Origin of the sequence: Pseudoalteromonas rubra (genome assembly GCF_000238295.3) — a bacterium.
Lineage (GTDB): Bacteria > Pseudomonadota > Gammaproteobacteria > Enterobacterales > Alteromonadaceae > Pseudoalteromonas > Pseudoalteromonas rubra.
Genome location: NZ_AHCD03000044.1, coordinates 403,699 through 865,071, shown reverse-complemented (window position 1 = coordinate 865,071; position 461,373 = coordinate 403,699). Strand labels below are relative to the sequence as shown.

329 protein-coding genes, 1 tRNA gene and 1 pseudogene (2 of these 331 cut by a window edge) are annotated in these 461,373 nt (G+C 46.8%); 153 read left to right on the top strand and 178 right to left on the bottom strand.

Annotated elements, in window-relative coordinates:
• From PRUB_RS24370 to opgC, 5 genes are all read left to right on the top strand, one after another.
• Positions 1-239 carry the 3' end of a coniferyl aldehyde dehydrogenase gene (locus PRUB_RS24370; RefSeq protein WP_422624871.1) on the top strand. Its footprint begins 1,252 nt before the window's first position, so the window shows 239 of its 1,491 coding nt (coding positions 1,253-1,491); its start codon lies off the left edge, out of view; the stop codon is at positions 237-239.
• Between the two features lie 127 nt (positions 240-366).
• Positions 367-1,065, top strand: coding sequence for a hypothetical protein (locus PRUB_RS24365; RefSeq protein ID WP_010380569.1), 699 nt, complete (start codon positions 367-369; stop codon positions 1,063-1,065).
• Positions 1,066-1,124: 59 nt separating this feature from the next.
• Entirely contained in the window at positions 1,125-2,375 is a 1,251-nt protein-coding gene (locus tag PRUB_RS24360; RefSeq protein ID WP_162144647.1) for a zinc-dependent metalloprotease family protein, read from the top strand.
• Positions 2,376-2,713: 338 nt separating this feature from the next.
• The gene (locus tag PRUB_RS24355) at positions 2,714-3,289 is read left to right on the top strand and encodes a hypothetical protein (protein WP_010380564.1); all 576 of its coding nucleotides are present in this window, start codon (positions 2,714-2,716) and stop codon (positions 3,287-3,289) included.
• Between the two features lie 379 nt (positions 3,290-3,668).
• Positions 3,669-4,772 carry an OpgC domain-containing protein gene (gene opgC / locus PRUB_RS24350; RefSeq protein ID WP_010380560.1) on the top strand — a complete coding sequence of 368 codons (1,104 nt, stop codon included), beginning with the start codon at positions 3,669-3,671 and terminating at the stop codon, positions 4,770-4,772.
• 863 nt (positions 4,773-5,635) lie between these two features.
• Here the strand turns inward: opgC and PRUB_RS24345 are convergent.
• On the bottom strand, positions 5,636-5,947 hold the full coding sequence (locus PRUB_RS24345; protein ID WP_010380556.1) for a helix-turn-helix transcriptional regulator: 312 nt from the start codon (positions 5,945-5,947) through the stop codon (positions 5,636-5,638).
• Between the two features lie 309 nt (positions 5,948-6,256).
• Here PRUB_RS24345 and PRUB_RS24340 point away from each other — a divergent pair, with 309 nt between their 5' ends.
• From PRUB_RS24340 to PRUB_RS24330, 3 genes are read left to right on the top strand one after another with little or no spacing between them, the layout of a single operon-like run.
• A complete protein-coding gene (locus PRUB_RS24340; RefSeq protein ID WP_339327537.1) occupies positions 6,257-6,556 on the top strand; it encodes a helix-turn-helix domain-containing protein in 300 nt (99 codons plus the stop codon).
• Positions 6,553-7,137: a hypothetical protein gene (locus PRUB_RS24335; RefSeq protein ID WP_010380552.1), complete on the top strand. Its 585-nt coding sequence runs from the start codon at positions 6,553-6,555 to the stop codon at positions 7,135-7,137. Before PRUB_RS24340 ends, PRUB_RS24335 begins: the two co-directional genes overlap by 4 nt.
• Before the next feature lie 3 nt (positions 7,138-7,140).
• Positions 7,141-7,740: a hypothetical protein gene (locus PRUB_RS24330; protein ID WP_010380550.1), complete on the top strand. Its 600-nt coding sequence runs from the start codon at positions 7,141-7,143 to the stop codon at positions 7,738-7,740.
• A gap of 71 nt (positions 7,741-7,811) precedes the next feature.
• Here the strand turns inward: PRUB_RS24330 and PRUB_RS24325 are convergent, their stop codons facing one another.
• The gene (locus tag PRUB_RS24325) at positions 7,812-8,732 is read right to left on the bottom strand and encodes a LysR family transcriptional regulator (protein WP_010380547.1); all 921 of its coding nucleotides are present in this window, start codon (positions 8,730-8,732) and stop codon (positions 7,812-7,814) included.
• A gap of 153 nt (positions 8,733-8,885) precedes the next feature.
• On the opposite strand from PRUB_RS24325, the gene hutH reads away from it, so the two are divergent.
• From hutH to PRUB_RS24310, 3 genes are all read left to right on the top strand, one after another.
• Complete coding sequence (gene hutH, locus PRUB_RS24320) at positions 8,886-10,379, top strand: histidine ammonia-lyase (protein ID WP_010380544.1); 1,494 nt, start codon at positions 8,886-8,888, stop codon at positions 10,377-10,379.
• Between the two features lie 13 nt (positions 10,380-10,392).
• The gene (locus PRUB_RS24315) at positions 10,393-12,405 is read left to right on the top strand and encodes a urocanate hydratase (RefSeq protein ID WP_010380542.1); all 2,013 of its coding nucleotides are present in this window, start codon (positions 10,393-10,395) and stop codon (positions 12,403-12,405) included.
• 316 nt (positions 12,406-12,721) lie between these two features.
• Positions 12,722-12,982: a hypothetical protein gene (locus PRUB_RS24310; RefSeq protein WP_010380541.1), complete on the top strand. Its 261-nt coding sequence runs from the start codon at positions 12,722-12,724 to the stop codon at positions 12,980-12,982.
• A 148-nt stretch (positions 12,983-13,130) separates the two neighbouring features.
• Here PRUB_RS24310 and PRUB_RS24305 read toward each other — a convergent pair whose 3' ends face one another.
• Positions 13,131-14,345 (bottom strand): alkaline phosphatase family protein, encoded by a 1,215-nt coding sequence (locus PRUB_RS24305; protein ID WP_010380539.1) that lies wholly within the window; start codon positions 14,343-14,345, stop codon positions 13,131-13,133.
• A gap of 155 nt (positions 14,346-14,500) precedes the next feature.
• Positions 14,501-15,541, bottom strand: coding sequence for a S66 family peptidase (locus PRUB_RS24300; RefSeq protein ID WP_010380538.1), 1,041 nt, complete (start codon positions 15,539-15,541; stop codon positions 14,501-14,503).
• A 169-nt stretch (positions 15,542-15,710) separates the two neighbouring features.
• On the opposite strand from PRUB_RS24300, the gene PRUB_RS24295 reads away from it, so the two are divergent.
• From PRUB_RS24295 to PRUB_RS24285, 3 genes and pseudogenes are all read left to right on the top strand, one after another.
• Positions 15,711-17,897, top strand: coding sequence for a carbohydrate binding family 9 domain-containing protein (locus PRUB_RS24295; protein WP_010380536.1), 2,187 nt, complete (start codon positions 15,711-15,713; stop codon positions 17,895-17,897).
• A 131-nt stretch (positions 17,898-18,028) separates the two neighbouring features.
• Positions 18,029-18,103: pseudogene (locus PRUB_RS26830) on the top strand (hypothetical protein); the annotation flags it as partial.
• A 387-nt stretch (positions 18,104-18,490) separates the two neighbouring features.
• On the top strand, positions 18,491-20,158 hold the full coding sequence (locus PRUB_RS24285; RefSeq protein WP_010380535.1) for a metallophosphoesterase: 1,668 nt from the start codon (positions 18,491-18,493) through the stop codon (positions 20,156-20,158).
• 142 nt (positions 20,159-20,300) lie between these two features.
• Here PRUB_RS24285 and PRUB_RS24280 read toward each other — a convergent pair whose 3' ends face one another.
• The gene (locus PRUB_RS24280) at positions 20,301-22,352 is read right to left on the bottom strand and encodes a winged helix-turn-helix domain-containing protein (RefSeq protein WP_010380533.1); all 2,052 of its coding nucleotides are present in this window, start codon (positions 22,350-22,352) and stop codon (positions 20,301-20,303) included.
• Positions 22,353-22,748: 396 nt separating this feature from the next.
• Between PRUB_RS24280 and PRUB_RS24275 the strand changes: the two genes are divergently transcribed.
• Positions 22,749-26,237 carry a PKD domain-containing protein gene (locus PRUB_RS24275; protein WP_010380531.1) on the top strand — a complete coding sequence of 1,163 codons (3,489 nt, stop codon included), beginning with the start codon at positions 22,749-22,751 and terminating at the stop codon, positions 26,235-26,237.
• 51 nt (positions 26,238-26,288) lie between these two features.
• On the opposite strand, the gene PRUB_RS24270 is transcribed toward PRUB_RS24275, so the two are convergent.
• Positions 26,289-27,668, bottom strand: coding sequence for a pyridoxal phosphate-dependent decarboxylase family protein (locus PRUB_RS24270; RefSeq protein WP_010380528.1), 1,380 nt, complete (start codon positions 27,666-27,668; stop codon positions 26,289-26,291).
• Positions 27,669-27,754: 86 nt separating this feature from the next.
• Here PRUB_RS24270 and PRUB_RS24265 point away from each other — a divergent pair, with 86 nt between their 5' ends.
• Positions 27,755-29,185, top strand: coding sequence for an aminotransferase-like domain-containing protein (locus PRUB_RS24265; protein WP_010380525.1), 1,431 nt, complete (start codon positions 27,755-27,757; stop codon positions 29,183-29,185).
• Positions 29,154-29,873, top strand: coding sequence for a hypothetical protein (locus tag PRUB_RS24260; protein ID WP_010380523.1), 720 nt, complete (start codon positions 29,154-29,156; stop codon positions 29,871-29,873). Before PRUB_RS24265 ends, PRUB_RS24260 begins: the two co-directional genes overlap by 32 nt.
• 3 nt (positions 29,874-29,876) lie before the next feature.
• On the opposite strand, the gene PRUB_RS24255 is transcribed toward PRUB_RS24260, so the two are convergent.
• The 7 genes from PRUB_RS24255 to PRUB_RS24230 form a co-directional block, all read right to left on the bottom strand.
• Positions 29,877-30,497, bottom strand: a complete 621-nt coding sequence (locus PRUB_RS24255) for a LysE family translocator (protein ID WP_021032816.1) — start codon at positions 30,495-30,497, stop codon at positions 29,877-29,879.
• 133 nt (positions 30,498-30,630) lie between these two features.
• A complete protein-coding gene (locus PRUB_RS26665; RefSeq protein WP_277925551.1) occupies positions 30,631-30,762 on the bottom strand; it encodes a hypothetical protein in 132 nt (43 codons plus the stop codon).
• A gap of 257 nt (positions 30,763-31,019) precedes the next feature.
• The gene (locus PRUB_RS24250) at positions 31,020-31,475 is read right to left on the bottom strand and encodes a hypothetical protein (RefSeq protein WP_010380518.1); all 456 of its coding nucleotides are present in this window, start codon (positions 31,473-31,475) and stop codon (positions 31,020-31,022) included.
• Between the two features lie 99 nt (positions 31,476-31,574).
• A complete protein-coding gene (locus PRUB_RS24245) occupies positions 31,575-31,856 on the bottom strand; it encodes a hypothetical protein (RefSeq protein WP_040644794.1) in 282 nt (93 codons plus the stop codon).
• A gap of 102 nt (positions 31,857-31,958) precedes the next feature.
• The gene (locus tag PRUB_RS24240; protein WP_010380516.1) at positions 31,959-32,468 is read right to left on the bottom strand and encodes a putative periplasmic lipoprotein; all 510 of its coding nucleotides are present in this window, start codon (positions 32,466-32,468) and stop codon (positions 31,959-31,961) included.
• Positions 32,469-32,564: 96 nt separating this feature from the next.
• A complete protein-coding gene (locus tag PRUB_RS24235) occupies positions 32,565-33,077 on the bottom strand; it encodes a hypothetical protein (protein ID WP_010380514.1) in 513 nt (170 codons plus the stop codon).
• Positions 33,078-33,904: 827 nt separating this feature from the next.
• The gene (locus PRUB_RS24230; RefSeq protein WP_010380513.1) at positions 33,905-34,384 is read right to left on the bottom strand and encodes a DUF1203 domain-containing protein; all 480 of its coding nucleotides are present in this window, start codon (positions 34,382-34,384) and stop codon (positions 33,905-33,907) included.
• 273 nt (positions 34,385-34,657) lie between these two features.
• Here PRUB_RS24230 and PRUB_RS24225 point away from each other — a divergent pair, with 273 nt between their 5' ends.
• From PRUB_RS24225 to PRUB_RS24200, 6 genes are all read left to right on the top strand, one after another.
• Positions 34,658-34,975 (top strand): hypothetical protein, encoded by a 318-nt coding sequence (locus PRUB_RS24225; protein ID WP_010380510.1) that lies wholly within the window; start codon positions 34,658-34,660, stop codon positions 34,973-34,975.
• Between the two features lie 57 nt (positions 34,976-35,032).
• A complete protein-coding gene (locus PRUB_RS24220) occupies positions 35,033-35,743 on the top strand; it encodes a helix-turn-helix transcriptional regulator (protein ID WP_010380508.1) in 711 nt (236 codons plus the stop codon).
• A 258-nt stretch (positions 35,744-36,001) separates the two neighbouring features.
• Positions 36,002-38,437 (top strand): TonB-dependent receptor, encoded by a 2,436-nt coding sequence (locus PRUB_RS24215; RefSeq protein ID WP_010380506.1) that lies wholly within the window; start codon positions 36,002-36,004, stop codon positions 38,435-38,437.
• A gap of 157 nt (positions 38,438-38,594) precedes the next feature.
• Positions 38,595-39,212: a hypothetical protein gene (locus PRUB_RS24210; RefSeq protein WP_010380504.1), complete on the top strand. Its 618-nt coding sequence runs from the start codon at positions 38,595-38,597 to the stop codon at positions 39,210-39,212.
• A 142-nt stretch (positions 39,213-39,354) separates the two neighbouring features.
• Complete coding sequence (locus PRUB_RS24205; RefSeq protein WP_010380502.1) at positions 39,355-40,092, top strand: substrate-binding periplasmic protein; 738 nt, start codon at positions 39,355-39,357, stop codon at positions 40,090-40,092.
• Positions 40,093-40,110: 18 nt separating this feature from the next.
• Positions 40,111-40,893, top strand: a complete 783-nt coding sequence (locus PRUB_RS24200) for a substrate-binding periplasmic protein (RefSeq protein ID WP_010380501.1) — start codon at positions 40,111-40,113, stop codon at positions 40,891-40,893.
• A 19-nt stretch (positions 40,894-40,912) separates the two neighbouring features.
• On the opposite strand, the gene PRUB_RS24195 is transcribed toward PRUB_RS24200, so the two are convergent.
• Complete coding sequence (locus PRUB_RS24195) at positions 40,913-41,407, bottom strand: GAF domain-containing protein (protein ID WP_010380499.1); 495 nt, start codon at positions 41,405-41,407, stop codon at positions 40,913-40,915.
• A 75-nt stretch (positions 41,408-41,482) separates the two neighbouring features.
• Between PRUB_RS24195 and PRUB_RS24190 the strand changes: the two genes are divergently transcribed.
• The 6 genes from PRUB_RS24190 to PRUB_RS24165 all read left to right on the top strand — a co-directional run bounded on the left by PRUB_RS24190 (position 41,483) and on the right by PRUB_RS24165 (position 51,839).
• Positions 41,483-46,198 carry an ATP-binding protein gene (locus tag PRUB_RS24190; protein ID WP_010380497.1) on the top strand — a complete coding sequence of 1,572 codons (4,716 nt, stop codon included), beginning with the start codon at positions 41,483-41,485 and terminating at the stop codon, positions 46,196-46,198.
• A gap of 67 nt (positions 46,199-46,265) precedes the next feature.
• On the top strand, positions 46,266-47,471 hold the full coding sequence (locus tag PRUB_RS24185; protein WP_010380495.1) for an EAL domain-containing response regulator: 1,206 nt from the start codon (positions 46,266-46,268) through the stop codon (positions 47,469-47,471).
• On the top strand, positions 47,468-47,836 hold the full coding sequence (locus PRUB_RS24180; protein WP_010380493.1) for a response regulator: 369 nt from the start codon (positions 47,468-47,470) through the stop codon (positions 47,834-47,836). The genes PRUB_RS24185 and PRUB_RS24180 overlap by 4 nt, the downstream gene beginning before the upstream one ends.
• Positions 47,837-47,875: 39 nt before the next feature.
• Positions 47,876-49,096, top strand: coding sequence for a response regulator (locus PRUB_RS24175; RefSeq protein WP_010380492.1), 1,221 nt, complete (start codon positions 47,876-47,878; stop codon positions 49,094-49,096).
• A gap of 62 nt (positions 49,097-49,158) precedes the next feature.
• Positions 49,159-51,333: a DUF6351 family protein gene (locus tag PRUB_RS24170; protein WP_010380490.1), complete on the top strand. Its 2,175-nt coding sequence runs from the start codon at positions 49,159-49,161 to the stop codon at positions 51,331-51,333.
• A 149-nt stretch (positions 51,334-51,482) separates the two neighbouring features.
• Positions 51,483-51,839, top strand: a complete 357-nt coding sequence (locus tag PRUB_RS24165) for a gamma-glutamylcyclotransferase family protein (protein ID WP_010380488.1) — start codon at positions 51,483-51,485, stop codon at positions 51,837-51,839.
• Between the two features lie 30 nt (positions 51,840-51,869).
• On the opposite strand, the gene PRUB_RS24160 is transcribed toward PRUB_RS24165, so the two are convergent.
• From PRUB_RS24160 to PRUB_RS24130, 7 genes are all read right to left on the bottom strand, one after another.
• Positions 51,870-52,928 carry a hypothetical protein gene (locus tag PRUB_RS24160; RefSeq protein WP_010380486.1) on the bottom strand — a complete coding sequence of 353 codons (1,059 nt, stop codon included), beginning with the start codon at positions 52,926-52,928 and terminating at the stop codon, positions 51,870-51,872.
• A 357-nt stretch (positions 52,929-53,285) separates the two neighbouring features.
• Positions 53,286-55,523 (bottom strand): M14 family zinc carboxypeptidase, encoded by a 2,238-nt coding sequence (locus PRUB_RS24155; RefSeq protein ID WP_010380485.1) that lies wholly within the window; start codon positions 55,521-55,523, stop codon positions 53,286-53,288.
• Positions 55,524-55,876: 353 nt separating this feature from the next.
• The gene (locus PRUB_RS24150; protein WP_010380484.1) at positions 55,877-56,881 is read right to left on the bottom strand and encodes an alpha/beta hydrolase family protein; all 1,005 of its coding nucleotides are present in this window, start codon (positions 56,879-56,881) and stop codon (positions 55,877-55,879) included.
• A gap of 184 nt (positions 56,882-57,065) precedes the next feature.
• Positions 57,066-59,081: a tetratricopeptide repeat-containing sensor histidine kinase gene (locus PRUB_RS24145; RefSeq protein ID WP_010380483.1), complete on the bottom strand. Its 2,016-nt coding sequence runs from the start codon at positions 59,079-59,081 to the stop codon at positions 57,066-57,068.
• A 144-nt stretch (positions 59,082-59,225) separates the two neighbouring features.
• Entirely contained in the window at positions 59,226-60,071 is an 846-nt protein-coding gene (locus tag PRUB_RS24140) for a nucleotidyltransferase domain-containing protein (protein ID WP_010380480.1), read from the bottom strand.
• A gap of 69 nt (positions 60,072-60,140) precedes the next feature.
• Entirely contained in the window at positions 60,141-61,187 is a 1,047-nt protein-coding gene (gene rtcA / locus PRUB_RS24135; RefSeq protein WP_010380478.1) for an RNA 3'-terminal phosphate cyclase, read from the bottom strand.
• A gap of 12 nt (positions 61,188-61,199) precedes the next feature.
• Positions 61,200-62,426 (bottom strand): RtcB family protein, encoded by a 1,227-nt coding sequence (locus PRUB_RS24130; RefSeq protein WP_010380476.1) that lies wholly within the window; start codon positions 62,424-62,426, stop codon positions 61,200-61,202.
• Between the two features lie 318 nt (positions 62,427-62,744).
• On the opposite strand from PRUB_RS24130, the gene rtcR reads away from it, so the two are divergent.
• From rtcR to PRUB_RS24115, 3 genes are all read left to right on the top strand, one after another.
• Entirely contained in the window at positions 62,745-64,340 is a 1,596-nt protein-coding gene (gene rtcR / locus PRUB_RS24125) for an RNA repair transcriptional activator RtcR (RefSeq protein WP_010380475.1), read from the top strand.
• 178 nt (positions 64,341-64,518) lie between these two features.
• Complete coding sequence (locus PRUB_RS24120) at positions 64,519-65,280, top strand: hypothetical protein (RefSeq protein ID WP_010380473.1); 762 nt, start codon at positions 64,519-64,521, stop codon at positions 65,278-65,280.
• A gap of 145 nt (positions 65,281-65,425) precedes the next feature.
• Positions 65,426-66,169 carry a substrate-binding periplasmic protein gene (locus PRUB_RS24115; RefSeq protein WP_010380472.1) on the top strand — a complete coding sequence of 248 codons (744 nt, stop codon included), beginning with the start codon at positions 65,426-65,428 and terminating at the stop codon, positions 66,167-66,169.
• Here the strand turns inward: PRUB_RS24115 and PRUB_RS24110 are convergent.
• The 10 genes from PRUB_RS24110 to PRUB_RS24065 form a co-directional block, all read right to left on the bottom strand.
• Entirely contained in the window at positions 66,166-67,101 is a 936-nt protein-coding gene (locus PRUB_RS24110; protein WP_010380470.1) for a class I SAM-dependent methyltransferase, read from the bottom strand. The two genes, PRUB_RS24115 and PRUB_RS24110, sit on opposite strands and share 4 nt — an antisense overlap.
• Before the next feature lie 122 nt (positions 67,102-67,223).
• A complete protein-coding gene (locus PRUB_RS24105; RefSeq protein WP_198452407.1) occupies positions 67,224-71,471 on the bottom strand; it encodes a hypothetical protein in 4,248 nt (1,415 codons plus the stop codon).
• A gap of 16 nt (positions 71,472-71,487) precedes the next feature.
• On the bottom strand, positions 71,488-71,805 hold the full coding sequence (locus PRUB_RS24100) for a hypothetical protein (protein ID WP_010380461.1): 318 nt from the start codon (positions 71,803-71,805) through the stop codon (positions 71,488-71,490).
• Positions 71,806-71,961: 156 nt separating this feature from the next.
• Entirely contained in the window at positions 71,962-73,632 is a 1,671-nt protein-coding gene (locus PRUB_RS24095) for an O-antigen ligase family protein (protein ID WP_021032804.1), read from the bottom strand.
• A gap of 267 nt (positions 73,633-73,899) precedes the next feature.
• The gene (locus tag PRUB_RS24090; RefSeq protein ID WP_198452406.1) at positions 73,900-93,090 is read right to left on the bottom strand and encodes an Ig-like domain-containing protein; all 19,191 of its coding nucleotides are present in this window, start codon (positions 93,088-93,090) and stop codon (positions 73,900-73,902) included.
• Positions 93,091-93,226: 136 nt separating this feature from the next.
• Complete coding sequence (locus PRUB_RS24085) at positions 93,227-93,841, bottom strand: phage tail protein (RefSeq protein ID WP_010380455.1); 615 nt, start codon at positions 93,839-93,841, stop codon at positions 93,227-93,229.
• Between the two features lie 169 nt (positions 93,842-94,010).
• Positions 94,011-94,484 (bottom strand): hypothetical protein, encoded by a 474-nt coding sequence (locus tag PRUB_RS24080; protein WP_010380453.1) that lies wholly within the window; start codon positions 94,482-94,484, stop codon positions 94,011-94,013.
• Between the two features lie 172 nt (positions 94,485-94,656).
• A complete protein-coding gene (locus PRUB_RS24075) occupies positions 94,657-95,628 on the bottom strand; it encodes a methionyl-tRNA formyltransferase (protein ID WP_010380451.1) in 972 nt (323 codons plus the stop codon).
• A 10-nt stretch (positions 95,629-95,638) separates the two neighbouring features.
• A complete protein-coding gene (locus tag PRUB_RS24070; protein ID WP_010380449.1) occupies positions 95,639-96,877 on the bottom strand; it encodes an SAM-dependent methyltransferase in 1,239 nt (412 codons plus the stop codon).
• Between the two features lie 96 nt (positions 96,878-96,973).
• On the bottom strand, positions 96,974-97,702 hold the full coding sequence (locus tag PRUB_RS24065; RefSeq protein WP_010380447.1) for an NHL repeat-containing protein: 729 nt from the start codon (positions 97,700-97,702) through the stop codon (positions 96,974-96,976).
• Positions 97,703-98,157: 455 nt separating this feature from the next.
• On the opposite strand from PRUB_RS24065, the gene PRUB_RS24060 reads away from it, so the two are divergent.
• From PRUB_RS24060 to PRUB_RS26530, 10 genes are all read left to right on the top strand, one after another.
• Positions 98,158-102,093, top strand: coding sequence for a TOMM system kinase/cyclase fusion protein (locus PRUB_RS24060; RefSeq protein ID WP_010380445.1), 3,936 nt, complete (start codon positions 98,158-98,160; stop codon positions 102,091-102,093).
• On the top strand, positions 102,083-102,838 hold the full coding sequence (locus PRUB_RS24055) for a hypothetical protein (RefSeq protein ID WP_010380443.1): 756 nt from the start codon (positions 102,083-102,085) through the stop codon (positions 102,836-102,838). Before PRUB_RS24060 ends, PRUB_RS24055 begins: the two co-directional genes overlap by 11 nt.
• Before the next feature lie 32 nt (positions 102,839-102,870).
• Positions 102,871-103,542: a hypothetical protein gene (locus PRUB_RS24050; protein WP_010380441.1), complete on the top strand. Its 672-nt coding sequence runs from the start codon at positions 102,871-102,873 to the stop codon at positions 103,540-103,542.
• On the top strand, positions 103,539-105,449 hold the full coding sequence (locus tag PRUB_RS24045) for a YcaO-like family protein (RefSeq protein ID WP_010380440.1): 1,911 nt from the start codon (positions 103,539-103,541) through the stop codon (positions 105,447-105,449). The genes PRUB_RS24050 and PRUB_RS24045 overlap by 4 nt, the downstream gene beginning before the upstream one ends.
• An 18-nt stretch (positions 105,450-105,467) precedes the next feature.
• Positions 105,468-107,282, top strand: coding sequence for an asparagine synthase (glutamine-hydrolyzing) (asnB, locus tag PRUB_RS24040; RefSeq protein ID WP_081694375.1), 1,815 nt, complete (start codon positions 105,468-105,470; stop codon positions 107,280-107,282).
• A gap of 523 nt (positions 107,283-107,805) precedes the next feature.
• Complete coding sequence (locus tag PRUB_RS24035) at positions 107,806-109,284, top strand: YcaO-like family protein (RefSeq protein ID WP_242065297.1); 1,479 nt, start codon at positions 107,806-107,808, stop codon at positions 109,282-109,284.
• Positions 109,285-109,450: 166 nt separating this feature from the next.
• Positions 109,451-110,437 (top strand): hypothetical protein, encoded by a 987-nt coding sequence (locus tag PRUB_RS24030; RefSeq protein WP_010380434.1) that lies wholly within the window; start codon positions 109,451-109,453, stop codon positions 110,435-110,437.
• Between the two features lie 43 nt (positions 110,438-110,480).
• Positions 110,481-111,251 (top strand): phytanoyl-CoA dioxygenase family protein, encoded by a 771-nt coding sequence (locus tag PRUB_RS24025; RefSeq protein WP_010380432.1) that lies wholly within the window; start codon positions 110,481-110,483, stop codon positions 111,249-111,251.
• An 8-nt stretch (positions 111,252-111,259) separates the two neighbouring features.
• Positions 111,260-112,393 (top strand): amidohydrolase family protein, encoded by a 1,134-nt coding sequence (locus tag PRUB_RS24020; protein ID WP_010380431.1) that lies wholly within the window; start codon positions 111,260-111,262, stop codon positions 112,391-112,393.
• Entirely contained in the window at positions 112,390-114,438 is a 2,049-nt protein-coding gene (locus tag PRUB_RS26530; RefSeq protein WP_010380429.1) for a YcaO-like family protein, read from the top strand. The genes PRUB_RS24020 and PRUB_RS26530 overlap by 4 nt, the downstream gene beginning before the upstream one ends.
• Before the next feature lie 194 nt (positions 114,439-114,632).
• On the opposite strand, the gene PRUB_RS24010 is transcribed toward PRUB_RS26530, so the two are convergent.
• Entirely contained in the window at positions 114,633-116,816 is a 2,184-nt protein-coding gene (locus PRUB_RS24010) for an OsmC domain/YcaO domain-containing protein (protein WP_010380427.1), read from the bottom strand.
• A gap of 194 nt (positions 116,817-117,010) precedes the next feature.
• Between PRUB_RS24010 and PRUB_RS24005 the strand changes: the two genes are divergently transcribed.
• The gene (locus PRUB_RS24005) at positions 117,011-117,601 is read left to right on the top strand and encodes an outer membrane beta-barrel protein (protein WP_010380425.1); all 591 of its coding nucleotides are present in this window, start codon (positions 117,011-117,013) and stop codon (positions 117,599-117,601) included.
• A 121-nt stretch (positions 117,602-117,722) separates the two neighbouring features.
• Here PRUB_RS24005 and PRUB_RS24000 read toward each other — a convergent pair whose 3' ends face one another.
• The gene (locus PRUB_RS24000) at positions 117,723-118,598 is read right to left on the bottom strand and encodes a LysR family transcriptional regulator (RefSeq protein ID WP_010380423.1); all 876 of its coding nucleotides are present in this window, start codon (positions 118,596-118,598) and stop codon (positions 117,723-117,725) included.
• A 107-nt stretch (positions 118,599-118,705) separates the two neighbouring features.
• On the opposite strand from PRUB_RS24000, the gene PRUB_RS23995 reads away from it, so the two are divergent.
• Positions 118,706-119,872, top strand: coding sequence for an MFS transporter (locus tag PRUB_RS23995; RefSeq protein WP_242065295.1), 1,167 nt, complete (start codon positions 118,706-118,708; stop codon positions 119,870-119,872).
• 20 nt (positions 119,873-119,892) lie between these two features.
• The gene (locus PRUB_RS23990; RefSeq protein WP_010380418.1) at positions 119,893-120,450 is read left to right on the top strand and encodes a GNAT family N-acetyltransferase; all 558 of its coding nucleotides are present in this window, start codon (positions 119,893-119,895) and stop codon (positions 120,448-120,450) included.
• Positions 120,451-120,560: 110 nt separating this feature from the next.
• Here PRUB_RS23990 and PRUB_RS23985 read toward each other — a convergent pair whose 3' ends face one another.
• The 3 genes from PRUB_RS23985 to PRUB_RS23975 are packed head-to-tail and all read right to left on the bottom strand — an operon-like array spanning position 120,561 to position 121,253.
• Positions 120,561-120,767, bottom strand: a complete 207-nt coding sequence (locus tag PRUB_RS23985) for an EF-hand domain-containing protein (protein WP_010380416.1) — start codon at positions 120,765-120,767, stop codon at positions 120,561-120,563.
• A gap of 10 nt (positions 120,768-120,777) precedes the next feature.
• Entirely contained in the window at positions 120,778-121,005 is a 228-nt protein-coding gene (locus tag PRUB_RS23980) for an EF-hand domain-containing protein (RefSeq protein WP_010380414.1), read from the bottom strand.
• A 26-nt stretch (positions 121,006-121,031) separates the two neighbouring features.
• A complete protein-coding gene (locus tag PRUB_RS23975) occupies positions 121,032-121,253 on the bottom strand; it encodes an EF-hand domain-containing protein (protein WP_010380412.1) in 222 nt (73 codons plus the stop codon).
• A 287-nt stretch (positions 121,254-121,540) separates the two neighbouring features.
• On the opposite strand from PRUB_RS23975, the gene PRUB_RS23970 reads away from it, so the two are divergent.
• From PRUB_RS23970 to PRUB_RS23945, 6 genes are all read left to right on the top strand, one after another.
• Entirely contained in the window at positions 121,541-122,950 is a 1,410-nt protein-coding gene (locus tag PRUB_RS23970; RefSeq protein WP_010380410.1) for a HAMP domain-containing sensor histidine kinase, read from the top strand.
• Entirely contained in the window at positions 122,947-123,483 is a 537-nt protein-coding gene (locus PRUB_RS23965; RefSeq protein WP_010380408.1) for a hypothetical protein, read from the top strand. The genes PRUB_RS23970 and PRUB_RS23965 overlap by 4 nt, the downstream gene beginning before the upstream one ends.
• Positions 123,483-124,823, top strand: coding sequence for a sigma-54-dependent transcriptional regulator (locus tag PRUB_RS23960; protein ID WP_010380407.1), 1,341 nt, complete (start codon positions 123,483-123,485; stop codon positions 124,821-124,823). Before PRUB_RS23965 ends, PRUB_RS23960 begins: the two co-directional genes overlap by 1 nt.
• Before the next feature lie 192 nt (positions 124,824-125,015).
• Positions 125,016-125,171 (top strand): dCTP deaminase/dUTPase family protein, encoded by a 156-nt coding sequence (locus PRUB_RS23955; RefSeq protein WP_155946430.1) that lies wholly within the window; start codon positions 125,016-125,018, stop codon positions 125,169-125,171.
• Positions 125,172-125,366: 195 nt separating this feature from the next.
• Complete coding sequence (locus PRUB_RS23950) at positions 125,367-127,322, top strand: methyl-accepting chemotaxis protein (protein ID WP_010380405.1); 1,956 nt, start codon at positions 125,367-125,369, stop codon at positions 127,320-127,322.
• Complete coding sequence (locus tag PRUB_RS23945; RefSeq protein WP_010380403.1) at positions 127,315-127,728, top strand: GNAT family N-acetyltransferase; 414 nt, start codon at positions 127,315-127,317, stop codon at positions 127,726-127,728. Before PRUB_RS23950 ends, PRUB_RS23945 begins: the two co-directional genes overlap by 8 nt.
• 36 nt (positions 127,729-127,764) lie before the next feature.
• Here PRUB_RS23945 and PRUB_RS23940 read toward each other — a convergent pair whose 3' ends face one another.
• Positions 127,765-128,952: a helix-turn-helix domain-containing protein gene (locus PRUB_RS23940; RefSeq protein WP_010380401.1), complete on the bottom strand. Its 1,188-nt coding sequence runs from the start codon at positions 128,950-128,952 to the stop codon at positions 127,765-127,767.
• Positions 128,953-129,161: 209 nt separating this feature from the next.
• Between PRUB_RS23940 and PRUB_RS23935 the strand changes: the two genes are divergently transcribed.
• Both PRUB_RS23935 and PRUB_RS23930 read left to right on the top strand, forming a co-directional pair.
• On the top strand, positions 129,162-129,617 hold the full coding sequence (locus tag PRUB_RS23935; protein ID WP_010380399.1) for a DUF6326 family protein: 456 nt from the start codon (positions 129,162-129,164) through the stop codon (positions 129,615-129,617).
• Positions 129,618-129,706: 89 nt separating this feature from the next.
• Positions 129,707-130,696, top strand: a complete 990-nt coding sequence (locus PRUB_RS23930) for a tetratricopeptide repeat protein (RefSeq protein ID WP_010380397.1) — start codon at positions 129,707-129,709, stop codon at positions 130,694-130,696.
• A gap of 42 nt (positions 130,697-130,738) precedes the next feature.
• On the opposite strand, the gene PRUB_RS23925 is transcribed toward PRUB_RS23930, so the two are convergent.
• The gene (locus tag PRUB_RS23925) at positions 130,739-131,092 is read right to left on the bottom strand and encodes a DoxX family protein (protein ID WP_010380395.1); all 354 of its coding nucleotides are present in this window, start codon (positions 131,090-131,092) and stop codon (positions 130,739-130,741) included.
• Positions 131,093-131,193: 101 nt separating this feature from the next.
• Between PRUB_RS23925 and PRUB_RS23920 the strand changes: the two genes are divergently transcribed.
• The 4 genes from PRUB_RS23920 (at position 131,194) to PRUB_RS23905 (ending at position 135,786) form a co-directional block, all read left to right on the top strand.
• The gene (locus tag PRUB_RS23920; protein ID WP_010380393.1) at positions 131,194-132,066 is read left to right on the top strand and encodes a LysR family transcriptional regulator; all 873 of its coding nucleotides are present in this window, start codon (positions 131,194-131,196) and stop codon (positions 132,064-132,066) included.
• A gap of 286 nt (positions 132,067-132,352) precedes the next feature.
• Positions 132,353-134,515: a S9 family peptidase gene (locus PRUB_RS23915; RefSeq protein WP_010380390.1), complete on the top strand. Its 2,163-nt coding sequence runs from the start codon at positions 132,353-132,355 to the stop codon at positions 134,513-134,515.
• Positions 134,516-134,698: 183 nt separating this feature from the next.
• Positions 134,699-135,187 carry an RNA polymerase sigma factor gene (locus PRUB_RS23910; RefSeq protein WP_010380388.1) on the top strand — a complete coding sequence of 163 codons (489 nt, stop codon included), beginning with the start codon at positions 134,699-134,701 and terminating at the stop codon, positions 135,185-135,187.
• Complete coding sequence (locus tag PRUB_RS23905; RefSeq protein WP_010380386.1) at positions 135,184-135,786, top strand: hypothetical protein; 603 nt, start codon at positions 135,184-135,186, stop codon at positions 135,784-135,786. Before PRUB_RS23910 ends, PRUB_RS23905 begins: the two co-directional genes overlap by 4 nt.
• Positions 135,787-135,845: 59 nt before the next feature.
• Here PRUB_RS23905 and PRUB_RS23900 read toward each other — a convergent pair whose 3' ends face one another.
• Positions 135,846-136,661, bottom strand: coding sequence for an aminotransferase class IV family protein (locus tag PRUB_RS23900; RefSeq protein ID WP_010380384.1), 816 nt, complete (start codon positions 136,659-136,661; stop codon positions 135,846-135,848).
• Between the two features lie 81 nt (positions 136,662-136,742).
• Between PRUB_RS23900 and PRUB_RS23895 the strand changes: the two genes are divergently transcribed.
• Positions 136,743-137,096 (top strand): MerR family transcriptional regulator, encoded by a 354-nt coding sequence (locus PRUB_RS23895; protein WP_010380382.1) that lies wholly within the window; start codon positions 136,743-136,745, stop codon positions 137,094-137,096.
• Between the two features lie 70 nt (positions 137,097-137,166).
• On the top strand, positions 137,167-137,505 hold the full coding sequence (locus PRUB_RS23890; protein WP_010380380.1) for a hypothetical protein: 339 nt from the start codon (positions 137,167-137,169) through the stop codon (positions 137,503-137,505).
• 21 nt (positions 137,506-137,526) lie between these two features.
• Here the strand turns inward: PRUB_RS23890 and PRUB_RS23885 are convergent, their stop codons facing one another.
• From PRUB_RS23885 to PRUB_RS23865, 5 genes are all read right to left on the bottom strand, one after another.
• Positions 137,527-137,817 carry an energy transducer TonB gene (locus tag PRUB_RS23885; protein WP_010380379.1) on the bottom strand — a complete coding sequence of 97 codons (291 nt, stop codon included), beginning with the start codon at positions 137,815-137,817 and terminating at the stop codon, positions 137,527-137,529.
• Between the two features lie 83 nt (positions 137,818-137,900).
• The gene (locus tag PRUB_RS23880) at positions 137,901-138,659 is read right to left on the bottom strand and encodes an alpha/beta hydrolase (protein WP_010380377.1); all 759 of its coding nucleotides are present in this window, start codon (positions 138,657-138,659) and stop codon (positions 137,901-137,903) included.
• Positions 138,660-138,946: 287 nt separating this feature from the next.
• On the bottom strand, positions 138,947-139,945 hold the full coding sequence (locus PRUB_RS23875; protein ID WP_010380375.1) for a S41 family peptidase: 999 nt from the start codon (positions 139,943-139,945) through the stop codon (positions 138,947-138,949).
• Between the two features lie 191 nt (positions 139,946-140,136).
• Positions 140,137-142,170, bottom strand: coding sequence for a S9 family peptidase (locus PRUB_RS23870; protein WP_010380373.1), 2,034 nt, complete (start codon positions 142,168-142,170; stop codon positions 140,137-140,139).
• A gap of 220 nt (positions 142,171-142,390) precedes the next feature.
• Positions 142,391-146,392: a hybrid sensor histidine kinase/response regulator gene (locus PRUB_RS23865; RefSeq protein ID WP_010380372.1), complete on the bottom strand. Its 4,002-nt coding sequence runs from the start codon at positions 146,390-146,392 to the stop codon at positions 142,391-142,393.
• A 99-nt stretch (positions 146,393-146,491) separates the two neighbouring features.
• On the opposite strand from PRUB_RS23865, the gene PRUB_RS23860 reads away from it, so the two are divergent.
• Complete coding sequence (locus PRUB_RS23860) at positions 146,492-147,571, top strand: HD-GYP domain-containing protein (protein WP_010380370.1); 1,080 nt, start codon at positions 146,492-146,494, stop codon at positions 147,569-147,571.
• A 17-nt stretch (positions 147,572-147,588) separates the two neighbouring features.
• Positions 147,589-148,710 (top strand): response regulator, encoded by a 1,122-nt coding sequence (locus PRUB_RS23855; protein WP_010380369.1) that lies wholly within the window; start codon positions 147,589-147,591, stop codon positions 148,708-148,710.
• 106 nt (positions 148,711-148,816) lie between these two features.
• On the opposite strand, the gene PRUB_RS23850 is transcribed toward PRUB_RS23855, so the two are convergent.
• Positions 148,817-149,287, bottom strand: coding sequence for a GNAT family N-acetyltransferase (locus tag PRUB_RS23850; RefSeq protein WP_010380367.1), 471 nt, complete (start codon positions 149,285-149,287; stop codon positions 148,817-148,819).
• Between the two features lie 276 nt (positions 149,288-149,563).
• Between PRUB_RS23850 and PRUB_RS23845 the strand changes: the two genes are divergently transcribed.
• From PRUB_RS23845 to PRUB_RS23825, 5 genes are all read left to right on the top strand, one after another.
• Complete coding sequence (locus PRUB_RS23845; protein ID WP_010380365.1) at positions 149,564-150,697, top strand: fibronectin type III domain-containing protein; 1,134 nt, start codon at positions 149,564-149,566, stop codon at positions 150,695-150,697.
• A 330-nt stretch (positions 150,698-151,027) separates the two neighbouring features.
• Positions 151,028-151,438 (top strand): helix-turn-helix domain-containing protein, encoded by a 411-nt coding sequence (locus PRUB_RS23840; RefSeq protein ID WP_010380363.1) that lies wholly within the window; start codon positions 151,028-151,030, stop codon positions 151,436-151,438.
• Positions 151,439-151,510: 72 nt separating this feature from the next.
• Positions 151,511-151,918, top strand: coding sequence for a VOC family protein (locus PRUB_RS23835; protein ID WP_010380361.1), 408 nt, complete (start codon positions 151,511-151,513; stop codon positions 151,916-151,918).
• Positions 151,919-152,545: 627 nt separating this feature from the next.
• Positions 152,546-154,660 (top strand): neutral/alkaline non-lysosomal ceramidase N-terminal domain-containing protein, encoded by a 2,115-nt coding sequence (locus tag PRUB_RS23830; RefSeq protein ID WP_155946251.1) that lies wholly within the window; start codon positions 152,546-152,548, stop codon positions 154,658-154,660.
• Positions 154,661-154,961: 301 nt separating this feature from the next.
• The gene (locus tag PRUB_RS23825) at positions 154,962-155,945 is read left to right on the top strand and encodes a helix-turn-helix transcriptional regulator (protein ID WP_010380356.1); all 984 of its coding nucleotides are present in this window, start codon (positions 154,962-154,964) and stop codon (positions 155,943-155,945) included.
• A 236-nt stretch (positions 155,946-156,181) separates the two neighbouring features.
• Here PRUB_RS23825 and PRUB_RS26660 read toward each other — a convergent pair whose 3' ends face one another.
• From PRUB_RS26660 to PRUB_RS23805, 5 genes are all read right to left on the bottom strand, one after another.
• Positions 156,182-156,316, bottom strand: coding sequence for a hypothetical protein (locus PRUB_RS26660; RefSeq protein WP_277925549.1), 135 nt, complete (start codon positions 156,314-156,316; stop codon positions 156,182-156,184).
• An 11-nt stretch (positions 156,317-156,327) separates the two neighbouring features.
• Positions 156,328-156,474: a hypothetical protein gene (locus PRUB_RS23820; protein WP_155946252.1), complete on the bottom strand. Its 147-nt coding sequence runs from the start codon at positions 156,472-156,474 to the stop codon at positions 156,328-156,330.
• Positions 156,458-156,988, bottom strand: coding sequence for a hypothetical protein (locus PRUB_RS23815; RefSeq protein WP_010380354.1), 531 nt, complete (start codon positions 156,986-156,988; stop codon positions 156,458-156,460). Before PRUB_RS23815 ends, PRUB_RS23820 begins: the two co-directional genes overlap by 17 nt.
• A gap of 5 nt (positions 156,989-156,993) precedes the next feature.
• A complete protein-coding gene (locus PRUB_RS23810; protein WP_052026407.1) occupies positions 156,994-157,278 on the bottom strand; it encodes a helix-turn-helix transcriptional regulator in 285 nt (94 codons plus the stop codon).
• 204 nt (positions 157,279-157,482) lie between these two features.
• Entirely contained in the window at positions 157,483-158,406 is a 924-nt protein-coding gene (locus PRUB_RS23805; RefSeq protein WP_010380350.1) for a histone deacetylase family protein, read from the bottom strand.
• A gap of 104 nt (positions 158,407-158,510) precedes the next feature.
• Between PRUB_RS23805 and PRUB_RS23800 the strand changes: the two genes are divergently transcribed.
• From PRUB_RS23800 to PRUB_RS23785, 4 genes are all read left to right on the top strand, one after another.
• Positions 158,511-159,125, top strand: a complete 615-nt coding sequence (locus tag PRUB_RS23800) for a flavin reductase family protein (RefSeq protein ID WP_010380348.1) — start codon at positions 158,511-158,513, stop codon at positions 159,123-159,125.
• Between the two features lie 179 nt (positions 159,126-159,304).
• On the top strand, positions 159,305-160,198 hold the full coding sequence (locus PRUB_RS23795; RefSeq protein WP_010380345.1) for a DMT family transporter: 894 nt from the start codon (positions 159,305-159,307) through the stop codon (positions 160,196-160,198).
• A 211-nt stretch (positions 160,199-160,409) separates the two neighbouring features.
• Positions 160,410-160,766 carry a DUF2237 family protein gene (locus tag PRUB_RS23790; RefSeq protein WP_010380343.1) on the top strand — a complete coding sequence of 119 codons (357 nt, stop codon included), beginning with the start codon at positions 160,410-160,412 and terminating at the stop codon, positions 160,764-160,766.
• 204 nt (positions 160,767-160,970) lie between these two features.
• A complete protein-coding gene (locus PRUB_RS23785; RefSeq protein WP_010380342.1) occupies positions 160,971-163,901 on the top strand; it encodes a M14 family zinc carboxypeptidase in 2,931 nt (976 codons plus the stop codon).
• Between the two features lie 112 nt (positions 163,902-164,013).
• Here the strand turns inward: PRUB_RS23785 and PRUB_RS23780 are convergent, their stop codons facing one another.
• The 9 genes from PRUB_RS23780 to PRUB_RS23740 all read right to left on the bottom strand — a co-directional run bounded on the left by PRUB_RS23780 (position 164,014) and on the right by PRUB_RS23740 (position 174,227).
• Entirely contained in the window at positions 164,014-164,349 is a 336-nt protein-coding gene (locus PRUB_RS23780; protein ID WP_010380340.1) for a DUF5992 family protein, read from the bottom strand.
• Positions 164,350-164,522: 173 nt separating this feature from the next.
• Positions 164,523-166,850 (bottom strand): hybrid sensor histidine kinase/response regulator, encoded by a 2,328-nt coding sequence (locus tag PRUB_RS23775; protein WP_010380338.1) that lies wholly within the window; start codon positions 166,848-166,850, stop codon positions 164,523-164,525.
• Complete coding sequence (locus PRUB_RS23770) at positions 166,847-167,875, bottom strand: cytochrome-c peroxidase (RefSeq protein ID WP_010380337.1); 1,029 nt, start codon at positions 167,873-167,875, stop codon at positions 166,847-166,849. The genes PRUB_RS23775 and PRUB_RS23770 overlap by 4 nt, the downstream gene beginning before the upstream one ends.
• Before the next feature lie 243 nt (positions 167,876-168,118).
• Positions 168,119-168,595, bottom strand: coding sequence for a GNAT family N-acetyltransferase (locus PRUB_RS23765; RefSeq protein ID WP_010380334.1), 477 nt, complete (start codon positions 168,593-168,595; stop codon positions 168,119-168,121).
• 365 nt (positions 168,596-168,960) lie between these two features.
• Positions 168,961-170,010 carry a hypothetical protein gene (locus PRUB_RS23760; RefSeq protein ID WP_040644975.1) on the bottom strand — a complete coding sequence of 350 codons (1,050 nt, stop codon included), beginning with the start codon at positions 170,008-170,010 and terminating at the stop codon, positions 168,961-168,963.
• A gap of 11 nt (positions 170,011-170,021) precedes the next feature.
• Positions 170,022-171,083: a hypothetical protein gene (locus PRUB_RS23755; RefSeq protein ID WP_010380330.1), complete on the bottom strand. Its 1,062-nt coding sequence runs from the start codon at positions 171,081-171,083 to the stop codon at positions 170,022-170,024.
• A 308-nt stretch (positions 171,084-171,391) separates the two neighbouring features.
• On the bottom strand, positions 171,392-172,435 hold the full coding sequence (locus PRUB_RS23750; RefSeq protein ID WP_010380328.1) for a GGDEF domain-containing protein: 1,044 nt from the start codon (positions 172,433-172,435) through the stop codon (positions 171,392-171,394).
• A gap of 281 nt (positions 172,436-172,716) precedes the next feature.
• Positions 172,717-173,373 carry a LysE family translocator gene (locus tag PRUB_RS23745; protein ID WP_010380327.1) on the bottom strand — a complete coding sequence of 219 codons (657 nt, stop codon included), beginning with the start codon at positions 173,371-173,373 and terminating at the stop codon, positions 172,717-172,719.
• A 110-nt stretch (positions 173,374-173,483) separates the two neighbouring features.
• Positions 173,484-174,227, bottom strand: a complete 744-nt coding sequence (locus tag PRUB_RS23740; RefSeq protein WP_010380325.1) for a helix-turn-helix domain-containing protein — start codon at positions 174,225-174,227, stop codon at positions 173,484-173,486.
• A 133-nt stretch (positions 174,228-174,360) separates the two neighbouring features.
• Here PRUB_RS23740 and PRUB_RS23735 point away from each other — a divergent pair, with 133 nt between their 5' ends.
• The 3 genes from PRUB_RS23735 to yiaA are packed head-to-tail and all read left to right on the top strand — an operon-like array spanning position 174,361 to position 175,981.
• Entirely contained in the window at positions 174,361-174,711 is a 351-nt protein-coding gene (locus tag PRUB_RS23735) for a hypothetical protein (protein WP_010380322.1), read from the top strand.
• Positions 174,711-175,523, top strand: a complete 813-nt coding sequence (locus PRUB_RS23730; protein WP_010380319.1) for a DUF2145 domain-containing protein — start codon at positions 174,711-174,713, stop codon at positions 175,521-175,523. Before PRUB_RS23735 ends, PRUB_RS23730 begins: the two co-directional genes overlap by 1 nt.
• 11 nt (positions 175,524-175,534) lie before the next feature.
• Entirely contained in the window at positions 175,535-175,981 is a 447-nt protein-coding gene (yiaA, locus tag PRUB_RS23725; RefSeq protein ID WP_010380317.1) for an inner membrane protein YiaA, read from the top strand.
• A gap of 30 nt (positions 175,982-176,011) precedes the next feature.
• On the opposite strand, the gene PRUB_RS23720 is transcribed toward yiaA, so the two are convergent.
• The 3 genes from PRUB_RS23720 to PRUB_RS23710 all read right to left on the bottom strand — a co-directional run bounded on the left by PRUB_RS23720 (position 176,012) and on the right by PRUB_RS23710 (position 184,662).
• Positions 176,012-181,795 (bottom strand): DNA repair ATPase, encoded by a 5,784-nt coding sequence (locus PRUB_RS23720; RefSeq protein WP_010380315.1) that lies wholly within the window; start codon positions 181,793-181,795, stop codon positions 176,012-176,014.
• An 89-nt stretch (positions 181,796-181,884) separates the two neighbouring features.
• Entirely contained in the window at positions 181,885-183,978 is a 2,094-nt protein-coding gene (locus PRUB_RS23715) for a flotillin family protein (RefSeq protein ID WP_010380314.1), read from the bottom strand.
• A 69-nt stretch (positions 183,979-184,047) separates the two neighbouring features.
• The gene (locus PRUB_RS23710) at positions 184,048-184,662 is read right to left on the bottom strand and encodes an OB-fold-containig protein (protein WP_010380312.1); all 615 of its coding nucleotides are present in this window, start codon (positions 184,660-184,662) and stop codon (positions 184,048-184,050) included.
• A 421-nt stretch (positions 184,663-185,083) separates the two neighbouring features.
• On the opposite strand from PRUB_RS23710, the gene PRUB_RS23705 reads away from it, so the two are divergent.
• Positions 185,084-186,787, top strand: a complete 1,704-nt coding sequence (locus PRUB_RS23705) for a DUF4153 domain-containing protein (RefSeq protein WP_010380310.1) — start codon at positions 185,084-185,086, stop codon at positions 186,785-186,787.
• On the opposite strand, the gene PRUB_RS23700 is transcribed toward PRUB_RS23705, so the two are convergent.
• From PRUB_RS23700 to PRUB_RS23685, 4 genes are all read right to left on the bottom strand, one after another.
• Entirely contained in the window at positions 186,784-187,368 is a 585-nt protein-coding gene (locus PRUB_RS23700) for a GNAT family N-acetyltransferase (protein WP_010380307.1), read from the bottom strand. The genes PRUB_RS23705 and PRUB_RS23700 overlap by 4 nt on opposite strands.
• Before the next feature lie 16 nt (positions 187,369-187,384).
• The gene (locus tag PRUB_RS23695) at positions 187,385-188,464 is read right to left on the bottom strand and encodes a tetratricopeptide repeat protein (protein ID WP_010380306.1); all 1,080 of its coding nucleotides are present in this window, start codon (positions 188,462-188,464) and stop codon (positions 187,385-187,387) included.
• Positions 188,461-190,482, bottom strand: coding sequence for a DUF3857 domain-containing protein (locus tag PRUB_RS23690; protein WP_021032848.1), 2,022 nt, complete (start codon positions 190,480-190,482; stop codon positions 188,461-188,463). Before PRUB_RS23690 ends, PRUB_RS23695 begins: the two co-directional genes overlap by 4 nt.
• 177 nt (positions 190,483-190,659) lie before the next feature.
• Complete coding sequence (locus tag PRUB_RS23685) at positions 190,660-191,127, bottom strand: CreA family protein (protein WP_010380303.1); 468 nt, start codon at positions 191,125-191,127, stop codon at positions 190,660-190,662.
• 147 nt (positions 191,128-191,274) lie between these two features.
• Here PRUB_RS23685 and PRUB_RS23680 point away from each other — a divergent pair, with 147 nt between their 5' ends.
• Together PRUB_RS23680 and PRUB_RS23675 are read left to right on the top strand one after the other, a co-directional pair.
• On the top strand, positions 191,275-192,237 hold the full coding sequence (locus tag PRUB_RS23680; protein WP_010380301.1) for an endonuclease/exonuclease/phosphatase family protein: 963 nt from the start codon (positions 191,275-191,277) through the stop codon (positions 192,235-192,237).
• Positions 192,238-192,731: 494 nt separating this feature from the next.
• The gene (locus PRUB_RS23675; RefSeq protein WP_010380298.1) at positions 192,732-193,901 is read left to right on the top strand and encodes a right-handed parallel beta-helix repeat-containing protein; all 1,170 of its coding nucleotides are present in this window, start codon (positions 192,732-192,734) and stop codon (positions 193,899-193,901) included.
• Positions 193,902-193,968: 67 nt separating this feature from the next.
• On the opposite strand, the gene PRUB_RS23670 is transcribed toward PRUB_RS23675, so the two are convergent.
• From PRUB_RS23670 to PRUB_RS23660, 3 genes are read right to left on the bottom strand one after another with little or no spacing between them, the layout of a single operon-like run.
• Positions 193,969-195,303 (bottom strand): M23 family metallopeptidase, encoded by a 1,335-nt coding sequence (locus PRUB_RS23670; protein WP_010380295.1) that lies wholly within the window; start codon positions 195,301-195,303, stop codon positions 193,969-193,971.
• 3 nt (positions 195,304-195,306) lie between these two features.
• Positions 195,307-196,677 carry a M23/M56 family metallopeptidase gene (locus PRUB_RS23665; protein WP_010380293.1) on the bottom strand — a complete coding sequence of 457 codons (1,371 nt, stop codon included), beginning with the start codon at positions 196,675-196,677 and terminating at the stop codon, positions 195,307-195,309.
• A 13-nt stretch (positions 196,678-196,690) separates the two neighbouring features.
• Positions 196,691-197,071 carry a BlaI/MecI/CopY family transcriptional regulator gene (locus PRUB_RS23660; protein WP_010380291.1) on the bottom strand — a complete coding sequence of 127 codons (381 nt, stop codon included), beginning with the start codon at positions 197,069-197,071 and terminating at the stop codon, positions 196,691-196,693.
• Positions 197,072-197,366: 295 nt separating this feature from the next.
• Between PRUB_RS23660 and PRUB_RS23655 the strand changes: the two genes are divergently transcribed.
• Entirely contained in the window at positions 197,367-198,995 is a 1,629-nt protein-coding gene (locus PRUB_RS23655) for a Na/Pi cotransporter family protein (RefSeq protein ID WP_010380289.1), read from the top strand.
• A gap of 279 nt (positions 198,996-199,274) precedes the next feature.
• The gene (gene aroQ, locus PRUB_RS23650; protein WP_010380287.1) at positions 199,275-200,471 is read left to right on the top strand and encodes a gamma subclass chorismate mutase AroQ; all 1,197 of its coding nucleotides are present in this window, start codon (positions 199,275-199,277) and stop codon (positions 200,469-200,471) included.
• A gap of 81 nt (positions 200,472-200,552) precedes the next feature.
• Here aroQ and PRUB_RS23645 read toward each other — a convergent pair whose 3' ends face one another.
• From PRUB_RS23645 to yddG, 5 genes are all read right to left on the bottom strand, one after another.
• Positions 200,553-202,046 carry a hypothetical protein gene (locus tag PRUB_RS23645; RefSeq protein ID WP_010380285.1) on the bottom strand — a complete coding sequence of 498 codons (1,494 nt, stop codon included), beginning with the start codon at positions 202,044-202,046 and terminating at the stop codon, positions 200,553-200,555.
• 325 nt (positions 202,047-202,371) lie between these two features.
• Positions 202,372-204,885: a serine protease gene (locus tag PRUB_RS23640; protein ID WP_010380284.1), complete on the bottom strand. Its 2,514-nt coding sequence runs from the start codon at positions 204,883-204,885 to the stop codon at positions 202,372-202,374.
• A gap of 294 nt (positions 204,886-205,179) precedes the next feature.
• Positions 205,180-207,081, bottom strand: coding sequence for a S9 family peptidase (locus tag PRUB_RS23635; protein WP_010380282.1), 1,902 nt, complete (start codon positions 207,079-207,081; stop codon positions 205,180-205,182).
• A gap of 108 nt (positions 207,082-207,189) precedes the next feature.
• The gene (locus tag PRUB_RS23630; RefSeq protein WP_010380281.1) at positions 207,190-208,059 is read right to left on the bottom strand and encodes a PhzF family phenazine biosynthesis protein; all 870 of its coding nucleotides are present in this window, start codon (positions 208,057-208,059) and stop codon (positions 207,190-207,192) included.
• Positions 208,060-208,126: 67 nt separating this feature from the next.
• Positions 208,127-209,020: an aromatic amino acid DMT transporter YddG gene (yddG, locus tag PRUB_RS23625; RefSeq protein WP_010380279.1), complete on the bottom strand. Its 894-nt coding sequence runs from the start codon at positions 209,018-209,020 to the stop codon at positions 208,127-208,129.
• A gap of 311 nt (positions 209,021-209,331) precedes the next feature.
• Between yddG and PRUB_RS23620 the strand changes: the two genes are divergently transcribed.
• Positions 209,332-211,386 carry a S9 family peptidase gene (locus PRUB_RS23620; RefSeq protein WP_010380277.1) on the top strand — a complete coding sequence of 685 codons (2,055 nt, stop codon included), beginning with the start codon at positions 209,332-209,334 and terminating at the stop codon, positions 211,384-211,386.
• Between the two features lie 208 nt (positions 211,387-211,594).
• Here the strand turns inward: PRUB_RS23620 and PRUB_RS23615 are convergent, their stop codons facing one another.
• Positions 211,595-212,233 carry a DUF6058 family natural product biosynthesis protein gene (locus PRUB_RS23615; RefSeq protein ID WP_010380275.1) on the bottom strand — a complete coding sequence of 213 codons (639 nt, stop codon included), beginning with the start codon at positions 212,231-212,233 and terminating at the stop codon, positions 211,595-211,597.
• A gap of 237 nt (positions 212,234-212,470) precedes the next feature.
• Between PRUB_RS23615 and PRUB_RS23610 the strand changes: the two genes are divergently transcribed.
• Genes PRUB_RS23610 through PRUB_RS23600 form a run of 3 tightly spaced genes read left to right on the top strand, consistent with a single transcriptional unit; the run spans position 212,471 to position 215,641 of the window.
• Complete coding sequence (locus PRUB_RS23610) at positions 212,471-213,295, top strand: DUF350 domain-containing protein (protein WP_010380274.1); 825 nt, start codon at positions 212,471-212,473, stop codon at positions 213,293-213,295.
• A gap of 12 nt (positions 213,296-213,307) precedes the next feature.
• A complete protein-coding gene (locus tag PRUB_RS23605) occupies positions 213,308-214,126 on the top strand; it encodes a hypothetical protein (RefSeq protein WP_010380272.1) in 819 nt (272 codons plus the stop codon).
• Positions 214,127-215,641, top strand: a complete 1,515-nt coding sequence (locus PRUB_RS23600) for a polyamine aminopropyltransferase (RefSeq protein WP_010380269.1) — start codon at positions 214,127-214,129, stop codon at positions 215,639-215,641.
• Between the two features lie 17 nt (positions 215,642-215,658).
• Here the strand turns inward: PRUB_RS23600 and yidD are convergent, their stop codons facing one another.
• The 3 genes from yidD to PRUB_RS23585 all read right to left on the bottom strand — a co-directional run bounded on the left by yidD (position 215,659) and on the right by PRUB_RS23585 (position 216,821).
• On the bottom strand, positions 215,659-216,015 hold the full coding sequence (gene yidD, locus PRUB_RS26825) for a membrane protein insertion efficiency factor YidD (protein WP_010380267.1): 357 nt from the start codon (positions 216,013-216,015) through the stop codon (positions 215,659-215,661).
• A 101-nt stretch (positions 216,016-216,116) separates the two neighbouring features.
• Entirely contained in the window at positions 216,117-216,350 is a 234-nt protein-coding gene (locus PRUB_RS23590; protein ID WP_010380265.1) for a hypothetical protein, read from the bottom strand.
• 18 nt (positions 216,351-216,368) lie between these two features.
• Positions 216,369-216,821 (bottom strand): nuclear transport factor 2 family protein, encoded by a 453-nt coding sequence (locus PRUB_RS23585; RefSeq protein ID WP_010380263.1) that lies wholly within the window; start codon positions 216,819-216,821, stop codon positions 216,369-216,371.
• Positions 216,822-217,299: 478 nt separating this feature from the next.
• Here PRUB_RS23585 and katG point away from each other — a divergent pair, with 478 nt between their 5' ends.
• The gene (gene katG / locus PRUB_RS23580) at positions 217,300-219,618 is read left to right on the top strand and encodes a catalase/peroxidase HPI (RefSeq protein ID WP_010380261.1); all 2,319 of its coding nucleotides are present in this window, start codon (positions 217,300-217,302) and stop codon (positions 219,616-219,618) included.
• An 86-nt stretch (positions 219,619-219,704) separates the two neighbouring features.
• Here katG and PRUB_RS23575 read toward each other — a convergent pair whose 3' ends face one another.
• Positions 219,705-220,889, bottom strand: a complete 1,185-nt coding sequence (locus tag PRUB_RS23575; RefSeq protein WP_010380259.1) for a GTP-binding protein — start codon at positions 220,887-220,889, stop codon at positions 219,705-219,707.
• A gap of 315 nt (positions 220,890-221,204) precedes the next feature.
• A complete protein-coding gene (locus PRUB_RS23570) occupies positions 221,205-222,833 on the bottom strand; it encodes a methyl-accepting chemotaxis protein (protein WP_010380257.1) in 1,629 nt (542 codons plus the stop codon).
• Between the two features lie 592 nt (positions 222,834-223,425).
• On the opposite strand from PRUB_RS23570, the gene PRUB_RS23565 reads away from it, so the two are divergent.
• On the top strand, positions 223,426-223,812 hold the full coding sequence (locus tag PRUB_RS23565) for a thiol-disulfide oxidoreductase DCC family protein (RefSeq protein WP_010380254.1): 387 nt from the start codon (positions 223,426-223,428) through the stop codon (positions 223,810-223,812).
• A gap of 23 nt (positions 223,813-223,835) precedes the next feature.
• Here PRUB_RS23565 and PRUB_RS23560 read toward each other — a convergent pair whose 3' ends face one another.
• Both PRUB_RS23560 and PRUB_RS23555 read right to left on the bottom strand, forming a co-directional pair.
• Complete coding sequence (locus PRUB_RS23560; RefSeq protein ID WP_081694276.1) at positions 223,836-224,693, bottom strand: lipase secretion chaperone; 858 nt, start codon at positions 224,691-224,693, stop codon at positions 223,836-223,838.
• The gene (locus PRUB_RS23555) at positions 224,690-225,607 is read right to left on the bottom strand and encodes an esterase/lipase family protein (protein ID WP_010380250.1); all 918 of its coding nucleotides are present in this window, start codon (positions 225,605-225,607) and stop codon (positions 224,690-224,692) included. Before PRUB_RS23555 ends, PRUB_RS23560 begins: the two co-directional genes overlap by 4 nt.
• Positions 225,608-226,275: 668 nt before the next feature.
• Here PRUB_RS23555 and PRUB_RS23550 point away from each other — a divergent pair.
• Genes PRUB_RS23550 through PRUB_RS23540 form a run of 3 tightly spaced genes read left to right on the top strand, consistent with a single transcriptional unit; the run spans position 226,276 to position 230,579 of the window.
• On the top strand, positions 226,276-227,277 hold the full coding sequence (locus PRUB_RS23550; protein ID WP_010380249.1) for a ferritin-like domain-containing protein: 1,002 nt from the start codon (positions 226,276-226,278) through the stop codon (positions 227,275-227,277).
• An 11-nt stretch (positions 227,278-227,288) separates the two neighbouring features.
• Positions 227,289-229,457, top strand: a complete 2,169-nt coding sequence (locus tag PRUB_RS23545; RefSeq protein ID WP_010380247.1) for a LodA/GoxA family CTQ-dependent oxidase — start codon at positions 227,289-227,291, stop codon at positions 229,455-229,457.
• A 9-nt stretch (positions 229,458-229,466) separates the two neighbouring features.
• Positions 229,467-230,579 (top strand): tryptophan 7-halogenase, encoded by a 1,113-nt coding sequence (locus PRUB_RS23540; RefSeq protein WP_010380245.1) that lies wholly within the window; start codon positions 229,467-229,469, stop codon positions 230,577-230,579.
• Positions 230,580-230,832: 253 nt separating this feature from the next.
• Here the strand turns inward: PRUB_RS23540 and PRUB_RS23535 are convergent, their stop codons facing one another.
• The 4 genes from PRUB_RS23535 to PRUB_RS23520 all read right to left on the bottom strand — a co-directional run bounded on the left by PRUB_RS23535 (position 230,833) and on the right by PRUB_RS23520 (position 236,018).
• Positions 230,833-231,180 carry a hypothetical protein gene (locus tag PRUB_RS23535; protein ID WP_010380243.1) on the bottom strand — a complete coding sequence of 116 codons (348 nt, stop codon included), beginning with the start codon at positions 231,178-231,180 and terminating at the stop codon, positions 230,833-230,835.
• A gap of 294 nt (positions 231,181-231,474) precedes the next feature.
• On the bottom strand, positions 231,475-233,229 hold the full coding sequence (locus PRUB_RS23530; RefSeq protein ID WP_010380241.1) for a PI-PLC domain-containing protein: 1,755 nt from the start codon (positions 233,227-233,229) through the stop codon (positions 231,475-231,477).
• 184 nt (positions 233,230-233,413) lie between these two features.
• Positions 233,414-234,997, bottom strand: a complete 1,584-nt coding sequence (locus PRUB_RS23525) for a hypothetical protein (RefSeq protein WP_010380239.1) — start codon at positions 234,995-234,997, stop codon at positions 233,414-233,416.
• Between the two features lie 49 nt (positions 234,998-235,046).
• Positions 235,047-236,018: a hypothetical protein gene (locus PRUB_RS23520; protein ID WP_010380237.1), complete on the bottom strand. Its 972-nt coding sequence runs from the start codon at positions 236,016-236,018 to the stop codon at positions 235,047-235,049.
• A 427-nt stretch (positions 236,019-236,445) separates the two neighbouring features.
• On the opposite strand from PRUB_RS23520, the gene PRUB_RS23515 reads away from it, so the two are divergent.
• Complete coding sequence (locus tag PRUB_RS23515; protein WP_010380235.1) at positions 236,446-236,943, top strand: YdcF family protein; 498 nt, start codon at positions 236,446-236,448, stop codon at positions 236,941-236,943.
• Between the two features lie 158 nt (positions 236,944-237,101).
• Complete coding sequence (locus PRUB_RS23510) at positions 237,102-237,446, top strand: hypothetical protein (protein WP_010380233.1); 345 nt, start codon at positions 237,102-237,104, stop codon at positions 237,444-237,446.
• Positions 237,447-237,794: 348 nt separating this feature from the next.
• Here PRUB_RS23510 and PRUB_RS23505 read toward each other — a convergent pair whose 3' ends face one another.
• The 14 genes from PRUB_RS23505 to PRUB_RS23440 all read right to left on the bottom strand — a co-directional run bounded on the left by PRUB_RS23505 (position 237,795) and on the right by PRUB_RS23440 (position 279,647).
• Positions 237,795-238,340 (bottom strand): hypothetical protein, encoded by a 546-nt coding sequence (locus PRUB_RS23505; protein WP_021032892.1) that lies wholly within the window; start codon positions 238,338-238,340, stop codon positions 237,795-237,797.
• A complete protein-coding gene (locus PRUB_RS23500; RefSeq protein ID WP_198452419.1) occupies positions 238,337-246,037 on the bottom strand; it encodes an outer membrane protein assembly factor BamB family protein in 7,701 nt (2,566 codons plus the stop codon). Before PRUB_RS23500 ends, PRUB_RS23505 begins: the two co-directional genes overlap by 4 nt.
• Before the next feature lie 570 nt (positions 246,038-246,607).
• Positions 246,608-246,934 (bottom strand): hypothetical protein, encoded by a 327-nt coding sequence (locus PRUB_RS23495; RefSeq protein ID WP_010380227.1) that lies wholly within the window; start codon positions 246,932-246,934, stop codon positions 246,608-246,610.
• Positions 246,935-247,302: 368 nt separating this feature from the next.
• Complete coding sequence (locus tag PRUB_RS23490; protein ID WP_010380226.1) at positions 247,303-247,650, bottom strand: hypothetical protein; 348 nt, start codon at positions 247,648-247,650, stop codon at positions 247,303-247,305.
• Between the two features lie 345 nt (positions 247,651-247,995).
• Complete coding sequence (locus PRUB_RS23485) at positions 247,996-259,041, bottom strand: FG-GAP-like repeat-containing protein (protein WP_010380223.1); 11,046 nt, start codon at positions 259,039-259,041, stop codon at positions 247,996-247,998.
• 2 nt (positions 259,042-259,043) lie between these two features.
• Positions 259,044-260,522 carry a hypothetical protein gene (locus tag PRUB_RS23480; RefSeq protein ID WP_155946324.1) on the bottom strand — a complete coding sequence of 493 codons (1,479 nt, stop codon included), beginning with the start codon at positions 260,520-260,522 and terminating at the stop codon, positions 259,044-259,046.
• A gap of 542 nt (positions 260,523-261,064) precedes the next feature.
• The gene (locus PRUB_RS23475; RefSeq protein ID WP_010380219.1) at positions 261,065-261,382 is read right to left on the bottom strand and encodes a hypothetical protein; all 318 of its coding nucleotides are present in this window, start codon (positions 261,380-261,382) and stop codon (positions 261,065-261,067) included.
• A gap of 432 nt (positions 261,383-261,814) precedes the next feature.
• A complete protein-coding gene (locus PRUB_RS23470; protein WP_010380217.1) occupies positions 261,815-262,303 on the bottom strand; it encodes a hypothetical protein in 489 nt (162 codons plus the stop codon).
• 572 nt (positions 262,304-262,875) lie between these two features.
• Entirely contained in the window at positions 262,876-263,847 is a 972-nt protein-coding gene (locus PRUB_RS23465) for a hypothetical protein (protein WP_010380215.1), read from the bottom strand.
• Between the two features lie 210 nt (positions 263,848-264,057).
• Positions 264,058-264,354: a hypothetical protein gene (locus PRUB_RS23460; protein WP_010380213.1), complete on the bottom strand. Its 297-nt coding sequence runs from the start codon at positions 264,352-264,354 to the stop codon at positions 264,058-264,060.
• 52 nt (positions 264,355-264,406) lie between these two features.
• Positions 264,407-264,853, bottom strand: a complete 447-nt coding sequence (locus tag PRUB_RS23455) for a hypothetical protein (protein ID WP_010380212.1) — start codon at positions 264,851-264,853, stop codon at positions 264,407-264,409.
• 33 nt (positions 264,854-264,886) lie between these two features.
• Positions 264,887-275,779, bottom strand: coding sequence for a SpvB/TcaC N-terminal domain-containing protein (locus tag PRUB_RS23450; RefSeq protein WP_010380210.1), 10,893 nt, complete (start codon positions 275,777-275,779; stop codon positions 264,887-264,889).
• Entirely contained in the window at positions 275,776-277,140 is a 1,365-nt protein-coding gene (locus PRUB_RS23445) for a fibronectin type III domain-containing protein (RefSeq protein WP_010380208.1), read from the bottom strand. The genes PRUB_RS23450 and PRUB_RS23445 overlap by 4 nt, the downstream gene beginning before the upstream one ends.
• Before the next feature lie 497 nt (positions 277,141-277,637).
• The gene (locus tag PRUB_RS23440; protein WP_010380206.1) at positions 277,638-279,647 is read right to left on the bottom strand and encodes an alpha-amylase; all 2,010 of its coding nucleotides are present in this window, start codon (positions 279,645-279,647) and stop codon (positions 277,638-277,640) included.
• 360 nt (positions 279,648-280,007) lie between these two features.
• On the opposite strand from PRUB_RS23440, the gene PRUB_RS23435 reads away from it, so the two are divergent.
• From PRUB_RS23435 to PRUB_RS23410, 6 genes are all read left to right on the top strand, one after another.
• The gene (locus tag PRUB_RS23435) at positions 280,008-280,439 is read left to right on the top strand and encodes a helix-turn-helix domain-containing protein (RefSeq protein WP_040644738.1); all 432 of its coding nucleotides are present in this window, start codon (positions 280,008-280,010) and stop codon (positions 280,437-280,439) included.
• Positions 280,440-280,600: 161 nt separating this feature from the next.
• Entirely contained in the window at positions 280,601-281,710 is a 1,110-nt protein-coding gene (locus tag PRUB_RS23430; protein ID WP_010380203.1) for a DUF418 domain-containing protein, read from the top strand.
• A 381-nt stretch (positions 281,711-282,091) separates the two neighbouring features.
• Positions 282,092-282,544 carry a BufA2 family periplasmic bufferin-type metallophore gene (gene bufA2 / locus PRUB_RS23425; RefSeq protein WP_010380202.1) on the top strand — a complete coding sequence of 151 codons (453 nt, stop codon included), beginning with the start codon at positions 282,092-282,094 and terminating at the stop codon, positions 282,542-282,544.
• A gap of 81 nt (positions 282,545-282,625) precedes the next feature.
• Positions 282,626-283,462: an MNIO family bufferin maturase gene (gene bufB, locus PRUB_RS23420; RefSeq protein ID WP_010380200.1), complete on the top strand. Its 837-nt coding sequence runs from the start codon at positions 282,626-282,628 to the stop codon at positions 283,460-283,462.
• Positions 283,455-284,264 (top strand): HvfC/BufC family peptide modification chaperone, encoded by an 810-nt coding sequence (locus tag PRUB_RS23415; RefSeq protein WP_010380198.1) that lies wholly within the window; start codon positions 283,455-283,457, stop codon positions 284,262-284,264. The genes bufB and PRUB_RS23415 overlap by 8 nt, the downstream gene beginning before the upstream one ends.
• Positions 284,265-284,272: 8 nt before the next feature.
• Positions 284,273-284,698, top strand: a complete 426-nt coding sequence (locus tag PRUB_RS23410) for a hypothetical protein (RefSeq protein ID WP_010380197.1) — start codon at positions 284,273-284,275, stop codon at positions 284,696-284,698.
• On the opposite strand, the gene PRUB_RS23405 is transcribed toward PRUB_RS23410, so the two are convergent.
• The 5 genes from PRUB_RS23405 to PRUB_RS23385 form a co-directional block, all read right to left on the bottom strand.
• On the bottom strand, positions 284,682-286,001 hold the full coding sequence (locus PRUB_RS23405) for a sensor histidine kinase (protein ID WP_010380194.1): 1,320 nt from the start codon (positions 285,999-286,001) through the stop codon (positions 284,682-284,684). The two genes, PRUB_RS23410 and PRUB_RS23405, sit on opposite strands and share 17 nt — an antisense overlap.
• Positions 285,991-286,689 (bottom strand): response regulator, encoded by a 699-nt coding sequence (locus PRUB_RS23400; RefSeq protein ID WP_010380193.1) that lies wholly within the window; start codon positions 286,687-286,689, stop codon positions 285,991-285,993. The genes PRUB_RS23405 and PRUB_RS23400 overlap by 11 nt, the downstream gene beginning before the upstream one ends.
• Positions 286,690-287,043, bottom strand: coding sequence for a hypothetical protein (locus PRUB_RS23395; RefSeq protein ID WP_010380192.1), 354 nt, complete (start codon positions 287,041-287,043; stop codon positions 286,690-286,692).
• On the bottom strand, positions 287,033-289,675 hold the full coding sequence (locus tag PRUB_RS23390; protein WP_010380190.1) for a reprolysin-like metallopeptidase: 2,643 nt from the start codon (positions 289,673-289,675) through the stop codon (positions 287,033-287,035). Before PRUB_RS23390 ends, PRUB_RS23395 begins: the two co-directional genes overlap by 11 nt.
• A gap of 201 nt (positions 289,676-289,876) precedes the next feature.
• Positions 289,877-290,650 carry a hypothetical protein gene (locus PRUB_RS23385; protein WP_010380188.1) on the bottom strand — a complete coding sequence of 258 codons (774 nt, stop codon included), beginning with the start codon at positions 290,648-290,650 and terminating at the stop codon, positions 289,877-289,879.
• 158 nt (positions 290,651-290,808) lie between these two features.
• Between PRUB_RS23385 and PRUB_RS23380 the strand changes: the two genes are divergently transcribed.
• The 3 genes from PRUB_RS23380 to PRUB_RS23370 all read left to right on the top strand — a co-directional run bounded on the left by PRUB_RS23380 (position 290,809) and on the right by PRUB_RS23370 (position 293,013).
• The gene (locus PRUB_RS23380) at positions 290,809-291,933 is read left to right on the top strand and encodes a sensor histidine kinase (protein ID WP_010380186.1); all 1,125 of its coding nucleotides are present in this window, start codon (positions 290,809-290,811) and stop codon (positions 291,931-291,933) included.
• Positions 291,926-292,561, top strand: coding sequence for a response regulator (locus PRUB_RS23375; RefSeq protein ID WP_010380185.1), 636 nt, complete (start codon positions 291,926-291,928; stop codon positions 292,559-292,561). The genes PRUB_RS23380 and PRUB_RS23375 overlap by 8 nt, the downstream gene beginning before the upstream one ends.
• A gap of 155 nt (positions 292,562-292,716) precedes the next feature.
• Positions 292,717-293,013, top strand: a complete 297-nt coding sequence (locus tag PRUB_RS23370) for a hypothetical protein (protein WP_010380183.1) — start codon at positions 292,717-292,719, stop codon at positions 293,011-293,013.
• Between the two features lie 44 nt (positions 293,014-293,057).
• Here PRUB_RS23370 and PRUB_RS23365 read toward each other — a convergent pair whose 3' ends face one another.
• Both PRUB_RS23365 and PRUB_RS23360 read right to left on the bottom strand, forming a co-directional pair.
• A complete protein-coding gene (locus PRUB_RS23365) occupies positions 293,058-294,539 on the bottom strand; it encodes a hypothetical protein (protein WP_010380181.1) in 1,482 nt (493 codons plus the stop codon).
• Between the two features lie 135 nt (positions 294,540-294,674).
• Positions 294,675-295,472, bottom strand: a complete 798-nt coding sequence (locus PRUB_RS23360; RefSeq protein ID WP_242065374.1) for a substrate-binding periplasmic protein — start codon at positions 295,470-295,472, stop codon at positions 294,675-294,677.
• A gap of 124 nt (positions 295,473-295,596) precedes the next feature.
• Here PRUB_RS23360 and PRUB_RS23355 point away from each other — a divergent pair, with 124 nt between their 5' ends.
• Positions 295,597-296,478, top strand: coding sequence for a tetratricopeptide repeat protein (locus PRUB_RS23355; RefSeq protein ID WP_010380177.1), 882 nt, complete (start codon positions 295,597-295,599; stop codon positions 296,476-296,478).
• A 67-nt stretch (positions 296,479-296,545) separates the two neighbouring features.
• On the opposite strand, the gene PRUB_RS23350 is transcribed toward PRUB_RS23355, so the two are convergent.
• From PRUB_RS23350 to PRUB_RS23330, 5 genes are all read right to left on the bottom strand, one after another.
• On the bottom strand, positions 296,546-297,004 hold the full coding sequence (locus PRUB_RS23350; RefSeq protein WP_010380174.1) for a nuclear transport factor 2 family protein: 459 nt from the start codon (positions 297,002-297,004) through the stop codon (positions 296,546-296,548).
• A gap of 129 nt (positions 297,005-297,133) precedes the next feature.
• Positions 297,134-297,874 carry a ferredoxin--NADP reductase gene (locus PRUB_RS23345; protein WP_010380172.1) on the bottom strand — a complete coding sequence of 247 codons (741 nt, stop codon included), beginning with the start codon at positions 297,872-297,874 and terminating at the stop codon, positions 297,134-297,136.
• Between the two features lie 91 nt (positions 297,875-297,965).
• Complete coding sequence (locus tag PRUB_RS23340) at positions 297,966-298,955, bottom strand: tetratricopeptide repeat protein (protein ID WP_155946275.1); 990 nt, start codon at positions 298,953-298,955, stop codon at positions 297,966-297,968.
• Positions 298,956-299,333: 378 nt separating this feature from the next.
• Positions 299,334-300,035, bottom strand: a complete 702-nt coding sequence (gene deoD / locus PRUB_RS23335; RefSeq protein WP_010380169.1) for a purine-nucleoside phosphorylase — start codon at positions 300,033-300,035, stop codon at positions 299,334-299,336.
• A 17-nt stretch (positions 300,036-300,052) separates the two neighbouring features.
• Positions 300,053-301,267, bottom strand: a complete 1,215-nt coding sequence (locus tag PRUB_RS23330; RefSeq protein WP_040644737.1) for a phosphopentomutase — start codon at positions 301,265-301,267, stop codon at positions 300,053-300,055.
• 316 nt (positions 301,268-301,583) lie between these two features.
• Between PRUB_RS23330 and udk the strand changes: the two genes are divergently transcribed.
• Entirely contained in the window at positions 301,584-302,213 is a 630-nt protein-coding gene (gene udk / locus PRUB_RS23325; protein ID WP_010380165.1) for a uridine kinase, read from the top strand.
• A 17-nt stretch (positions 302,214-302,230) separates the two neighbouring features.
• Positions 302,231-303,454, top strand: a complete 1,224-nt coding sequence (locus PRUB_RS23320) for a NupC/NupG family nucleoside CNT transporter (RefSeq protein WP_010380163.1) — start codon at positions 302,231-302,233, stop codon at positions 303,452-303,454.
• Between the two features lie 272 nt (positions 303,455-303,726).
• On the opposite strand, the gene PRUB_RS23315 is transcribed toward PRUB_RS23320, so the two are convergent.
• The 4 genes from PRUB_RS23315 to PRUB_RS23300 all read right to left on the bottom strand — a co-directional run bounded on the left by PRUB_RS23315 (position 303,727) and on the right by PRUB_RS23300 (position 307,048).
• A complete protein-coding gene (locus PRUB_RS23315; RefSeq protein ID WP_010380161.1) occupies positions 303,727-304,632 on the bottom strand; it encodes a hypothetical protein in 906 nt (301 codons plus the stop codon).
• Positions 304,629-305,426, bottom strand: a complete 798-nt coding sequence (locus PRUB_RS23310; protein ID WP_010380160.1) for a glycoside hydrolase family 25 protein — start codon at positions 305,424-305,426, stop codon at positions 304,629-304,631. Before PRUB_RS23310 ends, PRUB_RS23315 begins: the two co-directional genes overlap by 4 nt.
• 148 nt (positions 305,427-305,574) lie before the next feature.
• Complete coding sequence (locus PRUB_RS23305) at positions 305,575-305,826, bottom strand: DUF2999 family protein (RefSeq protein WP_010380158.1); 252 nt, start codon at positions 305,824-305,826, stop codon at positions 305,575-305,577.
• A gap of 16 nt (positions 305,827-305,842) precedes the next feature.
• A complete protein-coding gene (locus PRUB_RS23300; protein WP_010380156.1) occupies positions 305,843-307,048 on the bottom strand; it encodes an RsmB/NOP family class I SAM-dependent RNA methyltransferase in 1,206 nt (401 codons plus the stop codon).
• Between the two features lie 248 nt (positions 307,049-307,296).
• On the opposite strand from PRUB_RS23300, the gene PRUB_RS23295 reads away from it, so the two are divergent.
• Both PRUB_RS23295 and PRUB_RS23290 read left to right on the top strand, forming a co-directional pair.
• Positions 307,297-307,515 carry a hypothetical protein gene (locus PRUB_RS23295; protein ID WP_010380154.1) on the top strand — a complete coding sequence of 73 codons (219 nt, stop codon included), beginning with the start codon at positions 307,297-307,299 and terminating at the stop codon, positions 307,513-307,515.
• Positions 307,516-307,779: 264 nt separating this feature from the next.
• Positions 307,780-309,153, top strand: coding sequence for a hypothetical protein (locus PRUB_RS23290; RefSeq protein ID WP_155946204.1), 1,374 nt, complete (start codon positions 307,780-307,782; stop codon positions 309,151-309,153).
• A 271-nt stretch (positions 309,154-309,424) separates the two neighbouring features.
• Here PRUB_RS23290 and PRUB_RS23285 read toward each other — a convergent pair whose 3' ends face one another.
• On the bottom strand, positions 309,425-309,613 hold the full coding sequence (locus PRUB_RS23285) for a hypothetical protein (protein ID WP_010380151.1): 189 nt from the start codon (positions 309,611-309,613) through the stop codon (positions 309,425-309,427).
• Between the two features lie 353 nt (positions 309,614-309,966).
• Here PRUB_RS23285 and PRUB_RS23280 point away from each other — a divergent pair, with 353 nt between their 5' ends.
• Entirely contained in the window at positions 309,967-310,830 is an 864-nt protein-coding gene (locus PRUB_RS23280) for a bile acid:sodium symporter family protein (RefSeq protein ID WP_010380149.1), read from the top strand.
• 152 nt (positions 310,831-310,982) lie between these two features.
• Here the strand turns inward: PRUB_RS23280 and PRUB_RS23275 are convergent, their stop codons facing one another.
• The gene (locus tag PRUB_RS23275) at positions 310,983-312,425 is read right to left on the bottom strand and encodes a chitinase (RefSeq protein WP_010380147.1); all 1,443 of its coding nucleotides are present in this window, start codon (positions 312,423-312,425) and stop codon (positions 310,983-310,985) included.
• Positions 312,426-312,712: 287 nt separating this feature from the next.
• Here PRUB_RS23275 and PRUB_RS23270 point away from each other — a divergent pair, with 287 nt between their 5' ends.
• On the top strand, positions 312,713-313,270 hold the full coding sequence (locus PRUB_RS23270; RefSeq protein WP_040644495.1) for a GNAT family N-acetyltransferase: 558 nt from the start codon (positions 312,713-312,715) through the stop codon (positions 313,268-313,270).
• Positions 313,270-314,604: an NAD(P)/FAD-dependent oxidoreductase gene (locus PRUB_RS23265; protein ID WP_010380145.1), complete on the top strand. Its 1,335-nt coding sequence runs from the start codon at positions 313,270-313,272 to the stop codon at positions 314,602-314,604. The genes PRUB_RS23270 and PRUB_RS23265 overlap by 1 nt, the downstream gene beginning before the upstream one ends.
• A 20-nt stretch (positions 314,605-314,624) precedes the next feature.
• Here PRUB_RS23265 and PRUB_RS23260 read toward each other — a convergent pair whose 3' ends face one another.
• The 8 genes from PRUB_RS23260 to PRUB_RS23225 all read right to left on the bottom strand — a co-directional run bounded on the left by PRUB_RS23260 (position 314,625) and on the right by PRUB_RS23225 (position 323,183).
• Complete coding sequence (locus PRUB_RS23260) at positions 314,625-315,317, bottom strand: SDR family oxidoreductase (RefSeq protein ID WP_010380143.1); 693 nt, start codon at positions 315,315-315,317, stop codon at positions 314,625-314,627.
• Between the two features lie 68 nt (positions 315,318-315,385).
• Entirely contained in the window at positions 315,386-315,763 is a 378-nt protein-coding gene (locus PRUB_RS23255) for a SpoIIAA family protein (protein ID WP_010380141.1), read from the bottom strand.
• A gap of 7 nt (positions 315,764-315,770) precedes the next feature.
• Positions 315,771-316,376, bottom strand: a complete 606-nt coding sequence (locus PRUB_RS23250) for a LysE family translocator (RefSeq protein WP_010380139.1) — start codon at positions 316,374-316,376, stop codon at positions 315,771-315,773.
• 52 nt (positions 316,377-316,428) lie between these two features.
• Positions 316,429-317,610 carry a 2-methylaconitate cis-trans isomerase PrpF gene (gene prpF, locus PRUB_RS23245; protein ID WP_040644489.1) on the bottom strand — a complete coding sequence of 394 codons (1,182 nt, stop codon included), beginning with the start codon at positions 317,608-317,610 and terminating at the stop codon, positions 316,429-316,431.
• 90 nt (positions 317,611-317,700) lie between these two features.
• A complete protein-coding gene (gene acnD, locus PRUB_RS23240; protein WP_010380135.1) occupies positions 317,701-320,289 on the bottom strand; it encodes a Fe/S-dependent 2-methylisocitrate dehydratase AcnD in 2,589 nt (862 codons plus the stop codon).
• A gap of 99 nt (positions 320,290-320,388) precedes the next feature.
• Positions 320,389-321,510, bottom strand: coding sequence for a bifunctional 2-methylcitrate synthase/citrate synthase (gene prpC / locus PRUB_RS23235; protein WP_010380134.1), 1,122 nt, complete (start codon positions 321,508-321,510; stop codon positions 320,389-320,391).
• Between the two features lie 91 nt (positions 321,511-321,601).
• A complete protein-coding gene (gene prpB / locus PRUB_RS23230; protein WP_040644496.1) occupies positions 321,602-322,480 on the bottom strand; it encodes a methylisocitrate lyase in 879 nt (292 codons plus the stop codon).
• Positions 322,481-322,514: 34 nt separating this feature from the next.
• A complete protein-coding gene (locus PRUB_RS23225) occupies positions 322,515-323,183 on the bottom strand; it encodes a GntR family transcriptional regulator (protein ID WP_010380130.1) in 669 nt (222 codons plus the stop codon).
• A 214-nt stretch (positions 323,184-323,397) separates the two neighbouring features.
• On the opposite strand from PRUB_RS23225, the gene PRUB_RS23220 reads away from it, so the two are divergent.
• On the top strand, positions 323,398-325,866 hold the full coding sequence (locus tag PRUB_RS23220; RefSeq protein WP_010380127.1) for a TonB-dependent receptor: 2,469 nt from the start codon (positions 323,398-323,400) through the stop codon (positions 325,864-325,866).
• Between the two features lie 22 nt (positions 325,867-325,888).
• On the opposite strand, the gene PRUB_RS23215 is transcribed toward PRUB_RS23220, so the two are convergent.
• On the bottom strand, positions 325,889-326,578 hold the full coding sequence (locus tag PRUB_RS23215) for a substrate-binding periplasmic protein (RefSeq protein WP_010380125.1): 690 nt from the start codon (positions 326,576-326,578) through the stop codon (positions 325,889-325,891).
• Between the two features lie 590 nt (positions 326,579-327,168).
• Between PRUB_RS23215 and nfi the strand changes: the two genes are divergently transcribed.
• On the top strand, positions 327,169-327,843 hold the full coding sequence (gene nfi / locus PRUB_RS23210; RefSeq protein WP_010380124.1) for a deoxyribonuclease V: 675 nt from the start codon (positions 327,169-327,171) through the stop codon (positions 327,841-327,843).
• A gap of 99 nt (positions 327,844-327,942) precedes the next feature.
• On the opposite strand, the gene PRUB_RS23205 is transcribed toward nfi, so the two are convergent.
• The 11 genes from PRUB_RS23205 to PRUB_RS23155 all read right to left on the bottom strand — a co-directional run bounded on the left by PRUB_RS23205 (position 327,943) and on the right by PRUB_RS23155 (position 342,126).
• The gene (locus PRUB_RS23205) at positions 327,943-328,842 is read right to left on the bottom strand and encodes a hypothetical protein (RefSeq protein ID WP_010380123.1); all 900 of its coding nucleotides are present in this window, start codon (positions 328,840-328,842) and stop codon (positions 327,943-327,945) included.
• Positions 328,843-328,854: 12 nt separating this feature from the next.
• Entirely contained in the window at positions 328,855-329,700 is an 846-nt protein-coding gene (locus PRUB_RS23200; protein ID WP_010380122.1) for an ADP-ribosylglycohydrolase family protein, read from the bottom strand.
• Between the two features lie 409 nt (positions 329,701-330,109).
• Positions 330,110-330,928 (bottom strand): hypothetical protein, encoded by an 819-nt coding sequence (locus PRUB_RS23195; protein ID WP_010380120.1) that lies wholly within the window; start codon positions 330,926-330,928, stop codon positions 330,110-330,112.
• A gap of 296 nt (positions 330,929-331,224) precedes the next feature.
• A complete protein-coding gene (locus tag PRUB_RS23190; RefSeq protein WP_010380118.1) occupies positions 331,225-331,956 on the bottom strand; it encodes a PKD domain-containing protein in 732 nt (243 codons plus the stop codon).
• A 247-nt stretch (positions 331,957-332,203) separates the two neighbouring features.
• On the bottom strand, positions 332,204-333,682 hold the full coding sequence (locus PRUB_RS23185; protein WP_010380116.1) for a hypothetical protein: 1,479 nt from the start codon (positions 333,680-333,682) through the stop codon (positions 332,204-332,206).
• Between the two features lie 10 nt (positions 333,683-333,692).
• Positions 333,693-334,562, bottom strand: coding sequence for a GEVED domain-containing protein (locus PRUB_RS23180; protein WP_010380115.1), 870 nt, complete (start codon positions 334,560-334,562; stop codon positions 333,693-333,695).
• 9 nt (positions 334,563-334,571) lie between these two features.
• Positions 334,572-335,819, bottom strand: a complete 1,248-nt coding sequence (locus PRUB_RS23175) for a hypothetical protein (protein WP_010380113.1) — start codon at positions 335,817-335,819, stop codon at positions 334,572-334,574.
• 53 nt (positions 335,820-335,872) lie between these two features.
• Positions 335,873-337,825: a Hint domain-containing protein gene (locus PRUB_RS23170; protein WP_010380111.1), complete on the bottom strand. Its 1,953-nt coding sequence runs from the start codon at positions 337,823-337,825 to the stop codon at positions 335,873-335,875.
• A gap of 90 nt (positions 337,826-337,915) precedes the next feature.
• Entirely contained in the window at positions 337,916-340,714 is a 2,799-nt protein-coding gene (locus PRUB_RS23165) for a zinc-dependent metalloprotease (RefSeq protein ID WP_010380110.1), read from the bottom strand.
• Positions 340,715-341,286: 572 nt separating this feature from the next.
• Positions 341,287-341,790, bottom strand: a complete 504-nt coding sequence (locus PRUB_RS23160) for a DUF4240 domain-containing protein (protein WP_010380109.1) — start codon at positions 341,788-341,790, stop codon at positions 341,287-341,289.
• Positions 341,791-341,916: 126 nt separating this feature from the next.
• The gene (locus tag PRUB_RS23155) at positions 341,917-342,126 is read right to left on the bottom strand and encodes a cold-shock protein (RefSeq protein WP_010380108.1); all 210 of its coding nucleotides are present in this window, start codon (positions 342,124-342,126) and stop codon (positions 341,917-341,919) included.
• A gap of 469 nt (positions 342,127-342,595) precedes the next feature.
• On the opposite strand from PRUB_RS23155, the gene PRUB_RS23150 reads away from it, so the two are divergent.
• Positions 342,596-343,270 carry a hypothetical protein gene (locus tag PRUB_RS23150; protein ID WP_010380107.1) on the top strand — a complete coding sequence of 225 codons (675 nt, stop codon included), beginning with the start codon at positions 342,596-342,598 and terminating at the stop codon, positions 343,268-343,270.
• A 2-nt stretch (positions 343,271-343,272) separates the two neighbouring features.
• Here PRUB_RS23150 and PRUB_RS23145 read toward each other — a convergent pair whose 3' ends face one another.
• On the bottom strand, positions 343,273-344,508 hold the full coding sequence (locus PRUB_RS23145; RefSeq protein WP_010380106.1) for a sensor histidine kinase: 1,236 nt from the start codon (positions 344,506-344,508) through the stop codon (positions 343,273-343,275).
• A gap of 227 nt (positions 344,509-344,735) precedes the next feature.
• Positions 344,736-346,979, bottom strand: coding sequence for a putative bifunctional diguanylate cyclase/phosphodiesterase (locus PRUB_RS23140; protein WP_010380105.1), 2,244 nt, complete (start codon positions 346,977-346,979; stop codon positions 344,736-344,738).
• 218 nt (positions 346,980-347,197) lie between these two features.
• Between PRUB_RS23140 and PRUB_RS23135 the strand changes: the two genes are divergently transcribed.
• Both PRUB_RS23135 and PRUB_RS23130 read left to right on the top strand, forming a co-directional pair.
• Positions 347,198-347,803 carry a hypothetical protein gene (locus PRUB_RS23135; protein WP_010380104.1) on the top strand — a complete coding sequence of 202 codons (606 nt, stop codon included), beginning with the start codon at positions 347,198-347,200 and terminating at the stop codon, positions 347,801-347,803.
• Positions 347,800-348,531, top strand: a complete 732-nt coding sequence (locus PRUB_RS23130) for an oxygen-binding di-iron domain-containing protein (protein ID WP_010380103.1) — start codon at positions 347,800-347,802, stop codon at positions 348,529-348,531. The genes PRUB_RS23135 and PRUB_RS23130 overlap by 4 nt, the downstream gene beginning before the upstream one ends.
• A 3-nt stretch (positions 348,532-348,534) precedes the next feature.
• On the opposite strand, the gene PRUB_RS23125 is transcribed toward PRUB_RS23130, so the two are convergent.
• Entirely contained in the window at positions 348,535-348,885 is a 351-nt protein-coding gene (locus PRUB_RS23125) for a VOC family protein (protein ID WP_010380102.1), read from the bottom strand.
• A 180-nt stretch (positions 348,886-349,065) separates the two neighbouring features.
• Here PRUB_RS23125 and PRUB_RS23120 point away from each other — a divergent pair, with 180 nt between their 5' ends.
• The 4 genes from PRUB_RS23120 to PRUB_RS23105 all read left to right on the top strand — a co-directional run bounded on the left by PRUB_RS23120 (position 349,066) and on the right by PRUB_RS23105 (position 353,112).
• Complete coding sequence (locus tag PRUB_RS23120) at positions 349,066-350,850, top strand: glycoside hydrolase family 3 protein (protein WP_010380099.1); 1,785 nt, start codon at positions 349,066-349,068, stop codon at positions 350,848-350,850.
• A gap of 65 nt (positions 350,851-350,915) precedes the next feature.
• Positions 350,916-351,713: a D-glutamate cyclase family protein gene (locus PRUB_RS23115; RefSeq protein ID WP_010380098.1), complete on the top strand. Its 798-nt coding sequence runs from the start codon at positions 350,916-350,918 to the stop codon at positions 351,711-351,713.
• A gap of 121 nt (positions 351,714-351,834) precedes the next feature.
• The gene (locus tag PRUB_RS23110) at positions 351,835-352,566 is read left to right on the top strand and encodes a 5-oxoprolinase subunit PxpA (protein WP_010380096.1); all 732 of its coding nucleotides are present in this window, start codon (positions 351,835-351,837) and stop codon (positions 352,564-352,566) included.
• A gap of 24 nt (positions 352,567-352,590) precedes the next feature.
• On the top strand, positions 352,591-353,112 hold the full coding sequence (locus PRUB_RS23105) for a GNAT family N-acetyltransferase (protein ID WP_010380093.1): 522 nt from the start codon (positions 352,591-352,593) through the stop codon (positions 353,110-353,112).
• 56 nt (positions 353,113-353,168) lie between these two features.
• Here PRUB_RS23105 and PRUB_RS23100 read toward each other — a convergent pair whose 3' ends face one another.
• Entirely contained in the window at positions 353,169-355,244 is a 2,076-nt protein-coding gene (locus PRUB_RS23100) for a beta-propeller domain-containing protein (protein WP_010380091.1), read from the bottom strand.
• Between the two features lie 162 nt (positions 355,245-355,406).
• On the opposite strand from PRUB_RS23100, the gene PRUB_RS23095 reads away from it, so the two are divergent.
• From PRUB_RS23095 to PRUB_RS23080, 4 genes are read left to right on the top strand one after another with little or no spacing between them, the layout of a single operon-like run.
• A complete protein-coding gene (locus PRUB_RS23095) occupies positions 355,407-356,390 on the top strand; it encodes a MipA/OmpV family protein (protein WP_010380089.1) in 984 nt (327 codons plus the stop codon).
• On the top strand, positions 356,380-356,778 hold the full coding sequence (locus tag PRUB_RS23090; protein ID WP_010380085.1) for a DUF3019 domain-containing protein: 399 nt from the start codon (positions 356,380-356,382) through the stop codon (positions 356,776-356,778). The genes PRUB_RS23095 and PRUB_RS23090 overlap by 11 nt, the downstream gene beginning before the upstream one ends.
• Positions 356,778-357,467 carry a response regulator gene (locus PRUB_RS23085; protein WP_010380083.1) on the top strand — a complete coding sequence of 230 codons (690 nt, stop codon included), beginning with the start codon at positions 356,778-356,780 and terminating at the stop codon, positions 357,465-357,467. Before PRUB_RS23090 ends, PRUB_RS23085 begins: the two co-directional genes overlap by 1 nt.
• Positions 357,468-357,473: 6 nt before the next feature.
• The gene (locus PRUB_RS23080) at positions 357,474-358,724 is read left to right on the top strand and encodes an ATP-binding protein (RefSeq protein ID WP_010380081.1); all 1,251 of its coding nucleotides are present in this window, start codon (positions 357,474-357,476) and stop codon (positions 358,722-358,724) included.
• Positions 358,725-358,736: 12 nt separating this feature from the next.
• On the opposite strand, the gene arfB is transcribed toward PRUB_RS23080, so the two are convergent.
• The 5 genes from arfB to PRUB_RS23055 all read right to left on the bottom strand — a co-directional run bounded on the left by arfB (position 358,737) and on the right by PRUB_RS23055 (position 363,800).
• Positions 358,737-359,150, bottom strand: coding sequence for an alternative ribosome rescue aminoacyl-tRNA hydrolase ArfB (gene arfB, locus PRUB_RS23075; RefSeq protein ID WP_010380079.1), 414 nt, complete (start codon positions 359,148-359,150; stop codon positions 358,737-358,739).
• Positions 359,151-359,206: 56 nt separating this feature from the next.
• Positions 359,207-360,418: an ABC transporter permease gene (locus PRUB_RS23070; protein WP_010380076.1), complete on the bottom strand. Its 1,212-nt coding sequence runs from the start codon at positions 360,416-360,418 to the stop codon at positions 359,207-359,209.
• Positions 360,419-360,428: 10 nt separating this feature from the next.
• Positions 360,429-361,763 (bottom strand): ABC transporter permease, encoded by a 1,335-nt coding sequence (locus PRUB_RS23065; RefSeq protein WP_010380075.1) that lies wholly within the window; start codon positions 361,761-361,763, stop codon positions 360,429-360,431.
• Positions 361,764-361,844: 81 nt separating this feature from the next.
• Complete coding sequence (locus PRUB_RS23060) at positions 361,845-363,113, bottom strand: efflux RND transporter periplasmic adaptor subunit (protein ID WP_010380073.1); 1,269 nt, start codon at positions 363,111-363,113, stop codon at positions 361,845-361,847.
• A gap of 384 nt (positions 363,114-363,497) precedes the next feature.
• Positions 363,498-363,800 (bottom strand): hypothetical protein, encoded by a 303-nt coding sequence (locus PRUB_RS23055; protein WP_010380072.1) that lies wholly within the window; start codon positions 363,798-363,800, stop codon positions 363,498-363,500.
• Positions 363,801-363,938: 138 nt separating this feature from the next.
• On the opposite strand from PRUB_RS23055, the gene nhaR reads away from it, so the two are divergent.
• Together nhaR and PRUB_RS23045 are read left to right on the top strand one after the other, a co-directional pair.
• The gene (gene nhaR / locus PRUB_RS23050) at positions 363,939-364,853 is read left to right on the top strand and encodes a transcriptional activator NhaR (RefSeq protein WP_010380070.1); all 915 of its coding nucleotides are present in this window, start codon (positions 363,939-363,941) and stop codon (positions 364,851-364,853) included.
• Entirely contained in the window at positions 364,850-365,131 is a 282-nt protein-coding gene (locus PRUB_RS23045; RefSeq protein WP_010380068.1) for an Rdx family protein, read from the top strand. The genes nhaR and PRUB_RS23045 overlap by 4 nt, the downstream gene beginning before the upstream one ends.
• Positions 365,132-365,141: 10 nt before the next feature.
• Here PRUB_RS23045 and PRUB_RS23040 read toward each other — a convergent pair whose 3' ends face one another.
• Entirely contained in the window at positions 365,142-367,169 is a 2,028-nt protein-coding gene (locus PRUB_RS23040) for a methyl-accepting chemotaxis protein (RefSeq protein WP_010380067.1), read from the bottom strand.
• A 454-nt stretch (positions 367,170-367,623) separates the two neighbouring features.
• Entirely contained in the window at positions 367,624-368,550 is a 927-nt protein-coding gene (locus PRUB_RS23035; RefSeq protein WP_010380065.1) for a hypothetical protein, read from the bottom strand.
• A gap of 112 nt (positions 368,551-368,662) precedes the next feature.
• Here PRUB_RS23035 and PRUB_RS23030 point away from each other — a divergent pair, with 112 nt between their 5' ends.
• Positions 368,663-369,496 carry a hypothetical protein gene (locus tag PRUB_RS23030; protein ID WP_010380063.1) on the top strand — a complete coding sequence of 278 codons (834 nt, stop codon included), beginning with the start codon at positions 368,663-368,665 and terminating at the stop codon, positions 369,494-369,496.
• On the opposite strand, the gene PRUB_RS23025 is transcribed toward PRUB_RS23030, so the two are convergent.
• From PRUB_RS23025 to PRUB_RS23005, 5 genes are all read right to left on the bottom strand, one after another.
• Complete coding sequence (locus PRUB_RS23025) at positions 369,448-371,580, bottom strand: EAL domain-containing protein (RefSeq protein WP_010380061.1); 2,133 nt, start codon at positions 371,578-371,580, stop codon at positions 369,448-369,450. The two genes, PRUB_RS23030 and PRUB_RS23025, sit on opposite strands and share 49 nt — an antisense overlap.
• Positions 371,581-371,810: 230 nt before the next feature.
• Positions 371,811-372,695 carry a CheR family methyltransferase gene (locus tag PRUB_RS23020; RefSeq protein WP_010380059.1) on the bottom strand — a complete coding sequence of 295 codons (885 nt, stop codon included), beginning with the start codon at positions 372,693-372,695 and terminating at the stop codon, positions 371,811-371,813.
• Positions 372,673-376,836: a response regulator gene (locus PRUB_RS23015; protein WP_010380057.1), complete on the bottom strand. Its 4,164-nt coding sequence runs from the start codon at positions 376,834-376,836 to the stop codon at positions 372,673-372,675. Before PRUB_RS23015 ends, PRUB_RS23020 begins: the two co-directional genes overlap by 23 nt.
• Before the next feature lie 331 nt (positions 376,837-377,167).
• Positions 377,168-378,382 (bottom strand): sensor histidine kinase, encoded by a 1,215-nt coding sequence (locus tag PRUB_RS23010; protein ID WP_010380055.1) that lies wholly within the window; start codon positions 378,380-378,382, stop codon positions 377,168-377,170.
• Complete coding sequence (locus PRUB_RS23005; protein ID WP_010380053.1) at positions 378,379-379,059, bottom strand: response regulator transcription factor; 681 nt, start codon at positions 379,057-379,059, stop codon at positions 378,379-378,381. Before PRUB_RS23005 ends, PRUB_RS23010 begins: the two co-directional genes overlap by 4 nt.
• Positions 379,060-379,130: 71 nt before the next feature.
• On the opposite strand from PRUB_RS23005, the gene PRUB_RS23000 reads away from it, so the two are divergent.
• Positions 379,131-380,873 carry an amidohydrolase gene (locus tag PRUB_RS23000; RefSeq protein ID WP_021032695.1) on the top strand — a complete coding sequence of 581 codons (1,743 nt, stop codon included), beginning with the start codon at positions 379,131-379,133 and terminating at the stop codon, positions 380,871-380,873.
• A 42-nt stretch (positions 380,874-380,915) separates the two neighbouring features.
• Here the strand turns inward: PRUB_RS23000 and PRUB_RS22995 are convergent, their stop codons facing one another.
• From PRUB_RS22995 to PRUB_RS22980, 4 genes are all read right to left on the bottom strand, one after another.
• Positions 380,916-383,495 carry a family 20 glycosylhydrolase gene (locus tag PRUB_RS22995; RefSeq protein WP_010380048.1) on the bottom strand — a complete coding sequence of 860 codons (2,580 nt, stop codon included), beginning with the start codon at positions 383,493-383,495 and terminating at the stop codon, positions 380,916-380,918.
• The gene (locus tag PRUB_RS22990) at positions 383,492-384,367 is read right to left on the bottom strand and encodes an ROK family protein (protein ID WP_010380046.1); all 876 of its coding nucleotides are present in this window, start codon (positions 384,365-384,367) and stop codon (positions 383,492-383,494) included. The genes PRUB_RS22995 and PRUB_RS22990 overlap by 4 nt, the downstream gene beginning before the upstream one ends.
• Positions 384,364-385,626: an MFS transporter gene (locus tag PRUB_RS22985; RefSeq protein WP_010380045.1), complete on the bottom strand. Its 1,263-nt coding sequence runs from the start codon at positions 385,624-385,626 to the stop codon at positions 384,364-384,366. Before PRUB_RS22985 ends, PRUB_RS22990 begins: the two co-directional genes overlap by 4 nt.
• Before the next feature lie 589 nt (positions 385,627-386,215).
• A complete protein-coding gene (locus tag PRUB_RS22980) occupies positions 386,216-389,188 on the bottom strand; it encodes a TonB-dependent receptor (protein WP_010380043.1) in 2,973 nt (990 codons plus the stop codon).
• Between the two features lie 379 nt (positions 389,189-389,567).
• Between PRUB_RS22980 and PRUB_RS22975 the strand changes: the two genes are divergently transcribed.
• Both PRUB_RS22975 and PRUB_RS22970 read left to right on the top strand, forming a co-directional pair.
• The gene (locus tag PRUB_RS22975; RefSeq protein WP_010380041.1) at positions 389,568-390,434 is read left to right on the top strand and encodes an AraC family transcriptional regulator; all 867 of its coding nucleotides are present in this window, start codon (positions 389,568-389,570) and stop codon (positions 390,432-390,434) included.
• A gap of 75 nt (positions 390,435-390,509) precedes the next feature.
• Positions 390,510-391,298, top strand: coding sequence for a penicillin-binding transpeptidase domain-containing protein (locus tag PRUB_RS22970; RefSeq protein WP_010380039.1), 789 nt, complete (start codon positions 390,510-390,512; stop codon positions 391,296-391,298).
• A gap of 128 nt (positions 391,299-391,426) precedes the next feature.
• Here PRUB_RS22970 and PRUB_RS22965 read toward each other — a convergent pair whose 3' ends face one another.
• Both PRUB_RS22965 and PRUB_RS22960 read right to left on the bottom strand, forming a co-directional pair.
• Positions 391,427-393,928 (bottom strand): ABC transporter permease, encoded by a 2,502-nt coding sequence (locus PRUB_RS22965; protein ID WP_010380037.1) that lies wholly within the window; start codon positions 393,926-393,928, stop codon positions 391,427-391,429.
• The gene (locus tag PRUB_RS22960; protein ID WP_010380035.1) at positions 393,918-394,637 is read right to left on the bottom strand and encodes an ABC transporter ATP-binding protein; all 720 of its coding nucleotides are present in this window, start codon (positions 394,635-394,637) and stop codon (positions 393,918-393,920) included. Before PRUB_RS22960 ends, PRUB_RS22965 begins: the two co-directional genes overlap by 11 nt.
• Between PRUB_RS22960 and PRUB_RS22955 the strand changes: the two genes are divergently transcribed.
• From PRUB_RS22955 to PRUB_RS22890, 14 genes are all read left to right on the top strand, one after another.
• Positions 394,636-395,256: an arylesterase gene (locus PRUB_RS22955; RefSeq protein ID WP_010380033.1), complete on the top strand. Its 621-nt coding sequence runs from the start codon at positions 394,636-394,638 to the stop codon at positions 395,254-395,256. The two genes, PRUB_RS22960 and PRUB_RS22955, sit on opposite strands and share 2 nt — an antisense overlap.
• Before the next feature lie 440 nt (positions 395,257-395,696).
• Positions 395,697-399,008 (top strand): M4 family metallopeptidase, encoded by a 3,312-nt coding sequence (locus PRUB_RS22950; protein ID WP_010380032.1) that lies wholly within the window; start codon positions 395,697-395,699, stop codon positions 399,006-399,008.
• Between the two features lie 83 nt (positions 399,009-399,091).
• The gene (locus PRUB_RS22945; protein ID WP_010380029.1) at positions 399,092-401,140 is read left to right on the top strand and encodes a Hint domain-containing protein; all 2,049 of its coding nucleotides are present in this window, start codon (positions 399,092-399,094) and stop codon (positions 401,138-401,140) included.
• 48 nt (positions 401,141-401,188) lie between these two features.
• Positions 401,189-402,436 (top strand): hypothetical protein, encoded by a 1,248-nt coding sequence (locus PRUB_RS22940; RefSeq protein WP_010380027.1) that lies wholly within the window; start codon positions 401,189-401,191, stop codon positions 402,434-402,436.
• 9 nt (positions 402,437-402,445) lie between these two features.
• Positions 402,446-403,303, top strand: a complete 858-nt coding sequence (locus PRUB_RS22935) for a GEVED domain-containing protein (RefSeq protein WP_242065367.1) — start codon at positions 402,446-402,448, stop codon at positions 403,301-403,303.
• 11 nt (positions 403,304-403,314) lie between these two features.
• On the top strand, positions 403,315-404,793 hold the full coding sequence (locus PRUB_RS22930) for a hypothetical protein (protein ID WP_010380024.1): 1,479 nt from the start codon (positions 403,315-403,317) through the stop codon (positions 404,791-404,793).
• A 60-nt stretch (positions 404,794-404,853) separates the two neighbouring features.
• Positions 404,854-405,921: a hypothetical protein gene (locus PRUB_RS22925; protein ID WP_010380022.1), complete on the top strand. Its 1,068-nt coding sequence runs from the start codon at positions 404,854-404,856 to the stop codon at positions 405,919-405,921.
• A 547-nt stretch (positions 405,922-406,468) separates the two neighbouring features.
• Complete coding sequence (locus PRUB_RS22920) at positions 406,469-409,759, top strand: GEVED domain-containing protein (RefSeq protein ID WP_010380020.1); 3,291 nt, start codon at positions 406,469-406,471, stop codon at positions 409,757-409,759.
• A gap of 82 nt (positions 409,760-409,841) precedes the next feature.
• Entirely contained in the window at positions 409,842-411,938 is a 2,097-nt protein-coding gene (locus PRUB_RS22915; RefSeq protein ID WP_010380016.1) for a Hint domain-containing protein, read from the top strand.
• Positions 411,939-411,987: 49 nt separating this feature from the next.
• A complete protein-coding gene (locus tag PRUB_RS22910; protein ID WP_010380013.1) occupies positions 411,988-413,235 on the top strand; it encodes a hypothetical protein in 1,248 nt (415 codons plus the stop codon).
• Positions 413,236-413,244: 9 nt separating this feature from the next.
• Positions 413,245-414,102, top strand: coding sequence for a GEVED domain-containing protein (locus PRUB_RS22905; RefSeq protein WP_242065347.1), 858 nt, complete (start codon positions 413,245-413,247; stop codon positions 414,100-414,102).
• Between the two features lie 11 nt (positions 414,103-414,113).
• The gene (locus PRUB_RS22900) at positions 414,114-415,592 is read left to right on the top strand and encodes a hypothetical protein (protein WP_010380010.1); all 1,479 of its coding nucleotides are present in this window, start codon (positions 414,114-414,116) and stop codon (positions 415,590-415,592) included.
• A 60-nt stretch (positions 415,593-415,652) separates the two neighbouring features.
• The gene (locus tag PRUB_RS22895; RefSeq protein ID WP_040644504.1) at positions 415,653-416,720 is read left to right on the top strand and encodes a hypothetical protein; all 1,068 of its coding nucleotides are present in this window, start codon (positions 415,653-415,655) and stop codon (positions 416,718-416,720) included.
• A gap of 180 nt (positions 416,721-416,900) precedes the next feature.
• Positions 416,901-419,429 (top strand): TonB-dependent receptor plug domain-containing protein, encoded by a 2,529-nt coding sequence (locus PRUB_RS22890; protein WP_010380004.1) that lies wholly within the window; start codon positions 416,901-416,903, stop codon positions 419,427-419,429.
• A 57-nt stretch (positions 419,430-419,486) separates the two neighbouring features.
• Here the strand turns inward: PRUB_RS22890 and PRUB_RS22885 are convergent, their stop codons facing one another.
• Positions 419,487-420,350: a hypothetical protein gene (locus PRUB_RS22885; protein ID WP_010380003.1), complete on the bottom strand. Its 864-nt coding sequence runs from the start codon at positions 420,348-420,350 to the stop codon at positions 419,487-419,489.
• A 713-nt stretch (positions 420,351-421,063) separates the two neighbouring features.
• Between PRUB_RS22885 and PRUB_RS22880 the strand changes: the two genes are divergently transcribed.
• A complete protein-coding gene (locus tag PRUB_RS22880; protein ID WP_010380002.1) occupies positions 421,064-421,786 on the top strand; it encodes a hypothetical protein in 723 nt (240 codons plus the stop codon).
• Positions 421,787-421,797: 11 nt separating this feature from the next.
• Positions 421,798-422,532 carry a zinc-dependent metalloprotease family protein gene (locus tag PRUB_RS22875; protein ID WP_010380001.1) on the top strand — a complete coding sequence of 245 codons (735 nt, stop codon included), beginning with the start codon at positions 421,798-421,800 and terminating at the stop codon, positions 422,530-422,532.
• A gap of 221 nt (positions 422,533-422,753) precedes the next feature.
• Here the strand turns inward: PRUB_RS22875 and PRUB_RS22870 are convergent, their stop codons facing one another.
• On the bottom strand, positions 422,754-426,305 hold the full coding sequence (locus tag PRUB_RS22870; RefSeq protein ID WP_010380000.1) for a hypothetical protein: 3,552 nt from the start codon (positions 426,303-426,305) through the stop codon (positions 422,754-422,756).
• 942 nt (positions 426,306-427,247) lie between these two features.
• Here PRUB_RS22870 and PRUB_RS22865 point away from each other — a divergent pair.
• Positions 427,248-428,045: a dermatopontin-like protein gene (locus PRUB_RS22865; RefSeq protein ID WP_010379999.1), complete on the top strand. Its 798-nt coding sequence runs from the start codon at positions 427,248-427,250 to the stop codon at positions 428,043-428,045.
• A gap of 508 nt (positions 428,046-428,553) precedes the next feature.
• Positions 428,554-431,409 (top strand): hypothetical protein, encoded by a 2,856-nt coding sequence (locus tag PRUB_RS22860; protein ID WP_010379998.1) that lies wholly within the window; start codon positions 428,554-428,556, stop codon positions 431,407-431,409.
• Positions 431,410-431,503: 94 nt separating this feature from the next.
• Here the strand turns inward: PRUB_RS22860 and PRUB_RS22855 are convergent, their stop codons facing one another.
• Entirely contained in the window at positions 431,504-432,913 is a 1,410-nt protein-coding gene (locus PRUB_RS22855) for a hypothetical protein (RefSeq protein WP_010379997.1), read from the bottom strand.
• 548 nt (positions 432,914-433,461) lie between these two features.
• Here PRUB_RS22855 and PRUB_RS22850 point away from each other — a divergent pair.
• Positions 433,462-434,997, top strand: a complete 1,536-nt coding sequence (locus PRUB_RS22850) for a basic secretory protein-like protein (RefSeq protein WP_010379996.1) — start codon at positions 433,462-433,464, stop codon at positions 434,995-434,997.
• A gap of 128 nt (positions 434,998-435,125) precedes the next feature.
• Here the strand turns inward: PRUB_RS22850 and PRUB_RS22845 are convergent, their stop codons facing one another.
• The 6 genes from PRUB_RS22845 to PRUB_RS22820 all read right to left on the bottom strand — a co-directional run bounded on the left by PRUB_RS22845 (position 435,126) and on the right by PRUB_RS22820 (position 440,555).
• Entirely contained in the window at positions 435,126-435,500 is a 375-nt protein-coding gene (locus PRUB_RS22845) for a hypothetical protein (RefSeq protein ID WP_040644491.1), read from the bottom strand.
• Positions 435,501-435,591: 91 nt separating this feature from the next.
• Positions 435,592-436,845 carry a sensor histidine kinase gene (locus PRUB_RS22840; RefSeq protein ID WP_010379994.1) on the bottom strand — a complete coding sequence of 418 codons (1,254 nt, stop codon included), beginning with the start codon at positions 436,843-436,845 and terminating at the stop codon, positions 435,592-435,594.
• Between the two features lie 7 nt (positions 436,846-436,852).
• Positions 436,853-437,548 carry a response regulator transcription factor gene (locus tag PRUB_RS22835; protein ID WP_010379993.1) on the bottom strand — a complete coding sequence of 232 codons (696 nt, stop codon included), beginning with the start codon at positions 437,546-437,548 and terminating at the stop codon, positions 436,853-436,855.
• 70 nt (positions 437,549-437,618) lie between these two features.
• Complete coding sequence (locus PRUB_RS22830; RefSeq protein WP_010379992.1) at positions 437,619-438,038, bottom strand: hypothetical protein; 420 nt, start codon at positions 438,036-438,038, stop codon at positions 437,619-437,621.
• 620 nt (positions 438,039-438,658) lie between these two features.
• Entirely contained in the window at positions 438,659-439,069 is a 411-nt protein-coding gene (locus PRUB_RS22825; RefSeq protein ID WP_010379990.1) for a winged helix-turn-helix domain-containing protein, read from the bottom strand.
• A gap of 367 nt (positions 439,070-439,436) precedes the next feature.
• Positions 439,437-440,555, bottom strand: a complete 1,119-nt coding sequence (locus PRUB_RS22820) for a type 1 glutamine amidotransferase domain-containing protein (protein ID WP_010379989.1) — start codon at positions 440,553-440,555, stop codon at positions 439,437-439,439.
• 79 nt (positions 440,556-440,634) lie between these two features.
• Between PRUB_RS22820 and PRUB_RS22815 the strand changes: the two genes are divergently transcribed.
• Positions 440,635-441,090, top strand: a complete 456-nt coding sequence (locus PRUB_RS22815; RefSeq protein WP_010379988.1) for a DUF3293 domain-containing protein — start codon at positions 440,635-440,637, stop codon at positions 441,088-441,090.
• A gap of 11 nt (positions 441,091-441,101) precedes the next feature.
• On the opposite strand, the gene PRUB_RS22810 is transcribed toward PRUB_RS22815, so the two are convergent.
• Together PRUB_RS22810 and PRUB_RS22805 are read right to left on the bottom strand one after the other, a co-directional pair.
• Positions 441,102-443,915: an EAL domain-containing protein gene (locus PRUB_RS22810; protein WP_010379986.1), complete on the bottom strand. Its 2,814-nt coding sequence runs from the start codon at positions 443,913-443,915 to the stop codon at positions 441,102-441,104.
• Positions 443,912-444,847 (bottom strand): cytochrome-c peroxidase, encoded by a 936-nt coding sequence (locus PRUB_RS22805; protein WP_010379985.1) that lies wholly within the window; start codon positions 444,845-444,847, stop codon positions 443,912-443,914. The genes PRUB_RS22810 and PRUB_RS22805 overlap by 4 nt, the downstream gene beginning before the upstream one ends.
• 237 nt (positions 444,848-445,084) lie before the next feature.
• On the opposite strand from PRUB_RS22805, the gene PRUB_RS22800 reads away from it, so the two are divergent.
• A complete protein-coding gene (locus tag PRUB_RS22800) occupies positions 445,085-447,478 on the top strand; it encodes an ATP-binding protein (protein ID WP_010379984.1) in 2,394 nt (797 codons plus the stop codon).
• On the opposite strand, the gene PRUB_RS22795 is transcribed toward PRUB_RS22800, so the two are convergent.
• From PRUB_RS22795 to PRUB_RS22785, 3 genes are all read right to left on the bottom strand, one after another.
• On the bottom strand, positions 447,458-447,772 hold the full coding sequence (locus tag PRUB_RS22795) for a cupin domain-containing protein (protein WP_010379983.1): 315 nt from the start codon (positions 447,770-447,772) through the stop codon (positions 447,458-447,460). The two genes, PRUB_RS22800 and PRUB_RS22795, sit on opposite strands and share 21 nt — an antisense overlap.
• 88 nt (positions 447,773-447,860) lie before the next feature.
• A tRNA-Ala gene (locus PRUB_RS22790) sits at positions 447,861-447,936 on the bottom strand.
• Between the two features lie 161 nt (positions 447,937-448,097).
• Positions 448,098-448,622, bottom strand: coding sequence for an NADPH-dependent FMN reductase (locus PRUB_RS22785; RefSeq protein ID WP_010379982.1), 525 nt, complete (start codon positions 448,620-448,622; stop codon positions 448,098-448,100).
• Positions 448,623-448,764: 142 nt separating this feature from the next.
• On the opposite strand from PRUB_RS22785, the gene PRUB_RS22780 reads away from it, so the two are divergent.
• The 5 genes from PRUB_RS22780 to PRUB_RS22760 all read left to right on the top strand — a co-directional run bounded on the left by PRUB_RS22780 (position 448,765) and on the right by PRUB_RS22760 (position 454,177).
• Complete coding sequence (locus PRUB_RS22780; RefSeq protein ID WP_010379981.1) at positions 448,765-449,685, top strand: LysR family transcriptional regulator; 921 nt, start codon at positions 448,765-448,767, stop codon at positions 449,683-449,685.
• A 199-nt stretch (positions 449,686-449,884) separates the two neighbouring features.
• Positions 449,885-451,504, top strand: coding sequence for a YHYH protein (locus PRUB_RS22775; RefSeq protein WP_010379980.1), 1,620 nt, complete (start codon positions 449,885-449,887; stop codon positions 451,502-451,504).
• Between the two features lie 16 nt (positions 451,505-451,520).
• Positions 451,521-452,024: a hypothetical protein gene (locus tag PRUB_RS22770; protein WP_010379979.1), complete on the top strand. Its 504-nt coding sequence runs from the start codon at positions 451,521-451,523 to the stop codon at positions 452,022-452,024.
• A gap of 36 nt (positions 452,025-452,060) precedes the next feature.
• Positions 452,061-453,500 carry an ATP-binding protein gene (locus tag PRUB_RS22765; protein ID WP_010379977.1) on the top strand — a complete coding sequence of 480 codons (1,440 nt, stop codon included), beginning with the start codon at positions 452,061-452,063 and terminating at the stop codon, positions 453,498-453,500.
• On the top strand, positions 453,500-454,177 hold the full coding sequence (locus PRUB_RS22760) for a response regulator (protein WP_010379975.1): 678 nt from the start codon (positions 453,500-453,502) through the stop codon (positions 454,175-454,177). The genes PRUB_RS22765 and PRUB_RS22760 overlap by 1 nt, the downstream gene beginning before the upstream one ends.
• A gap of 14 nt (positions 454,178-454,191) precedes the next feature.
• Here the strand turns inward: PRUB_RS22760 and PRUB_RS22755 are convergent, their stop codons facing one another.
• The 4 genes from PRUB_RS22755 to PRUB_RS22740 all read right to left on the bottom strand — a co-directional run bounded on the left by PRUB_RS22755 (position 454,192) and on the right by PRUB_RS22740 (position 459,245).
• Positions 454,192-455,202 (bottom strand): tetratricopeptide repeat protein, encoded by a 1,011-nt coding sequence (locus PRUB_RS22755; RefSeq protein WP_010379974.1) that lies wholly within the window; start codon positions 455,200-455,202, stop codon positions 454,192-454,194.
• 65 nt (positions 455,203-455,267) lie between these two features.
• Positions 455,268-456,404 carry a hypothetical protein gene (locus PRUB_RS22750; RefSeq protein ID WP_198452417.1) on the bottom strand — a complete coding sequence of 379 codons (1,137 nt, stop codon included), beginning with the start codon at positions 456,402-456,404 and terminating at the stop codon, positions 455,268-455,270.
• Positions 456,405-456,487: 83 nt separating this feature from the next.
• A complete protein-coding gene (locus PRUB_RS22745; RefSeq protein WP_010379972.1) occupies positions 456,488-458,119 on the bottom strand; it encodes a trypsin-like serine protease in 1,632 nt (543 codons plus the stop codon).
• Positions 458,120-458,492: 373 nt separating this feature from the next.
• On the bottom strand, positions 458,493-459,245 hold the full coding sequence (locus PRUB_RS22740) for a substrate-binding periplasmic protein (protein WP_010379971.1): 753 nt from the start codon (positions 459,243-459,245) through the stop codon (positions 458,493-458,495).
• Positions 459,246-459,725: 480 nt separating this feature from the next.
• Here PRUB_RS22740 and PRUB_RS22735 point away from each other — a divergent pair, with 480 nt between their 5' ends.
• Positions 459,726-460,133: a hypothetical protein gene (locus tag PRUB_RS22735; RefSeq protein WP_010379970.1), complete on the top strand. Its 408-nt coding sequence runs from the start codon at positions 459,726-459,728 to the stop codon at positions 460,131-460,133.
• Between the two features lie 214 nt (positions 460,134-460,347).
• Positions 460,348-461,373, top strand: partial view of a reprolysin-like metallopeptidase gene (locus PRUB_RS22730; protein WP_010379969.1) — the 5' end (the start) only. The gene runs 1,551 nt beyond the window's last position; the window shows 1,026 of its 2,577 coding nt (coding positions 1-1,026); the start codon lies at positions 460,348-460,350; its stop codon lies off the right edge, out of view.

The window sequence follows — 461,373 nt, the reverse complement described above, 5'->3', positions numbered from 1 at the left end:
ACACCCACAGTGGCGGAATTAGCATTAATGACACCACCATGCACGTGGTGGCCGACGATGCCCCCTTTGGAGGCATAGGCCATTCGGGGATGGGCCATTACCATGGCTACGAAGGCTTTTTAACCTTTTCAAAGGCAAAAACAGTATTGTATTCCAGCAGCTGGCTACCTAAGAACCGCTTTGTACTCAAGCATCGGGATTGGATGTTAAAAGTGCTCCGTAAGTACATTCTAAGATAGCAGAACATCATTTTTAGCCCTAAAGTCAACGACTGTTCCAAAAAACGGTCTGCAATGTTAACATCGAAACCAGGACACGTACGTTCTTAAAAATAAAAATCACTTACCAAAATTGGACAAAAGGATTGTGAAAAAAATTGTTTTATCTGCCGCTGCAGCGTTACTGCTCGCCGTGGTAACACTGTCGAAGTATGCAACCGATGAGCCTGCTGTGGATGAATCTGCAAGTATTGCAGAAACGGCTTTGCAGGCCAACAAAACTTCATCAGACAAATTACAAAATAACGAGTCAGCTTCTTTGCCTGTAACCTCTGGCAAAAACGAAGTTAAACAAAGCGTTGCATCCAATAATCATGTCGCAGAAACAGCATACGATGATGCACCTAATGATGAGTTCGACAACTCATCAGCACCACCTTTGCAAATCAATACCGTCGCTTCTAATGCGATTACCCCGCTGCCTCATATTGATCCGGCCTTCAGTGCACATGCCGTGAGATACTCAGGGGATTTAATGCCGTTAACCACTTTGCAAGTAGGTGAAAAGGCAAAACTAACCCTGTTGAACACGCATATTGAAGCCACACTAAAAGCATCAAACCATGCCCGCAGTGGTAATCAACATTTGTCATTTAAGCTCAACAATGGCAGTAACCTGACCAATATGATGCTTACCTACAGTAATACGGGTATCCGGGGTAAAGTTACAATTGATGGCACCCGATACCATATTCAGTCAGTCGATAATCAAATACTGATGATGTCTCACAAGGAATATGTAGAACTATACGGACTTGAAAACCATAAGGAAAAGATTAGAAAATGATGAAAAAAAGTATAATAAACTCAGTTATTTCAGGGCTCTGCTTAGCCTCCACAAGCGTTTTGGCAAATGTAGAGGTGGGTGTTCGCTTTGTCGTAGATGACGCACTGATCACCAGCTGGCGCTCAGAAGAAACCATCCGGGACGAACTGGAACGATGGATCCTTGAGACCAATACAATGCTCTCCGACTCAAACATTGCCATGAGGTTATACCCTGCTGAGACCGTCATGAGCGATATGGCTGCGGACTCGGATGAAAGCGTCATATTTAACAATATGAGACGTGAAATCAATGGTTTTAATAACCTTGAAAACAGAGCAGATGAGATTGGTGCCGATTATACCATTGCCGTAGTCCCGAGATTAGACAATGGCCTGACAGGTGACGACAGACAAGCTTACTGCGGAATTGCTAATACTGTCAGCAGAAACATAGATGAAATTAATGCGGTGGACTTCATGGATTCTACCGTTATCGTTGACTACGACTGTAGCACAGATACATTTGCCCACGAGCTTGGCCATGTATTTGGCTTATCACACGGTATTCAGGTTGCCGAAGCTCTGGGCAGCACAGGTCACAATTTGAGTTACCACGCATACTCTAAAGGGTGGGGGCGAATCGTCTCCCTGGCTTCTGTTGGTGACTCGTCCGGAGACGAAGTACGTGATGATGGTGAATATGGTACCATCATGGTAGGAAACTACTTGCAATACTGGAGTCGACGCAACGCGACGACCTTTGTGGGTATCTTTTCCAATCCGGACATAACTGATGTTGCCTGCGGTGAAAATGGCTCCGCCAGCCCTTGTGGTAATGCGCTACTGGGGAATGCAGCCAGAACGATAAGAGATTTTCGTACTAATTTCGCCGCTCACGCGACACCAGACGTACACACGCTGAATTACCGTGATTCAAATTTGCGCTCGTGTATCTCACAGACTTACCCCTATACACCCGGTAGCAGTGTGTACGACATCAATCGCATTACGAGTATCAGCTGTTCGGCATCTGATATTGGCTCTATTGATGGTCTCGAGGGCATCACAGGTTTACACTCAACCATCGTCAGACCGACTCCGGGAGGATGGCCAGTCGTTGAATCACCGTTTATTGATTTGAGTGATAACCGGATCGTCAACCTTGACGCCTTGTATCAGTTATCGTCTGACTCAACAATCAACTTACAGGGCAATGATGTTGCCAGCTGCCATCAGCTTGATGAACTGGAGCAAACACATACAAACCTGATACGCCCTGAGCGTTGTTTGAATATTGCAGCGCTGGTTTCAACTATAACGATGATATAACGCGTAATCTGATTGGCCTGACAACTTCCAGTGTTAACTGGTGATGGGCCAACAGTGAAATCAAAAGCTGGATACTTGCGCAAGTCAGTATCCAGCCTGTTTCACACATTTGAGTTTTTACTCCGGCACTCTCAATGTCAATCGATCAGACATCTGAATCCGCCCAAATACCAGCAGAAGACCTCCTTGAGGATGACACGGATACTTGTCAGACAGTGACAGCTGCACACAGATGGTACTCTGCACGGAATGACTGTACTCAATTGTAGAAATTACTCTATACTTCGCTGGCTTCAGCAACAAAAACCAATCACCCTTTAAAGTCACAGGAAAAACAAATGAAAAGAAAAATAGCCGTCAGTGCGTTAATGGTTGCGACATTATCAGCCTGCTCAACAACCGGTTATACGGTTGCTCCCGGCAAGGAGACTGCATCACTTCGCGTAGTTTCTATGGATAGCGGCAACGTATCAGTATGGATTGATAAAACACCAGGGTGTATTAATCACAACTTTATCCAGGGTGGAGAAATCGCTGTACTGGGAGCAAAAGCCAACTTGTTGGCAGACCGTCAGGCTGGCCGCGTAATTGGCATGCCCATGTACCGTTCAGAGGTTCATGAAAAACAACAAACCGAGCTAAACGTTGAAGCAAATGTACCTATTTCATTTTATTTTGCAGGCGTCTGGGTTACTGGCGCTAACACACGTATCGACGGCTATAGATACTGTGTGAAAGAAGTCAGCTTTACGCCACTGGCCGGCCATAACTATGAAGCACAATATTATGTAGACAAAATAGATGGCAAAAAGCAATGCACAATCACACTTTACGATATCAAGCAGGAAAACGGCGAGTACGTAAAAACAGAAAGTGAACACTATGAACTAACCACAAAGCCATGTGACAACTAATCAACAACAGGGAGCCACGATTTTGTGGCTCCTACGATGAAGACTTCTCCCCATTCCATTCATTGTTTTAGAATGTATTTATTGATAGCAAAGACTTAATTAAGGCTGATCCCCTTTGTTGTTAGCGAACATGTTAATTGTTAAGAACAACAAAACACCCTGTATTTATTGCTTATAGATCAGTCTGGTCATTTGTCTTTGTCTGCCTAAAGAATAAACAGTGAGTCAAATTAAAGAATCTCAATTGTGCTTCCCTGGCCTATACGATAAGTTTTGTACCTAAAAATTAATATATCGCAAGTCAATGGTACCCAATCTGTAAATCGGCAATATGAGCTCCCCATTTACCCATTGCGCCATTGAGGTTTAAGGAGAGAACATGAGCCGAGATTTAAGCTATGATGGCCTCAGAGGCTGGCTGCTTATCATCATTGCCTGCAACCACTTGTTTGGCAGTTTTGTCACACAATTTACCCGCACGCCGCTGGGATTTGTTTCGGCGGCCGAGGGGTTTGTGTTTTTATCCGGGTTTGTAGCTTATCTGGTATATAGTCGGCTGGCAGACAATCGCACCGAATTGCGGCGTAAAGTGTGGCGACGTTGTCTGGTGATTTATGGATTTCATTTGAGTGCCATCCTGATTTGCTTTTCGCTGGTCCTCTCATTGCCTTTATATGTCACGCACTGGTCGGGCTTTTTTAATGCCGCTAACTGGTTTAGCAATCCCATACAAAGTGCCTTGTCGGCCATATTGCTACTCGAGCATCCGGGCTTTCACGATATCCTGATCCTCTATTTAGTGCCTATGGTATTTCTGCCTTTGACTATTGTGGCCCTAAAACAAGGAAAGCTGATGTATGTCGTCACGGCTTCCTTTTTTGTCTGGTTGCTGGCCCAGTTTGTCACCGCAGAATTTTTAGCAGCCCCGTTTAGTCTGGTGTTTAATGACATCAAGTTAAACGTAAGTCACTTTGACCCATTCGCCTGGCAGATATACTTTTTTATGGGGGTTGTGCTGAGTTATCTAAAGTTTGATAAAGGCCATACCTTTACGTTTACACCTGCGGTACGGGTGTTGCTATTGAGCGGGGTAGGCTTCTTTTTACTGCTCAAGCATAGCTATCCACAGTTAATGCGGCCCTATTATGGCGGCCACGGCAGCGCCTCTTTACTCTATCAGCTTAATCTGCTGTTGAGCGTGTATCTGATAATGCACTTGATGCGTCGCTTTCGGTGGTTCTTTACGCTCAGATATCCGGTATTTATCGGCCAGCATGCCCTGCCCGTTTTTGCCTTTCACTGCATCGTGATTTACTTTCTGCTGCCGTGGAGCCATGAATACACCACTGCACATTGGTACTGGGACCTGTTGATATGTGCCAGCTTTGTGGCGTTGCTCGCACTTCCGGCTAAACTTGATCAGAGTTGGCGAAAGTTTCGCCGCAGGGACCATCATAGAGTAAACATCATGAGCCAGAGTTAATAAACCACAAGCAATATATGGGAAGAAATTTACACTAAAAAAACCTTAAAAACAAAGTGTTGACATTTAAACTTGAGATATATTAAATTCATTACGCTCAACGAGCATATTTAACAAAAAATTTAAAGGAATATTATAATGAAATTAGGTTTAAAGAAGAAAAGCTTCAAGTCTCTCAGCGCTGATAATAAAAAACTACCAAATGATGCAACACCAGCTGTAGCAGGCGGCCGCTTGACAGACTACTGCTCAAATCACTGCTTCACCTATGCAGTGCACAATTGCGACAGCAACAGGCACTCAAATGATCAGGCGACTGAATGTTGTGGCTCTGCCTGGTGCTAGTTACAGGCTCCAGATGAACGCCTGATATGTCAGTCGTTCCAGCCATAAAACCAGACTGCGGTCTGGTTTTTACGTATGGCATCATGAATCTATTATTGAAGATAAGCTTATTGAATAACTGAGAATCATTCGGGTTATTCGAGTATGAATTAAAAAGGATTAGTTTAGTGAAATTATCATTCAAGAAAAGAAGTCTTAAGTCTCTAAGGGCCGATAGTTCAAAACTTCCAAATAATGCAACACCAGCCATTGCGGGTGGTATGAATACGGATCTGGTCACTAGCTTCTATTGCCCCTTAACCTACCATGGAAAACACTGTGACTATCATAACTATACTGAAAATGTAGAGACAGTGTGTTGTCTTTCGTCCTTTTGTTAGTTGCCTGTGGCACAATCATAGATTGAGTTTGCTTCTCGCCCAATAGGTGCCCTGGCATACGAATAGAACAGTGAAAACCCGATTAAGGTTTGGTTTTCACTTTAATCACACACTAAAGCGGTTCACTTAACGATTTACTCATTCTGACAGGTAACTAACCTCCTGATTACACTCCAGATTACCCTTTTCGTCGGCGTCACGTTGTGCAAACAGTATATCGGGGCAGGAAAAGTCATCGCCAAACAGTAAATATAACTCATATACCTGCTCTATGGTCATCACTGAGCGGCCTGACTCAAAGTTGCTGATAGTAGACTGGTCAACATTCAGCTTGGCAGCCAGTTGCGCCTGCGAGAGCTTATTTTTATACCTTAATTGCCGCAGGTTGCGTTGCAATCGCCTCATCAGTTTATCAATCCGCTGTTTCCTGGCAAACGCATCATTTTTCATCGCCTAATCCTTTTACACGTTTGTATGTCAGCTTGCCCAAATGCTGACCTGATTTATTAAAAGAGTACACCTGACAAATACCGTTTCAGGTGTATTCTTGGTTTCGACTGTCAGAAAAATCGCAACTAATGTAAACGCCCTGTTGACCTTTTTAACGTTAAGAAATATCGTGTAACTCACAGTCCCGCACGGCTGTTAGTGTTGCTATTGCAACGAGATAACTTGATATCTCTAACTTGCGTCAGTTTGACATGTTCCCTTTTTGTATTAACATTGCGACTTTCTTGTTAAGATTATGTTCGTTCGAATGTGGAAAAGTCTCCGCATTACAATAAAAAAGGAAAAAAGGACGTGATTGATGGCGATGATTTAAAGGCAATGAGGAAAAACGCCGGCATATCCCAGGAGCTGATGGCCAAAAAGTTAGAGTGCGACCGTAAGACAATCAGTAACTATGAGCAGGGTGTCAGTGACATCAAATCCAAGCAGCTTTTTCGCTGGCTGATGCTATGCAAAATAGATACGCGATCTTTACTCAATGAAATCAGACAAATTAGTGGCAGTTTAAACCGCCATGATGCGTCAAAGTTACAGGATGACGAAAAATGAAAAAGATACGCCCACTCACACTTCTAACTAAATTGGCTTCTCTGGTAAAACTAACTGACCGGAAAATGAGTCGAGGCCTGAGTAATAATAAGTGTTTATCTGGTGGGCAAGGACTGTTGGTCACGGGCTGCGGACCCTACCGGTCTGATAAACCAAGTTCTAAAGGGCCTTATAAGCCGGTCAGGCCTGAAGCTTGTGAGGTTAATGCCGTGCAAGTTCTTTCTGAAGATTTAAGTATGGGAGTAATGGGTGGAACTACAGCGAAGAAACCACCTCGCTCTATGACAGCAGGTATATATCAGGTGTCTTCGCTTAAAACAGAAAATATACATAAGCTTTCTAAGCGCACATGCAGCTCAATATCTGGCAGTACAGGATATAAGCCACCCAGAGCCAAAGTTGCTAGCTTATTGAAAGACACCAAGCCTGACTATTCAAAAAATGGCCTAAATTCAAAAAGAATAAAGACTGATATTTGCACTTATATATCCGGAGGCACAACGGGCTATAAACCGCCAAGAGCAGCTCGATATGAAATTGATGATGAACCTACCCCTCCAAAAAAGATTAATCAAGGTTAGGAAATGAAACTCTCAAATTTGATCTTACTAAGCATTGCTTCACTGGCTTTTTTATACATTCATATATGGGACATCAGCATTGCAACCACATTATATGTGACCTTATTATTACTAAGCACACTGTATGGCGTCCTTAAACAGGAAGTCAATGTAACTCATATTTCCGGTTTTATTTTAGCTGGAACGGGAATCAGCTATGTTATTTTTGAAGCAGGTGTAGTAGACGTAATTACCCCTTCAGAAAACAAGTTACTACAGGGCACTATTGTTTACGGAGTCCAATTTTTACTTAATTTATTAACGGCAACAGCCTTAATTTTTAGAGTGCAGATTTCTCGAATACTTTCAAAATCCAAGCAAATAGAGTTAACCCACTTTGACGGTATTTTTCATTGGATCTTTCTCTATATGTGCTTGATTAACATGCTTGCATTACTTGAGAACATTGCCTGGTCCTATTTTGAAATGAGATCTTGGACAGTCATCTATGATAATTTCGAAGTGTTCATTTATATTGCATATGCAATCTGTTGTGGCGCACTGCTGACCATGATGATCCTGTCCGCAAGAGAGGATGGCACTCAGGCTTCCCGCGCATCTTAAATCAGATTAAAACATTCAATCACCTGATGCCAGTCAGCAAAACTGACTGGCATTGTTTTTTGTACACCATGCTAATTTGCATGTACCCGCTTTATCTCTTCAATTAACGCCTCGGCTAACGGCGATGCCGTATTGCTTTTTGACGTGATCAGCATCACCGGGATCTGATAGGCGTATTTTTCTGGCTGTATGGCTCTGAATATGCCTTTATCAACCCAGTAGCTGGCGTAGTGCTCGGGCAGGTAGCCGATAAACTCGCCGGAGAGAATTAGGTGAGCAATGCCTTCGTCATGATAGGCAATGGCGCTGTTTTGATAGTTGAGGCCATCGTTGCGCACTTCTTTATCGCGCAGGTAGTTACTGGTGATCACCTCAGCTTCGGCAAGTAATGCCTCTAATTTTGCACTGTCGCTTTTGGCCACATTCCCATCCAGCAGTTCGAACAGCGGATGCCCCTGCGCACAATATAAATAATTGTACTCATTGTGCAGTGGGTAATAATCCAGGCCACGCAGCTGATGGCGACTTACGCCCAGTCCAACCAGAGAGCGCCCGTTCACCACAGAAGTTTCGACTTCGCGGGCTTCACAGACATGGATATCAAACTGAATATTGCCCCCGCGCGCCTTGAGTGCAGAAATGGCCCGTGCCACGCCGCAACGGGGGTCGCTGACCATAGTATCTATGGTGGCAATGGTCACCCGCCCTGAAAGTTCGTTTTTAGAGCTGGCCACTGTGCTGGCAAACGCTTCGCATTGCTGTAACAACTCTAAAGATGCCTGATAGGTCACCCTGCCCGGCTCGGTCAGCTCAAAACCGCTGCGCCCGCGTTTGCATAGTTTCAGACCCAAACGAACTTCCAGGTCCGACAGATGCGAACTAATGGTTGAACGACCTATATTCAGGCGCGACTCTGCGGCCGACAAACCACCACATTCCACAATGGCGACAAAGATCCGCAGTAACCTTAAATCAACGTCTTGTACCTGCATTAAATACCCACCTCATTGAGTTCGATACTTTTTAGTTCGATAATACCGGAATGAATTACGATAATTATGCATTTATAAAACTACCACAGCAAGTTAGGATTGCGGGATAAAAACAACATCTGCATGTAACAAGATGATATTTAGGAGAATAAAATGACGTTTAGATATGGTATCGATCGTCTGGACCTGGACACAGTCAACGGCATTGCCGATGGCAGCATTAAAGCCGAGCTGTGTCAGGAAGCGCTGGATAAAATCAACACCAGCCGTAGCAATGTTGACGTGATGGCCGCTTCCGACGAGGCCGTGTACGGTATTAACACAGGCTTTGGCCCGCTGTGCGACACGCAAATCTCACCAGAAGAAACCAATCTGCTACAAAAAAACCTGCTTATCACCCATGCGGTTGGGGTTGGCGAACCAATTGCTAAGCCTATCTCTAAACTCATGCTGATCACCAAGGTCCATGCACTGAGCCAGGGTTTCTCAGGTATCCGTCTGGAAACCGTTGAGCGGATGCTAAAGTTCATTGAGCTGGACCTGATCCCAGTCGTACCAGAGCAAGGCTCGGTAGGCGCATCAGGCGACCTTGCGCCTCTGTCTCACTTATTCCTGCCTTTGCTGGGCGAAGGTGAATTCTGGAAGGGAGACCAAATCGTCCCGGCTGCCGAAGCGCTGAAAGAACACGGCCTTGAACCAATGGAGCTGCACGCGAAAGAAGGTCTGGCCCTGATCAATGGTACTCAGTTTATCCTGTCACATGCCATCACAGCGCTTACGAAAATGCGCTATTTGCTGGACCTGGCAGATCTGGCCGGTGCCATGAGTATTGAAGGCATGCAGGGCAGTCAGTCGCCATTCCGAGAAGAGCTGCACCAGATCCGAGCTTTCGCTGGTAACCTGGAAGTGGCCAAGCGCATGCGCCGCTTCTTTAAAGATTCTCAGAATATGGCGGACCACGAAGAATGTGACCGCGTACAGGACCCGTACTCACTACGCTGTATTCCACAGGTACATGGTGCGTCTCGTAACGCCTACAATCACCTAAAAGAGCTGGCTGAGATTGAAATGAACTCAGTCACGGACAACCCGATTGTGATCAGCAGCGAAGAAGCCATCTCAGGTGGTAGTTTCCACGGTCAGCCTCTGGCCATGGTACTGGATTACGCGTCAATCGCCGCAGCGGAACTGGGCAACATCTCAGATCGTCGTTGTTATTTGCTACTTGAAGGCTTGCACGGTCTGCCGCGCTTATTAACGACCTCAGGCGGCCTCAACTCGGGCATGATGATCCCGCAGTATACCACCGCCGCCCTGGTTACCGAGAACAAATCACTGTGCTTCCCACCATCGGCAGACAGTGTACCAACCTCTATGGGCCAGGAAGACCACGTATCTATGGGTAGTATTTCAGGTCGTAAACTGAACCAGATCCTGGGTAACCTGGATAAAATCTTTGCCATTGAGCTGATGTATGCAGCCCAGGCCATTGAGTTCAGACGCCCTAATACCTGCTCAGACCTGATCGAAGAAAACTTTTCGCTGATCCGCAGCAAAGTCGCCAAACTTGAAGAAGACAGACTGCTTAAGCCAGACATTGATCACATGGTAACATTGGTTAAGTCACAAGCATTTACGGTTAACTAAGGGGAAAATAACAATGACCACCACACTGAGTTTTCAGGACCAAATTAAGCAAGGGATCCCCAGCGAGTTGCCTGCGCCTAAACCTTACCCGGCTGACGCCAACCGCGCCCCGAAGCGTAAAGACATTTTATCAGCCGACGAAAAGCAACTGGCGCTGCGCAATGCGCTACGCTATTTCCCGAAAGAGTGGCATCAGGAACTGGCAGCTGAATTTGCCGAAGAACTGAAAAGCTTTGGCCGTATCTACATGTACCGCTTTAAGCCTAACTATGAACTTAAAGCACGCTCGGTAAGCGACTACCCGGCTAAGTGTCAGCAAGCTGCTGCAATCATGCTGATGATCGACAACAACCTGGACCCGGCAGTAGCTCAGCACCCGGAAGAGCTGATCACTTACGGTGGCAACGGCGCGGTATTCCAAAACTGGGCTCAATACCTACTGGCCATGAAATACCTGAGCGAGATGGAAAGCGACCAGACACTGCACATTTACTCTGGTCACCCTATGGGCTTGTTCCCGTCAAGCGAAGACGCACCACGCGTGGTCGTTACCAATGGTATGATGATCCCGAACTACTCAAAGCCTGATGACTGGGAGAAGTTCAATGCACTGGGTGTCACTCAGTACGGTCAGATGACAGCAGGTTCATTCATGTACATTGGCCCACAGGGTATTGTTCATGGCACCACCATCACAGTAATGAACGCGTTCCGTAAAGTCCTTGAAAAAGGCGACAGCCCGAAAGGTAAGATCTTCCTGACAGCTGGTCTGGGCGGCATGAGTGGCGCGCAACCAAAAGCGGGTAACATTGCGAACTGTATTACCGTCTGCGCCGAGGTCAACCCGGCTGCTGCCACCAAACGTCACCAGCAAGGCTGGGTAGATGAGCTCATCGACAACATGGATGAACTGGTTGCCCGTGTTAAAACAGCACAGGAAAACGAAGAAGTGGTATCAATTGCCTACATCGGCAACATTGTTGATGTCTGGGAAACCTTCTATGAGCAGAATATTTTCATTCACCTGGGGTCAGATCAGACGTCGCTACATAACCCCTGGTCAGGCGGTTATTACCCGGCAGACATCAGCTTTGAAGAGTCAAACAGACTGATCCGTGAAGAGCCTGAGGTCTTCAAAGAAAAAGTACAGGCAACGCTTAAGCGTCACGCTGATGCGGTGAATAAGCACACTGCCCGTGGTACGTATTTCTTCGACTACGGCAATGCTTTCTTGCTCGAATCATCTCGTGCCGGTGGCGACGTGATGGCCGAAAACGGCATCGACTTTAAATATCCGTCATACGTACAGGACATTTTGGGCCCAATGTGCTTTGACTACGGCTTTGGTCCATTCCGTTGGGTCTGTGCTTCAGGCAACCCGGCCGATCTGGACAAAACCGATGCCATCGCGGCAGAGGTGCTGAACAAGATCATGGCGGAATCTCCAGAAGAGATCCAGCAGCAGATGCAGGACAACATCACCTGGATCAAAGATGCCAAGCAAAACAAACTGGTTGTTGGCTCACAAGCGCGTATTCTGTACGCCGACGCACAAGGCCGTATGGAAATCGCCAAGGCCTTTAACGATGCCATCGAGCGCGGCGAGATTGGCCCGGTTGTGTTGGGCCGTGACCACCACGATGTGAGTGGCACTGATTCACCATTCCGCGAAACCTCGAACATTTATGACGGCAGCCGCTTCACGGCAGACATGGCCATTCACAATGTCATTGGTGACAGCTTCCGCGGTGCAACCTGGGTTTCTATTCACAACGGCGGTGGCGTTGGCTGGGGTGAAGTGATCAATGGTGGATTTGGTATGGTGCTGGACGGCAGCAGCGATGCAGAGCGTCGCCTGAAGTCTATGCTGCTATTCGATGTGAACAATGGTATTGCACGTCGTAGCTGGGCTCGTAACGAAGAAGCTAACTTCGCGATTAAACGCGAAATGGCGCGCACACCTAAGCTTAAAGTGACACTGCCAAATGGCGTAGATGACGAGATTCTCAATAACCTCTCGCTCTAAACGCTAACAATCGGTAAGAAAAAATGGCTGCCCTGGGGTGGCCATTTTTGTATCCGCTGCACTTATCCAAGCACAGTAAATGCGTTTCAATCAACATTCAGCGTGGAGCTTGCCTGATAGCGACTTATAACTGTCACTGTTTACGCATCTTACTGCCACATCGCGCAAGCACTATGTGTAACGACATTATCCAATTATGTCATGTATTATCAGACCACGAGCCAGATCCTGGCTCTTTTTCATACAATCCAGATGGTAGAACCTGACAGTATGAACTAACATAGCTTTGTTATAATTATTGATGGGGCTATACGCTATGACTCGCGCAGAAAAGCTTTTGTACCGCTTAATCCTCGCTGACCTGTTAAGCTGCCATCCGGCCCCTTTGCCCATATCGGCGCTCAGACTCCAGGGTGTCAGAGCAGACAATATGACCCTCCAAACCGTAATAGATCTGATGACTGAACAACAAGTGATCACCGTATCTTCTTCAGGCGAGATAAGCCTGGCACCAAGAAGTGATCTGAACACACCAACCGAAGGTGACTATCCTATTGATTTAGCTAATATTGATTAACTTACCCACAGAAAATGTGGTTATCTTGTTAGTAACTCAGGAATAAACGATGTCAAACTGGAGCACTCGCGCTCAAATTCAGCACAGAGGTGACATCAGGATAAAAAGCGTCACCGGAGACACCTCAGCTATAAATAAAAGCTAACTATTAATGACGCAATGCGGGGAGTAAAGACGCACCAGTACCATCTATATCAGACAATAATTCAAGGCCCAGAACCTGCGCCACGACAGGATAAATATCGAGGTTTTTCACCGGGCCAATCTTAGTCCCCTGTTTAAAAGCAGGGCCCATAGCAACAAAAGTTGCATGCATATCCTGCGTGATGGCAAAACCATGAGTGCCATAGTGTTTATCTTTTTCATCATAAGCAAAATAACGCGGTGCCTGAGTTTCAACCACAATATCGGCTGTCGTTTCATTGATTGTCACACCGCGGCTTTTAAGTGTCTCTTCACTAATGATGTCGTAACGGCCGCGGGCATTGCGCATCAGCTGAGTGCGCACCGCATCCAGGTTTACACGGGCTTCGGGCTTTTTATATAACCAGACCTGAGTGCCACTGTTTTTAACGATAAAGTCTCTCAGTTCTACCCCTAAATCAGACAGTTGCAAACTCATGTCCGGATCCAGCTGTGCCATACCATGATCTGACACAATGATCAGGTTAACGTCCTGCTCTACCTCACGCTGTATTCTTCTTGCAAGCTGACCAACCAGCTTATCAACCTTCTGGACAGCCTGATAAGTTTGTTGTGCATCGGGACCAAAATCATGTCCCATGGTATCCACCAGCGAGAAATAACCTGCAACAAAGCGTGGACGTTTCTGCGCTGGCAACTTAAGCCATTGCACTATCTGATCGATACGCTGCTGGTAATCGCTGTGCTTTGAGTAGTGGTAAAAATAGCTGGGCGTCATGCCGTTAATACGGGCATCTGATTCAGGCCAGAAGTAAGTAGCGGCTTTAAGCCCCTGCATTTCAGCCAGATTCCAAAGCGGGATCCCTTTTAGCCAGGAGCTATCGTCCTGACCGTAGCCCATTTTATAACACTGGTTACGGTTTTTATCGCAAAAATGATTGCCGACAATGCCATGGTTAGATGGCAGCAAGCCAGTAATAATAGAAAGGTGGTTGGGGAAGGTCTTGGTCGGATACACAGGCTCAAGATACTCGGCTCTGACGCCTTGTGCAGCAATAGCCGCAAGGTTCTTTGCTTTGTGTTTTTCAATGTAATCCCAGCGGAATCCATCCAGTGAAATCATCACTACACTTTGCTCTGCTCCCTGCCCTTTTGCCAAGGCCAGTGAAGACATAAGCGTAATCAAGAAGAATAAAACCGGTAACGCGTGTTTAATCATGATGCCCTTTTGTTCCTGAAACAATAAATCAGCGTGGGCACAATAAAACTAAAATATGAATGAAATGAAGGACCTTTTGCCGAAAAAAGGGGGATTTTCGACCAGTAACATATTTTCGGGACGAGCCACGTTCGCCCCGAACTAACACAGCCTATTTAACGCAAATGCTGAACCAGGGCCCAATGTTCATCACCCTGACTCACCTCTGCCAGCGCCCCGTTGATCAGCACCATATTAGGCGCAATATGGGAGACATCAACACCCGTAATAACAGGCACCGTCAGGTCTCCCAGGGCCATTTTCACGGCAGTATCTCCATCAAATGCCTTACCTGCATTGTCCGTTACCGCATTACGGCCAATAAGAATACCCGCAGCGTGCTCAAATGCACCTCGCAACTTCAGGCTCTGCAAAGCTCGATAGTAGGCTGTAGGAGACTGCTCGGCGTTTTCAAAGTAAAAGATCAGTTTGTCATCAGGATGCCTCTCGAGCAGCGCTTGAGGATCAAAATACTCTGAGCCAAACATCAACATATGTGTATCCAGGCAGCCTCCGATCAGACGTCCCTGAAACGATACCGTCCCGGCATGATGCGCTTCGCCATTCATTACTTGCCAGCGGCTTGGTTCGGCCAGATTAAAAACCGCTTCGCTGTCTTGCGCATAGTTGCTGTAACCTTGTTCATAGAAAGGCGCGCTGCGCTGTGTGAATGCCCCACCCGTTGGTGTTTGCAAATGCGTGAAGGTATCTGCCGTTAATGCATCGGTTTGTGCCAAAGACAACTGCATCAGGTTAGTGCAATGACAGGTTGCCCAACCCAGTTTGCTGGAAAACGCGCTGAGCACAGTGCTGATATCTGAAAACCCCATCAACCATTTTGGCCGAGCCTGTTGCAGAGCCTGCCAGTCCAGCAAAGGTAAAAGGTCCATTGCAATCTCTCCGCCCCAGGGAGCCATAATCGCATCCACCCGGTCGTCCAGTAAAAACCGCATCAGCTCATCCACACGCCTCTCCACCGGCGCGCTCACATGTAACTTATCTTCACGTAAGCAGTGCCCTTCGAGTACCTTGAAGCCACGCAGTGCCAGATCACCTAAGACCAGCTCAAGTCGGGGATGCAAAGGTGCCGCCACGCCGCTGGAAAATGCGGTAACCGCAATGGTACTTCCTGAGATAAGAGGAGCTGGATAGTGCATAAGTTGTCCTTTTTACATACTTAAAATTTAAAACCATTTAATTCATAACGTTAGGCAGGTATTTGTCACATAATTTCCTTACTTTGTCACCTTATTTCGCGCCTTTCTCACGCTTTTTATTTTCGCCTCAACAACAATGGAGCCAGCTTTTTACGAAACGGATAAAACAATGAATAAGTTGAACGCACTAAGCTTAGCCCTTTGCTCTCTATACGCAGCTTGCGGTAACGCACAACAATCGTCAGAGACCCTTCGTCCCTGGCAGCAATTTACGCAAAACGACACTACAATCCCACGCCTCAGTGTGGCACCTGATATAGACGGTGAACTGACCCCCACAGAATGGCAAAATGCGCGAGTGATCACCGATTTTGTTGAATTCCGGCCTACGGTTGGTGGCACCCCTAGGCACCCTATCACGGCGTATGTGGCTTATGATGAACACTTCTTTTACGTGGCCGCTAAAATTACGCAGCCCTTTGACACGATCACGGACAGAGTGCTTACCCAGGGAGAGCGAGTCTGGAACGAAGACTATTTTGGCCTGATCCTCGACACCAACCATGACAAATCCGATGGCTATTTATTTCACGTTACCCCATCAGGCGTACGAGAAGATGGCCTGGTGAATGGCACTGAATATATCGCAGAATGGAAAACACTGTGGTACGCCAAAACCCAACAGCAGGACGATGGCTGGACGGTAGAAATTGCCATTCCCATGCAGTCATTGTCTTTCGACCCGGATGCTCCAAACTGGGGGTTACAATTGCGCCATAAACTCTCCAGTCCCTATGTGCAGTCCTATTGGAACCTTAATAACCCCAATTCATCAGGCTGGCATGCTTCACAAACCGCACCGATTTCCGGGCTGCGCGAGTTAAATCAGGGCAAAGGCATTGAAGTGAAACCCGGCCTGGCATACAAAGACTCACTGGAGGAGAGCAGCTTTGAGCCTTCGCTGGATGCCACTTACCGGTTTACCCCCAGCCTGACCGGTCAGTTGACGCTCAATACCGACTTCTCCGGCACAGATGTCGACGAAATAGAAATGAACATGACCCGCTTTGGTCAATACTACAGTGAAAAGCGCGACTTCTTTTTACAGGACAGTCAGATATTTCGTTTTGGTGGAATGGACGATAATGATTTTAACGGCATGCCATTTTATTCTCGTCGGATTGGTCAGGGCCCACAGTCAGGTGTGCTGGATGTTAACTGGGGCACGAAACTCACAGGCCGAATTGGCAATACCGATCTGGGCGTATTGAGCGTCAACCAGGAACGCGACGGAAACATAGCTGAAACCACTCAACTCAGTGTCGCCAGAGCCAAACAACACATTGGCGAACGCCATCAACTGGGCGCTATATTCACCCATGGCACTGCCGATGACAGTGCCGATCAAACACTCAGTGGGATAGATTATCGCTTTGAAGATATTATATTTGGTGAGGAGCAATTGATTGCCAACGCCTTTTACCAGTCTATCGACCTGCCAAATGACCTGCCCGACAGTGACAGTAAAGCGTATGGTTTAGCGTTCAAAATGCCGAATGACCGATTTTATCTGGACACCAAGTATCGCTATATCGGCAAGGACTTTAGCCCGGCAATGGGTTTTGTGAATCGCACAGACCTGAAATACTATCACCTCACCAGTCACTACCGGGTACGCCCACAAACAGGCTGGCTGGGTGACAACCTCAACCTTTATCAGTTCAGAACCTATTATAAACGCTGGGAAAATACTGATGGCGAAAAGAAAGGTCAGCAGTTGTTCTTACAGCCTTTGATAATACAAACCAAGTCTCATGACTATTTTCACATCAGCTACGACATGTACAACAAAGTGCTCAAAGACCCGTTCCAATTTCGTGACAACATTCAGTTTGCTCAGGGTGAGTATGATTACAACCAATGGACGGTGTATTATGAAACAGCCAGCGATCGGCCTGTCTTTGCCAGTGGCCGAATTGTCAAAGGCGACTTTTTTGATGCGGACCTGACACGCTATAGCATGACCCTGAACGCCCGGCCGAATAAACACTTATATGTGCAACTTGGCCGTCATATGTACTATTACGAGCGGGCTGGCGAGAAGAGCAACATGTACAACACACGGCTAAAAGTGAATATCGCATTTAACAGCGAGTGGTCCTGGAACTCATTGTTGCAGCACAATACCCAGTCAGACAGCTTCTCACTCTTTAGTCGACTGCGCTACGAACCAGCGCCAGATGAATTGTATCAGTTGAGTATTAACAAAGGGTATGACTTAGAAGATGGCTGGCACGATAAAAAGACCGTATTTTCTGAAACGGCCGTGAAACTAAACTACACCTATAGATGGTAAAGCGCGTTGCGCTATTCAGAGCAATCAAGAGTTTTTATACGCATTTGATCACGTATGCCGTCACCACCATCTTTTTGTTTATTCTGAGCAATATTGTTTCACTTGGATAGACATAGGCATGGTGGGCGGCCTTCGTTTGGGGTTTAGGTGTTATTAGCCATGGTTTAAATACCTTTGAGATATTTTATCTGTTTGGCCCGGAGTGAGAAAGATGCCAAGCAGAGAGACGCCTTGGCAGAGAGCGATGATTACATGAGGTCATAGGTGACCGGGCCTTATAAGCAGCATGATCATCTCTGTGCTGCTTATATACATTGCAATTCTATACATCATTCTTTTACCCCAATCATCTTGTTTAGAACAAGGCTAGCGCCTTGGAATAGCAAGTTCCCCCTCTCAATTAAAACCATAAACACAACAAAAAAACCACAGCGTAATTACATGTAATATTAAAATTCAACACGCGTGACTAATGTTCTCCCTGTTGTCATGTAGTAAATAGCTTAGGCAGTACCCTTATCAGCTTGATTTGTTTTGACATCACGAACTCTGAGCTGCAATCAGAGCGGAAAACTTAACAAAAGGAACAGGAAATGTTAGCTAAGCATTTGAAATTAGTGAACAAAATACTAACCCCGCTATTTTTTACATCTATTTTGGCCAACGTTCAAGCGCAAGAGATCAACTTTTTTGCAATCGCTGATCCCCAGTTTGGCTGGTCTGACAGTGCCGGTACCCGCCGTGCACAAAACACCATGCGAGACTCCGCCATTCTTGCATCTAAGTGTACAAACTGTATTAAAGCAATCCCTATTGCTGGCGACCTAACTATGGATGGTGATGGGCGCACCACCTACGGCAACGCACATAAACACATGGAGAGTTTTGGTGTCAAAGTGCTAGATGGGCTAGGTAATCATGATTCGCATGATTTAGCTGACGACGAAACAAGCTTTGACAACTACAGCGAGCTGCATTCATACGAAGATCTTTATAATAAAGGTTGGAAAATTTTTGATGAGTACCACACCAATATTGATGGTGGCGATTGCTCTGGATTTAATCATAATCCAAAACATTATTGCACAAGTGCAGATGCATATTACTATACCGCAGCCCTTGCTCAACCTGGTACCTCATCATCCAACGCGGCTGCATACCTAATTCAGCTGCACAATCAAATTTACTCTAAAAATGCCGTTGCCTACTTAAAGCGTGCAATCAGCAAAATAGGCCCAGACAAACCCGTGATCATTGTCGGCCACTATCCCGGCGGTAGTTATTCGGGCGACTTTGTGTCCGCGGTAAGGGGCATCAACTTAGCAGCTATCATTCATGGACATTATCACTGTAACCAGGGTGGTGGTGGCGATCACTGCGACTACAAAGAAAATAGTCCGGGTTTTGTCATCGATGCGTTTAGCGGCAGTATCAAAAACAGGCACGGTAGTCCGGTACCCGTTGTTAACGTCAATGCGGCTTTTCATAATATTTTTTGGAGCATCTCGTTAGATACCTCCAGTAATAGAATCTCATTTAAACGCTATAACCGAGCACACATAGGCGATGCTGCAGCCTATTCTAGTGGGGACTTTAACACCATAGTCAACCAGGTAACCACACATGGTGATAACAATGGATATAATCAGCCTTATCGTTCAAGCGCAGCACTGACTTGCAGTTTTGGCGGCGATACACGCCGCTGCATTGACCAAATTCGTGGCGGCACAATGATCCCATCTGGCTATTATGCACAACGCCAACCAACCGACGGCTACTGGGGTGGCTGGGGTAATGTAGTAACATGTGCTGCTAATAACTATGTGTATGGATATCGCATGCGCAGTGAACCACCTCAAGGCAGTGGAGACGATACCGCGCTCAATGATGTAGAGCTATATTGCGCGCCCAGGGGCAGTAACAGTTACTACAGAATTTTCAGCAAATACGCCTCGTGGGGTAACTGGAGCTCAAATGCATTTTGTTCAGGAGGCTATAACCCTGTTACTGGGTTTAGAATGAGAACAGAGCCGCCACAAGGAGGCGGTGATGATACTGCCGCTAACGATGTACAGCTCTACTGTCAGAACGGTGCATTGATCTCAGCAGGCGCAAACAGTGGCTGGGGCGATTGGAGTAGTCGATATTCATGTCCATCAGGTCAGGCTGTTACCGGCATTATTACGCGAGTTGAGGACTCTCAGGGTGGTGACGATGATACAGCTCTTAATGGCGTAAGACTGATTTGTGCACCGTTTTAAAGCCACTGATTAATACATTGAGCTGCGCCAAAATGGCGCTGCTCAAAGTCACCTAAAATGTCATTGTCCACATTATTCGCTAAAATCACTTTCCTTTCGGCTTAAAGGCCTTTTCGCGTGAATCTGGCAACGCGCTTCCGTGTTAACGCGCTACCGTCTTGTAAACATCACTTCTGAAAGCCGCTTTACGGCCATAAATCACTTGCCCGTCACGCACATCAAACCCCATATAAGAGCCTATGTCTTGGCGAGACAAAGGGTGTAATCCTTCATCGCTCAGTTTATATCGGGCCAACTCGTGCCACTCTTTGGTCATCAGATACACTATGCCATTCTCTATTTCCAGATTTGAAAAAGGCTCCAGCTCTCCTATTTTTTCTCCTTGTGCCTGCTCAATACCATTCAAAATACTGGCAAACGCAAAGCGATACAGGACATGTTCCATGTCTGTCAGATACACATACTCGGGCGTTGCAGGATCCGTTAATGCGGTTATCCAGCCTTCTGGCAGCTGCGCAACTTGCTGCATCTGGCGATTGTAAATTTGCACGCGTTTTAGCTCATTTTGCTTCACAGACAACGCAAACAAGCTATTACTTAGCCAACTTTGCTGATAAATATAGCCATCGAAAAATAAGGTATTGCCTTGCTGTGCCTCAGTGGTGGGGATCAGCCACATGGCATGGTTGTCGTGATTGATCAGCAAAAACTCATCATCAGGTGACAAGGCCATGTCTCTCAGACGCGCGTGATCGGGTAGTCTGGGAAGCGGTCTGGCCTGCTCCTGTGGCTTCTGATAATACACCTGTGAGCTGCCAGAACGGTCAGAAATAAAATACACACCCGTGTCGGTATGTGCTAAACGGGGCGAACGGTCCAGTCCGTTACTGTTATCCAGCACAAAGCCTGTTTCCAGCCACTGCAGTTCAATGTCTTTGTCATAAGTTGTGAAGATATAGTCCTTACCATTACTATGGCGAGCAATGTTACAGCAGATTTTATCGCTGAGGCTACTGAGCAAAGTCGGCTGGCTGGCTGTGAAAGACTGATGATACATCTGAGTTCGCGGACTAGACGAGGAAAATACAATGCCTCTATGGTTGTGATCCCAAATTGCGCCGTGCATCAGGCCGGTTCGGGCAACCTGTAACGCTTGCTGGCCTGATCCAGGCTCATAAGTTATCACTCTGCTGTTTCCGTCAATAGTGTGTGCTGTCAGCAACAGCTCACTTGTGTTCGGGTGAGCATCCAGGTAAGCCAGCCGCCATGTTGACTCCAGCTCAGTTGGCAATTTACTTATTTCCCCAGCGAAATTAAAGGCATATAAATCGTTTTTATGCTCGAAACGGCGTTCATGTGCCAGTGCATATATGCGGTCTTCGGCTGCAACGTAAATACTGTCATGATAAATAAGATCACAGTTGTACAGAGCTTCTGATGGCGGAGCGAGTTGCTGTGCAGCCAGGTCCAGCCTGGCTTTAAACCAACCACACCGCTGCTGATAGTAGCCTTTAAAGACCAAATACTCGCCCTGACTGCCGAGCAATTGTTGTAAATGATAACCCGGGGCATCTACAGACCTTGGTAAAGCGCGATTGTCCCGCTCGTAATCAGCCACCCACAAACTGCGCCCCTGCTCCGCGGTGACATTTAAAAAAGCAACATGAGACTGAGATGCCAGGACAATAGGAAACATCTTGCCACCGCTAACCCGGCTCAACGCCTGGCTCTCTCCATACTGCAATGAAGGTGAACGACTATAGTACCAGGCAAGACTACTCAGTAATCCAGCCACTAATAGCACTCCCAGCAGCAGATAACGCGATGAGCCAGACTTTTGCGTCACCGTTTTCACTGACGACGCAGCTGACACTTCCTCCCCGCCTGAATTGATGGGCGCAATAAAGCGATAACCTTGTTTAGGCACAGTCTGGATGTATTGCGGCGCCTTAGGGTCATCACAAAACACTTTTCTCAGATTGGCCACCAGCTTGTTAATAGCATTATCCGTTACGATAGAGCCTTGCCAGATCGCGCTTTGTAATTCATCCCGCCCGATAATTCGATTGGGGTTGTTGATAAAAAATGTCAGTAATGAGAGCTGCCGTGGATCCAGTGTAATACTATGCTCACCGTTAATCAGCTCATTGGTTTGTTGGTAAAGGCGAAACTCGCCGATTTGTATAAAATCCATGGATTTCTCATCAATCCTCTGCCATGTCACTAGCCGTTAAGTAGCTTAAAGCTGGCAAATTTGGGCTCGTTATTATTCTTCTGCTATTACGTCTTTGTGCTCGCAGGCAGCGAGGGGGACCATGACGAAACAAATTAGGGTTTAGTCTATGATCATCTCGTTGCTTTGCAACCCGCCAGTGAAAAATCGTTGCAAAAACCCTCCTCTTCTGAACAAATTACAGTCAAAACTCAATTCCTTTCAAAAAAATTGCATACAATAGCCAGTATCACTGGTATTGCTGAGGTTTCCTGCTTTTTAAAATTCACTTTTTCGACTTATAAACTATGCTTACCCTGCTCACTAAATAACCAAAGGAAGGGCGAGTTTATTTCGCTAAATAGAACAGGTGTGTTTATGAAAAGTCTAAAATTACTACTAGCAGCCTTTGGCCTGACAGCCATATTGGCTGGGTGTGGCGGCTCATCTGATAGTGGCCCCTCACCCAACCCAAACCCAAATCCCAACCCTGGTGGAGAAAACCAGGCACCTTCGGTCAGTATTACTGGCGATAACGAAGCACTTGAGAGAACTGCTGTGTCGCTGAAAGCCAATGCGACAGACAGCGATGGCGAAATCGCCAGCTACAGCTGGAGTGTCACATCAGGTCCTGCAACGACATTAAACAACAGCACAACCAGCGATGTCAGCTTCACAACGCCCGAAGTAACCACAGATACCGCCATGACTATTGCGGTGACCGTAACCGATGACGATGGTGCAACTTCCACAGCCACGAAAAGCTTCACCGTTAAACGTTTGGTGAGATCAGTCACACTTAACGGTATAGTGACCGATGCACCAGTCGCAAATGCCTCTTTGATGGTGTACGTAGGCGATGAATCCTTTCCGGCGACCGCGGGTAACGATGGTACTTACACCATTCAACTTGATGTTGATGACTCAGCGGTTAATCGGCTCATTCGTATTCAGGCCAATGGTGGAACCAACCAGGAAAATGTCGAGTTCTATTCACAGCTTGAGAGCTTTGCGGCTGTCGCGACTCAGGCTGGTGACGACGGCATAGTCAATAGCAGCGAGAACTTTGGTGTGAACATTACCAATGTAACAACTGCAGAATACGCGCTGGTTACACGCTCCGTGGGCGGTGTACCGCAAACCACAGACCAGCTGAACAATGCGCTGGTCGGGGTTGATGCCAACGAAAAACTGACCTTATCCGCACTGATAAAGCTGGTTGTTGATGGCAGCGGCGATACCAAATTCTCATTACCTGCGGGTGCAAACAACACCTTTGAACTGGTTTCAAGCCAAAGTGCCATTGATGAGCTGACGAATACAATCAATGACACGGACCCGACTTTAATTGACACAACCAAAGAATCCATTAAAAACGACGACAAGCTCGTTGATAATGGCGAAGGCTCCATTGTTGGTTCCTACCTGATTGGCTCAACAAGATACTTCCGTAGCCACTTTACCGAAATGACATTAAACGAGGACGGCACAGGCACATTCACCGATCATACCAGCGGTACCATCACCTGGACACAAGCGACTGACGGAGCAGTGAGTATTGTTTTTGGTGACGGTATTTTCTCACCCAGGCACAGCTGTAAAAATGCCGAAGGCATGAGCTATACCTGCTACTCACGGTACAAAACCGCAACGTTCAGCATTTACGATGACAATGACTTTGCCAAAGCAATCAGCCTGACCGGCGTGCGTGATGAGATCAAAGCCGATGACGATACCGTTTTAAATGCGGATGTGTCTGACACTGAAGATTTCACTATGGTTGTGCGTGGCAACACCATTACCCCCACTGCAGCGCAAATGCAGGGAGTATGGCACTTTGATCAAATGTACTACCTGATGGCGGGTGAAACAGGCAACGAGTACTACCTTCCGCAAGCCAGTAAAATGATGTTTAACCAGGATGGCACCGGTAAATCGACCTTACCTGGTGGCACCGAGCGTGATTTCAGCTGGGAAGTGAGTGCTAATAATCTGGTTGTGATGCTTGCCAAAACTGACACAATGGAAGCACAAACACTCACCTACTGGTTATTAAAGTCTCTGCAAGGTGGATTCCAATTCTGGGCAATTACCAATGATGCTGTGGCCACTGAACCAGACAAGATGGCGTCAATGACGCACCGTCACCGCACCGGTATCATGATGCCTGAACAAAATGTCACCCTGAATAATGCGATGGCACTTGGGCGCTTTGTTCCTTACCAAGGGGCAAACCTGCCGCAAAATTACTTCTTCGACAACTATATCAATGGTGTTACCTATTCACAGCTGAATAAGTACACTCAGTCCTGGGTAGTAAATAATAATACCCTCTCTACCAACTTTTACTACGACAATGTAAATCAGCGTAATGTATACCAATGTCCTGAAGACGCTACACCTGAGAGCTGTGTCATTAACTCCAGCAACAGCTATGATGTCCTCTCAATGGATGGTAACACTTGGTATGTACGCGTTGGCTTTACCAATATATTTGACCCGGGCACGTTCTCTACTTATTTGCTCAAATACGTGAAAACTGAAACGACCTTAACTCAATTTGACTATATGTGGATGGATAACCGTATTTTCCACATTCTGAACGGCGGTTTTCAGGCCGAGTTAAAATACTACTTCCTGAATTACAGCGACGATGACACCTTTACCCGGGTAATTCGTGACAGTAACTTTAGCGAAATTGGTACTTACTCTGTTAAGTCAGGCAAGCTACATTCTGATGAGTCTGGGTCGGTTACAGTGAGTGACCTGAAAGGCTTTGATCGCGACTATATCAAGGTTTGTAATTACCCATTAGACACTAACTGCGACCAGGGTGAGGAAATGACCTACTACCTCAATGCTGGCGCAGCAGACAAAGCAAATATGATACAACCTCCAGTGCCAGTTTACTCAACCGACCCACTTAACGGCGCCTGGTATGACCCGAACGAGCCCGACTTTGTCGTGGTGATCCGTGACGGTAAATGGGTGCATATGGAATTAAAATCAGACGACACTCCTGATGCGATGGCGGGTCTGGAAGTCGGTTATGCCAGTTGGGATGACAGCACAGGTGAGTTTATGGTTGATAAAGTATTTGACGCCAATGGTTCGTATGGCTTTGATTCTGCGCTCAAACACACCATGATGATAGATGGAAATACCCTGACAGTCGATGTTGAGGGTGAGCCCTCGTTCACCTTCACCCGTCTGATAGACGCAAATAACCCCTTGATCGGAGCATATGTTGAGTATCCACTGGATAGCGGACGGATCTGGGTAAGCGCATTCATGCCCGGTAACAAGTTCTTTGAAGCAGACTATGAAAGCGCCGATTCTGCCATGGCTGGAATCAACTATGGTAGCTTTAGCTATGATGCCAGCACGGGCCAAACTGAGCTAACGTTTGAACTGAATCAGCTCGCAGACAGTGACACGCGATTCGCCATGTTCCTGAACGGCGATGTGATCCAGTGGAAAGATGGCAATGACCTGGGCATAGTACAACGTGTTAAACCTATGTCTGGTCAACCTATGCTCGATAGCCACACTCTGATGTATGAACGCTATGCGCTTATCAATGGCGATCAGACTATGTATGTGGAGTTCCATAGCGGGAACTTAGCTGAGATGGTCACAGAAGGTAAAACTCGTGCCTTCACTTGGTCAGTGAATCAGGGACAATTGATGCTGATGGCAAACACCCCAGCTTCAGGGCTGAGTGCTGAAGGTTATGTCATTTCACCCAGCTCTATGCTCAATGATGGCTGGAAAGTGTCTGTGCTGAAAATGATGGAGCCGGACCCAGCCACTGAAAACGACCCAACCAGCTCATATATGCGATTTGATGCAGATATGCGCCGATAAGTAGTGGCCATGCGCGATCCCTTCACCTCTGAAGGGATCGCCATTTCCCGCTTAGTTTGCTAGCCGGGATAGCTCCGCAATGGCCAATTCGACATCTCGTTGTTCAGTACGCCAGTTGCTAAATGCACACCGTATCACAGGGCTCCCCAGCCACCTGCCCGGCGTCATAAATACCTGACCAGCTTTATTTAACTGTGCCAACAGAGCCTCCGTATCATAGGTATTTGCTGCGCTGGCCGAGAACACAACCACATTCAACTCACAGGGTTTCACAAGTTCATACTCTGATGAAGCATCGATCCAGTTGGCCAAAGTTGCCGCCTGCGTCACGTTTCGTTGGATCTGCGCCTTGATACCTTGTTTACCATAAGCGAGCAAAGTAGCCCAGACAGGCAAGGCTCTAAAACGTCTTGAGTTTTCAATTCCCAAAGACATAAAAGGAAACGCCTCTTCGCTGTTTGCCAAATAAGGTGCATCCACATTGCAGGTTGCAAACAAAGTATGCGGATGGCGAGTCAAAAATACGCCGCAGTCATAGGGTACATTTAACCACTTGTGACAATCCAGTGTAATGCTATCTGCCAGTTCAATCCCTTGTGTTTTACCATTTGGGCCACTCAGTAGTCGCTCAAAAATACCAAATGCACCATCCACATGTAACCAGGCCTTATGTCGGCGACATAGCTGCGCTACCCGAGTAAGATCGTCATAATCTGTTCCGGTCACCGTTGCTGCACTGGCAATCACGATTTTTCCCGGGCTATCACACTCACTCAGCTTGCGGGCCAGATCGTCTATCTCCATGGCTTCAGTACCGGGTTCTCTGGCAATCTGGACCCAGCTTTCCTGACCTAACCCTGCCAGCCCGAGCGCTTTAACCATACTGGCATGAGGCGTCGCGGCAAACACAGTGCAATCCAAATCTTTGCATCCGACTTTCGCAACGTCTATCCCTTGTCTCAGTCCAGCTTCCTGCCTGGCAGTCATTGCGCCCAACACATTGGCGGCTGTCGCACCAGTGGTCATCACTCCCTCAAACACCGCGGGAAGCTCAAATAACTCTGTTAACCATTTGATAGCCTGGCGTTCTACCTGGCTGGCAACCGAATCTCCGCCTTTCGATACATTTTGGTTGTACAAGGTGACCAGCCAGTCGGCATAAGTCGCAACAGGATTCGCGCCACCGGTGACAAATCCCCAATAACGCCCGCCGTTACTGGCTGAAAGCTGTGGTGCGATTTCGTCGTTAAAAATCTGGCTGAATGCCTCGAATCCCGCAGGCTGATCGCCGAGCGCTCGCGCTTCCAGACATGCGTTCGGATTGCTTACCCTGCGGGTATCAAGCGAGTCCCGAAACTCATTGCATGCTTGCTCCAACGCTGCAAGCAACTGCGTATAAGTTGGTAAAGATTGAGATAATAATGAATGCATGATGGCTCCTTTTAACTTTACGCTCTCACTGTAACGTGATAGAAAAAAGGTAACAGATACAAAAAATGCAATTTTTTAGATAACAGATGAGCAAACAGGCAAAATACAAAGTATTAGCAGAGCAGTTTATCTGTGCCATGGACGGCGGGGAATATCCACAAGATCAGCCTTTGCCATCATTACGTCAACTCAGTGCCCTGCATCAGGTCAGTATGACCACGGCACTGGCCTGTTATAGATATCTTGAGTCTCTCGGCTACATTCGCGCAGATCCCAAACGCGGCTTTTTTCCCTGCTCAGAACACACTCCGCCCCCACTTACTGAGCATGCACAATTTAATGTCCAGATCAGTACGTTACCGAAAACCCCACCACGACGACTCAGGTCGGGATTTGCCACCGCACAGCTCGACGCCAGCCTGATAGATACGCAGCAACTGCGTGCCTCACTGAACCGAACGATGAGAGGCAATCTCAGCATGTTTAATTATGGCGATCCACTCGGTGAGCCAGTACTGAGGCGAGCCCTGTCAGAGCACCTCAAAATGCAAGGCTTTATGTTGCAGGAACAGGCATTGATCATCACACAGGGCTGCCTGGATGCGGTAAAAACAGCGCTGGAGATCACAACCAAAGAGCAGGAAGTGATAGCAATCCCTTCGCCATGCTATACCGGCTTACTGGATACACTGAGTGTAATGGGCAGGCAAGTACTGGAAATCCCCAGTAACCAGGATGGTATAGATCTGGTCCAGTTAGAAAATGCCATGGCCAGGCAAACAATTGCAGCCTGCCTGATCAGCGCTAACTTTCAAAACCCAACGGGCCACAGCCTCAGCACACAACAAAAGCAGTCTCTCGCACGGATGGCAAAACAATATCAAATCCCGGTGATCGAAGACGATGTCTATCGGGAACTCAGCCACACGGGCACGACGCCGTTGCCTGTAAAGCATTTTGATGAAGACGGCTGGGTAATATGGTGCAGCAGTATTTCCAAGACACTGGCGCCTGGGTTCAGGCTTGGCTGGTGTGCACCTGGACGTTTTCACCAAACCTATAGCGACCTGATCCGGGTTCGTTCTTTAGGCTGTAACCGACCGCTCCAGTTGGCACTGGCAGATTATATCAGCCGGGGACATTACGCCCGCTATCTGAAAAAACTCAACCAGACGCTTGCCTTACAATGCAGCCGATACATCCAGATTTTGACACAATTGCTACCAGCTAACATCAACCTCAGCCGTCCCCAGGGTGGGCTGGTATTGTGGTTTGAGTTACCACAGGTCGATACTCAGCAACTTCAGGCACAACTGCGTGATGAGCAGATTTATATACTCTGTGGCGATGCGTTTTCGACGACTGAACTCTATCATAACTATGTTCGGCTGAACTTTGGTCAATGCCTGAGCTCAGAAATTGAATCACAGCTTGTTCGTTTTACTCAACTCGTCGACCAGAATCGGTGTCAAAAATCAGTCAAAGGTGAAACTAAAACTGGTACAAAACCTGCTTAATTTTCAAACTACGAATTATGCGGTAATGACTATCATGGATCTGACACAGGATGAGCTGGACTATATTCACCTGGTGGTGGAAACCTCTCAGCTCGATTTATTTCAGGCACACGCCAATTTATGTAGTGAGTTAAAGGCGTTTACCAGTGACCTGCTTGAAGAGCTGGCCCAGCACGAGGCCAGTTACGCCCAAACTGAGCGTCTGCTCGATTCACACCTGCGCACTGCCAATATCGTTGACTTTCCAGCTCAACCAATGAGCTCTGCGTTTAGCCAAAATAACAGTCAGTGGCATCCGGATCACCAGACGCTGCTATCCATCATTGATGATCTGCCGCATATCGTCGAAGGGCATGGCATGCCACGTAGCTGGCGATTCACCCCTTACCCGTCTGTACGGTTATTACTGAACTTCCCCCGGGCATCTTTTCATGTCGATTCTTTGTCACTCACTGGTGCCCGCATCTGTACTTTCCCGCTCAACGCTGCGCAGTATGAAGACATGTTTACTGTGCGCGGTGCCAGCCTGATGCTACCAAACGGACAATGTATTCATGTGGATATCGCATCAGTGGCCAGCCGGGGCTCACATCGACTGGCGTTGAAATTCGATCATTACACCGTGGCAAGCCCAACACTAAAAGTCTTTGTGGTCAGCAATTATGTCCGGCTGCATGGCTGGCATTAAGCACTAGATGGTTTGATAAACAACCCGGGCAGCCAGCAGCAAAAATGTACAGCCAAGTATCTTATCAATAACAGCCTGCTTTGCAGTCAGGTCAAATCGGTCTCGGGCTGATGCTGTCACGACGGATACAAAGAAATACCACAGCGCGTCAATCACCAGCACCGTCATACACATAATCACTGCCGTCTGAAGTGTTAACGCTTCAGGGTCGATAAACTGAGAGAACAATGCGAGGAAAAAAATAGCCAGTTTTGGATTTAGAAAGGCAATGGCAAAGCCATCTTTTGCCGCTGCAATATAGCTCTTAGCATCATGCTCGTTGGCAACCTCGATACCACTACTTTTGCTGGTAAGGATCTTGTAACCCATATAGGCAAGATAGGCGGCGCCGGCATATACCAGGCCCTGATAAACCAACGGGAATTGCTCAATCAAACTCGCTAAACCCAGTAAAGATAAGCTCGCATAGATCCCCACTCCCAAACCGTGAGACAAACTCGCGACGATACCATGTTGAGCACTATGATACAGGCTGTAACGCAACACAACTGCCAAACTTGGCCCCGGAGACATAGCTCCCACACAACATATAAACGCCAGACTCAACCAAGCCGTTAATTCCATCACATTATCCCGCTTTACAAAAAAGTGCTCATTCTAACCGAGCTAAATGTGCGGGCCAATGTTTTAATGCGACTAAATAGCGTGACTATGCAATTACCCACTCTTTAGTGCAGCGCAATTATCCAACTCTGAGTCAGTTATCATGGCTTGTAAGCAAAATATAAACCAGCCAAACGATGCCACTGACAGCAAACAATGTCGCAACTGCAATAGCGATCCACTTTACCAGCACATCAAAGAGGTTATTGTTGTTTTCAGTTTTCATGTCTTCTCTCCCTGACTGAATACATTTCAGTACTTTAGCGATATGACATTCCCTAAATCCACCCCAAAAGTGTGACCGAGAGTTCATACCAATCATTTTATGCAGAGAAATAAATGCCCATGAAAACCATGACTGCCTGCCACGATCCAGAAGTCTAAATTTACCTGTTCATTCTTGCAAAATTGAAATTGGTAAAGAAAAGTGAACCACACACTATGGCCAGTACTTGATAGCGTAACTCCCTTTTAATTATTCTGTTAAGAGGCATTTTCGCACTTACCAACACCTTGGTTAACGCCTTGCACGCGCATGTACCAGTTTTGAGTGTCTGCCAACTTGGCCTTAATGTCTTCGACATAAGATGGTGACCCCTTAATTGGCTCTATGTCACCGAAGTAATTGCCGTCGATCCAAAGCACTCCTGCGGGAAGCATATAACCGCGCCACCCAACATGTTCTAAAGTGTATGTACACTTGATTATTGAAACCAAATGCTCAGTAAAAGCAGTTTCGTATTGTTCGAGGAGATCTGCTTTAGTTTTGACTTGATTAGAGAGTGGATAGGCAAATAACTCTGACACTTTGTTTCGCTCGTTGGCTAACACAAACTCCCGAAACCCTTCATAGAATTTGCTTGCATCTGTCTCAGCAGACAGCAAGCGTTCTGCTGCACTCATGCTGCTATAAACAACGGTAAAAATATAAATTATCATTCGACCCATCTTTACCTCTAAGCGCCGCAAATAAACGGCTAGAAACAGTTGGCTAAAATTTGTAAGGCACGCGCAAAGTCCGCACTTTAATTTGTTTTGTTATGTGCTTCTTACTTTATTTTTTCTATAGCTGAAAAGTAAAAAAACTGAGAGTAAAACAGCATTAATTAATATTGATGTCATTATGCTTCCAATGATTGCACTGCAGGTACCTGCACACAATGCTTTTGGCGACAACACCACACCGAGCAAGCTTAGAACAAGGCTAAATACAAGTAACCACTTTTGTGAAATCCAGTGCAAACTTTGAGGCTTTAATAAAAACGGCAGGATGAGAGCAAAAGGAGTAGCAGCCCAAATTACTTTGACAATAAAATCCATAATTCACCTAAGCACATAACGTCCCAAAGCAGGGGCTTTTGCAAGTATTTTTGCAGAACGAAACGAGTAAAAGTCCTGCTGACTTTGGTTGCTATATGCGTACTACTTACAAACATCTCTCTTACGATTATAGTTAACTGCTTCAACTGGACTGAAACGGCCTTCTTTTAATAGCTTTATTTCTACTGAGTAGCTAGTAACCAGCGGACGTGCTTCTGTAAGTGTTATTTTGTATTGCTCATTAGGTTTGATGTTCATTATGTAAAAAGATTCACCAGTTAAGCCACCTGCTCCTGTCGCGTTATAACCTATGTGAGCAACAACTTTACCTGTTGGTAACAGAGATTCTTGAGTTCTGGTATCTTTATTTACGGATGATGTTGAGATTGCTTTCGGGGCTGAGCTACAAAAATCATCGAACTCATATGTATCAACGTAAGCATAGGAATTCATCAGCGGTGGCATATGGACGGCTGAAAAGTTTGGAGAGTAAAAAATTAATTTTGCCGTTTCAAATTTGTAATTTTTATCTATAGTTGATGCGAGTTCTCGAGTTGCAGAACAAGCACTTAATAACAATACTAATGCAGCAACGACTATGTAATTTTTCAATTTAAACTTCCTAAGTTTGTATGCACCGGAGTGCATATAACACCCTTTTAAAAAGCAAGAACTTTTAAGTGACATATATGGCCGCTCCAGCGATGTCTATTCCTTAATGACTACACTTAAATTTAAATAGTCACCAATGTGACCAGCGAGTTCTTTTACGCTTGATAATTCTTTAAAATCCGCTAATTTTAGAGAGTTTCCGTATATTGTAATCAGAGATAAATCATACGAATCAGTATCGCCTGAATAGACTCTAATTTGTACATTTTTTACGTCAGAATAATTGAGTAAAAATTTGCTATTTTTCAAAATCTTCTGACTTATTCCATCAAATGCAAACTTTTCACCTAACACTATAAATTTAAGGGAGGTTACAACATTTGAAATCAACAATACTGCAATAACAATAAAAAACAAGATTGAAGGTTTTTCTTTAATGAATGATAAAAGTGATTCAGTCGAGTTTACTGAAGACAGGCCAAAATTATATGTGCTTAAAATAAGCCCAGCCAAAAAAGTACTCGAAAGTACAAAACCGATAACCTCACTTATTTTTGATCTGGTTAGTACCAGTTTTTGATTTTCTCTTTTAATTCTGAAAGGTTTCACCAAACTTTCCCTAGATGTGGAACAGACAATTAGACTCCCTCCTTCTATGCTTATTGTTAGCTAACTTTTATGATTGGAGTCATACAGTTATGTACAATACTACTGTAATCGATGTTGATTTAGCAAAAGATGTTTTGCAGGTTTGCGTGTACGCAAACAATCAGGTGTGTTCGGATGTAGAAATGACACTGTCCACTTCCCCTCTAGTGACACCCACAATTAGAATTTTAAGTGACACCCAGACAGATTCAATAAAGAAATGCAAAACCATCAAATGCTGCGCTTCCTATAAGCTCTGATCGGTGAAAGTCGTAAGTTTAATACCAATTTGCTTAATTAAGTGGTCTATTTTGAGGCGAGAAAATAGGGTCGATAACACCGCTCCCGCGTCCTGCTATCGCTGAGGCACCTACATCCATATAGGCGAGGCAAAAATTTTGCTATTTAGTTGTTCTAAATAAGAAATTTTTAACGCCGTTAGCGTCCTATTTGCTCCTTCAAATAGACCAGGTATTAAGTGAAATTGGTATAAGCATGAAATCCTGGAAAATAGTCAAGCTCAGATATTACGAGAACGTACCCAATCCTGAGTTTAGATAAGTCGGAATGATGTAAAAGAAAAAGTGTTAACCCAGTAATCGCTCGCACTGAATCAGGTTGGCTCGTCACCATTTATGAAGGTGCTCACAGTAATCTGTCATCTCTTGCTTTCGCCCGACCGCACCATGAAAGACCTTCGTAAACGGCGTAGGAAGCTGAGCTTTTTAAGTGACATATATGGAAGCTCCATATATGCCCTTGTAACGCTAAATTAATCAGATTGTTAGCTATGCCGCACGTTCAACTCTGAAACTGTAACAACCATAAGCAGCATATCTCGCAATTATGAAGCTTACCTTTTCATTGGTTAAAAACGCTTCAAGGTCTGACTCTGCTTGTTCTGGTGATGACAACTTCGCGTCTAATATACGCTCGTTTTCACAGTATGCTCTTAATACAAATGTATGACCTAAATAATCGGTTGCTGATCCGTTTGGCAATGGCAGTTTGTTAACATCAAATTCCTGACTCTTCGCGTTAGCCAACACAAAAATGGGACCATACTCTTTATAGGGGCCTGTTTTAGTGAAAGGACAATAACTGGCCAATATTAGTTCTTCACCAGCCTTTGCGCCACGAAGTACATCTCGACACGGTTCACCACCTTTAGCTAGCAATACTTCTACAGGTTGGTTTTGATCGTCTATACCTACATTTCTAACTTTATCTAAGAAATCCGATCTCACAGGTACTATTTTATATTTCATATGACTCCCTCAATAGCTAACAGATTATTGGTAAGACATTGCAAGGTCCGCTACCTTGTAAGGTGCTGATACGCTGCCTGATAAGGTGAGATGTGACCTCTGTATAGACAAACCAATAAAGATCCAAAAATTACAGTAAATCATACACTAATAAAAATAATGTTACATCTCAACAGATTGATAGCAAATTAGTTAGTCTAAAAAAATGCTACTGACACTCCCTGACAAAGCTACGTGTTTTACTGTCACCAACTTAAACAAGGAGACAAAAACATGAGCACAAATATCGTAGAAATCGCCACCTTCAAACTGGCTAACGGCGTCACTGAAGCAGACTTTCTGATTCAAAATGAACACTTTATGGCTTACGTTAAAACACAACCGGGACTGCTTTACCGCTCTGTGTCAAAGCATTCTGAAACCGGTGTTTACACTGACATTGTATACTGGAATACGCTTGAAGATGCCAAACGCGTGCAGGAAGCATTTGAGCACGAGCAGGTATGTCAGCAGTTTGCGGCGGTAATTGACAAAGAGAGCCTGTCACTCACATTAACTGAGGTAGTTGCGCAAACCCCTTGCAGTGAGTAACCTGATTCAGCCTATCAATGCCGGGATCATTTCCCGGCTTTTCCCCGGAGTAACCTAGTGCACAAATCTGAGCGTTTATTTCAGCTGGTTAACCTGCTTAAAGGACGGCGCCTGGCCATCACAGCTAAGCAACTTGCCGAACGGTTGAATGTGTCTGAGCGCACTATCTACCGCGACATTCAGCACCTTCAAAGCTCTGGCGTGCCTATCGAAGGCGAAGCTGGCATTGGTTACCTGATTGCACAGTGTGACTTGCCGCCCATGATGTTTACCGTTGCGGAGTTACAGTCTTTATTGTTAGGAACCCGTATGGCCAGCGCCTGGACTGATCCTGTGTTGTCGGAACATGCCAGCAGTGCAATGGCTAAAATTGAAGCCGCGCTTCCTGACCACCTTAAACAACAGCTGGACGACTTCCCCTATGTTGCCGCCAGCTTTGGTCACACCGAAGATCATCAAAGGTTCAGCAGTACATTACGTGAAGCTGTGGTTCAGAAACGCCAGGTCAGATTACACTACAAAGATGCCAAAGAGGCATATAGCGAGCGAGACATAGAGCCGCTCGGGCTTGTCTACTGGGGTGGTAAATGGACCATCATCGGCCATTGCCTTCTACGCAATGATTACCGTGAGTTTCGACTCGATCGAGTCTGTGACATCTCCCTGCTAACACATCCTTTTGAACTAACGAAAGAAAAGAATCTGCAACACTATATTGCCCTGGTTAAGGCAAAATACGCTGATGACACCGCCCAGACTGACCTTTAACCCCAGCTACCCGCCCGCCCTGTTCAAGTAGCAGACGAGTATAAATACTCATCTGATCTGTGTGCTTTTTTTACTCGATTGTTTTTATTTAATAAATTATCAATAATTCATTCTCAGCCAATCAACCAGATCAAATAATTCGCCACACAAGCAACATTTATTAAACGCAAATGAGAGTTGTTATCATTTAAAATCACTGTTAGTATGCGCTCCCTCTGCAGTCCCGAAGCCGGGTTCCTTAGTTGTATGGAGTGTAATATGCAATTCTCTCGCTCAAAGAATTCACAAAATCTATTGGCCAATGCCGTTAAAATCGCCCTGTTAGGTGCCGCGGTTAACAGCACAATTGTTGTTGCTCAAAGCAATGACGAAAACATTGAAAAAATTAGTGTGTACGGTAAACACAACCAACTCATTCTAGAATCAGGCACAGCCACTAAATCTAATATGGCGTTAATGCAAACACCGGCGGCCATTGTCGTTGTTGATAAAGAGTTGCTCAAAGCGCAAAACGCCACTACTTTGCAAGAAGCGCTACGCAACGTTAGTGGTCTGGGACAGGCAGGTAACAACTACGGTATTGGTGATAACCTGACTGTGCGTGGTCTGGGTGTGAATTACACTTATGATGGCATGTACGGCGGTGCAAACTTAGGTAACGACTTCAACCCGACTCGCTCAATGACCAACATTGAAAGCATTGAGGTACTCAAAGGCCCCGCAACCGGTTTATACGGTATTGGTGCAGCCGGTGGTGTAATCAACCTGGTTGAGAAAAAACCGCAACAACAGGATGCTTTCGAGGTCAGTGCCAAAGCTGGCAGCTGGAATAGCTATGGCATTGGTTTTGATGCAACTGGTGGCCTGAATGATCAATGGGCATACCGCCTTGTCGCCAATCATGAGCGAAGTGACGGCTATCGCGACCTGCAATCAGACAGAGACGAAATTTATGCCAGCCTGAGTTTTGATGTGAGCAATAATCACAAACTCCTGCTTTCAACCGCTTATATTGATGATGCACTGCAAATTGATTCGATTGGTGACCCCGTTCGCATCATGAACTGGGACAGCACCTCTGCTACACCAGGTATGCTGAGTGCAGCCGACCTGCCAAACGGCACAACATTAGATGAAGAAGGCAAAAACTATCTCGGTGTCCAGCTGTCTGAGCAACAACGCGAACAGCTTGCCGCATCTATTCTGGCTACCGATGGCCTTAAACCTTACGATTTGGGCGATGGCAACTTAATTTCGCCACTTTCTAAACCGAATGAAGGTGAAGAGTTGAGAATTAAGCTTCGCCACGACTGGCATATCAACAGCGACTCAACACTGACTCAGCAAGTCTTGTGGCGCAGCTATGACTCAGACTTTGCCCGTCAGACGGGTGCATACAACTATGTCTACTGGGATCGCCGTGGTGTCATTAATGCCGACCCTCGCGCACCTTTAGTCGTTGATGGCGAACTGCATCCCTTTGCCGCACGTCGTCAGGAATACCGCCGTTTGGTTGCCGAAGAACAAACCTGGCAATACTTTGCCGATCTGCAACTGGGGTGGAGCCTCGGCGGCATTATGGGTGAACACCTGATCAGCGTAAACTATGAAAACCGAGAGATGGCACTCAAGAGCTGGTCGGTTTACGATGCCGACGGCAGCAATGGCGATAACGCTATTCCTTATATTCTGGATATTCGCAATCCGAACTGGGCGACCGGTGATATCATGGATTATGACCCGTCATTGCGCAGCAATTACGACAAATCACTAGACGCCTATGGGATCAGCTTCCAGGAAGTACTTTATCTCAACGAACAACTAACTGTGCGTACCGGTCTGGCCTACTCTGCCATTGAGCAGGCTTACCAGCATAAAGGCAGCGATCGGGTGCCAGAAGCCAGTAAAGAGCTGGACTCAGATGACTCTGGCATGACCTATAACCTGGGTGTTAACTATCAGGTTCATCCTCAGCTTTCTGCGTTTGTTAATGTTGCCAAAGGCCGCACTGCTTACAGTATTTTAGGCGCTTTGTCTGATGACAAAACATCACCAAACCGCCCAGACTCTGAATCAGAGTCTCTGGATTTAGGTATTCGTTTTACCGCACTGGATGAAGATCTGCTGGGGTCAATTGTGTGGTTTGAAACCAGCCGTACTAACCTGCGTTACACAAACCCGCTGTACAACGACAACCCTAAGGACCCGGAATACAACGTCAGTGTTGAGCAGTATTTTTATGACGACGAAGATAAGTCTGAAGGGGTCGAAGTCGATCTGAACCTGGCACTGGCAGAGTCCGTTGACTTAAACATGAATGCTACCTGGCAGGACGCCATCGAGATCCGTGCTAAGGAACATTCCGAGCAGAAAAAAGGCGTGCCAAAGAAAATGGCCAGTGCCTGGGTTAATTACCAGCTACCTGCCACGGTTATGGATAACCTGACTGTCAGCCTGGGCGTCAACTATATGGGTGAACGAACTGTAAATTCCGAATCTTTCGGTCTGCCCACCGCCACCATTGACAGCTACACACGCTGGGATGCCGCGGCACGCTACCAGGGTGACAAGTATCAGATCCAGCTGAACATCGAGAACCTGACCGATGAACGTTATTACAGCAAAGCGCTGTTCCTGGGTGGCTTACCAGGTAACGAGCGTAACGTTAAGTTGTCTGTAAACTATCAGTTCTAATACTCCGGGCCCGGTGTCCGATACTCAGTAAGAACACAAAGCGAAATGGGCCTGCCCATTTCGCTTCTTTATTGCTGCTTTGATAACCCCATAAGGAACAACAAATTTAGGTACAGTCTTTGCTTCGTTATTCTCAATATTGCAAAGGAATAACCGAATGAAGATTACCCCTCAAACTGTCTTCTCAGCCAATCAGTACACATCACAAAATGAGACACAGTTAAATCAACAAGCGCACTTCGCACAGCGACTGAACGAAGCCATGGATGCAACCGGGCGCGCACAACCAGACAAGGATACAGCGGTTTCCGTTGGAGTTGATTACGAAGGCATTTCTGAGCAGGCAAGAAATTACTACCAGGTTGCCAGGGACACTGCCTACAAACGCGTTGATTTAAGCCAGCCAGAAAAGCAGCAGCAAATCCAGTTCTACGAGGAAACTATGAGCGAAATCATGGCGATGTCAATAGAAGTCACCGTCGAACCCCACGAAGTCAATCAAGCCTTACTGTTCAATAACCTCGGCATTGACTTTCTGGCCTACAAAGAACTCACAGTTAGAATTGAGATGCTTGACCTGACAGAGCAAGAAATACACGATGACAAAACGCTTCCGGGCTATAAAAAAGACAAGTTGAAAGACAAAATCGATGAACTCAAAGCCAGACTGGAAGTGGCTATCGACGAGCTGCTTGGTGACAGTCAGGATCAGCCATCAGAAGCCGACCCGAGCGGATCAGCCAGTGAAATGTTTACTTTGTATCAACCAACTTAAATCATGCGTGGCGTTGCAGTCAATTTGTACAACACAAGGCCAACAAGCCATGCAATTGCGCTCAACGTACTATACTGAAATCATGTAAATTTGCAGATCTCTGCTGCAATTCAGCACCAGCCTGACAATGAGGTGAGTTGCAATGTATCAGTTAGTACGTTTACTGGCTCTATTTCCGCTACTAAGCTTCGGCGCAACCTATAATACGCCTGATCTGGACTGGGTAACGGAAGATTACCCTCCTTTTAATTATCATATCAACGGTGAAATAGAAGGCTTATCAATCCGCATTCTGGATGGCATTTACCGGGAGCTTGGCTGGACGCTGGACAAACGAGACATCATGTTGGTGCCCTGGCCCAGAGCCTACCGTATGGCCATGACCTCACCTAAAACCTGTATTTTTTCTATTACTTACACTCAGGAGCGGGCCAAACTATTCCAGTTTATCGGCCCATCGCTCGACAATCAGGTGGCCATGATTGGTCACAAAGAAAACGACTACGACGTGTCAAATCTCTCAGATCTGAAAAACTATAAAATTGGCGTCGTAAAAAACGACATTGGCCACCAGCTACTGCGCCAGTCTGGTGTCAATAACGACAATCTTGTTTTTCTGGCCTCTGGGTTTGAACTGGTTCAAATGCTCAAACTTAAACGTATTGACTTAATCGCCTATGGCGATATTATCGCCCGCTTTCAGTTTAAACGGGCTGGTATCGATCCGTCACACTACAGGGTCGTCCTGCCATTAGCTCGTTCCTATCTGGGGTTTGCCTGTAACAAACAAGTAAATGCTCAGTGGGTTCACAATATGAATCAGGCACTGCGACGTTTACGTCGGGATTCACCTTCACTGTTTTTGCCACAATCATATTAACGCTTTCCAGAGGAGCCAATGACACGTTTTAAATCAATGCTGATCACATCATTTATGATCACGCTATTTGGGTTATCAATAAGTAACACAGCCAGGACATTGCAACCTGAAGATGATATCCACCCAATACCAATCACCGTTTGCTTTGAACGCTGGCGTCCTTTTAGTTTTATTGATCAAAATGGTGTTGCCCGTGGTATGGAAGTTGACCTGATCAAAGCTGCGGCTAAGTCCATAAATCGTAGCGTCGAGTTCACTGAACTTCCGTTCAAGCGCTGTATTGCCAATGTTAAATTTGGCAGCACAGATTTTTCGTTGCATGTGGACAAAACCGACGGGCTGGAAACTTTTTCAGACTCTGCAACATCATGGCAACTAAGTCTGGCTGTCTCTGCTGACAGATTAAAAAATGCACACGACTTCAATCGCATTGATACACCTAGGATCATGCTGGCAACAGAATACCCCTATCCAAAAGCTGTGTATCGAAAATTGGAAGCGCTCAATGCCCGGTTAGTCCGACGTTCTTACTATGAAGAAAACGACGAACATGCCAAGACCTTTTTTAGCATATTAGCAACAGCGCGCGTTGACGCCATACTGGTCGATAAGCAATGGGCGCAGCATATGATTATCAAATTTGACTTGCCAGTACGGATACTGGTACAGGACTTTCACTCAGAGCCCCAATACATAGGTTATCGGCATAGTAATGCTCGCCTTGCCAGTCAGCTTGAGGCAGCCATGGCTGCATTGCCCGCTCCCCTGATCCAATCGATTAAAGGTCAATATCAATATTAACAACACGTGCTTGTATGCGCTATTCGCGGCTTAATTTGATCAGTCGCTCAACCACATCAGCAGCGACCTGATCCAAAATTGAGGCATCATGCTCGTTGAACTCCCGGGGTTCAAAATCAATCAGACACAAAGTTCCTACCTGGCAGCCATTGGGATGCTTGAGTGGACAGCCTACGTAAAAGCGGATACTCAGCTCTCCTGTTACCAAAGGATTATCAAAAAAGCGTTCATCCTGCAGTGCATTATCAACAACGAACACGCCATCCTGACAGATTGCGTGGCCACAAAATGAAATATCTCGGTGTGTTTGCTCAGCATCCAGCCCAACTCTGGATTTAAACCACTGCCTGTCGCTATCCACCAGACTGATCAAAGCAATTGGTACATTGAATACGTGTGCAACAAATTCGGTGAGTCTGTCCAGCTCTGCATCGGGAAGGGTATCCAGCGCCTTTAAGTCATAAAGGGTTTGCAGTCGCAGAGTTTCGTTTTCCGGAAGTGGTGGATTTTTCATCCAATTTACCAATTAACATGTGGTTTCTAAACTATAGTTAAAAATGCCTGAACGTCTATTTTAAGGAAAGCACACGTGCAAGTGCAGCTCAAAATTGTTATCTGGTTAACAGTCGTGTTGGCCAGTTTACTGTCACTTGACAGATTTGCGCGCTCCTATTTTGTTGCTCACCACACTATCGTAGCCACCCGGGACAGCTTGCAAAATGTCATGTATATGCAGCAGATCAGAAATGCCATCTTCGCATTACAAAAAGAACGAGGTTACACATTCGGTTTATCTGAACGGGCATCAGGACAGACGCTTAGCCAGCTTAATCAATATCGCAGTGCCAGCAATACAGCGTTAGAAAAAATAGCAACCCAGAGCACACAAAACCCCAATTTACTATCGTCACTGCCCAGCACCGCCGAGTTGCTGAACCTCAGAGCTCTGTTTGACCAGCGCCTGCTCACCCGAGAGCAGGCTATGACTCTTTATACAGCCAAAATTAATGCCCTGTTAGATTTGTTTTTGGCGATCGAATTAAAAATTGCCGCGGACGCCGTCAACATACAATTATATAGCCTGACCAAAGCGATTGAGGAGGCGGGTAAGCTTAGAGCACACACTTATGCCATGCTTAATGCCCCTGTGGACAATCGTGCCAGTGCCATCTTTGAACTTGCGACCATACACAACAGGCACCTTGCGTTACTCAACAATACTCCCTATAACAAAGACATTGCGCAACAGGTAGCGACTTTACTTTCACAGCCTGAAAACAAAGCACTCAATGGTGTGTTGCTGTCACTCCAACAATCCGGACAAAGTACTTTTGCAGCGCAACGCTGGTGGCAACAAAAAACGCACTATATTGACCAACTGATCGCAATTGTCCGCGCACAACTGGCTTCGCATCAACAACAGCTTAGCGCCGAGTTTAAAGCGCACAACTCCACCAAGTCGCTCTTTGCTCTGCTTGCCGTGGCTGCATTTGTTTGTACGGCCGTTGCCAGTATTTTGCTGTGGCGTGCTCTGGGCTATAACGCGACTCCGAAACGGCATCAGACCCCCGTCAAACTCTCTCAGCTGCTGCTGTTACTGGGGCTTATCGTCTCTTTTATTACCTCCGAGCATGATATAAGTCAGGGAGAGTTGAGCAACAGCCTTTACGCGCGCTCAGCAAACGAACTCAGTAATAACCTGGCCTACTCTGTTATCGCCATTGATAACTTGTGGCTAGGCCCGCTGACCGAGCGCCTGCACACGCTCAGTATTACGAAGCAACCCGTTTTTTCGAATGCTACGGGCACCGAGTACATAGGTAAATTTACCCTTTCCAATCGTGATCTGGTCGGCTTGTTCCCAGCCACTTTGTCTGTCAGGGAACTACAGAGAATTATTACAGACAGCATTAACAGACAAGGGGCGCAATCAATCTCACTGGCATTAATATCGGACAGTAACAATAAGTTATATAGTGTTTCTACCGCGCCACAGGCAAGTGCAACCGGCTTATCAGATATTCTCCTGGTGCTGATTCAGCCTGTAGACGACACTCTCACTAAAATCCTAAAAATGCCAGTAGCTTATCAGGGCATCACGACACATCTGCTGTTTAATGACATTGTGATTGGCCGTAATGACCACACCAACATACAAGGCCCTTCTGCGCGCAAAAACGGACTTGAACTTGTGCATCAGAATTTTGCGCTCGGATTTACCGTCAGGGCCACTCAGGATCCAGAGCAAATTGAGGGCTATATCAATACCCTGCAACAAGAATTTTCTGTGCAACTGGTCCTGCTGCTAACACTGAGTCTGACCGCCTTAATACTCGCCCATCGGGCTCAAAATCGCATTATTGAACAGCTACAACATTCAGAAACCCAACTGGACAAAGAGCGTCTTTTACTCTCTAACTCAGAGCAGATAATTGGCATGGGGAGCTGGGAATGGCAGCATGGTAGCCACCATGTGTTGCTTTCCAAAACCCTGAAAAAACTACTTAAAGTAAACAGTAGCGGGAAATATGTGCCATACACGCAAGTGCTGCATAAATTAACGCGCTCCAGCAGACGCACTTTGTTCAAACATTTGCGTACGCAGGTGCTGGACTCTCAAGTTCGGCTCACGCTGAATTTCTGCGACGAACAAGCGTCTGAAAAACAACTTGAAGTGATCATGACATCACACCAAAGTGATATCACTCAGCCAATCTGTGTTGTCGGTGTGGTACGCGACATATCAGAGCAGGTTGCGCAGCAGAAAAGGCAAAGCAAATACCAGGCATCGCTGCAAGCTGCCCGCCAGGAAGCACTGGATCGTATGAAAGAGGCGGAGACCCAGCGTCATGAAGTTCAGCAACTACTGCACCGCAATCACGAGACTGAAAACCTGCTTGAAGCCACACTGGACAGTATCCCGGCATTTATTTTGTTATTAGATGGAGAAGCCAACATTCGCCTGATCAATCGCTTCTGGTATAAAAGCAAGCGCCTTAACCTTGAAGAAAGTGGCTTGTTTATTAATACCCTGATGCGGATAAATGACAATCTGATTGACGTGATCTCCCTGTTGCCGCTGATCAACAAAAAACCATTACTGGACGCACTATCAGCCGCTAAAACACGTGACCTTTATTACAAAGATATGGAGATCTGCTATCAGCTGGATGGCACTAAGATGTGGTTTGAGGTGATTGTGACCAACCTGATCTGCAACGATAAAAAGTACATGTTGCTATATCAGCATGATATTACCCAGCGTAAGAACGATGCCACGGCCCTCGCCAATGCCAAAGAAACCGCCGAATCAGCCAATAAAGCCAAATCCCGTTTTCTGGCCACAATGAGTCATGAGATCAGAACCCCTATGAACGGCGTTGTCGGAATGTTGGATATTTTGTCTCAGTCACGACTGAGTGATGAACAGCGCCACCTGACCTCAGTCGCGAAAAACTCTGCAATGATGCTGTTGAGAATAATCAACGACATACTCGACTTCTCGAAAATAGAAGCGGGTAAAATGATCATTGAGCAAACCGCTTTTAGCTGGCAAAACCTGGCCAAAGAACTCTGCGAGCTGATGAGCCACCAATGCCATGAAAAGCGTATAAACCTGAACTTTTACTTCGACCCGTCCCTGGGCTACTGGCATCAAAGCGACCCGATTAGGATCCGTCAGATTTTGCTGAACCTGGTGGGAAACGCCGTTAAGTTTACTAAAACAACTGCCAGTAAAATTGGCAATGTAGAGGTCTTTGTATCGCCTGCCGCCGAAACCGGATACCTGGAGATCAGCGTCAAAGACAATGGTAAAGGCATGAGTGAAGAACAAACTCAGGGCTTATTCAAGCCCTTTGTACAGGCGGATGATAGCATTCAGAGAAAGTATGGGGGTACAGGACTTGGGCTCTCCATTACGATGCGACTGTGTGAGCTGATGCACGGCACACTCGTTTGCCACAGCCTGGAAGATGTGGGAAGTAACTTTATTGTCACCCTGCCATTTGCGCCCAGCGCAACAGGTGATGAGGAGATTATCATTAATTTTCAGGGACTAACGGCTTACATTGTTTCTGACGGTGATAAATTTGAACAGGATTTGGCACACAATCTCAGCGCCCATGGTATGCGCTGCCAGTTAATCAACGATGACGACCTGAATGCCTATTTGCTTGCACGCCTGGATGTTGACTACCTCATCATCACCAACGAAAAATATCAACAACTGGTGACCAATGGCCAGGATATTATTTCAACCAACAGTGAGCTTAAATGCCTGGTGCTCGAACATGCCAATATCCAGATGCCAATCGTGGACGAACGGAACATTTATGCACTGGACAATAACCCCTACTATGCAGTCAGAGTGATTGAAAAAATCGCCACACTGGAGGGGCAAATCAGTCCGGAGCCCGACATGAATCTGCTCTCAAGTGACGAGCAGTTACCTACGATTGAGCAAGCGCAGAAGAAAAATGCGCTGATTCTGGTGATTGAAGACAATGTGTATAATCAGGACTTATTTAAACGCCAACTGGCTTTGCTTGGATTACAGTGCATTATCGCCGAGCATGGGGCCATTGCATTGGAGCTGATGCAGAAGTACCAGTTCTCTTTAATCATCAGTGACTGCCATATGCCCGTTATGGACGGCTACACCTTTGCTAAAACCTATCGCGAGCTTGAATCACAGGGCAAGCTGCCCAGGTTACCCATCATCGCAGCAACGGCGAATGCACTCAGCGGCGAACGTGAGAAATGTCTTGATGCCGGAATGGATGACTATATATGCAAACCCATTGTATTGCATGCGCTGCGCGCCACCATTGAACAATGGTTGCAGCAGTCGCAACCAGTCACCTCACCCAACCTGAATGGCCACAACACTGCTCAGCCTGACCATGAGCGCGATAGACCCGAGGCGACTGCAACGAACCTTGCAGCACCAGATAATGAACCAGACCAGCCTGCAACACGTATCGTCGATTTGAGTGTGCTGGAAAATTATGTTGGTAATGACAAAACCATTCAGAAGCAATTTTTACAAGGCTTTTTGGCTGACTCTCGCCCCCTGGTTGAAAGCATGAATGATGGGGAAGTGTCGCTCCTGACCATTAAAAATACCGCACATCAGCTAAAGTCTTCTGCAAAAGCAATAGGTGCACAAACACTTGCAGACGAGTTTTTTGCACTGGAGCAAGCAGCCAAAGCGGAAGATGTGACAAAGGTCCGGGCGTTACAACAGGCCTGTGATGATAAGTTTTATGCCGCATGTGTAGAAATAGAAACTATACTTGAGTGAAAAGTAGGCTCAACCAGGTCGTAATCAGGACTATACATGCTTATAACGCAGGACCAGAAAAGACTAGATGAATAATCTTATCAAAGTAATCGCAATTGATGACAACCAGTTAATTATTACTCAGCTGGAACTGTTATTAAAACAAGTCGCCCAGGACGTCGACTATCATGGCTTTACCGCAGGTCGCCATGCATTGGACTCAGGGATGTGTGACTCTGCGTCGTTAATTTTTCTAGATCTAAACATGCCTGAGATTGATGGCATAGAACTATTGCGTATTTTTGCAGATGCCAAACTGACAACGCCCATCGTTTTGCTCAGCGGTGAAGACAAAGATGTACTGGAAACCGCCAGTAATTTAGGCACTATGCACAACCTGAACATCATCTCTAACATAGATAAACCCGTGTCTTTGCAGCGCCTGAAATCGCTGCTTGAGTGCCTGGATCAACACCACAGAACATCACCCGCTCAACCAGAGAAAACCTACAACGCCAGTGATATTAGAATTGGGCTGGACCGGCAGCAGTTTAAAGCCCATTACCAGCCCAAAGTATCACTGGAAACGCTCAATGTTATCGGCATGGAAATCCTGGCGAGATGGTATCATCCTTTTGATGGCTTAGTGTCGCCGGGAGAGTTCATTCCGCAACTGGAGCGCGCCGGGTATTCAGCCGAGCTCGCATTGCAGTTGCTGACGCAGACTCTGGAGCTTTATGATAAATACTATGAGCAGGTAAAATCGCTGAGCTTTAGCCTCAACCTCAGCGCTGGTGCATTATATGACATCGAGTTGCCAAACAAGCTGGCGACCTTGTGCGACCAATACTCAGTGCCACGCAAGCAAATCATTCTGGAGATCACCGAAAGTCAGCTACTCGATAATTTACCTCGCACTTTAGAGGTGTTATTGCGCTTCAGATTAAAAGGGTTTCCGCTATCGATAGACGATTTCGGTACCGGGTTTTCGAGCTTTACGCAGCTAAATCAGGTGCCATTTAGTGAACTCAAAATTGATCGCAGTTTCGTTAGTAATTGCGACACCGACAGTAAAAAGCAGGCAATTGTTTCTGCCACCTCTGATTTGGCGAAAAAACTGTCGTTAAAAACCGTTGCTGAAGGCATAGAACACGCGGGTGAACTAAACTATTTACGTAAGTGTGGAATTGATGTTGCACAGGGCTTTTTGTTTGCCCGCCCTCTTGCGGCCGACGCCTTACTGAGCTGGCTAACACACAACCTCAACAAGCCTCTCGCGGAGTGGGGAACATGAGCAAAAGCGCAATTTTGATAGACGACAATGCTTTGTTTCTTAAATTGTTGAGCAGCCAATTGGCCTCGCTGGGGGTTGAAGTCACTCAGGCTCGAGATAAAAAGGAGCTACTGGCACACCTTGAAACAAACTGGTACGACTGGGCGTTTATCGATGCACACCTGGAAGACGGTGAATGTGGGCTGCAACTGGCCAATGTATTAGTCGAGCAGCAATTACAACATGAGCGGCCATGTACTTTAGTCGGCATGTCGGGTGACGAAATCTGTGCCAGTCGTTATGCCAATGCCGGCATTAGCAGACATTTTATTAAGCCTATCACCCTGGCTCAGCTCAGAACACTTGTCAGCCCAACAACAGATTAAACGCAGACTAGCCCGAATGTTCCCAGGATGCCGAACACAATGACAGCTAATAGCCCCAACCACGCACAACGTCGGCCTCAGGTCATTGTTATTTGTGACAAGACAGATGAGCTGACAGGTGTGATTGAAATTGTTGAGGCACATACTGAAGCTTACCGTACCGTGTTTCACTGGGAAGAAACAGCAGAACTCATAGTGGAAGCCAACCCCGCCATCATCATCATGGCAAAAAATGATGTCGCCAGTAGTATAGAAACCTACACCGAGTTATCAAAACAAGGCTTACTCAATTATCCTCATAAAAATATACTACTGTGCGAAAACAAAGAGTCAGGCATAGCCTTTAAATGTTGTATGAGGGACATCTTTAGCGACTACTTTGTGCATAAACCTATGTATGAGAATTATCGCTTCAGAATGATTTTGCATAACGCATTGAATGAAGTGTCAGGCAGTAATAAAAATGCCCAGTTGCAGGAAGCACATTTTGGCAAGATTGATGACAAATTGCGGGGGCTTATCGATGAAGTGGCACAACACCGGGCTACATCCGCAGAAAACTTTGCCCAAACCCGCGATCAAATTGCCCAACAACAGGGCCATAATGACGTGCAAAAACAAATGTTTGATCAGCTCAAAGAGCAGCATATTAACCCGCTAATGGAACAGCTGGAGCATCAGCTTACCGCCAGTGTTGAGCTCCTCAAATCTCAACTAAAGGACAAGCAAGTGTCTCTCGCAGAACTATCGGCCTTGCTGACAGAAAAGCGAGTCCCTCGCAGTGTAGTGGCAGCTCAGACACAATCAGATAAGCCCGCTTTGGACGCGCATGAACCCGCGCCACCCCTTTCGCAGCCCCCTGAACCTGAAACAACCAGAAAAATGCGTATTTTGGTGGTCGAAGACAATGAAATTTACCGGGAGATGCTGCTAAAAATACTTCACGAAGAAGACCACATCACCGAGTATGCTACCACCGGTCTTGAGGCCATTAAGCTTCTGAGGAAAAAGAAATTTGATATGGTGTTTATGGACCTGTTTATGCCTGAACTGGACGGCTACAACACCACCAGAAACATACGCACTTTTAAGCATTGCAAAAAACTACCGATTATTGCTTTGTCTACCAACCGCAACAAAGAGCTCATTCGTAAATGGGCGAGTCTGGGTTTAACGGGGTATATCACCAAGCCTTCAACCAAGTTGGCCATCCTTAAAGCCATCGATAAAGTTCAGAGCAGTAACAACCCTGTCCACTGAAATAACAAATAAACAACAATGCCTCTGGAGCTTTCGCCCTACACTTAATACTATGAGCAGCAATGATCACAGCAGAGGTAGTTATGGGCAAAAAAACGGGCTTCATTTTTCTGATCACCTTGATCCTTGGCGCAATCCTTGTTGCAGTCTTTCGATATTATCCACATCATGATGAAGCGAGCACCCGACAAATTAACGCTATCGCACAGCCGAACGCAAATATGCTGCTGAACTTTACGCCCCATGTATCTGATGTGCCCAGGCCATCAGAGTCATTTGTGTTTCCTATAGCACTGGGCGAAACGGGCCCCGTAACCAACCTCTATTCCGGTCCCAATCAATACCCATTTTTTTGTATGACACAAGAGTCAGAACTTGGACAACCTCTGGTGGACAATCAGCAGGGCCTGGGGATCCCCATCTATAATAGTGAGCAGGTTATCGGATACAGCAAAGACTGTTCCTTGCCGTCTCAATTGTATTATTTCACCCTCGTTGAACAAGATGGTCACTTCTCTGCCGTCAGGCTTAATGAAGAGACAGCTCGCTCTCACCACTCGTCGCCTCTGTTCAGAGTAGAACAAGGCACTATCAATCGTTTTATTTACACGCTGGTCATGCCCATTTCCCGTCAGGAAGTTGGCAACAGGCAAGGTCAGTCTCAGTGGAACAAAAAATTAATTTATCAATTTAATGGCGGCTCAGGCATTGGTTATCGACAAGGCCGGCAAAAGGCCACCCGGGTGATGACCCGTCAGGCGCAGCAATTACTGGACGGCTATGCAGTGATAAGCTCCAGTGGCAATAAGACCAGTTATACCTACAACATGCTGCTGGCAGAAGACACCGCCAGACGCGTTAAACGACAGTTTGTCAGCCTCTACGGCGAGCCACTTTATACCGTGGGCATTGGAGGCTCAGGAGGTGGCTTAGCACAATACCTGATTGGTCAAAATAGCCAGGGCATTTTAGATGGCCTAATTCCTCTATATAGCTACCCAGACATGATCACACAGACCACCTATGCGTTGGATTGCGATCTGCTCAATAACTACTTTACGTTTCGCGCAGACAACCCGAAAGCATGGCGAGACTGGGAGCGCAGAAGACTGATAGAAGGTCTTAACGCGATAAATGAGTTCCCGCAAAAAGCCGGTTTTTTACAACCCCTCAATCAGCTAATGGCAGGCTTTGCGCCCTCATTCCCGGATGGTAATAGTGAATGCATCAATGGCTACTTTGGCCTGTCTGCATTTATCAATAATCCCAGGCAAGGCTTTTTACGCCCTTTTTTCTCTGACGAAGTGATTGCACAAACACGCTGGAGTTACTGGCAAGATCTTAAACACATTTTTGGTACCGACGAACAAGGGTTTGGTAAAAGTACCTGGGACAATGTCGGCGTACAGTATGGACTAAATGCTTTGCGCGAGGGCCATATTAGCTTTGACGAATTTATCCACATCAACCACCACATTGGCGGCTGGAAGCCTCAGTCAGAAATGCGCCAGGAAGAAATTGCCCTGCCGCTGGGCACGCGCATACCAATATGGCTCACTTTATGGGGTAATCATAATATCACCAAGGCATCAGACGGCCCGGCATCAAGACACCAAGGTTCAATACCCGCTATGGAGCAGGCCTATCGCTCCGGGCAAGTCTTCATCGGTAAAGTCGACTTGCCGATTATTGATGCCCGCCACTATCTTGAAAACGAGCTGGACATGCACCACATGTCGGCCTCATTTTACAGCCGCGTTCGAATCGCTCAGCACAAGGGGCACAGCGACAATCATGTTATCTGGGTTGCACATAAAGATCACAACCCAACAACGGCAGCCTTTGCCGCTATGGATGACTGGTTGCTCGCAATGAAGCAAAATCCGCAGCTCAGTGCTGCCGCTGCCAAGCCGGTGTCTTTACAGGATACCTGCTTCAACGAGGACGGCAGTATTTATGCCTCAGGCTCAGGTGTATTTGACGGACAATGGAATAACAAACCTCAGGGTCAGTGCCAGAGCCGCTTTCCCATGTTTAGCACAAGTCGCATTCAGGCAGGTGGAGGCTGGGGAGGTGACCTGTTCAAATGCGCCCTAGTAAGTGTTGAAACCGCCATCGAGAAAGGCTGGTATTTGCCTTTTAATGCGCGTGCACACCTGGATACACTTAAAGCCACTTTTCCTGAAGGGGTGTGTGACTATACCGGCCGTGACCTTGGCAGACCCAGTGATCTGTAATCGGTAAATTGGCCTGCTCATCACCACACAGTGATGGTGCTATAAAATACGGGCCCTCATTTGGGCCTGTCCGCCACGCAAGATTACTCAGGCACTTTACAGCACCAATGGATTTAATTAAGGTGTCAGAAAAAACGCAAGGACTTCTAATGGAAGCTCTTTTTTCATACGGGACATTACAACAGTCTCAGGTTCAGTTAGATAATTTTGGCCGGCTACTCGATGGTGAGGCAGATTATCTGGTTGGTTACCGGCTGGGGCAAGTCAGAATTACAGATCCTGAGGTGCTGAAAAGTAGTGGTAAAGCCCTCCATCCAATCTTGATCTATACTGCCAATCCTGACGATCAGGTAGCTGGTTCCGTCTTTTTTATCACCCAGCAGGAGCTGGCGCGCGCTGACAGCTATGAAGTTGCAGATTATGTCAGGCAGGAGGCTAAACTGAAGTCTGGAAAAACCTGTTGGTTCTATGCCGCCAGTGATAGCGCCAATATACTCAAAGAGTAACAGGCTCAGCCTGTTACTCTGTACATAAAATTACTCGCAAGCCTTACCACAGTTACCAATTGTCACCTGTTTCTGGCCAAGGTAACTTGGCACACCATAGACTCGGTTGTAAGCAATAGCACCGATAAACTGATTGTTATACAACACACCCGGTGTCCAACTGCTGCTGCGCCATGTTCCACTAAGTGCATATTTGCTGATACGGTTCGCACCAGGTGCACTGGCATTAAATTGTCCACCCCAGCTGGATGTAATTGTCGGTGCACTCTGGTAAACGCCAATGTGTGCTTGGTGCTTATTATAACCGTTAGCGTCCCTGTTTAGGCTAACATTCAGGTTCATGCCAGTGACAAGATTGCCAATGATATTGTTGATATCAATATCCAGGTAACGCTCTGCTGCGTCAACGTTACCGCGTACACGACTATCCGCCAGAATTTCCTGCATACCAAATAGCGCACCAGGTCTTTCCAGTGAAGCGAACTGTCTTAGATTTGCCTTGATCAAATCATCCACCTTAGCGGTTGCATAATTAGAAGCAAAGTAATTAACAAACTGGCTGACACCAGGTAAAGACAATATGCCACCCGAACAGCTTACATCTACATCGCGACCATAGTTAACATCAATGTTTTCCAACGCACCGGTATAGTAGTTGTAAGTCACTGTAGGTCTGAGATTTTCAAGACGAACAGCGACTTTGACACTTGGGCAAAATACGTCAACACCATCAAACTTCACTTTTGTATAAAAGCCCAGGTTACCTACTGTCAGGCGGATCTTATAGTTATCTGTACCCGTGAAGGTTGCTGAGATATTTTTTGCATCAAGGTCGACACTATAAATGTATTTTACAGCGCTCATGTTATTCAGGTCGCGCCGAATATCCGCTTCAGTTTCTAACTCAAGCTGCCTCATGTCTGAGAACAAGCTATCTGCCAGGGAGCCCAGGCTCACAGTACGCACTTTTTGAGGCGAATTAGGATTACCTGAAGGTTTCGTCAGTTTGAGCGTCGTTTCGCCTGCATTGGCCGATTGAGCCGCCAGGCCAGCGGCCACGCAAAGTGCTAATTTATAGTTATGTTTCATCTACTTTTTCCTTGTTTTTTTTGGTTATTAGCGCAGCTAAAGTAGTATATGAAAACAACAATCTAACGACACTTTTGTTAAATTAATGTTTAATTTAACACTATAACTTTATACCGAGTCATTAAATGATAAGTCCCTTTAATAATCGAAATAGATAGGCACTCCACAATAGAGTGCCTCTGGGTAAGTAAAATAGACGGGGCAGTTCAATGAGAATATTCACCTTGTTGAACAACAGCATCACTTATACCGTCTAACTAAACCTTGCAGGAAGGAACGGTATGAACAGATGATCTCCTCAGCGCAATATGCACTTTTGCGCTAACCCGGTATATAAGAGCGCGCTTAGCGTTTTCGTTATTCATTGCTGGTTACTTGAATAGTCTGCGCTACCTGGCTGAATTGGCCATCATTGTCTATTGCGACAAACACGACAATGTACTCACCCGGCGCAGCGAAAGTATGTACAACCGTCTCAACGCCCGGTATGTAAGGCTCGTTCCCCATACGCCATAAACGCTCAACGATTTCGCCATCAGGATCGTATGAAGCGGAGGAATTAAACTCACAGGTCAAACCCGTACACTGATAGTCAAATTGGACAACAGGTGGCGTTACCCCATCCAATTCAAGCTGAACGACTTTCACGTCGCGGTTTCCATGACTGTCATCAACCTGTAGAGTCAGTTGGTAATCACCAGCCAAAGTGTACTCAATCTCAACCTGCTCGCCATGAAATACCCTAAAGAACTGGCCACCTTGTAACACCCAGGTGTATGTCAGTGAATCGCGATCGTCCTGAGTTGCTGAACCATCAAAACCACAAATACCTTTTCGACAATCAGCAATAAAATCAGCCACAGGCGACTGAGTACCTGGCATAGCCTCGTTGTCTATTGTCAGGAATTTCGCATATTTAGGCCCCCACTGACCGGACGCGTCCTGGGCTCGAAGGGTCAATGTATAGCGACCTTTGCGCCAACGATGTGTGTCCAGCGTATAATTGAGTGATTCACTCACAGTGTCAAATGCCCCATCAGCAGCTGGCAACAGGATACGCTTTCTGCCTCGCTTACCCTTTTTCTTGATGGTCAATTCGACTTTGCTGATTGCCTGACTGGGCGGCACCTGACCTGTCAGAGAAGGACCAAAAAGATCATCTGCGACAGTGGCAATGATCTCCACAGGCGTACCAGCAGGCACAGCTTCTTTTCCAGCCCCCTTCAAACGCAGATCAAAAAACTGCGGGCCGGCAGGTAGTTTATAAGGTCGTTTCGCTACTTTAGCTGCGTAAATCAGCGCGTTCAGGTTGTTTGGAAAGATCTCTCCTTCAAAGTTGGCACAACTTTCAAAGAACTCATTACCTAACTCAAAAGTAAAGGATGCAACACCAAGCTGCCCATAAGCATATCCATCAGCGCTGCCTCCGGCTTTAAATATCTCCTGAGTCTGAAACGCCCAGTACCCGTTATACGCTGCCATTCTGTGGCCCATCATAGACAATTGATCCGCGTTAGGGCTCGGCGTTAGCTCACTCGACCACGGCCACATCACAAAACGGCTGAAGCTATGTAGATCTAAAAAGACTCCCTGGGTATTGAGTGGCGCTGGATCTGTCAGCAAATCACCGCGACGATCTTTAAACAGATCGTGGAGATAGGCCTGGATCGCCTGTGTTTCAGGCTCAGATGCGGGGCTGGGTCCGTGAAAAGTGGCTGCACATTGATCATCTGTCGAACCACCAATGGGCGAAGCCCAGGCAAAATCGAAGTTACGATTTAGGTCAACACCACGTAATGTTTCATCCAGTGCGCAATATGCTGTATTGGTGTTCTTTCGCCAGAACTGCCCTTGCTCCGCAAGCACCCGACCGTCTGGATTTGCAATGAGCAGGATGTGGATTTCGCGCTGGTTCAGGATCCAGTTGACGTCGGCATCTGTCTCACGGTTTTCAAGTAAGTACTGAGCAAACTTCAATGTAGTTGCCCCGGGTGTATACTCACGGGCATGCAAAGCGCCCTGCATATACAATGCCGGACGCTTACGCCACTTGTTCTTCTTTTTGTTTTTCAATACCAGGACGGTCAAATCATGACCTCCAAGCCCCTGACTTTTCTCCCAGGATGGTCCAATATGTTTCAATTCGACAAAATCGGGATAAGTTTGCGCCAGTGTCTGTGCCATTTGTTGTGTTTCAGCCAAAGTGGGGTAACACGAAAAGTTCGGAATCCCGGACTCCGGCACAGTGCTTTGAGCACGGCTTATCGCAGATATATCTCCCTGCACTGCGGCTTCTGACTGGTTGCTTTCGCCTGGCTTTGAAAAAATAAGTGCACCCGCACTATGTAACTCAGCAAACTCCTGCTGAGTGAGAGAAAGCACCAGGTAATTATTAGCCACTTCCAGAATGGCAGTATGAAACCGGGATAGATATTCCGCTTTTTGCGTTTCACTGGAAAAGGCTAGCTGATAAGTTGATAAAGTGTGATTGTCGGCAGAGAGTGCCTGGACATGTGCTACGTGTGGGTCGCTATGTGCCGTGGCCGTTACGCTTATTGTGCTCAGCAGGAGCATACCCAATAAGTTCTTTTTCATAGTGTTTCCTTCAGTTGTTTATGAGTGTTTAAAATCTCGCTCAAACATTTATTCCTTGTTAATTAATTTGAGGCAACTCCCCAAGTGTAAACATACTGAAATATAAAAATGCTCATTTATCGTACTTTTAGAATAAAACACCTTTACTCAGCACCTTAGTACGTATGCAAAGGTGAGATTCCGAAATGATGTACCGTACTGAAGTGCAATCTAAAAACGTCAACGCCGCTTCTTAGGTGAATTAGCTTGGAAAGAGCAGGTCTTTACCCTAACGTCAGATCAGAGAAATAAGGATGGGAAAATGGAAATCAGGGACCGATTACAAACCAATCAATCCCGGCTTAAAAATAAGGTTACAGATGTGTGTGAAACCACTCAGCCAGTTCGGAAAATACCGCTTGTCTGTTTAGCTCTAAACTATGATTGTCAGCTTCATATATTACCAGCTTATTGGGTATGCGCTCTTTACTCAACGCCTTTGAAAACCTGATTGAATTTTCCACTGAAACACGTTTATCCTGCGCTCCATGCATTAATAAGACGGGTACATTTTTAGGCATTGTGTTGACCCAATTAATAACGGAGCGATGAGCCAGCAGAGCCTCTTTGTCAGCGGCATAGTTTGGAATTCGATTTTGGTACACTTTTTCCATAGAAGGCCTGAACGCCAACTCTTGATTTAGATCCACGACGCCCGCTATCGTGGCAATAGCTTTGATGCCGGGCATTTGTTTCCGTGCCAAATGCGTTTGCATTGCGCCCCGGCTTGCACCAAACATACCCACTCGCTGTACATCTGCTCCCTCAATACGCGTAATTATATTCATCAGGGCCACAACATCATTAACCTCTTGACCACCAAACTCATCGAGGTTATCCGCCTCAGTAAACGTGCCACGATACTGGCTCCCCACAATCATAAATCCCTTCTTAGCCAACGGAAAAAGATTCGCCATCATACTGCCGAAAACAACCGCACCATAGTTGCCGTTACCACCCCGGTTATAGATAATAACAGGTAGCTTTTCGTTGATCTGTTTGGGCTTAATCATGTATCCAGCTACTTTCAGACCATCGACATAATAAGTAAAGGTCTGACAAGAAAGCTGCTCTTTAAACGCATTAAAATCAATTTCAGAGAACCTGGCCTGAAAACCAGCAAGTTTTTTCTTAACTAAATTATCTTCAAGTTCCCTGGAAGAAAACCGCTTTTCCATAAACCCAACCCAACTGGCGTAATCAGAAAAGACTCCCCGAAAACAGCTCTTCACCCCATCTATTGCGAGTTTTTCAGGCTGTTCAGCACTCACATTAAGCGCTATAAACAAGCCAAAGGCCATGCAAACCAATTTATACACAGTACTACTCCTATAACTGAATTATCATTCTGCTAGGTTCTCGCTATCTAAAGATGCAGATATGCTTTGCCAAGGCTGTACCTTAAACACAAATCATTAACCTGCGCTGACAAGTTGACAAATATTTGCCGTATTTATTGGACTGGAATACTAATGTTACAAGACACTACCCTAGTTCAACTATCTAAGCTTTTGACTTTGGGATTACAATGACAAATTTGGCGCCGCCACTTTGATGTACATAGCTTATTTCGCCTTTTAGCACCTGTACCACGGAGTTATACACAATATTCAACCCAAGGCCCAGCTTACCTTGCCCGAGCTGGCTGGTATAAAATGGGTCGAACATTTGCTGCTGATCAGTTTCACTGATCCCCACCCCATTATCCTGATAAACCAATTTAATGACTTCATCTTCGTCTATAACTTCTATTGAGATGTTACCGCTAGCCTGGTTAATAAACCCATGGGAACACGAATTATTAACGAGCTGAGACACCACTTTAAGCAAAGTTTCGGGATAAGAATACAACTGAACAGAGTCGCCAAATACGTCCAACTCTGTTGGCTTGTCAAGGCTCTGGACTATTAGCTCAGCGCGCTGTTTGAGGTATTCCAGCACGTCGAAGTGTACCGCTTCACTCGCATCGAGCGTTGCAGCGACCATTTTAAAACGCGCTATCAGTTCTGCTGCCCGACTGGAGTTTTTTGCCGTCAAAGTGAGCATCTCAGAGGCTTCTTCCAGAAATGCCTTTAACTGGCCGGCACTGAGTTTTTGATCGCTCAGTAAGGAACTGATTTCTTTTAGCTTATCTTCAAGGCAAGATGCAGAAGTAACCACCAGCCCTAGTGGCGTATTCAACTGATGCGCCATCCCGGACACCAGTGTTGTCATCGCTGACATTTTCTCAGATTCCAGTAACTGCTTTTGGGTTGCTTTCAGATTTTGCAGGGTTTCTGTTAATGCCTGGTTTTTAGCCTTTATTCTACGCATAAAGTACAAGATCAACACAACAATGATTATCGCGGCTATCAGCACTAAAACCAGCTGGTCTTTCGCCGCCTGAGTATGAAGCTGATACACCGCATTTTCTTGCGTCAGCTTTGCAATATCTCGCTCTTTCATCGCCAGGTTCATTTGAGCTGCATAAAATGCCACACCGGTTTCAGCCTGCCGTTGCAGGAAATCAAATTTGCTCTGCATGTACAAATCAGCTGCCTGCAACGCGCTTTTCCAATCCTGGATCTGCTGATAGTAATCAACCAGCAACTGGTATGCGTCGACTTTTTCCTGAAATCGCTCATACTTATCACTCAATGCGATGACGTCATTGAGCAAGGGAACCAAATCTTCTTTTGCACCTTGTGCAATTTTCAATCTGACAAGTTCAATCTGAGGACCAATGCTATCTGCCTCAGCGTTGCTCTGTTTACGCAGTTCAACCGCTGCAATTAAATGCTGCTTTGCCAGTTCTGGTTTATCCAACGCTAAATACGTTTTGCCTAAATTATGATGAGACCAGGAGCTGTGGTAAGTCAGATTGTGTTCTTCCCTGAGTGCAAGGCTGTCGGTATGTAATACGAGTGCTTTTTCAAACTCTCCCAGACCAAAGTAAGCCTCTCCGAGGTTATTTAGTCCGACGCCCATTTGTTGCGGTAATTCTCTGTCTCTGGCGTCCTCATAAAAACGCTCAAAGTAGACCCTGGCATCCGTATAACGGCCCAGTTTTAGATACACATTGCCAATGTTGTTTTCGGTTTGTCTGAGATACAGTTCGGTGTCCATCAGGTCGGCAAGCCTGTAACTTTCAAGGTAGTTTTCCAGCGCCCGCTCATACATGCTCATCCGAGTTAGCGCACCAGCTGTCAGACTGTAGTAACTAAACAAAATGGTGGGATCTGACACCTCAGCGCTCATTTTTTTGCACTGAGACAGCGTCACAATGGCTTCTTCTATGTTGTCGGTTTGGATCTGAAACCAGGCTTTGCCATACAGCAGCCTGATTTTTTGTCTGGTTGAAAGTTGCTTATCGTGCCTGGCAAGCATTTCATTGGTAATTTTGATTGCAACCAGCGGCGACTGCGCTGATGTAGTGCGGATCTCTGCCCTTATCTGTTCAAACTCTGCTTCCGTAAATGACGCAGCCAATACCGCATTGCTAAGCAATAACCCTACCCAGATCACACACCGTATCAGCATCAAACATCCGCTCCCGCAACTGCCCTAACTTTCAAAGCATAGCAGGAAAACCCGGTGCAGCACCCCACTTGCGCACGCAACCCCCTGTCTCAAGCAAAAAATACTGGCCGAAGTTATCATAACCAAATGTGTGCTAACCATAGGTCATCGGCATTCGAGCCTGTTTAAAGTTGCGCGCAACAACTCGTTCAACGCATCGTAGTTCACTTCACGCTTTCTATTGCCTGCCGAAAATGCTTTGTGACGAGCCAGCTCCGATTCAATGAACGCATTGATCACTGGTATTGCGGGCCCTATCACTTTTTCCTCGCTCATACGCTTCTTCTCAACCAATTCTGAAAGCGCATTGTCCAGCACCGAATTGTCCGCAACCAGTCTTCGCAGTACCTTAAACTCAATAGGTGCAGGTTCATCGTAGGCCTCCAGCCACTTGATTGCTAATAGCGGTCTGAGTACATAGAAATACTTTTTCAACGGCACCTTTGCCGTTTGTAAGTAGCCACGGTAATTCCCTTTCGCCATATTCAGATAGTGGTAAATACCTTTATGAGACGAAGCAATATGGGGCAATAACGCCCTGGCAGCTGACGCAAAGTGACCATCATCTACATAAACAATCGGCGACTGTAACCATTCAATCAATGTCGGGTTTGACTTCCAAAAAAGTTTAAGTGCCTTCCTGATGTCCCACCCATTGATATCAATTTCATCCACGATGGGGTACTCAATCACATCCCGACGCGCCTCAAGGTCGACAGACAAATACCACGCTTTTTTATGCGCGTATATAAAGCGCACGTCATAATCACTGTTTGGGCTCGCAAACCCCCATGCCCGGCTCCCGGACTCGACGGCGAATAGCACTTTGACATCGTGTTCTTGTTCCGCTGCGGCAATACGGCGCATGATCTCGGCGTGGATATCCGCATTTATTACTGTTGTAACCAGATGTTGTTCATTACCCTTGTTATCGGCTCTGCTTACTGTCATTGCTTACTTCCTAACTTTACATCGATTTACTTTTTTCCGCTGTTCGCAAGACTCGCGCCTGTCATAGCCTCAACTGGATTTGGTCCCAACCACAATTTTCCAGCGCGTCTCTGTCTCTTGTTGCACATCGATATCAATGTCCAAAAATTGTCTGATCACAGTGATATTAGTTCTGGTGTGCAGACTTGGCTCTGTGGTGGTAAATTCTCCTCCACCCGCTAACGCCATTGGCACTAAGAGCTGATCCGCCAGATAGGCATCAACTACCGCACCGGATCTTAAAAACTGCTTAACCCTGCCCGCACAACGCTTGGCCACCCGCTCTGCTGAAACCCCCAGCTCACCTATTTGTTCGAACACACAAGTATTGTGTTCACCTTTGATTTTGATCTGGAAACTATTGCCCCGACCATTTGTTTGATGTTGCTCAACGTCACTTTCAGCATCTTGCCAACCCAGCGCTTTTCGTGCCGCCGCAATTTCCTTTTGACCGATAGAGTCCGGTAAATCACTCATAAGTGCCTTTAAGCCACAGCGCGCCTGACTCAACTCAACCTCGCTGTCCACACTCGTTAATGCTACCTGCTTAAAAGCCGCTGTAGGCTCAATCGTCAATTGCCAGTGACCACCACCGGCTGGGTAAAAACCAAGAGAACGGGTTTGCGTCTGACAGGTTACCCCCATCTCCTTCAAGACCGGCAGGTAAGACTCTTTAAAAAAGCACAATGAGGGTGACATACCATTGTGTGTTCCCCCTTCAAAGGTGACACTTGAGGGTCCATCCGCTAAGGCCAATACTGGTAAAATGGTTTGGCATACCAGCACAGTACTGCCAGCGGTCCCTATCGAAAAATGATAGACACCGGACTTTACTTTTCCTGGTGTAAATCGGATCCGACTCGCCCCCAGCTCAACCCCTTCTGTCGTAGCGTCACAAATTTGCTGTGCAGCCCTTACAGAAGTAAGGTGCTGACGCAACAGCCCCGGCCTGTTTCTATTTGCTCTGATGTTGTTGAGCTCAATTGGTGTATTAGTCAGAATCGACAAAGTAAGCGCGGTACGTAACACTTGCCCGCCGCCCTCACCCTGTGCGCCATCAATCTCTAAAAATTGCATTTTCTCTCCTGTTTACCCTTTCACACAAACGACTTGCTTCAGGGTATAAACCACTTCAACCAGATCTTTTTGCGCATCCATAACTTTTTCTATGTCTTTATAGGCGTGCGGTATCTCATCAATGACCGCTTCGTCCTTACGACACTCTACGCCCTGAGTCGCTTCAATTTGATCTTTTACGCTGTATACTTTCTTCGCTTTAGTCCGGGACATTACTCTGCCGGCACCGTGGCTACAGCTATTAAAACTCTCTGGATTACCCAGCCCTCTGACAATAAATGAACGGGCGCCCATACTTCCCGGAATAATACCCATCTCTCCTTTCTCGACCCTCACTGCCCCTTTGCGAGTCACGAAACACGCTTTACCAAAGTGTTCTTCTCGCGAGATGTAGTTGTGATGGCAATTAACGGCCAGCTCAGCGGTAGAAAACTCAACCGGGATTGCTTTGCGCAGCGCTGCAATCGCATTGAGCATCATGATCTCCCGATTTTTCCTGGCAAAATCCTGCGCCCATTCCACCGCTTCCACATAATCATCAAAATATTCGCTACCTTCAGATAAGTAAGCTAAGTCCATATCTGGCAGATTAACCTGATGCCGCTCCATCTCTTTTTTAGCCAGTTCGATGAAGTAGGTGCCGATCCGGTTTCCAACCCCACGACTTCCTGAATGAAGCATAATCCACACGGCGTTGTTTTCATCCAGACACAACTCCAGGAAGTGGTTGCCAGTGCCCATTGTACCTAAGTGATTTACGTGATTACTCCGACGAATAGCCGGATGCTTTTCACAGATCCGCTCAAACCGTGCTTCAAGCGTTTTCCATTGCGCTGCAACGACTTCAGGAATTGTATGCCAGGCTCCCTTATCTCTTTGCCTGCGCTTATTGCCCGTCCTGCCGTGGGGTATTGCGGCCTCAAAGGCGTGGCGAATACCTGATAAATTATCCGGAAGCTGACTGGCGGTCAGTGTGGTTTTTGTTGCCACCATGCCGCACCCAATATCCACGCCAACCGCAGCCGGGATCACCGCATCAACCGAAGGGATCACACTTCCTATTGTTGCTCCCTTCCCCATGTGCACATCAGGCATCACCGCAATGTGCGAATGCACCATTGGCATGCTGGCTATATTTTTTAATTGCTGTTGCGCTTGCTCTTCAAACGGCACCCCTTTAGTCCATGCCTTAATCGTGGCCATGCCCTCGTTTTCTATTACGTTGTAATTCCTACTCATGTTATTTTCCTGATGTCTATCATATGGTTTGGCGTCACTACACTGGAGCAGGAACGACACAACCGAGTTTGTCGTCCGGATACAGCTCTACGAAGCGCAGCGACCAGTGTGACATGTGAATCACAGCCACCCAATCTTGAATCTATACATATCAAGCTACGTGCCAAAGCATCTCCCCTCAAAGAAAAACAACTATAACACATTGTTTTTTAAGCAATTTAAAACTTAAACACCGACTCAAACCATTATCACAGTGGCACTTATTGAGAATAAAAAGTAGAATTTTGGATATAAAAATATCTATATAGATAGATCAATATGAGCAAAAAGACGATTGCTGTTAGCCTGATTGGTTCACAACTGGACTTTGTTGGCAAGCGTGTTGACCGATGGTCCAAATGGCGGCCCAACATTAGCTTGTGTAGCCAGGAACATCTCGTTATCGATGAACTACACCTGTTACATGACAACCACTCTGAGCGTTTGGCAAATAATGTTGCGGTAGACATAGAAAGTATCTCTCCGGAAACCCAGGTCCAGTTGTATAACATTAACTTTATTGACCCCTGGGACTTTGAAGAGGTCTATGCCAAACTGTATGACTGGTGCCAGCAACAGACATACGATACGGACAATAATGAGTATCTGTTTCACATCACAACGGGTACGCACGTTGTGCAGATCTGTAGCTTCCTACTAACCGAAAGCCGTCACTTCCCGGGCCGGTTGATCCAGACTTCGCCGGACAAAGCGAATAACAACAAGTCCATCGGGCGTGTTCAGATCATTGACTTAGATCTCTCCAAATATGACCAGCTTGCTACCCGGTTTGACCATGAACACCTTGAAGGTAAAGAATTTCTCAAAGGGGGCATTCATACTAAGAACAAGGGCTTCAACCAACTCATTACGCAAATAGAGAAAGTTGCTATTCGTTCTTGTGACCCCATGTTATTAACCGGGCCAACCGGGGCAGGTAAAAGCCAGCTGGCCACTCGGATCTTTCAGCTCAAGAAGCGAAGGTCAAAATTAAAAGGCGATTTGGTCTCAGTAAACTGCGCGACATTGAAAGGTGAAAATGCCATGGCTGCCCTATTTGGCCACACCAAGGGGGCATTTACAGGTGCGCAAAAAGAACGCAGCGGCTATCTGCTCAGTGCCGATCAGGGCATGTTGTTTTTAGACGAAATTGGCGAGCTGGGTCAGGAAGAGCAAGCCATGTTGCTTCATGCGATTGAGAATAAGTCCTTTCATCCTGTTGGCAGTGACAGCACGGTCAACAGTGATTTCCAGTTAATCGCGGGCACCAACAAAGATCTAAGACTTGAAGTCGCGAAAGGCCGGTTCAGAGAAGATCTGCTGGCACGTATCAACCTTTGGACCTTTAAGTTGCCAGCACTGCGCGAGCGCCTGGAGGATATTCCGGCCAATATTGATTATGAACTTGACATATATGCCCAGAAAAACACGCAACGGGTGCAGTTTAATAAAGAAGCCAGACTGGCATTTGAACAATTTGCGATGTCACATGAGGCACTTTGGTCTGCTAATTTTCGGGATTTGAGCTCTGCAATTACCCGCTTATGTACCCTGGCCGATTCTTCCCGTATTTCAATCAATGATGTGAATGGAGAAATTCACAGGCTTACAAGCGCATGGCAAAACACCGAAGACAGAACAGCCCCGAATTTGCTGTCCAGCTACCTCTCGGCGGAACAAATCTCATCACTTGACAACTTTGATATTCAACAACTTAACTACGTAATCTCGGTTTGCAAGCGTCACACCAGTATGGCGTCTGCCGGTCGGGAACTATTTAATGTAAGCCGAACTAAGAAATCACAGGTGAATGATTCGACCCGATTACAGAAGTACTTAACCAAGTTTGGGTTGACCTGGTCTCAATTACACTAAATTAGAGCATTGCGCTGGTGTGGAGCATAAAATTGTGCCCTATCAATGGCACCAGCCAAGGCTCAGAAATGTGTTCAAAAATTCATGTTGTTTGTATTAAAATGTAAAACACCATGTTTTCTTTTGTGGTTCGTGATTAGAATGGGGCCAGTATTGACTCAAACCTGTAAGGGACAACATGAATTCTTTTAAATTTTCTATACTGGCATTGGCATGCTCGACGCTGCTGGCATGTTCAACAGAAACAACCGACTCTGAAAACGTTAAAACAGAGGCCATCTGGTCTAAAATTTATGTCACAACTACAGGTGAAACGTCCCGGGTAATCGCAGAGCTTAATGTTGATGGCCCAAATGGCAATAATATCAAACTGACTGCAAATGATAAGCTGGTAGCAAGAGCGGCCAATATCAGTCAGGTTATGAGCGAAGATGAAGAGCTCTTTGACGTGGACTATCGCGCAATTTTTGATGTGACGTCAGGTGGCACCCAGTTTACTGTCGACTTTACCAGAGGGTCTGAAAATAAAACACTGACCACGACCATGAACTTACCTCGTCCGTTTAACATCATTACCCCGCAAAAAAACCAGTCTTTTTCGGTGAATGACGAGCTGACACTGGCCTGGACGCCCGGCACAGAGGATGACACTACATTTTCAAGCAAGTTGACAATTGAGTGTAAGAGAAACGACGGTAACAGCTTTTTTGTTAATATAAACAATGAAAAACTCACTGACGATGGTACTCAAGTGTTCGACCTAAGCACTATCGAAGCGTTGAAAGATACTGCTATTAATACCCGCCAGGAGTGCAGTGCAGAGTTTTACCTTGCCCGCACTCGGGCAGGGACAGTTGACCCAAGCTATGCCAGCGGCAGTTCTGCTAAAGCCGTTCAGGAACGTTACTCTGATAAATTTGAAATTCGCCTCAGAGACTAAAACCCGCAGGGCTGACCACTAATACCCCTGTCATTCCCAGCTCAGCATTTCAAGTGTACCCTTATCAGGTGGTCTGAGGTGCTGAGCTAGATTTTTGCTCAGAAACACGGCAAACTGCTGGTTTTAGGCTGTATGTAGTGTGTCTATGCGTTTTACGTTTTTATTCGTTTTTATTGTTGCTCTGATACCCTTATCCGGCCATGCCACAGCCATCCGCTTTGTCGCGGAGGACCTCCCCCCTTACCATTACCTGGATCCAAGCGGTAAACCCACAGGCGCTTTGGTTGAGGTTGCCCGGCAATTGCTCGCACAAACCGGATTGCAGGGTCAAATCGAGATCATGCCAATGGCACGTGCACTGCATGAAATGCGGGCTAAAGACAATACGCTGCTGTTATCCTGGCTAAAGACCCCGGAGCGAGCTCAAAACTATCGGTTTCTGGGTGTCATGTGCCACGCTCAGGCCTATCTGATTGGCCTTAAAGACCGTACATTTTCTCTTCAGGATTTAAACAGTGCCAGACAACATCGCGTCAGCACCATTCGCGGATATTACAGTGAAAGATTTTTACGTGCTGCCGGCTACTCAGAAGATCACGAGTTAGTTCTGGTATCCCATTATCAGACCTTGTGGCACATGTTATTCAAAGGGCGTACTGACTTAGTTCTCACCAATGCACAAACCATCAACAAAGAGCTCAGTGCACTGGGGTTACCTGCAGATCAGGTGGAACGGAAACTGGCAGTACCAGCCTTTCCTTCAGAGCTGCATTTAGCAACCAGTTTAGACTTCAATCAACAACAGGCCAACCAGCTGATGAACGCACTGGCAAGCCTGAAAGACTCCGGCAAATACCAGCAAATCCTGTCTCAATGGCAGCTCAATTAAACGCTTTTGGTCTTAAAAACCAGGCACTTTAGACTGCTGTCCTCATTGATGTCGGGAAATTCTGGCGGATTTGGCAATCTTGATTCAAATTGCATCTGCGGTGCTTCCCTGGCCATTTCGTCTATCAAAAACTGGGCACTCACGTCAGGAGAATTAACGCATGCCAGCACACTTCCCTGCTCAGTCAGTAAATCACCCAGACGTCTTAAGATCCGCTGATAATCTTTTGTCAGCGCAAAACTGCCCTTCTGAAAACTAGGAGGATCAATGATGATTAAATCATAGGGACCCTGTTTCTTCACTTTACCCCAGGATTTAAACAATTCGTGACCAAGAAACGACACCTTACTTACATCATGACCATTTAACTGGTGGTTTACTTTACCTTGTTTTAGCGCGGCTTTAGACATGTCGAGATTCACAACATGTTCTGCATTTCCGTCCAACGCAGCAACCGAAAAACCACAGGTATAAGAAAACAAGTTCAGCACACGCTTACCGTCAGACTGGCCTTTCACCCACTGGCGTCCCAGTCGCATGTCTAAAAACAACCCCATGTTTTGCTTGGCACCCAGAGATAAACCGAATTTCAGGCCTTGTTCATTTACAACAGGCATGGCTGACAGCTCACCATATAACAGTTCCACAGGCGCACCACTGGCATATCGATGTTGCAGTATCACAGCTGAAACCCGCTCGGCCCATGGCTGAGACTCAATCAATTTCAGTAATTCAGATTTAAGCGCATCAAGCCATTGCTGCTCATGTTCTTTAAATAAAGAGATCAGGAGCTGCCCCTGCAGCCAATCTATCGTAATTTGTTCAAGCCCCGGGTAACAGCGACCCCGACCATGGAAAAGACGACGCACTTCATTGGGTAACGTCTGTTGAGAAAGGTGGTGCAATAAGGTGGAAAGTGCTGTGACTGTCATTTACTTTGCGTATTTTTCAATATTGACCCTTATTTTACTTGGGTTTCTTTGTCTGATGCAAATGACAAAAAAGCCCGGCTCACATCGGCCGGGCTTTTATACTATTGAGCTTTGCTTAGTTTTTACTGTTTAACACAGTATAGGCGTGCTTCTATGTTACAGTTCATTATGGTGTCAGAAAACCACTCGGGGAATTGTGTACTACCCACTACACCCGTCATTGCTCCTGTTGAAGCATACATATCTGTCGGAACAGAAGCCTGCCAGTTATTGCATGCTAGCCAGTGTTCATAAAAGCCTTTAGCATTTGCATTTGTCCAAACCCTTAAGCCGGTTAGATCATTGCCCTTTTCATCAAACTTAATCCCTGCTAACAATCCATCAGTTAATAGATCGGATCTGGAGTTAGACACGAGATCGCCGTTAATATTGTATATCTTAGCTGAACTATCAATGGAGTCATAAAACCCATTTAGTAGTGCCTTATATTCACCGGCAGGAGCAACGGAATCAGCGCTATTTGCTAAAGAGGTACAAATAGCATTGGCACCTTCTACGCCACCTAACTTTGCGGTATACGCAGTACTTGTTACAAAGATGATGTTCTTGTTCGTCACTTCAGCCCCTTTTAGCAATAGCGACCAACGCTCCGTATCCAGCACCGGTGACTTTTCAGAACTTGATGCCGCAATCTCCTGATTGGCCACATAAAGGCTATTGCTAAACTCTACGCGTGCAACCTCTCCAGTTTGATAGGCATTCTGTTCAGACCAAGCAAGCTTAGTTGGCGTGAACTTAATAGTGGATGACAAGGCTGTAAGCATATCAGCCTGATTGGCTTTAGTTGCCAAAGCTGTATCTACATCACTTTGGTTTGCCTTCGCAGCCAGCGCAGTGTTTACATCACTCTGATTTGCCTTTGCAGCTAATGCAGTAGCCATATCACTCTGGTTCGCCTTTGCAGCCAGTGCTGTGTCTACATCACTCTGGTTTGCCTTAGCTGCCAGTGCTGTGTCTACATCACTCTGGTTTGCCTTAGCTGCCAGTGCTGTATCTACATCACTCTGGTTTGCCTTAGCTGCCAGTGCTGTATTTACATCACTCTGGTTTGCCTTAGCCGCCAGTGCTGTATCTACATCACTCTGGTTCGCCTTAGCTGCCAGTGCGGTGTCTACATCACTTTGGTTCGCCTTTGCAGCCAATGCTGTATTTACATCACTCTGGTTTGCCTTAGCCGCCAGCGCTGTATCTACATCACTTTGGTTCGCCTTTGCAGCCAGTGCTGTGTCTACATCACTTTGATTTGCCTTGACAGTCAGAGCCTGGGTTAGCTGTGTTGCGGTCGCGTAACCGGACAGCATTTGCGTCACGTCAGCGCTCAGTGCAAACGCGTCAAATTCTGGCAGTTCAGCACGTTTAACCAGCTGCTCTTCATCGTAATCAACGCCTTTAGCCAAAATAGACCACGGCTGCTGGATATTACCCTGAGAGTCCGTAGGCGGAACACCAATGACTTCCTGAGTCGCAATGAATGCACTGCCCATGTAGCTGATCACATCACCTGCCACATATTCTGTGGTTAGTAAGTAGCCAGACGCAATGAAGTTAATGCCCTTAGAGCCCTTAGCCACTAACAGATGCCAGCTCTGTGCATCCTCTACCGGTGACATATTCGTGCCATCGGTTGCTGCAACAGCAACAGAAGCGATATACGCACTGCCCTGGAATGTGACGACATCATCGATGTCATAGCCAGACTGAGCACTCCATACGCCTTTTACTTGCAAACCTTTCTCGCCAGGTTCGCCATCTTTACCCGGAGCACCATCGACACCATCTGCACCATCTGCACCATCTACACCATCTTTACCTGGCGCGCCGTCGATACCGTCTTTACCTGGCGCACCGTCTTTACCTGGCGCACCGTCTTTACCTGGCGCACCATCAGCGCCCGGAGCACCATCGGCACCATCAACGCCATCTTTACCTGGCGCACCATCTTTACCATCTAAGCCGTCTTTACCCGGCATACCAGAGCCAATGCCAGCAAACAGAGATAGCCAATCATTAGAAAGTGCTGGCGCAAGGTTAACCGTACCGGATTCTTCAGTTGCTAATATATCGATTCGAGCAATATAGGCTTGTCCTTCATGTACAACCACGTCATCCGTACTGTATGCTGATTCTGCTGACCAATCACCTTTGATTGTCAGGCCACGATCACCTTTGTCACCTTTTTCACCCTTATCTCCTTTATCTCCTTTATCGCCTTTTTCGCCTTTTTCGCCGCGCTCACCTTGCTCACCACGGTCACCTTTGTCACCCTGTTCTCCTTTATCACCCGGGTCACCTTTTTCGCCGCGTTCACCTTGTTCGCCCTGCTCTCCTTTGTCGCCCTTGTCTCCTTTATCACCAGGGTCGCCTTTTTCACCTCGCTCACCATCATTACCGTTCACGCCATCCTGGCCTGGTAAACCATCTTTACCATCTTTGCCGTCCAGGCCGTCTTTACCTGGCATGCCAGAACCGACTCCCGCGAATAGAGATAACCAGTTATTAGAAGCCGCGGGCGCCTCATTAATAGAGCCCGATTCCTGCGTGGCGATAATATCTACCCGAGCGATATAGGCTTGTCCTTCATGAACAACAACATCATTTGCGCTATACCCGGATTCCGAAGTCCAATCACCTTTAACGGTCAGGCCACGGTCACCTTTTTCGCCTTTCTCGCCTTGTTCACCTCGGTCACCCTTCTCACCTTGCTCACCTTTTTCACCCTGATCGCCTTTCTCGCCGCGATCGCCTTTTTCACCTTGATCACCTTTAGCACCCTGGTCGCCTTTCGCCCCCGGGTCACCTTTCTCACCGCGGTCGCCCTTTTCGCCTTGCTCACCTTTGGCACCCTGGTCACCTTTTACACCCGGGTCACCTTTCTCACCACGTTCACCTTGATCACCTTTGGAACCCGGGTCGCCTTTCTCACCTTGTTCGCCTTTCTGGCCTCTCTCGCCAGGGTCGCCTTTTTCGCCTTGCTCACCTGTGGCACCCTGATCACCTTGCTCGCCTTTCGCGACTAATAACAACCAGCTATCTGTTGCGATTTCAGGAGACAGGTTAATACTGCCAGCCTCTTCTGCTGAGGGGATATTCGCTAGCGCAACGTATGCACTACCATTGTGAATGGCAACATCATCAGTGGCATAAGCTTCCTGCTGTGACCAAACGCCGCGGATCTGAAGTCCTTTGTCCCCTTTTTCACCCTGGTCCCCTTTTTCACCAGGCTCCCCCTGATCACCCTTTTGACCCGGTTCACCTTGCTCGCCTTGATCACCTTGCTCACCCTGATCTCCTTTCTGACCAGGTTCACCTTGATCACCTTTTTCACCCGGTTCACCTTTCTCACCTTGTTCGCCTTTTTCACCCGGGTCACCTTTTTCACCCTGGTCGCCTTTCTCTCCATTGGCACCATCAAGACCATCTTTACCATCAGTTCCGGCTTCGCCTTGCTCACCTTTAGCAACCAGCTGTAGCCATTGAGCTGCAACATCCGGCGAAGGGTTTGCTTCACCACCTTCTTCTACTGCTGCAACATCAGCAATGGCAATATAAGCACTTCCGTTAAAACTAACTAAATCGTCAACAACGTAAGCAGCAAGCTCTGTCCAGGCACCTTTAACCTGAAGGCCTTTGTCACCTTTTTCGCCCTGCTCCCCTTGTTCACCTTGATCGCCCTTCTCGCCCTGGACGCCAGGTTCGCCCTTTTCACCTTGATCACCTTTTTCACCTTTGGCTCCATCAAGACCATTGGCACCCGGCGCACCATCCTGGCCATCAACACCATCTTTACCGTCAGCGCCATCTGCACCATCAACACCGTCACGACCATCTGCACCTGGTTCACCTTTTAAACCGACGGTAGAACCAACCCACTCACCATTCTCATTTATCACAGGGATCCCTGCTACTGAAACTTGAGTCGCGTCAACCGAACCTTTTACGGATCCAGATACATCGGCATAGTATGCGCTGGGCACTGCATCAATTCGCAAGCGAGGAGACATTTCGATATCGTCTCCAACCTTGATGCCCAGTTCCAATTCTGTATTTTGGAAAATGGCAGCATCAATGTCATTATTCTCACCGAGACGGACACTGTATTGGCCATCTACAACTTGAACTTCTCTGACTTCCTGCCAGAGGCTTTCATCGTTTGCATAAAGCGTAAATGTGATAGTCAGTGTATCGTTAACCACTTCTTGAGTATTTGAGTTGGTCAACGTACCTTGGTGGTTTAATTGAGCTGAAATAGCAGGCATAGAAATAGCACTGGCAGCAGCAATCATTGCGGCTAACGCATTAACTTTAAACATAATATCCCTTAAAAAGTTAGTCTAGAGCAGTTTGAGCATTGTCTAATTGAAAATTGTTGGAACTCGCTTTCTGATTCACGATAACCGTTGAGGCTTTTAAATCGTGACGTCCTGATGAAGCATTTTGAATTACGGGCTGAGCTTGTGCCGTTTGGGATACAGTATGTATCGCCTTTTCTGGCGTGGGGTTTGGTTTGGGCTCAGGATCAGGTTTAACAACACCACTATCTTTCCCATTGAGCGGTGTTGTATCTTTACTGTCTCCTGACCCACAAGCTGAAAGCGATGCAGCCATAACGACCGCCAACAACAATGAAGGTAAATCCTTAGTCATTTTCTTCTTCCTGAAATTGGTATTATTTTTAATTTTGGAACTATTGTCGGTCCATAGATCAAGTGGAGTCTATCAACTCACTTCATAACAAACAACATTTTTTTCTTTTTTTACAAAAGCTTAATGAGAAGAAAACTCCCCAGACCGCAAAACTTGTCAAAGTAAAGTAGGCTGTCCCAATTGCTTTTTCGCAATGACTTTCATTTCCTGAGCGCGCTTTAGATCAGGGTAAAATATTAGAAGAAAATCTAGTTTTTTCATTGCTCCTGCATAGTCATGACGCTGTATCATAAGTTCAGCGCTCGCAAGAAGCCCACTCGTATGATAAGGATACAATGGAAGAAAACGTTCTAATGCGCTTAGCGCCTTCTCATGATCTTTGTACAGGTGTCTCTGAAGGATATAATAGTCAAATAACGCTTTGCTATCGTAAGGATTTAGCTTAAAGCTTCGTTGCATGTCTTCTTGATTGCCCGACATATACCCAGTGTGGGCATAGTAACTCGCCAAATGATTGGTTGAAAAAAAGCCAGCATATATAATCAATAAAACAGGCAAACAATTTGAGCTAACAAGCCGCGTTCTAGCTGTGTTTTCGCCAATTAACGCCTTATTTCTATAGAGTACAAATGAAAACAAGAGTATTGCAAAAAACAAGCTTCCGGGTGTCAAAAAGAGTGCAGTAAACAGTGAATGAAACAAAGTTGAGACCACTGCAACAAGTAGCCACCTATCACTTTGATTCCCATAATAAGCGTTAACCATCGATTTAAATAATATCAATGCGAGTATCGCAGAAAACACTAAACCACCGAGCCAGCCAGTTTCACTATAAAACTTCAGAAGTATATTATGTGGTGTTTTCAGTACTACTTTTTCACCCACCATAGGCGATGCTTCTTCAGTACCAAGCTTCGCGTATTTCGGGTGGATATACTCAAAATTATTGACCCCAACCCCAAGTGGTTTATCAAGGATCATGTCAAACGTGTTGGCAAACAGATCTGTTCGCCCTGTTTCTAAGTTTTGCACGCTCTGTATTTTTTTATTTAGCCTTCCACCTAAATAACTATCTAACTGGCTATATCCGACCGCTCCAACAATTAAGCTAAAAGTAATTATTAGATATGTGAATGCACGATGCTTTAACTTATTTAAGATCAGTAAAAATAAAACAATTTCCCCCAGAAGCAAACCTAAAATTGTTCCACGGGTGCCTGACTCAAGTAACGCGCAAATACAAACAATAAAAGACAAAGTACCACAGACAGAACGCGTATTTACTTTCCTCTGATACAATATTGCTGCAACGAGAACAGGTAACCAAATATTGAGAACCTGACCTAGATTATTGACAAAGCCAAACGAGGAAAATTCCGTAACATGAACCAACTCATAATCAATTACTCTGGATTCAATATAGAACAGCGAGAAAATTATTGAAGAAAATATGATAATATCAAACAGTAATTTTAAGCCATACCTGTGCCATACGCTTTTTAGCAAATAATATGAGAGCAGCACGCTTCCAGCATATCTAAGGATAAACGAGACTCCTTCATAATAGTTAACGGCATGCAATAACGACGCAAACATCAAGAGCAGTAAAACAATACTCAGCCAACCTAAGCGGCTTATTTCAATGTCAACCTTCTTAATATACGCGTAAGCCAGGGAGGCACAGATGAAAAAATCGAATACGATCCACTTGGGTACATCAAACTTATAAAAAAAAGCATCCGAAGAAACTATTGATATCAACACCGAAACAAGAATAATTAGTACACCAGTCCAGGGGACGCCAGCGTTCATTCCATTACTACGCAAAATTACTCTCCATTCTTACAATTGACTACACCCAGAAAACCCGGATTATTTGCTTTACTCGTAGTCTATACAGGTACTTACAATGCAGACTCTAGCATAATCGCTGAATGAAATGTATTTATATGTACTCTGGGATCAGAGTTTTTGATGGCGCTAGGTGGGTATTTCAATCTTTTTGCCATAACGAAAAGAAATCGCTGCCATATTTCTATGCAGATAAAATAACCGGGACTGTTAAATAAACAACCCCGGTTGGATAAAGTACAATCAGAATTTCAGGCTAACGCCAGCTGATATCTCTTTAATGGCATTTTCACTGATATTGTAGTAGCTATAACTCACATTGATTGCCGTATTTTCCAGAACATCATAACCTAGAGTGATGCCACCATAGGTGCTGGTCCCTTCTTTCTCATACTGCAACAAATGCTTATTGTTACGTGTACTATCAAGCTGATATTTCCAGTCGAACGCACCCAGGAACAAGCCAGCACTAAAGCGCTCATGACGAAGCAACTCATACCCGGTTTGCAATGCAAAACCCTCCGGTAACACCGGCGTCGCTCGTGCCGCCAACTCATGTACAGTATCCGGAGTTAAAGACTCGCCAGTTAAGGCAAGACGCCCCTGGCCCAAATCTATGTAACGGATCCCAACTTCCCATTTAGGCATTAGTTCATAATAAGCCCCGGCAGACCAGGACTCACTGCTATCATCAACCGCACCTACGGTTAATCCACCAACAGACGTCGGTGTCTGATAGTCCGCTTCAGCCTGACCAACCATGGCCTCTGCACGCCATTGCTCAGCTAACACAGGATCTGCCAGTAAGCAGCTCGTTGTAAGCAAGGTATAAGCTGGCAACTTGCTGTTTCTACGACGACGTAAAATTAATGCCGACATCATTATCACTAATAGTCCTCCCAGACCACCTGAAGATTTATTTTCTACACTCACAGTTTGATAGCCAGAGACGGTCACTTTGACTATCCCCTTACTCACTGCATCTTTACTGTCTCTCACCTGATACACAATGACGTCTTCCCCTGAGAAGCCTACTTTGGGCTCATAGGTCAGTGTGCCATCAATATTGACCGTTGCCTTACCATGCGTTGCTACCGCACTAATCAGGAATAACTCATCCCCATCTGCATCACTGTCATTGGCAAGAACATCGATAACCAGGCTGGTTCTGTCATCAGTTGACGCGATGTCCAGCATTGCAGTTGGTGCGCTGTTAACGGTCAGATTGACAATGGCCTGACTGTTCGACGTACCGCCCTGTCCATCAGAAATGCTGTACTCGATCGTTGCAACACCGACAAAAGTTGCAGGCGGCGTATAGACCAGTTTGTTATCCACGATACTCACTGCACCAAAATCAACGGTCGCACCCGTTATGGTTAACGTGTTGCCATCTGCATCGGTGTCATTTTCCAATACATCAATCGTAATTTGCTGACCTGAAGCAATGGTGACTTCATCAGCCGTGGCGACAGGTAAGGTATTGTTGGTTCTTGGCACAGCGATACCACCCGGGTCAACTACACTGCGGTTAGCCATCCCATCATCATCGTTTGGACCACCATCAACAATTTGTAGTTGTACACACCAGTCGCCTTCCGTCAGCCCCTCGGTCCACTCATTGCTGCCTGGAGGCGGACAGTATCCGGGTTCACCTGTCGCGGACAGGATGGCGTTGCCACCGGAAACCACAAAGTCCACCCACTCATCATTTTTGAGTTTGCGATAAACTGCATTCGCCGGAATAGGTCTGCGTTGAGGAATTACAATGGTGTACGTGTCGCCAGCTTGTGGTAAGCCCGTTGCAATGAAGTCAAACAAACCGCCAATGTTAATCGCATCCCCATCTCCCGGCAGTTCATCTTCAAGCAACTGAACACCACCTGTGGAGTTTTGTGCCACGGTAGCACCTTTACGCAGGCAGACACCCGGCTCACCTTCAACCAGATACTGAGCCGACTCAGCTGCTTGCTCCTGCATCACGTTACACTCTGTAATGGCATCCTGGAAGTCTGGGATACCATCACCATCCGAATCCGCATAGCCTTCCTCATCATCAGGAATGAGGTCTCCATCGGTATCCACCTGAGTTAATGCCTGAAGCTCAGCGACAACCTCAAGATAAATGTCACTTACCGAAGAAAGGCTAGGCTGGGCATCGTCCGTTGCGGTTACAGTCAGCTGATATATGCCTTCCGCGAGCCCTGAAGTACTAAAGACAAATATATTTTCCTCTGCGCTCAGGTTAGTCAGCGCATTATCAACAGAATTCCAGCTCAGCGTTACATTGTCTTGCGGATTTGCATCTCTGGCAGTGGCTGTCACAGTCACCAATTCATCGTTAACTGTCAACAGAGAACGCGTTTCACCTGCCTGAGTGACGCTGGTAGAGATAGTTGGGGCTACATTCTCTTCCACTATGGTCACGGTTGAGGATGATTTTGCGCCTCTGTTTAGTGAGTCAGCCAAAGTAATAACAATATTTTCATTACCTTCTATGACTCCATCGCCAAACACATTGAAGCTAATTTGCGCAGAGGTACCTGATTCAATCACCACCTGACCATCTACCAAATCATGATCCGCAGCGTCTGCAGTACCCGACACAGTATATGGAATAGTCACTGGATAGCTCGGTGCCGGGCCATTCAGGAATACGTTTACTGTATGGCTTTGCTCCTCTGCGACCGTTGTGTCTTTCTCCAGTGAAATAAGTGGATTAACAAACACATTTTGCGTTGCGATGGATTGCAGCCCCTGGCTATCTGTGGCCTGCCAATACACAAAGTGTGTACCAGGCGCGAACAGGGTTGTCCCATCAACCAGAGATACCGCGATGGTATTACCATTACCATCAACAGCGGTAGCCGTACCCAATGACACTTTAGTAAATAATCCCGTAGCATTGGTGGTTATATCTGTCGGCACAGTGATAACAGGCAGCGTATTCGCCGGCGCTGAATTAATTTGCAGCTGAGCGGTCGCTTTACTGCGCGCTTTTTGGCTATCTTCTATCAGATAATCAATAACAATTAAGCCCTGGGTGTCAGCCTGCGCCTGATAAGATAGTGCGCCATCTGCAATGGAGACAGTCCCTACAGATGCTTTAGCACCAACAATACTCAACACGTCGCCTGCATCCGCATCGGTGTCATTCGCCAGCACATCGAGAACATAAGTATTATTTGCCTGCGGCTCAAAAACAAAGCTGTCATTAACAGCCAACGGCAAATCATTCACCGAGTTAATCGTGATCTTCACTTCGCCAGCAGCTGAATCCAGGCTACCGTCGTTAGCAATGTAGCTGAAACTGTCCAGTCCATTGAAGTTTCCAAACGGTGTATAGGTGAAAGTATTACCCTGAAGCACCAGTAAACCACTCACAGGCTGACGCTCAATGGATACAGTGACACTGTCACCATCTTCATCGGATGCGTCGGCCACAAAGCTGGTCGTGCCGTCCTCATTCACGACAATATCCATGTTGTTGGCAATCGGCTGATTGTTGACAAACTGGACATCGATCTCAAATGCACTCAGGGCCGTCTGCGCAGTGCCATCGGTCACGCTGATCACAATATTACTGTAAAGACCTTCGTCATCTCTGCTTGGTGTCCCCGACAGAGTACCTGTTGCGGTATCAAATTGAGCCCATACAGGCTGATTGGTTATCGCAAATGTGAGTGCATCACCATCGATATCTGACGCCTGCGGTGTAAAGCTATATACCGTGTTGTGCACCACGGACGAATCAGGTGTGCCTGAAATAACCGGTGCATCGTTCACTGAGTTAACAGTAAGCGTTACCGTCGCCGTGTTCGAATCTAACGCCCCATCATTGGCCATGAAGCTAAAGCTATCAGAGCCATTAAAATCCGCATTCGGTGTGTACAGCCAGGTTGTATCAGATTGCTGCTGCAATGCACCCGAAGCCACACCTGACACTATGCTGTATGTCAGTGTATCTGCATCCGGATCTGTACCGCTGAGCGTAACAAGCAACGTTTCGTCTTCATTGAGCGACAACGCTTGCCCTTCAACAACTGGCGCATCATTTATCGGCGTAACACTCAGAGAAACGGTGGCCTCATTTGAAACCGCGCCGGCCTGATCTCTCACCGTGTAGGTAAAACTATCGTCCCCAAAGTAGTTGGTGTTCGCCGTATAAATAATGGTGCCTTGTGCTGTAACTGTTGTCTGGCCGTTTTGAGCTCCATTAACCACAGTAACACTGCTTAAATCGAAGCTATCGCCTTCATCCACATCAAAGTCATTGCCCAGCACGTTAACTTCGAAAGAGCCTTCTTCCTGGAGCTCAACACTGTTGTCGACCGCAACAGGGGCATCGTTAACTGGTGTTAAAGTAACGCTTACCGTCGCAGGCAGTGAGGCCAGACCTTCGCTGTCAGTCAGTGTATAGGTGAAACTGAAGGTGCCTGTTTCATCTTGCTTAGGTGCAATTTCCAGGGTGCCATCAGCCAGTATGGTTACATCGGCTTTGGCGTAGCTGCCTGCGCCATTACCCTGATCTTCCAGGGTGACATTGGCACCATTGAAGCCCTGATCTTCAACGTCTGAATCATTGGCAAGAATATCCAGAACAACCGTCACATCTTCGTCTGTGGTTACTGTATCGTCACCGACCACTGGACGGTCATTGATAGCGCCAATATTGACTGTAATGTTAGCCGATGCAGACACCAAGCCTTCGCTGTCGGTAATGGTATAAGTAAAGGTCTCTTCACCCACTTCATTGGTGTTTGGTGTATACACCAAAGTACCGGCATCCTGGTCAAGCGATACAACCCCCAGACTCGGTGTACTGGTCAGTGTCACAACCCCCGTAGGTACGCCATCTTCAATGTCCGTCGCTGCTTCACGTACAGCTAGCGCAGCAGAAGGAGTATCCTCATCTGTGCTAATCGTTAAATTAGCTGCGACAGGCGCGTCATTCACTGATGTGATTGTCACCACAACCGTAGCCGGCTCAGATGTATTGAGTGCAGTATCTGCAACCGTGTACGTAAAGCTATCCTGGCCGTTTTCATTACTCGCTGGCGTATAAGTCGCAATACCGTTTACGATCGATACCGCACCTTTGCTCGGCGCAGTCACAACAACAGCAGAAGCTGCATTCATGTTGCCCTCAGGGTCACTGTCATTGTCCAATAGGGCAATTTGTACCGCTGTATCTTCGTTCGTTGTTGCACTGTCATCGACCGCCGTTGGTGCATCCTCAACCGGATTGATTGTTAACGACACTGTATGCGTTGCAGAGGCTGCGTTTTGCGCATCCGTTACCTGGAAGGTAAAGCTATCGCTGGTGCTCTCTGAGCCGTCATGTTGATAGTTAAAGCTACCATCGGCATTTAAGGTGAGCGCACCATGCTGAGGCTGTGTCAGTGCGCTGACTGACAGACTGTCTCCACTATCTAAGTCATCATCACTTGCCGTGCTGAGTAAACCAAGTGTCGTAGTAACAGTCAGTAACTGCCCCTCATCAAGGCCAAAGCTAAAGTCTTGTGCCGTCGGAGCATCGTTAGTATTGATTACCTCAATATCAAAGGCACTGAGTGACTGCTGTGCCGTACCGTCTGAAACCGTAATCACGATCTGAGTATCTGTACCAACGTCGGCATCTGTCGGTGTGCCAGATAGAGTACCTGTTGCAGTGTTGAAACTCGCCCAGCTTGGTTGATTATTGATAGAGAAGACCAGCACATCACCCACATCAACATCTGATACTGTGGGTGCAAAGCTATAACTGGCGTCTTCATTCACACTGGTCGCCGGAGAGCCGCTAATTTCTGGTGCGTCGTTGGTATTGGCAACGGTAAGCGAGAAAGCAGCCAGAGAAGCCGAAGTCACACCGTCACTCACTGAAATCACAATATCACTTGTGGTGCCAACATCACTGTTGGTTGGCGTACCCGACAAGGCCCCGGTTTGCGCATTGAAGCTTGCCCATGTTGGCTGATTCACAATACTGAAGGATAAGCTGTCTCCGTCAACATCCGATGCAACAGGCGTAAAGCTGTACGCTGAATCTTCATTGACAGAAGTGCCTGGTGTACCAGAAATGACTGGTGCGTCATTCACATTTACAACCGTAACTGTAAAGGCATCCAGACTTGCGGTTTCTGTGCCATCAGTAACACTAATAACAATGCCCTGGTAAGTCCCAACATCGCTGTTGACAGGAGTGCCCGTTATTGCACCAGTCGCGCTTGAGAAGCTTGCCCAGGATGGCAGGTTTACCACGCTAAACGTCAATGTATCACTGCTGTCGACATCTGACGCCGTTGGCACAAAGCTGTATCCAGTGTCTTCATTCACACTGGTCGCTGGCGTGCCAGATATAACAGGCGCATCATTAGTATTTGTTACTGTTAACGAGAATGCGGCCAGTGAGACTGTCTCGGTACCATCACTAACACTGATAACAATATCCGCAGTCGTGCCCACACTGTCATTCGTCGGTGTGCCCGAGAGCGTACCTGTTTGCGTATCAAAGCTTGCCCAAGCCGGCTGATTGGCAATGCTGAAGGTTAAACTGTCACCCACATCCACATCATTTGCTGTTGGTGTAAAGGTATAAGCTTCGTCTTCGCTGACACTGGTCGTTGGCGTGCCAGCAATTGTGGGCGCATCGTTAGTATTGACCACTGTGATATCAAACGCAGTCAGGCTCACAGTTTCAGTGCCATCCGTCGCACTGATCACAATTCCCTGATACGTGCCAACATCATCATTGTCAGGCGTGCCTGTTAACGCTCCATTGGTAGTGTCAAAGCTAGCCCAGGATGGTAAATTCTGAACGCTAAAGGTGAGCGTGTCGGCATCTGCATCAACTGCGGTTGGAATAAAGCTGTAGGCGCTGTCTTCGTTGGCTTCTGTAGCAGGCGATCCAGAGAGTACAGGTGCATCATTCACCGCGGTGACCGTCATCGTGACCGTCGCCTCGTTCGAAACTGCACCAGCGGCATCTGCTACTGTATAAGTAAAGGTGTCTTCTCCGGAGAAATCAGCGTTAGGGGTATAAATAATCGCCCCCGCAGCCGTGATTTGAGTCTGACCACTACTTGGAGCTTGAACCACAGTAACACTGGTTGCGTCAAGGCTATCATTTTCATCAACATCGGTGTCATTACCCAACACGTTGACTTCGTAGGAACCCTCTTCCATTAATTGCGCAACGTTATCAACAGCAACAGGCGCATCATTGACAGGTGTCAACGTGACTGTCACAGTCGCCGCTTCTGAACTCAATCCTTCACTGTCGGTCAGCGTATAAGTGAAACTAAACGTGCCTGTCTCATCTTGCTTCGGTGTGATTTGTAATGTGCCGTCTGTGAGTATACTCACATCCGCTTTGGCATAGCTGCCTGCACCACTGCCTTGATCTTCTAAAGTGACATTTGCACCATTGAAACCTTGATCCTCGACATCCGAATCGTTGGCTAGTATATCAAGTGTCACACTGACATCTTCATTGGTGGTCACGCTGTCGTTGACAACGACAGGGCGATCATTCACTGCGCCGATATTCACCGTCACCGTTGCAGACTCAGAGGTGCTCCCTTCGCTGTCAGCGATAGTATAAGTGAAGGTATCAGTACCCGTTTCATTTGCATTTGGTGTATAAACCAAAGTACCAGCATTCTGATCAATGGCGACACTGCCTTTTGATGGCTGCGTAGCAAGTGCAATATCGCCTGAAGGTGAACCATCTTCAACATCGCTGGCACCAGCACGCACGGCAATGGCATCGCTGGCATTGTCTTCGGCTATTGAAACCGCGAAGTTTTGTACCGTCGGTTGGTCGTTAACCGGGGTTATAGTCACAGTAACGGTTGCTTCAGCTGAAGTATTCAGCGCCGCATCCTTAACCGTATAGGTGAAGGTGTCCTGACCCGTTTCATTGGCGTTTGGCGTATAAGTGACAACGCCATTTGCTATGGTCACTGACCCTTTGCTGGGCTGTGTTGCAATAGCTGCTGAGGCCTCAACCAGATCATTTTCCGGATCGCTGTCATTGGTAAGCAAATCAAAAATTACAGCAGTATCTTCATTGGTTGTTGCTGCATCATCAACCACCGTTGGCGCATCCGCTACTGGCGTGATGGTCAGCGTTACCGTTTGAGTTGCAGAAGTCACATTGTTACTGTCGGTCACTTGATAAGTGAAACTGTCGCTGTGATTTTCACTACCATCGTGCTGGTAACTAAAGCTACCATCTGTATTCAAGGACAGCTGACCATATTGAGGCTGGCTGACCGCGCTTGCTGTTAACGTGTCACCACTGTCCGTATCATCATCTGTGGCAGTGCTTAACAAGCCATTGGTTGCTGTGACTGTCAGCGTAGCTGCTTCATCCAGCGTGAAGGTAAAGTCCTGGCCAACCGGCGCATCATTGGTATTGACCACTTCAATACTGAACGCTGTCAGCGTCGCTTGATCTGTGCCATCCGATACGGAAATTTGGATATTGGAATACGTGCCAACATCACTGTCCGCAGGCGTTCCGGTCAGCGCGCCCGTTGTTGTATTGAACTCTGCCCAGTCAGGCTTATTCACAATACTAAAAGTATGTGTATCGTCGTCATCTGAGTCGGTCAGTGTCGGAGTAAAGCTGTAAGCTTCATCTTCGTTTACTGTGGCAGCCGGAGTGCCCGACAATACAGGCGCTACATTATACTGCTTAGTCACTGTTGCAGTGACCCCTTCGCCAGCATTGCCTGCTTCATCGGATACAATCACAGTCAGCGTTAAGGTTCCCTCATTAAGCGTACTGACATTGACGCCCGTTACTTGCTGACTACTTGCGTTGACTGTTGTAGCGCTGTCGCTTGATACCGTATTGGTGCCATCACTAACTTGATAGGTAAATGTACCACTCCCTTCCAGACCAGATAAGGTAAAGCTAAGCGCCGATTCATTGTCACGATTGATCAATGTTTGATCTATCGCTACCGATTGGCCAGATGGTGTTGCATTATCCAGCGTAATACTTTGCGTGGCTGCATTAGAACTGTTGCCTGCCGTGTCCGTCTGTGTGGCCGACACGGTTAACGTGCCATTGTTCAAACCACTGACATCCAGCTCATTGCCGCTCAATGTCCAGTTACCGGAGCTATCTGCGGTCACGGTGCGGCTGACTGTTGAATTGTTATCCGTGATGGTGACCGTCACACTGTTACCCGACTCTGCACCTGAACCTGCAATTAGGACGTCATTGTCTTCCGCGGCGTTCACGATGCCATCGGTTTCAATCGGTGTGGTGATGGTCAGCGCTGAAGGCGCCGCGTTATCCAGCGTAATCGTCTGAGTCGCAGCTGTGGAGGTGTTGCCCCCTGTATCCGACTGTGTGGCCGACACAGTTAACGTGCCGTTATTCAAACCACTGACATCCAGTTCACTGCCACTCAGTGTCCAGTTACCTGAACTGTCTGCCGTCACGGTGCGGCTGACGGATGAATTGTTATCCGTGATGGTCACCGTCACGCTATTGCCCGACTCAGCGCCGGAACCTGCAATTAAGACGTCATTGTCTTCTGCGGCATTGACGATACCATCAGTTTCGATCGGTGTGGTGATGGTCAATGCTGAAGGCGCCGCGTTGTCCAGCGTAATGCTTTGCGTGGCTGCGGTAGAACTATTGCCTGCGGTATCCGTTTGTGTGGCCGATACGGTTAACGTGCCATTGTTCAGGCCACTGACATCCAGTTCACTGCCACTCAGTGTCCAGTTACCTGAACTGTCTGCCGTCACGGTGCGGCTGACGGATGAATTGTTATCCGTGATGGTCACCGTCACGCTATTGCCCGACTCAGCGCCGGAACCTGCAATTAAGACGTCATTGTCTTCTGCGGCATTGACGATACCATCGGTTTCGATCGGTGTGGTGATGGTCAGGGCCGAAGGTGCCGCATTATCCAGCGTAATACTTTGCGTGGCTGCAGTAGAGCTGTTACCCGCCGTATCCGTCTGTGTGGCCGACACGGTTAACGACCCATTGTTCAGGCCACTGACATCCAGCTCACTGCCACTTAAGGTCCAGTTACCTGAGCTGTCTGCGGTCACGGTACGACTGACTGTTGAATTGTTATCCGTGATAGTCACCGTCACACTGTTACCCGACTCCGCGCCAGAGCCTGCAATCAAGACATCATTGTCTTCTGCGGCATTGACAAGGCCATCCGTTTCAATCGGAGTAGTGATGGTCAGTGCCGAAGGTGCCGCGTTATCCAGCGTAATACTTTGCGTGGCCGCGGTCGAAGTATTCCCTGCGGTATCCGTCTGTGTGGCCGACACGGTCAACGTGCCATTGTTCAGGCCACTGACGTCCAGTTCACTGCCGCTCAGTGTCCAGTTCCCTGAACTATCTGCGGTCACGGTACGGCTGACAGTTGAATTGTTATCCGTGATGGTCACCGTCACACTGTTGCCCGACTCGGCACCGGAACCGGCAATCAAGACATCATTGTCTTCTGCGGCGTTAACAATGCCATCAGTTTCAATCGGTGTAGTGATGGTCAGCGCCGAAGGTGCCGCGTTATCCAGCGTAATGCTTTGCGTGGCTGCGGTAGAGGTGTTACCCGCCGTATCCGCTTGTGTGGCCGACACCGTCAAAGTGCCGTTATTCAATCCACTGACATCCAGCTCACTGCCGCTCAGTGTCCAGTTCCCTGAACTGTCTGCGGTCACGGTACGGCTGACTGTTGAATTGTTATCCGTGATGGTTACCGTCACACTGTTGCCCGACTCAGCGCCAGAGCCGGCAATCAGCACGTCATTGTCTTCTGCGGCGTTAACAATGCCATCGGTTTCGATCGGGGTGATGATGGTCAGTGCCGAAGGTGCCGCATTGTCCAGCGTAATCGTCTGAGTCGCAGCGGTCGAGGTATTGCCTGCCGTATCCGCTTGTGTGGCCGACACAGTCAGGGTGCCGTTATTCAATCCACTGACGTCCAGCTCACTGCCGCTCAGCGTCCAGTTACCCGAGCTGTCAGCAGTCACCGTACGGCTGACTGATGAGTTGTTATCTGTGATGGTCACCGTCACGCTGTTGCCCGACTCAGCGCCAGAGCCGGCAATCAGCACGTCATTGTCTTCTGCGGCATTGACAATGCCATCCGTCTCTATCGGCGTGGTGATGGTCAATGCTGAAGGTGCCGCGTTATCTAGCGTGATGCTTTGCGTCGCAGCGGTGGAGGTGTTACCTGCCGTATCCGCCTGGGTGGCTGACACCGTTAACGTGCCATTGTTTAAACCACTGACGTCCAGTTCACTGCCGCTCAGTGTCCAGTTGCCTGAGCTGTCTGCGGTCACAGTGCGGCTAACGGATGAGTTGTTATCCGTAATGGTCACGGTGACACTGTTGCCCGACTCAGCACCGGAGCCTGCAATTAAGACGTCATTGTCTTCTGCGGCATTAACAAGGCCATCGGTTTCAATCGGGGTAATGATGGTCAGTGCCGAAGGTGCCGCATTGTCCAGCGTAATCGTCTGAGTCGCAGCGGTCGAGGTATTGCCTGCCGTATCCGCTTGTGTGGCCGACACCGTCAAAGTGCCGTTATTCAATCCACTGACGTCCAGCTCACTGCCGCTCAGCGTCCAGTTACCCGAGCTGTCAGCAGTCACTGTACGGCTGACTGTTGAATTGTTATCCATGATGGTGACCGTCACACTGTTGCCCGACTCGGCACCCGAACCGGCGATCAGCACATCGTTATCTTCTGCGGCATTCACAAGGCCATCGGTTTCTATCGGCGTGGTGATGGTCAGTGCTGAAGGTGCCGCGTTATCCAGTGTAATGCTTTGCGTCGCAGCGGTTGACGTGTTACCTGCCGTGTCGGCTTGGGTGGCCGACACAGTCAGTGTGCCATTGTTCAGGCCACTGACATCCAGTTCACTGCCGCTCAGTGTCCAGTTACCCGAGCTGTCAGCAGTCACCGTACGGCTGACCGAGCTGTTATTGTCTGTGATGGTGACTGTCACACTATTACCCGACTCCGCACCGGAACCGGCAATTAAAACGTCATTGTCTTCTGCGGCATTGACAATGCCATCCGTTTCAATCGGTGTGGTGATGGTCAGTGCCGAAGGTGCCGCGTTATCCAGCGTAATGCTTTGCGTGGCTGCAGTAGAACTGTTGCCCGCCGTATCCGTCTGTGTGGCCGACACGGTCAGGGTGCCATTATTCAGGCCACTGACGTCCAACTCACTGCCGCTCAGCGTCCAGTTGCCTGAGCTATCGGCAGTCACCGTGCGGCTGACCGTGCTGTTATTGTCTGTGATGGTCACTGTCACACTGTTGCCCGACTCAGCGCCAGAGCCTGCAATTAAGACGTCATTGTCTTCTGCGGCATTGACAAGACCATCGGTTTCAATCGGGGTGGTGATGGTCAGTGCCGAAGGTGCCGCATTGTCCAGCGTAATCGTCTGAGTCGCGGCAGTTGAGGTATTGCCCGCCGTATCCGACTGTGTCGCAGACACGGTCAACGTGCCATTATTTAGGCCACTGACGTCCAGCTCACTGCCACTAAGGGTCCAGTTGCCTGAACTGTCTGCCGTCACGGTGCGGCTGACGGATGAATTGTTATCCGTGATGGTCACCGTCACGCTATTGCCCGACTCAGCGCCGGAACCGGCGATCAGCACGTCATTGTCTTCTGCCGCATTGACAATGCCATCGGTTTCTATCGGCGTGGTGATGGTCAATGCTGAAGGCGCCGCGTTATCCAGCGTCACCGTCTGAGTCGCAGCAGTCGAAGTGTTACCTGCCGTATCCGCCTGGGTGGCCGACACCGTTAACGTGCCATTGTTCAGGCCGCTGACGTCCAGCTCACTACCGCTCAGCGTCCAGTTGCCTGAGCTGTCTGCAGTCACAGTGCGGCTGACGGATGAATTGTTATCCGTGATGGTCACGGTCACGCTGTTGCCCGACTCGGCGCCGGAACCGGCAATCAAGACATCATTGTCTTCTGCGGCGTTAACAATGCCATCCGTTTCTATCGGCGTGGTGATGGTCAGCGCGGAAGGTGCTGCATTGTCCAGCGTAATCGTCTGAGTCGCAGCGGTCGAGGTATTGCCCGCCGTATCCGCCTGGGTGGCCGACACCGTCAAAGTGCCATTATTCAAACCACTGACGTCCAGCTCACTACCGCTCAGTGTCCAGTTGCCTGAGCTGTCTGCGGTCACCGTGCGGCTGACGGATGAATTGTTATCTGTGATGGTCACCGTCACGCTGTTGCCCGACTCGGCGCCGGAACCGGCGATCAGCACATCGTTATCTTCTGCGGCATTAACAAGGCCATCGGTTTCTATCGGCGTGGTGATGGTCAACGACGACGGCGCTGCATTATCCAGTGTAATCGTCTGAGTCGCAGCGGTCGACGTGTTACCTGCCGTGTCGGCTTGGGTGGCCGACACAGTCAGTGTGCCATTATTCAGGCCACTGACGTCCAGCTCACTGCCACTAAGGGTCCAGTTACCTGAACTGTCCGCGGTCACAGTGCGGCTGACAGATGAATTGTTATCCGTAATGGTCACCGTCACGCTATTGCCCGACTCAGCGCCGGAACCGGCGATCAGCACATCGTTGTCTTCCGACGCATTGACGATGCCGTCCGTTTCTATCGGCGTGGTGATGGTCAATGCTGAAGGTGCTGCGTTATCCAATGTAATTGTCTGTGTCGCAGCAGTCGACGTGTTGCCAGCCGCATCCGCCTGGGTGGCCGACACGGTTAACGACCCATTGTTCAGGCCACTGACATCCAACTCACTGCCACTCAGCGTCCAGTTGCCTGAGCTGTCTGCGGTCACCGTGCGGCTTACAGAGCTGTTATTGTCCGTGATGGTCACGGTCACGCTGTTGCCCGACTCGGCACCTGAACCGGCAATCAAGACATCATTGTCTTCTGCGGCATTGACGATACCATCGGTTTCTATCGGCGTGGTGATAGTAACTGCGGAAGGTGCCGCATTATCCAGGGTGATACTTTGTGTGGCAGCGCTAGAGGTATTGCCTGCAGTATCCGTTTGGGTCGCCGACACCGTCAACGAGCCATTGTTCAGGCCACTGACATCCAGTTCACTGCCACTCAGCGTCCAGTTACCAGACCCGTCTGCGGTCACGGTACGACTGACTGTTGAATTGTTATCCGTGATGCTCACCGTCACACTGTTGCCCGACTCCGCTCCGGTACCCGCGATCAGCACATCATTATCTTCTGCTGCATTGACGATACCATCCACCTCAATCGGCGTGGTGATGCTAACTGCGCTTACACTGGTATCCACAGTAACAGACAAACCAGAGCCATCAGCAGTATTCCCTGCTGTGTCTGTTGAACGTGCTGTCATCGTGTGTGTGCCTGCTGATAAAGCCGACGTTGTGATAGTCCAGGTACCTAAAGTGGCAGTGCCGGTACCCACAGTACCATCAATGCTTGAAATCAGCGTGATCGCACCACCATTTGGACCTGAGCCGGTAAATGTCGCGGTTGTATCATTGGTCACATTATCCGTATTGGATGTACCTGTATCACTGCTGGCATCCAGATCAGGTGTGCCTGGTGCCGAAGGCGCAGTTGTGTCTATCGTCACACTCAAACTACTCGATGCCGAACTTTCGTTACTGCTTGCATCGGTTGCTTTTGCAGTGATGGCGTGCGTTACCCCGGCAGTCAATGCACTGGTAGTAATTTGCCAGTTACCGCCAGTTGCCGTGCCAGTTCCGATTACGGTTGCACCACCGCCTTCCTGATCACTATACAATCTAACCGTTGAACCGCTTTCAGCTGTACCACTGAATGTTGGTGTTGTGTCATTGGTGTTATTGTCACTATCAGAAGTACCTGTATCAGATCCGGCGTCAAGGTCCGGCGTTGACGGTGCGTCTGGTGCCACATCATCATTCACAGTGACAGTAAACGCCTTTTGGAATGTCGTTGTAGAATCACTGGTTTGCAAACAAACCACATAGCTTCCCGCTGATAACGCGGCTTGCGTTTCGAGGTTTGAACCATTGATCTGGAAACTACCGTTGTTAGTATCTGCGCTACAGGTACCATTCGCGCTAGCACCGCTGCTGACAATTGTATATGTATGGCTGTCGCTGGTGTCAGGATCTGTGGTGCTCAGTGTGCCTATGTTAGCACCTGCACCAGTTGCAGATTGATTAATTGAGGTTGTGTCCAGGCTAATATCTGTTGGATCATCATTTTGTGCAGTAATGGTCACTGTTGCCTGGTTGGTACCAGTGCTGTTTGCTGTGCCATCATTGAAAGTATAATCGAGCGTTACAGACGACGGTGGTGCTTCTGAACTATTCTGGTAAGTAATATTTTGCAACACCGAATCAACGATCGCTGAGGTCGCACTGGTGTTGAACGTCAATACTAAAGTACCCGACGAATTCGTTGTTACCGTACCGACTGTCGTTGAGTTATAAGTGAAGGAACTGCTCTCGGTAAGCGTGCCCAACAGGCCATTATTAGCAAAGACATCCTGTGAGCTGGCACCGCCATTTCGGGCAATCGTCAGGGTTGCATTGTTATAATTACCCGCACCACTGTCTAGTGCATCCAGTTCGGTATCTGCAACAACAACGTCCGAATCAATAATAACGGCTGAACCGTTTTCAGTGAACGTTTGGCCGCCATTCAGATTACTGAAGGTCGGTACATTATTTGGTGAAATAAAGGTGATATCAGTATTGGCACCATTGTCCGCCACAGTAAAATCAAGTGAACTGGCTGGCGCATTTGAGAGCGTTATTGCCACTTCAACAGCGCTGAAGTCAGTCGCATCAGTATCCACCTGAAGTGTGCTCGTGCCGTTAAAGCGAACATTACTGGTTGTCAGGCCCGTCACACTATTGATGGTAATAATGTCACCCACACTCAAGTCTGTGATGGTGTCACCATTAAGATCAGACGCGTCGCCGACAAAGTTATCATTGCCCGCATTACCTGTCATCGAGTCGGTACCACCACCAGGGCGAATGGTATCGGTACCACTACCACCTGTGATAGTGTCGTTACCGTCAAAGTCAGTGGCAGTCATGTTTATGGTGTCACCACTCAACGCACTGGCGTTTAGTGTGATAGCGTTGCTGAGCGCAAAGCCAACTGCATTGGAGATAGTGACTGAGTTACCATTGGAGTCAAAGTTATCAGTCAGGGTAATAGTGAAAATGTTATTGGTGCCAATCGCCAGATTTTCGATTTCAGAGACGCTGGTATTACCAAAGTTAAACGTGCCCCCATCCATCAGTTTTAGGGTTTCGGATCCCGCGGCACCTGTGATTGCCGTAGTAAAATTATTTGCTACATTAGCCGCATCAATGGAAACCGTTGCCCCACTGGCCAGTGACAAGGTACCAATATTGGTAAAGCCACCACTGCTCACATCAGCGCCATCAGAAACGCTGACAGTATCACCCGTCGTTGCGTCACCTGTAAGCGAGCCATTAAAGGCACTTCCGGCAATATCAAATGTAATGGCGTCATTGGACGCTGTCGCATCAATCGTTGCAGACGCATTGGTCACTGTGATAGTACGGCTGTTAGTACTGTCATCGTTAACTGAGTATGTCTCTATACCTGTTAACGTTGTAAAGTTACCGTCTCCGGAGATTGTGATGGTCTCAGAACCTGCCGCCGTGACAGTACCGCTAAAAGAAGCATTTTGCCCAGGCGTCATGGTCACTGATGCGCCGCTGGCTAAAGTCAGGTTAACTATGTTTGCAAGCGTACCACCCGAAATATTAGCACCAGAAGACAGCGACACAGTATCTGCCGTTGTACCATCACCGGTCAGTGTGCCAGTATAACTGAGCGTCCCCACATTAAATGTCACGGCATCAGTAGAAGACGATGCGGTAACAGAAGTGCCTGCGGCCGCAACGGTCACTGTACGGCTATTAGTCGAAGAGTCACCGACCGAGAAATTCTCTACATTGGCAAGTGTGGAAAAGTCACCATCCCCTGAAATATTAATTGTTTCAGTGCCAGCCGCAGTGATTGTGCCACCAAAGAGTGCAGGCTGAGAAGCAGTCATAGAGACGCTGGCCCCACTGGCTAATGTCAGGTTTTCAAAGTTAGACACCGTCGCACCAGCAATACTGGCACCAGAACTCATTGATAAGGTATCTGTGCCACCCGCCGCATTCAAAGTACCCGTTGCAGTCAATGCCGCTATGTCGATGGTATCGTTGCCACTGCTACCTGTGACGTTTTGCCCGGCGGAGCTCAGCGTGATATTGTTCGCAGCGCCCAACACATAGGTTTCAATTGCGCTCGCAGCCGTCAAACCGTCGGTTGCTGCGGAGATAGTAATACTTTCCGTTGCAGTACCAGTAACTGTGCTAAAGGCATCATGCTGCGCCTCAGTCATAGTTACGGATGCATTGGCATCCACGGTCAGGGTTTCAAAACCACTTACTGTCGCACCAGAAATACTGGCACCATTGCCCAGCTGTAATACATCGGTTCCGCCACTGCCCGCCAAAGTACCCGTTGCAGTCAACGACCCGGTTGCCACCGTATCAGCCGAGCTACTGCCCGTTACATTTTGCGCCGCGCCACCGAGGGTAAAGGTAAACCCGGCACCCAACACATACGTTTCAATATCAGCATCACCAGTAATAACGGCATTACCATCAGCACTGCTCAAGGTAAACTGGTTAGTCCCGGCACCATTTATGGTGGTGAATGACTCATGCTGAGATTCAGTCAGCGTGATGGATGCATCGCTATCCGGTGTCAGCGTCTCAAAGCCACTCAGGGATGTTAGGTTTGCGAGGTTCGTGCTGGTTGGCACAGAAAGGGTATCTGTTCCCGTACCGCCACTGGCCGTTGAACCTGATACATGACTGGCATCCGCAATAGTCAGGGTTTCGTCACCACCAGCAAACGTGATAGCCGGGCTCAGATTTGTACCATTACTGGTATTAAAGCCTGTCGCTGTGGAGCTTGCTGCCGTGACATCCGTGACACTAACGGTTGCTGTACGCGACGTACTGCTTGCAGAGCCATCGTTGATCACCACAGTCACTGTACGTGCAGTCTCGTTTGGCGTACTCGAGGTATTGTTATAGGTGATGGCCTGCAGGAAAGTTGTGACTTCGGCAGGTGTCGCCGTTGCGCCCGTAATAGAAATGGTATCCTGCAAGGTAATATCGGATGCACCCGACACACCTGTCAGAGCATTTTGCGCTGCTGCTGTTACGTTAAGGCCTTCAGATGCCCCATCCTGATCATTGGTCAGTGTAACTGTTATGGTTGTTATGGTGTCACTGTCTGCATCCGTTGCCGAGGCGCTGCTGGCAATGTTAACCGCGCCGCTGCCCTCAGAAAAGCTAGCGCTGCTGTCGCTACTGCCACTGCCCGTGTCCAGATCAACAACAGGCGTTGTATTGGCTGTACTAAAATTAAAGGTGGTGTTATCACTGATCCCAGTAAAGGCGTTGCTGGAGGTATCTGTTACTGCACCTGAGTCGATTCGGATCGCATATGTCCGGTTACCGGTTAAATTACTGGTTGGATTCAGGTAGACCTTATCACTGGTAATACTTACCCGACCAGATCCCGGCGTGGTGGTAGTGCCGTCACTTTCGCTGGCAACATCAAATACCTCAAAGTCGCTACTGTCAGTGACATTACGAATGGTAATATTACCCGTGCTCAGCGCAATGTTTTCGTCAAAGGCGATGACAATATCGCTACTGACTGACACATCCGTCGCGTTATCATTGGGAGTTGAGCTTGCACTGACAAAAGCGGGAGCCGTTGAATCAGACGCTGTTGCATCATCCAGTGTAATATCACGTATAGCAATACGAGAATCATAAGCACTGGCGGGGTCCGTATCCGGGAATGTTATAATTAAAGTGTCAATGTCTTGCCAGAGCGCATTATTAAAATCACTACTGCGTGTAAAACTAAAAGTTGTACCAATCCCTGATGCCACCGGCGGTGTTAAGTCGACGGTGACCGTTTGCGCACTGTCTTTAAACCCAGTAAACCGAACCCTACGCTCCGCATCTGTGTCTCCAGCACGAACGAAGGTAATACCATCAAAACTAAAGTGTGTGCCAGAACTTTCAAGGAGCTTATAGCCTTTGTCAGTCGCACTGGCTCCTGAGTTAGCGATAAAACCAGTCGCATAAAACGAGCTATAGGCCACTGCAAAACTCTCTGCTGTATAGCTGTCTCCGCTCTCGCCGCCATCCAAAATAAAAGTAACCGCGCCAGCCGAATCAAGAGAAATATCCGGAACACCATTTGAGCCATCTCTCACGTCAGTCGGCGTGCCTGTACCGGAAGAATAATCCAGTGTCTTTTGACCTGCCCAGATATTGCCGGAAAACAATGCTGCGGATATACCAGCCGACGTGACCGCGGTGGCAACTTTACTTAATCTCATTTTACTACTCCGTTATTTTACCTGGTCCAGTGACATTTTATTGTTTTAATGTTTACTTTAATTTCAACGCAATTTGATGACTATCAAACGCAAAAACGGGCCGGCACAATATATGCCCAGCCCACTCCAGTACTGATTAGTTACGAGGTGGGAACACCCCGTCTGTTGCAATCAGCCAGTTAACCGGTAATACCGGGTTTAATATATTCAAAGGGGCAGAGCCACCCGTGTTAGTAACAGTGACAGTACCACCCGCTGAGCCACCACCAGATACGGTTAGCCCTTTGATGGTTGTCAGATCTGCTGATGCAAAACCTTCCTTGAAGAAGCCTTCACTATTATTTGCCGCTATATAAGAGCTGCTATCCGGGGTCTTAGTATTTGCCGCATTAGTAGCAGCCTGTAACGTGCCACTCACTGGATTTGTACCACCCAGCGGCGTGAAAATCGCAGTATGAGAGTGCGCAGGCATATGAATAATCTCAATACCTACTAGCTCAGTACCTTGTCTTTCACCTTGACGATAGTCCATACCGCCTGGGCGTACCCCCTGACCTACAGGGCTACGGCCACGCAGGTCCGGTAGTGCGTAAGTGGTACGCGCATCACCACCATAAATAGTCCCAATTAACGCAAATAACGCCTGATTTTGTGAAATAGCCATAGTCTGGCCTAAACACATTGCAAAATTTCTGATTGTAAAAGCACCGCCGAAGGTACCCATTGAGCCAATATACGGGTCAGTAGACATATGAATTCCTCTCTAATTCGTAAACATACCCTTTAACGATAAACGCTCAGTACCACTAAAATTCACTCAGTGATTTATCGACTTGTTGCGACGAGTTCGCACCAACTACTTCAATTACTGCTTTGCCTGAAAGGCATATATGTGTTGCAGAGCTATCACTGCTCAATGATCAATCAGGATTTCCTTCTGGTAAATGTGGCGTAAAAACAGGTGGGATGAAAAACTCAGGCAGTTGCACCCTGCGCGCTTCTCCGCTCAAAACCTTGTCAAGGCAGACTGTACCGATATCATTAATACTGACGTTCAGCTCAGCCGGATCATCGCTGTCTGAGAAACGCCAGTATAATTCTGTGGTTTTGTAACGTAAGAGTGCCATTAATGGGTAACCGTCAAATTCGCTGGGGCTGTCGCAGAACCTTTCGTGGCAGTCAACAAGCTTTTGCTCTCCCAAAAACTGGACTAACAAGCTGCCCATTCCGGGTACTTCCAAAATACTGCTCTCGCCCTGCGCGACAACTATCTCGCCAGTGCCTTCAACTTTCGCAATACGCTGCCCTTCACCACTTGGTAAATCGCCTCCGTTATAAGGAAACAGCGTAAGATCATAACCATATCGGTTGGTCAGATTGATCTTTATATTCATATCTATCTCGCTTCTGAGTTAAAGTTCAGAGCATAGTTAGAAATGCAGGATAATAAGTACATCGGCTGGGCCACTCACAAGTCCTTCTCAACTAAGCTACCATTGTAAAATTTAGTACAAAGGTATCGGTTTGCAATTGATATACCTCAATCAAAACACTTAATTTTGAACCTTACATTCTGCCCTCAGATGAGGCAGCCACTTCTAAACCAGGTTCCAGTCCAAACAGCACCGCAAACCGGTAGCCATCAAAAATACCTTGCTCGGTTAAAATCGTATCCAGGCGAATAGCACCATCAACCGTTTTAACTAATAACCCTTTGATTCTGTCGAGCTCTAGAATCGTACCCGGCTTAATGCCTGCCAGCTTACATTCCATAGTGCTGGCCTGCATAAGCTGCAACATACCTTCACGAAATTTGAAACGGGCGCCACCCAATTCAGCATTGGCTGCACGCGCCAGATTGACAATCTCAGTGCTGGTATGATGTCGCCAGTCAATCAATAAATCTTCCACCTGAACATGCGCTGCATAACGAGGCTCACGCTGCTCGCCATCCATTTCGATATAATCACTTTGCACTTGCCAGTTCAAAGTACCAGCGGCCTGTTGCTGAGCAAATTGCTCTAGCAAAGCGGGAACTGCCTGGGCTATTTTCTGGTGAAAGCACTGTGAAGTATCAAAAGGGTGCACAGGTAAATCGATGTGCGTAGCAATGTCGCCAGTATCAAGCTGATGTGCAACTTTGTGTAGTGTTAACCTGACGGTGTCCGCGCCACTTTTAAGCTGCCAGAACACGGGCATTGGGCCACGATAATCAGGCAATGCACTGGGATGAATGTTAAGTACATCACCGGCAAAAAAGTCTATCAGCTTGGCGCGAAGCTTATGTTTAAACAAATAGGCTATGCCACTGTTTGCTCCCAGTCTGTCGAGATCGGCAATCAAGGCATCGTCCGATTCTGTTTTATACTGCAGCATGGGAATTTGATGGTGGTGCAAAAAGTGCTGCAACTGAACGAGATCCGGATTGGGTTCAGCTTCAATCAATACCACACAACTCAGTTGGCCTCTTTGCAATAGGTACTGCACGGCGGTCAGGCATAAGCAACTGCCGCTGAACAAAGCATATTTCACTTCCATGGTTATCTCCCTATGCTTTTACCGGGACAAACCCGGGCATACCGCTCAGCTGATAGTAAAATTGCACTGTATCACCGCTATTGGCAACAAAGTGCGTGTGTTCAAGCTCTCTGGGCCGGGCATCAACATAAAAGTTCATGTCGGGTTTAGGGTGCGTAATACCTGAGTCGTATTGATCCAGCCCTTCTTCACCAAACGTGTTGATTTGGGCATAAACCGCCAAAATACGGGTCGACATATCCTCAACGCCAGTTGGTATTGTGATTGTATTCGCAGCAACAACCCGAATGTCATCATCAAGCTCTATCTCTGTCATCTCTAATAGCGCAGACTTATCAATACGCATCAGCTCGCCCAGTTCAACGCGCTCGTTTAACGCACTGTCACGCAAGTGATCGGAGTGGCAATATTCGGCGTCTTTCCATTGCTGATTGTATTCTGTTTCGCCATGGATCATCATGCCTTTAATCGACACAGAGCGCGGGATCATCCAGCCATCAAGCGTCAGAAATTTAACCAGATGTTTGGCAATGGCCAGCTGCCCTTCGCGGGTAAAACCATGTTGCATCGCTTCTAGCACCAGCAGGTCAACGGCCTGCTCTGGCTCATATACCGTTGCATCTTCTTCAATGATATCTGCAACAAACTCACCTAATTGTAAGTCATCAATTAGCTGTTTTAGCGTGACGATGGCACCTGGATGAGTATCTACGAATAGCACCTTAATTTGCTCGTGGTTAAACTCGTTCTGGTTTTTGTAGTAGCTGAGCAAAGGCAGTATCAAAGGTGCAAATGGGCCGCAGGCAGGATACAAAATAGTGACAGAGTCCTTATGTGACAACATGCCCCGTATTGCCTTATCAATGCCTTTTGCATAGCCCTGAATACGGTAAATGTCTTTAATTGTGTGGCGGCTATTGTAAGGGGACATGATCAGACCCGTCGGTGCAATATACTGACGAGTCAATAATTCTTCACTGAGCTCAGCCATCGACATTGACTGCAAGGCATGCTCGTACATCGCTTCAAAAGCTGCTGTAAGTTGTGCGTGAGTCGCTTGCGTGGTGCTGAATATTAGCGCCATCGCATCTACAAAGCTTTGGGTAAGCGCCTGCTGTCTTTGTGCGGTGGTGAGCTTGGCCTTGAGCAAAGATTCAAGTTGATTTCGGACGGTGTGTTTTAAGAGTTGGTCAATTTTTGGATCGGCATAATCTGTCACTGACACATTACGCATCTGATGTTTTTCCATCGGGCGCTACCTAAGTATAATATTTCCGTGATTACAAGGCGTTACCTGACATATTTTGATGCCATAGGTAACGCCTGTCAGCGTTCACTGTTCAGTCTAGTTGAGTGCTGACAATTTGCGAGTATCAATATTAAAAACCCACTTTCTGTCGTTCAGTTTGCCCCCAGACACAAGAATTTGCTGGGTACCATCCAGTGATCTGTAAAGTGGCTTTTTGCCCAACCGAGAACGGCCGTATGAGTACAAGAACGCGCCATTATTATTGAATACTTTGATACTAGCTGTGCCCATTTCAAGAATATGAATGTGGCCATGAGTATCCAGTGTAATCTTTTTAGGTCCGTTTAATTGAGCGTCTAACTCAGTACCAAACTCGCCGATCTCTGTGAGTTTATCACCATAAAAGTTTGCCACAGTGACAGAATGTTGCCCTCTTTCAATGAGGTAAAGCAGCTGCTGATCTGGCTCAATGGCAAAATCATTAAGACTGCTAAATCCTTGCGGTAACTTAATTGTTCCACTGGAGTTTCCGGACAAATCGAATATGTTTATCTCACTGCTCGTTTCAAAATAAACAAAAATGTTTGCGTTATAGCGTCTCGCCACAGCGGGTTTTAAGGTGATTTGCACGGCATCACCGTTTGGAGATTCGATTGAGACTTTCGGCGCTTCAATCGCCAGCGTGTCGAGCTGTTCACTACTTAAACGTTGCGTATCCTGCTCCGAAAATGTAAATGAAGTGCTATTAGCGGCAAGTGCAGTGACTGGCAATACGCCACTCGCACATAAGTATGAGCTTGTTTTTAAAAAAGTACGACGTTCCATCTTTATACACCATTAGCAACCGAAAAACTGGTTTATTATTACAAACTACTGAATAATTAGATATTACACTATATTACACCGTAAGCAACATATACCAATTAAGTACTGGAATATGCCAAAAACATAGTAATTTAGCACTTTTCCATCGTAATTTATTCCAATACTAAGCCAGAAGCATTTGACCCTCTATTGATAATCGGTAAAGATTAACAGTCGGCAGGTTTAGCATGCTTCAGACTAATCAGTAACTATTGAAATTATTGAAATTTACTCATGCTATGAGATGAGTTTCCAGTAATCCTTACGATCTTCATCTTAGTGAAATCTGTCTGATGTCAAATAAACGATGCTATGGGCAAGGATGTTGAAAAAACATTGTAATAATCGTAATTCTTAACAATAATTTAGAGCTTAAGTTCGAGCCCTGTTAACAAATTAGATAAAAACAAAATACTATGCCACTAACTCAATTTTCTGATCCTTACATCCAGGATCGCTTTCAGTCGACTCAATATGAGCTCATCCACAAGATCGGTGAAGGCGGCTTTGGTAAGGTCTATAAAGCGAAGAATAAAAACACCGATCAGATCGTGGCAATCAAGTTTCTGGCACTTGAACCACATCTGGACGAAGCCAAAAAGCACCGTTACGTTGAGCGATTTAAACGCGAAACCACTCTGAGCAGCCAGTTGCAGCACCCGCATATAGTGAGGCTGCTAGACAAAGGCCAGGTTGATGAAAACCTGCTATACGGTGTCTTTGAGTATGTGGAGGGTCAGTCCCTGCGCGAGCACCTGATCCAGGAAGGCGCATTAGACGCAGTAGACGCAACCGACATTATGTTGCAGGTGCTGGACGCACTGATCCATGCGCACAAACAAGGCATCATTCACCGGGACATCAAACCCGCGAATATCATGCTGACTCAGGCTGGCGCCAAAACCTATGCAAAAATTCTCGACTTTGGTATCGGTACGCTTAGCCAAGAAAACCGCCATCAGGACTTTGCGACACTGACACTCACGCAAGAAACCCTGGGTACGCCTTCTTATAGTGCCCCCGAGCAATTGCGTGGTGAACCAGCTTCAGCCAAAACTGATATCTATGTCTGGGGTCTGGTATTTTTAGAATGTCTGACTGGGTTACCTGCCGTAACTGGCTCTAGTATTGCATCGATTTATCACAAGCAGTTGAGCGATGTTCATATTCCGTTACCAAGCGCCCTGCTAGGCCATCCATTATCCGGATTACTACGCCGCGTATTACAAAAAAATGCAACTGAGCGGGTCATCTCTGGTGAAGAGGCATTTACTGAGCTCAACTCCATGAACGTCTCAAACCTGGTGGGCGTGCTGGCAGATGTGCAAGCGCAACATGGTTACGACGATGCCACAGTGGTGCTGCGTACGGATGATCCCGCTCATCCGGGTCAGCAAGATTACACAACGCTGACAGAGCGCAAGCAAATCACCGTAATGGCGTTGAGGCTGAGTGCTAAAATATTGGATGAAAACGCCAAAGATCTGGATGTCATAGACACTCTGTTTAAGTCGCAGCGTAACACCTGTATCGATATTGCAACCCGTTTTGGTGCCTACCATGTCGGCAACCTGGCTGATACCGCGCTATTCTATTTTGGCTACCCCGTTGCCAGTGATAACGACACCCGCCTGAGTGCACGTACCGCGCTGGATGTGGTGAGTGAGCTAGGCAAACGTAATGCGCTGATGCAGGAAGCCCACGGCGTGCAGCTGAATGCTCATATTGGCTTACATTCAGGTATTTTTGTCACTTACGCCAATGCCGTACCGGAAGGCCATATCGCCAATACAGCAATGCAGCTCGCGCGTCTTGCCGGTGAACGACAAATTTTGTGTACCGCAGAGTCACGCGCCATTCTTGAGCCTTACAGTGAGTTCGACTATTTCGACAATATGCCGCTTGGCATGGCGTTTGAGCAACAAGCCATTTATAACCTGAAGGGTGAAAAGCGGGTCGAAGCCTTTGGCTTTATGCGCGGCACACGCCACCATCACAAGCTCATCGGCCGTCAGAGCGAGCTCGATAAAACCCTGTCGATCATCAACAACGAACAACAGAATACCCGGGTTGCCCATATTTATGGAGAAGCAGGGATCGGTAAGTCACGTTTACTGCAGGAAATTCGCGCTAACGCCGGTAAATACCAGCACCTAGTTGCTCAGTGTCTGCCTGAGCATCAGAACAACGCGCTCTACCCTGTCCTGACACTGGTACGTTACCTGTTTAATACCAACAACCTCAGCAATACTGAGGTAATAGACTTGTTCGTGTCACTACTTAAAGAGCAGGACAGCACACTCAACACGGATGCCATTTTACCAATCCTGATGGTTTGGCTGAACATCGAATTGCCAGAAGACATGCAGCCGTCGTCACTGGCACCGGACGCGCAAAAAGAGCTACTGTTCAAAGGCCTGAGTGCCCTGCTGCTGTCACACAAATTCAGCCTCAGTAACCACAAGCTGTACATCATTGAAGATATTCACTGGGCGGACTCCACCACCTTAGAATTTATTCATCACTTTGCCGAGACCCTTAGTGATGGTAGCGTGCTGATCAGCACCTCGCGCCAGCCCAAGCCGGATAGCCTGCACGATCTCACATTGCTTGAGCTGGAGCTCCACAAGCTCACCGCCAAAGCTACCGAAGACTTCATCGAACAATTGTTCGAGGGCAAAGCCGTGTCACGAAACGTGCGCGATATCCTGGTTAGCCGCACCGACGGTATTCCACTGTTTATCGAAGAGCTGGTTGATATGCTGAAACAAAAGGCACTCGTCAGCGAGCAAAGCGGCGAAGTCAATTTCGTCAGCCCGGATAAACTCGATCAGGTCCCCAGCAGCCTGCGTGAATCACTTCAGCAAAAACTTGATAGCCTAGTGCATGCCAAAGAAACTGCACAACTCGCCGCCACCATTGGCCGCGAATTCGAATACGACCTGCTCGTCGCAGCGTCTTCTCTCAGTGAAGATCAGATCCAAAATGACCTCAACGAGCTGATTGAGAAAGACCTCATCATTCAACAACGCCGGGTTGAGAACGATAGCTATATCTTTAAACACGCGCTGGTGAGGGATGCGGCTTATGGGAGTATGAGTTCATCTATTGCTCCGACATTCCACAGTGCAATCGCAGATACCATGCACGCCAATGCAAAATGGAACAAAGATGAACTTTATGCAGTCATTTCAAAGCACTTTTATCTTGCCAATAAAACCATGCTGTTTTTGGCGTACTCGCGAAAAGCAATTGTACATTACTCCAAACTAAACAGCTTCACATCAGCGAATGATATATATCGTAGCTGCGCAGAAACGTTAAAAAGTAACGCTCGTGATATCGATGTGATCAGGGAGGAGGTGAAGATTATTGAGGCAATATACCCGTGTATTTTGTCTCATGAAGGCTCAGGTTCGGCTTCTGTAACAGAATTGGGTGAGCGCCTTTCAATTATTAAAAATAATAACCCCAGTGTAGAATTGAGTAAATACTCTAATTTCATTATAGATTGGAGCGAATACCAAGATTTACATTTTCGTTCAAAAACGTCTGATGCATACAAGAAAGGAAGGAAACTTCTTAGTTCACTAAATAAAGTCGGTGAAAGGCAACTATACATCATAACTTTAGCTCAATTTATTCAAACTGAGGCATGTATAGGAAAAGCGAGTGAAGGGATCGCGTCAGGCTTAGAAGTATTAGAGAATTATCGCTTAGAAGAAGACTCCAATTTATATAGGCTTTTTGGGTGGGATCCTAAGTGTGTTGCATCATGTCAATTATCGCTCATATACGCAGCTATAGGTGATTATGAAAAAGCGAAATATTACATCAGACAAGCATATGAACATGCAGTTCTAATTGAGAGTGAAATTGACCAAGACATTGCATGGGCATTTGAAATATTAGTTCATTATTTTTCTAGAGATAGAGAATTGATGGAAATAGCTACATCCAGACTTAGTAACGATAGGAATTGGCAAAATGACAATTGGTTTAGGCTTTTTGTCCAACTCGGAAAGGATTGGTTAAATAATGAAACTGATATTTCTTCGCAATTTTGTAACTCAATCCTTGAACAAGGTAGAGGTGGGCCTTTTTTCTACTGGTTTCCAATGTATTTAGAAAATGCATTAAAAACAGGTGAGGCTCAAAATACATTAGTCAATACAATTAAGATCTGTCTAGAAAATAATGTTCAGGGCCCTCTTCTCCTACTTATCGAGCTTGCGAAAATACATAAAGTAGATTTGGGAGTTCTGAATGAAAAGTATAAAAAGCTGTGTTTCAATGAGATACAATTAAATCACACAATCCAAAAAATGAAGGACGAAAATAATGTCTGCTAATAAACCTGCTGGACTCGGAGATACTGCGTTTGGCTCTTTTTCAGGATCACTTCAAGTACTATTTGATGAATCAGTGCTAGACGGTGCATCCGTCCATGAAAGCTGGAGCCATGCATGGGGCCGTGCCGTTGCTTATGCATGGGAAAGTGAACAAAATAAAGAAATGCTACTGTCAAATCCTGTAGCCGTTTTGGCAATGTTCAACTTTACACTCCCTGCTGGTGTTGAGCTTCAAGTTGTTGATGCAAACAGGAACGAAGAACAGTCAATCACCATTGCGGCAACCGAAACGGAGCTACAATATCAAAGGCAAAACCTAAAGCCGGGCTATTTTAAAGCATACTTGGTTGATCCTGAGACCATAGTACCTAGCCCTGAGCACGGTTTTGTTGACTTTAAGTTGGTCTCAGCCGATAACTCAAGCTACTTCAGCACCACTAAAAAGTGGACTGATGTCCCTGTCAATGGATGGGTTGAAATACCCGGTTCAGGTGTAATTGTAAAACACCCATCAGGCCGATTATGGTTTGTTACGACTGAAGAGATTGCAGAAGATAGCGTAGAATGGAGCAATACAAGAACCAGTCAAATGCTAGATGATTTTGTAAGCAGCAACCCTTCATTCTTGAATTTAGGCTCAACAGTAATTATGAAGTTGCCACCTAAACCAGAAGAACAGCAAGACGTGGCAATGTCTTTAATGGACTACGATGCGCTTGGTAAAATCTACCCTTTCACTACTTGATTCAGGAGGGAGCGAAAGCTCCCAACTTTTTAATGAAATTTGCACTATTACCGAACTTGTTCGACCTTAATTCGGCAGAATTAAACGCACTGCATGAATATTACATTACAAAAAAATTCCTCTACCACGGTGAACCATTGAGAAAATGGTGGCTAGATGAAATGGATACAAAGGTAGCGAAGGCAGACCAAGTTCATCAGATATGCCCTGAAACACAAAAACTCATAACTAAACTAAATAAAAATTACTTCCCTGAATGTTTTAGCAGTAAGGTGATGCAGCTATGGGCTAGTTCAGTTATTTTTATCCCACCAGATAACGGACAAAACATTTGCTCTGTGAACTTTCACCGCGATAATGATATTGTTGATTTCATAACTGGGGAACATTTTTCGTTTTCTCTAGCACTGTCCCCCTTAGAAGCATATCTCTCAGATAACCTGATGAGTAAATTTAATGCATTTGACAATATTTGCCTAGACTCTGCTACCCTCAATCAAACTAAGAGGATTGAAATCAAGCAAGGTCAATCTCTTATAGTGAACAGAGAAGTATTTAAAGGCTTTGGTAAAAATACGACTAACCAGCATCAGGTTTTACTTAACTTCTATGTCCGAGGTATAGACAGTGAAGTTTTGATGCAAAAAAATAGCTATGGCCTAACAAATAGAATAACAAACTTTTCGATTTCCCCTATTTTATGAAGCATTACTCTATAAACCCTGAAGCTTTTCTTTTCAAAGAAGACCAAAATCTATACATAATACATAATGATAGAGAATACTTGATTCCATTAAAAACGCTCTCAGATTTACAAATAACTGAAAATGGGATCCGGATTGAATGCGAAGATATTGAGAAAATGCTACTTGGTAGCGACCTAATTTCAGAGCAAGATGCAAGACCATACAAGTCTGAAACCTTCCTTACAGGGGTAAATCTCACATCTTTATCGACAAGCTCACTCAAAAGTCAAAGATGCATAAATACATATGACATCATAGCTAACGAAATAACAGATCCCAGGATTGATGAGTTAGTTATGAGCCATGAGATAGTTCGCGTCATAATTCCTACAACTCAATTACCACAGGTAATTATAGGAAGAAACAAGGCGGAAATGCTTAGCCTGATAAATACATCTCGAGAAACTTACCTTAATACTAGACCTTTAAGAAGAAGGCTATTTAAAAAAGGGGTTGATTTTACAAGAGATCTAAATGTTTCCAATGAGTCATTAAATAAACTCATCTGTATATCTAGCTATGGTTGGTCATATGTTTCCGAGAGAGATGCATTGAAAACATGGAGCCCGGTAAAAAAGTTCAAACCAGCTCAGGATAAAGTGGTTAACAAGCACTCCGGCTTTAGAGTAATCAGTAAGGAAGAGACATTAAAGAATATTGAGGTAGTAGCAGACCCTATATTCGGGTGCCTTTGCTTCCATGGAAAAATAAACAACTGTACGAACAAAGGTGGGAGTAAAACCTACTTTTCTACTTTTTGCGAACATCCTATAGACTCAGACTGCATCAGCAATGAATCTTTATACTACACAGCAATGGGGAAAGGTATAGATGACAAGCAATCAAAAGTAAGCTCACTTTGCGAAGCAATTGAGCGCATTTCATCAAATTTTGACGACTCTATCAATGCTATAGAAGCAAAGCAAAGTGAATTAGAAAACTGTCTAAAGCTAGTTGAGTTAACACCATTCAGCCAAGCTCAATACAAAAAATTTGCACAACGAATAGCTCAAGGCACTCAGTCAATATATGAGGTGGAGGAGTACTTAGATCAGCCAATTCATTGGACAAAGTGCAGAGATCTATTCGACCAAGAGTACTGGGTTCCTATAAATTTTGTCTACAAGAATACGCCATATCCGTCTCGCTTTGTGAAGTTCTATCATAATGGAGGTGCCGCGGGGAATAGTCTAGAAGAAGCTGTATTGCAAGGTACTTTGGAATTAATAGAAAGAGATGCCGTTGCTATATGGTGGTACAACAAAACGACTGTACCCAGGCTAAACTTAGATGGTATTGGTGATGAATTAACAAACCAGATTGAGCTATTTTTTGGTCAAAAATACAACCTCTGGTTGCTTGACCTAACATCTGATATCGGTATTCCAGTTGTAGCCGCTATTTCATTAAATGCTGAAAACAGTGAAATAACACTCTCATTTGGGTGCCATTTAGACCTAACAATAGCAAAACAAAGAGCAATAACGGAGCTTTTTCAAGTCCATGAAATTAAAGATATAAATACATCCCCTTTCAGTTTTTCTGACATTAGATTAGAGAGTTATATCCTCGGAAGCTCCGAGATCAAGAGCTCCGAAACATCGCCTCAATACAACTTCAAAAGTATTTCTGACTCTTTGAACTTTATTGTAAGTGAGCTTAAGCGTATTGGTGTAAACTTGTACTATGTAGACCAATCCAAAGACAATCTACCACTGTATGCCGTGAAAGTTATCGCCCCTAACTTATGCCACTTTTTTCCTTATTTAGGCTCAGAAAGGCTCTATACTATACCAGTGAAAATGGGGCTTCTAGAAAAAGCAAGAAATGAAAGTGAACTAAACAAATTAGAGCTTCTAATATAAAGTGGTATGTAATAACTAATGTGTGGAATATTAGCCTCCATAAACAATCGAAATAACACAAATGACCTCATGAAATCTTTAGAGCTATTAAATCACCGAGGTCCAGATCAGCAGCACTTTTATTATGACGAAATTACGGGGGTCTTTATAGGTCATAAACGACTAGCAATAAACGGAGGTTCAAGTGCTCATCAGCCTATAATTTCTGAGTACAGCGCATGGGTTTGCGCTGTAAATGGAGAAATATATAATGATGCTGCGCATCTCGAAAAGTCAGGAGCATCTTTTACATCAAGGTCGGATAGTGAAATAGCATTAAGAGGCGTTGAGCTATTTGGTGTCAATTATCTCGATGAACTAGAGGGTGAGTTTGCACTATGTTTATACAATCGGAAAACTGATGAGCTCTACCTTGCACGAGATAGAAATGGCAGCAAGCCACTCTACTACTACCATAATAATGATTGTTTTATAGCCGCATCAGAAATTAAAGCTTTGCTATCTGCGGGTGTACCAGCTGTATGGAATGAGCACTATTTAGTTGCAAAAGAACGATTTTTAGTAGGTGCCAAAGAAACATTTGTAAAAGGAGTCTTTTCTGTCCCCCCAGGTCATATAGTTGAGTTCACAAATCAAGACCTAAAAAGCTATCCATTTTGCAAGCAGTCTCCGTTTAACCCCGATTTATTTGAACAGTGTGATATTTCTTACGAACAAGCAACGCAAGAGTTTAGCCGGCAGTTTGAGCAAGCCGTGCACAAAAGAATACCTCAAGAGCGTTTTGCTTGTTACTTAAGCTCTGGCATAGACTCATCATATATCAGCGCATTGTCAGCTCGACTGAGTGACAAAGCTGAATCATTCAGTATCGGATTCCCTAATAGTCCACTAGATGAAAGTCTGGCAGCTGAAAAATTGGCTAAGCAGCTTGGAATTAAACACCATACACTTCGACTAGATCACAACGATCTCATTAGATCATTTGAAAAATCTATCTATCATGCAGAATCGATAGTGCCAAATTTAAACGTTGCAGCCAAATACCTGTTGAGCCGTAAAGTACAAGAAAGCGGGATTAGAATTGCGCTAACAGGAGAAGGGGCTGATGAATCATTGCTTGGCTATCAGTTTTTCCAATATGATTTGAATTCTCCTCTAACACAACAAGGCGAACACACTCCGCTTTTTGAAGGTCAAAGCATACTTGAGGCTGCATTGAATTTTACACCCAGCGCAATTTTAAGTGCTACGTCAAACTTTCAGTTATTCAAAGCTTTGCGCTCTGCTGACTTCTCTGATGCTTGTTACACAACGCACTTAACCGCACCGCACAGTGACATAATTACCTCCTCTATTGGATACAGCCAATGGCTTCACTATAACACTGTATATCAGGACTATAATTTGCTTGCTCTGGGAGATAAAACTGAACTGGCAAACTCAATAGAAGGCCGCCAGCCTTTCCTGGATAACTCATTAGTCGCTTTCATTCACTCACTCCCAACTGCCTTCAAGTATTGCAACGGTAAAAATAAGAGAATTTTAAGAGATGCATTTACTGTGAATTTCCCTCATTTGCATGTAGAGCAAATCAAAAAACCTTTTTTAGCTCCGACTAACTTAACCAAAAACATTACACTTTATCTGCTAGATGAATTATATGAATTGTCTAGCAGAGAATCACAATTGGGTATTTACGATATAGATAAAGTCATCACTTTTTTTGAGTCTGTTGTAAAAAATCAGACTCAGCTAGATTTTTCAGAAGACATCATTGTTTGCCACTTCCTAAGTATTCTGTTTTTGCAAAAGCACTTTAATTTGGAAACGTAACTGTATTATGAAACTCAAGTTTAATAGCAAATTCAGCTTCTTTATGGATAAGCATGATAACGTTCTGCTTAACAGCCAAACTAATGAATTTGTTTTGGATGCTAAAAATTTCCCCTTGTTCTCACACTTCAAAAGCCTGACAAATGTTGATGAACTGGCGAAAAGTGTTCCTGCCGAACTTTTAGCCCACTTTTATTATCAAGTAGAAAACGCGACTAAAAGAGGCTGGCTAGTTGAAGTTGATCTACAAGATACGAAAACAGAACTTATCGAAGAGATATATGGATCAAGTTGTTTCATACAAAGTTTCGCAGAAAGCTGGCAGCGTATATCATCACACTTGCAGAACTCTTGCATACTAATCGAAGATATTAGGAAAGCAACAAATCTGCAGGAACACTTCCCTCTAAGGTTTTGTGAAGTATATAAAAATAGTATTTATATTTCACCGGTCATAACATGTACTGACAAATTAGAGAGTTACTTGGCATGGGTTTTTGCCAGCCGGCCACTCGACCTCTTCATGGATAAGTTTGGTAAAGGCAAAGGTCGCTTGCTGTCTTTCCCGAAAATACCAAAACAGCTATGCTCGCTAGTTAATGCCCTCGACTGCGTTGATGCGTTGGTTTTTGATATTCAGCACGGGTCATCTGCCAGGTATAACTTTGATATTTTGGAGCGTATACCGCGCTCTGATAACAAACCTGAATTATCTCTTAAAAGCACTCCAATCACCTGTGGCGCAGATGGTGGTTCAAGAGCTTATAAAGCAGAAGACACACTCAAAAAACTTGCACCATTTATTGGCCGCCAACTGGGTTATATTTTTCCTGAAACTAAACTGTCCTCTCCTTTGGACTCAATTAAGATCTTCACTTCAGGATTTTACAAATGCCCAACGAAAGCTCCAAAGCTAATTAGTGGTGCCGATTTTGCCCAACAAACGCTAGGCAAAGGCGTCACACACGAACAGTCTAAGGCCAGTGCGTTATGCGAAGCTATCGAACGTAAGAATGCACAGTATGTGGGCGATGAGCTAACTCAAGTCGCACAGGCTCATCAGCTGGGCGCTCGCAGTTATAGCTTTTCTCAGTTGTTACCCTACAGCGAGCAGCAGTATGCGCGCTTTGCGGACCCTGCGGACTCAGAATCTCAGCGCAAGCAAGCCGCGCTTTTCTATACTGGAGAGGCTGTCAATTGGACTGCTCTGTGGTCGCTCACACGCGATGAAAAAGTCTTTGTGCCCACCGTTTGCTGCTTTGCCAATACGCCGTTTGAAGAAGACCGCTTTGGCAAATGGCATTCTAATGGCTGTGCCGCAGGCAACAATCTGGAAGAAGCCATTTTACAGGCTTTATTTGAGTTGCTTGAACGTGATGCAACTGCTATCTGGTGGTACAACCGCTTACCGCGTCCACAGTTTGAGTTAAGCGGCCTGGATCCGGATTATTTGGCACCGCTGCACCAAACAATCACCGCTGAACACGACTATTGGGTGCTGGACCTCACCGTGGATACCGGCGTACCCGTGATGGCAGCGATTGGCCGTAACAAAGCAACTCAGGGGTATGTATTTGGCTTCGGCTGCCACTTAAAACCCGAAATGGCCCCACAACGTGCGCTCACTGAGTTATGTCAGCTTATTCCTATCCGGGACCAAAATGGTGCCCCCTTTGATTTTGATGCCATTACCGATGCTAGTTTCCTTCAGCCTGAGGCCAATGCACCTCGTGCAAGCTATCAACTAACACAAAGCGGTGATCTGAAGGGTGATATTCTGGCCATTGTTGAACAGTTAAACAATCTGGATATGGAAACACTGGCACTGGATTATTCACGCTCGCCTATTCCACTGAGCACTGCTAAAGTCTTTGTACCCGGGCTGTGCCACATCTGGCCACAACTAGGTAATCCACGGCTTTATGAGACACCTGTCAAACTCGGTTGGCTGGATAAAGCATTGACGGAAAAGACGATTAATCAGCAAGGGTTGTATATTTAACGACAAGAGCTGTGAGTTACACTACTGTCACAATATTTCAAGCCTGACCAAATTCTATAGCTATTGATTGATGAAACTTAAAAAGGAAAGCCTTCACTACAAACGCTGTGTTAATTATACTCGTATCGAGTAACAGGTCGAAAATCTGTAAGCAAAAGGAACTACCATGACAAACAGCACAAATGAAATTAACTGGAAAGTGACAACAAACTCTGAGTGGGATATTGCCTTCCAAAAGATAATATCTTATTTATGGGACAACAAGGAACGCGTATTAGCTAACGCGGGGGAAAACCGACTTTTTTACATAATGAAGAATCTGGGTATTTCTAATATCCGAGAATACACCCATTTTAACAAAGACGGCAGTGCTTCACATGGGGTGAGCCTATTATCAAACCTGACAGGTAAAGACGCGAGTCAACAGTACTCAATCATTAACATTTGCGAAAGAAATGAAGATAGTCGGACACCAATATATGACTCATCTACCTTTTGGTCCAGTAAAAATGGTTGGAGAAACTTACTGATAGACTTGGAAGTCAAGCTACCGCCCCATAGTATAAATGCGGAGAGAAGTAGCGTGTTATCGGACTACATATCAATGCAAAGATTTTTTCCATTTTCTCAATTATTTCATTATCCAGCTAGTTCAACTTCTTCTGAACATACCCCGCTAAACCTAAAAATAGATGCTCTGGTCGATTCAAATTCAAGTCATAAAGCTAGTGGCTATAGCAACATAAACTCTGCCATAGGCAGTAATGAAGTTGAAAATTCAGACAGAGGCGGAAGCGAAGGTGTTGATGACGACTACAGCTGGTTGCATTTTGTACCTCGCCTGATCTCTTATAACTGGGCTTTGAGTACAACTGAGTGTATTGATCCTGTTACTAAGCCAAATCTAAGAGATTACCCTGTTTTGCTGGAAAACTTGGGATATAAAGTTGCTGATGAACTAAACATCTATCTTTCATATGCAAGCAAAGAGCCGGCTACAGAAGAGGCTGGGGAAAAAGTGTATAACGTAAACGAATACACCAGCACGCTGTTTATTGACTTGCCTGCACCAGATTACTCTGAAGATGTCTCCCCAATGGCACTTGCAGACCTTGTCGCAGCTCGAGCAAATCAGCCATTCACCAGTACCTGATAACCTGGAGTGAGGCCATTTTAATAAATGGCCTCGAATTAAAATGACGGTAAAAAACTTTTTCTCCGAAAACGGCTATGCCGTTTTTGACCAACCTATCCTGGATATAGATTTACTACTTAAAGCCAAACAGGGTGTGAAACAAGTCCTCGAAAAAGAATACCAAACAGGAGTTCAGCCTTGGTGTCACTTTGGCGATGGCAACTCAGAATTAACTCGTCTGACACAGATACACATGTCGGATGAACGTATTTATCAGGCAATTACACAATCTCAAATTGGTAATCTAGCAGCCAAACTAACAGGTGCTTCAAAAATAAATGTATGGGGATGCCAACTATTTTACAAACCGAGTGGGTCCCAATCCAAGGGCAACGTAGGATTTCATAGAGATTCGCAACATATGCCTTTTTTTAAAAAGGGTACTCTGACTGCTTGGATCCCTCTGGTTGATATTAATTCAAACTCTGGCCCACTGGTTATCGTACCAGGCTCACATACATGGGAGCCAACGCTTGAGCATACAGGTGGCGAAATCCAAAATATAAACTCACAAGTGCCTCTCTTACAAAACTTCTACAAAACTCAGAATTGGAAAGAGGAACAAGTGACACTACCCCTGGGTGGGATCAGTTTCCATGATTTCAATGCTCTACATGGTAGTTACCCTAACGAATCTCCAACAGACAGAATCGTCATCACCGTTGGCCTTTTCACGGACGAGGTTGAATTTGATAATAACGTAGAAGATTACGGTTATGCACTAGTAATTAATGATGAACGATTCTGCCCTACTATATACGAAAGAGAGTAATTTTTAGCATGCAAAAAGTCATTGATTGTGACAGACACGTAATTGAGCCAGTTGAAATCTGGAAAGAATATATAAGCAAAGATGTATACGAAAAAACGCCTATCTGGTTAAAACCTGCAAGTGCGGAAATTGACCTGAAAGACGAATCGGGCAAGCAACTCCCTATTCCTCCGAGCTATATGGTCGGTGAAGAACCTGTATTCAGTAACTGGGGTAAAGATCTACAAATCGCCTCAGCGCTAATCAATAGCGAAAGTATCAATGAACGACTTTCTGCTACAAATCCAATTGATCACCTAGAAGAACTGAACAGAACGGGTGTGGATAAAGCAATCATATATCCTACTTTTGCTGGCCTTATCGTAAATCACAGTAAGGTAGATGCGCTGACATCGCTGGAGTTTGCGAAAGGCTATAACCGTTGGATTGAGGACTATTGCAATTATGCCAAAGACAGACTTATTCCAGCTTATCTGATTAGCCGTCATGATCCCAGCTCCTTACTAGAACAAGTTGAAGATGCTGTGCGAAAGGGATGGAGTGCTCTTGCGCTAAGACCAGAACCAATACTTGGCATATCGCTTGGCGATGAGCGATACGAACAATTTTGGCAAGCATGTGCACATCATGAATTAGCAGTTACATTCCATGGAGGTACACACTTGCAAGGTGAGACTGTTGGTATGGACCGATTCAAGAATCGATTCTCACTCCATGCGTGCTCTCATCCAATGGAGGCACAAATGGCATTTGTTTCTCTTCTCGAGTCTGGCGTCTTTGAGCGCAACCCCAAATTGAAAATAGCCTTTCTGGAAGCTGGTTGTTCATGGGTACCCCACTGGTTATGGAGGCTGGATAATATTTGTCACAACGAGTTTCCATCCATCACACATACCAATATAAGAATGCGCCCATCTGAATACTTTATCAGACACTGTTGGGTTGGTGTTGAAATTGGAGAGCCTATAAGTGAAACGGTTAACGCGATAGGTCACGAAAAGCTCATCTTTGGGAGTGATTACCCTCACCCGGACCACCTTCATTTTGACCTTGCACAAATGGCCAATGAAATGCCCAGTCTTAGCAATGAGCAAATTTCAGATATTTTGCAAAATAACCCAAGGCCTCTATTCAATTTATGACACTTAATTTTGACTTGATAATTGGCTGGCAACCTCAATATAAACCTATCATCCTAAATAACAGTGATATTGTTGTAATATCTACTGATGGTGAGGTTTTGTTCAGCAATCAGGACTTCCCTCTTATATCGTGTATTGATGGTAAGCGAACTATCAAGTCGATTATAGATGAACCTACCTCTCATGAAGATGCCAACCACTTCTTGAGATATGTTGGCAATTTCCTGCATAAAGGGACTTTTTTACAACTCGTAGGGCCGGTCTCAGAGTATGCACGTAATATCAATAACTCACTCGAAAGTGATGGCACTTTAAATAGGTTGATTAGTAAACTGCCTGATACCCACATCCAAATCACTGAAAATTTCCTTTGTGACAAGCTCAACAGGACATTATCCAGTGAGAATGTGCCTGGTTATCTGATTGAAGTTTCTGGGCACACGGTAAGCATCACACCTAAGCTCAGTAACTATGGCGACTTTACGACACTAAGAAAGCTCTTATTGCACAATAAACCAGTAATACACTACTTATCCAAAAAGTTGCCTGGACAGGACGTCAACCCACCAACTAATGAGGATACTGCCACATACCTGAAAAAAAACCTCTACAGTTTAAGCATGTGCTTAAATCATCATATCGATACAGAAAAACAGACACTGTTATGTATTGATATCAGAGATTTTAATACTCAGGAGTATGTGGTGCCACTGAGGCTCAACTCACCTCTTAGTGTTGATCACCATATCACCCTAGCCTCTTCAGCGATGGTAACAAATTCCGATGGCGGCTCTCGTATTCAAACTGCTAAAGCGACTGTTGAACGATTAATGCCATTTGTAGGTACAAAAGTCGGGGCAATTACTCACCTGGAGCCTATTTCACAAAATAGCGACACCCCAATCATAATTTATAGAACAGCATTTTTTAAAACCCCAACCGTTAGGGCTTCAGAAAACATTGATTCACAAAGCTTTGTACAAGTTTGCTTAGGCAAAGGCGTCACACACGAACAGTCTAAGGCCAGTGCATTATGCGAAGCTGTCGAACGTAAAAATGCACAGTATGTGGGCGATGAGCTAACTCAAGTCGCACAGGCTCATCAGCTGGACGCTCGCAGTTATAGCTTTTCTCAGTTGTTACCCTACAGCGAGCTGCAGTATGCGCGCTTTGCGGACCCTGCGGACTCAGAATCTCAGCGTAAGCAAGCCGCGCTTTCCTATACTGGAGAGGCTGTCAATTGGACTGCTCTGTGGTCGCTTACACGCGATGAAAAAGTCTTTGTGCCCACCGTTTGCTGCTTTGCCAATACGCCGTTTGAAGAAGACCGCTTTGGCAAATGGCACTCTAATGGCTGTGCCGCTGGTAATAATCTGGAAGAAGCCATCTTACAGGCTTTATTTGAGTTGCTTGAGCGTGATGCAACAGCTATCTGGTGGTACAACCGCTTACCGCGTCCACAGTTTGAGTTAAGCGTTCTGGACCCGGATTATCTGGCACCGCTGCACCAAACAATCACCGCTGAACACGACTATTGGGTGCTGGACCTCACCGTGGATACCGGCGTACCCGTGATGGCAGCGATTGGCCGTAACAAAGCAACTCAGGGGTATGTATTTGGCTTCGGCTGCCACCTAAAACCAGAAATGGCGGCGCAGCGGGCGCTTACTGAGTTATGTCAGCTTATACCTATCCGCGACCAAAATGGTGCACCGTTTGATTTTGATGCCATTGCCGATGCTAGTTTCCTTCAGCCTGAGGCCAATGCATCTCGTGCAAGCTATCAGCTAACACAAAGCGGTGATCTGAAGGATGATATTCTGGCCATTGTTGAAAAATTACACAGCCTGGACATGGAAACACTGGCACTGGACTATTCCCGCTCGCCTATTCCACTGAGCACGGCTAAAGTCTTTGTACCCGGACTATGCCACATCTGGCCACAACTAGGTAATCCACGGCTTTACGAGACACCTGTCAAACTCGGTTGGCTGGATAAAGCATTGACGGAAAAGACGATTAATCAGCAAGGGTTGTATATTTAACTGCCCCCCTTGGTGGCTCTGAATAGCCTAAAATACTTGTGACAAGACACCGGCTCAAGGCCGGTGTAACAAAATGGGGCTCACTTTGTAGTAAAGGGGAAAGTGGACAACGTCCCCGACTCAACGCCCCCTTACCCTAAGTCACTCAAGCTGGCTGGCAATTAACCCAGCAAGCTTGAATGGCACAGTACAAATTACCCTTTGGCAAATTTAGCGCGTGCGGCGTGTAGCTTTTTATAGCTGTCGATCAGGCGCAGATGCTTGTCCAGGCCTTCCAGTTGCATGTTGGTCGGTGTCAGGCCATAGAACTTCACATCACCGTTAATTGAGCCAATCACAGCATCCATCACTTCTTTACCGAACATACGGGTAAAGCTGTGGATGTAGTCTTCAATTTCAAGCTCTTCGTCCAGCGCCACTTCCAGCGTAGCGTGCATAGCCTGGTAAAATAAGCCGCGTTCAACCGTGTTGTCGTTGTATTGCAGGAAGGTTTCAACCAGCTCAATGGCCGCTTCAATGTCGCCCAGCGCCAGATAGATAAGGATCTTCAGCTCCAGAATAGTCAGCTGACCCCACACTGTATTCTCGTCGAATTCAACCCCGATCAGCGTGATAATATCGATATAATTATCAAGCTGACTTTCTTCAAGACGATTAACCAAATCGGCTAGTGCTTCGTCTTCCAGTGAATGGATGTTCAGAATGTCTTCGCGGTATTGCAGCGCTTTGTTGGTGTTATCCCAGATCAGATCTTCTGCCGGGTAAACCTCAGAGTAGCCAGGCACCAGAATACGGCAGGCGGTGCCCATATCGGTAAATTCTGCAATATACGCCTCTTTGCCCAAATCTTTAAGAATGGCGAACAGTTTGTCACACTCTTCTTCGTTAGTGCCCGTGAAGTCCCACTCCACAAACTCATAATCATGTTTGGCACTGAAGAAACGCCACGAGATCACACCCGTAGAATCAATGAAGTGCTCTACAAAGTTTTCCGGCTCAGACACTGCCATGCTGTTAAATGTCGGCTTAGGCACATCATTCAGACCTTCAAAGCTTCGGCCCTGCAACAGTTCCGTTAAGCTTCGCTCCAGCGCGACTTCCAGACTTGGGTGCGCACCAAAAGAGGCAAACACACCGCCCGTTTTCGGGTTCATGAGGGTCACACACATCACCGGGAACTGACCGCCCAGAGAGGCATCTTTCACCACAACCGGGAAGCCCTGCTCTTCAAGCCCTTTAATACCAGCAACAATGCCCGGGAACTTAGCCAGTACGTCTTCAGGCACGTCTGGTAACACAATTTCCTGTTCAATGATCTGCTTTTTCACCGCGCGCTCAAAGATCTCAGACAAACACTGCACTTTGGCTTCAAACAGATTATTACCGGCGCTCATACCGTTACTCAGAAACAGGTTTTCGATCAGGTTAGACGGGAAATAAACCGTTTCACCGTCGCTGTGACGTGTGTAAGGAATAGAGCAAATACCACGCTCGATATTGCCCGAGTTGGTGTCGATCAGGTTAGAGCCCCGCAGCTCCCCTTCCGGATCGTAGATTTCACGCGTGTAGCCATCCAGGATCTCGGCTGGCAACTCATCGTTGTCGCCCGGCTTAAACCACTGCTCATTGGGGTAATGAACAAACTCGGCGTTGGCAATTTCTTCACCAAAGAACTGGTCGTTATAGAAAAAGTTGCAGTTCAGGCGTTCTATAAACTCGCCCAGCGCCGAGCATAGCGCGCTTTCTTTAGTCGCACCTTTACCATTGGTGAAACACATAGGCGATGCAGCATCACGAATATGTAAAGACCAAACGTTAGGCACAATGTTACGCCATGAGGCGACTTCGATTTTCATACCCAGATCAGACAGAATACCCGTCATGTTGGCGATGGTCTGCTCCAGTGGCAGATCTTTACCCAGAATGAAGGTGCTGGCGTCTGAGTCAGTGTTTACCATCAGCATGGCTTGCGCGTCGTCATCCAGGCTCTCTACCGCTTCAACCTGAAACTCAGGTCCGGTCTGGATCACTTTTTTCACAGTACAACGGTCAATTGAACGTAAGATGCCCTGACGGTCTTTCTCAGAGATACTCTCTGGCAGCTCAACCTGAATTTTAAAGATCTGGTTGTAACGGTTTTCCGGGTCAACAATGTTGTTTTGCGCCACACGAATTCCATCGGTCGGAATGTCACGCGCATTACAATACACTTTCACAAAGTAAGCAGCACACAGCGCAGACGACGCCAGGAAATAGTCAAACGGGCTGGGTGCCGAACCATCGCCTTTATAACGAATAGGTTGGTCGGCAATGACAGAAAAATCATCAAATTTGGCGTCAATTCGAAGATTATCGAGATAATTTACTTTGATTTCCATAGGAAAGAGTCCGGTGTATTGCGATCGAAAACCCCTATTGTACTTGAGGTTGCAAGACGGCGCCAATGCTGATGGCACAAATAACCCAACCAGCTCAAATTAAGTTATTAAATACCTATTATTGGTCGTAAAGGCATGTTACTTTCTTGGCAAATAAACTCATCCGACAACACACGAGATAACAAGGATTTATTATGCGCAGCTATGTGTGGTTAGCACTTGGTTTAGGTCTTTTCTCTGGCTCAACTTTGGCAAATACAGGCTTTGGCGTCACCCTGTACGGCGGCGAGAGCAGCAATCAGAGCTTACATACCAGTAAGAACCAGGTTGTAGAGCTCAAAGACGGTACTCATTTTGGTCTGAGCTTTGACCGCTACCTTAACCAAAAACGTTATGGCCTGTACTACAGTATGGTTGAAACTGAGTTTGAAGATGCCCCTATCCAAAAAGTGGACATGGAGTATCTGATGTTTCAAAGTGCCATAGATGTGGATATCACAGATAATCTGGACAGCTATATCGGTGCACAAATCGGTGTAAATAAAGTAACACCCAACTTTGAAGAACCGGATCACTTTTTTGCTGCGGGCTTTTATGGTGGCCTGAAATATAATTTAGGAGCCGGGTTCAGCGCGCAAACAGAACTGCGCTGGCTTGCGTCTTCTATCAAAAACTCGTCTAAAGTCCGCTGTGATGGCAGCGATGAGGACGTCTGTGCCTGGCACTTTGATGGTGATGTACTTAACCAATTCCAGCTGAGTCTTGGCCTGACTTATCGCTTTTAAATTCGCCGGTGATGCTATTAGCCCCAGCTCGTTGGCCGGGGTGACGAAATAACTGGCTCGATGCTGAGGTGACGCTGTAATTGGCCATGTTCAAGCCAAACAACCACCCACTCTTGGATAGTTACAGCGTATTTTTAAGGTACTCAATAAACAATCTGGTTTTGCGGGGTGTATAACTGGCCTTGGGGTAATAGGCCCAGAGCTGTTTTACCTCTGAGCGAATATCCGGCAATATGGGCACCAGCGCGCCAGATCTTAACTCCCGCTCAATATAACTGGGTGCGATAAACAACAAACCAATTCCCTGCACTGCCGCTTTTAAAATGGCATCGAGATGATCGGTCACAAAATTATAGTTGGTGAACTCAAACAACCGGCCATCTTCAAGTACGACACCACCAATTTTATGATAGTAGCTGCTCAGTAACATCTTGTGTTGTGCCAGGTCATCAACACTGGCAATTTCATCGCAGCGCGCCAGATATTCCGGGGCCCCAAACAACTGCATTTGATAGTCAAACAATCGGGTGCCCTTGTGCGACACTGAATCAAACGACTCATTATAGCGGGTGATCACCACATCGTGCTGCAGATCCGGCGGCTCTCCCGGAGCCAGTACATTCAGGTGAATGGTGATCTGCGGATATTGCGACAAAAACTGCTCGATTTTGGGCATTAATACACTACTGCCTACCGCCTGTGTGGCCGCGATTTTCAAACTGCCCTGCAACTCGCATTGTTCAGACTGTGCTGTTTCTACCAGTGCCTCAAACTGGGCAAGCCAGTCTCTTGCGCGAGGAAAAAAATGCTGCCCTTGCTCAGTCAGATTAACTTGCCTGGTGGTGCGAATGAACAAGCTTTGCCCCAGATGCCTTTCCAGCCAGTCAATTCGTTTACTCATAGCAGATGCCGAAACCCCTTGATGCTCCGCCGCTTTAGTAAAGCTGCCCAGCTCTGCCAGAACGCAAAAACTGCGCGTTGCCGTTAACCAATCCATTCAATTAATTCCTGTAAGGAAATAGTATTTTAATTATTACCTTATTTTTAGGACAATGAAAGCGGCGTATAGTGCCCGGGTCAAATTTACTTCGCGCTGGAGTGCCCGTGCATCTATTTACTATGCTTGCTGTTTTACTCATGTCCTGCTCTCAGCTGGTCAGCCAGGTGTATATGCCTGTTTTACCGGATATTGCTGACAGCCTGATGCTAACCAATGGCATAAGTCAGGCAATGATCATCAGTTATTTCATTACGTTGGGCGCCTCTCAACTGATTGTTGGGCCGCTGCGCGACAAATATGGTGATCGGCCACTGTTTATTGCCGGGCAAGCCATCTTATTGGCAGGTACACTGTTATGTGCCGTTGCACCAGACAGCACCACCTTTTTACTCGGACGAATTTTGCAAGGTGCAGGCTCCGCTTCACCGGTGTTAATCAGCCGCACATTATTGGCTCAACGACTGTCGGGGGCCAGACTAAAAAGTGCCATGGCAACCGTGGCCATCTCGGCCAGCGTCACTGCAATTATTGCCCCCTGGCTCGGCGGTATGCTGAGCAGTTGGTTTGGCTGGCAGGGTTTGTCACTGGTGCTCATTACATACTATCTGTTCATCACCATATTCGGTCTGAGTCTGCTCAAAGCCAGCGAACCTCAACCTTTTGTAATTAACCCAATGAGCCTGGTCCGGCACTATCAAAATATGGTGCGCTGCCAGGTCTTTTTATCGCTGGCCAGTCTCAAATGGGTGCCAACCTTTTTGTATTTGACGCTTCAGCTGCATTTGCCGTTTTTGCTTCAGGACCGCTTTGGCTTTACCACCAGCCAGACCGGACAAGCCATGATGCTGCCAATGGTTGGTCTGTTGTTGGGCGCTGTGTTTGCTAAAGTCTTACAGCGCCACGTTAGCTATATGAAAATTGTTTTGTGGCTGTGGCCTGCATTATTACTGAGTGCACTAACCTTCGTATTAGCCAGCGACAACGCCATAGCGATATTACTGGCCTATGCCGCCATTATGTTGGTATTTGGCGGATATTTTCCAAGCTATATGCACCTGATTGGCTTACTGCACCCAACTCACGCAGGCACCGCAAATGCGTTGGTCGGGGCAATCGAGTTACTGATATTTTCCGTCATTGCCTGGTTGGTGAATCAATGGCTACCAGATAACACGCAAGCCATTGCACTACTCATTGCTGTATGCGCCGCCCTGTTGCTGCTTTGCTGGCGTACTATCCGTATTCAGCGACCTCATTTTGAACACACATAAGTATAATATAGGGATAAATCATGTTCGAAAAACTCCACTTTAACACTGCCCAATTTACCATCCGGCCGCTTCAGCAAAGCGATCTTCATGCCATTTACGAGAGCAGGCGCAATCCGGATACCTCCAGATATATTGGTGAACCAGCGACACTAAAAGATGCTCAGGACCGAATTGATCAGGCAACGGCCCCCTGGCAGGCCAGCGAGCATGAAAGGCTGCTTCTGGCCATTATCAGACGTGAAGACAATGTGCTAGTCGGTGAACTCATGTATAAGTTTTTATGCCATAACACCAAAACAGCCGAAATCGGTTATCGCCTGAATGAACAATACATCGGCCAGGGTTATGCGTTTGAGGCTGCAAACGGGCTTATTGAAGCTGCTTTTGAGCAATTTGGACTCAATAAAATCTGTGCATTTTGCGCTGTCGAAAATCAGGCTTCCTGGCGCTTAATGGAAAAGCTGGGCATGCTACGTGAGGCCCATTTACGTCAGCACTTTAAATTCAGCCACGGTTACTATGATGGCTATATGTACGGTCTGTTACGCAGTGAACATATCATGGCAGCAACGGCCTGATAGACGAAAAAGGCACCCTTATCAGGTGCCTTGGCTCATGGAAGGATCCATGAAGATCGTTGCGTAAAAATACAAAATTGGGAGAAAATAACTGTGTCGGGGGTAATGTCCTACTGACTAAACTCCTGTTCCGATAGTTTGCCGTCGCCATTGGTGTCCAGTTTTTCGAAAATAACCGTCAATGTATCCGAGCCCGCGGCTTCCGACTTAGAGATAAACCCATCGCCATCGGTATCAAAAGTTGAAAATGAACTGTCCGCAGCATACGCGCCAATACTGGCTGCCATCAAAATGGTGCTTAACATAAACTTGTACATATTAAGTTCCTCATAAATGCTTGTTAAAATAATTAAATTCTTTAGCGCTAAGCGCGCCATCCCGGTTTATGTCCAGGCGCTCAAATGCGTCAGCGACCAGAGAGACCTTGGCAGCTTCTGAGCAACTGATCAGGCCATCGCTGTTAGCATCCAAAAGTGCAAAATCGACCTCAGAAGCAAACACTAACGCACAGGTGAACATCCCCAGGGTCAACGCAAAAACGTTTGTAATTTGCATATCAGATCCTCCGGCTAAAACGCGACTTAGCCGCTAAACTCAGAGAACTCTTTTCTGCTCAACAAGCCATCACCATTACTGTCCAGCACTTTGAACTGGCCCATGAGCAAGGAGTTTACCGTCGCTTCATTCAAACTAATGGTGCCGTCACCATCCGTGTCATACTTTTCAAAATCCTCGCCTGCAATTGCCTGTGTCGCCAGTACCGTCAGAGCCATAGCTGTCATCATTGTCATCGCTGTTTTCATCATATTTTCCTTCTGTTTTTGAATTTGTGCCGCCGCGAAACTGTTCTTAGCTTGCAGGCTGCGTTTGACAAGACTATTCCAACTTTGATGCCAGGTTTAATTTGATATTAATTTTCAATAAGTTAGTTTTTATTGGGTAAGAAAGTTCAGGGGACATTAAGGCGATTTGTTGCTAAATGGCGACAAAATTCAATTCGCGTTTTTAGCTTACTATTTAAAATCAGTTACTTATCGCTGTCGCTAGTTTGCAACAGACAAACCAGAACGCGCAAACTATCAGGTTCTATATGCTCCATGCCAGCTCAGAAATACGCTCACACACGCCATTCAAACCTTTTTTTTCTCAGGCATTGTGGAAGCAAGCATTGATGGCGCTATTACTGGCCCTGGTTCCTCTGTTGTTGTTGACCTTGTGGTTTATTCAGTCAGTTGCTTATCAGCAGCATAGAATCCAGGATATTTACACCAATAATCAAAAGGTTAAATCAGAATTCAGTGAGTTAAAAAACGCCTTTCAGGCGCTTCATAAAGCACAGCAAAACAATCAGTTACTACAAAGCGAACAACTAAAACTAAGCATCAATAAAAGCTGGCAGGTGCAAAAAAATGGGCTCGTATCACTACTTGCGCGACTTAAGAAAGACGCAACAGTCGCTAATTGGCAACACCTGCTCCAACACACCCAGGCGCCAGACAGTAGCACCCTGTCGGCACTGACCGATGCTCTGGCTCGTCAGTCACAACCGCTGCAACAGACTCTGGACAAACAGCTAACGGATGCGCTCTTGCAGCAAAGTCTCATCCGGCAGCGCTTTTTAATTGGACTGAGCATTCTGTTACCTATCCTAGTCGGCATGAGTATCTGGCTGATCAAGCGGATCTCCGGTCAGCTATTTCAGCTGGAGCGAGCCATAGAAGTCATTGGTGAAGACCGCTTTACTACGCCAATCCAGCTAGCAGGCAGCCGCGAGTTCAGCCAGCTGGGTGAGCGTCTTGAGCAATTGCGCCAGGAGCTGGCTGCCAGCAAACATCAAAAGGAAACCTTTTTACGCCACGTATCGCACGAACTGAAAACCCCACTCGCCTCCATTAAAGAGGGCACAGAGTTGCTGAATAGCGATCACCTTGGGCAGCTCAATGACAAACAACGACGCGTAACCGATATTCTCCACGTCTCTGTCGCCAAGCTCACTCAGCTCATTGACGATCTGCTTACGTTTAGCGCTGCCAGTCACCCACACAGCCAACAGGCACGCTGTAGTGCCCGGGCAATCAAAGCGCAACTGGAGGACCACTTTGCACAACGTCTACAGAGGCGAGATATCCGTATTCACTGGCACTTTGAACAGCAACTCGCGGACTTACCTGAGCTACCAGTCAAACTGGCTCTGACACACCTGCTCAGTAATGCAATTCAATATACACACAGCCAGATCCGCATCGACTTTTTGGCTACCTCAAGCCACTGGCAGATCAGTATCCGGGACGATGGGCCCGGGCTCGATCCCCAGGAGGCCAACCACTTATTCAAACCCTTTGTCAGAGGCCAGCGCAGCCAAAAAATAGCAGGCAGTGGACTGGGCCTGGCCATTGCACATGAATGTATGAGCCAGTGCGGTGGCCAGTTACAGTGGCAAAATACCCGGCCAGGATGCGAATTTACTCTGACACTGCCAAAACACGGAGAAAGCAGATGAAACTCTTCCTTTTAATCACCACACTCGTTATCAGCCTGAGCGGTTGCCAACTGAGCCCGACACAGCAAAACACACAATTTGTCGGGCCACGTAAAACGCTTGAGCCGAAATACGCCTCTTTGGCTCTACTATTGCAACGCTACCTGACACTGTGTCAAAACAATCAAGCTGTTGAGCAACAAAAGCCTGAACCTTATATCGGTCAGGTCGCTATTGAGACCTTCATGCACAGCTATTGCAATACCGTGTCAACAACCAGACAGTTGCAAGCAATTGCAGAGATCAAACAAAGTCAGCACTGGCCCCAACACTACCATCTGTGGTTCGATACCCTGAAACAACAGACACAAGTGCTGCGGGGACAAAAGATCCGCTTGCATCGCAGCAATGCCAAATTGAGCCAGATCCAAACGCAGCTGACCCAAACCAATCAGGCACTACTCACGCTCAAACAGGCGCTAGCCGACATCGAACAACAAAGGCTTCAGGACATGCCCCTGAATGCACCCATTCAAACACCGGAGCAGCCATAATGTCTTATACAATACCGCCTACCTCAGACACCCACACGTCCTCTGTTTTGCTGGTCGACGATGACCCGGCCTTGAGCGAGCTGCTGGCAATACGCCTCGAAAGCCATGGCTTTAATGTCACCCTGGCCAGTAGTGGTCATACGGCCTTACGACAACTGGCAAGTGTGCCTGTAGATGTGGTGATCACCGACTTACGTATGGATCACATGGACGGCCTCGCTCTGAACCAGAAATTACAAACCCAATACCCGGGCCTGCCTGTGATCATGATGACTGCACATGGCTCTATCCCCGATGCTGTGGATGCCATTGAACAAGGGATCACCGCGTTTATTACCAAACCAATAAACAGCGAAGAACTACTGGCAGCGATCGACAAAGCATTACCTGCGAAAAGGGCTGCACAGCTCACAGACCCTGATAACTTTCATGGCTTGTATCACCAAAGCCAGAGCATGCGCCAGCTGGTACAGCAGATTAAAGCCATCGCGCCCAGCCAGGCTAATATATTGATCCAGGGTGAAAGCGGCACGGGTAAAGAAGTCACCGCGCGCGCCATTCACCAGGCGAGCAGTCATGCCCAGGGCCCTTTTATCGCCATCAACTGTGGTGCCCTGCCCGCACACTTGCTTGAATCAGAGCTGTTTGGCCATAAAAAAGGCGCATTTACCGGCGCAATTTCGGATAAACAGGGGCTGATCCAAAGTGCAGATAAAGGCACTTTATTACTGGACGAAATAGGCGATATGCCGCTCGACTTACAGGTAAAGCTATTACGGGTATTGCAGGAAAAAACGGTCCGGCCGATCGGCGGCCAGCACGAACAAGCGGTTGATGTACGTATTCTCTCCGCCAGCCATAAAAACCTGGCGCAGGCTGTCAGCGAAGGAAAGTTCAGAGAAGACCTGTACTATCGGCTCAACGTCGTCGCCGTTCAATTGCCAGCGCTGCGTGAACGCGTTGAAGATATTCCACTACTGGCAAATTTGTTTCTCAAGCAACTCGCCACTGGGCAAAAACGCTTCTCTTTAGATGCCACTACGGCGCTGTTAAGTTATGCCTGGCCAGGCAATATTCGTCAGCTACATAACGTAGTTGAATACTGTGTGGCGATGACACCCGGCAAATTAGTCACCGCAGACAGCATTATCAGCGCACTGCCAGAACAAGACGACAAGCAAGCCTATGTAGGGCTGAATGAAGCTAAACGTCAGTTTGAGCGCGATTATCTGATAAAAGTGCTCGCCCTGTGTGAGAACAATGTCCCTCAGGCCGCTAAACTGGCTCAAAGAAATCGCTCAGACTTCTATAAACTGATGAAAAAACACGATATAAAATAAATTAGTAAAAACATTTGACCAATTATTGTGCATGCGCTTAAATGAATATGAAGGCAGGCAAGGAGTGCTTAGCCCTTCAATCACAGGGCCACCGCTTACTTTTGGTTCGTTTGAGTGAGCCTGGTTATTTATCAATATCATACAGGGATTGAAAAGCTATGATCTCTAATACAACAAAAACTGGATAACAACATGAAAATAAAGGTAAAGAAAACCAATTTGAAACGCCTTTCGGAGTCGCATTCACTTCCTCAGCAGGCGACGCCGCAAATCGCGGGTGGTGATGTAGCCGCCTCATTATCAGGCAAAATTTGTGATATGTTTTCCTTGTACCACTATTGCCGTTAAACCAAAACAGAGTTCTGAGTTCAGAACTCTGCCTTGTTTATAAAGCAGCACTCCCTTCAGTCTTGTCCCCTTGCTCTATCATGCAAAGTTTGCAATAGTATCTTCGAATTAATGTCATAAATTGACATCACATCAGAGCAACATGCTCCGTTCACAACTACACTATTATTAGAATAAAAAACGAGGTGGTTGCCCATGAGAATGCGTAAAAAGCTGATCTTAAGCTTTGTCATGACCGTTATCATTCCTATTCTTGCAATATCCATCATGAGTATCTCGCGCACCAAACAGGAGTCACTAGACCGATTTTTAGAGACGTCGGTTAACGAGATCAGACAAATTGAGAATGCATTTATCATCTTTTTTGACCAGATGAAAAGTAATGCCCGATTCTTAGCGCAGAGCAAAACGGTGCAGTCGGTGAGCAAGGACACCACAACCTACCTGGGCGCCGAAAAGATGATGATGCCAGACGCTTCCGGCGAGGCTGAGGCGGCCATCTTCGATCTGTACACCACCTTTGGTAAAACTCACCCCGAGCTATTGTTTGTCTATCTCGGCACCCGTGAGGGCGGCTTTATTCAGTATCCCGCAGAGCCACTTGGTAACTACGACCCACGCAAGCGCCCTTGGTATCAGCAGGTGAGCTCTACCCCCTCTCAGGTCATTATCACAGAACCCTATCAGGGGGTTACGGGACAGGCGATGGTTTCCGTTGCCACCGGGATCATGAAAAACAACGAGATGCTGGGCGTACAATCTCTGGATGTCACCTTATCGACACTCACCGACATTGTGAGCAACATCAAACTCGGCCAAACCGGCTACTTATTGCTGCTCGACAATCAGGGGACGGTACTGGCAGACCCGAAAAATGCTGACAGTAACTTTAAGAACATTCGTGATTTAAATGATGCCCGGTATCAGGCTATACGAAACGCGGGAAATGCGCCTTTCATTACACTGGAGTATCAGGACAAAGCCTTTTATGCCAAGTTTTACCGCTCTGAAGAGCTAGGCTGGACCTTTATCGCCATCATTGAAGAAGATGAGATCCTCACCTCGTCTTATAATATGACCTATAGCATCAGTATCATCGCGGTCATCATGCTGGCGCTGTTTGTGGTCATTGCTATCGTGCTGGCTAACAAAATCGTTTACCCCATTGAAATGGTATCGGACGGTTTAAAGGAAATTGCTCAAGGTGAGGGTAATTTGTCAAAACGGCTCCAGGTCATTGGCAATGATGAAATAAGCGAACTGGCAACCTGGTTTAACCAATTCCTCAACTCCATTAATGCGTTGGTAAAAGATATTCAGGGCAACGCACGCACCCTGAATAGTGAAGCTCAGAGCTCTCAGTCGCGGATCAATGATATTCGTAATCAGTGCCGACATCAGGAAAAAACATCACAAACCGCGACGGATACCACGCAATCCATGGCAAGTATGGCCATGACAGTCAGTGACAACTGTGGTGATGCACTCAACGAAATCTCGACGACGGAGCAACATACCCAAACCGGTAATCAGATGATCCAAAGTACCGTGGCTCAGGTCGCCAAGCTTAACGACTCTCTGGGCGACTCAGCGACGGCCATGAGTAAGCTTGAAAATGAAAGTAACAACATCACCAATATTCTGGAGGTGATCCGCACCATCGCCGAACAAACAAATTTGCTGGCACTGAATGCCGCCATTGAAGCAGCCCGTGCCGGTGAGCAAGGCCGGGGGTTTGCGGTTGTGGCCGACGAAGTAAGGACGCTGGCACAGCGCTCTCACGATGCCACTCAGGATATTGAACAGGTCTTAACTAAGCTGATTGAGCAAACTCGCAGTGTGTCTGAACGCATGACAGCCAGTGTGGGTGAATCAAAACATGCCATCGACCAGTCGGAGCTGGCCCATCAGGCATTCGACGACATAGCCAGCTCAGTTTCCCGCGTTAAGGCGATCATTGCTGATATTTCCCAGCAAGCCAATGCGCAAGGGCAGGCCGCCGAGGACACCCAATCTCGTATTCACGGTGTCAGTCAGTCAGTACAACAAGTGGGCGACTCTGCCGATGCGCTACATACAGGTGCAACACAATTGGTTGAACTGGCCAATAATCTGGATCAACTGGTTGACAGGTTTGACGTCGATGACTGAACTAAAGATCCTGCATACCCCTCCTGATCCCTTGGAGTTTAGTGCGCTGCGCAAAAGTGCAGGCTGGCAAAACCCTGCACCCGATATCGTTGCGGCCAGCATTAAGGCATCACTTTACTGGGTGCAGTGTCGTCAGGCAGATAAATTAGTTGCCTGTGGCCGAATTGTGGGCGACGGGCACATGTACTTTTACATTCAGGATGTCATAGTGCACCCGAGCCACCAGGGCCAGGGTCTTGGCCACCTTATTATGGACAACATAGAGCAGTATCTGGCGGCATATTGCCAAAGCGGCGCGACCGCCGCTTTGCTGGCTGCGGCTGGTAAAGAAACCTTCTACCAGCGCTACGGTTATTCACTGCGAGACGGCGAAAAGCTGGGATTGGGGATGTGTAAGTTTTACTAGTCTCTGACTAATTCGGCTGCCAGCATCATTACACTACTAGCATGTTGGTAGGTTTGCATATTCACGCCTGAACTGACCCGGTGTCATACCTGTTTCTTTCTTAAATGCCTTATAAAAAGAAGAACGTGCATTGAACCCCACCTCAAGCGCAATATTCAACACCGATTCATCGCTGTTCAACAGACGGGATTTCGCAGCCTTTATGCGCCAGTGATTAACAAAATCAAAGAAGTTCATCTTCAGCGTTTCATTTAAAACCTGAGACAAATAATTAGGTGATACCCCACTGACCTGTGACAACTTTTGCAGAGTCAAATCGGCATCCAGATAGAGTTTACTGTTTTGCATAGCCTGCGTAATTTTTTCAACTATCCGGGCAGACTGACACTCATCCAGTGCTGATTTATGATACTTGCTTCCTGTATCTTCACCGGGCGACAGAGTCGGAGCATCGGTACGTTCAACCTTGCTAGCGGGCTGTGGTTGAAGCAATGGCGTTGTTTGCTGCATTGCAAAAAAGGTTACGCTCCAGATAAGCACCAATGCAACAAACACTTCGGCGCTGCGCGACAGTATTGCATGATCGAACAGACTAGATACAAAAGCTGACACCAAAACAAAAACCCAAATGCAGACGGCGATATAAATAAGCTTTTTGATAACAGAGATCTGAGGGCTGTCCAGATTAGAATAACTTTCTTTCAGCTGCATATTGAATCTGGCCAGACGCCTGATAATCGCCAATAGCGTAAACCCGCATTCAACCAGCCAAAAACACATCAAAACCAGCATCGCACAGGCCAAAACCACAACATACAGACCCGCTGGCATGTCATCTGTCACGAACAATGCCCTGTGGTGCTGTGCCGGTAATAACGCAACCGCGCCGGAGATCAGCACGGCTGGCCATAACAAAACAAACTTACTTAACTTGGCTCTGTTAAGTATCCATCTTTTTTGTGTGGTAATCCCTTCAATGTACAAGCGAAGCGCCGGACACAACACGAAGAGCATGGGAAAACCCAAAACGGTATATATCTGATACCAACTGGGTAACAGAACCGGCACGATTGCATTGAGCGCAAGCACCCCACTGGCACAAAGAAAAAGCACCAAAGGTATACGATAAACACGTGTCGCTCGCGGGAGTAGCAACACAGGGACACTCAACACAATTTGCCCAATGAGCATCGCGATCAGCACCATAACGATAGATTCAGTCACGTAACTCCCCTGACATCAAAATCAATTTATCCATAATACTTTGTTTTATCAGCTTTTAAATTTCTCTTTCTACTAAGACTGTCCGCGCCTTTACGCCAGGACGACTTATCCCTACAAAATGACTAGTCTGACGATAACCTGGATAAAACAGGGCATATGCCTTTTGGCACACCTTGCAGGGACATCCAATATGACTTAAGGAATCACTTATGACAAACGCAATTTTAACCACTGGCGCATCACAGGATAAAAGCACTCGCATCAAAATCGCGACACTGTGGCTGTTAGTTATGCTGAATATGATTTATGCCGATATTCTGGCTTTTGTTTCAGCCTTTATCACTCCGGGCGTGATAGATACCCTGATGAGTGGCTACTCAGGCTCAGTCAAACTCTCGCAAGAATTACTTTTGGTCTCAGCCATACTCATCGAGATCCCCATCGTTATGATTCTCCTGTCCCAATGTCTCAGCTATCGGTTAAACCGCCTCTGTAACCTGGTGGCTGTCCCGTTAACTTTCCTGTTTGTGCTAGGAGGTGTTGAAACGGATCCTTTCTACCTGTTTTTGGCATGCATACAACTCACCCTGCTTTTGAGCATAGCCTGGACTGTCATTCGGTGGCGAGCACCTGAAACAGGGGTGTTAAACACAGCTCAAAGCTAAATCTAAGAATCACAAGGCTCAAAACCATGAACACTCAAGGATACAACGGAATACGTTTGTATTTGGAACATTAAGAAGGAAACAGACTCATGAAAAGCACACTACTTATTCCCCTTACTCTGCTTGTTTATTGCAACATAACCACAGCCAGCGTTGAATTAGGCCGGGCAGAATTCGACAAGGGTAATCTGCGTATGGCGCAATCCATTTTGTCGCAACAGCAAACCTCTGATTATCAAAAGCCACTGCTTCTGGCCCGCATAGCGCTCAGAAGCGATCAGGACGAGACGGCACTGCAACACATAGAAGCAGCCATAGAGCAGCACCCAAACAATCCGGAGCTCTATTTTGCACATGCCGAAACCGTCGCCAAAATTGCCGAACAGGCCAGTATCTTCAGCGTCTCTGGTTATATCAAAAAGCTCAAAGCCTCATTCATCAAAGCTGTCGAACTAGCACCAGACAATATTGAATACCGCAGTACGCTGATCAAGTTTTACATCAATGCACCCAGCATGTTTGGTGGAGATAAACAGGCCGCGTTAACGCACATTCAGGAGCTGGAAAAAATCTCGCCCTTCGATGCATTTCTGACTCGCTTACACCTGACCGCTAAGTCGGATGAGCAAGAAGAGTTCGCTCGTCTGATAAAAATTGGGCAGCAAAACTTTTCCGCCGACCCCCGCTTTTTTTATACTTTAGGCCAAATCTATCTTGATCAGGAAGAGCCTGAAATGGCGTTAAGCCAGTTCAGAAATGCAACTAACATGCAGGCAAAAAACCTCAAACAAGAAAAAGCTCGCTATCAGTCCATGGTGCTAATTGGTGCCTTAAGTCAGCAACTGAAACGCAATTACGACGAGGGACAGAGCGCGCTTCAGCAGTATCTGAGTGAGGCAGCCCATCACTACGACCTGCCCGATAAAAACCAGGTCAAATTCAGGTTAGCTTCGATAGCCATAGTACGAAAGAAAACCACGCTCGCGCAGCAACTACTCAACGAAGTCATAACTGAAACGCTAAGTGAAAAGCTCAAGAAAAAAGCCCGCTCCGCTTTGAAAAAACTGGCCAGGGCCTGAGCGCACTCTGCCAGAGGGCTTTAGAACGAGCCCTTTCTCACATCACAGCCCCCCTAAAGCCAGCAAAACTCCTGAGCCAGTTCCCGTTAATATTGCGGGAATAGCATCCTTAAAGGTGTCATATCTAAAGTGAAAGTAGCACGCCCCTACTGAGGTTATAAGTATCAATACTGAACCAAGCAGCATACTTTGAACGTGCTCGGTCAGAATAGAAAACACCATCAATCCAGCAGCAAGCAACTCAATGAGTCCAATAGCATACATGTGCTTCCTGCCAAGCCCATATCGCCTGAAAAACGCACTTTGTATAGTGTACACTCGTGTGCTCCAGGAGAATATCTTTTGAGAACCAGCGAGAGTGAAGAAAGTGGCCAGCAAGCCTGCGAGTATTAACATAAAAATGTTCCTGACAAGTTAAAGTGGACGCATTTAAACATTCCAATACAACATTAAGAACCGTATTATTACGCTAGTTACTATTCCAAATTGGAATGAATATGGACAAACTTGTATGCATCAAACTATTTACCGAAGTGGCACATCGGGGCAGCTTTACCCATGCCGCAAACGCACTCAATATGACGCAAAGCGCTGTGAGCAAAAAAGTGGCCTGGCTTGAAAAACATCTTGGATTCACCTTATTTCACAGGACATCCCGCGCCATAGCCCTGACCTCAGCAGGCAAAGCTTACCTCACCTACAGCCAGTCACTACTAGATACTATGGCCGAAGTAGAACACCAGATCCGTGATGAACAGGCACAGGTAAATGGCCATATAAAACTTTCAGCGCCCAGTGCCTTCGCAACACAGCGCCTGGCTGAGCCACTTGCTGAATTTATGCGTCGTTACCCAAAAGTTACGTTAGACATCAGTGTCAGCGATCAGCAGGTAGATCTGATCAACGAAGACGTAGACATCGCCATCAGAGCTTCTGTCCTGAAGGATTCAGGGTTAAAAGCAAAGAAGTTGTTGGATCACTCAGTTTGCTACTTTGCATCACCTGACTATCTGAAACGCCATGGTATGCCGCACTCTCCTGACGAGCTAAAAGCGCATCAATGCCTCACCTATTCGCTGAACAAACCATCAAATGTCTGGCTGTTTGATAAAACACACTACAAACTCAACGAGTATATTCGCTCAGATAGTCCCGAGATGATTGTAAGGTTGGCTATGTACGGGCTCGGTATCGCGGCAATGCCAGACTGGATGGTCGCCCAACAACTAAGAGACAAATCGCTTGTCACTTTATTTGAGAACTGGCAAGGGCATACTCTGCCGATGTACGCCCTGTATAAAAATACCGAGTTTACGCCGGTAAGGTTTAGAGCCCTAATCGACTTCCTTGCGGAGCATTTTACTCATTGACCCTACTGCCCTGCCACGGGTGATATGGGCTGCCACCCGCGCTTTGCCCACTGAGGAGCTTAAACAGAGATCTCCCGTTAGTTGGACATCAGTCGCCTCCGTATAAGTTCATCTTATTTTCCATTGTTTTATGTCGCTAATCGCAAAACTATTCGGTTTATCTCAGCCTCTTTGACCATTTATTAAAGTTCAGACTACAATTCGACAACAATTGATTCAGGCAATGAATCCCAACTTCATTCAGCGCCATGCAAGGTCACTCCCTCTGCAATCAACAAGGACAAACATGACAACTATTAAATTCAGCGCCATTGCGGGTGCCGTTTTACTGGCCAGCGCCTGCAGCCAGATCACATCAAATAACAACACAGACACCCAAACAACGCAGCAGCAAATTCAGCCCCCTGTGGCGCAAAAAGTGCCCCATGTCACCCAAATCCATGGTTATGAACTGGTGGACAACTATCACTGGCTGCGTGATGATTCAAGAAGTTCAGAAAAAGTGCTCTCTCACCTTGAGCAGGAAAACCGCTACGCAGACGTGAAGCTGGCGCCTATAGAGACATTGCGTGAGACCCTGTTTGAAGAAATTAAAAATAAGATCGCCAAAGACGATCGTAGCGTCCCTTATAAACGTGGCGACTACTACTATTTCAGCGAAGTAAAAGGCGACCAGGAATACCGTAACTTCTATCGCAGTAAACATGCTGACGGCAATAATGCTATAGAGATTTTTAACGCCAACAAACAAGCCGAAGGCCAATCTTATTATGCGCTGGGTGCAATCAGCATCAGCCCGGATGGCAAGCTCATGGCATTTGCGGAAGATACACTCAGCCGTCGCATTTATACCATCAGTATTAAAAACCTTGAAACTGGTGAAGTTTATACCGACAAACTCGAGGGTGCTGCGGATAGCATTGAGTGGGGAAACGACAACCGAAGCCTTTACTACATTAAAAAAGACCCCGTCACTTTGCTAGGGTATCAGGTCTATCGTCACGTGCTGAGCCAGGAACAATCACAAGATAAACTGGTCTACGAAGAAAACGACAACACCTATTATACCTACCTGGAAAAAAGCAAAGAAGGCAGTGAAATCTACATTGTCCACGACAGTACAGAAGCCAAAGGGGTGTCAGTCATTGATGCCAACAACCCTAACGCTCAGCCACAACGTCTTTTACCGCGTACCAAGGGCCATGAATACAGCTTGCTCAAACAGGGTGACTTCTACTTTATATATACCAATGACAATGCCGTTAACTTCAAGCTAATGAAAGCCCACAAAAACGATGTGGCTGACAAGCGTAAATGGAAAACCATCATTGCGCACAACCCCGATGCGAAGCTCGAGGAAGTAGAGCTGTTTAATCAGCATCTGGTTTATCAGTCTCGCGTTGAGGGGATAGGCACTCTGAATGTGCTGGATCTTAAAACTAAACAGCACAAAGCGCTCACGTTTAAAGATCCTGCCTACATGGTGTCAATGACAGGCAACCGAACACTGGATAGTCAGTTTGTTCGGGTCAGCTATCAGAGCCTGACCACACCCAAGACCATTTACGACATTGACCTGACTACTCTGGAAAAAACCCAGCGCAAGCAAACTAAAGTACTGGGCGACTTCAATGCCAATGATTATGCCTCTGAACGTCTGTTTATCGAGGCCAGAGATGGCACCAAAGTACCTGTGACCCTGGTCTACAAAAAAGCAACGTTTAAAAAAGATGGCACTAACCCACTCTTACAGTATGGTTATGGATCTTACGGTTCGACCCGTGACCCTTACTTCAGAGTCAGCACTTTGAGCTTACTGGATCGTGGCTTTGTTTATGCCATTGCCCATATTCGTGGCTCTCAAGCGCTCGGCAGACCCTGGTATGAAGATGGTAAAAAGCTCAATAAAATGAACACCTTTAATGACTTCATTGATGTCACCAAGGCACTGACTCAATCAGGGTATGGCGATCCAAAACGCCTTTACGCCCGCGGTGGCAGTGCTGGCGGCCTGTTGATGGGCGCGGTCATCAACCAGGAGCCTGAACTGTATCACGGTGTGCACTCGGCAGTGCCCTTTGTCGATGTTATCAACACCATGCTGGATGAGTCATTACCGCTGACAACCAATGAGTACGACGAATGGGGTAACCCAAATGACAAAGTCTATTTTGACTACATGCGCTCTTACTCACCTTATGATCAGGTAAGCGCACAAAACTACCCGAACATGCTAGTCACCACTGGCTTGCATGACTCTCAGGTACAGTACTTTGAACCTGCCAAATGGGTTGCGAAACTGCGCGAGTATAAAACCGACGATAACACGCTGTTGTTAAAAACCGATATGTCTGCCGGTCACGGTGGCGCTTCAGGTCGCTTTAAACGCATTCATGATACCGCGCTGAGCTATGGCTTTATCATTGGTCTGGCTGAGGGCAAACTGTAACTGCGTGCTCCATTGCTGCCAAAGCCCTCCCGCGGGGCTTTGGCATATCATCATGCTCCCGCCGCAATCCTGCGTATTTCCTGCTTTTACCCCGATACACTTATCTTTTTTGCCAAGCTGTGACACATTCCACTTCTGTGGCCGACTAACTAAGTATCATCAATAACAACAAGCAGGGACATAGTGAACACACAACACGCATTCAAACAGATGCTCGCTGACAACGACGGGCGGATCCGATATATCGCCGACCGCTACGGCGGAGCGAGTGACCGCGATGACATGTATCAGGAGATCCTGCTGCAATTGTGGCGCAGCTATGAAAGCTTTTCGGGGCAGTCATCAATCGGTACCTGGGTTTATAAAGTCGCGCTGAATACAGCCAACTCCTTTGTCAAAACCCGAATTAAACACTATGACATTAAACAATCCGTTTCCAGGCATAGCAAACAGCAACCTCAAGCTGAACAAGCAGGCTGTCAGGCCGATATTCTCAATCAGTTTATGGACAAGCTCAGTGATATCGATGCTGGTGTCCTGATGATGTATTTGGATGGCCTGAAATCGGAAGACATTGCACAGGTATTAGGGATAAGCGACAACGCAGTCCGCTCACGGATAAAGCGCATTAAGCGTGAGTTTGAACAGAACTTTGTAGGAGACGAGTCATGAAGCTGGATGATCTAAAACACAACTTTGCACAGCAAATCGAAACGAGCAGCTCTGAAGCAAAACTGGCGTTGCAAGTCGATGAGCTTAAAGTCAAAACTAAAAAATATCAGCGAGATATTAAAGTGCGCGATTTTATGGAAATCTCTATTTCTTTGTTACTTATTCCCGTCTGGCTGTATGGCCTCACAATTAGCTTTAACTGGGTGCAGTCTTTAGGCTGTGTTCTGGCCACCCTGACGAGCCTGTATATCCCCTATAAATTGCTTAAAGCGCGGCGCCTTTCCCCCTGCAAAGATGACAGCATCCGGGCATATTTACATCAGGAGCAGCAAAGACTTGCTCAGCAAAAGCAACTTTTGGAGAGTATAGTCTGGTGGTACATAGCGCCCATTTTTGTCAGTGTTATGCTGATCACGCTGGGCGCCAACATGGATGATAATGGGGTGATTCAACTCGATACGCACATGCAATTGTATTACCTGATCGTGCTGCTCGGTATGGTGGGGATCTACTTTTGGAATAAACGCGCCGCCGAGAAAAGGTTTGGACCTTTGCTGACGCGCGTTGAACAGCAACTTAATGAACTGTGCGACGAATAGGCACATCAAGGCCATACATCATCAAGCCCCAAACTGCTGACGCAACGGGGCTTAGCGCGCTAAATTCCCCGAACGGGCTCTGCCGCATAAGCATGATGAAGCAATGTGCGCAAAGACTCAGACTCTCTCAGCCTATGGCCCGAAATTTCCGCCACTTCGACACCTGGTGTCCAGGAATTCATCACCACAGCCCCGCGAAGCGATGGCAAACTCGCCAATGTCACAGGCTCAGTGCGCTGCTCGATACTAAGTAAGCGTAGTTGCCGCTGAACCATGCTCATCATAGTGCCTTGTAGTTTTGGCGCCTGTGGCCAAATCACCGTTTCACCATCCCAAAAGGCAAGATTCCAGATGGTCCCTTCACTCAGACAACCTGTATCATCTATGAATACAGCATCATCATAGCCCTGCTGTGCAGCCTTGTGGAGGTAGTAAGTTTTGCTTATCTCCCCAACATGTTTAATTTCAGGCAAAGGTCGGCAATATTCGATAGCCAGCAGTTTCAGCGGTCCGCTCGGTCCATTCGCAGGAGCACCAGTACGAACCATAATATTCGGGTGGGTATCCATACTATCCAGGGTGAACTCTCCATGGGCAGAATACAGAGTCACCGTCAAAGACAAGCCTTTGCCCGCCGCAGCGATCGCCGTACGAACAGACGTCAGAATTTCTTCATCAGACAATGCCTGACCAAACAATTCGACTGACGCATGACGTAACCTGTTCAGATGCAGATCCATGCCCTTTACCATGCCATCACGCACCTGCATAGCGGTAAAATGTGCAAAACCAGAGAAGGCCAGCTGGCTCATTTGAGGATCCTGAAATAGCGTACCGTTAACCACAGTTTGCGGCGTAAAGGTGTGTTCTTTCATACAATTAACTCCCGGTTTGAAACCTTTTTTGGAAGCCAGTACTATAAACCCTGACAGCACTGTGAGAGTCAAGAGCACATCATGAAAATCGGCGAATTATCGAAACAAACAGGGATCAGCATTCGCATGCTGCGGTATTACGAAGAGCAAGGCTTGCTTCACCCCAGCCGCTCCCCTTCAGGCTATCGCCACTACACATCGAACGATATCCAGACACTAACCCGTATTCAGTTACTGAGCGCGGCAGGCATGACACTCAATACCATTTTGCAGTTCCTGCCCTGTATTCGCGGCGACAGGCCCATTTTTGAACCCTGTGACGAGCTCAGAAACCTGTTACATAGCGAAATCAAAGCCGTTGATGAAAAAGCCGCGCGACTGGCTGAGAGTAAAGCGATACTCAGTCGGTTTTTGGAGGAAATTGAGCAAGGGTAAGCCAGCGCCCATACCCATTGTTGTTAAATCAAAGTAGTATGATACTCATCTAGCTCAATGGAATTTGTGAATGAAGTGCCCTGAATGTGCCCAAAATGGGATTTCTCCACTGCAGAAATCGCTTCTTATCTTTGATACAAAAGTCCGTTGTAAATTGTGTGGCGCCCTGCTTTATCTTCACAAAGGCGCTTTATGGACGATAACAGGCGCAATGAGCGTGAGTATACTGCTTGTATCAGTCTTCGCTCTTACCATACGGTCTGTTGACGTGATTTTGTTGGGCGCTGTATTAATTCCACTGCTGGCCGCAGTTGCTGCTTTGTTGTGCCCGATGAAAGTCAAATCGAGAATAGGCACTAAACGAAGAACCGCGCGTCAAATTGCCTATAAGCAGAACAAAACGAAATAAATTCGTTCACGAACTGCCTTCTTAGTTTTTAATATCAAAATCCAGCTGTACCTTTTGGTTGGTCTGCCTGACGGGTGTGCCATTCTCTATCTTAGGGTTATATTTCCACTTTTTTAGTGAGCGTATGGCTTCTTGATCAAATAAGCCATTATGGCTCGATTCAATGATGCGAATATTCTCGGGCCTGCCTTGCTCGTTAATATCGAATTGCATCTGAACATAGCCGTTTTTAATCTGAGGATCTGCCTGCTGAGTTGACGTGCAACCACCGATAAGAACCAGGGTAAACAGCGCGGTCAGTAAGTATTTCATATGAGGGTGCTCTTATTATTATGATTAGTTGGTGAATATGACAGTGTGGCTCGCACACTGCCAATCTACTTTCTATCAGCCCACTACGCTTGTTGCAACAGTTTGCAAGATTTTCCGCCCAGATGCAGACGAACAAGCAGTGCTATCTTGTCTTTTAACCAGACAGGGCCAAAGTCGGCGATATCATCATGGCGCGCTTTGGGAATGGTCACCACGCAGCTGCCAAACTCGACTTGCTCCGCTTCGCTGGGCAGCACGCCCGAGTCTGCCGGAAAGTCGCTGGCACGTATCGACAGCACCTTGATATCCTTAGTTTTTGGTAATGGCACACGGCGGTGGTCTAAGGTAATGATCTGTCTAACATAGGGCTTGTCTTTATTGCCCAACCAGGCAGAAATATCGCCCCCATTTGAGTGGCCAACCAAAGTTAAATTGTTAAAATCATAACCGATTATAATGCGTTGCAATTCTCCCTGTAAAAACGCCAGTGTTTTTGCACCACGCAGCCAGTTCTCGCTGCGCGTTTCAAACAAATTACCAGAGACAGAAAGCGGCGGATCACCCGGCAATTCATGCCCGATTGCGACCACCAGATACCCGTGTTCATTCAACACGCTGGATAAAAAGGTGTAATTAGTATGCGATATACCGTAGCCAGCGCCTAGGAACGCCACCGGGCAAGGAGCTTTTTCACTGCACTGTGCCTGAGATTCGGGATAAGTGATCTCAATCGGAATGGCTCTGTCACGGGCTTTATCGTAAACACTGGCAGGTTGAACGTCGGCCACAGCGGTACTCAGCCAGCAGGCAGTTACCAGACCAAATCCTTTTAAAAACTTCATAAAACTCCTGAACTATATCGTTATAAACTGCCGTATTATGCAGCCTTAAAACGTCCAATGTCACATTTTTGTACCCGGTTCCAAACCTGGTTCCTTTGCTTATGCTGGACGTTTTAACAAATATCGACAAACTTCAGCGCCAGTAAGATACTTTGACGATATTGTGGACATTGAACTGGAAAAATAGGCGCTTTCGTCAAAACTGCATCTTTTGATAGCAAGATTTTCGCATGTGCTCCCTGTTTGCCGTGCATGCCGACCAGGGAGGCACTTGCGGGAAGAAATAGTTACAGAGTATCGATTTTATCCTTTATCTCTGCCAGCTGATATTCGTTATCAACGACCTTAGCGATGTCTTTAAGCGCGCGTTTATAAGCCGTATTGAAAGCCGTCTCACTGGTCGTGACAATGTCCGGCTTTACGCCGACGCCTTCCCAGTTGCTTTTGGTTACAGGATTGATAGCCTTGGCAATAGGAATGCTGGCCCGGAAACCGTTACCCAGCTCGTAGTATTGCCAGGGATTTGCGCCGCCTTTGGTAACTTCACCCACCAAGGTGGCTCTGTTCAAGTGCTTCAGGTTGTAGACAAACTCTTCGGCTGCCGAGAAGGTTCCTTTGCTCGTGAGCACATACAAGGGAATGGTCAAATTCGCCTTCGCAGCGACCTCTTTTATAGTATAAAATTCGCGCGTGGTGTTGGTGGTGCGCCAGTAGATGCTATTTAAATGCGTATCGGGCTTTAAAAAATAGCTGCTGATCAGCTGCACCATTTCCCCGCTGCCACCGCCATTTTTTCTCAGATCAATGAGCAATGCATCCGCATTGGCCACAAACGTCATCACCCCTGCCACGATGCGTTTTGATTCATCCGTAACATTATCAAAGCCCCAGAAGTCAATATAACCGACGTTGCCGGGCAAGATCTCGACCTTGTTAAAACCAGAGTTGTTACGCGCCAGTTTAGTGAACCAGGATTCATATTTTTTCTTTGCCACAACACCGCTCGGATCGCGCCACTGCACGCCAAAATGCGGGTCGGTTTTTTTCAACTCTGCGGACAACAAAGCGGCAAATTCATCCTTAGTAACAGCTCCTTGAAAAGCTTGGTTATCTTTGAGTTGACGCAAACTCTTTGCCAGACCGGGGATTTTGTCAGTTTCAACATAACTGTTTTCAATTTCATTCACTAAAGTGCTGACAACTTCCTGCTTGTTAAGCGCCTCATTGGCACTGCTGATACAAGATAGCATCGCCAGAGGTAGGCCAAAATACTGAATAAGCCTCATTTGTAATTCCTTCTAATTATTAGTTATCAGGCAGTTAAGATACCTAAATCAGTAAAACGTTCACTTTTTCTCGCTGTTCAGGCTTTTTCAGCGCATCGAAGGACGCTTGGGCAAAATAAAAGCGCCCCAGCAGGGTTATTTTGTCTTTTGCTAACAGGCATTAAAAAAGCCGCATTACGCGGCTTTTCCTGTTATTTTTTATATTTTTCGAACCACGCGAGCGTGTGTTCGATTTTACTGATCATCCGCGAAGGACGTCCGGCAATACCATGGGGTGCGCCCGGAATTTTCACCAGTACAGAGTCTATCTTACGGTGTTTTAGTGCCTGATAGAACTGCTCTGTTTCAGCCATTGGCGTACGAAGGTCTTCCTCTCCGGTCATTAACATAGTCGGTGTGGTAACATTACCAACCAGAGATAATGGTGAGCGTTCCCAGTAATGGTCAACATGCTCCCATGGCATCCCCGGGAACTGAGTGGGGATCTGCACCAGGCCACTGTCGGCGGTCAGTACTTTACTTAACCAGTTGATCACCGGCTTAACAACAACAGCAGCATTAAAGCGGTCTGTCAGGCCAATGGCATAGGCAGTCGCGATACCGCCCGCTGAGCCACCCGCGATAAATAGGTTATCCTGATCAATAAAGCCTTTGGCAATCATGGCGTCTACGCCCGAGTTATGATCGGCAAAGTCTTCTTTTGAGCTGTACTTGTATTTCAACAACATCGCAAAACGCTCACCGTACGAGCTACTACCACGATGGTTATCGTAAAACACAACATATCCTTGTGCTGCATAGCGTTGTAACTCAGCCGAGAAGTGTGGACCATAAGCCAGGTGTGGACCACCGTGGATCTCCATCAACAATGGATACTTCTTATTCGGATCAAAATCTGGTGGCGTGATATACCAGCCCTGGATCTGCTCACCATCAAACGATGATTTGTAAGTGATTTCGTGTACTTTGCCCAGTGTTTTGTGCGCCAGTAAGTCCTCGTTCAGCGCAGTCAGCGACTTCACTTTCCCTTTACTGGTTGTGACAGCGACATCAGCCGGACGCGAGCTTGAGCCTTTGGTAAAGGCAATCTCACCATCAAAGTTGGCGCTAAACTGACCGCTCAGGTAAGGACGGCCCAGCGTGGTGCCTGACAGCGTATTGGTCAGATCTTTAATTTTGCCTTTGGTAGTAATGGTGGCCAGCTTGCGCATGCCATGGTCGTCGTAAGCCATTGCCAGCTTAGTGCTGCCTATCCAGCTTGGGCTTTGGATTGAACGGTCAAAGTCCTTCGCAATCATGCGAGATTGCTTGCTTTGCCAGTTCATAATATTTAGTTTGTGATTGCGATACGGGTTCAACTCACCCGATGAGCTTAAAAACGCCAGCTGCTTGCCATTTTCTGAAAAGCTCGGAGAGTGCTCGCGACCCGGCGCATTGGTCAATTGCGTGATCTTACCCGCGAAATCGACTTCAAACAGGTCACCCTCCAGGCGCTTATATTCCCAGTCTGCAATGCGGTTAGCCGAGAACACGATGCCCTTTGAATCGCTGCGCCAGGCCAGCTTACCACTGTGGTGATAGTTACCTGAAGTTAGCTGACGAGGCGTGCCACCTTCGCTTGGCAACACAAATATCTGCCGATACCCTGGCTTAACCAAGCCGCGTCCATCCGCCTGATAATAGGCTTTATCAATCACAATGGCCGACTCGGACCACTTGGCGCCTTTTGGCTTTGCCGGCATTTTGGCGATAACCGCGGGCTTTTCTTCTACCTTTTGGCTAAATGCCAGCCATTTACCATCAGGCGACCAGGTCAGATCACCGATCCCAGCCTGTAACTGAGTCAGCAAAGCTGTGCGATTTTGCGCAATGTAATGCACGTGCACCTGAGTGCTGCCAGAGACATCACTCAAAAAGGCGATCTTGCTGCCATCGGGTGACCAGCGCGGCTGATAGTAGCGGTTTTCATCTGAGAACAAAGGAGACTGTACGCCCGTTTTTGCATCGACCAGCCACAAGTTTTGTCTTTTGGCATCTTTCATCACGTCGTTGCTGTTACGTACGTACACCACTTGCTCGCCGTTGGGCGATATTTGCGGATCGCTTGCATATTCAAGCTCAAAAATATCTTCAGCCTGTAGCCCGGCATTTGCCTGCGCCAATACGGGTAGTGTTGCAAACGCCAGTAAAGAACATTGCAAAGTACGTTTCAGTCCAAAAGGCATGGGCAGCCTCCTATTGTTATCATTTTAATAAAGGCCACATAGTTATTCAGCTGAATACAGATGTCATCCAATACGCGATAAAACGGAATAAAAACCCGACGTGTTATAAAGTCACACAGATATTGAATGTCGCTTAAGTCAGCCAAACCTATGTCTGGCTGTTAATCTATTGAGCTTGATACGCTTTTGTTTGTATCCCTTGATGGGCACTGTGGGTTCACTACGCTGATTTTTCTAACAAATGGGCAACCACCTTGATAGCCTCTTCAAATTCAAAGTCTTCAATCAGATCAATCAACCGCTTGCTGGTCGCCTCGTCCAACTTATGGCTAGCAGCAAGCTCACGCACCTGTTCAACTGATTGCATATCACAACTAAGCAGCAGTGCTTCAAGCTGAGTAAAGTCCTCTTTCGTTACCTTTAAACTAACCACATTTGTTCGCTTAGTTAAAGGCGTATCTTCCTGATTTAGTTCACTCAGCTGCTTGTGTAGCCCCCTCAGGAATTCAGTCAGATGCTCTACCTGGTCCAACTCGACTTGCTCACCGCTGCCAATCGCTTTTTCAATCTCTGCGGCGCGTTTTGATAAGTCATCCATGCATAAATTGGCACTTGCGCCCTTCAGAGAGTGGGCAATACGCTCAGCATGTTCGAGATCACCTATGACCAGCGCCTGATTCAAATTAATAGTTTCCTCAATTTGGTTTCTGGCAAATTTCTTAATAATGCTCCAAAACGCCTTGTCATTGCCGCCCAGCCGCTTTATAGCGCGTTCAACATCTACACCAGCTATCTCTATTTGCTCATCGTTTTTCGCTTCCTTGCCTTTATCAAACTGCACTTCAGTTTGCAGCGCAACAGGTTCAGTAGGCTCAGATTGCTTATATAAGTGACAGCGTATTGTTTCTGCCATTTGATTGAAGTTGATTGGTTTACCAATATGGCCATTCATTCCGGCAGATTGACACTTTTGAAGATCTTCCTTCATAACGTTTGCTGTCATTGCGATAATTGGTAATGCGTTAAACTGACTGAGCTTTCTGATGTACTTTGTTGCAGAATACCCGTCCATAACAGGCATTTGTATATCCATCAGTACGATGTCAAACGCTTGTGCCTTAATCATTTCAACCGCAACCTGACCATTCTCAGCGATGCTCACCTGAAGGTTTAACGACGACAGCATTTCTTTGGCGATTTCCTGATTTGTGCTGTTGTCTTCAACCAAAAGTACATGCTGCTGCTCAAATAAAAGCGCGGTGTTGTCGACCTTTTTATACGACTCATTGCCCCCTTGCTGCTCCGACAGCTGAAAAGACTCCATTATCGAATTCAGTAGCACAGACGCATTCACAGGCTTCAAAATGACCGAGTCAATAAGTTCATGCACCTCTGAGTTCATACCAATATCCGTTCCATATGCTGTAACAAGCACATACTTAGGTTCTGTTTCCAGCTCTAAAGCCCGAATATGTTTAATCGCATCAATACCGCTCATATGCGGCATTTTCCAGTCCATAAAAATAATGTCATAACCCCCGGCTTGCGCAAGCTCGACGGCACCGGAACCACTGGCAGAGCACGTCACCTGAAACTTCATTGCTTTAAGCAAATTAGTTAAAATGGCCCGTGCACTTTCATTATCATCGACAACCAGCGCTTGCTTACCCGCAAGCTGACTGTCAGGACAAATTACATTGGTGAGTTTAGCCGATTGTAAGCCACTCTTTATGGTGAAAAAGAACTCAGAGCCTTTCCCCTGCTCACTGTGAACACCAATAGAGCCCCCCATGAGCTCCACAAGCTTTTTGCAGATACTCAGACCAAGTCCGGTACCACCATACTTGCGTGTGATTGAACCATCTGCCTGTGAAAAGGCCTGAAACAACTTATTTTGCTGCTCGCGAGACATGCCAATGCCCGTATCTTTCACTGAGAACTTTAAGGTTACCTGGTCTTCAATTTGCTCAGCGGCGGTCACCGAAATAGTAATTTCACCCTGCTCAGTGAATTTAATGGCGTTACCACACAAATTAATCAGGATCTGCCCCAGGCGCAGGGGATCGCCAACCAGGCTAATTGGTACATCAGGGGCGATATCTAGCAACATTTCCAGGCCTTTCTCTTGCACCCGAATCACATTGATGTTGACCACATTGTCCAGAACCTCTTGTAAAGAAAAGTCGATGTGCTCAATTTCAAGTTTACCTGACTCAATTTTGGAAAAATCTAATATATCGTTAATGATCCCCAGCAAACTTTTCGCGGCTTGATCTATTTTATTGATATAGCCCATCTGTTGCGGGGTAAGATCGGTTCTAAGCGCCAAATGGCTCATTCCGATAATGGCATTCATCGGGGTTCGGATCTCGTGGCTCATATTTGCCAAAAACTCCCCTTTTGCGGTACTCATTTCATCGGCTTTATCCTTAGCCTGCCTTAATTCTTGCTCCATTTGTTTGCGTTCTGTCACGTCAAGCAGCAAACCGACCACGCCTGCAAGCCGATTTTCAGCATTGGTAAATAACGCCTCATACACAATGAAATTTCTGGGGTCGCCTTCTGCATTCTCGATTGTTATTTCATAATGGTGGTTTGACTCTCTGTCGATTAAATCCTGATGGGATTGCTCAAAAACCTGAGCAATCTCATAATCGAAAATATCCTCAGCCGTGGCGTCCAACACATCGGCATCGAAAGTTCCAAAATATTGATTAAAAACGCTATTTACGCCTAAATATTGGCCTTCGCTATTTTTGTAGTACATTGGGCTTGGGATGGCGTCGAGAATTTTCTTATTCAACTCCAGCTGCTCGACAATGCGCTTTTCTGCTTTAGACTGTAGGTCAATATTCTGGGTCAATTGCAAGCTCACCGCCAGGTCATTAATAACCGATTTAACCCACTTGTAGTCCTGCTCTGTCAGTTCAACCAGGCTGCCTAATTCCAATAACCCGATACTGTCGTTACTCACTACCAGCGGAAAGTAATACAGCTCACTAATAGAGAGCTTTTGTCCGTTCAACTCGATAGCATATTGCTCTTTTTCAAACTTCATAGAGTAGGGCTTTTGAGTGCTAAGAACATGAAAGTGAATGGAGTCATAATTGCTGTATGTTGTGGCGCAGCTACTGCTATAACCTGTTCCGGCAACTCGGTTAAGTGCTTTCTGATCTTCAAATACATATAAGCCAAGTAAAGGAACGGATAACCGCTGCTCTAGAAACTGTAACAGCTCTTCACCCAGATCATGCGGACTTTTCTTGCCTCGCAATGCAAGGCCAAAGTCCTTCATAATAGTGTTAAACTCAAGTTGCTCAGATAGGTCATTAAGCAGCTTGTTCATAGACATAGAGAGTTCCGACAGCTCCCCTTTTACGGATTCATCAAGCGTAAAATTATAATTACCTTGCTCCACATTGCTGACTACCTGCTTTTGGATAGAGGCTACGGGGTTAATATACAATTTCCACAGCAGATAAAATGACAATGCGATATTGATGAGTAAAATCAGATTAAATATGTTTCTGAACATATAAGCAGCGCTGAGACTGTCTTGATGGCTTTGCAATTCATTATTAAGGCGTGTTGCAATGGCCCTGTGCGCCTCGCCAATTGCGGTCATAATTTTTGATTTTTCGGCTAAAAACGTATCGCTGAATAAAATCTTCTGCGCGCTTGTTAAATCGGGTTCCCCTCCTTCCACCCAATTCCCATACTCATCCCGATAGATCCCCTGAATGGCATTGAACGCCTGCCTTTCTAACCCCACTAATCCATTCGACGTGGACAGGGCATTTTGCATTTGCAACAGCTCAAAATCTTGTGCCCCAAGTTGTTGGAAGCGCTCGATAATATTATGCCCGTCTTCTATCCGCTCTAACTTTGGCAAGCTGGCATGAGGTGACGCGAGATTATCCCAATAATCGAAAGTATTGGCGCTTTGCGCTTGCACTTTGCCATCCCGTACAAGCAAAACAAACTGAAACAACTGCTGCCATTTTTCATCGCCGGTTACCGCATAGGCACGGGCAAAATTGGTTAAGTTATCCGAGCTGAGTTTCAATTCATGGGCAAGTTCGGTAAGCTGAAATAACTGTGCTTGCTTCTGTGATAGAGCATTGACCTCTGTCCTGACAAAATGCGACATTAAGCCGATCCCACAACTCACAACCAGCATCATTAAAAAAGTGATAAAGAAGCTAGCTCTTAAGCTTTTCATTACACTCAATCCCTATTTGGCGTTTCACTAATAATAGACCTATATTTCTGAGTACGTCGTGCAATCGTGCAATCGTGCAACATAGTGGTAACAGAGGCTATGGAAGAACTAAAGACCGTGCTGGTAGTAGATGATGTGAAAGAGAACCTGGCTTTCATGGCGGAAATTATCAAAGACAAATATCGTGTATTGGCAGTAAAAAGTGGTGAAGCCGCTATTAATCTTGTTGAGAACAACCAGATAGATATTATTTTGCTGGACGTTGTGATGCCACAAATGAATGGCTACGATGTCATCAAATATCTGAAGTCACATGAGTCTCACTGTGAAATTCCGGTCATCTTCCTGACCGCAAAAACCAGCGTCTCAGATGAAGAAAAGGGCTTTATGCTGGGTGCATGTGATTATATCAACAAGCCAATTAGCCCCCCCATCCTGTTGGCTCGCCTAAATACGCATCTGCTAAACAAAGAATCGAAAGATATTCTTAAAGACAAAAACAATTACTTAGAAGAAGAGGTCCAGAAACGGACCGAGCAAATGTCGCAGCTGCAGGACGTCACCATTCAGGCAATGGCAAGCCTTGCAGAAACCCGGGATCAGGAAACCGGTAATCATATTCGTCGTACACAGCTTTATGTCAAGTTGCTCGCCACCATACTCAGTGGCAAAGAAAAGTATAAGCAGATACTGACCCCCGAAGTCATCAATATTTATTACAAATCTGCGCCATTGCATGATATTGGCAAAGTAGGCATACCGGACAATGTACTACTCAAACCAGCCCGGCTTACAGCAGAAGAGTTTGAGATTATGAAAAGCCATACCGTGTTTGGCCGTAATGCTATCGAAACGGCCGAGTCAGCGCTGGGCCAGACAGACAGCTTTTTACAAACAGCAAAAGAGATTTCTCATTATCACCATGAAAAATGGGATGGCTCAGGTTACCCCGAAGGGCTCAAGGGAGAAGATATCCCACTCAGTGCCAGACTGATGGCCATTGCCGATGTTTATGATGCGCTCATCAGTCGACGAGTTTATAAAGATGCCATGGAACACAGCGACGCAATTGCGATTATGAAAGAAGGCCGTGGTAGTCATTTTGACCCCGAACTATTAGATGAATTTCTGGCACAAGAAAGCGCATTTTTTAAGATTTCTCAACAATACCGGGACTAAGATCGAACGGGGGACTTATGCCTTACTCAATTTTATTGGTGGACGATGATGAGGTAAACCATGACATCGCAATGACCATGCTGGGCGAAACACATAGCTACTTTTCGGCATTTAATGGGGAAGATGCACTGACACTGTTCAGTGAACGAAAGTACGATGCTGTTTTACTGGATGTCGTTATGCCGGGAATGAACGGCTACGAGGTTTGTCAGGCAATTCGCAAGGCTTCAAGTCATAACGATACCCCGGTTTTATTTGTGTCATCCAAAGACTGTATTGACGACAAACTGGAAGGCTTTAAGGCGGGTGGTGATGATTACATCACCAAGCCATTTGATGCAGACGAGCTGGCTTTCAGAATCGAGCGCCTGGTGAAGTACAGCAATGAAATAGACACTTTGAAAGTAAACTGCGAAGCCGCTGAAGAAGTCACAATGACCGCCATTACCAGTTGCAGCGAGCTGGGACTGTGCCTAGAGTTTATTGAAAATACATATCGGTGCAACACGCTCTCAGAACTCTCTACGGCCATCCTGTCGCTGTGTCAAAACCTTAACCTGAAAGCGTCCGTGCAGCTCGGGTTACTGGGAGAGTTTCGAGATTTTAGCAACTTTGGCGTAATTAACCCGCTTGAGCGCGAATTATTAAAAAAAGGCCGCGAGAGCAAAACCGTTATCAATATTGAAAAGCGAAGCTTCTTTAACAGCGCCTATTGCTCCTTGCTGGTTAAAAATATGCCCACAGACGACGAAGAGAAATATGGGCGCTTCAATGACATTCTGGCTCTGGTCGTCAGAGGGGCGAATGCCAGACTAAAAAGTCTGGAGAGCAATGTTCAGGCTATTCAGGCAAAAAACCAGGGCCTTAAGGAGCTTAGCCAGATTGCCAGCAAAGATTTAGAAAGTATCGAGCACATTTTTAAGCACTATAATGAATCGTGTCAGGAGCTGATTGAACGACTTATCTTTGATATCGAGGAGTCAATGCTAACCTTTGGGTTCAGCGATGCGCAGGAGCGGACAATTCGCGAAACCCTCGACGGAGCAAAGGACGATTTACAACAGATACAAGCACATTCAGAAGACATGTCGACAACCTTTAATGACTTTTTTATCAAGCTGGATAAGCTAATCGATTAACGCTGAGGGTAATATCAGGGTTAAATGCATCATGGCACTCAGAGTTTTCACATCGAAAACGAGTGTCATGTTAAGCAAAGAAACCGCATACACCAGCGGGCTCAAATCAGGATAGCGACTTGCTCATTACAACCACATCCACGCCACGATAATTCACTCGCTCCTGTGCCTGCCAGCCTAAACGCTGGTAAAGCCCACCGTCTTGTTGTTCGGTTTGTAAGTGTAGTTCCCGAACACCAAAAGACTGAGCCAACTGCTCGATTCTTTGTACCAATACAGAAGCGACCTGCTCACCTCTTGCGTGAGGTGCGACATACACACCTCCCAGCCAATGCGTTTTATCCGGGTAAATGGTCATTTCGTGAAAGCGCAGGTGAGCAACGCCAACAGGTTTGTTTGCCTGCATTGCCAGCAACGCCAGTGGGATAGCATCTTTTTGCAGATACCCTGCGAGCTTATCTTCAAACGAGTTGACTGTAGCGCCAGGTGCCAACGCCCCCCACTCGTTGAAATACCAGTGAGCAACCAGCGCCGTCAACTCCGGTCGTTCGGCAAGAAAACAAAATTCCAATGTCATCATTCCTTGTCTGTTTGTTGAATAGGTCAACTGTCTCAATATTGATACAGACTTGCAAGAAAGTAATAACTGCGTGCTTTTTGTCTGTTTGTACTAAACATTCAAGGCTTATCAACGTCGAAAATTTGCATCCGGAATGCCGACTAAATCAATTCCCTGATGAATATTTTAATATAACATCAAATGGCCTTTGTAATTAAAAGTGCACCTTTCTCATGGCTGGCAAGATGTGCCAGCCTCACATTTTTTAGGACAGACTATAAAAGGAAAGTAAGTATGATCTCTAAGTTATTACCAAGCTGTGCTTCAGCGTTATGTGTGAGCGCCACGCTGACACTCGGACTTCTCCCCGCTTTCTCTGCCACCGCAGCGACGCAAAGTGGATATTGTGAAATATCCAGAACCCAACCTGGCGCGCCGCCTATGAGTTGGGACAACAATGACTACGTGACAACCGCCAAGTATTCTGTCTTTGGCGCTGAGAGCTGTGAAGTCCCAAACAATGCGACCATCACCAATATTCGCGCGAGTTTTACTGCCTATGCGGATAGACAAGTACTGACCCGGGGCCTGCTGCTGGGCGATTATATTCTCACAGTTAGCGCATCTTCTCCCTATTTACCTAATCCGCTAACGGGTCAGGTAAAAGCCATTATGTCGGCATACGGTGCAAACTCATTAGGATCTTCGACAGTTAACCTGCCTTTTAATGGTACTCGCTTAGATAATCTGTCATTCACCCTGAAGGCACAGCTGAGCAACAGTGTGAATTTACGATGTGCTAATAGAAACCCGGCTGAGTGCGAAGACTATATGTATTTCGAATACACCATCGGCGTTGATTATGAATATGAAGTGCCCGGCGTGCCTGATGCGCCAGGCTGGATCAATGCCTCGGCCTCCGGTAACAGCGTGAATGTGAACTGGGAACCTGTCAGCGGTGCAACTTACAAAGTGGCCATTCAATATAACAACAATAGCTGGACAGATTATCAATATATTCCAAGTCCGGCTTCAGCGTCCTACATGAGTTGGCAAAACTTAAATGATGGTAATCGTCGTTATCGCGTCGTCGCTTGTAATAGCTATGGCTGCTCTCAACCTTCGCAGATCTCAAACACAGTTACAGTGAGCTCAGGTTTGGGTACGCCCAACGCGCCTTACGCCAGATTAAGTGGCAATACAATCATTGTGGATTGGAACGATGTACCCGGTGCCTATCAGTATGTACTTTCAATCAAGTACAACAACAATAACTGGACTGACTACCGGTTCTACAACGCACCAAACACGTCCAGTATCTCCTGGTCAAACTTAGGGTCAGGCAACAGGCAATATCGCGTCAAAGCGTGTACGCAAAGTGGCATTTGCTACAACGCATCACCTGCATCTAACGTTGTAAGTAACTAACACTTTAATCCGCGTCGGCTACCAACCTCAATGCTTTGAATGAAGGTTGGTAGTCGCCATTGAGTAATGAATTAGCCTGCAATTAAGGAGCGTTGAAATTTGTTAAGCTATATAAGTCGGCTTTTCTTCAGAATGAGTGACATAATTTTCGTTTATTCTATAGGTCGCCTTTCTAATCTGGTTGTGCTTGAGTAAGGGGTTTAGCAGTGGTAATTTATTTGCTTCGTTATCGCAATGAATGATGCGTATATAGGGCTGTTGAAAGCGTTAACAGGCCTGAAGTAATGCCAGTACGCCCGTCATTTTTACAGGGAATAAGCGTTAAATGTTATGGCCACAAACAACAAATTAAAAAAAGTGAAAGCTGGCAGGGATCACATTGCCGACAACTTCTACAATGCACTGAGCCTTTCAGATATGGCACAGCACGCGCATATCTCTCCCTACCATTTTTTACGGGTTTTCAAGGACACTTATGGCGAAACGCCCAATGAATTTTTGATCCGGCTCAGAGTAGCACACGCAAAGAAACTGCTGATTACCGAAAACCACAGTGTCTCAGAGGTTTGTGAGCATGTGGGTTATTCAAGTCTTGGTAGCTTTTCTTCTTTATTTTTAAAGCAAACAGGCATGGCACCGACTTTATATCGACGCAAACTCTGGGCCTTGTCGGCTGAGCCATTTTGCTTTCCCGCTCAGGCCATACCGGCCTGTTATGCTCGTCACTTTTTAGGCAAATAGCGCAATATTGGAGAAACCTTTACTGGATTTTATCTATACAATAAAGGTGAACTCACAACAAGGAATATGAAGATGATCACATCCATAGCGCATGCCACAATATATGTACTAAATCAGGACGAGGCGCTTGATTTTTATAAAAATAAGCTTGGTTTCGAAATCGGTGATGATATGAAAGTAGAAGGCGGTTTCCGGTGGTTAACTGTCTATCCGAAATCGAATTCACAGCTCCAACTGGTATTAGCAGAGCCAAAAGAAGGGCCCATGTTTAACAAAGAGGCTGCCGAAAAAATACGTAGTTTAATTGCAGAAGGCGCATTCGGCGCGGGCGTTTTCGAAACGGAAAATTGCCAGCAAACATACGAAGAGCTTGTCGCCAAAGGCGTGGAATTCATTCAGCCGCCAACAGAGCAATTATATGGCGTGGAAGCCATGGGTCTGGACAACTCCGGAAACTGGTTTAGTTTGGTACAAAGATAAAACCAGATCACTAAGTAAAGTCAGCAAGTCGCGCCATGCGGCTCTGCTGCTTTGCCTTGCATATATTAAGCACCTAAGAAGTGCTCGCTATTTTATGTCTATCACTCTCCGGGCTCTGGCTGCCTACATGATTTTCGTGGTAATAGCCGCTCCACCAGCGGTCTTTGATACACACTAATACCAATTTGCTTAATTAAGTGGTCTATTTTGAGGCGAGAAAATAGGGTCGATAACAAGGCAAAAATTTTGCTATTTAGTTGTTCTAAATAAGAAATTTTTAACGCTGTTAGCGTCCTATTTGCTCCTTCAAATAGACCAGGTATTAAGTGAAATTGGTATAATACACCTAATGTAACAACAGCACATTCAAATCCGCCGGTTTTCCATCGCTGACAGATAAAACCTTATGCGCAACCAAATCGTGCCCTGTCCTGCGAAAAACTTGTCGCTGCGCGTTCAGGCAGCAAATCAACTTGTTAGGCTAATATTACTATTTCGTTACATTGCTAACCAAGATTTAATAGCCCCTCGATCTCGCGAGTATCAAATGCACCCATTTTATATGGGTACTTATCCTAAACAATGAACGAAAACAGCCGTGCTGCCTGGTATGGCTGGGGGATTAGTATGACTACTTTACACGCAAGATATAAAACCTGGCTGATTAAATTCAGTGGCTTAGCGCTATTACTTGTTAGCCTGGGCATAAAAGCAAATAGTGACTGGATCATTGGCTCCGGGATCTATGATATTACCGGCCCGGCCGCCGATCGGGGCATGGTAGGGTATGGCGATGTTGGGCAGACCACCAAAGGGATACACACACGCCTCTGGTCTCGTGCATTTGTAATTGGTAAACCAAACTCCAATCAACTTGTCACCTTTGTCAGTGCAGACCTGCAAAGCATTACGCAAGGAGTCCATCAGGGCGTACTCAAGAAAATTGCCAGTGACCCGCTGATTGCACCACTTTTTAACCAAAACAATGTGATGCTTAGCGCAACTCATGTTCATGTGGGACCGGGTGGTTATGATCACAACATCATGCTTAATATGAGTGCGCTGGGTTATGACGAAGACAATTACAACACCATAGTCAACGGGATATACCAGTCTATTCGTAACGCCTATCTGAGCCGAGGCTTGGGCAGTATCCACATCAATCAGGGGCAATTGTCTGGTGCGGCGGTTAACCGTAATTTGACTGCATACAACCAAAACCCGGATGCCGATGACTATGACACTCAGATAAATGAAACCATGACCTTGCTAAAGCTGGTGAAGAGCAATGGCCAGGAGATTGGCATGATCAACTGGTTTGGCGTACACAATGTGTCGAGCAACCAGAGTCAGCGCCTTATTACCGGAGACAACAAAGGGGTTGCTGCCCAGCTGTTTGAAAAGCACAAAGGGGCGAACTGGCCACTTTCGGGTCAGTTTGTCGCTGCCTTCGCAAACAGCGAAGAAGGGGATGTTTCGCCCAATGTATGTGGACCGGAAGATGGCTGTGCAGGCAAAGGTAACAATGAAGCAAACGTCGCGCTATCAGCAAACAAGCAATACAGCAAAGCGCTGAGCCTTTATAACAATGCAACAGACGCACTCAGTGGCGCATTGGAGGTACGTTTTCAGTACGTAAAACTGCCAGGGTTAAACGTTTTGGGTCAATACACGGGAAATGGCGATCAACGACTATGTGAGGGTGCCATTGGATTTTCAATGACAGCCGGAGCAACCTATGACGGCCCGTCTGGCCAGTCGGGTGTATTTGAAGGCATGACACAAGACAATGAAGGATCAAGCTGGGATCGTAGTACAGTAATAGGTGCTGTTGGCGGTGCGTTTAAGTTCATTAATGATTTTGCTGGCCTGCTCGGCTTTGATAAAAACGTGCTGGGCAGCAAAACCCATGAGGCATGTCAGTATCCTAAACCCACCTTTTTACCCACAAAATTGGGCTCCGGCGCACACCTGTATACAGATACCCTACCCTTCCAGCTCTTTCAGATTGGTAATATAGCCCTTGTGGGTATTCCGGGAGAAATGACCACCATGGCAGCACGCCGCCTGCGGAACGATTTACAGACAGCACTTGCCCCTCGTGGCATCACCACTGTGGTCTTTGCCGGGCTGGCGAATGCTTATGGCGGGTATATCACAACCAAAGAGGAATATCAGATCCAGTATTACGAAGGCGCACATACCCTGTTTGGTCAGTACAGCCTGGCAGCCTATCGGCAAATTTTTAGCGGGCTTGCCAATGCTTTGGTACACGACGATAACCTGGACACAGGCCCAAGCCCGCTGGACTGGTCAAATAAACAAAAAGTTTATGCCATTGGTGTAGTTTATGATGACAAGCGGTTGTGGGAGTCCTTCGGGCAAACCTGGAGCGATGCCAACAGCAGCTACGTGCGTGGTAATACGGTTAAGGTGAAGTTTCGCTCTGGCCATCCTCAGAATAACTTTAAAACGATGTCGAGTTTTATGGAGGTACAGCGATATGAAAACGGTGGCTGGTCAACTGTCTTAACTGATAATGACCTGAGCACTAAGTTCACCTGGATCCGCGATACCGCCGCTGACTGTATGGCCTGCTCATTTGCTCAGTTGGAATGGACTATCAACCCGGATATGCCCAGAGGCACCTACCGTATCAAGCACACAGGTCACTGGAAAAGCGGTTGGGGCGGCAAGATACGCAGTTACTCAGGGCAGAGTCGCTCATTTACAGTGAACTAATTTTGTTTATTGCCCGGCCATGTTTTACATGGCCCTTTGCAAACCAACGCTTTTGTCAAATTCAATAACCTTCATCAAAACACCCGTCTGATCTGACTTTCCCAGCATCTTCGCTCCATCGCCAGTATACCCAACCTGAACTCACCCAGTTTTACATCGTTAATTCATGACAACATCGGATATACAAAATTTCTTGTTCCCCCTATCATCAAACTAAAAACTTGAATGTTTACTCTATTTGGAAAAACCTGACGCAAAACAATCACACCTCAGTGCTTAATCTAAATGACTAAAAACCACTATGACAACACAAAAAACCAACGCAGAAAAAAGCACAGAAGCTTTCATCAGCACACTTTACCGTGAAGCCGCACGCATACCACCCAATGAGTATCGTGTATGGGCTTTAGGGCAGCTATCCCGGATCATTGACTTTGATGCGGCATTTTGGGGCAGCGGCAACAGCGCAGATATTCACTTTCATTATGTTTGTCATCTTGGTTTAGACGAACAATATGCCCACCATTTGCAACAAACACTAGCCATTAATCCGATAAAAGAGGCGGTGATCAATAACCTCGGCAAACCGGTCAATATGCAGGATGTCTTCGCCGATGATGCCTTTTATCAGTCCGAATTATATCAAAAACTGTTTAAACCCTATGGCATTGAACGCATTTTGGCTGCGGGTCATTTTGATCAGGGCAATGGCCTGTATTCATTGATCAGTTTATATCGCTTAGACCGCCAACATGTTTTTACCGAGCAGGAACGCCAGTTACAGGAGCGACTGGTATTTCACCTGGTCAACGCCGTCTCTCACGCCTTTTTTCTGCACTTGCGAGTTGGCAGTGCGCTGCAACAAACCCAGGATCAGGCTACGTCTGCTATTTGCGACAGTAACGGGTGTTTCCACCAAGCGCAGCCGCGCTTTGTCGCGTTAATGAATGAGTATTTTCCCAATCGTACTGGTGTCACCCTGCCCTTTGCGATAGGCAAAGACCAAACCACCGTGGAGGTTAATAATCTGGCGGTTTCGTTTCGTGCGCTTGGTGAGCTGTTTATGGTCACGCTCAGACTGCCCGGTCCGCTCGACACCCTGAGCCAGCGCGAAAGCCAAATTGTTGAATGGGTATGTAAGGGTCTGACTTTTAAGGAGGTTGCCAAGCAGCTGAATGTGGCTCCTTCAACCGTGTCTAATCATTTATACCGAATTTACGACAAGATAGGGATAAACAGCCGCAGTGAACTGGCACAACTGGTGGATAGCCAGCGCTCAGGGTGAAGTGAGATAGCGTCATGGGCAGAGCGGGTATTGACGCTAGCCGATAGATATGAGTACACCGAGCACTTCTCGCACTTTATTAAATCCTCCCGGGTAGAGAGCCGAGTGGTGTGAAGCAGATCCCGGGTCGCAAGCGCCCGGGATGACAAGGGTGTTGGTGTTAGATGGTGACAAGTTCAGATAGTTTTCGTTTTAAAAAGACTGGAACTTGTTAAACCCATTTATTAAACGTTGGATCAACCTGGTTTCTTTTCCAAAACCTCAGCATCAGCTGGTAGTTGCATCACTCTAGCCTGCTGTGGTAAATCAGGAGAGCGTACATGTGAACCGCCGTAGATATGCTTTGTAAGCTGCTTAATTAATATTTTCATAATTCAATCCCTCATTTTTCCTTTTGAACTAGCCATTGGGTAGTTCCTTTTTTCGCCTCATTTTCCATTATCTCGGCTCTTTGTCTTGCTGGTAAATCTGGAGAACGGGAGTCTCCTCCCATGACCAAACTCATTTGCTGTTTATCTAGTTTTTTCATAGTTAAGTTCCCTTGCTTCAGCCTTTTTTGCATAAGATAACAGGCACCCAAGCAATAACAGCTGAATAAATAAAACAACATTATCTCTTACGTACAGTTTGATGTAAGCGTTATCTATCCAATAGTGTTTATATGCTAAGACTTCAAGCCAAGTTACCAAGTTAACTACAACAGCCAGTGCGAACACCAGTAAAATCATACACTCTTGAGAAGACAGACTTTGTTTTTCATATACTTGAAGAAAAAATCTTACATCGGTTTTTCGATACAGAAATAAAGCCAAGTCTCTACGATAAACGATTGGTAATATAAATACAATGTTAACAAATGCCTGAAAAAGGTAATAATGGACTCTCCATTCAATAGTAATAGAGAAAACCGCTATGTTTACAACGATGACCGCCAAATAAGATAGAAAAAACCATCTTGCAGTAGGCACCTTCCAGCTTAATAACAACCCCAGCACAATAACAAGCGGCTGAGCATGATCAACGATTGTATAAATATCAAACATATAAGTTACTCCTTCTCCTGATCGTTCTCTTGAACTTCATCTGAATTCGGCTCAGCAAAATCCAACGCATTGGTTAGATCTTTACCAAATAATAAAAATACCTCAAACAGCTGTACACTGCTCATATCGGTTTTACCGGACTCATAATTGCTGATGGTGGCCTGATCAACGCCAAGCTTTTTAGCCAGGGTGGCCTGAGACCATTTACGCTCCAGGCGCATCCGCCTGACCGAGCTTTGAATATAGCGTCTGAATCTTTCCGTTTTGTTCCTTCTTGTTATGTTATTCACACACTTGTACCCTCTCCTTATACTGTGAGCGAAAAATACCACCCAACAACGCGCGCAAGCAACCAATTTTTAACATAAGAAACAAAAAGTAGGCACTTTATGAATCTATTTATAAGTCTACTTTAATCAAGGCGTTAAGTTACCTGCATTTGGCCCTAAACAGCCCGTTTACTTTTTATTTAAATGAAACTAACAGAATTCCTTTTAAAGTAGTGCCGCTTGCTCAACCACAATGGCATGGCGCTTGGCCAGGCGCAGGTGGTCTTTGTCGTAACCGCCGCCGATCACGGTTGCAACGGGTACACCTGCTTGCTGGCAGGTCTTGAGTACCAGAGCATCGCGTTGCTCCAGGCCTCGCCAACTGATGTCTAACTTACCCAGGCCGTCGTGCTCCCAGATATCCACACCGGCGTCGTACAATACCAGATCCGGATTAACGTCTTCGAGCAGGCCTGTCAGGGTGTCTTCTACGATCTGCAAGTAGTCCGCGTCCTTCAGGTTGTTTGTGAGGCCAATATCCAGATCGCTACTGTGTTTTCGAAATGGAAAGTTTTTCTCGCAGTGGATAGAACAAGTAAATACATAAGGATTATGTTTGAGCATGGCTGCAGTGCCATCGCCCTGGTGGACATCCAGATCAAAGATCAGCACATTGTTTACTTTTCCTTGCGCTATCAGGGTTGTAGAAGTAAAGACTAAATCATTGACCATACAATAGCCTGAGCCAAAGTCGTAGTGAGCATGGTGCGTGCCACCAGCCAGGTGACAGGCTACACCGGTTTGCAACGCTAACTCTGCGGTCTTGAGTGTGCCCAGCGGTGCGGTAAAGGTCCGCGCCATTAGCTGCTCTGACCAAGGCAAACCAATACGACGCATCGATTTTGCATCAAGTTGATTACGCCACAGGTCCCACAAATAAGTATCGCAGTGCACCGTTTCCAGTGGCTCCGGAGATCCCAGCTCAGGCTGATATACGTTGTCGCCAATCAAGCCCATTGCCCTCACCTGCTGATAGAGATTAGCGAACTTACTCATCACAAAACGGTGATTTGGGTCAAAACTAAATGAATAATTGGGGTGATACACCAGCGGCAGACTGGTATTGAGTGATTGGCGGTTTATATACATATCCAAAACAACATATAACGAGGATGGCGTGAGTGTAGCGCATCTTTCCACCTTGTGGTTAGTATGGCAACATATCATCACCTAAACTTTGCGTATTTTGCCTTATGGAACTGAACTTTGCCGATTTTTCGCCAACTCAGATATATCACCTTATGACTCAAACCGTGATCCCAAGGCCCATCGCCTGGGTGTTAACGGAGTCCGACGACCAGAACTACAATCTGGCCCCCTTTTCTTACTTTTCAGCGGTATCCAGTGCGCCGCCTTTACTGATGTTCTCAGCCGGCAAAAAGCCGACAGGAGAAATAAAAGACACAGTAAAAAACATCAAATCAACACGCAGATGTGTGATTCACATTGCCTCTGAGCATGATGCTGAACTGGTAACGCAAACGGCTGCAACGCTGCCGCATGGCGAATCCGAAGTAACCGCCAACGACATAAAGCTTGCTGAATTCGCAGGCTTTAACATGCCGCGGATCGCCCATTGCGATATCGCTTATGGCTGTGAGTTATATGAAGTTCAGGAAATAGGCGACACACCGCAAAACCTGGTGTTTGTGAAGATCATCAGTTTGTACCTGAGCGACAAAGTAACTGAGCTGGACCACAAACAACGCATTAAAGTACTGGCCGATAAAGCCGCCCCACTGGCACGTCTGGGTGGTGGAGAGTACTCAGGGATCACGGCCCCATTTGCGAAAGTCAGACCGGCTTAAAGTCCAGTAATTAAACCAGGGCTCATTTTCTGACAATGTGCGCTTGAGCCCTCTGTTTTTTCAACTGATATTTGCCATTCCGCAGGGCTACAAGTTCAAACAGAGTTCACACACCATGATTCCCCTTTCATACGGTTTCGGTATACTAGCCGCTTAAAATTCACAAGAAGAACAAGAAGATGATTGGAATAGGTGAAATAGCAGCCATCAGCGCTGCATTTGTTTGGGCGTTTTCAACCTTGCTATATAAGCGCTTTAGCCACCACCTTAGTCCATTTGAACTCAATGTCAGCAAAGGCGTGATCGCCGCTGCCTTGATGGTATTTTGCATGCTAATTGTGCAAGACACCGCATATCCTGTATTACCTTCCAGCTGGGCCTGGCTGATTGCCAGTGGCGTTTTAGGTATTGCCATTGGAGACAGCGCCTATTTTGCCGCGCTCAGAAATATTGGGCCCGCACGCACTTTAGTCGTGGAAAGCCTGGCACCAGCCATTGCCGGCATACTGAATATCCTGATCCTGGGAGTCTATCTTAGTCCGCTTGCCTGGCTTGGTATTCTGATAACAACCTGTGGTGTCATTGTTGCGATTAAACCTACCAAAACTCAGCCTATAACAGATAAAAAACACTATCTGCTTGGCATCGCGTTTGCGCTCACTGCCGCAACCTGCCAGGCCGCCGGCATGGTGCTCTCTAAAGGCGCGTTAAATAGTGAAACCATCAGTAGCTTATGGGCTGCATTCATCCGTCTTTCATCTGGCACCTTGTTTGTTGCTTGTCTGGTCGCCTGTTTAAAGTCACAAAGCCTAAACCAGGCACTGACATTGAGACAATTGTCGGGTAAACGCTGGTTATTTGTTGCTGTCTTTTTTGGCACTTTCATTGGTTTGTGGTTACAACTCCTATCTGTTAACCACACAGACCCGGCAATTGCACAAACCATTTTTGCCACAGCGCCACTCATGGTAATGACTCTGGGCTTGATCCGAAGAGAAACGGTCACCAAAGCAATGCTTTGCGGCGGTGTCATCGCACTGTTTGGCGTATTTTTGTTATTACAGGGGGCCTGACTCGCTCACGACCGCTGAATCCTATAACCTGAACATGCACAAAATGACCTATCTATGGCTGAATATTTTGATTCTACAAAACCCGGACAAGTTTATCGTCGGGCGACTCTCTGACGTTTTCTGAGCTTTGTCTAAATTATGGGAGTACAGTAAACCCCGCAGCAAGCACATACGTACAAAACCCTAACTGTATAAAGAATGGAAGTTAAACATGGCTAAAAATGTATTAGGTGGAGCGCTGCAGTCTTGCTGCACAGATCCGTTGACCGGTTTTTTAAGGGATGGATTTTGCAATACCAATCATATGGATGTTGGTACTCACGTAATTTGCGCCACAGTCACAGAGGCTTTTTTGGCCTTTACCCAATCCAGAGGCAACGATTTAACCACGCCACATCCGGAATATCATTTCCCGGGCTTAAAACCAGGCGATGGGTGGTGTTTATGCGCGCTAAGGTGGAAAGAAGCCTATGAAGCCGGGGTTGCTCCTCCTGTCAATCTCGAAGCAACGCACGAAAATGCGTTGGAGTTCATCTCATTAGAGGTCCTCAAAGCACATCAACAATAAAACAATTGGTTAAAAAACACTTTCTAGCCTGAGTATTATACTCTGCGCTAGAAAGCGACAGCTGCCAGCCCCTGACTTTATAGTTCCCCTACTTTTAACTTAGAAAAAGCGTTAACACGCAATAAAACCAAGCTCACTAAACAATTATTCCCAACCACAAAATGTTACAATATAACATACCAACAAAAACAATAAGGAACCCTCATGTCAATGCGATTTCACTCTCAAGTATTGTCCATTGCACTTGCAGGTACGCTGACCATCAGTAGTCAAGCAACCGCGCAAATAAAACTGACACCCACTGAATTACAAGGCCTTGATTACCAAAAAGCGCTAATTAATGGCCAACTAGACGCCAGTATTCCCACCCCAGAGAGTATTCTGGGCTTTCCTGTCGGCCAAAAAGCGGCAACACCAGCACAAATCACCGACGCACTAAAACAGTGGCAGCAAGTCAGTGATAAAATGCAAATTGTAGAATATGCGCGCTCTCACGCAGGCAGACCCTTACACTATGTGGTTATTTCATCTCCAGAAAACCTAAAAAACACCGACCGGATCAAGTCAGATATCGGCAAGTTAGCAAACCCAAAAAACCTCTCAATGAGTGAAGAAAAGCGCATTATAAACAGACTGCCAGCCGTCGCCTGGCTTGCCTATACTATTCATGGCAATGAAGGGTCGGGCAGTGATGCGGGACTGGCGGCAATCTACCAATTAATAGCATCACAAGAAAAAGACATTCAAGATATGCTTGAAAAAAGCGTTATCATTGTCGACCCTCTTATGAACCCTGACGGTCGTGCGCGCTTTACACAGGAGCTTCAGCAGCGTCGAGGGGTTGCCCCCAATGTAGACACCCAATCGACGTTACACACCGACGCTTGGAGAGCTGGCCGCAGTAACCATTACTTGTTTGACTTAAACCGTGACTTTATTTTGGGCGTTCACCCTGAAACGCGCGGTATTGTTAAATCAATCAATGAATGGAATCCGCAATTAATGATTGATGCGCACGAAATGGGCCCAATGGACTCTTATTTATTTGGTTTGGCGCGAGAGCCTGTAAACAAAAACTTGTCCGCATCAGGCAGGAAATGGGGGGGGATTTTTGCGCAAGATCAGGCTCAAGCTTTTGATGATCAAAACTGGCCATACTACACAGGTGAATGGTTAGAAAACCTTTACCCGGGTTATTCAAGTTATGCCGCATTCCGAGGCACTATTCACATTCTGTACGAACAAGCGCGCATCAAAGAAGATGGTGTCATGCAGCCGAATGGCCGTATTGTAAGTTATGCTGAAGGAGTTGATAAACAGCTTGTCAGTAGCCTGGTTAATGTAAAAACACTCATTAAGCACTCAAAAGATATCTATCGTGACTTTGTGAGCGACAAACGTAAGCTCATTTCAAAAAACAGCCCATATGCTGATAGAACTTTTGCCATTTTACCGTCTGAGAACCATCAGCGGATGGCCAAATTTGTTGATTTAATGCAGTTGCAAGGCTTTGAGATGCATCAAACTACGCAACCTATTGCGGTTAAAAATGCCACTAATCAACTTGGAAATTCCGTCTCACAAATGCTCCCCACAGGTACGTTAATCATTCGCAATCGCCAAGCTCAGGGGCGGCTTGTCTCCACTATGCTGGAATTTGATACCAAGATAGACGACAGTGTACTCATTGAAGAGCGTCAACGCGTACTGCGTGATGGTTCCAGCTTAATGTATGACGCCACCGCATGGAATATCACCATGATGCACGGTGTTGAAGCCCTGGCCATTCCAAGCGATATCAATGATAACATTCGCCCTTACTCTGCACCTGAAAAACGTCCGGCAATAATTAAAAAAGCGAATTCCATTGGCTATGTGGTCAATGGCACTAATGATGCTTCGGTAGGATTTGCCGCTCGCTTAATGGAACGAGGGGTGACAACACGTATCCTTGACAAAGAAACGGCCCTGGATGGGGTAAATATGAGTCGAGGCACCATTATAGTCTCACGCTACGACAATGAATTCTTTGCCGGCGATTTAGATGCAGTAATTGAGAAAACAGCACAGGAAATGTCTGTCACTGCACATGCGGTAACAGGTGGTATGGGTAAAGGCGACTTGCCTGATTTTGGTGGTGAGCACTTTAAGGTACTGAATCAACCAAAAATCGCCATTCTTGGCGGCCCCGGCATCAGCTCATTAGATTTTGGTGCAATTTGGCATAGCATCGACAGCAATCTGGGGATCCGTCATTCTCATATAGACTCAAATCGCTTTAGTATCACAGACCTGCGACGCTACAACACGTTCATCGTGCCATCAACCTGGTACAACCGATTGGGTCAAAATGAACTATCAGCAATAAAAACATGGACAAAAAACGGTGGCACACTCATTGCCATAGATGGCTCTGTAGCCCCGTTTGTAGATAAAGGTGCTCAATTCAGCCGGGTAAGGCAAATTCAGGATACCTTCAAAGACATAGCCACATATGATGTTGCTTTACAAAAAGAGTGGTTAGCACAAAAAAACGGTTATCCTGAGGTGAGCCAGGCCTGGCAACACAATGCTGCTGAGTCAGTCAACTACCCCTGGAACAGCGAAACAAAAACACTAAGCGAGAAGCAACTGAAAAAACAAGATGACTGGCTCGCACAATTTAAGCCAGCAGGCGCTCTGGTTGCTGCCCGTACCGACCAAAAGCATTGGTTGACTTTTGGTGCCCCTAAAGTGATCCCGGTTCTGACTGCCCAAAACCCGGTTTTGATGGCCAAAGAAGGCGTGCAGGCGCCGGTTAGGTTTGGTGCATACCAGGAAATGGAAGACAAAAAATGGAAAAAACGCGTGGAAAGTGCAGCAGATAAACCGCTTAACCGCACAATAAACTGGTCAACGTTACCTGACAAACAAACTCTGACGCTGCGTATGAGTGGCCTGTTATGGCCAGAAGCAAGCAAACGAATCGCGAATTCAGCTTACTTAACACGAGAGCGCCTGGGTAGAGGACAGGTTATATTGTTCTCAGGCCAGCCTGCATTTAGAGGCTCTACACTCGCCACCAACCGGTTATTATTGAATGCGATCGTATACGGTTCTGGCTTGGGTACTCACCAGCCAATCAAAAGTCTTTAATGACCTTACTTAACGTATATTGAAGCCAACAGCCCTGCAACACTTAGCTTGCAGGGCTTTAGCAAAAATGAGACTCAACGAAAGCATCTGTGATTGGGAAACTGGTCCTACATCAGTTATCGAGAACTTCTAACAATTTGACTTTACACCAGTGTGATTTATCACCTCGGTCAACGTACCAGATATTGACCTTTTTTTTGCTCATTAATGCAGCCAATGCCGCTCCGTGAACGGACGAACTCTTGGTCCACAGCTCACAAGTTACCGCCGGGTTGTCGGGGTTGGGACCAATTCGGCCACTCCCATTTATAACCATCCAGACATTCACTGAGTCATCGTTTGTTTCATACACTTTTAATGACGTCACATTGGCATTTGAAACAAGCCTGTCCGCTGACAACACATTGCTGTTAAACACCAAAAGCAAAATAAAAAATACGCTTTTCATTGTAGCTACCCTTTTTATTTAACCAAAAAATAGAAAATAACAGATGCGCCAAAGGTCCTGAACGAGCTTTCCTTTGTAACTTGTCCACTCTCACTTTTTTATGCACTAACCAAATTAAGTCCGTTTCACCTTGTATGAGTCCTGTCGTGAGCATAAACTTTGTCGGGCAGACCCTACTCCACGACAAACAAATACTCATTCAGTATTTTATCCAGCTCATCAGTTTTAAACGGCTTTCCGAGGTGCGCATTCATACCTATGCTCAGGTATTTATCTACCTCGCTTTGCATCACGTTGGCAGTTAACGCGATGATCGTCAGTCGCTCTTTATCATACGTTTCGCGGAGGGTTCGGGTGGCTTCCATACCATCCATCACTGGCATCTGAATATCCATTAAGACAAGGTCAAATGCACCATCACACGCCTTGATTGCATCAATCGCTTGTTGCCCGTTTTCTGCAATCTCAACCTCTAAGTCAAAACGATCTAATAGCTTAGTCGCCACAATGCGATTAATCTCATTGTCTTCAACGAGTAGCACCCTAAACCCACCAGCTGTGCTGACAACGTCTTCTGCCTGGTCTAAATTTTCTGGGTTATTCTTTGCAGCAATTTGGCTGGGCGTATCTTTAACAAAAATGCTGATCAGGTCTTTTTTTAGTAGTGGCTTATAAAGTATCGGGTAGTTCAATTTTGGCGTAATACTTTGCTCTGTATGCGCTGTGTAAATGACAACTTTTGCAGGTAACACCGCTAAGGTTTCTAGTCTCTCTAACAACTCATTGGCTTCACAGTCGGGCAATATCCAATCAAGCAGTAGCATGTCAAACGTATTCGCGGATAACATTGCCTCGGCTTGCTGTCCGTTTTGCGCACGCGATACAGTCAATCCCACTGACGAGGCAATGTTATCACTGACTTCCATGTAAATTGGATCATCTTCTACAATTAATATTGTACCTGCAATACTGGCAGTCGAGACTTCCTGCTCGGATAATGATGCCTTACTGACCGTGTTCAGAGGTAAACGAACGCTAAACGTAGAACCCTGCCCGACTTCACTGACCACCGCGATATTACCCTCCATAAGCTCTGTCAGTAATTTACAGATTGTCAGTCCCAGTCCGGTGCCACCGTAGCGACGCGTTGTGGATGCTTCAGCCTGTGTGAAGCGCTCGAACAGCTGATCCACTTTATCCTGCTCTATCCCTATCCCGGTATCGGTCACTGAAATCTCCACCCAGTCACTCGACGCGGTTTTAGCTTCCCGATGCACAGCGAGCGTAATCGAACCAGATTCCGTGAACTTCGCAGCATTCGACGTGAAGTTAAGCATAATTTGATTGATCCGGACGGGATCGCCGACATACCAATCACTGAGCAAAGGGTCAATATCGAAAATCAGCTTGACCCCTTTGGTGTTGGCTATGGGCGTGATCAAAGATCTCAAGTTATCGAGCAATTCCTCAAACTGAAATGGCGTTTGTTCGATATTAAGCTTCTTAGATTCAATTTTTGAAAAGTCGAGAATATCGTTAATGATGGTCGTCAATGCATTCGCCGAAAAGCGCACTTTCTCGAGGTAATTTCTCTGTACTGAGGTCAGTTCAGTGGCCAACAGGATATCCGTCAGACCCATGATCCCATTCATGGGCGTTCTTATCTCATGAGACATATTGGATAAAAACAAAGACTTGGTTTCGGCTGCCTGGTTTGCCTGCGCATTGGCTCGCTTCAGATCGCGCATCAACCGCAGCAATACGACAATAATAAGAAGAGAGACCAAGACAAGCAGGAAGAGGATCGACCTTGTCATCTGCCAGTAAACAGTGTCGACCTGTTCGCTAAGTTGCTGCGTTTCTTGCAAAATGGCCGTTGATAGCGTGCTGTTTTGTATTGGTACCAGTAGGTTTGACGCAGGTAATGCATTCTCGAGTATAAAACCTATGTGCAAACGCATTACCCTGAAACTGCGGCTTTCCAGTTCAAACTGTTCGAGTGACGTCATAGAGTGCACTAACTGCTCACGTACCATTTCAACCACAGTATGTGAATTGGTTACCTGCAAATTAGACACCAGGGCAGCGCTTTTACTGACGGCTAACTGAGCTTGCGCTGAGTAAGCATCTTTTTCCAGCTCCTGCTTTGCAATGTAACGGTAGGACGTTTTGAGCATAGAAGCCAGCTGCATATATGTGTCAACGGCGTCATGAAAGTGCGTGACAGCGAGGCTCATTTCGTCGCTTAACAAGTCCCGGGCGAGCAGTTCATTGTATGCACTTTCGAATTCCAGCTGCTTTTGAGCATGCCTGTCAAAGTGATAAATATTGCTATCCATTGCAGATAAGGTTTCGAGCGATAATTCTGTTGTCGCCCTGTTAAGTCGCGCTTTCAGCGCCATCGCAGCCTGAGTATCTTGTAACTGATGATATTGCGTGATGGCTTGCGCGCCAATCCACCAAATCAATCCAAGTATTGCTCCTTCAATAAGGTATTTCATTCTTTTAATGACCTCGGCAGTTCGCCTGAAAAGGCATGTAGCAGCGCTTCCAGATCAGAGACGTCCTCATCACTGAGCTCTAACCCCAGCTGTCCGCTTGCCATTATCCGGATCGCATCCGACAATTGGACCACAGAGCCATTGTGAAAATACGGCCCGGTATGTGCGACGTTCCGCAAACTGGGCACCTTAAAGACAAACTTATCTTGCTCGTTGCGGGTTAACTGATACCGCCCGGCGTCATTGAGTAACGCTTTGGGCATGCGATCCAGGCGACCCATTTTCTGATAGATATTGCCTCCGATATTACGCCCCTGATGACAGGTCACACAGCCCAGTTCAACAAACTTTCGATATCCGCGCTGCTGTTGCGCCGTTAACGCCTGTTCATTACCTAACAGGTAAGCGTCAATGGGCGTGTTTTCGGATACCAGTGACATCTGAAAGGCGACGATGGCCTTGGTAATATTCTCAGGGGTGACCCCGTCTTCGGACAGGGCTTCGAAGCTGTTAACAAAGTGCGGCTGTTGATTGAGTTTACCAATCACCTGCGGCCAGTTACTGGCCATCTCTAACGGGTTATGAATGGGTAACGGCAACTGACTGGTCAGATCGGGACTACGCCCATCCCAGAATTGCCTGAAATTAAAGACCGCATTAATCACACTCGGGGCATTACGACTCCCCAGCTGCTGATTTATGCCAACAGAAACGGGAAAACCGTCGTCACCACCATTGTAAAGGTCATGGCAAGAAGCACAGGACGTTGTGTTGTCCGCCGAGAGTAATGGGCTTTTAAACAAGGCTTTGCCAAGCTGCACCCAGCCAACATCATAGTGTTCCAGTCGCGGTAAGGGTTGAATGGCAGCATCTACCCATTGGCTTGAGTAAGTGACTAACTCTGCACTGTTATTAATAGCAGGCTGGTGATGGCGGTTGTCTTTGAAAAAATAAAACTGCAACGCAAGCGTTAAAAATACCATTGCCAGCGCACTAAATACTGCCACCACATACTTGATACCCATACAAATAATATCCCTGGTGAGCTTGTTCGCTCTCAATTATGAGGGTAAGTATAGACACTTAAATCAAAAACCCCCATGACTGCCAGGATAAGACAAATGCAACCGGGACCACTTATCAGGTCACGGCCTTGGATATTCTCAATCAGATTAGCTCGTTCATCATGAGCCATTAACACTGATGCCGTGATTAAAAAGCAAAGATTTGCATTAGCAATTTCCCGTCCCCGACTTTCTCACGAGCGGTTAGTTTTGCTTAATTTCACTGTACATTATGTATTGAGGGCCAGCAGGACCCCCCAAATATTTGTCTTCACATTCAGTTAGCCCGGCTTTCTTATAGCAAGCATATGCCCCCGGATTTTGACAATTAACACCCAGATATAGCCAATGGAATTGTGCATAATGTTCCGCCAGATAACCTAATACGGCCACCATTGCCGCACTGCCAAGCCCTTTCCCCTGATACTGCTGACCAATCACAAACGCACGTATACCAAGCGCGCCATCCGGACAGTAAGCAAACTTTTCTGCATACGCCAGATCCAGTTTAAAGTAACCAACCAAAGTGCCCTGATGATAAATAACATGGAGATGTGTGGTCGCACAGTTTTCTTCGAGAAATTCTTGCGCCGTACCAGCAAAACGAACCTGCTCAGGGGCCAGCTGAATGGATTTAACCGCTTCAATATCAGCAGATTTCAGCTTTTTAATTGTGATCATACTTAACCTTACGTTGTTATAACATAACCCAAAATATTTGAGTGTGTGATTGTGTTTGAGTGAAACCAAATGGGCGTTATGCCCCACAACAGGAACAACCACCGTAACGAACAACAACGCGAGAATCAAGAAAAGCGGGGTGAGGTTTTCTGATCTGCATAGTATAAAACGAACAAACGTCGTCTATTGAGCAAAATAATACCAATTTGCTTAATTAAGTGATCTATTTTGAGGCGAGAAAATAGGGTCGATAACAAGGCAAAAATTTTGCTATTTAGTTGTTCTAAATAAGAAATTTTTAACGCCGTTAGCGTCCTATTTGCTCCTTCAAATAGACCAGGTATTAAGTGAAATTGGTATAATGGCTATTGCTTGCCCAGCTGCTTTAAAAAAGCCAATTTCTGCTGCTCTTGTGCACTGGGCGTGTACGCTTGTCTTTGAAGGTCCGAGAGATCGACCTCGTCCAGTGCAAACTCACTGACTTTACTTCGGCCAAAACGTGCTTTTTCCTGCGGCGAGCCAGACATCCGCTCTATCACGAAAGTCTTTAATTTCAGGCCCGAAGTATGATTTGGCAACACACTTTGGTGGATCTTCATGGGCAGTGTCTGCACACCTTCACTCAGGCGCTTTCTGGCAACCACATGAGACAAAGGTTGATCGCCTAAAAACAGATTTGCTCTGACTCGATAGATCCCTGCTTCCTGCACATTGAGCCTGGCATCAATCAGTAGATCACTGCCGCGTACCCGAGCCTGCTCCAGGTTAAGTAGCTCAGCACTGGGCTTCATATATTGCACCTGTGCAACCACGGGGATTTCATCACCTCTGACATGTGCTCGTACGGTCAGTTGCAATGCTCTGGGAAAATCTTTTTTACCAGATATACTGGCAATATAACTGCCTTCTTGCTCATGCAGGCTTTGGGTTATCAGCACCTTATTACTGTCCACCTCGCTTACCATCACAGTGGCACCATAAATATCACTGCCAGTCAGCATTAACTCTATGGGTTCTGGATACACAAAACGATACTGACTCACTTTGAGTGTCAATACCTCTTCAATATCCTGTGTCGGAATGGTCACCGGATAAAAATGATTGGGTGTCAGCCTGTCTGTGTCTGCCAGTGTCAAAGGCTGGGAGTATGGGGCATAACGCAATTGCTGCTCATATAGCTGAGCAACTTTGCCCGCGGCATCAGTCATTTCTATCGGAATATGACGCTCTGACTGTTGCACTGGCTTTGCCTGAGGTGCACTTTTTGTGGCTTGTTCTGACTGAGGGTTAGGCACCTCAGCATCCAGTGTTCGAGCAACTGCGCCATGGTGAACGGGCTCAGCGTCACCGCTGAGCCACCAATAACCAAGCCCGATTGCCACAAACGTCAGAATAATGAACATTCGGGACTTCATCCTGACCTCTCTTATTGCATCGCATTAAGCATTAGGCGAGACAGACTGTTATTGCCTGAGTTTTCAACATAGCGATAAGTACTTTTCCAGAACCAGGCACCTGTTTCTTCTTCGTAGGTGTTGAAGTTGATGGTGCGACCATCCGCTAACTGACGGCTCGCTTGAGCGGCAGTCACTTTGCCTTCAGCCCGATCGTTAATGACAGAAAAGTGATCATAGTTGTCGCTCATCAGCATAGGGTAATGATATGGCATAAACCCGCTAACAGCGTCGCTTTGCGACGCCAGCTTTCCGCTAGTTGCAACGCTTGTACTACAGCTACCAAAATCGTCTGCACGGCTGGCTCCACATGCTGAGTGAGTTGCGACAACACTGTCATCTGTGCCTTTGAGGAAGAGTTTAGTCACCCCCAGGAACAAAGTTCCATCAGCAACAAAGCGCAACCTTGGTGTTCTGGCTTCTGGCAGAGCTGCGATTTGTCTGGCGTTATTTACTTTCAGGTCATTCAACACACCCAGGCGACCCTCAACAGACCCCCCTAGCCAGGCTCTGATGGCGGCTTCAAGCAGAGGGTTCAAACCTGATGTGCCCTGAGCAACACTCACTGCCAAATCGGCCAATTCGCTACCACCACCAGCACCCGCAATATCAAAGGTCGCAACAATATTAAGCGGTGCTAAGCCAGCGTTCTCAAGCCAGTTTGCCTGATTATCCAACAAATAGCGCGCAACCAGATCACCGGTAGAGTGAGTGACCAGAATACAACCTGGCTGGCAAGTTCCCTGTTGCGACATTTGCTTCAGTTTTGGCCAAACATAATCGCTGGCTATCTTGTCTTCGATACGCTCTAGCGCTGGCCAGTCAATACGTACATCTGCATGTTGGCCCCAAAACTCTGACCAATAAGACTCCCCGTCACCAATTACATCGATTGGATAACCGGAAGTGATCTGGCTGGTCTGAAGGCCGTGGATAAGAACGACTTTATAACCACTTGCAAACGAATTAAATGCGACTGAACCTAGCAAGAAAAGCCAGGACAAACGTAGAAAGTATTTGATTTTGTGCTGCATAATTTCCTCTTAAATCCTATTAAATCATTGTGTTCAGTGACCAGTCTTCAGATTTCGGTTATCCGGTAATACGCCATACCGCAGAAATTACATTGAGCGCAACTGCATACAAGCAACACTCATCTGACATCTGACCTCTTGGTTAAGGCAAATAATAAGCTAATGAGTATATGATCAAAAATCAACCACAAAACGAATATAAATTAAACTTTTGTTAACGTTTGTAATTTAGGGAATTGTGTACCGGAAGAAATTTCAAGACGTGTTATGAGAGGATAGAGTAATTTAATCACAGCGTTCGCCGGTTATTAACCGGCGACTTCAACCCGATCTCGTCCGTGTGATTTAGCCAGATAAAGCGCTCTGTCTGCCAGCTCTATCAAGCTCTGCCAGGGTGCACCTTCTTTGTGTAGTGCAATACCAAAGCTCGCCGTGATCTGTCGAATAGGTTCACCGGTTTTTTTATCCTTCACCGACAGCTTTCGAATGTCATGACGAACCATATTGGCAAAACTAACCGCTTCGCTGACACTGCTGATTGACAAAGTCAGGCAGAATTCTTCGCCACCATAGCGATAGGCGTCGCCACGACCTTGTGCATGGTGTGACAGCTTTTCTGCCACTTTGCGCAGAATGTCATCGCCTTTTTGGTGACCAAAATCGTCGTTAAATCGTTTAAAATGGTCAATATCAACAAATATCAACACTTTTTGCTTACTCAGTGGATGTGTGCAGAAGCTGACAATATCTTCATCGAACTTGCCCCGGTTCAACAACCCAGTCAGCTTATCGGTGTTGGCCTCCCGTTGAGATGCAAACAGTGCCTCTTTAAGCTGCTTAATTTCATCGTAAGCCACTTCCAGTTTATTCTGAAAACCCAGCGCATTCTGTTGCATCGCGACTGCTTCACGGGTCAACCTGGATACATATTCCAGTACTTCGTCATAAGCACTCGGGTCTTGTTCCGCGCCGCGTTTTTTAAGATTGTGCAGACCATAGTGACACTCAGACAGAAACGCAGAGAAATCCTGGGAAGATTCCAGGGTTTCACAGATACCGTTCTGGACCTGATCTATCGCTCCCTGAAAAGAATGAGAAATTTCATGGAACAAGGCCAAATCATGCTGAGACAGGTACTTATCAAATAACTCTCTGGCCAGATGAGGCGGACACCCCTGATAACGGGCAATAATCTGATCCAACTCCACATTCAGCTCTGGTTGTGAGCCCACAACATAGCAATAGCAGATTGAGTAATTCAGTGGTGTCAGCGGGATCCGATAGCGGATCATAATAGGAAGCGCCTGCTTCAGATAGTGCGCGGAGCGAGTTAGTGTCGTATCAAATTCCATACAGGTCCATCAAGTCGCATTGTTCAGTGGCAATGCTTTATTGTTTATTTATTGTTCTACCTTTGGAGCCAAACGCGTGCAATACTAAATAATTAGAAAAAATTAATCAATCATATCGTATCATTTACAATTAAATTCACTCAGCCAAGCCCAAAACATAAAATATTCCCACCTGCAAATTCTAAAAATAAATTATTCAAACCTATGAAATAAATACAAAAGTTAGAACTATCAGTGCTCAACGCAATGTTAATTATTGCTTATTACCATATAATGAAACTTCACTTGCTCAATGCCAGGCGCGCTGATAACGCAATAAACAAGGTCCCCAGTACGCCATCGAGATGTACAGCCCAGCGCTTTATCCCTTTGGCTCTTGTTGCGATAGTTTTCGCCAGATTACTGAAGGCAGCAGCGAACAACAGATTAATGCCAAACGCAAACAGACTTAACATCAGCCCAAGTACAATTAACTGCGCGGTCAGACCATGCTCTGCTGTGGTGAATTGAGGTAAGAACAAGCTAAAAAACAACAGCGCTTTGGGGTTGAGTAAATTGTTGAAACATCCTCGCTTGATCAGCTCGACACCGTTTAAACCACTATCTGTGGGTGCGGTTTCGCTTCCAGAAGGAGTAATGCGACGGTGTTTGTACCAGTGAAGGAGCATCTTGACACCCAGGTAGGCCAGATAGGCCGCACCAATGAGTTTGACAATGAGTGCAACCAGCGGCATTGTCTGCATCACCTGACCAAGGCCAAAGGCCACTAACGCCGTCTGTACCAAACCTGCCAATAAAATACCCAGCGCGATAAAGGCACCGGCACGGAACCCCTTTGTAGCGGAGTAGCTGGATAACAGCAACAGGTCCGGGCCCGGGCTGATAACCAAAAAGAAAATAGTAGTAAAAAACAGAGGTAACAGAGTAATATCGATCATCAGAGCTTCCGACTAACGTCACTTCATCGCACAAATCATCGCCTCAGTGTACCCATTTGAAGACGTAAAATAAATCACAGTCGGAGTTTTTTGAACCTTACGCTATAACGCTATGGCGCCTCTTCGCGTCTGAGATCATTAAACAAACCTAACTGCCATGGCCGCATTGCTAAAAACAACCCCACACTCTGTCGTTTATCCAAAGGCAGACGAGCATCTTGCTGATTCAGCTGAGCAACCTCTTTAGTCAACAGCTCCAGTCTGCGTCGCACCAGACTGATAGTGGCATCGCTATAACTACCACGTAGATAAAACCGAAAGCTGTCTTCCCGGTTGAAGTCACCCTGTAAAAACCTGGTCAGAACCTGCTGTTCGATAAAGCGCTCGAGCGGGCCTCCGGGGATCCAGCGAAAGTCTTGCGCTACCAGAGATTTATAGCGATTGTTGGGAAGCAACTGGATAATGTTCAGACTATCTAACCGTGCCAGTAAACGAATGCACTCCAGTTCATCAACTTGATAATGAGAGATAATGTCTTCAAATTGCCAGCCGTCACGTACGCACACAGCCACTAAAAACAGCTTGGGATTCTCCATCAGCTCCTGCTCCTGAGCCTGGGTAAGCTGACTGACCAGAGACTGCTTTTGTTCTCCCAACGCAAACAAGTCTGCCAAAGACAACTGCATCAGATCACAGATCTGCTCTAGCCGCTGTAAGCTGAACTGCTCACTGGCAAAGACCCGTTTAACATTGGCCTCGCTCATATCCAGTGCGTTAGCGACCTCCTTATAGGTCAGTTTATGTTGCTTCAACAACTGTTTAAGCGTTGAGGTTATCATTGGGATTTGGCTCAAAGTATTATATTCCTATACTCATAGTCTCTAATTACTATACATATTAAAATTGAGTATACAAATATAATCCCTTCGGTAAATTAGAAAGCAAGTCAACGCAAGCCACATGGTTTGCTTACCAGGAGGGAAAGATATGACTCATTTACTTCGTTCAGTTTTATGTTCTGCGGTATTAGGATTATTTTGTACACAGGCTATGGCAAATGACAGCCACGCATCACAGGCCAGCCATCATGGCAGTCAGGCCAGTAAATACAGTGCACTCAGCGTTGGTGAAAGCGCCGTTGAAGGCGCAACAGTGTCTATGGTTGCAGTTGCTATTCCCGTTGCAATAATCGGGTTCAGTGCACTTTCAGTAGGTATGGCCAGTACCAAGGCCGCAGCAGATTTATCTGACGCCGCCAGCCCAAAACCTTTGCCTATTTGTGACGATGTATTAATTGCAGGACCTGCACCGGCACACGCCCTTAACGAGGAGCTGTAATGATGAACTGGATACAAGGATTGTGCGTGGCCGCAGCTTTATGTGCCAGCACACATACGTTTGCAGGCAGCCAAAACGGTGGCAGAGCCCGCTTTGAAGCTAACCAGATTGCTCAGTTTGCCAAACAGGTTGAGCGCTACAGCGCACAACAAGGCGCGCACGTATTTATTATCGGCCGGGTCGGTCGCCCCGAGGGTGACTTACCAGAGGGCATTGAATTTACTCATGTTGCACTGGCGGTCTACTCCGAACTCACGACCACAGATGGTGAGAAAAAGCAGGGTTATGCCATTCACAATCTATATCAGTTGAACGACGACCCCGGCACCAGCCAGCTGATAGTAGATTACCCGACGGACTTTTTCTGGTCAGTGCATGACCTCAAAGCGGCCATTGCAATACCCACGCGGGCATTGCAACAAAAGTTGCTGGATGCGTTTGCACAGGGAGTACCTGCCAAGGTCCATAATCCGAGCTACTCGGTGGTAGCCAACCCGTTTAATAACCAGAAACAAAATTGCACCGAGCATACGCTGAATGTGATCAATGCTGCTTTATATAACACTACGGATATGGCGCAGCTCAAAGTGAATACGCGGGCCTATTTTGAACCGCAAGCACTGAATGTAAGCCGCTTTAAACTGGCGCTTGGCTCACTCTTTAATGATGGTGTCGACAGCAGTGACCACCAAGGCAAGGTAAAAACCACCACCTTTACCTCTATCGTCCGATATCTGAATAACAATCAGTTGCTGGCGCACAGTACAGTACTGACGCCAGATGGTCCGGTTGATTTGAAATACCCACTTTAGGAGAACACAGTATGACTACACCAGCCCCTTATGCACCGAGTAAAGCATTCAGACTGGCATCTGTTGCCGCTCTACTGATAGGTATCGCCTGCTACCTGATTGGCCTGTTCAATGCGCAAATGGCCCTGAATGAAAAAGGGTATTATCTGATAGCCCTGCTCTACGGCCTGTTTTCAGCGGTCTCTTTGCAAAAATGCATCCGGGACCGTCAGGAGCAGATCCCGACTTCAAACATTTACTATTTATTAAGCCTGGCTTCCACTTTATTGGCCATCATTCTGCTGGTATTTGCGCTGTGGCGCGCTGAGTTGCTGCTCAGCGAAAAAGGCTTTTATGGTATCGCGTTTTTGATGAGCCTATATGCTGCTATTGCCGTTCAGAAGAACGTCCGGGATAGCCAGAGCATCACTGAAACAGTCTCCTCACCCAGCACACAAGTATATGAAGGCGAGGAGTGATCTGAAGTTAAGAGGCCGCGCAATGCGGCCTTATAGCATATAAGGATTCTCTCCTCTCGGTTCATTACCTTCCGACGGTGCCAACTGCAAATTTTCAAGCTTGTCGATAATCCTAGTAAGTTGCTCACGCAACTGAGTGTCACTTCCCCGTTGTGACGCCTGCTGCATTTGGCCAAGTAACTCAGTTATTGCAGCTAATGCCTGGGCACTGGCATCATCACTGTAGTTATCTACCTGCACATTGGCCGACTGAATACGTGCCAGTTGTGTCGTCAATTCGCTAATCAAAGCTTGCTGAGCATCACTTTGCTTCGCCTGTTGAGATTCCTGCTGGCTGAGCAGTGACGCCAACACCTTATCCAGCGAGCTCTGATGATGCTCTAATCCTGCAACGGATTGAGCCAGTGCTTTGGATACTGCCTGAGCCTGAGCTGTCTGATTGGTTTGCTGCTGTCTGAGCACAGAGTCCAATGCTGACTTAAGCGTTGCCAGATTATTGGCAGCAAGCTGATCACTGCTGGCCATCGCCTGACTGACAGCCTCGCTCAGTGCCTGCACCAATTCGCTTTGCCCTGACTGCTGATAAGCCACCAGCACTTCCAGTACCTCTTTGAGTTCTGCCTGACCCTTACGTGCCGCCGTTTCACTGCTCTGCGCAGCCGAATTTATTGCCGTCGTTATGGTGTCCAGCCAGTGCGGGAATTGCTGGTTATGCGCCTGGTTTTGTTCAGCAAGTTGCTCTAGCACTTTAAGGATGGCAGGCTGCTCGGCTTGTCGAGTCAATTGTTGCAGTTGTGCTGTCACGCCCTGCTCCCCCAGTACAGCACGCAACCCTTCAAACTGCTCACTGTAGTTGTGACTCAGTTGCTGTTTGTCTAGACGTGAGGCTATCTGTGATAACGCACCACTGACCTCAGCCAGTTGCTCAACCGCCAGCAAAGCCGGACTTCCCGCATCATTGGCGCGATTAAGTCGTGCATAGTCCGCCTTAATCTGAGCCCAACGCTCATTTTCCTCAGCTGTGAGCGTGTCTCGCAACTCACCCAGTTTAAGCAGGTTTTCTTCACTGCCCTTACTCAGTGTTTGCGCTTCACCCCGGTAGTGGTCCTGGATCAGGTTTTCGAGCTCCTCCTGATTCATAGCGGCAACGACCTTTTCCGCCATCTTGTTCATGTTGCGGTAACTGCCCTGCAACTTAAATGGCGGCTCGGTGCGATAGTTATCATCCTGTGCAGCCGAGGCAATATACTGAGCATTCACTTTGAGTACGGTTTCGCGGATCACCAGCAGTTTCTGAAGTACTGCACTGATCTCATTGGCCTGTGCCTGAGAATAGCCATATTCCAGCTCGTTAAGCGAAATGTCTTCTCCCTGAGCAATACGCACCAGCTTATACAAGTCAGCCATATTACGGTTTGCCAGTGGTGCAAGCACCGCATTGGATGTCAGCGCATTTTCAACAAAACTCATGGCAAACTCTTGCTCACACCCGGCCAGTGTATCCCCCAGGTTGTAAATGTCTGCCCGGTTCGCCAGCATATCCGGGATCTTAAAACTTTCACCCGATTCGGTATACGGGTTACCGGCCATGACCACCGCAAACTTTTTACCGCGCAGGTCGTAGGTTTTACTCTTGCCATTCCAGACCCCGTCAATCCGTCGTGAGCCATCACACAGCGAAATAAACTTCTGCAAAAATTCCGGATTGGTATGCTGAATGTCATCCAGATAGAGCATTACGTTGTTGCCCATTTCAAAGCTCTGGTTGATCTTATCTATCTCTTTGGCAGCCGTCGCATTAATCGCCTGAGACGGATCCAAAGAAACCTGATCGTGACCAATAGACGGGCAGTTGACCTTAACAAAAGTCAGTCCAAGGCGGTTTGCCACATACTCAATCAAAGTGGTTTTACCGTATCCCGGTGGCGAGATCAGTAATAACATGCCCATTAAATCGGTGCGCTTAGCACTACCTGAAGCGCCGATTTGCTTGGCCAGGTTATCCCCGATGATTGGAAAATACACTTTATCAATGAGCTGGTTGCGCACAAATGAACTCAGCGGTCTGGGTTTAAATTCCTCCAGTTGCAGGCGTGCTTTTTGCGCTTGCAAAACATCGGCCTTCAGCTGCTGATAACCCTGATAAGCGGGCAAAGCCTGGTCAATATACGCACTGGTGCGAGCCAAAAACTCAGCATAATCTAATGCCAGAGTCTGCTCTTCAATACGCGAATGCTGCCCCATCAGCCCGGATACCTGCGTCTGCGCCTGGACATCCTGCACCTGATAACTGAGTCCTTTGTGATCCGCAAGCAACAGGTAATTCGCCGCTTCAATCTGACCTTCACGACTAGCACCATGTTGTTCACCATAAGCGCTCAGCCAGCCCGATGCCAGGCGGCACTTATCAGACAAAGTATTTAGTTCAGCAAAAGTAGCTTGCAGTGTCTGCCAGAAACCTTTGGCCTTGGCCATGCTCTGAAACTGCTCAGCCAGCTTGCGTGCTCCTGATTGCAGTTCAAACTGTGGCAGACCTTTACTGCGGGCTAGCACCTGAATGAGGTATTCAGCGCTCAGCGGAGCAGAATACTGCGCCAGACTTGCTGTATAATCGCCCAGTTGCTCCGCAAAACTGCTTATCAGCTCACTCAGCTCACCAATTAACAGCTGATTAAAGCGCGGATCATTGAGCGTAGTGGCCATCAGTTGCGCCTGCGTTGCTTGTTGTTGCAATGGCTGTAACTGTGCCTCATCCAGTGTCGAGACAAACAGCTGGGCCATAACCCGGCAGCTGGCCGGATAAATCAATAATCCAAGCGCACTTTTTTGTTTCAATAGCAAGGTCAGGATCTGAGTGGCGTCAAAGTCATGGATCCCTTTTTCATAGCCTTCCTGATATCTGGGCTCAGCAAATGCCTGGACTACACTCAGCAATGACTCCTCCTGCAAAGCACGCAGTAGCTGCTCCATCGACAAGTCAGACTCACCCCGTTGCGCCGCTCGCAGGATCTGGGCGGCCAAAAACTCGCCGCGATAAATCTCTGGTCGTTCGGAGGGTAAGGTCTGTGTCCAGTAGTCAGCCGCCTCTGCTAGCTGTGAGCGGGCTTGCGGGTCAGGGATCACATCAAAGTACTCAGTCCCGGTCAGGTGCAGCATTAGCTCATCATCGCGAGGCAAGAGCGTCAGATCTAGCACCTGCTTGTTCACGCTAAAGCCATGCTTGCCAATTTTGACCGTTTTACCACCGTCGCTATAGATATCCTGCTTGTCTCTGAGTGAACGGATCCCCTGATCTTTGCTGGCCTTGAGCTTAGCAGCGATGTCATCGGCTTTGACTTCATCGCCAAGTTCCTTCAGCTCCTGGGTCAGGCTACGTAGCTTGCTGATCATAGGGTCAGAAGCAAAATAACCGTTGATCTGATCCAGCTCAGTAAAATTCTGAGTGCGTCGGCTCACGCCCTGTAAAATCCGCTCTGCAGCGGTGGCTAGATTCAGTGCCCGGCGCTGACGCTCGTCAATCAGCTGCTGTTTATGCGCTTCAAAACTTTCGTAAACGTCGTCTCGTTTGGCCAGTATCTCACCCAGAAATTCATCATACTCACTAAACTGAGACTCCAGCTCCTCAAGCTGGATCAGCAATCGCGACAACTGCTCATCACATTGCTCAGGGGTTTTAGCTGCGCTCAGCGCACTGGTGATACTCTGACTGAACAGTTTAAAGCGCGCGGCAAACTCCGCCTTGGCCTCAACACTGCCGAGACTTTTGCGGCGTATCTCAACGGCCGCCTTAGCCCGGTTAACCAGCGCATAGACGGCGCTCACATCTTCTAGGATCTGCGTCCTGACCCGGCTATCTTCAATTTCCAGGTCCAGCATTGTGTGGTTTAGCAGGTCCAGCTCATCACCCAGTGTTTCAAGTGAACCGAGGTAGCCTTTAAGTTCCGTGACACTGTCGCTTTGCTCACTTTTCTCGTTAATTTCCTGGAGCTGCTCATGATAAGGCGCCAGGGCTTTATCCTGCTGTAAGAAGGTCGCCGTGGCATGGCTGAGTACCCGGGTCTGCTCATCAATATTGTTTTGGATAGTATTGAGCACATCAAGGTTGATGTATTTCACTTCTTCCAGGCTGATCACTTTCCCTTTGAGCAGTTTCAGCGCATCCAGGCTGGCGACAAATTCACTGGCCTGTTTAAAACTGTCGGGGCGCACTTCACGCAATACCTGATGGCTTTCCTGCTCAATATCGACTTCCGCCTGTCGGGCACTTTGCTGAATTTGGCTGACCTTTTCAAACTCATCCAGCACCTGCTCGGAAGTTTCAAAGATGTCATGCAGTTGCGTATTAATGGTGCTGAAATCAGCTTCCGCGAGCCAGTGATAGCGATCCAGTATCCCCCGGGTATGAGAGATCAGATCTTCATAATGAAACACACTGGGGTTTTGCTCACTGATGGCCTTACAGACGCTATAAAGATCAGAGATGGCTCTGACCAGGTCCGGATTGCCTATGCGGCCGAATACACTGGTCGGTGTGGGTGCATTAGCAGCAAACTCTGCCGAACAAAAGGGGCTTTGCCAGATCTGAATAGGGTGAACCCGCTCGGCTTCTTCCTGCTCTGCTTTAAAGGTCAGCGTTAAACCATCTTCATAAATGCCATAACCATGACAATAAATGGGGTTTTGCAGGTTCTTTTCGATGATATTGTAAGCAAACAGCGCATAACGGCCTTCGGCAGGCTCGTAAAACACATACAGCACGTCTTCACCGTTTGGCGATTTTAGCTGACGATGAAACTCCAAATCATCTATTTTTTCTTCAAAATAGCGCGTCTGACCGGATTGCAGATAATAGCCACCCGGGAAAATAATGCCGTGGTCTTCAGGCAGCTGCACACAAGCCTGACCAATGGCATCCTGTCTGAGCACCTGCTGAGTGCGACAATTGTAGACAAAGTAACGCCACTGCTTTTCGCGATAAGGCTGAACCCTGAGCAGGATCAGCTCACCGACCTGCGCGTAATCCAACTCACAGTCTGCCAATGACTGGTTACTGTCTTCTACCGGCTCACTATAAATGCCTTCGCCAGTCTCAGTGTTGTTTTCAATCTTTATGGTCAGGTCGCCACCAACAGTTTCGACAAACACTTTGTCGAGCACATTAATGTGCGGGTGTCGGCCTTCCTCATGCTGGGCACGATCTGTCCTGGTCCATTCAAAATCAAAGCCGCTGTGCTCTGAGATATCTCGTTCACCACGGTTATCTATGTAGTCCAGCGTGTTATCCGCGGCAATTTGCCAGCGGAATACCCTGACATCACTCAGCCGATCACCAATCTGGAACAGCGCAAACAGCTTGCCGCCCTGCACAAACAGATGTTGCAAACGGGTTTCTTTGTAATAGGTATAAAGCTCTTCAAAGTCCCGCAAAAAGCGGGCGTCGGTCAGAAACTTGGTCTCTGACGGATACGGCTCCACTTCATAGTGGTCATCCTGTAACACCAGCTTTTGTACGCTGAATACATCACTGACGTGCGTACTTTGCTTCAGTCCCATAAAGACGTTGTATGCAAAGATCAACTTATCGCCGATCAGTACTATGTCTCTGGGAATGCAATTGTGCTCAGTTCTAACCCGGGCGCGACCTTGTACTTTCAGCTCAGTGCTGCCAAAGGCGTCAACGCGCTGATCATTGAGTGTATCAACCTGAGTGCGCAGCTCGCTGCCAAAATTGCTCAAGCGGCGCTTTATTAGCTGATAGGAGCCCTGCTCCAGTGCACTGTGTGACTCAGTATCCTGACTTGTTGGTTCCGTCATATCACTTTCCTGTAATCATATCGGGTGCGTGATCCCGAATGCCGTCACGCACCTCAAAAAACATTGGGGCTGTGCCCCTTTTCAGGGATTTATTCCTGTGTTGTGTTTTTGGCTGAATTACCGTTCAGTGAATTGCCCAACAGGCTAAGCAATTGTTGTTTTTCAGCGTCTGAGGTATTGCTCAGCTGCTGGAAAAACTTGCTCATATTGATGTTCTTAAGTGTCTCTGATGATGCATTTGCCCCCGCCAGTACGCCTTTCAGGTCATCCATCAGATTGCGCTCACCGTTGAGGTGATCTTTAAACACAGTCTGCATAGTCTGGCTTTCGTTGACCAGGCCATCGATGGATTTGCCCAGTGTGATGGCGTTCATAAACTGGTTAAAGAACTGTCCGTCACCACCCATGAAGTTGATGTCTGCATCGTTCAGCGCTTTAGCCAGCACTTGTGCCTGATGAGCAGCAATGTCTTTGTTTGCCTCCAGCTGTGCCAGTGTCAGTTCTTTTTGCTGATTCAGTTGCAGTGTGAAGCCTTCGTAGTCGCGGGCGTCTTTATCCATGGCGTTCAGAGCCTGTAGTTTCTCTTCCAGACCTTTGGCTTCGGCTGACATTCTGCGCTCAAGGTTAATCGCTTCCGCTTCACCCTGTTTCTCCATCGCATCTGCCATGGCAGTTTGTACTTCGGCATCTGCCAGACCAATATCGCGCTTACCGTGCGCTTCTGCTTCCATCTTCTGCTGTAGTACTTTGGCGTCTGTTTCACCTTGTAATGCATTGGCTTGTGCTTTGGCCTTGATCACGTCAGCTTCTGCCAAGCCTGAGGCAGCCGCTTCAACCTGCGTTGCTTCTGCCAGGATCTTCTTAGATTCAGCCTGCTGGTTCGCAATGCGCAGCTCAGCCTCAGCCATTTTTTCCATTTCACGGGCTTTAAAGTCAGCCGCCTGCTCTTGTGCTTTAGCCGCTTCGATGTCTTTTACTAGAGCCTCTTCAGCTTCAGCCTGGGCGCGGATCACAATAGCCTGCTTATCACGTTCAGCGGCAGCCAGCGTTTGTACATCTTTGATGCGCTCCTGCTCTTCCGCCACAGTTTTCTCAACTGCCACACGGTCGCGTTGCACATCTGCTATCTCTTTGCGCTCCACTTCCAGCGCTTTTTCTTTATTAATACGCAGGATTTCGGTTTCTTTTTCACGCTCAATCACTTCAATTTCACGTGAACGAGCCACTTTTTCTTCTTCAATCGCCAACACGCGCAGGCGATTTTGCTCAGCGATATCGACTTCGCGCTGCCTGTTTTGCTCTGCAATCTGAATGGCCTCATCCGCTTTGAGACGCGCTTCCTCAGACTTCAGACGCTCTTCTTGCTTAACGCGCTCAGCTTCGGCTTCTTCGCGTGCCTGAACGGTTTCAATCTCACGCTTTTGCTTCGCCATGGCGTCTTCTTTCTGACGCTCTATTTCCAGCGTTTTCTCCAGCGCCGCCTGATTCTGGATTTCAATTTTTGCCTGCTCGTCACACTTTAACTGGTTAGTTTCAACATTTTGCTCTGCTGTTTTTTCAGTGATACGACGAATACCTTCCGCATCAAGAATATTGCTCGCATCCAGCTTATGAATTGAAGTTTGTTCCAGATAGTCGATGGCGACATCTTCTAAGGTATAGCCCGACAGGTCCTGGCCAATCACTTCTTTGATCTTGTCGCGGAACTCATTGCGGTGCGTGAACAGCTCCTCGAAGTGCATCTGTTTGCCCACGGTTTTTAAAGCCTCAGAAAACTTAGCTTCAAACAGCTCTTGCAGCGTTTCCGGCTCAGACGCGCGCGCGCACCCCACTTGCTTCGCTACCCGCAGTATGTCTTCTTTATTTTCGTTCACGCGGATATAAAAGGTAATGGCAATGTCGGCACGGATGTTGTCTTTACAGATCAGGCCACTACTGTCACGACGCTCCAACACCATGCGCTTGGTGGAAATGTCCATGACTTCCATCTTATGGATCACCGGATAAACAATGCCGCCTGTGGTGGTGACATCGGGTTCATTTTTCATTTTATTGATGATCAGCGCGTGGCCTTGCTCCACTTTACGATAGAATTTGCCAATCAATAAAATGACGGCAAAAAAAACGGTGATGACCAAACCCGCGATAGTCAAAACAGGTCCTAGGTTATTTAAAAATTCCATATCTCTTCCTGATAAGTTTTATAAGTTATTCCCGGGCGCTTATCCGGCGCCGTTTTTAAAGTTGAGCTATCACCAGGGGTTGGTGACGATTGTGTAACTATGAGTTGTTGCGTTGTGTTCAATCAGCAGTGCTTTATCACCCTGAGTAAACGTATTTTCTTCATCACATCTGACTTCGATCAACTGCTCGCTGCCCTCATGGGAAACGCGTGCCTGGCCAAAAGTGGTGGTGACTTTTCCGGTGGCAATCACACACTCCAGTCCGACTAGTGCGTCTTTACTGCTGGCCTGTTGGCTGTCAAATACGCCACGTAATGGCCTGACTAACGCTGCCGCCAGAGGCAATGCCACAACCAGACTACCCAGCATAAATACACTACCAATCAGGTAAAACATGACACCATCACCAAGCAGGTAGGCAAATAATTTCTGCGCGTAGTAACTGACCACCCAGCTCAGTGCAACGATTAAGCTAATAGAAACAGTCAATGGCACGCCGCCAAAGCCCATTTGCCATAAGGAGCCACCTTCAGCGCCTCCTTCTGCTTCGATGTCGGCATCACCGTCAAGCATATCGGGGTCGGCAAATCCAGCCAAAGAGATCAGCCAGAACAGCAGCACAATCAGCAGTAGTGTAGAGTAGATCACCGTAGGAAAAGTGAAAGCCGTGTTTAAAAAGTCCATATTTCCTCCTTACACGGATAATTATTGCGTTTTCAATAACAAAAGAAGCATAGCGTGGTATTTATGAACAAACACCAAGTTGAGCGCCTGCATGGTAAATAAACGTAAATACAACCTACAGCGGACCTGACGAGTGAGATTGAATTTACCCCAACCCGAGCTATTACGAGGTGGTTACAAGGTACAATGGGAAGATTTCTTCACCCCCTTTAAGTTAACATTGCGCGGTGACAAACCACGCTATCAAAGAGCTTTTCAGCTCTCTTTACCACACAATCAATCTGCCACATTACGACATATTATGTCAAATTCTTTGTTGCACTTTACTAGACTTTGGCGCCACTCTTACCAATATTTACTTGCTTTTCGGCACTGTTAAGTTTTAATGACAGGAACAAGGAATTGATATTATGAGACATATATGGAGCCATTACTGACAAGCCGTAAACTACTACTGGTCGCGCTGCTGCAGAGCTTTTTTCTGATCATTCTGCATCAATCAATTGACTTCGCATTTTGGCCGGGCCAATCCCCTAACTGGCTGCTTGCCACCTATTCGTTGGTGATCTTTTTGCCCTCGACACTTATTTTTTCAAGCTTTACCCAGCTCAACAGGTCTTTTTATATTCAACTGGGAATATATGCGCTGCTATTCACGCTGTGTGGCTTTTATTTGGGCAGTCAGCTGCTCCCCGAGCGCGCCTCCATACCATCACAAGCGTGGCCGTATCCACTGATCATATTCCTGGCTTCAGTATTGCTTATTCCATGGCTTACCCAGAACAGCCGGGAACGTTGGCTACCCAGCTATGATGCGCTGAGCCAGGCCATGGGTCGTTTCCTGTTGGTGTTTGCTGCGGCTCAGCTGTTCACTTTATCTGTACTCATGCTATTGATGCTGTGGGCCAGTTTGTTTGAAGTCATCGAAATTAGTTTTTTCACCGACCTGTTTTCTGAACCCTGGTTTTATTACCCGGCCATCACATTGAGCCAGGCTATTGGCGTTATCCAGGCTCGCAGCCGCAGTAACCTGGCAAATCAGTTGTTCGCCATATGCCGTAACTTTGCCACCCTGTTGTTACCCGTACTGGTCGCTGTGGCCATGCTATTTTTCGTGGCTGTTTTGTTCAGCGAGCTGGATACACTTTGGCAAAATGGCGGCAGCAGCCTGATCTTTGTGTTAGTTGGTGCCATCGTCTTGTGCCTGAACCTGTCTGGTGAGGCATTGACTCAGCGACCCTGGTATCGCCATTTCATTGCACTCGGGCTGCTCCTGCTCCCCTGCTATCTGGCACTCAGCGGCTGGGGACTATACCTCAGAATAGAGCAATACGGCCTCAGCCTGGCCCGCTTGTGGGCCGTGCTCATTGCCTCAGTCAGCATGACAGTTTGCGTGGGCTATGTGTGGCAGTTGATCACCCACAAAGCCACCTGGTATAACAGATTGAGCACAGTAAACCGACCGGTAACTTTAAGTCTGCTTGGGCTGCTGATTGCCACCCAAACGCCCTTGCTGGATTTTCGTGGCATGAGTGTCAATTCTCAGATAGACCGCCTCACTGCAGGGATCACGCAGCCAGCTGATTTTGACCCTCGTTACCTGGTAAACGAGCTGGGCCGAAAAGGACTAACGGCACTGGAATCACTGCAACATAGCATCGATGACGAGCAACTAAAGCGTCGGCTCCACACTGCGTTGACCCTGGAAACTAAACCCCTGACGACACAGACCTTATTAGACCTGATTGACATGCCAGATGCACAGAAACAGGCATTGCCCCAGGAGCTAGTGACTGCACTGGAGGTATTCGCCAAACACAACACGCATTTGTTCGATAACGCGACTGAACTTATGTTACGACCCATTCAGCTGGACAATACACCCGAGGCAGAATATCTGTTTATTGCTAATACTCAGCATCGGGTGGAATTACGGGTGTTTTATCTGGGTGTTATTGATGGCGTGCAGGGCTGGCAATCTGGCTATATGGACCAAAAAGTCTATGGACCGCAATCAAAAGACCTGCTGGAAGCACTTAGAACGGACAACTTTGAGATTGTTGAACCCAGGTTCAAAGACATTAAGATTGGTGAGCACAGATTAGAGCTGCACAGCCCGTTTTAACGGGCTGTGAGTTTTGCTTTGAGGTGATTACGCACTGCTGGCCATTCACTGGCCAAAATGGAATACACTGCCGTGTCACGGATGGAGCCATCAGCCAGAATCTGATGGCTTCTAAGCACTCCATCCAGTTTAGCGCCAAGACGCTCAATGGCCTGCCTTGAAGCATGATTGAAAAAGTGTGTTTTGAATTCCAAAGAGAGCGCCCCACACTGCTCAAACAAGTTTTCTATTAACAGCAATTTTGCCTCGGTATTAACCGGCGTACGACGCACCGCAGCGCTATACCAGGTGTACCCGATAGAAGCGCGTTTGTGCTCAGGTTTAATGTCGTAGTAGCGTGTGGTTCCCACAATATGACCGCTGGCAATCGACCTGACAACAAAGGTTACCTGATCTTCACCCACCTTACTCAGAGCCTTTTCGACATATCCTTGCATTTGCTCCGGAGCGGGCACGCTGGCATACCAGAGTTTCCAGCTTTCGCCATCCTGCACGGCTTCCTGCAGCTCTTCAACATGCTCAATTGACAGCGGTTCTAAGCGAATATATTGCCCTTCCAGCACGGTATTTTTTATCCACATAATTTACATCCTGGTGTTATAGATAAGAGTGTTTAAACTGCGCATACTGTGTTGAGCTCAGGAAATTATCACTGTTGCTGATATCGGCCAGCTCTTGTTCAGTAAACTGAATCTCAAAGATATCTTTCATAAAAGTCAGTAGCTCAACGGCAGCATCATGTTCACCGGTGATGAACGCAACCTGTAACATGATCAGGTAACCATAAGCGCCTGAGGCATTGCGATACAAAGCATCTAAAGCGATACCAAACGCTTCGCGTTTCTGTCCAAGGTGAGCCAGCACCATGGCTTTTTCCATCAAAATTGGCGGGCTAAAACGAATATCATCAGGCAGCTGTTCAAATTTAATTAGTGCCTGCTCATATTGTCCCATAGTGCGATACAGGTTTGCTTCAAGTAAGCCCTGATACGCCTGCTCACTCCCCTGAAGCAAGGTTTCGCATAAAACCTGGTGTTGCTTACCATCACATGTTTCAATAGAGCGGAATAAGGTTTCATGAACAATGGGCAATGATTTTAGCTCTGAGGGCAATTGTTGGTACTTTTCCAACGCCAACTGCGACTCTTTTTTCTCCATAAGATCCGTGATTGCCGTTACCGCCTTTTCGTGTCCGGCCGCTTCAATCTGCTGATCATACTGTGCGAAAAAGCGCACTATGCTGGAGCGATAGCTTCGGTTGTTCACATCAACCAATTTATAGCCCTGTTTTGTCAGGGTAATATCTACCAGCGCAAAAGTACCGTTGTCATATGAGAAAATATACTGACTAAGCCAGTAGTCACCTTGCTCACGACTGTGGGTATAGAAAATGTGGTCGAATGAAGATAAGCCCATCATCGCCCCGGCTGAGACAAACGCACTTTTCAACGCAAACTTGGGGTCGTCTATTCCCAGTTCATTTTTCACATAAGTTTCGCTAGCATGTCGGTCGATGAGTTCTAAAAATGCATTTTCGTTGGGGTTATTCAGCACATATTCCACCTTTTTGTTCGCTTCATATACCGATGCTGACGAATCAATAAAAGCCGTTTTTTTGGTGGACGCACACCCAGACACAACCAAGATTAAAACCAGCAGACTTAATAACCGCTTCATAGTGATTCTCCGACAAATTTCATCTTAGTCTTGTCCTCAAGTTGCTTAACAAAGTCCCGAAATATGGTGTAGTGAGGGTTCGTCGTCACTTCGCTCACTGTGCCGCCAAAGCCACTATACTTATTGGCCTGTTTAAGCTTACTGAGGTGCGCAGGCACCGCCTCAACCGGCACAGACTCCTGAAGGGCCTCATATTGAGCGTGAAAAGTCACCCGGCGGCGGTCATATTCCATGGCACTGTCGATTCGCACATAAGGATCGGCAAACGATTTTTGATAGGCCAGCGCACTGAAGTCAATATCTGACGGCATAAGCAAGGTGACACGCTGAGACAAAGACAGTGGATACACTTTGGCTAGTGGCTGCTTACGGCGCACGGTTTGAGGTAATTTAACATATTGGCTGACATTCCCAGCGGCAAGATAGAATTCTGCTGAGCCATCTTCATGTGGTTGCCAGAAGTCAGGCACCCAGTAAGATTCCACCACAGTGATCACGTTGTCCTGGCGATTATCAGCAAAGCTAATCGGTGCCTTTACCTGTACGCCAGGATAAAATTGCGCGTAATAGTTTAGCGAATGCTCCTGAAACACCTTCTTTTCTGACGAGGCCAGTTGATATCGCAATCGTTCTGCCTGCCAGCCGTAATACTGTGATTCGATCCGCCATTGTACGGGCGATACGTAGTCTGGGGCGATAATCATCTCATTAATATCAATACCATGGCGTGCCGGCTGTACGGCTACGGAGGTCAAAGAGCCTGACTGGCTGTCCACCAGCAAAGCGCTGCCATAATCAGGTTGATACAAACTAGACAATTTGCTGCCCTGATAGTTAATCGTCGGATCAACCCAGAATGTTTCACCATCCAGTGTAAAGTGAGTAATGACATGGTTAAAGGCGCTATGCGTTGGCAAATACTCACTAATATGAGCGCGTTTATCCGTCGACACCAAAGCAGGTTGGGCGTCTATATCCAGCTCACGGAGCAAAGTATTCAGTAGCAGCGTTTTGTCTTTACAGTCACCGAAGCGTTTCTCAAATACCTGGTGAGGCATGTTGGGCTGATGCGAATTGACACCCAGCTCCAGGCCCAGATAACGAATTTCATCCTGTACAAAGGTGATGGCTTGCTCAATTGCCTGGTGCTTTGGCAATGCTTTAAGCTCCGTGATATAGGCCTTAAGTTCTGGGCTATGTTCAGTGTTTACCTGAAACAACTGTGCCGCCCAGGCCTGCACTTCCAGCCAGGAGTTAAACTCGGTGAACTGAATATAAGGAAACGGGCTGAACCAGCCTGGTAGTTCGTTTTCAACAGTATGGGCTACGCTGTTTTCGACACGAACCGTATAGGTTTGGGTACCATCGCTTTTCTGATGTTGCACCTCGGCATTAGGGTTACCAAATACTTTATGCGCGACTTGTTTATCATCTGGTAAGGTGAGTTTAAAGGTCAGCAGATCGACCGCAACGCCCCAACCAAGGTTATCAAAGTAACTAAAACGATCACCCAATACCGGATTTTTGCCAGACAAGCTGTAGCTGTAATCAAGTTCGTCGCCGACACGGATATCCTGAAGCAAGATCAAGGCATCAAACAAACCCAGATACATATTATTTTGCTGATCATCTTCCGCGTTGATCACTTTAATATCCTGCGGGGTTAACTGATAAACCGCTTTGCCATCGCGAAAGACAGTGACATTGTGAAATACCAATTTTTCATACGCTGGATTGAACCGCACTCTGACCGTACTTCCTTCCTGAACGCCGGCAGCATCGGTAAACACATAGCGGTTATGAGAAAAAGACGTCTGCTCTGCATCGTCACTCACCTGACTGTCAACCAGCCGATAATGAAGCGGCTTGCGCAGGCTTTCAGGTAATGCCGTTAGCGGCTGCTTAGTAACCCAACCTGGGGCAGGCGAAATGGTCACATCAGGACGCTCACCGAGTGCCCGGACAGGATTAAACCAAACCATCAAAACGATGGCGAATATGATGTATAGCGGCTTCATAATTCTCAACTTTTTGCTCTTCCCTGAACAGCTTTCAGAGCTATCAGGCTTCTTTTGGCACGAAAACGCGCCAGTTTATACAGACGGACACAGGCACGCAAGGTGCTCAGGTAACACATTGTTAATGACCAAATCGACGGCCTGCTCTTGCCTGTCTGCTAACTTGGCGTAGCGACTCTACGGATTAATGGCTTTCTCAGAATAAGCCTGCGTGCCCCACAGAGGCACGGTCGATAAGCTATGTTTAAAGCTACCCGAGGTTTCTTTGGTGGTATAAGAGAGATACATCAAGGTCTGATGTTCGGCATCATAAATACGCCTGACCTTCATGGCTTTGAAAAACACACTTTTTGACTGTTTGAACACCACTTCTCCAGACTTGCTTTTGTCTATCTGGGCTATCATTTGCGGCGTGATTTCTCCGGTCTGACGACAGGCAATAGAGCTGTCGCTGGGATCTGACAAACTGAGGTCCGCCTCAATGCTGGCAACATGACACGTTACGCCGGTGACAATCGGATCCGTCATTGAATGCAACTTGATGTCCTTCAATGTAAACAGACCAAGCGATACATCGCCTACCTCACTGTCTGAGCAGGCACCAAGTAACATCATTGCTGGAAGCAGTAATAGTCTTTTTTTCATTCTCTTTCCTGAGATATGTGATTTTCTTCAGTTTACCATTGTTGCACAAACCTGCTATTAAAAATATGGTTGATAGAGTAAGCCACTGGTATTTATCACAAATTGGTCTAGCTTTATGAATCTATTCATCACCGTTCAAGGTAACCCATGGAACTGACACACCTTTCAAAGGCCACAGCCAAAAAACTAAAATTACTTGTAGAGCGCATTGAAGATAGCCATATTCCCCCCTCAATGCTGGATGAAACCCTGAATATTGCCACCTGGAATATCCGAGATTTTGGCAAACGCAGCCGCAGTGAGCTGGCCATTGCGCTGATCACACGTATTCTTTACCAGTTTGATCTCATTGCCATTACCGAACTGAGAGATGATTTAACTGACTTCAAACGCGTGATGCATATGCTGGGTCCAAACTGGCAATTTGTGATCAGCGACTGGCAAAGCGATTTTGGTGGCAACTGGGAACGCACGGCCTTTGTATATGACAAGCGTATGGTCCAGTTTACCGGCCTCGCCGCAGAAGCGCAGCCCGACAGGCAAAAAGTAGGTGACCAGTACGTCAGCGAGCAATCCTGGTGGCGTGCGCCCTACATGGCCTCATTCAAAGCTGGCAGTTTTGATTTCATGATGCTGGCCATGCATGCCCGCTGGGGCACTCGCCCGGGTCGCGAACAGGAACTGGCCAGTTTTGGCGACTGGATAAAAAGCCGCTGGATAGACAACGCCGATACGGTATTCGATGAAGATCTCATCGTGGTGGGAGATTTCAACATTCCCCGAGTTGGCGATCGCTATTATCAGGCACTCACCCAGTCAAGCGGATTACAGATGCCAGTGGCGCTCGCAGACATCAATGACACCGCAGCAAGTGCCGGCAATAAGCGCTACGACCAAATTCTGCACCGCGCCAGACATGCGTTTAGTTACGCCGACCAGGGCGGTGTGATTGACTTTGCCGCCAATGGCCTGATGGCAGCGTTATTCGATGATACCGGCATTCCAGAAAGTAAATGGACCTTTGAGCTAAGCGATCACTTTCCGCTTTGGGTGCAGATCAATACCAATAACGAGCTGGCCATACTTAACAACATCATTCAAAACGAGTAACAAAATATTACCTAAATAATAGACAAGTATTTCATTTAATAGCACAATGCATTTTGACGAATGATACCCGTCTGCTTAATAACCTTACCTGCATTGAGGTATGGAATGCTGTCGATGGCAACAAATGTGTCAGCACCTGTCTGTGACTCAGGTGCTGCATGACCCCATCTTTAATCGTGTAAGCAGCAGCGCCCCCCCAAACAGGCAGGATATTAATGCACTTTGCTGTGGTATCTTCGTTGAACAATAAAATACCAATTTCACTTAATACCCGTTCAATTTGAAGGAGCAAATATGACGCTAACGGCGTTAAAAATTTCTCATTTAGAACAACTAAATAGCAAAATTTTTGCCTCGCCTATATGGATGTAGGTGCCTCAGCAGTAGCAGGACGCGGGAGCGGTGTTATCGACGATATTTTCTCGCCTCAAAGTAGAACACTTAATTAAGCAAATTGGTATAAGTGTGACGACGACTTCAATAAGGAAGAAGCAATGAAAGACACGAAATCCCTATCATTCACTCTAATTTCGGGTGCGCTGGCGTTATGTGCAGTTCCTCAGGTATTGGCCTCTCAATGCGATATTGTGATCCCTTCAAGCCATCATTTAATCGACGGCGACGCGCTGGCAGTGGTTGCTGGTGACACCATCTGTCTGGCAGCCGGAGAACGTGGTCCGCTGCGTATTCGCAATGTGCATGGTGAAGCAGGTAACCCGGTGGTGATCCGCAACGAAAATGGCACGGTTACAACCTCGCCGTACGAGTACAGTATTTCCGTAGAAAAATCCTCCCAGTTGCGCATTACCGGCAGCCGTGATGAAGCTGGCTATGGTATGCGTCTTGGCGGTACCGTTGGCATTGGTGGGCTGAGCGAATACATTGAGATTGATAATCTTGAGATCTACCGCGCACGGTTTGCAGGCTTGCTGATTAAAACAGATCCAACCTGCGATCCGGCCACCTGGCAGGAAAACTTCACGATGCGTGGACTCAGCGTTCACCACAACTATATTCACGACACAGAAACAGGCGAAGGCATGTACATCGGCTACACAGGGAAGAGCCGCAAGCTGGAGTGTGATGGTGTCGCAACAACGGTATATCCGCACAAGCTGACCGGCGTAGATATTTACAATAACAACCTGGAAAACATTGGTGCCGATGGCATTCAGCTTAACTCGGTGGCTGGAGATGCACAGATCCGCAATAATAAAATTTACCGTACTGGCGTTAGCCCCTTCGATCCTAAATATCAGAACACCGGTATTCAGGTTGGCGGGGATCACGTAACGGTATCAGGTAACCTTATCTATCGCAGTGGCGGTAATGGCATGATGCTCGATGGCGACGGTCTGATAATTCATGATAACCATATTCTATACGCCGGAGAAAACGGCATATTTGCCCGCAACCCAGCGCAACAGGATAGCAGCGTATCCGGTGGAGATGCCCATGAATATAGTGAAAACCTCATTGTGCACCCGCTCAGTTACGGGATTAAGCTTTATGCAACGAATACGGCTACCCCTAATTTGATCAAAGAAAATACCATCGAAAACCAGGGTCAGGTTGATGCAGCTAATCGCCCGATGACCTACTCTTATCTGAACAATAATGTACTCAGACTTGAGCTAAACAACCGTCACTACGTGGTTGAGTAGCCAGCTCGCTGATTTTTGAACAGTAGAGCACCAAACGGGCTCTGCTGTTCATATCTCCCATCCCAAGTTACAACTTATCCGCTACAGGTATAGCCGAAACGTACTGATTGAGCTGTGGATTTTGATGTACACGCGCAATGCTCTGCTGTAGATCAGCCAGCTGACTGCCGTCAAGACGTTGTTGTTTTACCTGCCTCAGGGATAATGGATTAATGGGTTTGCCATGCTTGTGCACTTCATAGTGTAAATGACGCGCCTGAGACAACCCTGTGTTACCCAAATAGCCAATTACCTCTCCCTGTCTGACACGGATGCCCGGTTTTACCCCCTTTGCAAACCCATTTAGGTGCGCGTACAGCGTGTCATAGCCATTCGCATGGCGGATCACAACCCGGTTGCCGAAGCCACCTCCCCACCCTGCTTTTTTAATAGTCCCGTTACCGGCAGCAAAGATAGGGGTACCAACAGGTGCGCCAAAATCAAGCCCGGCATGCAAACGTGTGTATCCCAGAATAGGATGCTTACGACTACCAAAAGTTGACGATAAACGCGCGCCATTTAACGGGGTTTTAAGTAAAAAGCTCTGTGCCGGGCGACCATCAGCAAAATAAAAGCCACTTTGCTTGCCTTCAGCGCGATGGTGATATACTGCCAGATCCTCTCCCTGATTTTGCAATCTCGCGAACTTAAGCTGGCCCGCTTTTTCCTGCTGTTGTTGCAGGCCATCCTTCACCGACAAAATAGCTTTGTCGTACATCATAGTTAATGCATCGCCCTGATGTATTTCGCGCTGAAAATCCACAAAGTGTGAAAATACCGTGATGGTCTGGTTAATCACATCCAGTGGCACAGAATCGTCAACCAGTGACTCATACAAGCTTTGTGTGATCGCCACATCATGAACAGACTGGGCCTGATGAGTGTCCAGTTGATAAAAACGTTTGTGCCACTGGTCCGTCATCGACACATTCACACGCTGCGCGAATCCGGTTGCCAGGGTAATTGAACTCAGCTTGCCTTCCGTGATGCCAATTTTTATTTTTTGCCCAACCGGCAGCTGGCTCAGATTCACCTCAGGTGCCATTAACTTCTGTAAGTTAAACACCTGGCGTTCGCTCATCCCATAGGGCTTCAGCAAAGCAATAAAAGACTGCCCCGCTGACAACGTCAGGATCTTGTGCTCAGTGTTTGGTGCCTGTTCAGGCTCAGCGGGTGACTGAAAGGTGGCAGGTTGCTGGGCCATCACCGGTTTGCTACCGACCCGGATTGCACTTGATTTTTCCTCCACAACAACTGGCGTATCCGCAATATCGCATTGCTCAGAGGTCTGTTCAGGTAAATCAGACACAAGGGTGCTTAACACCATGCCCAGAGGTATGGCGATCATCAAATGGTATTTCATAATTTAGTCCTTTGGAAAAATACTCAGCGGGTCAAGGCGTTTCCCGTCAGCCAGGATCTCCAGATGCAAATGAGCCCCGGTAACCCGGCCACTGTCACCTAAAGTACCGATGACTTCTCCGGCTGATACCCAGTCACCTTGTGATACGGCAATACTATCCAGGTGTGCATATAAACTCTGGTAGCCATTACTGTGCTGGATCAGTACCGTTTTACCGTAATTTTTTGCCAGAGTTGTCTCATCCGCCACCAGTACTTTACCCGTTGCCATCGCACCAAGTGGCGTGCCTTTGGCCGCAACCATGTCAAGTCCACCGTGCGGCTTGTAATTTCGAAAGGCCCACACATGTCCAAAGTGAGAACTGATCTTGTAGTCACTCATTGGTAGTTGCCAGTTGGGTGCCTGGGGACTCAGTAAGGGCTTCACCTGGAAGGAAACGAAAGCACTAAACACAGCTATCGCCAGTATGTTGAGTGTGACAAAACTATGCCGCGTTTTAACCGGATTCATGATTTGCACCAGACGACTTTTATAATCAGCCAGAGATAACGCCTCCGATGCGAACCCGGCGACTGCATTAGGTGTCTTGTTGAGTGTGCTGTGTTTCAGGGCATCCAGTAACGTGGCTGCGTACTGCTGACGATTAATGCCGTAACGTCCAATGGTTTGTGCATCACAACGCGCTTCCATGGCGCTGATGAACGCCGCTTCCATCCTGACAATGGCCGGATTAAACCAGAACAGACATTTGATAACTTGCCATGCCATCAGGGCAATATGATCTTTGTGAGCCAGGTGCGTTACTTCATGCAGCAGCAAAGTCTGCTGCTTATGTTCAGGTAAGGTCGTAAAGTATTGTGGCATCACGATAGTCGGCTTTTTAATCCCCGTTGCAAACGCCGTACAGTTCAGAGGCAGCACATACACTGGCACCTGACGGCCTTTAATCTGAGTGAGCGATGAAAAAGACGCACTAAGGTCTGCCTGAAGTGGCTCTGCACTGACCATTAGCGCACGCAGGCTGGCAAGTTTGTTATGTAAACGCGCACCCCGACGAATGCTCTGCAGCGCCGCCAGCAATGTCAGTGCGATAAATATCCATAGCCCGTCCCACTGATGTTCAGTCGTCAGCATTATCTCAGTACTTAGTTGCAGCTTTCCAGCCTGCTCACTAAAGTCGTACAACACTGTCGGGATCGTCTCATCCAGCGCCATATCAGGAAGCGGTGTAAAGGGCACAAAGCTGAGTACCAGCAATGCCCACCATAAGCCAGGCGCAGCCGGGTGACGGCGGCTCAGAAAGCGACCCACCAGCACCAAAGCACCACATACAAGGCACCAAACCAGCACCGACAGTAAAATAGAAAATAACATTGCCAGACTCATTTTACTGGCCCCGCTTATCCTGCTCAGATAAGGATTCCAGCAAGTGCTCCAGCTCTTCCAGCTCCTGTGATTCAATCAGACGACTATCGGCAAACATAGCCACTGGCAATGGACCATCCAGTTCCAGGACATTTTTAGCAAATTCCTGAGCGTAAGCGGCCAAAGTGGGGACTTTATCAACCTTGGCGGTGTACGACTTTTTATTGCCTTGCTCACCAATGCTCAACAAGCCCTTATCGCCCATGCGCTCAAGTGTTTTGCGCGTTGAAGAGTATGACCAGTTAAAACGCTCGGCGATGGCGTCATGAATTTCTTTTGCAGTACGAGGCTCCTGTTGCCACAGTAGCTTGAGGATCTCTAATTCGGTGGTGTTGGGTTTCATATCTATTATTCTTTTAATGTGACACTTGTCGCACTTTAGCAGCAAAAAAAGTGCGACACAAGTCACACTTTTTAAAAACGACTAATAATTAAAACCCAAACAACTGAAAATTAGCCGATTCTTGCTAACTTTAGACTTGCGGGCAATACTATTTATATCTTTGTAAACCTTTGACTGTGACAAAAGTTGACCTCAGACAACCACCGTTTTGTGAAGCTTGATACTTTTATGACAGTTAAGTGACACGGGGCAAACTGCTAATTTTTGATGTTTGCCCAATAAAATGGGGTAAGCAATGACAGAAACATTTCAGTTGTTAGGAAGTCTGCTTGGCGGCCTGGGGATTTTCCTGGTTGCCATAAGCATGATGACCGATGGTCTGAAACTCGCAGCAGGGAGCTCGTTGCGTAAAGTATTGGCGACCTGGACTAAAACTCCACAGCGCGGTATCGCTTCAGGCTTTTGTATGACAGCACTGGTCCAGTCCTCAAGTGCAGTCACCGTAGCTTCGCTGGGTTTTGTGAATGCCGGCCTGATCACCATGCATCAGGCACTGGGCATAGTGTATGGCGCCAACGTCGGCACCTCGGTCACCGGTTGGCTGGTTGCCGCAGTGGGCTTTAAGTTCAATATTCAAGCCATTGCACTGCCTTTAATCGGTTTAGGCGCGTTGATGAAGTTACTAAGGCCACAAACCCGGCTAGCATCAGCAGGGCTTGCTCTGGTTGGCTTTGGCCTGTTTTTCATAGGTATAGATATTCTTAAGGGCACTTTTGAACATGTTGTCGCCAGGTTTGATTTAAGTCAGTTCACCGCCCAGGGTCTGAACGGCATGCTGACATTTCTGCTGATCGGTATAGTCATGACCACGCTCACTCAGTCATCCAGCGCTTCCATTGCGCTCACCATCACGGCGGCAGCCAGCGGCATGATAGGTCTCTATGCCGCTGGTGCCATGGTCATAGGGGCGAACATTGGCACCACCTCAACCTCTGTACTGGCAGCAATTGGTGCTACTTCTAATGCCAAACGCGTGGCTGCAGCTCAGGTCGTTTTTAACGCACTCACGGCGCTTGTCGCCTTCGCAATATTGCCCGTACTGTTTTACCTGATAACCCAGCTCACTGGCTTTTTTAACCTGGCAGCCGACCCTGCACTGTCGCTGGCATTATTTCATACCCTGTTTAACGTACTGGGCGTCATGCTGATCTTTCCACTCAATAGCCGCCTGGCAGGCTTTTTGATGAAGCGCTTTTGCAGTGCCGAAGAAACCGCAGCCCGGCCACGGTTTTTGGATAAAACCATTGCCCAGACCCCGGCGCTGGCAACCAATGCAGTACTGCTCGAAACTAAGCTGGTTGCCGATAAGCTACTGGCACAATATGAAAAATCCAAACAACCTCTGGATAGTCTGGCCATAGAGCAAGAAATACATACCATTCAGATGTTGTGTCAGCACATTACCAATTTCATTGTCACTGTTGAACAATCTGCTTTGTCTGAAGAAACCACAAGTTTGCTGGCAAAATTAATGCGCATCGAACATTACCTGTTCACCTGCTGCCACTGTGTTGAAAAGCTGGCTCAGCAGCCATCGCAAAAAGCGCTTGCCGGACACCCTGAATTACATACTCAGCTGGAAGAATACCAATCCCAACTGGGGCATTTTATGAGAACCAGCCTAGAAGCCCAGTCGACGAACACAGAGACATTTAACGCAGCCCTCCTGGAGCTACAACAACTACACGACGACGTCAAAGATGATCTGATCCTTGCCGGCACCAATGCGACTTTGCCGATAGACAATATGGTCCGCAATATCAATGGACTGTCCGATATGTGGCAACTAACCCAACAATGGCACAAAGCCATGCTGTTGTTATATCTCATAGAAGAGCAGCTTAATCCAAAGACATCATCATAGTGCAGCGGAGGCATAAAGCAGGCAAAGCTTGAATGTAAGTAATAAGAAACGGGGAATCCCTGCCCTTGCACCATTCAGGCTAATGGCTGAACTGCAAAAACCTAGATGTTAAAAATCGCCTTTAGGTTAAACTAAACCTGACTGGTCTCAATACAGATAAACTCAGGACCACCCTATTTCACACCAGCTGTCTTATAAAATACCAACCTCTTTTGAGACAGACAGTCGCAATTTTGCTAGGATGCCCGTTGTCTGACATATCCTTGGAAACCCTTACAATTGCGCCTTTTATCTCACTTACTTACTGTGTTTGTTTTACTGACTGCCTTTACAACCGAGGCTACCCCTGTATACGTGCAAGCAGGGCCCGGGAGCTTTAACCACGCGGCTCTAGACTTACTGACAGAGCGCAGCGCTGACGCCTACCAACGCCTTTACTCGGGCACGCCGGATGATACCTATACGGCAGCAACAGAGAATAATGCATGGGCATTCAGTGCGCTGGCCAATTCGACCATTGACGGGCAGCTGGTCCCGGCAATTGTGAATGCCATGCGCAATTACCGGGTAACCGCGTTCAGCGCCGCAGTGCATATGCCCATCGAAATGTGTGTATTTGGATTAAACAAAACGGGTAAGATCACCCATGCGGCCTCTCACCCTGCGGCTTTGAAACAAATCAGCAACTGGCTCAGCGCGCATCAGATAACGACCATCCCTGTGCCTGAAGGCACCAACGAAGCAGCTCGACGACTGGCTCACGGGCTGTTTGATCAAAGCACAGTCGCTATCGGCAGCTGCGCACTTAAAAGTGTGTACCCTGAGCTAACATTGCGTGAAAAGGGCATTCAGGACCAAACAGATAACCACACCCTGTTTGGGCTGATGAAACTGGAAAAACGGCCTCAACAGATCAGCCACAGTGCAGCACGCATAGCGCTGAAACAGGTCGTTGATCAAGCTAATGAACAGATCAAAGCACGAGCGGACTCCAGCAAATCTGTGTTTGCGTTAATTGATAAACGCCTTGCTCAAATGCAGTTGGTGGCACTATTTAAAGCCAACAAGCACAAACCCATTGAAGACTTATCTCGTGAAGCTGTGGTGCTCTCAAAAGCGCTGGAACAAGCCAGACAGCAATGCCTGGATACAAGTAGCGTGAAAGCATTTTTTCAGGCACAAATGGATGCAGCCAAAGCGATTCAATACAGATACCGTGCACAATGGCTGGCGGAGGGTGTGCCCAGCAAAACAGCCGATCTGGCAAAGTTAAGACTTACACTTAATCAACTCGGTTCAGCCATACTCGAAACGATGACCGCTCATTTGAAACAACATGGTAACCTCACTCCTGAACTGGAACCTGTTTTTCATACTACGCTGGTCACAGATAACTTAACGGGCAAAGATAAACAAAGACTTTACCAGACACTACAAAGCGTACGCAGGGTTGAGAACTGCCAGGCAACCGACTAAGCCGCTCGCACTTATCTATCCATCAGCCCTTCGCGCCAGTAAAGCATAAAGGGCTGAGATAAGAACCAAACCGTATTGAACTTAAGATGATTCAATGAGCGTGTAATACACTTCAAGCATCTGTAGAATTAACAACGCTGAATCTTTGTCGTACGTCGCAATAACAGGCTGGGTAGTCGCCATTTCGGCTCTCGCCACAAATACCTCATGCGTACTTGGACTGCGATAATAAGTCTCGGTCACCCACGCTCCCGCAGAGTTAAATTGTACTTTCAGTGCCCCCTCGTCAGTCACTGACCATTGAGTATCAATACTTTCGTCTTCCCCCTTGTACTTGAGTGTGCCTGTACCGTCTGCCTTAAAGGTGTGTTCAATCACATTCAGCTCTACACGTTTAAGCGAGGCATCCCCATGGGCATTGTCATTGTCTTTAACAATCATATACAAGGGCTCAGCAATGAGTGCCTGTGCGCTGAACTTCCCCGCCAGATCTGTCGAAGCGTCATAGTATTTACTGAAGAAGATGAGATCGCCCACAGAATTATCTAGTGCCAGTAAAAGCCCATCCAGGGTCTCAAAAACATCTATTTCCTTATCCCCCATCACAATCACAGACCTATTGACCTGATAAGGAATAGATTCGTCACCGACTAACGCTACACCATCGTGCATCACTAACTGTTTAACACCTTCACGCGCGAAGCGCCCGGCACTGGTTGACCCCATATACCAGCGTCCTTCGTCCTGCTCCAGCTCATCTTCCAGGTCCCGGGTATCTGGTAAAGGGTATGATGTTTCTATCACCCTATGAGCTGCCCACGCCTGGCCATCTTCGGTCTTCTCCAGCACCAGCATGTCTATATCGTCGAGCGTCATTTGCTGAGCGTATTGCACCAGTCCTACCGTCTCGCCAACCAGCTCGTCAGATAAGCTGGCATCGTCTTTGAAAGAGGAGAAATGCTCGGGAAGCAGTTTTACAATTGAACGGGCAACTAAGTGAATACGCCTGGATTCAGCTGCGGTCAATGGATCTGCTCCGGATTTGGCCAATACAAAGTCGCCTTTGATCAGGTCGGCATTGAGATTCAGTTCAGCCGCCAGCGTATCCATATCGACATTTTTAAGCGCTGCCAGCGTTGTAAACGGTGAAATGATATCCGTATCCGAGTGTGCAAGGAGTGTATATGTCTGATCAGCATGGAGATCAAAATCCGTATCGTATGTTTGCTCTCCAATCACTTTAATAATGACATTGGCATCTGCCGGTACTTCAGCCTGCCCTTTTACATTAGTTGTTAACACCTGCGTTTTACCCGTACTATCCTTGACCCTTATCTCTTCACCAGTATCACACACCAGGTTGTCATTCTGATCGTCACATACAGTAGCATTCACCAGGTAGCCATCAATGGCGGTAATGGTGCGTGTTTCTGTTGTCTTTACAATCACTTTTTGATCTTCTGTCACCAGCTTTGATTTAGCCTCTTTCTCGTCGTTGCTACCACTACAGCCAATCAAAGCCAGTGAAATCGCGCACGCCAAAAATGATTTGCATGAAGTGAGTTCAAAACACATTAGATTTCCTTATTAAACTATAAGATAAACGCAAATATATAACTATGAGTATCTACAACCTAAATACTTAGAATACAGATAATTGAGTAATTACAGGGGTAAATCAAGGGAATAAATGTGAATATACAAATTGAAACAACAAGGATCAGGAAGAAACAAAAAGCGAGTCACTTTATACGTTTAAATGGCAAAGACATGACACAAATAAGACAAAGTATAATATAAAAAATTCAGAATATTAAATAAAAAACCGCCATCACAGTTATGATAGCGGTTTCTATATATATTTAGGGAAAGATAATACCCTAAAAAGTCACAAAGTCAGTTACTTCTTCATTCGACGAGTAAACAATGCCAGAGACATCAGCAACAAAGCGAATGAACCAAAAGAACCACTGTCTTTTTCAGGCTGCTCAACGATGACCTTAACATTTTCCGTTGACGATGCGCCAAAAGAATCTGTCACAGTCACTGCAAACTCAAGTACTTCGTTCTTTTCAACTGAAGGGGCAACCAGACTCACTGTCGCACCACTGCCGGATACGTTCACGCTCGTGCCAGAAACTTGCTTCCAGCTAAATGTCAGCTCATCGCCCTCCGGGTCAACCGAAGCTGACGCGGTCAGTTCAATACTCTGACCTTCAGCAACCAAAGTCGCGTTGGCTGTTAAGACAACCTGAGGCGCTTTGTTTTCAGCAACCGCGACCGTAAATAGCTGCGATGACTTGGCACCATACTCGTCTTCAACCGTGAACTCATACACCAGGGTTTGACCAATCTGTGCTTCATCAGCCTTCAATGTCAAAATGGCTGTCTCCGAAACAGGAGTCGAATCATCGCTTGAGAGACTCTTCCAGCTGTAAGACAAGGTATCGCCCTCAGGGTCAGTTGTTGCACTTGCATCTAAAGTAAACTCCGACCCGCCTCGAACCTCAATACTTGTCTCAGTGACATCAATCACAGGTTGCTTGTTCTCATCGATGGTAACGGTAACACGTTGTTTAGATGACGCGCCATACTCGTCAGTTGCTGTGACTTCAAATACCTGAGTTACTGTCTCACTGACTGCTGGTGCAACAAGCGTATACGTTTCTTCAGTGCTCAGTACAACTTCAGGTGCATTGATGTCAGCCCAGGCAAACGTATAGCTATCTCCATCCGGATCATTGGTACCCGTTGCATCAAAAGTCACCTCCATGCCACTTCTGATGTTGAAATCCGTTTCTGTCAGTGTGATTGCTGGACTCTCATTATCGCGTACGTCGACATTCAGAGATTTGAGCACAACATTATCATTACCGTGAGAAACAGAGCCATCTTTGCTATATACAAACACAATCGTGTTTGACCCTTTTTTCAGGTCATAAGAGACTTTCTCGTACGCATTATTTAAACCGCTGTTTCGAAGCACTTGCTGACCGTTAAGGAAAACAGTAAAGAAGTCAAAGTTTTGCTCTGATGATAATAGGTATTCAAAATCAATACCTAATGCCAGACCATGGTTTATCTCGCCAATCAGAACTGACTTTTGTGAACTTCCACTAATGCTTGGATCCTCAGTGCCATCAGAGATATTACCGCTGCTCACTACTGGCAGGACAGACTCTTCCTCGGTTTCCTCCACACCCAGTACCCAGGCAGCATCTCCACCACTGAACCACTCTACAAGCGGATCTGTACCCATATGCGCATTGACATTAGCTACGCTTGCAGGGGTTTTCTCAAAATAATAATCACGACCACGCGCTTCTACGTCCTGATTAACCAGCTCAGCACTTAATCTAAACTGACCTTGCTGTGCGCTCTCCTCTATATCCACAACCACTGTACAAGATTGATTTTGTTCAACTGTTTTACCCGCACAGTTGTCAGTATTGATTGTGATCCCCGCTGATTCATCAGTCAGTGCTATGTTTGAGACTTCAACCGGTACACTCGACTGATTCAGCAGCCTGACTGACATGGTCGGTTTATCCGGCACCATGGTATAGGCAGCTTCGAACTCAACATATTGCTGTTTTACCGTAACCCACTCATTTAACACCGCTACATCAGCATAAACACCAGGTTTAAACTCATATGCACATCCATCTCCCCAGCTGACTACACCAACCTGGATCCAACGGTTATCACGATTGACAATCAGTGGACCACCACTGTCGCCCTGACAAGAATCCTTGCCGCCCGCATCAAATCCGGCACAAAGCATATTATCCGAAATTCGACCTTCATAGTGCTGGGCATCATTACACACTTCGTTAGAGATATAAGGTACGTCCACTTCATGAAGCTTATCAGGTGACGGACCACCCGAATAAAGTGCGCCCCATCCCATTACCTTGAAGTTCTCTCCCACCACGTAGCTGCGCTTTAATTCAGGGTCGGCCAGTTCAATTGGTGTGATCCCTTCAACAGGCGCTTCCAGAGTCAGGACTGCAATGTCGTTGTTGTAGGTATAAGTATCATGATAACGCTCATGCATTATGATATCAGTCACTCTGTAAAGCTGCCCCTGACTTTCGTCAGTAAGGTCATGACTGCCAAATTTGACCGCAAAGTCACCAGCACTCCACCCCTCGACACAATGTGCCGCAGTCAGTACTTTATTTGGTGCAATGAGCGAAGAGCCACAATAGTGGCCATATTCATTACCACTAAAAAGTTGCAGGCTTCCCATAAACGGGTAAGCAAATGGGGTTGCTTCACCCCCGCCGACTATTCTGACATTGTCCATCGCAGCGCGAGATTGCAGAGGCTGCTTTTCCTTCGCGAACGCAGCCCCTGTTAAGGAACCAGATGCCAATGTGAATAGAAGTATTTTTTTTATTGTCGAGTCCATGTAGATTTTCCTGATTGTGATACTACTGTGTTTTCTTAATGCAAAACATTCAAAAAAATATCACAAAAACGTCCCTAAATATAAAACAAAATACCCTAGGCCCTGCTGTTCGGACAAAAAACAAACGAAACCCTATAAAAACCATCAGATTTGAAGAGAATTAACAAGTAAGAAACAAATTTATTGCCATGACAGGACAGTTGCGCATCTGAAAATCGACTGGCCGAAATGATATGGCCAGTCAGTTAAAGTGTTCACGTCACAGACCCCATTGCAGGGTCCGTGATTGATTAGTTAAAGTGTGTCATCCAGCCACTTGAAGAACTCCCGCTGCCAGACAATGCCATTTTGCGGAGTAAGCACCCAGTGGTTCTCTTCAGGGAAGTACAGGAAGCGACTTTTCAGACCACGCAATTTTGCTGCCTGGAATGCCTGAATACCCTGCTCCAACGGTACACGGTAATCTTTACCACCGTGGATAACAAACATAGGCGCATCCCATTTATCCACATAACTGATTGGATTAAATGCCCCATAAGTTTTGTCGGTAGCGGCGTTTTTCTCCCAGTATGCACCACCAAACTCATGGTCAACGAAGAAGATTTCTTCTGTACTACCATACATGCTGCGCAAGTCGAAAATACCACAATGTGCGATAAAGGATTTGAATCGACCATCGTGATTACCAGCCAGATAAAAAGCGGAATAACCACCAAAACTCGCACCGACTGCTGCGATGCGGGTCTTATCAACATAGGACGCTTTAGACACCTCATCAATGGCGTCGAGGTAATCCTGCATCACCTTACCACCCCAGTCCTGAGTGATGTCTTCATTCCACTTAACCCCATGTCCCGGCATACCACGACGGTTCGGTGCAACCACAATATAACCTTGTGACGCCATTACCTGGAAGTTCCAGCGGAAAGAGTAAAACTGTGAAAGTGCCGACTGAGGTCCACCTTGTAGATACAATAAAGTCGGGTACTTCTTCGATTCGTCAAAGTTTGGCGGATAGATAACCCAGGTCAGCATGTCCTGACCATCTTTGGTCTTTACCATCTGCTTTTTAACGGTAGGTAGGTCCATATTGGCATAAAATGCATCATTGACCTTGGTCAGTGCACTCAGCTTTTGGCTTTTCAGATCAAAGCGGTAAATTTCCTTCGCTTTGTTCATGCTGTTGCGCGTTACCACCAGTTGCTTATCCAGTGCCGCCACAATGCCATTCACATCGAACTGGCCTTGGGTGAGCTGCTTAATGGCTGGTCTGGCTTTTGGATTCGTGGTCACAGAAACCTGGAATAACTGGATCGTGCCGTCAGTCGGTGCCACAAAATAAATGTGTTTACCGTCTTCGCTCCACTTAAAGCTGTTTACCGTGCCATCCCAGTGCGCAGTCAGGTTGATGTTGTGATTTTTAACTCTGATGATGATGTCGTTCTTATCAGCTTCGTAACCTGGTGTGGTCATTTGCAACCAGGCAAGATGCCCTTTTGACGAAAATGCGGGGTACTTGTCATAACCAGGGTTGCTTTGTGTCAGGTTAGTCGTCTGCTTACTGGCCAGGTTATAGCGATAGATATCGGTATTGGTGCTGGCAACATATTCTGCACCGGTGAGCTTTTTGCTCACATAATAGATGTTCTCGCCTTTTGGTCCCCAGATGTAATCACTGCCGCCGCCAAATGGAGAAGTCGGGCTATCAAAAGGTTGCCCCAGCATAATGTCGACTTTTTCTTCTGTTTTCAGATCCTGATAAAACACATGCTTATAACTGCCATCTTTCCAGGTGTCCCAGTGACGGTAGTTCAGATCATCATATACATAGGCATTTGCTTGAGTCAGCGCCTTGTGTCTGTCAGATGCCAGCACGGCTTCCACTTCAACCTTTTCATGGAACAATTTTTTGCTGCCATCAGGTGAGATTTTGCTGTTTGCCAGCAGTCCCTGGTATGCGTCAAGAAGCTGAGGAGTTCCGCCTTTGAGCGGCACCTGATAGACTTTGCTGTCAAAGTTGTTCATCTCAACACTGGGCATGGTCACTTTGTAAATGACGTGGGTTTTGTCTTTATTCAGCCCCAATGCACTAACACGTTTTACCTGCCAAAGTTTTTCCGGCGTCATCACCTCTTTGGCGGCCACACCGGTCGTCACTGCCAGTCCCAGGCCAGCACTTACTAGAATTCGCAACATCGCGAAATACCTCCGAAAATTGAATCCCAGCTAGCCTACCTAAATTAACAGAAAGTTAAAAGAGATAGCGATGAGTGGCTTTGCTCTGCACAGTTATGACCTATCAACTTAAATAGACAGCCCCCTTTGGCCTGTGATCTGAGCCATGCCACCGACAAGCAGGCGTGTAACTCCCTGCTCATCAGACTCAAGCTCAGCTGTGATACGCGAGGTACATCCCATCGCACGTCCTTGTTCAAACACAAAATGGTTGGACCGAGCGGGATATACATATTGATTTAAATAGCACGCCAATGCCCCACTGGCACTGCCTGTGGCTGATTCTTCCGGGATACCAAACAAAGGCGCAAAGTTACGACAACGCGCCGTGAATATTCCGCTTGCATCACTCAGCTCAAACGCATGTAAACCAATGACACCATGTTCACGGGAAAAGTCGCTCAGCGCCTGCTGGTCCACTTTAATCTTATCCAGATACCCTACTGTTATGGGTACAATGATATCCGGTAATCCTGTTGATATAACTTCAACTGGCAACTGAGTTACACTAAATACAGACACATCCAAGCCAAGGAGTGCGGCGATCGGTGCGTAGTCGAAGCGCTTAATATATTGGGGTAGATTTTGCGCCATTACAACGCGCCCATTTGCGCCGACCGTTACGCCAAGCCGGCCCGCTTTGGTATTTTGCGTGTAATCCCCGTCGCTGATAAGCCCTTGTTCAAACATCACAGAAAACGCTGCTAAAGTGGCATGTCCACAAAAGTCGACCTCATCCGTTGGCGTAAAAAAAGACAACGCAAAATCGGCCTCACTGTCTGATGAGACAAACGCGGTTTCAGAAAACCCCACTGACCGCGCAATGGCCAACTTTTGAGAGTCTGTCAGACCGTCGGCCTTTAGTACAACACCTGCTGGGTTTCCGCCCTTGCCTTGCTCTGTAAAAGCATTAACCAAATAAACTGTGAGATGATTCATATTTGTTCCTGTCTGCCATTGGACTCAGCTGATACCAGTCAGCGCATAACTGGCAACGCATGCCATTTCAGTGATTAAACTGCTTGCGAGTGACCCACCAGCACAATAGAGATCCCGTGGTAACCATAAACACGCCCTGCACAAAGCTCTGCGATAACACCAACCCCAGTATTAGAGAGGAAAGTGCTGTTGAAAGCACTGGCGTGAAATACGACAAAGTAGCCAGCAATACCATGTTGCCCCCTATAATGGCGTAGTTCCAAAGCGCATATCCACTTCCTAATGCGATACCGGTCAACAACAGTAAACCTGCAGATTCGGCGTTAAACACCATCATGCGCTCATTACTCAGCGCAAATTTGAGCCATAAGCTTACTGCGGTCATCATAAAAAATAGGGTAATGGCATTTTGGCCATTTCCAATACGTTTTGTTAAGATGCAGTAAAGTGCCCATAAAAACGCACCAACCAAAGCCATTGCATAGGTTACAGGGTTGGTGGCCACATTCGTGGTGATCTGTTGCAAGGTCAGCCCTTGCTCCCCAGTGATACTCCAGGCAACGCCGAGGAAAGCCAGCAAAATACCCGGATAAACCCACTTACTACATGGTTTTCCGCTGCTGAGCACCGCCATCAGAACAGTCAATGCTGGCCATAAGTAATTGATTACCAGCATCTCTACAGCCTGCTGGCGCGAGTTTGCCATCGCCAGAGCTAAAGCAAGGCAAATCTCATAGGCAACAAACAAACTACCTCCGACAAGGAGATAACGTAGCGAATACAGCCTGAGTTTAGGCACGCCCATCACTGCTATCAAAAACACTGATGCCACAGTATAAATCGAGGCGGCGCCACCGATGGGGCCCAGCATTTCCGTCACGGCACGGACTAACCCCATGACAGCGCTCCACAGCAAAATAGCGGCCACCCCAGCCAGTGTATATTGATATGACTTGTTCATGATTTTAAGCTATGTGTTGATGAACCCATGATATTAGACATGACGGAGACATCACGAAATGAACGAGTTCTGAGTAAATTAGAAAATCAAACTGCCTGCACGATACCTCGCGACTATGCGATATAGCAAATTTTTATCCATAAATTATCCTACGTATCAGTTAATTGTCGGATAATTCTGCCACTTACCGCGTATCTATTCCAAAAAGTGTTACAACATATCATAAATAGGGGATGTATCGAGCGACGGTTTATATTTCTAACACAGGCGTATGGACGGTCAACGACAACAACGAGTAGAGTAATAAAACAATGAAAAAGCTTTCTATTTTAACGTCTTGTATTGCGCTGGCATTGTCCGGTTCAGCACTTGCTGTCACGCCTGAAAACAACAACACGCTCACCTATCAGGATCTGTTCAATATCGAATATGCCGCCAACCCGGTAGTTATGCCGAACGGCAAGCAGGTTGTTTATGAACGCCGTAGTATGGACATCATGACAGACAGTCTGAAAAGAAACCTCTGGACGGTATCACTGGATGGAAAAACACACTTGCCTTTGCTGTCAGATTCTAAAAACCATTTCAGCCCGGTCTTTTCTCCCGACGGCACCAAAATGGCCTACCTGTCGAGCAAAGAAGGCAAAGTACAAATTTATATGCGCGACCTGGCCACCGGCCTGACTGCGCGGGTCACCGATGTCAACATGACACCCAGCGGGCTGAGTTTCTCGCCAGATGGTAAACAGCTGGCTTTCTCCATGTTTACGCCGGGCAAATCCAAACCCCTGTTTAACCTCGATTTTAAGCCCAAAGGTGCCAAGTGGGCCGATAATGCTCAGTATATCGACCAAACTTTGTTTCAGCGTGATGGCGCCGGAATGAAACGCCCGGGTAATATGCACGTCTATGTGGTCCCAGCAATTGGCGGGTCACCAAGACAGATCACCTCAGGTGCACATGACTTCGCGGGCGCTCTGGCCTGGACAAAAGATAGCAAGCAGATCATTGTCTCTGCCAACACCCACGACGATGCCCAGTTTGACGTTTTCAACAGCGATTTAATGGCCATTGATGTCTTAACTTCAAAAGTCACCGAGCTGACCGCTATGTCAGGCCCTGAGGGCAGCCCAAAGATGAGCCCCAATGGCAAAAAGCTGGCATTTACTGGCTTCGAAGACAATGGTAAATCAAATCAGATAGCAGAGCTGTATGTGATGAACCCGGATGGTTCAGACATGAAACGCCTGACACCGGATCTTGATCGCAGCGTCGGCAATGTAAAGTGGGCCGACAACAGCAAAGGCTTATATTTCAGTTACGACAACGAAGGTAAGAAACACGTCGCATATGTCTCTTTGTCTGGCAAGATGAAAACGCAAACTGATGCTCTGGGTGGCATGAGCCTGGGTCGCCCTTACACATCAGGTCAATATGATGTGACCGACAACGGACAGGTGGTGTTCACTCAGTCCACTGGTGTACGCCCTGCCGACTTAGCGGTGGTCTCCAAACGTGGGAAAGTCACTCAGCTGACCGACCTGAATGGCGATGTATTTGACCATAAAACACTGAATAAACCTGAGCTGATGGAAGTGAAAAGCAGTGTCGATGGCAGACGCCTGCAAGCCTGGATTGTGACCCCGCCTAACTTTGATCCGAAGAAAAAATACCCGCTGATCCTGGAAATTCATGGTGGTCCGCACACGGCATACGGCCCTGAGTTTTCAACCGAAGTGCAGCTGTTCGCAGCCGCCGGTTACGTCGTGGTTTATGGCAACCCAAGAGGCTCAACGTCTATGGGGGCTGACTTTGCCAACGAGATTGATAAGAACTACCCATCAGAAGATTACAACGACCTGATGGATATGGTCGATGGCGTCATTGCAAAAGGGTATGTTGATGAGGAAAACCTGTTTGTCACCGGCGGCTCAGGCGGCGGGACGTTAACGGCCTGGATCATCGGCAAAACGGACCGTTTTAAAGCATCGGTCGTAGCAAAGCCAGTTATCAACTGGACCAGCATGATCGGTGCGTCTGACATTTATACCTTTATGACGCGTTACTGGTTTAGCGACCTGCCGTGGAATGACTACGAGCAATACTGGAACCGCTCGCCGCTTTCTTTGGTTGGTAATGTTAAGACACCCACTATGGTACTAACCGGTGAGCTCGACGTCCGTACACCAATGGCAGAAAGTGAGCAGTATTACGGTGCACTAAGACTGCAAGGCGTAGACAGTGCCTTTGTACGTATTCAGGGCGCTTATCACGGTATCGCAGCTAAGCCTTCCAACCTGGCACGTAAAGTGGGTAACATCCTGGCCTGGTTTGAGAAATACCGAACCGACAATAAAGAAGACTAAATCTTAGCGGCCACCCGCCATGCAGGTGGCTTTTTCCTCAAGGACAGCGGCATAAACACACCGTTCCCCTTTTATGCAGCACAATGCGTTGATAAAACCGTGTCTTTAGTATGGCTATATAACCCTTAGATTCTCCCTGGTAAGCATCCACTTGCAAGTCCAAAGTGATATAATTTGGACTCGTGATAGAGCGCTTCTCAGTATCCAACTATTGTGCTGACAAGTTATATTGACGACGCACTTCATCCACTAAACGGTGGCGTGAGCTTCTTTGCCTTTCATGAGGTGCAAATAAAGCACTGACTGAGTCCAGCAGGTTAACAGCGCTCTCCAGCTGTTTTAATTGAGTCGGCTGAAGTGTTTCTTGTTCAATGAGCTGATTAATTTCGAGGATTGCTAACTCCTTGGCGGCAATATCCTCTGGCAAACCAGAATGAGTGCATAATCCATAAGTTCCATAGAGGAAATGTTGCCACTCCTGCTCTATATGCGCATCAAGATCGTCATTTAATTGCCGGCTGTGTAATACATGACCGGCGTTTTTTAACTGTTCTAGTGCATTTTTATAGCGCTGTGAAAACAGCGCATAAGCATCGCTTTCCTCACTGAGTGCAGATACACACCCAAACCAGGCAGTATAACCTTTTGCATAATATTCAAGCGCCTGGTCTTCATTGTGCTCACCAAAAAATGAGTCACACTGTATGTTCAGTACAATGCGGTATGAGCACTGCGGCATTAACCCTTTTTCCTGAAGCGCTTGTAATATTTGTGGCGTAGCCCTGGTTTGTGCGAGCAAGGTACTTTTGGTAATAAAGCGCTCGTTTAAATAGTGAAGTAGTTCCATTGAGACAACTCTCCTTTTTTATTATTGTAAAAGAATATTAATCGTTCTTCGCTGTCTGTAGAAAGGGTGATAAAACTGCCCTCTTTGCTGTAGCACCCGACAAAATGGCCTACGCTAATCATCACACAAATTAGGAACGTTCTCTATTAAATCGTAAAATATTAAGAAATTTACTTGCTTTTTTTCTGTGTTAAAATCGTCCGTCCAAATCTTCATGGATAAAATACGGAAACAAACATGGACTTTCCTCAGGCGGAGTTAAGCTATCTCGGGCTTTTTCTGGTGGTTATATTTATTGCTAAATTTCTCTATAACGCCACCACCTCGTACGACACTTTTACTGAAATTCAACAAAACAAGAACCAGGCTTTGGCAGTATCTATCAGTGGTTTCTTAATCGCAGTCACCATGATGTATGTGGCGGTTCTTCAGGGACCGAGCAAAGGCCTGCTTACCGACCTCATCAATGTGAGCCTCTACGCATTCACAGGGCTGGGGTTATTGCTAATCACCCGAGTGATCAACGACAAGTTGTTACTTCCCAGGTTTTGCAATAAAGAGCAAATCATCACGCATCAGAATTTAGGGGTTGGCGTTGCACAATTTGCCAGTTACATCAGTGCAGGCCTTATTGTCGCCGGGGCTCTGATGGGAGAGGGCAATTTCACCTCCGCCATCGTGTTTTATCTGCTTGCTCAGTTAGTCCTGCTTATCGCAAGTAAACTGTATGATGCGCTGACGCATTTTGATCTGCAACATGAGCTGAAAAAGCACAATATGGCTGCTGCCTTCAGCTTTGCCGCAACCAAGATTGCCACTGGTATTATCTTATTCCACGCACTGCGCGGAGGGTTAGAAAGCTGGTCACAGAGCATTACTTTATTTTTCGTCGACGCATTAATTGCACTGGTATTACTGCCCGTTGTACGTTTGCTGACTGACTTGGTGCTGATGCCTGGCGTGAGGGTTAACAAAGCTATCGCAGAAGGCAACACTGCGGTTTCTCTCATTGAGGGTAGCGTGGCTGTGTCAGTTGCACTGACCATTTTCTACACACTGTAAAAAGGACAGTTTATGAGTGTGATAAAAACCTTTTTCCTAGCTTTAGTGATGGTAATTTTGTGCCTTTTTGGCCAAACCATATTAAAAGGGCCTGTTGCGAAAGTGCCATATGCTAAGAGTACGGAATTCTCAAACAAAGATATCGCCTATCATTTTGAAGTACCGCAAGACGGCCAGATGATGCGTTTTGAACTCAAAGGCACAATGAAAATGAACTCCTGGAAAGCCATGGATATGGAAGTCTATCAGGCTGATGGCACTTACCTGTTCAGTTATCAGGATGACCTGTGGTCAGAGTCCGGCAGAGACTCAGAAGGCAACTGGACCGAGCGTAAAACTAAAGCCTCCTTTGCAATTCGGTTTGCGAAAAAAGGCAAGTATCAGCTGTATTTGACTGATCAAAGTAGCAACAATCAAAAGCTGAATAACACACGCTACTATTTTCGTGTTGTGCCTGTGCGGGGAGATGCCAGTGTACTAAAACCGCTCTTATATGTCGCACTCATTGTGGCTTTCTTGTGCTTTGCAGTGCTGGGCAACCGCTATGAAGTAGATAAGCCGCTGTCTGGCAAAACAACCTATAACAAAAAGCCCTATGGTCACAATCCATTTGGCGATCAAGCCCGCCCCTCACGTGTTCCTTTGTACGCTTGGTGTTTCTCTCTCGGGCTATTTGCCTTGCTGTTCAGCTGGGCGTATAAAAATGACGATGACATTAATTACGTCAGTTATGCCTATGGTAAGTCACATATGACGGTTGATCGCAGCATACGCCAACAAAGTATGTCTGGCGCAAATCACCGTGGTGGCAGTGGTCGGGGTGGTAAATAAGTGCTGAGAGAAAGTCATATCCTGCTATTTAGTATCTTTATTGCAGGCTTGTGCTCGATTGTCTATGAGCTGCTGATAGCTACCACAGGTGCTTATTTTCTTGGCGACAGTGTCACGCAGTTTTCCATTACCATTGGCGTGTATATGGCCTTTATGGGCGTGGGCTCATATCTGTCTAAATGGGTAAATGACAACACATTACTGGCACAGTTTATCGTTTACGAGCTGATGCTCGCGCTGATTGGTGGCAGCTCAGTCCCGCTGCTGTATTTTTGCTACGCTCAGGGCTGGCATTTTCAGAGTATGTCGATTGTGCTGACTGCCCTGATTGGTGTTTTTGTTGGTCTTGAGATCCCGCTACTATCGCGGTTAATGGAAAAGCACTACACATTGAAGGTCAACCTTGCCAATGTGCTGTCTATTGATTATCTGGGCGCGCTCATTGCCACTTTGGTATTTCCATTAGCGCTTTTGCCCTGGCTTGGTGTGTTTAAAACTTCATTGCTGTTTGGTCTGATTAACCTATCTATCGCTTTGTCCTTGCTGTGGTATTTTTACGATCAGTTTCCAAAGACACAGGCTCATCTGTTAAGGCTCTTTCTGGTCCTGGTGTTATCAACACTTGCGGGACTCATGCTATTCAGTAAAGCGCTTAACCACCACTGGAACGAGACGGTTTTTGAAGACCGTATTGTTCATAGCGAGCAATCACACTATCAGCAGTTGATCATGACCAAAAATAAAGACGACTTACGGCTGTATTTAAACGGCGGGTTACAGTTTTCTGCCATTGATGAGTACCGCTATCATGAATCTCTCATACACCTGCCATTGCAGCGGCAAACGGATACGCGACAAGTCTTGATCTTAGGCGGGGGAGACGGTCTGGCAGCCAGGGAGTTACTCAAATATCCACATATAGAAGCCATTACTCTGGTTGACCTGGATCCGGCCGTCGCTGAATTGGCGCGCAGCAATGTCCACCTAAAAAAGCTCAATCAGGATGCTTTACTGAACCCTAAAGTCCGGGTACTCAATCAGGATGCCTTTGTTTATCTGACAGACACCCGCCATAAGTACGACCTGATTGTGGTGGATTTACCTGATCCAAAAACTATCAGCCTTTCAAGACTCTATAGCAAACAGTTTTATACCCTGGTAAAACACAGACTGAATACGCAGGGGATCATGGTTACTCAGGCGACCAGCCCCTACTTTGCCAAGGAAGCGTTCTGGTCTATTCACAACACGGCAGCAGCAGCGGGCTTTCACTCAGTTACACCCTATCACGCTGACATCCCTTCATTTGGCAACTGGGGCTTTGTGATGGCATGTAAAGCGAAGTGCCCCATACAGCATCAAGCTTTACCTGCCACACGTTTTTATGATCCAAACATTGAGCCCCTGCTAATGACTTTTCCGGCTGATATGCATAACACCAACAGCAAAGTCAGCAGCCTGGATCAGCCGCATGTGCTCTACTACTACCTGGACGGCTGGAAATACTGGAACTGAGTCGCGCTTACGATCGCTTAGAAAGGCCAGCAATTGCAAGACAAGTCTGACACATCGCAGCTTTTTCCCTTCCCGCCGCAACTGGCGATATCACAGCCTACGCATGGGTCGCCGCAATCGCAACGACTCTCTTTGTTTTTCCGTTTGTCTTGGTTATCTGACTGTTGGAGGGTGATATACGCCTGTTCACAAGCATGCATCCGGGACTTTATCTGCTGGTATCCCTGCCAAGCACCGTCCTTTTTTACAATGTCCAATACAGCCTGTGAACAGCTTGTGCCCTGATGCACAACGGCATGAGCGCACCGAAACCCTTTATACGGAGAAAGAAAGCGTTGATAAAATCGTATCAATAATATGGCCAGATAATCCATAGCCCCCCCAATGTTGTATAACTCTGTGCAGCCTCCGATGAACTCATCTGGCGCTCGTCATTCCGAAGCACAACGGCATCCTGGAAGCGGAGAAAAGCGCATTAATCTGGTATAGAGTTTAAAAACGTCATTACCCTTTTAATCGACTCACTGCCATCTATCACCCCATCCGCAATATCTTCACAGATCCGCATGATTTCATTTCTTGAGCCAAAAGGGACAGCTTCCAGGCACTCGATTTCTTCTCCGGCAATGCGTAGCACATCATGAATATCTGCACATTCCGCGCGCTTAATCGCACTGAGGATAATGTGTTTTCTTTGCTGATTCGTCATTCAAAAACGCTTACTGCCCTACAATTTGCTTTTGGCGACAAAGGTTTTAGTCACAATACGCCACGCATTTTGACGTTTATACATCACTAAATAGTCTATGTAGTGTGTTTTCGGGGTGTGAAAATCCAGTTTAACCATCGCCATTTTATCATCTACGATATCAACAGATAAAATATTGGCTTCCCATTTATCCTTTGTGGCCTCCTTAAAATAACCAGCAAACTCCTTAAGTGAAATCACCCTGACCGTTTCTTGCTGCGTTTCTTTGTCTACCCGGATCATTTTGATATGGCCAAACTCTAAATCAAACGCTTGTGCCAGCAATGTCTGATCGCCCTTTGCTGCACCATTGAAGTAGGTATATGCGGTGTCAACAACAGCTTGATACTCAGTCCCGGTAACCGCTTCAGCTCGACTGAATGTAGAAACCAGTAGTGTTGCCGCAGCCATAGCTGTAAAGAATAATTTCATTATTTTAACTTCCTTTAAATTGTGTTTATGATTCACTGATTCAGCTAAAAGCAAAGGCTAATCAGGGTATATATTTATATTATTACGTAAGCTGGCTTGCATCTTAAAAGGCATATTATTAAGCATTAATACACTCACCGCCTCAATGGGCTCATATATCTCTCATTGAGATAAAAATCACATCAATGCAGATTTAAAGAAAACCTATCAAGTAAATTACATGCACTCAAGCAGGCTTGCGATGAAGAGTATCAACTTTGCGCTCGTTCGTTTTTCACAACTCGCTCTAAAATCGTCCTACCCCCTTCTATCTGCATCTACCTCAGCCATGATTGATTTTTACGAATACAGGCATCGAAAAATCCTATTAACAATTTTGCAAACAAAAAATTATACTCTCAGAGAATTAAGTAGATGCACTGACGACCGGGTAGATCTGGCTGGTCGACAGGTATGTTGAAGAAAAAAGGTAACCCTTATGACAACAACGATGATGTTTAAAAAGTCAGCACTGGCCGCATTGGTGGGTGTTGCGATCACGGGTCTGAGCGCCTGCGCAAGCAACAATGATGCTCAGCAAGCCAGCCACTCTAATAGCGAAATCAGTAAACCAAAAGGCGCCGTCGGTAGTGGTCATGTACCCACAGGCGTGGCCAAATCGAACCAGTTCTGGTGGCCAGACCAACTTGACCTGTCGCCTCTGCGTGATCACGACAGCCGCTCCAACCCACTCGGCGAAAACTTTGATTATGCTCAGGCATTTAACCAGTTAGATATAGCTGCGCTCAAGCATGATATGAACGAATTACTGACAACGTCACAAGACTGGTGGCCAGCGGATTGGGGCAATTATGGGCCTTTGTTTATTCGCCTGGCGTGGCACAGCTCTGGTACCTACCGGACACTAGATGGTCGCGGCGGCGGTGATGGCGGACAAATGCGCTTTGATCCACTCAACAGTTGGCCTGACAATGGCAACCTCGATAAAGCAAAACGCCTGCTTTGGCCACTCAAGCAAAAATATGGAGAGCAAATCTCCTGGGGCGACCTGATGATTCTGGCCGGCACCGTTGGTCTTGAGAATATGGGCTTCAAAACCTATGGGTTTGCCGGTGGCCGAACGGATGACTGGGAGCCTGATTTGGTCTACTGGGGTCCGGAGGTTGAAATGCTGGCCAGTGATCGCGAAGAAAAAGACGGTAAACTCCAGCGCCCGCTGGGTGCCACTCATATGGGCTTAATCTACGTCAATCCGGAAGGTCCCAAAGGTAAGCCCGATCCGGTAGGCTCAGCGAAAAACATCCGCGTCGCGTTTGGTCGCATGGCCATGAATGACGAAGAAACGGTGGCGCTGATCGCTGGTGGCCACACCTTCGGTAAAATGCATGGAGCCCACAAAGCCAGCAAATGCGTTGGCAAAGAACCTGGTGGTGCTGCTATTGAAGAGCAAGGGCTAGGCTGGAAAAACAAATGTGGCAAAGGCCACTCAGAAGACACCGTCACCAGTGGGCTGGAAGGCGCCTGGACTCAGGCTCCAACTCGCTGGACTACATTATATCTGCAAAACCTGTTGAACTTTGAATGGCAGCAATCCCGCAGTCCCGGCGGCGCGATTCAATGGATCCCAACAGACGAAGCACTACACACTTCAGTGCCGGATGCGCACGTTAAAGGGAAATTCAATTCGCCAGTTATGACGACCGCAGATCTGGCACTCAAGTACGACCCTGAGTATCGTAAAATTGCCGAACGCTTTTTAGCGAACCCGGAAGAATATCGCCTGGCCTTTGCCAAAGCCTGGTACAAGCTGACACACCGCGATATGGGGCCACGCACTCGATATCTGGGTAATACAGCACCCGACGAAGCACTGATCTGGCAAGACCCAGTCCCGGCAGTCGACCACGCGTTAATTAATGAAGCTGATGCCAAAGCAATCAAGCTGGATATTCTGAAAACCGGTATCAGCGTACCGGCGCTCATCCGCACCGCCTGGGCCTCTGCTGCCAGCTTCCGTGTCTCAGATATGCGTGGCGGCGCCAACGGTGCTCGAATTATGCTTGCGCCACAAAAAGACTGGCCAGTTAACAACCCAGACGAACTGTCCTCAGTTTTGAATCAACTACAAGCAGTTCAGGCTCGCTTCAACCGTGCTGCGGGTGGCAGTAAGCAAGTATCCATGGCTGATGTGATTGTCCTGGCAGGTGCAGCAGCCGTTGAGCAGGCAGCCAAGAATGCGGGTATCACCGTTTCTGTGCCTTTTACCCCTGGCCGTACCGACGCGACTCAGGCGCAAACTGATGTTGGCTCATTCACACTGCTTGAACCAAAAGCGGATGCCTTCAGAAACTATTTTGATGTTAACGCAAGCTACCGTTCGCCGACCGAGATGCTGATCGATAAAGCCGATCAGTTAAACCTGACTGTACCAGAAATGACGGTGCTGCTGGGCGGGCTGCGTGTACTCGGTGCCAATGCTTCAGGATCTCAACACGGTGTATTTACCGATAAAGTGGGCACCCTGAGCAACGACTTTTTCGTCAACCTGTTGAGCATGTCTCATCAGTGGCAGAAAACCAGTCAGGCGGGCCTCTACGAGAGCATTGACCGAAGCACAGGCGAGCAACGCTTTACGGCCACCAGCGTCGATTTAATCTTTGGCTCAAACTCTGAGTTGCGCGCCGTGGCCGAAGTCTATGCGTATGACAACGCCCAGCAAAAGTTTGCAGAGGACTTTGTTAAAGCCTGGCACAAAGTCATGCAGCTGGACCGCTTTGATTTGCGCCATCAGTTGTAATCACACCCCAATTGTCAGTGCCTGTCATTACAGGCACTGACACGCAAGCAACTCACCGCACTGGCCATCCTTTTTCCCGCTCACACTCAGTCAAAGGTATCTGTCACGTGCCCTACACCAACAATCTGACCTTGTTGACGAATTTCGAACTTTGTACCCAATTTTATCGCCATAGACTTATTTAGTCTGACAGTTACATGTAGCTCATCGCCTGGCATCATCATTTCAATGTTCCGAGGCCAGTCCGCCGTGCCTGCCACGTCAAGGTAGTGGAGGCTAAAGTCAGCTTCAAAATCATTGAGCAAAGGGGTTCTGCGTCCGCCCTCTTCGCTGGTCAAGCAATAAACCCGTGCTTCAAAACGTTGACATGATTTCAGCGTACCCGCTTCGCAAAGCACCATCCCTCTTTCAATATCAGAGCGTGGGATCCCTTTGAGGCCTATCGCCGCGCTATCCCCCGCACTCACCCTTTCTTGTGGGTGTGCCCCAATATCAATGCTTGAGCAACTTGTCTGTCGTGTATCTCTGATACCAACCAGCTCAATGGGGTCATGTACTCGTATAGTACCTGTTTCAATTCTGCTATAAGCTTGCGTATCACGACGCGGTAAGGTAAATATGTCCTCAACAGGCATCATAAAAGGCTGGTCTTTAAATAATACCGGGTCTATAAAATAGTCATCCATCGTCCTGATTAAGTCTCGTATTTTATCCTCCCAAACGGGCACGCCTTCAAGCGCTTGTAATGCCGAACCATAGATCACAGGTGCATTGTCACCATCAAACCCATAGCCATTAAGCTGCTCTCTTACAAGTGACTCGACAAGCCCCGTTAGCTCGTCGTACTGCTCCAAATCGCACTTATTCATAAATATTATGATGTGACTGACGCCGAAATCTCGCAATAACATCAGGTATTCGTCGCATGCTCTGCTAAAATCGGGGTCCTGACTGACCACCAGAATCGCGGCATCGACTCTGGTTTCGCCACTGTTGATCCCTTTAGCGTGGTCCATATAGTTGGGACAATCATATTGAATGCACACTCGGGCCGAGGATTCATACACCGCTTCTGAGCGGTAAAAGGTCACGCCAGATCGCGCTTTGTGTTGTGGCGCATTGTTTAATGCGGCAAAGTCTTGTGCTACCGCCATATGATCTTTTGCCAGAACCTGCGTGATAGCTGCGGTTAAGGTCGTTTTACCATGCCCTCTGGCACCGATCGTATCGATAAAAATAGCTTGTTTCATAAATTCATCGTTGCTTGCCATACTATAACTTCCTGACTCAGGTGATATTTAACTGACCTTCATTATGATAAAGGGTCTGCTTAAATATCAATGACACAGTATTACACCTGTGATACTGAAGCCGCAGTTTTAGACTGTTTGCTATTGTGTTTTTCGACTATGCTGGAATTTCAGCCAGAAAGGTGAAGGAGGTATTATCAATTTGGCTGACCCCTCTTCAAGAGCAAGTATTTAGACCTTTTACAATCAATACTGGCTATTTTACGGATCATTACCTTGCCTGATTTATTGCCGGGAAACTCCTGCAATGAATTACCCGGCTGATGGAAGTAATAATTATAACTTAAACTGCTCAACACAAGACTTGAGGTCGTGCGCCAGTTCACTGATTTCATGACAGGCATGAGAAATTTGATTTGCGCCTTCGGTCATTTCCACACCTGCCACATTAATGTTCTCGATATTTCGGTTGAGCTCTTCGGACACCACTGACTGCTCGTTACACGCTGCCGCAATTTGAGTACTCATGGCGGCAATGCTGTCAATTTCCTGCTCAATCTGACCAATGGTTTTACTGACCGTGTCAGTTTGCTCAACACACACGTCAATCCCCGTCTGACAGGTCCGGGTTGCTTCGCCAGTCTCTTTGGATTTCTGTTGCAAATCACTGACAATTTCGACAATTTGGGTAGTTGAATCTTGTGTCCGACGTGCCAGTGAACGCACTTCATCAGCTACCACGGCAAAGCCTCGCCCTTGCGTGCCTGCACGTGCCGCTTCAATGGCTGCGTTTAACGCCAGTAAATTAGTTTGCTCCGCAATCTCGCGGATCACGTCCACAACCACATTGATATTTTTAGAGTTCTTTTCAAGATTGACGGCCAGATCTCCCGCATGCGTGACAGTATCCGCCACCGCAGAAATATGTGAAATGCTGCTTTTCAGTGCCACACTCCCCTCGCGGGATTTCATGTGTGCCTGATTAGCGGATTCTGCCCCCATTTCTGTGCTCTGTGCGACCTCAGTCACTGCTGCCTGCATTTCGGTCATTGCCGAAGCAACGGACTGCAGCTCATTTTGTTGATTCTCCATGCCTTTGGCATTTTGTGCCGAGATCATATTAACCTCTTCAACAGCAGAAGAGAGCAAGATAGCGCTGTCATTTATTTTCACAACAAGGCCGTTTAGCTGCTGACGCATTTTCTCCAGTGAGACGAGTAAGGAGCCAAGCTCATTTTGACCCACAGAATCGGTTTCAATACGGGTACTTAGATCGCCGTTGGCGATATTTCCGGCCAGGTTCATGGCTTTTTCCAGCGGCCGTCTGACAGCGCCACTGAGCACAATACAGATCAATGCAATCATTAAGGCTGACACTAAGGTGCTCATAATAATGGCCTTAATCACTATGCTAACGGCCCTGACCGCTGAATTTTCAGCGCTGCCCACATTGTCACTGTTTATTTTTTCCAGTGCACTAAGCTCATCCATTGCTCTGGAAAAGGTAGGATAGCTGTTGAGCACAATGTCATTCGCCTGAGCTACTTTGGCATTACGCACCAGAGAATTGAAATCAGAGGTTGCGGCTGCATACTGTCGCCATGCCCGGGCAAAGGCCTCAAACTGGCGCTGTTCTATATCTGAAACGTCCAACTGGCTGTACAGATGTATTTTACGATCAACGCCGCTTCGTAAATCATTCAAAATAGACAACCACTCGGCCATTTGTGGATGTTCCGGGTTCATGGTCGCACCAAACTCGTCTTTACGTATGGTGGTCAAGTCTATTTTAATATCCTTCACTATCTCAACAGAGGGAATACTTGTTTGCACAATAAAGCCCAGATCATCGCGGACGCCACTCAGTCCGTTATAGGTCAGTAAACTCACTGCGAAAAAAACTAAAAATACAGATGAAAAACTCAGGCCAATTTGTTTGGTAATTGATAAGTCTTTTATTGCCATGCTCTTTATATAGGTCCCTAATTAGATAATGACTAAAGTGAACAAAAAACCGCCAGAGCTCGCCCCTCAGGTAGCACTCTAGCGGTTATCATAAAATACTGTATATTGAGTTAGCACAGAGGCATTTATGTTTGAAATCAGCATACCTATGCAGCAGTATGAATTATAAAACGCGCGCAGTACCAGCTGCGAGAGGCGTATAAATTCCACACGCCACAACTCAATATTTAATCAACCATTATAATGGATTGGCAAATGCGGGGGAATGGAATATTTATTAAGAATTCAGTATTAAACTGCTGTTTTTATAAATAAAAAACAAATAGAGATCAAAAAAAAAACCCTCATTAACAAGCATAAAACACACTGATTAAATACGTATTGAATCATTACAAAACCGAGTTGACCAATGACTCCTGTGCTGAATGATGTTGTGCTGCCATTGCAGCCCGAACTTGAACTATATTTTAGACCTTCGGCACTGACGACTTTTCTATTCAATGAGATAATATGCAAATCAGATTGCTTTTGGCCAATACTGATCTGAACCTGAGAGCAAAGCGTATCGTGTTAAAAGCAATGGGAACAGATTATGCGTGAACTAACCATATTTTATGACGGCACCTGTCCACTGTGCGTAAAGGAAATGACGGCACTGACAAAACGCGACACGGCGAAGCGGATCGCAACAGTAGATATCTACAGTGAGGACTTTGCACAGTATCCAACCATTGACGCCAATGAAGCAAATACGATTTTACATGCGCTCGATGCAGACGGTAATCTAATACTTGGTCTTGATGTCACACATCAGGCCTGGCGACTGGTGGGGATGGGATGGTTATACGCGCCACTAAGATGGCCAATCATAAAGCCACTCGCAGACAAACTCTATTTAGTGTTTGCAAAAAACCGCTACCGTATTTCTTATTGGCTCACCGGCCGCTCTCGGTGCGACAGCGGCGTATGTCGAAAATAAGGCATATGTTGTCTCCTCAAAAATTAGTGCGCCTGTGACAAAATAACGGACAATCTTTTTCTCTCGTTTTGTGTAAACAACGTTTGTGTCAGCGATGCCAGTGCGTCATCAGACGCGCCTTTTTCTAAAAGCTCAGACCGTCGTTGTTTATACTCGCTTACTCGCTGCGTCCAACTGGATTGATTGTGGCGAACTTGCATTAAACGCTGTGCTGCTGCATCTCCATACCGGGCACTGAGTTGATTGTAATCCATGTTGTGCCAACTGTGTTTTAACGTGATCAGGGTTTGGGTGGCTTCTATCGTTTGTCGCTCTGTTTGTGGTAACTGACTGATATGCGCGCCAATCAGCTCAGTCCGGGTCTGCTCGCTCAGGGTTTTGTCAGATAAAATCTGCCAGCGTGCTAAGGTCTGAGCATGCCAACGGTTCTCGCTTTCAAACCAAGCGGCTATCACTTCAGCGGAAAAGTACAGTCCCTGAAGCGTTTGCAGTGCTTCAAAACGCTCGTGCATAGTCAGATTAGTATCTACCTGAGTCAGTGCCTGTTTATAGGCCATATAATCGTGGGCGATATCCCTCAAACAGGGTGGTAGGCGATGTGTCTGTTGCGCCCAGTGCTGTTCCAGTTGCTCGTTTTGCAATAACAAAACCCAGTCGTCGAGCTGGTGCTTATGTGCCCGGGTAATGGCGCTGCAATGCTCAGGCTCTGCTGGCATCACAGCGGCAGACTGCGCTTTAATCTGGTGTGGCGTCTCTGTCACTACGCGTGCGGAGCCAGTCACTATCTCAGTGGTAACTTCAGGGTCTCGTTCGGATAACAGAGTCCAAAGACAGACACTTAGTCCAACACAACTGAGTGAAAGTAGACGCCAATACCTCATAGATTTAACCCCTTCAGGCGGCGAATATGCTGACGATACACAGTCAGAGGGTCCGTTTCGAACAGATGATGAATACCAATTGTCTGATTGACCTGATCCAGGTGGTTCATCTTAAAGTCATTGCCAATCACATTGCCCAGATTACTTGAGCAAGCGGAAACCAGGCCGTCATTGGCTTCGTCAAACACACCAGAGAACAGTAACAAAGCATTATCAGCCGGGTCCAGCAAATTGGTCCATGCCCGGCTGCCGCTCCAGGAAAAATAGTACACGCCGTTACTGGCCAGCGTTTCACCCTGACCGCAATACTGAGCTGGCACGCCTTCAGGATACTTTTGATTAAAAGCGATGGTGCCTTCAGTTGTCAGTGCACTCAGCGCTTCAAGGGCATCTTTGGGCGCCGTTGGCTTGCCTGATAACAAATCAATCAATCCAGCCAGACCATTGGCCAGAGACGCTAAGAACTGCTCCGAAAAAGATCCCTGATCCACACCACCACGCACCACATCAGCAAAGCGGCTACCCCAGTTAACCCCACCTATACTGGTTACCGACGCAACCCATTGGGGCTTAACCGATGCCACATAACGAATAGTTTGTGCGCCCTGGCTATGGCCTATCAGGTTGACTTTGTCTTTGCCTGTCAGTGCTCTGATCAACGCAACCTGCTCCAGCAATTGCTCACCGCGTAGTTCTGAGTTGTGTGCTGATGAGACTTCTGCCACATAGACGTTCCCGCCTTCCTGGCGGATCACTGAAGGCACCCGATAGAAATAATCGACCCCCAGTAAATTATCAAAACCAAACAAACCATGAACCAGCACCACAGGGTATTCGAGCTCATCATTACTGTGCGCCAGTTGCGCAAAGAGTGACGTCACGCAAAGTAAGAGTGAGAGTGTTATTTTTTTCATTTACCTGCTCCAAAAGTTACAATTTAGCAACAAAAGAGTAGTTCATAGTGGTAAGAGGTCAAGCCTCACTGTTTAAAAAACACACTAAAAAGTACCCAACGCTTAGATGGCGCAGGTTCATTAATTTGTCAAAGATGGCGAAGATTTTCACTTTATTAATTGATAAATAATGATTTTTTATAATAGGTTTGAATTTGCACTACGCATGCAAAGAAATGACCAAATACGTATTGTGTTGCAGATGCAAGAATTAGAGCAATTAAGTTAAAATTAAGGACCTATAAAAATCCACACAAGTGACTTTGAGGTTTGCTTATAGCCTCTGTAATAGATTGATTAATAATCAAAAAATCTTCCACACTGATACAACCGATTGCAATACCATGACCTGTAATGCCGATGTAATGTCAGGTTTAGTTGATTTGTCGTTTACTTGAACTAGTTTTTGGTGAGACAAACGCAGCGCCTGAACTTCCCAGTGTGATAACGCCGTCTGTTATCGTCAGCTCGCTTAGTTCTGACCTTGTCTCTTCTATATGTACCGTCGAAGTCTGTTTGCTATACAGGTTTAGCGCTCTCGGAGCCAGGTAGTCCGTGTGGGGTCGCACGTCAGTTCCTTTCGCAATAAACATCCGTAAGCGAGCGGCTTAACCCATAAAGGAACTAAAATGATTAAACTCGAGAACCCATCGAATTTTTTGATGGCAAAACCATTACAAAAGCCAAAAAAAGTGGTAGGTGGCTGGAGCGATAAACAATTGCATGACCACTTACAGTGGGCGGTTGACGTTGAGATGTACACCATTCCATTTTATATGGCTGCTATGTATTCCATTAAAGATCAATCCACTGAAGCTGGTCGCTTGATCAAGTCGGTCGTGAACCAGGAGATGTTGCACCTGCAAAGCGCAGCAAACCTTGCCAACGCCTATGGCACTGCTCTTGAGATCCGCGCCCCTCAGTACGGCACAACTATCCCACATCTGGATTTTGACCTGGATGATCCTAACCCGAAAGACATCTACTTCCCACACTCAACGGCCATCGGCGCGTTTGACGTGGAAAGACTGAATACCATGTGTATTATCGAATTCCCCACCTGGAAAGAGAAAGGCGGCACCGGTGCCACAGATGAATATGGCTCCATTGGCGAGTTATACGCTGCAATCAAAGCTGGCTGTGAAGCACGTGTTGATTTACTTCAGGCCAACGCAAAACAGGTAAACCACTTTGGAAACTTTTACCCTGATACGCAGCTGACAATCACCGAAGCTGGCTCTGATGGTTTGACGCAGGCTTACAACCTCATTGATTTAATCACCGATCAGGGAGAAGGGTATGAAAAAACAGCACAGTATATTCCGCCAGAATATCAAAATCGTGCGGATGATATTCAGCCTACCTGGGATCACTACGAAAAATTCACTTACCTGTTAAAACAGCCTTTGCCAGAAACCCACGCGATTGTGCCTTACGGTGAACGACAAAAGAGCCTGCAACAAATTCAGTTGCAACACTTTAGCGAATTTCTGGAAATCATGAATGAGACCTTTACGACAGGGAACACTCCGGATGACTTTGCGGTAGTGATGTACAAAAATGGCGCAGCAATCTCAGCCTGCTGGCAAAATGGCGTGTTGCCTTTGTTTTCAATGCCAAATGATCAATAAGGAATGCCATCATGTCTAAAACACTATTCAAAATTCATCCTGCTATTGGCATTGCACGCGTTGGTAACAGTGAAGAATATTACCTGGCGCCTGAGAGCATCGCTGCACTACCTCAGCCAGGCAAACCACAGAAAACCACGGGGGGATTGCCGCTCGATCCAGCTACAGGTGAAGTGATCACCAGCTCTCAATTGCGCGATGAGCAAGGTGCTTTTAAACGCCAGGCAGCACGCTTTCGTGTGTTTGCTTACACTGACGTTGATCAGCCGAGCTACCCTGAACAAGGCCATAGCCAGGAGCTGACTGTGGGCGCCAGCTTTCAGGGCAAAACCGTGACTAACATCAAATGGTGTGTGCATCTGGCCAATAAGAAATCGGCCTGGTTCGTAAACGACGACGACCACGGTGTCGTTGCCTACGAAAATGGTAAGTTCCCGGTGTTACGTAACCTGTCTGAGGGCCTGGACCCTTACAATGAAAGCCGGTTATCCAGACTGGTCATAGACGCAGGCCCACGCGTGGTTGACCGGGAGACGCCCGAGGCTGAGTTTGATAACAGCGAAGTAGCGGCTTACCTGAAAGACGGTAACAAAGTTGAAGTCGCGGATTACCCTAAATCCTTCCCGTATATGCACTTTGACTACCTGGATATCCCAGAGAAAAACGAACAAGTGACAAGTGCTGAGTTCAAGATTAAGGACGTGGTAGATCGCAGCGACATCCATAAAGCACGCACACCTTATGGGATCACCAGCCTGGGTGAGCTACACACAGATGCACAAGGACGTCTAATTGTTGCCGGTGGTTATGGTAAGGCTGTTGGCTGGAGACTCGATAGCAAAGACAAGCCAGTGCCGATTGAAGGACCTGTCAACAACGACCAGTGGTTTGACGATACGTCAGACGGCCCGGTGACGGCTGTGGTTGAATTTGACGATGGCAGCATCGAGGAAGTATTTGGCGGCTGGGCGGTTGTGACCGACCCCAGTTACGCGCCACAAACGCTGAATGTGGTTTCTCTGTTTGATGAAGCCTACGATACCTTTGTCAGAAAGCTGAATTTACAACCTGAGTTATATCGCGATGGTAAATTTAATCCGGATTATAAACCGGCATTTGATGACCACATTAAACCGATCTTTAAAGCGACCGGGCAGCAACTGTGGAACGCCTACTTACCTGAAATTGCCATCCAGGCTCACAAATCGGTAGACGCGATCGTTGCAGAGGATGATCCGGACCGCACCATTTTAGCTGGCTTAGCCTATATTCGTCAGCCTAACCCGGGCACTGAGGCAACCTGGCGCTCGCAGTCGATTGACGAAGGCGCACCACTGATGCCGCTGGCGTTAGGTGATTCCAGTGCTGCAGGTGGTAAACCGTTTTTAACCCCCACAGTTACTCAGTATCAGTTCCTGCACTGCTGGTCGAATCATAACTATGTGCACACCAGCGCGCAAAAGCTCAATGAGGGCGAATACCTGGATCGGGCGACTCTGCAAAACTGCTTAGGTGGACGCTTTAGCCCGGGCATAGATATGACCTGGATCATTCGCGAGCCCGCCATGTATCAGGACTGGCTGACCGGTGCAGGACCATTTCGGATCAAGCATAAACCGCTTAACTACTCGACAGCGCAAACCGAAAAGCCATTTTTGGGCTTGGGCTGGATCCCACAACATGAAGACGTCGAGCATTTGGGTTTAGAGCCAGGTGATGCCACTAAGTTTATGGCCCTGCCCTGGCATGCAGATTATAACTCCTGTGCTATTCACCAGACTTCGCCGAATGACCTCAATTCTGAAACGCTCTACTGGTCATGGCCGGCGCAGCGCCCGGTTACAGTTTATGTAGCGGAAGACTATGATATCAATAGCAAAGAACTACCGGCACAGCGTTACTCGGTGCGAGGCTCCGGCACTTATCCGCAGGAAAACTCTCCAGAGGATAAACATGATTTAGCCAATGCAGGGCGCTTCTGGGAATACCGGGAAATGCTGACCAAGTGGGACGACATTGGCGTAATAGTTCAGGGCACGGTGATTGATGATGGCAAGCAGTACGCTGACCATGTTTACCTTGAAGTAGAAAGCAGATTAAAGGGCTGTGAACCTGAGTTAGCCGATCCAACCCCCTGGCCAATGATAGGTGGTAATGGCACAGCAACGAAAAAGAAATAAGGAAATATAATGAGCGCGATTGATGACAGCAGGAAATTTGACGTGGCCATTGTGGGTGGTGGTCCGGCAGGGACAGCGACAGGGATCGCGCTACAAAATATCGGCGTCGGCAGGGTTTTCCTTGCCGAAGCTGGTAGTTACAGCAAACCCAAAATTGGCGAGAGTATTCCGCCTGACACCCGAAAATTATTTCAACGCCTGAACATTGCTAATGCCTTTGAACAGCAAGACCATGAGCCTTGCCTGGGCAGTTTCTCCAGCTGGGGCAGCGCACAACTGGGGTTTAATGATAACCTGTTCAACCCCTATGGCGCAGGCTGGCATCTCGACAGACGTCGCTTTGACCGGTTTATGGCAGATCAGTTTAAACAAAGAGGTGGTCACCTTGCCTGTGAAACGCGCTTTGCGTCTGTCTCTGTTGAGCACAACACGCCCTATCCATTGCAGCTATCTTTTGACGACCAGCCGCCTGTGCGATGTCGCTTTGTGGTGGATGCCACAGGTCAGTCTGCCATTGTTGCCCGCAGATTTGGCGCCCAACCCAAAATGCAGGATACGATGCTAAGCATTGCCGCTTATTTTGATTGCAAAGACACTGACTTAAATACACTCAAGCTGACTTTGCTTGAGGCCATCGACCTTGGCTGGTGGTATTGCGCCTCTATTCCGAACAACCAGCTGGTGGTCAGTTTGACAACCGATGCCCATATCGCCAAAGAACATGGGCTGAAAGACCCAAGAAACTGGTTCGCCCTGTTAAATCAAAGCGCACATGTTGCAGAGCGCGTGCACAGCCTCGCCCCGCCTGCACATTTACACTACTGGAAAACCCCCTCCAGTTTGCTGAATCCGCCGGCAGGCAATGGCTGGCTGGCGGTTGGCGATGCCGCATCCTGCTATGACCCTATCAGCTCTCAGGGGGTTTATAAAGCGCTGGCAACCGGGCTTAAAGCCGCACACGCCATCGCAGACTGGCTGGATAATAAGCCAACTACACTGGCTGAGTATCGACAATACATAGGCAATGAGTTTATTAATTACCTCAGCCAAAGAGAATACTTCTACCAACAAGAACAGCGCTGGCATGAGGCCGCATTCTGGCAGCAACGCCGGGCAAGCTGACGGTAATACAAGTTACCACTCAATAATCAACAAACATGCCCGCCAAGTCGGGCATTTTAGTTTTAAAATTTAGCTAATCCGGCAGTAATACCAATTTGCTTAATTAAGTGATCTATTTTGAGGCGAGAAAATAGGGTCGATAACAAGGCAAAAATTTTGCTATTTAGTTGTTCTAAATGAGAAATTTTTAACGCTGTTAGCGTCCTATTTGCTCCTTCAAATAGACCAGGTATTAAGTGAAACTGGTATAAGATCACTCTCCGCCTTTTAACCAGTCAGACTTTTCATAGGTGTACTCTATATTAAAGCTGCTATCCGGGTAGAGGGTAAAAACCAACCCCCAGATCTGCTCATTGCTTGTTTCGAGCAGGTTATCACGAAGGAAAAAGGCGGCACTGTGTAAATCAATTGCAGCCTGAAGCGGGATATCCACACTAAGGGAAGGGCATGTTTTCTGGCCTTTAAAGTGCTTCCATACCGTTTCAGCTGTCGCACCATCGCCAATTTCTAATATCATTTCCAGCTTATCAAATGGCTCGTCAGGGTCGAAGTAGGCACAAAGCACGTTTCCCAGAATATTGTATGCTTGTTCTGTGTTCATCGTTCATTCTCTTAGTCTGTTTACTGTTTAGGCCTGTGCAGTCTCTTCACAATAGCACTTAAATCACAACAACGAGGCCGCCCCTTGTGAGGAACTTGCAGAAACATACAGTACAATTACCCCATACGCTAAGAAAGGCATGATCAGTGTGTTCTGCAATGATAAATGCATAAGGTAAGAACGAAAAGACCAGAAACAATAAGATCAAAGCATACCAATTGGTTACCACGCTGCTCGTAGAAAGAGGGAAAGAAAAACACCTATTATTTCTTCCCCGGTGAGTCTGGCAAACTCTTAGAGCTGGTTTGTGTTGTTTTGCGCTATCGCCACATCGGTCGCCCGCGCGTATTCGACATAGTCGACATACAGCAAGTTGACTATTTTACCGTACTGATTTTTCTCAGGCAGCTCGACCATTGCACTGCCTAATGCCCGGTTTGCTTCTTTGGAGACTGGCCATACGGCTGTTGGCGGGGTGAGTGTCCATGAAAGTAAGAAGAGATCGCACGGCACGCTTGGATCTTTTTTGCATTTGCCGGTAAATTCCTCGAACTTCCTGAACTGGTCTTGTTTCATCGCGCTAAAACTAATTTTATCGGAATACTCATCGAATACGGTAAGATCAGCTTCAGCAACGGCTTGCGAATCCCAGTCTTTGTAAACCCAAAAACCTTGCTGTGGCTGATCAATCGCTAAATCATTGCCAATGGCGGCCATCATTGCTGTACCCTCGTTTACGTATTCACTGAGTGTGCCCTCAGCTAAACGCTTGCCTTCAGGTTTCGTTTTAACCATCCATGCACCTATTGCATCTTCAACTTGTTGACGAAATGCCGGGTAATTAGTGCTATTGATGCCATCAAAGTGAGAAAACTTAAGGATGGCAAGCTCCTTGTGACCTTGTTCACAGTAAGCACGAATGTCGGACAGTACCTCGGATAAGTCAGGCCCGGTAATTGGGCCGTGATATATAACAAACTTACTGCCTGTCCATTTGGGGCGCAAATCGAAGTATCTGACTCCAGCTTCTAATTGACCTTTAATGGACAAGTCTTGCGTTTTACCAAAGACGGCGAGTCCACCTTTATACATCCCCGAATCATGAGAAGCTGGCAGGGCCAAATCTGAGATGGTTCTGTTACCCAGTTCACTTAACCTGTCTTGCATCCATGAAGCCCGGTTTGTGAGCATGGAGGTGGAATACCACAATCCGTATAAAATTGTTTCTGAAGGGTGCACCTGCACTGCTGTGTTATTAGCAATACCAACAGAAGGACGCTGACCATCATCAAATTCAACAGCGTCACTTTGCCAGTCAATTTGAGTCCCGCTAATTTGGCCCTGGCGTTGATAAAGCTTGCCGCCCTGACTCCATACTGCTATCACTATCTCATCGTCGGTTAACGCGACACTTGGCGCCGTACCCGACCCAAACTCATGGCTGCTACCAAAGTCAATTTTGCTGCCATTCACTCGACCCACGTGATACCAGACTTTTGATTTGCTTTGAGACTGGTGCACTTCAACAACGTAGCCATTATTATTCAGGGCAACCTGAGGAACAGAACCTGAGTCGTATTCATGGCTGGAATGCCAATCAACTTTGCTCCCGTTTACCTGTCCCACGTGATAGTAAAGACCGTTGCTAAAGGGGCTTTGAGTCTTGTGAACTTCTACCACTATACCATCGTCATTGACTGCAACATGCGGTTCAATACCACTGTCGTACTTATGAGAGCTATGCCAGTTTACGCCGTTTGAAGACACATCTCCGACATGATAGTACAGTGTAGAGCCAGCCTGGTTTTTATGCACTTCAACCGCAACACCGCGGTTGTTGATTGCTACGGCAGGCGTGTTACCGTCATCATAGTGGTGACTGGGTCCCCAGCTTACAGTCGCTTTGTTTAAGTTGCCGAACCGATAGTAAAGCTTATAACCTTCTTCGTTCTTGTGTACCTCCAGTACCTGACCAGAAGCATTGATTGCTACGTTGGGAATACTGCCTGTGTCGTATTGTTCTGCCAGTCCAAAAAATACATCTTTCATCGGTTTATTCCTCATATTGACCGTTTAATAAGTGATGAAAGGTTAGAAGTCCCGGGGTAAGCTTGGTATTACATGATATTACGTGCAGTCTTAATGACTGTATGGACAGACGTTAATTAGCTGGCCACTCTTTAGCGTTTGTTAATTGCTAAAAGAGTGGCATAAACACACGCTCACCCTATGACTACTGCTGGATGATCGAAGCAAGTCGTTTTTTGATTATTGGGTGCGTTGTGGCCTGATAAAACGCCGTCAGTTTGCCGATATTCTCCTCTGATAACGTGTAGTCAGCACGCTGATATGTTCTGACAAACGCATCCACTGTATTCACATCTGGTGCACCGGTCAGGCTGGTGACAACCTGGTCCTGATAGGCTTCATTGTTCGCCAACGATTTGATTGTATTGCGCCTGACTTGTCCGTCTGTGTGAGTTAGATATTCGGGCAGCCTGTTCACCAAAGTAGGGTTTTTACTATTAGCGATTGCCAAAATAGCTGTTGGCAGCTGTTGCGGCTCAGTCAGTTTGCGCTCCAATAATCGCGCCACCTGCTGTGACTGAGCTGGCGAAAACTTATTCATCGTGCCAATACTCAGCAATGCAACGCCTGACAATGTTTGGTCAGAATGATCGTCTGCCACAGCTTGCAGGCTGGTAAATGCAATATTAGATGCATTTTCGATTCTGCCTAGTGCCATTGCGACCTTTTGCAAAGAGGGATGGTCAAGATCGCGTTCAATCAGCAAGTCAGCAAGGGTTTGTTCGGCCTCCGGTGTTTGGGCTTTTTGCAACGAATAGATCAATGCGGAGTTCAGACCAGCATGCTCCGTCAGGTAGGCCTTAATGGTGCTATGATCGTAGTTCTCTAACATGAATTTGCCAATTTCTTTTGCCAGCATGGGATCCAAAGAACCAGTTAACTGCTCCAACTGTGCCATAAAGTTTTCCGCTGTGATCGCAATCGGTGCAGATGGGTTATTATCTAACGAGGGGACACTCGCATTATGAGATGCGATCCAGTTGGCCAGAGCAAATGGCTGGTATTCTACAGGCTGTATTTTCACAGTTTGTACAACTTGATACTGCTGCGTGTTTTGCTGCAAAGTTTGCGTATGACTATACTCAAGCGTGAGCGGACCTGGCTGATTGGTCATAGTCTGATCAGCGTTTTTTAATGTGAGCAACCAGCTTTCTTGCGCTTTATTATTGGTTTGCCTCTCTTGCCTCACAATTTCTCTGCCAATGGCATTACCATCTTGCTCAAAGCGATATGTCGTTGATCCCAATGCATCATTGAAGGTTAGCGTTTCTGTTAGTGAATAGCTCATCAGATCCAGTATTTTTGGCAACACGGATAACGGATGAGACTGAGCTAATCCCAATAGGTCAGAGTGCACAAATTGCTGGCCGTCATAAGAAAAGTAAAACGGTAACTGCTGCGGCATGTGCTGAGTTTTGTTATCAGAGACAAATTCTATATCGGTTAACAGCGCGGCAGACCTTGAAGCATTCCCTAAAGCCTGATGAAAGTACATGTTCCAGGTTAAATCAGAGTGAGCAAACGCAGTGCCTTTATCACTCAATACAGCAGACTGTATATGGACCCGATATCCAGAGACATGCTCCTGGCTCTTGACGTGATTGGGGTTAGCAGTGCGCACGGCTTTAGCGTCTGGGCTCTGATAGGCCTGTTTAAATGACAAATTAGCCACGAAAACCAAGATGCCTAGTAGACTAAAAGAAGCCAGCGTAATCGTTATTTTTTTCATAAAGCTATCTCGAAATGGTGGCCTTATTCAGGCCACCAACATCCACGGGTTATAGATCTTCCCAAACAGGGCTTGCATATTCGTACAATACGGTTTCACGCGTATACAGCGGGTCCCATTTCAGGACATCCACATTAAACTGCAACAACCCCCACAGCTTTTTGCAGTAAGCCTGGATCTTGCCATCTCCACCAGTCAGCTTAGTGCTTACCTTCAGCTCCAAAAAGCCTTGTTCAATCACTTGTTCATCCTGAACAATGCGACGGATACCGGCTTCTACATAGCCCTTGCCCTTCACTTTCAATAGATTAACTTTACCTTTAACGCCGGCTTCAGAGATACCATGACCAAACGATCCATACGCCGAGCTAGACACTACACCGCCAACAAACGGCTCTACAGCAGCATAGACATAATCTGGGCGTCTTATCCCGTCTACTTCAAATGGCTCTTCATTGCCATGTCCACCAATCACACCACCCACGGTAAATTCAGCACCGGCTTCAATACCCGCACCAAATTTAACGCCTAGTTTGAGCAGGCCCAGAGGGTCAAGCGGCAGCTCAACTTTAGGCTTAATGGGTTCAGGGATCAGATCAAAATAGTACTCGACAGGATAGGTGATCGAAGCATCTAACAGATCGTCGCAGTTTGGCTTAAAGGCTGCGACAGTGTCTTCACCTACAGTAAAATTAAAGCTCATGCCTTGTGTACAATCCAGTTTGCTGGGGTTAAACGAAAACTCCAGCTCCCCGATGGACATTTTAAAGTTACGGTTATTCAGCTTTAGCCAGTTTCCAGCCTGATAGAAGCCTTGTGTAGCACCATTTTGCACCTGATCAACGTACATCCAGCCCTGTTGATCACGATACTGATGAGACTGGCCAATCACTTTGTTCTTTTGTATCGAACGCGCATTACGCTCTACATAACCAGGATCTTTATACAGGTAAGCATTTGCAACAGGTGACAATGTAATCGCAGAGATAACGCTCAACATTGCAGCGTATTTAAACTTCATAATTTCCTCATTATTTTATTCGAGTTTTAAAATTTCATTTCTACATATGTTGCGCAACACCGACAAATTACACCTTTTTCTTTACAATTTACTTTCAAAATTACCTTTTGTGGTAAATGAGGTTTTCGTTTGTATTTTGGATGAAGAATTAACACTTTAGTTTTATGTGTGTTTTCAATTGAATTTTCTAGAGTTTTTAGCCTAGAAAGCAGATGTCAGGCTATATTTCAGGTGCCAGTTGCAAAATGTACAGACTGCCACCCACCAGAATGATGCAAAATACAAAACAATAAAAACCAACATAGTTACAAACAACTGTCACACACCTCATGTAACAAGGATGGGTGATCTGTACTGTGCATTTAAGTACTATTACTCGACCAGATTAAGTTGTTTAAAGACCGGCCCAGGTTCAAAGAGGATAGGAATGGCGTTTACAAACAAAGATGTGTTAATTGTATTAGGCTGTACCAATGATGATAGCGGCGTGCTTTCCAGCCTGGCAAAAGAGCGTGCAGACAAAGCAATTGAAGTGCTCAGCAAGCATAACATCCGGTGTGTGCTTACTGGTGGCTTTGGTGCACACTTTAATGTCACAACAACGCCACACTACGAATATATGCGACGCTACATCGACAGCAAGCTTCCCCAGCCGATGCACTTTGTTCAGGGAATATCGTCAGCCAATACATTCGAGGATGCGCAAAAAACCAGTGAACTTCTGGGCAGTCTGGATTATAACAATGCGTATGTGATTACCTCTGATTTTCACGCAGCCCGGGTCGGCATGTTGTTCGAGTTATTCTGCAACAAACGCGTCAGACTCATCACATCAATCACTAAAAAGAATGCCAGAGAGTTAATCGAACTGATGCAACACGAAGTCAATGCAATCTCCTATGCCGCTGAGCTCAATAACCTTTAATGCGAATCGACAGAACGAAACAAGCATAAAGTGGCAGCAAACAGTCCAGCTATATTAAATTGCTATGCTTGAGAGCTTACTTTTTGCTCCCCACATTGATACCCTAATAAATTACTAACATGCTCAACCCTATATGGTTAATTCTGGAGTGCTAGTTTATGCAAAAGCTATTTTTTATTTTGATGGGCTTATTCTGCCTGCCCACCTTTGCTGCGGTAGGAGACAGTGTTAATACGCAGACACTGCCGATAGAGAATATAAGAGTGCAACTATACAAAGGGGACGCCTACCTGTATTTTTCACCTAAAGAAAAAGACTGGTCCGCACCGGGTTGCCCAGGCACAAAATTTGCCTATATTAGGGAAAGTGAAGCGGGTGCAAATTCCATTATGTCCGTCGCTTTAGCGGCGAGAATGGCCCAGATCCCGGTAAAATTCACTGGCATCTGTGGGGATATCAGCGGTAACCTTGGCTACATGCGAATTACCGATATATCAATCTAGTAAAAGCGCCACCGGGAAACGAAAGACACAGCTTTGATAGTCTTCACTTTTTCTTTGACTATCATAACCACGCGATACGGTTAAGCGCATTATTGAAGCTGGAGATCTGAGCAAAGCTATTTACAATAATACCTCAGAGCACATGCATCCAATGTAGTGATGTGCCAACTGCAAAGGCTGTATGGTCATTTAATATGTGTGGCTGCTGCCAGAGGAGCATGAAACCTGGCATCGCTCTGAGCGTCATACAAAGGAATCGGCGTGCTGTCTGCACGCCTGTTTTGGAAAGGTATAATTTAACATACCTGTGAAACTGAGCTAAGGTAATTCATACCATTGTTCAGCCAATCACTGCCAACGTTCTTTATAGTCAATCACATCCTTATTTTCATCGTATACCAGATAAATAGTATGTGCTTTTTTCTCACCCAAAGAATATGAAATTTCGGTATAAGACACCAACAACTCTTCTTGATACATATACTTAGCGACAGGCTGATTAAAATAACTGCTTGTGGCGTTACTTTCTAACTCTACAATCTCATTGCCGCTTCGTTTTACGATCAATCTCTTATCCGGGTCATCCAAGCTCGCCTCTAAGGCCCTTAGCCTATCTAGCACATCAGTCAACGGGACTTTACTTTCTGGCTTTCCAGATGACAAATGAAGGGGAGCAGGCTGTATTACATTCCCTGACTGCTCACCGCTCAACTCTGTCCCATGGCTTTCTTGATACACATTTAGCACACCTTTCTCAGAGTTGTTGAGATGATGTTCTTGCTCCAGCCTCTGGTTTTGCTCAGCCTCCTCATTATTCTGAGAGTTTACTAAGAGCAGCCCCCCCATGACAAAAACACCAATTAAAATTGTATACTTATGCTTAAGAAACATCATAAACCTGGTTGCACTGCTATTAAGGTCAAATCTGACCCATTGCTAATCAATAACTCGCCCTCTTTACCTAGTGACAACTGACCGCCCTGGCTGTATTCCCAGTCGACTTCCTGCGTTCGGAGGTTAATGGCAAATGTTGTACTGTAGGAAGCAACAAATACATGGCTTGCTGTCAGAATGATATTTGACTGAAGACGCTGTGACGGGGCCCACTGCCATACCTGCGCTCCATTGAGTTCATTAAAGGCTCTAAGTACGTTGTCCTGTACTGTGACCACCAGGCCTGCGCCTACCGCCGGCATCTGATAGTTGCCACCCGATGCACTCGTGGCCCAGCGCACTGCCTGGGTCTCAATATCATAACTGACGAGCTGAGCCCCATAGGTAATCACATTATTGTGTGTGCCCAGCACCGGTGTCTGAGCGTCGAAATTAGCATCAATCGAAAACAGCATCTCACCATTGTCATGATTTAACACCGCAATATCATCATTATGCGGGGCAAACACATAATCCTCATTGACGGCTGGCTCCCAGTGATCCGCCCAGGCAGCATTGCCTTGCCATAAGTGCTCTCCCGTCAGGGCATTAAATCCCTGCATACCACCGTAGTATGCGCCATTGACATATGCCCGTTCATTGAAAATGGTGGGGGCGCTGTAATTTTGCCATTGCGAGCCGTGTGTACCTCGAAATACCTGCTCACCCGTTTGCGCATTGAATGCCCACAGGGCAGTATCCTGATGCCCACCCGTATGCACATAAACAAGCTCATTACCCGCGCTCGGTGCACTGATGCTGCCAGCGACAGAGGCATTCGACCAACGCTCTGTGCCCGTCCCTGCATCCAAAGCCAATACGCTGCCATTACCCGTGACAAAAATCTGACCTGACGCAATGGCCGGCGTAGACACAGAATACCCAAATGACTGAGTCCAGCGCTGTGTGAAATTAGTCGCATCCAGCATCAGGGCCTGAAACCCATTGTGGCTGGCATTCCCCTGCACCATCGCCCAGTCTCCTACCACAGGAATGGACTGAGCATCATTCAAATCAGAGCCGGCATATATTTCATGGGCATTGGAGTAGCCGTCATTATCGTTATCCAGTGCCGCATCAGAGCCATCGTTGGGGTCCAGACCTGCACGTGTTTCTGCCTGATCATCAACTCCGTCGCTGTCCGAGTCGATCGACAAGGGATCAGTAAACCACTCAAGTACTTCTGCCGCATCGCTCAGGCCATCGCCATCACTATCGGTTTTACCTGGTGAAGTGCCATGTTCGTTGACCTCGTCACCATCTGACAGACCATCACCATCGGTATCAGCGATTATCGGTGATGTATTTGCCGTATATTCTTCCAGTGCCGTCAGGCCATCGCCATCCTCATCTGAAGCCGGGTCAAGGTCGCCACCATAGCGACGCTCCCACCATTGTGGCAAACCATCTTGATCGGTATCTCCTTCAACCTCAATTACCGTAATAACTGTACCACTGCTAATGACCAGTGCCCCTTCATTGCCTAATGACAACTGACCGCCCTGACTGTATTCCCAGTCGATTTCCTGCGTTCGGAGGTTAATGGCAAACGTTGTACTATCGGAAGCAACAAATACATGGCTTGCTGTCAGAATGATATTGGACTGAAGATGCTGCGACGGGGCCCACTGCCAAACCTGCGCTCCACTGAGTTCATTCAAGACTTTAAGTATATTGTCCTGTACTGTGACCACCAGGCCAGCGCCTACCGCCGGCATCTGATAGTTGCCACCCGATGCACTCGTGGCCCAGCGCACTGCCTGGGTCTCAATATCATAACTGACGAGCTGAGCCCCATAGGTAATCACATTATTGTGTGTGCCCAGCACCGGTGTCTGAGCGTCGAAATTAGCATCAATCGAAAACAGCACCTCACCATTGTCATGATTTAACACCGCAATATCACCATTATGCGGGGCAAACACATAATCCTTATTGACGGCTGGCTCCCAGTGATTCGCCCAGCTGGCAGAGCCTTGCCATAAATGCTCTCCCGTCAGGGCATTAAATCCCTGCATACCACCGTAGTATGCGCCATTGACATATGCACGGTCATTGAAAATGGTGGGGGCGCTGTAATTCGGCCACTGCGAGCCGTGTGTACCTCGAAATACCTGCTCACCCGTTTGCGCATTGAATGCCCACAAGGCTGTATCCTCATGCCCACCCGTATGCACATACACAAGCTCATTACCCGCGCTCGGTGCACTGATCCTGCCTGCGACAGAGGCATTCGACCAACGCTCTGTGCCCGTCCCTGCATCCAAAGCCAATACGCTGTCATTACCTGCGACAAAAATCTGACCTGACGCAATGGCCGGCGTAGATACAGAGTACTCAAATGACTGAGTCCAGCGCTGTGTGAAATTAGTCGCATCCAGCATCAGGGCCTGAAACCCATTGTGGCTGGCATTCCCCTGCACCATCGCCCAGTCTCCTACCACAGGAATGGACTGAGCATCATTCAAATCAGAGCCGGCATATATTTCATGGGCATTTGAGTAGCCGTCATTATCGTTATCCAGTGCCGCATCAGAGCCATCGTTGGGGTCCAGACCTGCACGTGTTTCTGCCTGATCATCAATTCCGTCGCTGTCCGAGTCGATCGACAAGGGATCAGTAAACCACTCAAGTACTTCTGCCGCATCGCTCAGGCCATCGCCATCACTATCGGTTTTACGGGGTGAAGTGCCATGTTCGTTGACCTCGTCACCATCTGACAGGCCATCACCATCAGTATCAGCAATTATCGGTGATGTATTTGCCGTATATTCTTCCAGTGCCGTCAGGCCATCGCCATCCTCATCTGAAGCCGGGTCAAGGTCGCCACCATAGCGACGCTCCCACCATTGTGGCAAACCATCTTGATCAGTATCTCCTTCAACCTCAATTACCGTAATAACTGTGCCACTGCTAATGACCAGTGCCCCTTCATTGCCTAATGACAACTGACCGCCCTGGCTGTACTCCCAGTCGACCTCCTGCGTTCGGAGGTTAATGGCAAACGTTGTACTATCGGAAGCAACAAATACATGGCTTGCTGTCAGAATGATATTGGACTGAAGACGCTGCGACGGGGCCCACTGCCAAACCTGCGCTCCATTGAGTTCACTAAAGGCTCTCAGTATATTGTCCTGCACTGTGACCACCAGGCCTGCGCCTACCGCCGGCATCTGATAGTTGCCACCCGATGCATTCGAGGCCCAGCGCACTGTCTGGGTATCAATATCATAACTGGCGAGCTGAGCCCCATAGGTAATCACATTATTGTGTGTGCCCAGCACCGGTGTCTGAGCGTCGAAATTAGCATCAATCGAAAACAGCACCTCACCATCGTCATGATTTAACACCGCAATCTCACCATAATATGGGGCAAATACATAATCCTCATTGACGGCTGGCTCCCAGTGATCATCCCAGGTAGCGTTGCCTTGCCATAAGTGCTCTCCCGTCAGGGCATTAAACCCCTGCATACCACCGTAGTATGCGCCATTGACATATGCACGGTCATTGAAAATGGTGGGGGCGCTGTAATTCGGCCACTGCGAGCCGTGTGTACCTCGAAATACCTGCTCACCCGTTTGCGCATTGAATGCCCACAGGGCTGTATCCTCATGCCCACCCGTATGGACATAAACAAGCTCATTACCCGCGCTCGGTGCACTGATCCTGCCTGCGACAGAGGCATTCGACCAACGCTCTGTGCCCGTCCCGGCATCAAAAGCCAGTACGCTGTCATTACCTGTGACAAAAATCTGACCTGACGCAATGGCCGGCGTAGATACAGAGTACTCAAATGACTGAGTCCAGCGCTGTGTGAAATTAGTCGCATCCAGCATCAGGGCCTGAAACCCATTGTGGCTGGCATTCCCCTGCACCATCGCCCAGTCTCCTACCACAGGAATGGACTGAGCATCATTCAAATCAGAGCCGGCATATATTTCATGGGCATTGGAGTAGCCGTCATTATCGTTATCCAGTGCCGCATCAGAGCCATCGTTGGGATCCAGGCCTGCACGTGTTTCTGCCTGATCATCAACTCCGTCGCTGTCCGAGTCGATCGACAAGGGGTCAGTAAACCACTCAAGTACTTCTGCTGCATCGCTCAGGCCATCGCCATCACTATCGGTTTTACGGGGTGAAGTACCATGTTCGTTGACCTCGTCACCATCTGACAGGCCATCACCATCGGTATCAGCGATTATCGGTGATGTATTTGCCGTATATTCTTCCAGTGCCGTCAGGCCATCGCCATCCTCATCTGAAGCCGGGTCAAGGTCGCCACCATAGCGACGCTCCCACCATTGTGGCAAACCATCTTGATCGGTATCTCCTTCAACCTCAATTACCGTAATAACTGTGCCACTGCTAATGACCAGTGCCCCTTCATTGCCTAATGACAACTGACCGCCCTGGCTGTACTCCCAGTCGATTTCCTGCGTTCGGAGGTTAATGGCAAACGTTGTACTATCGGAAGCAACAAATACATGGCTTGCTGTCAGAATGATATTGGACTGAAGACGCTGCGACGGAGCCCACTGCCATACCTGCGCTCCATTGAGTTCACTAAAGGCTCTCAGTATATTGTCCTGCACTGTAACCACCAGGCCAGCGCCTACCGCCGGCATCTGATAATCGCCATCCGATGCACTTACGGTCCACAGTACTTCCTGGGTCTCAATATCATAACTGGCGAGCTGAGCCCCATAGGTAATCACATTATTGTGTGTGCCCAGCACCGGTGTTTGTGAACCGAAATTAGCATCAATCGAAAACAGCATCTCACCATCGTCATGATTTAACACTGCAATATCATCATCATACGGAGCAAACACATAGTCATCATTGACGGCTGGCTCCCAGTAATTATCCCAGGTAGCGTTGCCTTGCCATAAGTGCTCTCCCGTCAGGGCATTAAATCCCTGCATACCACCGTAGTAAGCACCGTTGATATACGCACGGTCATTGAAAATGGTGGGAGCGCTGTAATTCGGCCACTGCGAGCCGTGTGTACCCCGAAATACCTGCTCACCCGTTTGCGCATTGAATGCCCACAGGGCAGTATCCTCATGCCCACCCGTATGGACATAAACAAGCTCATTACCCGCGCTCGGTGCACTGACCCTGCCTGCGACAGAGGCATTCGACCAACGCTCTGTGCCCGTCCCGGCATCCAAAGCCAGTACGCTGTCATTACCTGTGACAAAAATCTGACCTGACGCAATGGCCGGCATAGACAAAGAATACCCAAATGACTGAGTCCAGCGCTGTGTGAAATTAGTCGCATCCAGCATCAGGGCCTGAAACCCATTGTGGCTGGCATTCCCCTGCACCATCGCCCAGTCTCCTATCACAGGAATGGACTGAGCATCATTCAAATCAGAGCCGGCATATATTTCATGGGCATTGGAGTAGCCGTCATTATCGTTATCCAGTGCCGCATCAGTGCCATCGTTGGGATCCAGACCTGCACGTGTTTCTGCCTGATCGTCAACTCCGTCGCTGTCCGAATCCATCGACAAGGGATCAGTAAACCACTCAAGTACTTCTGCTGCATCGCTCAGGCCATCGCCATCACTATCGGTTTTACGGGGTGAAGTGCCATATTCATTGACCTCGTCACCATCTGACAGGCCATCACCATCAGTATCAGCGATTAGCGGTGATGTATTTGCCGTATATTCTTCCAGTGCCGTGAGGCCATCGCCATCCTCATCTGAAGCCGGGTCAAGGTCACCACCATAACGACGCTCCCACCCCTGTGGCAATCCATCGCTATCTCTGTCACCCTCAACATCAATCGCGTATACCTTGCTCCGGCTGGAGACATATAACACGCCGTTGCTTAGCGCTAACATACCTGTTTTGTCATAACTCCAGACAGCTTCCTTAGTAGCAATATGAATGAGCTCAACGCCACGATCTGTAGACACAAAAAGGTGATCGATTACAGGAATAATTTGACCTGTTAACGTAGTATTTGCGGCTGCTTGCCAGTTCCATAAAACGCGACCATCTGTTTCACTGATTAACTCAATTTGATTGTTGTTTACAACATATATACCTGCTTCGGAAATGGCGGGATGCCCAACAAAATCTCCGCTTAGATCCCAGCCAATACTTTGTTGCTCTAAGTCAAAATTCACCAGGCGATTATTTTGATAGCCAATAATATTGTTTTCGTTACCAACTAATGGCACTGCATCCATACTCCATCCATGCCATTCAAAATCGGGATCCGCTATGGAGAACGCCTCTGTACCAGTTAGTTTATCAACAACGGTTAACGCTGGAGCATAAGAACCGGTATATGCCACTGCATAATTACCAGAAATAGCAGGCGTAAATTGATCGTATTGATTTAAGCTTTTAAACCATAACTCGTTACCTGAGGTACCGTCGAATGCGTACATCCCGCCATAAGACCCACCTGCAATATAAACAATGTTGTCTTCAATTGTTGGCGCATAATACGTGGACCATTGATTTCCATATCGTGAGTTAAAAATTATATGGCCGTCTGTTTCATCTAAAGCCCATAAATAAGCGTTATCATGCCCACCGGTTTGCACATAAACTTTTCCGTTTGCAAAGGCCGGAGGGTTTAGTGAGTCTCTAGTTGAGAAGTCAGCATGCCAAATCTCCTCACCCGAGTAAGCGTCAAGCGTGTGTAATTTGGTACCAACCGACCTAAAAACATGATATTCACTTGCAGCAATAAAAGTTTGGCTATTATTAGACCCATTTGAAAACTCAACATGCCACAACTCAGAAAAGTACTCTGGTGCAACAGAAAATTTTACACTACCTTGATGTTTTTCAGACTGTTGAAAGGTAGACCATAAGACTGGCTCGCTGTTAAAAGGATAAGCATCCAGCTGATCATTAATACCGTCATTATCTGAATCTAAACCATTAACAGGATCAAGAGGGTAATCATCCAGCGCATCTTCAATCCCATCATTGTCATCATCATTATCGGCATTGTTGCCTATGCCGTCACCATCTGTATCAATACTCTCTGTCGCATCCAACGGAAATGCATCTTGCGCATCTTCAACACCGTCGTTGTCATCGTCGTTATCGGCGTTGTTACCTATGCCATCACCATCAGTATCGACACTTTCTGTCGCATCCAGCGGGAGTGCATCCTGCGCATCTTCAATACCGTCGTTGTCGTCATCCTTATCCGCATTGTTCCCTGTGCCATCGTTATCAGTATCAACACTCTCTGTTACATCCAGCGGGAATGCATCCTGCGCATCTTCAACACCGTCATTGTCATCATCGTTATCGGCGTTATTTCCGACCCCATCACCATCTGTATCTAGACTCTCTGCTGCATCGAGAGGAAATGCATCCTGCGCATCTTCAACACCGTCGTTATCGTCGTCGTTATCAGCGTTATTTCCAATGCCATCACCATCCGTATCAACACTCTCTGCTGCATTGAGGGGAAATGCATCTTGCGCGTCTTCAACACCGTCGTTATCGTCATCTGAATCTACATTATCCGGTAAACCGTCAGCATCGCTGTCCAGCGGCTTAGTCGCAGTGTTTTTTGCGTTTGTGTTCGTCGCAGCATCGCCACCACCGCCACATGCAGCCAGTGTGAACAAAGTGAACAATACAACGAAGCAGCGAGAATTAACCACCATCAAAATCTCCATATGATGTGAAAAAATTAGCGTCCAATAATTCGCCTCAATGTCTCACGTGGTGACCAACATTGAGCCAAGTGTCTAGATTACTGTACTTAAAAAAGGGAAGGAGTATAAATGACTACCTGAAAAGAAACCACAATGTTGTAAAAATTTAAATAAAACTTCATAAGTCAGAAAGATACTTTAACTTTCAAACTCATATAAACGTTTGACTCGACACATATAACGACCCATCAACATCATCCTTAAGGTTTATTTTAGTTGCACAACACACAAAAGGACCCTTAAATGCGGGCATTTAAGGGTTGATTACTCCTGGTTTGTAGCATGCTCATCCACTTTTTCCAGACAGCTCGCTCAGAAGTACTTTTATTAAAGATGCTGTCCGGATAGAGAAGAGCAGATCAGTTTCTCCGTCAACATGTTATCTTCGACATCTGTTCAACCAATCTGGCACTTCCTTGCCATAGGTGTACTCTGTTACCCAATCTTTTGATTATATTCAAAAGGTAAGCACTGCACTTCAGTACGTCACTTTAGTATAAGCACCATCTAAATTGGATATCACTGTACCCACACTTCAGAGATAAATGGGTAACCAATTGTTCCACCTCCAGTACACCCTTTTAAAGCAAGTTGAACTTGTGCACCAGATGCATACGCCATAAGCAACGCTGAGAACATGTTCATGTTATGTGTTTGTTCATCTTGTTTCAGATACAAATAGTCTGTATTTGAGCATTTTCCTGGATTAGTCGCACCGCTCTGAGTGATCAGTATTCGGCTACCCTGAATACGAATCTTATCGATGGGGCCCCTGCTCCAACCGTCATAGGCATATGACAGTGAGGTAAAAAAAGTGGCAAACAATATAAATATTGAGATTTTCATAGGTATTACCTTTAAGTTTATTTAACAGGTTTAAGTCAGCCATCACTATTGGGAAATAGTTAAACACATTCACTTTCAAAATCTGCTGACAAATCAAAAAGCTAACTCCCCCTAAACTCCAAGAGCATACAGAGTGTAAAAACACAGAATTAAAGAGGATTTACTTTTACAGGGTTAGCCATAATAATCAGCATCAAATCTTCATCGGAATAGGCTGACGCTCAGCAAAAGAGCCTTGATATGTATTTCAAAAGCCTTGAACTCGTTTAAATGATGCAAGTTAAGTTGTCGGCCGCCTCAAGTTGGCCGACTCCACTTTACATTTTTTCGAGAATAAAAATATCAAACGTGATAAGCAAAACCAGGCTTTACTTTATCGTGATGAAGTTTACGTCTGACAAGCCCGGATAGATTGTGCATTTATCTCTGGCATACACATCAACCTTGGCTTTAGTTGCATACGCGGTCAACGCCAGTGACAGCAGAGCTTGTCCCATTGGGGTGTCGCCTTTAAACTGCATACGTTTGGCAGGTAATGTATGACAACTTCCTTCCTGACCATGCATTACCGTATCCGAGGTAAATAAAACCGAGCACATATCATAGGTATCTACATAACCACAATACACACTCTCTATCGCCGCATCTTTTACGTGTACTACTGCATTGGCAGTTCCAGATGCGATTAAAACTAATAAAAACATAATGTTTTTCATAACCTTTACCTTACTACTTTTATTTTAGGTGAAGCATTATAACCGCCGCCCCCCTATAATTTAGCCGAAAGTTACCTCTACCCACATACTATTAATTGGCTAAAGGCACTCTCCGGCTATAAGTGTTAGGGAATATAAAAACCCTTTTTTACTTTAAAGTTCACGGCTAGAGCTTCATATACCTACCGACAAGAGCTATACCCAAAACAAAAATAAAAAACAAAAACCATTTTAAAATTAACGGAACGGACTGGACCGCTTCATTTCCAAGAAGTGCCATAATTATAAGGGTCAAGAATGACCCAATTATCATTAACACGCCAATTTTCTGTCTGTTCATTATATTTACTCTTTACATACGACCGTAGTTGTACAGTGCTGTATACCAATAGATAATTCGGTTGGAGTAGAAAGCCCTCCTTTTGCTCTCCCCAATCCTAAGCTATTATCATTTAATAATATTTGGCCGGAAGCGACTGGGAGCTCAACAAAAGCTCCCCAGGCTTCTGAAGTACTGCTTTGTAATGGGGCGTCAGCAACGTTAAGGGACCACATAGCGGCTGTTGATGCACCCAACCCCACACCTAGCCGTGTACAATCATTTGCAATTAAGCACATGTTTCCCTGACTATCCAAAACAACCCCAGCGTCCATCGCCTTTCCAACTACTCCGACCATCGCTGAACCTCCTGCTGTACTAGCCCCCTGTACGGTTCCATTAGCATTCATAAGATTCTTATGCTCGGACTCAATTGTGCTGCTCCAATAATCACTCCATGTACGTTTAGCATCCTTCCATATTTTTCCATAGTCCGTTTTGCCTATCCGGTTATACAAATACTGCATAGCACCAGTACGTGCACCATTACCAAATTTGCCTCCAGTTAGCTGTGAAACAGTGCCTCCTATCATCGCAGACACAACCGTCCCTCTCGCAGCCTCACCCAGCGTCCTCACACTACCAGGCAAGAACCGGCTTCCGACACCTTTGTTTATTCCTGCACTAATGAAACCGTGACCAAACTTACCCCCTTGTATATCGGTCAGAATGCCTCCTGCTACTGCATGCGTACCAATATGACCAGCACCGCCCGTTTTGAAGAATCCAGAATTCCCAGTAAATGCCTGACCAATACCAGCAAATACAGCGCCGGATAGAGCGCCAGAAAGCGCACCTTTGGCACTGCCAGTTGCTATTGCCCCTGAAACGGCACCGGATATCGCCCCGGCAGCAATATAGCCAGCAGTTGAAACATAGCTTGCAGTTAGCACCGCGCCATTTGCCAAAGTGATTGATGACGAAACGGTAAATGCACTAACAGCCGCACCATATGTTACAACCGCCGCAGCCACAGCAAGGATCGGACGCCAGTGTTTCTTGATAAACTTCCCAAGCTTCTTAAACAGATATCCACTTGGATCTGTATATGACAACGGATTATTCAGTACATACGAATAGGCGTTGTAGTTTTGCAAGTTACCCGGCGCCTGAATCACAGGATCCGCTTGCATAAACCGTCCGGTATCCGCGTCGTAGATTCGCCCACCCATATGAATGATACGGTTATCGCCGCCCAGAGACACTGGCTCATGGCCGGTATACGATCTCAGGTTTGGCGCTATCGCATCAAAGATCGAAGTACCCACGTTGTCAGCATAGTGCTGGGTGATATAAGCTTCTGTCTCTTGCACTTCACGGCGTTTTCCAAAGGCATCATAACTAAAGCGCTTCAATAACTTCAGGCTGTTATCCGTCACCGTTGTGACCGACCCCTGATGGTCAGTAAACAACCACTGCAAGCGACTAGCTCCTTCATCGCGATAAATCTGAACTGCATCATTACCAATGTAACGTCGAATAAACCGTTCGCCCTTCGACCAGGTCAACTCAAGTGAGCCAACATAGTAAACCGTTTGGTCACCACCATCCCAGCGTTTGAATCTTCTATTGTTTACATCATAATCAAATGTGACATGCTTACCGTCCTGATCGGTGATCCGAGTTACTTTATTCCGTGCACTGTATGTCTGGGTACGATATACCTTAGCCGCTTCACCGTCTCCAAGCTGACGTACCATCTCAGTTTCATTACCATTGGCATCATACTTAAATGTTTCGGTAACAGTGCCTAAAGGCAAAGATCCACTCGCAAATGACATGGGGCCGGCACTTTTGAGGCCACTGCCGCCCATGGCTGATGCAAATACGGTATCAATCTGAGCTGTGCGTGATTCCAGTCGATGTGTATCGCACTGACCCGTCCCATAAAACTGAGACCAGCCATCTTTAACTTTTAAGCTGCCATTGTCACAGTACTGATACCTTTGCTGATCGTTAACATGAGTCAACCTGTTTAGCGCATCATAGGAGAAACGCTCCTGACCACCACCCAGCTGGCTGCGATAAGTCAGGTTACCCAGACTATCAAAGCGATAGGTATCGCCCTGAATGTAAGTTTCACCTCCGGGCTCATCCATCTTGTGGGCTTCAATTGACGCAACCATACCCTGGCTATCATAACCCACTGACACTTCTGCAAGCCCTTTGTTGTAACCCGTAACCTGGCCACGGCTGTTTGCAGAAGTGACTTCATAGTACTTAACCCCATTGTCTGCATTTCGCGCTTCCTGAATCGCAATGAGCTTACCGTAACGGTTGTATGTTCGTTTAACCCCTCTTGCTTCAACATACTGACCAGCAGCATGATGATAGCCCAGCGGAAGCGACAGGCTTGTGTTGTCACTCACGCGACGATAGTCATCAAAAGAGCGCTCAAGTCGACCAAACTCATCGTAGAAATTCTGCTGAACCACACACAAGAACCTTGCAGGATTAAGACTTACAGTGCTATTAATTCGGATATCAGAAGTTTCAGTATTAAACTCCACGCTACCCGTACAGATGCCTTTCAAGCGCTCATCAACACCTGTTACCTTACCCGCAGGGCGGCCCATAGAATCATAAAAGTAACGTTCTTGCCACTTTGCGTTTTCAGCGAACTGCAAGTTTGGTGAGTTCCTGTAATCCCATCTCTGAAGACCATCCGCCCCCTGAGCGATCTTACGGCCTAACTTATCGTAAGAGAATCGGGTCACCAGACCACGGGCATCAGTTTGACTGCGCATCTCGCCAAACGCATTAAATGCATACTGCCACTTACCCGCATTTGGCGTTTGGCGGTATTCCAGGCGTCCCAGCAAGTCATAATGCGATTTCGCAACCACTTTATTATCCACGGACGAGAACACCTCAATCTGGTTCCCCCACACATCATAACCATAAGTTAGGGTATGTCCGGCATTATCGGTTTTGGATACCACTTTACCCAGGGCATCTGAAACCGTAATCTCCTGACGCTGGTAGCCCCCCGGTAACCCTTTGTCCTGATTTGCAGACAAACCGCCATGCATAGAGTCCAGTGCCATTGCAGACACAGTCACAGTGGTGGTCAGATCATTAACCGTGAATTTTGACAAAGTCCCGGCATTCGGATCAGCAATCTCAATAGTCCGGTCAAAGGCATCATACCGAGTTGAAACAGCAGCACTACCTGGCGCCTGTGAAGTCAGTTCACGACCATACTTGTCAAAGGTAATATTAGACTCATACCAGCCGTCACCAAGACCACGTGTTTTAACCCGGAACACCCTGCCAGAAACATCCAGATACTGCCTTTCAACGACCTCACCATTTACTTCTTTGACACGCTGGACAGCACAGTTGTTAACACCATGGCAGGCTTCAAGATAGCTGTAGCTTTGTGCACCAGTCTCTGAATATGAGCCAATCTCAACGCCAAATGTGTCGTACAAACTGGTCGTTACTACACCATGGACATTGGTAGACTCGATTGGCAAGCCAAACTCATTACGCTGCTTAACCTCACCCTCTCCAAAGTAATCATTGACGACCTGAGACAAGTGGTGACCATTGTCATACTCATAAGTTTTGCTGCGCGTGACTTGTGCCTGTTCACAACCGCTAGGCGTAGCTACTTGTTTTTGAGTGTTACCCCATGCGTCATAAGTATATGAAGTCGTTAACTCAAAATCACAGCCCTTGCCTTCATTAACGATCTCCTTTGATAACATGAATCGCGTATCGCCCGAGTCAAAATACTCAAAGCGGCTTTCTCTGGCTGATGCTGCAAGCCCAGGCTTTGAGTGCGTCACTTTAGTATCGGTCAGGCGGCCAAGCATCTCGTAATCGCTATCTCCGGCCTCGTTTACACTGCACGAATTACCGTAACAGTTATTCGTAGCCACCGTAGAAAGCTTAGTGCCAGTGCTCACTGAGCCACTTACAAAGTCTTCAACGTTACTTGCCGACACATCAAACTGCGAGACTGCATTACTGAATACATTGCCCCATTTATCCTGAGAAGTCGTAACGCTCTGGCAATTATGTCCGGAAATGGCATAACTGTTGCTTACATCATCTACCCGGGCAGAACACTGCCATGATCCGGCCATATAGGTGTAAACCGATTTATCATGCTTGCCGTCTAGTGAGGAGTACCGGTTGTTTGCCAGACTCAGCAAGATATTATCAAACCGCTTCTCCGTAGATTTAGGCAGCCCGGTATATGGGAAAGCCTGTCGATAACGGGTTACCGTATCAAAGTTATAACCGTCTTTTTCGGTCGAGGTTTTCACCGCTGCAAAACCGAGCCAGCCGCGACCACCAAATTGCATTTTGGCGCCGTAGTAATGGTAATTTACCGTGACTTCGTTATCCGCAACGTTATCAGACAGTGGCCACGATGGACTTTGGGTTGTAACCGACGCAACCAATGGCATGGCACCTATGTGCGAAGAAACCTTAAAACCCTGCATTGTAAACAACGCCTGATCATCTCGCTGGTCGCGCTGATACGCAGACAGGCCAGCGAGTTCAGGAGAGTAGACTGGCTTACCTGTGCTGGCAGCTCCTTCAACCACACCATTATTCATGAAACCATAAATAATCTCTGTTTTGGCACCATAGCCCTGACGGATCTCTTTAAGCAATCCGGGCATACTGACTTTTTCGGTACTCATTTTGACATAGATGTCGTCATCATGGCGCATAACCAAGTCTGATGTGCCATTGTTATCAAAGTCAGCCAATGTTGCGAAGTCACCCTCAGCGAAATCCAGATGCTCCGTATTCGGACCAAAACCATTGAAGTCGAGCTCTTCACTCTCTGGATTCCAGACGTACCGACGCCAGCTGCCATCACGCGCACTTGCGGATTTAAAGTACAGCTCAACCATGCCATTACCATCAATGTCCATCAATAATGGGGGGACATCTTCGTTTATGTTATCGTCAGTGGTGTCCAGTGCATCAACAGTCTCTCCCACCGTCGTAAACGGAATAGGTTTAAAACGACTTCTTCCATACGTTTGCGACTCAATGGCGGAACGCGCAACCAGTGCATGCCACTGCCAGCGGTCTTGCCTGTTCTTCTCTTGGAATATCAGGTCCATTAAACCATCGCCATTAAGATCAGCAGGCTGTAAGAAACGTATCGTTCTGCCGTTACCATACACCCGGCGCGACGAGAATGCCTGACCACCCTTATTTAGCTGAATAAAGATAGCGTTAGCCTCATTCTCTTCACAGCGATTATTCGCACACTTCAGAGAAATAACATCAGCCAGACCATCAAAGTTCACATCAGCGGCAACCCAGTCAGTGCCTTTTTCGGTGAAGTTAGACAAATACGCCGATGACGACAGCACCAGCTCTTGGTCACCTGCAAAGCGAGACCCTTTCCAGTAGCTCACATAGAGGTTTTGATCATCCAATTGACCGTCATTTGTCGCCCCCTTATAAATAAGATCCGCATAGCCATCACCATTAAAGTCGGCAAACTTAATCTCGCGCATGTAATGACCATTGAGCCCGGCAATTTGCGGTGTACTTTGGGTAACCGAACTGCCGTTAAAGTCAAATCTTGTCCAGTAAGCACGATTGTAGCCGCGGTCAAGTTCGCTTTTCAGGTTGATCCACAGCGACTGAGTACCGTCACCCTCAGGATCAACAGGGATAATTGCGATCTTCTCATCATTATCTTCTCGTCTGAATGAGCGGCATGCCAGTTTTTGTGCATCATAGGCGTCAGTGCTTCCCCAGAAACACAGTTGATACTGCTTATCTCTGTCGCGAAGTTTTTCAACCGTCGCCAGTTCAACAATCCCATCGCCATTGCCATCCATCAGAGTAAAGGCGGCCAGCTTACTGCGTCCGGTACCTGAGTGTCCTGCGTCAAATAATGGCTTTGAATCACTGAAATTATGCATACGTGCAAAGTCATTGTATTTAAACTCAATAGGTCGCTTACACACACTTCCGCGACATTGCTGAAGCCTGTCCAGTCGGCGTAATCCGTTATACGCTGGTTCGCTGGTGTGCTTTGAAATCTCGTAACGACTCAACTCTGTTTTGAAGCCATTGTGATTCTCAATTTTGATCCGGGCTAATCTGGCACGCTGCGTAAGCGAATCGAAGAACACATAGCTACGGTTTCTCACCTCACCACTTTCATATTCAAACACTACCTGATAACCGCTGTATGCAATATTGCTTAACAACAAGGCCCCTTCACCAGCATGCTTTGTGGTGTAGCTGTAGGTAATGCGTGAATCCGGGTGATCTATGCTGTCACTCTCTTGAGTTAACAGCCAGGTCATAGTCACTGTGTTCGAACCACCATTAGGGCTGATACGGATCTCTGAGTTACTATCACCGCCATACACTTTCTTCGAGCCATCTTTGCCATATACAACAAATCGCTGGCCATCCAGGTAGGCTTGTCTTTCAACAAAAATTTGGCTATCCAGTTCAGTGACATAGCGCGCAAGTACATCGTTGCTCTCTGACATAGGCCAGTCAAGGTTATTCACCTCGATCAAGCGCTGACCCGACAGACAGTAGCTATCTGAATCATTGAATTGCAATGCGGCAAATTCACCATCCTGCGCTTCAGTCTTACGACAGCGAGCAATAGCAGACCCGGCATTCAATGACCAACCTACGGCAATGCTTGAATCACCTGCCTGAGAGTCGTAGTTCAGGCTAACCTGAGGCGTCACACCTGCAATACCTTCAGGCAGTGGCAGCGCCACAGTGTAAGTCGCACTACCGCCTTCGCTTACCCGGAAACTACCCACAGTTGGCGACAATGCTGCACTGGCAGCCAGATCAATATGAGAATTGATAGGACCAGATGGCAAGGCTGCCGCTTCAACATGGATTGGATCTTCACTGGTGCTGTCGTTAATCGTCACGTCTGTTGGCTCAGACGCATCCTGGCTACACGCTTCCTGACGTTCGCCCTGAATGTAACCGAATACACAAGATCGAGCAGTAAACGTATGCTGGCCATTCATGACTTTCTTGCGCCAGCTGGCTATACGCTGAGGGTGTGAACGATTTGCAATGACCGAATAGGCCACAGGCTCATTGTTACCAACCTGATGAGAAATACGGTAGAAATGCGCAACGGTATCGCTCTTTAAAGAGAACGACAGATGGCCGTCATCATTGGATACCAGAGCAAGCTCAGGAGCTTGCAAACGGTCCCTTGGATCATTTTTATCCAGTCCAAGTTGATTCTCAAGCCAATTTCCTACGCCATCACCGTCACTGTCCCTTGAGTAGTTACACGCGACGCCAAAACAATGACCGTAATATAACTCCACAACTTCTTTTACCATATCCTGATAAACCTGCGCTGTGTGGCCATATAGCATCAGTACCAACTCGGCCCGTCTCACGTCTCCTGCATTTAACTGCAACGCCCAGTCTGCGGCCGACTTACCATTGATCAAATCGCTAGCTGTTGCCTGCTTATTCAACAAACGGCTGAACAACACTTTGGTGAATTTATTGTTGTCAGCTCCTCTGAGCGCCAGATCATCTTCGCTATAACCGACCGGAGCGTTCAAAATCGCATTCACCACTTCTTCAAGAGAATGACCCGTTGCGAAAGCATAGGCCATCGCACTGATACTCACTTTGCTCGGATACTTATCGTGCAGAGCACCAATCAGATAAGCGATTGTACGCGTTTCTATCAGGGATTCGTCAGGCTCCCAGCCAGGCTGGATGTGCTTGTTATAGTCCCAGTGTTTGCGCCAGTCGACGGCATTCGCATCAAGCAGGTTGCGATCAATTTTGAGAAATTCACCGTCTTGCGTGGTGACATAAACCAGGCCTTTCTCAGATACACCTGTCAGTGAGGTAATACCACCTGAACCGGTAAATTTGTAATGCCAGTTGATTTGACCTGTGTCCGGACGAAGCGAGTAAAGGTTCTCATCCATTGATCCAACATAGATATTGCCATTTTTATCCGTCTGCAGAGCCGCGGTGTTGGCACCACGCGTTGCCTGCTTCCAGACATAGTTTAAATTGGCCTCTGAGGCGCTAACCGTATTGTGTGAAATTTTATACACGTTGCGGTTTTGTGCACCAAAGTACACATTGTCTATGTCGCCGTCGGACAGTACCAACGGCTTACCAACGACGGTATTGTGTTCAGATGCATCGTCACCCGTCGCGAAGATCCAACCTGGGTTATTAGTACCCCCACCATGTTTATAGATGTGCAATCCCGCACGGGCCTGACTCGGATGAGCACCTATAGAGTTGTCATCATAGCGACCTGCATCGTGATAGAAAGGCGCACCGCCAGCATCTTTGTGCTTGCGTTTAGCACCCACGTAAACATAACCATTGTCGCTGACACTGAAATTGTTCTCAGTCATATCAACGATGTCATCCTGATGCTGATCGTCTGCAATCACTTTGTAGGTCGACATACCATCAACACAGAGTACTTTACCCGGAATGTTAGATTTGGCGCTATTTTCAGGACACTGAATGCCATTGCGGAATTCAACCACTAGGCCTTTGTTTTTGTAGCCTGTGATTAACCTGTCAGACAACTTAGCCGTTAATACGCCACCCGATGGTGTAACCTGGATGTCGCGATTACTGATCTCTACTGTTTCCGCAGAATTACGTAGCTGGATAATTAAGCGCCCGGCACTGCCATGCAGCGCAACACCGCCAAGTGTTAACGTTTTTGCATGCTCGTCGACCTTGACGCCTGCAATGGTTGGTGCCAGATGTTCAACTACAATGGGGGGGGCTTCCTCACATTGATTCTGGGCATTACACGCAGACAGTATGTAAGTATGGGTACCTAATTGCGTATTCGTTTGCTCATATTCCGTGGCAGTGATCCCACGCACGTACTGAATAGCAGATGTCTCTTCGTCCGCAATATGGCCTTTCCAGTATCTAAGAGAATAGCTGGCCGTAGCATTGTCATCCTGATTGGCTTTCCACTTCAACTTATAGGAACCACCAAACTGCGTGTATGCCATATCCATCACTGGATTGGCGGGCGTGTTATCAAATGCAATCGTCTCATTGGCAGAGCAACCCTGGTCGCTATCCACAGACCCATTTGCGCCTTCAACAGTGCCAATGACACATACTTTAAGCTGCTGACCGTTGTTGGCTTTACTGATATTCTTGATTAAAGCTTTTGCTTTTAAATCATGTGTATACTGATCAATAACCTGGTCATCAACGTACATAATTAAAGTGGTTTTCGTTGCCGTTCCCAAATTACTCAGGTTTGCGTAGTACTTATTATCATTCAGCTCTAACCCTACACGCGGTGTCGTAGGCTTATTCGGCAGCGCCAAAATAATGTTTGCGTGAATTTCGTCGGAGACAATACGCTGGCCCTTATCATCAATGGCTTCGACTCTGAACGCTCTGGCAGTGCCATACGACGCCTGGTTAGGTTTCCAGTTCAATGTGAAGGCACATTTACCCGTTGCACATAACTTAGCAGCCTGCGCACTTTTGTCTGCTCCTGTGATTATCTGAGCATCAATTGCATGCGCCTGAACACCCCCAGGTAATATTCTGAACCCTTTAATTGTGCGACCAGATGCGTAGATTTTATTGGCATTCACTTGCCAGGAAATCGTTGGCGGTGTTTTCGGATCATTTACAACGTATTGTTTGGCGACCGATCCCGCTTCAACCTGGAAATAATAGTCACTGAGCACAATCACCGTTTTTTCCTGTGGGTGATGCAGTCCCAGCGTATCTTCGGCTCTGGCGTATATCGTTTGAGGGCCAGTATGACTGAGTGCCGTTGTGGCGCTACAGCTTGTTGTCGTACAGGTCTTTAATACTGCTTTCCCATTACACCTTTGGTTAGAATCAACCTGAGTGCCTGGCAACATACATAATTGCAGATCTTTAATATTGTTGTTGGCATCTGTGGCACTGGCAGTAACCTTGACTTGACTACCACGCTGCACAAACTGCGCAGGCTGGTTATTCTGGGTCACAGAGAGTTTATTCACAACAGGAGCACGATTAATGGCAATCCGGCCCTGCATGGACGCTTTTAGATTTCCGCTCCACAGGGTAGCTGTCACAATTGAGTTTTGTACTACATTACCCGTATTGAGCTCACAAGATACTGAACCATCGGATTGTTTACAGGCGTTGGTTTGATCCGTTTTTCGACCCTGAGCATCGGTAAATTCCACCTTCGTGATCTGGTTGTAAGACTGACTGTCTAAATCTGTACCGGCAATCATCACCGTGGCAGACTCCCCGGAGCTTAGCACCAGGTCCTGCTTATTATTCTCTTTGAATTTCAAAGATATGATAGGTGCTGTGTTGGTCTCCGTCACCTCAATACTCAGTGTTTTGTTTACCGTCTTTGTATCTTTACCCGATGGCGAGTTGTGACCTGCCGCCCAAGCATAAAACTGATGTTGACCCGGCTCATTGAGGTCAATTTTAAATACACAACTACTGGTCTCACAGACTTGCCTCGGTATAAACGGGCCTTTAGGCAGTCTGTACATGATTTGAATCATCTGACTGTCTGTCGCAGTAAACTGAGCTGTGACACTGGTGCCTTCAGGTACCGTACTTTTGTTGGTCGATAAAAACCCATCAATAGTAGGATCTTTAGGCTCAGGCTTTGGCTTCTCCTTTACATAAACAGATTGAACACACTCATGCGTGACATAGCCTTTACGCCCAATTTCAACTTTATAGTTCCACTGTGCCCTAATTGAATGCCACCCTGGCTCATCTGGCGTAAAGTAATAAAAGGTCCTTTTTGGCGACTCTTCATACTTGTAATTGAACTGTTCAATACCATTGACAACAACTCGGTGCATACCTAGCTTTTTGGCGTTGAAATGCGCAAGTGTTATTTTTTTTGTTTCACCTGCGTACATAACTGGCTCGTCAATTACGCATATTGGCGCCCAGGAATTTAAGTTTGATGCTGAGGCGCCGAAGCCCCAAAGCGCAGCAAGTAAGACAATACTAAAATTGATAAACTTAGTCATGATTACAGCTCCTTCTCCCAGATAACTTCAAGTGGTTTAACGGGCTCAGGTTCAGCCCGTTCACTTAAACCCAGAGACTGCATCATGGAACGCGCAGCAACAGATACCCGGCTTGGTACTTCGCTACTGGTTGGGACTTGTACTCCCATGATTTTGCCTTCTTGCTTAACCACAATCTGGTTGACATTGCTGCCATTACCAGACAGAAACACCTCTGGTGTTGCTAAAATGCCATTGCCGCTGTCACCATTCGGGATCTGTCTGCGGACAATGTTCCGCTTCAGGTCGTACGGGTCGATAACAGATAAAGTGCCGTTTCTCTCAAATACATAAAGCCCTTCAGCCGCTTCGTCTGCCGGCGCAGCACTGAATAGTCGAAAGAGGTTAGACACGGTTCTTTCGGGTGTTCTGACCATGACAGGACCTGCCACGACATTGAACTCAAATTGTCTGCACTCCGGCGCTGGAGTGGTAATGCCGCGTGCTATGTTCACTGAGCACACCTGACCTTTATTTTCCTTTTTGTGGTTTTCACCATTCAGTTGCTTCTTCGCTGAATAGCTTGCTGTGTAAAACAGATGATCACCCTCGATGATAGGCTTGTTTGCAATGAGTCCATCCGTTTCGAGCACCCAGGTTGGTTCAGGCTGAATGCGGTTGTTATCGCCAATATCAAATCGATACAATTTATAGTCTCTTGTTGAGAAGTAGAGGCTATCGACATGACGTACAAGCGTGCGTTGTACAATGTCATATCCTTTTTCATGGAATGGCTGTTGATACGCAGGCTGTTTTTTGCCAGGTTTCCGTTCAGGTTGATGATACGCTGAGGCAATATTGATAGTACGCTTGGCTGTCTGACCTTCGAACTGGTGCGCGGTCAGTGTATAAGAGGTAAACGGAGTCGGCCTTACGGTATAACTGCCGGTATTTGGTGACAAGCCATGCTTAGTCGACACAATTCTGCCATTGACGGTCTGGCTGATAGAGACACTTGTTGCACCACTTGTTTGCCAATGTAATGTAACTACACCATTGCTTCCGGCCTGACTGGCCCCACCATAAAAAGACTGAATAGTGAGAGGCTGTTGGGCTTTTTCCTGTGCAACTTGCATAGTCGAGCAGCCATAATCGTGACATGCCTGCACTGTGATATTTGTATAGCTATTAGTATCGGACGACAGCGTATGATACAGGCCTGTCACGACAACTGAGTGCGAAACCTCACTGCCATTCGGATTTTTTACCGTGTAGCTGAGCTTGTAGTATTTTGCGTCGTCCACTTTAGACCAGGCTATTTTGATGCCATTACTGGCAGGTGATTTCCATACCTGAGCAACACGCAAAGGCGTAAGCTCTATGGGTATAAAAGTAATGATGTCACCCACCATAATGGGCGCATATGCTTGTTTGAAATCGCTTGCTATCACCTCAGCAGAGGTGAGTATCGAAGCGCACAAAACGAATGATCGAATGGACATACTTAAACAGGCCTAAAGGTTACTCAACAGACAAAAAGCGCGCAGACTACTTTATTGAGTTTTTAAGGACAATAAGACCGCGTAAACAAGCGTAAATGAGTTACAAATGGAAAAAAAATGTACAAACCAAGAGGTAGTTAAATTATGCACTTAGAAGAAAAATTAGGTAATAATAAATTCCATCCGGGGTAAAATTTAATACTAGATACAGATATGAACACCCTGTGCATGGGTCATATCAGATAAGTGAAAATGGTATTGTCTAGAGCCAAAACTTCAGTGCTCATTCCGGATACCAGAACGACTAGCCAATTTTGTAGCCAGCTCATATTTGTATGTGAGGACTCACTGGAGTCAAAAAAGTGGTCGCCAAGTATTTACCTGGATTACTAAGTTTATATCGATACGCGCCAGACTCGAGCTTTAGACTAGTAACGAACCTGATCTGACAGTTTGACAATGTATGAATGGAATGAGAGTTACTCATTTGTTGTTTTGAACAGAAATAAATCAAAACGAATAACTCTCAGAAATTAATTGGTTTAACTCTCAGAAACCCAGATTACTTTCGGACGGCCATTATCACAGCCATTTACCTTTACTGAAATCTCTGACCCTGATTTTTTAGCGGCTAAAATTAGTGAGAACATTTCGTCATACATTGGGTTTGTATTTCGAATAAAGTAATGATCCTCTAAGCTACAATTGCTGGGATTATGTGCTTTACTCTCTAATCTCAAAACAATACCTTGGGTACCGTCAGCCCGAATTCCTATACTTGTTACTTTTTCTACAGCACTCCAATCAGAAGCATTGGCCATTACAGGCAAAAAAAGCGCGAATAATAATCTAATCTTCATTTTCCATTCCCATTTTCCATATGATGAAAACAGAGCAGGTGAAAATATGTGCCAACTCTAAAGCCCATTCAACACCAGCCCATTTAAAACCAATTAAAACAATAACATAAGCATTTTTCAGATTCAATATTAAGAAAGTCAATGTACTTCAATGAGAGAAGTCTAGATAAGGAAAATGTAGAGGCTAAACAACACCGAAAAACGTACCAGACAATTATTACAATTTCACATTACAAACTTAAAAACTTACCTTCACATTACTATTAAACTCACTGCTGCCTAGGTCTTGCATATTAGTAAGAGCTGACAGTAACTCTTTTGGTAGCTGTCCACATAGCCTCTACCGGACACCCCTCCTAAGCTGGCGCACTTCCAAAGTCGAACCTGCCTCTCAGCCTGTACGCCAGTTTTAGATGGCTGTCCATGTAACTTTCACTCCTGAAACGAGTCAAACTCTAGCCTTGTAATATAATTTTTTCTCCCGTCACTAACATAGAAAACTGCCACATAGCGACCATTTTTTATTACCCCTTCATCATACCTTCTATTTGCAAAAAAATATGGGGGTGTAACAACGTTATTATATTCAAAATTTACATCATTAACTTTAAAGGACTCTTTCCTGCTAGCTGAATTTTCAACTTTATAATTACTTACAACCCCCCTAACAACTTCATGTTGACTTTCAGAAACAAGCTCAAAGTCACTTTTTTTATTCAACATACTTATCAAGTAGCCAATACTAAAAAAAATAGCCAACGACCAAAAGATAGAAAAGTGCACGTTGAAATAAATAAAAACATACTCATCAAATATCGCTTTCACTTTATTGTAAGAAAAAAACAAAACTAATAAAGTGAAAACCCTGAAGTACAGTTCAAAGTAACTAAATGCAATTTCAGATTCAAAATATATTTCCATAATCTCACTCTATAAAGTATATATGACACGACCACTCAAACGTCATTGTTATTCAATAAGAGTGAGTAGATAGCAGAGTAGATAGCAGAGTAGATAGCAGGACATCCTTCCTAAGCTGGTTCACTTCCAAGTTGAGCCTGCCAACCTGCCGAAGAGAGATAGTAGGACATCCACTCTGAGCTGTGTAAGTAACTTTTAACTTTATTCTCCCAGCCTAATTTGAAGTTTTAGACATATAGTCATTCACCGACTTATGAATCGAGAGTGCTACTTTTGCTATTTCTGAATACCCTTTACCATCGTCCTCACTTGCAACACTCTGCAGATATTCTAAATCCCTCTCATCACCCAGTGTTTCTTTTGTGCGACACCCACCCGTAATCTCACAGCCCAGTTGTCCCTATGTTCTAGATTGAAGTGCGAGACTATTGAAGGCTGCGCTTCCTATAAGCTCTGAGCAATGAAAGTCGTATGTTTAGGCACGAAATTCTAGAAAATAATCAGATTTGGACAATGCGAGTTCGCATCCAGCCTCAACTTAGATACATCGAAATGGTACTTACGGAAAGGTGTTAACCCAGTAGACGCTCGCACTGAGTCAAGTTGGCACGTCGCCTTTTATGAAGATGTTCACAGTAATCTGTCATCGCTTGTTTTCGCCCCACAGCACCATGAAAGACCTTTGTAAACTGCGTAGTCAGTTTGAGCCAGTTGTCTGGCTCTATTTGCAACCGTGTCAGCAGTGGCTGACTATCGCTGATACAACCCCGCTTATCTGCACGCATGCATCGGCCTGTTAATTCAACTAGCTGTATGTAATAGGTCAGCTCAAACGGCAGTCCTTTAGGCATGTGCTTTCTTGGGTTACCTGCAAAGCGCAGTAAGCTCTTAGGTTGCTTTCCTTGCCGTGCATAATCAATACGTTTTTTAATGCTGGTGTAGTCTGACGTTTCCGGTGTCTCTGCCATTTTGGCTCTGACTGGATTCAGGTCAACATACGCCAGGCACGCTGCCAGTGCGGCTTCATCCAGTAAGGCCTGTGACTTAAATCGCCCTTCCCAAAACCGGCCTGTGCAACCATCTTCTTTATTGGCCCTGCGGGCAATGTCTTCATTTAACACCCGCATGAACCAGCTGATGCTCGCAAGGCGTATTCTGAATTCACTGATGTCTGCATCAAGTATACTGTGCTCTGACTCACTCAGCTCATCACCACCGATGAACTTATGCGTCAACCAGTTGCCCTTAAACAGTTTATGCCAGCGAAGCACTATCGCTTTATCTGATAACCTTTGTGCTTTCTTATCATCCACATACAACACAATATGCGTATGATTGCTCATAACCGCATAGCCACACACATCAATGCAAAACACCTTCGCAAGGGTCAGTAATTTTTCCTCAACCCAGTCTCGCCGATGTTCATAAGACTTGCCCGTGACGCGGTCGTTGCCGCACAGAAATGCCCGGCGAACACACCGGGATATGCAGTGGTAATACTTAGTATCTGATAAGCTGACCTGCTTCTTCCTTGCAGTTGGCATACTTTGTCATCCTCAATCCATTGAGTATTACCTAAAGGTAGACGGCGTACATTCCGTACGCCAATTTTAGGTGGCTGTCCACGTAACCCTCAGTACGCCAATTTTAGGTGGCTGTCCACGTAACCCTTTAAGGTGGCAGTCCATGTAACTGCACACATTCCGTACGCCAATTTTAGGTGGCTGTCCATATATGTCTACCTTCTGCATGTTTCATAAGTATCCATGCGCCATTGCTGTCGCAATAACAATAAATACAACACATACAATTTTCAGCTTATTTCCAATCATCACATAAAAACTACCTCGTTCTTTCTTATCTAAATATGCTACCAAAGGAAGCATCATATTTATGAAACCCAAGAACAAAGCAAAAACAATAACGTATAATCCATTTTCAAAGTAGCATAATCCTTCCCCTTTAAAACCAGGAAAACAAATACTACCGGAGAAAAATCCATAAACGGCTAAAAATAATAGAAGTATCGCCCATAAAAAACTAAATAACACTTCACCCCCCTTATATGTTTATTTACTTGAAAATATAAAGTCACATGTCATTTTAACTACACTCACCTACTTGGAAAGATAACTTCCCAGATAAACCTTTTACAACTTGAACATTCCTTAAGCAGAGCGCTTTATCCCCTAACATTTTTGATACTCCGAGCCTAGTCCCTATATATCCACTCTTATTCTTAAAAACATAAAAGCTCAACGAGTTGCCACTTTTATGTCTAGAGTATGTTACATGGCACACTATACTAAAAAACAATTTAGAGGAGTGCGCAACGTAACACTTACTAGAACTCAGCTCTCCATACTTTTTAATCGCACTCCCTATTAAATCAATATTCTCATCCGTTACCATAAACTCTCTTAAAGGGCTTAAAGAGTACTTATTCATACTTAAGAGTAGTTGCTCTATTTCTTTTTGTATATCTTCGCTTTTGCCTAACGCACTGGCAGAAAAAACGAAGACCACAATTAACGCTATTACTTTTTTCATTACTAGCCCAAGTAAAATCGAATAGTTTAAGGTCTATTTATTCGCAGCTTTAATCCCTTCATAAATTAGCGCGCCTGCTGCCGAAAGCCTTTCTTCCATGTCAGCAGCCATTTCTTTGTTGAAAGCGTCGTGACCCATTTGACCCAACCCTTTGGCAGAACCACTCATCGCCTTGCCCGTCAATATATCGAACACAACTGCATTAGTATCATCTGCATAAATAAGTTTCACACCATCTGCCAATGTACCAATAGCCTGAGCCGGTACAGCTAATTGAGGTACTATCACCGTTACTGCATTCGCTGTATTGGATACAAAATCAGCCATATCAACTTTAATCGCGGCGGTAAGGGCCTTGTACTCGGCCGTCGCAGCATTAATGTACAAGTTGCCACCTACTTTAGCCATCTTCATATGCGATGGAGTTGACGCTAATGTAGATTCACATTGCGATGCACCGGCGCACAACTGATCTCTTGTTCTTGCCTCAAAAACAAACTTTTTTCCTCCAGCTTCAATGATCACTTTGCTTGGTTCATAGGAGTTCATTCCATCAGTAACAAATTTATTCATTGCAAACTGGAAGGCAGCTGTAGTTGCACCATTAGCAAACTTACCACCTGTTATTTCAGATACAGTACCTCCAATAATTGCAGATACCAAAGTGCCCGCAATCAGGTCTTCAGGGACATAGCCTCCAACCTGAGCGCCTTTAGTAATACCAGCGCTTATAAATCCATGACCAAATTTCCCCCCTTTGAGGTCTGATATTACCCCACCAGCGGTCGCATGTGACAGGATCTTAATTGCATCATGAGCACCTTTAGTTGCCTGTCCAATACCCAAGAATGCCATGGACGTTGCGGCACCAGTTAATCCTCCCTTGAGAGTACCGGTAGACACTACCCCTGAGGCGAAACCAGACGCCGCAGCTATTCCATATGCCTTTGCATATCCAACCCCGTTGACTATAGCAGCCTTAAGTGCTTCAAGTGCATAGTAGCCACCAATTGCTGCAATTCCTATCGCCGCTATCGTCCGCCAATTTTCCTTAATAAACTTCCCAAGCTTCTTAAACAAATATCCACTCGGATCTGTATAACTCAAAGGATTATTCAACACATAACTATAAGCATTGTAGTTCTGCAAATTCGAAGGTGCCTGAACAAACGGATCCGCTTGCATAAACCGACCTGTCTCCGAGTCATAAATCCGGCCATTCATGTGAATGATGCGTTTATCACCACCTAGCGAGACCGGCTCATGGCCCGTGTAAGCTCTCAGGTTGTCATTAATATGATTGAACACACCGCTCATCAGTTCATCATTCGACTCTACCTCGCGCTGTTTGCCAAATATGTCGTATGAATAACGTACCAGTACCTGGTGCTTGTAGTTGGTTACCGCAATAGTTGAACCCTGATGGTCGGTAAACATCCACTTGATCTGGCTTCGCCTTGTTCCATAGTAAGTTTGCTGTGCATCGTTGCCGATATATCGGTTGATAACAGGCTGACTGTCTTTGGTGTTGGGGATAGTCAGTTCCAGCGCACCTACGTAATAAACCGTATTAGTCGCATCCTCTCGCTTAAAGCGGCGGTTATTCGCGTCATATTTAAAGGTTACAGTTTCACCATTACCCGAAATTTCTACTGCTTTATTTCGCGCACTGTAACCAATTGAGGTAATACCATCACTGCCTGCACGCTCAACCTGATTACCATTGGCATCATATCTAAACGACTCAGTCTTGCCCGGCAGATTGCCAAAACAACCCGAGTTACTTGCACGGCTTCTTGATGAAATAGCATGTAATGGTGCGTTGCCTTCATCATACTTTTGAGTCCAGCGACCCAACACCATTACTGAAGAGTCTCCATACCCAGAGCATCCAATTTCACTGCCAACCAAATAATCCGCTTTCTCGATTAAATTGCCAGTCGCGGAGTACTTAAACAGATCGACATTATTCACTCCAAGCACACGGCTCAGGTTGTCGTAGTGATACTCCCGCATTGCCATCCCTATTTGAGAGCGGGTTTTCAGGTTACCCAGACTATCAAAGCTATAGGTATCACTTTGAATGTGCGGCATGGTTTCACTGAATATTCTGGTTACCATGCCTTTCTGGTCATACGCCAGTGTCATAGTCACGCCACCTTTTTCATATTTGGTGACCTGACCGCGCGCATTTAGCCCAGTGACACGGTAGTATGGGGGCAAGTTGCCGTCATTACGCGCTTCTCTTTTTTCCAACAGCTGACCATTGTGATAGGTCATTGCAACACCACGGGCTTCAATGATCTTGCCTTGTTCAGAAACACGATAATCGTCAAACTGCAACGCTAACCGACTATAACTATCGTAAAAGTTCTGCTGGATCACACAGCGATTTTCGATTGGATCCAGGTTAGAACCATCTGCAATACGTAAGTCTGCCGTTTTATTATCAGAACCAACTTTAACCAGTTTACCTGTACATTGGGCAGTGCCATCCAGTGACGTCAGCGTTGCGGATGCTCGCCCAAAGGTGTCATAGTAGTATGTTTGTTTCCAATTGCTTCCCTGAGTGCTGGACAGTAATTGATGCACAGTGTCATTGCTTTGACCGTACACCCATTCGCTGTTGCCCTCATTAACAACACCGTTTGGTGTTGCTTGTACTTGCTTAATTTTACGACCCAGGAAGTCGTACTTCATCGTCAGTACAACACCTCGCGCATCAGTCTGTCCGACCAGCTCACCAAAGGCATTGTATGCGTATTGCCAATAGCCTCTGTCTGAATCCTGCACAGACTTTTTGCGACCCATGTCGTCATAACGAATGGTGCTCAGCAGCTGATTACTGTACGACTCAGCCGACGAACTCACGGTCAGCTGATCGCCCAGTGCGTTATAGGTGTAATCCAGTACATGGTTGTTCGCATCAATAACCTGAACAGTCTGACCAATCGCATTGCTTAACGACGTTTTGACCTGATCATCAAAACCTGACCCGCTAATGGTAACCTTAGTCTCACGTCCAAAAATATCCGTCTGCGATGTTGTACCATTGTTGTTATCTACCACGATGGTCGCTCTGTCCAGCGCGTCAAAGTGCTTAGTGACGGCATGCGAGCCCGCTTCTTTAATCACATCATTACGACTGTACTGATCAAACTGATACCAGGCAGTCAGCCACTGATCCAGTACGGTCAGTTTACGCACTGAGTAAGTACGGCCCAGTTTATCCAATAAGTGCTGTTCCCGAAGTACTCCGTTTACGACTTTATTTAAACGTACAGCACAGTTATCCGTATCACTACACGGTGTGTAGTAACTGTAGGCCTGAGCTCCTGTATTGCTGAATGAGCCGATTTCTCCACCAAAATGATCGTAAAGCAAGTCAGTCTGTACGCCATTATTGTCTATAACCGACAAGGGCTGGCCGAACACATTTCGACTTGCAATCCCTTGGCCATTTTCCACAACTTTGCCCGAGACCAATGACAATGCACTATTACTGCCACTTTGCTTGGTATAGAGTACATAACGTCCCTGCGCATCAAAGATAGTCTCAGAAGTACGTGTCTGACGCTCTACACCAGTACATCCTGTATTTGTGCTCGCTACTTTTACTTTATTGCCGAGATCATCATAAGTATGTTCGGTCGTCAGCTCGTATTCGCAACCCAAACCTTTGCCAACCACTTCTTTATACAGCATATTTTCATGAGTATGTCCAAGCGGATAATACTCAAAGTGACTCTTTTTAGTGATTGAGTCCAGACCCTGTCCTTCATAAGTAACAGTGGTGTCCGACAGTCGACCTAAGCGCTTATGCGTGTCAGAAGTGCCGTATTCGTTTACCGTGGTTACAGTGCGCTGCAGATCACCTCCAGCACCAACAACTGTGAAGTGTTCAGCACCTGAGGCACTCACATCATAGGTATTCACGGTCAGGTTTTTCACATTACTGTGATCGTCTTGCAGTGTTGTGGTCTCGGTACAAGTGTATGCACCTACACTCATGTCCGTGTTTACTACAGCACTACATTCACGACTGTCTGAGTTGTACACACGATAGGCTGTCACGCCATCCAATTGCGATGTTTTACCGACAGAGTATTCATTGACTGCTTTGTTAAGCAGCACACTACTGCCAGCTGATAACATTGTCTTCTGCGTTGAATACGGCATGCCTGTCAACGGAAACGCCTGGTGATAACGTGTAGTTGTCTCAAAAGACTTACCGTCTTTTTGTGTGGTCGTCTTCAGCGTTTTAAACCCTAACGGTCCGCGACCACCAAACTGAACTCGCGCACCTTGATAGTGATACTCCACCTTCGCTTTATCAGCAGACAACGCGCCATCGCGATTACTCGGGCTGTCTGTTTCAACGCTTTGCACCAATACGCCAGCGCCTGTCATTTTACTGACTAACAATTGCTGAGCATTAAAACGTCCTAAATCTGAGGTCAGCTCATCTTCAAGATCGGTATACACCGCAGTATCAGACATGAAACCATAGTTGATCCGAGTAGTATTAGTGTGGCCCGCATACCCCTGATTCACCTCGCGCAGCATACCTGCTGTTGCAAGCTGGTTCAGGTTATATCTTACGCTCACGCCGTAGTCATGCTTTACAAGAATGTCAGCGACGCCATCGTTGTCATAATCACTGAAGAAGGCAAAATCACCGCCACGCGTGTCAACCGCAAGCTCAAATGCATTGTCAGTGATCTTTTCAAATGTCTCCTTTGCCGGCGACCATTCATAACGACGCCACCGCTTGTTAGTCTTCTCTTTAAAGAACAAGTCTGCCTTGCCGTCTTTATCCACATCCATAGACATTGGCGGGATCAACTCGCTGACTGACCAGTTATCATTACCAGATGACTTAGCAACGATATTAAAGACATCTTTAAATGACACTCGCTCACTGGATTGATTGAGTAAAACATGCCAGCGCTTAACATTGTGGTTGTACTTTTCCGTGGCAAGATACATCAGATCAACCAGACCATCGCCATTCACATCGCTTGGCGTTAACAGTTCTATTTTCTCCTCTGATGCAACGTCCTGTGCGAGGAAGCGCTCAAACCCACCAAACACAGTTTGTCCCTGGTTATAGTGCACAGAAATGCGTTTAGCATCGTCATTATTACAATGACTCGACTCACATTTTAGCGACACAATATCAGCCAGACCGTCGAAGTTCATGTCAATTACATGCCAGTCGCTGCCTTTACTGGTAAAGTCTCCATATGCACCAAAACCAATACCATTCTCTTTCGTGTGCAGCGTAAACTGCGAACCAAACGCTTTGGTTTGTGGGTTTGTCAGTCTGACATAGAGATTAGGGTCGTCCTTTTTCTGCTTGTATACCAGATCAGCATAACCATCACCGTTCATATCGGCGGGCTTGATCTCTCGCATATATTGAATGTTCGGCCATCCACCAGGCAGAGCCTGGTACTGCAGAACATTGTTGTCACTCAGTGCATAATGGGCCCAGTAGCCAGGATTTGCATCCGAAGTATGCTCAGAGCGCATATTGACCATCAGCGTCTGTTTGCCATCCAGATCATGATCAATAGCAAACAGGCTTACACTTTCATGATCATCTTTACGGTAGATGTTCTGACAAGCCAGCTCTTCAGAACCGTTATATGTATGCCCCTGATAAACACAGAGTTTATATCGTTTTTGGCCTTTGTCGGTCTGCTCTAATGTGACCAACTGCGTTCGTCCGGTGCCTTTAAGATCGGCTAAGGTGACAGACGCCAGAGCATTATCCATTCGCTCTTTGGAATACACCTTGCTGAACGATTCAAAACTTAGGCTGGTTGCAAATTTATCGTATTTAAAGGTCACTGGTGCACGACAAACGGTGCCTCGACAATGTGCAATACTTTCAAGGAGTCGTACACCATTGGTCGCGTTAGCAAAGCCAAGCTGATAGTTAGCCAGTTCATTACCCAGATGATTGAATACCTGGATAGTGCTCAGGCGTGCAAATTGCGTGGTTCTCGCCTCGTCGATATAACCAACATGGCGAAGCTCACCCAGTGCGTGGTTGAACACGACACGGTTGCCGCTGTAATTAATTTCTGTCAGTACTTTTTCTGTGTTTGCAGCGTTATTTGTGTCCACCAGCTCTTTGTACACATAGCTGATAGTGGTACTTGCCTGACCCAGATTGTCATTTACTTCTGACAGCATCCAGCTCATTGTGTGTTTAACACCATCTGCATCCGTAAGGTTTTGTCGGCTCTTGTCTGAGGCACCATAGCGTTTAACAGAACCATCCTTCGCAAGTACAACAAACTGTGTCTGACTGCCGTAACCTAGCTTGTAAACGGTTGTTGATGAGTCAATTTCAGTCATAAACTCGTCAACGATTTGTTCACCATCAAAGCTGCCATTGTGCGTATGAACGGCTTTGCTGATCAGACGCTGACCATCCAGACAGTAGCGATCCTCATCACTTAGCGTGAGTCCTCTAAACTGGCCATCCTGTGCTTTGGTTTGTCGGCATCGCGTCACACCAGATGCTGCACTCAAGCTCCAGCCCAGTGCCACTAAGCCATCGCCACCTTGTGAGTTGTAGTTCAGACTAACCTCAGGCTGAACACCGGTAATACCAGCAGGTATAGCGATTGGTACAGAATAAGAAGCAGCACCACTTTCTGTCACTCTGAAGCTGCCTGTCGTTGGCTGTAATGTGGCATGGGCCAATAACACATTCTCACCAGGTAAATGATTTTCAATCTCAACCTTTGGCATTGAGAAACTTGGCTCACCCTCGACTGCCGAGCCTGTGATCGTGATGATGACTTCGTCGGAGAAGTTATTGCTACACCTGGACGTTTGCTTGTGCTTCAGCGTCGCAATAGATTTAACACAGGCTTTTGCCTTAAACTGATAATTACCGTTATGAATAAATGCTTCATTAAAGGTCCCCAGGTTCCCTTCGGCCGTTCTGTCAGCATCAGCTGTTCCAATCTTTACAAACTGGTTGCTGCCAGGCTTTAATCCGTATAATTCATACTCCTCAACCAGCCCTGTTGCCGTCATGGTGAAATCAATAATGCCACTGTTCTCTGTCGCATTCAGGGTCGGGCTCGGCAGACCATCTCGGCCATCAGCAGGGTTGGAGCCTATAGCATTTTCTACCTCATCACTCAGACCGTCACCGTCCGAATCGTAATCAAAGTGGCAGCCATCACTAATCAGGCAGCGGCCATAGAAATATTTGAGTAAATTAAAGGTTGCCTTTTCATAGGCAGACGCGCCCGCACCTAGTAGATCGATGATCACATTCGCCCGGGTCACTCCCTGTTCAAGAATACCAACCCAGTAGGCCTGGTTACCCGCACCATAGGTTGTTCCATACAGTATCTGGTCTGTATCAGGATCAACCAACAGATAGTCAAATAAGGTACTAATGAATTGCGCGTTCGAAGAATCCGACAATTCCGGGTTTGCCTTGATCAGGACATTGATCACTTCATTGAACGGATGACCATTAGCCATCAGGTATGCCATAAAGCTCACTTCAGCTTTGCTGGGAGTCCTTTGCAACAGGATCAGCATTGCCTTTGTAAGCAATACAACATTGTCGGTGTTCTGATTAGGCGCCCACTGCTGAGTTTCCCATTGCTTGAGTTCATCCGAAAACTGATCGGCCAGGCCGTTAATGTTTTGCCAGGTTAGCGCATTGGCATGGATCATACGATCATCGATGACATGGAGCTCACCGTCGTGCGTCGTCACATAAATATGGCCAGACGCAGACACCTGAGGTTGCATCACAACCCCCCCACTACGCGGGAAAGTATAATGCCAGTTCACCAGGCCGTTTTTTGGATTAAGCGAATACAGTGCCTCATCCATAGAACCAACCAAAAGGACACCGTTTTGGTCAAATTGCGCACCGGCCTTGATCTCGCCCTGTGTTTTAAACTGCCACTTTTTAGTCATTTTTACACTAGCAAGCGGATCATGTTCCACCCGATAAAAATGGTGGTTCAATGAGCCAAAGTAGATATTATCGACTTTTCTGGCATTGAGTGCATCAGACACAGGCTCCTGCCTTACCAGCGGCTTGGCGGTCACATAAAGGTCACCGTCTGGCTCATTGTATCTGCGTAAATACTCCAAGCCCTGATCAGTGCGAACCTTGTACGCCCAAAGCCCACTAGATTTAGGCCCTTGGCCCATATAGAGTACGTTATTATCACTGATCGTAAATTCGCGGTCTCTCAACCGAGGACGTTGCGCAGAACCAGTTTCGTCAAGGATGATTTTGTTTTGCAGGTAAGGGCTCTCAGGAGTGTCATCTGCACGCACCTCGTTTTGTGCAATTAACTCCACGCCAGCATTCAATAATCCGAGTAGAATACGCTCAGACACTAGACCCTGGAATTCTTCTTCACCTGTTCTTATCCTATTGATTGCATAAGTCTCACCTGTTCTGCGTAGACGTGCATGGAAACTGCCACTTATGCCAATCCCCGCAACACTGACTTTCGCCCATCCAACAGGACAATCATTGTAGTTACCGTTACAAGACTCAATTTTGGCCGAGTCTATATAGGGCGATATATGTTCGACGGAATGTTGCTGACCAGCAGTACATACCCCCTGACTATTACAAGCGCGCAACTCATATGTATACATCCCCTGAACAAGGTTATTTACGCCATGAGAATAGTAAGCAGTCATAAAGCTTTGACTACTTCCGGTACCAGCCTTATCAATTAACAAAGTGTGAGGAGAAGAATGTTTGTCGCTGGGGAGACCTCTCCAGGAAACCAGTCTGTAGCTTGTTGTTACATCATCCCGGTTCTGCTTCCAGGTTAGCAAATAAGGACCGCTCGCCTGTGATTTATTTAAACTTGTAAAAACAGGCCCGTGAGGTTTAGCTTCGTGATTAACTACAGTTATTGCTGCACTGCCTTCCTCACCCGATACACTTTGGTGTGAGTTTTCGGCAACGCCATGGGCGAATACCCGCAATGACTTGCCATGATCTGACACTTTAGTCTGTATTGTGGTTGTGTAAGCGGTACCATTAATACTTACCCGGCCGTCTTTCATTGGATACGGCGCGCCGCTCATAGTAGCTCGCATAACCAAGTCATTGGTGTTATTTAACTGAGTAAATTTAACTTCAACTAACCCTGCACCTAAATCCTTCAAAGCGATATTTGGCACACTGGGCTCCGCCGGAATTGGGTCAAATAGCCTGATATCCGGTAACCTGGCTGTTACTTCGTGACCGTCATTGTCTCGTGCACTCAGAGTTAGCTCAATGTTATCTCCGGCATCAGCCCGCGATGGACTCCAGCTAAAGTTCACGATCTTTGCACCCGCCTCGTCACTCGCCATCGGCAGTACAAAGCTGTTTAACGACGGTGAGATAGTCACTCCGCCAGAGACAGGAGACCCGTTGCGTTTGAGCGTTAAAGAGGACAGTTTAGGTAGCCCACCACTGTTGGTACGGCGCGAAAATGCCGATGCGTGCACAGTAAAGTTCACTTTGTCCCGACCAATAACAAACAATGATTTTGTGGGGCTGGAAACACTGATGCCAAAATGGCTGACATAGTTCACAACCTGACTAGCCGCATTTGGCTTGCCAATTTCAGGCACGGCATAGGCGTAGTAAGTTACCTCACCGGGTGTACCGGATCCGTTAATTGTGACGGAGCAATTTGAATCACCGGTACTACAGCTTTTCACTGATGTGGCGCAGCCTTTATTGGTATTTTGATAATTACCTGGTGCTTTACATATTTTGTACTCTTTTAAGCCAGACGCATGGCTTGCAGTCGCCGTTAATGTCACGGGTTCATCAATAAACGGGCTCACTGTACTAGCCGTCAAAGTGACAGCGGGTGGAGGCGCAAGCTTTACTTTAAATGACAGCGTCTTACTGGCTCCCGCCCGGTCGAGCACTCTGACACGTAATGGCGAAATATCTGCAGTGACCGGGATCACTACATTGGTACATCTTGTATTTCTCCCCGACGTATCACATGAGCCGCCACTGTAGGCCGAAATATTGGTAAAGCCGTTACCTGTGTTCAACTCTACCCTGTCTATTCGGTTCGAAGACGCGTCATCTCCATCATGTGCGTTTACATCCAGGGTCAGATTTTGATCCGGCGCAATTTCAATCTCGCTGCCTTCAGCGACTTCTTCACCACCACGCTTCACCGAAAGACTGGGAGGCGTATTTTGCTCTTTGACCAAAACAGAAAAAGTATGTGTGGTTGTATTTTTTTTACTATCCGTTGCCGCAATTTTAAACTTATAGGTGCCATTGGCTACCAGACTACTTTTATAGATAGATCGACTACATTGATAAATGCCCTGTTGATTGCTCTTAACACTGCAGGTTTTTGCATAGCTCTTGTAGGGCTGCTTGACGCCATCAACAAAGACATCATACGACAGCTTAAGCGCCGTGATATCACGGTTTACATCCTTGAAAGAGGCAGAACCAAACAGCCTCCAATTGTCATAGTCCGCTATGTTATTGGTTCCGCGATAATTCGAGTCCACTAGCTCAGGCTTGGTGTTTTTCGTCACAACAATTGTTCTGTAACACGAGTAATCAGGATCCTGTTCGCTTTTGGGATTTCTGACCACAAGTGATAACTGATACTTTCCTGCACTTGGGAATTTGTAGCGCAATGAAGTAGCTGTTTTACTCTGCTCTAATACCGTGGTTCCGCGCTTTAACGTTAATTGTCTATAAGGCGTATGACTAAACGATAGCGTTGTGGTTTTGCTACCGAGTGTTACATGAGTTTCGTCGCCAGCTATGGCAAGGAGCTCAGATGAATTACACACAGGTACACGCGCATTATATGCCTGAACTGAACCACTCAGGAAAGTCAGAAAACTAATGGTGAATAACTTAGATAGATTCATAGCTTTTTCCTCCAGACAACTGGCAACGTTTGGGGTTGTTTATTTGTGTTACCTGCCTGAGACTCAGTTTGCTCTGAGCCAAAAAGCTGCTCCATGGTGTTGTTAATGATGGAGGGTGATGTCAGCGTAGGTACATTGACACCAAACAGTTCATCTTCGTTTTGCATAATAAGCTGCTGCGTTTCACCTGAAGACTCAGTGATCAGTGCAGGTGTAGTGATAAACCGCACTTGCGCATCGCCCACGCTATATTCACTTAGCACGACCTCGAGGTTATTCGGGTCTAAGACCTGTATTAGACCATTTTGATGAAAAACGTAAATGCCACCCTGAACCTCTGTGGTGGGGGTGAATATCCCAGAGACGGTACGCAAAGCGCGATCACTGGTTGATAGTTTCGATTGCACGAGCAGCGGGCTGGCAAGCAGGTTACTGTTTGTGGCTTTGCTGCGTTGCGTTATTTTGCCATCGGATAATCGCGCTCGATACACTTGCCCGGTGCCATCTAGCATGCTGACGGAGAAGAGAAGCTCACTGCCAAAGATCGTAGGAGTATCATTAACCACCCCAGGTAGAGATAATTTCCATTCAGGTTTCCAGTCGACAATTTTGCCTGCCTGCTTGTTCACTGAATAGCGGTACAGTGATTGGTCGTGGGTGGCAAAGAAGAGATTATCTTCATTTTCGAGTACAGAGTGCTCCACCACGTCCAGGCCCGATAAAAAGTGAGGCTGATGGTACTGGCCCTTAACCCCGTCCAATTGTATGGGATTCTCTGGCATGGTTGTAATTGAAAGTGCGCGGGTAGTTGCCTGACCATTAAAGTCATAAGCGGTCAGCTTAAAGTGCGACCTCTGATTTACCTTAGTGGTCAGTGTGCCTTGCTGAGGGTTAAGAACTGGCCAGCTATCTACCGCTGCTCCATTTTCGTAACGTGTTAATGATACCCTGGCTGCCCCCGTAATTTGCCAGCCAAGTTTAAGCTGCCCGAATTCATCCACCTGACTGCGGTCACTATAAAATGCATTGACTGAAAATAGCTCTGACGTCACTCGGTTTTGTTGTTTAGCTTCAGCACATCCGTATTCATCACAGGCAGTCACACGATAAACACCTGATGCGGTGCTGGGCATGGTATAGTGGGTCCCCCGATAATTGGCATTTACGAGCACCCACTTTCCATTAATATACTGTTCAATACGGTAATAATCGGCATCACCCACTGCGGTCCACACCAGTCTGTCACCGGCATCATTAGGCTGGACTGAAACATAAACCGGTGCATCAGGTGCGCGTTCAATTGGGATGAAAGTGATGATCTTCCCAACTTTGATTGGGGCGTACGCTTGCTTAAACTCCATAGCGGATACATTGTTTACCGCAATAAAATTTAATGCAAAAAGCAAAACAATTAGTCTATAACTCATGCAGAAGGTGGCCTAAATTTAGTCAATATGTTCAAAATGGCCGCAGATTTTATTTTATGGTTGCAAAATACACAACTATAAACAGTAAATGTTCGTAAACAAATTCACTATGAAATCGTTATCTATCTACTACTAAAGGAGTTTATTTAAGCCTCATCCAACTTGATGGTGGAACCACAGTAGAGACAACTGTCGATTGACATCCCATTCAGCTCAGCTGATGTAGCCTATCCATAGTCAAAGTTATGTAAAAAATGAAATCTAAGAGGGCGACAAGCCTGATAGCTGCATGAGTCTGGCTCTATCTGCCGATAACTCTCAACACTGTGCCCTATCAGCTCGTAATTTAAAAACCAGAACGAGTAAATGGCGGCGTTCATCAGGGAGTATGGCCACCGCCAGGTGTGCTTACCGGTTTGTCGGTTTAAAGGTTAGAACGCGCTGTAACTCGCTGTTGATTGGTTGAATTCAAACACCGAGATCTGGCCACAGCGCGCAAAATGGTTATTGCTGCTGTAGGGCGTGTTAGCCTGACTAATATCACCTTCCCAGCCCTGGCCGTTTTTAACAAAGGCTTTAATTTCAAACCAGCCATTGTGGGTCTGGCCGCAATCCATATCAACATCCAGCATCCAGTAGTGCGCGCCCCACTGATTCAGCGGTGTTTCACCATAACCATGGCTTTCGACCGTTGCTTTGGCTCCCCATTCGGCAGGCCACAAGTTAGTTGTCCAGTCCAGTGCGCTCCCTTGAGCACCTGCACTTTGGCCTGATTCTGCACCATGCCAGTCCAGATAGTTGTCACCCTGTTTCCAGCCTTGTGTGGTTGGGTTTTTCAGGTTGTTGTGACGAACGGGCATCGCACATTGCATTGGATCCTGGTCACAGTTGCGGCCCAGGGAGGCTGCGAAGGTATGATCCAACCCGCCACGAACAAACAGATCCTGACCAGCGGCCGTTTCGGCTTTGATAAACACGACTGTTCTTTGCCAGTCCCCTACCGGCTCGTCCGGTGCGTTACCCACTTTGCTATTATGATGGATCGCCACTGCACTCATGGCGTTAACACTGATATTCGCCAAACCATTTTGCGATACCGTAATTTGATTACCCAGACACCCATTACCTGAGGCATTTTTTCCGCCACTGAGTACATCACAGTACACGCCTTCAGTAAGACCGGTTTGTAGTGTTTGATTGAGCGACCCTCCTTCACGGTTAATCGCGACAAAGCCTTCATCGCCGCGTGAGAACGCAATCTGATTATTGCCGTTATCCCACCAGTTATTTACCGTCCAGTGGCCTGTAGTGTTGTTTCTAAACTCCATAGCACCTGCAATCATGCTGCGGCGATGCTCACACTGCCACTCATTGGCAAAGCAGTTTAATGTGTTGCCCTGGTGCACCACACTGCCCGGCGGTCCGGCATCTCCATCATGGTTAAAGTCATAACTCGACATCACTTTAGGATAGCCATATGGATAGGCCAGCATAAAGACATTGGCCAGGTCATACAGCGCACCGTCTTCATAGGTCACCACATTGCCTGCTCCACCATGACCTCGCTGGTTATCGTGATTATCAACAAACACCACAGCGAGATAGCTGGGCATCATGTCCCAGGCTTCACCAAAACTGCTCAGCCAGGCCAGTTTGCCGGACTTAAAGGTATCACCCAGCTTGGTGCTGTACTTAAATTCAGTGACTAGCCCATTTGCAAAATACTCATCTGCGCGTACTGCCTGCCCGCCCTGATCAATCACCTCCTGAAATACCAAAGGGTCGCCATTCACCTTGCCCATGATGGCGGCAATATCGGACGACGCCATGTGTTTACTGGCATCCAGTCTGAATCCAGCCACCCCAATGCCAACTAGGTCATTCAAATAGCCAGCCAGTGTATTCTGGACATATGAAGCTGACGTGTTGAGATCAGCAAGGCCAACCAATTCACAGTTTTGTACCCGCCAGGCGTTATTGCCATAATCGGCGTCGTTTATTGCACATGTTTCATGAAAATCCTGTGGGCTGTATATTGGATAGTGCTTGTCGCCGAATGTACTGCCAGCTACGCCCGTGCCACTGCCGTGCGCCATATGGTTAATTACAGCGTCTACATAAATATCAACGCCTGCGGCCTTACATCGTGTCACCATATCAATAAACTGGGCTCGGTTACCGCTGCGACTTTCTAGCTGGTAACTAACGGGTTGATAGCGTGTCCACCAGGGCGCGCCGGTGATATGTTCACTGGGTGGCGAAACCTGTACGGCGGCATAACCTTTTGGGCCCAGAAAGGTTTCACATTCGGTCGCAATGTCCTGCCAGGACCATTCGAATAAATGAACAAAGGTTGTGGGGGTGGCCAGTGCCTGAGCAGACATGCCCAACCCCGCGGCGATGAGTGCTGTGTTCAGCACTTTGAGTGACTGTTTAATCATTGTATGTTCTCTGTTGTTGTCATAACGGTAATGTTTACATCACGGTAACAATATAGAGAGATCCGATTAAACGTCTATTGAATACGTATGCAATAAAACGCGCCTGCACTTGCCGTGCAAAAACGGATCAAAAAGCGCTCTGACAATCCTGTTGACTCATCATTTCAGTCCAAGAAACGTACTGTAAATCCGGCCTTCAACACACTTGAAAAGACGCCATTTTATACCTTGCAGAAATATAAGATGTCACTTAACCAGTTGAAAATTATACTTTGTCACAAAAAAGTCGGTGCAAATCGCTTGCTTGTACTGAAGCTTCTGGATAACACTTTTCGACATCACTTTGCAGCGAGTAACGCTATGATCCTAAAACAACTCAGATTAAGCAAGCACCTGACTCAGGCCCAACTGGCTACGATGTCCGGGTTAAATATCCGCACAATTCAACGGATAGAGCAGGGGCACACTCCAAGCCTGGAATCTCTAAAATGCCTTGCTGCTGCACTGGACACTGACATCAACACGTTACAACAGGAGTCATTTATGACCAATAAACATGCGTCTCCAGGACCGCTGTGGCTGCGGGTTTGGTTTTTTCTCGGAACATTTCAAAGTCAGCCTGACAGGCCATTGCTCATCAGGCTTGAGCGTATCCTGCACGGTGTTGGCTTACTTTTTTGCTTGCTGGGACTCATAAGCGAGGCGGCCCTTGTTGGTGGTTTGCTTTTGCTCATCAATGGATATTTCATCAGCTATTGCAAATATATGGGGGACAAGTTTGCTATCTGGTGATGACAAGAGATCCGAACCATCAGCTAACAGGTTGCATTCTTATTTAAGGCAGGTGCAAATAGGCTGTACCTGTCTCTGTTACAACTTTATACATTTATTTACGGAATATTCCGCCCGCTCAACTTAACTTAAACACACTAGATATCCTCAAAGGAACAACGATGAGCGCGCGGATCCATGGTATTGACCTTGCCAGAGCATTGGCAATTTTTGGTATGGTGATCGTTAACTTTAAACTCGTTATGGGTGCGACAACCGGCAGCCCGCTGCTGTTGTCATTGAGTGGGTTATTGGAAGGGCGAGCTGCTGCGCTGTTTGTTGTCCTGGCGGGCGCCGGGTTGACGTTAACCGCTCGCAAGATGCAAAATCATGACCTGCTGCATCGAAAACAAATGCAAAATAAAGTGGTTATGCGTGGCATCCTGCTACTTTGCCTGGGGTTAATTTATTTACCTGTCTGGCCGGCAGATATTCTGCACTTTTACGGCTGTTACTTTATTCTGGCCTCCTGGCTATTATTTGCCTCTCACCGTACGCTCCTCACACTCTGCGCGGTGGTTGTATCCACTTTTCCTGCGCTGTTACTGATCATTGATTATTCCAAAGGCTGGCATTGGGAAACACTCACCTACCTGGATTTATGGACGCTCGATGGCCTGGTTAGGCGCATCTTTTACAACGGTTTTCACCCCGTTTTTCCCTGGTTTGCATTTCTGCTATTTGGTATGTGGCTGGGCCGCCAACCTTTGCACAATATCGCCACGCAAAAAAAACTGTTTGTTAGCGCGCTTGTTACATTAATCGCGGTTGAGAGCACGTTTTACTTGTTGCGCTCACATGCTGTCGAGTCCGGAATGCAAGATCAAGATATCAGATTCTTACTGAGCACCGGACCTATCCCACCTCTGCCGCAGTACCTGGTGTGTGCCACCGCAACTGCTGTGCTTATCTTAATAAGCTGCATCAAACTGGCCCAGCGCTTTGCGCATACAACCATACTTAAAACCCTGGAGAAAACAGGAAAGTTATCACTTACTTTTTATATAACCCATGTCATTATTGGCATGGGCATCTTAGAATCGCTCAATATGCTAGGTAACCAGTCTATTGAGCTGGCACTGCTTAGTAGCCTGACTTTTTGTCTGTCAGCATGTTGTTTCGCTACCCTATGGAGTCGAAAATTCACTCAGGGACCGATGGAATGGCTGTTCAGATATCTCATTGATCGGGCTGAAGCCTATTCAGGCCATTTTATTCCTACCCGAAAGTAATACGGTCGACAATTTTTCTGAACGATTAAGAAATACAATTCAGCTTTGCCTGTGGCGCTTCCTAAAATAAGGCTAAACCTCTGATAAATAATCTTTGTTTTAACAATTAGACGTATTTCTCTCACCCCTATCCAGGCTCAAACACTGACGACCAGATACTTGTATTTTCTGTGCTTGGAGAAAAAATTTTCGACTACACTGAAATGAATTTCACTTGGCACAGGTCTTGTCGTTACAGCAGCATGTTCAGGTAGCTAAACACTACCAATAAGTACGGGCATGAACATGCTGCTGAACTACCTGTTAAATAAAAGAGAGTTGTTATTTTGGGTCAGGTAACCGCCACGCTCAGTTTGGCACACACTCAATGAGGAAGATAATATGAAAGCACTAACGGGGGCCGCGATGGCGGTCATGGTTGCAGGCCTGGTAGGCTGTAACGCAACAGACAACACGTCATCTAATACAGCAAATACCAGTGGTGCGAGTACCGATCTGGTTCACTGCTATGATGTTAACATTTGTGGTGGCCACAATGATTGTAAAACAGCAAGTAATGCCTGTTCAGGACAAGCCAGCTGTAAAGGTACAGGCTTTGTTGCTATGCCAACTAAAGCGTGTGCAGATGTGGGCGGTAAAGTAAAAGATGAGTGGGTCGGTTCAGTAGCCAAATCTGACCTGGTAAAGTGCAATGACGTCAATATTTGCGGTGGCCACAATGACTGTAAAACCGCTAATAATGCCTGTGGTGGCCATGCGTCCTGTAAAGGAACTGGGTTTGTAAAAATGCCAGCCAAAGCATGCCAGGACATAGGTGGCAAAGTCGACAGCTAACAAACTAGCCTTGTGTCAGCAGGTTGACACCTAACATGCCAGCCTGCTGATCCTAACCTCTTGCTTTAAACGGAAGACACATTGAACGCTATACCGCCCTATCTGGGATTTGGCCTGGGACTCAGAACCTGCTATTTCGAAGACATTATCCAAACTCAGCCGGATGTTGACTGGTTCGAGATCATCTCTGAAAACTACTTCGTCGATGGCGGAAAGCCCTGGCATTACCTCGATCAGATAAAAGAGCGCTACCCGATTGCAATGCATGGTGTGTCTATGTCAATTGGCAGCACATCCGCAACAAATTTCGAATACCTTGAGCAACTTAAGCGCACCATTCAACGCGTTAACCCAGTATGGATTTCTGATCACTTGTGTTTTTCGTCCCTTGGGGAATTCAACAGCCATGATTTACTGCCACTGCCGTATACCGAAGAAGCCCTGACGCATTTGTGCGAACGTCTACACATTATTCAGGATTACCTGGAACGTCCGGTTATCCTCGAGAATGTTTCCAGCTACCTCACCTACCATCAATCTCAGATGACAGAGTGGGACTTTTTATCGGCCCTGCATCAGCAATCGGGCTGCCAGTTTTTGCTCGATATCAATAACGTCTATGTCAGTGCCAGAAATCATGGCTTCGACGCCATGGATTACCTAAACGCGATCCCTCAGCAAGCGGTTGCACAGATACATCTGGCCGGACACAGCGACTTTGGCAGTCATATTATCGATACACATGATCAACCTGTATGCGACGCCGTATGGCAATTATTTCAGCGCTACACGCAATCAAGGCCGCCAGTCAATACCATGATCGAACGAGACGATAATTTTCCCCCTTTCGAAACCCTGATGGCAGAATTACACCAGGCCAGAGAGCTTGCTCCGCTCAGCTGGAGGCCCAATGGCTAAGTTAGCCCAACTGCAGCAAGCCTTTGTTGCAATGCTCAATGGCGCGGAATCAGATTTACTCAATCAGATTGCACCCCAACCTGGCTTAACCGTTCAGGACAGAGCTTCAATCTATCAAAATGCCTATCGTATTCGCCTGACCAAGGTACTGGAACAGGACCACGAAATGCTCGGCCTTTACTTAGGCGACGACTTATTTGATAACATGGTGAATGGATTTCTTGCTCACTATCCATCAACTGATCCATCTTTGCGGCACTTTGGTGACAGGCTCCCGAAGTTTCTCGCAGATCACCCCCCTTTTTCTGACCATGGGATACTGAGCGAAATGGCCCAATTTGAGCGCCTCTTGTTGCAAGCTTTTGATGCACCGGATGCACCCCGCCTGACCTTACAGGCACTGCAGCAGATCCCAGCTAATTTGTGGCCCAATGTGGTTTTTACGCTACACCCAAGTGTGCGATTACTAGCATGTCAGTTTTCCACAGTTGAGAGCTGGCAGGCACTGAAGCAAACGACCCCACCACCACAGCCTGAGCTTGCAGCCAAACACTATTGGCTGATTGTTCGCGAGCCCGATTTACGCACCGCATTTCATCCGCTCTCTCAAAGTGATTATATATGCCTGACTACCCTGAAAGAGGGCCTGCCCTTTAGCTTCGTCTGCGAAGCCGCAGCCAGCTTGCACCAGGATACTGAAGCTGGCACACAAGCCGTTATGCAACTGCTGCAAAAAGCACTTAACGCCAATTGGCTTAGCCAGTATCAGCTTCCAGATCCCATCCAGGATCCCTCTGAATAAGGCGCCTTATGAAGCTCAGTGAAAAAGTTCGTCTGTACCAGCTAAGTCTGATAGCCAGTATGTTGTTTGCGTTTGTGGGTTTTGCTTACAATGCCTGGCGACTGGAGGTCTCTGAACAAAACAACAATATACGCACAGCCTGTTTCGAAATGCTCAGAGAACTGGCACAGCTTGAACAGCTTATCTACATCGCCCATTACGATCAGGACAAAACACAGGGCAGCCCGAGAAAAGGCTGGGTAAGTGTAGGTTTAATCAATGATTTCAGTTATCTGACCAATAGTGAACTGCAACACAGTGCCACCACACTCAGGGCAACCTGGTCAGATAACTGGCAAAATATTTACGCCAACACCCAGGCTGTTGATTTGGTTGTCAAAGACATTGACACCGTCCGCGCTGACATCAAAAAATTACTTAATGAACTGGAATAGCCGTACTATCCGTGCTTACGCGTTTTGGCAGTCTGATCTCAAAACACGCTCCGCCCAGATCTGTGCTTTCTTCACTCACACGCACCGTGCCATGATGCTTACTGACGATTGACTGGACAATCGCCAACCCCAGTCCACAGCCACCGGAATCCCGCGAGCGGCTCGGATCAAGCCGGGTAAATGGCTCAAAAATACGTGCCTGTTTTCCCGGCGGAATACCTATTCCATCGTCGATAACACGAACCACCAGCTCACCGGGTAGCTCCCTGAGCTCAACGCGTACCCTATTCCTGGCAAAACGACCTGCGTTTCGCAATAAATTGGTGAACAGTCGTTTTACCAGTGCTTCATCGCCTTGCCAATGTGTGTCTTGCGCATCCAGCTTAAAGTCAACCTGAGGATAAAAAGGGGCAACCTTATCCAGAGTCTCCTGCAATACAGAGCCCATTTGCAACACAATCTGTTTTGGTTTGACTGAGTTGTCTTTCACTCTGGCGTAATACAGTAACTCACTAACCAGGCCTTCCAGATCCTGTAAAGATTGATTCAGGCTGGTATGGAGCGCCGCTCGCTCCCCTTCTTCTGCATCTTCCAGCATATCCAATGCAAACTGCATCCTGGCCATGGGACTGCGAAATTCATGCGCCACACCATGTAACAGATCTCGCTGCAAGGTGATCCTCGCCTCTCCTTCATTCAGTTGCGCGTCGACTAACTGCGAGAGCTGTTGCAAACTGCTATTCAAATCCTGAGGCTGGCTCAGCGCAACGGGCATTTGAGCGAGTCGTTCCGCCAGCACATTGCGCTCTTTCATATTCAAATACCAGAAAACGAGCAACAAAAGCAGATTGAGACAGGCCGACATCAGCCAGTCAAACCAATCAACCAGGTAGTAATAGACATCCTGATCAACCAAAGGACCAATTTCGAGTACCTCATGGTCGTTGAGTACAAAATACAGTGTAGCATTTAAGTAATCGGCCAGCGCTTGCTGTTCTTTAAGTTCAGCAAATTCGCTCAGCTGCGACTGTGAGTAAAAGTCGGCATTGCGCCGCACCACCAGTGCCTGAGTATCGTACCGTGCTTCAAGACGCATCTGCAGTTCAGATAATGAGCGCTGTGCAGGCTGGGCCAGTTCAATTTGCACTCTGGCCCCAACCTCATCTAAAAACTGGTTTTGCGTTTCAATATATCGGGTTTCAATCTCAACGAGTAAGGTGTGCCGTACTGTCAGAGCCAACACACTATTGAGCACAATGGCCAGGGCGATAAATGCGCTCAGCCGCAAAACGTTAACTTGCAATCAGGTATCCTTTATTTCTTATTGTTTTAATAATTTTAGGTTCTTTTGGGTCATCCCCCAGTTTCTTGCGCAGCCTGGAGATACGCAGGTCAATTGAGCGATCCATACCATCAAAATCAAGTTTAAAAATTGTGCGATACAATTCGTCCCGCGACAATATTCGGCCCGCAGAATTAGCCAGCAACCATAATAGCTCGAATTCTGCACTGGACAGCAAGACTTCTTTATCACCACATGTTGCCTTGCGTTTTGCCAAGTCAATACAGATTTCACCGTCATTGATTGTTCGCACTGTCTGGCTGGTTTGTGTCACAAGCATGTTGTGGCGCCTTAATTGTGCCCGAATATGCGCCAATAAGACCCGAGGTTTAACGGGCTTACACAAATAGTCGTCGGCACCCACTTCCAACCCGGTTACTTCATCTATATCGTCTACCAATGCCGTCAGCATAATAATAGGCCCGGTAAAACGACCCCGGATCTGTCGGCAAATACTCAGGCCATCTTGACCCGGTAACATTAGATCCAGCACCAGCAGATCTGGTGCGTATTCATCAACGCGCGCAACAGCGCCATTTCCCTGCTCATAACAAGCGACATCATATCCGTTTTTTTGCAGAAATTGAGACATCAGCTGCGTGAGTTCTCGATCGTCATCTATCAATAGTATTTTTTGTTGTGTCGTCATTTACAGCCTGTTTAAACACGCATCATATATTTTAAGGTTATACGCTTTTGCGTACTGATAAGCTTCTGCCCGTGCAGCTTTATCAGCTTCACTGCGCAAAGTATCTCCGGTACCCGGCATCGCTTTAACACCACAGCGGGCTTCAAGTGTTTTAAATTCAAATTGCTCAAAGCCTGGCACCACAGGCCGCCGGCCCGTGGTGTAATACAACCTGAAGTCTTGCTTGTCCATCGCCTTAGAAAGTGCTTGCTGAAGCTTTCCATTTGGCGCCGTTTCTTGCTTATTCATCCCCTGGCACCCCACTGCCAACCCTGCACTGAGCAAAACGCTCAGTGCAGTTAGTTTACCTTTCATATTTTTTTACTCCTAACCGAATGAAAGCCCCAACCATCAACAACCAGAGCACCATAAACAATGTGCCCCCTGAACCACCATCATCCAGAGATTGAGTCGGGGGTTGTGGGTCCGGCTGTGGATCGGGTTGAGGGTCTGGCTCTGGTTCTGGCTCAACAGGTGCTGCTTCAACGGTTACCGCAACGCTACCAGATGCTGAGCCTCCGTTACCGTCACTTATGGTATAACCTATGGTGTCAGCACCAGAAAAGCCAGTGCCTGCAGTATAGAGCAAACCATTTGACGCAATCGTGACTGTACCGCTTCCCTGATAGTCCACAGCAGAGATACTCAGCGCATCACCATCAACATCCGTGTCATTGCTCAATACAGTCAATAATACTTGCTCTGCCTGAAACTCCACACTAGCACTGTCGTTTTCCACGACGGGTGCATCATTAACCGCAGTAACCGTTACCTCTACGTTAAATCGTTCACTGTTTTGATTGTCCTTTGTTGCGAATGCCGCGACATTCAGCGTGCCATTATAGTTTTCATTCGGGATCACTGTCAGATCTGTATAGGTATAGTTATCACCGGGCAACAGAGTGATTACATCAACCGCCAGCCCCAGCTCAAAATTAAGATCTTCTTTTTTAATCTGTACACGATCATCTTCCGCAACAGAAATCGGATTTTGAGATTCAAACACAGGCACTATCGGATCTGGCGGGCCATCAGAATTGATTGTAAAGTTGCCGGAATTAATGGCAAAAAAGATATTGTCGGTACAGGCAACTCGAACCCGGGCAGCATTGGTACTAATTGCAGAAGTGATGAGCACCTCCTGCTCTCCATCGTTATCGACCCCATTTGCCAGCGATGTACCAAAAGTCACACCTGCATCGGTAGACAGGCTAATGGTTACTCTGGAGCATGAAACCGGCGCATTCTGGGTATTTGCAGTGTCCCAGGTCACGGTGTGTGTGTCAGATAACCACTGACTGCTGCTATCAGGCTGGGTTACTGTGAATCCGCTTGACGAACCAACCACGTTGACCTGCATCGTATCGCTGGCAACATGCCCCTGACCATCTCGCACCGCCAAACGGAAGTTCAGCGTACGGCTTGTTGTTGGGTACGCTTCCCCATATGCCACGCTATTTGCAAGAATGTCGATTAATTTAGGAAAGGTTCTGACCGGCTCCATGGTTGGGTTAAAGACCCGAAACAAAGGCCCGGACCCGGAATCAATGGCATCCTGACTTGCACTATCCGAAGCCGACCCCAGGTCGAACTGCTGCCAGCTGTAACTAAGCGTATCAGAATCTGCATCAGTTGCGCTGCCCGTTAAAGTAAAAGGTGTACGGGCGGGTATGGTAAAGTCGCTACCGGCATCAACCACTGGGCTTTGATTGGTCAGATCAGTGCGGGCACCGCAGGTACTGCCACCCCCCTGACGCGTCACCGCAACCATTTGCTCAATGGAGTGTAGGTGAAAAAAGGGATCGGAATTTTGCTGTAAATCTTGTTCACCGCAGATGCCTGTATATCCCATGATTGTCGAGCCACTACCCGGCTCATAAGCAGATAATCCAGAGCGATTCCCCTGACAGGCACCCACCAAACCATTAAAAGTGTGTTCTGCACCGAGCTGGTGACCAATTTCGTGGGCAACATAATCGATATAGAATGCGTCTGTCTCAGGTTCAGGACTGCCGGTCAGGCCAGCCGCTTTTTGGGTGGAGCAAACCACTCCCAGCCCGGCAACACCGCCCCCGGTAGTCACCACCAAATGTCCAATATCGTAATCCGTCTCGCTCATGACGTTTTCTATTGCCTGAGCGATGGTGTCTCCGTCTATGTCCTCATCTGTATTTGTGAATGGATCTGTATCCGCATCCACAAAGATTATTTGATCATTATTGGCAACGAGCTGAAACGTTACCCCAAGGTCCCGCGCATAGACCTGATTAACTCGATTTACCATAGTCACAATGGCAGCCAGGGCAAGTGGACGAGTACCGCCATGATAAGCGGTGTACTCCCCCGTAGCAGCTACCGCAAGGCGGTAGACTATTTGTTCACTAATCTGGCTGGTTTGCATCAGACCGTCAGGGCGATTTGCAGTGGGGTCAGAAATACCAGGAAAACGAATTGGCGGATGGCGTTTGATGCCTTGTGCGTGGTCATGCTGCACTGTTGGATCAAAAACATAACTACGATAATTGTTTAACGCAGGCTGAGGATCAATATAAACAGTTTGCCCTTCGTGTTCAAACATCCCGAAAAATCCTTTCGGTGACAGATCAAAGGTGCCCTGATTATCAGGCGCTCCCACTTCCATGCCTTTAAACGTCCTAATTTGGGGGTATTTGTTTGCCAGTTCAGGTGCCATCACCTGGCTCGGTACAAGACGAAACGTCACAAACTGACCATTTGGCAGCGGCAAAACCATATCTACCGTATTTGCCATCAGGAGTGTTGCTCTAACGGATGCTAAATCCAGCTCCAGGTATTGCTCGGCGTTACCGGGCTTAAAATACTTGTCTTGTTCAAGCACAGTCCAGTGAGTCTGGCCGATTAAGTGGACCGCCAATGCACTTTGGCAAGTTAGAAATAGCATCAGGCATATCAGTGAGAGTTTATTCATAGTTAGCCCCGTCGGATTGTTGTCATTGCGGTCATAATTCAACCATACAACTACAAGCATAGACGGTCAGTAACCATTTGTAGGTGCTTTGTATCAGGATTGATAAATGTACCTAAACCAATTACCTAATTTAGGAGGTACAGGTACAATTATCTATACTTGAGAAAACACTATATTTCGGCACAACGCACAAATAAAGGCTCAGGAAGTCGCAGCTTGACGGGCCAAGTTGTTCTTTTCGACAACCCGATACCGTTGCTGATATTTGCGTTTGGCAACGATAAGCCCAAGGGTCCCTAGTGCCGAAGGTGCCAGCCACGCCAGTAACATTGCCTGTTCTCCCAATACCTCAATCAGTAAGTAACGGCCTCCAACGGCGCTAAATGCTGTGTAAACACCAATACCCGAGCCAATCATTGCGCTGAGGTGTTCAATAATCCATTGGCGCGGCTTTACTGTCTGAGCAAAGGTATAGCGGATCATTTTTATTGCCACAATCATACTGATAATACTGAAAGCCAGATATAAAACCTGACCGCTTTGAGCGCCCAGGTAAGCAACGTATAACGCGCTGGCACACAGAGCAAAATAGTTGAAAAGCATATCCGGGCGTTTTACTGTCAGGCGTGATGCCTTATCCTTAAGCACGCGCATGCCATGCATCACCGACGCCAGGACCAAAAAGGACAGCATGAGTAAAAAGCTGGCTCGCTCTCGCGCTGAATTTATAAAGTCAGCCTGATTAGGTGCCTGAAGATAGGCTTCCGGATAAACAGAGATAGGGTCAGTCAAAACCAGTGCGCAGCATAAAATACCTGTTAAAGAGACAATTTGCATGCTGTAAGCATACGCTTTACCCGACAGATTGTGTATCTTCCCCCCTTTTTTAGTCAGGATTGGTGCCCAGAATAAGAGTAATGCACAGCTACCCACTATGATGTGAATGACCAAAGAAAACTGATGAAGGTATTGCATAATTGTTAGCTCCTTAGTTGATGTCCATCCAGCTTAAGGAAAAGCAATTCCACCTACACGTCACTATTGTCACTAAAAATCAATGACATTCGTCATACTTCTTTTCTGGTTGTGATCTGATATAAATACACAACATCAATAATAACTATGATTTTACTGTGCAGCGTTACTTTCAATATCAACCTTCTATGCTTGCAACCGCACTCGTGACCTGGTGCGCGGTTGCTGTACCAAGCCTGCATGCCTTATCGCAGGCTCCATTCTGGACCTGGTTGCCACATCTAACCTTACTGCCCTTGATTTTGCTGGCCACCAATGAGTCTCAGCACAGTTATGGTTATACAGTCAGATACTGGCTACTGGCGATAATGGCTTTGCTGATCCACAGCTCCGGCTTTTTACTGCCGTCATCGGTATACCTTATTTACAGCGTAATGCTCATCGCCATTTTGACATTCTATTTGTCACCTGTGCAGTCATACTGCTACATGCTATTCGCCAGCATTGCCTACCTGCTAGTCCAAAAGCTTTACTGGCAACACCCATGGCCCTGGGTAGAAGCTGTGTTATTTGCCTCATTTCATTTATTTTCCTATGTGGTAAGCCATCGCATGCAGCAAGAGCGAACAGCCAAAGAACAGGCGCAACTGGCCAACAGTCAATTGCTGGCCACCCAGTCGTTACTCGGGCAATCCGTTTCAAGACAGGAGCGGTTATTACTGGCAAGGGAGCTACATGATGATGTGGGTCATCAGCTAACCAGTTTGATCGTTAACCTCGACGTTGCCAGAAGAACCGCACAGGAACCACTTAAATCTCAACTACAACAAAGCTACACCCTTGCCAGGGAAACATTGGAAAAAATCCGTACACTCGTCAGTGATAAGCGCACCGAGCAGTCACTTGACCTCGAAGCGGTGCTCACCGAATTGATCCATCACGTACCGCGAGTCCATGTTTCATTACAGTTTAACGCTCACCCCGTTTTACAAAGCTTAAGCCATGCCCATTGTATCCTGCGAGTTTGCCAGGAATGTATCACCAATACCCTGAAACATAGTAACGCCACACAGGTCAACATTGAGTTTGGGCCATCAACCAACGATGCGTTTCAGATGCAAATTTACGATAATGGTGCAGCGGTGCCACTCAGTGAACCAGGCAATGGTTTGCGGGGTCTGCAGGAACGAGTTACTGAGCTTGGGGGGCAATTTGATTGGCAAAACTCTCCAAAAGGCTTTATCGTGCTAGTTCAGTTTAAGGAAACACACCATCATGAGTAAAATCAAGGTCCACTTGGTCGATGATCAAGCTTTAGTCAGGCAGGGTATGCAGGCACTGCTCGCGCTTTGTGAAAGCATTGAATGTAATAGCAGTTCAGCAAATGGGCTGGAATTTATGAAGCAGTACAAAGCAGGTCTCATTGATACTGACGTCATTTTGCTGGACATGCGTATGCCTGAACTCGATGGGATTGGCGTACTGGAGCAGCTCAATAGCATGGAAGGAACGCCCAAAGTTTTGATCCTGACGACTTTCGACGATACCACAAAGCTACAACAGGCCCTGCAACTGGGTGCCAATGGCTGCATGCTTAAGGACGTCGAGTTAGAAGAACTGGAAGCAGCAATTCAGGCTGTACACGAGGGGCAGCTGGTTATCCAACGTGCTTTGAGTAACGTATTTAAACAAGCAGAATCGGTATTGGATGAGCTTACAGACAGGGAAAAACAAATTCTTGTACTCATCGCGCGTGGCCTATCAAACAAAGAAATTGCAGGCCAGCTGTTTAAAGCGGAAGGTACTATTCGCAATCACGTTTCCAATCTGCTTAGCAAGCTTCAGGTCAGAGATCGCACGCAAGCGACATTAAAAGCAGTAGAATTAGGTCTGGTAAGCCAAAGCAGCTAAATCCAGAAATGAGCAAAATGTGAGATATAACCTACCCAATTGGTAAGAGAAATAGGTTAAAGCTGTAATTTACTTATTTTAGGAACAATTCGCTTGCAAGTTTAGATCCCAAACTCTAAAGTACAGTCTGGTTTTATTATTGCATTGGACGCACTATGACTTACTTAATCAGATGGATCGCTGGCATTGCCCTGCTTACACTGGCATTGCTAACACTGTTTAAAGGACAATGGTTAAATTCTGGCTTATTGGCCACTTTGGGTATACTGACTTTCCCACGTCGCACTATCAAACAGTTAGATGACACCGCAGGTTATGGTCAACAACTGTACCAAAAGCACCTGGTGGCTGACTCTAATGAGCGCTCTACTGCCATGCCTTATCTGGTGGTGTGTATTTCGGTGATACTGGTCGTCGTGTTATATCAGCTTCTGTCAGGTTCGGCTGCATAAAGCCAGCGCACTGGCTGACTTTATGCAATGAACACTACGAAGCCCTACTTAAGCAGATCGGTGCCGTTATGAAACTCCAAAATCATAGTGTCACCGGCTGCGCACGAGCTGCCCTGAGTGTAACGGCATACATTTAAGCTATCCCTTGTCGACTGCTGGATCTCCAGCACTTGTGTCTCCAGCTCACCCTCAAGGTGCAGCTTACCGTCAACCACGGCAAACTTGCCCTGAATATTATTCGGTGCCTCTTTCGCGTAAACATACTCCCAGACCCCTGTTACTGACGGCATCATCATGAAGTAATATAGCGCAGACTCACTCTGTGACTTTAAAGTAAGCGTTGTCTGGCCAAGCCACGAATAATCAAACGCAGCTACGCTTTGATATGGCTTTAAATCGAACTTAACAATTGCCTTACCCATAAAAAAATGAGGGCCCGCATCGACCAGCTCCGAGTCTGTTTGCACCGACACGTAGAGCGCTCCTTCGTCCTGCGCCAGCAGCTTTAATGTAAAAGTACAAGACACATAACAAGTATCATCTGGACAGACGGGGACCGTACCCAGCTGAGGATGAATAATCTTCTGGCGCTCTATTTCACCAGCCTGATTAAATGACCAAACTGCGCTCCCGAAAGCCACATTGGGAATATAAACGTGATCCTCAAAGTAGTCATAGCGAGCTTCGCCACGCAACCAGGTACCCACCGTATTCTCATAGCTGAAATGCGTTTTCTGATCTTTAATCATCAACCCCGTGCGCAACAGCGGCGCTTTACCTGTATGGCTTGTGGCTTTGATCACAACACGTAACCCAACCCCAGCCAGTGACTCTGTGATCCTCAATACAAGTTTCTTTTTAATACCATTTTGCCAGTATTTCAGCACCAGACGATTACCTTTAATACGCCATTTAAAACGACTCACCGCCTTGTCATGATGCACTAACTGGCCACCCCCATTAGCAAAAAAGTTCGCTTCGACAGCACCAAATGCAGGTATATCAAATTCTTCATACAAGATGTAATCAACCCCGGGCAGCACCCAGGTTCCCTCAGTAAGATCAACTCGCCAGTCTTGCATTGACTTAGCTGGTACCAGGGTTCCGGCAAAGTGCTGTGCCTGCGTTTCAACCACTTCCATCGTATCCGTTCGCACTACACGCATGTGCTGTGCAAAGGAAACACCTTCCTCCGACGGAAAAACATGCACCTGGTATATTTCTGAGCGATACTCAACGCCCTGATCTTGATATGCCCAGATAAGTTCCGGTGAGGCCAGATTAACTTGTAATCCATTATCGACTTTACTCCAGCTTATCTCGCTTTCAGTTTGCCGTGCGTATTTTCCCGTGCCATTTTTGGCCAAAACAAGTTCATAGGTGGGACCAGTCGAACTATTATCGTAAAGGAAAAACTTGCCTTTATTAATATCATGCAATTCAGCCAAGCTGGTTGCGACGCTGGAAAAGCTCAAACCAGACAAAATACCTAGTATGACGGGGATTAAGATTCTATATACGTTCACTTCTAACTCCTTGATGTTATTATTTTATGTATGAGCAACACGCACAGTGCTGCCAATTCACTGTGACAGAGTTGAAATGCTTGTTCAAGTTTTAGACAGAAGCATTTGGTGGGTCGTGTGATAACAGACTTATAATTATGGGCCAATATAACGGCGGTTATGATCCGCCAAGGCACGGCGGACCTTATCTATAATTTGACTATCCGTATCAGGATGAAATGCCAGACAAGCCCTCTCACCGGAACGATCTCGCACCTCTAATGCAGACGTCACCAACTCATAAGGCTTTTCAATCAAACGCAGGGCTTCGTAGATGGTAAATTCCGTGGTCATCAGAAAATCTACCCGACCCGCCAGTAGTTTTTTGACCAAAGAACTGGGGTCAGCAGACAGATCCAGGTTAACGCCGCCCTTAAACCCTCTGGCAGTCAGATATTCATGGGTCACACTGCCTCTGACCAAAGCAATAATATAGCGTTTAGCATCGTCCAATGACTCAACTTGTATGTCATTTCGCGTAGCCAGACGAAACAGGTGCTCTTTGACAGGCCTTAACAGAGGACAAGCCCACTCAAACCGAGCCTCACGGTCTGGCGTACGAAAAATAGAATAAATCATAGTGTTAGGTTGAGTTTGGGCAATTTTCATGGCTCTGGTCCAGGGAAACACCAAAATTTCATAGCTGATCCCAGTAGCATCAAGTACTTCCCTCACCTTTTGAGTAGCACGCCCATCAACCTGCCCCTGCTCGTTGGTAAAGTTGTAAGGCACCCACTCTTCAGTGACAACCTGGAGTTGAATAGTCGGTTCTGATTCTGGCACTATGACTGGGCGAGGCTGTGGGTGTGGATGCGCAACTACCGGGCGGCAGGCAAGCATAGCAACAGCCACTAAGGAGCAACACAATAACTTAAAGATAGTGCAATACCTCATGCAATCTACTTAACCTCAACCCTCTTTGTATTGACCAAATAGCCCCCGACCATGCCTGATGGCTTTGCAATTTCTAAACCTCTCATGCACCATGCTAGACTAAACTCTCAAACAGATCACTGCTATGCCAAAAAATATCCTTATTTTCGTCACTTTGCTCTATTGCAGCGCACTCGCGGCAAGTAACGCTCAGCCTGCGCTCATCTTAACCGAACAACAGCAGCAACAAGTACTACAACAGCTGAAAGAGCCAATGTATCGCCCATTAATGGAACGCTATATTTTAGACGAATTAAAATCCTTACGGCAGGATCAACAAAAGCTGCGTGAGGATGTCACTTTACAGCTCACCCACAAGCAGCTTGATGCCGCAGATCGCGCGCTGACCTATACCACGGATACTATCAACAATGTGCTGTTCATCATCACCGCTACAGCCTCACTGCTGGTGTTGGTTGGCTGGAATTCATTACGAGATATCAAAAACAAAGTTGAAGAAACAGTTAATGATAGAGTCGGAAACATCACTGAAGAATATGAACAAAGACTAAGAACGCTGGAAGAGAAACTCAAAGAGCGCTCTGAAGAAATTCTCAACAACCAACGAAAAATCACGATCACAAACGAAATTCACTCATTATGGATGCGAGCAAATCTTGAAAGTGACATGCATGGCAAAATCGAGATGTACGACGAAATCCTGAAACGTCACCCCGATGATGTTGAAGCACTGGTTTACAAAGCCGATGCACTGCTTGAACTGGAACAAACAGGACCTGCAATTAACCTGTGCAATCAGGCGCTCGAAATTGACAGTGACTACGGCTATGCCTATTGGCAACGCGCCTGTGCTTATGCCCTGCTGGATCAATATGCTGATGCGATTGCCGACATAAAAATGGCACTGGCCTATTCGCCAAACCTAAAGAATGAGCTCAATAATGAACCCTCATTTCAAGTTTTGGAGACAAACCCAAGCTTTAAGGAATTGGTTGAGCACTGGTAGAGGCACTCATACGTGCTGAGGCTATGTACCAGACAGCCATTGTGCATAGCCTTAACGATTTACATACTTAACGAAAAAACACGACCTTTTTAATTTTGCCGTTTTCAATTTGATAGCTGGTCACAAATTCCGAGCGTTTATCCACAACACCCGCCTCTTTACTGCAAATCTCTGAAGTTTCATGATCAATCACGATGGAACCATGCGTAATACGCTTAATTGAGGTGGCTTTAAGGCAATGCATTTTCTTAAACATCAGCCCATAACGCTCAATCAATTTTTCTTTTCCCGTAAACATCAAGGTCTGCGGATACATATAAAACTCAACATCTTCGGCATATAACTCTATAAACTTGCGTATGTTTTGCGCGTTATACGCAATAATAAGCTTGTCGACTACAGCTTCTGCCGCCAGTTCCTGCTCTGTCTTTGCTAACTGATAATCGCTGGCCTGTTCATCAAGCGCAGGGTTTGCCAACCCTATAGCTGAGTAAACCAATCCAATCAGTACAATTAGGTACTTCATAAATTACCTTTTCATGGGACTAATTGGCGTGCACGATAGCAAATTCAGTTACCAGAATACAGAATCAGACCAGTCCATCGGGAAGTTTTGCGTTTCTAAGTGTCAATATTCGAGTACATTCCTTTGCGCTTACCAATACTGCTCTACCGTGATATGGCCGGGTTGTGCCCGCCGGTTACGGGCAAATCCCATCGTCTCTAATAATGCCGTCGTGTCTTTCACCATTTGCGGATTACCACACAACATAAACTGACTGTCTGCTGGCAGCTGCTCAAAACCACAATGGCGACACAATTCTGCGCTCTCAAGCAGGTTTGTCACTCTTCCGGACAGCGTATGCGCCGTCTCCTCCCGGCTAACTAATGGCACATATTTGAACTGCTTAAATATTTTCTCGGTATCCAGTAGCATGTCCTGATAGCACAAATCCTGCGCATAGCGCACGCCGTTAACCAGGACAACCCGATCAAAGCGTTTCCACAACTTACCATCACTCAGCATAGACAAAAACGGGCCTATCGCCGTGCCTGTGCTCAGCATCCACAGTACACTCGCATCCGGTACTTCATCCAGTGTGAAAAACCCACTAGGCTTGCCTGCCACTAAAATATCATCGCCTATGTCCAGGGCCGCCAGCGGCGCTGATAATTGTCCATCCGGAACTTCAATTAAAAAGAACTCAAGTAAAGGGTCCTGAGGTGCGTTCACAAAAGAGTATGCGCGCGATACTTTTTTGTCCTCTACGGGTAATGCCAGTTTGGTAAACTGGCCAGCGGTGAAAGGGTCAATATCAGCCGCAACTTTGATACTAAACAAGCTGGGCGTCCACCACAGCTTTTCAACCACTTTGCCATTCACCCAGTTCGCCATACTTGCTCCCGATAGTTTTCTTATACCTGCACCTTAAATCTGGCATAAAGTGAGGTAAAAACAAATTTTTATATGAATCAAGCTCGCAACACTACATCCCTTTACACCAGCGCTTAGCCAGCGCACCCGAAAGCAGAGGTTGCTCAATGTTATTTCGAGCTGGCCTTGCCACGGCCGCATTTAGATTAAAACGCGCAGATAACAACATAACAAACTCGATATAGTCCGCCGCAATTGCCTCTATATCCTGCAGTTGCTGTCGTTGTGACTGATTCAGATTATTAGCAGAACTATATGACCGGAAGGTGTCGAGCCATTGCATAAACCTCCCTCCTTGCTCTGTCAGCATGTCGACATCCAGAGTGCTCAAAGCCCGCAGCTGGTCATATGCTTGCGTATCATTTTTGGCCAGCGCAACGACCAACATGTTTGCCACTACGGCCTGCGCATTGCGCTTATCTCCAACAGCCAGGTAATGTTCACGCGCTTGCTGGTACGCGTACTGCGCTTCATCATAGCGTTTGAGCTGTAAAGCTGTATTGCCCTTGGCGACATGTAATCCGGCCAGGATAATACTCGGTAAGTACTTTTCCTCAATTCCCTGAAGGAGACGAAACCCAATCGCGGGCTGATCGGCATTGCGATGTACTATCGCAATATTGATTTTTATAAGCGCTCTTTCATCGTGGCTGTTGGCGTATGTTAACGCGCAACGATAGTGTTCCAGTGCGTCTTCAGGTTGCCCGACCTTACGATAAGCAACGCCTATGTTATTTATAACATTAAGCTCTTTGCCCGCAACATGAGGAGATAATCGTCCCGACTGAAGTATTTGAGCGACCTCTTCAACGAGTTTCCAGTCCTGTACCCTGGTTGCAGCCATCAACAAGTAGCGATATGCCAATGCCGCATCGGCGCAGGTTGCGCGCTGAAAACTATCCTGATTACTTAAATACGTTTGTACAGCTTGCTGAGGCTGATTAAATGCCTGTGATTTCAGTAACTCTATTGGCACATTACAGGATGCTGTTGTTGATAGGGTCATTCCCCAGGAAAGCAACATAGTCGGAAGAGCTATCATTTCTGACCTTAATATAAAACTGCATACCCTGAGTATATAGCTTACTGACAAGATTAAACGCCAACTTACATACATTTATTTCAGTTCGGCGATTACTGAGAAGAAATTAAATAACAAAATGCCAGCTGGGAATACTCAGTGACAAACTATTATCGAAACTGGCCTTTTATTTAGGTAGAGACATATATCACTGTCTCGCCTCCCGGGCGTACAAAGAAAGTGAATAGCAGCGGGATAGAGGGTAATAAAGCTGAGGGTAAAAAAAAGCCGCACTAAGTGCGGCTTTTTGGGTGTGATTCGCGTTGTTTTAGGCGTGTCTCCAAAACTCTGCGATTACGTTACCAAGGAACAGGGAGATCCTGGGCAGGACCAAATTCTTTAAATTGACTCAAGAGCAATTTTAACCATTTCATTAAACGTGCTTTGACGTTCTTCTGGTGGCGTTGCTTCGCCGGTGATTACGTGATCGCTCACCGTAAATAGCGCCATTGCTTTTGCACCATACTCGGCAGCAACACCGTACAGGCCAGCAGTTTCCATATCAACAGCCAGTACACCCAGCTTGTCTAGCTCAGGATAAAAGCTGCTGTCAGCCTGATAGAAAGTGTCAGTGGTGTATACATTACCTACTTTTGCTTCAATACCAAGGCGGCGTGCTGCGTTAACACCATTCTCAAGCAGACCAAAGTCAGCAATAGCCGCAAAATCAAAACCACGTACGCGAGCACGGTTGACGTTTGAGTCTGTGCTTGCACCTTGTGCAAAAATCACGTCGCGGATTTTAGTATCCTGGTTGATGCCACCACAGGTACCAATGCGAATTAAATTCTTAACACCAAAGCTGACAATCAGCTCACGAGCATAAATAGACATGGATGGAATACCCATACCAGAACCCATAATACTGACAGGCTTACCGTTATAAGTACCGGTAAAACCGAACATGTTGCGTACGTCCGTTACCTGACGTGCGTCTTGCAAAAAATTTTCAGCAATGTACTTGGCACGCAGTGGGTCCCCTGGCATTAGCACCGTTTCTGCAAAATCACCTGGGTTAGCATTAATATGCGGAGTACTCATAACATGTTTCCTTTAATTCAAGCCTTAGCGAGTTGGGCTGCAAAGCCGTCACCATAATCACAAGCAGATAAGTTAAACCACTGAGCCAGCGTCTGGCCCATATCTGCGAAGCTGTTTCTTTCACCTAACGGAGTATTGTTCATTCCATTGCGATACGCCAATACTGGCACGTATTCGCGGGTGTGGTCTGTGCCCGGTGCAGTCGGATCACAGCCGTGGTCCGCTGTAATTAACAGCAGATCATCGTCTTTTAATTGGTTAATGATGTTCGGTAAATAAGCATCAAACTGCGCCAGCGCCTCAGCATAACCAACCGCATTGCGGCGATGACCAAATTTTTCATCGAAATCCACCAGGTTAGTGAAAATCAAACTATGCTCCGGAGCGCTTTGCATGACTTCACTGGTTTTTTCCAGCAAATTCATCAGGCCAGGTGCTTTGTGCTTTTGCGTAATACCTTGATGCGCATAGATATCAGCAATTTTACCGATACTGATCACTTCACCACCGTCATTCGCCAGTTTGTCTAATACAGTCGGCGAGGGCGGTAACACTGAGTAATCACGTCGATTACCAGTACGAATAAAGTCGGCACTCGAAGTGCCTATAAATGGCCGCGCAATCACTCGCCCTATATTCATTTCATCAAGCAGTGCCCGTGCGATTTCACATACTTGATAAAGTTTGTCAAGGCCAAATGATTGCTCATGTGCGGCTATTTGAAACACGCTGTCAACTGAGGTGTAACAAATTGGCATGCCAGTTTTGACGTGCTCTTCACCCAGTTGCTCTAAAATGGTTGTGCCTGAGGCGTAGCAGTTACCCAAAATACCGGGAATGTCCGCACGCTTACACAACTCATCGATAAATTCTTGTGGGAAACAAGGCTGTGTATTCGGGAAATAACCCCATTCAAATAACACAGGTACGCCTGCCATTTCCCAGTGCCCAGACGGCGTATCTTTACCGCTGGATAATTCTTTTGCGTAACCCCATGCAGCTTGCGGTTCAATATGCTGTGCAACTTCGCAGGCTTCTTTACCTGCGGCTTCACATGCTGCAATAAGTCCAAGCTTACTTAAATTAGGTAAAGATAAAGCTTCACCTTTTTCTTGCTTATATGCTGCTAATAGATGAGCCAGGGTATTGGCACCAGCATCTCCAAACTTCTCGGCATCGGGTGCTGCCCCAATCCCTAAGCTGTCTGCCATTAATATGATTGCTCTTGCCATAATTTACCTCTCATCTATTTATTCTGACGCACAACGATTTTGTTTTTAGGTCGTGATTACTCGTCAGAGGGTGTTACTTTATTTGTAGCCCAAATTAACGTACAGGACATAAGTCCGCTGTCATAAAAGCATAACAAAAATCCATTTGTCCCCATATTAATTAAATTTCAACACTAATTGGACCAGCGGACATAAGTCCTGTTTTGTTATAACCAAAACAATTAAATTTGCTCCTTAAGCGAGGCAAAAGAGATTAATCGTGTCTTTTTTGCTATTGTGATCTTCCAACATTAGCAACTGCTGGGTGTGAACTTTAGTGACACGAACAATTATAGCCATCGCCGGCGCATCTGCGTCCGGTAAGTCTCTTTTTAGTCAAACTATTTATAACGAATTAGTAAACGAACTTGAGTCGGGTGCCATCGCCGTTATAGAAGAAGACGCCTATTATAAAGATCAATCGCATTTGCCGTTTGAACACAGAACTCAAACGAACTATGACCATCCGGATGCGTTTGAACATGCGTTAATGAAAGAGCACCTGACGCAACTGCGTCAAGGTAGGTCTGTACAAGTACCGACTTACGACTATGCTCAACATACACGCAGTAGTGAGACACGCACGGTAAACCCGGCAAAGATTTTAGTCGTTGAAGGGATCTTACTGTTAAGCGATCCAGCATTAATCGAAGAATTTGATATCAAGGTGTTTATTGATACGCCGCTTGATATCTGTCTGCTGCGAAGAATGCAACGAGACATAGAAACTCGCGGTAGAAGTATCTCTTCGGTGGTTGAGCAATATCAGGCAACGGTAAGACCTATGTTTTACCAATTTATTGAGCCTTCAAAGCACAATGCCGACTTGGTCGTTACCCGTGGCGGTATGAATCGCGTTGCGATTGATATTATTAAAAGTAAAATAAAATATTTACTGCAAGAATAATACGGGAACAATCTGGCATGACAACAATAATGAGCTTAGTCGGCATGTTAATGCTACTAGCCATCGCCTACGCAGCTTCCACCAAGCGTAGTGCCATTAATTATCGAACCGTGGGTATCGCATTTATCATGCAAATACTCATTGGTGGCTTCGTACTCTTCGTAGAAGCCGGTAAAAACGCGCTAGCGGCTATGTCGAAAGCGGTTTCATCTGTGATCGGCTATGCCAATGACGGGATCAGCTTCCTGTTTGGCCCATTGGCTGGTGCGGACAACATAGGGTTTATTTTTGCGATCCAGGTACTCCCTGTGATCGTATTTTTCTCAGCCTTGGTCGGTGTGTTGTATCACATTGGCATTATGGAGTGGATCATCAAAATCTTAGGGGGTGGTCTACAAAAGCTGCTCAAAACGTCCAGACCAGAGTCTTTGTCAGCAACGGCAAACATCTTCGTAGGACAAACTGAGGCACCTTTAATTGTAAAGCCTTTTATCCCTAAGATGACCCAGTCAGAACTGTTTGCCGTAATGGTAGGTGGTTTGGCGACAGTAGCAGGCTCTGTCATGGCAGGCTATGTTGCTATTGGGGTTGAATTAAAGTACCTGATTGCAGCCAGCTTTATGGCGGCGCCAGGCGGTTTCCTGATGGCCAAAATGATTGTGCCGGAAACCGAAAAGCCAAAAGAAAATCTCGCAGAGGTTGATAGCGGCGACGACAAGCCGGTTAATGTGATCGATGCAGCAGCAGCTGGCGCGTCAAGCGGTATGCACCTGGCACTGAATGTCGGTGCAATGTTACTGGCTTTTGTGGCACTGATTGCACTATTAAACGGGTTACTTGGTGGCATTGGTGGGATGTTTGACCATCCAACACTGACACTACAAGAGATTTTAGGCTATGTATTTGCTCCGGTTGCCTGGATGTTAGGCGTACCTTGGGCAGAAGCCACTCAGGCAGGCAGCTTTATCGGCCAGAAACTGGTTGTGAACGAGTTTGTTGCTTACCTGGACTTTATGAATTATCGCGACACGTTAAGTGAGCACACACAAGCGATTGTCACATTCGCGTTATGTGGATTTGCTAACTTGTCATCGATAGCCATCTTACTAGGCGGATTGGGCGGTATGGCGCCGAGTCGAAGAAAGGATATCGCACGCTTAGGGCTCAGGGCGGTTTTAGCAGGGTCTATGGCTAACCTAATGAGCGCAGCAATTGCAGGGTTTTTCCTCTCGCTAGCTTAGAAACTTAATGAGATAAGCCTCAGTTGCAAAACAATTGGTTGGTTGCTTTAAGGGGTTAGAGTAACCAAACTAACTTGAACGATACTTCACCAAAGGGCCTTTATGGCCCTTTTATCGTTTCTATACGATCATACCAATTTCACTTAATACCTGGTCTATTTGAAGGAGCAAATATGACGCTAACAGCGTTAAAAACTTCTCATTTAGAACAACTAAATAGCAAAATTTTTGCCTTGTTATCGACTATATTTTCTCGCCTCAAAATAGAACACTTAATTAAGCAAATTGGTATCACTTCTTTTTGCTATCCGGTAAGTTTCCTGTGCATGCAGGTAAAGTCCCTTCACTATGCGAAAGAACCCCCAAACAAGCAATAATGGCATTAAGATCAAGTCAAACAGATTCACCGCCAGTGTACTCACTAAATAATGCGACAACGCGTTCTGCTGATACCTGACATGCTTAGGCGATACTTTTTCCAATTCATGAATGCTCGACTCCGCTTTGTCTTTTAATGACGCTTTATTTTGTCCATGTGTGACATCCTGATGGTATTGCAACAACGCTGTACGACCCGTGGTTTTATAGCTGGCACTCACAGAATGACTAATAGCACCACTGATATGAATAGCATAGGGCAACATCAGATGTAGCAATACAAAAGCCAACAATAGTCCTTCACATATTCGTTTAAAAACAGCACATAGCACCACAGGCAAAGCAAATAACTCAGCGCATAACCAAACCATCGCGCCAGTTAACGTGACAATCAGCAGCGGCATAGCAATGACATGTGCAGCCTCACTGAGCAACGACAGTATCTCTACAGCAACCAATGAGGCAAGGTTCAGATTAATGCCTTGCTGCAAGTAATGTGTCACTGTCGCAATCATGTTACCGACATCAACCTTAAACTCGGCAATAAATGACACGCCCACCTGGCTGCTTTCCACCACTTTGAGTAGCCCGTTAATCTCTGCCAGATAAAACAAATCGTCCAGCGCCTGCGCTTCAACATGATGCAGGTATGCCTGATTGCTCAGGTATACGGCATCCGGTTGATGCTGCCAGTCATGATAATGGATCACCGCAAGGGTAAGAAAAATAACTACCACCAGTAGTAGCAGAGCCCGCATCACCGTGTGCTCGTGTTGCCAAAGCTGTTTCGCAAAGTTCATGATTTTGCTCCCATACTTGTGCACTTCATGGTATCCAGTCCCGATTCACCCGCTATTACCACATCCACATCTACTGAAGTGACCACACCCGAAACTTGGCCTGAATCTGAATATTGCCATAACCACCAGGCGCTTGCTTGCTGAGGGACACTTGGGCTCTCGGCATAATCCGCCAGCCACAGAGGTTGGTTGGCAAATTGAGCCGATAAGTTCTCTTGCCAAAAATCACCATAGCTATACAAAATGGTTTCGCACCCTGTTCGCTGCTTCACGGCTTCCATAAACTGCGCAACCCCATTGCTGATCTGTTGCGGTGTACGATTACTGGTGATCTCCACATCCAACATGGGCATCAGTGTCAATTCCAGCCCCTGCAGGGTTGCCATAAAGTTATCGACCTGCTTAGTGGGGTCATCGTCCGGTTCAAAGAAGTGATATGCCCCCACTTGTAAGCCCGCTGACAGTGCCCCTTTAAAATGAGTATAGAATTGTGGATCTCGATAGGTCATGCCATCAGTAGCTTTGATATAAACGAACTGTACACCTGCTTGCGAAACTTGCTGCCAATCCACCGTCCCCTGATAGTGTGACACATCGATCCCTAACAGGGCTTTTGCATTAGGATCACTGAGATATTGCTGAAGATTTTTCGGAAAAAGAACATCATTCGACGCACCATCTTGCTGAGCAGGCGGCATAAATCCGGGCCGAAAGAAAAAAAACAAACAGGCAATGGCCATAAACAGCACAAATACCATAGGGGAATCGTGTTCGAGTGTTTTGCTGGAAAGCATTCAGTGTCCTTCTCTAAAATAATTGCTACCAAGCGAATAGCATCTAGTTTAGTCAAAGGAAATGAGTTTGTCTGACGGGGGATTTAAAAAAGCAAGGGAACAGACTGGCCGGTCATTATGTCCGGCCAGCAAACATATGTGGTATGAGTTACTGTTTAAGCTGCGCCTTTGCCTGCTCGACTTTATCGTAATCAAGGCCCAGTTCCTGAACCGCTTCTTTGATCAGACCCGGATTTTGCATCACCAGGGCCATTAGCTGTTGCAGTTTTTCAGGTGGGATATTGAGTTGCTGAACAACCGCCATAGCCATCAACGGGTTTTCGGTCAGCGCCTGAAATACCTCGTTGATTTTTTCGTCACTGATGTTGTGCTCTTTGAGTAAGGCAATAATGGGATTCATATGTTTTTGTCCTATTTTAATCTTGTGGTAGTTCGTTACGGCACAATACGGCGCCATAAAATCCGTCAAACTCTGAGTTTATCCCCGGCAGCAAACTCAGTTCCTGTTGCAAAGTCCAGTCAGGGTTTGCATCTAAAAACTGTGCGATCTGCTGCTGGTTTTCTACCGGCAGTACGGAGCAGGTTGCATACACCAGTTTGCCACCCGGACGACACATCTGGCTATATCGTTGTAACAGATCGGCCTGAAGTGCAATCAAGTCATCAATGCTTTGCTCGCTAAGATGCCATTTGCTATCTGGATTGCGGCGCAACACACCGGTCCCGGAGCATGGTACATCAAGTAATACCCGGTCAAACTTATCTTTGAGGCGTTTGATGGTTTTATTGTTTTTAATCGCCCTCGTCTCAATCATATGGCAGCCGGCACGCTTTGCCCGCTTTTTAAGCGTATCCAGCTTGTGCTGATGAATGTCCATCGATAGCAAACGGCCTTTATTCTTCATTAAGGCTGCAAGATGTAAGCTTTTACCGCCAGCCCCCGCACACGCATCAACCACTTTCATGCCTGGCGCAACATCCAGTAACGGCGCAATTTGCTGAGAGCCGGCATCCTGCATTTCACACTCTCCAGCCTGGAATGCGCTAGATTTAAATAGCTTATCTACCGCCTGAATGACCAGCGCATCAGGCAGCGTAGCAGAAACGCGCTCACAGGAGATCTGCTCACGCTCCAATTTACTGGCCAGGGCATCTGCCGAGGTTTTTAAGGTATTGGCTCTAACATAATAGCCAGGCGCGCGATTTAATGCTTCAGCGATCTGAGGCCATTGCTGACCAAGCTGAGAGCTGCCCAGAGCATCCAGCCAATCGGGATAGCTCAGCTGAATGGCTTGTGACGCTGTGTCCAGTCGGGTTAACAGCTCTGCCTTTGAAAGGTTCCGCATTTCTGGCCAATCGGGGATTGGCTTATCGTTGAGTAACTGAAAAGCCTGCCACACAGGCCAGAAATCCTGTTCGCTGGCATCACTGACATGGGCCAACTTGCGAATAAAACGGACCAGGTCATACAGTGTCGTAACAAAATACGCTTTGTCTTCACGACGCCAGTGGGGGTTGTCGTGTAAGTGGTGCTGAATAACTTTGTCAGCATATAAAGATTGTTGGAATATTCCGTTAAATGCGGTGTGTAAAGTACTGATAAGTTGACGATCAACGGTCACGCGGTGTTCTCTGCCTGCAAATATTGAATAACAATTGTAGCGCTTTTATGCGGCTCAAACCACTGATGGATGCAGCGTCTGCGCTTCAATGTGAGTTGGCAGTTCCCAGTTCTGTTCAGAGCACTAACAAAACCAAAAAATTAACAATAAAAACACATTGACAACACCAAATCTAGATGTCAGATTAGCTGTACCCGCAGTAGGAAATTCTTGGGTATACGATTTAAATCAATAACTAAGGAATTGTTATGAAGCTACAAGTAAAAAAGTCTAATCTGAAATCTCTATCTCAATCCCTGCAACTTAACCTGGCTCAGACACCCAATGTGGCCGGTGGTCAGGTTGAACCAAACAGCAGCTATCCAACTTATCGTAACTGCCCTCCTCCGGGTGATTCGATGGACTGTGCAACTGCACCGGCACAGGGAATGATTTGTGTGATCACAGGTCCCTGCGGCGACTTCTAAGCCCAAAAATAGTTAAAACTAACAAAGGCAGGGCTGATCTGCAGCCTGCCTTAATGCACCTGTTGCCACACGGACTTGCCCGCCGGTTACAAAAAAAAACAAATCAAACAACTTTGAACACAAACCAACCAACCCTGAACACAAATCAAACAACTTTGAATACAAATCAAGCACCCTGTCCATAAGACAAGTACATGCGAAGCTTGTTAGAATGCAATTGGCACTAATATGTTCAAAAACAAAAATTTATCAATTGGAGATAAGATGAAATATAAAGGACTTTTTGTCGCTGTCAGTGCAGCATTGACACTCGCGGCGTGTGGCGGTTCATCAAACGATAACTCGGTTGCAAGCAAGAAACAACAACCAAAACCCATTACCTCAACACCAACGCCAGACAAGCCTGCCCCCGTATTTTCGGTGACGACAAGACTGATCGCTTGCCCAAGCGGTTACATGAAAGAACCTGCAATCGCAGAAGTGGTTTTTCATAATGCCAGTGGCAAGGCCATCTCTAGTGTAACAACAGGACAAGATGGTAAACTGACGCAGGCCCTGCCAGAAAACACACATCATGTTTCATTAATCGCTAATAGTGCGAATAATAATAATCATGTGCCAACTCAGCTAGTTACATTGCTGGATGTTACTAACACAGATTATGGCATCATCGGATTTGACCTACAGCTACCCTGTGAATTGCCCACAAAAGAATTTGATCTCAGTGCACTTGCTGCCAGCCAGCCTGATTACTATATAAGCGGTCTTATAGGCGACGAAATGTCGCTACAAGACCCGGTAACTGACATAACATATATTGAAGCTGGGAGTAAAAATAGGATCATGCACATCAGTAACGAAGACTACAGTGATGTGCGTGGCGGTCTGTTCAGCCTGGAAGGCGAAGGGCCGCTTGAGTTAACTGATGAAGCATTTGATAGCCCGGGTGTAAGAGTCAATCTCGCCGATCTGCCTTTATCAAAAATAGACAGTATTAACTCACGCGTACTCCTGACGTCATTCAATGACAGTGAGCAACTCAGCGTGCAATATCTAACTGGTCCTAATTACCGTCACAAGTATATTTTTCCTGAACTTGCGACCAAAAGCTACGCATATAACTCTATTTCCAAGCGCGCAGTATTGCCCGGCTTTGATATGTTCACCCGTTCTGCCACTGTGCATACCATTGACGATGACGGTCAGCCCAGCGAAACCGCACCGCTGCTGTATGACGCAGCACTGCAAAACGCCTTTATGCAGTTTGCACAATCCATGGCCCAGCAAAGCAATGGCAACCTGTTCGAGTATGACTTCTCCAACGTTGATGATCGCATCAACATGATCGGCATCACATTGCGCTGGGAAGATACCGCTAATGGCGAAGTTAAATGGGAAATACGAACTAAACCCCAGGCAGCGATCCCCAACTTTGAGTTTGGCACTGCCATCGATACCACTATCAATACCGTAGAAAGCTTTGAGCTGAACCTGGATGTGAATGCATGGAATTTTACAGGGGAATTTGATGCCCTAAGACAGGAGTTGCAAAAAGCGGCAGCTGGAAATACATACATAGATACTTCGCTCTTAGAAGGGGCAGCCGCTTATAGTTTTAAAATTGAAACGCCTGAGTAATAACTATATAGCTGAACACAGTAATTTTTATTAATTTTCAGCGCCTATAGCACGCTAGATATAAAAATGGCCTGTCTGGGAACAGGCCATTTTTACTTTACTTGCAAAGCGTGCTAATCAAAAACATAGAAAAAGTTTGCCGCGTTTATTTTTTGAGCATTCTCGGGACCACAAACAACTGGATCATGTAAATACACTTTCATTCTTTTCCCTGAAGCAAATGCCATCAGCAAAGTGGAGTAGAATTTTTCAGGATCAGTTGCATCACTCGTCAAAAAGAAGAGCTTTTTTTATCACCACATTGGCTAACATCAGCTTCGGTGGTGAAAAAAGTTGAATTGGTGCCATATTGGCCCACTGATGTGATCTTAGTTGGTGCAGTCCAACCCGCGGCGAATGCGAAAGCATTAAAAAACAAAAGACTCATTCCAAAGGCCAACTTTAATCTTGCGAATTTCATCACTTTATTTCCCCTATATTTATCTGTATTTCATCGGGCTCAACCATAGATGAGCAGGCGCTGTTAGCCTACGGCCAGGAAGTCCAGTTTAACCCGGTTGCCGGGCAAAATAGCGACCATTATGATAATAATAGGCATGGATACAGCTGTTTTGAAGCATTCAACGCATGCAGTCCAATGCTGCGCCTGAACCTGGCAACATTGTCTCCTTTAAATTTTCCACCGCAGTTCAGCTTAATGCCTCTGCAATATCGTCATACGCACTTCACATCCTACCTGTACAAAATACCTGTGACGGCATATCACATCCGTTGTTAAGATTAAGCTGAGTCAGGCCAAACAAGGACAAAAAAATGCCATCTGCTTTAATTGAAATAGGCTTACCCATTGCGCTCATACTGATCATGGCTGGCGTCGGCCTGAGTCTGACACGTGCAGATTTTCAACGCGTCTACCATCAGCCCAAAAGCTTCTTCATCGGTGCAATTTGCCAGCTTATTTTGCTCCCTGTGCTTGCTGTTGCCACCATTGCACTGACCGGGTTAAGTGGCGAACTGGCCATTGGCTTATTTATTCTGGCCTTATGCCCCGGTGGTACAACGTCCAATCTTTACACGTATTTGGCGAAGGGAGATGTTGGTCTGTCAGTATCTTTGACCGCTGTGGTTGGCTTTATAACCCCTTTTACCCTTCCGTTTCTGGCTGCCTGGGCAATCGGTTATTACGGGCAAGACAACACCTTGATAGAATTTCCGGTCCTCAAGGCCTGGTTACAACTTATTGTGGTTGGAGTAGTCCCAGTACTCATAGGCATGGCCATCAATAACAAGTGGCCTGAATTTGCAAAAAAAGCCAGCCCGTATATCAGCCGTTTCTCTGTCGCAGTATTGCTTTTGGTGATTATCAGTATCTGCATCAAGCTAGAGGACAAACTTGTCGATTATCTGGTTATGGCAGGACCTGCAGTGATCGCATTGAATCTGGTTTCTATGCTCGCAGGGTTTATTGTGGCCCGCACTTTTTTGCATCAAGTGATGCAAACTCGCACCATCACACTGGAAGTCGGATTGCAAAATGGTACGCTCGCTTTGTTGGTAACAACAGGCTTACTGGGGAATGAAGTGATGTCTATTGCACCGAGCATTTACAGCTTGTTTATGTTTGTCAGTGCAGGCTTATTTACTGCATGGGCGATTAAAACGCATGACACCCCCTGACCCCAAAATCAGAGGACGAATGTTAAGCGCGGTGACAGAGATTGTATGTAGCAGCAAGATTCACATTGATGTCATCATTCACACAAAAAGGCCTGCATTAATCGCAGGCCTTTAATCTTGAATGTGTTCACGAGCTTTCAGCTGTGAGCAGCTTATTGTGCCGCAGGCACTAGCTCCCAGGGGCCTGTCCCGTTTGGCTCGTCACCACGAGTCCACCACTTGGCAACATACACTTTGCCATTAAAGCTGGCTTTATCACCTTGTAAATAAACCTTATTTGCCTCCCACGCAGCCACGTTGTCTACAGGCGGCTTATCATCCGGCGGCGGTAGATTGTCAACGACAGTGACAACCGGCCAACCAGTATGAGAGCCATAGAAGTTTGTCACACATTTCTCATAATCGCCTTCAACAAGCGCAGAGTAGGCAGTCTGATAGCCTACCAGCTTACATTCAAACGAGAATCCACCAGGACGATCAGCGTAGTACTCCCAGTTTGCTTCCCAGTTGGTGTAAAGCACTTCACCGGCACCATCCAGATTCAAACTGCCAAATGGCGTTTGTTGCCAGCAAGTGTTTTCCTCATCACTTTCTACCGGGATATTGTAATAGTGAGACAACCCCTCCCAGTAGCGAATACGATTAACTGGCTGGCCTTTATTTCTGTTGTGCTCGCCACACTCGATACCACCATTGATGACGTTAATTGTGGTACCAAAGCCATAACCAATGCCAGCATTCAGCTCAGTCTGGGACGGCACCCAGGTACGGTCGATCACGTGTAACATAGCCGGTTTTGGTGCCTGAGGTGTCAGGAAAAACCAGATAGCAGAAGCCAGGTTAAGCCAGGAGTCAGCAACCAGGGCTGGGTTATTTAGCAACACGGTCGCGTCACCGTCGAACATTGCCTCAGAGAACATGCCATAGTTAAAGTGATAAGATAACTGCTTGGCACCACGACCGAAGTAACCCTGGCCATCAGCACAGGGCCAGCGGCGATTTTGCCAGTCATTTTGACCACACCCAGTGGTGTAACCGGGTTGACCTTCTGACCAGCCCATTTCGCGAACATGGACCAGTGCCTGCTGCCATTCTTCCAGGCGTAGTGGATTGTCTGACACATTATCCGTTGAAATATGACCGCCCGTTTCCTGAGCAAAGTGTGCAAATGCAGTGACGATAGACTTTTTACAAATGGCATCCGCATTACGGCCGTCAGTGTAATCACCACAAAAAGCAGGAAACTTACCAATTGCGCGTAAAAAGCGGGTATAGGTATACTCAGGCGCCGCCATTTGAGTCAAAAAATCCCACTCACTTTGACCAAATACTCGCTCTACACGTTTTACATTGTCGGGGTTACTGGCTGCACCAGGAACAATTGCATCAACAATCGTATTGCTGCGTGTTTGCAATGCCTTTGCCCAGACCGCATACATGGGATTGGCAGTCAGCGTTGATTCAGCGGCCTGAAGACCTGCGCGGTCTAGTAAATAAGCGCCAGCGTTATTGGGGTCGGGCTGTACATTGAGGGCCAAAGCGGGCGCACTCAGGCTCCCGATCACTGCCAGACTGACAAAGTTTAGTTTATTCATAGGACATCCTTTACATGTTGTTGTGTTGTGGGACACTCTGTGAGCATCCCGATTTAGTTTATTATCGTTCTTGTAAACAGCCTGCCAAAAAAGATCATTGCAACATCTACATCAGACATACTGTTGTCACAATTATTACCAAGATGACATCGCTGTCAACAACAGTTGAGCATAAAACACACTAATTTCGTACCTATTTTGTACAAGTTTTTTTGAACAGCTTTGTTTTCAATTGAGAAATGCTGCAAAATGACCTCCTTGTAAATGACACTTGGCAATCGCATATGATCTCAATCCTCCCTCTCAACACAACGCATTATCCAGCGGTAATCGAACTCGGTAACCTGGTCCATGGAGAGAATTACATTGATCTGGAGGGCATAAGAATGATGCATCAACGAGGCACTCAACATGGCCTGAACGCCTCTTTCATAGCTGTTGACGAGTCACACAGAGTTGTTGGGTTCAGAACCGCTTACAGCGCTGGCCAGTGGCCAATTGATAAATGGTGTTCGACAACGCTCTGGCCAGTTGACCCAATGCAGATGGCGTACTTTAAATGTATTGCAATTCACCCGGAAGCACAGGGACAGGGGGTTGGACCCAAGTTACTCAAAGCGTCTGTTGACGTGCTGAAACAGCAGGGGGCTAAAGCAGGTGTAGCGCATCTGTGGATGCAAAGCCCAGGTAATGCTGCTGTAAAATATTTCTCCAAAGCCGGGGGCAAGCTTATCAAAGCCCACGATGATCGCTGGCTCGATCTTTCGCTCTACGAAGGATATTGCTGTTCAGTTTGTGGCGATGAATGCCATTGTCAGGCAGCTGAAATGGTACTGGAGTTCTAATGCATACTTTTGACCCTCTCCATGCTCCTCACTGTCAGGGACAAGCATTCGCTCCCAGCTATTGGGCCGAGACTCAGCCCCTGCCGGTCGCAAACTCCGCGCCACAGGCTTCTGAACATTTTGACGTGGCCATCATTGGTGGTGGCTTTAGTGGATTGTTAAGTGCTTACTATTTGGCCCACATATATCAACAGAAGGTATGTGTGCTTGAAGCCAATCAGGTTGGCTTCGGCGCGAGCGCTCGAAATGCAGGATTTGCGCTACCTGGCTCAGGGCGACTTGGCTATGCTGATTATGCAAAACGCTGGGGAATAGACGTCAGCCGCGGCATTTATGATGAATTTCAGGGCGGGGTGAATAGGGTCCGATCGCTAATTGAAGCGCATCACATAGACTGTGATGTACAAGCATCCGGCTATCTTAAAATTGCACATAATGCTCAGGCTTATAACAACTTGCAAAGCGCTGCACAGTTTATCTCAGATAATTTTGGCGATGATGCGAGCCAGCTGCTCAGCCGCGAGGCACTGGAAGCGCAATTCATGTTAAATCACCATGCGCATGGTGCTATGCGCTATGAAAATGGCTTTGGTTTGCACCCGCTCAAACTGTTACTTGGTTACCGCGACATGGCTATCAAGGCTGGAGTAACTTTATTTGAGCACAGTCTTGTCAGCGAGGTTAAACATGGCCAGCGCCACCAGCTGAGTGTTAACGATCACACCATCAGCGCTGATAAGCTGCTGTATACAGGTAACGCATACAATAACAAACACAGCCACCCATTGATTAACAATCGCTACCTGCCGATCCTCAGCAGTATCTTTGTGACACGCCCGCTCAGCAATGACGAGCTAACCCAAACGGGCCTGAAAACTCATCAGGTCGTCATGGATACCCGCAGGCTTAAATATTACTACCGGTTGTTGCCAGATAATCGTCTGTTATTCGGTGGCCGAGGTGCTGTTTTCGCCAAAGATCAACACAAAACCAAGTACCTTACTCATTTAAAATCGGCCCTGGCCGAGTGCTTCCCCAGCCTCACAGATATAGCACACGACTATTACTGGCACGGCTATATCGCCGCGGCACTGGATGATATGCCACACATCTTTTTTGAAGAGAATGTCGGGTATATTTTGGGTTACTGTGGATCAGGGGTGTCATTCAGCTCACAAGCAGGCTACCGACTTGCGCAACTGACCATGCAGGATAAAGTGCCTGACTTACCGCTTTATCAGCGGCCTTTACCCAAAATCCCCTTTCCACAACTCCGCCGTTTTGGCCAGCTCGGTTACTATCACCTGGCACAAATTCAGGACAAGTTTTCATAAAAGCGTAACTGGTACAGGGTCTACCAGGGAATGGCAAGTCCCTGGTAATCATAAAATCCACCACTTTGCGCTTCGTGAAGCTCATCCAGCACTTGTTTGAGCCCTTGTGCAGACTCTTCGGCTGAAATCAGTGCGTTGGGGCCACCCATATCGGTTTTTACCCAGCCAGGGTGCAGTGCTACCGTTTTGATCCCTTCAGGCAGCAGGTCATTTGACAGACTCTTTACCACGGAGTTTAGGGCTGCTTTCGAGCTACGATAAATGTAACCACCCCCTTTGGTGTTATTCGTCATGCTGCCGACTTTAGATGACAGCACAGCGAATGTTTTTCCCTCACCTCGCTTAAGATGCGCGCTAAACGCCTCGGCCAGCTTTAAAGGGGCAATCACATTGACTTCCATCACATGCTTCCACTGCTCGACATCACAGTCACCAAAGTCATAGCCTTTTGGGCCATAAATCCCGGCATTATTAATAACTAAATCAATGGGCGTTTCACTGAGCGATTTAGCCAGTTTATTCATTTGCTCATACTGGGTAACGTCCAGCGCAAATATTTGCAAATGGCTAAATTGCTGCTCAAGTTGCCACAATGCCTCAGCAGATTGCGGCGTCCTGCAACTTGCCATTACTCGCCAGCCTTGCTCAAGATAAAGCTTTGCGAGCGCAAGCCCTATCCCCCGATTTGCACCTGTGATAAAAAGTGTGTTCATAAGTTTATTTCAGCCTTTAACTAACGCCTCACAGACCATTATATATGGTTCGCTCTCGCAGAGACCACTTACTTTGTTAACCATGACAAGGCTTGCGTTTTTTCCTCAAAATAACGAGACTCACCTTCAACAAACCAGTTACCCACTTTGGCTGCAAGTTTTTGCCAGCGACTGTTACCCAGCACCGCAATTTTGTAAAAGTCATGACTGTGTCGCAGTGCCAGAGCGACATCATCCCAGGCAGCATGAAGGTCCCAGCCCTCAAACTCAGTGACATCCACCAACACCCTGATTTTCTGACCAACAGCCGCTCTCAATGCGCTATCTATCACAGCTTTAATGGCCATATAATCAGCGTGACTGACCTTACCCAGTGCTTTGAAGCTCATTAGCAGATCGCCATTTAACCGTTCAGTATCTACGGAGATTGAATGAAAGCGCTCCATGGCAGTCTCAGCTAAGAAGGTGGGTTGTACTAATCCAAATTAGCAGACAGGTTAACAAAAAGGCAAAAAATAAACGTAAATTACGCAATTGTGTTGGCGTTTTAATGAAACGGTGCAGTACGCCGCCAAGCATCAGCCACAAGCTATCCACTACAATAGCAATGATAAAGCAGGTGATAGCAGCCAACATAGCTCCCGTCACCGGACTGACATCAGGCACACTGTTATTGGCAAAAATTGCGATACAGGCCGCGTAGGCCTTGGGGTTTAACAGGTTCAAAATAAACCCATCCCGAAACCCTACTTCACTGCCCGCAATGTCCGACAGACCGCTATGGTTGTTGGCAATTTTATATGCGACATAAAACAAGTAAACAATGGCCGCTATCTGACAAACAGCGCTAAGGTTGGGGTAACTCAACAACAGTGCGCCTAAACCCGTCGCAGCCGCAACAATAGCGACCAGCAAGCCCAGCAGAATACCAGATAGAAATGGCACGCCACGCCGAGCACCTGAACTGGCTCCAACCGCAGCCAGTGCCAATGGAGCGGGCCCGGGAGAGCCAAGTAACAAGGCCGTTGTCAGGGCTATTGAAAATAACACTTCATACATATTTTTCGTTCCTTAAAAAGTCAGCCCGGATAAACCGGGCTGATGTACATCATTAAATTTGTTCCTGCGGGACTCTGACATGCCCCTCCATGACCACTCTGGCGCTGCGACTCATCACCGCTTTCTTAGCCAGCCAGCGACCATTCACTTGTTCCGCTTCAGCCCCCACTTTTAACGTGCCTGAGGGGTGGCCGAAAGTAACACTATTGCGCTCCCCACCGCCGGCCGCCAGATTCACCAGCGTGCCAGGAATGGCTGCAGCCGTGGCAATCGCAACGGCCGCTGTACCCATCATGGCATGGTGCAACTTGCCCATCGACAAGGCACGAACAGACAAGTCGATGTCCTGCTCTGAAATTGCTTTACCACTGGATGCGGTATACGCTTTGGCACCGCACACAAACGCGATTTTAGGCGTATGCTGACGTATTTTGGCTTCGTCAATGTGCTCAATCAGACCCATCTTAACCGCGCCATAAGCGCGGATTTGTTCAAATCGCGCCAATGCCGCTGCATCACCATTGATGGCTTCTTGCAGCTCCACTCCGGTGTAACCCAGATCCTCCGCGCGGAAAAACAAAGTGGGGATCCCGGCATTAATCATAGTGGCGTCGAAAGTACCAATATCAGGCACTTCCAGCTGATCGACCAAGTTGCCACTGGGGAACATGTCAGCATCAGCATCTGCCGGGTCAATAAACTCCACCACCACTTCGGCGGCAGGAAAGGTAACGCCATCCAGCTCAAAATCACCGCTTTCCTGAACTTCACCATTGCGCACAGGAATGTGCGCAATAATGGTTTTTTCTATGTTTGCTTGCCAGATCCGCACTACGGCTATGCCGTTTTCAGGGACTCGGCTGGCATCAACCAGACCATTGCTAATCGCAAACGCCCCGACTGCGGCGGTCAGATTCCCGCAGTTGCCACTCCAGTCGATGAAAGGTTTGTCTATGGCAACCTGACCAAATAAATAGTCGACATCATGTTCAGCTTTATTACTTTTAGACAGGATCACAGTTTTACTGGTGCTGGAAGTTGCACCACCCATCCCATCCGTTTGTTTACCATAAGGATCCGGACTGCCAATTACTCGCAGTAACAGCTTATCCCGTGCCTCACCAGCGACCTGTGCTGCTTTCGGCAGGTCATTGAGATTAAAAAACACGCCTTTGGAGGTGCCGCCGCGCATATAAGTCGCTGGCACACGTAATTGAGGTTTGAAAGTCATCATTTTCATCCTAAATAGCAGCACGGACACCCACAGTGAGTGCCCTCTGCTCAGGTAAGCTCCACATTGGCTGCGGAGCGAGAACGGAATTACTTATGCGTTTGCTTCGAGAAAATCTTTGGCAAAGCGTTGTAGTACACCACCGGCTTCGTAAATTGACACTTCTTCTTCTGTATCAAGGCGACACAGCACCGGCACTTCAATCTGTACGCCATTGCTGCGATGAATGATCAGGTTCAGCGTTGCACCAGGTGTGCGTGTGCCTTCCACATCGTACGTTTCAGTACCATCCAGCTCTAACGTCTTACGCGTTGTGCCATTCTGGAACTCCAGCGGTAGCACGCCCATCCCGATCAGGTTGGTACGGTGAATCCGCTCAAAGCCTTCAGCCACAATCACTTCTACACCCGCTAAACGCACGCCTTTGGCTGCCCAGTCGCGAGATGAGCCCTGACCATAGTCTGCTCCGGCCACGATGATCAGCGGCTGCTTACGATCCATATAGGTTTCGATGGCCTCCCACATACGGGTGACTTTGCCTTCTGGCTCAAGGCGCGCCAAAGAGCCTTGCTTCACTTCACCATTTTCCGTCACCATTTCGTTCAACAACTTAGGGTTGGCAAAGGTTGCACGCTGTGCCGTCAGGTGGTCACCGCGGTGCGTTGCATAGGAGTTAAAGTCTTCCTCTGGCAGGCCCATTTTCGCCAGGTACTCACCGGCCGCGCTGGATGCCAAAATCGCATTCGACGGAGACAGGTGATCTGTGGTGATGTTATCACCCAGAATCGCAAGCGGTCGCATGCCTTTCATCGTACGCTCACCCGCCAATGCGCCTTCCCAGTAGGGCGGGCGACGGATGTAGGTGCTCATCTCACGCCACTGATAAAGCGGGTCATTGTCTTCACCATAATCAACGCTGAGGTCAAACATCGGCTCATACACAGCACGGAACTGTTCAGGTTTGACGCTCTGAGCAATGACCGCGTCAATCTCTTCATCACTTGGCCAGATATCTTTTAACGTAACCGGATTACCATCCTGATCATTGCCTAAAACACCGTTTTCAATATCGAAGCGGACCGAGCCCGCGATAGCATAGGCAACAACCAGCGGTGGTGAAGCCAGGAAAGCCTGTTTCGCATAAGGATGGATTCGGCCATCAAAGTTCCGGTTACCGGATAGCACAGCGGTGGAATACAGATCGCGGTCAATCACTTCCTGCTGAATTTTTGGATCCAGTGCGCCACTCATGCCGTTACAAGTAGTACAGGCAAATGCGACGATACCAAAGCCTAACTGCTCCAGTTCAGGCAGTAACTGCGCTTCTTCCATATAAGAACGAACCGCTTTAGAGCCCGGCGCAAATGACGTTTTTACCCAAGGCTTGCGACTCAGGCCCAGTTTATTCGCATTACGTGCCAATAATCCTGCTGCGACCACGTTACGCGGGTTACTGGTGTTGGTACAGCTGGTGATGGCTGCAATGATCACCGCACCGTCCGGCATTTCGCCATCACGCTGTTCATAGTCAGCCACAATACCCTGCTTGGCCAGATCTGCCGTGGCGACACGTCGGTGTGGGTTAGATGGACCAGCCAGGTTACGACCAACTGATGATAAATCAAATTTCAGCACTCGCTCATAATGCGCACCGGTCATGGCATCAGCCCACAAGCCTGTGTGTTTTGCGTATTGCTCGACGAGTTTGATCTGCTCATCATCACGACCCGTTAAACGCAGATAGTCGATGGTTTGCTGATCGATATAGAACATAGCAGCCGTTGCGCCATATTCTGGTGTCATGTTGGATATTGTCGCCCGGTCGCCCAAGGACAAACCATCACAGCCTTCGCCGAAGAATTCCAGGTAAGAGGAAACCACACGTTCCTGGCGCAAGAACTCAGTGATCGCCAGTACGATATCTGTTGCGGTGATCCCCGGCTGGCGCTTGCCAACCAGCTCAACACCAACAATATCCGGCAAGCGCATATACGATGCGCGTCCCAGCATAACGCTCTCAGCCTCAAGGCCGCCCACACCTACCGCAATTACGCCCAGCGCATCAACATGTGGTGTATGGCTGTCGGTACCAACCAGGGTATCTGGAAATGCCACACCATCTCGCGCCTGGATAACCGGCGACATCTTCTCTAAGTTTATCTGGTGTAAAATACCATTGCCTGGCGGGATCACGTCGACATTTTTAAATGCGGTTTTAGTCCAGTTAATAAAGTGGAAACGGTCGTCATTACGTCGGTCTTCAATCGCACGGTTTTTCTCAAAGGCGTTCTCTTCATAGCCCGCGTGTTCAACCGCCAAACTGTGATCAACAATAAGCTGAGTCGGGACCACAGGGTTTACTTTAGCCGGATCGCCGCCTTTTTCTGCTATGGCATCACGCAGACCAGCAAGGTCTACCAGTGCAGTCTGGCCAAGTATGTCATGACAAACCACGCGCGCCGGAAACCAGGGGAAATCCAGGTCGCGACGACGTTCGATTATTTGAGTCAGGTAATCGTTGAGTTTTTCAGGCTCAGCGCGACGTACCAGGTTTTCTGCTAACACTTTAGAGGTATAAGGCAAGCCATCATAAGCACCCGGCTTAATGGCTTCGACCGCTTCGCGGGTATCGTAATAACACAGCGAAGAGTCAGGTAATTTTTTGCGAAATTGGCTGTTCATAACTACTTCCAGAATTGCTCGTTGGCTCAATGGCACAGGTCTTTATTATTATTGTGGACGAACTGTGCCATTAGGTGACGTGAATTGATGATTTAGATATTAACGCTCAGACATAGGCGGAACCGGACGTAGCTCCTCACCCGTGTAATCCGCTGACGGGCGGATGATACGGTTGTCTGCTCTTTGCTCCATGACATGACCTGCCCACCCTGTTAAACGTGACATCACGAAAATAGGTGTAAACAGCTTGGTTGGGATCTTCATGAAGTGATAGGCCGATGCATGGAAGAAGTCCGCGTTACAGAACAGCTTCTTCTCACGCCACATGACTGCTTCACAGCGCACAGAAACAGGATAAAGAACTGTGTCACCTACATCTGCGGCAAGTTTTTCTGACCACTGTTTGATGATTTCGTTGCGCGGATCTGACTCTGAATAGATAGCGTGTCCAAAGCCCATGATTTTCTCTTTGCGCTCAAGCATACCCATCATTTCCTGCTCTGCGTGATCAGCAGATTCAAAGCGCTCAATCATTTCCATCGCCGCTTCATTTGCACCACCATGCAAAGGACCACGCAATGAGCCAATTGCACCTGTAATACAAGAGTGCATGTCTGACAGGGTAGACGCACAAACACGCGCCGTGAAAGTAGACGCGTTGAACTCATGCTCTGCGTATAAGATCAGTGAGACGTGCATAACACGCTCATGTAATTCGTTTGGCTTCTCACCATGCAGCATGTGTAGGAAGTGTGCGCCGATTGAGTCGTCATCTGTTTCAACGTCAATGCGAACACCGTCATGGCTAAAGCGATACCAGTAACAGATGATACTTGGGAAACACGCCAACATACGATCCGTAATCGCCAGCTGCTGTTCAAAGTTGTGCTCACCTTCTAAGTTACCCAACATGGAGCAACCTGTACGTAATACGTCCATTGGGTGTGCGTCAGCCGGAATACGCTCCAGTACTTCTTTAAGCGCCTGTGGCAGACCACGCTGAGATTTCAGCAAGGCTTTGTAGCCGTCCAGCTCCTGTTGATTCGGTAGCTTGCCTTTTAGGATCAGATACGCGACTTCTTCAAACTGACAATGCTCTGCCAGGTCTTTCACGTCGTAACCTCGGTAGGTCAGGCCGGAACCTGATACACCTACTGTCGACAGCGCAGTTTTACCTGCAACCTGACCGCGAAGGCCTGCACCGCTTAATACTTTAGCCATTTTGTTATCTCCTGAATTTTTACCTGCTGGTTAATTTCATTACAAGAAAGGCCGCACATCAGCGGCACTTGCTCATTATCCTTTGTATCTTTTACTTATTTTTACCCTGGGCAAATAATCCATCGAGCTTTTGTTCATACTCGTGGTAGCCGAGGTAGTCATACAAGTCCATACGAGTTTGCATGTTATCTATGACGGCTTTCTGATCGCCGTTCTCTAAGATGGACTGATACACCATTTCTGCTGCTTTGTTCATGGCACGGAAAGCACTCAACGGGTAAAGCACCATATCAACGCCCCACTCACCCAGTTCTTGCTTGTTCCACAACTCGGTTTTACCGAATTCCGTGATGTTTGCGAGAATAGGCACATCCAGCGCCTCTGAAAACGCGCGATAGTGTTCTTCTGTCTGAACGGCTTCGGCAAAAATGCCATCCGCACCGGCTGCAACATACGCTTTAGCGCGCTCAATGGCGGCTTCCAGACCTTCCTGTGCAAAGGCATCAGTACGGGCCATGATGAAGAAATCAGGATCGGTGCGTGCGTCAACGGCAGCTTTGATCCGATCAACCATTTCCTCAGTCGAGACAATCTCTTTGTTCGGACGGTGACCACAGCGTTTTTGCGCAACCTGATCTTCCAGGTGCACAGCTGCTGCACCAGCTTTTTGCATTTCCTGAATGGTTTTAGCAATGTTAAACGCCCCACCCCAACCGGTGTCGATATCAACCATTAGAGGTAAGTCACAGGCTGAAGTAATGCGTTGTACATCAGCAATCACATCATTCAAAGACGTAATACCTAAATCAGGCAGACCATATGAGGCGTTGGCTACGCCACCACCTGAGAGGTAAATCGCCTGATGGCCAATTTTCTTCGCCATAATTGCGCTATAGGCATTGATGGTGCCAACAATCTGTAGCGGCTGATTGGCTTTTAGCGCATCGCGGAATTTTTTACCTGCGCTGATGATCCCTGTACTCATAAGTGTGTCTCCCCAATTATTACTGATGCTGTTTGGTTAACTTGGTGGCAATGTTATTTTTAGAATATTGAATATGGCGACGCATTAGCATTTCTGCCAGTTCGGCATCGCGATTCGCGATAGCGCGCACTATGTGTTTGTGCTCGTCGTAGGCGGTCGTTACGCGCGGCCCGGCCATCCCGAGCTGCACCCGATACATACGTGCCAGGTGATATATGCCGTTACTCAGCATGGCAATAAGCTGCTGATTCTGACTACCCACAATGATGCGGTAGTGAAAATCCAGGTCGCCGGCTTCCTGATAGTAAGATTCGCCGCCTTTCACTTCGTCAAACTGCTCATTCAACAGGCTGTTTAGTTTAGCGACTTCATCATCTGGCATGTGTTGTGCTGCCAGGCGCGCGGCCATACCTTCAAGCGCTTCACGCACCTGATACAATTCCATCAGGCCTTCTTCACTTAACGACACCACTCTGGCACCCACATTCGGACGACGTTCAACGAGATGACACGCTTCAAGGCGGTTTATCGCTTCTCGTACAACAGCGCGGCTTACTTCATACTTTGTCGACAATTCCATTTCGCTCAATTTAGAGCCAGCTGGAATATCACCTTCAACAATCTCTTTTCTAAGCCGGAAAAATGCTTTATCAGAAGCAGTTACGGCACTTTCATGCATAAAGCTCATTATGTCTTCGCCTTCCGGTCTTGATAAAAGTTGTAGACAATATAGAGCTACTTGACGTGTACGTCAACCTAACACCCGAGAGATTGTCGACAATTTTAACTATACAGGGTATTCATGAAATTTATGGCCCAAAAACGGTCGACCGGGCTCAGACATAAAGACGCCAGTCATAAGCTCACTTACATTCACAGTATGCATTTGAAGAAAAAACCAAATGACGGCTCAGCAATGGGGGCAGGCCACCATGGGCTTACTATACTTAATGCAAAACACTCCTGAAGCTGTTGAGAACAGTATGTATGTCACCTATTTAAAAGGGCTTTGGCTTTATTTATTGCTACCTCTGAGCCACCTGTTGTGCACACCCGCCATGGCGCAGGAAGCACCCAGCCAAACTGCAAATGCCCTGCAGCTGGAGCGAATTACAGTCACTGCCAATCGCCGTAATCAGGATTTACAGACTGTCTCATCTTCGATATCGGTATTAAGTGATGAAGATATAGAACGCGCAGGTATTGTCGACATAACAAGATTGGACAGCCTCGTTCCCGGATTGCGCATCGGTCAGTCCGGAGCCGAAATACGCCCGGCAATGCGTGGTGCCAGAACCAATGAAGTAGGCGTATCCGGCCCGGGTATTGCTGAACAGGTTGTCGGGATTTTTCAGGATGGGATCTATATTCCGACAACCACTGCTGGCACAAGCGCTTACGTTGATATTGAGCGGATAGAAGTGTTACGTGGTCCTCAGGGAACCTTGTATGGTCGCAATACATTTGCAGGAAGCATCAACATCATCAGCAAACAACCTGACTTTGAGTCGCTGCAAGGTAGCATTAAGTTGCTCAGGGGCAGCTACCACAGAAACCGTTATGAGGGTATGGTCAATCTGCCAATCAGCGATTCACTTGCAACCCGGCTGGTCATGGTGGCAGATAAACATCAGGGTTTTATCGCCAACCATCATCTGCCGGGTCCGGAGGATGACCTTAGAGAGAAAGACTTATTCTACGCGCGCTGGATATCCAGATATCAGAATAATTCCGGTTTTCAGATGACCTTACGACTCGATTTTTCTAACAAAGATGCCAACTCAGATGCCATTTGGGGCTATCAACAAATATATGGCTATCAGCTCAGTGAAACCACGCCTGGTTCCGGCATTTTTCATCCTCAAGCCACTGTCACACCGGGCCACATTTATCAGCCTGATAATGTCAGAAATGACGACACGGGCCCATATGATGTGTTTCGCAACGCACTGTCTTTTAATAAGCAAGACGCGCTATCTGGCACCGTGCAGTTAGAGTGGCGCGATGCGCTGGCTCACTATAAATGGACCAGCAACTATACCAAATTTAGTGGTAAACAATTTTACGATAATGACTTCAGCGATGGCGGTATAGACAAAGTAGGTGGATTCGGCCGTCAGGACGAACAATATAGCTGGTCCTCAGAAATACAAGCGTCTTGTGCGACTACAGGCCCGCTGTCCTGGATAGCAGGCCTGCACATATTTCATCAGGAAGCTGACTGGGCATGGTTGTGGCATACAGATAGCAATGATGACGGGATTGCAGACCGCATTCATGTGCCTACCTGGGGCAACCCGGTAGATGACCCTCATATCAGCCATTCAACAGCGCTATTCAGCCAGCTAAGGTTTGCGCTCAGCGACAAACTGCAATTAATCGGCGGTTTACGCTACAACGCGGATAAGAAAGATTTCACCGGCACCCTGACCCCGCAATGGCAGAACGCTACCTTGCTGTACAAAGCAGGTGTGGAACTAAAAGCCAATGAGGACGCACTCTATTACGCCAGCATTGCGAATGGCTATCGCACCGGAGGCGCCAATGACACACGTGTGGTCGAGCGTGGCGCAGCCCCTTTTTACGACAATGAACAGGTGATATCTTTTGAGCTGGGCATGAAGCACACCCTGCTAGGCGGCGCAATGCAGTTGAATATTTCGGCTTATATGAACAAATACAGTGATGTAAAAGCACAACTGTTTGCCATTGCCTGCAATGATGTCACCTCAGGTCACACTGTGACTCAGTGCCTTGCTAACGGTACCAGTACTACATTCGAGTATTATGAAAACGGCGGAGATATTACTTCTGTGGGCCTGGATCTGGCGCTGTCCTGGTTGCCCCTGGACGATATGCACGTGTCCGCTAATTTGACCTGGATTGATGCCCGGTTCAGTGATGATTTCAAAGTCGGCAATGCGGCACTTCGTCCGCTTCTTGGGCTTGGTAATCTGGATGACAGGCAAGACATTAATGACCACACCAGTCAGTTTAGTTTCGCCCACTGGCAACCGGCAATGACCTCAGAATACACGCTGGGATTCAGTGCACTCTATCATTTCTATCTTGATGAAACGTCTTATTTAACGCCGTATATTCAGCTTAGCTATAAAGACGACTACTATGCGTTTGACACCAACATCCCCGAAGTCAAAGTCAATGCCCATTTGATGGCCGATGCGCGCCTTACCTGGACCGTGAATGACAGAACAGACATTCAGTTCTTTATTGAAAACCTCACCAACCAAAACGTGCTCAGCCGTGCCGTTGTGCACTCCCAAATCGTCAATGGCTTACCTGCCAATTCAATCCAGGCTAACTGGAACAATCCCCGGACATGGGGTGTGGTATATCGATATCAGTTTTAACATGCACAGATAACAAAAATCGTTACTGGCTGTAGCCTGCAATGATATTTGCCAGTTTGCCGTTGCGTTTTGCCTGGGCGATGACCTGATTAATCTCTGGCAATAAATTGGCACACCAGGAGTGACGGGATAACAATAAATGTACATCAAGCACGGCAACAGGGTGCGGCAGCGCAACAAATTCGTCCTGCAAGCCGCTTTTTTGCAAAAACAGCAAGCCATCCTGATAATCCAGCACAAAATAATCGGCCAGCCCTTCTATGAGTGGTCGCAGCACATTGACCTCAAAAGTGGCTTTATGCGCGGCAACGCTGACAAAACTGGATTTGTTTTCAGCCGCAAAGCTATCAAATGCCTGACCAAAGCTGCCCCCAAGCGGTTTAAGCCCTACACGACCCTTCAGGTGTTCAAGCTTCTCAAACACAAATGGCCTGTCTTTATGCACAAACACCCTGATCTCATTGCGGTAATAAGGCTCGCTATATTGGAACAGGCTACTGCGCTGGGCGGTTTTATAGGCGCCAGAGACGACATCGAGCTGCCCCACTTCAACCATTTTCAGCACACGTTTCCAGGGTAAAGACGGCGCGATCCACACTGGCAAATTTAACTGTTCGCCAATGTACTCAAGCAATTCAAAAGAAATCCCCTCTGCTTTATCCGTTTGCTCATTGATATACCCAATAGGCCACCAACTTACCGGCCCGCCCACCCTCAATTCCTGGCAGCTCCCTGTTACACTGGCGCTCGCTGCAAACCCACATAATGCAAAGGTCAAAAATGAAATGACTCTGATGTATTTCAGGCAATAAGGAAATGGGTTAAAACAGACAGCCAAACGACACCACTGTGAAAGGTGAACACACTCTAACCATAGACAGGCACAAGCTGTTTATCCAGTACGGCCCTGCTTTCAGTGTGTTTTATCACAGTTTAAAGTTTTATCCCGGAAAACTTGCACTTTTGCGCGTATATTAATCTAAAACCGTGGGTAAGAGCTCAATTTAATCACAGTTATAACTGACAAAATACTTGCCATTTTCACGGACAACCATACAGCTGACACCTTTTATCTCTTCATAATCTAGAGTCATAATTTTTTGCTCCAAAAACAAACGAGTTGATAAACGTTTAGCCTGTGCTAATTTAACATGCTTCGTGAAAACCATTGACAGACGGTTACCTCCAACACGGCGTCGCACCAGCAGCGTTTTACTTAACCTATTTGTATACTCTGCTCTATGAATAGCGAACTAAGGTACGTTAAAATTGCACAGTAATACAAAGAATAAGGTAGTTACAATGCAAATTGAGTACCCCAGCTCTGAAACAGAAGCTCAGGCACTGCAAGAAACGCTCGCCACTCAGGTTATTTGTGAAGACAATTTTGAGTCCATCTCCACCATTGCAGGGACGGACGTGGCCTATGACGACGCGACAAATCAACTGGTTGGTGCCATTGTCGTGCTGGATGCCAATACACTGGACATCATTGAAACTCAGGTAGTCACCGAAAGTGTACGCTTTCCGTACATTCCCGGTTTGTTCTCATTCCGGGAGTTGCCCCCATTGCTATCCGCTTTCGAGCAGCTTACACATAAGCCAGATATGATAGTGTGTGATGGCCAGGGCCTGGCTCATCCAAGGCGCTTTGGGCTGGCCTGCCACCTCGGTGTAACCCTGGATATTCCAACCATAGGGTGTGGTAAAACACGACTCACAGGCACACACGAGGCCTTAATTGAAACGCGGGGGGCAAGCGCAAAGCTTATCGATAATGAGCAGGTAATAGGGGAAGTGTTACGGACTCAGGACAACATTAAGCCAGTGTATGTCTCTGTCGGCCACAAAGTCAGTCTGAGCACAGCCAGAGACTGGATCCTCAAACTCACGCCAAAATACCGCCTGCCAGAAACAACCCGCCAGGCCGATCAACAAGTGAATCGGGCGCTTAAAGCACTACAAGCACAAGACTGACAAATACGCCCTGCACGATTAGAGCGTTCCGAGGTTGACAGGGCGCGGATTAGGTCCTTTGAAAGTAGCAGAGCCTCGTGACATAGGCTCTGCCAGCATTTAGATCATTTTGATATGCGGGTATTGGTGAGCCATCAGTGTATGTAAGGCAGCTTTTTCCTGTTCACTAGCATAGTCTATAACTTCAAGCTGTTTCACGCCATTAGCAATAGCAAAATGTATAAATTCCATGCATCTACCTGAGAAATCATACAGCTCAAGGCTTTTAGGTTTAAATTCCACAATTAACTTCTTAATCTCTTGTTCTCGCTTTAGTGCTTGCTCAGAGCAACCAAAGCAAAAGCTCTCGAGAGAGAATGAATTATACTGGCGAAGATTGTCAATAACACTATGATAAGGACAAACCAAACGGTCACTATTGTCAGCTACCAGCGTGAAATTACCTCCAACGGAGAAATAATGTAGGCTCTGATCTTCATTCACAGCAAATGAGATACTGCCTGATTCAGCTTCGTTCTCCGCGTTTTCAAATACTACTGTCCACGCTACTACACGCCCTTCAGCGTCCCATTCATAATATTCATCAATAGACAGCTTGTCTCCAAGTTTTGATTTCAAAGACAGCTCATGACGGATATTAGTATTATAGTGATAAGTTGTTCCTTCATCTCCAAGCCCCTCGAAGAATACGTTTTCCCCTGATATCCAGCCATTAGATGAAACCGTATATATGATGCCAGAGTAAAGTTGGCCATTCACATGAACAGGCTCGAGTACGTCTTCCACAATAGTGTCGAGAATTGCCTGTTCCGTTTGATTTAAATATGGCGGAGTATAATCATCAACCTGCTTACCTTTCTCAAAAACAAGCCTGCCAACAACAACCCCATTATTGTGTTGGATAGCGATCCCGCTAAAAAGCTGGTCGTTATAAAAATAACCCGCTTCGTTTTGGGTCAACGCCTCATAAAGGACCATCCAATGACTCTGTGCGTTCATAATTTCTTTGTTTTACAATTTATCGGTGCGCTTCAATGCTTCAAGGCGTAAATCAATATTGGCCAGATACTCCAAGCCATAATGAGGGTGATCAAACTGAGCAATTAATGCCTGGGGCAGATCTTTTTCGACCTCTTCATAGCAGCTTGCTATACCACAACTGATTGCCGCTACGCTGTCTGTGTCGCCACCTAAGTTTACTGATAGTTCGAGTATTTTACTCAAACTGCGAGCCTGACTCAGCACCATCAAAACCGCGCTCAGCGTATCTTCTGAAATAGCTCGTACAGGTCCTTCCCAATGAGTTTCAAACACGCAGCCAAAACCAGTTAGGTAATCTGGTAAAGTTTCCAACGAGGCCTTTTTATATATCCCTGCGTGGGTTGCCAGAGCAATACATTTGGCCGCGTTGACCGCAATATCGTGATCGTGCGTTACCCGGGCCTGTTGCTCAGCTTTGTCCATAATTGCTTGTTCATCAGCCAGATAACCCAATGGCAGAGCACGCATCATAGCGCCATTGCCAAAACTATCCGTCTTAACCTGTCTGGCAAATTCTTGTGCATCAGATGCCTGAGCAAAAGCCTGTTGCAATCGCTTTGCATAGCCATGAACCGGATCTCTGTGATAGGTATCGTAAAATGCAGCAGCGATCGTTTCACAGTCCCAGACTTTATCACTTAACATCAACTCAGCCAGTGCCAGAGACATTTGTGTGTCGTCAGTGTAGCAGGCTGATTCACCCGACAATGCATGTGCCCGGTAACCTCCCAGATCATTGTGTGCCCGTATAATATCTTGTTCAACAAACTCGAATCCGGCGCCGTATGCATCAGCAATTGCCATTTCAACTAACATCTGACCTCCCTAAATATTCCAAACAGCTTTGTTTTAGTACTATTCTACCGTACTTACTGCAACCTGTTGTCTTTGTGCCCAACTAAATTACTTAACGCATTACAATCAATGTCAAGATAGGAACGCTCGGTTTAAATCCCCCATGCTCAGCGGCGAATACAAGGCAGACGTTGTGTTGCGGGCTGCATTTTGTTGACCCGCCTTATTATGTTGCAACTATATAGCGCGACCTAAAATGATGCCAAAAGTCGTTTGATCTGACTGACAAGTGAAAAGCGGTTATAAGAGGATATTAATCGTCGAGATAAGCTGCGTAACAAACGGCTCAATGCGCCTGCTTCGACGGACAACTCGAGTTCAGCCCTGGCGGCTGATATTGGGGTAAGCCAAAAACAGGCGTGGGTGAATGCTATTTACTGATAATGGAATAAAATTGATGTTTCAACTTGTGCCAGATGCCGGTGAAGAAACCTGCCGATTTGTTATTTTCAGTTTCCTTCATTTCAATTCCACTTAGCATGCCACGAAAGATCTCTTCAGACGTGTCATTTCCATGTTTATGAAAGGGGTTGGCAGCAATTTTACGCAATAAAGGTATAAAGTCCGGGTCGTCTTTCAGACGATCATATACCTCTTGTGTTAGAAAGGCATATAATTCGCCATAACCCGTCTCACCTACCGAGCGATAATGCTGACGAAAGTCTGTCACAAGTAATCTCATTTTACCGTCGTAATCCGAGCTAAGATAATCCTGCGAAAACACCACATAACCAGGCGGTGCATTACTACGTTCTCTCATTGAAAGGACATGCGCGTAGAGCTCCTCTCTCGCCTTTTCGTAATCAAATTCAAAATGATTGGAATAGGTTAAATAACCTATCTCAACATCATTTTGATCAAGCATACGACAGTAAAGAGTTTCATAGCCATTCAGTTCATGCACATTTACGCGACACTCCAGCCTCTCGATGCCAAAATCAAAATCATACTGGACCTTTGCCAGCACACGCGCTCTTTCGGCTGGCGGAATAAGCCTGCCTGTAGCTGACTCAAAACAATAAAAGTTTGGAGCTGTTCCTCCCTCATTCAGCTTAATTTCTTCCTCAACCACAAATACAGTATTATCTTCAATGTAATACACATTCTCGATACTGCCATTAACTGAATTAAAGTCCTCAGCTTTCAATGGATGCTTGAGTGCTTTTACTCTGCTGTTTCCTGTGATCATATGTTTAGGCTGCCTGACGTGTGTCTGAAGAAATTGACTCGTTTATCTCACCCATTAATGCTGAGACGTACTAACAATAAAAGTGAGTGAGGCCAGATTACCATCTGATGCTTCAATAATCACAATAACTTATACAAAAAACTGACAACCCCACAGCCGTTGATCCGCAGAGGAATACAACGACGCTTATCTTAGTGTACGGAGCACTAAGGTGACAGAGCAAGCAACAAAGCAGCATTCGCTCGCTGCCAAAGTGCCGACAGCTAAACGAATTGACAGGGATGCTGGATACTTAACTAAAGACGTCTGCGTATCGCACAGGCACCCGCGAGGAATAACATCAGGAAATGAAGACTGCCGCCCGATCCCCCGTCATCAGACTTGCCTGTGTCAGGTGTTTTATTATCGCTGCCATCCTCTTTGCCTGGTGTCTGGCCATTGTCATTGTCGCTTCCGCCATCTGAGTTATCTCCATCATCGCCACCGGGGTTTTCGTCGCCCCCGTCGGAGCCACCACCGTCCTCTCCATCTGGTTTTTCGTTTTCTGACTGCTCAATAGATAGCTGTGTGACTGCACTCGAAACAACCGTTTGCTGCCACATCGCATCAACTGACAACTCGACAATACCAGACTCAGCAAACTGAGTAGTTAACTTGCCCGTTTGAGAATCCGAAGCAATGGGTTCACCAGCAACAAACCACTGATAATTTAAATCGAGCGGCTCACTGGACGTTAAACTTGCCAGAAATTCCACATTTTGACCCTGCACAACTTCATCTGGCTGCACAATCACCAACCCGGAAATTTTCGGCGAAATAAGATCAACCTGCTTCTGTGAAGACTCTATTAACTTACCATCCTGGTACACTTCCCGGGTCACAGTATAAATACCTGGCTGTTGGTACTGATGCTCTGGCTCAGCGTCATGAGAGACAACCCCATCACCAAACCGCCAAAAGTACTGGGCGTCACTAGCCAATACGGTGCAAGTCAAAAAACATAAAAGACCGGTCATTACTTTATACATAGTCACTCCTTGATAGTGATATTGAACCATACGCAACACCAAAACTGTGTTCACTTTCCTCAGCTAGCGCCAAGAAAATATTAACATAAAAATTACAAAAAAACTCGATATGCCCCGCAATCTCAATGAATAAGGACCCACAATATATGATTCCAAATTGGTTATTCATTCAGTAGCGGTGGTGCCTTAGCCATTGACGGGGCCACACTTTAAAGCGTATGCCTGCTAACAGGCACACGCGGTATCCTTATTGTTGAAAGGCCACACCATAAGTACTTAATGCCCCCTCACACAGTCGCCAGTTCAAAATCCCAAGCGCGGGTGCGGCAGAATTGATGAAAGTAGGTGCCCAGCGCAAATTACGGAACAGAACACTGTGTGCTTGTGAAACGGCCCCAGAACGAACTGCCTCTTGCCTGGCCAGCTCACATTGCTTCCAATCCTGAGCGTCGCTGGTAGGTAATTGCAAATCGGTTATATCGTAGCTGGCAGGACAGGATTTCCCGCGCTGCACACAAGCATTTTTCATTTCCTGAACTTTATTTTCGCAAGCATATCCAAAGGGGTTATCACGACAAAACCGGGCTGCGGTGAAAGAAAACCAGGCATTGTCATAGGCCAGATCTTTGATGCGTTCTACAGCCAGGCGTTGCGCCTCGGGCAAATAGGCATAATAGCTATTGAGCAAACTCGCAGCTCTTTGTTCATCCAAAATAGCTTGTTTAAAGTCATCTTCAAGTTCGCTGATCAACCACTTGGTTGCATTTCTCACTATCTGATAATCTGGAACCAGCGCGCGCAATGGCAAAGATGATTTGTCGTAGCGGGTAGTGTAGTAACGCACCACATTGTAATCGCTGAGCGATGTTAACTGGCCATTAAACCCCGTTTTCGCGTATTTAACTGCCTCATAAAACATATCAAAGCAGGGCTGTGGGTTATCCAAAGAACAGGTAATGATATTGTTGGGTATAACACTCAGCAACTGTTTGGGCTCACCTCCTTGCTGAACCGCCCTCACCGTTATTTTGACTGACGACTTTTTATCGTGCTGCAAATAATTAAGTTGCCCGCCAACATTAAATACGCCCCCGTATAGGTCTACATCCAGATACCCGCCGATATCTGATTTATCTTTGTTACTCCCATAATCAATCTTTAAATTAACCAGGACATTTGCACCATACTCAATACCCGTTACAAACTCATCACCAACCAAATCTTGTAACTGAGCCTGATGATTGTGCGCTATTTTTTCTCCAACCTGCGAGAGGGTATATCCTGTGTTTTGATTCACAGGCAAAAACACACGCTTTTTCGGGGTGCTGGAAGCACTGAATGTGTAGGAACTTGAATACGTGCTGGATGCCATTTCTTTTGCCAACGAGGCCCCGGCTGATACACGTACCACAGGAAAATTTACATCAATGTCGACACTGCCATTAAGTATGCTCAGCATATCATCGTAGCTCATATCGATGCCGGTTTTAAATTGCAGCTCGGTATTGCCAAAACTTTCATCAATAACACCGCTGACCGCTTGTACATTCAGGAAACGCTTTTTTTGGCTGTCATAAGCTGTACCGACTTCTATATGATCGTTGATAAGCCCTGAAATGACCGAGCCAGTAAGATTGTTATTGGTTATCTGAGTATCAGCACTGAATGTACAACAACTCACGACTGCCAGCTTAATCGTCAATAATGTAGGGTAAATTGGTTTCATATCATCTTCCTTAACGAACCGTTACCAGATAGTCTTCGACTTCACCATAATGAATACGGGTACACGCATTGTCCGAGCCTCCACCCGCATCGGTAGCAATGCGCATCAAGGTCAAGCCTTCAGGCACTGTTGTGGGCACATCCAGCAGAAACTTAAAATCACCTGAAGATGCCGAACGGTACACCATTTCAGAGTGCTCAAACTGACCATTGTGATCCCAGTCTAGCCATACCCGAACAGCCACGTATGAGGGAAACTCCGGCTCTTTGTTTCCCGGCCTTATGGTCACTTTAGATGCCTGATTCGCTCTCAGTAACACCACTTTACCCGAAATCAAGCTATGTCCGTTTTTTTCAGACTGGTGCGTGAAGTCATCCACCGTTACTTCAGAGATCCACTCCCATTCGTGGTCATAACTGCGATTATCACAATACGATCTCGGCAGCACTGTGGTTTTGAGGGCAACCGGCTCATATTCAGGAGGCAATATAGAGCATGCCTCACCTGCACTGGTGCCTGCATACCATTGATATGGGTTGGTAAAATCAGCGTTTGCAAAAGTCAGGTACTGAGCTTTATCCGCTGCCAATGCAGCGTCAGAGAGCCATAACTCTTTAAGCTGGCGAAGCTTTTCCTCTTTCCCGACAATGTTAGTCGTGCCGTGCATTCGCTCCCACAACTCAACCAACAAGCCATCGTAACACTTGCTCAACCAGTCAAACCGACCCTTTGCCTGTTCAACCGTGAGTAAATCACCTAACTCGCTGAACCTGGCTTGCTGGTGTGTATTTGTATTTTGCTCTAACACTGATGCCAGAACTGACTGGTTTAAAGCCACAAACAATATGAGCAAAACCAACAAAAATCTGAATATATTCATGGGATATCCTTATCTTAATACATCACTGATGGCACTATAATCACGTAAATAAATCAGATTATCAGCCTCGTAATCAATGCAGTGATTGCCTTCCGGGTTGCGTTCACAATAATCCACTAAATCAGCAAATAAGTTGGCGTTAGCACGGCTCTTAGTCTCAATATCCTGTAGCTGTTCAAGTTGCTGAGCAGAAAATTGTGCCGCGTAATAACGTTGCAGGTTTTTTGCGCGCCGATAAACCAATCGCTCATCTATCCAGCGTGCCGTTAGCTCCTTGATGATTAATCGCGTCAGGTAATTACCGGGGGTGTAACCGGTATCAGGAATAAGCTGTTGGAGATCAGCGCCAGAATCCAGATAACTGGCTGTATAAACATCAGTAATATTGTAATCATCCAGCGAATTAAACTGGTTGATGTAGTCCGTTTTTAGGTAATGTATTGCCGCTTCAAACAAGTTAAAGCAGGGCTCCGGGTTGAATAATGTACAATGCATAATACCGTTAGGTATGACTTGCAACAGCCTGTTGGGATCTCCCCCACTTTGGATACCACTTATAGTGATCTTAACTGATTTCCTCTTATCTTCGGCTATTTTCTGAAGTTCACCGTCGACTTTCACTGTGCCTATCCAGTCAACACTCAGGTAGCCTCCAATGGTGCGTTTGTCCGTTTCATTTCGGTACTCAATTTTCATATTAATGACGACATTTGAGCCATACGCAAAACCATGTACAAATCCATCACCCAGGTTACTTGCCTTGTTCCCGGGATACGCCTTCGCCAATTCCTTTGCGGCTAGTGTCGGCTGGTAGCCTGATTCATTACTGGGAACCAACATGCTCGATTTAGGTTTAATTGAAGAATAGACAGTGTAGGTACCTGTATATCTGTCAGCACTAATGTCTTTGGCGTAATTTGCACCAGCATCCACTCGCACCGCAGGCAACTCAAAACCTGCATCAACCTTACCATCAACAAGTTTCAGAGCTTGCTGGTAACTCAAATCAACACCCACTCTGAAATCGATATGCGTATTTCCCAGATGCTCCACTTGTCTGCCAAGCACAGATTGCAGCCCTAAAAATAGCTTACCTTTGCTTTGATAAGCCGTTCCCAGCGGCACAAGATCGTTACTTTGACCAATGATCGTTCGTTCTTCTACTTCATGGACAGCTATAGTGTGAGCATGAGCCTTTACCAACAACAAGGCAGCCCCTAATAACCACATAATCGAAACCACATTACGTATTTTCATTATCATATCTCCATGAAAGGCCCCTCTGGGCCTTAGTATTTGTCAATCCATGACTACTGCTTCAGACTATTGAGGAAGTCCTGATGCCAGACCTGAGGCAAGCGATTAAGTACATCTTCTGTTGTTTCGATCTCATTGCTAAACTCATGCTCACTTTGCATTGCCAAATCACCCACTTGCAGGCCATTTGCAAACATGCTGAAGGACTCATCTGGCTGATAATCCGGATCATCTTTACCGCGACCCAGGCGAAGGTTATAAACCTTATCGGTAAACTCGACTTCTTCTATATGCGTTATCATCTCTAGCCCGTTTTCGGTCAAGATATGCGCACCTTGTTGAACCTTGCTGGCCCACACAGCCTGACCTGATTGCATCACAACAGGGTGAGATTCTGTCAGTAGCAACGTTTTACCCGATTTAGTTTTGAGCTGGACCATAGGAATGGTTTCAACACCTACAGAAATATCCTCAATTGTCAGAGCAAGATGGTTAGCAGGTGAAAACTCACTGGCCCCCAACACCTGATCGCCTACTTCGAGCTGTTCTATTGGGAGTTGCTTACCGTTTGGTAAAGTAATTAAAGTGCCTTCGGCCAGACAACTGTAGACAATTTGCATCTGAGGATGACCTATATCCTGCCAGCCACTGTCCATATCTGAAGAGCCAATGACAAAAGAAGCCGTTAACGGAGGTCTCCCTTGACGAATTACGTGATCAAGTGCAAAGTGCATAATCCAGTGGGTATCCTGGTATCTGCCAAATAAAGTGGCATCTCCGAATACCCCTTCGTCTTGTGGGATGTTCCAGGATATTTCTGTCATATCCATTACACCAAATTTCTCGTAGCTAAGCGTTAAGTTCTTAGCAAAGAGGTCGCTAATACCCTGATAATCAGATCCGCCTATAGGTACAGCTCCTCCGCCTTCTTTAGTCTGAATAAAGATATTGGTGCCATGATTCACGAAAATAGGTTTATCAACTACAGGACTCTCAACCAACCTGATTGTGCCATTTTCCTCCTTCACTTCGAGCGTAGTAAAATCCGGCAGATAAATACGTGTAACTTTACCCGTTACATCAAGTCTCCCTTTGAACGGCACTTTTAGCTTGGTTTGACTGGTAGGGGTTCCTGTTGGATAGATATTTTCATAATCGCAATCCCCAAAATTACGATTGAGGCACATTACAATTCTGCCATCAGGTACACCTGCTCCAGCTTCAGAGCGGTTGTCACTAGGCATGTCAATCTGTGTATTGAACCCCGCTCGTCCTTCTAAAGATAATAATGCTGTATCTGCCTCTGAGGATTTTTCCGTTCTTGACTGAGGAAAATAGCCTAGTTTAGCCAGTAAAGTTTCCTTAGAATATTCCACCACAACGTTGCGGTCTTCCATGACCTGTTTGTTGTTAGCATCCCTATAAACCACCGTGATCCAGCCATCAGCAAAAATACGTTCTGAATCTGCAAGCTTAGTAAGAATATCTTGTACCTTTGCGAAGGAATACACTGACTTGCGCTTAGCTTCCTGCCCGTCACCAAAGTACTCATTGTATGCAGGCATAGTCAACTGTTCACCTTTTTCGTTGACCAATTGCAAATCTATCAATGTATAGTCGGTCGACACCGTTTTACTGTTCAAGGCGGAGAGCACAATAAATTGTTCACCTGTCGACGCTCTGGTCGCAGGCTCAATCCCCATGTGTTTAAAAAAAGAACACAGTTCAGGCCTGCCGCTCGTACAGTTTTGCAAAGAGCTGAAACCTAAGTTATCAGCACTGGATGCATCTTTTTCAAGCCTTTGTTCAATCAGAGAAAACAGCTGAGGTCGATTTTTCTTACTCAGACCGTGCAGCGCCAATCGCGCTATCAGGCGATCATTTTTGATCTGCATGTCTTGTTGGTATGCGACATTACTGTCGGCTTCAATTTGACCTGCAAAAACATCAGGCATGACGGATACCGTCCCCAATGCCAGTGCAATGGATAAATAGAGAGGTTTCATATTTTATTCCCTTAATATGGAGAGTGTTTTGAGCAAGAGCTCAGGTCCCGCCTGCGATATGCTGACGCAACCCTACAGCAATTTATTCAATTACGTTGGATGGAGTACGCTATGGGTTTGAGTTGCGGCGTTTTTTGTTTGGCAAGCAAATAAACTTGGCGATTCAATATACGTATAGATTCGCGAGCTTATTTCTGAATTCGAGTCACTGCAAGTCCGGGTGCCAAAAGAATGCGAAATGGCGTTTGTTAAAGGTGGAAGCTCTGAGCCATTTCCACTTTCAGGTTGTTCAACACCATCCGAAGGCTGTATCTTATTTTGGACAAGGCTGTTGATGAATTTAACTTTATTACCGCTTTGAATTTCAAAGCTATAGTCAGTAGGCAGTAAGCCGTCTGAACCTGAAAAGTTGACTTTAACATCTAAAACTTGGCCCTCACTGATACCTCCGCAGGAAAATAAGAAATTATATCTGCCACCAACAACCACGCGCATCATTGTTTTGCCTGGCTGAAAACCTTCTGGCAAAGTAAAGGCAATCAGCCCTGTGTCTGTAACTTCTTCTTTTAGATAAACCTCTTGTTCTTCATAAATACCATTACGGTTGGTATCCAGCATGACTGATACATGTTGACCGGTAGTGCTGACACCTAGTTCGATTATATTCTGTTGCTCCAGGTGTAAACTCAAGGGCTGGTCGAGAATCTCCTGATAGCTCTCTGGTAATAACGTCAGACTTTGGCCATTAATCAAAACCTTACTCATAAGCCCGACTTTTTCACCTCCAAACCACGGGGGACAAACCACTCCCAGCGGGCGTGAATAATAACTCCGGTAAGCAAGTAATTCCTTGCCGTCCGTTTTGACTACTTTTAACTTAAAACGTGTGAGCAGATCAGATTCAATACCCTGAACCCTTTGTAAGAACGGATAAATCGCATCACCGGAAGTGCGCTCCCAATGTTCAGTACTTCCATTCCCCCAGTCGACGACTATGCTTTCTATCTCATTAACAGGTAAAGTATCTATGAGGTAGCCAAATTCATCGTACTGCGGCACAGCTGTGACTGCTAAGCTAGAAATTTCAGACGTTTGCGCCACTAATCCTACCCGATGCAATGCCCCGTCGACATTCTTTAATGCTTCCTCTGCAGGCTTACTCACAACCCCTGAGTCTGCAACCAACATTAAACAGGCAGCAGCATCATTTAAACTCGCGTTAGCAGGCAAGCATGCAACATTAGCCTTCAAAAACAGCTTGAACGCTTCTTCTACCGTCCAGCTATAAATTTTTACCAGTTCATAAAATGCTTTTCTGAAAATACCACCCACATCATAGTGAGACATGTTGGCTCGATACGCACTCAGGTGATCGATACTGCTGCCATCAAGAGATGGCAGGGCGAAATAGCGCTCGCCTACATCCTGAACTTGTACATCCCAGCCTAACCACCATTTCTTATCTATTTGCGGTCGCCCTGTACCATCCAGCACTTGGGCTAAAAATGGCTCGGAAGTGCTAAAACTGCCCAATACCCTCTGCTTTAAGTAATCCAGCACGGCAACACCAGTAATGTCAGAAAAAGCTTCATTAAAAGCGCCAGCTTCCCCCTGGCCGTTTAGCTGACTATTCCAGTGTGTCAATGCATGCGCAGCCTCATGCGCGATTACACTCAACGTAGTTAGCGAGTAATTCAAGTAGCTGTCGCCATTGCCAAAATTAGTATAGGTACCATCCCAATATGCCTGGGTCATACCAAGAGAATTTTGATGAACCCTCTGCATTAATGTTTGGAGGCAATAACCATTTTCCTCACAATGAGCGTCTTGATCTGGAAATAACTCATCCAGCTGCTTGTGAAAAAACTGCATTGTTAGCCCACCATAAAAGTGCGCTTCATTCTCAGGACTGTAACTAAACAAATGATAGTAAGCTTCATCGACCTTGGTACGCTCAAAGCTTTCAGACTTACCGTTACAGTCAAATTCATAAGGTTCTGTTTGATGAATAAGAAAGTTAATAGTCTGGACATACGGGTTTTCCAAAAAACAACGTCCTCCTTCTTTCCTAACCACAAAAGGGTAGCCGTCGAATTTTGCAAAGATGAGAGGGCTAATTGTGTCACTGACATCATTAAACAGCAGTTCAGTTGAAGCGCTGGTCGTTTCATCGTATTGATATCCAAGACAAGCCTCCATAGTCGCTGGTTGAGGTGAGAAACATATGGCACCCATTTTTTCATTGCCACCAATGCCACCAGCAGCCACATATCGACCCTCATCAGAAAAATGATCAACCCCCTGCTCAGATTGAAGTACGCTGAGCGTATCTGCATTGATAGTGAGTCTGCGTATGCCCTCTTTCGAAGTTACCGTGATCTGAAGCACACCTATCAAGCGACCTTGCCAAATCATATAAGCGCGGTCAAAGTCCTGAAACTGGGCTTCAGGAGCGATATTTGGATTGGCAAGCAGCCGTTGCTGTATGCCAGACAGGGAACTATGAAAATACTGGCCGTCTAGAGCTGCCCTGACCTCTTCCTCCCTCAATATAGCCCCAAGAGCCTGTTGGATCTGACCCGCACTGTTCCTGACGAGTACAAATTGCCCATCGATCACCGGTTTATCGCGGTAAAGGACCTGATAATGCTCAAACCGCCTGGCAGCTCCTATTGTTTTTATGTGCTGATAAGTAAGCCCTTCTTCGGAGGACCCAGTGTTCATTACAAGGGGTTGAGTACGAGCTTGTGTCTGTAATACTTGCTCAATTTCCTGCCACAGGTGCTGTTGGTTTAATAATGCGTGTTTGTCGACCCATTGTGTATCAGCGTAACTCAGACAAATGAAACAACACAAAAAGGCCGCAATGGGGGCTTTATTTATAGGCATTCACTCTCTCCCTGAATACACTTTGTTTACAAGATAGGCTTTTCCTTTTAAGTTTTTGGCCTGGCTATAGCGCTAATACCATGAAATAGATACAGCTATTACCCAAGCTTTCAAACCTAACGCATTGCGTCATAAAAGCGTAATTTACAAACACCGAAAATGAAACAAAAAACAAACAACTTGTTAAAATTTCATATTCACGCTCTTACTTCATCCACACTCGACCTGAACAGACAGGCTCAATACCTTGTTAGTTTGTATGCTGGTTTTTCACGAAAAGTCGGAAGATTATTCCGCTATGCAAAAATAAGGTGAGACCATTGCTTGAAAAATTATTTGATACTTCAGAATATTAAGCTGGTCCAGAAGTTATCATGACAGGGAAACTATTTGCTTTTATAGTAGTTAAACACCAAACACGGCCCTGCGTTTGGTGTACAAAAGTTAATGTGGTAATCCACTTAGTCGAGCATCCTTAGCCATGTATTGCAAACCATTCATCTGTACCGACGCTTTATCACTGATGCAGATCTCAAGAACAGCCAAGAAAACGATGTCAGGGCGGAGGTACATCACCCCTGCCAGTACTTTGCAAACAATTGTGGGTAGGTTTGCTTTAATACTTTGGGCTTGTTTTTAAACTGCTTGCCCTGTGGCGCGTAGTTCACGGTGTTGTGATATGGCAATTCCTGCTCGGTTTTTTGCTCGTAGAGCAGTCCTGCTGTCAGATCTAATTCGTCGCAATACGGATAGGGCAAATTGTCGCGCAGGGGCATGTCATCAATGTTTGCCAGGCTGTCTGGCTGAGCCAACACCTGATCGACCCGCTCTTCACCCTGAGTCAGTAACCAGTTGCAGAAATCCAGAAAGTCATATTCACTGTTACAACCACAGGTTACATAAGCTGCACCCCAGATATCCCAGTGCCATAAACGCCTGAGTTGTTTACTGTAGTGGCTATCAAAATCGGCGATATTAGTATCAGAGAGCGTTTCAAGTCTGGCTTTTAATTGTGCCGCTTTGTCTTTGGTTTGGTTATCAATGGCAATGAGCTGCCAAAATTGAGTCTGATCCATGGAATAAAACACGTCAGGGAGTAATTGCGCGATCTTATCACAGCCAGTCAACTGAAAGGTATGCTGCGCCAGATTTCAGGCACAAAAAAAGCAAGCCTTAGCTTGCTTTTTCTTTTAAGCCATAAATTATAGCTTAACGATTTCTTCTGCCTGAGGGCCTTTTTGACCTTGAGTTAATTTGAACTCAACGCGCTCGCCTTCAGCTAGTGTACGGAAGCCGTCACCTTTGATAGCACTGAAGTGTGCAAAGACATCTGGGCCATTTTCCTGAGCGATGAAACCAAAGCCTTTTGATTCGTTAAACCACTTTACGGTACCTGTTAAAGTATTAGACATGATAGTAAATCCTGAATATTAAAATGATGCCAATCCTTAAAAGCTAACCTCTGCCCTGTTGCAAAGGATCCTTCTATACAAAAAACTGGCAAACCTATGCCCATGTGGGCGCATAGACCTAAATTTTGCCGGTGATAAAACTTCAGGACGGTACTACTACAAGCAAAAACTTATACAACAACGTAATGGAGATTTATAAACACTGACCCAAATTCTGTCTACGTTCATCTTATCGGGCTGCCCCTCTAAGTCAACTAATTTTTAATCATATTTATTAATTCTTAATGACACTAACAAGTCGCTTTCAAGGCAGAGGAAACAAGGGTGTACCTTTTTTATTTTGGCTAATTAGTGGGACTATGATCGAGGGCAAATTGTGGTTAATTTAACCTGATATAACACCTTTGGAGACTATGCTTTGCATCCAAACTGGGTATAATTCTGCGAAGTTCTCCCAAGGCGCTTTTTTATGCTCAAAAAAATTTTTAGCCTAATTGCCAAAGTTATCATCTTGTGTACTTTTAGTGCATCGCTGTTTGCCACACCATTAACAATATCTTATCTACAACACCCAAGTGTGCGCGATCAAGCCCTGCCTTTAATCCAGGCCGCTTACAACCAGGCTGGAATTAAGGCCAATTTTGTAGCCATGCCAGCACATCGCGTACTGCACGAAATTACGGCACAACATACAGATGGTGATGTGATCCTGGCACGAGAAATTTTCGCCCCCTTTAAAGATGTTATTGCCGTTGGACCTGCTTTAACGGAAGTGGAATTTGTTCTCTTGTGTGTTGCAAATGTGCCTTGTGATAACTCTGTGTTGGTGGCAACGCCCAGTACCATAGTGGCCACCGATCAGTCCAAACGTGTTTTGCTCAACAAGTATCCGCACGCGAACAGAAACACCTTTTACCATATAAATAATCTGGCCAAGTTACCCGAACTGCTGAATGTGCATCGGTTTGACTATGCAATATTTGTGGTTTCTACTCAGTGGCCGCTGCCCGACTCGCTGTCTCACCTAAATGTGCACCACTTGTTCCGCTCCAAAGCCTACCATGTGATGCATAAGAAGCATGCAGGACTGGCAGCACAACTTGCTCTGGCTATCTCAACAGTCAAAGCGCAGAAAGGGCTCTGACTCTAGTCCTCAATAGACTCTGGTTGCGCATAGGTCACAGGAAAGCGCAACATGATACCTAACCCACTCTGATTACAGTTTACATATACTGTCCCGCCAAGATCATTCATAGCAATACGCTTGACATGAGCCAGCCCCAGCCCTGAGCCAGCCACTTGCTTTTTGGTCGAATAAAAGGGGGCAAATATATCTTCAGGATGAGCCAGCTCAACCCCAACTCCATTATCACTAAATCTCAGCTTTAACTCCGCTTGCTTAACTTTTACGACGATTGTTATGGTTGGTCGTTCAACCCCACAGAAAGCATGCTCAACTGCATTTGTAATTAGGTGATTTAACGCCTCGATGAGACTGGCAGGCTTTAGATACAAGAGCACATCAGCGCTTTGCTCAACGTCAATATTCAGCACAACATTGTGCATCGCCAAAGAAGACTCCCAGACACTATCCAGAGATTTAAATACATCGGTAATGCGGCATACCCTGGTTACGCCATCGTGCCCCTGAACAATTGACTGCTTAAGCCTGTCTATTTTGTCATCAATATGATGGAGGTTACGTGATAGCAAATCCGCAGCTTGTTGGATGCAGGCAGCCTGCTTTTGTACCTCAGCAAATGGCACGGGGTGTTGCTGCAATAAACCGCTGAGCTGCTCAGCGGATTCACTCAACATAGATGCCGAAGTCACACTCACACCCAGTGGCGTATTCAATTCATGGGCCAGTCCCATGGTCATCAGAGCTTGCTCTTTAAAAGCTTCTTTATGGTCGTGCTCCTTTTGCTGTGACAGCATTCTGAGTTGTAGTTCAAACAGGTGCTTAAGAGAGCTCAGCATAGCTCTGGCCTTAGTGCCAAAGGTGTTTTCTTTACTGTCCAAAACACAGACCGTGCCAAAGACAGAGTCATCAACATTTTTAATGGGTAAACCAAGATAGGCTATCATATTGAGCTTAATATCTGGATTATGGTCCCAAATAGGATCTGCCAGGGCGTTGGGCACAAAGAGCTCTCTTTCTGTTTTGATAACGGTTTCGCAGTATAGTCCTGAGCTTTCCCAGCATTCACTGTCACCAACTTCATACGGGTTTTCATCATTAAGACTTTTATTGAATACACTCAGGTGCGGACCGTTGAGCTTCATGATCAATGCCACAGGTACATCCAGTAGTTCGGCAACTCGAGTCAAAAGCTCATTCCATTGAATCACCAGCTGATCAGACAAAGTATTGGTGTTCACACGCTTGCTCCTCGCAAGCCCTGTTCCTGGCAACATGCCTTACAGACTTGCACTTTGAGTATAGCCTGCTCACACCATTTTAAAATTCAAACGCCAATGTCGACATTCAGAGAACCACTTTTTGCAAGGCTGTCGAAGTGGCATGCTACATGTGGATTAGGTCACGCCAAACAAGCCTATGTTGATACTTGTAAAACGATATGGCACCGCCCTGCATCACGTGTGGTCTAACTTGTCAGATACGCCTCTAGTTGCTCAGCACTGACTGGCTCGCCAATATGGTAACCTTGCATTAATGTGCAGCCCATCTCAGTCAATATCTTTGCCTGCTCAGCAGATTCAACCCCCTCAGCACAACAGGTAACGTTGATGTTTTTTGCCATCACTAAGACAGATTTTATTAAACTCTGCGACTGCCTGTCGGCCAGCCCGTGTAGTAATCCTGGATCCAACTTCAGAACGTCGATTTTTAAATTATGTAGCTGCCCAATACTGGTGTGACTGGCATCAAAATCATCGATTGCTATTGTAAAACCAGCCTGCTGCCAGTGACTTATCACTTTACTGGCCTCCGTCCCCAGCATTGTGAGTTGCTGTTCCATAATTTCAATTTCGATTTGCTGAGGCTGCAATTGCTGTGCGGTCAGGCACCTGTTTAGTTCGCTCAATGCTTCATCCTGTTGCAATGTTTTCACAGACACATTGATACTCAGCCTGAGTTCAGGAGTTGTTGCTTGCCATCTTGCAAAATCTTTGAACGCTTGCTCCCAGAGCTTAGATTGCAAAGCCATCAGGCAACCTACTTCACTCACTTCGTTGATAAACCGATTCGCTTCGACCAATGAGCCTTCTTTATCCCACCGGGCCAACATCTCCACCTGAACAAGCCGTCCATCTGATGCGCTGACAACAGGCTGGAAATGCGGTACAAACTTATTTGCCGATAATGCGTCCAAAATAGCCTGCTCCAGGGCCTGATTTTGCTCAGCTTCATCATCCAATTTCGAGCAGTAAAACTGCATCCCGCCTTTGCCCGACCTTTTTGCCCGATACATAGCGCTGTCAGCACGTTTCATCAGTAACTCAGCGTTATCCCCGTCGTCAGGATACAGCGCGACGCCGGCACTCAGCGTAGCCTGTACTTCAACGCCTTTGATCTCGTACTGACCACACACGCCATCAAGCACCTTTTTAATCACGCTTCGTACATGACGCTTATCTTCAATGGCATCCAGTAGCAACACAAACTCATCGCCCCCCATCCGGGACACGGTGTCGCATGCCCGAACAGAGTCAGTTAACCTTTGTGCAATTTGTTTCAGGAGTAAATCGCCAAAATCATGTCCCAAGGAGTCGTTGATTTTCTTAAATTTATTCAGATCCATAAACACAACTGCAAACTGATGGCGATTACGCAAAGCCCGTTTACACGCCTGGATAAGTCGATCCTGAAGCAACAAACGATTAGGCAACCCCGTCAATGCATCATGGTGAGCCAGATGGTTCATTTTGCGCTTGAGTGCCCTTGACTCAGTCACATCCTGAAAAATCATCACAGCACCAATGACTTTGCCCGAGTTGTTGTATACCGGGGAACAGGAATCATCAATGGCAAACTCCAGCCCTAGGTGATTTCGAAAACAGGTAGAGTCTGGCAGGCTAACCGTTTGCTGGCTGCGCATACACACTGCCATTTGATCTTCGATGGGTCGATCACTCCCTTCATGATATAACGGCATCACCTCAGTAATGGGTTTACCTTTCACTTCTTCGGTAAGTAGGGCAAGTACCGCCTCAGCAACCGGATTCATAAAAATCACCCGACTATCAATACCGCAACATATTACGCCATCGCCTATGGAGCTGAGCGTCACTGCCAGCAGTTCGCTGTCTGTATCTGCCTGACCCAGATGAGGCGAAAGGTGCAAATACCGGGCAAGGTGCAAATTGCGGTGCTCAGAGCTTTGTAACTCAAAAAGCCCTGTGACACGCTCACTGTGCGCGCTCACCAGGGTCAATTTAATCACCTGACCGGGTTTTGGTTCCTCCAGCCAGGCTGCCAAACGTGCCCAGCTATCTGGTTCCAGTAGTTCATGCAGGTTGTAGGCAAATAGCGCTTTGTGGCTTTTACCAAGCGCGGTTGTCAGCCCGTCACTCATGCAAATCAAACTGGCATCTGAGCTAAACACAAACTCAAAGCCGGAGTTGGCCTGAAATGCTTCGAGGTAAAAGTGGTGTGCTTCATCATGGCCATGATGACGACCTTGAGCCGAGCGACGACTCAACCACCAAACCACTATGCCTGCCATTGCCGCCATCAGACCACCAACAACAAGCACAACCAGCATGGAGCTAGTCGTGCCACTCGCTGAAGACGCAAGCTCTGAGGCAGTGTATGGCGCAGCACTCGCCTGCCATCCCAACACAGACAAACACAGGCTCACTAAATATTGCAAAGCAGAGATTTTCACTCAAACTCCGGTCATCTATCAAACGCAGCTCTTATCAAGCGTAGTCGCAATAACAAGACTTTGGTACTGCAACTGAAGTTTTTGAAGCCTTTGTTAATGATAGAATTTAGTGTTTTGGCAAAGGTAAAAACTATACGCTCAATTATGCCGATTTCTGGAATTTCGGCGATTTTTATTCTAGTGTCTTGAAAGCAGCCCGTAGACGATGGAGTTTCGCATTGAGTGACGACAATATAGTAGACAGCTTCATTCGCGTTGCGCGTATCATTGCAAATCTTGACGCGATTTTGGCTGAAGCTAAAAACCTTTCTCTCACCGCTAAAAATGCCCGCGTGGTCGCGCTGAGAGCAGGTGACTCGGCCTCTGGCTTTAAACCCATTACAAATTTCATTGATGAGTTTTCAGAGCAAACCATCAAGACCACTACGCATATCTCCACTTTGTCTAATCAGCTGTTCAAAATTGCGCTCGAAGCGGTCAGAAGTACTCAGTTCGATATGCACGTCGACAACGCAGCAACCCTCACCTCCACATCTCAAGTTGTTGCTTTGCAACACAGAGCAAAACAAGAGCGTCAATACCAAACCAAGAAGCTGGAAATCGCTTTACAGGATCTGGAGAGCTTTTTTGAAGAGATCAACAAGCAAATGCGCAGTGCGGAATACATTGCTGTGACCAGCCGGGTTGAGGCATCAAACGCCGGGGAATTTAGTGACAGCCTGCAGTCGGTCTCTGATTTTATTGCCACTGCAGCCAAAACAATTAAACAATCGGTCACGGTAAACTTAAACGAAATCCATACTCTAAGAGGCGCCCTGCATTGAAAGCAACACAACTCTATCAGGCTCCGAGCCACGCCTGGCTGATGTTTGGCCGCGATGAAGGAAAACCAGAAAAGATCATTGATACTAACCAGTATCTGGTGAAAGGCACAGGGCAAGCAGTACTGCTTGACCCCGGGGGCACAGAGCTTTTTTCACCCATGCTGGCTGCCATCTTGCAACATATTAAGCTCGAAGAGCTGACCACCTTATTCGCCTCACATCAGGATCCTGACATTATTTCTTCATTAGGACTTTGGGATAAAGCCCTGCCAGATGCCACACTGCATGCGCCCTGGCTGTGGGAAGGGTTTATCCGCCACTTTGGTATGAACAATATCAAATACCAGGGGATCAAAGACGAGGGAGGCGACATCCGTCTGAATGATATCAGCCTGAAACTCATCCCTGCACACTATCTGCATTCATCTGGTAATTTTCATGTATATGACCCACTAGCAAAAATACTGATGAGTGGTGATGTAGGTGCGGCGCTGGAAAAAACCAACGCACCAATATTTGTGGACGATTTTGCGGCTCACGTTAAGCATATGGAGTATTTCCATCGACGCTGGATGCCATCCAATCGCGCTAAAGCAAACTGGATAGCCCGCGTGAGAGAACTGGATATCGACATTATGGCACCTCAGCATGGTCGCTTATTTAAAGGCGAGGCTGTCGCTGAGTTTCTTGAATGGTTTGCAAAGCTGGACGTGGGCATAGCCAGTTGAGGCTTATTTATCGCTCCACACCGCCAGTTCATTACCACTGGGCTCAATAAAATGAAACCGCCTGCCACCGGGAAAGCTAAATATCGCTTTGTTGATGGTGGCACCTGCCTGCTCTATGGCTTGCTGTGTCTGTGCTAAATCATCACTGTACAACACCAGTAACGGGGCGCCTTGTGCTTGGCTGGCCGAGACATCGCTTTGGAAAAAGCCCCCCTCCAGTCCAGATTCACTAAACGCAACGTACTGCGGACCATATGACTGAAATTGCCAACCAAAAACCGATTCAAAGAATGCCTGCGTCGCCGGTAAATCAGAAGCAGCAAACTCTACATAGTTAAGCGTATGGTGTTTCATCGTCCTTCCTTTTTTATTATTGTCTCGGCATTCAATGTGCGTTCACCTGCACCTGATAAAAACCGATAACATATTGAACTGAATCGGCTCCATATTAGCGCTGAGGCGTGATAGAGTGCCAGATAAATTAGCATATTGATGATGAATATCTTGTTTCGCATACTCTTAATAGGTTTGCTCATGACCCTAACAGCCCCAAGCCATAGTGCTCAATCGGCACCTGAATTACGTACCCTGATCGGCCAAAAGCTCATGCTCGATTTGCGATACTTTTGTCAACAAGGCAAAGGGGCAAAATGTCGGGAGCCAATGACTACCCTGCCACCGGAGCTCAAGCAGATACTGCATGACTATCAGATTGGCGGCGTGATCCTGTTTGCCGAAAATGTACAGGAAATTGAACAAATAGTCGCACTGACGCAACAGATCCACCATGCGACAGAGCACCCCCCCTTTATCGCCATTGATCAGGAAGGCGGTCGGGTTGCCAGAATTAATCGTACTGAGGCCACCTCCTTCACGGGCAACATGAGCATAGGAGCCAGCTACGCTCAGCATGGTACACGCTATGCACAGGAGGTTGCGTCAGTCATAGGTAAAGAGCTGTCCGTGCTTGGGATCAATGTCAACTTCGCGCCAACCGTTGATGTCAACGCAAATCCGGATAACCCGGTCATTAATGTCAGGTCATTTGGCGAAGATCCACACATGGTGGCAAAACTGGGTGCCGCACAAGTCAAAGCATTTGAGCAACAGGGGGTGATATCTGCCATCAAGCATTTTCCTGGGCATGGTGATACCAATGTCGACAGCCACACAGGCTTACCCCGCGTCAATCATCCCCTGAAACAGATACAGCTACAGGACATTGCGCCGTTTGCCAGCATCATCAAACAACACGCACCGGGTATGATTATGACGGCGCACATCCAGTACCCAGCGCTGGATAATACAGTCATACTCAACAAACGTAATGAAAAAATGCTGCGTCCGGCAACGATGTCACGCAAAATTATGCATGACTTACTGAGAGAAGAGCTGGGCTACCAGGGTGTCACCATCACAGATGCACTGGACATGGCCGGGATCAGTGACTTTTTCGAGCCCGAGCAGGCCGTCATCGAAACCTTTGCTGCGGGTGTAGACATCGCCCTGATGCCTTTTGCAATACGCAGCACAGAGGATATCAGCGCATTCAGACAATTTATGGATGCGCTTTATCAACAGGCCACAGCACAACTGAGCATCTCTGAACTAAGGACATCGCATCAGAGAATACAAACGCTCAAAGCCTGCTTTTTAGCGCCAAAGCGTCAGCTGTCCTCGGCTATTGCTCAGTCTGTACTGGGGAATCCGCAGCATCGTAAAGTGGAGGCTGAGCTGGCACTGGCGGCCATAACACAAGTGAAGAATAACCAGCTGTTACCACTGGCAACCCGAGCAAATCAGCGAATTCATGTGATTATGCCGGACAAGCAAAAAGCCACTGCTCTGAAGCAAGCCTTGTTAGCTCATACAACTCATCCGCTCACGGTTACTCTGTCCAGTTTACAAGGATTCGACCCTGCCCGGGCAGAAGCAGATATTAAAAATGCAGACTTCGTCATTGCCGGCCATGCCACGCCCGCGCAAAGCGCGGTAGAAATTGGCGGAATGGAAGACCTGGCAACTTTGTCGCAGTTTTCTCTGGCAATCAAAGCCCAGCCTGATGCACTGCAAGATTTATTGCGATTTGCTCAATCTCAGCACAAACCAAGCGTGTTCATCAGTTTGCGTGCCCCCTATGAAATCACCCGGTTTGCCCCCTACAGCCAGGCTGTACTGGCAAGTTATGCCTATAATGTTGACGTTGAAACCGCCAGTGAAGTCAGCGGACCGGCGTATACCGCGCTTGCCAAAGTCATATTAGGCCATGAAAAAGCCAAAGGAACACTCCCCGTTACCATAGACAAACAGGCAGATTAATCTTAGCTGCCTATAATATTGAGTGAGATGTTGTTGAATCAGCCTGTTACCTGATGAGGACATGTATGGACCCAAAGGCATCACTCACTGCACCTAACGCTATTCGCGCCATGATTCGGGCCGGAGACTATTCCGGCCCCACTAACGGCTTTGTTCCCGGCTTCGCCCAGTGTAATGTTCTGATCCTGCCTGAAGCCTATGCATTTGAGTTTATGACTTACTGTCATCACAACGCTGACTGCTGCCCATTGTTAGCGAGCAGTATCTCACCAGGGTGTTATCATCTCGACCAGTTAGGTCAGGACATTGATATTCGTACCGATATTCCGCGCTATCGGATCCTAAAACACGGCCAGCTTACTGAGGAAGTCTCGGATATCAAACAGCTATGGCGAGACGATCTGGTGACTTTTGCACTGGCCAGTTACCTTGCCTTTGATACCGTCCTCAACTCCTTCGGCATCTCCAGCCCGCTGGCAAACCCCACACACTCCTTACCTATGTATATCAGCAACATAGAAAGCAACCAGGTTGGGCCATTTAGTGGCAATAAGGTGGTTTGCATGCGCCCTATGAGTAAGGCAGAGCTGATCAAAGCCATTCAGGCAGGTTCTGTCAGCCGCGTACCACATGGCATCCCCCTGCACTTCGGTGAAGCAAGCGAAATAGGCATTACCAACCTGAATAAACCAAACTTTGGTGAGCCACTTCCCGTAGCCAGCGATAAACTCCCCGTTTTCTGGACAACCAGCCTCACGGCCCACCTTGCAATTACCCGGGCAGCCCCTGATCTATGTATTATCAACAGCCCGCAACACCTGTTGGTTACCGACAAAGCTGATTTAAACCTGGTCATCAGCTGACATACACCAGCCTGGTTTTGTAACTATGATCAGAAGCCGTGAACTTGATTGGGCGTGAAGCCCTAACCCTGACGCTGCAATCCATGTTAAGGTCTGGAAAAACCCAATATAAGAGTATTCTATGCTGCTAAATTGCGATCTGGGCGAAAGCTACGGTGCCTGGAAAATGGGACTGGACAGCCATGTTATGCCACACATTGATCTGGCCAATATTGCCTGCGGCTTCCATGCAGGCGACCCGACTGTAATGGCAAACACACTCGCACTGGCCAAAGCACATCATGTCGGTATTGGAGCCCATCCTGGTTATCCCGATCTGCAAGGGTTCGGACGTCGCTCTATGAACTTGAGTGAGACGGATCTTCGCAACACACTGCATTATCAGATCGCAGCGCTGGAAGGGATGGCCCGAGTACAGGGTATGACGTTGCGTTATGTGAAACCTCACGGCGCTCTTTATAACGACATGATGCGCGACGAGGCGATACTGCTTCAAGTACTCAAAACGCTCTCCGAGTACCCAACTAAGCTCGAGCTAATGCTGCTGGCAACGGCTAAGCAAGCGCACCATACACGCCTTGCTGAACAATTTGGGGTCGAGTTACTATTTGAAGCCTTTGCTGACAGACTTTACACAGATCAAGGGCAACTCAGCCCGCGAACACAACCTAATGCGGTCCATGACGAAGCAAACTTACTGGCACAGGTAAAACAGCTGCTGACTCATGGCACAGTGACTACTGCAAGTGGTCAGGCATTGCCACTCAAAGCAGACACCCTCTGTGTACACGGTGACAACATGGACAGCATAAATCAGATTGTTACTATCAAAAAGCTACTTAAAACCCAATAACATCGAATAATAAAGGACTACACCATGATTACCACTTCCCGCCTGATACTGCGGCCATTAACACCTTCAGACTGGTCATTCTTTTTGCGCCTGCATCAGACTCCTCAGGTGATGCGCTTTATCAACGACTTGTCTGATCAAAAAGAAGTCCGCGCGCAATTTGACCGTCGACTCATCAACTGGCGCAAAGAGAGCGGGGAGTGGCTTACATTGGTGATTGAAGAGCGAGAAACCGGCAATCCAGTCGGGCTTCATGGCTTCTTGTCCAACTGGACACCCTATCAGCAAGCTGAGCTTGGGTTTATGCTAGCCCCGGAACATCAGGGTAAGGGATATGCGAAAGAGTCAACCAGCGCCATTATCGATTTTGCCCTTAATCAATGCGGCTATCACAAACTGACAGCAACCGTCACCGAAGGCAATGAGGCATCATTTAACTTACTAACCGGTCTGGGGTTTGAGCATGAAGGCACACTTAAAGACAACTACATTATCGGCGGGCAATGGTGTCACGACCAAAAGCTGGGCCTAATTGCACCACGCTAAATACAACAATGCAGCCGGCCTAAAATAAACCGGCTACATCGTTTTTATCACTCACGTCAGAATGGTCCGGTGGTGGTCTGTGGTGTTTGCCACAAGCTAGACCAAACAAAATTGCCGTGCACGTAGTAAAGATGATCGCCATGCAGGACACCCCGATCATCACCAGCCCAGATATACGGAGAGACTTCAACGTCGGGTTGCTGCTGCGGCACACTACTGCCCATATACTGTAGCTTAGGTGTTTCGCCTGTATGTACTTCAAATGCGGCCAATTCGTTACGCTTATACCAGTTTACAGTGTTGTCACTTTCATTCTCTGTAAGCCAGCTTTCTACAGGCAAAGTCATTCTGAATACCTGATCACTGTGTTTTAAGTAACTAAAAGCGTGATAGTCGAATTCAACCGGGCTAAACCCGCCATTAAACACTTTTTCGTCAACCAATGACGGCGCACTAATATCACTCACATCAAACAAGCTCACTTTGGCGCCGACTTCATCATCAACTTCTAAAGGCCCGTCCAAAAACCAGTCCTGAACATTTTGCCCGATGCCGATGAGCAAGTCTTCCGACACCGGATGGAGATAGGAAGAATAGCCAGGTATTTCTAATGCGCCCGTGATTTTAGGGTCATTTTTGTTTGCTAAATCCAGCACATACAAAGGATCAATCTGACGAAAGGTTACGATGTAAGCTTTGTCACCGAAAAAGCGCACTGCATAGATATCTTCTTCGACCAGACCATTTTCAGACACTTTTCCGATCGGCGTGGTGCGCGTTTCATTTGGTAGCTGGCTGATCACAGTCAGGTCGTCACCTGTATTTTCCAGCAGATAGAGCCTGTGCAGTCTGCCAATTTCTTCCGTAAAGCGTGACGTCACCACGCGCAAGACCCCTTCATGCTCACTAAATCTCAGGTTACGATTACTACTACCTAAGCGCCCAGCCACTTTGCCCGAAGCTGCATAATTTACAGCATCTTCTGCCAGGTTAAACTGGTGGATCACTGTCTGTATCGAGTCATTAAATGTGACTTCTTCAGACTCATAATAATAGCCGTAGAGATACACATTGTTCTGAGACATATAGATCCCCTCAGTGCGACTGGCGATACAAGTTGTTGTTAGCGAACCCGGATCGCTCAGTGACACACGAGTCACAGATGTAATGCGGTGATAACCATTCAGCTCTGATGCTTCATCTGGCATATAACAGGTCGCCGGGTCGACCAGAGGTCGCTCGGTACCAGTTTTAAGATCCGTCACTTTAGGCAATAACTCAGCGATATCTGTCTCGGTGATTTTTTGATAATTCGCTAATTCCAGATCCTCGCCATCTTGCTCAAATCCGTCAAAGCTCGCAGCAAACTCACTGATCAGATAAAGTGAATCGCCAATAACACGAGAATCAATCAATTCGCCGTCGAAGCGGAGCTGGTGCGTGATATTTCCCTGCGAAGGATCTTTGACATCAGCCAACGTGACAGCAAAATCACGCGAGTATGAATAGGGCATGGATGTATCCACGACGTCTGATGCTACAGCTGGCTCAATGAAAAAACCGAATTTGTCATTACTCAGCACCACGGCAAGACTACCCTCTTGTAGGTATAGTTGCTGCCTTGCGTAATAATCTGTACTGGTCACCAAAGTATTGAGTGACTCCAACTCACCACTTTCTTCGCGCTTTAAGATCCGCACAGACTGTTTGTGCTCTCCTTCAGCGGTCTGAAAATCCGCTGTATTTGCAATATACAAATGTGCGCCGTCATATTTAATTCTGTCGCTTTCATCAACCGCTTGTTCCTGAACATTAGTGGACGAATACTCAGGTGTTGCAGCATCCGCAACTGGCGAATCGGCCACCTCACCGCTATCCTGGTATGCCGTCGTACCTTGAACCAGGTAAACACCATTTTTAAGGTAAGTTGAAAAGTCTGACGCATTTGCCTTGCGCAGCTTTTTGGCACTGGCCTCGCCGGTAGACAAATCAGGGACTTTGTCGGGAGGTTGTGTACCACCATTGCCTGGATCCGGGGTGGAAGTATTGCTGTCACTCCCTCCGCCACATGCACTGAGCAGCGCTAAAGTAAGCGCTACAGCACAAAACTTTTGCTGGGTAGAATATAACATTGGCTGTCTCCTTGGGATTAAGTATGTACATAACCTTACTCGAATGCCAAAGAGTTGCTGTTACTACTGCGGTTTGAAATGTTATTTAATGTAACTCTTTCTGGTAATTAGTAATTTTATTGGTAAAGTACAGTGGTTCTGTATAAGGAGTGGGTGAGAAAAGTGAAACGTCTGTCAGCTGTGATTGGCTCTGTGTTGTTTAGCGGTGCGGCTTTGGCCAACTGTGATACCCACCCCGAAAACTGCATTGAAGTATCACAGTGGGAGATTTCCGTCGCACTCGGGGCTGGTGTAGCAACTAACCCATTGAAAGATAGTGACCATTCCCCTCTGATTGTATTGCCTTATGTGCGCTATTACAGCGACCGGTTTTTTCTCGATAACACCGCTATTGGTTACACCTTTTTTGACCATCGTGCATTTGATGTTAGCTGGATTGCTGAGCTCAATTCTGAGCAGGCTTTCTTTAGCCGCTCACGGCCTGGTACCTTATTACGTTCAAACACACTTTCCCCGGACATCAGTGAACGAATCAACCTGCCCCAAACTAACGTCAATTCTGGGGACAATGGTGCTGGTGCAGACGGGGGAGACAGCGTCAATCCGCCCAATGAAGTCAGTGTACAAGTCCCGGTCACCGACGTAGAGCAAAACCCAAAACTGGCTGAACAGCCTTCTTTAACTTTTGACGATCTGGCAAAACGAAAATGGGCAATCGATAGTGGGATATTGGCTCACTGGTACATCTCTGAACAACAAAAGCTGACAGTAAAATTACTGCACGATGTAAGGGGAATTTATAAAGGGTTTCACGGCTCAGTGGGATATAGCTACAAGCTGCCATTCGGCGACCCTAAGTATGCTCAGCTTCAGTTTAAGGTGGGCGTTGATTATAAAGACGCAAAGTTAGGCAGTTATTATTACGGTATTACTGAAAGAGACACCGAACTCAGCCACTTTCGTTACGAAGTAGAGAGCACTTTCAACCCTTACATCGGCGTCGCATACAACCACAAACTGAGCGAAAGCTGGCAATTTAAGTTCACCGCAAAGCATCAATGGCTTGGCTCAAGTATCGCAAACAGCCCTATTGTTGATGAAGGCTATACAACTTCAGTCTTCATTGGAGGCTTGTATGCGTTTTAACTGCGCTTCATACAGTCTACCGGTTGGTGTATTGATGTGGTGCACATTTTCGGTGCAAGCCACCTCAGAGCCTCCCCCGCTGTTCGAGATAAAACCGCTGGTCTGTATGGTAAAAACACAAGGACAAACCTGTCAGATGACCATACGGGTTAACTGGCATCACGCTGTACCGGAAAACCTTTGCTTGTATCAGGCAAACACTCGCTTGCATTGCTGGGAGAGTAGCAACAAAGGTACAGCCAAGCTGGCCGTCAAACTGGCACAAAATATGGAGTTTAGTTTGCGGGACACACACCAAAATACGCTCGCCAAAAAGACCGTCAAAGTCAATGCTGTTGTCAGCACTAAGTATCGCAGGAAACTTAAAACAGATTGGAGTTTATTCTAATGACCAAAGTCATACTGGTAGAAGATGATGAGAGACTGGCTCAGCTCACCGGACAGTTTTTACAAAGTAATAATTATGATGTAACCCTGGTACATGATGGGGCGCTCGCGCCAGAGAAAATCATCAGTGAGCAACCCGACGTGGTGATCCTGGATATTATGCTGCCCAACCTGGATGGCTTCGAAATATGCCGCCGGATCAGGCCAGACTACTCAGGGCCAGTGCTATTTCTGACTGCTAAAGACAGTGACTTTGACCATGTCAGAGGTCTTGAAATTGGTGCCGATGACTATGTTATCAAGCCAGTTGAGCCCTATGTTTTACTTGCCAGGCTCAATGCACTTTTGCGCCGCCAGGGTAAACAAACTGACAGTACGGATCAACTCACGCTGGGCCAGCTGCGGATCGATAAAGCCGCGCGTAAAGCCTATCTGAGTGAACAGGAAGTCGAACTGACTAGTTATGAGTTTGATCTGCTTTGGGAACTGGCCCGAAACGCCGGTGATACGCTCAGCCGCGAGCACATATATAACCAGGTCGTTGGCAGACCCTATGACGGACTGGACCGCAGCGTCGATGTCAGGATTTCCCGACTGCGCAAAAAACTCAACGACAACCTGGAACAACCCTACCGGTTAATCACAGTTTGGGGTAAAGGATACTTGTGCTCTAAATCAGCCTGGGACTAAGGCCCGATGCTGCGTTTACTTGTCAGCCTCTATATTGTGGTATTTGCCAGTATTATTGCGATTAATCTGGGTAGTGAGGCGATATGGCGAAACTGGGTGGAGCAAGCGCCCGATGATTTACGTCACGCAACTCAGGTTGCTAAAAACTATCAGCAGGCACTAACCTACCTGCAAGAAGACGAGCTCGACTCCTACCTCAAAGCACAGCCACAGTTGACCGTGTTTCCATACGAAGATGTCGCTTGGTTACCCGAACAACTGGCGGCACTTAAACAAGGCGAGATAATCACCTCCTTTGACGACAAAGGTAACGCCCTGCTGCTTTTTGTGGTTAACAACAGTGCCTCTGTCGTTCAGCTCGGTCCATTTGCCCCGGCCAAGTCAGCCAAAGTGAAGCAGTACACCATTAAATTGCTCTCATATTCCGTGCTAGCCCTGCTACTGGTTATATGGTTAAGACCGCTCTGGATTGACCTGGTACAACTCAAGCGTACATCTGAGAAACTCGCATCAGGCTCGCTCGACCTGACACCCACCAGATCCAGGTTTTCAGCCATATACACATTGACTCAGCAAATTGAAAGAATGGCGTTAAAAACGGCCAGCCTGATGAGCAACCAGAAACAGCTGGTCAATGCTGTCTCCCATGAACTGAGAACCCCACTGGCACGGTTAAAGTTTGCCCTGGCAATGCTGGCGCCAAAAGCACCGGAACAGGTCTCTGCAATGGAAGAAGACGTTACCGAAATGGAAGTACTGATTGATGAGATGCTCAGCTATGCGCGACTGGAGTTTGCCAACCAACAGCTGCACATGCAGCAATGTGACCTGGCACCGCTGATACTGGACCAACTCGACAAACTCGCCCGCACGACCAGCAAGCAACTGGTGACAAACATTACCAGCGATGTCCCGGTTAAGTGCGATCCCCATCAGTTAACCCGGGTCATACAAAACCTGTTACAGAACGCTGATAAATATGGTCAAAGCACCATTCGGATCACCTTGAGCAGACAACTCAATATGGCTGTGTTTCTGGTTGAGGATGATGGTCCCGGTATTCCTGAATCAAAGCGTGAGCAGGTCTTCCAGCCGTTCTCGAGACTAGACAAGAGTCGCAACAAGGATACAGGCGGATTTGGCTTAGGCCTTGCTATTGTCAGTAAAATACTGTCATGGCACCACACAGACTGCCAGATTGATGATTCTGAGCTGGGTGGCGCTCGCTTTACGCTCAGGTTACCACTTGTGGCCTAGCAGGCTTGTTGATTAAAACTTAACAGAACCGCGCATCGCTTTAGTTTGCGCCCGTTTATTTTTGCTATCGAGCCGCTTTCGCTGCGAGCTCCGGGTAGGTTTAGTTGCACGGCGTTTTTTTTCTACTTTCGTTGCGCTGAGGATCAGCGCTTTCAGCCTGGCCAGCGCGTCTTCGCGGTTCTGCTCCTGGGTGCGAAAATTCTGCGCTTTAATGACAATCACACCTTCTTTACTAATGCGGCTATCCTGCAAAGCCAGTAATCGCTCTTTGTAAAACGGAGGTAAGGTTGAGCGTTGAATATCGAACCTCAGATGAATGGCGGAAGATACCTTGTTGACATTTTGTCCACCCGCACCTTGCGCTCTGATCGCTGATAGTTCAATTTCCCAGGCTGCCAGTTCGACATGATTTGATAGCTTTAACATAGTGACTACGACTTATTGTTCTCTGGGTTATCATAACAAGTCGCATGTACGCTCGTCTATCTGGACGCACCCAGGCGACTTGCTATTGCAGGAGAAACTTTGGCAGCCCGACAAGCGGGAGCCAGAGTCGCAGCCTGACCCAATAACAACATGCATACACCACCCAGGGCGAAAAATTCAACGGGCACAGTCGCTAATTCAAACCAGTTACTTAACTGCATATTCAGCACAATCCCCGCGACACAACCAAGCGCTACGCCAAACACAGTAAGTAACGCATTTTCTAGCATAAAATAACCTATAATCTGCCCTTGCTGCGCACCAAGCGCCCGTCGGATGCCAATTTGTCGAAGACGCCGGGTAACAGCAAAACGCGCCTGGCCAAATATGCCCAGAGCTGTCACCAGGGACAAACAGCCAACAACCCAGAGTAAAGTCATGCTCGCCGCGTACTCGGCCTGATAACTTTGCTGTTTGACTTCAGCAAAAGTCATCAATTCTTCAATCTTCCGGCCATGTCGGCGCATCAAATAATCCGCCGTATTCGCCATCGCCTGAGCCTGTTGGCCCGGTGCACTGCGCACCAGATAATAAACGTATTCACTGGTCTCTATCACAGGGGCCAACACGCTGTGCTCTACGACCACCCAAAAGCTCCAGGCGGCCTGCAAACTTTTCACCACACCACGCACCTGCTGAGGCCGTTTATCAATATAAAGTGTCTTGCCTACTGCCTGACGCCAGTCATCCGGATACAATGACTGTGCGAGCGTCTGTGTAATGATGATCTCCGTCGCGACGCGAAACCCGTCCGTATCTGCATAGAGCGGGGGTTGTGTAAAGCCCTCTCCGGCAACCAGGGTCAGATCCATCGTCTCTAGCAGGGCATTATCACCCCCATAGTATCCACTGAACGTATCGTAGTCTCCGTCGGCCTGAGTGGCGACTTCCAAAAAGCGCCCCCACCCCGATAGCGGAACCCCTGAAGTGACAGACGCATTCATAACGCCAGATAACTCTTTCAAAGCGAGCAAGTCTTGCTCAATATCCGCGGCTCTGGCAGCGGCATCGCCCGGTAAGTTGGTGAGAACAAAAAAGGTATTTTGCTCATCCAATCCACTTGGCCGGGACAATAAGCTTTGCTTTTGCAGTGCCAGATAAGCGGCATTCACCAAAATCATAAAGGTGACGGCAATTTGCAATACAAACAGCATAGGTGCTATCCGACTGTGATTCAGCGTTTTGAGAATGGGTAGCAAGTCTCGCATAAGTTGTCCCTCACACACTGTTTAGCTGGCTGGCAGGTTCTATCCGACTGGCTCTAAAGACAGGAAAAAGACCAAAAAACACACTGGCTGATATCGCCACCAATGGCGTCAACACCAAAATATACAGGTCCATTTGCATCAAATCGCTGCTCAAGTGTTGATATACCCGACTGCAGATAGCAAGCCCCAATTGAGCCAGCACCAATCCCAGCACACCGCCAAATATCCCCATCAGCACAGTTTCAACACTGAACTGAACAAAAACCTGTTGTCTGCTCGCCCCCACTGCACGGCGTAACCCAATCTCACCAGCCTTACCATGAAACTTTGCCATCATCAGGTTGGTACTGTTCAATAAACACAGCAAAAGAAAACACAATGACAATCCGAGTGCCACCCGGTTATCGTCAGAAATAGCTTCGCGCTCAGTCAGATACTCAGCTGGCGTACTCAATTTATTGACAATTTTGCGCTGAAAACGTCCCAAAACACGCTGCTCCTGAACGTAGGCATAGAGGAATTCCTCGTAAGCACGACGTTGATTGGCATCTTGTAGTTCCACCCAAAAGTAAACCCAGACACATTCAGATGCTAACAGCGCTTCGAACGAGCTGTCTTGCGGATCGCGCCAGCATTCAAAAGGCTGTAAGTTTGCAGACCAAAGGGCATTACGCACCTGAGTTTCAAATGGAATGAACACATCTCTGGGCTGACGAAAAGCATGCATGGCTTCGCCATAAAAGCGCGGTAAGATTGGCCAGGTGTCCAACACGCCGATAACGCGATACTCCAGTGCGCCCAACGTAATAGATTGACCAATCGAGTTTTGACCATTAAACAGCCGCTGATTAACATCAGCACTGATAACAGCCACTCGTTCCCCCTGCCTATCAGCTTCAGCAGACCAGGCAGTACCAAACTTCATAGGGGCGTTAAAGGCACTAAAGAAGTCCCGACTGGTAGAGCGCACCAATGCTGTTTTTGCCCGAGAGTCTGGTTGCTCGGGCAGTTTCAACTGATCCCGATAGCCACTAATAGGAACATGTGATTGGGCACGGTCTGCCTGCCATAAATTTTGCGCGTCCTGAAAAGTAAGATAAGGCGGTACCCGCTCTTCTTCGCCCTGACTATAATAGGCTTTTTCCGGGCCCCAGCTGTTGAGCTGAACCAAAAACAAGGTGTCTGACTTACCAGGCACAGGTTCTTGATTCATCATATAATTGATGGTGTAGGTGGTCATTGTCGCAGCGATACCGACCGCTATGGTGACCACAATTAAGGAACTTAATAGCGGAGTCTGTTTGAAGCTTATCCAGGCCAGTTTGAAATAATATCTCATCAGCATGCTTCCTCCACCTTGTTATACCCGAAAATAGCGTCGGGTTGGCACGATCATCGTTGTGATCGCGCCTTCGCGTTGATTAAATTACTGCACTACTCGCACACGTTCTGCACTATTAAACATGCGCGTATCAGAAATGATGACCGTATCACCGACAGCCAGTCCCGACAGGACCTCTACCTGACCAAGACTTTTTGATCCCAAACTTATTGCTTTTTTCACCGCACTGCCTTCGTCCAGTACATAGGCATATTTGCCGCTGTATGCATCGACAAACTGGCCTCTGGGCAAATACGTAACGCCTGATTTTTCTTCCAACACAATACGACTGGTTAGGCGTTGATTTTGTCTCAGACCGGTGATCTCCGCTTCCTTAAAGCGGATCTTACCTTCCACCTGACCTCGCACTATTTCAGGCGATATTGCGGTGAGTTCGCCTTCATAAGCGCGACCATTTAAGGTAATTTGAGCAGGCATTCCCAAGGCCAGGTCATCAGCATAGTTTTCTGGAATATTGACCTCAACCTCGTAATGGGATAAATCCACCACACTCAGCAGCGGCTGATTTTTCACCACTGTATTTTTCTGGTCGACGTTCAGGTTACCCACAATGCCGTTAACCGGGGAGCGGATTTCCAGCGAAGCGACACGCCTTTTTAATTCGTCTACCAAAACCTGTTGCGCTTGCAATTCAATGGCACGAGTCTGGATCTCGAACTTCTGACTTTCCTTCAGCAAAGCCACCTCTTTAACTGCCAGGCGATGTTCTCGCTGTGCGTTTTCGAGTTCATCTTTGGCTTTTTGGTAATCTATATCGCTGACTACCTGATTTTTTTTACCTTCTTCATTGCGGCGCATTTCACGTTTTGCAGCATTCAGCGCTACGATTGCTTTGCCCAGATAATTCTCTTGAGCAAGATCCTGCTTTTTAGCTTGAATTTTTTCTCGTTCCAGTTGCGTGCTGAGACGCGTTAGCTCTGCGTGTTCCTGAGCCAGTAAGCTTTTCAGTTCAGGACTGTCTATCTGCGCCAATGGCTGGCTCATTTCGACCGAGTCTCCGGCAGTCACCAAATAAGTCACTGTTCCTTCTGCCGGGCTATATAATGTAGGACGCCGTGACGCTATCACACGACCTTGAACGGAAATATCCCGCACAAATTCACCACGACGTACTTCCGCCACATGAATGTTTTCCATTCTCACGGCACTCTCTCCACTTGCCCAGGCAAGTATCTGAGGAACAACAAAATATAATGAAATAAATACACCAGCGATGAGCAGGAAATAGAGTTTGTAGTTATGTTTTTTCTCTAGTTGGCTGTCCTGAGCGCTGGTATCATCGATATACTGCATGCACTACGTCCTTGAAACTAAAAAGTGTTGATCAATACCAGGCTCTGAAAATAGCAAAAACCCATCTAAATGTCACCAACAATAAACATTTTATTAATACTTTAATCAGTTTGAAAATTAATCTGGGTACATTATTGCTCTTAATTGGCTAATTTTTGTGCCAAACAACAATATTTGTAGTAGAAACAGGTAAGCTTGTTAAATAGATAAACTGGGAAGAAGAATGGAAAGCGCGGCCTCCATGCCGCCGCAAGTGCTTGGGAATAACTGTAAATACTGCATAATCATATTCTTACCTGGACGCCACCTCCTATCTCGTTCAGTTTGGGTCGAATAAATTTTCTACTTTTCAACGCTGGCTGCTTCAGTACGCTTGGGGCTAAACTAAGCAACCTGATTAAACTGGCGTGCCAGTAGCAATTCGCTGTCACGCAATGCACGCTTGATCACCTGCATCATATTCTTACCTTTGGCTCGAACGGAGACGCTGGGTAATCCGGGCAATAACACTTCTACTTTACAGATAGTCAAAACGCCATGGCGCTGGCAGGGCTGCTCATCCACATCAATGCGCACTTTGCGGATATGGGCGGCGTAGCGCATAAACTTGTTGGTTGCCAACTTTGCGAGCTGCGACTTGGTCGCCTCCGCAATACGCTTGCCTGTTGCTCTGAAATTTAGTTTCATAATGCTATCAACCTCTTGTACAAAGCCAGCAAATTACTGGAAATTGAACTCATATTGTTGCGTCGATGAGGCTAATCTACTAATGTATTTAAAAAGAAAAAAGCTGATTAATTCTTAGCGAAACCTCGAATATTACGAATGATAACGAACATAAATTACAATCACCTGTACTACTTTTGGCAGGTTAGTCGCCACGGCAGCATTGCCGCGGCCAGCAAGATATTGCATCTGACACCACAAACCATCAGCGCACAGATCACCAGTCTGGAACAGCGTCTGGGTAAGCAGCTGTTTTTAAGAGAAGGCAGAGGGTTACGACTGACCGAGTACGGACAACTCACCCAGCAATATGCCGATGACATGTTTGCCATTGCAGAGGAGTGGCTGGAAACCACCAAAGGTGATCTGGCCTCTATCAATCGGACACTGAAAGTCGGTATTTCCGATGCGTTGCCTAAGTCTCTGGTCTCTAAATGGCTGGCCCCCCTGATTGATAACGAGCGTATTTCCAACCTGCATTGCATTGACGGTCAACAAGCTGAGCTGCTGGCGCAAATGGCTACGCACAAACTGGACCTTGTATTGGCGGATAAGCCCTTAGATGGTGATACTCCGTTCAAACTTTTCTGTCACGAAATCGGTAAGAGTCAGATCGGGTTTTATGGCATGAAGCAAGATCAGGCCTTAACCGGTGACAACTTTCCAGCTGCATTGGCCGACACACCAATCATACTGCCAGCCAAGAATAGCCCGGTCACCAGCGCTATTCAGTATTGGCTCAATGAGCTCAAAATCGAAATATCTGTTGCCGGTCATGTAGACGACAGTGCATTAATGAAAGCGCTGGGACAACAAGGGTTTGGAGTATTCCCTGCACCTTTATCTGTACGCGAAGAAATAGAGCGGCACTATGATGTGAATTTCATTGGTGCAATCGAAAACGTCTATCAGAACTACTATGCCTTTACACCCGACAGACTGATCAAAGACTCGATTTATTCCGAGTTCGTGCAGCATGCACGCAGCATAGATGACAATCAGGAACCAACATGAGTAAGCCCAGAATAGCGATCCAATATTGTGTTTTATGCCAGTGGTTGCTTCGCAGTGGCTGGCTTGCCCAGGAATTGTTGTCAACGTTTGCAGATGAGTTGGCCGAGGTTGCACTGGTTCCGGCCAGTAAGGGCGTATTTAAAATCTATTATAACGATACCCTGATCTGGTGTCGGGAGCGCGACGGCGGCTTTCCGGAAGCTAAAATCTTGAAGCGTCGGGTGCGAAATCAGCTCGATCCCGGACGTGATATGGGCCATATCGACAGTACCGGTTAAAGTCAAAAAGCTAGAGCTTAAAACGCTCGATAAGCTGAGTCAGCCTGGCAGCAAAGCCACTGAGTGACTCGCTGTCTTTGGCCATAAAGCCCATTTCCTGTGAGTTGCGGGCAGCCGTTTTCTGAACATCTTTCATCAGCCCGGCAATACTCTCACAGTGCGCCGCCTGATGATTTGCCGCGTCGAGTACCCGCTCACTCAATGCGGTTGCTTGTTCAATGGCTTCACTGACCTGGGCCATGTTGCTCGCAAGCACTTCGCTTTGCTGGGCACACACACGAACATCCAGCTCCCCATTTTGGATCAGAGCCGCGGTCGTGTGCGTATCAGCCTGTAGAGCCGCGATCATTTTATTGATCTCCTGCGTGGCATTTTGTGTACGAATAGCCAACTGTCTGACTTCATCAGCAACCACCGCAAAGCCCCGACCTTGCTCTCCAGCCCTTGCAGCCTCTATGGCCGCATTTAGTGCCAGTAAATTCGTTTGCTCAGCAATTGCGACAATCGTATCCAAAATTTTTCCTATGTCTTCACTGTGTGCCCTGAGCCCTTCCATCGCCCCCACAGATTCGGTCATCGTGCCGCTTAATGACATGATCTTTTGCTTATTGTGCATAACACTCTGGGCCGTTTCCTGGTTCAGTCGCTGTGCATGCTTAAGCCCGGACACACCATCTCGAGACTGTTCAGACACATCAACCGCACTGCTGGCGATATTTGAGGCAATGTGCAACGCATTATCTGTCCGCTCAACCTGCGCCGTTGCCCGGCTGGTCAGGGTTTGGCTGCGAGCTAAGGATGAGCCAGCTAAGTCTTTTAGCTCATATACCTGGGTGTCTATTTCTTCTAACAAACTGCTCAGGCTTTGCTTTACCTGATTGATGTTGTCAGTCAGAGTACCAAACTCATCATCCTGACGTTTGACTATCTGTCTGGAAAAATCACCACTGGCTATATATCTCAGCATTTTGTTTACCGCTGCAAGCGGGATAAGCATCGCACGGCTGGTCGACAGTGCTATCCAGACCGCTAATATGGCAAATACTAAAACCAGTATCAGGGCCGCATTTTGGGCTTGCTCAATCAATTGGTCTGATGCCTGCTGATATAAATCAAACTGGTTCTGGGCCTGGCCTTGGATAGTATCGATCTGATTGAACAAGTCCGCAAAGGCCTGCTCAGCACGCCGATAACTCTCCATAGCGGTTTGCTGGCCCCTGTGACGCTGCTCAAGTGCCTGATACAAAGTGCCGGGCTCTTTTAACTGGCGAGCAATGTGCTCCCAGGCCGGCTCAAACTGCTCAAGCAACGACTCGATTGGCAGTCCGGCTGACTGGCGTTTAAGGTAAGTTAGGTTGTCACTGATGTTATCAACGATGAATCCAACATCTTCGCGATGCGTCGCAAGGCTATCAGGGCCAAGTTGCGCGAGAGATTGCACATTATTTTCCAGCGTAAACAGCAGATCATCAATGCGGATCCCGGTCCCCGCTACTTCCTCTCTCAGCCGGGTATCCGTTGTTTCGACTAACTCGATATCCAACATCGCCGTACCCGCAGTGTTTCTGTGTTCAAAAAACCGCTCTACGCCTTGCTCAATGGTGTGTGCTGCACGAAATTGAGCCTGACGTGCGGCGAACAAAGCTTCTGAAAATTGCCGCAACTCAGCACGAATTTTAGCAACTTCCCGAAGCGGCTGCACTACGCCGGGATCATCTGCCGAGCGCATTTCTAACTCATCGAGCAACGACTGCGCACGCAATTCGGCCTGATTAAAAGCGTGCTGTACCTGCTGTATACCGGATTCATCATTCGCACTGTATGCCTTGGAAACCAGGTTACTTATCCTGAGTTGCTGTTGCTGGAACTGCTCGGCAGCATGCAAGATGGGCTGGGCAGTGTCTGTTACTTTATGATTGGCACGCTGGATCTCTAAAAGTGCCCAATAAGCCAGCGCACTGGCAATAACCAGCAACATACCAATACCACCAAAGCCCAGGGTGATTTTATGTTTTATGGAAAGCCGCAACGGCAACATGGCTACCCCTTCTTTACCGCCACCTAATTTATTTAAATACCAGCAGGCGACAGCGCTAAATACGCGAGTTCTCAGAAAAAATACTCTATAAATATAGATGTAATTAATACACTACGAAATACGATTATCGGTATTTGTCACTTTGTTTGAATGAGGCAAACTCAACTGACTGAAAAAGCCTGCCGTGAAAACACTGTTTCAATTGAACTGCGCTAACGAGATCTCGGTTTAACGATTTACACCCCGCCTGTTATTTTCCGGTACCTTTTTGGATCATCGATGACCATGACACCAGATTTTTGATAAAGCCCCAGGGCATCGCGCGAGCATAATAATCCGTTGACTGGAATGAACTGTGCATTACATACATGACGTTCCTAAAAGCGCGAGGCTGACACGCCGGACACCATGCGTATGCCGAAAGGAAGGGCTTAAAGTCTGCTGATCAGCAAGATTACTTATTGGCATCTTTGCGAATTTGATCCAGCAGGTCTTCGTCTCCGATCATACGTTGCATCAGGTTATAAACCTGATTATCAATATCATTGTCGTATAATTTCAGAATATCGTTTGCAAGCTGCCGCTTAAGCCCCGGATATTGCTCATCGTTCGCCTGATAATATTGCGACATCAGACCTTCTGCTGCGGTTGCTCTCATGTAATCGTTTTCTTCTTTTTCAACAATATCCAGCAAAGAACGCGCTATACGCGCGTCTACCACTGGCGTTTGTGCAACGACATCCAGTGCCTGAACTCTGAGTTTATCATCGTACTGCCCGCGGCTAATTTTAATCACAGCATCCACCGTATCGTAACTCATGGTGTCCATTTGCGTGCGATTCAGCACATACATATTCATCTGCAACTGACCCATCGCCGACAAACGGTCAATCACAGGTAGGCTCTCATCCAACACTTTTTGCTGTAATTGTCTGCCCAGTTTATCCGCATACTCAGGATCGGTTTTCAAACGCATCTCATAGTCATCAGGCAAGTCTTCATAAAAGCCATAAACCGGATTGCTCTGCCTGTGCTCAGCACGTTCTTTCTGCTCCTTTTTCTCCAGGATAGCTAAAACAGATTCTTCAAGCGCCTCAGGCGAAGAGGACTCAGAGAAGGTACGATTCTCCAGTTCGAGAACACGCTCCTGTAAATAACGCACTTGCTCCTCTAATTGCTCAATATGCTGCTGTTTTTGAACCAAGTTGCCTGCCTCGACAGGCGTAACCTGTTCGCTGTGACCTTGCAACGATGCATTTTCTGCTGATTGAACATCAGATGTGCTACTGAGTGCTGGTGACTGGGTAAAGTGGCTGTAAAGTGCGACGCCAAGCGCACAGACCGAAAAAGTAAACGACAGTGTGGTTTTCAATTGTGACATATATTTCCTCTCAAGCTTGGCAATCTACACAAAAAGCATTGCTTTTGCATGGAGAATACTGTTAAAAGTTGTACCTTCAACAAACAGGCCAAGATAACAACAAGGACTCAGGATGGTTGCCCGCTGGCATACAGTTAAAATAAGTGTCTTAATCATCGCACTCGCCATGCTCGACCTCATTTTCACTCTGCTCGGCGTGTGGTCTGTGGTAGGAGAAACACGCAACTGGGTATTAAGTTTTGAAGCATTGACCCTGATTTTATTACTGTGTAATTGCTTAATAATAAGACAGGTAATCAACCAACATCAATATGCACATAGTTATCGGCTCGTTGCAAACCTGGTGGTGTTTTCTTTGCTGTTTTGCCTGGCAGGCGACATTGTTAACTTCAACCTGGCTCAACACTACTTCCAGCATGGTGCCGTAATTAAACACGATTACCTCGCAGACTCTGTGTGGTTTTTTATGCCCGGCTATCTGTTGTTATTTCTCGCATGCTGGTGTTTGCTGGGCTATTCAGGCACTCAGGTAGTTTACTTTATTATTGCCATGCTAATCACATCCTTGTTAGCCTTATTCAGTTACTTAAATATGCACTTACCAGGTAGTGGCTGGTATGTCACGCTATTAACAGGTGGCTATGCCCTAGTCATAGCACAAGCGGCATTGTTAGGTTTGTGTTTACTTATCAGCTCTCGTATAGCAAAAACGCAAAGGACCATTCTGGCACTCGGTATGATACTGGCCACTGTTGCAGATGCGCTTATCGGCCAGTTTTGGCTCTTTGGCAATGAAGGACAAGGTTATTATCCTCAGATCAGAGCTATTAACTGGGCCATTTATATTACGTCGCAGGCCATTGTAATTCATTTACCTCTGGTTGCGATAACCCAGGCTCAAACCTCAAGTCGAACCTCTGCCGCAGAGGCTGGCTTGGCAAAATAATAGCCCTGAATGTAGTCGCACTTTTGCTCCAGCAAAAATGCTAACTGTTGCTCTGTCTCTACGCCTTCGGCCACCACTTTAAGGTGCATGTTGTGCGCCAAACTTATGATGGCGCGCACGACCATCTCACATTTATCATCCTCACCTAATTTACGGATGAATTCACGGTCAATTTTTAATGTATCAATCGGCAGGTGCACGAGATAACTAAACGACGAATAACCAGTTCCAAAATCATCAATCGCGACGGAGATACCCAGGCGCTGAAACGCATTAAGGATTTCGATTGCCTGCTGAGGGTTTTGCATCATCATCCCTTCAGTTACTTCCACCTCTATGGCGTTAGCCGGTAACTGATACTTTTGCAACAGATAAAATACCACCTCGGGCAGCTCCTCTCGCTGCAACTGATCCATAGATAAATTTACCGCGATACAGGGCGGGTTAGGGTATTCAGCTCGCCATTTTTGCGCCTGACGACACGCCTGTTCGACTACCCACTCACCCACCTTATTGATCATCCCCATTTCTTCGAGCTTGGGGATAAATACATCGGGACCCAGCCTGCTGCCATCCGCAGGAAACCAGCGTAACAACGCCTCTACCTTATTGACGCGATTATTAAGAATGTCCCATTGAGGTTGGTAAAACAGTGCAAATTCCTGGTGTTCAATAGCAGCACGTAGCTTTTGCTCTAATTCCAGCGATGCCAGTGCCTGTAAATGAAGCTCTTCAGTGAAAAACTGAAAATTCTGTCCGCCTTGCTTTTTGGCCCGGTACATCGCCAGCTCAACGGCCCTTAATACACTAACACTGTCTTCCCCGGCGCCCGGAAAACGCGCAATCCCAATACTTGGGCCAATGTAAATTTCATGCCCGCGAATAAGATAAGCGCCCGACAAATGGCTGAGTAAATGCTCGGCAAGCACCGCTTCATTCCTGACATGTTGTTCTATAAAGTTCTCCAGTAAAATCACAAATTCATCACCGCCAATGCGGGCAACAATGTCACCATCACTGACCGTTTTTACAATGCGGTGGCCCACTTCCTGAAGTAAAATATCACCCACTTCATGGCCAAACTGGTCATTGACCTGCTTAAAATGGTCCAGGTCGAGGTGCAGAAGTGAGAACTCCCGGCCATGTCTGAGGCTACGTTTAATTGCTTGCTGCAAGTGTTTCTCAAAAGTGCTGCGATTAACCAATCCCGTTAAAGTATCAAACTGAGACAAGCGACTCAGTTGCTCCTCAATACTACGTTTTTGACTGATGTCCTGAAAAGCAATGACCACACCAAACAAGGTCTTGTTTTCGTAGATAGGCGTGGCAATAAGCTCAGCAGGAAACATACGTTTATCACAATCTTTGAACAGCCCATATGTATCCCGGTAGGTGTAGCCTTTCGCACAGTGCTCAAAAATTTTGCACCCCTCCCAATTTGCATTACCCGCCCGTGACGTTGACAAACAAATAAACTCCGCAACATCAGCCCCGACTAAGGTATTTTCGTTCTGGCCAAGAATTTTCTCTGTGGCGGGATTGGTATAAGTAATCTTGCCACGAACGTCGACGCCTAGAATACCTTCGCCGATGGATTTGAGTAGTAACCGGTTTTTGTTTTCAAGCTCTTGAATATCATGAAAAGATTGCAGCAGCTTGGTTCTTTGCAGATCCAATTCAAGAAAAACTTGTACTTTACTGTACAACGAATGGGCATTAATAGGTTTAAACAGGTAATCAACCGCCCCAACCTCATAGCCTTTAAATTCCAGCGCTTCAGTGTGATCTGCCGCGGTGATAAATATAATCGGTGTGTGCTTAGTTTCGTCATTCATACGCAGCAAAGAGGCCGTCTCAAACCCATCAATGCCGGGCATCATGACATCAAGTAAAATAACAGCATACTTATGCCGTAATACCAATGAGAGGACCTCGTGGCCCGACTCTGCCGAGTGAAAATTAGCGTTCATATCCGACAGGATCTTTTTCACTACTCTGTGGTTTTCGGGCCTGTCATCGACAATCAAAATCGTGGGTTTGGTAAGGTCGTCTTGCTGCAACCGACTTTGCTGTATCGCTTCCATAAATCATCCTGGGTTGTGTCTTTCCCGCTCTTTCAAGCTTAGTACAAAAACCACACTGACAAGCCCAGGCTATTTAAAATTTCCTACGCCTTTAGTCCTAGTTCAAACCTGCAACCATGACAATTACACCCAAAAAAGGTACGACCCTTGGGCAAAAAACGCTTAAATTTACTATTTTTATTTCACTTAATGTGTTGATTAGCACAGCCAGAAACAATCTCGAATAGATATCATACTCTGGGTATTTTTCGATATAGGGTAGCCGCATTATCAAGTAGCTGCCATCGGCCATTGGAATCAAGAGAATCAAGGTTTTCGAGTCGTCCCAGACCTAAAAAGCCACTGTGGTGCAAACTCTGATCAAACAAATTGATAACTCGCTGCTTCAGCGAGTTATCAAAGTAAATCATAACATTTCGACAAAGTATCAACTGCATTTCACCAAACACACCATCACAAACCAGGTTGTGATTGGCAAACACAATGTTTCTGGCCAGTTCCATACGAATTTTGCTGCTGTGATATTGTGTAGAAAAATGTTCATGGAATGGCGTAGTACTGGATATTGCCAGCTGGTTATAATTTTTCTCCCCCTGCCGTATCGTTTCCTCTGTAAAGATACCCGTTTTGGCTTTGTCCAAAATCCGGTCATTAAAATCAGTTGCATATATCTTAGCCCGGTCATATAAGCCGTGAGCCTTTAATAACATTGCCAGAGAATACACTTCCTCCCCGGTAGCACACCCGGCATGCCAAATTTTGTAGTAGGGGAAAGTTTTTAAGATAGGAAATACATGTTGCTCAAGAGACTTAAAAAACGCAGGGTCTCGGAAGAACTCCGTCACGCTCACTGACAATTCCTGCAGCAGCTTGTGCATATACCCTTTTTCATACAGCACCTTGGGAATTAAATGCGAAAAATGGGCAACATCATCCATAAGCATGCAATTTTGTAAGCGTCTTATCAGCGTACTGCGCGCATACTGTGAAAAATCATAGCCACTACGCCGATACAAAACGTCCAGCAAAATATCGACTTCTAACATTTGCTCAGGAGTCAGCTTGCTTTCGCGGCTTGATAACCGGGTCATATCAATGGAGTCTGTCGCTTGCATTTTGCGTTTCATATAACCAGATTTTCATCATAGATATCAATACATTGATATCTACCGGTTTAGCGAGATAGTCACTGGCCCCAGCTTCCAGGCATCTTTGTTTGTCTTCACTCATCGCCTTTGCTGTTAGCGCGATAATTGGAAGGCTCTGTGAAATATCCGCGCGAATATGCCTCATGGCTTCAAAGCCGTCCATAATGGGCATCATAATATCCATCAGGACTAAATCAAATTGCTCACTCTGCTGGAGCTTTTCCAGGGCTAGTTGACCATTGTCAGCCATAGTGACATCCAGTCCCTGCTCCTTCAGCAACTTGGATAAGGCGTACGTATTTCGCAAATCATCATCCACCAACAGAACATGAAAGCCCGACAAGTCAACGGGTTGACTAACTATATCGCTGCGCTTTGCAGCAACGACACTGGGTGGTAACTGCTGCTCAACAGAGTGCAAAAAAAGCTCAACTTCATCTTGCAAACGCACCGGAGCATGGTCTGTCTTCAGTACAATTTTATCGGTAAACCGCAACAGCTGATGGTATTCATCCCGGCTCAGCTCCTGCGCGGTGTAAATAATGATCGGTGGCAATATCAGACCCGCCTCAGCATCCATTTTCTCGAGCAGTTCAAAGCCCGATATGTCCGGTAAATTCAAATCAACTATACAACAGTCAATCTGATGTTGTTTCAAAAGTTGCATCGCCGTGCTGCCATCATTTGCAACATGGAGCTGTAACCCCTTTTGCTGTAAGACATGTTTAATCACTTTACATGCATGTGTATCGTCTTCAACCAGGAGTATGTGCTTAATGTGTTTTTGTAGCAAGACTTCAAACTTAGCGAAGACCTGCTCCATCTGATCTAAAGAGACAGGCTTAGTTAAAAAATCGATTGCCCCTTTTTGTAGCGCTTTTGGATCTTTATTTTTACCCGATACAATATGAACCGGGATCTGGCGTGTTTTAGGCTCAGACTTCAACGTATCCAATAATGCCATCCCATCCATATCTGGCAATCCAATGTCTAATATCACAGCGTTAGGCTGCGCTTGTCGTACCTTGTCTAAGGCTTCATCGGCTCGAGCACATACCACAGGTTCAAACTGATGCTTGCGCGCAATATCAGCTAAAATACTGGCAAATTGGCTATCATCTTCAACAATCAAAATTGTACTTGCATAGTCAGGAACCGGCTCGGGCGGAACGTCAGCAGTCACGATAGAGTTAATGCCAGCTACGCTTTGTGACAGCGGCTCAGCCAGTAAGGCATCATCATGCACTTTCACAAAATCATTTTGCTGCACCGGTTGACTTTTGTGCACCTCAGTTTGTGGCACAGATGTAACTTGCTCCGCAGAGTCTAGTTGTTTTTGGCACGGTATATACAAAGAAAAAGTACTACCTGCCCCCAATTCGCTGGTCAGATGGATCTCTCCACCCAGCAACTTACTGAACTCTCGCGATATGGTCAGTCCCAGCCCTGTACCACCAAAGGCTCGGCTAGTTGAACCATCTGCTTGCTGAAAAGCTTCAAAAATCGCTTGTTGTTTGTCTGGCTCAATGCCAATACCTGTGTCTTTAACGACAAAACTCAGACAGTCATCCGGGGTCTGCTCCAAATTACTGAATTGCACATCACCAGCGAGTGGCTCTATGCATAGCTCAACATGCCCCTGGTCCGTAAACTTAAATGCATTAGACAATAAATTACGTAATATTTGCTCCAGTCTGAGCTCATCAGTTTCTATGTCTTTAGGTGCCAACGCAGAGATAGAAACCTTAAAATCCAGATTCTTTTCTTTAGCAAGCGGCTCAAACTGTCTCTTCAGTCGAGCCACAAAGCCGTGCAAATCAACCCTGTCTGAGATCAGTTTTAGCTTACCCGCCTCAACCTTTGATAAATCCAGAATTTCATTAATTAGCGTCAATAAAGACTGGCCACCGTTATAAATGACCTCAATGTCTTCAAGCTGATCGTCGCTTAAGTTACCTTCCGAGTTTCTGGCTAAAGATTGCGACAGTAGCAGCAAACTATTCAGCGGCGTCCGTAATTCATGTGACATGTTGGCCAAAAACTCAGACTTGTACTTGCTGGATGCGGCCAGCTGTTCTGCACGATGCTGTAACTCAATGCGGGCATTTTCGATTTCGACTTTTTGTTTCTGTAAGGTGTCCGTGCGCTCTGTTAATTCCGTATTGGTTTGAGTCAGGCGGCTTCTTTGCTCTCTGAGCTCTTCTTCCGAACGCTTTAGCTCCTGTGTTTGCTGTTCCAGTTCCTCATTGGCCGCTTTTAAATCCTGCTGCTGGGACTCAAGCTCCTCTGCCTGCTGCTGCGATTCATCCAATAGCTCCTGTAGCCTGCCACGTGACTGAGCTGATGCAATGGCCTGTGCAATACTATCCGCACACAACTCAAGCAACTCAATGCTCTCTGCAGAAAACGGCTTAACGCTGGCAACAACGATCACTGCCAGCACGGCTTCATTTTGCCGTCTGTCTTTTACTGGCATAGCAACCACATGCCGTGCAGCAGAGTGCCCCAGGCCCGAGTCTACCAAAATCGACACATGATCTTCAGGCAACTCTCTAAGATACAATAACTTGCTTTCTAACGCGGCCTGCCCAACCAGCCCTTCTCCGAGTTTAAATTCAGTATTTTCGGTATTTCGACATTGATAAGCATAACTGGCCTTTAACTGGAAAGTTTCGCCTTGTGCTGCGTAAAAAGCACCTACTTCAGCTTCCAAATAGCCGGTGCAAAAATCACAGGCAATTTGATAAATTTGAACCACAGACTGATTACCAGTTAAACGCTCAGCAATATCGGCTTGCCCTGCTTTTAACCAGGTTTGCGCTTGCGAAAGTTGATAAGCTTTACGCAAATTTTTGGTCATTGCATTCAGCGCTATCCCCAGTAAGTCTTGTGCTCCTTTTGGGGTAAAGTCTTGAGTATAGTCCCCTTTTTCTATTTCTTTTGCATGGCGGGTGATGGCACGTAGTGTTTCCGTCATTTTTGCCAGTGAGCGGGACAGCTGCCTCACCTCTTTGCTACCTTGAAGCTGTACATTGGTGCTAAAATCGCCGTCAGCAACTTGCTCTGCAACCTCAATTGACTGATTAATCGATTGCCCTATCTGCTTGTTAATTAAGTACGCGATAAGTGTTGTTATCATTGCCGCCAGGGCAAGTGCAATAACAGAGAATAAAGACAACTCTGCTAAGCTATTTTGATTAGACATCAGGCTGTTATCTGCAAGCTGTTGCTGCGCAATTTCGATTTCAATCAGCTGATTTTTGAGTGCCCGCGTTAACGGACCCAATTGCGCTTGCCAGATGCTTTCTGCCTGATCCCAATCAGCACTGCGTCTGAACTCGAACATATCTCGTACCAACGCCCAATATTCGACACGTAAACGCATAATTTTCTGAAATTGCATTATCTGCTGCTCGTCCAACAAGGTTTGTTGTTGCTGGACATTTAACCAGGCGTCTTCATGCCAGGAGTGATGCTCCTCAAAATCCCTGAAATAGGACTCCTGATTGCTGAGCAAAAACGCCTTTGCAGCGCTCATTGAAATTGCGAAGCTGGCCCTGAAGTCTGCCAGGTGCTTAAGAAGTTGCTTGCGCTGCTCTCCCGCAAAGAGCTCTTCTTCCCGCTCAATCAATAGCGTTACCGCATTTTGGATCCGCTCAGCTCTGGGCATCGCCTGATTAAAGAGAATTTGTAACCCTGGGAAGTTTTCTTCGGTTTGCGCCACGGCTTCTATTTGCTGCTGAACCAGCCTGGCTTCACCCAGCTTTGCTTCAAGCCTGACAACCTGGTCCCGGCTCAAGGCCGACAAGGACAATCTTTTAATCTTAAACAGGGACTCGTCAATGTTTTGCCAGGCCTCGCGTCGCCCTTGCAAGTGTTGCTGACCGCCGCCTGCCATCCAGGATTTCAGCTCGAGTTTAGAGTCCTCGAAGTTAGATCTCAGTGCCTGCATATGCTTAACACTGGCCAGTTCATTCGTACTAAACTGAGTGCTACTTTGCTCCAGCTCAGCTAACTGAAAAAGCGCTGCAATAACAATGGTGGCGGGGATCAAAAAAGCCAGTGAGAACCCAGTGCTTATTCGTGTGCTTAAGGTGTTAAACTCCATTATTCCTTCACTCTGTAATCGGTAGATCCATTTATTCTAAAATGCTCACTCAGAGTATAGTCACGGACTCTCAAACATGGGGAATATTTTGGTCAATTATCAATCACATGGTGAATAGCACCATTTCGATGCTAAACCACGCAAAAAGCCTTGTGCCAATAGGTTTAAGGGTAATCAAATAAAGTGGACAGACTCAGTGTAGGCGTCTTCAATAACGTTTTGAGTATCTGACTTCAAAAATGGGTCTCAATGCTTCCCGGTAAATTGCTATTGCCATCATTGGCTGCATTTCAAATACTGGCATAGCCACACGCAAACGGGCATGAGCACATCAGACTTGTGAAGATAAGTCCCCATGGTAACCGGAAAAATGGATTGTCAGTGTGTAATACTGACCCGGCTTATGCTGTGCCTGCCAGCCAAAACAAGCACACACGCGTGACACAATGCGAGTGCCTAACCCCTGCCCCTGATGCGTTTGTTGTGTGCTGATACCATTCGTGAAAATCATTCCATCGCTGTCCAACGACACACTGAGCGAGCCCTCACCGTGTTGCAGCGCGTTTTTGCCAATCTGCTCCAGAAGCAGATTCAGCAAACGCGACTGCACAGGTTTAATTATCGGCTCTGATGGGAGTTCGAGCGTGATCCTGAGCCCCTGTTGCTGCCAGTGCTGCTGCCAAGTTTGCAAAAATACATTGAGGTCAGTTGACGTCAGCCGCACCTGATCAGCTTTACACAATAACAAAATGGCTTCACTCAGCGAAGCCAGATCCTGCCCGGCCTCTTCAAGCTGAGTCAGCAAAGGTAACGCATCTAAAGGAAGCTCATCAAGTTGTTCAAAACGTGAGATCGTATTGTGGATCTGAGCCAGCGGAGTGTTAAGTTCATGGCTTAAAAAAGCGGAATAAAGCCGTTCCTGTTGCTGCGCATAACGCTGTGCATACGCATCCGTTGCAGCGAGAATGGAGTGGTGAGAGAACTCTTCAAATTGCGCTGCCTGAGTTTCATTCTCCTGTAAAGATACGCTCTGCAAAGACGCTGTCAGTCGCCCGGATTCACGTGCAATACGCCGGTGTATTGGCCACCAGGTCACTGCAGCGAGTATCAACAAAGCCAGCGTCAGCGCAATGAATACCGCCACCAGACTTGGCGAATCCTGGCCGCTAATACGATGAATAATATACAGCGGCTCGAAGGCGCTTTCTGTATAGCGCAGAGTATATAGATAATCATCTGACAGCGTCAGCAGTTGCGTGATTTCCTGCCCCTTTGCCTCTGGCCCAAGCCCATGCTGACTTAAAGCTTGCTGATAGTCTGTAGGTAAATCTTGCCAATTACCCATCAATTTACCGCCATCCTCGTATGGCAACATTAGCTGTCCAGACAACGCTACCTCTAGGTCTTGATAAAGATAATATTCTGAGGTCCCATCCCAGGCATAGTGATACACCTGACTGGCCACCCAGATCCAAATTAAGGAAAAGAGTCCAAATAAGGCAAACAACCATCGTGCGAGATACCACCTGAGTGTTTTTTGCCTCATGAACTCGATTCTCTCAATGCAACGCCCTGACCCTTAAGTGTTTGTATGACTGAGGGTTCGTCGCCACGACTTAGGTTATGCCGAAGCCGGGTCAATAGTGACTTGTACATATTGTTGTTGACCTCACTGTCAGGCCAGACATGGCGCAAGATCTGCGCTTTGCAAACAGGAGCCGGGGCCTGCTCCGCCAGTAAAGCAAGCAGTTGCCATTGCTGGGGTGATAAAACAATGGTGCGGCTGCCACGGGTAACTATTTTTGCCGAAAAATCCACATGCAGGCTACCAAGCTCAAACACTTGATTGTGCTTATTTACTTTGCCCGCCAACAACTTAATTCGAACCGCCAGTTCAGGCAGGGCAAAAGGCTTGGTCATATAATCCAGTGCCCCTGCCGCAAAAGCAGCCAGTTTGTCATCCAGATCCGTTGCCGCCGTGCAAAACAATACAGGCGCATCAAACCCGGCCAACGACTGCTGTAATAAACTCAACGCATTACCATCAGGCAACGCCATATCCAGCACGATCGCATCATATTTATCGAAAGTGGCCGTTTGCGCTGCAATGTCTTTCGCGCAGCTCAGCGTTGCGGCATAATCCACCTCGATTCCCTCAGCATTGAGAAAGTCTATCGTTTGCGCTGCCAGTACGGCATCGTCTTCAACCAATAAGACCAGCATTTAACCTCTATACTGTTACTTTGTGGTTACCATGCTACTGATAGTGTATCGGCATCAATGAGGAGTCAACAATGCGAGCAACAAAGATGATCACAAGCAGTTTTCTGATAGCCGGTTTAGCCCTCAGTGGCTGTAACTCTGACAACCAAACCAACAACCAATCTACCAATTCAACAACTTCAGCAAGTTCAAATGTTGAGCAAACTAACGAAGCGCACAGCGCATCCATGGTGTTCACCAACGGGCGAATTTACACCGTTAATGCCGAGCACCCCTGGGCACAGGCGGTGGTACTTCAGGATAATAAAATCGTCCTGGTCGGGAGCAACGAAGAAGCTCTAATGTATATCAGTGACACAACACAGCATATTGACCTACAAGGTAAAATGATGCTTCCGGGGTTTCATGATGTGCATATGCACCCGCTTGAATCTGCTTCTGAAGCCACCCAATTTACCGTACCCGCCGCTGCAACGGCAGGGGAATACATAGACGAAGTGGCTTATGCCGCCAGTCAGCACCCTACCGCTAGCTGGTTGATTGGCTATGGCCATGAAATCTCGACCCTATTGGAAATGTCCGACTCACCACTAGCGGTACTCGACGAAGCTGTGCCAGATCGGCCTGTGATTATCATGGAACAAACTTCTCACTCCATGTGGGTTAATAGCAAAGCACTGGAGCTTGCCGGCCTGTCGGCGAGAAGCTTAGATCCGATTGGGGGTGTGCTGGGTCGCAATGAACAAGACCAGCTGAATGGTATTTTGTACGACAATGCCGGAAATCAGGTCATGGAGCTGGCAATGCAGTCTCTCCCTGATGCAGCACAAAGTGACTACCTTGGCCTGCTTGAATACACCATGCCAGAGCTTAACAAGGCAGGGATCACCTCCATCAGTGACGCCCGTACCTACTGGCAACGCGGTCACCTGGAAACCTGGCAACGCGTTGCGGATGAAGACAAGCTGACATTGCGTGTTTCGCTTGGGCTATGGGCATATCCGCAAATGAACGACAACACTCAGCTTGCCAAACTCAAATCTTTATATCAGAGCAATTCAGCTGAGCTGTTACAGGTAAATCAGGTCAAATTCTATATGGATGGCATTTTGGTCAATACCACCGCAGCCATGCATGAACCTTACCTGGAGAACTGGCTTGAGCTGGATGGCAATCGTGGCCTCAATTACTTTACGCAGGCACGGCTTGAAAAATACATCAAAGCACTGGAGCCAACAGGGTTTGACTTTAACATTCATGGGATTGGCGATCGGGGTATTCATGAAGCGTTAAATGCCATTGAAAATGCCTCAAATGGTCAGGCCCGTCACCGCATCACACACCTGGAAGTCGTTGACCCTGATGATTTACCGCGCTTTGCCAAGCTGAATGTGATTGCTGATGCACAAGTCGCCGGAGATTTTACCGACCCGAGTCACTGGCCTGACACCATCCCACTGATTGGCTCGGAGCGTGCTCAGGATCTGGTGCCCATTCGCAGCCTGACTGATAATAAAGCCACGCTCACTCTTTCCAGTGACTGGAATGTCAGCCCATTTAATCCGTTTATCGGTTTAAGTAACGCGGTATCACGTCAGCCACAGGCCATTTCACTGGCGCAAGCTATTGAGGCTTATACGCTCAACAGCGCCTATGCGATGCGACAGGAGCAGCGAGTCGGAAGTATTGAAGTGGGCAAATTAGCCGATTTAGTGGTCATTGACCGCGATCTCTTCGAAGCCAGCGCCAGCGAGATCCGCAATACACAAGTGGTAATGACACTGTTGGATGGCGAAGTTATTTACCGGCGTTAAATTAATTAAGGGGCTAATTTAGCCCCTTATTGTCTAACCAGGTTAACCATTGCCAGGCCCTACCGGGGCTGGCAATGGTAACGCCCGCCCGGTTCGGGATTCGTCCTCTAATGCAGCTCGCACGGCATCAACCGAATCAAAATCCAGCCTTGGGTGATAGTTTACCCAGCGACCATTGATAAGTGCTTCGAGTTTAAACCCAGGGATCTCACTGAACATATTCAGCGTCCCATCATCACGACGACTTGCAGCTACGGTAGGTATACGGAAAAAACGACCCTGACGCGTTAACTTAGGTAACTCACGATAGCCCAGCAAAGAGACAAAACGTTGCCAGTCCCGCTCACGTAACCGTCGCTTTTTATCATTGAAATGGCCACTGTTGCGACTGTATACCAGACCCCCCTGGTATGGGACAGTCCATGCCGGCTTGTGCCACGCACGCTCTGCTAAAGCTAACAAGCGTGGATACAGCATATACTCCGCCTGTAGATCATCTCGTATCATTTCGCTCCACAGGTGTCCCTGCATACCTGTATAGCCAACGCCCGGTTTCAGAGCAGAGTCACTGTCATCAGCGCTATAGGTATGGTGCAATACATCACGCCAAAACTCCGCATGCACAGGCAAGTTATCCGGCATAAATTCAAATACTTTACGGGTATCTAGTGCCCGGCTGGCCCAGTGATTACCACGCTCGTCAGGGTGGGACTGATAAGGAAAGTCAAAATAAGTCACATCAGGCAGTGACAGCACCACTTCCCAACCCAGATTAGCCTGCTTGTGCGCTACTTTATGCCCTTGTTCACTAAGCGTACTCCAGACATTGGATTGGACATTTTTAGGCATTTTTTCTGGATTCACATCACTCAGGCCATCGCTCCAGCCTGCCACCGTGATGCCTTTTTCAGCGACCATGGCCGCCACTTTTTCAATAAAGTACCCATTCATCGAGGCAATGGATTGCTCTGTATTCAGCGCTTTACATGCGGGTGAGTCTAGCCAGGCGCCCGCCGTTTCATCCGCACCGATGTGATACGTTTTTAAAGGTATACCAGCACGCTCATGCATCCGCTGAAGCTCAGTCAGTACCTTATTTACAAATCGATACGTCGCTGGCAAACACACATTCAGAGTATTATCGTGGTAATGCTGGATGGAGGAATAGCGCGTCTCGTCAGCTTCTTCCACCAGCCGATATTCATTGGCCGCCTCCGTTTTTCCTTTGGCTATCAAAGCCCGGTAACGCGCTTCCATTGCAATAATGGCGGCACGAGAGTGTCCGGGCATATCCAGCGATGGGATCACTTCAATGTGATGCGCTTTGGCGTAGCGCAAAATTTCACTGTAATCCTGCTGAGAATAGTGGCCATTACGCGGCGCACCGGTGCCGGTACCCGCGCCCAGTTGTGGCAATAAACAACGCGTTTCACTGAGATCTAAACAGCGTAACCCTCCCACTTTTGTCAGCTCAGGCAGGCCTGCGATAGCGAGGCGCCAGCCTTCATCATCAGCCAGATGCAGGTGTAACTTATTTAATTTATAAGCGCCCATTTGCGCTATGGTATCTAACACAAATTGCTTGGAACGGAAGTTCCGGGCACTGTCGATATGCAACCCCCGAAACCCATATCGGGGCGCATCAGTAATAGCCACACTGGGGATACTGTGGGTTTTCAAATCCATGAGTCCTGCCAATGTTTGCACGCCATAGAAGGCACCAGCGGCATCAGATGCCTTAATATCAATCAGGTTAGTAGAACTGTTGAACTGATACCCCTGCGCAGCTATGGGCAGCGAGGGATCCACAGTGACCCTCACTGACAACCCTTTTTGAGTTTGCTTCACACCCAGCTGCGCGAGTCGCTTACCGGCCATTTCAATCTGTGCCAAATCAAGGCCTGTCAGCTCAAAACGAATCCCCATTTTCAAACTGATCCGCCCCTGAGATACCACTTTGAACTCGCGGGGCATCGGGATCAGTCCCTCTGGCGCAGCGCGAAGTTCGGGTTCAGACTGGTGTTGCGCCAAATAAGCTGCGCCCATCCAGGGGGTCTGGTCTTTATTACTGACTCGCAACTGATGGTATGACTCGAACGGTGCCAGATATGGCTGCTGCTCAAGCCAGGTTTGCTCATCCCGAACCGGCCGCGTGCTGGCGATCACTCTGGGACGCAGACGCTCAGTTTGATCGGCTAAGATATAATTGGGCATAAACTCAGAGCGGGTGATCTGCGAATGTTCTGTGTAAAAACGCACGCTATAAGTTTCATCTGAAGAGAAACCAGCAAACTGCTCAGTGGGAGTCAGTCGATGCAAATCGCCATTCAGGTGCTCAATTCTGAACACGTCAGATTCAACCTGATAAATCGGCATCAGCTGGCTAAAATAAATGGCCCAATCAGCGCCACTGTAACGCTGGGGTGAACGCAGCTGTAATTCAGAAAAGTAACACTGTTTCACAGGTTCCGGACACTGCTGTGGCATAGAATCAATTAACTGATAACGGATCTGAAGATTATCAGCCAACGCATTCAACTCGCCTTGTGTTAACGGCGTTGTAGCCGCGTGTGCTGTGTGCGCACCCAATAGTGCCATTAACAGGCAAGCAATCTTATTCATATTCCCTCCGAAAACTGTTCCTGGAACAATTTATAAGCACCACGCAACGCGGCATGCTCCAGCTTACCTACTTGAATTTCGAGTTGTTTAAACAACGCCGGATGTGTTTGTCCGGCGAGGCTTTTCCACATACTGCGCTGAAATAAGTCATAGGACTTACTGACAGATCCACCCAGGACGATTTTATCCGGGTCAAAAGCCAGCAGCGTCTGCGCCAGTGCATATCCCAGGTGGCTACCAAACTCGTCGAACAGAGATTGTGCATAGCGATCTCCCTGCTGTGCGAGTGCAGCCTGCTCTGCACCGTTAGTACCTCGCTCCAGAAAAAACTGCCCACTGGTATATTGCTCCAGGATACCATCACGATAGGGAAAGCTGCCGAACTCTCCCGCTGCACAATGCCTGCCACTGTATAGCCGGCCATCAAAAATGAGCCCTGCCCCCAGACCGGTTCCCAGGCACACCCCCATCAGGTTGCTCAGCGGCTGGTAACAAGGGGCACCTGAGTGGTAATGACGACCGTAAAAATATTCACCCATAGTAAAACAGTTAACATCGTTGTTAACAACTACAGGTAAAGAAAAATATGCGGTTAATTGTGCAGCCAGCGGCACATCCTGCCACGCTGGAATATTAACCGTCTCCAGTACAGTGCCGTCACTAAGATCAACCATACCGGGCACACCTATAGCGATACCACAACACTCGTCGTTGAGCTGCTCAGCGATAATGCCCGTGATAAACTCATTAACCTGCGTTTTAGTCGCAGAGGCCGGCACACTATAACGGCGAGCTTCATAAACACCTTGGTCATCAACTCGGGCAACCTGTGCTTTAGTGCCACCCAAATCAACACATACTATTGTACTCATTGGCCCGCCGCTTCCTGTTTCTCTGTCAGTTGAGTTTGCTTGTGCCAGAACATTCTGACGGTATGATTACGCACGATTGGCTGTGCCCACCAGGCTATCCAGGCAATGTACCCAAGCGGCAAGAGCAACACTAAACATGCCAGCTGTAAAGAACCACTCAGTTGGGCCAGAATACCGATTAAAGGAGAAGCCAGTGCTCCCCCAACAATGCCAGTACATAACACCCCCGATACGGCACCATGGCCACTCGACACAGAGTTTAACGCCAGAGAAAACAACACTGACCACATCACAGATAAGAAAAACCCGGATAACGGGAAAGCCAATAGCGCGATACCTGTACTGCCAGTCAAAGCCGTGATAAGACTCAAAGCGGCCCCCAGGCAAAATAGCATGAGCACAAGTTTGGCATCGAATAGTTTCAATAACAGTAGCCCCAATACACATCCCAGCGTCAGCATCATCCAGAACTGACTGATCACCTGCGCGCTGGATTGCGGTTCAATCTGATGATAAGTCTGTAAAAATACCGCTATTGAGTTGGCAATCCCCTGCTCCAGTGCCACATACGCCACAATGGCAAAAAAGAAGCGGATCACAACAGGGTTACGAAAGTACGCTACACATGCTTGCCAGCTCAGTGTCTCTTGTTCTTTTCGTTCAACTACTTCGAGCCTGCTTAGCCCTATCCAGATCAACATCAAAACACTGAGCAGTGCGAACAGCCAGTACATGCTTAACCAGGGCATCGCTGCGGGGATCCAGGTAAAATCGGCAGGGCGCGCTTGTACCTGACCGGCGAGTGAAACATAAACCCAGGGCGACAAACTGGCAGCCGCACCAAACAATAACTGAGCAAGTACTGAGAACGCTGCAAAATGTGCGCTGCCGCCGCTGCGTCGCAGTAACGGGTTAATGGCAACCTGCAACATCGCCATCGCGGTACCAATCAAAAACAGCGCCAGCATTGCCACCGCAAACACCGGGGCTAAGGCAAACAACAACGCCCCGGTTCCTGCAAGCATAAAAGCTCCCAGCATCACGCGTTTTTCACCAAAACGCTGTACCATTAGACCGGCAGGGATAGACATCACGCCGTAAGCAATGAAAAAGGCGAAAGGGAATAAGCCGGCCAAAGTAAGGCCTATATCAAAGCTTTTAATGAGTTCCGGAAACAATGGACCGAGAATATTGGTGAAAAACGACACCATAAAGAAGGTTACCAGCACCAGGGCAACCACGGAGTAATTGGGTTTCATGCGTCTTACCTTATCATGAGCTTAGAAATAAAAAGGCGGTGGCTTAATTGGAATCAGTTTGTGGGCAGACAAACTCAATGATCCAAGGGGATCCTGCTAGGGATAGCCACCGCCTTAACTCGTTGGTAAGACTAGTTTGCCGTCATTGCCAGCACTGTAGCGGCACATTTCAAACAATTGCTAATACTTTTCTCGTGCTCTGTATAGTCAGCCAGGGGCATAAAAATTGGATAACTATCAATAAGCTTAGCCGCCTAATCAGGTACTCGATGTTCACTCGGTATATTTACAGGCAAGACTAAAATATTATTCAACTTACGATATGAAAAAGTTAATAAATTCTTTGCAATACACTAATTGAAATGAGGGAAATGCATCATTCATCCGGATATTTGTGGGTAAATTCCACTTAAGTCACAGCAAATGCATTTAGGCACGCAGGCATACGGAAGGTATTCAGATTAGATAGTAAAATAGCATGAGAAAAAATCACTAGCGCTGGGTCACTCATGTATCCAGCGCTGCGCATTGATCTCATGCCAAAGCAAAAAGAAAAGGCCTGAACAACCTACTCAGGCCCGAGGGAGAATTACCAGCGACCGCGCACACCCAGTGTCAGGCGGCGCTCATAAACGTTTTGTGAAATACGGTTGTCTTTCCATTGTGCATAGTTAGATTCGTATTCCTCAGTCAAGTTACTGCCGGACATATACACTGTCATATAGTCAGTCACATCATAACTGGCCGAAATATCTATATAGGTTGTCGGCTCAGTCCAAATAGCCGTATCACCCATACCACCCGTCGTTGTAACCTGCGCCAGGCGTTTGGAACGATGGTTCGCCGCTAAACGGAACTGGAAGCCATCTTTTTCGTACCAAAGTACCGCGTTAGATGATTCTTTAGAGTTATCTTCCAGTGGTAATGCGTCACCATAGAAGTCAACACGACCACTTTCACTGTCTGAATAGGTGTAGTTAAATGCCGCACCAAATCCGCTCCAAAAACCTGGCAGGAAGTCAAACGCTTGCTGATAGGTAAATTCAGCACCGTTCATCGTACCACCCTGACCATTGACTTGACCGGTTACGCTGACCTCACGACGTACGACGCCATCGGCATCAGCCAGTGGCATTGTCCAGGTACTGGTTTCAATGAAAGACTTAAGCTGGATATTGAACACACCAATACTGACCAACGCGCTTGGTGAGAAATACCATTCCAACGCAAGATCCGTGTTTGTGGCGCGCCATGGTTCCAGCTCCGGGTTACCCTGCATGGTTGCATTGGTTGCAATCAACAAGTCAGGAGAAATCCCTTCACGCGCTGCCAGGTCATCACCGGCACGTGAACGGCTTACCTGCAAACCACCTGCAATTGCGCCAAGGTCAAGACGCGTCATGGTTTTACCCCAGGCAGAACGGAAGATCAGGTCGTCGCTCAGGTTAACCGCCAGGTTCAATGAAGGCAGGAAGTCACTGAATGATTTGCTGGTATTAATATCACCGGCATCGGCTGCCACAGAGCCAGGACAGTTCACACAAATAGAGTCGCCAATCACATTTTGCAGAATGTCGAGATCCGTTTTAATGTATTGGAAGCCCAGGTTAGCAGTGTACAGATCGCTCGAGAAGTCAGCACGCCAGTAAAGCGTTTGTGTTTCTTCTTCAACCTCATAGGTGCTGCCTGGTACGCCACCTTTTTTGTTACCTGGATAGAGCTGATTCTGGAATGCAAATGGGTCGTCAAGCTGACGCGGGTCGATAAAGAAATAGCTGCCACCATTAACCGGGCCAAAATCAGATACCTGCTGGATCCACGTCTCTGGCAATTTATCGAAGGTATAAGGCGTATCGTAACCCATTGTCAGGTCACCGTCAGACGCACTCGGTACACCACCGCTGCCGTCCGTATCGAAGGCCGCCAGACCTTGGTCTTTCCACATTACATCAACACTGCCTTCGCCAACCGGGTTGGTGAATGGCGCCAGCAATACATATTGCTCGCGGGATACGTCACGATTACCCAAACGAGCGCCAAAGCTCATTTTGGTCAGAGAACCCATATCTTCGAACAGGTATTCACCATCAAGACGCAAAATGTCCAGGCTGGCGTCTTCGTTAAAGTTGTTCTCAGAGTACGTTGATACCACTGAGTAACGGCTCATATTGGAGCCAAACACTTCACCTTGCATCTCACTGGGCGGCAATAATACCGGGTGATCACCCTGATAGTTCAATCTCACCGGCACAGTGCCAGGGCCATAACCATTTGGGTTTACCGCAATCGGGCCATTGCCTTCGTTACGACGCAGGTTATGTGCCAAACCACTGGTCATGTACCCTTGAGCAACGTTTTCCGTATGCATACGCTCCGCATCAGCTGTGATCAGGCGCATCTTACCCGAGAAATTACCATCGCCTTTGTAGGTCAACTCAAAGTTGTAGTTGGTTGATTCACGCTCATTGGTATGGCTTTCAGAGTGCGCAACAACACGTGGCGCGTGTAGCGTAATATCCTGTGCAGTGTACAGGTTGTATCCACCAGACGTTTTACCTCGGTCCATTGCATCATGCTGCTCCTGCCAGTCCCAGTGACCACCCCAGGCGTTATCCGCCATCAGGCCGCGCTGACGATCTGCATCATCCATTTTGGTATAGAAAACATCTGCGCTCAGCTCAAAATTGTCATTAAGCTGCGCCTGGAAGCTCAGGCTACCACCTGTACGCTCACGCTCAGTGAAACGGTTAACCATCCCGTAGCTGACGTAAGTGAATTCAGCATCATCAGTATCACCATCGCCATTGATATCTCCATCCGGACAATACCAACAACCGCCTGCTTCTTGCGGTGCATAGCCCCAGCCATGGTTGGTCGAACCAAAGCGATAGTTCGCCAGATTCACTTCATCTCTGGTTAGTGTCGCAAGTACCGCGAAACGCTCAGCGTTATAGCCCGCCGCAATCATGGTTTTAGGGTCAGTTTCTTTTGAATAAGAGCCACGTGAGGCTTCCACCAATGCTGCACCGCTGAACCCTTCTTCTAAATCAAATGGCTTGCGCGTTTTCAGATCGACAGTACCAGAGATACCACCCGCCAACGTATCAGCAGTTGGCGATTTCATCACATCCATAGCACCAACCAGGCTCGAAGGAATATCGGTAAAGTCTGGTTGTACTGTGGTCAGTGAACCGGCACTGAGGAACTGCTCCCCATTAAGTAACGTGGTGACCTGTGGCATACCCCGTACGTTGATCGTTGAGCCTTCACCTGCACTTCGGCGGATCTGGATGCCCGGTACACGCTGTAGTGAATCCGCGATTGTCACGTCCGGCAGCTTACCTATGTCTTCTGCTGTGATGGAGTCAACAACACCATCCGCAAAGCGCTTGGTATTCAGGCTTTTTTCAGTCGAAGCACGGATCCCTCGAACTTCAATTACTTCCACGGACTCTTCTTGCTCGGCCTGAACCGGTGCAACAAAGGTGGTGCTTGAAATCACTGCGGCAGTGACCGCAAATGAAATGCGAGACAATCTGAATGCTGCATTGCTGTGTTTCATCTTCTTCCTCTTATTCTGTATTATCAAGATGTACGCCTGGTGAAATAATCATCAGGCACTTTCCCTATTTGAACAGGCCTGTAACTTATAAGTTTGCATTTTCAAACTCATATCGGTACAAATCTATCAGATAACAGCGCTGTCATTTTATAACGCAGTACTTAATGACCAGCCATGTGTCGACATTATGCATGCTTTCCTTTAACTCATGTTAATAATTTGTACCTTTTTGTGTGTATTGAATAGGATAGTATTGCAAGAGCAGTGAAATGCATCACCTTTCAGAGCGCAGGGCGCGAAGATAGCAGAATCGACAAACTTTTAGCGCAAAAAGCATGCGCCTAAAGCCCACAGCTGACCAACATGAAGGAGCAATATAATGAAAGCTATGTGTGAAAAAGTCATTCCGTCTCATAATTGTTCATGGCGCTATTGCCTCTATCAGCTGGACGAAATTCCATTTAACTGGCATTACCACCCTGAATATGAAATTTGCCTGACACTGAATAGCCAGGGCATGTGCCACATTGGTGACCATATCACGCCATACGACGACTACGACCTGGTACTGATGGGCCCTGAACTACCCCATACCTGGCAATCTCGAGACAATACAGATGGCAGTCAACATATAGTTCATGTGGCACAGATCCCGGCTCCCTGGCTGCAACAGCAAATGCAGCAAAACCCCGAGTTACAGGGATTGCATACTTTACTGGACCATGCCAAATGCGGACTAAGCTTTAATAAGAAAACAGCTAAAAAAAGCGAAAAGCTCTTCAATAAAATGCAAAATGCGTCACCAATGGAGCGCTATATTTTACTTTTTCAGCTACTCAATCTGATGGCAAACAGCCCCTATCAAACGCTGTCTACCATGGAGTTTAGTTTTGCCAAACAGCTCGATCCTGCCAAGGATAAGTTTGATCATGTGATAAACTATATCTACGACAATTACACTGAATCTTTAAGTGCAGAGCTGCTTGCAAGACAAGCACATATGAGTACCAATCACTTTCATCGCTTCTTTAAAAAGCGCACAGAATGTACAGTGACTGAGTTTATTAATCAGCTGAGGATCGCCAAAGCCTGTAAGCTGCTACTCAAAACCAAAGCCCCGATCACTGTGATAAGTGACCAGTGCGGCTTTAATAATTTATCTAACTTTAACCGTCGCTTTCTTGCTATCAAGCAATGCACCCCCAGTCAGTTTCGGGCCAGGGTACAACAAAAAGCGCTGATTTAATAATCGGTTCAGGCTAAGGTAAGGGTTCGTTTATATGATAGGCGCGATCTAACTATAATAACTAAGGACAAACCCATGCCGCTACTGACTTCATTGGCCCTGACGCCGCTACTTACAGCCAGTGTGCTTTCAACCCCCGCGACCTTGCCAGCCTGTCAAACTGGACAGGCATGTACCATGGCGGTATATAGCGAGCGCTCGCAACAATGGCAATTTATAAACCAATCGCGCGCGCAGCAAGCGTACACACCCTTCTCGACTTATAAAGTGCCCAACACATTGATCTTACTAGATACGCAAACCATCAAACCCGGACAGGGTTACCAGATAGATTTAGATACCTATCCGGTTAAAAAGTGGTGGTTTGACGCCTGGCGTAAGAAGTCAATCACCCCACAAGACGCATTCAGGTATTCAGCCCTGCCTTTGTATCAGACCTGGACTAACTTGCTGAGCAAGCCTGTAATGCAGCAGTACCTTGACGACTTTAACTATGGCAACCGTGATATCAGCGGGCCTCACGATCAGTTCTGGCTCAACAGCAGCATTAAAATCAGTGCTGTTGAACAGGTCACATTTCTGCGTCGGTTACAGACCCAAACTTTGAAGCTTAAGCCCTCGACCTATCAGGCATTTGATACGATTTTCTTACAGGAACAGACGGCCAATACCAAGCTGTATGCAAAAACGGGAACCGGACCGGTCGCCAAAGGGAAATACATAGGCTGGTATGTTGGCATTGTTGAGAACAGCGAAGGACGTCATTACTTTGCTTTTAATATGGATGCCAAGAACTTTAAAGAAGTCGTATCCACCCGAGTCGAAATCGCTAAAGCCACGCTGAACAAGATGGGCGTGTTATAACTTCAATCAGAAGAATTAAGTTCCTAACTCTGAGGTGCAGCGGGTTTACCCGTGTATACGCAATGGCAGAGAACAGAAGCGGCTTGTATCTATTACAACACAAGCCGCCACCACTCAGAGAGTCACCATCAGGCGACCTTTCGCAGTAACCCCTGAGTATTCTGACGCATGGTATGTGCTACCATAAAATAGCCAATTAAAGCCACGAAAGTAGCGCCAGATACTGGCCCCAGTATCCACACATAAGGGTGAAGCCTGCCATCCACACCAAACAATTGCTGCTGAATAACAAACAGGGTGATATCACTGACCAGTGCAGCAACGAAACCTGCCAGCGCGCCCAACAGTAAGAACTCATACAGGGTCGCCAGCTTAATCAACTTACCCCTGGCACCGAGTGTGCGCAAGATAACCACTTCCTGCATACGTTCAGCCAGACTGGCTTGTACCTGAGATATCAAGACCAGGGCACCGCTTATCAACACAATGGACAGCACAAAACCAATCGCCAGAGACACCTGAGCAATCATAGATTGTACCTGGGCGATATTGTTCTTGATGTCTATCATACTGACAGTCGGATATTGTAATAACAACCGGCTAATCGGGCGAACATGATTGTCCTCTAACTTGGCCGCCGTAAAATAAGTCACTGGCAGACGCTCGGCCATAGCAGAGTTAAAAATCATCACAAAGTTAGGCTTGAGCGTTCCCCAGTCGACACTGCGAATACTGGTTACTTTGGCTTCAAAGGTCTGCGTATTGACCAAAAATGTCAGCGTGTCTCCAAGCTCAATACCAACCCGCTCCGCGGTGCCTTCAAACACAGAGACCTGTAATTCATCTGTTTGCTCAAACCACTGCCCTTCCAGAATTTCGTTGCCATCCGGCAAGGTATCGCTCCAGGTCAGGTTAAGCTCACGACCAACACCATTACGGGCATCTTCTTGTTGCTCCTCGCCTTCCTGCTTAGATACCCGGCGGGCAAATGCCTCGCCATTTAAGGCATTAACGCGGCCCCGGAAAACCGGGTAAAATGCCTCATGATGAATATTTTGCTCAGCAAAGAAGGTCTTGAACTGTGCAACGTCACGCTCTCCAATGTTGATTAAAAAGGCGTTAGGTGCATCTTCAGGTACCTGCATTTGCCAGTCAGAGATCATGTCATTTTTGAGCACAAACAAGAACAACATTAACTTAATGGCCAGTGCAAAACTGATCAGCTGAATGGCGTTTGCATTGGCGCGTTTTTGCAATGTCGCAATCGCCAGAGACCAACTGTTGCCCGGGCTCAGTCCTAATTTACGACCAGCACTGAAAAACAGTCGGGACAAACCAAACAACACGCCCATCAGAGTCGCAGTACCTGCAAACAATAACAGCGTGGTTTTAATGTCCCCGCTGAACAGCCACATCAACATAAAAATGGTGCCCACAGAAAGCGCCATATGCACCCGGCTCACCGCAAGCTTATCGCCCAGACTTCTTCTGAGCACCCGCAGAGGAGGAATATCAAACAAATCCAATAACGGCTTCAAGGAAAACATCAGTGCACACACAACACCAATGGCAATAGACAATAGCCAGGGCCTGGGCCCGGCGAGAGGTAGCTCATTGGCAACAAAACTGGTCAGGTAGTCAACCGCCACTTCCTGTAAGCCATAACCAATTGCCAGACCAATGGCCAGAGAGCTAACGGTTACGAGCGACAGGTGCATCAGGAAGATGCGTTTGATAGTTCCGCGACTGCCACCCAAGGTTTTCATCATGGCGACTGGATCGTATTGACGCTCACAGTAACGTTTTGCAGACACGGCCATTGCCACCGCTGCTAACATAATACCGAATAAGCCGGCCAACAGTAAAAACCGTTCTGAGCGCTCCAGGTTCTCACCCAGTGGTGACTGTCGGTCTTTGATCCCCTGCCAGCTCTGATTTTCCCTGAGCTGAGGTTTTAACCAAACATAATAATCTTTGAGTATCTGCTCATCGCCAGCAAACAGTAGTCGATAAAATACATCACTGCCTGGCTGAACCGCTTGTGTGGTCGGGATATCAGCAATATTCAGTAACACACGTTTGTTACCGGCCAGCGAGAAAAATGCAGCGTCAGGCTCCTGTACCAAAACCTTTGTCACGGTAAACATACCCGCACCAATTTCTACTTTATCGCCCACTTTGAGCCCTAGCGTATAAAACAGCCCTTCACTTAGCCAGGCTTCGCCCTTGCCAGGTGCCGCAGCAATGTCGTATTTCTCTGCGTCCAGTGCGTCTCTGAGGGTTATTTTACCACGCAGGGGGTGGCTATCGCTCACTGCTTTAATTGACCCCAGCACCAACTCGTCTCCCACGAAGAGCATGGAATCAAAATAGATGTTCTGTGCCGTTTGCAGGCCGAAATCCTGCGCGACCTTGAGGTAACTCTCATCGAGCTCATAGTTACTGGACAGGCGGCGGTCGGCCGCAATAAAGTCTGCGGATTTCTGTTCAATGTTAAGTCGGATCCGTTCAGTCACTGAGCTTAAGCTAAAGACCGTCAACACCGCCAATGCGATGGCAGCAAAAATGATGGTCAGCTCACCTCGACGCAACTCCCGAAAAAATAATCTCAGCGCCAATCTAGCCCACATGTACTGCCACTCCTTCTCCATCACGGATCTTTGCCAGCTGACCACCCTCGATATGGATAATGCGATCACACTGCTTAGCCAGGTCTTCGTCATGTGTGACCAAAATAAGGGTTGTGCCATTCTGTTTATTTAAGTCAAACAGCAGGCTTTCGATTAAATGACCGTTTTTAGAATCCAGGTTTGCGGAAGGCTCGTCAGCAAACAGAATTTTTGGCGTACCGATAAATGCACGCGCTATAGCAACTCGCTGCTGCTCACCGCCAGACAGCTGAGAAGGATAATGACCCACCCGATGCGACAGCCCTACTTTTTCCAACAGGGCCTGTGCCTGCTCTCGGGCATTTTTTTCACCCGCAAGCTCGGCTGGTAACATCACATTTTCTAGTGCTGTCAAACTCTGAACCAGCATAAATGACTGAAACACAAAGCCGACTTTCTCAGCCCTGAGTCTTGCGCGCTGCTCTTCATCAAGGCGATGTAGCGCCTCACCATCGAGATAAACCTCTCCCTTGCTGGCAATGTCGAGTCCCGCCAGTAAGCTGAGTAACGTTGACTTGCCCGAGCCAGAAGTGCCAACCACTGCAACTGATTCACCTGACTTGACAGAAAAATTGATATCGCTAAGGATAGTGAGGTCACCCTCAAAGGTACTGACGGTTTTACCCAACTCCTTAACCTGAATAATATTTAACTGAGAAAGCACTGACATGATGCGATTTTTCCTACAACTGGTGGTATTGATCTTCGGCACACTTTTCGTCTTAAAAGCGAACGCCAACGATACCAAAATTATGATCATAGGTGATAGCTTAAGCGCCGGTTATGGTCTCAAACAAGCACCGTCCTGGGTTAATTTGTTACAAAATAAATACGAAGCAGAGCAAAAAGCGATCACTCTGGTGAATACCAGCGTCTCGGGACAGACCACAGATAATGCGCTGCTAACGGTCGACAAGCAACTAGAAAGCCACCAACCCAGTCATGTACTTATCGAGCTTGGCGCTAATGATGGGTTGCGAGGATTTCCGCCTAAACTGATCCGCAAACATTTACGTGAGCTGGTCGAAAAAAGTCAGGCCAGCGGTGCCAAAGTCGCTTTGATGCAGATCCAGATCCCACCAAACTATGGCAAACGTTACAGTACCCTTTTTGCGGACAGCTACCCTCTGGTGGCCGAACAAACTGGCGCCTATCTGATGGAGTACTTCATGTTGCCCATTGCAGCAGATCGCAGCCTGATGCAAAACGATAATTTGCACCCCAATGCCGAAGCACAGCCCATTATCCGCGATTTTATGTACCAACGCATTGCACTGTGGTTGCAGTAATAATACACACAGGACTCGCCTGACGTGCATTGGCACTGATCAGGCGAGTATTCCTGCAAGATTTAAAAACGCTTTATTGTCAAAGGCAGGTCAACACGCTCGTTTCGGGGCAGTTTATAAGCGCCGTACAAAGCTAAAACCGCTGGCGAAAATGATGACTTCAAAGACCGCGAACTAAATAATCCATCCCTTTTTACATTGTACCTTAAAAAACAACAAACGAATTCTGCCTCCTGCCATTCTTTGTAAAGAACAACAAAAACAAAGCCATACAAAAGTTCGTACCCAATACACAAAAGCCCATCATTACAAACTAAAAAACCCGCAAAAAGAAACAATAAATAAACATTTGCAACAATTAATTTAATTTGTATACTAAGTGAACAAATGTGAGTTTTAACTCTATTAAGCACCAATAATGCAACAAAAAAGGATTATTTATGACACGCCTCAGCGCAGTGCTTGGCGCAGGAGCTATTGCTTTGTTAAGTACACAAGCCACAGCTACCATCGAGTCTCAAGCGCTACTCAATCAGCAGCACCTTTGGTCACAATTACCAACAGCGGCTCAACCCGAACACAACTCTCCGACAGCTAAGACTCTACGTGTAAATACTGCGCTGACCTATCGGCTAGAAAAAGTCGCAGGTACGCAGCCACAATACGAGCACTACCGGGCTTACTATCAGGGCAAACCTGTACTTGATAGTCAGCTGGTTGTTGCACGGGATACGCACGGTAATGTTATCCAGAGCATGGGCAAATTGCTTAGTGGTGAAGTTAGAGTCGCTGAGCATGGCACAGGCCACCAGCCAAACTTCACAGCAAGCGTTGCACGTTATTACCAGGACGAACACACGAAAATTAATTCGTCAATCTCGGCGTATTTAGTTGTAAACGGAAAGTTACTTGACGTGAAAGTTATAGAGGTCAACCGTAAGGGTCTTCATGAGCAGCTTGTTCTGGACAGCGCACAGGGCAATGTCATCCGCCATCGCTCCCATACATCCTTCTATTCAAAAGAGACCATGTCGGCTAGCACAGGGCTAGATAGTAGCTATGTCCCCGGAGGTGGTATAGGTGGGAACGATAAACTGGGTGCGATCTGTTATTCACCGCAGCCAGACAGCATGGCGGCCTGTACAACGTATCAATACGACGAATTTACACCTGTCGGACAACGTCTACTGTTTACTGACGCAAATCCAAATGCTATTTTCGCCCAATTTGGCGGATACCCCTTAATCGTCAAAAAAGAACTGGATTCATGTACTCTGGAAAACCCCTACCTGAGCACTTTTGATGCCAGAAGCTCAGATACAAACCCGGTCTCATACTCCTGCGGAGAAAAAAACGAGGACTTTGATGTCACTAAGGTGACTAGCAACTTTGATACCTGGTTCACCTACAGCCATGCCAGCGAAGCGCATTTCAATGCCGGTGTTGTGATGCAGTACTTTCACAATCAATTTGCTGACTTATATCCAAGCCAGTCCTCAGACTGCTCAAGCAATGGCTATTGCATCAAACCGCTTAAACAAAAAGTACACAGCAACACCATATTTGGTACTAATAAAGCGTTCTGGGACGGCGAGTTTGTCAACTATGGCTCTGGTGATGGTTACTATTTTTACTCACAAGCCACGCTTAGCATTGCCGCACATGAAATTGGTCATGCGATCACCAGCTGGAATTCAGGCATTGGTGCTGAGGGCGTAGACGGTGCCATTAACGAAGGCTTCTCAGATTTGGTAACTGTCGCGGTTATGGATTACTTTCAGAATCAGGCCTCGGGCGCATACAGTCAATCCGAGTACTTTACCAAACAGTTTAACGAGCAGGCAGGTCAATACGGTCAGAACCGAAAGTGGTGGTTTGGCTGGGATGCAATCTATGCGGATCAGGGCGTGCGCTTTTATGAGCTCCCCTCCTGGGATGGCACCAGTATCGATCATGTCGCTGACTTTTCGACGGGTAAAACGGAGCACGCTAACGGGGGTGTACTACGTAAAGCCTTCTACGAGCTAGTAAAAACCAAGCAATGGTCAATTCAGGATGCCTTCAAAGTGTTTTTGCGTGCCAATACGGCAGGCTGCATGTTCCCCAACATGAGTATGGACGAATATGGCTATTGTCTGGCAGCACAAACGCCTTTCATTGATATTGAAAACAAAAACGCCGACCAGCGCAAAGCTGACATTACAGATGTATTGCTAGGCGTCGGTATCGTCGCAGACAACAACTTATCAACACTAGATGCCAATGCCAAGTATAGTTACAACGAAGTGAGCTATGACATCAGCCACTTAGCTACTGATACCATAGAGCAGATCCGTGCAGATTGGGGCGATGGCACCAGTAGTCTATGGCGTAAGAGTGACAACCAGGCTATCTACCCCTTTTTACAACAAACACACGTAATACCAAACGATATATTGGCACGCGCTGCCATTGAAGTTCAATTTAGTGGCAATCAAACCAGTACGGCCTACCGACACTTTTTTAGCCGTCCAGCCGATGTTAACTGTCCACCTTATTTGAATGCCCCTGCGATACATACCAGCAGCCTGAACATTGCTAATCATAGCATCAGCAATATTACCGGAGAATATACTTCAGAGGTTGGTAATCGTATTCCACTGGCCCGTCAACGCAGCTATAGCCTTGTTTTTGATAAAGATCTCAGTGGTAAAAAGCTCACTGTCTTGTTTGACTCAGATAAAGACGGAGAATTCGCCTACACTGAAAAACTGATCGGTAACGAGACGATATCAGGCAACAGTGCTGCTTTTGAATTAAGTAGCGCCATTCCCTCTGGCATAGGTCTGATGCGGGTTGCTATCTCAGACGACAAATACTCCTACATTCATAGCTGTGGTGTTGTAGATGCAGGCCAGGTCATTGACGTAATGATCGATGCAGATTCCGCTAACCTGCCAATCATTGCCGACTTTAACTATCAAATTCTGGAAGGTAACAAGGTTAAATTCATCAATAACAGTACAGCCAATCAGACTAAACAACCGCAATATAGCTGGCAGTTTGGGTTTGATAATCAAACCAGCAGTGAAGAAAATCCTGTAATTCAGTTTCCAGAGAACGGCGGAACATTCAACGTCTCCCTGACTACCCGTTATCAGGATGGCAGTGACAGTGATACCAGTACCCAGACTTTAACACTACAACCGGTTTCAAGCTGTAGTGCAGGCATTACCGATCCAAACAATGCAGGCGTCTTGTACATCGACAAGCTTACTTTTAATTACTACTCAACGGTATTACATGAGGTGACAGAAGTAGCCGGATATAATGCGTCAGGGTATAACTTTACGACTGTGAACGACTTCTCACGCTATGATAATTCGTACCTGACTGTGGTTGGCTCGACCAACTTCCTGCCACGGTCCACCATAGACAACCTATATGGTAACAATCAGATTGGTGCACGCTTCACTGTCTGGCTGGATAAAAATCGCGATGACACATTCAGCAAAGATGAAGGCCACAATGGCAGCAATGATTACACCTATGACTACTACACCACAGACTGTCACTCCAGAACAGACGGGATTGAGTATTGCCGTGTCACTTCAAGCAAAATCATCCGCCTCCCCTGGGTGAGCAGAGATAAGCTGTTCACATTAAGAGCCAAATTTGAGGAAAACCCTCAAAACCCATTAAAGCAGGATGCTTGTAAATCCTTCACTTACGGAGAAGTTGAAGACATTCAATTCAAAATTACTAGATGGTAATTAACACCTTGTGCTCGCAGTTATGTAGATAGGGGCTCACCCTATCTACGAGCCTTTTTAAAATTAACTAAAAGGAAAATAGTATGAAACTGGTTAGCCTAGCAGTTGCCGCTGCACTGGGAGGAGCTTCTTTTGCTTCTATCTCAGCGCCTCTTACTCAAGAATCCGAGCGCTTCCCCGAAAGCATCGTCAAATTTCAGCAACTCGGTGAATTGGAGCAAGCCAAGCAACGCCTTGCGAGACACGGCATTACAGAGAAAAATCGCCCGTTTCTGTTTCGTTCTTTAGAAGAAACACTTAACCGTAAAGCCAACCAGCCAGAAATGGCAGGTATCATGTCGACAACTCAATCCTCAGACTGTCAAACAGGTAAGCTTTGTTCATTCTTCAAGCATATGGGCCTTCGCTCAATGACCCGCAAAGATGGTCAGGAATACCTGGTGCTAACAGCAGTCAACAGTGAATTCAGTACCACATACTACACCTATATCGATTTGACCCTGATGAATGAAAAAGGTGAAGAGTTGGTCATGCCAAGCTTTAACGAGTTTTTTGGCCAAGGGACACCCGACGAACCACAGAAACGCGTAAGTGTTGCCTCAGTTGGCCGCATGGAAGACGTACTACCGAAATTGATTAACTCTGAGCGCATCTTCGCAGACGCATACCTCACCGTGTCATATGAGGGCGCCAATGGTCAAACAGTCACTGAAATTCGTTCATCGGTTATTGAATATTCACCAGAAACCTTACTGGCCGATTTGGGTGTGTATAAGACCAATGGTGCCACGGCGAAGATGGCAACACTGAACAGTACTGAAGCAGGCCTGGCAACCACTTTACCTGATGGCTATGCCCGTACGACTACCAGCATTCTTGAAAACGAAATTACGCACCCGGTAGACGTTAAAGAGCGAAATGAGGCAGATCCATCCCTTAACCGCATTAAGGTCTGTCTAAACCGTAAATATCAAGACTGTGACTACGAGGCTATGTACGCGCATGGCACGCCTAATGACCAGTTAAAACTCCTTATCCCGTTCAGTGGTTTCCGTGAAGTGATGGGCGAAGTCACTAAAATCTATACACCTGAATGGCATCAACTGGCTGTCAGTTATGACCCGAATACAGGTGCAGGCACAAAGTCACTGATCAAAGATGCGCAGGGGCAGCCCGTTACAGACAAGCCTGATGGACTGCACTATGGTTCTGAAATCTATATTCAAACACGTGAAGGCGGCGGTGCGTCACGCATCGGAGACGATTACAAAGCATCTGATGCAATTAATCTGTTCTCTGACTACATCACGCTACAAAAAGGGGTCAAAGATGTCGGTGGCATTGACTACCCTTATACACGTATGTCCTGGAATATCCCAAGAAACATGGGCGTATTTGGCGATGCAACCTTATATGGCCGCTACCTGGATGCACATTGGATCATGAACCTGGCAGTTGAAGTAGAGCAGCAACGTGGCCCGCGCGTTATGACACGCCACTTCACTTATGTTATCGGCAGCTCAGATATGCCAGAAAGTAACTGGAAAGACATCAAGCACCCACCAATGCAAGTGGTCTACAGCTGTCTGGCAAAAGGATCACTAATTACTCTGGCCAATGGCAAACACCTGCCAATTGAGCAACTGAGTGTTGGCGATACCGTACTAGGAGCCAGCCAATTTGCACCAGATGAGCATATGCCACTTGAGATCGAAGACATTTCTATAGGTGTCGAGCTGATCCCAATGGTCAAGCTAACGACTGCCTCAGGTAAAACTCTGCTGCTAACCGAATCACATCCGGTTGTAACGGTTTCAGGTCTGTCAGCTTGGGCAAACAAAGTAAAAGCAGGCGACCAGATCCGTACCCAAAGTGGTATTGAAATGATCACAGCCATTGAAGAAGTGAAATACAACGACAATGTCTACAACCTTAAGCTAAAACGTACTGACACAGACGAGAAACATGTCACTGGTGAAACATTCACCATGTTTGCAAACGGCTTACAAGTCGGTGACCTAGCAATGCAAAGTGACAACGAGTTCTCTGACAGTGAAATCACCACTCAAGATGTGCTCAACAACCTCCCTGAAGCATGGCACCAGGATTACTTAAATAGCCTTAACGACTAAGGTTTAAGCGAATAGAGGCCCACTGGGCCTCTCATGGAGAGATCAAACATGAACTATGCAAAATTCATTCAAGTCACACTCGCTTGTGCGACTTTGCCTGCGCTTGCTACGTCACAGCCTCTACCTACTAAGCTGAGTGAGATACATGGACAAGCAGCAACGTCCAATGTGGTTGACCTGGCACCATTGGGCACGGCCTATCAAAGTAAGGGCGATATTCTGCTGGGATTGAAATCAGTTGATGGCCAAACAGTCGAGCACCTTGGCAATACCAACATCGATTTTCGTGTAGGTGTTGACCTGGGTTACGAGCAGGCATTAAAACTGATTGACGGTAAAGTTGATGCTGGCTTCAAATTCCCCGCAGTACGTGTTGATGCTGGTGCTAACTATGCTAAAGACATAAGCGCTGACAAATACACCGGCACTTATACCGTGTATTCCTCAGTAAAACCCAAATCCCGGATCCTAATGCCTGCTACCGATGCCGGTTACCAGCCAACACAGGCTGCATTGGATCTGGCACAGGCCTACCCGGGTAATAAAGCGGCAAACCTCGGTGATGGATTTATACAAGGCTTTGCCTATGGCTCCAATGTGGTGATCAATATGAAAATTGATTATCGCAACGAGAGCGATAAGCGCACCATTGGTGGTTATCTGAGCGTAGACTGGATAGGCAAGGTCAAAGTCGATGGCCAGCTGCAAAAGCTGGACGATGAGAAACGTCAATCCGTCAAAATTACTATCAGTGGCTATCAAAGTGGCGGTGAGCCAAACCGCCTGCTGCAAATCATCCCAAATGGGATCATGAGCTGTACTTTGCTAAACCCTGAGCCGTGCTTCAATCTATTTGAATCTGCGGTTAACTACCTAAAAACAGATTATATTAACCAGTTCCAGTCATTGGACGACTACAATGTGACCGACACTTATGTGTCAAAGTATCTGGATTCAGGCTCAAACCTGCAACAACTGATCCCCGCACAGGGATATGAAGCTGTTAACTATCTCACCAAGTTAGTGGTTAAAGAGTTGACTTCGCGCTGGATTGAGGAACGACTCACCTATCGCCGAGCCAAGAACCTACAACGCTACTACGCATCTCAATTTAATGCTGGGCAACTCAATCAACTGTCGGAAATAGAGACAGCCAGTCGGGCCAATGCCAACCTGTTTGCCGACCTGGTCGACTATTGTGAACGCAACCCAGAGGGCAATTACTGCATCGATTACGAAGCCGCTAACCTGGCTTACTATCGCGATTACAGTGCCTACAGTGATGTTTTGAAGTAAGGATACGCAATGATGAATACGTTATTTAGATTATCTCAGGTTGCCGTGCTCTGTGGCCTCACACTCGCCACCAGCAGCGTATCAGCCAATACGATTGAAGAAGCCAATTTTAACGAACTGGGCGATATGCTCACTGTAACCGAAGCCAAAGGTCGCTATGACTGGTTGAAAAAATGTTACGACGGGCTACTTGTCGAAATGTGGGAACAAATGTATGACTCCCGCGAAATCATCAGTAAAGAAGAAAAGCTCAATCAGCTCAAGCAACTGTGGCTTTCGGATTCAGCACTTGCCGCCGGTAATGCACAATACCCGACCTTCGCCAATGAAGACTTTACCAACCCATACGGCTGGTATGCAGGCACTAGCCAGGATCAGGCCTGCACCACTATGCCACCGGAATATAAAGCGGTTGCACTCAAAACCACAGTGCTGACCAATAAGTATTGCGCAAACAATAGTTACGACAATGAGTGGGAATGGATAGAGCAGGTCAAAGTAGATGACTTTATTCACACCTCAGGGAGCACAGCACACACACTCGTATCTGGCAAAGTCCTGAATTTGCGGGCCAATCGTGACGCCAATGTCGAGATAAAACCGGGTTTACTGGATCCAAACTACCCTACTCTGCTGGCAGCGCGAGTTTGGATTGACTGGAACCACAACGGTCAGTTTGACCACGATGAGCTGGTACATAACAGCACAACAGGCAATACAGTGAAATTCACCCTATCAGTCCCTGACAACACGCCCGATGGTGTCACCCTGATGCGCGTAGCGCTGGATGCAGGAGGCGGCTCAGACAATGCCTGCACCAACATTCAGTATGGTGAAGTTGAAGACTATATGCTCACGGTTCGTTAAGGAAAGATGATATGAAATCACTCTATTTATCTGTACTTGCAATAGCATTTGCAGGACACAGCATGGCTGATGAGCAAGCCAATGCTGACATCTCAAGCTCATCGGTGTCAGGCTCTGTGATCTCAGGCCTGATCAATGATCACGTGGCAATAGGCACCGCCTATGACAGCCAGAAAAAACGCTTTTTAAATGTCCAGCCCGTTGCAGGCATCATTGACGAAAGCTACGGAAATACAGAGCTCAAATTTAAAACCGGCATTGATATGAGCTATGACGATGTGCTCAATACACTCAATGGTAGCGTTGATGTGGACGTCAACTTCCCAGTCGTCAGGGTTTCGGCAGGTGCTTCTTTAGCGAAAGAAATGGCGTCAAGCTCTTACTCGAGCTCTTATACTTTCAGTGCTTCCAGCACCCCGAAAAAGCGCTTATTCCTGCCCAAAGATCAAAACACAGGTTACGCATTGAGTGCAGTCGGTCAGGACATTGCGAACAATCACCAAACCAAATTGCAAACACTGATTGGCGATGAATTTGTTACTGGTATTGAATACGGTGCCAACGTCCTGGTTAATCTGAAAATAGATTACGGTAGTAACCAGGATAAGTCGGACATCGGCGGTTATCTGGATGTTGACTTATATGGCGGGGTGTTCAACGTCGGCGGTCAGCTCAGATACCTAAAGGATGAAGTCAAATCTTCGGTTAAGATCACGGTACGTGCTATCCAGCATGGCGGTGACCCTAAACAGCTATTGACCATTATCCCGAATAACATCATTACCTGTTCACTGGACAATCCAACGCCTTGTTTTGACATGTTCTATGAGGCTGTGAAGTACGCTAAAAGTGGATTTAATCAGCAGCTTAATTCATTGAGTGATTACAACGTGGTGCGCTACTACACCACCCGTTATGAAAACTCATCGTTGCCTTTGCGCGCACTGGTACCTGAGTATCAGATTGTACGCAATGCCACGAAATGGCTGATCAGTGAGCTGGAAGATGACTTCAAACAGGCCATTCTGGATGAGCAACGCGCCCAGAACCTGCTTAACAGCTACTACGCGTATTTACCTGAAGCACAGCGTACAGCCGTCGAGCGGATTAAAGATCTGGCCTACAACAATGCCTGGTTCTTCTTTAATGCCGCTCAGTTCTGCCGCGATAACCCTTTTGGTTATGCCTGTGAGAACAAGGTACAGGAAATGAAGACCGCTTGCGAGCAACGCGGAAATGCTTGTCCTGCGGCTTACGATGTCACTCAGCTCCAATTACCCAGTAGTGATGAATTCGACTGGAAGCAATGTGAGCTTGCGCGCCAGGAAGCGGTCAGGGCCGGGATGGTCAGTGAAGAAGACAGTGCACGCTTCAGAAATCTGCGCTGGGCACCCACATTCATCGACGTCACAGCCCCCGCCCGTGGGATCCTGAACTGGCGTTTGTGTGAAGGTGCATTGACCACTTACGGTACGGCATTTGCGCAATAACCTGCCATACTTAATCGCAATGTGCTTATGCACATTGCGATTTCTATTCAGGGAGCGGATATGAAAAGCTATTTAACGATCCTGGCGCTGAGCTGTACTTTCGCAGCGCATGGCCAAATTTATTACAGTGAACAAGTCGGAGCAAATGATCTTGGCAGAGCATTTGATCCTACCATGCACAAGGTGAGCCATGCTTGTCTGCAAGGCACACCAGTGCAGCACTCAGAGCAAAGTGGCAGCCTGGATTACTTCCAGCGCGTCGATGAAACCTTTATCAAGCGTCGCACGTTTGGAGAGGTACATGGCGGCGTTAATTTGTTTATCATCGCCGGCAGTGTATCTACCTCAATGACTCACCGAAACGCGACGGATCAACGCACATTAACGTCGCAATTGCACCTTAAGTTTGACGAAGGCTACAGTACCTTAGAAAACCGCCAGGTAAAATCGGGCGTAGACCTGAAGGACTGTGGCAGCCACTTTGTTTATCAGGTCAACTATGGGCGCGACCTGTTCGTCAACACCCGGCTGCACTTTAGAACAGAAGAAGACTACAAGCGATTTGTCATCAAAATAAAGATACGTTTGTTGTTCTTTAAAAAAACCATTACCAAAGTCAAAGAAATCGAAAAATATGCCGAAAATGCGGTATTCAGCGTCGATGTCAATTCCAATGGCCCGCTGCCTGCCAAACTGCAACAACAACTTAATGAGCAACCTACCTACTGCCGGGGCGGCAACATCACCCCTTGTTTGCAAACCCTGGAAAGCCTGGTGGCCTACAGTTTCGACCCGAACGGCTTGATGCTCGATCTAGCCGATCTGGATAAAGTTCCCCGCAGTTTTGTGGTGAAAAGCTATCAGGATTCCGGCCACTACGGCGGTGCAGACTGGCAATCAGTGATGAGCAATACCCTGTATGAAGCGACCTGGCGATGGGCTGAGCATCAGTATGGTGAAGCAGTCAGGCACCTGGAGCGCACTAAAGCCTTTCTAAGCGTCGCTACGGACGCTGAAAAGCCTGCACTGGAAGCGCAGTTTGAGGCAGCTCAAATAGCCCTCAATGATGCCGGGATACTACGTCAGACCTGTCTGGCATCCCCCTGGTTAAGTCAGTGTGGTCCCTGACTCTCCTTTTTAAATACACCTGAGTGGCTAACTGACCTGGCCACTTTTCAAGCCCGGACTTCTTGGCCAACCTCCCCCTTGATCAAGCTATCGTTCAATCTGCTTAATTACAACTTTCCCTGATACAGACCTTTTTGCCAAATGAACAATCAACTAATGGAGTACAACACTGATAGTTCATCTAAGCAATAAAAACCAATTAAATACAAAAACAAAATAAACAATGTTTCATATAAAAAAATTAATTAACATTCAAATCACCACCATCAATCTCCCGGATAATGCTAATACGAGCAGATCACACTCCCTTACATACGTAAATGTCGCAACGAAAACAGAGAAAAAATTTTAACCATTTAAAATCAACAAAATATAAAAACCAACATTCAGAGAATAATTCATATTTACACCCTATTTTGAACCAGCACACCCCCCCGAGTGGAACACTAAATGTACTTTATCAAAAATAGATTTAGCTCATATACTAATCGAACACAAAATAGCCCACGTAAAAAATTAACTTTTTGCAACAAATAAGGACGATTTTATGAAACGCCTTGGTACTTTACTCGGCGCCGGTTCGATTATGTTATGCAGTACACAAGCATCAGCCTCGATCGAATCACATGCGCTTCTCAATCAGCAGCACCTATGGACGAAACTTCCGACCACTGTGCATGCCGAGGCGCCTGGCGCGTCGGTAGTGTCAGTACATTCAAATACCGGGCTATCCTATCAATTGGAAAAAGTGATCGGAGAGCACCCACGATATGAGCACTATCAAGCTTACTTTCAGGGCGTGCCTGTACTGGACAGTCGGTTAGTCGTTGTACGAAATCAACAAGGCGAGATCATCCAGAGTATGGGGAAATTACTCAGTGGTTCCGTTCAGCTTGTGGATATTGCTTCGCAACATAACATTGACCTGCTGCGAATAGCGTCCGAGCTCTATGCAGGCAGGCAGCCAGAGATTGACAGTACTTCAAAAGCTTACCTGCTAACTCAGGGCCAGCTCCTGAGCGTGACAGTCCTACAGGTCCGCCACAACGGACTTAAAGAGCAAGTTATCCTCGACAACAGTCAGGGCACTCTGGTTCGACGTCAATCATCTGTTTCATTTTTCACGTCACCGAATCTGAATGATTATGTTGCCGGAGGTGGAATAGGAGGAAACGATAAGCTCGGTGCTATTTGTTATTCACCACGACCAGAGAGCATGCAAGCCTGTACCGCATACCGCTTTGATGAGTACACCCCGATTGGGGAACGATTGATGTTCTCAGACAAGGACCCAGGTGCAATCTTTGCGCAATTCGATGGTTATCCGCTAGTCGTAAAAAAAGAACAGGATATTTGTCGACTGGAGAATCCTTACCTGACCACTTTTGACGCCAGAAACAACGACACCCAGGCCGTGTCTTACGCATGCGGTAGTAACAATGAAAACTTCGATAGTGTTGCGGTAGATGATAACTTTTACACTTGGTTCAGCTACGACCCAGCTACCGAGGCACATTTTAATGCTGGTCTGGTTATGCAGTACTTTCACAAGCAGCTCGCTCACCTCTATCCGTCACAGTCTTCAGATTGTGTCTGGAGTGGATACTGCATCAAACCTCTCAAGCAAAAAGTGCATAGTAACACCATTCACGGTCCCAACATGGCTTTCTGGGATGGTGAATATGTCAACTATGGTTCTGGCGATGGGTTCTATTTTTATTCTCAAGCCACTTTGGGCATTGCTGCACACGAGATTGCCCATGCTATTACGAGCTGGAATGCCGGCATTGGGCCAGAAGGCGTTGACGGGGCCATTAATGAAGGTTTTTCCGATCTCGCAGCCATTGCCGTATTAGACTACTTTCAAAGCAATGCCGGCGGTACGTACACACAGTCAGAAGCCTTTACAAAACAATTTAATGAACAACCCGGTCAGTACAACCAAAACCGTAAATGGTGGTTTGGATGGGGCGCGATATATGAAGATAAGGCCGCTCGTTTCTATGAACTTCCCTCTTGGGACGGCACCAGTATCGATCATGCCTCTGACTTTTCACTCGCCAAAACCCCGCATGCCAACGGGGGAGTACTACGTAAAGCATTCTATGAACTGGTAAAAACTAAGGGATGGTCAATTCAGGATGCCTTTAAAGTGTTCCTGCGCGCGAACACGTCTGGCTGTATGTTTTCAAACATGAGCCTGGACGAATTCGGTTATTGTGTGGTTGCACAGGCGCCCCACATTAACATCAGTAATAAAAGCGCCATACAGCGCAAAGACGATGTCACAGATGTATTACTCGGTGTCGGCATAGTCGCAGACAGCAGCCTCTCGACTTTAGAAGCCAATACTCGAGTCAGTTATAACGAAATAAGCTACGACATCAGCCACCTGAACATTGATTCAATTGAAAAAATTAGCGCACAATGGGGCGATGGCACCAGCAGTGAATGGCACCAGGGCAGTAACCAGCCAATCTACCCGTTCCTGCAACAAGCACATCAGGTGCCAGACGGCACGCTGACCAGAGCAGCCATCACTGTCGAACTCACCGGAGAAGGCACACGTTCAGCATATCGCCACTTCTTCAGCCGGCCAGCCAATGTCAGTTGCCCTCCCTATCTGAATACATCAAAGGTACACACAAACAGCCTGAAGGTCGCAGATCACGCTACCCTGTTAACAACAGGCGACTACACCTCCCTGGTTGACAGCCGTATACCTTTGGCCAGCAAGCGCAGCTACAACCTGACCTTTGACAAAGACCTGAGCGGGAAAAAACTGACGATACTATATGACATCAACAAAAATGGGCAGTTTGACTACACTGAAAAGCTAGTCGGCAATACGACTATCTCAGGCAACACCGCCACCTTTGCCCTAAACGACAACATTCCGCAGGGCATAGGCCTGATGCGCGTTGCTATTTCAGACGTAAAGTACTCTTTTATAGATAGCTGTGGTGTCGTCGATGATGGCCAGGTGATAGACCTGATGATAGACGCAGACGCGCCAAACCTGCCTGTGGTTGCCGACTTTAGCTATCAGTTGCTCGACGATAACCGGGTAAAGTTCACAAACAACAGCACAGTAAATCAAGTTAAACAGCCTGTCTACCGCTGGAATTTTGGCTTTAACAATCAAACCAGTAATGATGAAAACCCAATCATTCAATTTCCACAGGACGGCGGTACATTCACTGTATCACTCACGACCCGTTATCAGGATGGCAGTGACAGTGACTCCGCAACTCAGACACTCACTTTGCAACCTGTATCCAGTTGCCCTGCTCAAATTACTGAGCCCGCTAATGCAGACGCATTTTATATCGACAAGTTAACTTTCAATTACTTTGGCACTGTATTACATACAGTTACTGAAGCTTCAGGTTTCAATGCAACCGGATATACACTCACGGCATCGAGTGGTTTTTCTCATGTAGGCAACAGAACGATAAAAGTCGTGGGATCGACCAATTTATTGCCACGCTCTACCATAGACAGTCTGTATGGCAACAATCAAATTGGTGCTCGTTTCACCATCTGGCTGGATAAAGATCACGACGGAAAGTTCAGCAAGCCCGAAGGGCATTATGCCATGAACGATTACAGCTACGATTACTATAAAACGGACTGCGAGTATAAACCTGACGGTAAAGAATACTGCCGTGTTACTGCCAGCAGACTGTTCCGTTTACCCAGAGTAGACGAAGACAAAACATTCACTCTGAGAGCAAAATTTGAGGAAAACCCTCAATACCCCCTAAAGCAGGATGCTTGTAAATCCTTCACTTATGGAGAAGTTGAAGACATTCAATTCACAATTACCAAAAAGTAATGACCACTTTGTGCTCGCAGTTAGCTAGGTAGGGATCCTCCTGCCTACGAGCCTTTTTATTAAAATTTAAAAGGAAGATTGTATGAAACTGGTAAGCCTTGCAGTTGCCGCTGCACTGGGAGGAGCTTCTTTTGCTTCTTTGTCAGCGCCAATTGCTTCAAACACTGAAAACTACCCTCAGCATATTGCTGAATTTCAGCAACTCGGAGAGCTTGATCAAGCCAAGCAACGTTTGGCCAGACATGGTATCACTGAAAAAAACCGCCCATTCTTATTTCGCTCAATGCGACAAACCATTAATCAGAATGCATTCAGCGCAATGCCCACTCTGAGCGCAATGCATGCTCCGACAGCAGATATCATGGCGCAAGAGCAGCCGTCAGAATCGAACTGTAGCACTGGCAAAGTCTGTTCGTTTCTCAAGCACATGGGCATTCGTTCAATCACGCAAGAAGACGGTCAGGAATTTCTGGCAATAACCGCCGTAAACAGTGAGATCAGCACCACGTACTACACCCTGATTGACCTGACCTTGTTTAATGAAAAGGGTGAGGAGCTGGTCATGCCCAGCTTCACCGAATACTTTGGCCAGGGCACCTCAGATGCACCTCAAAAGCGAGTCAGTGTGGCGTCATTGGGTAAAATGAACGATGTGCTTCCCAAGCTGGTCAACTCAGAGCGCATTTTTGCTGATGCATATGTCATCGTGTCCTATGAGGGCCCCAATGGCGAAACTAAAACAGAAAACCGTCACTCTGTGATCGAATACTCTCCAGAAACCTTATTAGCTGAGCTTGGAATTTATAAAACATCAGATACAGCCACACAAGCTCCCGGCGCTCAGGCCGGCACAACCACCTCCAGCACTGTGATGCCGCCAGGGTATGCCCGCGCTGGCCAAGCTATTTTGGAAACTGAAATTATTCACCCTAAGGATACCAAAGAGATTAGTACAACAAAGCCCGCAACTAACCGGATTAAAATCTGCCTGAACCGTGACTATGGTGACTGTGATTACGACGCCAAGTACGACCCGGGTACGCCCAATGAAGATTTGAAATTATTGATCCCATTCAAAGGTCATCGTGAAGTTTTTGGGGAAGTGACGAAAATTTACACACCTGATTTTCATCAGCTAGCGGTCGAGTATAACGAAGTAACGGATAAAGGGACTATCAAAGGAACCACAAAACTGGTTGTTGATAAAAATAACAAGCCTATTGTCGAAAAGCCCACAGGTATCAAATATGGTTCTGACATTTTTATTCAGACTCGCGAAGGTGGGGGCGCCTCGCGGATTGGCGATGAGTACAAAGGCGCTGATGACACTAATTTGTTTTCGAGGTATATAACCCTGGAAAAAGGGGTTAAAACCATAGACAAACGTGACTATCCATATACCCGTATCTCATGGGATATTCCCAGAAACTCGGGCGTATTTGGAGACGCCACGTTATATGGCCGCTACCAGGATGCACATTGGATCATGAACCTGGCAGTCGAAGTAGAACACAAACGTGGGCCTCGCTCCTTAATCCGTCACTACACCTATATCACAGGCAGCTCAAAATTGCCGGATTATACCAACTGGGTAAGCGTCGAACATCCACCAATGCAAGTGGTCTACAGCTGTCTGGCTAAAGGCTCATTAATCATGCTTGCCAACGGTAAGCAGGTACCGATCGAGCAGCTCAGTGTGGGCGATACCGTGCTGGGAGCCAGCCAGTTCGCACCAGAACAGCATATTCCGCTTGAAATAGAAGACATTTCAGTGGGTGTAGAAGCCATCCCTATGGTCCAGCTGACGACCGCCTCAGGAAAAACCCTATTGCTGACCGAATCACACCCGGTAGTTACAGTTTCAGGCCTGTCAACGTGGGCCAATAAAGTGAAAAAAGGCGACCAAATCCGCACTCAAAGTGGCGTGGAGATGGTTACAGATGTCGAAGAAGTGAAATACAACGACAACGTCTACAACCTGAAACTCAAGCGCACCGACACAGACGAAAAACATGTCACGGGTGAAACCTTTACCATGTTTGCAAATGGCCTGCAGGTGGGTGACTTAGCCATGCAGACCGACAATGAGTTTTCAGACAGTGAAGTGACGACCCAGGATGTACTCAATAACCTCCCTGAAGCATGGCATCAGGATTATTTGAACAGCCTTAAAAACTAAGGACTAAGCGACAGGAGGCCCGCAAGGGCCTCCCATGGAGAGACCAAATATGAATTATGCAAAACTCATTCAAGCCATATTGGCATGTACAGCTTTACCAGCGCTTGCGGCTCCTCAAATGATACCCGCACAGCTCAGTGAAGCACAGAGCCAGGCTGCAACATCGAGTGCCGTCGACCTCGCGCCACTCGGCAGCGCCTTTCAAAGTAAAGGCAATATTTTACTTGGATTAAAGTCAGTTGATGGGCAAACAGTTGAGCATCTGGGCAATACCAATATTGACTTTCGTGTTGGCGTCGACCTTGGTTATGAACAAGCGCTAAAATTGATTGATGGTAAAGTGGATATCGGGTTTAAGTTTCCAGCCATACGCGTTGATGCAGGTGCAAACTATGCTAAGGACATCAGCGCCGACAAATATACGGGCACTTATACCGTCTATTCATCCATTAAGCCTAAATCACGGATCCTGATGCCCGCTTCTGATGCCGGGTATCAGCCCACACAGGCGGCGTTAGATCTTGCTACTGCCTACCCTGGCGATAAAGCCAAAAACCTGGGGGATGGTTTCGTACAAGGCTTTGCCTACGGCTCAAATGTCGTGATCAACATGAAGATCGATTACCGAAACGAAACCGACAAACGCACCATTGGCGGCTACCTGAGCGTGGACTGGATTGGCAAAGTCAGCGTAGATGGCGAGCTGCAAAAGCTGGATGATGAAAAACGTCGGTCAGTCAAAATTACCATCAGTGGCTTTCAAAGTGGTGGAGATCCAAACCGTCTGCTGCAGATTATTCCAAACGGGATCATGCGCTGCACTTTGCTCAATCCAGAGCCTTGTTTCAACTTGTTTGAATCCGCAGTTCATTACTTAAAAACAGACTACTTGCACCAGTTCGATTATTTAGATGATTACAACATCACAGATACCTATGTCGCTAAATATCTGGACTCTGGAGCGGGCCTGCAACAACTGATCCCTCAAGATGGTTATCAGGCCACCAACTACATGACCAAGCTGGTAGTCAAAGAACTCACTGCACGCTGGATTGAAGAGCGCCTGACGTATCGCCGGGCAAAAAACCTGCAGCGTTACTATGAAGCTCAGTTTACCAGAGAGCAACAAAATAAACTGTCAGCAATTGAATCTGCAAGCCGGGCAAATGCCAACCTGTTTGCCGATCTGGTCGATTACTGTGAACGTAATCCGGAAGGCACTTACTGCATCGATTACGAAGCAGACAACATGGCGTACTACCAAGATTACAGCGCTATTAGTGATGTTTTAAAGTAAGGACACACAATGATGAATACAATATATAAGTTATCTAAGATTGCCTTGCTTACAGGCTTGTCTTTTGCGGCCACTAATGCCGCTGCCAACACAGCTGAGGAAGCCGGCTATAGTCAGCTGGGTGATCTGCTGACTATGACAGAAGCCAAAGGCCGGTATGAGTGGCTAAAAAAATGCTACGACGGGCTTTTAGTAGAAATGTGGGAACAGATGTATGACTCACGGAACATTGTTAGCAAAGAGCAAAAACTCAACCAGTTAAAGCAACTGTGGCTTTCGGATACCGCGCTTGCAGCAGGCAAGGCCCAATATCTGACGTTTGCCAATGAAGACTTCACCAACCCGTATAACTGGACTGCGGGCACCAGTGCCACGGACGCGTGTACTACGATGCCACCAGAATACAAAGCGGTTGCGTTAAAGACCTCTTTATTGGCCCACAACTATTGTGCAGTCAACAGCTATGACAACGAATGGGAATGGATAGAGCAAGTCAAAGTAAATGACTTTGTACATACCTCCGGTACCTCTAAGCACACCAAAGTTTCCGGCAAGGTGATTAACCTGCGGCCAAAAGGTGAAGCTGCCATTGAGATAAAACCGGGTCTGCTCGATCCCAACTACCCAACCTGGTTTACAGTACGAGTATGGATCGACTGGGACCACAATGGTCAGTTTGACAGCAATGAACTGGTTCACAATTCAACAACTGATTCCACCGTCAAATTCACGCTCCCCGTACCGACGGACACCCCGGAGGGGGTCACTATGATGCGAGTCACGCTGGATGCTGGGGGAGGCGTGAACAACGCCTGTGCCAACGTTCAGTATGGTGAAGTTGAAGATTACTTACTCTCAGTTCGTTAAGGAAAGATGATATGAAATCACTCTATTTATCAGTACTTGCAATGGTGTTTGCAGGACAAGGCCTGGCAGCTGAGCGACCTAGTGCTGCCATTTCAAGCTCAAATGTATCGGGCTCCGTGATATCCGGTCTGATCAATGACCATGTAGCGGTAGGCACAGCCTATGACAGTCAGACAAAACGTTTTTTAAATGTACACCCGGTGGCGGGTGTCATTGATGAAAGCTATGGTAATACCGAGCTCAAATTTAAAACCGGCATCGATATGAGCTATGACGATGTCCTCAATACACTCAATGGTAGCGTAGATGTAAACGTTAACTTCCCTGTTATACGTGTCTCTGCCGGTGCCTCGCTGGCAAAAGAGATGGCATCCAGTTCGTATTCCAGCTCTTACACTTTCAGTGCATCCAGCACACCGAAAAAACGCCTGTATTTGCCGCAAGATCAAAACGCGGGATATACGCTGAGTACGGTTGGTCAGGATATTGCGAACAATCATCAGGCCAAATTGCAGACACTTGTCGGAGATGAGTTTGTCACCGGCATTGAATATGGCGCAAGCGTATTCGTGAACCTGAAAATCGATTACGGCAGCAGCAAGGATAAATCAGACATCGGTGGTTACCTGGATGTGGATTTATATGGTGGCGTCTTTAATGTCGGAGGGCAACTTAAGTATCTCAAAGATGACACCAAGTCCTCTGTTAAGATCACAGTCCGCGCGATCCAGCACGGCGGTGATCCCAAGCAACTACTGAGCGTTATTCCAAACAACATCATTACCTGTTCTTTGGATAACCCAACCCCCTGTTTTGACATGTTTTACGAGGCTGTCAGATACGCAAAAAGTGGTTTTAATCAACAGTTAAATTCACTGAGTGATTACAACGTAGTGCGCTACTACACCACTCGCTACGAAAACTCATCGCTGCCGCTGCGCGCTTTGGTACCTGAATACCAGGTCGTGCGAAATGCTACCAAATGGCTGACCGCAGACCTGGAAGACGACTTTAAACAGGCAATGCTTGATGAACAGCGTGCGCAGAATCTGCTGAACAGCTACTTTGCTTATCTGCCTGAGCCACAACGTACTGCTGTAGAGGAAATTAAAGATAAGGCCTACAACAATGCCTGGTTTTTCTTCAATGCTGCAAAGTCCTGTCGCGATAACCCTTTTGGTAATTCATGCGAAACCAATATTAAGGATATGAAAGCGGCTTGTGAGAAGCGCGGAAACAAGTGCCCGGCGACCTATGATGTCACTCAGCTACAACTGCCTAGCAGTAATGAGTTTGACTGGAAGCAATGTGAGTATGCCCGCCAGGAAGCCGTTCGGGCAGGCGCAGTCAGTGAAGAGGACAGCGCACGCTTCAGAAACATGCGCTGGGCACCGACTTTCATTGATGTCACGTCTCCGGCCAGGGGCATCCTGGACTGGCGATTATGTGAAGGCGCACTGACCACGTACGGTACAGCGTTTGAGCAATAACCTGCCATGATCAATCGCGATGCGTTCATTCGCATTGCGATTTCTTTTCAGGGAGCGGATATGAAAAGCTTTTTACCTTTATTGTCTCTAAGCTGTGCCTTCGCCGCCCAGGGACAGATTTATTACAGCGAAAAAGTCGGCGTCAACGACCTTGGCCGGGCCTTTGACCCCTCAATGCATCAGCTCAAAGATGCTTGCCTACAGGGAACACCAACGCAGCATACTGAATTCAGTGGCAGCATGGACTATCTCCAGCGTGCAGATCAAACCTTGATCAAACGTCGAACTTTTGGTGAAGTGCACGGTGGCGTCAACCTGTTTATTATTGCGGGCAGTGTGTCCAGCTCTATGACACACCGCAATGCCACCGACCAAAATACGCTTACCTCACAGCTTCATCTGAAATTTGAAGAGGGTTATAGCACGTTAGAAAACCGACAGGTGAAAACGGATGTAAACCTTCGGGACTGCGGCAGCCACTTTGTTTATCAGGTGAATTATGGCAGGGATCTGTTTATCAATACACGCCTGCATTTCAGAACCGAGGAAGATTACAAACGCTTTGTAACTCAAACCAAGACTCGCCTCTTGTTTTTCAAAAAGACCAAAACCAAGGTCAAAGAATTCGAGAAGTATGCCGAAAATGCGGTATTCAACGTCGATATTAACTCAAACGGGCCGCTTCCGGCAAAGCTGCAACAGCTCCTGAACGAGCAACCGACCTATTGCCGGGGGAGCGATATGACACCATGTCTGCAAACGCTGGAAAAACTCGTTAACTACAGTTTCGACCCGGATGGGCTGCAATTCGATTTGACTGAGCTTACAAAAGTACCACGGAGCTTTGTTGTAAAAAGCTATCAGGAGTCTGGTCACTTTAGTGCACATAACTGGCAACCTGTAGTGAGTAATACAATGCACGATGTAACCTGGCACAGAGCTGAGCAGCGCTATGGTGAGGCAGTCAGACGTGTAGCACGTTTTAGGGCATTTCTGGCAGTTGCCAGTGAAGCCGAAAAGCCGGCATTGGAAGCTCAGCTTGAAGCAGCGCAAATAGCACTTGATGACGCTCAGAGGCTACGCAAGAATTGTATTGAGTCACCCTGGATGAGTCAGTGTGGCCAGTAAAGTTTGCACTTTTACGCTATTTAAGTGGCTAACTCGTTTAGCCACTTTGTCAAAAGTTCCCTTCATACTGAAAAATCCTATTCGACTTTAGTCCAATCCGATTGCACTCAAAATTGATTTATGTCAACGTCGTGCTCAATAAACAAAAAATAATACATAACATCAACAGAGTAGTAAGTGATGACAACAACCATAAAACTTTCGCCAGTTGCACTGGCACTTTTTGCGTGCTCCGTCGCAATGGCAGAACAATCTAACGAACAAAACATCGAGACCATTTCTGTACTGGGCTCCAAAGTTTCAAACCGGACAGCAACCGAGTCCACCTCACCCATTGATATCCTGGATACCGATCAACTCAATAAAGGGGGGTTTACTGAGCTTGGGCAAAGCCTGCAAGCCATCGCGCCGTCGTTTAACTTTAGCCGAACCCAGGTTTCTGATGGCTCAGATCTGTTCCGTCCGGCAACACTAAGGGGATTGCAGCCAGACCAAACTTTGGTACTGATCAACGGTAAACGTCGTCATACCCAGGCGATATTTGGCCTATCCGGCACAGTCGGTGCTGGCGCCGCGGGTACGGATATGAACTCTATTCCGATGATGGCGTTAAAAAATGTCGAGATCCTCAGAGACGGTGCCGCGGCACGTTATGGCTCCGATGCCATTGCTGGCGTGATCAACCTATCGCTCAATGACAGTACTGGCGTAACCACCGGGTTTGTTCAGGCAGGCGCTACTGGCGAAGGCGATGGTGATACCTATTCACTCGGCCTTAACCGGGGCTTTGAGCTGGGCAGCCAGGGAGGCTTTATCAATGTCTCTTTTGAATATCGCGATGCCGATGGTACCAACCGGGCTGAGCGCGACACCGGAGGCTCCTCAACCATTGCACCTGGCACTTTATCCGATGATGTGCGCTGGAAGCAGGGTAATTCTGATAGTGAGTTTATCTCTGTGTTCTATAACGCTGCGTTGCCTGTGGGCGATAAAGAGCTGTATTCATTTGCCGGCTTCTCAAATCGGACCGCTCTTGGAAACGGCTTTTACCGCGACTTTAATCGTGCCGAGCGCAACGTGCCGCAAGTGTATCCGGACGGTTTCCTGCCTAGGATCGATAACGAAGCGCAAGACCTGTCGTTTGCTATCGGCCTGAAAGGCGATATCAATCCAGACTGGGCATTCGATGTATCCAGTGTATACGGTGAAAACCAGTATGACTATTCGTCGTCCAATACCATCAATTCATCTTATGCGGCTGAGTATTTGGCGAATAACCCAACAGCTTCAGCACAAGACATCGCTGATAACGCTGGACCCAGAGGCGGCTACTCTGGTGGCTTCAGATTCGACCAGTGGACCACTAACCTGGATATCAGCGGTATTATTGACATAGACGGTGGCGAGCCGATTTACCTGTCGGTGGGTGCCGAATACCGCAAAGAAAATTATGAGATTGTCCCGGGTGAAGTGGCGTCTTATGCATGTGGCGTATCGAATTCTGACCGCTCTTTCCCGTCTGTGATTGATGCTGAAATTTTCGCCGACTGTGGTTTTCAGGCCTATCAGGGACTCAGACCCGGTGCCGCCAATAAAGCCGATCGCTCCAGTCATGCCCTGTATATTGAAGCTGAAACACTGCTTAACGAAGACTGGCTGATCAGTGCAGCGCTGCGCTACGAAGATGTATCAGATTCCAATGATGATACCATCTGGAAACTGGCAACCCGCTATGAACTCACTGAAGACCTGGCAGTGCGCGCTGCTGCATCAACCGGTTTCAGAGCACCGTCATTACAACAGTCCGGTTATACTGCCTTTACGACCACTTTAGGCGGAGATGGCACACTCGCAACATCTTATACAGCCACAGCAGGCTCACCTTTCCCAGCAGCACTGGGCGTAGATGGACTGGATCTGGAGTCCTCAGACAACTACAACCTGGGTCTGGCCTGGGACGTCAGCAGCGATCTGTCCGTTACTTTAGATTTTTATCAGATCAAGATTTACGATCGGATCAACCTGGGCAGCTTCATTGGCGTCAACAGTGATGAGCTAGACGCCTTCCCTGCTGCCAACACGGCATTGACCGCAACGGGCGCAGTGCAGGGCAACTTTTTCTCTAACTCACTGGATTCAACCACTCAGGGTGTTGACTTCATCGCTTCTTATTCGACGGTAGTCGCCAGCGGAGAACTGGATATCACCTTTGCTGCCAACAAGAATAAAACAGAAATTGATAAAGTGAACGCGCCACAGGGGATCCCTGAAGGTATCGTCCTTGATCAACAAAGACGCTCATTCCTGACCCATGGTCAGCCAAGGGAGCGGGCAACGCTAACCTTTGATTATCAACAGGATGACTGGAATGCTCTGTTACGCTTTAACTATTTTGGCAAAACCGAGGTCACTTACTTTGCAGGCGGACACATAGAACTGCCTGATTTTCTGTCTCCAACCAACAGCTGGCAGGAAACCAGCGTGGTTGAATCGGCTGTTCTGGTTGACGTCAACATGGGCTATCAGCTAACCGAGCAAATCAATCTGTCTGCCGGTATTGATAACCTGTTCGATGAAACACCTGATGAGCTGGGCGAAGACGAAGTACTGAACTTCATCACCAATGGTGCGATGCGCTACCCATTGCGTGCCTTGCCCTATGGCTTCGATGGCATGACGTATTACGCCAAAGTGAGCTTTAGCTTTTAAACATGGAAAGGGGTGGTCACCACCACCCCTTGCTATTTCAGTACTGATATGGGCTTATCATCCGCCAATATGAGATGTGACCCGCTGGCTCATTTGCGGATCTTCTGCAAATTCACTCATACCCGGGCGCTTGTAAAACACTGTGCGGGTGTAGTTTGAAATCGCCCAGATCACCCCTTCTCTGTCTACATCAATATTGTAAAAAGCGCCAAACTTAACCAGCTCACCCTCTTTCAATGTGTACACACTCTGCGGGCCGTCATTGCTACCATACACACTGGCTACCAGATAAACCTGACCACTTCCCACTGCAATGTCTTTAAGTGTGCACAAATTTCCACACACAACTGACTGCTGCTCCCAACTTACCCCGTTAAACTTATACAGCTTGTCACTTTCAGTAATCGCCCAAATGACCCCACCCAGTGCAACATCAATTTTAGTAATGACTTCGTTATTGATTCGGTAGTGACCTTCGAAGTTTTCCGTTGCATCATTAAATTTCTTTAAAGTACCATCACCGTTGACACAGTAAACATGATCCACTGTGAATGAGCTCACATCTGTTGCGCCCCAGCAGCCCGTCACAGGCTGCCAGTTGCTATCTTGATATCTGAATGCATTACCACTTTCTGAAATACTGAATGTCGCTCCTTCGTAGTATGCATAGCCAGGATCTTCTGGCGACGTACCAAAGTGATAGTGGAAATATCCACCAGAAGCCGCCAGCGCTTTTTGTCCATAAGGCAGCGCTTGTCGGTGCCAGCCACCAAATGAGTCGTCTTTTTGCACATAAGGTATGCCCTGATGGTCAATGGCAACACGTACGGGTGAATTGGTATGTCCTTCTGCCAACACCCCTGCCGACGACAAAGTAGTAGTCGCAATGAATAAAGCCTGTGCTATATGTTTTCTTTTCATTTCCTTACTCCTATAGGTTCAAGCAGACTCAGGTACAAATGAAACCAAAAAGTAGCAATATATTTGCACCTACAATCTAACCAGCATTATTTTCACAACATTTTTAACAAGCTGTGACTTTCACAACCTTGATTTCAATCAAGAGTAAGGAGCAGTTCCCAAAATTAATACTTCTATCAAGATAAAGGAGCATACTGGGAATAAAATATCTCCTATCGTTACTATTTCATGGAGTTATGATCAGTGGTAATCAATCAGTGATTGAGACAAATTGCATTGATCACGATATAATAAAAGTGAATAACATATTCCACCGAGTTGTTTTTTTGAAGCTCCCTTAATATCTCACATGAGAGTAAATTCGTTCATCCGGGTAGATAAAACTTAACTGCAACTCGCTATTAATTGCAATAATAATCGGTACAAATTAATAGCTCGAGCGCCATCACTTTCTCTCGCAATAATAAAAAAGCAATAAATACATCACATTAGTCAATTTAGCCTGACGCAATAAAGCACTTTTATTGCTTACTTTTTGGCGCTGAAATTCGCTTTTGACACTGATTTTTTGACTAATACTTATTCATTATAAGCAATTATAATTCGTTATATCATAACAAATAAATCACAAAAAAAGAGTTTTGCAACTTAATTGACACATTTGTTAACTTTAATTATATTCACTTTCCCCCCAGCCAGCCGAAGAATAAAAAATGAATAAACTGACATTTTCACTTATTTTTACAGGGATATTTATATCATATTGGCTTTTTTCTGGATCTAGCGCAGAAATTACACAAGCCCCTACTGTGCAAAAAGATGCGTTAATAGTGAATAAAAACGTAGTTAAGGCAGATCCCCTTGTTGTTTCAAGTTCACCCAAGCCCCAAATGAAAATTGCTTCAAACACAACAAAAGAAATCACGCAGGACGTAGAGCGAACGCCGCAGGATATTGGAGAAATAGCATCAATCTCTGATGACGCCAAAGCAGTATTAATAGAAGCGGGCGTGCTAGTAAAAGATATTAGTGAAGAAGCCTATGTCGAATTCAACCTGGCAGCCATGCAACAATTGGAAGTTGGAGATACCTTTGATTTAACCATTCCACAAACCACCGAAATGCATCGTGCAGAAGTCACTCAGGTAGATGTATTTCCCAACGGTGACAAAAGTGTTTTTGCAAAAGTAACTGGCTCAGGTAATCGCTTCCATAATTCCGTGATGACAGTGGGCAATGATGCCATTTACGGACAATTCACAGTCCCTTCTGGCAATTATGTTTTTGAATCCCATGGCAAACATGGCTGGATAGCCGCAAAACGCGACCTCTATAAGAATCATGTGGAGCACACGCCTCAAGAGCGTGCGCCTGCAGAAGGGGCAAAAGATCTCTTTTCCCCGCCTATCAACACTCAAACAACAAGTAAGAAGTAAGGAAAATCAATATGAAAAAAGCAATCTTAGCGACAGCGCTCACTTTGGCCTCAGGTTTAACTCAGGCCAACACAATTGATATCGCAATCCTGTATAGTGATGAAGCAGCTGCCAATACATCGAACATCCAAACGAAAATTAACCAGCTGATCTCATTTTCGAATCAGGTTTATAGCCAAAACGAAATTGACTTAAGACTTAACCTGGTCGCTTCAGCTTCTATCGGCAGTGCGCAGGTAACTGCTGACGAAAACTGGTTAAATGCACTGACGGACAGCGCGTCCATCGCACAATATCGTGATGCAAATAACGCTGACATGGTTGCATTATTAGGTGTTGGGTCATCTGCAGGCAGCAACTTAATTAGCTGTGGTATTGCCTGGGTTGGTCAGGGCAGCAATGGTAATTTGTACTCATCTCAGGTCAATAAGATGTACTCCATCACTGCTGTAGACTGCGGTGCAACCACCTTTGTGCATGAGCTAGGTCACAACCAGGGTTTAACGCATGCCCGCAGACAAGGTGACACATCCGGTGGTGTATACACCGATGGTATGGGACATGGTGTATATAATGTATTTACCAGCATCATGGCGTATCCGCATGTCTTTGGTAGCGCAACACAATATGACTACTTCTCAAACCCTAACTGGACAGCGAACGGCTATCCTTTCGGTGTTGTAGGTGAGTCATACGCCTGGAAAACCGTGAATGCAACAAAAGACGACATTGCTAATATGAAATAGCAAACAGCCTGCGCTATTATCAGGCAAATGGAATAAGAGCGCTCGACGAGCGCTCTTTTTGTTTCATTAATTAAAAAGCCGGGTCAAGCTAGCAAGCTAAAATCAGTGATCACCAGAACTCATATCTATACGTGATGATACCGTTCAATGTAGCAGTGCAAATATCTGCTAACTTTGGCCCTACGAGGGAAGATCCTCGCAAGACCATGACTGACGTCCAACTAGTGAATGATGTATTCTGGCCTGTAGAACAAGTAAGCCTCTAAGTTATTGGTTAAACCAGTGGAAACGGCTTCTAATGAAATTGATACCTTTACAGCTTGAGAAGGCGCAACAAACTCTCCTTTCAATAGCTCCCAATTATCAGCATCAGGCCAAAAACCACTGCCATACGCCCTCTTACCTTTATCTTCACCAGAAGTGTGAAATCCTCGCACTTCACCTTTACCGCCTGCAAAATAAGCAGATTTCATTGCGTGTGTTAAGCATGCATACTTAAATTGCTCTTTGGTAAGTTCAACACTCTGCTCAAGCAACGGTGTATTATTAGTATCGTAAAACGATACTCGAATGCTTGGCTTGGCTGAACAGTGAACCAGATCATCTTCCTTAATACCGGTAATATCCGACTTAAAGGCTACCGCTTCAAGTAGTCGGGCCCTGACCAGGGACTTGACTGATATTATCTGTCCGGATGAGATTGCAATGTTATCTAGTGTTTTGCTACTTACTTTTCCGGGAGTGGTATCGTGGTTAGTTAGCATTATAATAGGCTCTTTTGGGAAAATATTATGATCTCCCTGGAAAGCTTTGGTAGCTAGCCCTTTGTTTTCCCTTGCAGATCGTGTTGTTTCAATGAAACTATACAAACTACGCAATTCACTGATCGACTCTATTAAATCCCATCGGTGGAATCTATCTGGTGAATTATCATCCTTTATATATCTTCCGGCTACACACGAGTTTTTCAACCCACGCGCATACTGAGAGTAACAATATGCCAAGCCCCCATTATCATCATAAAGAAAGCTGCGCTTCCCTTCTCTGAATTCTGGTGGGAACTGGGTCATAATATAGTCAGTATAGTAACTTAAATCACCATAGAAGCCATCCGTGTATTTAGTCTCTCCATGCAGTCTAGATGTGTATGAGGAGTAGTCAAAGTTTTTAAAATGAGGATGTATGACGTGACCTGGATCCGTCGAAAGCAGCCCAAAATCTCTTTCATTATTAACTATCGGTTTACCCAATGCTCTAATATACTCAATCATGAGTGAATATTTACTTGCATCAGACTCAGGAAGCTTATTAAACAACCCTCGCACGTACCAATCTAGTACTTCTCTATCAATGGCCTCATCACTCATATCCCCGCTTTTTTTGTTGCCAAATCTTCGTGAAGTTGCATTCGGCTGGAAAAACACCTGGTCAAAGTGCTCAACAAAACCACCAGCCTTTATTGAAGAGAAACGAGTAAAGCACTCTTCTACCTTTTTATCACTTTTTTCACAGGTAATTTCAGAAAACTTTTTGCCTGGCGATGCATGTGTTTTGAAATCAGCATTTACTGTACTATAAACAAAAGCAAGGTGCTGGAGCTGACCTGATGTGCCAGGATTATTGGCTGTAAAACCATTGAGATAGCGTTTAATTTCTTTCAGATAATCATTAAATGCCGAAAGGCAGGCTTCATCTGTTTTTAATGCTTTACAGACGCTTTCGTTTTTCATACCAGATGATTCTTGACCCCACTTAAAACCTGCGAGTCTTACATTAGTTATTTCGCCTCTTTCTTTGACGTTTTCTAAGAAAATACTGTACTGCTCAATAACTTCATCAATATAGTACTTTGTTCTTTTCAAGTGCAAGCTGTAGTCAAAGCTATCAGCAGCGCCCGGCTCTATATAGGGGGCAGGAAGAATCAGGTAAACACCTCTTGGCGCGTCAGTACCCTGAGTTGTTTTATGAATAGCATCAAATATCGAAACTCTTTTGCCATTTTCATCAGGTTTAAACAAGTATTTAGTATTAAATTTTGAATTATTCAAATCAGCTAAATCAAGTTCAGACTTTACGCCAAATACATTATCAAGAAACTCTCTCCAGAAATGTCTGCTATTGACCGTTGTCAACGGAGCAATAAGCCCATCACTTTCATGGAAGGTATTTTCAAGACGATTTACTGTTGTGGTGTCCTTGTCATACTTTCCTAGGTTATTCCAAAGCACAACACCGTCAAATAGTACTTTTGACGTTTCCGATTGCGCAGCTACGCCGTTGTTTGCCTTGAGGTTACCTTGTGCATCATCAATGGCGTAGGGAAACATGTATGCTTTTATTAGCTCATAACCATCTACTTCATAGAAGTAATGCGGACCCCTGGCGGGAGCTGTTCCTGCAGTTCCAACCTTGGCTCTTGGCCATAGTTTATTGTATACATTCTGTTGACTACTATCCGTTTCAGCATGAATTGCGACGATGTGAAGCGGAGTCCCCTCGAAATAGACATTGTTATCCCATTTAACTAGCTTTATTGTTGGAGCAGAATTAGTGTCAGTTACATACCTACACTGATTATACATATTGCAGGCTTTCAACTTCACTCTTACACTCTGATTTGTTTTATAGTTCGTATTATTTATGTTGTTACCGAACTTAAACCTAACATTACTCCCTACATTCTCAGCGTTATAAGAGCCTAAAAGGCGGTCACCTTCCGCTAAAACATCAACCTGATAAAAGTTAGCATTTTTTATTTGTGAGATGTTCCACGAAAGATATTCATTTTTATTGTAGTACGGGTCAATTATTTTATTTCCTGAGCCATGCTCATAATTAAAGGAGGCATTACCTTCGACTTCCGCGCTGCCCGCCACATTAATAGTATGATAGCTTTCTGTACATGGTAAGTTTAGGTTACAAGCAGCAATCTTATATGTATGCCTACCCGGGTTACTAGAACGATGCGTGAAAAAAAGGTTCTTTCCTGAGTACAACTGTCGACCATTTAGAGAAACCGTGTAATATCCGGATGGGATAATACCTCCAGCAGGATCCCAGGTAATATTTACCGCTTCATTGAGTTCAACATCTACTTTCTCAGATGTCAGGTTTCTAACAAAACCTGGAGATGCATAGATATAGAGGCCAGTCGTTGCTGCGGAGCTACATTTATCTTGTGAATTGCAAGCCTGAACAGAGAATGATTGTCTACCATAGTGTGCGAAGTTCAGCTCTTTACTCTGACCACTAAAATAAGCGCCATTCAGTTTATAATAACTTACATACTGCCCCCCGGACTGGGGATTCCATTTCAGCACAAAATTTTTATTTACCGGCTGGTAATAGTCATGCGATTCGATAACAGGTGCGCTTGGAATTGGTAGATCTCTTATTTCAACACATTGCTCATTATTTATATTAAATAACCCGAACTTGCCCTCATTCGAGTTCCATCCCCGAACAATAAAGCACCAACGCCCTGTCTGATTGAGCGAAATTGATGTACCTGAACCTCTATGGTCCTGGAAGGTGTAACTGCCCCCGTTTAACCGGTAGCCTATTTTCACAAAAGAAAAGTCAGCAAATGAAAATCCTGGAAGAGGAGACCAAGAAATATTTGTAGGATTATTTAAATATCCGGAACTTGGTACTGAAATAGAATGGGTTACCTTACCGACTACGGTATTCGCCGAAGCAGGAAGTGACAATGATGAAACGAACAAAATTTTCGACATCGTCAGCCAGCTTTTATTTGACATTTTAAATTTCACAATTTTCCCTTTTTATTTAAAACCATCTCAATTGTACCTATTTACTCCATTTCTTGACAGCTGTAACATCACTTATATTTAACCAAATAAACTTCCGTCAAACCTGACGCACTAAATATAAACAGTTTTATCTATTAAAGTACCGCCATTCCTTCAGCCCCCAATAATTGTATGCGAAAAGCCATCAGGCTTTTTTCAGCCAGCTATACTGGCTGCTTAAATTTCCAGCCAGGCCTACTCGGCTTGACATCGCTGGAGCCTCCAGGCGTCTTTATATTTTTTATGATTATGTTATGAAGAAGCAGTTACACTGGGTTATACGCAAATACGTGCGCTTGATACATCAGCCTCAATTGTAAGGGGATCCTCAAGCGCCTGATCAACTGGGCGGTGATGAAGTAGTGAATTTCATCACCAATGATGCGATTGGCCAGCCATTACGCGTTGCCCTGCGGCTTTGATGAAATAACGTACTACGCCAAAGTGAGCTTTAGCTTTGAATTTCCCTTAGGGTGTTGTGCTTGGTCATAGCGCCCTGTCCCCTTTACCCGCATTGCATCGTCGCTTCGTGCAAAACCGACCCTTGCTTATTTATTTCTGATGTCACAGAGATCATTGGACAGGATATACATATAACAAAATAGAATAAGCATATTCCTTTGTTCTTAATTCATGTACAAGCGCTCAAAAAATTAACCAAGATAATAAAATAAATGTCCTCTCATCGGTACATATCTGCTTATAAAACAGCCGTCACAAAAATATAAAGTCAATTATCCACAACAAACAACTATTCCAATTTATAAAACAAAACCGCCCAATGAAACAAAACAGAAATCCAACGTTAATAAAAATAAAATTGACAATTTACCACCCTAAATATCAAATATATCTCGATTCTAATGAATCACCTTAAACCAAACCTTAAAAAGGATTATAAAGATGAAAGTTAGTTCTATTGGAAAAATTGCAACCCTGATTTTATCTTTCACCACTTTAAGCGCATTTGCTGCACAAGATGCTGCAAATTATATGGAATATAACCTGGGAGACAGCATCTACAGAATTCCTGCTTCACAGGCTAAAAATGTAAATGAAATTATCGAATTAATCGATAGTCAGAACGACGTATCTGAATATGGCGTTGTAGCGTTAAAAGCTGATATCCCTAATGCTGCACTGTCAACATCTGACTTCACCATGCAAGCCGGCGGTACATTACGCCTGTACAGCACGTTCAACGCTGGTTACCTGAACGATTTCGACGCTGTGCTTTCTTACACTTGCCCAAACAATATGTTCATCAAGTCAGTTTCAAGCTACCACGACAATCGCCGCGAAGATCGCCGCTTCAACATCGAATGTGGCAAATACACCACTTCTGCCGGTGCTCGCCTGTATCGCAAATCTCTAAGCTGGACTGGCTATGTAAACTCATATGACCAGGCTTTCAACTACACCTGCCCTGCTGGTAAGTTCCTGGTAGGTATGTACAGTGTACACAGCAACAGACACGAAGACCGTGTATTCAAGTTCGCCTGTGCTGCTATGGCTGAATCTTCAGCAAGTGGTTTTGCTCTGAGTGCAGAGACTTGTTCAACAGTTGGTCCAACTAACTTCGACCAACCCTGGCACCTGGGTTCAAACGGCGCGTTAGTAGGTATGTCAAGCCGCCACAGTAACTCTCACGAAGATCGTGAAACATCAGTGTCTTTCTGTACTTCAGTATCAGACTGGTAATATCCGTCACTTTCGCAGGCATTAAGTAGTAGCCTGCTTTTAACTAATATAAAAACCATAAAAAATTAAAAAATTTAAAAATAAAAACCCACCAAACAACGACATTAACTTAAAAAAATAAAAACAGAAGAACAATAAAAATCTACCATCCCAACAATTAAAAAGTTAACCCAACCACATTATACTATTAACGTTTTACACTTGTAAATTCATCAACCCCCACCAAGGTATTCTACTTCACCAGACGATGAGCAGAACACGACGCCAGGCACCTCCACATGATATTTAAAAATAGATTCGCCAGGCACTGCTCGTTAATTATCCCAGTAAACAATATAAAATATTTACCCTCTTCTGTTACTCAGGTATAAAATACACAGCCCAACAGCCAGCTATGGGCTAGTTTTTCAGGGACTGATGAAAAGCTGCAACAATCAAAGCTGTTGAATATTGCGGCTTTGTCAGTTCTTTTGAACAAATCAAACTTGAATGGAAGGACCTTAAAACCATGATACAAAAAATAACGAAGCTCCTGTTTTTCGCTTCCTGCTTAGTGTTTTTATCAAGTATTAATCAGGCTCAAGCGAGTAATCATTGCGAGTCACCACTACCAAGCAGCGTCGACAGCAATAATACACTGATATTGCAAAGCAATTCTTTTTGGGAAACGCAAAACCTGGGTGGTTATAGCGATAGTGTTAGTGCCATTGTTGCCGATATGCCAGCAGAACTAAAAAACAATGTTGATATGAGCGACAAAAATCGAGCCGAGCAGCTGCGCTGGGCCGTGCGAGTCGCCAATAACATAACGCCAAGGCCTGCACGCACTAAGATTATGGTTGCATCCTGTGATTACAACTTCAGTGATTTATACGAAGCCCACCCGGATGCACCTGTTGATGGTATCCACAACGCATTTTTACCTAAGCTGTTTATAAAAGCGGACAATATCACCATTGAAGGGATGTCAAACCAGCCGACTCCGAGACTTTACTATTCAGGAAAAGGCTTTGATGGTCTACATCACGGAAGAGTGGTGTTGATGGTGCCAAGTAAGGCGCAGGGTATTACGATCAAAAACTTGTCATTTGAAGGAGATCACCACTGGAACCATATCCAAAATCCAGCTTATACGTTGCATGAAAATAATGACAATCTTTACTTTAATGGCAGAGATCGCCGTCTGTGGTCGGGCATGATCATGATTGGCCTGGCTGGCGGCAGTAATGATGTCACTGTCGATAATGTGACCATTTTGGATCCAGCAAGGGCTGGTATTGCTATTGTGGGTAATGCCACAATCCAAAACTCAGCAATCAAAGGCAGTATCCCAATAGCCCATACTGAGAATATGCTGTCTGAGCTACTCAGTGCTTCTGGCGCGCTGTCCGCACATCTCAATATCAACTCTGCGGGTATGGGTTTTCATTCAGGCATTGCCCAACAGTTTAGTTACGGACCAATACATGTCAAAAATAACACCATACAAAACTTTGTAGAGGGGGTTAACGGCAATGGGCAAGAATGGGTGATCACCGGTAACACCATAAAAGAAATTGCAGATCATGCAATCTATATTCTAAGCAACATGAAGCCTTCGATCATTGAGCACAATAAAATTGAAATGATTTTAAGTGCAGCCATTAAGCTTGGTGGAAGAACATGTCTCGATTCCGCTACTCAGTGTATGCTTCCGACCGACCCACTCGCTGAACAGACCCGGGCCGGTGCATACAAAACACGGATCCAGTTTAATACCTTTAAGTTAATACCCAGAACATCAGTATTGTTATCAGGTACTTTTAATACGATAGCGAATAACACGATTGTTCCATACAACCCTGCTGATGACACCAGTATCGGTAACTTCTACAACCCGCTTAAACAGCCCTCGAATGTCTATCCAGACTTTTTCTTTTCTACCTCTGGGGGCCAAACTCAAAAAGACGGTCAGGGGCACAACTACTGGACTAATCACTTTGCATACAACACTGTTGCTTTCAATACCAAAGGCAGCGAAGAGCTCTCTGTCTTCATAAGCCAACGTATGGGACACCGAGATCGCAGTATAGGTATGAATGTCATCAAAGGTCCTGGCCAGAAAGTGTATTTTCACGCTCGCAAAGATTCACGTTATGCACCTTTGATTTCAGTCTCTGCGGGCACAAGCCTGTATACGGGTGGAAAACCTGATTGTATTGACTGCATTGGCAATCCCGTTGCTGACGGATATCGTAGCAACTTGGAGCCATTGTGGGCCAAAGCAATCACCATGGAAAATTCAAATGGTAATGATGTCCCGCACCTTCTGGTGAAGCTAGATAACACAGAAGAGGATGTCTTTCTGATTGGCGAGTCAGGGATCCACGAAAGGATCAACGCAGAAAATCAAGCGTTGGATATCAAGGCAGTCGCTGATTTGGATGGTGACGGCATAGATGAGATTTACTTTCAGGACAACAGCACTGATTTATCTGGTGCAAGACTGTTTCTCACTGGATCTGAAGTAGAAAACAGGCAACTGAACGACATAGCAAACACACGCTGGACCTTTCATAATGCGAATCAGGACAACTTAGTTGCGAGTCAAATCGCGTCACTGAAAGGTGCAGAGCCAGAACAACTCATTACAAATTGGTCGGGAAGTAGCGAACTACTTGGCTCCGCTTTTGATGGCCTCGGCAATCCAGTTTCCGGTAACGAAATCTATCATGGCGCAAACAATACCTCCGTAAATAAACTACAGGCAGCTGACCTGTCTGGTGTTGGGGAAATATATAGTGCCAATCAGGAGCTGTATGTGGCGCTTGATGATAACAAGGTTATAGGTATTTACTGGGATGCACAAACGTCCAGCTGGAAAAATCAAACGGTCTATTCTGGTACGCAAACACTGTCACTCATGGAGCCAGGGCGTCTCAGAAGCACAGATCCTAAGCAGCGCATGTATCAGCGTTTTTCCAGCAATACCATTTATGAAAGCAGGCCGGCCAGTTCAGGATCACTCCCGGCATTTGGATCAGGTAGTTATTTTTATAATGGTTCCGCAACAAGTGACATGTTAGTTGCAGCGGATTTAAACAATGACGGCACACAAGAAATGATCAGTCACTTTAGTCAAGTCCCAAACAAGATCTATTATGGTCAAGAGCTAAATGGTGTACTAAACAGCACACGAGGAACCATCTATGATGGCTTCACCTCCCCTAAACTCATTACACCATATCACAGTGCTGATAAAGTGGAGCGTGTCATTAGCTTATTTAACCAATCCTGGGCTATCTACCTTTCTGAAGGGCTGCGCAGTAATGGCCATAACTATGTAAACTACATTTACAGCAAAGCATTGGCAAACACCCATTAGCATTACTTAAAAAAGGCTGGCAATCAAAAAGGCCTACACACTTGGTAGGCCTTTGCTGAAAAGCTAAGCATGCAACATAACCGCGCTCGCGCCGCTACGGGTGTTGGGAAGGACCTAGTTTAGTAAAAACAGCAGTAATTTTGTGTCTGCCATGTTTGTTGTCATTTTCAGTTTGCAAACATGCGTCACTTTTAAACCAGATTGGGTTATCAGAACTGCCATTACAAATTGTCCACTCCCCCTCCAAACCTATGCTAGCACTTGCTTCAGTCACAGCTTTGAAGATATCGTCAACAGCAGCTTGACCACCTTTTTTCTCTTTGTCGTTCTCTTTAACTGCTTTAATGAAAATCTCATTTACCGTCTCATCCAAGTGCACCAATTTGATGCTATTCTTACTATCTAGCTCTCGGGTATAGTTCTTTTTAATGTCAGCTACTTTCTTGTTTATGTTTGCCCAAGGGTTTTCATTTACAGTGCCAATTAAGCTATGGTAGGCGTCAAGTTTATCTTCGAAGTAACGCTGTTTGCTCTCTAAATCAGCAATACTTTTATACCAGGCTTTGTGATTGTGGTATTCGTAACAGGCACTGAGTGCAGACAGGCACTCATCAAATCGCCGCTTAATACTGCTTTCATTAAAGTCTACACTCTCCGCAAAGAGTTTTTCTAAAGATGTGTCCGTAAATGCGTAACTGTCATCACTATTTTGCAAATACTTTTTCAACTCATACCGGATCACACTGCGGCATTTTTCAACACTTAAAGTATCAATTTGTGTGGCTATTTTTAATGCTTTACTCAACCTGGCAAACTCATTCTCGTCCTCACCATCAAGTTTAACTTCTTTCAGGATCTCAGAGGGTAAGTTATGCTCGATGTTCACCGTTATGTTTAGTTTTTTTGCTTTTTCCAGAAACTCAGAGTGCTTTTTGGCATCCATTGACATACTACCGTCACTTGTTGATATTGTCGCACCAAGCTGTCTGCCCACTGTTTGGGCCTCTTGCTTTGATGAACATTCCACAGACAAGTATATGTCGCAGTGGTAGCCGGTAACAGCGCCAGCAACATAGTAACACCCATAACTACGATAGAAACTCTCCCTATTCATCGCCCGGGCAGACGTAGTAAGTTTTGCATTAAGTGCAATGTGGTTGGCCTCACGATAACTGCGGATCAACAGTTTTGCGGTATTTTCTTTGATGTCTTTGCTACTCGACTTCTGAAGCTTATGACCAAATGAGAAGAAGCCGAAGTCCAGACTCAAGCCACTCTGCTTGCTTTTTGCTTCATATAACTCTTCATGACTCATTTCCGCTTTTACTTCAGAGTGAAATTCATTGCTGGCTATAGTTGATACATAATTGGTTACGTCTTCGAATGGTGAATGAAGCTCTGACAGGTTATGAATATAAGCTTTTACACCATTGCCAAGGTAAGAAATAACTGATCGCTCAGGATTATTCGTTTCAAATTCTACTTCGTTGTTAGTTGCTATCATTTGGCGACCTCGTTTTTATTAATTTAAGCGGCGCCATGTTAGCTCAGCTGAAAGACTCGTTGTATTACAAGCTATTACATCGTCTAAATAGCAGTCTGCATTACTGCTTTGCAAACTTTTTATTATTAGAGCATCAGGTTCGTTGCAAAGATCATAGACGAACAAGGCACAAAAAAACGGGTGCTTACGAGCAACGGGATTGCCAAATATTCACCTCTGCACAAACTGCTTCAGAGCTGGTATACCATAGCCTTCTTGACAACGATACGGATACCGAACACCCCAATACCCCAAACGGGTTATAACACATCCTCTCTTAAACAGCCGCTGCACGCCAATGCTTGCCTGTCTTATAACCAAACTGCTCAACTTTAAACCAATTTATTATTTACATCAGTTTGACAAATAAAGTGACACGGGCAATATTTAGATCGTTCCAAAACAAGTAAAGACTAAATTTAATAGCCACTTTAGTTATGTAACCAGTCGTCATCACACCTGAAAATTGGAACGTTACAAAAATACAACATGTAAAAGAGAGCAACAGGATGAAAAAACACCACAACTACAGTAAAAGTACGCTTGCATTGTGCCTGAGCAGCGCCCTGCTCGCACCTACCAGCTTTGCCAGCGCGGATCTGACCCAACCAAACTCAGGGGTTATCACCGCAAGCGGGGAGAATGGCGCAGCAGAAGGACGCGCCAAGGCGTTTGATGATTCTCAGTACAGCAAATGGCTGACCTTCTCGCCCACAGGCTGGATAGCCTATCAGTTCAACACTCCTCAGGTGGTGTCGGGCTACACATTGACTTCGGCCAATGATGCGGCCAGCCGCGATCCACAAGACTGGCAATTACTCGGCTCAAATGATGGCAACACCTGGTACGAACTTGATACACAAACCAATCAGACCTTTTCTGCACGCTATCAGACTCGCCAGTATAGTGTCGCTAACAGCCAGGCCTATCGCCACTACAAGCTGAATGTCACCGCCAACCAGGGTGCCGGGATTTTACAGCTGGCAGAAATTGAGTTGCTGGGTGGCGTGACACCGCCACCGAATGACGCCTTACCGCTGACAGACAGCAAGTCAATCAGTAAAGGAAGTTGGCAGCATTATGGGCCGTTCAATGTGGCGGGAAAAGTATCAGCAACCACCTCAGGTAACGGCGATGCCGACCTGTATATAGGCCTGGGTGGCCAGCCAACCACCAGCAACTATCACTGTGCCAGCACCTCGCCCACAGCAACGGAATCATGCCAGGCACAAGGCAATAATCTGTATGTCTCTGTCTATGGCTGGTCTGCCACCAGTTACACCATCAATATCAAAGAAGAGAGTAACAATGGCGGCGGTAACTGGGACAAGCCGGTTGTTGATTTTGTAGATATGAATCCGGAAACGGCGGGTTCGCAACTGGTAAAACGCATCATAAGCGACCCGGCTGCCCATATGGCAAACCGCTGCGTGGACGTAGCCCAGGTGCTCTATACCGATCCAAAAGAATCGCAACGTTTCAGACACCTGCGCTTTGAACTCAGAGAAAAAGACGCATGGGGCAACGACTTTGTAGCCTATAAACTCGGCCAGGATGGGTCCGGCGAGATGACCATTGCCGTCAGCACCAAGCATCTGGAAAAAGTCTATCGGGAAGGAAACAATGACGACAACGCGATCCGCGACGAAATTGACGGCATCTTGTTCCATGAAGTGACACATGGCTACAATAACTCTCCGATAACGCACGATGGCTATGGAGACGGCGGTCCTTACTGGGCGTATACCGAAGGTCTGGCAGATGCCGTGCGAATTGGCGCGGGTTTCCATAAAACCAGACAACCGGATATCACCAACCCCAAAAAGTGGCTGGGCGGATACACCACCACCGGCTTCTTCCTGCATTACATTAAACAGGAAAAAGACCCACTGTTTATCCGCAAGTTTAACCAGTCAGCAGTAGATTACACCAACTACACCTGGTCATTTGACCGTGTCTTCACCGATATACTGGGCATAGGCGTAGAGCAAGCCTGGCAGGATTATGTGCAGTTTATTCAAAACGGTGGGCAGCTTCAGTACTAGCAGATAGTAAAAAGCCCGAAGCCTGGATAGGCTTCGGGCTTAGGCTTGTTTGTACTTCTCTCATCTGAACTTAGCTAAATAGGTCACAAGCGAGTAAAGAGTACTTTGCTGTAGTCTATGAGCGCCTACTAGTTTTTGTGTACGTATTCATGCAAATGTATTTGGCTATCTTGGTTTAGCCGGTTTATTTCAACATGACCACTAAAGACACTCAAAACTGGCAAATCTGTCCAGGCCGAAATAAATGAGTATTCTTTAAACTCATTCTCTTCGGCCTCTGCGATAGCACACACTTTGCTTATCTTTTCAGATTCAGTCAGTACACTTATCTGACACAACTCGACACCTTCTGGGGAATAACACTCAACTCCAACAACACCTTTAAAAGCAAGGCTATACTTCTCGCCTTTCCAATCTTCCAAAACGACCTTAACTAAACTTGAATACACATAAAGTTCAGTTATCTGTCCATCCGACACATTTAAATCAGAAATTATCATCATTCATTTCCGGTATTGTTGATCTGAAAAAGCATGCCAGAGCTCACAGTCTCACCACTCAGCCTTTCAGGCCCTGTTTTCTTGGCTCTGACAATTAAACGGACTGAAATTGCAGACAAAACGAACTACCAGAGTCTGAGCTGGTGACACTCAGTTCAATGTCCAGCTTTTCACATAAACGCTTGACCATAGACAGGCCCATGCCCATGCCATTGCTATCCGGGCCTTTCACGCCCGGTTCAAACAGTGTCTTTAACTGCTCAGGGGCTATTCCGCCGCCGGTATCTGCAACAGTAATGGAATGCGTGCTGGCACTGATCGTCACCAAACCGCTGTGAATATGGGTAAACGCATTGCCGATCAGATTATTCAGCAACAGCTGTAATGCACTTGTGGCAATAGGTAACGCAAGTTTTGCTGGTACTTCTACCTCGACTTCAATCTCTTTACCCGCTATTTTCTCAGCCTGAGCTAAGATTACCTGCTCAACCACAGGTAAAACACGCACACTGTCATGCGCCAGAGTTTCTTCCCGAGCCAATGCGAGTAATACCTCAAGACTTTGCGTGATTTGATGCTGTGCATCTGCAATTCGGTCAACCAGCTCAGCCTGTTTGTCGCTCAATGACGTCTGTCTGAGCAAGGTCAGAGAGCTTTGCGTGATGGCCACCGGCGTTCTTAATTCATGAGAAACATCGCGGGTGAACGCTTGCTCACGATGAATGAAGCGCCGTATTCTTGCCAAAGCCTGTTCCAGCGTCCTGGCAAATGCGCCAATTTCGTCATTCACAAACTGCCCCGAGAAATTCTGTGGTAAACGTTCAACCGGTGCATCTTCGACTATTTTAACTAAAGTATCCAAGGGCTTAACAAGACGTTTTGCCATGATCAGTGAGGCAAAGGCCAGCACCAAAGCAAGCACCAGTACGCCCCCTGACAACACCAGAATAAATTTCAGCATCCCGCCTTTGATTTTACGCACCACCAGCTGTTCACTGACCTCCGCCAGTAAGTACCCGGAAGGCAATTTTTTGAGGTGATAGTGGGCAACATCTTCGCCACTAAATTCGATACGATGCGGCTCTGCTTGAAGCGCTTCGCGCACTACCCTCGGTAATTCCGCATGCGCCGGGTAGTAACGTATAAAATCCAGTCGTGGCGTTGGCTGCTGACCCGCTTCAAGTTGAATAGCAATAGTCTTAGCTTCATCATCCAGCAAAGAGACAAAGAATCGATCTTCAATGTTGTAAGCAAACAAAAAGCTCGCAGCACCAAACAGTGCACTGATGAACAGGGCAATACCAACAAAAAAACCGACAATACGATTGCGCAGCTGAGTCGCTCTCACAGGCAATTTATCCTTCTATGTCAAGTGCAAAGCCAATACCATGAATGGTTTTGATGATCGGGCTGGAAAATGGCTTATCTATGGCCTTGCGTAACTGGTAGATATGAGAGCGCAGCGCATCTGAGTCCGTCGGCTCGTCACCCCAAATTCTGTCACACAGCTCGCTGCGACTCAGCGCTCTGGGATGATGCTCCATGAGCAAACGCAGAATTTTAAACGGGATCGGTTGCAGCGTTAATGGGGAGCCGGCACGCTCAATATGCTGGGTTTGATTGTTCAGAGACAAGGCTTTGTCACCTTCCCCCAGGCGTAGTGTGTGTTCACTATTGAGTAAATGGCGTCTGGCCAGGGCATTACAGCGGACCCACAACTCTTCAAGTGCAAACGGCTTAGTCAGGTAGTCATCTACGCCAAGAGAAAAACCGCTGAGCTTGTCATCCAGCGTATCGCGGGCAGTCAGCATAATGATGGGAATATGGCGATTGGCCTCTGTGCGCAGTTGCTGACAGACAGCCAATCCATCCATTTTGGGTAGCATCACATCTAAGACCACACAATCATAAAATTGTTCCAGTGCGAGTTGCACACCCAGCTCTCCGGTGTGTGCAAAGTCCACCACAGCACCCTGTGATTCAATATACTCGCCGATATTGCGGCTCAGATCCTGATTATCTTCAATTAAAAGTACTTTTACTTGCGCCATCCTGGTCACCAAACTAACAATCATGTAATCACACTAACGCGGCATTCGTGAAAGCAGTGTGAAATTTAATTCAGCTGGCCTGCAACCAGCGGCGTACATACTCTAACGATAAGTAAGCGCGTTTTAGTTCGAGCCAGGACTCACGTGATTGCTGCCATTGCCACTGTTCATCTGCAATTTTCCTGAGTGAGTCATCATCCTGTGCACGGCTATAAAAAAGCAAATCACCGGCGTTAGCCAGCCTGGGCAGCGCATCGGCCTGTAACGTCATCGTATGCTCTATGTGTGTGCGCAGATTGAGCACTAAGGCAATCAGGTTTACGCTAGCTGCCTGGTTAGCAAGTAACCTCAGCAAGGTTTGCTCTTTGCAGGCTGAGGGCACCTCACTGAGCTCAACAAAAACAGGGCTGAGAGACTCAGTCAGCACTTGTTTTTGGCTCTGAGGCAATGTACAAAACCAGCGAGAGAATTGTTGCAGTGGCGGCGCCATAATGTTACCCGGTTAGTCCTTTGATTTAAGGTAAGTTTATCACACCCCACGTTTTTCGTAAAAACGAGCCTGCCCAGTGTATAAAACACAACTACTTGCTTATTGTCTGTCACCTTTGAGTGGCGCTCGCCCATCGCCTCATGCTAAGTGACCCGGTAGCGAAAAATGGTAACATACACGATCTAACAGTCATTACCTGCCCTCAAATGCACTCCTATACCAATTTGTTTAATTAAGCGTGCTTATTTGAGGCAAGAAAATGGGTCGATAGCACCGCTATCGCTGAGGCACCTAGCTCCATATAGGCGAGGAAAAAATTTGCGAACTAATACCTAAGGCATAGATTCTAAAAGAGAAATTTTTATCTCTGTTATCGGAAAATTTAACCTTTCCAATTGGTTATGTATCAATGCAGATTAGTTTGATTGCAGCAAAAAGATAAGCAGGCTCCTGATGCAGGCAGGCAAATTTCAGAAATTAGCCCGCCACCAGCACGGAGGTTAGATTAGATACAGGTTTAGTAGACTTTCTTCACTAAACCAATACAAAGAGATTAAGCACGATCGGCTGAGCGACGCCTGCCCAGCGGGCTTTGACAGAAAAGCCAGTTGTTTTACTGATCACTGTTCTTTGCATGGTACAGCCTGATGAAACCACTTAGCTATCCAACGGAACGGGTTAGGTCTGGGATCCAGTTCAACCACCAGATTGAAACTGTAGCCCTTGCGGTAATGCGTTCTGATCACGTCAACCCCAAGTTTATGTTTGGAAACACAGCGCCGTAATTCGGAAACAGCCCGATTTATGGCATTGTTGTCGACATACTCCTGTTGCCAGATCTCCCGGCACAATTCATCCCGGCCAATCACCCTATCTCTATGACAGATAAAATATTCTAATAAGTCATAGATAAGAGGTTCAAGGCGCACGCTTTCACCACAATATGTTAACAACCTTTTCCTTTTGTGTAGCTCATAGGGCCCAAATACTGCACGGCTAAAGTCAGCATCATATTTATCATTTAACTTCATGATGATAGATACACTTCCTTTGACGTTTTGAGTTATCAAGCAAGCTTAGTGTAGCGTCTGAAAGGACTTTTTAAAATCCGAATTGCGATGAAAGTACATGACTTTTGTTAATAGAACAAATAATAAGTTGACCCAGCCCAGGTGCAAGGATTTATTCACATTGCACAAGTAGAAAACAAATATAAAACAAAAATGATACATATGGTGGTTTCTGATTGCTCTGGGCAAATTTTTCCCCACCCTTTATACCGTTATTAGTGACAATGGACATAAAACAACCAGCCATTCAGCTATTAGTAAATTTCATAGTTAATGCGGCATGGTCAAAGCTCACCCCTTTGCCGCAGTTTTTTAGTCCGAAAACACATTACAGCCTGGCCAGCATGGCCTTTATTTTTTCATTATCAGGGTACGTTTTTTGCGCTCGCAGCAGGCTGGATTTTGCCTCAGCCTGATCATTTTGTCTGACGTACGCTTGTGCAATCGTCAGCTCAATCATAGGGTGGTTAAATTTAGATTGCGCAAAAGTCATCAATTCAATCGCATTGTGTAATTGTAATTGCGTTTTGGCAAACCGGGCCTGATAGACACCTATCATAGCTAACATCTGAACATCATATTGCTCAGGTGATTGCTGAAATTGTGCCATAGCAGCTGCTTTGTCTCTGAACAGCAGCTCAGCCAGCTTAACACTGCGGTCATCCTTATAAACAGGCTCATTGACCTCTTCAATCCCCATGGCTCGCACCATGGCCATCGCCGTATCTGCGGTAGAAAAAGGGTTCTGACCAGTGATCAAACGGCCGTCTATCGTAACCTGATTCAGCATCAGTCCGTCTTGCTCAAACAAACCACCGCGCTCTTTAAGCTTGTCTTCCAACAAAAACTCAAACTGAGGACGCCACTTTTTACCAAAAGCCGTTTCTTCCAGGTTGGTAAAGCCATTTACTCTTTTACCATCGACCAGGTATGCGCCATTGCTCAGCTTAACGTCAACCAGGGCTGCCGGACCGTGACACACAGCCCCCACTATACCCTGCTGCTCGTAGATTTCCCGGATCAGACGCTGTAACTCGCTATCCTGGTACAGATCAAACATGGGTCCTTTGCCACCAACAATAAACACGCCGTCAAACGCTTGCCCATCAAGACTGGCAAGTTTAACGGTATCAGACAAAGCATTCATCGCCTGTGGATCACTCAAAAACGCCTTGTTATAGGATTTATCCCGGTTATATTCATCTGCCAGAGGTTGTCCGCCCGCCGGTGAGGCCAGGGTGATCTGAATGCCATTGTCGCTGAATACCTGATAGGCCTTGCTGAGTTCGTCAAATTCGAAACCCGGTTGAATCGTTTCTCCATCAACCTGTTTACCATAACTACTCAACACCATCAGCACGTGCGGCTCCTCCGCGGCGGTGGCCGTATTGATAGCATTAATGCTCACCAGCGACCATAAAGATGCAACCATCAATTGTCTTTTCATTATCGAGTCTCCTTTGTTTGGACAGATTCACCGTAACGCTGATACTGTGAAGCCATTGTGAAGTAACTCGTGAAAATACATGCACCGTCAAATTAAAAATGAATTGTGGCAGCTCTACCAGGACGTTTGGTTTAGACCATGTTCTGCGCTACCGGCAGCCCCACAAGGCGCAATCATCAGTTTATGGAATCCACTGGGCATAAAACGAACACTAGCCGAAAACCGCCGGTTTCAGCACCTGCTCTATCCGGCATTAAAGCGCAAGGGCTATAAAATACACCCACTTTGGGGGGCCAGTGCCGACCTTGATTACCGGGAATTCAGTGTATTGATTGTATGCTCAGAGCGAGCAGCCGCCCGGCTGGCGGCGCTGTGTTATCAAAAAGCGTATTATTTCATCCAACAAGACCAGATTTGCTTACACAACACCCATCACCCTCAGCAGCGAGTGCAACTTAACGCGTCATTTCAAACGCGCATAACTTATGATGCACTCCCCGTAAACAATGCTGCCATTCTGGGCCTGAGCCACTAACTCTTGCGCATCTAAGCGAGATCCTGGAAATGATTTTGAGAAAAGGTCTTACACCAGATCTCAAGTTCACTGAGTGACATAGGTTTAGCATACACATAGCCCTGCACCAGATCACACTCCATTTCCTTAAGGCCTTCGAGCTGCGCAACATGCTCCACGCCCTCAGCAATGACAGACAACCCAAGGCTAGCCGCCATTGATAATATGGCACGCACCAGATTTTGTGAGTCCGGAGCATGTGCGAACTCATGGATAAAGCTCTTATCAATCTTGATGGTATTGATGGGAAAACGGCGCAAATAGCTTAACGAGGAGTAACCTGTACCAAAATCATCAATCGATAAATGTGCCCCCGTCGCTCTGAGCCCTTCTAGCCAGGCGAGGATGGCCTCATCATCATCGAGCAAAATACTCTCAGTGATCTCAAGCGCCAGATTGGCCGGTTTGAAACCGGTCTGAACCAGAATATGCCGTAAGGTTGTAGCATTGAAACCCAGCCGGTATTGCTGACTGGAAATATTCGCCGACAAACAACAATCCAGATCGAGCGTACGATTTAAAGCCGCAATGTCTGATGTGGCGCGCATCAGCATCCACTCCCCTAGCTCAGAGATCAGGCCACTTTCTTCCGCAACCGGAATAAATTCATCCGGTGCAATGTATTGCCCCTGATGTGACCAGCGAGTCAAGGCTTCAAAGCCATGTAACTGGCCCGTTTTAAGCTCAATGATGGGTTGATAAAACACCTCCAGTTCATTGCTTGTTATGGCTCTGCGCAGCAATTGTTCCAACTCTACGCGTCGGTTAACCTGCTGCTGCATTGAAGGGGCAAAATAATGATACTGATTACGACCGCTTTCTTTTGCTTTATACATAGCCAGATCGGCCCGGCGCAGGATCTCCTGTTGCTCGCGAGCATCATCAGGCATGATAGCAATGCCAATACTGGCGCCACTGATCACCTCAAACCCGTTGATGGTGAAAGGCTGAGCCAAAGAAGTAAGGATCTTTTCTGCCACTTTTGCGGCATCCTCAACCTCGCTGATCTGGCTAAGCAACAACACAAATTCATCGCCACCGAAGCGGGCCAGGGTGTCGGTCCGTCGCACCAGATGGTTCAGTCGGTTGGCCACTTCCAGCAGTAAATTATCACCCGCGTCATGCCCCATTGCATCGTTAATGCGTTTAAAGCGATCCAGGTCGATAAACAATAAAGCACTCAGGTGAGGCTGACGCTCAATTTGTTTCAGGTCCTGACAGATCCTGTCCAGCAGCAGACGCCGATTTGGCAGCCCGGTAAGCGCATCATACATCGCCTGATAGGCTATTTTGGCTTCCTGTTCCTTGCGTTCTGTCATATCAGATAACACCGCAATATATTGCTGAACCTGCCCTTGCTCATCCTGAACAGCACTGATGGCGAGCCATTCGGGGTAAACCGTACCATCTTTACGACGATTCCAGATCTCAGCCGCCCACTCACCTTTGGTGTGCAGAGTTTGCCACATATGCTCATAAAAACGTTTATCGTGACGGCCCGAGCTAAGCAGGTTCGGCTTTTTGCCCAGCACTTCCTGCTCCTGATATCCGGTAATGCGTGTGAAAGCCGGATTCACCGCCATGATCTCCAGCTCTGCATTGGTGGTCATGATCCCTTCCTGAGTCGCCTGATAAACCGCTGCCGCGGTTTTGAGCTCTGCTTCAACTTCTTTAAACTCAGTTACATCCACACTGATGTAAACATATCCCCCCTCGGCAGTACGCGCATGGCGAATTTGCAACCAGCGTCCATGCGTTGTCCTTTGCAATCGCTGCGGCGTGTCACTTTGTTCTTGAACAAACTCCGACTGGCGTTGTTGCCACTCACTCAGCGTTTGCGGAAACTCAGACCTGGAAAATACCCCGTAGTGTCGCAGCCAGCACTGATTTGTAAGCATCAGTGTTCCCTCGCTGTCATATAGCGCAAACCCCTCCTGCAACCTTTCAATGGCATCATGTAATAGCTGACTGGCTTGTAATGCATGATTTTTGGCTTTGTTTAACCGCTGTAAAATAAACAACAAGGTCAGCAACAACACCACCGCCAGGCCAAACAACTGCTCACTCAAAGTCCGGGTCTGCCTCAACTGCGAACCATGCAAGTCCATTTGCGCCCCATAAAGGCGAGCAAAGGCCTGCTTGCTATTGATGGCCAGATAATCCTGGCGCGTCGCATGGACCTGACGATAGTATTCAACGGCAACCTGGATATGATTGACAAAACGACGACTGAGTAAAGCATGGCTTTGTGATATGACACTCGCCTCTGCCAAAGCCCGAATGCGGGTATCCAGCAACAGTTCATCCAACGGCTGGCCTGAGGTTACCAGGCTGGCGAGTATGGTACTGCCAAGTAATGCCTGAGGATGCTGCGTGGCAATCATTTCATCCAGTACCACAGGCAAATAAGTCAGACCATTGCGCATCCCCACGGCCTGGGTTTTTAATTGCTCCATCAATGCCATCTTGTGTCTGAGCAACCTGAGGTAGGCAAGAAATTCCATACTAACGTGCCGATTTTGCTGCTTATCTGTCAGCTGCTGTAATGCCCTGTCCAGTTGCTGCAGCTCATCAAAATGGCGCAAGCTACCCACACTGAGTTCAAGTGCAAACTTATCTAGTTTGGCATCGATGGATTTGGCATCAAACAAATGAGATACCTGCTCATGTTGGCGCTCACCCGTGGCGATATGGGCGCGAAAGAAATACACCATCAAAGCCGTTAGCACCATCACCAACAGACACTGGCCAATGACAGGGAAGTTGAGTTTCAGAGAAGACTTCATTGTGTCATTTCCTGATGCTGGCCAACCAGGCTTTCCAGAAAAGCGGCAATGGCCTCTAGCTCTGCCTGGCTGAGTGAGCGGCCAAGCTGGTAACGGGCCATGGTATTAATAGCGCCAGTCAGGCTTTGCTCACTACCATCATGAAAAAAGTAGGCTTGTCTCGCGGCCAAACGCAGACCCGGCACTTTAAAAGTAAACTTATCGGCCTCACGACCCGTCACGTTATATCGACCGTAATCTGCAGGCTCTATGGGGGTACCGCGATCACCAAAGTAGTCACCAAAAGTGCCCATTTTGGCGAACATATTGCCACCCACATTTTTACCCTGATGACAATTGATACAGCCATAGTATTTAAATAAGCGATATCCTTCCTGTGCTTGTTCAGACAAACTTCCCTTGCCTTGCAGCCACAGATCAAAAGGCGCATTGAGGGTAATTAAGCTGCGCTCATAGTGGGCAATCGCATCACTGATGGCATCACTAGACAGCCCATCTTTATAAACCTGTGTAAAGGCGCTCAGGAAGGCTTTATCCTCCTTGAGGGTGGCAATCAACGCAGGCCAAGTGGTGGCAAACTCTTTGGGATTTTCTACAGGGAGCGTAACCTGAGCTTTTAAATCAATGGCTTTGCCATCCCAGGCCTGACGAATATTGAATACTGAGTTATAGACGGTAGGTGCTCTCACGTCACCAAGCCGATCGGCGACCCCTTTAGAGCGGGCTGTGTTGTCAGCGCCATGGGTTGCCAACTGATGGCACGAAGCACAGCTTACTTCGTTACTGCGAGACAGCCGGGTGTCAAAAAACAATTGGCGACCCAATGCAACCTTGCGCGCATCCGTTGCGACACTGTGCAATGGTAAAATGGGCTCAGCTGCGACCCATACCGAACCGAACAACAATGCCCAAATCAGAAATTTCAGTATCACGCTTTAGTACCACTCATAGGGGCTAAACACCTTACTAATGTAGCAGTCCTTAATTCTGGCTTACTTGATATGGAATAAAGAATCGACGATCTCACAAAGCACTATTCCGCAAAGTGCCAGCCTCGCAGTTAACCCACCTCATTTACCAGCGGGCTGGGGAGAAAAATTGCGATAACGAGAGGTGCAAGCCAAAATATTGTCTAAACTTGTGAGATAAGAAGCTTTTTAATCTGATATATGCAATTAAAAACGCGCCTGACGGTGATCCTGGGATTAACAGCACTGGCTCCAATGCTGGTGATATTCTTACTGGCTATGTTACACAGTACAGAGCAGGCAAAACGTCTGAGCATTTCAGCTGCTCAGGCCAAAGTTTATAATGCAGCCGCCATTTTCGACCGCTATTTCGCTAAGCGCAAAAGCGAAGTGGCGACCCTGGCGCGCCAACCAACCTTAAAAGCCATGGACTTTGCGCACATCTCCCCCATTTTGCAAACAGAAAAAGCCGCCCATGATCAGACTTACGAAAAGTTCATTATTGGACGCCCCGACGGCAGCTTTCACAATACCGAAGGCGGTAATCCCTTTCAAAATATGCTCCGTACCTTCGATGATAAGTCACCAACAGCACGTAAAAGAACCATTTCGCGCCGCGATTATTGGCAGCAAACCATTGGCCGAAATGTAGAGCAAAACGCGGAAGTTTATGTATCTGAGCCGATGATCTCCTACACAACGGGCGTTAAGCAAATCGTGGTCGCAGCAACCATACTGGCCAATGATGGCAAAGTAGCTGGTTTACTGGGGGGCAGCATTCCCTGGCGCGAGATAGACAGGCTGGTACAGGCCGTTTCCAAGCAGGTAGTCCATCAATTTTACGACAATGCCCGATTTATGTTGGTATCTCAGGAAGGGATTTACATGTATCACTGGCAGCCGGACAAAATCATTCAGCTCAAACGCGAACAGGGGAAATTTGTTGTTAATGACATTGGCGAAAAAATCGCGATACGCTTAAAAGTCACGGAAGAAGCAGATCCGCAACTAAAAGAGATCGGCCTGAAGATGATTGCGGGCTTTAATGGCTATGCGCAGCTGGATAAAACCCCCACCCGACCCAAATCTTATATTTTTTATGCGCCCGTCAAGTCCTCAGGGTACAGCATCGCCTTAACTTTACCCGAACATGTGGTGTTCGCCCCGGTGTATGAATTGCGTCAGCAGTTGTTGATTATTCTGGCATTTGCCATTGCCGTTTCTTTGCTGGTTGCCTGGCGCTTTTCAAACAGCATATATCAGCCCATTGCCAAACTCACCAAAGCCGCACAGGCACTGACTCAGGGTAACTTCAACGTGTCTTTGTCTACCCGGGGCAAAGATGAACTGGCCAAGCTCAGCCGGGCGTTTGCACAGATGCGCGACAAGGTGTTCCAGCGAGAATCTGAGCTGGAACACAGAGTAGAAGAGCGTACTCAGGCACTGGAAATAGCGAAACTCGCCGCGGAAGAAGCGGCCAATGCCAAAAGCCGCTTTCTGGCTAACATGAGCCATGAGATCCGCACACCCATGAATGGCATTCTGGGTACCCTCCAGTTACTCAATCAACAGAATAGTTTTAATGCAGAGCAAACCACCCTGATCCGGGTTGCCAATGAGTCGGGGCAAAGCCTGCTGACTCTGATTAATGACATTCTGGATATTTCTAAGTTAGATCAGGGCGAAGTATCACTGTACTTTGAGCCCTTTGACTTATATGCGGTATTGCACCATTTGGAGCAGATATTCAGTGAAAAAGTCATTGAAAAACGGCTGAGGTTTCAGCTGGTAATTGGCGATACGGTGCCTAAAGAGGTGGTCAGTGATAAACACCGTTTACAACAGGTTTTGCTCAACCTGCTCAATAATGCCATCAAGTTTACCCACGAAGGGTTTATCCGCCTGGAAGTAGAAAACATCGGCAACATGGAGCAGGTAATGCTCAGATTTACCGTATCTGATAGCGGCATAGGTATCGCAGAAGACAAGCTCCCGCAAATTTTTAACCCATTTTATCAGGAAGATGAAAGTACGACCCGGCGCTATGGAGGGTCCGGGCTGGGCCTGTGTATCTGTCAGCATATTATTGACTTGTGCGGTGGTCACCTCAACTGTCAATCAGTGCAAGGAGAGGGATCTCAGTTTGACTTTAACTGGCCTGTAACCACGTGCTGCCTGATTTATTCAGAAGACAGCGATCAAGTGACGCTGGGAGAATTACATGGCCATATTTTGTTAGCGGAAGATAATGCGGTTAATCAGATTGTCACTAAGGCCATTTTAGAAAAACTGGGCCTCAGTGTCACCATAGTTACCGACGGCCAGCAAGCCTTGCAGCAACTGGAAAAAGAACATTATGATCTGGTGCTGATGGATATGCATATGCCCAATATGGACGGCATTGAAGCGACAAAAGCAATCCGTAGTATGCCTCAGCACATGCAACTTACCATCATCGCCCTGACTGCCAATGTATTGATCAAAGATATTGAGGCCTGTTTTGCCGCAGGTATGGATGATTACATCAGCAAACCCATTGCACTGGACAAGCTCCAGACCGTACTCGACAAATGGCTATCGATAAAAAATGGCTAACCAGAGTGTCTCCTGCTCGGGGTCGGTCCAGCTGACTTTATGCTTACAATGGGCCGGAATGTTGATGTAATCGCCCGCAGCCAGACGCTCAACCCGGCCATCTTCAAATGTGAGCTCACCTTCGCCCTGCAGCACCAGCACCCACTCATGCTCATTTTGGTCGTACCATCCCTGAGACGGTGACGTGTGCCCTTTAGAGACGATCCGCTCGATTTTTAGCTGCTCATGAGACAAAAGTGTCTGAAAGACTTCATCGCTGAGATCAGCTGGTAAGTTAGCAAATAGATTGTTCATTCATGACCCGGAAAAATGATATTGATTACGAAAACTGTATCGTAACTAAGGGGGAATAAAAACAACAACATGGGAAGGATAAGAGATTTGGTGGAGCTAGGCGGGATCGAACCGCCGACCTCTTGCATGCCATGCAAGCGCTCTCCCAGCTGAGCTATAGCCCCAAATCGACGACAAAGATACTAGAAGATTTTTTTGTCTTTGAAAACCCCCAAAGGTAACTTTTTTAAAGTAATTAGGCTGTTAGAATAAAAATCAAACAGGCCGGGCAATATTTTGTATCGCCCGGCCTGTGTTATCAAGGTGTTCTGACGTTCAAATTTGATTAGTGTAGTAACTTAAGCGCAGCCTCAAGCTCCTGTTTAATCTCAGCATTTTTCAGCTCGCCTGCCTCTGAATCAAAATTATCAAAGAAGCTAGGAACTGACAGACTGGCTTTAACATCCGCAGCAAAATAAGGTGCAGAGCCTACAGCTGATGCCAATACACTTTTTGCTCCGCCTGGACCCGGAGACGTGGCCATCATCAGCATAGGCGTATTCTGATATACCTTCATATCGATGCGTGATGTCCAGTCAAACAAGTTTTTGTAAGCCGCTGAATAGCTGCCGTTGTGCTCAGCAAAGGAAACGATAATCGCATCCGCAGCACCAATTTTGGCAAAGAAACGCTGCGCTTCGTCCGGAATACCACCGTCTGTTTCACGCTCAATGCTGTAAATTGGCATTTCATAATCATTCAGGTCCAGCACTTCGACCTCTGCATTAGGGATCAACGAAGCAGCATAGCTTGCAAGTTGCTGGTTGATAGATTGACGGCTGTTGCTGGCTGCGAATACTAAAACTTTCATGGGATTACCCTCTCAAAATAAGACAAATTTAGGTTTGTGCAGGCGCTCACTTCGATAAGCGTTCACCTCAAGCTGATGACAACCAGTGTATATTAGGTTTTAATAATGATTAATAGGGTAAAAGTAAAGTTACTATTTCCATATGAATAATAATCTTTTTGAAGGTATAGAGATCTTCACTGAAGTCGTCGCGAGTAAGAGTTTTATTGCCGCAGCACAGAAACTGGGTCACTCTCCTTCGCATGTCAGCAAAGTGGTCGCCAGACTTGAAGAAAGGCTGGGTGTGCGACTGTTAAACCGCACCACGCGTACATTGGCACTGACACCGGAAGGTGAGTCTTACTACCAAAATTGCACTCAACTTATCCAGGATGCTCAGGCCGCAGCACAACAACTAAATGTGACTGATGATATCCCCAGAGGCACACTTAAAATCACCTGCCCGGTGGCGTTCAGTACCGACTACCTACAACCCGTATTGGCTGAGTACCTGAACCGCTATCCAAATGTTTCGCTGGAATGGGATCTTGAGGATAAAGCCGTTGATGTGGTTGGCGATGGCTATGATCTGGCCGTGCGGGCAACCCCACAACTGGAAGAATCCAGCCTGATCTGCAAACGTGTTTATCAATGCAAGACCTACGTTGTTGCCAGCCCGGACTATATCAGTCGGTTTGGGCAACCACATCATCCCAAAGAGTTGGAAAAGCATCACAGTATTTGTTACAGCAATCATAAAACCCCGGATCGCTGGGAGTTTAAAGACAAACAGGGCAACCCCTTTCATGTAGATGTGCGGCAGCGGATCTTGTGCAACAACGGTCATATGCAAACTGCCATGGCCCGTGATGGGATAGGTATTGCACGTCTGCCTGCATTTTATGTCGACACATTTATCGCACAACAACAACTTATCACCCTGTTTCCTGACTACCCACAGCCAGAAGTCAACGTTTATGTGGTTTATCCAAGTCGCCGTCATCTTTCACCCAAAGTACGACACTTTATCGACCTGTTATCAGAGCATTTTGAACAAATAGTCAAATCGCGACCTGTATTTTGAACCCGTTGTGCCCTGTCGTCAGGATGATTTTTATCGGGATAAACAAACCACACAGTTTCCACACATTTGCGCACTGTGCATATCGTTATTTGCATAACTCATTAATTTATTGAGGATAAAAAATATCAATTTGCACTATTTTATCCCCACAATTGCCATCTAGACTGAATAATAAGACAACAGCTACTTTGAGGTTTGCATGAAACAACTATTCTTAATCGCGTTCTGTAGCCTGCTGACAGCCTGTGGTTCAGGTTCATCGGACTCAGCCGCCACAACGCAAACCGATGCATCATCGGATACCAGTAATACTGCGCAAAACGACACAAGTGACAGCCAAGGCGACACAAGTGACAGCCAAGGCGACACAAGTGACAGCCAAGGCGACACAAGTGACAGCCAGGGCGACACAAGTGACAGCCAAGGCGACACAAGTGACAGCCAGGGCGACACAAGTGACGACTCAGCCGATGACACAACACAGTCCTCCACATTAAGTCTGACCAGCCCGGCGTTCAACAATCAAGAGGCCTTGCCGACCAGCTACACCTGTGATGGTGATAACCTGTCACCACCATTAAACTGGGCAGGTGCACCTGCTGATACACAGGAGTATGCAATCAGCATGACCACTGCCGCAAATGAGCAACATTGGTTGGTTTACAATATAGATGGGGACATTGAATCAATGGCAGCAGGCGCCTCAATCGGTACCCTCGGCAATAACAGTGTAAATAACGAACAAGCCTATGCACCGCCCTGCCCACAGACTCCGGGCCAGCACCTCTTCACTTTTACTCTGTACGCACTGTCTGACAGCCCATCTCTGACTCAGAATATAACGCTAGACAGGGACACTTTTCTTAGCGCCATCGATTCTCTGACTCTGGACACCGCCACCTTAACGGTAAGCATAAACCGTTTTCCTGATGTCACACTCAGCGCCTGTGAACAGGTGCAGCAGTCAGTCAGCAACGCCGAATTCAACGATGTTGCAGTCACCTGTGACACTGAGTATGCCTATATCACATCCGATACATACCCGGATCATGATCTGATGAATGGGATCACTGGCAGCAATGAACAGATCCCCGTGCCCGCCCCCGGGTATGCAGCACCCATTCGGCTTGACCGGCAATTAAGTGGCACCCCGACCAGTATCGATGCGGCACTTGGGGTCGCAGTAAATGGCGTGCCCATTTATGATTATTCATCCCAGGGTGAGCTGGATCTGTATCAGTACGACCCGAAAGTGGATACCAAGGCACTTGGGCAACTCGATAACTGTGGTGGGCACGCCGGGCGTGGAGATGACTACCACTATCATGCCACGCCCACCTGTATGATTGCCGCCATGCAAAATCAGGGCGATGATGCCATCCTGGGCTGGGGTTACGACGGCTACCCATTGTATGGGCATAACAACCCGGATGGCACTGCAATTGAAGACGGGGCATTGGATTTATGTCATGGCCAGACTGATAGTAAATACGGTTACCGATACCACACATCGGATCAGGCCCCTTATGTGTTTCAATGTTTAATGGGTGAAGTGAATACACAGATCCTGCCCCGTGTTGCCCCTTTAAGTAGCGATAACCCCCAAATGCGCGCCAATCTGACGCCGCCGCAAGGCGGTGTGAGTAACCTGCAACATACCATTTTGGCAGATGGTACTCGTAGCATGACCTATTCGCACCAAGGTACCCAGTACTATGTCAACTACACCCCAATCAGTGGACAGGAAAACTGCTACCGGTTTGAACAAAAGACCGTCAGCAATGGCGGGATCGTTGAAACTGGCACCTTGTGCCGATAAAAAAGAGGTAAGTCCTATGAAATACGTGCTCTGCCTGCTAATGATGAGTGTTCTGAGTCAGGTCAATGCCGCGATGGCACACAGTATAGACAGCAATAAAGCCAGACTCACTCTGAGAGATGGTCAGGCAGAGTTGCGTTTACACATTGATATGCAGCACTGGTTCCAGGCCCTTCAGGATCCGGCGGCCTGGATGCTGGGTGACACCAATGTGGTAATGGCACCCAATCTGACTGCAACACAGCAACAGGCCTTTCTTAAAGACCTGGTTGAAAATAACACAGTATTGCACCTCAACAAGGCCGTAGTTGCCTTGCAGCTGAAAAGCTTGCACACTCTGACTCACCCTACGGGCCAGGCTGAGTTAGTCCTGGAAGGTTTGCACCACAACAAGGGTCAGGAGATTGAACAGGTTAGCCTGACACTGCCCCCCTCACTGGGTGCGATTCACCTCAATGTGGTCAGGCCACAATATCGCATGCTGGCAGCAGGAAAAACGGCACTCATTACTTTCAATTGACGGCGTGCACAATTACCACGCATACAGGAGCCACATTTGAACCTTTTCGCCAAACTGTTTCTGGCCATCGTGCTCACCAACCTGGCAATCATTGCCATCCAGCTAGGGTTAACGGCGGGCAGCCTGACCAGCGACTTTGCGACCTTGGTTGAGCGCAGCGAAGAAAGTCATATTGAGCAAACTCGTGCGCGTTTGCTGGCTTTTTATCAACGCGAAGGCAGCTGGCAAAAGTTACGCCACAATCGCCGCTTGTGGCAGCAGCTGATGCAGCCGCAACAAACACAACAACACAGTGACGGTCGCCATGACAAAGCGTTTAACCCGGCCCAGCATGGTGACCGCCGCTACTTTGATACCGGCAAACGGATCAGCCTATATGACAACAACAAGCAGCGCATTGAGGGTAAGCCCACATTACAAAGCAACCGCTACCAGCAAGCTCTGAAGCTCAATGGCCAGCTCATTGGCTGGCTTGGCTGGGATCCTGTCCGCATCAGTGAACCCGCAGCCAGTAAACAGATAAGCAATGACGAATTTATTAGCCAGCAACTGAGCAATTACCTGTGGATTGCCTTGTCGGCACTGTTACTGGCGCTGCTGATGGCCTGGCTCGTCTCAAAACAACTCAGCAGGCCCATTCAAAGACTCATGCAATGCACCGACAAGCTGATGCTAGGGGATTTCAGCAGCCGGGCGAACCAAACCGGCAGTGATGAACTGGCGATACTGGCAAGGCGCATTGATCAGCTGGCACAGATCCTCGAAGATAACGAGACAAGCCGTCGTCAATGGATGTCTGACACCTCCCATGAGTTACGCACCCCACTGACCGTACTCAAAACTCAGCTTACAGCCATCGAAGATGGCGTCTTTACTATGGATGCCGACAAAACAGCATTGTTACTGAGCGAGGTCGATAATCTCAGCCGACTGGTCGACGACCTGTATCAGCTCACCAGCGCAGATGTGGGTGGCTACCGTTACAGCATGGCCGAAATTGACCCTTTGCCTCTTCTTATGCAAACTATTCAGGGGCTTGAAAGTAAAATTGCAGAACGCGCTATTACTTTAGATGTGAGTGCACTGACACATGCTATGACGCTCGCGCCTCGAACCGTTGTGGCAGATAAAGAACGTCTGTGCCAGCTATTCGCTAACCTGATAGAAAATGCCAGACGCTACACAGATGCCGGTGGCCAGATAAGGGTCGTGATTGGTCATGAGGCCAGTCGGGTGATCATCCGCATCGAAGATTCGGCTCCGGGTGTTTCTGACGAACAAAAAGTCAGATTGTTTGAGCGTTTTTATCGGGTCGAACCATCCCGAAGTCGCCTGTATGGTGGCAGCGGACTCGGACTGGCTTTGTGCAAAACCATAATAGAAGCACACCAGGGCAGCATCGCACTAAGTGATTCTTCTCTGGGCGGGCTCTGTGTCACTCTCAGCCTGCCCTATCAACAACAAGAGAACCCATAATGAACAAGTTGCATTTGCTGATTGTTGAAGACGAAGCCAATATTGCCGACGTACTTATCGCCTATGCCAGGGCTGAGGGATATAACGTCACACACCTGGAACGTGGTGATGGTGTGGTCGCATTCCTGCAACACCATCAGGTCGATCTCGTGCTGCTGGATCTGATGTTACCGGGTGAAGACGGACTCAGTATTTGCCGTCAGGTCCGTCAATTCAGCGACATACCTATGATCATGATCACCGCCAAAAAAGATGAAATTGATCGGTTGCTTGGCCTGGAGTTGGGGGCAGATGACTACATTTGCAAGCCTTTCAGTCCCCGGGAAGTTATGGCCAGGGTTAAGGCGGTGCTGCGTCGCTTTGCACCCAGGCAGCAAGACGAGCTCAAAGCGGGAGACTTCATTGTCAGCGCGGCTCAGTTCACCGCCAGTTATCGGGCTCAGCCATTGGAATTGACGCCCAGTGAGTTTAAGTTACTGACTTTGCTGCTTAGTCATCCACAACAGGTCTTTTCGCGTGCCCAGCTCATTGAACATCTCTACCCCGACAATGACGACATTGTCGACCGCAATATAGATACCCATGTCAAAAATATTCGTAAAAAACTCAGCACCATTGCACCTGATCAGACCCCCATTACATCTGTCTATGGCGTAGGGTACAAATTTGCTGGGTAATGGCAGCGATAGACTTACCAGTTACAGGCTTTAACCACCTGATACCAGCTACGCTCAAACTCTCTGACTATCACCGGCTTTGGCAAATTAACTTCAACACCCATGGGCTTTGCCAGGTGCTGAAATACCAGCCGACGTATATTGTCATCCTGAAGCTGGGTGTACGCCAGTTTCAGACTGTTTTTACTCTGCTGACTGACCGGATGACCTTCAAGCTGCATAAACCGGGCATTAACCCAAAGTAACATGGCCTGCTTGGTTTCGTTGGGAAAGGACGCGGTCAGTCTGGAAGTAGGCCCGTACAAACGCTGATAATTCAGCAGTTGCTCCTGGATAATAAAAGCAAATAACAGATTCACCCCCGCAGAGATCTGTCCGGAACGTTTATCTATTTCCTGATAACTGGCAAGCGCTTTTCGAAACTGCCGCTCAGCCTCTGCAACTTCACCCAACTCTAATGCTATGATCCCTAGATTATTATTGATTATGCCATTTTTTGATGTAATACCGGCCTTATCAGCAATACTCATCGCCCTGCCATACAAGCGTCTGGCTTTGGCATAATCACCAAGTTGACGTGAAACCAACGCCAAACTATTAGTCAGTACTAACTTCTGCTGCTCCGACTGAGCGTACTGATAGGCACACTCCAGGCTCAGCCTGGCATCATTAAGGTAATTATGGCGACGTAACCAAATACCCAGCGCACTCAATGCGGTGGGAAGTTTTTCGATAAAGTACGGGTGATTATGGTGGGAAAAAACGGCCTCCAGAGAATATTCCATCTGTGTCAGTTGATGGGTCGGCACGGCTGCACGCATGCGAATGAAGTGCCAGCGTAAAAACAAAGAGGTCGGCAACTGCTGAACATTATCAAGCTGCTCCAGCAACACTAAGGTCGTTGCCGGGTCTACCGTCAGGTAGTCTTCAGCTTCCTGAAGTTTATCAATCACCTCACTGGGTGTAGCAGCCCATAATGTCACCGGGAACAGCATCATCCACAGGCCAATCATCGCTCGTAACATCACCCGTTCCGCTTTTGCTTATCTCCTGAAACTATAGAATGCACGCAGCAATTGTTCAAAGTCACTCACTGATGTTCGAAGTAAATACGATAAGTGCTGGACCAGATTGGATAGTCCACTTCCATCAGATAACAGCGGTAGTTAGCAGGGTCAAGGCTGGCGTAGCGGAACAGATAATCAAGCTTTTGCTGTTGCACTGTATCCCAGTGCAATGCCTGCGCGCCAGCATTTAAATCAATCAAACGTAGTTCTGGAAATTCAGGCAGGCGCTCGGTCCACATATCCTCTACGCTGAGCTTTCCTTCTTCCACTTTTTGGTTGCCATGATAACAACCGACATTCACGCAGCTGTGGCGATCCAACTGTTTTTCTATCAATACCAGTAAGCGCAACTTTTTGGCCGGATTTTTAATCGAAATACTGGTAGAGCTACACTGACTGTCGTGGCTTAACGGGTCAACCAGCTCATCCGGATTATTAAAAATAAAAGTTGCATCAAAACGATCATGGTCCGCAATGGGGTCAAATACCAACCCGCTGTTACCGGGTGAATAACTGGCAAAGGCCTGGTGCAGCCCGGGCGTTGATAGCTCTTGCGCAATGCCGATACTGAAACGTTTTGATTCAACACGACAACTGGCATCTATATTCAAAGGGGCGATAAAGTCATCATTGTGCGGGTGGGTGTAAAACTGCACGAAAGGTGCGGCGCCGGTCTCGCGCTTGATCTGCGATTTGCTGATCATGGCCACTTCCTGCAAAAACCCCTCACGCCCTTTGCCCCGGGTTAGCACATAGGCACAAAAAATCTCTTCCATACTCATACCAAGCAGCGACTTGGCCGCGTAATACAACTGAGCCCGCTTATCCTCACCAGAGAGATGTACATCCCGAGCTTTCACTTTGTCCTCTTGCCGATTGTCCAGTAATCGTTTTAGCTCTGCATGACTTCTTGCATACTGAGGAATGGTTGCAGAAAAGCGCTCACTCACCTGACGCCACTGCACTATCAAATCACAGGGGATATGCCCTGTCAGCTGCTCACCCAGCACGCTCAGCGCCTGTTGCCCGGGTAAGTGGTAGAGTACCTGTTCGCCAGACTTGGCCTTGTATGCATTAAATAAACGCTGACTGGTTGAGCGATGACACCCAATATGGCGGGCAAACTTTCTTAACACGCTCACCCAGTCTGCGTAATTCACTGTGTGCCTGATGACTCAGTCCCATGATCTTCTGTATACCGTTTACTTTCTGATAGATTACCCGGGACTGAGCAAAAAAGCGACTAGTTACAGGTGCCTACAGATTTCCATGGACCCCAAGGACCTGACTGGGCTGGATCTTCACCCTGCACCCACCACTGGGCTTCATATACCTGACCACCTTTAGCAACCAGATCACCTGTGTTGTACACTGTGCCAGGACTCCAGCTAGGAATACCCTGACAGTTGTTGTCACCACCAACGGTCACCTGTTTCGAAAGGGTGCTGTTTTGACCCTGATCATCTGTCACAGTCAGGCGGATTGTGTAGGTACCCGCAGCTGCATAGGTATGCGTCACAGAAGACTGAGATGAACTCTGACCATCACCAAACTGCCACTGGCTTGATACGATTTGACCATTGTCTGTGCTGGTATTAGTCAAAGTAACACTCAAGCCTGACTGAGCTACAGTGAAACCTGCAACCGGCGCCGGATCACCATTGCCACCGCAGCTATCCAGTTTCTTCCAGACATTCGGGTATAGATCCGGCTGAGCACCAGAAGACCACCAGATGGCCTCATAGATATTGCCCTGATAAGACACTTTGTCACCTAATGCATAAGAGGTGGCACGATCCCAGGGTGATACATCACACACAGGCGGCTCGCCAATGGACACAACCTGAGACACGCTGGATGTCTGCTGTGCAGTATCAGTCACGGTAAGCGTCACATTGTAACTTCCATCCGCGGCATAGGTATGACGTGGGTTTGCTGCGCTTGAGCGGTTGCCATCACCAAAGTTCCAGTCATAAGCTGTGATGCCATTGTCATCTGTCGCGCGATTCGCAAAGCTCACTGTCATGCCAGAAACCGACGCACTAAAATCAGCAACTGGTTTTTCATCCGTCGGGTTATCCGGGCTCAGACCCGTTTTACGCTCAATCCAATCTAGGTAGCTGGTTGTACGAGTAAATGCTGTCGCGCCAGAGCAGGCAATACCCCAGCTCACAGTACCTATGCTGTAGAAATCGTTACCAACACGGACCGCATAAGGACCACCGCTGTCACCATTACAGGCTGAACGACCACCTTCGCCGCCACCACAAATGACAGAACTGGGAATGTTAAAGTTAAGCTGACTGCTACAACTTGCATTGGAGATCACAGGTAGCTGAGCTTCGCGCAGCACGTCACTCGGACGACCGCGGTTAGAGGTTAATCCCCAACCTGATACCGTCGGGTAAGCGCCAACGCCGGCATACTGATCCGCAATGGACTGTGTTGGTAACTTAGCCGGGGTGTATTTGCTTGCAGCAGGCGTTGCCAGGCGCAGTACGGCAATATCATAGCCGGAGCGGATACCGTTCGCACCTCGCCAGTTTTCATGCATAATAATCTGAGATACACGCAAAGTATCTCCGTCACCACGGCTGATAGAATGGGCGCCAACACGGACTGTCAGACTGGCTGTAGAAGCATTGTCAAGACAGTGTGCTGCGGTTAACACCCAATTTTCGCTCAACAGTGTACCACCACAGCCCTGACGGCCATTCATCAATAATGCCACTTGATATGGCCTTGAATAAGCTGGAGTTTCAATACCACCCACAACGCTAGGAGTGATATCAGGCAGGCTCGATTGTTGTGTATTCGCAGAGACGGCGGTTGCTGATAGTGACAATACAGCAGCAGCCAAAAGTGTAATTTTCATGTTGTATCCTTGTATGGTTATTGCTCAAAAAGCAATCTAGAAATAATCTGAGATACACACAAAGATCAATGGCTGAGATGAAAAAAACAACTGGCTGGACCAGTGGTAAATTTAGTCACTTCTTCATCATTAGTTTTTATTTTAACCACTTAAATGTAACAGATGTTTTACAGTTAAACGCGAAATTTATTTCACAAATATTTAGACAAAAGCGTTTTGGTAAGTTTGGAACGTTTTAAATAACAAGGACTTAAATTAGAAAAACACGGACTGACTGACTTACATTTGACACAATTTTGTCATGACTAAGGCGCAAAAATCCCAGCGTCTCCTTGCATGCGTATCCCCTGGAATATAAACCGGTAAATATGACTCAGAAAGGCAGCATTTTGATGCCATATTTATGGTAGATTTGGCTGATCTCGCCTTGCTCCATCATGAACTGTAACGCCTGATCAAGCTCTCGCTTGAGCTCACCATGCTTGGGTTGAATGCGCATTGCAACCGGCAACTTGCTTATCTCATAAACTTCTTTAAAGCCTCTGTAAGCCGGTATGGTCGCAATATAGTAGGCCGCTGTGACATCGCCAATCATGATATAATCCAATCGGGTATGAGCCAGCTGTACCAATAGTTCTCGCTCCGAAATATTGTCATATACCGCAATTTTCCCCGCCCCAAAATGGCGCTCAAACGGCCCATACCGATAACCACGTACGCGTCCCATCACTTTGCCATAAAAGGACTCAGGCTTTTTATAAGCACGTGCTTCTGCACGACCCAACACCACCTCGCGAGAAAACGCATAGTCAATACTATAAATGCCCGGTACTCGCGAGCTTTTTCGCCAGCTGGGATTGACCCCTGGCTCAATATCAATTTCACCCGATTCAAACGATTTATGCCCGCGCGCAACCGACAGTGGCACAAACTCAAACTCATGTCCCGTCAATTCACCAAGGCGGGTAAACATATCCTTAAATATGCCGGCCTGCTCTCTGCCATCCAAATAGTTATAAGGTGGATTTGCACCGTGATACACCAATACAGAATAACGTGCAGCCTCTGCGCCTGCGCTCAGTACAATACATAAGACAAGCACAACACAGTGGTTGACTCTAAGCATCACAACCAGCCGAAATTAGCGCCTGGTTATTTTGATTGGCATCTTGATTCATCGTTTACGCTTTCGGTTAAAACAGATCTTAAGCTTAGTTAAGCAACACGCTTAGGCAAAGGAATATAAACAAATTGTTATCCAAACATCGGATATTTAAGTTATCTGAATAAGAAAAAAGAACCAGCAATATGAAAATATTCATACACACAAAACAGAAGCGTAGTAAGCACACACTCACAGCCAGGAAAAATCAATAATCGAGGTTAAATTGAATGAAAATTGCACGAAAATAAAAATATATAAATAAAACTTTCTTTATTTCGTCTATTTATCGAAACATAAGTTTCATGATAATGTACCACCATGAGTTCAAAGGCGCGGTGACACGCACCGCGTCATTGTCATCTGCTGTGATTCTGGGCAAAGGGTTACCCTTGATTTATTACGTCTGATCTCAGCGCTTTATAGCAAAAAGGAAGTTTATTTATGAAAAATGCGTTACTTGTTTCTTTACTCTCACTGGCCAGCACAACTGCACTTGCAAATGCCACACCTTCTGTCTCCCAAACTGAACAGGCACCGACCCGGGCTGGATACAGCAGCGTTGATGAAGTCATTGAATATGGCCGTCAGTATCAGGAGATAAAAGGTCAGCTTCTGGATACTGGATATGAACTTCAGTCATGCAACCAGCATGTACTGAACTACTTTGTACAGCCAGCGTCCACCGTGTATCTGTACGCCCAAGCGGAATGCACCTTCTCTCGTTCAGTAGGCGGTGATTACTCACTGGAAACCGACTATGCCATGGTTAAAATTGACGTTGAGTATCATCAGTTCAACCAGCTCTTTCACGAAGGAACAGTCAACGTCAATTATGTCACTGTATACTAAGGTATAAAGACCAAACAGCGTTACGCTTTCAATCAGTAATCCGGCAAGGACAGCGGGATGATGATTCTGACCTCAGGCCGCAGACGTGCGGCCTTTTTCGTTTTCGTGTCAAGCACTATGTATCAGCCCGGATACAAAAGGCAGACAATCAGATACCCAGCTACCAGCAACAAAACGCTACAGTCCTATTGGAATTCATCAATGGGATACGATTATGAAAAAACACCTAATAGCGCTGGCCCTGTCACACGTCGCCTGCACCTACGCAATCGCCGCTTCCCCGCTTTGGCAAAGTGTGGAACAACACCATGCCAAGCCACAAAACCATCACAGTCAATATCTGTTGGACCAAAGTGCGCTGCACGCGCAGCTCAGTTTACTGAGTGACACGCAAACAACCTCTCTGATGCTCCCTCTGCCTGATGGCAAGCTGGTTGAATTTGTCCTCAAGCCAAACCAGGTCATGGCGCCAGCACTGGCAAGCAAATTCCCGCAGATAAAAACATTCAGCGGCCATCAAAAAGACAACCCGATGCACTACGGACGATTTGATCTGGGGCCAAACGGCTTTTTTGGTGTCTTTAACTACCAGGGACAACGCATCTACCTGGATCCACAACCACGCTCGGGCAAACACCACTACCGCAGCTATACTGGCAGCAGTCAACCCACAGACAAAAAAACGCTGAAACAACACGCGCCTCGCAAACATCACCGACATGCGCAGATGGTTGATCGTCTGGCACAGCCCGAGCAGAACAATGAAGCCGACACGCTGCCAAACACGCAGATCACCTATCGTATTGCAATTGCCACCACAGGTGAATACGCCCGCTTTCATGGTGGCAGCAAAGAAACAACACTGGCAGCCATAGTGACTATGGTCAACCGGATCAACGACGTTTATGAGCGCGACCTGGCAATAAAGTTTGAACTGGTTGGCGACAATGACAAGTTGCTCTTTATCGACCCGAATACAGATCCTTTCGACAATACGGATGAGGATATTGATAAAATAAGTGAGCAAATCAATACCCTGATCGGTGCTGATGGCTATGACATTGGGCATTTGGTTGGCACAGGTGGTGGCGGCCTTGCCGGGTTTGAAGTTGTTTGCACCGAACTCAAAGCGGAAGGGATCACCGGCAGCGAGGAGCCCACCAATGACGCCTTTCATATCGACTATGTTGCGCACGAAATAGGCCACCAACTGGGTGCCGATCACACCTTTAATGGTGAA

What these genes read in the sequence shown, in the direction of transcription:
- PRUB_RS23525 (WP_010380239.1), bottom strand. Translation starts at nt 234,997, where the DNA reads ATGAAAAAAATAACGATTACGCTGGCTTCTTTTAGTCTACTAGGCATC.
- PRUB_RS24030 (WP_010380434.1), top strand. Translation starts at nt 109,451, where the DNA reads ATGACAAACAGCACAAATGAAATTAACTGGAAAGTGACAACAAACTCT.
- PRUB_RS22955 (WP_010380033.1), top strand. Translation starts at nt 394,636, where the DNA reads ATGATGCGATTTTTCCTACAACTGGTGGTATTGATCTTCGGCACACTT.
- PRUB_RS22885 (WP_010380003.1), bottom strand. Translation starts at nt 420,350, where the DNA reads ATGAAAAGAAAACATATAGCACAGGCTTTATTCATTGCGACTACTACT.
- PRUB_RS23975 (WP_010380412.1), bottom strand. Translation starts at nt 121,253, where the DNA reads ATGAAAACAGCGATGACAATGATGACAGCTATGGCTCTGACGGTACTG.
- PRUB_RS22825 (WP_010379990.1), bottom strand. Translation starts at nt 439,069, where the DNA reads ATGAAGTTAAATGATAAATATGATGCTGACTTTAGCCGTGCAGTATTT.
- PRUB_RS22735 (WP_010379970.1), top strand. Translation starts at nt 459,726, where the DNA reads ATGAAAAATGCGTTACTTGTTTCTTTACTCTCACTGGCCAGCACAACT.
- PRUB_RS23900 (WP_010380384.1), bottom strand. Translation starts at nt 136,661, where the DNA reads ATGAAAGAACACACCTTTACGCCGCAAACTGTGGTTAACGGTACGCTA.
- PRUB_RS23070 (WP_010380076.1), bottom strand. Translation starts at nt 360,418, where the DNA reads ATGCGAGACTTGCTACCCATTCTCAAAACGCTGAATCACAGTCGGATA.
- PRUB_RS24025 (WP_010380432.1), top strand. Translation starts at nt 110,481, where the DNA reads ATGACGGTAAAAAACTTTTTCTCCGAAAACGGCTATGCCGTTTTTGAC.
- PRUB_RS23860 (WP_010380370.1), top strand. Translation starts at nt 146,492, where the DNA reads ATGGAAGAACTAAAGACCGTGCTGGTAGTAGATGATGTGAAAGAGAAC.
- PRUB_RS22850 (WP_010379996.1), top strand. Translation starts at nt 433,462, where the DNA reads ATGAAAAAACACCACAACTACAGTAAAAGTACGCTTGCATTGTGCCTG.
- PRUB_RS23175 (WP_010380113.1), bottom strand. Translation starts at nt 335,819, where the DNA reads ATGAAAATACGTAATGTGGTTTCGATTATGTGGTTATTAGGGGCTGCC.
- PRUB_RS23605 (WP_010380272.1), top strand. Translation starts at nt 213,308, where the DNA reads ATGAGTGTGATAAAAACCTTTTTCCTAGCTTTAGTGATGGTAATTTTG.
- PRUB_RS22800 (WP_010379984.1), top strand. Translation starts at nt 445,085, where the DNA reads ATGCAATTAAAAACGCGCCTGACGGTGATCCTGGGATTAACAGCACTG.
- PRUB_RS22905 (WP_242065347.1), top strand. Translation starts at nt 413,245, where the DNA reads ATGATGAATACAATATATAAGTTATCTAAGATTGCCTTGCTTACAGGC.
- PRUB_RS23040 (WP_010380067.1), bottom strand. Translation starts at nt 367,169, where the DNA reads ATGTTGCCGTTGCGGCTTTCCATAAAACATAAAATCACCCTGGGCTTT.
- asnB (WP_081694375.1), top strand. Translation starts at nt 105,468, where the DNA reads ATGTGTGGAATATTAGCCTCCATAAACAATCGAAATAACACAAATGAC.
- PRUB_RS23770 (WP_010380337.1), bottom strand. Translation starts at nt 167,875, where the DNA reads ATGGGTATCAAGTATGTGGTGGCAGTATTTAGTGCGCTGGCAATGGTA.
- PRUB_RS23345 (WP_010380172.1), bottom strand. Translation starts at nt 297,874, where the DNA reads ATGGCGAACTGGGTGAATGGCAAAGTGGTTGAAAAGCTGTGGTGGACG.
- PRUB_RS23490 (WP_010380226.1), bottom strand. Translation starts at nt 247,650, where the DNA reads ATGAAAAACATTATGTTTTTATTAGTTTTAATCGCATCTGGAACTGCC.
- PRUB_RS22845 (WP_040644491.1), bottom strand. Translation starts at nt 435,500, where the DNA reads ATGATGATAATTTCTGATTTAAATGTGTCGGATGGACAGATAACTGAA.
- PRUB_RS23930 (WP_010380397.1), top strand. Translation starts at nt 129,707, where the DNA reads ATGAAAAGCACACTACTTATTCCCCTTACTCTGCTTGTTTATTGCAAC.
- PRUB_RS23475 (WP_010380219.1), bottom strand. Translation starts at nt 261,382, where the DNA reads ATGAAGATTAGATTATTATTCGCGCTTTTTTTGCCTGTAATGGCCAAT.
- PRUB_RS24295 (WP_010380536.1), top strand. Translation starts at nt 15,711, where the DNA reads ATGAATAAGTTGAACGCACTAAGCTTAGCCCTTTGCTCTCTATACGCA.
- PRUB_RS24155 (WP_010380485.1), bottom strand. Translation starts at nt 55,523, where the DNA reads ATGAAAAAGAACTTATTGGGTATGCTCCTGCTGAGCACAATAAGCGTA.
- opgC (WP_010380560.1), top strand. Translation starts at nt 3,669, where the DNA reads ATGAGCCGAGATTTAAGCTATGATGGCCTCAGAGGCTGGCTGCTTATC.
- PRUB_RS23755 (WP_010380330.1), bottom strand. Translation starts at nt 171,083, where the DNA reads ATGCAGCACAAAATCAAATACTTTCTACGTTTGTCCTGGCTTTTCTTG.
- PRUB_RS22890 (WP_010380004.1), top strand. Translation starts at nt 416,901, where the DNA reads ATGACAACAACCATAAAACTTTCGCCAGTTGCACTGGCACTTTTTGCG.
- PRUB_RS23065 (WP_010380075.1), bottom strand. Translation starts at nt 361,763, where the DNA reads ATGCTGATGAGATATTATTTCAAACTGGCCTGGATAAGCTTCAAACAG.
- PRUB_RS23280 (WP_010380149.1), top strand. Translation starts at nt 309,967, where the DNA reads ATGCCATCTGCTTTAATTGAAATAGGCTTACCCATTGCGCTCATACTG.
- PRUB_RS23780 (WP_010380340.1), bottom strand. Translation starts at nt 164,349, where the DNA reads ATGAAAAGCGTATTTTTTATTTTGCTTTTGGTGTTTAACAGCAATGTG.
- prpF (WP_040644489.1), bottom strand. Translation starts at nt 317,610, where the DNA reads ATGATGACTTTCAAACCTCAATTACGTGTGCCAGCGACTTATATGCGC.
- PRUB_RS23760 (WP_040644975.1), bottom strand. Translation starts at nt 170,010, where the DNA reads ATGAAGTCCCGAATGTTCATTATTCTGACGTTTGTGGCAATCGGGCTT.
- PRUB_RS23285 (WP_010380151.1), bottom strand. Translation starts at nt 309,613, where the DNA reads ATGAAATTCGCAAGATTAAAGTTGGCCTTTGGAATGAGTCTTTTGTTT.
- PRUB_RS23795 (WP_010380345.1), top strand. Translation starts at nt 159,305, where the DNA reads ATGATTGGAATAGGTGAAATAGCAGCCATCAGCGCTGCATTTGTTTGG.
- PRUB_RS22865 (WP_010379999.1), top strand. Translation starts at nt 427,248, where the DNA reads ATGAAAGTTAGTTCTATTGGAAAAATTGCAACCCTGATTTTATCTTTC.
- PRUB_RS23865 (WP_010380372.1), bottom strand. Translation starts at nt 146,392, where the DNA reads ATGAAAAGCTTAAGAGCTAGCTTCTTTATCACTTTTTTAATGATGCTG.
- PRUB_RS23660 (WP_010380291.1), bottom strand. Translation starts at nt 197,071, where the DNA reads ATGAAACCCAACACCACCGAATTAGAGATCCTCAAGCTACTGTGGCAA.
- PRUB_RS23960 (WP_010380407.1), top strand. Translation starts at nt 123,483, where the DNA reads ATGTCTTATACAATACCGCCTACCTCAGACACCCACACGTCCTCTGTT.
- PRUB_RS24160 (WP_010380486.1), bottom strand. Translation starts at nt 52,928, where the DNA reads ATGAAACATAACTATAAATTAGCACTTTGCGTGGCCGCTGGCCTGGCG.
- PRUB_RS23790 (WP_010380343.1), top strand. Translation starts at nt 160,410, where the DNA reads ATGGCTAAAAATGTATTAGGTGGAGCGCTGCAGTCTTGCTGCACAGAT.
- PRUB_RS24120 (WP_010380473.1), top strand. Translation starts at nt 64,519, where the DNA reads ATGAATTCTTTTAAATTTTCTATACTGGCATTGGCATGCTCGACGCTG.
- PRUB_RS23630 (WP_010380281.1), bottom strand. Translation starts at nt 208,059, where the DNA reads ATGAATCATCTCACAGTTTATTTGGTTAATGCTTTTACAGAGCAAGGC.
- PRUB_RS23330 (WP_040644737.1), bottom strand. Translation starts at nt 301,267, where the DNA reads ATGGCAAGAGCAATCATATTAATGGCAGACAGCTTAGGGATTGGGGCA.
- PRUB_RS24050 (WP_010380441.1), top strand. Translation starts at nt 102,871, where the DNA reads ATGAAATTTGCACTATTACCGAACTTGTTCGACCTTAATTCGGCAGAA.
- PRUB_RS24355 (WP_010380564.1), top strand. Translation starts at nt 2,714, where the DNA reads ATGAAAAGAAAAATAGCCGTCAGTGCGTTAATGGTTGCGACATTATCA.
- PRUB_RS22740 (WP_010379971.1), bottom strand. Translation starts at nt 459,245, where the DNA reads ATGCTTAGAGTCAACCACTGTGTTGTGCTTGTCTTATGTATTGTACTG.
- PRUB_RS23205 (WP_010380123.1), bottom strand. Translation starts at nt 328,842, where the DNA reads ATGAACGCACAGAGTCATTGGATGGTCCTTTATGAGGCGTTGACCCAA.
- PRUB_RS24255 (WP_021032816.1), bottom strand. Translation starts at nt 30,497, where the DNA reads ATGGAATTAACGGCTTGGTTGAGTCTGGCGTTTATATGTTGTGTGGGA.
- PRUB_RS23455 (WP_010380212.1), bottom strand. Translation starts at nt 264,853, where the DNA reads ATGAAAAAAGTAATAGCGTTAATTGTGGTCTTCGTTTTTTCTGCCAGT.
- PRUB_RS23465 (WP_010380215.1), bottom strand. Translation starts at nt 263,847, where the DNA reads ATGCCAACTGCAAGGAAGAAGCAGGTCAGCTTATCAGATACTAAGTAT.
- PRUB_RS23045 (WP_010380068.1), top strand. Translation starts at nt 364,850, where the DNA reads ATGAGTAAGCCCAGAATAGCGATCCAATATTGTGTTTTATGCCAGTGG.
- PRUB_RS24270 (WP_010380528.1), bottom strand. Translation starts at nt 27,668, where the DNA reads ATGCATTCATTATTATCTCAATCTTTACCAACTTATACGCAGTTGCTT.
- PRUB_RS23105 (WP_010380093.1), top strand. Translation starts at nt 352,591, where the DNA reads ATGATTACCACTTCCCGCCTGATACTGCGGCCATTAACACCTTCAGAC.
- PRUB_RS23250 (WP_010380139.1), bottom strand. Translation starts at nt 316,376, where the DNA reads ATGTATGAAGTGTTATTTTCAATAGCCCTGACAACGGCCTTGTTACTT.
- PRUB_RS22745 (WP_010379972.1), bottom strand. Translation starts at nt 458,119, where the DNA reads ATGAAAATTACACTTTTGGCTGCTGCTGTATTGTCACTATCAGCAACC.
- PRUB_RS23010 (WP_010380055.1), bottom strand. Translation starts at nt 378,382, where the DNA reads ATGAGGCAAAAAACACTCAGGTGGTATCTCGCACGATGGTTGTTTGCC.
- PRUB_RS23805 (WP_010380350.1), bottom strand. Translation starts at nt 158,406, where the DNA reads ATGTATATAAACCGCCAATCACTCAATACCAGTCTGCCGCTGGTGTAT.
- PRUB_RS23610 (WP_010380274.1), top strand. Translation starts at nt 212,471, where the DNA reads ATGGACTTTCCTCAGGCGGAGTTAAGCTATCTCGGGCTTTTTCTGGTG.
- PRUB_RS23850 (WP_010380367.1), bottom strand. Translation starts at nt 149,287, where the DNA reads ATGACATTGGAATTTTGTTTTCTTGCCGAACGACCGGAGTTGACGGCG.
- PRUB_RS24105 (WP_198452407.1), bottom strand. Translation starts at nt 71,471, where the DNA reads ATGTTTAAAGTTAATGCGTTAGCCGCAATGATTGCTGCTGCCAGTGCT.
- PRUB_RS23160 (WP_010380109.1), bottom strand. Translation starts at nt 341,790, where the DNA reads ATGGATCAGACTCAATTTTGGCAGCTCATTGCCATTGATAACCAAACC.
- PRUB_RS23035 (WP_010380065.1), bottom strand. Translation starts at nt 368,550, where the DNA reads ATGTCACAATTGAAAACCACACTGTCGTTTACTTTTTCGGTCTGTGCG.
- PRUB_RS22855 (WP_010379997.1), bottom strand. Translation starts at nt 432,913, where the DNA reads ATGATAGCAACTAACAACGAAGTAGAATTTGAAACGAATAATCCTGAG.
- PRUB_RS22915 (WP_010380016.1), top strand. Translation starts at nt 409,842, where the DNA reads ATGAAACTGGTAAGCCTTGCAGTTGCCGCTGCACTGGGAGGAGCTTCT.
- PRUB_RS23970 (WP_010380410.1), top strand. Translation starts at nt 121,541, where the DNA reads ATGCTCCATGCCAGCTCAGAAATACGCTCACACACGCCATTCAAACCT.
- PRUB_RS22935 (WP_242065367.1), top strand. Translation starts at nt 402,446, where the DNA reads ATGATGAATACGTTATTTAGATTATCTCAGGTTGCCGTGCTCTGTGGC.
- PRUB_RS23410 (WP_010380197.1), top strand. Translation starts at nt 284,273, where the DNA reads ATGAAGCTCAGTGAAAAAGTTCGTCTGTACCAGCTAAGTCTGATAGCC.
- PRUB_RS23115 (WP_010380098.1), top strand. Translation starts at nt 350,916, where the DNA reads ATGGACCCAAAGGCATCACTCACTGCACCTAACGCTATTCGCGCCATG.
- PRUB_RS23520 (WP_010380237.1), bottom strand. Translation starts at nt 236,018, where the DNA reads ATGAAGTTTAAATACGCTGCAATGTTGAGCGTTATCTCTGCGATTACA.
- PRUB_RS23290 (WP_155946204.1), top strand. Translation starts at nt 307,780, where the DNA reads ATGAAATATAAAGGACTTTTTGTCGCTGTCAGTGCAGCATTGACACTC.
- PRUB_RS23965 (WP_010380408.1), top strand. Translation starts at nt 122,947, where the DNA reads ATGAAACTCTTCCTTTTAATCACCACACTCGTTATCAGCCTGAGCGGT.
- PRUB_RS24130 (WP_010380476.1), bottom strand. Translation starts at nt 62,426, where the DNA reads ATGAGTAGGAATTACAACGTAATAGAAAACGAGGGCATGGCCACGATT.
- PRUB_RS24115 (WP_010380472.1), top strand. Translation starts at nt 65,426, where the DNA reads ATGCGTTTTACGTTTTTATTCGTTTTTATTGTTGCTCTGATACCCTTA.
- PRUB_RS24300 (WP_010380538.1), bottom strand. Translation starts at nt 15,541, where the DNA reads ATGCACTATCCAGCTCCTCTTATCTCAGGAAGTACCATTGCGGTTACC.
- PRUB_RS24325 (WP_010380547.1), bottom strand. Translation starts at nt 8,732, where the DNA reads ATGCAGGTACAAGACGTTGATTTAAGGTTACTGCGGATCTTTGTCGCC.
- PRUB_RS24285 (WP_010380535.1), top strand. Translation starts at nt 18,491, where the DNA reads ATGTTAGCTAAGCATTTGAAATTAGTGAACAAAATACTAACCCCGCTA.
- PRUB_RS22930 (WP_010380024.1), top strand. Translation starts at nt 403,315, where the DNA reads ATGAAATCACTCTATTTATCTGTACTTGCAATAGCATTTGCAGGACAC.
- PRUB_RS22785 (WP_010379982.1), bottom strand. Translation starts at nt 448,622, where the DNA reads ATGAAAGTTTTAGTATTCGCAGCCAGCAACAGCCGTCAATCTATCAAC.
- PRUB_RS24140 (WP_010380480.1), bottom strand. Translation starts at nt 60,071, where the DNA reads ATGACAGTAAGCAGAGCCGATAACAAGGGTAATGAACAACATCTGGTT.
- yidD (WP_010380267.1), bottom strand. Translation starts at nt 216,015, where the DNA reads ATGGATTATCTGGCCATATTATTGATACGATTTTATCAACGCTTTCTT.
- PRUB_RS23935 (WP_010380399.1), top strand. Translation starts at nt 129,162, where the DNA reads ATGACAAACGCAATTTTAACCACTGGCGCATCACAGGATAAAAGCACT.
- PRUB_RS23195 (WP_010380120.1), bottom strand. Translation starts at nt 330,928, where the DNA reads ATGATCACAGGAAACAGCAGAGTAAAAGCACTCAAGCATCCATTGAAA.
- PRUB_RS22860 (WP_010379998.1), top strand. Translation starts at nt 428,554, where the DNA reads ATGATACAAAAAATAACGAAGCTCCTGTTTTTCGCTTCCTGCTTAGTG.
- PRUB_RS23305 (WP_010380158.1), bottom strand. Translation starts at nt 305,826, where the DNA reads ATGAATCCCATTATTGCCTTACTCAAAGAGCACAACATCAGTGACGAA.
- PRUB_RS23885 (WP_010380379.1), bottom strand. Translation starts at nt 137,817, where the DNA reads ATGAAATACTTACTGACCGCGCTGTTTACCCTGGTTCTTATCGGTGGT.
- PRUB_RS23480 (WP_155946324.1), bottom strand. Translation starts at nt 260,522, where the DNA reads ATGTCCATTCGATCATTCGTTTTGTGCGCTTCGATACTCACCTCTGCT.
- bufA2 (WP_010380202.1), top strand. Translation starts at nt 282,092, where the DNA reads ATGAAAGCACTAACGGGGGCCGCGATGGCGGTCATGGTTGCAGGCCTG.
- PRUB_RS22815 (WP_010379988.1), top strand. Translation starts at nt 440,635, where the DNA reads ATGCACCGTCAAATTAAAAATGAATTGTGGCAGCTCTACCAGGACGTT.
- PRUB_RS23390 (WP_010380190.1), bottom strand. Translation starts at nt 289,675, where the DNA reads ATGAATAAACTCTCACTGATATGCCTGATGCTATTTCTAACTTGCCAA.
- PRUB_RS24345 (WP_010380556.1), bottom strand. Translation starts at nt 5,947, where the DNA reads ATGAAAAATGATGCGTTTGCCAGGAAACAGCGGATTGATAAACTGATG.
- PRUB_RS23675 (WP_010380298.1), top strand. Translation starts at nt 192,732, where the DNA reads ATGAAAGACACGAAATCCCTATCATTCACTCTAATTTCGGGTGCGCTG.
- PRUB_RS23920 (WP_010380393.1), top strand. Translation starts at nt 131,194, where the DNA reads ATGGACAAACTTGTATGCATCAAACTATTTACCGAAGTGGCACATCGG.
- PRUB_RS23030 (WP_010380063.1), top strand. Translation starts at nt 368,663, where the DNA reads ATGGTTGCCCGCTGGCATACAGTTAAAATAAGTGTCTTAATCATCGCA.
- PRUB_RS24215 (WP_010380506.1), top strand. Translation starts at nt 36,002, where the DNA reads ATGCAATTCTCTCGCTCAAAGAATTCACAAAATCTATTGGCCAATGCC.
- PRUB_RS24100 (WP_010380461.1), bottom strand. Translation starts at nt 71,805, where the DNA reads ATGACTAAGGATTTACCTTCATTGTTGTTGGCGGTCGTTATGGCTGCA.
- PRUB_RS23905 (WP_010380386.1), top strand. Translation starts at nt 135,184, where the DNA reads ATGAAGCTGGATGATCTAAAACACAACTTTGCACAGCAAATCGAAACG.
- PRUB_RS23225 (WP_010380130.1), bottom strand. Translation starts at nt 323,183, where the DNA reads ATGAGCTTTATGCATGAAAGTGCCGTAACTGCTTCTGATAAAGCATTT.
- PRUB_RS23265 (WP_010380145.1), top strand. Translation starts at nt 313,270, where the DNA reads ATGCATACTTTTGACCCTCTCCATGCTCCTCACTGTCAGGGACAAGCA.
- PRUB_RS23350 (WP_010380174.1), bottom strand. Translation starts at nt 297,004, where the DNA reads ATGAAGTACCTAATTGTACTGATTGGATTGGTTTACTCAGCTATAGGG.
- PRUB_RS23685 (WP_010380303.1), bottom strand. Translation starts at nt 191,127, where the DNA reads ATGAAAAAAAGACTATTACTGCTTCCAGCAATGATGTTACTTGGTGCC.
- PRUB_RS22775 (WP_010379980.1), top strand. Translation starts at nt 449,885, where the DNA reads ATGAAACAACTATTCTTAATCGCGTTCTGTAGCCTGCTGACAGCCTGT.
- PRUB_RS23500 (WP_198452419.1), bottom strand. Translation starts at nt 246,037, where the DNA reads ATGGTGGTTAATTCTCGCTGCTTCGTTGTATTGTTCACTTTGTTCACA.
- PRUB_RS23055 (WP_010380072.1), bottom strand. Translation starts at nt 363,800, where the DNA reads ATGAAACTAAATTTCAGAGCAACAGGCAAGCGTATTGCGGAGGCGACC.
- PRUB_RS22980 (WP_010380043.1), bottom strand. Translation starts at nt 389,188, where the DNA reads ATGAAACACAGCAATGCAGCATTCAGATTGTCTCGCATTTCATTTGCG.
- PRUB_RS23170 (WP_010380111.1), bottom strand. Translation starts at nt 337,825, where the DNA reads ATGAAACCTCTCTATTTATCCATTGCACTGGCATTGGGGACGGTATCC.
- PRUB_RS23185 (WP_010380116.1), bottom strand. Translation starts at nt 333,682, where the DNA reads ATGAAACCAATTTACCCTACATTATTGACGATTAAGCTGGCAGTCGTG.
- PRUB_RS22925 (WP_010380022.1), top strand. Translation starts at nt 404,854, where the DNA reads ATGAAAAGCTATTTAACGATCCTGGCGCTGAGCTGTACTTTCGCAGCG.
- PRUB_RS24170 (WP_010380490.1), top strand. Translation starts at nt 49,159, where the DNA reads ATGATCACAGCAGAGGTAGTTATGGGCAAAAAAACGGGCTTCATTTTT.
- PRUB_RS24055 (WP_010380443.1), top strand. Translation starts at nt 102,083, where the DNA reads ATGTCTGCTAATAAACCTGCTGGACTCGGAGATACTGCGTTTGGCTCT.
- PRUB_RS23220 (WP_010380127.1), top strand. Translation starts at nt 323,398, where the DNA reads ATGACGGCTCAGCAATGGGGGCAGGCCACCATGGGCTTACTATACTTA.
- PRUB_RS22910 (WP_010380013.1), top strand. Translation starts at nt 411,988, where the DNA reads ATGAATTATGCAAAACTCATTCAAGCCATATTGGCATGTACAGCTTTA.
- PRUB_RS24195 (WP_010380499.1), bottom strand. Translation starts at nt 41,407, where the DNA reads ATGAAAAATCCACCACTTCCGGAAAACGAAACTCTGCGACTGCAAACC.
- PRUB_RS23775 (WP_010380338.1), bottom strand. Translation starts at nt 166,850, where the DNA reads ATGAAATACCTTATTGAAGGAGCAATACTTGGATTGATTTGGTGGATT.
- PRUB_RS23870 (WP_010380373.1), bottom strand. Translation starts at nt 142,170, where the DNA reads ATGCCTTTTGGACTGAAACGTACTTTGCAATGTTCTTTACTGGCGTTT.
- PRUB_RS23165 (WP_010380110.1), bottom strand. Translation starts at nt 340,714, where the DNA reads ATGCCTATAAATAAAGCCCCCATTGCGGCCTTTTTGTGTTGTTTCATT.
- PRUB_RS23750 (WP_010380328.1), bottom strand. Translation starts at nt 172,435, where the DNA reads ATGGAATTTGATACGACACTAACTCGCTCCGCGCACTATCTGAAGCAG.
- PRUB_RS24250 (WP_010380518.1), bottom strand. Translation starts at nt 31,475, where the DNA reads ATGATAATTTATATTTTTACCGTTGTTTATAGCAGCATGAGTGCAGCA.
- PRUB_RS23020 (WP_010380059.1), bottom strand. Translation starts at nt 372,695, where the DNA reads ATGCAAGCGACAGACTCCATTGATATGACCCGGTTATCAAGCCGCGAA.
- PRUB_RS24230 (WP_010380513.1), bottom strand. Translation starts at nt 34,384, where the DNA reads ATGAAATATAAAATAGTACCTGTGAGATCGGATTTCTTAGATAAAGTT.
- PRUB_RS23915 (WP_010380390.1), top strand. Translation starts at nt 132,353, where the DNA reads ATGACAACTATTAAATTCAGCGCCATTGCGGGTGCCGTTTTACTGGCC.
- PRUB_RS23745 (WP_010380327.1), bottom strand. Translation starts at nt 173,373, where the DNA reads ATGATCGATATTACTCTGTTACCTCTGTTTTTTACTACTATTTTCTTT.
- PRUB_RS23990 (WP_010380418.1), top strand. Translation starts at nt 119,893, where the DNA reads ATGTTCGAAAAACTCCACTTTAACACTGCCCAATTTACCATCCGGCCG.
- PRUB_RS24200 (WP_010380501.1), top strand. Translation starts at nt 40,111, where the DNA reads ATGACACGTTTTAAATCAATGCTGATCACATCATTTATGATCACGCTA.
- PRUB_RS23735 (WP_010380322.1), top strand. Translation starts at nt 174,361, where the DNA reads ATGACTCATTTACTTCGTTCAGTTTTATGTTCTGCGGTATTAGGATTA.
- PRUB_RS22940 (WP_010380027.1), top strand. Translation starts at nt 401,189, where the DNA reads ATGAACTATGCAAAATTCATTCAAGTCACACTCGCTTGTGCGACTTTG.
- PRUB_RS23540 (WP_010380245.1), top strand. Translation starts at nt 229,467, where the DNA reads ATGAGCGCGATTGATGACAGCAGGAAATTTGACGTGGCCATTGTGGGT.
- PRUB_RS23690 (WP_021032848.1), bottom strand. Translation starts at nt 190,482, where the DNA reads ATGAAGCCGCTATACATCATATTCGCCATCGTTTTGATGGTTTGGTTT.
- PRUB_RS23370 (WP_010380183.1), top strand. Translation starts at nt 292,717, where the DNA reads ATGACTTACTTAATCAGATGGATCGCTGGCATTGCCCTGCTTACACTG.
- PRUB_RS23125 (WP_010380102.1), bottom strand. Translation starts at nt 348,885, where the DNA reads ATGAAACACCATACGCTTAACTATGTAGAGTTTGCTGCTTCTGATTTA.
- PRUB_RS23715 (WP_010380314.1), bottom strand. Translation starts at nt 183,978, where the DNA reads ATGGAATTTTTAAATAACCTAGGACCTGTTTTGACTATCGCGGGTTTG.
- yiaA (WP_010380317.1), top strand. Translation starts at nt 175,535, where the DNA reads ATGACTACACCAGCCCCTTATGCACCGAGTAAAGCATTCAGACTGGCA.
- PRUB_RS22760 (WP_010379975.1), top strand. Translation starts at nt 453,500, where the DNA reads ATGAACAAGTTGCATTTGCTGATTGTTGAAGACGAAGCCAATATTGCC.
- PRUB_RS24110 (WP_010380470.1), bottom strand. Translation starts at nt 67,101, where the DNA reads ATGACAGTCACAGCACTTTCCACCTTATTGCACCACCTTTCTCAACAG.
- PRUB_RS24060 (WP_010380445.1), top strand. Translation starts at nt 98,158, where the DNA reads ATGCCACTAACTCAATTTTCTGATCCTTACATCCAGGATCGCTTTCAG.
- PRUB_RS22970 (WP_010380039.1), top strand. Translation starts at nt 390,510, where the DNA reads ATGCCGCTACTGACTTCATTGGCCCTGACGCCGCTACTTACAGCCAGT.
- PRUB_RS22945 (WP_010380029.1), top strand. Translation starts at nt 399,092, where the DNA reads ATGAAACTGGTTAGCCTAGCAGTTGCCGCTGCACTGGGAGGAGCTTCT.
- PRUB_RS22950 (WP_010380032.1), top strand. Translation starts at nt 395,697, where the DNA reads ATGACACGCCTCAGCGCAGTGCTTGGCGCAGGAGCTATTGCTTTGTTA.
- PRUB_RS23180 (WP_010380115.1), bottom strand. Translation starts at nt 334,562, where the DNA reads ATGAATATATTCAGATTTTTGTTGGTTTTGCTCATATTGTTTGTGGCT.
- PRUB_RS23090 (WP_010380085.1), top strand. Translation starts at nt 356,380, where the DNA reads ATGCGTTTTAACTGCGCTTCATACAGTCTACCGGTTGGTGTATTGATG.
- PRUB_RS22795 (WP_010379983.1), bottom strand. Translation starts at nt 447,772, where the DNA reads ATGAACAATCTATTTGCTAACTTACCAGCTGATCTCAGCGATGAAGTC.
- PRUB_RS23710 (WP_010380312.1), bottom strand. Translation starts at nt 184,662, where the DNA reads ATGGACTTTTTAAACACGGCTTTCACTTTTCCTACGGTGATCTACTCT.
- PRUB_RS24265 (WP_010380525.1), top strand. Translation starts at nt 27,755, where the DNA reads ATGAGCAAACAGGCAAAATACAAAGTATTAGCAGAGCAGTTTATCTGT.
- PRUB_RS23005 (WP_010380053.1), bottom strand. Translation starts at nt 379,059, where the DNA reads ATGCTGGTCTTATTGGTTGAAGACGATGCCGTACTGGCAGCGCAAACG.
- PRUB_RS23275 (WP_010380147.1), bottom strand. Translation starts at nt 312,425, where the DNA reads ATGAATAAACTAAACTTTGTCAGTCTGGCAGTGATCGGGAGCCTGAGT.
- PRUB_RS24020 (WP_010380431.1), top strand. Translation starts at nt 111,260, where the DNA reads ATGCAAAAAGTCATTGATTGTGACAGACACGTAATTGAGCCAGTTGAA.
- PRUB_RS23615 (WP_010380275.1), bottom strand. Translation starts at nt 212,233, where the DNA reads ATGGAACTACTTCACTATTTAAACGAGCGCTTTATTACCAAAAGTACC.
- PRUB_RS24305 (WP_010380539.1), bottom strand. Translation starts at nt 14,345, where the DNA reads ATGATTAAACACGCGTTACCGGTTTTATTCTTCTTGATTACGCTTATG.
- PRUB_RS23000 (WP_021032695.1), top strand. Translation starts at nt 379,131, where the DNA reads ATGCGAGCAACAAAGATGATCACAAGCAGTTTTCTGATAGCCGGTTTA.
- PRUB_RS24225 (WP_010380510.1), top strand. Translation starts at nt 34,658, where the DNA reads ATGAGCACAAATATCGTAGAAATCGCCACCTTCAAACTGGCTAACGGC.
- PRUB_RS23530 (WP_010380241.1), bottom strand. Translation starts at nt 233,229, where the DNA reads ATGAAAGATGTATTTTTTGGACTGGCAGAACAATACGACACAGGCAGT.
- PRUB_RS23120 (WP_010380099.1), top strand. Translation starts at nt 349,066, where the DNA reads ATGACCCTAACAGCCCCAAGCCATAGTGCTCAATCGGCACCTGAATTA.
- PRUB_RS23430 (WP_010380203.1), top strand. Translation starts at nt 280,601, where the DNA reads ATGAGCGCGCGGATCCATGGTATTGACCTTGCCAGAGCATTGGCAATT.
- PRUB_RS26665 (WP_277925551.1), bottom strand. Translation starts at nt 30,762, where the DNA reads ATGAAAACTGAAAACAACAATAACCTCTTTGATGTGCTGGTAAAGTGG.
- PRUB_RS23395 (WP_010380192.1), bottom strand. Translation starts at nt 287,043, where the DNA reads ATGAAAGGTAAACTAACTGCACTGAGCGTTTTGCTCAGTGCAGGGTTG.
- PRUB_RS23545 (WP_010380247.1), top strand. Translation starts at nt 227,289, where the DNA reads ATGTCTAAAACACTATTCAAAATTCATCCTGCTATTGGCATTGCACGC.
- PRUB_RS22990 (WP_010380046.1), bottom strand. Translation starts at nt 384,367, where the DNA reads ATGAGTACAATAGTATGTGTTGATTTGGGTGGCACTAAAGCACAGGTT.
- PRUB_RS22985 (WP_010380045.1), bottom strand. Translation starts at nt 385,626, where the DNA reads ATGAAACCCAATTACTCCGTGGTTGCCCTGGTGCTGGTAACCTTCTTT.
- PRUB_RS23320 (WP_010380163.1), top strand. Translation starts at nt 302,231, where the DNA reads ATGACAACAATAATGAGCTTAGTCGGCATGTTAATGCTACTAGCCATC.
- PRUB_RS24075 (WP_010380451.1), bottom strand. Translation starts at nt 95,628, where the DNA reads ATGGAAGTGAAATATGCTTTGTTCAGCGGCAGTTGCTTATGCCTGACC.
- PRUB_RS26660 (WP_277925549.1), bottom strand. Translation starts at nt 156,316, where the DNA reads ATGAAAATATTAATTAAGCAGCTTACAAAGCATATCTACGGCGGTTCA.
- PRUB_RS23665 (WP_010380293.1), bottom strand. Translation starts at nt 196,677, where the DNA reads ATGTTATTTTCTATTTTACTGTCGGTGCTGGTTTGGTGCCTTGTATGT.
- PRUB_RS23655 (WP_010380289.1), top strand. Translation starts at nt 197,367, where the DNA reads ATGACAGAAACATTTCAGTTGTTAGGAAGTCTGCTTGGCGGCCTGGGG.
- PRUB_RS22895 (WP_040644504.1), top strand. Translation starts at nt 415,653, where the DNA reads ATGAAAAGCTTTTTACCTTTATTGTCTCTAAGCTGTGCCTTCGCCGCC.
- PRUB_RS24315 (WP_010380542.1), top strand. Translation starts at nt 10,393, where the DNA reads ATGACCACCACACTGAGTTTTCAGGACCAAATTAAGCAAGGGATCCCC.
- PRUB_RS23855 (WP_010380369.1), top strand. Translation starts at nt 147,589, where the DNA reads ATGCCTTACTCAATTTTATTGGTGGACGATGATGAGGTAAACCATGAC.
- PRUB_RS23310 (WP_010380160.1), bottom strand. Translation starts at nt 305,426, where the DNA reads ATGCTTTCCAGCAAAACACTCGAACACGATTCCCCTATGGTATTTGTG.
- PRUB_RS24035 (WP_242065297.1), top strand. Translation starts at nt 107,806, where the DNA reads ATGGATAAGTTTGGTAAAGGCAAAGGTCGCTTGCTGTCTTTCCCGAAA.
- prpC (WP_010380134.1), bottom strand. Translation starts at nt 321,510, where the DNA reads ATGGCTAAAGTATTAAGCGGTGCAGGCCTTCGCGGTCAGGTTGCAGGT.
- PRUB_RS23255 (WP_010380141.1), bottom strand. Translation starts at nt 315,763, where the DNA reads ATGGAGCGCTTTCATTCAATCTCCGTAGATACTGAACGGTTAAATGGC.
- PRUB_RS22965 (WP_010380037.1), bottom strand. Translation starts at nt 393,928, where the DNA reads ATGTGGGCTAGATTGGCGCTGAGATTATTTTTTCGGGAGTTGCGTCGA.
- PRUB_RS23890 (WP_010380380.1), top strand. Translation starts at nt 137,167, where the DNA reads ATGAAGTGCCCTGAATGTGCCCAAAATGGGATTTCTCCACTGCAGAAA.
- PRUB_RS23400 (WP_010380193.1), bottom strand. Translation starts at nt 286,689, where the DNA reads ATGACGACACAACAAAAAATACTATTGATAGATGACGATCGAGAACTC.
- PRUB_RS22770 (WP_010379979.1), top strand. Translation starts at nt 451,521, where the DNA reads ATGAAATACGTGCTCTGCCTGCTAATGATGAGTGTTCTGAGTCAGGTC.
- PRUB_RS24070 (WP_010380449.1), bottom strand. Translation starts at nt 96,877, where the DNA reads ATGGAAAAACATCAGATGCGTAATGTGTCAGTGACAGATTATGCCGAT.
- PRUB_RS23945 (WP_010380403.1), top strand. Translation starts at nt 127,315, where the DNA reads ATGACTGAACTAAAGATCCTGCATACCCCTCCTGATCCCTTGGAGTTT.
- PRUB_RS24085 (WP_010380455.1), bottom strand. Translation starts at nt 93,841, where the DNA reads ATGTCTACTGACCCGTATATTGGCTCAATGGGTACCTTCGGCGGTGCT.
- PRUB_RS23645 (WP_010380285.1), bottom strand. Translation starts at nt 202,046, where the DNA reads ATGTGTTTTGAACTCACTTCATGCAAATCATTTTTGGCGTGCGCGATT.
- PRUB_RS23415 (WP_010380198.1), top strand. Translation starts at nt 283,455, where the DNA reads ATGGCTAAGTTAGCCCAACTGCAGCAAGCCTTTGTTGCAATGCTCAAT.
- PRUB_RS22830 (WP_010379992.1), bottom strand. Translation starts at nt 438,038, where the DNA reads ATGGCGCCGCCACTGCAACAATTCTCTCGCTGGTTTTGTACATTGCCT.
- katG (WP_010380261.1), top strand. Translation starts at nt 217,300, where the DNA reads ATGACAACAACGATGATGTTTAAAAAGTCAGCACTGGCCGCATTGGTG.
- PRUB_RS23535 (WP_010380243.1), bottom strand. Translation starts at nt 231,180, where the DNA reads ATGAACACAGAACAAGCATACAATATTCTGGGAAACGTGCTTTGTGCC.
- PRUB_RS23190 (WP_010380118.1), bottom strand. Translation starts at nt 331,956, where the DNA reads ATGTATAAAGTAATGACCGGTCTTTTATGTTTTTTGACTTGCACCGTA.
- PRUB_RS26530 (WP_010380429.1), top strand. Translation starts at nt 112,390, where the DNA reads ATGACACTTAATTTTGACTTGATAATTGGCTGGCAACCTCAATATAAA.
- PRUB_RS23470 (WP_010380217.1), bottom strand. Translation starts at nt 262,303, where the DNA reads ATGGAAATATATTTTGAATCTGAAATTGCATTTAGTTACTTTGAACTG.
- arfB (WP_010380079.1), bottom strand. Translation starts at nt 359,150, where the DNA reads ATGTTAAAGCTATCAAATCATGTCGAACTGGCAGCCTGGGAAATTGAA.
- PRUB_RS22960 (WP_010380035.1), bottom strand. Translation starts at nt 394,637, where the DNA reads ATGTCAGTGCTTTCTCAGTTAAATATTATTCAGGTTAAGGAGTTGGGT.
- deoD (WP_010380169.1), bottom strand. Translation starts at nt 300,035, where the DNA reads ATGAGTACTCCGCATATTAATGCTAACCCAGGTGATTTTGCAGAAACG.
- PRUB_RS23315 (WP_010380161.1), bottom strand. Translation starts at nt 304,632, where the DNA reads ATGAACTTTGCGAAACAGCTTTGGCAACACGAGCACACGGTGATGCGG.
- PRUB_RS23200 (WP_010380122.1), bottom strand. Translation starts at nt 329,700, where the DNA reads ATGTTAGTTGAAATGGCAATTGCTGATGCATACGGCGCCGGATTCGAG.
- PRUB_RS22975 (WP_010380041.1), top strand. Translation starts at nt 389,568, where the DNA reads ATGAAAGCTATGTGTGAAAAAGTCATTCCGTCTCATAATTGTTCATGG.
- PRUB_RS23495 (WP_010380227.1), bottom strand. Translation starts at nt 246,934, where the DNA reads ATGAAAATCTCAATATTTATATTGTTTGCCACTTTTTTTACCTCACTG.
- PRUB_RS24245 (WP_040644794.1), bottom strand. Translation starts at nt 31,856, where the DNA reads ATGGATTTTATTGTCAAAGTAATTTGGGCTGCTACTCCTTTTGCTCTC.
- PRUB_RS23570 (WP_010380257.1), bottom strand. Translation starts at nt 222,833, where the DNA reads ATGGCAATAAAAGACTTATCAATTACCAAACAAATTGGCCTGAGTTTT.
- PRUB_RS23705 (WP_010380310.1), top strand. Translation starts at nt 185,084, where the DNA reads ATGGAGCCATTACTGACAAGCCGTAAACTACTACTGGTCGCGCTGCTG.
- PRUB_RS22820 (WP_010379989.1), bottom strand. Translation starts at nt 440,555, where the DNA reads ATGAAAAGACAATTGATGGTTGCATCTTTATGGTCGCTGGTGAGCATT.
- PRUB_RS22810 (WP_010379986.1), bottom strand. Translation starts at nt 443,915, where the DNA reads ATGAAGTCTTCTCTGAAACTCAACTTCCCTGTCATTGGCCAGTGTCTG.
- PRUB_RS24145 (WP_010380483.1), bottom strand. Translation starts at nt 59,081, where the DNA reads ATGCTGATACGGTGTGTGATCTGGGTAGGGTTATTGCTTAGCAATGCG.
- PRUB_RS22920 (WP_010380020.1), top strand. Translation starts at nt 406,469, where the DNA reads ATGAAACGCCTTGGTACTTTACTCGGCGCCGGTTCGATTATGTTATGC.
- yddG (WP_010380279.1), bottom strand. Translation starts at nt 209,020, where the DNA reads ATGAACAAGTCATATCAATATACACTGGCTGGGGTGGCCGCTATTTTG.
- PRUB_RS23555 (WP_010380250.1), bottom strand. Translation starts at nt 225,607, where the DNA reads ATGAAAAAAATAACACTCTCACTCTTACTTTGCGTGACGTCACTCTTT.
- PRUB_RS24165 (WP_010380488.1), top strand. Translation starts at nt 51,483, where the DNA reads ATGGAAGCTCTTTTTTCATACGGGACATTACAACAGTCTCAGGTTCAG.
- PRUB_RS23670 (WP_010380295.1), bottom strand. Translation starts at nt 195,303, where the DNA reads ATGAAATACCATTTGATGATCGCCATACCTCTGGGCATGGTGTTAAGC.
- PRUB_RS23800 (WP_010380348.1), top strand. Translation starts at nt 158,511, where the DNA reads ATGGAACTGAACTTTGCCGATTTTTCGCCAACTCAGATATATCACCTT.
- PRUB_RS23895 (WP_010380382.1), top strand. Translation starts at nt 136,743, where the DNA reads ATGAAAATCGGCGAATTATCGAAACAAACAGGGATCAGCATTCGCATG.
- PRUB_RS23295 (WP_010380154.1), top strand. Translation starts at nt 307,297, where the DNA reads ATGAAGCTACAAGTAAAAAAGTCTAATCTGAAATCTCTATCTCAATCC.
- PRUB_RS23845 (WP_010380365.1), top strand. Translation starts at nt 149,564, where the DNA reads ATGATCTCTAAGTTATTACCAAGCTGTGCTTCAGCGTTATGTGTGAGC.
- PRUB_RS23980 (WP_010380414.1), bottom strand. Translation starts at nt 121,005, where the DNA reads ATGCAAATTACAAACGTTTTTGCGTTGACCCTGGGGATGTTCACCTGT.
- PRUB_RS24280 (WP_010380533.1), bottom strand. Translation starts at nt 22,352, where the DNA reads ATGGATTTTATACAAATCGGCGAGTTTCGCCTTTACCAACAAACCAAT.
- PRUB_RS24090 (WP_198452406.1), bottom strand. Translation starts at nt 93,090, where the DNA reads ATGAGATTAAGTAAAGTTGCCACCGCGGTCACGTCGGCTGGTATATCC.
- PRUB_RS24080 (WP_010380453.1), bottom strand. Translation starts at nt 94,484, where the DNA reads ATGAATATAAAGATCAATCTGACCAACCGATATGGTTATGATCTTACG.
- PRUB_RS24065 (WP_010380447.1), bottom strand. Translation starts at nt 97,702, where the DNA reads ATGGAACGTCGTACTTTTTTAAAAACAAGCTCATACTTATGTGCGAGT.
- PRUB_RS23355 (WP_010380177.1), top strand. Translation starts at nt 295,597, where the DNA reads ATGCCAAAAAATATCCTTATTTTCGTCACTTTGCTCTATTGCAGCGCA.
- PRUB_RS23150 (WP_010380107.1), top strand. Translation starts at nt 342,596, where the DNA reads ATGCTCAAAAAAATTTTTAGCCTAATTGCCAAAGTTATCATCTTGTGT.
- PRUB_RS24275 (WP_010380531.1), top strand. Translation starts at nt 22,749, where the DNA reads ATGAAAAGTCTAAAATTACTACTAGCAGCCTTTGGCCTGACAGCCATA.
- PRUB_RS23505 (WP_021032892.1), bottom strand. Translation starts at nt 238,340, where the DNA reads ATGATGTTTCTTAAGCATAAGTATACAATTTTAATTGGTGTTTTTGTC.
- PRUB_RS23560 (WP_081694276.1), bottom strand. Translation starts at nt 224,693, where the DNA reads ATGAGGTATTGGCGTCTACTTTCACTCAGTTGTGTTGGACTAAGTGTC.
- PRUB_RS24000 (WP_010380423.1), bottom strand. Translation starts at nt 118,598, where the DNA reads ATGGATTGGTTAACGGCAACGCGCAGTTTTTGCGTTCTGGCAGAGCTG.
- nhaR (WP_010380070.1), top strand. Translation starts at nt 363,939, where the DNA reads ATGATAACGAACATAAATTACAATCACCTGTACTACTTTTGGCAGGTT.
- PRUB_RS23100 (WP_010380091.1), bottom strand. Translation starts at nt 355,244, where the DNA reads ATGTTATATTCTACCCAGCAAAAGTTTTGTGCTGTAGCGCTTACTTTA.
- PRUB_RS22835 (WP_010379993.1), bottom strand. Translation starts at nt 437,548, where the DNA reads ATGGCGCAAGTAAAAGTACTTTTAATTGAAGATAATCAGGATCTGAGC.
- PRUB_RS23950 (WP_010380405.1), top strand. Translation starts at nt 125,367, where the DNA reads ATGAGAATGCGTAAAAAGCTGATCTTAAGCTTTGTCATGACCGTTATC.
- PRUB_RS22780 (WP_010379981.1), top strand. Translation starts at nt 448,765, where the DNA reads ATGAATAATAATCTTTTTGAAGGTATAGAGATCTTCACTGAAGTCGTC.
- PRUB_RS23730 (WP_010380319.1), top strand. Translation starts at nt 174,711, where the DNA reads ATGATGAACTGGATACAAGGATTGTGCGTGGCCGCAGCTTTATGTGCC.
- PRUB_RS23445 (WP_010380208.1), bottom strand. Translation starts at nt 277,140, where the DNA reads ATGGAGTTTAAGCAAGCGTACGCCCCAATCAAAGTTGGGAAGATCATC.
- PRUB_RS23435 (WP_040644738.1), top strand. Translation starts at nt 280,008, where the DNA reads ATGATCCTAAAACAACTCAGATTAAGCAAGCACCTGACTCAGGCCCAA.
- PRUB_RS23110 (WP_010380096.1), top strand. Translation starts at nt 351,835, where the DNA reads ATGCTGCTAAATTGCGATCTGGGCGAAAGCTACGGTGCCTGGAAAATG.
- PRUB_RS23340 (WP_155946275.1), bottom strand. Translation starts at nt 298,955, where the DNA reads ATGATAGCTCTTCCGACTATGTTGCTTTCCTGGGGAATGACCCTATCA.
- PRUB_RS23925 (WP_010380395.1), bottom strand. Translation starts at nt 131,092, where the DNA reads ATGTTAATACTCGCAGGCTTGCTGGCCACTTTCTTCACTCTCGCTGGT.
- PRUB_RS23585 (WP_010380263.1), bottom strand. Translation starts at nt 216,821, where the DNA reads ATGAAATTATTCTTTACAGCTATGGCTGCGGCAACACTACTGGTTTCT.
- PRUB_RS23060 (WP_010380073.1), bottom strand. Translation starts at nt 363,113, where the DNA reads ATGCAGTATATCGATGATACCAGCGCTCAGGACAGCCAACTAGAGAAA.
- PRUB_RS23985 (WP_010380416.1), bottom strand. Translation starts at nt 120,767, where the DNA reads ATGTACAAGTTTATGTTAAGCACCATTTTGATGGCAGCCAGTATTGGC.
- PRUB_RS23955 (WP_155946430.1), top strand. Translation starts at nt 125,016, where the DNA reads ATGAAAATAAAGGTAAAGAAAACCAATTTGAAACGCCTTTCGGAGTCG.
- PRUB_RS23085 (WP_010380083.1), top strand. Translation starts at nt 356,778, where the DNA reads ATGACCAAAGTCATACTGGTAGAAGATGATGAGAGACTGGCTCAGCTC.
- PRUB_RS23875 (WP_010380375.1), bottom strand. Translation starts at nt 139,945, where the DNA reads ATGAGGCTTATTCAGTATTTTGGCCTACCTCTGGCGATGCTATCTTGT.
- PRUB_RS23590 (WP_010380265.1), bottom strand. Translation starts at nt 216,350, where the DNA reads ATGACGAATCAGCAAAGAAAACACATTATCCTCAGTGCGATTAAGCGC.
- PRUB_RS24180 (WP_010380493.1), top strand. Translation starts at nt 47,468, where the DNA reads ATGAGCAAAAGCGCAATTTTGATAGACGACAATGCTTTGTTTCTTAAA.
- PRUB_RS24205 (WP_010380502.1), top strand. Translation starts at nt 39,355, where the DNA reads ATGTATCAGTTAGTACGTTTACTGGCTCTATTTCCGCTACTAAGCTTC.
- PRUB_RS23640 (WP_010380284.1), bottom strand. Translation starts at nt 204,885, where the DNA reads ATGGACTCGACAATAAAAAAAATACTTCTATTCACATTGGCATCTGGT.
- PRUB_RS24335 (WP_010380552.1), top strand. Translation starts at nt 6,553, where the DNA reads ATGAAAAAGATACGCCCACTCACACTTCTAACTAAATTGGCTTCTCTG.
- PRUB_RS24005 (WP_010380425.1), top strand. Translation starts at nt 117,011, where the DNA reads ATGCGCAGCTATGTGTGGTTAGCACTTGGTTTAGGTCTTTTCTCTGGC.
- PRUB_RS23025 (WP_010380061.1), bottom strand. Translation starts at nt 371,580, where the DNA reads ATGGAAGCGATACAGCAAAGTCGGTTGCAGCAAGACGACCTTACCAAA.
- acnD (WP_010380135.1), bottom strand. Translation starts at nt 320,289, where the DNA reads ATGAACAGCCAATTTCGCAAAAAATTACCTGACTCTTCGCTGTGTTAT.
- PRUB_RS24010 (WP_010380427.1), bottom strand. Translation starts at nt 116,816, where the DNA reads ATGGAAATCAAAGTAAATTATCTCGATAATCTTCGAATTGACGCCAAA.
- rtcA (WP_010380478.1), bottom strand. Translation starts at nt 61,187, where the DNA reads ATGCAATTTTTAGAGATTGATGGCGCACAGGGTGAGGGCGGCGGGCAA.
- PRUB_RS23620 (WP_010380277.1), top strand. Translation starts at nt 209,332, where the DNA reads ATGAAAAAGCTTTCTATTTTAACGTCTTGTATTGCGCTGGCATTGTCC.
- PRUB_RS23565 (WP_010380254.1), top strand. Translation starts at nt 223,426, where the DNA reads ATGCGTGAACTAACCATATTTTATGACGGCACCTGTCCACTGTGCGTA.
- PRUB_RS23155 (WP_010380108.1), bottom strand. Translation starts at nt 342,126, where the DNA reads ATGTCTAATACTTTAACAGGTACCGTAAAGTGGTTTAACGAATCAAAA.
- PRUB_RS23510 (WP_010380233.1), top strand. Translation starts at nt 237,102, where the DNA reads ATGCAAAAGCTATTTTTTATTTTGATGGGCTTATTCTGCCTGCCCACC.
- PRUB_RS23485 (WP_010380223.1), bottom strand. Translation starts at nt 259,041, where the DNA reads ATGACTAAGTTTATCAATTTTAGTATTGTCTTACTTGCTGCGCTTTGG.
- PRUB_RS23360 (WP_242065374.1), bottom strand. Translation starts at nt 295,472, where the DNA reads ATGAGGTATTGCACTATCTTTAAGTTATTGTGTTGCTCCTTAGTGGCT.
- PRUB_RS23840 (WP_010380363.1), top strand. Translation starts at nt 151,028, where the DNA reads ATGGCCACAAACAACAAATTAAAAAAAGTGAAAGCTGGCAGGGATCAC.
- PRUB_RS22995 (WP_010380048.1), bottom strand. Translation starts at nt 383,495, where the DNA reads ATGAATAAGATTGCTTGCCTGTTAATGGCACTATTGGGTGCGCACACA.
- PRUB_RS24330 (WP_010380550.1), top strand. Translation starts at nt 7,141, where the DNA reads ATGAAACTCTCAAATTTGATCTTACTAAGCATTGCTTCACTGGCTTTT.
- PRUB_RS23550 (WP_010380249.1), top strand. Translation starts at nt 226,276, where the DNA reads ATGATTAAACTCGAGAACCCATCGAATTTTTTGATGGCAAAACCATTA.
- PRUB_RS24310 (WP_010380541.1), top strand. Translation starts at nt 12,722, where the DNA reads ATGACTCGCGCAGAAAAGCTTTTGTACCGCTTAATCCTCGCTGACCTG.
- PRUB_RS23015 (WP_010380057.1), bottom strand. Translation starts at nt 376,836, where the DNA reads ATGGAGTTTAACACCTTAAGCACACGAATAAGCACTGGGTTCTCACTG.
- PRUB_RS24210 (WP_010380504.1), top strand. Translation starts at nt 38,595, where the DNA reads ATGAAGATTACCCCTCAAACTGTCTTCTCAGCCAATCAGTACACATCA.
- PRUB_RS23880 (WP_010380377.1), bottom strand. Translation starts at nt 138,659, where the DNA reads ATGAAGTTTTTAAAAGGATTTGGTCTGGTAACTGCCTGCTGGCTGAGT.
- PRUB_RS23440 (WP_010380206.1), bottom strand. Translation starts at nt 279,647, where the DNA reads ATGATTAAACAGTCACTCAAAGTGCTGAACACAGCACTCATCGCCGCG.
- PRUB_RS23080 (WP_010380081.1), top strand. Translation starts at nt 357,474, where the DNA reads ATGCTGCGTTTACTTGTCAGCCTCTATATTGTGGTATTTGCCAGTATT.
- PRUB_RS24185 (WP_010380495.1), top strand. Translation starts at nt 46,266, where the DNA reads ATGAATAATCTTATCAAAGTAATCGCAATTGATGACAACCAGTTAATT.
- PRUB_RS23720 (WP_010380315.1), bottom strand. Translation starts at nt 181,795, where the DNA reads ATGACGGAACCAACAAGTCAGGATACTGAGTCACACAGTGCACTGGAG.
- PRUB_RS23700 (WP_010380307.1), bottom strand. Translation starts at nt 187,368, where the DNA reads ATGTGGATAAAAAATACCGTGCTGGAAGGGCAATATATTCGCTTAGAA.
- PRUB_RS23815 (WP_010380354.1), bottom strand. Translation starts at nt 156,988, where the DNA reads ATGTTTGATATTTATACAATCGTTGATCATGCTCAGCCGCTTGTTATT.
- PRUB_RS23260 (WP_010380143.1), bottom strand. Translation starts at nt 315,317, where the DNA reads ATGAACACACTTTTTATCACAGGTGCAAATCGGGGGATAGGGCTTGCG.
- nfi (WP_010380124.1), top strand. Translation starts at nt 327,169, where the DNA reads ATGCAAATTGAGTACCCCAGCTCTGAAACAGAAGCTCAGGCACTGCAA.
- PRUB_RS23765 (WP_010380334.1), bottom strand. Translation starts at nt 168,595, where the DNA reads ATGATCACAATTAAAAAGCTGAAATCTGCTGATATTGAAGCGGTTAAA.
- PRUB_RS23820 (WP_155946252.1), bottom strand. Translation starts at nt 156,474, where the DNA reads ATGAAAAAACTAGATAAACAGCAAATGAGTTTGGTCATGGGAGGAGAC.
- PRUB_RS23835 (WP_010380361.1), top strand. Translation starts at nt 151,511, where the DNA reads ATGATCACATCCATAGCGCATGCCACAATATATGTACTAAATCAGGAC.
- rtcR (WP_010380475.1), top strand. Translation starts at nt 62,745, where the DNA reads ATGAGCAAAAAGACGATTGCTGTTAGCCTGATTGGTTCACAACTGGAC.
- PRUB_RS22900 (WP_010380010.1), top strand. Translation starts at nt 414,114, where the DNA reads ATGAAATCACTCTATTTATCAGTACTTGCAATGGTGTTTGCAGGACAA.
- PRUB_RS24045 (WP_010380440.1), top strand. Translation starts at nt 103,539, where the DNA reads ATGAAGCATTACTCTATAAACCCTGAAGCTTTTCTTTTCAAAGAAGAC.
- PRUB_RS23785 (WP_010380342.1), top strand. Translation starts at nt 160,971, where the DNA reads ATGTCAATGCGATTTCACTCTCAAGTATTGTCCATTGCACTTGCAGGT.
- PRUB_RS23515 (WP_010380235.1), top strand. Translation starts at nt 236,446, where the DNA reads ATGGCGTTTACAAACAAAGATGTGTTAATTGTATTAGGCTGTACCAAT.
- PRUB_RS23450 (WP_010380210.1), bottom strand. Translation starts at nt 275,779, where the DNA reads ATGAATCTATCTAAGTTATTCACCATTAGTTTTCTGACTTTCCTGAGT.
- PRUB_RS22880 (WP_010380002.1), top strand. Translation starts at nt 421,064, where the DNA reads ATGAATAAACTGACATTTTCACTTATTTTTACAGGGATATTTATATCA.
- PRUB_RS23680 (WP_010380301.1), top strand. Translation starts at nt 191,275, where the DNA reads ATGGAACTGACACACCTTTCAAAGGCCACAGCCAAAAAACTAAAATTA.
- PRUB_RS23695 (WP_010380306.1), bottom strand. Translation starts at nt 188,464, where the DNA reads ATGAAGCGGTTATTAAGTCTGCTGGTTTTAATCTTGGTTGTGTCTGGG.
- PRUB_RS22755 (WP_010379974.1), bottom strand. Translation starts at nt 455,202, where the DNA reads ATGTTACGAGCGATGATTGGCCTGTGGATGATGCTGTTCCCGGTGACA.
- PRUB_RS22875 (WP_010380001.1), top strand. Translation starts at nt 421,798, where the DNA reads ATGAAAAAAGCAATCTTAGCGACAGCGCTCACTTTGGCCTCAGGTTTA.
- hutH (WP_010380544.1), top strand. Translation starts at nt 8,886, where the DNA reads ATGACGTTTAGATATGGTATCGATCGTCTGGACCTGGACACAGTCAAC.
- PRUB_RS23375 (WP_010380185.1), top strand. Translation starts at nt 291,926, where the DNA reads ATGAGTAAAATCAAGGTCCACTTGGTCGATGATCAAGCTTTAGTCAGG.
- PRUB_RS23635 (WP_010380282.1), bottom strand. Translation starts at nt 207,081, where the DNA reads ATGTTGCGAATTCTAGTAAGTGCTGGCCTGGGACTGGCAGTGACGACC.
- PRUB_RS23385 (WP_010380188.1), bottom strand. Translation starts at nt 290,650, where the DNA reads ATGCAATACCTTCATCAGTTTTCTTTGGTCATTCACATCATAGTGGGT.
- PRUB_RS23830 (WP_155946251.1), top strand. Translation starts at nt 152,546, where the DNA reads ATGACTACTTTACACGCAAGATATAAAACCTGGCTGATTAAATTCAGT.
- PRUB_RS24175 (WP_010380492.1), top strand. Translation starts at nt 47,876, where the DNA reads ATGACAGCTAATAGCCCCAACCACGCACAACGTCGGCCTCAGGTCATT.
- PRUB_RS23825 (WP_010380356.1), top strand. Translation starts at nt 154,962, where the DNA reads ATGACAACACAAAAAACCAACGCAGAAAAAAGCACAGAAGCTTTCATC.
- PRUB_RS23575 (WP_010380259.1), bottom strand. Translation starts at nt 220,889, where the DNA reads ATGGCAAGCAACGATGAATTTATGAAACAAGCTATTTTTATCGATACG.